Genomic DNA, 456019 nt, shown 5'->3' with positions numbered 1-456019 from the left:
GGCGCGGCGGGATGGGGCGCGGCGGGTCCGGGCGTGGTCCGTCCCGCCGTCGCCCGGATTCCTCGGGAGTCGCGGGTGCGGCTTCAGCAGGAGGACGGGGCCGGAGCCGGCTTCGACAGGGCCGTGAGCGCCGCCGCGGCCGCCTTCGGGGTACTGAACGCCGTGAACTTCGTCCCCAGAATCAGATCGACGTCCCCGGTCTTTCGGGTGTCGGTCTTCAGCGCCGTGCCCGGCAGCTGCGTACCGAGTACCGGGAAGGTGCCGTTCGTCGCCGCCGGTGCGCCCAGCAGCATCCCGGGGCCGGGGACCTTCTTGTCGTACGCCGCCGGGGCGTTGCCCACCTTGCCGATGGTGAAGCCGCGCTTCTTCAGCTCGTCCGCGGCGGCCTTGGCGAGCCCGCTGCGGGGTGTCGCGTTGTAGACGTTGACCTTGATCCCGGCCGGTTTCGGCAGGGCCTTCGCGGGCGCCGACGGCTTCGGGGCCGGGCAGTCGCGCTTGTGGTCGGCGGCGCTCGCCTTCTTGTCTCCGCCGGTGAAGACATCGATGAGCTGCAGCGTGCCCCAGCCGGCCAGGCCGAGGGCGACCACGGCGGAGATACCCGCGAGGACGAACCTGCGGCGGTGACGGGGGCGGCGCATCCGTGGGAACTTGTCGCCCGTGATGCGGTACTTTCCGCCCATGCCGGGGGGAGTGAGCATGCTCATGGGCGCAGCGTAGTGCGACCTGGTGATGATGCGTACTAAATGATCAATGGATGGCACCCGCATGCGCACTAAAGCACCCGAAAGGCCGGAATCGGCTCGGGGATGAGCGGGGTGGGTCAGCCCATTTCCAGGACGCGGGCGTGCAGCACCTGGCGCTGCTGGAGCGCCGCGCGGACCGCGCGGTGCAGTCCGTCCTCCAGATAGAGGTCGCCCTGCCACTTCACGACATGCGCGAACAGGTCACCGTAGAACGTGGAGTCCTCGGCGAGGAGGGTTTCCAGGTCCAGTTGGCCCTTGGTGGTCACGAGCTGGTCCAGACGCACCGGACGCGGCGCGACATCCGCCCACTGTCGGGTGCTTTCCCGGCCGTGGTCGGGGTAAGGCTTCCCATTTCCGATGCGCTTGAAGATCACACGGAAAGCCTACCGGCCAAGGGGCTCCGGGCGCAGCCAGGGAACGCTACTGCGATGCTGGACGAAATGTCATATAGCGCGTGATGTCGGGACAGGGGTTGCCATGAGCGGGAGCGGGAGCGTGAACACGTCCGAGGGCGCGGACTCCGGCGCGGGCTCCGGCGCGGGTACGGATACGAGTACGGATACGGGCTCCGGCGCGGGTACGGATACGGGCTCCGGCTCCGGTTCCGGCGCTGGTGCCTTGCCGCAGCCGGCCCGGGACATCGCCGCCGGGTACGCCGTTTCCGGCACCGCCCTCGATCTCGGCGCGCTCCTGTGGGACGGCGCCTGCCTGCCCGCGGCACAGATCCGTATCCCGCTGGGCATGCTCAACCGGCACGGACTGGTCGCGGGCGCCACCGGCACCGGGAAGACCAAGACCCTCCAGCTGATCGCCGAACAGCTCTCCGCCAACGGGGTGCCGGTCTTCCTCGCCGACATCAAGGGCGATGTCTCCGGTATCTCGGCCCCCGGCCTGCCCGGCGACAAGGTGGACGAGCGGGCCGGGCAGGTGGGCCAGACCTGGCGGGGCACCGGCTTCCCGAGCGAGTTCTACGCGCTCGGCGGCATCGGGACCGGCATTCCGCTGCGGGCGACCGTCACCAGTTTCGGGCCGGTCCTGCTCTCCAAGGTGCTCGGTCTCAACCAGACCCAGGAGCAGTCGCTCGGGCTGATCTTCCACTACGCGGACACCAAGGGCCTGGAGCTGGTCGACCTCAAGGATCTGCGGTCCGTCGCCGCGTTCCTCGTATCGGACACCGGGAAGGCCGAACTGAAGGGGATCGGTGGGCTCTCCACGGCCACCGCCGGGGTGATCCTGCGCTCGCTCACCGCCTTCGAGCAGCAGGGTGCGGGCGACTTCTTCGGGGAGCCGGAGTTCGACACCGCCGACTTCCTGCGGCAGGCACCGGACGGGCGCGGTCTGGTCTCCGTACTGGAACTCGCCGCCGTGCAGGACAAGCCGCAGCTCTTCTCGACCTTCCTTATGTGGCTGCTCGCCGATCTCTTCCACGATCTGCCCGAGGTCGGCGATCTCGACCGGCCCAAGCTCGTCTTCTTCTTCGACGAGGCGCATCTGCTCTTCGACGACGCGTCGAAGGCGTTCCTGGAGTCGATCACCCGGACCGTGCGGCTGATCCGTTCCAAGGGGATCGGGATCTTCTTCGTCACGCAGTCCCCGCAGGATGTGCCCGCGGCGGTGCTGGGGCAGCTCGGCAGCCGGGTGCAGCATGCGCTGCGCGCGTTCACGCCCGATGACGCGAAGGCGCTGCGGGCGACGGTGAAGACCTTTCCGAACTCCCCGTACGACCTGGAGGAGCTGCTCACACAGCTGGGCACCGGCGAGGCCGTGATCACCGTGCTGAGCGAGAAGGGGGCGCCGACGCCGGTGGCGGCCACCCGGCTGCGGGCGCCGCAGTCGCTGATGGGGCCGGTGGCGGCGGACGCGCTGGACGCCGCCGTGAAGGGATCGCCGCTGTACGGACGTTACGCCGAGGCCGTGGACCGTGAGTCGGCCTACGAGAAGCTCGCGGCCCGGGAGGCGGGTGGGGCGAAGGAGGGCCGGGGGGCCCAGGCGGCCCAGGGGGCTAAGAAGGCTCAGGAGGCGGCTGACCGGGCGGCGGTGGAGGAAGCCGTGAAGCCGTCGCGTACGCCCGCCGAGCGCGGCAAGGACGATGCCTCGCTGGTCGAGCAGGTGGTGGGCAGCGGGATGTTCAAGTCGCTGGCGCGGTCGGTGGGGACCCAGCTGGGGCGGGAGATCTCCCGGTCGCTGTTCGGTACGGCACGCCGCAGGCGCTAGAGGGCCGGAGCGGTACGGAACCGGCCGCCGCCGAAGGCGAAGGCGAAGGCGAAGGCGATGGTGGTGGCGAGGCGAGGACAGGCGGCCGACGCTGGTGCGCGCCGGCCGCCCTGGGGCGTGCCCGCCCGGGGGTGTGCCCGCCCGGGGTGTGCGGGCCCGGGGCGTGCGGGCCGTTCCGGTGTCCGTGCCGCTTACTCGGTGACTTACTCGGTGACTCCGTGCGCGTGGCCGTCGCGCAGGCCGCCGCCGCTGCCCGGCCCGCCCGTGGTGGGCGTGGAGGTGACCGGGCGGGTCAGGGAGCTGATGTCGTGGGCGTACGTGCCGACGGCGTTGGCGATCACGTCGATGTTCGTGTCGAACAGCGCCATGTCGATGTTGTCCAGGTCGTCGCAGGCCGCGTGGTAGCACGGGTCGAACGCGACTCCGGCCTCACCGCCGAACTTCTCCGCCTGGGCCGGTGTCTTGATCCCCTCGGCGCCCGTGTCCGTACCGCCGGAGGGGATGCCGACCTCGATGAACGGCCCGTAGTCGGAGCGCCCGGTGAAGTCCGTGCCCTCGTGCGGCGTGTTCTTGCGGTCGAGGAAGTCGTTGATGTCGCGCTCCAGTTGGGCGGAGCCCTCCGGACCGGGGCCGTCGCCCACCTTGTCGGAGTCGTCGCCGTCGAAGACGAACTGCGCGCCGTTCGGCGAGGCGATCATGTCGAAGTTGAGGTACAGCGCGACCTGCTTGCGCTGCGCCTCGGTGAGCCCCGCGACGTACGCCTCCGAGCCCAGGAGGCCGTTCTCCTCGGCCGACCACCAGGCGAACCGGACCTTGTTGGCGACCTTGTTCTTGGACTTGGCCAGTTCCAGGGCGACTTCGAGCAGACCGGCCGAGCCGGAGCCGTTGTCGTTGATGCCGGGGCCCTCGGTGACCGAGTCCAGGTGGGCGCCGAGCATCACGGTCTTCGCCGCCTTGCCGCCGCGGGTCTCCGCGATGACGTTGCGGGTGGAGCGCTTCTCCTGGAGCTCCCGGATCTCGAAGGCGACCTTCACCTCGCCCTTCGCCAGATCGGCGACGAGCTTCTCGCCCTCGGCCTGGGTGAGGCCACCGGTGGGTATCTTGCCGGAAGGGGCGTCTCCGAGGGTGCCGGAGAGGACCCCTTCGGTGTTGTTGTAGATGACCGCACCGGCCGCGCCCGCCGTAGCGGCCGCCGCCTGCTTCTCGGCGAAGGAGCAGCCGCCGCGCTTGATCAGCGCGATCTTTCCGGTGAACGTCTCCGAGGCGTAGTCGGCCGCCTGGCATCCCGTGGTGTCGTCGACCGGAACCCCGGCGAGCGGCGCCGTGAGGCCGCCCACCTTGGTGGACGGCGTGTACGTCATCGCCTTGATGGAGACGTCGCGGGGCGTGGGCGAGACCACGGAGAGCTTCTCGGCGAGCGTCTCGGTGTAGGTGAAGTCGAAGGTCTCGTACGAGACCTTGTAGCCGGCCCTCTGGAGCTGGCGGTACACATACGCGGCGGAGGCGTCGTGGCCCAGCGAACCGGCGGCGCGGTGGCCTCCCGCCGAGTCGGCTATCGCCTGGAACTGCTGGAGGTGCCGGTACGCGTCCTGCGCGGACGAGCGCTGCACCAGCTTCCGCGACAGCTTGGCGGCGTCCTTCGCGGCGTCGTGCGAGGACGGGTGGCCTTGGTGCGGGGACGCGGCCATGAGGAGCGGCGTGGCCAGGGCGGTGGCGGCCACAACAGCTATGGCTCTGCGACGTGTTGCGTGCACAGGGGTCCTTCCGGCGTGAACGGATGTGGTGGGAAAGTTAGCGAGTGAGGTGAGTTCTGTGAACCGCTGTGGCCGTTTGTGATCAGTTGTTATTCATCGAGTGGCCGCTCAGGGGTGCCCTGGAAGAGCCCGTCGATGACTGGCCGGTCCGTGATCACTTCTTCGCACTCTTCTTCGCGTCTTTCTTCGCGCCCTGCTTCGCGGTCGCGGTCGTTGTCGCCTTCGCGGTCGCCGTTGTGGTCGTCGCCTTGGCAGTCTTGGCCGCCTTGGCCGCCGCTTTCGCCTCCTGCTTGTGCGCACGCACCTGGGTGAGGGAGTCCGGGCCGGTGATGTCGGCGACCGAGCGGTGCGAGCCCGCTTCGCCGTACGGACCGGCCGCCGCCCGCCAGCCCGTGGGCCGGACGGCGAACTGCTTGCCGAGCAGTGCCAGGAAGATCTGCGCCTTCTGGGTGCCGAAGCCGGGCAGTGCGTTCAGCCGTTTCAGCAGCTCGTCGCCGGTTTTCGCGTCGGTCCACACCGCGCTCGCCTCACCGCCGTACTCCGCCACCAGGAACTGGCAGAGTTGCTGCACCCGCTTGGCCATGGAACCGGGATAGCGGTGCAGGGCCGGTTTGGCGGTGAAGAGTTCGGTGAACGCCTCCGGGTTGTAGGCGGCGATCTCCCCGGCGTCCAGGTCGTCCCCGCCCATCCGTTCCGCCAACGTGAACGGGCCCGTGAACGCCCATTCCATCGGTACCTGCTGGTCCAGCAGCATCCCGACGAGGGCGGCCAGCGGGCTGCGCCCGAGGAGCTCGTCCGCCTCGGGCCGCTGGGCGATCCGCACCGTGATGTCCTTGCCGCTGTCGCTTCGCGTCATCCTCCGATGATCCCGAGAGCACCGGAGGACGGCGACTCCAGCTGCTGCTGATGGGCGAGACGGAGGCAGCTCACGCGGCCGAACGCCGCCCGCATCCGGCGGTCGTGGGTGACGACCACCAGCGTTCCGGTGTACTGGGCCAGCGCCGCTTCGATCTCTTCGGTCAGGGCCGGGGCCAGGTGATTCGTCGGCTCGTCCAGGAGCAGCAGATCCACCGGGTTCGCTATCAGCGCGGCCAGTTCGAGCCTGCGCCGGCCGCCGATGGAGAGCGCGCCGACAGGCGTGGCCAGGTCACGCGAACGGAACAGGCCGAGGGCGAGCAGTTCGTCGGCCGCCTCCTCGGGGTTGGCGCATCCCCTGGTCGCGGCGAAGGTTTCGAGGACCGTACGGGCCGCGTCGTCGCCCTCGGGGCGTGCGGTGCTCTGGCGCAGGAGGCCGACCCGGTCCGGGCGACGGACCGTGCCGCGCTCGGGGACCAGCTCGCCCGCGAGGACCTGGAGGAGGGTGGACTTGCCCGCTCCGTTGGGGCCGGTGACCGGGAGGCGGTCGCCGGGGGCGAGGTGCAGGACGTCGAGGGTGAGACGGCCGGGGACATGGACGCCGGTGAGCTGGGTGGCGGCGGCCTCGGGGGTTGGGGCCGGCGTTGGGGAGGGGGATGTGGTCGGGGCCCGTCCTGGCGTCAGGTCCGGGGTCGGGGTCGGGGCCGGAGCCGGGATCGCTCCGGTCGGTGCGTCGGTGCGTCGGTGCGTCGGTGGGGCCTTGGATACGGCCGGTGAAGCGCAGGGGCCGCGGCGGTGGCGGCACCGGGTTCGAGGCGAGCCGGTGCAGATGCTCGCGGGCGTTGCGGATACGGCTCATCGCGCCGTGGGACCGCGACCGCGCCCGGAACGCCCTCGCGCCGATGAACGAGGCGGGCGCCTTGCACGGGATGGCGGAGAGCAGCCCGATGTTCGAGTCGGCGAGCGCGGAGTACCGGGCGTTCTCGGCCCGCCACTGTTCGTACCGGCGTTGCCGGCGCGCCCTGGCGGCGGCCTGCGCGGCGAGGAACCCCGCGTAGCCGTTGCCGTACCGCTCGACCGTGTGCCCGGCGCCGTCGACCTCCAGGATGCTCGTGGTGACCCGGTCCAGGAAGGCGCGGTCGTGGGTCACGGCCACGACCGTCCCCGGGTGGGCCAGCAGGTGGTCCTCCAGCCACGCGACCGCCTCGTCGTCCAGGTCGTTGGTCGGCTCGTCGAGGAGCAGCAGTTCGGGGGAGCCGACCAGGGCCGCGGCGAGCGCCAGCCTGGAACGCTGCCCTCCGGACAGGGTGCCGAGCGGACGGTCGCGGTCCGGGGCGGTGTGCCCGCCGTGCCGGGCCAGGACGATCTCCACCCGGCGCTCCGCGTCCCGGCCGCCCCGTACCTCGTACGCGGTGACCAGCTCGCCGTACGCCGTCAGCTCCTCGGGCGTCGCGCGGCTCAGGGACGCCTCCGCGTGGGCGATGCGCCGCTCCAGGGCGCGCAGGTCGGCCAGGGCGAGGTCGATGGCGTCGCCGACGCGGGCGGTGTCCGGCAGGTCGACGGTCTGCGGAAGATGACCGATGCCGCCGGGGGCCGTGACGTCGACGGTGCCGTTGTCGGGCTGCTCGACGCCCGCGAGGAGCCGGAGCAGCGTCGACTTCCCGGAGCCGTTGTCGCCGATGACCCCGACCCTTTCGCCGGGGCGGAGGGCGCAGGTCACGCGGTCGAGGACCTGACGGTCGCCGTAGCGCTTGGTGACGTCGGTCAGGACGATCCGGGAGGTGGTGCGGGGCGTTGTGGTGGCTGGGGTCGGCTGCAATGGCGATTCCTTCCGTCGGCGACAGGGCGGTGAAGCGTTGACGAGATGTACGTAACTAGACGAGTCGTATCGTCTCGTTTGGCGCAGGTGGCAGATTGGCGCGATCGCTCGGGCCTCGCAAGACGTATCGTCTCGCCGTCTCGGCGGCGTTGGTTGCCAGCGTTGGCTGTCGGCGTTGCGCTGTCAGTGGTGGATGTCAGGATCGGATACGTGGACATCGGCAACTGGCAGTTGTTCCTGGATCGTTGGAGTGGGCAATGGGTCGCGGCACAGTCCGCGCTCGATCCCGAGGAGGTCGACGAAGGGGCGGAGGGCGGCCGGGAGCGCTTCGGGAGTACGGCACGCGGAGGCGGGGCCGAAACCACCGGGACGCCGCCCGAGGGTCTGGACCCGGCCCTGTTCGGTACCGCTCTCTTCGGCGCCGGTCCCCACGGCCTCGTCGACGGGGCCGGTCCCCACCTGGACCAGGACGCGGAGATACGGGCGCTCGACGCGATAGCCGGGGCGTTCGGGGTGACGCTGCCGCGGTTCGCCCTGCGCCACGGCCGGTTGCACGCGGTGCGGGGTGCCTCGTGGACCCGGCGGCCGGGGTCCGGAGAGAGCTACGTGTCGGTGAGCGTGGCCCCGGCGTGCGACACGCACTGAGCGGTGGTGCGGTGCCGCCGCCTCGGGCGGGTGTGCGGGCGGGGGCGCGGGGACGTCCGTACTGTCCGGGTGCCCGAAAAGGCAGCACCGGGTGCACCGGACCGGCCGGATGCGGGCTGGACGGGGCAGGGAGCCTCCCGTAATGGTGGAGAGCCGGGACCGGCGCGGGCCGCCACGGCGGACGTCTGCGACCGGTGCGGTCAGGGGAGATGGCGATGAACGCGCACGACCACGAGCATCAGCACGAGCAGGACCCGGAGCGGGCCCACGACCACGACCTCCCGCGCGAGAGCGAGTACGGGCAGGACGAGCACGGGTGGCACGAGCACGCGGACGCGGTCGCGGCGCCGAGGACGGCGGACGTCCACGACGGCGGGGCGGACACGCACCACCTCTTCCGGGCCGCCGCCGCCGGGCGCACGGACGTGGTCGGGACGAGCGGGATGGGCATGCTCCAGCGGACCGTGGGCAATGGCGTGCTCGGCCCGATGATCCAGCGCGCCAAGGCCGGCCCGTCCGGACCGGCGGAGGAACAACCCCAAGAGGCGCAGCGCTCACCCGTGCACGACGTCGTGGCGTCCGGCGGCGGTTCGCCCCTGGACACCGACACCCGTACCGATCTGGAGAGCCGCATGGGCGCGGACTTCTCCGACGTACGCATCCACAACGACTCCGCCGCGCACGAGTCGGCGAAGGGCGTCGGGGCGCACGCGTACACCGTGGGCAACAACGTGGTCTTCCAGCGGGATGCGTACGATCCGTCGTCACCGCAGGGCCGTACGACACTGGCCCATGAGCTGACGCATGTGATCCAGCAGCGCAGCGGGCCGGTCGAGGGCACGGAGGCGCCGGGCGGCATCCGGGTCAGTGATCCCTCGGACCGCTTCGAACGGGAGGCTGTGTCGAACGCGGACCGGGTGCTGTCGGACCCGGCACCCGTGTCGGCCGAGCCCGCTCCGGCCGCCGTCGCTACCGCTGTTCCCGCCGCTCCGGTCGCGTCCGCCGCGCCTTCCGTGCAGCGTGCGGCCACGGAGGACGAGGACGAACAACCGGCCGATGTGCAGGGCTCGTTCGTCCAGCGGGCCGAGGAGAAGGGCCCGGAGGAGGACGAGGAAGCCCCGCCGGCCTGATCCACCCGCCCGGCCGCCCCGCAGCCGACCGGACCGACGGCGCGACGGCGCGAAGCCGCCTGGTCCGCCCGGCCGCCCTGATTCGACCGGCCTCCCTGACCTGACCGGTCCGACGACCGGACCCGGACCGACCACCGGCTCGGACCGACCACCGGACCGGCCCGACCACCGGCCGACCCGACCACCGGCCGACCCGAGGTCCGGCCCGGTCGGGTGGTCAGCCTGCGGAGTCCGGGCGCATCGTGCCGCCGAGGAACAGCGACTCGGCGCACCGCGTAGGCGCCGGTGCGCCCACCGGCTTGCCGACCTTCCGGCAGTCGATGGTCATGGTGACCTTGCCGCCCGCGGGCACCAGGATCGGGGTCACGAAGTGGTAGTCGGAGTCCCGGAAGTTCTCCAGCCCGAGGCTCAGCACACGGTTGTCCTTCCCGGCGGAGACGGTCACCGTTCCCGCGTCCCCCTGCGGGTTCTGCACCACGATGTCGGTCAGCTGGAACGTGTGCCCGTCCGGCACCTGGAGCGCGGTCGAGGTGTTCGAGCCGCCGCCCACCGCGTCCCTGACCCGCACCTGGGCGCTGGTCGGGGCGGCCGACGCCGCAGAGTCTCCCGCAGCACCCGGGCTCGGGGAGGGGCTGGGTTTCGACGTGCTGCCGCCCGTGCCCGCGCCTGCGGAGTCGCCGCCTCCGGAGCCCGCCCCGGATGTGTCGCCCTGGACCGGCGCCTTGCTCTTGTCGGCCGCGACCGCGGAACGTACCGCCTCGGGCGTGACCGCCTCCCGTGCCGCCGACTTCACGGCCGGGCGCAGCAGGGCGTACCAGAGGCCGACCAGCGCGATCAGCAGCACCGCCGCCGTGATGAGGGCGCGGGGAAGCCAGCGCGGAAGGATCGGTTCCTGCTGGTAGGAGCCATCCACGAGGACGGGTTCCACCGGCTCCTGGCCCTCTGCCACCTGCGGGGCGGCGAACACCTGGAAGGGGTGCGTGACCGGCGTACCGCGCCACATCCGCTTGGCGGGACGGACGCGCAGCTTCCCGAACTCCGCTTGCCCGGGGGCGACCTGGAGCTCGGGGACGGCGAAGGCGACGCGTGCCAGTTCCGAACCGGGCTGGGCGCCGAGCCGCACGGTGACCGGTGTGTTGCCCCGGTTGTCGACGGCGAACTGGTGCCGTCCGCCGCGCGAGCCGTGTGAGCTGCGCGGTACCAGTTCGGCGGTCGTCTCGGTGAACGGCAGTACCGTCACCCGGCCTTCGGGCACCACTGTGCCGTCCGGCTCGCTGGTGGGCACCACCCGTATGCCGAACGGGGTCTCGCCCGCGAGTACGGTCGAGTCGCGGGGCGGCCTTAGCATGAGCGATACGGTCCGGGAGTCACCCGGGTACAAGGACAGGACCGCCGGCTCCACCGCCGACCAGGCGGCACAGGCGCCCACCACCTCGAAGCGGTATTCCTCGACGGTCTGGCCGGAGTTGAGGACCCGCAGGGGGAGCGCCGTGTCCTCGCCGGGTGCGGCGGTGACGGACGACTCGTCGAGACTTGCCGTAAGACTCATACGGCGGACCGTAGGGGCGCCGACGCCGTCGGGCATCGGCCGTGAAGGAACACTTTCGGGCAGATGTAGTGCCCGTAACCACCTTTTAGTTTCCTCGTCAGTAAACATGGGAATCTTTTGACCGCCTCATAACTAATGAGGCAGACGTGTGCAGCTGTGAGGCTTGAGCATGCTGTGATGCTTCCGGCTGTTGCCCAGGGGGAGCATTGACATGGAGCGCACCACTGTCGCATTAAGGGCCCAAGATCCCATTTCGCAGGCGGGCGTGGCCAGCCAATTGAGGGCCCGTCCCGAGGTCAGTGTCATGGAATGGGGCGAGGCCGAGCCCTCGCCCCAGGTGGTGGTCGTGGTGGTGGACGCGGTCGACGAGGACGTAGTGAGGATGCTGCGCCACATACAGCGCACGAGTACCGCCCGCACCGTTCTGGTCACCACGGACATCGATGAGCAGAAGCTGGTGAGCGCCGCGGAGTGCGGTGTCGCCGGTGTGGTCAGGCGCTCCGAGTCGACGCCCGAGCATCTGGTGCATGTCATCGGGACGGTGGCGCGCGGCGAGGGCCACTTGCCCTCCGACCTGCTCGGACGCCTCCTCGAAGAGGTCGGCAGGCTCCAGGGGCAGGTGCTGGGTCCGCGCGGTCTCCACTTCACCGGACTGGCGGCGCGTGAGGTGGATGTGCTGCGGCTGGTCGCCGAGGGGTATGACACCGCGGACATAGCGACGAAGCTCGCTTATTCGGAACGCACGATCAAGAACGTTCTCCATTCGGTGATGACCCGGCTTCAACTGCGCAATCGTTCCCACGCGGTGGCGTACGCGATGCGGCAGGGTCTTATTTGATCTTTGTGTGTCGCCGCATTGCCTCAAAGGGCAATACGGCCTTCCCCGGGGTGTGGCTCACTTTTCGGTGCGGACGCGCAGTTTTCGCGGGACCGTGCGAACCGGTCGGGTCGGGTTTCGGGGGAGGAATTCCGTGCGGTGGTTTCAGCCAGGAAAAGGATCACGCGGGCCGGCCGGGGCGCGCCGTTCAGCGGCGCTCGTCCTGCTCCTGCTGGCCGCCGGTCTGGCCCCGGCCTCGGGTGTGACCGGTGTGACCGGCGTGGCCACGGCCATGCCGGTTCCCCCGGACCCGTGGGTCACCCCGGCGAGCGTGCACGAGGCGCTCGACCCGGGCGGCTCGACGGGTGTGGACAAGTTCGTGCGTACGCCCGCGATCCCGCCGATGCCGGAAGTGGTGCTGCTGGTGGACGGCACGCTCAGCATGGACGGTGCGATCACGAACCTTCAGGAGAATGTCCGCGCCATCACCGGCAAGATCCTGGGCGAGCAGCCCAAATCGCGCTTCGCTGTGGCCACGTTCGGTGACCAGGAGGGCGACGTCGACGCGGGATACAAGGTGCTCCAGGGGCTGACGGACAACCTTGACGAAGTGCAGACGGGTGTCAACGGTCTGAAGTTCGACCTCGGGCAGAAGAGCCGGGGGCCTTCCGAGGACTGGATCAACGGCCTGTGGCAGATCGCCAACGGGTCGGGCGGTACGACGGTGTTCCGCGAAGGGTCGAGTCCTGTCGTCGTCCTGGTCAGTGACGCCTCCAGCCACGCGCCCAGCAACGGCCACACCATCGACGACACGATCTTCGACCTTCAGGACAAGGGCGCCCGGGTGATCGGCGTCGAAGTGGATACGTCGATCGGAGACGGCCTCAACGGCAACGGCGACGCGGGTAACCCGAACTATGTCGAGAATCCCCCCACTGTGCGCGGACAGGCCACGCGGATCATCAAAGCCACCAACGGTCGACTGTTGGAAGGCATCGACGAGAACAAGGTCGCCGACGCGATCATCGAGGGCTTCGACGACCTTCCCACGTCCGTCCGTTATCAGCTCGACGGCTGCGACCCGCACCTCACCGTTGCCCTCGACCCGCCCATCCGTCAGGTCACCAGCGGCGAGACCGCCCCGTTCGCGGAGACCATCGACGTCTCGGCCGACGCACCGCAGGGCACCACCCTCACCTGCACCGTGCAGTTCCTGCTGAGCACCCACGTGCCGGGGACGGACAGCAGTGGCCCCGCCGCGGTACCCGACCCGGACTTCCAGCAGCAGATCAGCATCGACGTGAACGACATCAACGCCCCCGTCGTCACCGTGGACGACCGTACGGTCCGGGCGAAGGACGACGACGGGGTGCGCATCAGCTACACGGCCACGGCCACGGATGCCCAGGACGGCACGCTGCCGGTCACCTGCACGCCCGCGTCCGGATCGCTCTTCCCGGTCGGGGCGACCACCGTCACCTGCTCGGCGACGGACGCGGCGGGCAACACCGCGACCGACACGGCGGAGTTCGAGGTGCTGGAAGCCCCGGTGCCGCCCTCGTCGGACATCGCGGTCAAGGCCGAAGTCAGCCCGGACCGCACCTACGTCGGGCGCCCGGCCCGTGCCCGGTTCACGGTCACCAACGCCGGCCCGGACGCGGCGACCGGGGTCGTCATCGGCGCGACCTGGCCCAAGCCGGCCAAGGCGAAGGACCGCAGCCTGCCGGGTCTCAACCGGTGTACGGCCGCCAAGCCGTGCACCATCCCCGCCGGGGGACGGATTGAGGTGACGCAGACGGGTACGTACCGGGCGGCGATCACCGGCGACGTACGAGCCACCGTGCGCGGCGAACTGCCCGACCGCCGCACGGCGAACAACAAGGACACGGACCGGCTGCGCGTCCTGAAGCCCTCGCTCACCGTCACCCCGCAGGTCGCCAGGCCGGGGCAGCCCGTACTGGCCCGGGGCAAGGACTATCCGCCCGGCGAGACCGTACGTTTCACGTGGAACATCGGCATCACCGCCGACCGGTCCGGCGTACGGGTGGGCCGCGACGGGACCTTCGAGGTACAGATGCTGGTCCTGCGCAAGGACACGCTCGGCCCGCGCACGCTGCGGGCGGACGCCCGCGACCTCCCCCGTCTCCAGAAACCGGTCCTGGTGGTGCAACGCAACCTCCAGCCACCGGACTTCGCGGGCCGGTCATGAGGAGCCGAGAGGGAGAGGCCGGTACATGAGGAGCCGAGCCCGATGAGCCCAGCCTGAGGAGCCGAGCCCGATGAGCAGAGAAGGATGAGCCGAGCAGGATGAGGGCGGTCACCGGATGATCCACGAGGTCGACGACGTACTACGGTCCCTGATCCGGGCAGAAGTGCTCGAAGGCGGTCAGATCGCAGTGGTCTTCGACGCGCCGACGAGGGAGTGGGCGGCGAAGGTCAACGCTCCCATGGTCAACCTCTACCTCTATGACATCCGCGAGGACATGAAGCGCCGCGAGCGGGGCCTGCACAACGAGTACGACGAGCGCGGGACGGTCGTCGCGCGCCGCCGCCCGCCCCGCTACTTCAAGCTGTCGTACCTGATCACGGCGTGGACGAAGCGCCCGGAGGACGAACACCGTCTGCTGTCCTCGCTGCTCGCGTGCCTGTTGCACTACGAGGCGCTGCCCCCGGAACGGCTCACGGGTTCACTGGCGGAGATCGGGGCCGCCGTACCGATGTCGATCGCGCTGCCGCCGCCCGAGGACCGTTCGTTCGCGGATGTGTGGAGCGCGCTGGGCGGGGAGCTGAAACCCTCGCTCGACCTGGTGGTCAGCGTTCCGGTGACGGCATCGCCGACCTACGTGGCGGGTCCGCCGGTGGGGGACGGGGGGCTCCAGGCACGGTTCGGGGACGTACCGACGCCTCCGGAACAGCCCCGTCAGCCGATGCCGGGGCGTGGGCCCGGTCTGCCGGTGTACGGGTCCCGTCCGGGCCGCCCCGGACGGGTGGTGGTCGACGGGTCCGACCGACGCGACGGCCCCGATGGACGGGCCGGCTCCGATGGACGGTCCGATGCCGATGGACGGGACCGGCGTACGGCGTCCGGTACGGGCGAGCCCCGCCGGGGCCTCTCGCTCCGGATCACCGAGAACCGGGGCGCGAGGGATGGCCGGGACGACCGAGGCAGCCGAGGCAGCCGAGGCAGCCGAGGCGAGAGGGACGGCCGAGGCGGACGTACGGAGGACAGCGAGGACGGCACCGCATGACGACCTCGGGCCACCCCACCGACGACCCGAACCTGCGCCATCTCCTCGCCCGGGCGGTGGCCGTGGAGCAGCGCATCCGCCGGGCGGTCGAGGCCCGGCAGCGCGTCGACCCGGACCCGGACGACGCGTTCCGGGGGCTGTACCTCACGGACGAGAACATCGCGAGGCTGCTGGACGAGGACGCGGTACGCGGGTTCCCCGAGCCGCTGCCGGAGGTCCCGGAAGCCCCGAGTATCCTCGCCCCCGCATCCCGACTGACCTCCCTGGAAACCGAGTTCGGGCTCACGCCGCTCGACATCGAGATCCTGCTCATCGCCCTCGTACCGGATCTGGACGACCGGTTCGAGGCGTTCTACGGCTACCTCAACGACGACGTGACGCGCCGGCGCCCGTCCATCGGTCTGGCGCTGGGACTGTGCGGACTGTCTCCGGCCGACCAGGTGGCACGCGGCCGGCTGTCGGCCCGTTCTCCGCTGCGCGAGGGCCGGCTGCTGCTGGTCGAGGACCTGGACCGCCCGTTCCTGAGCCGCGCGCTGCGCGTACCGGACCGGGTGACCGCCCACCTCCTGGGCGACGACACCCCGGACCCGCGCCTGGCGGACCTGCTGGCCCCGTGGCACGCGATACCGGGCGTCGGCGACCCGGCTCCGCTCGCCGGGGTCCTGACCGACGGAGTCCCGCTGGCCTACCTCGGCGAGGACCAGGGCGGCGCGGGCACGGCGCTGGCAGCCTCGGCACTCACGCTGGCGGGCCGCGGCGTCCTGGGCCTGGACCTGGCACGGCTGGCCGAGGACCCCGCACCGGCGGACGCGGTACGTTCCCTGGTCCGCGAGGCGCGGCTGACGGGCGCCGGCCTGGTCTGCGCCCCGCTGGACGCGGTCTCGCGCGAACACCCGCACCTGCTCAGGCTCCTCACGGCCACCCCCGTACCGACGGTCATGGTGGGCCGGGTGCCCTGGGACGCGTCCTGGTCCACCTCTCCACCACTGCTCCTGCACGCCCCCAGGGTGGAGCCGTCGGCGCGCGGCGCGCTCTGGACGGACGCGTACAAACAGGTGGCCCCGTCCCCCCTCCCGCCCGCCATCGACCCGGACCATCTCCTCGCGCCGTTCCTCCTCACTCCGGAACAGGTGACGGGAGCCGCCCGGAGCGCCGCCCAGACGGCCCGCCTGGCCGGGGGAACCCTCACCCCCGACCACGTACGCCAGGGAGCCCGCGCCCAGAACGCGGCGGGCCTCGACCGGCTGGCCCGCCGTATCGAGCCCACGGTGACCTGGGACGACCTGGTTCTGCCCCCCGACTCCCACACCCAGCTCCGCGAACTCACCGCCCGCGCCCGCCACCGCGACCGGGTCCTGGGGGAGTGGGGCATGCGTCCGGGAGGCGGCAGGGGCCGGGGTGTCTCGGCGCTCTTCGCGGGCGACTCCGGCACCGGCAAGACGATGTCGGCGGAGGTGATCGCCGCAGACCTGGGCCTGGACCTCTACACGGTCGACCTGGCCACGGTCATCGACAAGTACGTCGGCGAGACGGAGAAGAACCTGGAGCGCATCTTCACGGAGGCGGCAGGGGTGAACGGCGTCCTGCTCTTCGACGAGGCGGACGCGATCTTCGGCAAGCGGTCGGACGTGAAGGACGCCCATGACCGCTACGCGAACGTGGAGAGCGCGTACCTGCTGCAACGCATGGAGTCCTTCGACGGCCTGGCCATCCTGGCGACGAACCTCCGGGCGAACCTGGACGACGCCTTCACCCGCCGCCTGGACCTGGTCATCGACTTCCCGGTCCCGGACCCCGACCAACGCCTGGTCCTCTGGGAACGCTGCCTGGGCCCGCTCCTGCCGAGGGGCACGGACCTTGACCTGGACTTCTGCGCGGAGAACTTCGAGCTGGCGGGCGGCAACATCCGCTCGATCGCGGTGACGGCGGCGTACCTGGCGGCGGATACGGGCGAGTCGGTGACGATGCCGACGCTGATTCACGCGATCCAGCGGGAGTACCAGAAGCTGGGACGGCTGACGCTGGCGTCGGAGTTCGGACCGTATCTGCGGCTGGTGCAGAGCTGAGGGCGCGTGGCGGACGCGGCTCGGCGTGCGTGGACATGCCGCTGCCGCTCTCGCTCCGGTACGTGGGCCGTGCGGGGAGGGCGGCAGGGAGCTGCCAGGCAGTCAGGGCCGTCAGGCCGCCATCAGGCAACGCTCCCCATGGTGTCCGCACCCCCTTGCAGCAGAGCGCACGCGGCGTCAATCTCGTCCTGGCTGAAGGCCCCGTGCTCGGCTTCGTGATCGGCGGTCAGTTCGGCAAGGTTGTCGCGCTCGATCTGGCGTCGGATGGCGGCCTCGACGTATCCGGAGACCCCGCGCTTGCCGACACGGGCACGCACAGCCTCGATGGTGCCCTCGTGGACGGACACGGACACGGATCTGGTGGGCCCCTCACCGGGGGCGTGGGCGGAAATCTTCACGAATCGACTCCAACGAGATTTCTGTGAGAAGCGTGGGGTGGCGGATGGGGATCCGACAGTCCCACGAAGATCGCGGTGCACGACGTCCGGACGGGACCGCACGAAAAGTCGGCCATCTCAACCGCAGTGACTCCAACAGCACCAGAGACCAGTCCGGTTGATGTCGGGATCGGGGTCCGGTCCGCACCTTTGCCCGCCGGCATCTGTACCCGTCGGCGTGACATGACCAGCGGCCTTGCGGCAGGCTCCGCGTGTGCCCTTGCGCGGTCTGGTGGTTGCCGCCACCGTGGGCGGGCGGGCTGTTGACGACAGATCATCGCCGTACCGCGACGGGAGCCAGTGTGACCGCATTGTCTGTTCTGCCTCATGTCCTGCACGGCGACGGCCCGCACAAGGTGATCGCTGTGCACGGCTGGCTCGCCGACCGCTCCGCCTACGACCCGCTGCTGCCGGATCTCGACTTCGGTTCGTTCCAGTACGCGGTGGTGGATCTACGGGGATACGGCGAGGCCAGGGACGCGGGTGGTTCGTACACCACGGCGGAGGGCGCCGACGACGTGATCGCGCTGGCCGACCGGCTCGGCTGGGACCGGTTCTCGCTGATCGGCCACTCGATGGGTGGCTCCGTCATCCAGCGGACGCTGGCCGCGGCGCCGCAACGGGTCCGCAGAATCGTCGGGGTGTCACCGGTCCCCGCGTCCGGCCTGCCTCTGCCGCCCGAGCAGTGGGAACTGTTTGCCGCGGCGGCGCAGAACCCGGACAACCGTCGGGCCATCCTCGACACCACCACCGGAGGCCGGCGCCCGGCGGGCTGGCTGGATCGCATGGTGCGTCGCTCGGTCGAGTGCAGCGACGCGAAGGCGTTCCGGGCCTGGCTGGACTCCTGGGCGGGCGAGGACTTCCACGACCGGATCGACGGTTCGACCGTGCCGGCCCTGGCGGTCGCGGGGGCGCTGGACCCGGCCCTCTCCGCCGATCTGCAGCGCGCCACCTGGATGCGCTGGTTTCCGCGCGCCGAACTGGTGGAGCTGCCCTCGTGCGGCCACTACGCGATGGACGAGGCTCCGCTCGACCTGATCCGTGTGATGGAGGACTTCCTGCGGGCGGACGCCGACGCCGACGTGGAGGGCCGCGAGGTGACGGCGTGAGTGGGCCTGACGCCGGATCGCCCGCACCGGACATCTTCGACCCGAGGCAGTACGCGCTGGGCATCCCCCACGACCGCTACCGCCACCTGCGCGATCACCATCCCGTCGCGTGGCAGGAGGAGCCGGAGGTACTGGGGTGGCCTGCGGGCCCCGGCTTCTGGGCGGTCACCCGGCACCGGGACGCCGTTCGGGTCCTGAAGGACTCGTCTGCGTACTCCTCGTACCTCGGCGCCACCCAGATCCGCGACCCGGACCCCGCTGACCTGCCGTTCATCCGCCGCATGATGCTCAACCAGGACCCACCGCACCACCGGCGACTGCGTACGCTCGTCAGCCGCGCCTTCACCCCCGGGCGGGTGGACCGCTTCGAGACGGTCGTACGTGAACGCGCCCGCTCCCTCCTCGACCGGGCGGTCACCGAGGCGCGGGACGGCGATGGCACCTGCGACCTCGTCACCCAGGTCACCGACGACTACGCGCTGCTCAACCTGACGGACCTGCTGGGGGTACCGGACAGCGACCGGGGCCTCCTTCTCCACTGGACCCAACGGGTCATCGGCTACCAGGACCCCGACGAGGCGGGGACGCCGATATTCGGCCCGGACGGCAAGCCGGTCAACCCGCGCTCTCCGGCGTCGCTGCGCGACATGTTCGAGTACGCGCACGAGCTGGCGGCACACAAGCGTCAGCACCCTGCCGACGACGTGATGACGGCCCTCGCCACCGACCCCGAACTGACCGCACGCGAGCTGGAGATGTTCTTCTTCCTGCTGGTGGTGGCGGGAAACGACACGGTACGCAGCGCGGCTCCTGGCGGCCTGCACCTACTGGCCCAGCATCCGGATGCCTACCGGCGTCTGTGCAACGGCGAGGTGGGGTTCACCACGGCCGTGGACGAACTGCTCCGCCGCCACCCGCCGGTCCTGACCTTCCGCCGCACGGCCGCCCAGGACACGGAGTTGGCGGGCATCCGTATCCGCGCTGGCGACAAGGTGGTCGTCTTCCACGCCTCGGCCAACCACGACGAACGCGTCTTCCCCGACCCGCACGCCCTGGACCTCTCCCGGTCTCCGAACCCACACATCTCGTTCGGCGACGGCCCGCATGTCTGCCTGGGGGCGCACTTCGCACGGTTGCAACTACGGGCTCTGTACGAGGAGATGTGCCGAGCTTTGCCATCCGGCCGACTCCACCCCGCGGCCCCACCGCGCCGACTGGTGTCGAACTTCATCAACGGCCTCAAGTCGCTGCCTGTGCGGGTGGCCGATGCGTGATAACTGATCGGTGAGCAAGTTCTTGGCGCATCTCAACGAGTGCCGGCTTGGAAGGCAACCGGGACTGGATCAGTGGGAGGTGGCCGAGGCCTGCGGTGCACCGTGGCGGAGGTGTCCTACTGCGAGGTCGCGGAACGCCATGTCGTGGTAGGCGACTTGGACGAAGTACCGTCGCCGCTCTACAAGGTTCCACACGAACGCTGGGAGACTACCTCGGCGCAGCCAAGAACGCTCGCCAGAAGAGCTGGTGGGAGAGGTTCAACGGCAACCCGATGCCGCGTGGCTTCTCGCTGTTCGTCGACTGGAACAGAGAGCCTAGATCCCCGCGTACGAGAGTAAAGCCGTTCCTGGGTTGCTCCAGGGCATACGTCGATGTCATCACGCGTTGCGGAACTATTGAAAGGGCCGATGCGGATGTGGAGCGACACATCAACCTCCGTATGACCCGACAGACTGCGCTCAGCCGGGACACTGATCCGCTGCGCCTGTGGACGGTCGTCAACGAAGCGGTACTGCGCAGGGTGGTCGGCAGTGCGCCGCTCATGAGGGACCAGCTCATCCACCTGGCCGAGATGGCCAAGCACCCGAAGATCACGGTGCAGGTCCTTCCGTACTCGCACGGTGCACACCCCGGCATGGCTGCAGGCCCGTTCCAGATCCTGGGGTTTCCTTGGTCGGCCGATCCGGGCATCGCGTACGTGGAGCATCGGGCCGGAGCCCTTTACCTCGAAAGTGCCCACGAAGTCGATGCGCATAATGTGGCGTTCGAGCACCTGGTAGGGCTGGCTCTGAGTCCGGACGCGTCGATCACGATGGTGCGAGACCTCGCGGAGGAGTACGCATGACGGGCACCGAACCAGTCTCTCTGTCAGGCAAGGTGGCTGCGGCAGAAGTGGCGGAAGTCCAGTTTCAGCGGCGATCAGGGCGCCTACGTGGAGGCCGCGCCTCTGGACGATGGTCGTATAGCGGTCCGCAACAGCAACCACCCGGATGCCGGCGTGGTCTTCTTCACCCGGACCGAGATGGAGGCCTGGCTCAGAGGTGCCAAGGCAGGAGAGTTCGGCGACCTGGGGGCTGCGTAGTGGGCAACAGCCAGAGGGTTTCCGCTGCAGAGCCGTTGACCGGCTGAACTTGTCTGGGTGATGTCTGCTGGTCGTGTCAGGCGCCCAGGGGCAGACCGGTGCCTATGATGCAGCCGCCGGTGAAGTGCGGTCGGTGCTCGCCTGACCTCACCACGGAACAAGACGAGGCCAGGGTAGGTGATAGTTGCTGGTCAGAAGGTGGTGCGTGGAATAGAGGTTGACTCCGAACGCTCTCAGGATCGCTGCGAGGTCGGATTCGACGAGCAGTGGGCGAACGCGCCCCAACCGGATCGTCACCCGGTTCAGCGGCAGGAGGCCGGTGGGCACATCCACCACATCGATCTGCTCTGGGCTCACCAGGCCGTCCAGGAAGGACATGCTGGACATGCTGCCACCGTCGGCCAGAACGACCACCTCGTACTCCTCGGCCTCCGCCCCGGTTAAGCCTGGCTCGTCCGCCCAGCTCCGGTCGATCTCGTCAACGTAGTACGGCCCGAGTCCGCCGTACTGAAACGGTGGTCGCTCAGTGACCAGCCACGACACTCGCCAGGCCGGGCCGAAGCGGTTTTGCCAGTCGGCGGTGTCCGACGCGACCTCGGCGAACGGCCGCTGATCGGGCCATATCTCGTAGGCGTAATACGGAGACAGGAATAGTCCGACACTCCAATCCCGCACGATCCCGCTCATGCCGAGCGTGCGAGCGAATGCAGTCATCAGGGATTCTGTACCCTCGTTGATCTCCTGAAAATCTGTCGCCGTAACGTCGGCGACACACCGAAACCCTTGCCTAACCGCAGTGCAGGTGGGATGCCACAGCGCGAAAGTGCTCACAGCCCACGTCCCATGTGGTCGGTGAACCCCTGATGGACCATCCAGGCGCTAATGCGGGGACCGCCCTTTGTGCCATTGCAGGTGTTGCACATCGGCACCAGATTGTTCGGATCGTTATAGAAACGTTCCCGATCCGGATGGCTGCGCCGGTTGCCCCGATTCATCCAGTGGTCGGCGACCGGTGAATCGTGGTCCAGAGTGAGGAACTCCGCTGGGTCGGTACTGTCAGCGAGGTGTGGCATTAGGCCGAGGGCAGGGTAGCCGGGGCACACATATACGCCCGGCTGCCCGAACTTTGGATCTGCCGACCAAACAGATCTCACCGTGGCCGTCGACATGGCGGCCAGGAGACTTGCCTTGGTCGTCTTGCGAAGCTTTGTTGAAGATGGGGCCCAGCCGCCGTATACGACCCTGCGAAATTCTTTGTTATCGCGTAATTCGATTTTCAGGAGGTTGCCCAGAAGCCAGTCCGAAGGCTTCTTCAGTTCCTTGAGTTTGGGGAATCCGTATTTACCGCCTATCTCGCCAAGGATGGCAGTGAGGTGTGACAGGGTGCGTTCGAATTCTCGACGCTGCCGCAAGGGGATGTTGGAGTCCCACTCGCCGGCCGCTTCCAGTTGGTCGAGGACCAGATCGACCCGGTCGAGGCCATCCGTGATCTCCTTGCGCTGGGTCGGGTCGGCGGTGCGATTCGGAATGTCTCGCCGGGCTGATTTGATGAGCTTTTTGAGGTAGTTCCAATGCTCCGACGCCATTTCGACGTGGGGCTTCTTGTTCTTGATCGACAGAAGTAATGTGTGTTGCTCGCCGCCGATGGTGAAGGATTTGCGAACTTCTCGAACCGTCGGCCCGTTGCTCTTTTCTGAATTAATTTTATTCTTGTCTCTGCTTTTTGATTTGTCCTGGAATTTCTTTCCTTTCTTGGTTAGGAAGTCCACGATCTTGTCGATGGCGCGGGTGACAGGCCGGGACACCGCGTGGAAAACGCTCTTGACCTTGTTGGCGAGGCCGCCGATGCCCAGCAGTGACGCCAGGAAGCCGATCAACAACGGGACGCTGGTCGCCAGGGCGGCTTCTACCAGCTTTGGGACGCCTGCCGCGCCGCCGTTGGCTATCGCTATGACCGCGTCCAGGACCGCGTTGACGAAGTCGGCTATCTGGGCGCCCTGGGTCACGATGAATGTGACGATGTCGATGATTCCCTTGACCGCCCGGATGAACGCTGAGGCCGGGTTGAGGAGGGAGAGGATCCAGGTGATGCCCGCGATGATGACCGTGGGGATCAGGTAGCTCGTCAGCTTTTGCAGGATTGTGGATTTGAGGTCGCCGGTCTCCGCCTGGATTTCCTTTGCCGCGCCTGCCGGGCCCTCTCGGGCGATGTTCTTCGCGACGGGGACGGACGTTTCGACGGCGGACATCGCCTCTTCGGGGACGCCCTTGCGGGTCACGCGGGTGCGGATGTTGTCCCAGGTCAGGCCGAGCAGTGAGCCGATGATCTGGATGATGCCCTTGAGGTCGAACCTGGCGGGGAGTTCGAGGCCCGCCTTGACCGCGGTGCCCAGCAGCCAGGACACGACGCCGGTCTTGAGGTGCTCGGCGATGTTCGTGATGAAGAGGTTGAGGCCCGCGCCGACCGCCTTGACCAGGTTGCCCAGGAAACCGATCGGGTCCTTGATGATCTTCATGATCGCGGAGGCGGCCTTGGCGAGGATGCCGAGGAGGAGGTTCTTCAGTTCGTTGATCGTCTTGATGACGCCGACAATGGCGTCCTTCGCCTTGTCGATCAGGCCCTTGTTGGCCTCCTGGAGCTTCTTGATCTCCTCGTCGATCTTGTTCAGTGCGGCGGTGTACTTCGACGCGAGGTCCTGGACCAGCTGTTCGGACTTCTCGTTGACCGTGGCTTCCAGGTCGTCGAACTTCCCGGCGAAGTCCTTCGCCGCGTCCTCGCCGAACTGCTTGAGGTCCGCGGGGAGTTTGTCGACCTCCGCCTTCAGCTCGGTGCGGCCCTTCGCTATACGGGTCTTCGCCTTGCCCAGTTCCGTACCGATGAGGTCGGCCACGGCGGAGATCACCGTCTGCATCTGGGACACGTAGAGCTTGCGGGCCTCCTGGTAGAGGTCGTTCGCCTCCTTCGGCAGGCCGGCGAACTTGTCCTTCACCCAGCGGCCCTTGCCCATGAGGCCCGAGTAGCGTTTGTCCTTGTACTTCTTCATCCGGCGCTTGTGGTCCGCCGTGAACGCGTCCCGCGCCGATTTCTCGCCCGCCGTGAACGCTGTGTCGACCTTCTTGTCCAGGTCGGAGAGCGTGGTCTCGACGTCCTTCTTCGTGCCGTCGTAGACCTTCTGGAGCTTCGCCGTGACCTCGGCGCGCTTCTTCTCGTCCTTGGTCTTCGTGTCGCCCTTGCCGCCGTCGACCTGCTTCCCCGCCGATGCCCGGGTCGCGGTCAGCGCGGTCATCGCCTGGGCGCCCGACGCCGCCGCACCCTCCTTCGCCCCCGCCAGCTGCTGGTTCTCCGCTGCCTGGCCCTTCGCCGGGGCCTTCGCGGAGTCCGTCTCGGCGGTCTTCTTCGCGGAGAGGGCGTCGTTGAAGTCCGGCTCGTTGCTCTTGGTGAGCTGTTCCTCGGTGACCTCGGCGTCCGCCATCGCCTGGTCGTTCTGCGCCGGGCCCTCGGAGAAGTCCGTCACCGCCGCGGGCTGCTTCGCCGGGACCGCGTCCGCTGCGGACGGGGCGCCCGGGTTGCCGGGAGCCTGGTCCGGGGTGAGGGGGGTGACTTCCTTGTCCTTGGCGGCCGAGGTGTCCGGCGGGGCCTTCGTCGCCGTGTCGATGTCCTTGGCCGAGGACTCCTTGCCGTCCGTGACCTTCCCGTCGACCTCCGCCTTGACCTGGTCGGCCTTCCCGGACTTGGAGAACTTGTCGGCCTCGTCGAGGTTCTTCGGCGCCTGCGCGTCGATCGCCTTGTTCACCGCGTCGACGAACGCCCTCTTGTCGAACTCCCCCGGCTTCGCGGCATTCATCTTCTCCGCGTTCGCCGTCTTGCCCTGGGCTTCCTTGTCGTCCGGCGGCGCGACCGCCGCGTCCTGCGACGCCTTCGACTCCGCAGCCGCGGGCGCGTGGACAGCGATCCGGGTCCGCTTCGCCGCCACATCCGCCTTCACCGCCCGGAAACCCGGAGCCTGCGCGGGGGACGGCTTCACCGGTGCCGTATAGCGCTGCGCGACCAGGCGGGATACCGCCGCGTTACCCGCCGACCGTTGCAGCCGCTGGAGCGAGCGGCGGTCCGGGGAGGGCCGGGAGGGAACAGGAGCCGTGTGCGGAGTCTCGGTGCGGGGTGCCGCGGTGGGGGCCGTCTTCTCCGGAACCGCCTTCATCGCCGTCCCTCCCAGCAGCCCTCGGTTGCCCGGACGTGGTGCCTGTCAGGGTGCCGGGGGACCCCGGGGGCGGGCGGAGTGTGCGGGGGCGCGGTCGGGGGCAGAGGCGGCCCGTCCGGGCGGAGCTGTCGCGTTGCCTCTTAGGGCAGCCGTCGGTGCGCGGCAGGGCGGCCGTGCATCCGTTCCCGGTGATCGAACCAGTGGCGAGAATTGCCGGCGTTCCCCGGTCGTGGAACGGGGCGAGCAGCACGTCGAGGAGCGCGTCAAGGAGAGGCTCATATGCCGTCGTACCTGTCCCCGGGCGTCTACGTCGAAGAGGTCGAGTCCGGATCCCGGCCGATCGAAGGGGTGGGCACCTCGGTCGCCGCCTTCGTCGGCTTCGCCCAGCGGGGACCTCTCGACGAGCCGACGCTGATCACGAACTGGAGCCAGTTCGTCAGTACCTTCGGCGACTTCGTCGACGGTACGTACCTCGCCTCCTCCGTCTACGGCTTCTTCGCCAACGGCGGCGGCATCTGTTACGTCGTGCGGATCGGCGACGGTTCCGCGCAGGGCGGCGACGGGGAGAGCGGGGAGACCGGCCAACTGGCTGCCGGGTCCGAGGTGCAGGTCGGCCCCTACGCCGTGAAGCCCCGGCCGGGCGTGGCCGGGGAGATCAGCGTCGAGGTGACGGACGTCGAGGGCGACGACCCTCCCTCCGACGTCTTCCAGCTCATCGTGAAGCGCGACGGGCAGGTCGCGGAGACGTACCCCTCGGTGACGACGAAGCGCAGCAAGGAGAACGTCGCCACCCGGGTCAACGCCAAGTCCGAGCTCATCGAGGTACGGGAGTCGGGGCGCGGCGCCGCGCCCGCCCGCCCAGAGACGCAGTCCGTCACCCTCGCGCCCGCCGCCCCCGCCGCCGGTGGTGCCGGGTCGCTGGCCCCCGAGGTGTACGTCGGTGACGCCGACCGCAGGACCGGGCTCGGCGGCCTGGAAGCGGTCGACGAGGTCACCATGATCGCCGTTCCCGACCTCATGAGCGCGTACGAACGCGGGCTGCTGGACCTGGAGTCGGTGATCGCCGTCCAGCAGGGGCTGATCTCCCACTGCGAACTGATGGGCGACCGCGTCGCCATCCTCGACCCGCCGCCGGGGCTCTCGCCGCAGCAGGTCAGGGGCTGGCGCACCGACCGGGCCAACTTCGACTCCAAGTACGCGACGCTCTACTACCCCTGGATCAGCGTCGCCGACCCCGCCTCGGGCCGCGCCACCCTCGTACCGCCCAGTGGGCACATCGCCGGGGTCTGGGCGCGCAACGACGATTCGCGCGGGGTGCACAAGGCTCCGGCGAACGAGGTGGTCCGGGGAGCCGTCGCGTTGCAGACGCAGCTGACCAAGGGCGAGCACGATCTGCTCAATCCCCTCGGGCTGAACTGCATCCGGTCCTTCCCCGGGCGGGGAATCCGGGTGTGGGGTGCGCGGACGCTCGCTTCGGACCCGGCCTGGCGGTACCTGAACGTGCGGCGGCTCTTCAACTATCTGGAGGAGTCGATCCTCGCCGGTACGCAGTGGGTCGTCTTCGAGCCGAACGACGACGCGCTGTGGGCCCGTATCCGCCGCACGGTCTCGGCGTTCCTGGTGAACGAATGGCGCAAGGGGTCGCTGTTCGGGCTGACGCCCGACGAGGCGTTCTACGTGAAGTGCGACCGCGAGACCAACCCGCCCGAGAGCATCGACGCGGGTCAGGTCATCTGCGAGATCGGTGTCGCACCGGTCAAGCCGGCCGAGTTCGTGGTGTTCCGGCTCTCCCAGCTGACCGGCGGCACCGGCGGGATCGACGAATGACCGGACCCTCGAACGGCCCGCAGCCCGGCCCGTTTCTGAGCATGGCGTAAGGAGCCCGTTGTGCCACTTCCCGATCTCGACAGTTCCGTCGGGTGCTCGTTCGGCCTCGAATTCGACAGCGTCCTCATCAAGCAGATCACCGAGGTCAGCGGTCTGAAGATGGAACAGGACGTCATCGAGCTGAAGCAGAACACCGCCGACGGCAAGTACGCCCTGAAGAAGCTGCCGGGCCGTCCCAAGGCCGGTGAGGTCACCGTGACGCGCGGTCTCACGGAGGACAACAGCTTCGAGCGTTGGATCAAGGACTCGCGGTTCGGCCGGATGACGGACGCCCGCCGCAACGGCTCGGTCATCGTCTACGACTACGAGGGCATGCCGATCAAGCGCTACAAGCTCATCAACGCCTGGCCGAAGTCCCTGGAGATCGGCACGCTCAAGGCCGGTGACACCTCGGTCCTGACGGAGAAGCTGGCGATCACCTACGAGAGCATGGAACTCGACTGATGCGCCGTACGGTCCAGTTCCAGCCCCCCGGGCAGGAGCAGCCGGAAAGGGCGGAGCGGTCGGAGCAGCAGGGCCGGGACCGGCACCCCGAGCCGCTGCGGACGGAGTTCGCGTTCGAGCTGCCGCGTGGGTACGTCGACGACTCGGGCGCCGTGCACCGTAGCGGAGTCATGCGGCTCGCGACCGCCCGCGACGAACTGGTGCCGCTGCGGGACGACCGGGTCCGGGAGAACTCCGCGTACCTCTCCGTCGTCCTGATCTCCCGGGTCGTGACCCGGATCGGCACCATCGACGACATCCACCCCGGCATCATCGAGGACCTGTTCGCCTCGGACCTGGCGTTCCTCCAGGACTTCTACCGCCGGATCAACGCCGAGGGGCACACCCGCGCCGCCGTCACCTGTCCCTCCTGCCAGGAGGAGTTCGCGGTGGATCTCGCCGGTGGCCGCCTGGGGGAATCGTGACGTACGCGGCCGACCTGCTCTACGAGGAGGTCGCGTACCTCGCCTATCACTTCCACTGGCCGCTCGATGACCTGCTGGACCTGGAACATCCGGAACGCCTGAAGTTCGTCGCACAGATCGCTCGCCTCAACGGGCGGTAGCGAGTGGCGCGGGGGAGGACACGAGATCCATGGGGCTGATGTCCTGGCTGCGCGGCGGCCGTTCCACGAGCGGGGCCGGGCCGGTGCCTTCGGAAGGCGCACGGACACCGGCACCGCGGGATGACCGTGTCGATGTGCATCGGCTGGTGCCCATGCAGCGGACCCTCGCCGGGCAGGAGCTCGTCACGGATCCCTCCGGGTTCGAGCAGTCGCTGTCCACCCGGCAGGGCACCGCGCTCGGTACGCCCCTCGGGCATCTCGTCAGCCCCGACGCGCCCGCCGGACTCGTCCACGGGCTCACCGCTCCGGCGCCGGTGGGCCCACAGCCGCCGCCCACGGCCCAGCGGTCCGTCGAGATGCCGATGCGGGCGGAGACCGTCCCCGTACAGCTTGTGTACGGAGGTGGCGCACCGGCCATGACCTCGGCCGGGGAGCGGGCGGTGGCCGACCTTCCCGTACGTCAACTCGTCGGCGAGCAAACCCTCGTACCGCGGTCGGCACTCCCGCGACCCGGCGATGCGGGGCCTTCCGGGAGCGGGGCTGTTCAGCGTGCCGCGGAGCCTCCGGCGGCGGAGCCGGCCCGGCGCGCGCCCGGACTCGGGGCGCCGCTGGCCGGACTGCCGCCGACAGCTCAGCGATCGGCCGCCGCTTCCGTACCGGGGAGCGGAGGCGGGAGCGCGGACGGGAGTGGGGGCGGGGCCGGGTCCGGTAGCGAGGGTGGCGCGGCGCCGGTTCCCGTGTCGCGGAGTGCGGAGGACGGTCCCGGCATGGCGGAGGCGGCGGCTCCGGACGAAGGACCCGAGCCGCCGTCCGTCGGTACGGACGTGAGCGGGCCCACCGCCCCGTTGCTCGGCGACGATCCGCTGGTCGGTGCCGTGTCCGGTGGTGTGTCCAGCGCCGTGTCCAGTGGCGGTGCTGGTGTCGGTGGTGAGGCTTCCGGGGCGGATCTCCAGCGTTCCACCGGTATTCCCGGTGCCCCTGGTGGTGCCTCTGGTGCTCCCGTCGCTCCTGGTCCCACGTCACCCTTGCCCACCGCCCCGCTGCTCGGCGATCGTCCGTTGGCCCTCCGCACCACCGCCGGTCCGGAGGGGGGCGAAGCGCCGATCGGGCCCGCCGTGCAGCGTTCCCCGGAAGGACCTTCGGGTGGGGTGGCCGGTACCGGACCCGGTGCGGGACCTGGCCCCGGACCCCTTGGCGTACCCAACGCCGTGCCCGTGCGCTGGACCACGGCGGACACGTACGCGGGCGCGGGCACGTACGCGGGGGCGCCCGCCGTGCAGCGGACCGTCGTCGCCTCGCCGGGCGCCCCCTCCACGGCGTCGCGCCTCCCGGTGCAGCGGCGGACCGGCCAATGGTCGCCGGGGGGCGGCGGCCGCAGCGCCTCTCCCACGGCCGGGGCCTTCGCCGTCGCGGCCGGGGTCGCCCAGCGCATGCCCGACGGAAGCGTCGTCTTCGGCTCCCCGTCCGCCGCGTCGGCCTCGCCGCCCTCGGGCACGTCGCGACCGGTCGTCCAGCGGGACGCGGAGATCTCCGAGGAGCCACCGCCGCCCGACCCCGTACCGGACATGGCGACGGGACCGGAAAGCGAACCGGAATCGGAGGCGGACTCCGAGTCCGCCTCCGCCGGCGCGGCAGGTGCTCCGGCCTCCCGCGCCGGTGGTGGCGGAGCACCGGGCCAGGCGGGTGCGCCGCCCGTGACGGACGAGCTGGTCCGTGCCCTGTACGCGCCGCTCAGCCGCCTCCTCAAGGCCGACCTCCGGCTGGAACGCGAACGCGCCGGATTCCTCATCAACACCCGCCACTGAGCACCACCCACCGAGAGAGGTACGTGTCATGGCCACCGCTCAGGACAGCGACCCCGCCGTCAGCGTCTGCTTCGTCGTGACGATCGACGACATCGAGCTGGGGTCGTTCAACACATGTGACGGCCTGGGCTGCGAAGTGGTGCTCGAAACGCGGGAGGAGGGCGGCAACAACGGTCATCTGTGGCAGCTGCCGACCCGTCTGAAGTACTCCAATGTGAAGCTCTCCCGGCCGCTCACCCGGGAGACGGAGAAGGTGGCGCGCTGGTTCGCCACGATGACGACCGGGTTCAGCCGCAAGACGGCGCACATCGAGGCGCGGACCGGGGACGGGCGGAGGGTGGCCCAGTGGGGGCTGCTGGAGGTCGTTCCCGTGCGCTGGACCGGCCCGTCGTTCACGCCCGAGTCGCCGAAGGTCGCGATGGAGACGATCGAGATCGCCCATCACGGCTATGTGATGGAGGGCTGAGCGGCGTGAGCGGGGCAGGGCCCATCGCCTTCAGCGCCGCCGGTACGTCGGGGGTGGCGTCCGCCGCGAAGGGCGGCTCGGCCCGGCCCAAGCTGGAGCACGCCTACCTGGAGCTGCGGACCCCGCCGACCGGCGGTGGGCTCACCCCCGGCGGGCCGTGCGGGCGGATCGACTTCCAGTTCAACCCCAAGGAGCTGAGCCTGACCAAGGCGGCTTCCTGGAAGCGGAGTCCGGCCAAGGGGGCGAAGAGCTCCGGGCCGCCGGAGTACCAGGGGTCGCAGCCCAGCAAGCTCACCGTCGAGATGTTCTTCGACGCCAGTGACACCCAGGACACCCGGGTGGTGACCTCGGTGGAGCAGCTGTTCGCGTGCTGTGTGCCGACGAACGAGACCCGGCAGCAGCAGCGTTCCTCGCCGCCGTGGGTGGTCTTCCACTGGGGCGGGCTCACGGGATTTCCGGGGTACGTCAGTCAAGTGGCCGCGAAATACACGCTGTTCACGACCTCCGGGGTGCCGATCCGGGCGGTCTGCCAGGTCACGATGGAGGAGATCAGCGGGGAGACACCGGGGCAGAACCCGACCTCGGGCGCGCTGGCGGCCCGGCGCGTGCACCGGGTGGACGCCGGGGACTCGCTGCCGTCGCTGGCCCACCGGGAGTACGGGGACGCCGGTGCGTGGCGGGTGATCGCCGAGGCGAACGGCATTGACGACCCGATGCGGCTCGCGCCGGGGACGCAGCTCCTGCTGCCCGCCCTCGACGAGCTGAACCGGCTCCGGGACGCGGCCGACCGGCTTCGCGGTTCCGTCGACCGGGAGAGGCGGGGCTGATGGCCCAGCAGGGGGTCGCCACCGCGCTGGTGGTGGAGTTCGGCGGCACACCGCTGCCTGCGAAGTTCGTGAACACCCTGGTCGAGGGGTACGTGGACGACAGCCGTACGCTCCCGGACCTGTTCCTGCTGCGGTTCCGGGACCCCGACCGGGTGCTGCTGGAGCAGGCCGGGCTGAAGATCGGCAGCGAGGCCCGGCTGCTGGCCCGTGCGGGCGGCGATACGGCTCCGAAGCCGCTGCTCGACGGAGTGGTGACCGCTCTGGAGGTGGAGCTGGACGAGACCGGCACCTTCACCGTCGTACGCGGGCTCGACGAGTCGCACCGGCTCTTCCGGGGGCGCCGGGTGGCCAGCTACCAGAACATGACCCTCGCCGACATCTGCGGTCAGGTAGCCCGGCGCGCCGGGCTGAAGCCGGGGAACGTGGACATCGCCGGGCCCGTGCTCGAACACATCGCCCAGCCCAACGTCACCGACTGGGAGTTCGTGCGTGGCCTTGCCGAGGAGGCCGGTGCCCAGGCGTACGTACGCGACGGGCAGCTGCACATCACCCGGCCCGCCGAGGCGAGCGGGGCACCGGACGCCTCGGCGCGTGCGGACCGCGATCCCCTCGTCCTGGAACTGGGCAACAACCTGCTGCGCTGCCGGGCCGGGGTGTCCGCCGCCGAGCAGGTCTCCGAGGTGGAGGTGCGCGGCTGGGACGTCCAGGCCAAGCAGCCGCTGGTGGGCAGGGCCCCGGCGGGGAAGTCGTCCACGCTGGAGCTCGGGGTGACGGCGGCGGAGGTGGCCGCCCCGTTCGGCGAGGCGCGGTTCGTCGTGACGGACGCGGCGTACGGGGCGCAGGCGCAGGTGGACCAGGCGGCGAAGGCCCTGGCGGAGCGGATCGCCGGGTCGTTCGCGGAGCTGGAGGCGGTGATCCGGGGGAACCCGGAGGTCCGGGCGGGCAGCGCGGTGGCGCTGAACGCGGTGGGTGCCCCGTTCGAGGGCCGGTACACGGTGACGTCCTCGCGCCATGTCTTCGACGCCGTTCGCGGGTACGAGACCTGGATCACCGTCTCCGGCCAGCAGGAGCGTTCGCTGTTCGGGCTGACCGGTGGAGCGCCGGGCGGGGGCGGTGGTGGCTCGCGGTGTGCCGGGCTGGTCAGCGGGACCGTGACGGACACCCAGGACCCGGAGGGGTCGGGGCGAGTCAAGGTCCGGTTCCCGTGGCTGTCCGACGAGTACGCGAGCGACTGGGCGCGTACGGCGCAGTCGGGCGGGACGGGCGGCGGCGAGGCGTTCATTCCGGAGGTTGGCGACGAGGTGCTGGTCGGGTTCGAGCACGGGCACCTGGACCGGCCCTATGTGCTCGCGGGGCTCTACAACGGGAAGGACCGGCCGGGCGGGGGTGGTTCCGGCGCCTCCGGGAGCGATGCGCCCGGTGGTGCTCCCTCCGGCAGTGGCACCGGTGGAGGCGGCGAACTGGTCGATCCCACCAGCGGGGCCGTGAACCGGCGCGCCTTCGCGTCCAAGAGCGGCAACCAACTGGAGCTGCTGGACGCGGCGAACGGCCCGCAAGGGGTCAGGCTCCGTACCGGCGACGGCAAGCTCACGATCGACCTCGACCGCAAGGGCACCGCCATCGTCATCAACAGCGACGGCAGCGTGACGATCGAGGCCGAGGAGCAGGTCTCCATCACGGCGGCCAAGGGAGTTGCCCTGGACGCCGGGCGCGGTGCGCTCGAACTCGCCGGTGACAGCGTGACATTGACGTCCCGCAGCGGAGTGTCCGTCGACGGCGGGAACGGGAAGGTCGCTCTCTCCACCGGTGGAGCGGTGGAGGTGCAGGGCGGCCAGGTCTCGGTCAACGGTACCCAGCGCACCGACATCAAGAGCGGCGCCTCGGTGTCCGTGAACGCCCCGATGATCAAGCTCAACTGACGCACTCGCCCCGTACTCGGCCCCGTACTCGCACACGTACACACACGTACACACACGTACTCGCAGACGTACTCGCACTCGTACAGACAGGAGTGGACCGCATGTCGGCAGGAGCGTCCGCAGCCGCCCGGGTCGGCGATCCCACCGGGCATCCCGGCACGGTCGGGCCGCCCGGTGTGCCGTCCGTGCTCATCGGCGGGAGGCCCGCCGCCACGGTCGGCACCGCGCACCAGTGCGCGTCACCCGCCGCCCATCCGCCGTCCACGATCGCGCCGCCCGGCAGCTCCTCGGTGCTGATCGGCGGGAAGCCCGCCGCCCGGGTCGGGGATCTGGCGGGCTGCGGTGCGCCGGTCGTGTCCGGGTGCACGTCGGTGCTGATCGGGGGCTGAGCCGGTATGGGACAGCAGTTCATCGGCGCGGGCTGGGCGTTTCCCCCGCGTACGGATGCCACCGGGTCCATCGCGCTGGTGCGCGGCGAACACGAGCTGGAGGAGTCGATCCGGCTGATCCTGGCGACCTCGCCGGGGGAGCGGCCGATGCGGCCGGAGTTCGGCTGCGCCGTCAACGACTACGTGTTCGCCCCCGCGGACGCGGGGACCGCCGGGCAGCTCGCGTACGAGGTACGGCTGGCGCTGGAGCGCTGGGAGCCCCGGATCGAGGTGACCGAGGTGGTCGTCCGGTTCGACGAGGCGGACGAGGGGGTGCTCTACATCGACATCGGTTACACGGTGCGCGGTGCCAACGACCCCCGGAACCTGGTCTTCCCCTTCTATGTGATCCCGCAGCACGCCCAGGACACGAACGCCGCCCAGGGCGCGACGGCCGCCCGGGACGCGACGGCCGCCCGGGGAAGGCCCTACGACGAGGAGGCAGGCGCGTGACGCTGCCCAGTCCGCATCTGGACGACCGCCGCTTCCAGGACCTGGTGGACGAGGCCAAGCGCCTGGTGCAGCAGCGCTGCCCGGAGTGGACCGACCACAATGTGTCCGACCCCGGTGTGACCCTCATCGAGGCGTTCGCGGCCATGGTCGACCAGCTCGTCTACCGGGTGAACAGGGTGCCGGAGAAGAACTATCTGGCCTTCCTCGACCTGATCGGGGTGCGGCTCCACCCGCCCACGGCCGCGCAGACCGAGGTGACGTTCCGGCTGTCCGCGCCGCAGCCCGACCCGGTGGTGGTGCGGGCCGGTACGGAGGTCGCCACCGTCCGTACGGAGACGGAGGAGGCGGTCGTCTTCACCACCTCCGAGTCCCTGACGGTCGTGCCCTGCGCCTTCGCCCATCTCGCCACCTGGCCCTCTCCCGGGGAAGCCGTCGACCGTACGGAGGAGCTGGCGCTCGGTCGGGACGTGGCGTGTTTCGGGGCCACTCCGGCGCCGGGGGACTGCCTGTACGTGGGCCTGTCCGCCGCCGTTCCGGCGGGCGTGGTCGTCCTGCGGCTGGACTGCAAGGTGGAGGGCGTCGGGGTCGACCCGTTGCGGCCGCCGCTGCTCTGGGAGGCGTGGGACGGCACCGCCTGGACGGTCTGCGAGGTCGAGAAGGACGACACGGGCGGCTTCAACCGGTCCGGTGAGCTGATCCTGCATCTGCCGAAGAACCACGTACCGGCGGCCGTCGTGGGCCGTACCGGCGGCTGGCTGCGCTGCCGTCTGATCGAGGCGGAGCCGGGCCGGCCGACGTACATGGCGCCGCCCGTGGTCCGCCGGATCTCCGCGTTCACGATCGGGGCGACCGTGCCCGCCGAACACGCCGAGACCGTCACGGACGAGGTGCTCGGAGCGGCGGAGGGCGTACCGGGCCAGGTGTTCACGCTGGCGCGCCCGCCCGTGGTGCCCGGCGAGTTCGTCGTGGAGGTGTCGGATCAGGCGGGCGGTGACGGGTTCACCCGGTGGACCCAGGTCGACGACTTCGCGCACTCCGGGCCCGAGGACCGCCACATCACCCTCGACCCGAACTCCGGCCGCGTGGAGTTCGGCCCCGCCGTACGGGAACGGGACGGCGGCATCCGCTACTACGGCGACTTCCCGGACAAGGGCGCCATCGTCCGGGTGCGTTCCTACCGCACCGGCGGCGGTCTGCGCGGCAACGTCGCCCGGTCCACCCTGCGGGTCCTGCGCAGCGCGATCCCGTACGTGGCACGGGTGGAGAACCGCCGCCCGGCGCTCGGCGGGGTCGACGGGGAGAGCGTCGACAGCGCACGGGTGCGCGGGCCGATGACGCTGCGGACCCTGCACCGGGCCGTCGTCCCGCACGACTACGAACTCCTGGCCCGTGAGATCGCCCCGGACGCGGCCCGCGTGCACTGCATCCGGGCCGGAGAGGACGGGGGCGGGTCCGGGGGGAGCGGCGGGGCAGCGGCGGAGAGCGGGGGCTCCCAGGCGGGCGGGGGCTCCCAGGCGGGCGGAGGCTCCCAGGCGGGCGGAGGCTCGGAGGCGGGCGGAGTGCGGCTGCTCGTCGTACCGGCCGGACGCAGTGACGAGCAGGGCCGGATCGCGTTCGACGAACTCATCCCGCCCGCCCAGACCCTCGGCCTCATCGCCGGGCATCTGGACGCCCGTCGTCCGATCGGGGCCCGGCTGGTGGTCGAGCCGCCGTTCTACCAGGGCGTCACGGTCGTCGCCACGGTGCAGGCCGAGCGGGGGGCCGTCGTGGAGCGGGTCCGCGAGACGGCGCTCGCCGCGCTGTACGGGTACTTCAACCCGCTGACCGGAGGTCCGAACGGGCAGGGCTGGCCGTTCGGCCGGCCGATCCAGTCGGGCGAGGCGTTCGCCGTGCTGCAACGGGTGCCCGGGGTGGACCTGGTGGAGGACGTACGGCTCTACCCGGCGGACCCGGTGACCGGGGAGCGCACCGAGGCCACCACCCGGATTCCGCTGGACCGGCACGCGCTGGTCTTCAGCTACGAACACGCGCTCCGGGTACGGGAGGGCTGAGCCGATGCGTACCGGCGTCCCCGGTCTCCCGACCCCGCACCCGCTGATCGAGCAACTGCCCGCCGTCTACCTGGAGCAGGACTTCCTCCAGCGCTTCCTCGCCGCGCTGGACGACGTGCTCGCCCCGGTCCTGCTCACCATCGACAACCTGCCCGCCCACCTCGACCCCCGCAGCGCCCCGGACGACTTTCTCGCCTGGCTCGCCCAGTGGGTGGCCGTGGAGCCGTACGAGGACAGCGCCCCGGACCGGCAACGGGCCGCGGTACGGGGGGCGGTGGCCCGGCACGCCCGGCGCGGGACGTCGGGCGGTCTGGCCGAGGCGGTACGGCTGGAGACCGGCGCGGAACCGGAGATCGTCGAGAGCGGCGGTACGGCGTGGTCGACCCGGCCGCTCACCCCGCTGCCGGGCCAGGCCCGCCCGTGGGTGACGATCCGGGTCCGTGAGCCGGAAGCCGGGCGGGGGCGGCGGATCGACCGGGTGCGGCTGGAGGAACTGATCGGTACGGAGGTCCCGGCGCACGTCGGGTTCACGCTGGAGATCCTGCCGCCGGCCGGGAGCCCGGCGGCCTCGGGGGGTGGTGCGGAGTGATCTGTGAGTCGTGCGGTCACCGGAACGCGCCGGGGCGGGAGTTCTGCGCGTCCTGCGAGGCGTTCCTGGCCTGGGAGCCGGCGGAGGGGGGCGCGGAACCAGCGCCTGCGCCTGGGCGTGGGGTGCCGGTGGTGCCGGTGGTGCCCGCGCCGGTGGTGCCGGTGGTGCCCGTTGTGCCGGTCGCGTCTGCGCCCGCGTCGGTTCCGCCTGTTGCGCCGGTGGCGCCCGCGCCCACCCCCGTACCCCCTGCGCCCACCGCCCCACCACCATCCGCAGCCCCAACACCACCACCCCCACCCCCCACCGCAGCTCCCCGGCGTCCCGGGGAGGAGGTGGACGGGCCCGCCCCGGGGCCTGATGCCTGGCCGGACCGGGGGCCGAGGCCGCCCGCCCCCGAGACACCGGGGCCGGTCACCGCCGGAGTGCCGGTGATCTGCCCCAACTGCCGTACGGAGAACGCGCCGGGGCGCACGCTCTGCGTTCGCTGTGCGCTGCTCCTCGACCCCGGCCCGCCCCCCGATGTGCGCCCGCCGTGGTGGCGCCGGATCTTCCGCCGAGGCCCCCGGCAGGCCCATGTCGCCGGGACGAGGCCGAAGCGCGGATGGCGGCGGCCGAGATTCGGGCTGCCGATCGTGCTGCTTCTGCTGGCGGCCGGGATCTGGTTCGCGCTTCCGCACCTGTCCGGCCTGTTCGGCTTCGCGCAGGACGAGACGGGGACTCCCGAGTCGGTGCCGCCCTCGGTGTTCCGCGCGTCCAGCGCGGTGTCCGGCCATCCGGCGGGTGCGGCCTTCGACGGGTTCAACAATCGCTACTGGGCGCCGAAAGAGGCCGGGGAAGGCGCCGGGGAGTACCTGGAGTGCGAGTTCGCGCAGCCGGTAGGGGTGCGGAAGATCGTCGTCTTCTCCGGGACCTCGGCGCGGAAGGACGAATTCCTCACCCAGGCACGCCCGGCGCGGATCACCGTCGTACTGACGGCGAAGGACGGCAAGGAGACCAGTCGGACGATCCGGCTGCGCGACCAGGCGGGTCAGCAGACCTTCGACGTACGCGGCACGGAGACCGTACGGGCCCGGCTCGTGGTCGACTCGGCGTACGGCACCGGGAAGGGCCGCCGGGTCGCCGTGGCGGAGATCGAGTTCTTCGGCCGGAGGTCGTAGCTCCGGCCGCACCGCGGCCACCGGCCTTGACTTGAAGTGCACGCGAGCACGCAGACTCCGTTCCCTCGCCCTCCGCATGGTCTGCGGCGGGCCGTAGGAGGGGGAACTCCCATGCGCTACCGCACGATCGGCACCGACCCGAAGACCCGCCGCGAGGTCAGCGTCCTGAGCCTCGGAGCCATGCTGTTCGGCACGGCGACCGACGAGGCGACGTCGTTCGCGATCCTGGACCGGTACGTCGAAGCGGGCGGCACCTTCGTCGACACGTCCAACAACTACGCGTTCTGGTTCACCGGCAGCCGGGGCGGCGAGAGCGAACGGGTCATCGGCCGCTGGCGCCGCAGCCGTGGCGTCGGGGACGAGATCGTGGTCGCGACCAAGCTCGGCGCGAGTCCGCTCGCCGAGGGCACCGGGTACGTCGACAACGCCGAGGGGCTGTCGGCCGACGCGATCCGCCGGGCCGCGGAGCTCAGCCGCGAACGGCTCGGCACCGATCGGCTCGACCTCCTCTACGCCCACATCGAGGACCCGCGCGTGCCGCTGGAGGAGACCGTCGAGGGCTTCGCCGCGCTGGTCGCCGACGGGACGGTGGGCCTGCTGGGTGTCAGCAACCACTGGACGTGGAAGGTGGAGCGTGCCCGGCGCATCGCGGCGACGGCCGGGCTGCCCGGGTACGAGGTGCTCCAGTACCACCACACGTATCTGCGCGAGCGCGGCGATCTGCCCGGCCAGCTCTCCGAGGACGGGCATCAGGGCCTGGTCGGCGGGGACATGCTGAGCTATCTGCGCACCGAGCCCGGCCTGGCGATGGTGGCCTACTCGCCGCTGCTGAAGGGCGGATACGTACGCGAGGACCGGCCGCTCGGTGCCGCCCACGACCATGCGGGCACCCCGGCCCGCCTCGCGGTGCTGCGCGAGGTGGCGAAGGAGACCGGGGCGACCGCGAACCAGGTGGTGCTGTCCTGGCTGATCGGGGGCGGCGTCCCGATGATCCCGCTGGTCGGCGCGTCGTCGGTGGCGCAGCTGGAGGAGAGCCTGGCGGCGGTGGACCTGGAGCTGAGCCCGGAGCAGCGCGTCCGCCTGGACGGTACGTGGTGATGCCGTCGGGACTCACGGCGACAGCGAGTCCGCCCGCCTCCGAAGGTAGTGGGCCTCGGGCTCACTGAGGGTGCGGTCGGCCGCCGAGCGGTACGCGGCGCGCGCCGCTTCCGGGTCCCCGGCCCGCTCCAGCAGATGGCCGCGTACGGCATCGAGCCGATGATGACCGCCCAACGGGCCCTCCAGCAGGGCGACTTCCGCCAGACCGGCCTGCGGGCCGTGCACCATGGCCACGGCGACGGCCCGTCCCAGCGCGGCCATCGGGTCGGGTGTGCGGTGCACGAGGATGTCGTACAGGGCGAGGATCTGCGGCCAGTCGGTGTCGTCGGAGTGCTTCGCCTCGTCGTGCAGGGCCGCGACGGCGGCCTGCAACTGGTAGTCCCCGGCGGGTCCCTGGGACAGCGCCTCCTCGGCGAGGGCGGTTCCCTCCGCGATCGCGGAACGGTCCCAGAGGGTGCGGTCCTGTTCGTCGAGCGGGATCAGTTCGCCGTGCGGGCCGGTGCGGGCCGGGCTGCGGGCCTCGGTGAGCAGCAGGAGTGCCAGCAGGCCGGTCACCCTGCCCTCCCGGGGCAGGAGGCGGCGGACGGAACGGGCCAGCCGGACGGCCTCGCGGGCGAGGTCCGCGCGGTGCAGGTCGGGGCCGGAGGAGGCGGTGTAGCCCTCGTTGAAGATCAGGTAGAGCACCTGGAGCACGGCGGCCAGCCGCTCGTCACGGTCCTCGGGTCCCGGCTGCCGGAACGGCGTTCCGCGCACTTTGTGCTTGGCCCGGCTGATCCGCTGGGCCATGGTCGCCTCGGGCACCAGATGGGCGCGGGCGATCTCGGCGGTGGTCAGGCCGCCGACGGCGCGCAGGGTGAGCGCGATCTGTGCGGCGGGGGTGAGCGCGGGGTGGCAGCACAGGAAGAGCAGGGTGAGGGTGTCGTCCTCGGAGGGGGCCCGGCTCTCCCCGGGCGGCGGCGCGGTGAAGGCGTCCCTCGGGGTGAGCGCCGCCGCCGTCTCCTCGCGCCGCCGCCGGGCCGAGTCGGCGCGCAGCCGGTCGGTCAGCCGCCGGGACGCGATTCTGATGAGCCAGCCGCGCGGGTTGTCCGGCAGCCCTTGTTCCGGCCACTGCCGTGCCGCCGCGAGGAGGGCCTCCTGCACCGCGTCCTCGGCCGCGTCGAAGTGTCCGTACCGGCGTACGAGCGCGCCGAGGACCTGCGGCGCGTGCAGGCGCAACAGGTCCTCGATCCGGTCTGCGTCATGGTTCACACGTGGCCTCCGGCCTTCGGCTTTCTCAGCTCCCGTCCTGGACGGGGCGGATGACCACCGGGTACTCGGGCGCGCCATCGGGCTGCGGGCAGCGCGCGATGCGGGCCGCGATCTCGGTGACCCTCTCCAGGCTCTCGCAGTCGAGCACCCAGTACCCGGCGAGCAGTTCCTTGGTCTCCCCGTACGGCCCGTCCGAGATCACCGGCCGCCCGTCGTCGCCCGCGCTCACGAACCGGGTCTGCGCGGGTTCGGTGAGACCGTTGGCATCCACGAGCTCACCGGACTCGGCGAGGTCGTTGTTGACGCCCTCCATGAAGGCGAACATCGTCTGCATGTCCTTCTCGCTCCAGGTCACGCCGTGTTCCGAGCCCTTGCCGGACATCGCGTCGTAGTCGGCCTGAGTGCCCTGGACCATCACCAGATACTTCATGAGTTCGCTCCTCGGTTCCTGTGTCCGCCCCCGGTGGGCGGCTTTCACAGGGGACGTCGGAGCCGGGGGCGGTTCCTCGACACCACGCGCGGAACTTTTCCGTCATCACTCGCCCTGCCCCGTACGGGGAGGTGCCGCCGGGACAGCGGGTGCCGGAGAATCGACCGTATGAGCGTCAAGGAATCCCCGGCCCCGCTTCCGGGGCAGCTTCCGGTCCGGGACCCGGCCGAAGGCTCTGTCCAGGGCCCGCCCATGGGGCTGCGCGAGCGCAAGAAGCTGCGGACCCGGCGGACCATCCGGAGCGAGGCGTACCGCCTGTTCGCCGAGCAGGGTTACGAGGCGACCACCGTCGACCAGATCGCCGAGGCGGCCGAGGTCTCCCCGAGCACGCTCCTCCGCTACTTCCCGGCCAAGGAGGACATCGTCCTGGCCGACGACCAGGGGCACGACCACGACCACGGTCACGTCCTCGCGCTCGCCCGGTCGCTCCGGTCCCGCGTGGCCGGGGGCGAGCCGGGCGGCGGCGAGCAGGTCGTGGACGAGCCGGTCGTGGACGCCGTCCGGCACGCGCTGACCGACTCGCTGGCCGGGCTGTCGGCCGCCGACCGGGAGGAGCTGCTGTTCCGTACCCGGCTCGGCCTCACCGACCCCGCCATACGGGCCCGCAGGCTGGACGAGCAGCAGCGCGGCCAGGACGTGGTCGCGGAACTGATCGCCGAGCGCGCCGGGCGCGCGCCGGGCGATCTGGAGGCGAGCTGCGCCGCCGCGGCGGTCGTCGCGGTGTTCACGGCCGTCGTACGGCATTGGGCGGAGGGTGGCGGGACGGCGGACCTGGCGGCCCTGTACGACCGGCACCTGGGGCTGCTCGCGGAGGGGCTGCGGCTCTGAGTGGTGTGGTGCCCCTGCCCGGCCCCGGCCACCTGCCCGGGGCCGGGATGCGGCCGTTCAGTAGAGTTTCGGCTGCGTCTCCCGCCCCCCTCCCCCGCCCGAACACCGAGGTCCCGGCCGTGTCTCCTGCCCCCAAGCCCGCGCTCCCCGTGTCCGTCGTGGGGATCGGCGCCGACGGGTGGGCGGGCCTGTCCGGCACGGCGCGCGACACGCTCCAGCACGCCGAGGTCCTGATCGGCGGTGAGCGCCAGCTGGGGCTGCTCCCGCCCTCGTGCACCGGACGGCGCGTGCCCTGGCCGTCCCCGCTGCGCCCCGCCGTCCCCGGCCTCCTCGCCGCGCACGGGGGCAGCGCCATCGCCGTACTGGCCAGCGGGGACCCCATGTTCTACGGCATCGGCCGGGCCCTGACCGAGGAGCTGGGGGCCGGGGCGCTGCACGTCCTGCCGCACCCGTCGTCGGTGTCGTACGCCTGCGCCCGACTCGGGTGGCCGGTGGAGGACACCGAGGTCGTCACGCTCGTGGGCCGCCCCGCCGCCCGGCTGGCCGCCGCGCTGTACGAGGGGCGCCGCCTCCTGGTCCTGAGCGCCGACGCGGCCACGCCCGCCGCCGTCGCCGCCCTGCTGCGCGAGCACGGCTTCGGCCCGAGCCGGCTGCGGGTGCTCGAACAGCTCGGCGCCGAGGGCGAGGCCCACGTCGACGGCACGGCGGAGACCTGGGCGCACCCGCCGGGCGACCCGCTGAACGTCATCGCGGTCGAGTGCCGGAGCGCCCCGGACACGCTGCGCCTCGGCGCCGTACCCGGTCTGCCCGACGAGGCGTACGAGCACGACGGCCAGCTCACCAAGCGCCACGTGCGGGCCGCCACGCTCGGCACGCTCGCGCCCGCGCCCGGCGAACTCCTCTGGGACATCGGCGGCGGCTCCGGCTCGATCGCCGTCGAGTGGATGCGGGCCCATCCGTCGTGCCGGGCGATCACGGTGGAACGCGACCCGGTACGGGCGGCGCGCATCGCCCGCAACGCGGACCGGCTCGGGGTTCCCGCCCTGCGCGTGGTCACCGGCCGGGCACCGGAGGCGCTGGCCGGACTGCCCGCGCCCGACGCGGTGTTCATCGGCGGCGGCCTGACCGTGCCGGGCCTCCTCGACGCCTGCTGGGACGCGCTGCCAGCCGGGGGCCGGCTGGTCGCCAACACGGTCACGCTGGAGTCCGAGGCGCTGCTCGCCGAGCGGTACCGGGAACATGGCGGCGAGCTGGTGCGGCTCGCGGTGGCCCACGCGGTACCGGTCGGCGGCTTCACCGGCTGGCGCCAGGCGATGCCCGTAACGCAGTGGTCGTGCCGCAAAACCTCAGCCTCAGCAGACACAGGAGACACCCCATGACCGTGTACTTCATCGGCGCAGGACCCGGCGCGGCCGACCTCATCACGGTGCGCGGCGCGCGGCTGCTCGCCGCCAGCCCGGTCTGTCTGTACGCGGGCAGCCTGGTCCCGGTCGAGTTGCTGGCCGAGTGCCCGGAGGGGGCGCGGCTGGTCGACACGGCGAACCTCGACATCGAGCAGATCACGGCGGAGCTCGTACGGGCCCACGCGGAGGGTCACGACGTGGCCCGGCTGCACTCCGGCGACCCGTCGGTCTTCAGCGCGGTCAACGAGCAGATGCGACGGCTCGACGCGGCGGACGTGCCGTACGAGGTGGTGCCCGGGGTGCCCGCGTTCGCCGCGGCGGCGGCCGCGCTGAAGCGGGAGCTGACCGTGCCGACCGTCGGGCAGACCGTGATCCTCACACGGGTCGCCCAGCGCGCGACCGCGATGCCCGAGGGCGAGGACCTGGCGACGCTGGGCCGCAGCGGCGCGCTGATCGTGCTGCACCTGGCCGTGGCGTACGTGGACCGGGTGGTGGCGGAACTGCTCCCGCACTACGGCGCGGACTGCCCGGCCGCGGTGGTGGCCATGGCGTCCCGGCCGGACGAGATCATCCTGCGGGGCTCGCTGGACTCGATCGCGGAGCAGGTGAAGGCGGCCGGAGTCGTCCGGACCGCGGTGATCATGGTCGGCCGCACGCTGGGCGCGGAGCAGTTCCGCGACAGCCACCTGTACTCCCCGGAGCGCGACCGCCACGTGTGCTGAAATCCGAGGGCTCCGAGGGCTCCGAGGGCTCCGAGGGCCGAACCCCCGGGGGCAGCGGGCGATGCCCCGGGGGTTCGGGCGATTCCCGTGTTCCCCGGCACCACGGGAATCGGACATGTGGCACAGAAGGCCAAGCGGTCACCCGGTCGCGATCACGCAGCCGGGCGACGGCGCACGCGTTGGCGAGATCGCCCGGCCTCGGGCCTGTGCGGCGACGACCACTGGCTACCGGCTACTGGCTAACAGGCGTGGGAATCGATGACCGTCCCGTAGAAAACCCCGCCGGGAGGCGCCACGATGTCCACCGGGCTGTCATCACCCTTGGGGCCGGCCGAGGCGGAAACCAGGGAGCCATTCGACATGAAGGCCCTGACGTAGGGGCAGCGACCATCGGCTTTGGTGTCGTACACGTTGCCGACGATGCGATTGTTCCCATCGCAGTAGAAGATCCTTGCGTATCCTTCTTCGGCGCTCACCGTTTGGACGTCTCCGCAGGAGGCGGCGCCCGCCGGTGCCGCCGACACGGCCGACGACGTCGGCACCGAAGCCGAGGCCGTACCGGTGGCCAGTGAAACAGCCAGAAGCAGCGTGCTGCCCAAGACGGCGAGGGATGAGCGCATGACGTGTTGTCCTTTCCTTCGGGCCTCGCGGCCGAACGGTCGTCGTGCAGTTCCCGTGGGGTGCTTCCATGATTGTGTGGCCCGGCGTTCACGCGGTCGTTGTCCACCCGCGCACGATTCCTTGTCATCGCGAGCACGCGCTGTTCGCCGACTGCCTCCGCCTCAGGCCGCACCGGCGCACCGGCCGCACCGGCCCACCGGCGCGGTCATGTCGCAGGTCATACGTTGCTTCCAGCTGTCCCGGGCCAGAGGGCGGGAATCCGGACAGGTGCCACCCGGACAGAGGATCTGATGGCGTTCACGGCGTTCGACACAGCGGGGTTGCCACGCGACGAGCGATTTGCCTGGTGGTGCGAGACGGTCGGCCGAGGAGTGGCGCCGACCCGGATCACCAGTGACTCCGAAGCCGACTTCTCCGGGAGCATGACGTCCTTGGGCATAGGCGACCTGCAACTGACCACCATGGCCTTTCCCGAGTTACGGTCGGAGCGCACCGCGGGACTCATCCGCGGTGGCGATCCGGAGACCTACGAACTGACCCTGATTCTGGGCGGGGCCATGTGGGTCTCCCAGGGACGTAACGAAGCCGACCTGTCGGCGGGGGACTTCGCCGTCTGGACGTCCTCGCGCCCCTACCGTGGCCGGGCGGTCAGCGGGCCGACGGTGGGTGACTCGCGTGCACTGATCCTGCACCTGCCCCGAGCCCTGGTCCCGCTTCCCGAGGCCAGAGTCGATCAGTTGCTCGCCCGCGGTCTCCCCGCCCGGTCCGGAATGGGACGGATTCTCGCCGAGTACCTGAGCGCCCTGGCCGAGCAAGGACCCACCACGGACGAACGGGACCGCACGCGGCTCGGTGCGACGACGCTGGACCTGGCCGCGGGATTCCTCGCACACCTGACGGACGCCCAGGACGAACTCGCGCCGGAGACCCGGCATCAGATACTGCTGGCCCGCATCGACACCTTCATCCAGGAAAACCTGGCAGACCCTCAGCTCACGCCCCGCAGCATCGCGGCACACCACCACATCTCCGTACGGCTGTTGCATCACCTGTTCCGAAGCCGCGACGAGACCGTGTCCACCACCATTCGCCGACGCCGGTTGGAGCGCTGCCACGCGGACCTCACCGCACCGCATCTGCGCACCGTCCCCGTGCACGCCATAGGTGCACGATGGGGCCTGAGCAGTGCGACCGGGTTCAGCCACGCGTTCCGCGCCGCCTACGGCATACCGCCGGGCGAATACCGGCAGGCCACAGCTTCGACGCCATCGAGAAAGCGCTGACACGAGACGCTTCCTGACCGTGTATTGCGGGTGAGCATCCTGATCCCGGCGAGGATTTCTGCCTGGACCAGGAAGATGAACGGTCCAACGCAGGCACCGTGCGGGAAGTTGCCTGCGGGACCGGGCCGACCGAGGCGGACAGGGCCGCGCGCCCGCTTCCGTCCCCGGCCCCCGCTCGGCGGTACGAGCTTCGCTGACCGACTCGGTCAGAGTTACGGATCAACGGGTGCGGGGTCACATGTCCAGGCGGTGCTCGTGCCAGGTGCTGGCGGCCGTAGCCAGACGCAGGGTCCACGGGACGGGGTCGCCCGCGCTGATCTTGTCCCACAGAAGGCGGTTGGCGGCTGCGAAGGCGGTGATGCCTTCGACCGGCGCGGTGTGCCAGGCGGGGACCTCGGTGGCCCACCGCTCGGCAGCGGCGGGAGTGTGACCCGAGGCGATGAGCCAGATGACCCAGTAGCCGGCGTCGAGCCAGGCAGCCCCCTGGGTGGCCCAGGCCCAGTCGACGAGGCGCGCTCGATCGCCTTGTGGAGCGTGGCTGTCGACGAGCACGTTGGTGTGGTTCAGGTCGGTGTGCAAGAGGTGGTCCCCGGCGAAGAAGCGTAGATCGTCGAGGGTGTTGGCGTAGTGCTCCAGACGTTGTTCGGCGCGGAGCAGTTCGATGCCGGGGCAGGGGATGCCACCGAGGTGGCGCAGGAGAGCGGCGACTTCGGGGAGGTCGGGGGAGCCGGGGGAGTAGTCGGCGTGGTGGCCGTCGAGGGCCTCGAACCCGAGAAGGTCCCATCCGGCGGTCTCTACGTGCCAGCGCAGGACGGGAGCGGCCCCGTCGAGGAAAGGCGCGATCTCGGCTTCGCGGCGCTGAGTCCAGACGCGGGGGTGGTCGGTGCGCAGGCCCTTGATGTGCCAGGTTCCGGTGGCGGAGGCGACGCGGGCGGCGATCTCGCTGTTGAAGCCCTCGGTGACCTCCGCGACCGTGAGCAGGGGACCGGTGTGCTGCTCGACGGCGGTGCGGGCGATGGCGGGCAGCCGGTCGAGGCCGATACGGGTGGTCGCCACGGGACCTCACTCTTCTACGGGGCAGGTGGTGCGGGGGCTTCGGATGGAAGAACGTTCCGAAGCCCCTGCGGTTCTGTGGTGCCGGTGATCAACTGATCCACCGGACCTCCTCCACGATGTCTGCCCAGGTGTGCTGCTCGGGGTGCCCGGCGAACAGGCAGCAGCCGTCCCCGTCGGGTCCGGGGCTGATCACGGGGCAGTCCGGCAGCACCACCAACCGCACCTCGGCGCTTCCGTGCCAGCTCAGCCACCACGCGGTGCCGTACTCGGCGAGGTCGTCGATGAGGCCGTAGTGCTCGTCGCCGTCGTGGGTGGACAACTGGCACTGGACGGCGCTGTCGACGCACTCCGCACCCGACCTCTCCTGCGTCTCTCGCACCAGGTCCAGAGGCACCCGGCGCCAGTGAGTGCACCGCATCACGACACCAGCCCCCGAGGGTCGACAGAGTTCCGTGCCGGGCATTGGCGACACACGCAGAGTGGGAAGCCGCCCGGGTTGTCGGGGAGTAGCGGGTCATCGCCCACGCGTACCTCTGTAAGAGGCCCCCACGTTCGGCCGGAGTCGCGCGACACCCGCAAGGTCATCCGTACGGCATCAATCTCGAACGACGGCATGAGCACCTCATATACAAGAGACGATCTCCTTCACTCATGTACATGAGTGATAGCTGAAAGAGTGCCTCACTCCTATATAGGAGTCAAGTGACCCTCAGGGGAACGTCTGACGGTCTGGTTGGCTGACGCCTTCTCAGTCTTCGGCGGGGAAACGGTAGTCCAGGACGAACTGGTCAGCAGCCATGATCGTGTCGCACACCTCCACGACCCGTCCGGACTTCGTTGTCGCGTTTCGTACGAGGTGGATCACCGGAGAGCCGGGACTCAGTGCAAGTGCGGACGCCTCGGCCTTGGTTGCGAGCCGTGCCCGGACTGTCTCGCTGAACTCTGCGAGGGTGTGGCCGTGATCTTCGAGGCGGGCGTAGATCCCTCCGCCACCGGGATTCTCGGCGAACATCTCCGGGATGTCCTTCGCGACGTCCCAGGGGAGATACGAAGTCGCCTCTTCCGTGGGCACCCCCTCCCGGAAGTATCGGCGTTTGCGCGCGAGGACCTGGGAGCCGGCGGGTACGCCCAGCCGCTCGGTGATCTCTTCCGGAGCCTTGGCGGGGCCGATGAAGAGGATCGTCACGGACGGCTTACCACCGGACTGCTCGGCTTCTGCGAGGTAGGCCGCTTTCCCTGCCCTCCGGTGTGCCCGGCGGAACCGGTCGGAGGACTTGCGCTGCACGGGCGGCCGGGACCGTACGAACGAGCCCCGCCCGTGGTGCGTTTCGATCAGCTGAGCCGCCCGTAGTTCCGCGACCGCCTTGCGCACGGTTCCCGAGGCAACGCCGTAGCGTTCCATGAGAGTCGTCTCGCTCGGCACGGCATCCCCGGCTGCCAGCGCACCGGACCGAATCTGTGCGGCAAGGTCGTCGGCGATCTGGAGGTACTTCGCCTTGGCCGAAGAGGTCACATCGCTGTTCGCCATAGTCCTTCTGAGTCTCCTATTCTCATGTACATGAGTAACATCCCTCAGGAGACGCCGTCAACGCCGCTCCACTCCGTGTCCGTGGCCGGAGTCGTCGTCCGGGAGGACGGCCGGGTGCTCACGATCAAGCGAGCCGACAACGGGACCTGGGAGCCGCCCGGGGGCGTGCTCGAACTGGCTGAGGACCCGGAGGACGGTGTTCGTCGGGAGGTCTACGAGGAGACCGGTATCAAGGTCCAGGTGGACCGGTTGACCGGGGTCTACAAGAACACATCCCGAGGCATCATCGCCCTGGTCTTTCGCTGCCATGCCGAAGGCGGCAACGAGCAACTGTCGGATGAGTCCACGGCAGTCGAGTGGCTGACCCCGGACGAGGTGACCAGCCGCATGGCCGAGGTCTACGCGGTCAGGGTCACCGATGCTCTGCTGAACGATGCACCGCGCGTGCGAACACACGATGGTCGGAAGCTCATTCGGAACACATGAGCCCGGGGACCCTCCGGCAGGTCAGCGGATCGCCGCGTCCATGAGCACGTAGAGAAGCCCGACGAGGGAGCCGCTGCTGATGATCTCGCGCCGGTCGATAGGGGATGGCATGTCACAGGCCGAGGGTGCACGACTGTTCCGGGAGACCTGGATCGCGGGAGTTCACCGGCACTTCCCCGGTGAACCGAAGGGCGGTTACGTCACTCCGTGGGACGACACCCCGCAGTGGGAGCGCGAAGCCGCAGGGGCGGTCTACGAACAGGTGGCCCAGTTCGTCGAGATCAGCGACGCACACACCTCCCGGTTGTCCCGCGAACAGCGAGGCCGGTTCGTCGCGACCTGCTGGACGGCACAGATGTTCAAGCACTTCGACGACCCGAAGCCGGGCTATGTGGCGGACTGGCCCGACCTGCCCGCCTGGCAGCGGGAGACCGACGCCGACATCTTCGACGCCATCGAGAAAGCGCTGAGCTGACTGGAAGGCGCGTCGTGCGGTGCGGTGCGGCCGTTGGGAATCGGTAAATGTCCGGCAGAAGCGGGGCGTTGAGCGGATTGTCCGCAACACGCCCCCGGCTGCGGTACCGTAATCGTGTCATCACGCTCTGTGTGTACGTGTGTTCGTGCGTACGTGTACATGGGGCGGCCCCCGGGGGTGTTAGCAGCACCGGTCCGGAGGCCTTCACCCACGAGTGGTCTAGAGGTCCACCGGGATGCTTTGGCATGCTATCGCGCCGGTTCGGCGCTACACGAAGGCTTCGCACGACGTCGTGCGTCATCCGCGTCTGTGCAGCGACGCGAAGATCCTCCTCCTGTACGTCCAGGGGCTTCCCGAGGATCAGACCCACCTCCCGCTCTCCGAGCACGCGCAGAAACTGGGCATCAAGGGACGGGCGTTCCAGCGGGCCAAGGAACAACTGGTCACCCACGGATTCGTGCATGAGCAGCGGGTCTCCGGGGAGCAGGGGCGGTGGGTCACCCATCAGCTCTGCTCCAACGTGCCGCTCTCCGACGCCGATGCCCTCGCCGTGTGGCGGGAAGCGGGCGTCGACAGTGCTGCGCCTCCGAGTACGCACTCTCCGACGGTCGGTCATCCGACCCCCCGGACGGTCGGTGGCCAACTACCGGTAGACGAAGAACGGGAGAAGAACACATCCCACCCACCCACCGAAGCGGCCGACACGGAAGGCGATGGCCAGGTCTCACCGCCCGGAGCGGCTGAAGCGCCCGAAGCGGCTGAAGCGCCCGAAGTCGCGGAGGCCGAAAAGGTGTTGCTCTCCTTGCGGCACTCCCATCGCGATCTGCATCTCGGCGTCTCCGAGGCGCGTGCGCTCGTCGCGCACGCGGTGGAGTGGCTGCGGCGCGGGATCTCCGGCGGTGAGCTCCGGCGCGTACTGACCAGCGATCTGCCACCGGGCGGGGTCCGTTCCGCCGGGGGGTTCCTGCGGCACCGGCTGGTGCAGAAGATGCCCGAGGGGGAGCGGCGCGGTCCTGTTGCCCCGGTGGGGGTTGGGCGGCCCGCCGGGGTCTCGCTCTCGGCGGGTCAAAGGACCCGGGCCCGAGCACGTCTTCCGGGCCATGGCGGGCGAGGCCGAGTGCCCGGAGTGCCAGCAGGCCGCCGCCTGGGCGCACTGGGCCGCCAGGAGGGCCGCCGACCTCGGCGTCGATCTCGCGGGCGACGCGGCGGCGGCCGTGGACGCCGGGCAGGGTCCGGGAGGGTGGCGGGCGCGGCTCGCCGCTGCCGCGTCCGGTGGACATGGTGGACCCGGTGGACCCGGTGTCCAGTAGCGGGCCCTTACGTCCGGCCCACCACCACCCCCGCCCGGTCGACGCAGATCACGTCGACCTCGACCGGCGCGCCCCGCAGGACCGCCAGGGCCTCGTCGCGGGCGCGGGATGCCACCAGGTCGCCGAGCGGGACGCCCGCCGCCTCGCACAGGCGGAGTGCCGCCAGGCCCGTGTTGGCGACGGCGATCTCCGCCGCCAGGGCCTCGTCCGCGCCGCCGTGCCGGGCCAGTTCGGCGAGGAAGCCCTTGTCGACCTGGGAGCGGGCGGAGTGCAGGTCCAGATGTCCGGCCGCGAGCTTCGACAGCTTGGCGAACCCTCCGCAGATCGTGAGCCGGGCCACCGGATGACGGCGTACGTACTTCAGTACCGCACCCGCGAAGTCCCCCATGTCGAGCAGGGCGATCTCCGGCAGCCCGTACTCGGCCACCACGGTCTTCTCCGAGGTCGAGCCGGTACAGCCCGCCACATGGGTGTGCCCGGCGGCACGCGCCACGTCGACCCCGCGCCGGATCGAGTCGATCCAGGCCGAGCAGGAGTACGGCACCACGATGCCGGTCGTGCCCAGGATCGAGAGGCCGCCCAGGATGCCGAGCCGCCCGTTCCACGTGGAACGGGCGATCTCCTCGCCGTGGTCCACGGAGACCGTGATCTCCACGTCCCCCGTACCGCCGTGCGCCGCGGCCACCCGGGCGACGTGCTCCCGCATCAGCTGCCGGGGCACCGGGTTCACCGCGGGCTCCCCGACCGCCAGCGGCAGGCCCGGCAGGGTGACCGTGCCCACGCCGGGTCCCGCGCGGAACACCACCCCGGACCCCGGCGGCAGCTTCCGTACCGTGGCCCGTACCAGCGCCCCGTGCGTCACGTCCGGGTCGTCGCCCGCGTCCTTGACCACCCCGGCCATGGCCCGCTCCGGCCCGGCCGACAGCTCCTCCACCGCCAGCGCGAACGCGGGCGTCTGCCCCTTGGGCAGGGTGATGGTCACCGGGTCGGGGAACTCGCCGGTCAGCAGTGCCGTGTACGCGGCCGTCGTCGCCGCCGTCGCACAGGCCCCGGTGGTCCACCCCGGCCGCAGACCGGTGTGCTTGAGTTGAGCGCCGCGCCCGCCCTGCGGCTCACTGCTCTGCGGCTCACCGCTCATGGGGGCCTCGCTGCTCATGGAGATGGACCGTTGTGACGCATGTACTCGTACTCGGCGGTACGACGGAGGCCCGCCGCCTCGCCGAGTCCCTGGTGGAGAACGCCGAGTCCCCGGTGGAGAACAGGGACACGGGCGGGGACGTACGGGTGACCAGTTCACTCGCCGGGCGGGTGGCCGGGCCGAGGCTCCCGCCGGGCGAGGTCCGCATCGGCGGCTTCGGAGGTACCGACGGGCTCGCCGCGTGGCTGCGGGAGCACCAGGTGGACGCGCTCATCGACGCCACCCATCCTTTCGCCGGGACGATCAGTTTCCACGCGGCCGCGGCGGCCGCCATGGCCCATGTTCCCCTGCTGGCACTGCGCCGGCCGGGCTGGGTGCCCGGCGACGGCGACCGGTGGCACCCGGCCGGGTCACTGGACGAGGCGGCGGAACTGCTGCCCGCGCTGGGCGAGCGGGTGTTCCTCACCACCGGCCGGATGGGGCTCGCGGCCTTCGCCGGACTGGACGCGCTGTGGTTCCTGATGCGTTCGGTGGACGCCCCGGAAGGTCCCTGCCCGGCCCGGATGGAGGTGCTGCTCGACCGGGGCCCGTTCACCCTGGACGGGGAACGGGAGCTGATCCGCCGCCACCGCGTCGACGTCCTCGTCACCAAGGACAGCGGCGGCGACGCGACCGCCCCGAAGCTGACCGCCGCCCGCGAGGCCGGAATTCCGGTGGTCGTCGTCCGGCGGCCACCCGTCCCCGAGGGGGTTCCGGTGGCCGCCACTCCGGAGGAAGCCGTGGCCTGGCTGCGTGGCGTGGGCCGACCCTAGACCTGCGGGTCCTCCGGGGCCTCCAGGGACTCCGGATACCGTCGCGGCGTCCACACGATCTGCTGTCCGTCGCCGCCCCGCCGCACCCACCGCGTTTGCGACGAGCCCACGATCAGGATGGTCCGCATGTCGACGTCGGCCGGGTCGAGATCGGCGAGCCGCACCGTACGCACGCTCTCCGTCGGCCCGCCCACGTCCCGGCCGAGCACCACGGGGGTGTCCGGCGAGCGGTGTTCGAGCAGCAGGTCGCGGGCCTTGCCGACCTGCCAGGTCCGGCTCTTCGAACCGGGGTTGTACAGGGCCAGCACCAGGTCCGCCGTCGCCGCCGCGCGCAACCGCTCCGCGATGACCTCCCACGGCTTGAGCCGGTCGGACAGCGAGATCGTGGCGTAGTCGTGGCCGAGCGGAGCGCCCGCGCGGGCCGCCGCCGCGTTGGCCGCGGTCACCCCCGGCAGGACCCGTACCGCGATGTCCGCGTAGGCGTCCTGCGAGGCCACCTCCAGCATCGCCGTCGCCATCGCGAAGACCCCGGGGTCACCGCCCGACACCACGGCCACCCGCCGCCCGCGCCGGGCCAGGTCGAGGGCGAACTCGGCGCGCTCGGACTCGACCTTGTTGTCGGAGCCGTGGCGTGCCTGGCCGGGCCGTACCGGCACCCGGTCCAGATACGTCGTGTACCCGACCACGTCGTCGGCGGCGGCCAGTGCCCCGCGCGTCTCGGGCGTCAGCCACAGCGGTCCGGCCGGGCCGGTACCGACCACGACCACCTCACCGGAGTCCGGCGCGCGCTCGGGGCGCGGCGCGTCGATCCGGCTCGGCAGCACGGCGACAGCGAAGTACGGGACCGAACCGGCCTCGACGTCCGCCAGGTCGCCGGTGCGCTCCCCGGACATCGTGGCGCGCTCCACGTAACGGGCCTCGGGCAGCCGACCCGACGCCTCGAACGCACGGCGCACCGCCGGGAACGTACGGCCCAGCTTCATCACCACCGCGGAGTCCGTGGCCGCCAGACGGGCCGTCAGCTCCTCCTCGGGCAGCGTGCCGGGCAGGATCGTCAGGATCTCCTCGCCCTCGACGAGCGGGGTGCCGAGCCGGGCCGCCGCGGCGCTGACCGAGGTGACGCCGGGGATGACCTCGGTGACGTACCGGTCCGCGAGCCGCTTGTGCATGTGCATGTACGAGCCGTAGAACAGCGGGTCGCCCTCGGCGAGTACGGCGACGGTGCGCCCGGCGTCCAGGTGCACCGCGAGCCGGGCCGCGGCCTCGGCGTAGAACTCCTCCAGCGCGCCCCGGTAGCCGCCCGGGTGGTCCGTGGTCTCCGTCGTGACGGGGTAGACCAGCGCCTCCTCGATGTGGTCGGGGCGCAGGTGCCCGGCCGCGATGGACCGCGCGATGGACCGGCCGTGCCGGGCGCTGTGGTACGCGACGACGTCGGCCTCACCGATGATCTGCACGGCCCGTACGGTCATCAGGGCCGGGTCGCCGGGACCCAGCCCCACGCCGTAGAGCCGGCCTGCCCCGGTCTCGTCGACCGTGCCCGCGTCGGCCTCGCGCACTTCGGCTGCTCCGGCCTCGTCCACCTTGCCCGCTCCGGCCTCGTTCACGCTGTCGCTCATTACTCTTCCTCGCTGGCGATCGCGTTGATCGCGGCCGCGGCTATCGCGCTGCCGCCGCGACGGCCGCGCACGATCAGGTGCTCCAGGCCCGACGGGTGGGCGGCCAGGGCCTCCTTCGACTCGGCGGCGCCGATGAAGCCGACCGGGACGCCGATGACGGCGGCGGGGCGCGGGGCACCCTCCTCGATCATCTCCAGCAGCCGGAAGAGGGCGGTGGGCGCGTTGCCGACGGCGACGACGGCACCTTCCATCCGGTCGCGCCACAGCTCCAGGGCCGCCGCGCTGCGCGTGGTGCCCATCTTCGCGGCGAGCTCCGGCACCGACGGGTCGGACAGGGTGCACACCACGTCGTTGCCCGCCGGGAGCCGCTTGCGGGTGACCCCGCTGGCGACCATGGCCACGTCGCACAGGATGGGGGCGCCGGAGCGCAGCGCCGTACGGGCGTGGGCCACGGCGTCCGGGGAGAAAGCGAGATCGCGTACGAGGTCGACCATGCCGCAGGCGTGGATCATCCGGACGGCGACCTGGCTCACATCGGCGGGCAGCCCGGCCAGATCCGCCTCCGCGCGGATGGTGGCGAAGGACTGGCGGTAGATCGCCGGTCCGTCCTTCTCGTACTGATGCACAGTGCTGTCGCTTTCTTCTTCATCTACGGGAACAGGAACAGGAACAGGAACGGCTACGAGTACGGGGTCGGGCAGGGGCACGGGTCGGGCACCGTTCAGGCGCGGGCCGCGGCGACCGCGGCGGCGAGCGCGGCCGGATCGTCCCGGACCGTCACCGGAGCCTCGCGCCCGTCCCCCCGCACGTGGGAGATCCGGTGCCCGTCATGCGTGGCCACCACGTCGATCCACTCCCCGTGCGGATGGCCGCACCGGCGTTCGCACCCGGACCAGTACACAGGTAGCCGCCCGAGCGGTCCGACGGCGGCCCCCGCTTCGGCCCGCACATCGGCGAGCGACTTCGCGCAGCCCGGGTGCCCGATACAGGCCCCCACACCGGTCCAGGGGGAGTCGGGCCCGGTGATCAGCCCGGCGTCGGCGAGCGTACGGAGCGCCTCGGCGGCGTCCGCCTCGGCCAGCCCGGGGAGGACGACCCCGCGCCACGGGGTGAGCCGCAGCTCGCCCGAGCCGCGCCGTGCGACTGCGGTGAGCAGTCGCCACTGCGCGGGGGCGAGCCGGCCGAGCGGTACCCCGGCACAGAGCGCGGTGAGCCCGTGCGGTCCGGTTACGGGGCCCGGGGCCGGGGGAAGCGCGGCGGGCGGGCGGGCACGGTGGACGGCCGGGCCCACCGGGCCGACCCGCCGCGCGACCTCACCCGGCAGCGCGGCGCGGGCGTCGTCGGGCAGGTCCTTCACCCGCCAGGCACCGGACTCCCGGGCCGGCCCGAGGAACGCCTCGGCGGCGAGGAGCGCGGCGCGGGGTGCGTCGGCGGCGGGCACCCGGAGCACGGCGTCGTCGCTCCCGACCCGCAGCAGCGCGCTCCCGCCGTCCGCGATCAGGGTCACATCGGCACCGAGGGCGTCCACGTCGCCGCGGCCGTCGTCCAGGGCGAACAGGAAGCGGCCCGAGAGCCCCGTCGCGTGCGCGCTCCCGCACAGCGACGCGTCCAGCCCGGTCAGCCAGGAACGGATGTCGGGGAGCCCGCGGCCGTCGAGTCCGGAGAGCGGCGAGGCGACGATGTTGCGCACCCGCTCGTGCGCGTCGGAGGGCAACAGCCCGGCGCGGCCCAGCGAACCGGCCAGCTCGGCCCCGCAGCCCGGACCGAGTCCGCGCAGTTGGACGTTGCCCCGTGAGGTGAGATGCAGCTCACCGTCACCGAGCCGCCCGGCAGCCGTCAGAAGGGCATCCGCCTGAGCGGCGGTCAGTACCCCGCCGGGCAGCCGGACCCGCGCCAGCGCACCGTCGTCCGCCCGGTGCAGCCTCAGCGTTCCCGGGCAGGCATCACCACCGCTCGGGACGGCGAGGGCGCCCGTGGACCGGGGCGAGGGGGCGGAATCGGACATGGCGGCGAGCATACCGACCGCCCACCGTCCGCTCCCTGTGACGTACAACTCCAGCAACTCCAGCCCGCACCCGTGCTCACCGGCTTTCCGGTCCGGCCCGCACTCCTGCCCACCGGCTCTCCGCTCCAGCCCTCCACCAAGCGTCCGCCACGGGGAACACCGGTCTTCCGCCACGGGGAGCAACAGCCTTCCGCCGGCGGGAGCACCAACCTTCCCCACCCGCGCCCACCCACCGCCGCACCCCACCCGCTTAGGATGCAGAACGGCGGCCCATTCGGTCCGCCATCGCCAGACGGCGACAGGGGAGGAAGCCCGGTGAGATTCCGGCGCGGTCCCGCCACTGTGAGCCCGGCCGACACCCCGGCCGGGCGAGTCAGGAACTCCCTTCCCCGCAGCGCTCGGCTCCGTTCGAGCAGGGGAACCCGATTCCGACACCGCCCGGGGCGTGGACACCCCGAGGAAGGCCAAGACGCAGCATGATCCTGCTCCTGTCGACGTCCGACACCGACCTTCTGAGCGCCCGCGCCTCCGACGGCCCGGTCAGCTACCGCTACGCCAACCCCTCCCGGCTCCCGCTGGACGGCCTTCCGCAGCTCCTGGACGGCGTGGACCTCGTCGTCGTACGTCTCCTCGGCGGCGTACGCGCCTGGCAGGAGGGACTCGACCAGCTGCTGGCCACCGGCCGCCCGGTCGTGGTCCTGACCGGCGAGCAGGCCCCGGACGCCCAGCTGATGGCCGCCTCCACCGTCCCCATCGGCATCGCCGCCGAGGCGCACGCGTACCTGGCGCACGGCGGCCCCGCCAACCTCGACCAGCTGGCCCGGTTCCTGTCCGACACCGTGCTGCTCACCGGCCACGGCTTCGAGCCGCCCGCCCCGGCTCCCGCGTGGGGCCCGCTGGAGCGGACCGCCCGGCAGGTCCCCGCGTCCGCGCCCACCGTCGCGGTGCTCTACTACCGCGCCCACCACATGAGCGGGAACACCGCGTTCGTCGAGGCCCTGTGCACGGCCGTGGAGGACGCGGGCGCCCGCCCCCTCCCGCTGTACGTGGCCTCGCTGCGTACCCCCGAGCCCGAGCTGATCGACGAACTCCGCGCCGCCGACGTCATCGTGACGACCGTTCTCGCGGCGGGCGGCACCCGTCCCGCCGAGGCGTCCGCGGGCGGTGACGACGAGTCCTGGGACGCGGGCGCGCTGACCGGTCTCGACGTCCCCGTCCTCCAGGCGCTCTGCCTCACCAGCGCCCGCGCCGCCTGGGAGGAGAACGACGAGGGCGTCTCCCCGCTGGACGCCGCCACCCAGATCGCGGTGCCGGAGTTCGACGGCCGCCTGATCACCGTGCCGTTCTCCTTCAAGGAGATCGACGAGGACGGCCTGCCCGCGTACGTCGCCGACCCCGAACGCGCCGCCCGGGTCGCCGGAATCGCCGTACGGCACGCCAGGCTCCGCCACATCCCGAACGCGGAGAAGCGGATCGCGCTCGTGCTGTCCGCGTACCCGACCAAGCACTCCCGGATCGGCAACGCCGTCGGCCTCGACACCCCGGCCAGCGCCGTCGCCCTGCTGCGCCGGCTCCGCGCCGAGGGCTACGACTTCGGCCCCGAGGACGCGATCCCCGGCCTCGTCTCCGGCGACGGCGACGAACTGATCTACGCGCTGATCGACGCGGGCGGTCACGACCAGGACTGGCTCACCGAGGAGCAGCTGGCCCGCAACCCGGTCCGCATCCCGGCGGCCGACTACCGCCGCTGGTTCGCCACGCTCCCCGCCGATCTGCGCGAGGCCGTCGAGCGGCACTGGGGCCCGGCGCCCGGCGAGATGTTCGTGGACCGGTCCGCCAACCCCGAGGGCGACATCGTGCTCGCGGCCCTGCGGCGCGGCAATCTGCTCATCCTCATCCAGCCGCCGCGCGGCTTCGGCGAGAACCCGATCGCGATCTACCACGACCCCGATCTGCCGCCCTCGCACCACTACTTGGCCGCGTACCGCTGGATCGCGGCGTCCGCCGAGGACAACGGGTTCGGCGCCGACGCGATGATCCACCTCGGCAAGCACGGCAACCTGGAGTGGCTGCCCGGCAAGAACGCGGGCCTGTCCGCGTCCTGCGGCCCGGACGCGGCACTGGGCGATGTCCCGCTCGTCTACCCGTTCCTGGTCAACGACCCGGGCGAGGGTACGCAGGCCAAGCGCCGCGTCCACGCCACCCTGGTCGACCACCTCGTACCGCCGATGGCCCGTGCGGACAGCTACGGCGACATCGCGCGGCTGGAGCAGCTGCTCGACGAGCACGCCCAGATCGCGGCGATGGACCCGGCGAAGCTCCCGGCGATCCGCGCCCAGATCTGGACCCTGATCCAGGCGGCGAAGCTCGACCACGACCTGGGGCTGGAGGACCGCCCCGAGGACGAGGGCTTCGACGACTTCATCATGCATCTCGACGGCTGGCTCTGTGAGATCAAGGACGTCCAGATCCGCGACGGTCTGCACGTCCTGGGCACCGCACCGGCCGGTCACGACCGCGTCAACCTGGTCCTGGCGATCCTGCGCGCCCGCCAGATCTGGGGCGGTACGGCGTCCCTGCCCGGTCTGCGCGAGGCGCTCGGTCTCGACGAGTCCGCCGCCACCCGCACCGCCGCCGACGAGATCGAGGAGCAGGCCCGCGCCCTGGTCCAGGCGATGGAGGACGCCGACTGGGACCCGGCCGCCGTCGCGACCGTGGCCGCCGGACACCCGCGGGCCGTCGCCGACATCCTCGACTTCGCCGCCCACGAGGTCGTGCCGCGCCTCGCCGCGACGACCGACGAACTCGCCCACGCCGTCCACGCGCTGAACGGCGGCTTCGTCCCGGCGGGCCCGTCCGGTTCCCCGCTGCGCGGCCTGGTCAACGTGCTGCCGACCGGCCGCAACTTCTACTCCGTCGACCCGAAGGCCGTCCCCTCCAAGCTCGCCTGGGAGACCGGTCAGGCGCTCGCCGACTCGCTCCTGGAGCGCTACCGCACCGACAACGGCGAATGGCCCACCTCGGTCGGCCTGTCGCTGTGGGGCACGAGCGCGATGCGGACGGCGGGCGACGACATCGCGGAGGCGTTCGCGCTGCTCGGTGTCCGCCCCGTCTGGGACGACGCCTCGCGCCGCGTGACGGGTCTGGAGGCGATCCCGTACGAGGAACTGGGCCGCCCCCGCATCGACGTCACGCTGCGCATCTCCGGCTTCTTCCGCGACGCGTTCCCGCACACCATCGGCCTGCTGGACGACGCCGTACGGCTCGCCGCCTCGCTCGACGAGCCGGCCGAGCAGAACTACGTACGCGCCCACACGCAGGCGGACCTGGCCGAGCACGGCGACGAACGCCGCGCCACCACCCGTATCTTCGGCTCCCGCCCCGGCACGTACGGCGCGGGTCTGCTCCAGCTCATCGACTCCCGCGACTGGCGCACGGACGCCGACCTCGCGGAGGTCTACACGGTGTGGGGCGGTTACGCCTACGGGCGCGAGCTCGACGGGCGGCCGGCCCGTGAGGAGATGGAGACCGCGTACAAGCGGATCGAGGTGGCGGCCAAGAACACCGACACCCGTGAGCACGACATCGCGGACTCGGACGACTACTTCCAGTACCACGGCGGCATGGTCGCCACCGTGCGCGCGCTGAAGGGCACCGCCCCGGCCGCGTACATCGGCGACTCCACCCGCCCGGAGACGGTCCGCACCCGCACCCTGGTCGAGGAGACGTCCCGTGTCTTCCGCGCCCGGGTCGTGAACCCCAAGTGGATCGAGGCGATGCGCCGCCACGGCTACAAGGGCGCCTTCGAGCTGGCCGCGACCGTCGACTACCTCTTCGGGTACGACGCGACGACGGGCGTGGTCGCCGACTGGATGTACGACAAGCTCACCGAGACGTACGTCCTGGACCCGACGAACCGCGAGTTCCTCCAGCAGGCCAACCCGTGGGCCCTGCACGGCATCGCGGAACGCCTCCTGGAGGCCGAGTCGCGCGGGATGTGGGCCAAGCCCGACCCGGCGGTGCTCGAAGCGCTGCGCCAGGTCTTCCTGGAGACGGAAGGCAACCTGGAGGGCGAGGACTGATCCGGGTCGGCCGACTCCTCGGCGGATACGGATACGGATACGGATAGCGATACGGATACGGCCCCCGGGACAGGAGTCCAGGGGGCCGTACCTATGGGGCGTTGATTGCCGTTGGCTGCCGTTGGTCGGCGCTAGTTGGCGTCCACGCGGTCGTGCGCGGGGACGGTCACCGTACGGGCGCCGGGCTTGCCGCCCAGGACGACCTTGCGCAGGGCGCTGTTGTTGGTGAGGTCGGTCTCCTTGAGCCGCTTCTCCGGGTTGGCCAGCACCTGGATGTAGTAGGTGCCGTTCGCCAGGCTCGTGATGTCGAAGGACTGGCCGGGCAGGTCCTGGGTGTACGTGTCACCGGAGCCGATGTCGAGCACCTCGCGGACGGAGATCGAGTTCTCCTGGCCGCACGCGGTGGACAGGTCGGTGTTCTCCGGGTGCCAGTTGGCGTTCTTCACCGTGTAGTCGACCGCGTCGGTGTTCGCGAGGCAGAACGCCTCCTTGCCGCTGCGCACGGTCTCCTTCTTGTCCGCCTTCAGCAGCCGGTAGCTGGCGAAGTCGGTGAAGTGCCAGTGCTCGTGGCCGGGGCGCGGGTCCCACTCCATGGTGCCGGTCGGGGTGTACCCGATCTGCTTGCCCTTGGCGTCGTAGAAGTACTGGTACGCGTCCATCAGCTCCTTGCCCGGAGCGCGGAAGCCGTCCACGACGAGCTTCGCGGGGCCCGCGTTCCACACGTTGGCGCTGAAGGCGAGGTAGTCCTTGCCCGGTACCTCTTCGTACCCGTCGCTGACGGTGATGCCGTAGGCGGGCAGCGACCGGAGGTCCGGCTTGGGAACGTCGGGCACGCTCGCCTTGCCGGTCGGCCGCTTCGCGTTGGGCTGGGCGGCGGGAGCCTTGCGGGACCCGTCGGTACGCCCGGCCACGTCGCCCGCCTGCGCGGACTTGAGGGTGGCCTTCTTGAGCGCCCACGGCAGGGCGGGCGGCGCGGGGGCGTAGGGCCCGTGACCCACGTTGTACGAGGGACCGGCACCGCTCGTCGCGGCAGCCGGGGCGGGCGAACGCATCGCGCCGTGTCCGGGCATGCTGTGGCCGGACATCTCGTGCCCGGACATCTTGGACATGTCGTGCCCGGACATCTGGGAGGCGCCCGAGACGCCCTCGCCCTCCTCCCAACTGCGCTCGCGGACCGTCACCTTGATCTTCTGGGGCTTGTCGGCGATGCCGAACAGATCGCGGTAGGTCTTCGACACGGACACCTTGGCGGTGTACTTACCGGCGGCCAGCTGGACCGGCGTGGAGTAGTAGCCCGCGTAGGTGTTGGACGCCCAGCCGTTCTCGACACCCCACACCGAGCCGAGGGTGAACGGGTTCACGGGACAGCTCTCGGGGTACTTCGAGTTGGCCGGTGCGTCGGGACGGATGCGACCGGACGCGTTGTTCGGACAGAACGCCTCGGTCTTGTCCAGCACGGTCTTGCCGGCCGCGTCCGTGACGGTGATCTTCGCGAAGTCGGGCAGCCCGGCGAAGTCCTTGAGCAGACGCTTGGGCAGAACCTTCGTCCCGGTCTGCTTGCCCTTCCCGTCCCGGATGATCTGCTTGGCGATGATCGGGTCCTTGTAGGACTTACGAGTCACCTTCAGTTCGAGAGGACCGTTCTCGGCGGTGACGTACGTGCCGAGGTCCAGGTAGACGCCGGGGTCCTCCTTCCACGAGTCGAGGGTCACCGACGTGGAAGCGGCGATCAGGCTGAGCTTCGGCGTGGGCTCGGCCGTCTTGGCGTCGGGTGCTGCGGCGACGACGCCCGCGGTCACGGCGATGGCCGCTGCTGCGGCGATGGCCGAACGCGACAGACGGGCCTGGTGGGATCTGGTCATCATTCCTCGTACTTCCGAGTGCCTGATGGGACGGTGGACGGACAGCGCCGCACCGGATGCGATGACGAAACTGTCTCCCGCCTGTGAGAGATGACGTACGGCACTCCCGGGGTTGTCTCCGAGGCACGAGACGCCCATCGTTGTCCGAAACCAAGCCAAGGAGGCTGAATTCAGCCGTAGTTGGTGTGGCCACGCGTATCTCGAGCGGGGTGCGGGGCCGGCTTCTCTCCGCTCTCCCGCAGGTGCGTCGCGTATGGCCCGGCGCGGCCCACGGTAGAGGTGGATCAATTCGAACTTGTGAGGGATTTCCCTTGGTCTGCATTAAGGGGGACGCGTTCCCTGGCCGGAAGCGGCTGGCTCGAAGTTTTCTCTCTGGCGAATTCGGCGGCAGGGAGAGAAAAATCGATGACTGTGCTGCAGTAAAGAAGAGGAAACATGAAACTTGCCCATACCCGGGCTAGGTAGCGCGTCACCGTGCGAGACTCGTCAGCAGACGCAGTCGGGCGGCAAGTTGGCTGCCCACAAGGGTGTTTAGGGGAGGTTGAGGTATGGAAATTCCCTTAGGTTTCGGCGCGGAGTTACGTCGTCTGCGCCAGGATGCGGGAATGACGCTGCAACAGTTGGCCGTCGCCATGAGCTACAGCAAAGGACACCTGTGCAAGATCGAGAGGGGTGATAAGCCTCCTACGCTCGATTTGGTGCGGCGGTGCGATGCGTTCTTCGGAGCGGATGGGCAGCTGACGGAAACTGTCGAATCCCGAGCCGGAGCCGCTGGGGGCAGGCCGACGATGGCACGTCGGCAGGCAATCGCCACAGGCGTCGGGTCGCTGCTCGCCGTCACTCTGGCCGAAGGGGGCAAGGGCGGCAGCCCCGCCGAGGACACAGCACTGCCCCCGGACGACTTGTTCCGAGATCAGCTCCATCAGATGCGGCAGTTGGGCCAGAGCATGGCTCCCGCCACCCTGCTGCCGATCCTTCGGTCCCAGGCAGCAACAGTCACCGCGCTCGCCTCTCGTGCCACCGGTTCCCATCGGACCGGGCTGCTCGTCATCGCGTCGCGTTTCGCCGAGTACCTCGGGTGGATGACGCAGGAAGCCGGTGATGAGGCCGGAGCCCTGAAGTGGACCGCCCAAGCGACTGAGTTGGCGCGGGCCGGTGGTGATGAATATCTGGCGGACTACGCCTTGGTGCGCCGGGCCCTCGTCACCTTCTACAACGGGCGGGCGCCCGAGACGATCGCTCTCGCGCAGCAGGCCCAGAGGACCATTGTGCCGCCCCGGATCCGAGGTCTCGCCGCACAACGGGAAGCACAGGGGCATGCTCTCGCGGGCGACGAGAGGGCGTGCGGCAAGGCACTGGACCGGGCGCGTGCGCTTCTAGCCCTGGACGAGGGATCAGCGGACGCTCCCGTACTGGGGACCACGCAACTGGCCGATCCCGTCTCCATGGTGACCGGCTGGTGCCTCTACGATCTGGGCCGCCCCCGGGGGGCGGCCACCGTCCTGGACCGCGAATGCCGGCTCATCGCGCCGCATGCGCTGCGAACCCGTACCCGGTTCGGGCTCCGTAACGCCCTGGCCCAGGCGGCATCGGGTGAGATCGAGCGCTCGTGCGAGACGGCTCGGGAGCTGTTGGCCTTCGCGAGCATCGTTCCCTCCGCCACGGTACGCACAGATGTGCGGCGGCTCGACCGGGAATGGTCCCGGTTCCGGACACATCCCGCTGTGCGCGATCTTCGCCCCGTGCTGGCTCATGTGCTGAGCCCCAGCTGAACGTCTTTCCCGCTGCGGTTTCCGTGGCGTAGAAGCCCCTGTACGCCCTACCGCTGCGACGTGATCTGACCAGGTCCGGCCGCGCGGTCCGGCGTGCTCACTTCGTCACGGAGCACCGCCCCGGTCCTCGGACCGGCGGGGGCTGTCCTTCGCGCACGTTTCATTCGTCGTCCGAGCATGAACTCACAGAATGGGATCCCGCATGCCCTTGATCTTCGTGAATTACCGAACCAACGACGAAGAAGCCACCGCCACGCTGGTGGACCGGGAACTCTCGCGCATTTTCGGCGATGAGAACGTCTTCCGTGCGAGCAAGTCCATCGGCCCGGGAAGCCGGTACCCCCAGGAACTGCTCAAAGCCGTCCGGCGCACCAGTGTTCTGCTGGCGGTGATCGGTCCCCGGTGGCTGGAGGCCGGTGGCTCGGGCGGCCGCAGTGCACTGGAGGACCCGGACGACTGGACACGGCGGGAGATCGAGGAGGCGTTCGAGAACGGCGCGGTTGTCATCCCACTCCTGGTCGGTGGGGCGAAACGCCTGCGGAGCGGGGAGCTTCCGGAGGAGCTCGTAGACCTTGCCGACTGTCAGTATCGCCGGCTCAACCACCGCAACGCGGACGCCGATCTGTCGCGTCTGGCAGACGACCTGGTGACGCTGCTGCCTGATCTCGCGGACGCCGCACGGAGCCACGGGCACGAGAGCCCTTCGGCGAAACCGCAGGAAGACGGGCAGACGGACTCGGAGGAGACCGGGGCCGCCCGTGGAAGGGCGAGGGTGATCAAGCACCGTCAGCACGGTGGCATCGGCAACCTCGAGGACGGCTTCTCCGGGAATTTCCTCAGCGAGTCCCACGGCCCCGTCCATATGGGCAGTGGACACCTCTACCAGGCCCGCGAGCAGCACGTGGGCCCGCGAATCTCCGGCGACGGGGGTGGCGTCAACTACGTGGCAGACAACCACGGCAAGGCCAATCAGCGTTCGGACCAGAGCGGACGGCCTGTGGACGGGGAGCGTTGACCGAAACGGGTGGCACGTACGTCAGTGATCCGCGAGGCCCCGTGCACAGCGGCAGCGGGGACCAATACATCGTCAACCAGTGGATGGCCGGTGCGAACGAGCGGCTGATCAGATCAGGGGCCTCGCGGCTGGGCATCGTACGCGAGCACCGGCGCAGGCTGGCCAGTTACTTCGTACGCCCACGGGGCTACGGTCAGGCCACCGACCGGCTGGCGACCCCCGGCGCTGTGGTCCTCGTGGACGGAGCGCCCGGGATCGGCCGACGTACGGCGGCGACGATGCTGCTGGAAGAGGCATCGGTGCGCGGTGGGCGGGTCGAAGAACTACCGCTGACCTGGGAAGAGGACACCCTCGACGTCTCGGCCGACGACTGCTATCTGCTGGACCTGTCGAATGTGACCCACGCGGACTACCCCGAAGCCCAGCAGAGCCTCATGCGTTACCGCGCGCTCGTGGCACAGTGCGGTGCTCGCTTGGTCGCTGTACCCCCGGTCGGCCTGGAGTGGATGCTCGACCCGGACCTGACCCCTCTGGTGGTGCGTCTCGAACGCCCCCGTGGACGGGCGGTGTTCAGTAGATACCTTCGGGTACGGGGTGTGGCGTTCGAGCCGGGGCAACTGGATACCGACCACCTGGCCCACATGTTCGCCGCCGCTCCTGTGAGGGAGCTGGCCCGCTTGGCGGATCTGGTCGTCCAGGCGCGGGACGGAAACCGGTACGGGACGAACTTCCCGGACTGGCGGGACGAGGCCGTCGCCGCCGCGACCAACCGGTCGTCCGAGGTCGCCGGGCACATGCGGCAGCATCGTGGTGCTCCGCAACGCGCCCTGCTGCTCACGGCAGCCATGAACAGCGGAGCGGCATCGGCGGCGGTGCTGAGCGCTGCGCACTGCCTGTTGACGGTACTGAATTTCGAGCAGGAACAGACACCGCGCCTCGCACAGGCCGACTTCGGCGAGCAGTTGGAGGAGCTTGACCTCGGGCGGGACGGCGACGGGCGCGTGACGTTCACCAGGCTTGCTTACGACAGCGCGGTCAGACGGCATTTCTGGGAGAACTTTCCCGATCTCCGTTCGAGCTTCCGGGACTGGGTGGGTCAGTGCGTGGAACTCCCCGAATTCACGGCGGAGGACCGTGCGCGCCTGATCGGCCGATTCGCGGAGCAGACACTGTCCACCGGCCGCACGGACGATCTGTGCGAACTCATTGAGCGGTGGACGCAGCCCGCGGTAGGCGGTCGCCTGCGCGCTGAGGCCGCCGCGGCGCTGGAGATGGGCCTCAGCCATGCTCAGTACGGTCCGCGATTCCGGTCCCGGGTGTACTCCTGGGTGACCGGCGGAGGGATCGCGCCCGATCTCGCACGGGTACTCACGGCTGTGTGTCAGCAGGTGATAGCCGTGACGCATCCCGAACAGGCGATGGTCCGGCTCCGCCATCTCGCCCTGGGGCGAGGGCGCACCGAGGGCACCGCGGCAGCGGCGCGGTTGGCGCTGTTGGAGTTGGCCCGAAGCAACCGTCGGTTGTACGGACGGCTGATCCAGCGTCTTCTGCACAGAGCGACAACGGACGGCCGGGGCATGGATGTCCTCCTGGCATTGCTGGACCCCGTCGAGCTGCGTATTACTCCGCCCAGGCAAGAGTTCATCCAGGCGTGGCGAGCGGTCATGACCGCACCGGCGGCTGCCTGGACCCCCGTCGTGCGGCGCTGGCTCGCCGTCCTGACCTGGCGCAGGTCGGGAGATCAGGTTCTGGGCATGTTGCTTGCCGCGTCGGCGGGCGATCGTGACCTGCTCAACCACCTCTATGCGGCCGCGTGTGACTGGATCGACTCCCCTCCCGTCGGCATGCCCCTGGAGACGCGCATGCGACGCGAAGACCGCTGTAGGACCGCCGACCGATTCTGTCGGGAGATCGACCTGATGCAGGGCATCGGCCCCGTGTTTTCCGGCTCTGACACACGAAGGACAGGGAAGGGTATATGAAGCCCCATCACATGACGCGGCTCTTGTCAGCCGGCCTGGCATCGGCGGTCCTGACGCTGGGAGCAGTGCTCGGATGGCCGATCTGGGTGTGGTTTCTCCTGCCGGCAATCGGAGCCGGCGCGCTGCTGATCGACATGCGAGTGTCGAGTGCCGTCCGGGAGGGCGGCTCCGCCTGGCCGGAAGACGAGGAGGAAGAGGCCGGGGGTTTTCCGGAGCCTCCGGCCGAAAGTCCCTACCTGGAAACCTCGGTAGTCGTGGTACCGGTGCGGAGCGCCTTGGAGGATTGTCCGTTTCTGTTCTCCGCCACCGTCTGCTGGAGGGCGGCGGGAAGGAATACCTCGGCACACGGCAATCCAGGTGCTCTGGCGGCGACGGCCGTCCTGGAGCGTGTACAGAGGGTGACGGAGGTGGAACACCCCAGCCGGTGCACATTCCTGGAACAGTGGCTGGAGGGTGTGCTCGGAACTCCGCTTGTCGACGACTCGGCGCTGGTGACCGCATTTGCCACAGACATCCGGCTTGTTCTGAGGCAGGCGGATCGTGAACATCTGGAGGAACTGGACGGACTGCGGAAGGCTATGGGCGCCTGGGAGAGTCGCAGTCAGCATGAACGTAATCTCCGCGAATACCTCGGTGGGGAGGTACTGCAGAGTCCCGGCAGTGCGGTCGTCTGGTGGTTGGCGCGCCATGAGGACCAGATCGAACGCGCGGTGGAGATGATCGCACCACTGACGGTTCTGTCAGCCGCTGCCAACGATGAGGTAGTTCCGGAGGAGTTCCGTGATCTGCTGACCGTTCGTGGCGCCTCCTTTGTGGACGAACCGATGAGTGGGTTCGACCACCCGGAACCAGTTGACGAGAACGCCGTGCCGGAGGCGGGGGGCGATGGGCAACGGGCAGGACGTCAGGAGTCCCCTGGTGAGAGGGTGTCCGCCCTGCTGGACGACCTCGGCATGGCCCCGGATTCGGCCGAGCGAGCCGCGTTCACCCATCGTCTCGCTCGGATGTTTGAGGGCGTCGGTCGGTCGGAGGCTGCGGAGAGCGTTCGCGCGGATGTGCGACGTGGGGCGGCCTGGTACGAGCAAGTGGGGCGCCCCGCTGAAGCGGCGTACGAGGACGGAGCGGCGGTGTCGGACGGGCCGGACATCCACCGGCAACCCACCTACCCGGGTGCCGATCCCGGGTTCTTCGCCGCTGACACGTTTCGATCCGAAGGCACGGATGCGGTGAGCGGTGGTGGTTGGCAGGTCACGCCCTCAGGCACGGTGTCGGCAGCGGACGTGCCCGAACAACCCCGGCCCGGTGGCTGGAATCAGGGCGGCTCCGACAGCGGTAGCGAGGGGGTGGGTCGATGACCGTTACGTTGTCCAGGGCTGACGCTTTGAGCCGTATTTGCGGATGGGTGGAGGAGAGGTATGCCGACACGCGCCTGTGCGGGGGGCCGGGGTTACCCACCATGCCTCTCTGCGTCGAGGAATACGGCAGGCCGGATCTGCTGCGCACCAAGGCTGCCCAGGGAGCGGCCGATTGCCCCGCACGTGCCGATGCCTGGCGCCACATCGCGCACCACATCCGCGAAGAGGGAAAGGGCGGGGGAGAACAGCGGTGGACCCTGGTCGCCCTCTGGCTGCTGGCGCCCCGGCTGAGAGGCGCGGCGAGGGCGATTGCCCGGCGTACAGGTGCGGAACACGCCGATGTGTGCTCCGCGCTGCTGGTTGGAGCTCTGGAAGGGATGCGGAGTGTCGGCGAAGCAGATCCCCTGGAGGCCGAGCGACACCTGATGGACGCTGCGTTCGCCGTCGGATGGCGGACAGGGCGTCGGAGTCCGCACGAGAGACCGACCGCGGAGTGGGACATGGCGCGGGGTCCGGCGGCGGAGGCGGAGGTTCGTTCGGCCATGGCGGAATCCGACACCGTCGTCCCGGTCGATGTCATGTCCTCAAGGCTCGCCCAGCAGGCACAAGGAGAGCGCCTGGGCTCCTTGGCGTACCGCCTGGGACTCCTGCCGCATGTGCGCCAGGTAAGACAGGACCGTCGTGCGGGCCGGTGCCCGGGGCGGGGCGATACGCCGCGCGAACCGGACGTACAACAGGGTCTGTTCGAGATGAGGGAGGAGGAGAATGATGCGTCGTCGTGATGAGTCGGTGTCGTTCTCAGCGGTCTTCGGGCTCCCAGCGGAGGTGGGCCTGCGGACTGCGGCGAAGGCGTTGGACCTGAGTCCGACCACGGCGTACAGGCGGGCCGGACGTGGTGAATTTCCCTGCCCCCTGCGGAAGGTGGGACGAGCCTACGTCGTGCGTCTGCCCGATCTGATGCGTGGACTCGGCATCCAGGATGTGCGGGTTCTTTACGACGACCTTGAGGCGGGCGCGCGTTTCGCCGAGGGGCGGACGGCGGGCTGAGGCCTGCGCGAAAGGCGAACTACGTCTGTTGTGGTGATCGCTGGACGGTTCGGTGATCTACGAATTCGGGGCTCACCGCAGGACGACGCCCTCTCCTGCTTGTGCGGGGAGAGGACGCCGTCAGTCGTGCCGAAGACCGGAGAGCTCAGCTTTTTCGGAGTCTGCCGGGGCGCTAGCGGCGGGCCGTCGGCCGCGACGTGAGCTCCGTGGACCGCTGGATCAGGCCGTTGACCTGCTGGTCACCGTGGGCGTCCATGGGCGTGGAGTAGTCGCCGACGGCCCAGAAGCCGCCGGAGTTCCCGGCCGGTGCCAGATCGTAGAAGGAGTAGGACGGCCACTCGGTGGCGCCGTCGGGTGCCGACGCACCGGCTCCCTTGGTCCACGTCGTGCCGTCGTAGTGCCAGAAGACCGGCCCGGCGGCTGCTGGTTCGGCCTGGTCGTTACCGGTGACCCAGAGGCCGCCGCGGCCGTCGGGCGCGATCGCGTGGACGTAGAGGCCGGTGAGCGAGCCCGTGACGTCCTCCCAGCGGGCGCCGTTCCAGTGCGTGACGCTCGGGACGGGCGGACCGGCGTCGGGGTCATCGGCCCATCCGGCCACGTAGACGCTGTCGGGGGACTCCGCGGCGATCTTGGCGGTGTCCGTACCGGCGCGGACGGGGGGCTGGGCCATCAGGGTCCAGGTCGTGCCGTCCCAGTGGTAGGTCACCGGGTGCCCGCCCTTCACCGGGTACCGCATGCCGGTCGCGTAGGCGTCGTCCGCCGACAGGGCGTCGATGTCGCGGATGTCGACGAGGTGCGGCAGTGCGAAGGTCGTCCAGGCGCCGTCGGCGTAGGTGTAGAGGGCATTGCCGCCCTTGAACAGCCGTCCGGGAACGGCGTCGATCGGCACCTCGGGCCAGGACTCGTCGGCAGGACCGGCGGTGGGAACGCCGCTCCAGCGCTCGCCGTCGAAATGCGCGAGCACCTGATCCCTCTTCCGCGTGCCGTAGGCCCAGACGTCGTCGGCGGACACCGCGCTGACCGACGACCACTGCCAGACGTCGGGAAGCCCCGGGGCGGTGTCCTCCTTCCACGCCGACCCGTCCCAGCGCATGATGACGCCGTGCTGTTCCTTCCGGCCGACGGCCCAGGCCGATCCGTCATCGACGGAGGAGACCGACATCAGGGACCCGGCAGGGCCGTCCCCGGAGAGGGAGACCTCCCACGCGGACGGGATGCCGGCCGCCTCGGCGCCACCGGCGACGAGCAAGGTGGCGGCAAGGGTCGCAGAGGCTGCCGAGGTGCGCAGCAGGTGTCTTATGAGCATCGTTGAGCGTTCCTTCGCGGTGAGGGATCCCTGTCCAGGTGACATACGTGTGGACCGGAGGGCGGCTGGACGACGAGACAGACTCACAGCGGCACGGGACGGTTGTAGTGGAGCACCCGACCCCGATTGTCCGGGGAGCGATGTCGACGTTGTCATTCGTCAACGGCCCTGGGGCGGCAGCGCAGTTGAATTTGCGCACAGGGTCGCGGTGATGCGTTTCCGCGGAAGGCGCGGTGAAGTGACTCATATGTTCATCAACTACCGCAGAGAGGGCGGCGCTTACGCGGCGGCCCTCCCAGTCCGAGTGCTGCTCAGTGGTTCAGCCTTCGTACTCCTCGACCGAACTGCCCAGGTCGGCGGTCAGGCGGTCGTGGCGGGACGTGGGCTGCCGTGGAAGACCTGGCTGGTGTGCCAGGAACGGTGGGCGGCGGCGATGGGGCGGATGCCCGGCTGGGGGCCGATGAGCGGACGGCCGGCGAGCCTGATGACGTGCTCGCGGGCGGCGGTGCTGTGGCCGACGAAGCTCTGCGAGACCAGGATGCGGTGGCCCTCGCCGAGACCGAGTACGCCTTTGTCGAACAGTTTGTGGTGCAGCGAGCACAGGCACAGCCCGTTCTCGACGTCGTCCGGTCCGTCGAACGCCCACCAGCGCACATGGGCGGCTTCGAGCCCGACCGGCATCGCGCCGATCCTGCCGTCGTACCCGCAGAAGGCGCACCGGTACTCGTACGCCGTCAGGACCATCTCCCGCATCCGCCGGTCCCGTTGCCTGCGCGCGGCCGGTAGCAGTCCGGTCTCGGCCTCCTCCAGCTCCAGGCCGACGGCTTCGCACAGCTCGCCATGGAGGGAGGGCGGGAAGTTCAGATCGAGCAGCACCCGTGCCATTCGGCCGAGAAGGGACGGCTCCCGCCGCAGCGCCGCCCGCAGCTCCGGCGTCAGCCGCCCGGCGGCGCCGGTTGCGCGCAGTTCCCTGACCCCGGTCCCGGGGCTGCCCGGCCCGTGCTCGGTGCGCACCTCCCACACGCCGTCACTCACCAAGTGATGGAAGGGATAGGCGGGCGTCGTCCGGTTACCGGGACCGTATTCGGCGAGCAGTCCCCGCAGGTCCTCCTCCACGGCGCTGTACCGCAGTTCGTCATCGGCGGCCTGCTGGAACCGGCTGAGCGCGTACAGGAACAGCAACGGCTTGTGCGGAGCCCGCGCCCCGCTCCTCGTCCACTGCCTCAACCGCGCGGTGCGCTCGACCCAGTCCATGGTCGGCGATCGTAGTGGTGGCTCGTCGCAGCGCTCGGTGGCGGGGCACGGCCGCAGTGGCGGGCCGCACACCGAGCCACGACACGGATCCCGGCTACCCGGGCATGACGCCGTGGACGCGGGAGAGGGTGAAGACCCGTTCGTCGTCGCGCAGATGGCACCAGGCATACAGGTACGGCGGGTCGAGCACGAGCTCGCTGAGGGTACGTACGGTCCGGTTGCCCGAGGCGGCGACGTACTCGACCGTGATGGCCGTGCCGGCGTCGAAGGCATGGGCGAGCCGGCGGACATCGCTGTACGCCAGGTTCTTCGCGTACCCGGCGACGATCTCCTCGGTGTCCGTGGCGTAGGGGACCCCGGTGCCGAACGGGTCGGGAGCCGGAAGTGTCGGTGGGGCAGCCCGCAGCCTGGCGGCCAGCGTGCTCAGGTCGACGGTTTCCGGGGCCAGCGGAGCCACCGTCGGCACGGACCGCCGCCGCTGGCCCGGGAGTGGGGCGGTGGCACGTCGGCGCCGGGTCTTCTCGACGCGTACGGTTCCGTCGGCCCCCTCGGCGACGGGGGCATAGCCGGCGGCCCGGAGCGAGGCGAGGGTCTTGTCGAGGGGGCTCCGGCTGATCAGCACGGTCGGGGCCAGCAGGCGCAGGCCGAGGGCGGCGAGCTTTCGGTGAGTGACGAGTTCGGCGAGGAGAGCGGGTTCTTCGCCGTGGATCACACATGCGGCGGGGGCGATGCGCACCCGGCCATGAGTCCGCGCGGTGTCGTTGATCAGGTACGACAGCGGCTGGGGGAGGGCACCGACCGCGACGGCGCTCAGGTCGGCCGCGAGGGCATCCGCCGCGCGGCCCGTGTCCAGGGCACGGCGAACGGATGTGGGGCTGAACCGCCACACCGATGCCGTGCCACCGGCTTCCTTGTCCGCGACGGTGTCCAGCAGTGCGGCGAGGCGGGCGGACGGGGTGCCGGTGACGACGGCGGTGAGGTCCGCGCCGAAACGGACAGCCCTGGTGGCCTCCGGCAGCAGCCGCTCACAGGCGGCGGCGAGCGCTTCGCCGGCTTCGGCGTCGTCGGCCCGCAGAGCGGCGCCGACGGGGGACAGGCAGCCGCGGGCGACGACCCCGAGCAGTTCCGCTTCCCGGATCGCGGTGGCGAAGGGCGCGGTGTCCTGCGGGAGTTGCTCGGCGAGCGGGCGGTGCCAGGCGACCAACGGCCCCAGTTCCGCGGCGCTGTGCACCCCCTGGTGCGCCGGGAGCCGCGCCGCGGCGGCGAGGAGCCCCTCCCGGGCCTGTAGACAGCCGCCGCAGGGCGGTGTTCCGGCGAGCGCGGGCAGCGCCTTGCCGTCCTCGTCGCGGGCCCGGGACGGAGTCAGCGGCAGCGTCCGCCAGGCGTGGAGAAGCGCGGTGAGCTGCGCCGCCGGTTCTCTCTCCGCCCAGGTGTCGTACCCGTCCGTCGCCGCGACCCGGTCGCCGTCCCGGGCCAGCAGCCCGGCGTCGTACGCCGTCTCCAGAACGAGGCGTACGACGATGTCGTCGCACTGCGCCGCCTTGCCGATCCGGGACAGCTCACGTGCTCCGACCCCACCGGACTTCAGCAGGACCGGCGGAGTCGCGGAGCACGTCGCCAGAACCGACGCGGCATGTGCGGCGAACACCGTGGCGGCGGCCGCAGCCTCCCGCTCCACTTCCGCCGAGGTGACGGACACCGTCCGCACGACGGGCGGGACGGGCTCGAAGGGGGCGTGCCAGCCTGTTCCGCGCAGGGCGAGCGTCACTTCGGCGGGCATGCGTGTGGATCCGTACCCGGAGTGCCGGTCCTGGACCAGCAGTCCCCGCTCCAGCGCCCAGCGCGCGCCCGGCTCGGAGTCGGCCGACGGGGTCCTGAACGTGATGAAACGCGCCTGCGATTCCGCGTGTTCACCGTGGTGAGAGGCTCGCCTCTCAAGCAGTTTCCGGGTGGACACGGGCGCCGAAGCGATGACCGCGGCCAGCCGCTCCGGATCGCCATGGTGTTCCAGCAGGGCGATCAGCCGATGCTTTTTGGTGGTGCCGGGCGACCGGATGCCCAGGGCCACCAGCATGCGGCGCAGTTCCTCGGAGGTCGTGTCCGCCAGGAGCCGGGTGAGCGGAGCGTCCACCCCCAGCGGCGAGTCCCACGCCTGCCGCAACGGCGCCGCCATGCGCAGCAGCCCTTCGCCGTCCGGCCAGACGAGTGCGCGGTCGGCCAGCGCCTCCAAAGCCGCGTCCAGCCCGCGAGCGCTCTCCGCTCCGGTCACGTCCACCAGATCGGCCAGGGCGGCACGTGGAACGGGCCCCAATGCCGCCAGAGCCTCGGCCACCTGAAGGTGCGGCAACGCGAGCCCGGTCAGCACCGGGTCCACGGACGCCGGGCGCTGAAGGCGGTCCGCGAGCTCGCCGAACGATCGTGGCTCCGGCGGGGACACGGCATCCGGGCGAGCTGCCAGGACCCGCTCAAGCCGGTCGGCCTCCAGATCACTCAGCCACGCGGCCAGAGTTGATCCACTGGGCTTGCCGATGGGGACACCTCACAAAGACGAGTGCTGGTGGTCTCCGACCGGAATCGGCCGTGCACAGACGCCAGAATGGCAGATCGTGGGGGACGTCGTCCTGAGCCGGAGCCGGGACAGATCGGCGGTCTGAACGGTGATGTACGGCGGTGAATGAGACCAGAACTGAGACCGGGCCGAGGTCACACCTTCCTGACGACGATTGTGTCGGGGACCAGCCGTTCCAAGTCGTCCACGTCTGAGGTGAAGACCGTGATTTGCCCCTTCTGCTGCCGCGCGATGACTGCGAGTACCGCATCGATCGTGTACTTGTGGCCGTGCAGACCCGCGTCGGCCAAGAGCCGACGGGCCTGGCGCGCTTCGTCCTTCCCGATGTCGGCCACGTTGATGCGGGAGAGGACCCAGTCCCAGCGTTGCTCGGTGGTTCTGCCGTCGTAGGCCTCGACGAGTGTCATCGGAGAAGTCACCACTTCGGCTTCACCGTCAGCGGCCAGCCTGAGCCGGGCAATCATCATTCGATCCCCGCGCACGGCCAGCGACAGAGCCTCGCAGTCCAGCACGAAGACACGCAGCGCCGGATTGTGGTCGCTGCTCCGCTGCTCCGCTGCTTCATGCGGTTTCTCCCGCACAATTCCTGCCCGCGCGGTTCTCGTGCTCGGCATCAAGATCGTCCAGCTCGTGGCGCACTGCGTCGCGCTCGCTTTCCGTGACTGGCCCGTGCTCCTCCTCCAGCCAGCCGGCGAGCTCTCTGAGCCGGTCGCGGTCGCGCTTGAAGCGCAGGGCTTCGGCCACGTACGCCGACAGACCTCGCTCGGCCGCTCCCCGCGAATCTCCTCAAGAAGATCCTCGGGGATCGTCACCGTCACTTTCTTCGATGCCATACAAAAGGCCATACTCCGCATATTCGCTGCCGTACCAGTTCTGACGGCTCAGTGGTGTCGGTTCTTTCCCGCAGCGGCGGCCTGGCTTCAGTACCGCACTGCTGGCGTTACTGGCGGTCCCGGGAGGGCCTCGTACGGGGTTCGCCATCGCGGTAGTCGTATTGGTCCGTGACCGCGCGGTCTTCTGACGCGTCCACCGGGCTGTCACCGCCTGTGGGTACGGCCGGGAGGGGCGCCCCGTCTCGCTGTCGCCACCCGGTCGGGTCGGCCCACGAACCCTCATCGACAGCCGGAGGCGTGTACAAGGGCCGACTCCCCGAGCCGGGGGACGGCCTCTGGAGCAAGCTGTGGCAGGAGTGGCAGCACGTACTGCCCGGAGTCCTGCGCGTCAGGAAGAACCGGCTGAGGCCGAAGTACCTGCACGGCTGCGGCGGCGACTGCGGCACCAAGCCGGGGTTCTGCAAGAAGAGGGTCAGGAAGAACGAGGACACGGCCAATACGAAGTCGCGCGCCGGCCGCCGCGTCATCGGTGTACCTGACGAACTGGTGAGGCTGCTGGAGCTCCATCGCAGAGAGCAGGCACGCGAGCGGGCGATCGCGGGGGAGGACTGGCGAGAGTCCGGGTTCGTCTTGACCTCTCCTGTGGGGGAGCCGTTGGTGCCGAGCGCGGACCACGACGTGTGGAAGAGGCTGCTGACCGACGCGGAGGTTCGGGACGGGCGCCTGCACGATGCCCGGCACACCGCGGCAACGGTGCTGCTCATCCTCGGTGTCCCCGAACGGGTCGTGATGCAGATCATGGGCTGGTCGTCCACGGCGATGGCGGCCCGGTACCAGCACGTGACGGGCGGCATCCTCGCCGACGTCGCGCAGCGGGTCGGAGGACTCATCCGGGAAGTGGCCAACGACGCTGACGATAGCGGCGCGGAGGGCTCCGAGGAGTCTCGTTGAGACTGAAGATGAGACTACGAACGCCGAAGGGTCCCACCGCGAACGGTGGGATCCTTCAACGTATTGCCCGGTGAGAGCAATGGCGGAGGATACGAGATTCGAACTCGTGAGGGGTTGCCCCCAACACGCTTTCCAAATGTTCGTCTGGGGGTTCTGGAACGTACGGGAACGTCCTGACCTGCGAGGCAGCCAGTGACGGTGAGGCTTCCGAACGGTGCTGTACGCCGGTGAATGCAACCAGAACTGCAACCACGGAGCGGCCGGGTCAGCCCTACCGACCTGGGCTTATCCCTCGGACAGGTACGGTCGCCACTCCCGGATGTCGTCGTCGAAGTCGCCGTCACGCACGTCGCGCAGAGCAGCTGCATAGCCGATCTGGATGGCCTCGTTGATCAGCTGGTGCAGCCAGGGTGGCGCCACAGAGAGCCCCGCGTCCGAGCAGAGGTTGGCTGCAGCATGGTCGGTCGCCCGAGCGTGCTCATCATGGACCGTTGCCATGTGCAGGTCCGAAACGGCTCGAACTGCGCTCCCGATCTCTTCCTGTGACGGCGAAGCCATGGCGGTCAGTATCCTCACGTCGCAGTCGGTACGGAATGGCGCCTCGGCGCACTGTGACCCGACATTGGCGGAGGCCAATGGGCGAGCACACGAAGCGAACTATGCTGCATGCGCTGGTGAGGGTGCTGCTCGGCGGAGCAGCACCCTCACCAGCGAGGTCAGGAAATGCGGTTACAGCTGGAGGATGAGGGCTTCGACCTGGCTGAGGGCAGAGATGCTTGCTTCGGCCGCTCCGCGAGCCTTCGTCAGCTTCTCCATCCACTCGATCCGCTGATCGGCGGGAAGCGGGTCTTCGCCGAGGTCATCCCGGAGGCGCCGGGCCGTTTCGAAGTCGCTCAGCAGTGCGTCGGCTGCCTGGACCGCGCGTTCGTACCCGCCCTCGACGAGCTCGATCCGGGCCGGCAGTTCTTTCCGTAGGGCGCCCAGCTGCGCCCGTGGATCTGCGGCGACGCCTCCTGCTGCACGCGAGGTGTCGTCGTTGGAACGGTCGTCGTCGGCCTGATCTGCCGAGCCAATGGTGCCCGTGACTGCGTTGCGGCCACTTCCATTCTGGAAGGCGCTGCCCCAGATGGGCGGGAAGAGCTCGTCGAACCACGCCTTGTCGACCACGAGCGCTGTCGGCTGTCCGTCTGTGTCCGGGGCGAGGATCATGCCGGGGACGATCGTGCTCCTGTTCTCTTCGGACCAGGTCTGCTCGCCGTAGCAGATCAGCCTTGTGCCGTCGGATACCTCCGGTGTTTCGGTGGCGTCCGGGTGCTCCAACACCGCCTTGGCGAAGGCGAGAAGCAGTTCGCGGGTGACGTTCGGCGCTTCTTGCTTGTACGCCATCTTCAATGCTGCCACTGCGTTTGCCGGGCTCCGGCGCTCTCCCTTTCGCTGCCCGCCGGCTTCGCTTCCTTGGCCTGGTGTGATCAGGGGCTCGGGTGCGTGGATCAGGTTAGGCACCATGCGTTGGACCAGAGCTGCCCATGCGGTGGCGTCGCCTGCCTGTGCACCAAGGAACAAGTCCTTTAGCGAACGGGGATCTTGCCGCGCGCCCTCTTTGGTGTCCGCAGTGGCGAACAGGCCGGTGGCGGAGAGGATGTTGGCGCGGTGCATGGAGAGCTGCGCCACGGCAGCGGACCACAATTTAGTCCGGGCCGCGGCTGTTTTGGCGCCCGTCTGGCTCCAGGCCGGCTCCTGCAGTGCACCGCGCACGATCGGCCAGTAGCGGCCTGTATCGCGGACTTGGCGCTGCCCCGACTTTGGTGGTGCTGCTGGCAGGTCGGGGAAGACCAGTGCAGTGATGGACCGGAGCGCGACGTCGCGAAGGGTGACGAGTGAGATCTCTTCGCCCGGCGGCAGCAGCGGAGAGAGGGGGGCGAGTGGCCCGTTAGCGGTCAGAGCTGACCGCACACCGTCTGCGTTGAGACGGTCGGCGCCCCTTGCCTCAGGAAACGTGTCGGCGAGTGCCGGTACGAGTAGCCCCTCTGTGGCGTATGCGTCGACGAGAATGGCGAAGAGGGCAATGAGGCGGGCATCCTCGTCGTATGGCTGGATCCCACGGAGATGATCGTCGACGTTCAGTGCCCGAAGCAGATGCTCCAGGGCGGCGGGGTTACTGCAGCCGACCACAACCTCCGTCGGGACCTCCGCGATCCGGCCGGCCCGATGGGCAGGATGCTCCCGGTCTGTTCCTTCTGCGGCGAGCGCCTCGTTGAGGCTGTAAGAGATGCGATTCAGTACTTCCCGCTGGTTGTGCAGCAGCAGTTCGGAGTCGGTGCTCTCGCGCGGTTGGGGGTACAGGGACTGGGGCATCCCGGTCACTAGGTGTTCGACCTGCAGGCCGAAGATGTCGAGGCGGGCCAGTGCTCGGTTGTTTGCGGTGACGGCGACCATCCGCCACGACTTGGGCGTCTGGCCGGCTGGATCCTGGAACTGCCACTGCTGCAGGACGCACATGCCGCGCGAGAGCTGACCCGCAGCGACCAACGACTCGACGAGGTCATATCCACGACCTCGGCCGGCACGCCGAAGGTTCTCCACTGCGTACCGCTGCAGGTGCACCGCGACCTCACGGGGCTGGGGCGCGAGCACGAGTGCCGCCATGGCTCGTCCGTCTTCTTCTGCCGACTTCACTACTGGACGGGGCCGACGGTTGCCAAGTGAGGACAGCAGAGCGTCGCGCTCGCGCTGAGCCTCGGTCACCCGCGATGTTGTCACCCGGTACTTGTCCTCCGCAGCTGCAAGTTCTGCGGCTGCGTACGTGTCATCGTCGACAGAGCGGCGACGGGCTTCTCGCGCCTTCTCTGCTTGCTTCGCCGCTTTCCGGGCCTCTTCCAGCTTGAACTCGGCATCGACCAGTGCCTTGACGCGCTCCGTTGCCTCCGGACTGGGAGGGGTCCAGAAGCTAGCGGTGCGGTCGTTGAGATCCCAGGGGGCAACCCCGGCGCCGTGGACGTGGCAAGTTAGTAGGAGGACCTTGTCGTCGCCTGCCTTAACGACCCGGTACGCGGATGTGGCGAGCACCTTCATGGTGCGCTGCGAGACCACGAGCTTCTTGATCTCGGTGTCGCCCAGCGCGGTGCCAAGTCCTTCAACGATCGCGGTACGCGGCGGCGGGGTCACGCCCTCCAGCTCACACGTGTTCTTGATCGCTTCCGCCAGCTTCTCCGACCACGGGTCGGTACTGACGTACGGGAAGTTTCCTTCAGGCCGCTTCACAGCCATGGCAGTTATTGCCTTCTCCGGGCATGCCCGGGGACGCACGCTCCCGGCAGTCGAGGGCGTGACACGCACCCGAGAGCCGAAGCCTCGCGCTAGCTGGATGCAGGTGGACGGCGTAAGAGCCTCCCGAACCTGTCCCGCCCCGTACGATCCAACTGTCGGCGCCCGAAGAGGATCAGCTCCAACAGCACCCATGGCGGCACCTGAGCGTCTCGCACCTTGCTCCTGCTCCGCCGTCGGCGGCATGAGGCGGACGCCGGTGGAGGACCACCGACGTGCGTGATCGAAGGTGCCAGAGCGATCTGGTTGCAGACCAGCAAGCTGGACTTGGTTCACCTGAATGGGTCGTATGTCGCCAAAGTTCGTGCGGTTGTCGCGACCTTACGGTACTGGCTTCCGCTACGGACCCATGGCTTCGCTATCGCTGTGATCGTCGATTTGGGCCTCACGTAAGGCCGGATGGTCAATATCCTTGCAGGTCACGAGGGGGTGGAGTCGATGTTGCGGCGGTGTGGAGGCTGGTCCGTGCCCCTGAGCGCCATCAGCACCCAGGAATGTCTCCGTGCTCCAGGTAAACCGTCTCGCCGCGCTGCCGTGCCCGGACCGCCTGCTCGATCCGACGGGCCAGGCGAGGGATGGTCAATGTCGAAATCTCTGCGACCGGGTGGAAGGCGACCGCCCGGATCTCGCCGTCCCAGAACTCGATGCAGTCCAACACAGGCTGGTCCAGTAGTCCGCCGTCGAAGAGGTAGAGGATCTTGTCACCCTCCTTGTCCGACGGGGCCCAGTCCATCGCGAGGAGGCGGCCGATCGGCGGGGTGATGCCGAGTTCCTCGCGCACTTCACGAACGCACGTCTGGAGCGGAGACTCGCCTTGCTCGACGTATCCGCCGGGGATGTCGCGGTAGTCCTTGTAGGTCGGCTCGACCAGCAGCACGTGTCCGGCCTCGTCGAAGAAGAGGGCTCCGGCCGCCATGAGGGGTGTGGCCTTGCCGATCAGGAATTCGCTGCGGTCCATGTCGGCAGCCTAGCGATCACCTTCTCGACCCCAAGTGGTGCCGCCTCAGGCCACGACGTGGAGCCGGCGGGCAAGCGCGGTGAGATGGCTCTGTGGCCGCCCTCGGGAGTTGCGTATCCAGCGGAGTACGAGTTCCCGGCTCATGGTGTGATACCGGATCTGCTCGGGTGCGATGACCTCAGCCTGGAGCAGGATCTCGAGGGCTTCGTCGCCCCGGTTGCGGGCGGCCAGGGCCCGTGCGACTTCGAGGTGGTGGCGCACCTGTCGCTCGACAGGGAGGCCGCTGGTGTCTACGCGCCGTCCGAGGTCTGCGGCGATCTGATGGTCGCCGAGCTCGCCAGCGGTGGCCACGGTGTGGATGGCGACGTTGGTAGGGCCGAACGCGGTCCACAGTTCGTTGCTGTCTGCCCCGAGACGTTGAGCGGCTTGGTCGGCCCTCTCCATGATGTCGCGTACGGCGTTGCGGTCTCCGGCGCGGGCCGCTGCCATCGCGCCGGCCAGGTGTAGCGCGCCATACACGGACACCTGCTCCCGGGAGGAGTCCGACTCCGTCGGCCGGAGCAGCGTCTCGGCGTCCTCCAGCAGATTCAGTGCGGCGTCGAAGCGGCCGGTCGAGGTGAGGCAGTGCATCACGGATCTCAGCAACGACCCGGTCACCGCGAGATCACCGCTGTGTTGGGCGGCGGCGAGCCCTCGGTCGGCGGCCATCCATGCGAGTTCGGCCTCGCCAACCTTCCCCAGCACCTGGGCAGTTGCTTGATACGCAAGCGCCAGGAGGCGCTGGGCTTCGTCCTGCTCCGCGCCCTGGTGGGACCGGGTGGCGGCGAGGGTGCTTGTGAGCAGCCCGGGGAGCTGGTCGGCCACCCATGCGTATCGGGCTGACTGGTAGCCGTCCATGGAGGCGGATATGTCCCGGCGAAGCCCGATGAGCCCAATCGGCTCCCCCTCCGGCTGACCAGGGGTGAACAGAGGGGTGAGCATGCGGTAGTCCATGAGCGCGGCCCGCAGTTCGGGTACTCCGCGCCGTCCTGTGTCGGGACCCCAGTCCATGAGGGTTGGCTCACCGAGCAAGTCTCCGACCGTCACGCCGAGGGCATCGGCCAGGCTCTGGATCACGGAGAGCCGATCGAGTTCGATGCGGTTGTTCTCCGCCTTGCTCAGCCAGTCTGTGGTCCTGCCCACGAGGCCGGCCAACACATCCTGGGACAGCCCGCGCCGCCGCCGGTACCACGCGACCCGCTCGCCGATGGTCAAGGTGTCACTGATTCCGCGCATGGCCAGATCCTCCCCGTCCTCGCCCTGGCCACCCCGGAAGGATTTTCCGGGGTGCGCACGCAGAACGGACCTACGGTCACACCACCCAGGTCAACCCGCCTTCCCGTTAACGGAATTGGCGGACCCGCCGTGTGATCACCCGGAGGCATCGTGTCCACCGCACCCCGCACGAGGAACGACTGCGTCGGCCACGTACATGCCGTGGAGCACGAGTGCGAGGCCGTGATCTTCGATCTGTTCGGCACGCTCGTGGCGGCCCCCAGCGCAGCTGACCGCGAGCTGGCGGTGGGGGAGTTCGCCGCCGCCATGGAGGTCAGCAGCGACACTGTGGACTCGGCTCTGAATGACAGCTGGCGTCCGCGCCACGACGGCCGGCTCCGATCGGCCGCAGAGGTCGCCGCGCATCTGGTCGTACGTTGCGGTGCGGCTCGCGCACGCACGAACGATGTGGAAACGACGCTGCTCCGCCTGGCCTCGGCCCGGCTAGGGGCTGACCGCTCCGTATACCGGGCGCTGGACATGCTGCGACGGTCCGGAGTCAGGCTGGCGCTGCTCAGCGACGCCTCTCCAGAAATCGCCGAGTGCTGGCGTACGACACCCTTGGCGCCCTACTTCCACACGGTGGTGTTCAGCTGCTGGGAAGGCGCCATCAAGCCGGCCCCTCGGCTCTTCGCACGCGCACTGGAGCAGCTCGACGTCCCGGCCCACGGCACCGTCTACTGCGGGGACGGGGGCGGCGACGAGCTGATGGGTGCGCAACGGGCTGGCCTTCGTGCGTTGCGTGTGGCGCGCCGGGGCGGCCAGGACGGGCTCGCTTTTGGGGAAACGCCCTGGCACGGCGACTGTGTGCCATCCGTAGAGGCTCTGCCTGCCGTGCTGACCTCGAGGCGAGACCGATGAGCGCGGTGCGTGCCTGGACCATGCGTGGTGGCTCGTTGCACCTCGCGACGGCTCCAGGGCTCGATGCCACCGACGACACCACGTTGATCCACGTCCGGTACGCAGGCGTCTGCGGCAGCGACATTCCCAAGCTCAGCTCGTCCTGGCGCGGCCCGGTACCGAGCCCGTGGTTCCCCGGACACGAGATCGTCGGCACCATCGCTCGGACTGTCGACTGGGTCTGCGTCGACCCGCTGATCGGATGCCGGTCGTGCCCCGCGTGCGCCGATGGGCACGTGCATCTCTGCCAGGGTCTGCGGCGCGTTGGTTGGGATCTTCCTGGTGGGCTTGCCGAGGCGGTTCGCGTGCCGTCCGCCAGCGTCGTACGGCTCCCCGCCCTGGGCGACCCGGCGCACGGGGTGCTCGCCGACGCCATGGCGGTCGCCGTGCACGGGGTGCGTTGCGGTCTGCCCACGCGCCCAGGACGTCTGGGTGTCATCGGGACCGGCGCCGTAGCCGTGTGCACCGCGATCTGCGCAGTACGGGCCGGATGGGAGGTACACGTCGCCGCGCGGTCTGCCGTGCGTCGCGACCAACTGCACCAGGCCCTCAGCGACGTCCCGGTCGCCGTGCACCAGCGCCCGCTACCACCGTGCGATGCCGTAGTGGATGCGGCATCTGGGCAGGACGATGCCCCGCTGCGTCAGGCCCTGTCCCGAGTACGGGACGGCGGAACCGTTGTCGTCCAGAACGCTTACGCCCCACGGGTTGTGCTGTCCCTGCCGCTTCGTGACCTGTTCCGCCGCTCGATCACCGTCCGCGGCTCCTACTCCTACTGCCGCGCGGACGGCCGCGACGACTTCCGTGACGCCCTGACCCTCCTGACTGGCGGCGGCGCATGGGCCGACCTGCTCACCAAGGACCGATACCCACTGCTCGACCTGCCGCGGGCGCTGTCCGACCTCCGTGGCGCGGATAGGCGACGGCCGTTGAAGGCCCTGCTCACTGCTGACTCCTGACCGACCCGACTGGAGTGCTCATCGTGGCTATGCAGATCCCACCACTCGTCCACAAGATCAATTCCCCTGCCGACATCGACCCTCGCGACGTTCACGAAGGCGTCCTCGGCATCCTCGACCTCCCCGCCGGCCACACGCGCGACGTGATGCTGGGGAGCGTCCTGACCGGTCTCCTCTTACGTGGCCCGAGAATCGCCGAAGTCGAAGCCGCCGTGCGGGCCGCCACCTGCCTGGACCGGGATGGTTGGGATTACTGCCAGCCACCCGCGGGCGTGCGGCTCGTCGGCTACACCGGCAGTGGAAAGAAGACCTTCAAGACCCTCAATCTCAGCTCCGCTGCTGCTTTCGTCGCCGCCACCGGCGGCGCTCACATCGCCAAGCTCGGCTCGCGCAGCGCCTCGTCCAAGACAGGCTCGCGGGACTTCATCGACCTGGTGGGCGCGGACTGCGACGCGGTGCCGCACGACGAGATGGTCGGCATCGCGGCCGAGTTCGGGTTCGGATTCTTCTCCATCGAGCACCGGGTGCCCGAGTTCGACAGTCGCTACGGCGGGCGCTTTCAGGCCGTGCACGCGCTCAGCCTGGCCTTTCCCGCCCTCCTCAGCCCGGTCGTCTGCCCCTCCTATGTGTACGGGCTCTCGCACCCCGCCGTTGATGTCTCCGCGCAGCTCCTCGCCCGGCTGGGGCTGGAGGACGTGACAGTCATCAACTCGTCCTCCGGCACAGCCCTTCACGTGGATGAGCTGCTGCCTGGCAGCACGGTGCGCGTCAGCCGAATCCGCGACGGGCGGTGCGACCCGGCTCTGCCCCAAGACGTGAGTCGCGCCGCCGCGCTCATACCTGGTGATCTGCGTTCCATTGCCCAACTGCCCGATCCCCACACGAATGTCGCCGCGGTGGTCCACGTTCTGGCCGGACACGGCAGCTCATCAGCTCGCAATGCTGTGGCCCTCAACGCGGCCCTGCTCATGGTGACCGGCCACGCAGCCCCCATCCTGCAGGCCGGGCTCGACACCGCACAGACCATCCTGCGCACCGGCGCGGCTCTCGACACCCTGCGGCGGTTCGTCCGCCTCACCGGAGGCTCCCCGCGCTCGCTCGACGCCCTCCTGTCGCGGCCCCGTCCCGTCGCCGCATCCGCCGGTGCATCACGCAAGGAGGAGATCTCATGCTGACCCGCGATGAACTGGGCATCGTCCACCTGGTCCTCAACACCGACTGCAACGCCTGGGACTTGGCCCCGACCACCGCGTCCCCTGGCGTGTGCCGCTTCTGCTACCGCGAGCGAAACCGGGTCACCACCACCCCCGAAGTCATCGCCCGGGTCGTTGACCGCATCCGAAGCGAATCCTCGGCGTACCGCATCGTCTTCACCGGCGGGGACCCGGTGATGCCGTACGACAACCACCTTGAGCCCGCCCTCCAGCACGCACACAGCAGCGGCTTCGAGACGAACCTGCACACCAACGGCCTGCTCCTCAAGGACCGCTATCCCGGCCTGCGGGAGCACGTCACCGTCTACTCCCTGGCCGTCGACGGCCCTGACGCGGAGACCGCCGACTGGTTCCGAGGCCAGGGCTATTTCGACCGGTTCCAGGCCAACATGACCATGCTCACCGCCGATCGTCGGCGCCTGGCCTTCAACACCTTCACCTCGGCCGCCTCTCTCGCCGAACTCCTGCGGCTCGCCCAGCAGATCGCCGACTACGCCCAGGCCACCCCGGTCGAGTACTGGCTGATCTCCCAGTACAGGCCGATCGGCCGGGCGAATTCCCGCAAGGCCGGGATCTACGGGTTCAGCCGCGAGGACTTCATCCAGGCGGTCACCGACGTCCGCGAGCTCGTTCCGGACCTGCCGGTCTACGCACAGCCCACCCGCGAGCCGGACGACGCCTATCCGTTCCGCGTCTGGGTCCTGGGCGACGGCACGGTCACAGCCGACCTTGGCAGCGTCGCCGCGCCCCGCAACACAGAGCTAGGCAACCTCCTTACCGACGGCTTCGAGCCGCTCGTCCGCAGTGCCTTTGCCCTCCGCGAGACCGACCCCTCCTCCACCGTCCCGACCACGCCCCAGGAGACGTCCGCATGAAGTTCGACACTGCCTACTACGACAACGTCATCGACCAGCACCGGTACGAGCGCCTCGGCCTGGGCGCGATCGACTTCGCCCTTGCGGGGATGAGCCCGGATGACCTGAGTACCAAGTGGGTGTGCCACACCGGTGCCCGGGACTTCGCCGAGGCCGCGGCGGCCGGAAAGCCCGCCATCGTCACCACCGGCGTCGGGCTGGGCGGACCGCCGCACGCCGGCACCGTCTTCCAGCTCCTGCGCGCCATCAAGCTCCAGCAGCAGGGCCTCGACGTGCAGATCGTGCTCGGTGACCTGGACTCGTACAACGCCCGCCGCACCCCGCTGGACAAGGTGCGCCGCATAGCCGACCAGTACGAGGAGTTCGTCCGCCGTCTCGGCTTCGACGAGCGGCGCGGCGTACTGCGTCGTCAGGAAGGCCACACCGAAGTGCTGGCCACCGCGTTCCTCCTCTCCCGCCACCTGGACGACGAGGACTTCCACTGGGCCGAGGAAGACCTCTCCGGTCTCTACCGCAGTCACGGCGTCTTCGACGGCCTCACCTACGGCATGAAGCAGGCCACGCTCCTCATGGCCGCCGACTTCGTGCAGCTCCTGACCGAGGGCCGGCACGTCCTGGTCTCCCTCGGCGTCGACGAGCACAAGTACGTCGCACTCGCTCGGCGCGGGGCCGAACGCTGGGGTCTGCCCGCACACCAGCTGTCCGGCATCTACACCAAGATGATCCCCGGCCTCGGGGGACTGCCGAAGATGAGCAAGAGCATCCCCGGCTCAGGGCTCGACGCATCCATGCCCGCCGACGACATCCGAGCCCTGATCACTGCCGACAGCGACACGTCCCGCGAGGACGAGGGCTCGGCTCTGCTTCAGATGTACGCCTGCCTGCCCGAGGTCGACGGTGCCGCCTACGACCACGCCGCCGCGGCTCGCAGGACCGGCTCGCCCGAGTGGCAGGTGCTGCGCGAGGAACTCGTCGAGCGCCTGATCAGCGTCTTCTCCCACTGGCCGAAGTGACGGACGGAGTTCTGATATGCCTACCGCACCCCTGCTCTCAACTCTCCCGCTCGGCGACGCCGCCTCGTACTTCATACGGGCCGGCTACCGCAGCCGCGACAGTGTGGAGTACTTCGCCGACGAGGGCGACGATGCCACGGTCTGGCAGCCCGACGTCTACCCCTACGCCGCCGCCCGCGCTGAGCAGCTCGGCTGTGACGGACTGATCGACATCGGCTGCGGCCGTGCCGGCAAGCTCGCAGCCCTCGCCTCCACCCACCCCAACTGGGCATTCGCCGGGGTTGACTTCGGCGAGAACCTCCACTGGTGCCGTGCCAATCACCGCTTCGGCGAGTGGATCGAGGCAGACCTGGAGACCGCCCGTTCCCTTCCCCTCGCTGCCTCCGTCACCAAGCGGTCGCTCGTGGTCTGCTCCGATGTGGTGGAGCACGTGATCGACCCGCGCCCGCTCCTGGCCCTGGTACGCGGCCTGCTTGCTGCCGGGAGCCCTGGCGCGATCTTCTCCACCCCGGCCCGGGAGTACCGCAGCGGTTACGAGACTCCCGGGCCGCCGCGCAATCCCAGCCACGTCCGCGAGTGGGCGAGCGACGAGTTCCAGGCCCTGCTGCGCGCTTCCGGCTTCGAGATCCACTACGCGGGGCTCACCCGCAGCGACGACGCATCCAACGGGCTGTCCACCCAGCTGGTCCTTGTCGGCCTCGGGAAGGAGACCCCGTGACCAAGGCGGCCTCACCCGCCCAAGGGCTGCGCGTAGTCCATCTCCCAGCCCGCACTCCGTACGCGCGCAAGCTGAACGGACCCGACTTCCACATCCTCAACGGGACCGAGATCAGCTCCGGCACCACCGTCCCCGCGGCCGTCAACGCTGCCTGGCTCCTTGCCCATGCGCCGCTCACCTGGCTCGACGTTCTCCACCTGCATCACATCGACATGGAGGAGCCGGTCGTTCTGGAGCGGCTCCTCGACACCTGTGTCGGCGATGGAGTCCGCGTCGTCTTCACCGCTCACGACACCCGCCCCATGCACGGCGAGATATCCGCGTTCACCGAGCGCTTGCACGTCCTCCTCGCCGCGCACGTCCACTGGGTCTTCCTCACCGAAAGCTCCCGCACAGAGATAGCTGGCCTCCTCGGCGCCACCCCGCCGGGGACCGTCATCCCACACGGCTACGTCGTACCGCCCGAGGTCCTCCATGGGCGCGAGCGGGAACAGCCCACCACCGCGTCAACCCGCTTCCTCATGTTCGGGGCCACGCGCCCGAGTCGCGATCAGCTCTCGCCCGTCATCAACTGGAGCCTGGGCGTCACCGACCCCGCCAGCACTCTCCAGCTTCTCCTGCGCGCCTTCAGCCCGGCCGACTTCACCCCGAACAGCCCCGTCCCCTTGTTGCTGGAGACGGTCCGGCACGACCCGCGCATCCGGCTGTCCATGCGCCCGTACCCCACAGACGACGAGGTCACCGATGCGGGACTCGCCTCGGACGTACTCCTGCTCCCGTACCTCTGGGGGAGCCACTCCGGGCAGCTGGAACTCGCCTTCGACTTGAACCTGATCCCGGTGTGTTCCCGCACCGGCCATCTGCCCGAGCAGTACCGGCGCCACGAGCAGCTCGTCGCCGAACCAGAGTGGTTCGACTGGTCGACGGGCCATCCCAATCTCTACGGCGAACGCTTCCTCGCGGCTGTCGAGAACGCCCGCGCCCGAGCCGGCTCCGGTCCCCGGCGGCTCGACCGCACCTTCCTGGACCACCGCATCCAGGAACACAAGGCCATCCTCGCTGCCCACGCCGAGGTCTACGGGGGCGACCGATGACCACCACACCGCCCCGGATCTCGTGCGTCATCCTGTGCCACAACTACGGTCGCTACCTCGACCGTGCCATCACCAGCTGCCTCGACCAGGAACCCGGCGACTACGTCCTGCACGAGATCCTCGTCATCGACGACGGCTCTACGGACGAGACGCAGGAGGTGTGCCGTCGCCACCGGGACCGCGTACGGATCGTCCGCCGCGACCGCCAGGGCTTCGGCCCCACGCTCACCGACGCCTTCCTGCTCACCGGCGGCGATTGGGTTGCCCCGCTCGACGCCGACGACTGGTTCCACCCCGCCAAGCTCCGTACGTGCGCCGAAGCGATCACCGGCGGCCGGCTCTTCATCGAGCACTGGGAGTACGTCGTCGACGCGGAAGGCCGCCCCCTCATCCCGGAACCCCACGCTGGCGGGAACACCAGCACTCTGCTCGTACAGCGCGAGGCCGCCCTCACACTCCTGCCCGCGACCAACGAGATCTTCTTCCACGCCCTGCGCGAGGCAGGCCACGGCCACGTACTCCCCGCGCCACTGGTCCACTACCGCGTGCACCCGCACAACATGACCGACCGCCGCACCCCAGGCGTCTCTCAGCACTACAGGGCCGATGTCTGCTCGGCACTCGGCCACCGTCTGCGCGCCATGGCCACGGCACCTCCGGACTGGGCGAGCGCCAGCACCCTCCGCCGTATGTCCCACCGCTTCCACGCCCAAGCCGCCGGGCACCGTGTGGAGGCACAACTACAGGTCGGAAGCCGTCGCGCCAGTCTTCGCCCGCTCGCTGCCATGCTGGCTCGCACCATTCGATCCGGCGCAGCGGCCGGCCCCTGGTTCACGGCGCTCACCAGCGCTGCGACAGGTCGCCCCCAGGCGCCTCTCCCGAAGATCAAGAATGCCGAGGCGGGGGATACCGAAAGTGATCATTCAAATACAGGGGCGTGACCAGCGGTGATAAAATCGCCGCTTCCCATCCCCACTGGCTACGCCAGTGACCCAACCCAGGAGCGAACAGGCATCATGAGCCGCCTCAGCGAATCCGTAATCCGCGCCATGGAGATCCTCACCGGATCGGACCTGGCCGCGGACTATACGGTCGCCCGGCTCCTGGAAGAGACATATACGCGGCGCTCCCTGGACCTGTCGGACCTCTCCCCCCAGGAGCAGGCCGCCCTGGTCGAAGGCCGCGCCATCAACGTGATCCCGTCGGCGTCCGCACTCGCCGTGAAGATCACCGCGGCCCAGGCTGCGGGCCGGCCGTTCGTCGTCAAGTACGGCATCGACCCGACCTCGCCCGATGTGCACCTCGGCCACTCGGTGCCGATCATCATCGCGAGCCGGTTCCAGCGCATGGGTCACCACGTCGTCTTCATCATCGGCGACGTCACGGCGAAGATCGGCGACCCGTCCGGCCGGTCTTCCGAGCGCCCGCCGCTCACTGACGCCGACATCGCGGCCAACCTCTCCGGCTACCAGGCTCAGGTCACCCCGTTCATCGACTTCGAACGGGCCGACCTCCGCTTCAACGGCGAGTGGCTCAACAAGGTCAGCCTGCCCGAGCTGGTCGAGATCCTCGCCAGGGTCCCGGTCTCCATGTCCCTCCAGCGCGAGGACTTCCGCACCCGCCTCGCAGCCGGCGACGGCCTGTCCGTGGCCGAGTTCGTGTACTCCGTGGTCATGGCCCTCGATTCGGTCGCCATCACCGCCGATGTCGAACTCGGCGGCGTGGACCAGCTCCTCAACCTCCAGATGTGCCGCAAGGTCATGGAGATCAGGGAGCAGACCCCCGAGGTCGTCATCACCACGCCTCTCATCGAGGGCACCGACGGCAACGGGTCCAAGATGAGCAAGTCCAAGGGCAACTACGTCGGTCTCTCCGCCACTCCGGACGAGATCTACGGCCGCCTGATGTCCATCCCGGACCACGTCACCGAGCCCTACTTGAAGCTCCTCACGGAGTGGACGGACGACGAGATCCAGCTGGTCACCAAGCGGCTGGCGGACGGCACCGCCCACCCCATGGCGGTCAAGCGCATCCTCGCCGGCGAGGTCGTGGCCGCCCTGCACGGTCTGGAGGCGGCCGAGGCCGCCCGTACGGAGTTCACCGCCCGCTTCTCCAAGCGGTCCTTCGGCGACACGCAGAACCTCCCAGTCGTGTCCGTGAAGGAACACGGTGAGACCACCCTGGGCCAACTGATCAGTCAGACCCTGGACTTCGCGCCCAGCATCTCCGCTGTCCGCCGCGTCGCTCAGCAGAAGGGTCTCCGCCTGGTCAGCGAGACCAACGGTGATCAGCACAGCACGCTGCTCGTCGAGACTGCGGTGCAGCAGACCCTTGCCGCGGTGCTCGCAGAGGCCGACGCCGGCGAGGGCGCAGACCTTTACCTCAAGGTCGGCCGTAAGGTCGCTCGCGTCGACAGGTGACGAGAGCACGGCGGCGCCCACTCGTAGTTGGCGCCGCCGTGTTCTTAACTCGCCAGGATCCTGCCACGGTGATGGGGGCGACGAGGTGCCGTTGCAGGCCCGGTCTGACCTTGCAATGGCGCAGGCCCCTGGTGGAACGCCGGGGTTAAGCCCGTCGCCCAGCTTGGCTACGTCGCGCCATCGTCGCCCCGGTGCTCTTTGCCGAGGAGGTACTCCCTGATGAGTCGGCCGAGCACGTCCCCCTCGTGAGCGCGTCCGTTGAAGACGGCTCGCCGGAAGGCGTCACGCTCTTCACGGTTCAGGAAGGCCACCATGTGCTTAGCCTTTGGGTGTTGGTAGCCGCAACACATCAAGCGGGTACATACATTGGGTGACTTGCCGAGCTTCGGGGTGCGCCACGGATAGTGCGGATACCCGCGCAACTCCATCTTGCAGCGGGTAAGGATCTCGGCCAGCTCGGTCTTGTTCTGGTGCCTTTCACCGCCATAGTGCAGGCGGAACCACTCGCGGCGGTCCATGTCCGCTATCTCGCGCTGTACGCGTTCTACGCGCCTGGTGATGCCGGCGTACACCTCGGGGCGCATGCCTCGTGTTGCGAACCCGGCCTTGGGGAACCTGTGATGCAGGTCCAGGTTCGCTACCCAGCTCCCGGCACTGCGGCCCTTCTTCCAGCGATTGCAGTCATCGCAGGCCGGGACGAAATTCCACCAGACGTCTGCTCCACCCTTAGCGATGGGCTCCTCGTGGTCGATCGTCGTAGAGGGCGACCGACCACAGTAGGTGCACAGCACTCGTTGCGCCGTCAGGACCATGAGCCATTGCCAGGTCTTCTGCTTGCCCCGCTCTCCGCGACGAATCACATCCACGATGCCCCTCCTCCTGAGTCAATCGTGTGGATCGTAGGGGGAGGCACTGACATTGGACCTGGTGAAAAGGATCGACTGGCGGTGGCCTCGGCAAGGAACCTCATCCCGACGTTCTGCCAGTTCGCTGTCTGCTGTCATTCAACCCATTCGTTTGACAGCGAACGCAGCCGTTTCGGCTGGCCGGTTGTGAACCTACTGAGATTGAACTCGTGAAGTCATAGGGGCTGACGAGGGGTGTCTGCCTGCGGTATCACGAGAGGGTGAGGTATCCACAGGGTGGCGGGTTGACCGCTGAACGGCAGGGCAAGCGCGAGGAGTTACGGCTCCAGGCAGCTGAGCGGTTCGCTCGGGGCGAGGGCAGTACGGCGATCGCCAGGGATCTGCGGGTCAGTGTCCGATCGGTGCAGCGGTGGCGTCACACGTGGGCCGAGGGCGGCCCGCGATCCTTGAGGTCGCAGGGGCCCGCGTCGCTGCCGCTACTGAGTGAGAAGCAGTTCGCGCAGCTGGAGTCCGAGCTGGCCAAAGGGCCGGCCGCGCACGGCTGGGAGGACCAACGCTGGACTCTGAACCGTGTGAAGACGGTGATCGGACGGCGCTTCCACCTCACGTACACGATTCAGGGTGTCCGCAAGCTGTTGGTGCGCAACGGCTGGTCCTGCCAGGTCCCGGCCCGTCGTGCCATGGAACGGGACGACGACGCGGTGGCCGGGTGGGTCAAGGAGGTGTGGCCCCGCGCGGAAGGCCAGCGGCGGCCCGTGGGGCCTGGCTGGTCTTCGAGGACGAAGCCGGCTTCTCCATGACGTCGTCGCAAGCCAGGACCTGGTCCCAGCGCGGGCGGACCCCGGTGGTGCGGGTCCGCAGCCGCTCGCGCAGACGGATATCGATCGCCGCGCTGACTTGCTACAAACCCGGCCGCCGATCCCGGCTGATCTACCGGCCGCGACGGGACGACGGCAACCGTGACGGGCGCAAGAGCTTCTCCTGGCGCGACTACCGGGACCTGCTGACCGCAGCCCACCAGCAGCTCGGCGGCCCGATCGTCCTCATCCGGGACAACCTCAACGTCCACAAAGCCGCAGGTCTACGGGAGTTCGCCGACTCCCGTGGCTGGCTGACCATCCTCTACCTGCCGCCCTACGCACCCGACCTCAACCCCGTCGAAGGCATCTGGTCCCTGCTACGTCGCGGCTGGCTCTCCAACGTCGCCTTCTCCACGCCAGACCATCTCATCCGCACGGTCCGGAGCGGTCTACGGCACATCCAGTACCGCAGCAACCTAATCGACGGCTGCCTAGGACTTGTCCGGGCGATCATGTTGCTGGTTAGGGTGCGAGCGTGGCCAAGACGAGCGTGAGCAACGAAACCAGCAGCGTGGTCTGCCTGTGGGTTGAGCCGTGGGGAACTGATCACTGGATGGGGCCGGGCGAAGAGTTCACCGTCGTGACCGAGACGGACCCGGAGCACTCGCCGTTCAACGTGGTTGTGCATGATCAAGGCATCACGGTGTGGGTGAATTCGGGCAGCGACGCCGAAGTCTTCGACAAGAACGGCGACCTGGTCCCGTGTGGGCATCAGCGGCCGGCGGAGGGCGACCACTGAGGTGTGTTTTGCCGTCAGGTTCGGAGCCAGACGACGATGGCTGCCACGGTTGCGGTGCCGAGGTAGACGTAGCGGCGTTTGTCGTAGCGAGTGGCCACCGCCCGGTGCTGTTTCAGTCGGTTGATCGCCCGTTCGACGGTGTTGCGCTTCTTGTAGCGGTCTTCGTCGAACTCGGGTGGCCGCCCGCCGCGTGATCCCTTGCGCAGGCGGGCGGCCTGGCTGTCGGTCTTCTCCGGGATCGTGTGCCGGATGCCGCGGTGCCTCAGGTAGTCGCGGCACGGCCCATTGCTGTAAGCCTTGTCCGCAGCGACGCTGTCGGGCTTCTTCCGGGGCCTGCCCGGCCCGACTTTGGGAACGCGGATCTTCTCCAGTACCGGCTCGAACTGCGTGCAGTCTGCCCGCTGACCTGGTGTGACGATCAGAGACAGAGGGCGGCACCGGCCGTCCGCGCTCAGGTGGACCTTGGTCGTGAACCCGCCGCGCGAGCGGCCCAGGCCCTCACCTCCAGCACCACCTCCACCAGGCGGGCGACGAGGCTCTGCCACGGTCTCTCGTGCTGGTGTTCTTCTGACGCGTCCCCCTTTGAGGCGGGAGCCGGCGGTGGGTCTGTCCGGGCGCCCGCCGCGTGCTGATGCGCCCGCACGATGGTGGAGTCGACCGAGACGTCCCAGTCGATCTCACCCGCCGCATCCGCCGCGGCCTGGACCTGCTGGAGCAGACGCTCCCACGTCCCGTCGGCCGACCACAGACGGTGGCGTTCGTAGACGGTCTTCCACGGCCCGAACCGTTCGGGCAGATCACGCCAGTGAACACCGGTCCGAACCCGGTGCAGAATCCCGTCGATCACCTGCCGATGATCCCTCCACCTGCCACAACGCCTATTACTGACAGGCAGGAACGGCCGCAGCCGTTCCCACTCTGCATCACTCAGATCACCCCGCCCCATGACCACATCAACGACCTGGGCAGGGAGTAGTCACATGATCGGCCGGACAAGTCCTAGCCGAGACCGGCCTGACCATCAGATCTACGTAACGACACCACGAGTTAAACCTCAGTAATCGCGTGCGGTGAAGGTGCTGGTGGGCAGCCCTGCCCGAAGGCGCTTGCGGTCACACACTCCATGCTCTGATCGTCCTACAGGTGGTCGAGGGGTTCGGCGGCGTACGTGCCGTCGCCGAGCGGGGCGTCGGTCAACTCGAAGCGGTGCGAGAGGCTGCCGATCCGGCGGGTGATGACGCTGCCGGGCGCCCGGGTGGTCTCGTAGTGCAGAGGAGTGCCGTCGGCGCCGGTGGTGCCCAGCAGACTGAAGCGGCGCAACACGCGGGGAGGTGTCGGGGTGGTCCGACGCCGCCGGTAGAGACAGCCGGCTGCGGTGGCGAGACCGGTGACGAGCAGGCCGACTGCGATCGGGATCAGGAACTTGTCGAACAGCGCGGACACGACGGCATCACTCCTGCGAGGCGGGTAGGGCCCGCCGCGGTGACGGGCCGCGCCGACCATGCCGCAGGCAGGGGTTAGCCGCGCAACCCCCGTTCATCTGGCCGCTCCATCCGGGAAGTTGGGAGCGGTCGGCGGATCGTCGTCCAGCGCGTTCGGTACATCGACGTCGGCCGCCCAGCTCGGATGGACGGCGAACGCGGACGGTGCCTCCTCGTCCCAAGCGGGCCGGGATGTGGTGGCGGCGTAGTGGGCGAGGGCGGCGCGGAAGACGGGTAGATTCTCACCGGACATCTCGTAGGCCGATGCCTGCCGCCATCCGTCCTGCGGGCCGCCGCCGTAGACCACGGTGACTGGCGCCTCGGTGCCTTCGGGCCACCAGCCGTGCTTGTAGCCGCGCTTGAGGGCATAGGTCAGGGCCACAGTGGGGCCGCGCAGTCCGCGCGGGAATGCCTCGCGCAGCACGGCGGCCTCCAGATGGCCATCGGACTCGACGACCAGGCGCACAAACTGGCGGGCGTCCTCATTGAGTGTGTTCAGGAAGACCATCGCCCGGTCGGCACCCCATGCGGTGTCGACGGAGACGGCCAGTTCGTCTCGGTGCTCGGCGAGCAGGGCGAGGATTTTGCGCTCGAACTCCTCGCTCGCGCCTTCAATGGTGAGCCTCATAAGAACCTCCGCAGCACTCTACGTGTTCTCTATCGATCGCTATAGGTAGTGTTGCGGGCTGGGGCCTGGGTTGTCTATAGAGATGACGTAGCGCTCTATAGAGCGTCAGCATTTTGCGGGTGCGGGCATGCCGGATTCGGCGGGGCTCGGTTCGATGGCAAGACGACCTGGGTTCGATGTCAACGGACAGTTCGCCTACGGCAGACGAGAAAGAGTCCGGGATGACTGGATCGCCGCGTCACAGCATGTCAACGTACAACACCCTGCTGGACGTTCGTCCCGAATCCTCTGGAGGTGCCTCTGCACTCGTGTCGCCCCGATGACCCCTTCCCTTCTAGTTCGCAGGACTCGGTGTACTGGGTCGCTCCGCGGCATCTAGCCGGTGACGACGGTGCTCTGGCCGAGCGAGTGGGCGAGACCTTGACCCGCCTGGACTGGCGAATGTGGCCGACCGCGCGCGACAGCCTGCTGTACGTGAGCCCGGACGGGCTGTGCGGTGCCGAATGGATTCTTGCCTCTTACCCGTTCGAGCTGGGCGGTCTACCCGTGGCTTGGCAGGTGAGTGCCCGGTCGCATTCCGACTCCGCGATGGTGGAGTGGAATGCGTACTTCACCGCCGAGGTGCCGTACGAGGCAGTCACGGACCTTCTCCTCGCGCTCGATGCCCGTACGGCGCCGGACGTGGGATTCGACGGTCCGGATGTGGTGCTCGAGGAGCTGGGCTCCCGGGGTTGGTTCCGTGACGCCGACCGCCCTCGTACCGCGGCGTTCGATCCCGGGTTCTCCGCCACCGTCTCCTTGGAGTTGCTGCCGCCGCTGGTCCGGGACGCCGATCCGCGCCCTGGGCAGATGGGCTGGCAGGCGTGGGCGGAGCCCCGAATCGGAGACCCATATCTGTGGTGTGCGAGCTTCAGCGCCAGCGTCCCGCACGACCTGGTCGCCGTGTTCGCCTCCTCTCTGGCCTCGTCGGCTCCCGTTTCCCGGCGCACGGTGCCCGCGAGCGCGGAGGACCGGCTGAGTGTCATCCGGCGCGGCTGACAACTCGTCCACCTGCAGTGCCCTTTCGGCCTTGGTGCCGGCCTCACGGCACCCCTGCCCTCGTCAGACGACTGAAGTGGAGACGACATGTTCCGACGCACCACCCGTGCGGACCGAGAGTTCCGTGAAGCCCAGCGTGCCGGCCAGGCGATGCTGGCGATGCACGCCGAGTGGCCGCTGCCGGAGGCCCCCGGCCCGGTTGCTGCGCCGGCTTCGGCCGCGGCAGTGGCCGCGGTGGTGCCCGACTTTCTGCCGCCGCAGTTCCGGGCGCCGTCTCGGCAGGACGTTTTGGGCTTCATGATGCGCTGGGATCTGCCGCTCGTCATCGACGGCGAAGTCCACGCTTGCCACTGCGGTGCGTACCGGAACTGGATCGTCTTCAACATGCGCGACGACTCGGTGTGGCTGCGCTGCCCGGCTGGCCACGAAGCGCAGGAGGCCCGTCTGGACACCGCCTGGTACAACCGCAACTCCGGTCCGGTCGACCACTTCCACGCCACCCTCGAAGAGGGCCTGCGCCACCTCGGCCACTGAAATGGCGAAACCCCTTCCCCTCAATCCTGCGTTCGTCGGCACCCGGAGGGCCGACCCGGTCAGACCGTCCGCCTCGCATCACCAAGGGGTAATCGCATGCGCCGTTCCACCACGACCGCCCTCGCCCTGAGCGCCGCCGTCACTGTCATCGCCCTGACCGGCTGCTCCAGCAGCACCAATCCCGCCGTCGCATCGGTCCCGTTCTCCGCACCCGCACACCCCTCGGCATCCGCACCGCTGTCTTCGGCCGAGCTGAACCAACGGCTGCTGATCGAGAGTGACCTGGGCGAGGGCTATACCCGTAATCCCGAGGCCCCTCGCCGCAACGACGACGTCACCGTCATCGGCTGCCCGGCGCTGGAGAAGCTCGGCAGCAGCGCGGCCGCCGGCGCCGACCTCGATTTCGCCCGCAGGGCGAAGGCGTCGTTCACCTACACCGGCAGCAGCAGCTCCGAGGTCGGTGAGGAGCTGTACAGCGACAGTCCGGCGAAGCTGTCCACGGGCATCGGGAAGGTCTTCGACGCGATGCTGTCTTGCCCCACGTACCAGGTGACGTCAGGCAGCACGGTCGTCGACATTAGTACCACCAAGACTGCCGCGCCGGACCTCGGTGCTGAGCAGTGGAGCCAGCTGCTCACCTTCTCTGTGGGTGGGCAGCGCAGCATCGTCAAGCAGACGGCGATCCGCACCGGCAACATCCTGGTGGTGGTCTCAGGCAGCGCCGGCCTTGTCGACCTGCACCTCCAGAGAGCCGTTGACAGGGCACAGCGTCCACGCTGACTCGGAGGTACGGAAGGGGCCGGCGGACGGGATGATTCCCGTCCGCCGGCCCCTTCCACATGGTGTGCGGGCGGCGTTGCCTGCTACGGCATCAGATGCCCCCGTGGGGCGGGTCAGTTCTCGTCGTGTTCAAGCAGCCCGCTCTGGACCGCACGCAGGCGCTCGAACTCCTCGTAGTCCTCGTCGGTCATGAGGTCGAAGATGTCATCGATGGAGCTGTCGGGCGCCTGGTGCACGTACTTCATGAAGAGGTCGATCAGAGCCTTCCCTGCCTTGAGGCGTTCGTTCAGCTGATCCGGGACGTCGGGCAGCTTGTGCGTGACCGCGATCGATATCTCGTCCGCAGTGATGGTGGAGAACAGGTCGTACTCGGCGTCGGTGAGCTCACGGCCGTCGAGGTGGTACAAGCGCTCCGGTGCCTTGGGGTGGGTGGTGTCCACGTCGGCGGCGAGTGCGATGACCTGGGGGCGGAGCTGGGTCGAGAGCATGCAGGGTGCCTTCCGGAGTTCGGGGTGGGGCACAAATACTCCGGACGATCCCCGGTTTCGGTAACCGGGGATCGTCGGCTATGTTCCGCGCCTCTGGGCGGCGTACACCGTGCTCATCGGGACCGGCCCGAGGGGGATGACGAGGGCACGTGCGGTGCTTGCGGGCGACTGCCAGCGGCCTGCGCGGCTCGTGTACCGGATCCGGGTGCGTGACGCTGACCGAGGCGCTGGATGCGCCAGACAAGGACCTCGGACGCCGACTTCACGTCATCCAACGAGCGTTGCTGAGCGGCTTGTTGGACGACCGTGGCCGGTTCATGGCCGGCGGCTTCAGCGGCGGCGAGGGTGGCGGTGAGTGCGGGCCAGGCGGGATCGGTGACGATCTGCTCGGCGTAGGCGGGCAGCACTTCGCTCACCACACGGGCGTACCGGCGGGCCGCGTGCTCGGAGGGCTTACGCCCTGCAAGTTGCACGAGACTGGCGGGTGCGAGCTGGTCGTAGGCGGCCTGGAGATGGATCAGTGTTTGACGGGCTGCGGCTACCTGGCGATCGTGGTGACGTAGTGCGCTGCGGCGCTGAGTGGCGAGAACGACGACGATCGCGACGTCCAAGAGCATGGCCAGTCCAGTGAGCTCCGCTGGCTGGTGGCGCATGCCCTTGAGGGCGCCACGCAGGGCGCGAGCGTGCTGGTGGCCGGCCTGGGCGCGGGTGTGGGCGGCGTGCTCGAAGGTGAGCGCGGCCCGCTGGAGTTCGGCCTTCAGAGGGATGGGCGCGTGAGCGGGCAGGGCGTAGAGGACTTCACCGAAGACGGCCAGGTGGGCCTGGACGGCGGGGTCATCGGCGTGGGTGAGGTGGTGGGGGATGCGTTCCGCGGCCGCGGTGGCCTGGTGCCAGGGGTTGGGGCTGGGGCGCCCAGCCGGTGAGGGTGCCGGATCGGCAGGCACGTCGGCGGCAGCGAGACGCTTGCGGATCTGGGGCAGGGACAGGTCGGTGGCGAGCTTCGAGCCGGAGTACCAGATGGGCGGGTGCTCGTCGGGCAGGGCGACCTTGTAGCCGCCGAGGTCGCCGGAGGGCAGGGTGCGGGTTTCGACCTGGAGGCCGGCGTCGGCGAGCAGGTTGAAGAAGTCGTCCAGGTCCTGGGCGTGGGAGAGCGTGGCGCGGACGGTGTGCCGCAGCCGCTCGCGTGCGGTGGCGGTGTGGCCGAGGCGTTTGGCCTTCTCCTGCTCGGCGCCGGTGGGCCGCTTCGCGGCCGGGGTGCCAGCAGCAGCTTCGGGGCCACGCGGTACCTGGGTGAGGCCGAAGTGCTTTTCGATCGAGGTGAGTTCGGTCATGGCGCGGTGGTAGTCGTTCCAGTTCCGGGCCGGGCGCAGGTCCCCGCGGACTTTGGTAGCGACGATGTGGATGTGGTCGTCCGCGTGCCGCACGGCGACCCAGCGGCATCCGTCCGGATCGCCGTCCGGTGCGATGCCGGTCGCGTGCAGGATGCGGCGGGCGATGGTGGCCCACTCGGCGTCGGTGAGGATGCGGTCCTCGGGTGCGGCGCGCAGTGAGCAGTGCCACACATGCCCTGCGGGTGCCTTGTCGCCGGCTTGCACCACCCGCAGATCCAGTGCCTTCGTGAGCTGGGCGAGCCGCTGCTTATGGCCGGGGCTGTCCCATGGCCCAGGGTCTGGGATGAAGCTGTCCCAGGAAGCGACGACGTGCTGGTCGGTGTGTTCGTTGGCGCGGCCCTTGTCGAAGAGGTACGCGAGGACGCCGTACGTGTTGTTGCCCGGTTTGACGATGTTCGCGATCACTCAGGCGACCGCCTTTTTCTGCTCGGCTGCCCGGAACGCTGCTTCGTCGATCGCCCGGACCGTGTTGTGGGCGGTGGCGAGGAGCCGGTCTGCCCGATTGAGGATCGCGGTGTCCACAGGGTGTGGATCGCCGCCCGCATTGAGGCGGCGGGCGATCTGGTTGACGTTGTTGCCGATCCGGGCGATCTGCGCCCGGATCGCGGCCAGCTCGTCGATCGCGTCGTCGTACGGAGTGCGCTCGGCAGCGACGGTGATCTCACCGCGGACGCGGGCCATGGTGGCATCGGCGATGAAGTGGGCCATCGTCACGTGCTCGTTCGCCGCGGCCGACTGGACGAGCTGCTTCTCGTGCGGGGCGAAGCGTACGGTGACGCGCTTTTCGCGCTGCGCGTCGAGGTTCGGACGGCGGTACGGCGAACGCGGCTTGGCCACCACAGCAGGAGCGGTCGGCTGCTCGCCGACACCCACCTGCTCCTGTTCCGGCGCGCCCTCGCGCCGGAGCAGCTCCTCCGCCACCCCTGGGGCGGAGGTGTCCGCGATGGACCGGCCTATGGACGGTCCATCGCTATTGCTTGCTCCCGCCGAGGCAGGGGGTATTTCACCTGCACCTACTGGGGTGTTGAGGTCTTCGAGGCGTGGGTTGCGCATGGCGGGATGTCCTTGTGCTGGGGGTAGGGCGCGGGGTTCTGGTGGGTTCAGGCGGTGCGCGGTCGTCTGCAGAGCTCGGTGAACTGCTCAGCGGCGAGGTCGAGCAGATCGACCAGGGGGTACTCGGGGAGACCGGCGGCCTCGGCCAGGACGTCGTCGATGCGCGGGTCGAGGGTGCTGACGGCATCCAGTCCGGCGGCGCGGGCGACAACCAGTCGCAGCTCGGCCTCCAGCCAGGCCCAGTGCTCGGGCGCGGGCTTGGGGGCGCCGTCGGCGACTGCGTCCTTGAAACGGCTCAGGTAGCGGCCGCCGGCGGACAGGATGTCGGGCAGCGGGATGTCGTCGCCGACCATCCACCGGCCGTGTTCCAGCAGAGTGAGGATGGCGCACCGCAGCACGGTCATGTCGTCGCGCTCGGGGGCGGTGCAGATCGGGCAGGAGCCGTCGCCACAGGTCCAGGCGGAAACGGTCGAACGGGGCATAGTGGAGGGCCTTTCATCGGTGGGAAGTTAGAGCGGGCGGCAGGGTTCAGTGGGGGTGGGCGGTGCGGACGGAGTCCTGGTGGCTGGCCTTGACGGCGTTGACGACGCTTTGCGCCAGGTCGGTGCCGACCTGGTGGCCGTCAGCGCGCACGGTTGCCTTGAGGGAGTCACGCGAGAGGCGCCCGGTCTTCCGGTAGATGTCCTCGGCGTATTCGACGAGGACCTTCCAGGGCAGGTCGGGCTTGCGACCCGGTCGTTTCGGGTCTGACTCTCTGCCGCCCGGATCGCCGTTCGAGGTCTTGCCCGCATTCGGCTCCGGACTGGCGTCCTGCGGGAGTTGCGGGCGGTTGGCGGATTCCGGTCGGACCGCCCGGTGCGCGTCACTACCGCCCGGATCCGGCACGGCCGCTGGACGTGTGGGCTGTGCCCTCTTCGAGACGGCACGGCGGGGCTGGGGGACTCGGGCTCCGGGTGTCTCCCAGCGCTCGGGCAGAGAGAGCGCGGCCAGTCGCGTGGCCTGCTGCCGGGTACCGAGCTTGCGCAGCAGCAGTTCGTCCTGGTGGGGATCGCTGTCGACGCCGGCCCGCTCCAGCGCCTCATGCAGACGCCGAGTCGCACGCCGGTGACGCCACTTGGTGCGCTTCTTCTCGGGCATCGCCTCGATGCGCAGGATCAACGTGACAGCCCGGCTCAGTGCGCGCTCGCGGATCAGCCGTGCAGCATCGGCGTCCTGATCATGGATGCCCAGGCGCGCCAGGAGCCGCTCGCGTGCCTGCCGGCCGAGGATCGCGAGCAGGCTGCGGGAGGTGGCCTCGGGGGTGTGGTTGCGCAGATCGATGCCCATGGCCAGGTGCCAGAGGACCGCGGCCATGACCGGACTGATCAGCGCGCGGACCGTGCCGCCGACGGGCCCTGACTCGGCGTAGGCGGGGATGATCTGAGCTCCGGTGATCACCCACACGAGGACGCCAGGCGTGCCCGGCGCCTGCTTCGGGCCCTTCAGGTTCTGGCGCGCCATCAAGGCCATCGCGAACAGGGCCAGTTCAGCGGTGGCGAACATGAAGACACGCTCGACGGTGCTGGCGATGTCCAGGTAGTCGGCGGCGAACCGCCAACTGGTGTCCGCGCTGTAAGCGGTGCATGCGGCTGCCGAGACAGCGGCAACCCGTACCGCCCACGTGGACGGTCGCCGTCTGCCATCAGCACGGCGCCGGCCTCGCCAGCTCAGCCATCCGGCTAGCAGCCCGAGGAGCGCGACGGACATGGCGGTCAAGGCAGGCAGGGGGAGTGACATGCAGGTGGTCTCCAGGAGGCAGGTAGGGAGGCGTTCACGGTGGGGCGTACACGCGAGCCCCCTTCTAAAGGGGGGCTCGCGCGTGATCGCCTGGGCGTGTGAACGGCGTGCACGGTCGCGTGACCCTCTGACCTGTGGTTTTAGTTGCGAGCGTGTGCGCAGCGGACGGTTTTCGGGGTCGTGTACGCACAGGAGGTGCGTGTACGGCCGCGTGTACGGTCCGGGCCCCGGAACGGGGTGGTCAGGACACGGCGCCGATGTGACATGCGGAGGCGCGGTAGCGGGTCTGCTGGCCGCCACCGTTGCCGCCTGCGGCGCCTTCGGCCTTCGTGGCCAGTCCGGCCTTGACGAGCCGCTCCAAGTGGCGTCGTGCCTTCTCGACCTCGGCGCGGCCCGGCTCCGGCTCGCCGCAGAGCACCTCGGCCAGCTCCCGCACGGTCAGCCCGTTGCCCGCCGCACGCAGCAGCGTGACTGGGTCGAGCGCGGGGTCGACGGTGCTGGTGCCTCGCTCGTGGTCGTGGATGACCTGGAGCGGGCCGATCTCGCCGGTCGCGAGCTTGAGGTGGTGGATGGTGACAGCCAGGTCACCGGGCTTGCCATTGATGAACAGCACGCTGCCGGCGCCGGATGTGAGCCAGGTGGAGCCGTAGACCTGGTCCAGAGTGGGGCGTTGCGCCTTGGGTGCCTCAGCGCCGGACTTGCGCTGGTGGTGCAGTTCCAGGACCTCGATGCCGTTCTGGAGGGCTCGACCGCGGGCGTTGTTGTATGCGACCGCGAGGGCGTCGTCGACCATGGTGCTGACGGCGTCCTTGAGGCTGTCGATCACCAGGGTGTCGGCCCCGTGGGCGGCGGCCAGGTCGGTCAACAGATCAGGTTCCTTGTCGAGGGCGGCAGGCAGCGGGCCCTGCCACACAACGAGCCGTTCGCGCAGGGCAGCCTCGTGCTCGTCGCTGATCCCGCGAGCCAAGGTGCGGGCGATCTGCGTCGGCCGGTCGATGGCCAGATACAGAACCCGCTTGCCGGTCACCACAGGCATGCCGAGGACGGAGTCCCCCAGGCCGATACGCGCGAGCACGACTTGGTGAGCGAGGGTCGTCTTGCCGACGCCCGGCGGTCCCACGATCATCAGGCTCTCGCCGGATGCCCACGCGGTCTGCGCTGGAGTGCCCCAGATCGGATGTGTCTCGGCGGCCTTCGTGACGAAGTCCCAGCCGTTGGTGATGTAGCGCGACAGCCGCCCGGTGCCGGATGCCAGGGCACGCTCGCGCTCGGCGCGGACGTCGGCCTCAGCGGCACTGCGTATCTCGTCCGGATCGGCGCCGGGCTCGATGGCGCGCTGAACCAGACGGAAGCCAGTTGCCTGCAGGCGACGCAGGTCAGCCTTCCGCCGAACGATTCCCGCGTAGTATGCGGCGCTGCCGACCGGTCCTGCGATACCAGCGAGCTGGTGCAGATAGGAGGCCCCACCGATACGGGTGAGGTCCCCGGTGCCGGCAAGGTACTCGGTCAGAGCGATGGGGTCCGTGGGCGCATCCGACGAACGCAGAGCCAGCAGCGCACGCCAGACCGTCTCGTGCGTGGGCCGGTAGAAGTCGGCGGCGTCCAGGATGCCGCGTACCTCGTCGACCTCGCTGGTCTTGAACATGCAGGCGCCCAGAGCGGCACGCTCAGCGTCCACGGCGTGGGGAGGCTCGCCACCGATACCGAAGGGGCCGGTGGCCTCGTCGGTCTGGTGATCGGATGGATTCTCTTGTCGCGGGGCCCTATTCTGGGCCATAGAGCTCCTCACATCGGCAGGCCATATGGGGCGGCAACCCCGGCCGGGCTGGTTGAATCGTTCAGGGATGGGCGGTCGTGCGTTGGAGCTTTCGCTTGGGGCCCTCGGTGTTCGCACCGGGGGCCGTTCGCTTTTCATGGGCCACGTTCACCCGCGTCCGGCGGCGGACGACGAACCATACCCACAGGGCTTCGGGAACGCAACGAGTTGCATTCGACTCCGCAATGATGTTCACTCTTGACCCTGGCCGCAGTAGCCCCTGCTGCACCGAAGGGAGGCGGGAGATGAGTACCAAAGACGACGCGGCACGCGCCGGGCCCGAACGGCCTGTGCCCGAGGACTACGTCGCCGAGCGCATCAAGCAAGAGCGCGAGGCCCGAGGCTGGAGCACGGTCGCCCTGGCCGAGAAGATGGCCGAGGTCGGCCATTCACTCAATCAGGCCGCGATCTGGCGCATCGAGAGCGGGAAGCCACGGCGTCGGGTCAACCTCGACGAGGCACTCGGCTTCTGCAAGGTCTTCGGCCTCACCATGGACGAGCTGACCGCGCCGCCTTTGAAGCACGCCGACCTGGTCATCCGCGGGATCGTTCGCGAGTGCATCGAGAACAAGGCTGCGCTCGCGCGGGCGAAGAGCGATGTGGAGTTCCTGGAGCGCCAGATCGACCGCCTCGAGTTCGAGCTGAAGCACTTCGCCAGCTACGGCGACGAGCAGAAGGCCGAACTCGAACAGCTGATACGACTCGAAGAAGAGGCGTGGAAGCGCCAGCACCCCTGAATCACTGCGGGCCGTGAAGACAGGTGCGCGTCGGCTGGCCCGAGACGCCTGACCTCCGCGAGACACCCCTCGGTGCTGCGAACGCCGAGAAGCGTGCCCCCACGCCCCACCAGTACCGCCCATCCCTGATCATCACCACCGGCCTGGTCTACGAGGGTTGCCGCCCCGTGACCGTGTGCGCCGGAGGAGGAGCACACCCTTGCCCCAGCACTCCCTGCCCATTTCCCTGATCGCCCAGGCCCTCGGCGTGGATGAGCACGCGCTGCAGGCGCTCATGGCTCAGCGCGACAACGCCCAGGGTGACTCCACCCTCGTCGGCCTCACCGTCGCCGAGGCCGCACGCCGGCTCGGCGTCGGCCGCACCAAGCTGTACGAGTACATCTCCTCCGGAGAGATCGCCTCCGTGAAGATCGGCCGACTTCGCCGCATCCCCACCGAAGCAGTCGGTGAGTTCCTCGCCAGGCGTATGCGGCCCGGAGCCGGGCGTCCGAAGGCCGCCGACTTCGGCACTGCAGCCTGACGGGGGCGTACATGGCACAGCCCCGAGAAGCTCAGAAGTCCCGTCAGCCCAACGGCGCCTCGTCCATATTCCAAGGCAAGGACGGCCGCTGGCACGGTTACGTGACCGTTGGGGTCAAGGACAACGGCAAGCCCGACCGCCGGCACGTCGGCCGCAAGAGCCGCACCGAGGTCACCAAGGCCGTACGCGAGGTGGAGAAGCAGCGCGATTCCACAGGTGTCCGCAAGGCGGGTCAGACCTGGACGGTCGAGACCTGGCTGACCCACTGGGTGGAGAACATCGCCGCGCCCAACGTCGCCGAGAACACCATCGACGGCTACCGCGTGGCGGTCTACCACCACCTCATACCCGGCCTGGGCGCCCACCGCCTGGAGAAGCTGGAGCCCGAGCACCTGGAGCGCCTCTATCGGAAGATGCAGGCGAACGGCAGCGCCGCCGGCACCGCCCACCAGACGCACCGCACGCTCAAGACGGCCCTCAACGAGGCCGTACGCCGCCGCCACCTCACCATCAACCCGGCCTCCGTCGCCAAGGCCCCCAAGGTCGACGAGGAAGAGGTCGAGCCGTACACCCTGGAGGAGGTCCAGAGCCTCCTCGCCGAGGCGGTGAAAGTGCGCAACACCGCCCGCTGGGTCATCGCCCTCGCGCTCGGTCTGCGCCAGGGCGAGGTCCTCGGCCTCAAGTGGGACGACGTCGACTTCGAGGTGGGCGTGCTCCTCGTACGCCGAGGCCGCTTGCGGCCCCGCTACCAGCACGGCTGCGGCGACAAATGTGGCCGCAAGCCCGGCTATTGCCGGCAGAAGATCAACGTCCGGCGCGAGACGAAGGACACCAAGACGCGCGCGGGTAAGCGCGCGATCGGCGTTCCCGAGGAGCTGCTGACCCTGCTGCGACAGCACAAGGAGCGGCAGGACCGAGAGCGCGCCCTCGCCCGCGATCTGTGGGTGGAAAAGGGGTACGTGTTCACCTCGCCGACCGGCGAGCCGCTCAACCCCAACACCGACTTCCACAGGTGGAAGGACCTGCTGGAGGCGGCGGGCGTCCGTGACGGACGCCTGCACGACGCCCGTCACACCGCGGCGACCGTGCTGCTGATCCTCGGTGTCCCCGAAGCGGTCGTCGACCGCATCATGGGCTGGGAGCCCGGCAAGTCCGCCCGGATGCGCCGCCGCTACCAGCACCTCACCGGCCAGGTGCTTCAGCAGACGGCGGCAAAGGTCGGCGGCCTTCTGTGGGGAAAGACGCCACCTGAACTTCAACCGGCACCTGGGCGCCCGGTGCCTGGCCCGAGCCAGAACCCCGTGTCGGCGGATTCGACGGTGTACGTGGCTCTCCTGGGCGAACGTCGCATCCCGTTCCTGCACCGCGAGCACGCGGAGGCGGTGGCCTCGCAGTGGGCCCCCGACCATCCCGGCCATCCGGCGGAGGTTGAGGAATGGGGCCGAGAGAAGTGGGAGGACGAGGGCCTCGGTGGCACGCGAGCGATCCGCGACAGTGTGCCCGACCGCCAGCTCGTCCATCACGCCCACGCTGTGTACCTGCCCGGCGGCGACCGGCTCAACATCGGCCGCGATGAGCAATGGTCCGTGGTGGCCTGGGAGTTCGAGACCGACATCTACACGGACCTGTCCGTCCGCTGGCACACCAGCCGCCGCCCCGGCCAGGAGGTCGAAACTCAGGTCCGCGGCACGGACCAGGAAGCTGTCGCTGCCGCGTTCGTGGAGGCATGCGCACAGGCTGTGGACCGTGCGAAGAATCCCGGAAAGTACGGCGATCCTTCTCACTGAGGGCTGCCTATGGATCCCCATGAACATGGGGATCCATAGGCAGTTGAGGAGTCTCGCTATGTGCCGACACCGGGCTGGCGTGATTCAGCCAGTCCCCTCGGCCTGCTACTGACCGAAGCCCTTCAGGAACTCCCAAGACCCTTGCGCATCCTCGACCTCCTGCTCTCCGACGAGGAGGTACTTCCAGGTGATGTCGACATCAGGTGAGGAATTCGCGGTGTTGGCCCACCTGCGGGCTGCTCGGCGTTTGGCGACTACCTCCGCGGAGTCCATGTCCTTGTCGGCCTTTGTCTCCACCAGCCAACCGACACGCTGTCCATCAACCTCTTCGAGGACGACGAAGTCGGGGTTGTACTTCCTACCCTCCGATGTCCAAGTGATGGGCACATCGTTGATGTGTAGACGTGCCCACACCGTAACGTTCATGCCGCTGTCGATCGCGTTGGCCGCCTTGAACTCCGGCGCGGTGTCGAACCAGGCGTGGCTGTAAAGATTCTTGCTCCAGCCGTTGAATGAGATCGTCTTGTCAAACGAACCGTCGGCGTGGCCGGCCATCTTGCGCTTGCGCGTCACGCGAGTCTTGCTCAGCGCGACGAGCTGTACGTCATCGGCGTAGGAGACCTGGGCCTGATTGGCATCTCGGAGCGTTCTTGCAACCTCGGTGGCGAGACGCTGACCGCACCGTTCGACGAAGGCGGAGAGGTGCTCAGTCGCCTTTTCGCCCATTGCCGCGATGAGCCTGTCAACGATCCGCTCAGCAGCTCCAACCTCAAGTTGGCGGTTCGGAACACCCTTGACGCGCATGACTCGCTGGACCAGAGAGTTTTTCGTGTCCGAGAGAGGCATGACGAACGGCAGCGCGGAGGTCACCACGTCAGCGGCTGTCTCGGTGCCCACTATGACCTTGCGGCCATCATGACTGGCGACGATCTTGGTCCGCTTCAGCTCGTCAGAATAGTCAGCGGTGAGGGTGCGGCCAAGCCGCTCGAACGGGGTGTAGTCAGTGATGTCGTTCAGGCTGACTGAAACGAACTGAGGCACCGAGATCAGCCGCGGGATCAAGATGGGATCCCGATCGGGCAGCGGGTCGTACTGTGTGGCAGCGGAAGTGTTCTTCGCGGCCTCTGCCGCCCCACGTGTGCGGGTCTCCACGTCCACAACGCCGGGCGTATTGGCGGCGGCTTGCGAGAGGGTATGTGCACTGGTTACCGAGGTAGAAGCCTTCGCGGCGCCCTGCCCACTGCCTCCGCCGCCGCCAGACTCTGCGGGGTCGCTGTCACCGGGGAGACCGATGACGTCCGAATCACTCTCGACCGTCTTCTGGCGGACCACCGAGCTACCGTCAGCCAGTCGCCGAACTTCGGCGAAGGTGCCGTAATCGATGAACGCCTCGTTGAGGACCTTCCGCTTCTCGAGCAGTTCGCCGTACTTCTCGTGCGCCAAGACTTCGAGGGTGTCGAGGATCTCGACGTTCGTGTAAGCGCCGAACGGAAGGCGCATACCGCGACCGAGAGTCTGCTCGGTCATGACTTCCGAGACCGACGCCCTCATGGACGCAATCACGTAGACGTTCTTGACGTCCCAGCCTTCCTTCAGCATGCCGACGCTGATGATGATGCGGATCGGCGAGTCCGGGTCCTCGACAGCCTGGAGATCGGCCAGCGCCTTCTCCTTGGCATCGCCGGTCAGCTTCGAGTGGATCAAGAGCGTCTTCCCGACCCACGCGCCGCCATCGAAGGAGGCCGTATCGAGGACGTCCTGGAACTCTTCGGCTTCTTCGATGTTCCGGGCGATGACCAACATCACCGGGTTAACCCGAGACAGGCCGTTCTCGTCGCAATGGGCATCGGCAGCCTGGCCCTTGTAGCGCAGCAGATTGACACCGTCGAGCAGCTTTGTCCCGACGTCAGAGCGGTCGTCTCGACGAGCCACCATCACAGGGGTCTTGACGAGCCGGTCGGCAATCGCGGCTGCCAGGGGGTAGCGGAACGCGACAAGAGACTCGTCTGCTCTCACAGGTGTGGCGGTCATGCCAACTACCAGCTGGGGCTTCAGTTCCCGGATGGTTCGGGAAAACGCCGGCCCTCGGTAGCAATGATGTTCGTCCGCCAGGATCACGAGGTCATCGAGCTGCGCGAGGTAGTCGAAGAAGGACGTACCCAGATTCTCCAGGGGGAGATGCGTAGCGCGACCTTCACCCGTGGCAGACGTCAGCGCCTGAACAGTGAAGATGTAGAGCTTCGTGATCGTCGGGTCGTCGATTGCGGTCCTAGTGGCCGGTGTATTGAAGTTGTCGGCCGTAATGACGTAGGGGTCGGATCGAAGCATGCGCCGTAGCGACTTCGGGTTGCCCGCAGTGAAATTGAGAACCGACTTGTCGCGGATCGTCCTACCAGGTGCGAGCAGAAGGAAGTTTCGCGCCGGCGTCTCGGCCCCAGCCAGGTACTCCATCAGGCCGGCCATGACATAGGTCTTTCCGACGCCGGTGGCCGAATCGACGATGCACTCGTACGGCTCGGTCTTCTCTTGCACGTCGTAGTGGTCGGAGGTGCGGAGCAACACTGACTCGATCGCCTTGCGGTTCGGCTCACGCAGGGTGAGACGGTGGGCGACCTGGTCCAGGAGGTCAGGCTGGAACTGCAAAACGCCCATCAGGCGCTCTCCCTTTCGGTTGCGACGGCAGCGACAGCGGGCTCCGTGGAATCGTCCGCGTCTCGGGACGACGGCATGGAACGACCCGCGCCGAACGGCGACTTGCGGGCCGACTTGCGACGGTAGTTGTCGAGGACCTTATCGGGGATCAGTTCGAGTCGAGAGCCGTTGCGGGCCTCCTTCAGGGCCTCGGCCGCGTCGTCTTGGATCTGGGTCGCCCACACCTCGACCACCTCGTCTTCAGCCAGCCTGTCGACGACGGAAGCGATAGTGCCCGCGCCGACCATGCCGTCGATGACGACGTACCTGACGCGGCCCTGCTTGCCGGCGAAGATCCCGTCCGGCTCGTAGGGAACGGACAGCTGGGCGCACATGACTTCGGCCAGGGCGCCCTGGGTCGCCCAGTCGGCCAGGAGGACCATCCCGGCCATTTCGACGAACATGGACTCGCCGACCTGGAGATGAGTGAAGCCTCCGCCTCCGTGCCAGTTGTCCGTTGTGACGGTCTTGGTCTTGGTGGCTGTCTTGAGGGCCTTGATCGTGGGGGCGTCGAGATCCCTGTCGACGGTCTTGGTCACCTTGGTGAGGAGCCGGTTGAATTCCTGGGCCTCCTCTGGGGTCATCCCGTTCGGTAGGCCGCGCTCGTCGTCCTCGTCTTCATCGACGGCTGAGATTCGCTCGGTGATGGTGGTGATGCCCCCAGGGTCCTGTCCATTGACGACCTTGGTCAGTCGGGGCAGTGTGTATCGGGCCACGGTCTCGGGCAGCAGCTCGCTGGTGATCCAGCGACGCCCCATCTTGTGGGCGACGGCCGCTGTGGTACCCGATCCGCCGAAGCAGTCCAGGACGATGTCGCCGGGATTCGATGCGATGTGGATGACGCGGGCCAGAAGGCGTTCTGGTTTCGGCGTCGCAAACGGATGCTCGTCGGGGAAGAGAGCCTTGATCTCGATCTTCCCGCGAAGGCTCCCTCCGACCTCGCTTCCCAACCAGAGCGTCTCGGGTACCCGGCCGTTGTCTTCCAGGTGCTTCTTGCGCTGAATCCGTTCCCGGAGCCCGAGCATGACGATGTCGGGCCAGTGTCCGGCGTCGTAGCGGGCCTGAGCGTGCTTGGCTGCCTCGTCGACGGACACCGACAGCATGATCGCTGGCACACCGGCCTTGACCTTCTCCGGTGTCGTCCCGCAGATGCGTGCGCGTTCCGTTTCGTCGCCGATGTCACGCAGTTCGTATGGTGCGTACTCCGACATCTGTTCCAGCATCCACGACTGAGCCTTGCCCCAGCATCGGCCCGCAGTTGGATACATCAGGCCCCCCGTGACAGGGTGCTGGATCGCGTAGACCATCGGATGGTTCGTTGCCGCCTTGCCTGCGGTCGCATCCCCGTCGCGCCACGGCACAGGGTCCCCGTCACGCTGCTGGTATCGGCTCGTGTTCGAGGCAGCCAGCCTGGGCATCCTGTTCGGGATCCAGGACTCGGACTTTCGGTAGACCAGGATCGTGTCCTGCGAGGTTGACAGCAGTCTGGTGTCGTTTCGAGGTGAGTCTGCCTTCTGCCAGGCGACCTCGGCGACGAAGTTGTTTTCCCCAAGCTCCTCGTCGAGGACGACGCGGCACCGGTGCGACTCCATGTGGTCGAGGTGCACCCACACAGACGCTTCTTCCGCGAGCAGCGGCCTGATCTGACGGATCCGGTCCCGAAGGAGGGTGAGCCAGATCGAGTGCGTGATGTTGTCCTCGTACTGCGTGAATGCCTGACCGGTGTTGAAGGGTGGGTCGATGTAGACCAGCTTCACCTTGCCGGCGTACTTCTCGGAGTACGCCGGGATCTTGGCGAGCGCGTCCAGCGCGTGCATCGCGTCGCCGGTGATCAGGAGGTTGTCGGTGGTCGGCGGCGGTAGTTCCTCCGGCCGGCTGGCGGGCGTTGGCGCCTCGACTCGGTCGCTCTCGTGGAGGAGGCGGACCTCGGAGACCCGGTAGTCCGCTGGGTCGACGAACGTGTAGTCGTACCTACCGTCCCCGGTCGACAGAAGCGTCTTGTCCTTGTCGGTCCAGGTCAGTTCGAGACGGCCCTGGTGTCGGGGCGTCGAGTTCGAGGCCATGCAGCAGTCCCTTGCGATGTGGAGATGACGTGGTCCATATTGTCGGAGTCCCGGCGTCTGCGATGGTGAACCACGACTGACCAGGTGCTATGCGCTTGACTGCGCCGGGACGGCTCAGGCAAGCGCTGATTTTCAAGAGGGGGCATGCCTGCCGGGGTGGGAGCGCAGCGCGGAGGCGCCGCGCCCCTCGCGGTTCACCGGACCTGATGGGCACATCAGGTCCGATCCCTCCCCTCCCAGCAATCCCGGAACCAGGTCAGTGTCGCGAACAGGCGCTCTCTGTTTCCGGCGTCTTCCAGCACAGACAGGCGGAAGCTGGGGCGCAGGTCCAGCTTGCCTTCCGGGAGCGAGACGCCCTCCATTCCGTTCAGCCAGTTCAGCAGCTCGGCGCGCAAAGCGCGGTCGGTGAAGGGCTCGCGGTTCGCCAGATAGAGGAACACGACCTCCGCCGTGCCGCCACGTCCGCCGCCGGGGTAGAGCGTCAGTGGCCAGATGCCCTTGCCCGGTGCCCCTGCCTGTCCCAACATCAGGAATGCACTGGTCATGACCTCGTCGGCGCCATATCCGATCCACCCACCGAGCTTCTCCCAATGGGCGAGGACATCTCGGATGGCGGAGACGGTTGTAGGGGTGTCGTCCACTGCGAGTTGGTGAAGGAACCGTGCGGCCCGAGTCCCTTCACCCTGCTGCTCTGGATAGGGCGCCGAAGCCGTCTCCGTAGATTGGCCCTCGGTGCTGTCAACAAGCAGGGCGAGATCGTCCACGCTGAGGCGCTGCGCTGGATCAGCTGCTCCGGCGGCCGTGAAGTGGATACCGTCGGCGCCCAGCCGGGCACGCACGTCGCCGCCGTCCGATCCGGTCCAACGGAAACCATCTGCGATCTTCCCATCAGCGTTCAGCACCCGGTAGGCGTTGACCACGCCATCGGTGTTGGCCAGGTGGACGCCCACGGCCTGCGCCCCCGAGCCGATGAACGCGGCAAGGTCTCCGTAGGACGTCCAGGTGCCGTGTGGAAGGGCGGCTAGTACCTGATGGGCGAGACGCCAGTCCCGACTGCGCTCGGCGCGTCCAACGCCGCTCAGAGGGGCGGGCCACATGCGTATCGCCCGGTCGGCGAGATCGTTGGCCCGCGCCAGGATCTCCTTGGCGCCCCAGCGTTCGGTGGCGGCGATGCGCCGGTTCATCTCCAGGTGGCTGCCTTCGAGTAGCCCTTGCTTGCGCTCGAAGGGGTGGTTCGACAGCTCCGAGTTCACGCCGGTCAGCGTCAGGTTGCCGAGTGTGTGCTGCAGCCGGGAATGTAGATCTTCCGTACTCTCGCCCTGCGTTGCGTCATCGTCCAACATGCGCATCCACTCGTCGCCGGGCGACTGTGGCATCACGTGCTCGATGGTCAGCTGCGCCGATGCGAAGTCGACCGGCTCGGGGTGGTCGTAGCTCTCCTCCATCCGCTGGAGCACCAGCCTGCGCTGGTTCGGCCGTCCGTACTGGTAGAACGGCGCGGTACGGATCTTGTCGCGCAATTCTTCGTCGTCGGGCCAGAACCGGTTCTCGGCGGAGAGGAGTTGGTGCAGCCCGTCGGCCACGCCCACGTCCTGCGGAAGCTGTGCGGGCACGGACTGGAAGATTCTGTTGAGGTTGTTTGTCGGCACCCGGCAGATCGTCCGCCGCACCAGAAAGCTCTCGATGTACGACATGGCACGGGCTGCCTCGGAGGCGTCAGCATCTCCCCGATCCCGCCGGTCGAGTACCAGCATGAGTGCGGGATAGGTCACCACGGCCTGCCAGTCGTTCAACCGCTTCAGGTGGCCGCGGACCAGTGAGTCTGGCTCCTCCTCCGGGCTGATCATCTTCCGGAAGTGAGCACTGCGGCGGTGCAGCTCCTTGATGTACGCCTCGATCTCCGCCTCAGTCTGCGCTCCGCTCACCGCTTGGCGCTCGAAGCGCTGTTGCTGCGCGGTGTACAGGTCCTGGCGCCGGACCCGGTCGTCTCCGTCGAGGACCAACTGCAGCCACATGAGCTGTTCGAGCTCGTCGTTGCTCAGGCTGCTCTGCAGTGGCAGCCAGTGAGTCTCGTACACCTGCTCGCCACGGGCTGGCATGCGCATGAACAGGTAGTTGCGCAGCAGGTCGGCCTGGCTGAGCTTCAGACCGGTGTTGTTGAGGGACTCGAAGATGCGGTGCACATTGTCGCCGCGCTCTGCGGTCACGGTGACCAGCGTAAGTCTGGAGGTGATGGCCTGCTCGATACGCAGCACATCCTGCTGGGCTGCAGGGTCGTCCGTCTCCACGAGTTCCACGAGTTTGCGACGGAAGAACCGGTAGGCCCCGGCGACCCTGTCTCCCGATGCCTGCTCCGACTGCACTCCATGCACGTGCGCGGCGTACTGTGGCCGGTCCGCCTGGGTCGGCAGCAGGCGAAGGCGGTCCCCACCCTTCTTGCGCTTGTTGATGAGGTATTCCTCGTCGATGCGCTCTGCCTCGTCCGGCTGCGTGCCGGCGACGTGGTCACGGATTGCGGCCAGCGCGAGGGAGAGAGTGGTCAGCCGCTGCTGACCGTCGACGACGAGCCAGCGCGGGAACGTCGCCTCGTTCTGGGGGGAGGGCGCAAGCACGACAGAGCCGAGGAAGTGCGTGCTCGTGGTCTCATCCGTATCCACCAGCTCGGCCTGGTCCAGGATGTCGCCCCACAGCTGAGCGAGCTGCTTCTCCGTCCAGGAGTACGTCCGCTGGTAGAGCGGGACCTGGAACTGCTGGGCTCGCCCCTGAACCAGGTCGGCGAAGTGTGATTCCTCAGCCCGCATGTGGTGTCCGTCCTCCGTCGTCTCGGCCGTTCGGCTCCTGGGAAACGACGATATGGCTGAGCACTGACAAACGCGTCGTTTTCGCTGATCGCCCTCGGCGCTGGTCCCTCGACCAAGCCGAATGGCACTTGAGGGACCTACGGCGGTTGAGGGTGCGAGGCAGGCAACTGCAACCAAAACTGCAACCACGAACGTCGAAGGGCCCCACCGCAAGCAGTGGGGCCCTTCGACGTATTGCCCGGTGAGAGCAATGGCGGAGGATACGAGATTCGAACTCGTGAGGGGTTGCCCCCAACACGCTTTCCAAGCGTGCGCCCTAGGCCACTAGGCGAATCCTCCGCAGCAAACAATACAAGACGTTGAGGAGTGCTCGCGAACCTGTTCCCGCGGAGATCGTCCGGGGCGGTCCCGGAGCCGGGTGGTGGGGCCGGGCGGGTGGACCGGAGGGGGTGGGGATCCGCTAAGGTGGGCGTCAGCCCCTCACGTGGCGCTATCTGACTGAACTCCCCCAGGGCCGGAAGGCAGCAAGGGTAGGTTGGCTCTGGCGGGTGCGTGGGGGGTGCTTGCGTGTCCGGGGGCTTTGTCCGGGCCGGGCAAAAGCCGCGCGGGGCCGGTTGTCGGTCCGTCCCGATAACCTCGTAGGTGTGTCGTCCCTTGCGCTGTACCGCCGCTATCGCCCCGAGTCGTTCGCCGAGGTCATCGGTCAGGAGCATGTCACTGACCCGCTGCAGCAGGCCCTGCGTAACAACCGGGTCAATCACGCGTACCTGTTCAGCGGGCCGCGCGGCTGTGGAAAGACGACCAGCGCGCGCATCCTCGCCCGCTGCCTGAACTGCGAACAGGGGCCGACGCCGACTCCGTGCGGCCAGTGCCAGTCCTGTCAGGACCTCGCGCGCAACGGTCCGGGTTCGATCGATGTGATCGAGATCGACGCCGCTTCGCACGGTGGCGTGGACGACGCCCGTGATCTGCGCGAGAAGGCGTTCTTCGGGCCCGCCTCCAGTCGTTACAAGATCTACATCATCGACGAGGCGCACATGGTCACCCCGGCGGGGTTCAACGCCCTGCTGAAGGTGGTCGAGGAGCCGCCGGAGCATCTGAAGTTCATCTTCGCGACCACCGAGCCCGAGAAGGTCATCGGCACGATCCGGTCGCGTACGCACCACTACCCGTTCCGGCTGGTCCCGCCGGGCACGCTGCGCGGGTATCTCGCCGAGGTGTGCGCCAAGGAGAACAGCGCAGTCGAGGACGGGGTGCTGCCGCTGGTCGTGCGCGCCGGCGCGGGGTCCGTGCGTGACTCGATGTCCGTCATGGACCAGTTGCTGGCCGGCGCGGGCGACGACGGTGTGACATACGCCATGGCGACCTCGCTGCTCGGATACACGGACGGGTCCCTGCTCGACTCCGTCGTGGACGCCTTCGCGGCGGGCGACGGGGCCGCCGCCTTCGAGGTCGTGGACCGGGTGATCGAGGGCGGCAACGACCCGCGTCGCTTCGTCGCCGACCTGCTGGAGCGGCTGCGCGACCTGGTGATCCTGGCCGCCGTGCCCGACGCCGGGGACAAGGGCCTCATCGACGCCCCCGCCGACGTGGTCGAGCGCATGCGGGCCCAGGCGTCCGTCTTCGGCGCCGCCGAGCTGAGCCGCGCCGCCGACCTGGTCAACGAGGGGCTCACCGAGATGCGCGGGGCGACCTCCCCGCGCCTCCAGGTGGAGCTGATCTGCGCCCGCGTACTGCTGCCCGCCGCCTTCGACGACGAGCGTTCGCTCCAGGCCAGGCTGGACCGGCTGGAGCGCGGCGCGGCGTCCTTCGCGGCCCCCGCAGCGGGTCCGGCCATGGGGTACGTACCGGGACCCGAGGCGCAGGCCCACGCCCCCGGCGCACCGCACGCCCCGGCCGGACAGCCCGGTGGCGGGCCTGCCGCCGCCCGCGCTGCGGCACGGGGTGACGCGCCCATGGCCCCGGCGCCCGCAGCTCCGGCGCCCGCGCCGTTCGCACCCCCCGTCGCGGCCGAGCCCCCGGCTCCCGCCGCACCGCCGGTCCAGCAGCCCCCGGCTCAGGCACCCGCGCCCGCCCAGCGCCCCGGATCGTGGCCCGCCACCGCCCCCGCGGAACAGGGGCGCCGCCCCGGGGGCTGGCCGACCGCCTCCGCGCCCGGCAGCACGCCGCCCCCGCAGCCCGCCGCCCCGGCACCCGCCCAGGCGCCCGCGCCCGCCGCTCCGGCCCCCTCGGCGCCCGCGCCGAGCCAGGGCATGGTGCAGGGCGCCGCCCAGGTCCGGAACATGTGGCCGGACATCCTGGAGGCGGTGAAGAACCGCCGCCGGTTCACCTGGATCCTGCTCAGCCAGAACGCCCAGGTCACCGGCTTCGACGGGACCACCCTGCAGATCGGTTTCCTCAATGCGGGCGCCCGTGACAACTTCGCGAGCAGCGGCAGCGAGGAAGTGCTGAAACAGGCGCTCTCCGAGCACTTCAACGCCCAGTGGCGGGTCGAGGCCATCGTCGATTCCTCGGGCGGCGCGGGGCTGCCCCCGGACACCGGAGACGGACGGCCCGCGGCCTCTTCGTACCAGCCCGCGCCCGCCGCCCCGCAGTCGTACGAGTCCCGGCCGGCCCCTGCCCAGCAGCAGCCCCCGCAGTCCCAGTCCTCGCAGTCGTCGTCCGCACCGGCCCCGCAGCCGCCCCAGCGCTCCCAGGGGCCCGGCGCGGAGCACGCGTCGTCCGGTTCCTTCGGGTCGGAGCCCCCGCGGTCGGTGGCCCCGGAGGACGACACCCCGGAGGCCGACGATCCGGATCTCGTCGACTCGGCGCTCTCCGGACACGACCTGATCGTCCGCGAACTGGGCGCCACGGTCGTGGAGGAGTTCACCAACGAGCAGTGAGCCCGGTGCGTACGGAGACGTCGGGCGTACGAGGTGAGGCGCCCCTCGTGCCAAGGCGTCGTGCGTACGAGGTGAGGCCGTGCGCACGGAGCTGTCGTGCGTCCACGGATCGGCGGCCGTCGAGCCCCCCGGCCCCCGGCGGTTAGGCTGCACCCCGTGAAGGTCCTCGTCATCGGCGGCGGCGCCCGCGAACACGCCCTGTGCCGCTCTCTCTCCCTCGACCCCGACGTCACCGCTCTGTACTGCGCCCCCGGCAACGCCGGCATCGCAGAGGTGGCCGAACTGCGCCCGGTCGACGCGCTCGACGGCGACGCCGTCGCGCGCCTCGCCACCGAACTGGGCGCCGAGCTGGTGGTCGTCGGCCCGGAGGCGCCCCTTGTCGCGGGGGTCGCCGACGTCGTGCGCGCGGCCGGTATCCCCTGCTTCGGCCCCTCCGCCGAGGCGGCCCGGCTCGAAGGCTCCAAGGCGTTCGCCAAGGACGTCATGGCCGGGGCGGGCGTTCCGACCGCCCGCAGTTACGTCTGCACCACCCCGGCCGAGATCGATGTGGCCCTCGACGCCTTCGGCGCCCCGTACGTCGTCAAGGACGACGGTCTCGCGGCGGGCAAGGGCGTCGTCGTCACCGACGACGTCGAGGCGGCCCGCGCCCACGCGCTGGCCTGCGACCGCGTGGTCATCGAGGAGTTCCTCGACGGCCCCGAGGTGAGCCTCTTCGCGATCACCGACGGCACCACCGTGCTGCCGCTCCAGCCCGCCCAGGACTTCAAGCGCGCCCTGGACGGCGACGAGGGCCCGAACACCGGCGGCATGGGCGCCTACTCCCCGCTCCCGTGGGCCGACCCCAAGCTGGTCGACGAGGTCATGGAGACCGTTCTCCAGCCGACCGTCGACGAACTCCGCCGCCGCGGCACGCCCTTCTCCGGGCTGCTCTACGCGGGCCTCGCGATCACCTCGCGCGGCGTACGGGTCATCGAGTTCAACGCCCGCTTCGGCGACCCCGAGACCCAGGTGGTCCTGGCCCGTCTGAAGACCCCGCTGGCCGGTGTCCTGCTCGGCTCGGCCAACGGCACGCTCGACCTCGTCCCGCCGCTGAACTGGCGCGACGAGGCCGCGGTCACCGTGGTCATCGCCTCGCACAACTACCCGGACACCCCGCGCACCGGCGACCCGATCGACGGGCTCGCGGATGTCGCGGCGCAGGATGCCCCGCACGCGTACGTCCTGCACGCCGGGACCAGGACGGACGGCGACGCGATCGTGAGCGCGGGCGGCCGGGTGCTCTCCGTGACCGCGACCGGCAAGGACCTCGCCAAGGCCCGTGAGCGCGCCTACACCGCGCTGGGCAGGATCCGCCTGGACGGCTCGCAGCACCGCACGGACATCGCGCGGAAGGCCGCCGAGGACTGACCACGCCCGGTACCCCCGTGAGCTGCGCGCCCTGTGTGCGCCGGTGCGTGCGGCGCGTATGAGCCGCGCGCACCGGGAGACACCTGCCTCATAAGCGCCGACACGTCAGCAGCTTTACCCAAAGCCATTCCATCGAGTGACGACTGCGCCATCCGGATGACGCCCGCCGGGGCCCCAACTAGGGTGCGGCGCAAGCGTTCCGGCACTTGGCCCACCGGCATTGCGATGTCAGTGACGGGTGCCACAGTGGGGGAGTGAGCAACACCGTCGCGGGGGCAGAGGGGGTGACTTCCGGCCGTGTCCGGTACCGATGTGGGTGAGGAGCTGGGGGCGCGGGCCGCGCGGGCCCGTGCACTCGCCCTGCTGCGTATCCGCAGCAGGGCACTCGCCGTGGCGATCCTGCCGGCGGCCGTGGCCGTCGTGCTGTTCGCCGCGGGTGCGCAGGGCCATGCCGGCGGCGCGGGCTGGGACGCGGCGCGCTGGGCCGTGACCGGTGTGGCGGTCCTGGTGCTGGTGCTCGCCGCCGCGGTCGCCGTGGCCGTCGTACGGGCGAGGCCCGCGGTCAGCCCGACCATCGCCGTGACGGAGGAAGCCGCCCCCGACCTCTATCGGCTGGTCCGGGATCTGGCCGACCGGCTCGATGTCCCGGCGCCCTCCGCCATAGCGCTGACCCCGGACTGCGACAGTTGGCTGGAGGACCGCACACACCCCTCCGCCCAGCCGAAGCAGGGCTCGAAGCCGGGGTCGAAGCAGGGCTCGAAGCCGAAGCGGTCGGTCCGGGACTTCGCGGCCGAGCGGCGCCGTCGTCGTCGGGTGCCGGCCGCCCCCGTCCTGGTCATCGGCTCGCCCTTCCTGTGGTGGATGCGGGTCGCTGAACTGCGCGCCGTGCTCGCCCCGGTCGTCGCGGGCACGGCCCCGTCCGCGCACCCCGACATAGCCGCCGCCCGCCGTTTCGTACGTGGTCTGGACGCCGCGGTCGCCGACGCGGCCGTGACCGGAGCGGGTCCCGTGCGCGGGATTCCGCGCGCCTTCGTCGGCTGGATCGCCCGACTGCTGCTGCGCGGTTGCCGCGGCCACGCGGCCGAGATGGAGCGCTGTGTCGCCGCCGCCGCCTCGATGCGCGCACAGACTGTGGATTACGGGCTGCGCATCGTCGCCCAGGAGCAGGTCGGCCTCGCCTACGCGGGCTGGGACCGGCTGCTGACCCGGGTCGCGCTCCCCGCCTGGCGGATGGGGCGCTGGCCCTCCCGGCTGGACGCGGGCGTCGTCTCCGCGCTCACCGAGCTCTCCCGGCGCGACCGGCTGGCCGAGGGGTTCACCTCCCGGCTCGGCGAGCGGCCCGCCTGCGACCTCCTCGAAGAGCCCGGTACGGCCGACGAGGCGGCCTCGCTGCTGGCCGCCCGGCTCTTCCACGGCGGTCCCGCCGAGAGCGGCCCCGACTGGTCGCCGGTCGACTGGCAGCAGTATCCGGAGGAGGTCGTCGACCGCAAGTGGCGCACGGAGGCCGCCCGGCTGCACCGCGTTCTCGACTCCATGGGCGTGCCCCCGGTGTCGTCGGCCGATCCAGGGGTGCCCACCCTGGCCCGGGTCATGCAGCATCTCGCCGGGCCGGACGGTGCCGGTGAGGAGCTCGCGGCCGGGATCAGCGCCGAGGTGGCCCGCGAGGAGGCCGGGGCCCCGAAATTCGCGAACGGCGCCTCGGCGCAGCGCGCGTCGGGCGGCGGTGGCCCGGACCCCCTCGACCTCTGGGGCCCCGACCCGCTTCCGCTCTTCCCGCTCCAGCCGCCCCGTACGGGCACGGAACTGCTCGCCGACCATGTCGCGGCGATGGTCTGCTGCGCGGCCGTGGACACGGCCGGGGCGGCGCCGGGCCTCGACTGGCTGGACGGCCCCGCCCTGCTGGTCGACGGTGAACGCCGGGCGGACCTGGTCACCCCCGTCCTCACACTCGTGGAGGACGGCGACGCGGAGCCTCTGCGGTCCTGGCTCACGGGTCTGGGCGTGCGCTGCGACAAGCCGGTACGCCTGGTCTGAGCGTGGGCACCAGCACCAGCACCAGCACCAGCACCAGCACCAGCACCAGCGTGAGCGGGTGCCCGGCGGTCGGTACCGGACCCCGGTCGTACGAGGGGCCTGCACCGGGCCCGCGCCGGGTCCGCCGAGTTGTGCGCGGGCAGCCGTACACGCGGGCCGCGCGCCCCATGCCCGTACGCCCCCATGCCCGTACGAAGGTCCCGCCCCGGCCGTCCGCGAGCCCACCCAACGGTGCCCCGTCGCCCGCCGAAACCCGCCCTTCCGGCCCCACCCCGACCACCCGGTAGACGAATCACCGCGGCCTCAATAACCGGAAGAACAGGTTCCGTTCACGCCAATTCGCGACGAACGGTGACGGACCGCATGCGTTATGTGATGTGCTGGGGATCGACGCTGACATCAAGCCACTAAATTGGCGCACCAAAGATGTCCGCGGGCCTTCCGGGAGGGGAGCGGTATGGGGGCGGAGCAGATTCGCCGATGGGAATCGGGTGCCCTCGCGCACGCGGTGAGCGACCCCTTCGGGCAGGGACCGCTGCCCTGGCTGCGCGGCAGCGAGAACTATTTCGACGACACCGGTCAGGTCGTCCCCTGGTACGCCGACCCGGACCTCGGCCGCGGCGGTGCCGGCGGTGGGACCAGGCCGTCCGACGATGTGCGCCGGCAGATCAAGGGCTTCGTCTCGCCCAGTGCCGCCGCCCCCGGTGAGGCCATCGACTTCCACATCACCGTGGACCCGCCCCAGCAGTTCTCCGTCGACGTCTACCGGATCGGCCACTACGCGGGTGACGGCGCCGCCAAGATCACGACGAGTCCGCGGCTCTCCGGCATCGTCCAGCCCGCCCCGCTGGCCGCCGACCGCACGGTCTCCTGTCACCACTGGTGGATGTCCTGGCGGCTGCAGATCCCCAGCTACTGGTCGGTCGGCGCGTACGTCGCCGTCCTGACCACCGTCGACGGGTACCGCTCCCACATCCCGTTCACGATCCGCGACGACCGCACCGCCGACCTGCTGCTCCTGCTCCCGGACATCACCTGGCAGGCGTACAACCTCTACCCCGAGGACGGCCGTACCGGCGCCAGCCTCTACCACGCCTGGGACGAGCAGGGGCGCCTGCTCGGCGAGGAGGACGCCGCCGCCACGATCTCCTTCGACCGCCCGTTCGCGGGTGCGGGACTGCCCCTCCACGTCGGACACGCCTACGACTTCATCCGCTGGGCCGAGCGGTACGGCTACGACCTCGCCTACGCGGACGCCCGCGATCTGCACGCGGGCCGCGTCGACCCCAGCCGCTACCGGGGCCTGATCTTCCCCGGCCACGACGAGTACTGGTCGCTGCCCATGCGGCGCACCACCGAGCTCGCCCGGGACACCGGCACCTCGCTCGTCTTCCTGTCGGCCAACACCATGTACTGGCAGGTCGGCCTCGCCCCGTCCGCGTCCGGGGTCCCCGACCGCCTCCTCACCTGCCGCAAGCGCCGCGGCCCCGGAAAACCGGCGCTGTGGCGCGAGATCGACCGGCCCGAGCAGCAGCTCCTCGGCATCCAGTACGCGGGCCGGGTCCCCGAAGCCCGCCCCCTGATCGTGCGGAACGCGGAGCACTGGCTCTGGGACTCCACCGGCGCCCACGAGGGGGACGAGCTCGACGGCCTGGTCGCGGGCGAGGCCGACCGCTACTTCCCGCGCACCAGCCTCCCCGAGCACGACAACCGCATCCTGCTCGCCCACTCCCCGTACCAGGACTCCGAGGGAACAACCCGCCACCAGGAGACCTCCCTGTACCGGGCCCCGTCCGGCGCGCTCGTCTTCGCCTCCGGCACCTTCGCCTGGTCCCCGGCGCTGGACCGCCCCGGCCATGTGGACGCCCGGATCCAGCGCGCCACGGCCAACCTGCTCGACCGGATCTGCAAGCGCGACTGACCGAATCTGCAAGCGCGACTGACCGGATTCGCACGCGCGACTGACCGGATGCGCGAGCAGGACTAGACGGATCCGCAAGCGCGACTGACCTTTCCGGGGCAGACCTCGCGCATCGGGCGGCCCCGCGGCCGTCTCCGCCTCCGGGATACGGGACAATCGGAACCGCTCCTGGATCAACCTACGCGGAGGCAGCGTGTCCGGTTTCGTAGAAAAGCCCGAGCCCGTGCAGGTCCCGGGCCTCACCCACCTGCATACCGGCAAGGTGCGTGACCTGTACCGGAACGAGGCGGGTGACCTCGTCATGGTCGCCAGCGACCGTATCTCCGCGTACGACTGGGTCCTGCCCACCGAGATCCCCGACAAGGGCCGCGTCCTCACCCGGCTCTCGCTCTGGTGGTTCGACCAGCTCGCCGACCTCGTGCCCAACCATGTGCTGTCCACCGAGCTGCCCGCAGGCGCTCCGGCGGACTGGGCGGGCCGCACCCTGGTCTGCAAGTCGCTGCGGATGGTCCAGGTCGAGTGCGTGGCCCGCGGCTATCTGACCGGTTCGGGGCTCGTCGAGTACAACGAGAGCCGTACGGTCTGCGGCATCGGCCTTCCCGAGGGTCTGGTCGACGGGTCCGAGCTCCCGGGGCCGATCTTCACCCCCGCCACCAAGGCGGCCGTCGGCGACCACGACGAGAACGTGAGCTACGAGGCGGTCGCCCGCGAGGTCGGCGTCGAGACGGCCACGCTGCTGCGCCGGACGACCCTTGACGTCTACCGCAGGGCCCGGGACATCGCGCACGAGCGCGGGATCATCCTCGCCGACACGAAGTTCGAGTTCGGTTTCGAGCCCACGCCGGACGGCGGCGAGAGGCTGATCATCGCGGACGAGGTGCTGACCCCGGACTCCTCGCGCTTCTGGCCCGCCGCCACCTGGGAGCCCGGCCATGCCCAGCCCTCGTACGACAAGCAGTTCGTCCGGGACTGGCTGACCTCGCCGGCCTCCGGCTGGGACCGCAAGAGCGAGCAGCCGCCCCCGGCACTGCCCCAGGAGATCGTCGACGCGACGCGCGCCAAGTACATCGAGGCGTACGAGCTGCTGACCGGCTCCAACTGGTAGCACCGCACGGCGGGAAGCGGCACCGCACGCGGTAGGCGCACCGCACGGCGGGAAAGCGAGCGGGATGCAAGAAGGCCCCGGTCCTGAGGACCGGGGCCTTCTTCTACGGAGCGAACGACGAGGTTCGAACTCGCGACCTCAACCTTGGCAAGGTTGCGCTCTACCAGCTGAGCTACGTTCGCATGCGCCGAAGCGCGATGCCTACTATACCCATCCCCGCTCGCGTGCGAGCCGCACTGCCGTATGACGGTTTTCCGCACCGATCTTCGTGACGGCGGAGGACAGGTAGTTCCGTACGGTTCCCTGCGACAGCGAAGCCCGTTCCGCGATCTCCGCGACCGGCGCTCCGTCCGCCGCGAGTTCCAGTACCTCGGCCTCTCGGGCGGTCAGCGGAGAGTCCCCGGCGGCGATGGCGTCGGCGGCCAACTCCGGGTCCACGTAACGGTTTCCGTTGTGCACGCTGCGGATGATCTCGGCCAGCTTGCGGGCGCTCACGGTCTTCGGCACGAAGCCCCGCACGCCCGCCGCCAGCGCCCGCTTCAGGTGCCCCGGGCGCCCGTGGCTCGTCACGATCATGGTCCGGCAGCCGGGCAGCGCGGACCGCAGCGATGTGGCGACGTTCACACCGTCCGCACCCGGCATCTCCAGATCGAGGACCGCGACATCGGGCCGGTGGGCCAGCGCCATGGCGAGCGCCTCGGGACCGGTCGCCGCCTCCGCGACCACGACCAGATCGTCCTCCAGGGCCAGCAGCGCGGCCAGCGCACCCCGGATCAGATGCTCGTCGTCGGCGAGCAGGACCCGTACGGGTGGTGCGGATGTCATCGTTCCTCCGTGAAGGCGCTGTGGTGACCGCCGGGGCCCTCGCCGCGCCGCTCCGGCGACGAAGACGGCTGAGACGAAGACGGCTGCGACGAAGACGGCTGGGAGGACGGCTGCGGCAAAGAGGACGATGGCGACGAGGGCGACAAGGGCGGCGAAGGCGTCCCCGGCACCGTCGCGGTCAGCCGGAACAGGCCGCCGCCCACCGGCCCCGCCTCCAGCGAACCGCCCAGCGCGGCGAGCCGTTCCCGCAGCCCGGCGAGACCGGAGCCGCCGCTGGGGGCTCCTGCCGCGTCCGGCACACCGTCGTTCTCCACGACCAGCACACCGGTGCCCCCGGCGTTCGCGAGCCGGATCGTGCAGCGTCGTGGATCACCGTGCCGCAGCACATTGGTCGCGGCCTCCCGGACGACCCAGCCGAGCGCCGCCTGCACGGGCGGGGCGAGCCGGCCACCGCTCCTGTCCTGGATGTCGCACGCGATCCCGGCGGCCCGCAACACCCCCTGCGCACCGGCCAGTTCCGTACGGAGGTCGGCCTCGCGGTAGCCGCGTACGACATCACGTACCTCCTGCTGCGAGGTACGGGCGATCCGCTGGACCTCGACCATCTGGTCCATGGCCGCGGGATTGCCGCGCTGGGCCAGTTCCACCGCCAGCTCGCTCTTCAGCGCGATCACCGCCAGATTCCGGCCCAGCACATCGTGCATGTCGCGGCCGAACCGCAGCCGCTCCTCGGCGACCGCGAGCCGTGTCTCCACGTCCTGGGCGTCGCGGAGTTTCGCCATCACTCCCAACGACCACGCGGACAGTCGCACGGTGACGGCGATCAGACCGCTGCCGAGGGCCGACCCGAGCATGGTGCCGAACACGAACGAGGTGTCCCCGCCGGCCAGCGCGACGCCACCGCTCAGCGCCAGTGACATCGCCGCCTGGAAGGCGACGGACGCCCACAGCGGCACGAGGAGGACGAACGGGGTGATGAACGGCACCACCGAAGCGCCGAGGGCCAGCCCCAGCTCGGGGAACCGGTCCACTCCGGTGTACGAGCAGAGGACCAGCAGTCCGGCGGCGTTCGCGGCCATCAGGACGAATCCGAGGCCGATGAACCGCCGGTCGACGGTGCGCCGGCCGAGGTAGCCCTCGACCGCGTGGGCGGCCAGCGAGGTGCCGCAGACCCCCTGGGCGATCGCGGTCAGGACCGTCCCGACGATCAGTACGGCGGGCGCGCCGGAGTCCCGCACCGGGCGCGTCACCGTCAGCAGGGACTGGGACAGGACCGTCATCCACACCAGGGAGTACAGCGTGCCGCGGGTGTAGAGATCGATCTTGTCGAAGCCGCTGCGGCTGTGCCAGCCCCGCATTTTCGTCCTCAGCCACATGGCACAGCCCTCCTTCTCAACGACGCGGGTCCCAACGGAACCACCGCTGCACAGCAAACACCGCGAACCCGGTCCAGGCCAGCGCGGTCACCGTCGCCATGAGCAGGTCGCCGCCCCCGGCGCCGCCGAGCCAGCCGTGCCGTACGAGCGTCATGACCCCGGTCACCGGCAGCAGCTCGCAGACCGAGGCGATCCGGTCCGGGAAGACCTCCAGCGGGATGAAGAGCCCCGAGCCCAGCATCGAGACGAAGAACAGCGGCAACGTGGTGAGCTGCGAGCTCTGCACCGTACGGGTCAGTGTCGCGGTGGCCGCCGCCAGCGCGGTCATCAGGAGGAAGCCCAGCAGCAGCCCGGCGACGAGCAGCGCGGGCCGCTGAGGCGCCCCCAGGTCGAAGGCAAGGGTGCCGACCACGACCATCAGTACGCACTGGGCGAGCGCCAGCAGTACGGAGGGCAGGGCGGTCCCGGTCAGGATCTCCCGGTCGGAGACCTCGCCCGTGCGCAGCCGCTTCAGGACGAGTTCCTCGCGCCGGGCCACGTACGCGGAGACGAGGTTCATGTAGACGACCTGGATCAGCACCATCCCGATGCCGCCGGTCAGGGCCGCCCCGGAAACGGTGAGCCCGGTGCCGCCGAGGTCGATCCGGTCCAGCGAGGACTTCATCGCGAAGATCATCAGCAGCGGCATCAGCAGCGCGATGAAGACGGCCGTGCGGTTGCGCATGAGCAGGGTCAGTTCGGCCCGCCCGAGCGCGTTCAGCCGCCTCGCGGCGGTCGAGGCCGTCGTCATGCCGCCACCTGCTCCTTCTCCGGGTGCGCGGCCCGGGTGTGCTGGGCCTTCGCGATGTCGAGGAACGCCTCTTCGAGGGAGGCGGAACGGGCATCCAGCCCTAGCAGCTGAACACCGGACTCCCGTGCCCAGCACAGGAGTTCGTCAAGGGATTCCTGGAGTGCGGGCGTGCGGATCTCGATCCGCTGCCCCTCCGCGGCCGCCCGCAGCGAGAGCGGCAGGCGCGCGGCCGGTACGCCGGCGGGCAGCTCGAACCGGATCCGGGCCGGCTGCCGGGCCGTGACCTCGGCGGTCGTCCCCGTGGTCACGATCCGCCCCTGGTGCATGATCGCCAGCCGGTCGGCGAGCGATTCGGCCTCTTCCAGGTAGTGCGTGGTCAGCAGCACGGTCGTGCCGCCGTCGCGCAGCGCCCGGACGAGATCCCAGGTGTCGCGCCGCCCCTCGGCATCGAGCCCGGTCGTCGGCTCGTCCAGGAAGAGCACCTCGGGCCGCGAGGTCAGGGCCAGCGCCAGGTCGAGACGGCGCTTCTCGCCGCCGGACAGCTGCTTGACCCGCACCCGGGTCCGCGCCGACAGGCCCACGAGGTCCAGGACCTCACCGGCGGGCCGGGCACCACTGGTGCAGGCCGACCACATCCGTACGGTCTCGGCGACCGTCAGATCGGACGGGAAGCCGCCCTCCTGGAGCATCACCCCGGTCCGGGGGCGCACGGCGGCGCGTTCGCGGTACGGGTCGTGGCCGAGCACCCGTACGGTTCCCCCGTCGGGGGCGGCCAGGCCCTCCAGGAGCTCGACGGTGGAGGTCTTGCCGGCGCCGTTCGTCCCGAGCAGGGCGAACAGTTCGCCGCGCGCCACCGAGAAGGAGATGCCGGAGACCGCCTCGAAACCGCCCGCGTAGCTGCGCCGGACGTCGGATGCCTCGATCACGGCGCCCTGCCCGGAGTCACGGCGGTGGCCCCGTCCGCTGTCGCTGAGAATGTCGTCTCTGGTCATGACACCAGACTTCCGCCCGATCGGTTCCGGGAGCAGTGCGCACTGTCATCACTGCTCATGACAAACGTCATCAGGGGGCGCGGCCGACGCGCGGAGATATCGGAGAAGACCCGGGACCCTTGGAGATCGACCCGGGACCCATGGAGATCGGCGAAGACCGACGTGGATACGACAAAGGCCCCGACCGATATCGGTCAGGGCCTTTGATCAAGAGCGGACGACCAGGTTCGAACTGGCGACCTCAACCTTGGCAAGGTTGCGCTCTACCAACTGAGCTACGTCCGCATTGCTACCACTCGGCTTTCATCGGTGGAGCGCTCACCACTCTACCCGATCCAGCGAACTGGTCGAACAAGGTGATGCAGAGCGGGTGACAGGAATTGCACACTGCGCCTTCCCCCTGGAAGGGGGATGTTCTACTACTGAACTACACCCGCACGCTGCGTGGGATTCGGCTTTGCGGCCTCGCCCCTCGGCGTGCTCCAGACTCTAGCCGACCTGCGGGGGTGTCGCGCAAGTCGGCTCCCTGCGGGTGTCGCGCGAAGGGTCCGGAGCGGGCGCCGAGGAGGGGGTTGCGCACGGGTGCCCCGCGCCTGACGGTGCGACGGCCGAAGCGCCGACCGCCACCGCCGGCCCGGCCGTGCGGCCGGACCGGCGGTCACCGGAAGTCGGGCGTCGGCGCGGCCCGCCGGGTCAACTCGCGGCGTGGAACGCCTCGTAGACCTTCTTGGGGATCCGGCCGCGGGCCGGCACCTCCATCCGGTGCGAGCGGGCCCAGGCGCGGACGGCCGCCGGGTCGGGGGCGAGTGCGGTGTGGCTGTACGACACCGGCTTCCTGCCGTGCTTGCCCGCGTTCGTCTGCTTGCGACCGGCTGCCACGTACGGCGCCAGGGTCTTGCGCAGCTTCTTTGCATTGACGGGATTGAGGTCGATCTCGTACGTCTTCCCGTCCAGGGCGAAGGTGACCGTTTCCGCCGCTGTTCCCCCGTCGATGTCGTCGGAGAGCGTAACCACTACGCGCTGAGCCACGGATATCGGTCCTTTCCTACGGCATCCGCGCGTCGGGCTTGCGCTGATGCCGGCCTTCCGGCTGTTAGGCGGATGTGGATGCGGATGGGGATCGACTGATGTCGACTGTTCCGGCGTTCCAGTGTTCCAGGGCAATGTTGCTTTCCCCGGTAATCATTTGTACAGCGGTTGGCACCGCATTGTGAAGCCCAGCCAATTACATCCGCGTGTCCGCATGCAATCCGGGCATGATTTTTTCCAGGACTTTCCCCGTGTGTTGTCCCGTCCGATATCTCGGCGTGATCTGCTTCGCCCGATATCTACCCGCGTAGAATTTTCGGCCAGGTACGCTGAGTGGACCCGCGGGGGTCTGGGGAACCCCCCGTAGACACAGCCGCACCACACCACCGGGAGTGCCAGTGGCACGCGTCGTAGTCGACGTCATGCTCAAGCCGGAGATCCTCGACCCGCAGGGACAGGCGGTGCAGCGTGCACTGCCGCGTCTCGGCTTCGAGGGAATCGCGGACGTTCGTCAGGGAAAGCGTTTCGAGCTGGAGGTCGAGGGACCGGTCGACGACGCCGCCCTGGCCCGTATTCACGAGATGGCCGAGACCTTCCTCGCCAACACCGTCATCGAGGACTTCGTCGTGAAGGTCGAGGAGCCGAAGTGACCGCTCGTATCGGAGTCGTCACCTTTCCCGGCACCCTCGACGACCAGGACAGCCTGCGGGCCGTCCGGATCGCGGGCGCCGAACCCGTCTCGCTCTGGCACCGTGACAAGGACCTGCACCAGGTCGACGCGGTCATCCTGGCCGGGGGCTTCTCCTACGGCGACTACCTGCGGGCCGGGGCCATCTCCCGCTTCTCGCCGGTGATGGAGACGGTCATCGAGAACGCGCGGGGCGGCATGCCGGTCCTGGGCATCTGCAACGGTTTCCAGATCCTGACCGAGGCGCACCTGCTGCCCGGCGCGATGCTGCGCAACAACCACCTCCACTTCATCTGCCGCGATCAGACGCTGCGGGTGGAGAACGCGGAGACCGCCTGGACCTCGGACTACACCGCGGGCCAGGAGATCTCCGTACCGCTGAAGAACGTGGACGGCCGGTACACCGCCGACGAGCACACGCTCGACGAGCTGGAGGCCGAGGGCCGTGTCGCGTTCCGTTACGTGGGCGCGAACCCCAACGGCTCGCTGCGCGACATCGCGGGCATCACCAACGCCGCGGGCAATGTCGTCGGCCTGATGCCGCACCCGGAGCACGCCGTCGAGCCGCTGATCGGAACCGGTCGCACCGACGGCCTCGGGTTCTTCACCTCGATCATCAAGAAGCTGGTCAACGCATGAGCCTGGATACGGTCAAGCACGCGGCCGAGACCCCGGAGACCGAGCAGCCCTGGAAGGACCTCGGCCTCAAGGAGGACGAGTACGCCCGGATCCGCGAGATCCTGGGCCGCCGTCCCACCGGCGCCGAGCTCGCCATGTACTCCGTGATGTGGTCCGAGCACTGCTCGTACAAGAGCAGCAAGGTCCACCTCAAGCAGTTCGGCGAGAAGGTCCCCGCGAACGACGCGATGCTCGTCGGCATCGGCGAGAACGCCGGTGTGGTCGACGTCGGCCAGGGTTACGCGGTCACCTTCAAGGTCGAGTCGCACAACCACCCCTCGTACATCGAGCCCTACCAGGGCGCGGCCACCGGCGTCGGCGGCATCGTCCGCGACATCCTCGCCATGGGCGCCCGCCCGGTCGCGGTCGTCGACCCGCTGCGCTTCGGCGCGGCCGACCACCCCGACACCAAGCGCGTCCTGCCGGGCGTCGTCGCGGGCATCGGCGGCTACGGCAACTGCCTGGGGCTGCCGAACATCGGCGGCGAGGTCGTCTTCGACGCCTGCTACCAGGGCAACCCGCTCGTCAACGCCGGCTGCATCGGCGTGATGAAGCACGAGGACATCCACCTCGCCCAGGCTTCGGGTCCCGGCAACAAGGTGATCCTTTACGGCGCCCGCACCGGTGGCGACGGCATCGGCGGCGTCTCGGTGCTGGCCTCGGAGACCTTCGAGTCGACCGGTCCGGCCAAGCGTCCGGCGGTCCAGGTCGGCGACCCGTTCCAGGAGAAGCTCCTCATCGAGTGCACCCTGGAGATCTTCAAGGAGAAGCTCGTCGCGGGCATCCAGGACCTCGGCGGCGCGGGTCTGTCCTGCGCCACGAGCGAGCTGGCCAGCGCCGGTTCCGGCGGGATGCGCGTCGAGCTGGACACCGTGCCGCTGCGCGACTCCTCCCTCTCGCCCGAGGAAATCCTCATGAGCGAGTCGCAGGAGCGCATGTGCGCGATCGTCGAGCCGCAGCACGTCGAGCGGTTCATGGAGATCTGCGAGAAGTGGGACGTCATCGCCACCGTCATCGGTGAGGTGACCGAGGGTTCGCAGCTGGAGATCTTCTGGCACGGCGAGCAGATCGTGGACGTGCCGCCGCGGTCCGTCGCCCACGAGGGCCCGACGTACCACCGCCCGTTCGCCCGCCCCTCCTGGCAGGACGCGCTCCAGGCCGACGACGCGGGCAGGCTCGCCCGCCCGGCCGACGGTGCCGAGCTGCGCGAGCAGGTCCTCAGGCTGGTCGCCTCCCCCAATCAGGCGTCCAAGGCGTGGATCACCGACCAGTACGACCGTTTCGTGCAGGGCAACACCGTGCTCGCGATGCCCGAGGACGCCGGCATGGTCCGGATCGACGCGGAGTCGAACCTGGGCGTGGCCATGGCGACCGACGGCAACGGCCGTTACGCGAAGCTCGACCCGTACACGGGTGCGCAGCTCGCGCTGGCGGAGTCGTACCGCAATGTCGCCGCCTCCGGCGCCAAGCCGCTCGCGATCTCGGACTGCCTGAACTTCGGTTCGCCCGAGGACCCGGACGTCATGTGGCAGTTCGCCGAGGCCACCCGTGGTCTCGCGGACGGCTGCCTGGAGCTGGGCACCCCGGTCACCGGCGGCAATGTGTCGCTGTACAACCAGACCGGTGAGACGGCGATCCACCCGACGCCGGTCGTGGCCGTGCTCGGTGTGATCGACGATGTCACCCGGCGTACGCCGGTCGCCTTCGCGGAAGAGGGCCAGCTCCTCTACCTGCTGGGTGACACGCACGAGGAGTTCGGCGGCTCGGCCTGGTCCGAGGTCATCCACCAGCACCTCGGCGGCATGCCGCCCAAGGTGGACCTGGGCCGCGAGAAGCTGCTCGGCGAGATCCTCATCTCGGCCTCCCGCGACGGCATGATCGACGCGGCGCACGACCTGTCGGACGGCGGTCTGATCCAGGCGGTCACCGAGTCCTGCCTCCGTGGCGGGAAGGGTGCCCGGCTGGTCGTGCCGGACGGTCTCGACGCGTTCACCTTCCTCTTCTCCGAGTCGGCGGGCCGGGCGATCGTCTCGATCCCGCGCAGCGAGGAGCTCCGCTTCAACGACATGTGCGGGGCACGCGGTCTGCCCGTGGCCCGGATCGGTGTCGTGGACGGCGACGAGATCGAGGTCCAGGGCGAGTTCAGCATCCCGCTGAGCGAGCTGCGTACGGCGCACGAGGAGATCATCCCCGCGCTGTTCGCCTGAGCATTCCGTCTCTCCGAAGCCCCTGTCCGGTCCGTCCGGGCAGGGGCTTCGGCGTATCCACCGTTGCGCGAGATTACGTAATTACGTAAGGTTGAGTCATGGGGCTTGAAGAACGTGTCGCCGAGCTGGAACGGCGGCTCACCGCGCTGGAGACGTCGGACCGCGAGGCGCCGGACGAGGCGCCGGACCGTGAGGCGCCGCAGCTCGGCGAGGGCGACTTCTGGGCGCTGGAGGGACTGAAGGCGCAGCTCACCGAGGTGGGGGGCGCGGCCGACAGCGGCGGAGTGCTCTACACGGGCGCGGTCCGGATGCCCACCGGCGAGGGCTACGAATGGCAGTACGGCGTCCTCACCGAGAGCCTCATGGACGCGGACTGGGCGGACACCGCCGAGTCGTTCGCCGCGCTCGGCCACCCGGTACGGCTGCGGCTGCTCCGCGAGATCCTCGGCGGCCGTCGCACGGCCGCCGAACTGGCCGCGCTCGACGAGGTCGGCACGACCGGCCAGATCTACCACCATCTGCGCCAACTGACCGGCGCGGGCTGGCTGCACACGACGGGACGCGGGCGCTACGAGGTGCCGGGCGGCCGGGTGGTGCCGCTGCTGGTGGTGCTGACGGCTGCCCGGCCGTGACGGGCCGCCCGACAGAACGTCCCGACCACGGGCTGCCCGGCAAACGGAGCGCCCGACAACGGAACGCACGACCGATCAGGGGGAAGACATGTCTGTCCGCAAGGTACTGATGGTGCTGCACCGCGTGTGCTGGATCGTCTTCGTCGTCATGGCCGTCGTGGGGGTGTTCGCCGAACGGCTCTATCCGTTCTGGGCGACCTTCGTGCCCGCGGCAGCCGCGATAGCCATCGCTCTCCACCTCAGCCGCAGCGCTGTCGCGTCCCGCGCCCGGGAGCCGCGGCGCCGCCCCGCCGTCGAGGTCGGCCCCCCGGTGGCGGGGCGCTGGACCGCGCTGAACAGCCCGGCGGACAAGGTGCCCAGCCACGGCACGCACGTGTACGGGCAGGCGTACGCGATCGACATCGTCGCCGAACCCGAGGGGGAGGACGCACCGGTCCGGCCGCCGTTCCGCTGGGTGTGGCCGGTCGTCCGCCGCAACCGGGACTTCCCGGCGTTCGGTGCCCCGCTGTTCGCGGTGGCCGACGCGACCGTCGTCCACGCGAGCCACGGGCAGCGCGATCACCTGAGCCGGAACTCGGGTCTCGCCCTCGGCTATCTGATGCTGCTGGAGGCTTCCGTGCGGGACATGTTCGGCGCGAGCAGAATTGTCGGAAATCATGTCGTTCTGGACCTGGGTGACGGCGTATTCGCCCTGTACGCCCACCTCCAGCGCGGTTCGCTCCAGGTGAAGACCGGGGACACCGTCCGGGCGGGGCAGCAACTCGCCCGTTGCGGGAATTCCGGAAACTCCACCGAACCGCATGTGCATTTCCAGCTCATGGACGATCCGGATCTGGATGTGGCCCGCGGAATTCCGTTCACCTGGCGGGGCATCGGCGTCCCGGCCAATGGTGACGTGTTCAGCGCGGGGGAGCCGGTCGGTCCCGCCTGATCCGGGTGCGGGGCGGTGTCGGGGGTGCCGGTTAGTCTCGGCCGTATGCCACCGGCCAAGAAGCGTCCGCGCACCTACGACCACGCCAGGACCCGGACCGCGGTCCTCGACCAGTTCGCCCATGTCCGGGAAGCCGTACGGGTTCTGACGCCCGAACAGCTCGCCCTGCCGACCCGGCTCGGGGACTGGAAGGTGCGGGACCTGGCCGCGCACCTCACGATGGCGCTCTCCCACGTCAGCCGGAATCTGGAGCTGCCGGAGCCCTCGGGCCCGAAACCCGAGGTCGGGCTGCTCCAGTGGCCGTCCTCCACCGCCGCGCGGGCCGGACGGATCACCGACGACACCCTGGCCCTCGCCCTGGACCGCCCCGACCTCGACGCGCTGTACGCGGAGACCGCCGAGCGGTTCGCGGCGGCGGTGCCGGAGGGAGCGGGGGACCGGCTGCTCCCGACCCGGGTCGGGACGATGCGGCTCGTCGATTTCCTGGTCACCCGCACCGTCGAACTCGTCGTGCACACCGACGACCTGAACGAGGCGGCCGGGCTCGGCATCCCGTACGACCGGCAGGCGCTCGCCGCCTGTACGCGGCTGCTCGCCGATGTCCTCGCGGACCGGGCGCCCGGCGGCTCGGTCGAGGTGCGCGTCCCGCCGTTCGCCGTCGTCCAGTGCATCGGCGGCCCCAAGCACACGCGCGGTACGCCGCCCAATGTGGTGGAGACCGCACCGCTCACCTGGATCCGGCTCGCCACCGGACGTACGGGGTGGGCGCGAGAGCTCGACGAGGCCCGGGTCAGCGCCAGTGGCGAGCGGGCCGATCTCGCCGACCTGCTGCCGCTGATGGGCTGATGGGCCGATGGGCCGAATGGCCGGGGAGGGGAACCGGATCGGCCGTTCGTTCCGTCAGATGGCCATGCGCACACAACGTATGGCTGTCAGCGTCCTGGCCCTCTTCACCCTTGCCGCCTGCGGGACACAGTCGGGCTCCGGAGCGGACTCCGGCTCCGGCGACGGCAGAGGCAGCGGCACCGTACGGACGGACGTGCCCGTCAGCGGGGTCCGGTGGAGCGTCGACTCCTTGACCGTGGGCGGCGAGAAGACCGAGGCCCCGGCCGGCGCGCACGTCGAGATCGGCCCCAAGGGCCGGGCCACCGGCAGCCTGGGCTGCAACCGCTTCACCGCCGACGTCCGTGTCGAAGGCGACGCGGTGACCGTCGGGCCGGGCACCACCACCGAGATGGGGTGCGAGAAGGATCTTCAGCGGTTCGAGAAGTCCCTGTCCCGGACGTTCAGCGGCAAGCTCACCGCGGCCGTGGACGGCAGGGACCTGACCCTCACCACGCCCAAGGGGGACTCCATCAGCCTCACTTCGCAGCCCGCCGCCCCGCTCACCGGCACCAAGTGGAGGGTGACCACGCTGGTCAGCGGCAGGACCACCACCTCGTTGCCCGCCGACACCCCGCCGGACCGGGCCCCGCACCTCACCTTCGGCAAGGACGGCACCGTGGAGGGCAACCTCGGCTGCAACAGCTTCCACGGAAAGGCGGCCGTGGCGGGCTCCACCATCACGTTCGGGCCGCTCGCCGCCACCCGCCGGATGTGCCCGGCGGCGGAGATGGAGGTGGAGCGGTCCGTCCTCGCCGCCCTGAAGGGGGAGACGACGTACGTGATCAAGGGCCAGGCCCTGTCCCTCACCGCTTCCGGCGGCAAGGGAGTCGGCGCCGCGGCACCCGCGCCCGACAAGGGCTGAGAGTCAAGGGCTGAGAGGTAGGGGGGAAGGGAACGGTGAGCGCCGACCGCCGCCTCAGGGGCTCGTACGAGCCCCACCGGCCCCCGTACCCGTGCCCCCGGTGTGAGGCTCACCACGAAACGAGCGTTCGGCCAGCGGGCGGCCCGCCGTCGGCGCCGGTTCACCCAGTGCCACGGCCGGGCTCCCTCCGCTCACCCGTGAACGGCACCGGCGACCGGCCGGTAATCGGCTCCGTATCGGGGCGACGCCCGCGCCCCACGCTTCCGCACACCCTCCGGACGTCTCCCGGGAGCCGCCCGATGATCACTCCCCGTGATCACGCGAAGCCCCCCGAAACGCCCTCCCCGGCCCGCTTCCCGGTACGTTCCCGGTGCTCCGGCGGTCCTTCGCCGACCGGTCCCGAATTCGGACCAGTGGTCGATCTCGCCTACACTCGGTGCTGTGCCCCGTGGTGATGGACGACTCAACCACGACCTGCTCCCCGGAGAGAAAGGCCCCCAGGACGCTTGTGGCGTCTTCGGTGTCTGGGCTCCGGGTGAAGAGGTCGCCAAGCTCACCTATTTCGGACTGTATGCCCTGCAGCACCGTGGACAAGAGTCCGCGGGCATCGCAGTGAGCAACGGGTCCCAGATCCTCGTCTTCAAGGACATGGGACTGGTCTCGCAGGTCTTCGACGAAACGTCTCTGGGATCTCTCCAGGGCCATATCGCGGTCGGTCATGCCCGTTACTCCACCACCGGTGCCTCGGTGTGGGAGAACGCGCAGCCGACATTCCGTGCCACCGCGCACGGCTCGATCGCCCTGGGCCACAACGGCAACCTGGTCAATACGGCGCAGCTCGCCGAGATGGTCGCCGACCTTCCCCGCAAGGACGGCCGGGCCACCCAGGTCGCCGCCACCAACGACACCGATCTGGTGACCGCGCTGCTCGCCGGCCAGACCGATGACGACGACAAGCCGCTCACCATCGAGGAAGCCGCCACGAAGGTGCTCCCCGAGGTCAGGGGCGCCTTCTCGCTCGTCTTCATGGATGAGCACACGCTGTACGCGGCCCGCGACCCGCAGGGCATCCGCCCGCTGGTCCTCGGCCGTCTGGAGCGTGGCTGGGTGGTGGCCTCCGAGTCCGCCGCCCTCGACATCTGCGGCGCCAGCTTCGTACGTGAGATCGAGCCGGGCGAGCTCGTCGCCATCGACGAGAACGGCCTGCGCACCTCGCGATTCGCGGAAGCGAAGCCCAAGGGCTGCGTCTTCGAGTACGTCTACCTGGCTCGGCCCGACACCGACATCGCCGGGCGGAACGTGTACCTCTCCCGCGTGGAGATGGGCCGGAAGCTGGCCGCCGAAGCCCCGGTGGACGCGGATCTGGTCATAGCGACGCCGGAATCCGGTACGCCCGCGGCCATCGGCTACGCGGAGGCCAGTGGAATCCCGTTCGGCGCCGGACTCGTCAAGAACGCCTACGTCGGCCGGACCTTCATCCAGCCCTCACAGACCATCCGCCAGCTCGGCATCCGCCTCAAGCTGAACCCGCTCAAGGAAGTCATCAAGGGCAAGCGCCTGGTGGTCGTCGACGACTCGATCGTCCGCGGCAACACCCAGCGCGCTCTCGTCCGGATGCTCCGCGAGGCCGGTGCCGCCGAGATCCACATCCGGATCTCCTCCCCGCCGGTGAAGTGGCCCTGCTTCTTCGGCATCGACTTCGCGACCCGCGCCGAGCTCATCGCGAACGGCATGTCGGTCGACGAGATCGCCACCTCGATGGGCGCCGACTCCCTCTCGTACATCTCGCTCGACGCGATGGTCGAGGCGACCACGATCGCCAAGCCGAACCTGTGCCGCGCCTGCTTCGACGGTGAGTACCCGATGGAGCTGCCCGACCCGGAGCTGCTCGGCAAGCAGCTGCTGGAGACCGAGCTGGCGGCCGGCCCCGCGGCGACCGCCGCGGCCGACGCGCTGCGCCGTCCGTGACCCGGACCGGCCGGCGGCCTTCCCACCAGCCCCGTATCTCCACACGAAAGATCCCAGGCAATGTCTGAGACAACAGGTGCTTCCTACGCGGCAGCGGGCGTCGACATCGAAGCCGGTGACCGTGCCGTCGAGCTGATGAAGGAGTGGGTGAAGAAGACGCGTCGCCCGGAGGTCGAGGGCCTCGGCGGCCTCGGCGGTTTCGCCGGCCTCTTCGACGCCTCGGCGCTCAAGCGTTACGAGCGCCCCCTCCTGGCCTCCGCGACCGACGGTGTCGGTACGAAGGTCGACCTGGCGCGTCAGATGGGCGTGTACGACACCATCGGCCACGACCTCGTCGGCATGGTCGTCGACGACCTGGTCGTCTGCGGTGCCGAGCCGCTCTTCATGACCGACTACATCTGTGTCGGCAAGGTGCATCCCGAGCGTGTCGCGGCCATCGTGAAGGGCATCGCCGAAGGCTGTGTCCTGGCGGGCTGCGCGCTCGTCGGCGGCGAGACGGCCGAGCACCCGGGCCTGCTGGGCCCCGACGACTTCGATGTCGCCGGTGCCGGTACGGGCGTGGTCGAGGCCGAGAACCTGCTCGGGCCGGACCGTATCCGTAAGGGTGACGCGGTCATCGCGATGGCGTCCTCCGGCCTTCACTCCAACGGGTACTCGCTGGTCCGCCACGTCGTCTTCGACCGGGCCGGCTGGGCGCTGGACCGTCAGGTCGAGGAATTCGGCCGCACCCTCGGCGAGGAGCTGCTGGAGCCGACCAGGATCTACTCGCTGGACTGCCTGGCCCTCACCCGTACGACCGAGGTGCACGGCTTCAGCCACGTCACCGGCGGCGGCCTGGCCAACAACCTGGCCCGGGTCGTCCCGGACGGCCTGCACGCGACGGTGGACCGTTCCACCTGGACGCCCGGCGCGGTCTTCGACCTGGTCGGCAAGGCGGGCCGGGTCGAGCGGCTGGAGCTGGAGAAGACGCTCAACATGGGCGTCGGCATGATCGCGATCGTCCCGGCCGACTCGGTGGACGCCGCCCTGACGACCCTGGCCGACCGCGGGGTCGAGTCCTGGGTCGCCGGGGAGATCACCGACCGCGGCGCACACACCACGGGCGCCGAGCTGACCGGCGACTACGCACGCTGAGCAGCGCTCACGGGCGCCGGACGGGTGGGATCACCACCTCCGTCCGGCGGCCGGGGCGCGGCTGCGCCGCTCCTGGACCCGGGCAACACAGAACCCGGTCCGGGACAGGCCCGGACCGGGTTGTTGTGTCAGCGCGAGGTCAAGCGCCGCGGCGCTGTGACGACGGACCGGACTGGTCGTCCTCGTCCTCGTCGTCTTCGTTGTACAGATCCGCGTACTGTGCGTACGGGTCATCTTCCTCGTCGTCGTCCTCGAACGGCTCAGCGTTCGGTGGTTGACTCGAAGGCGATGCGCCCAGCTCATTGGCCAGACGCGACAGGTCAGTCCCGCCGCTGCTGTACTTCAGCTGGCGGGCGACCTTGGTCTGCTTGGCCTTTGCCCGGCCGCGCCCCATGGCTCGACCCCCTCGGTGACGGGGCTCGACGGCCCCAGAGTCTTGACACGCGTTCATGTTTCAGGACGGACTCCCGTGAGAGAGACCGCGCCCGTAGAGCTTTAACGGTACCTGCTTCCGTGGCCATACGGTACGCCGCCCGCATCACGCACCCCGCCGCAGGGCCAGCGAGGAGCCCCGTCCTCCCTGGTCAACTGCGATTTTAACCTCTTCTTGGCGAACGACCCGCCGACCGGGGTGAGTCTTGTCTCGCCGGTCGGCGGGTCGTCCGTGCCCGGTCCGTGCGACGGACCGGCATGCCTGTGTGACGGACCGGCACGCTTGTGTGACAGGCCTCCGAACGGCCCGTGACCGAATCAGTGACCGGTCAGTGACCGCGGGCTTCGGCCATGCGCTGCTCGGCGATGCGGTCGGCGGCCGCGGCCGGCGGAATCCCGTCGGCCTTCGCACGTGCGAATATGGCCAGCGTGGTGTCGAAGATCTTCGATGCCTTCGCCTTGCAGCGGTCGAAGTCGAAACCGTGCAGCTCGTCGGCGACCTGGATCACGCCGCCCGCGTTCACCACGTAGTCGGGGGCATAAAGAACCGACCGGTCGGCAAGGTCCTTCTCGACGCCGGGGTGGGCGAGCTGGTTGTTGGCCGCGCCGCACACCACCTTCGCGGTGAGCACCGGCACGGTGTCGTCGTCCAGGGCGCCGCCGAGCGCGCACGGGGCGTAGATGTCGAGGCCCTCGGTACGGATCAGCGCGGCGGTGTCCGCGACGACGGCGACCTCGGGGTGCAGATCGGTGATCCGGCGTACGGACTCCTCGCGGACATCCGTGATCACGACCTCGGCGCCGTCCCTGAGCAGGTGCTCGACGAGGTGGTGGCCCACCTTGCCGACACCCGCGACGCCGACCTTGCGGCCGCGCAGCGTCGGGTCGCCCCACAGGTGCTGGGCGGAGGCGCGCATGCCCTGGAAGACGCCGAAGGCGGTCAGGACGGAGGAGTCGCCCGCGCCGCCGTTCTCGGGGGAGCGGCCGGTGGTCCAGCGGCACTCCCGGGCGACGACGTCCATGTCGGCGACATAGGTGCCGACGTCGCAGGCGGTGACGTAGCGCCCGCCGAGCGAGGCCACGAACCGTCCGTAGGCCAGCAGGAGTTCGTCCGTCTTGATCTGCTCCGGGTCGCCGATGATGACGGCCTTGCCGCCACCGTGGTCGAGCCCGGCCATGGCGTTCTTGTAGGACATGCCGCGCGAGAGGTTCAGCGCGTCCGCGACGGCCTCCCCCTCGGAGGCGTACGGATAGAAGCGGGTGCCGCCGAGGGCCGGGCCCAGGGCGGTGGAGTGGATGGCGATGACGGCCTTGAGGCCGCTGGCACGGTCCTGGCAGATCACGACTTGCTCGTGGCCCCCCTGATCCGAGTGGAACAGGGTGTGCAGGACGCCGTCAGTCACATCGGTCACTGTGGTGACTCCCAAGTACGAAGCGGCGGAAGCCCTCCTGAAGGTGGGGAGGGCCCTGTTCCGGCCGGGGCGCGGCCGGTACCGGCAAGAGCGTAAGTCCTACGGACCCGTGGATCCCTGCCGGTGTGGAGGATCACCCCCTGGCGGAGTACGGGCGTGACACGATTTACCGCATGTCGGTGGTGTCTTCAGTGCTCGTCCCTTACACGTCCTATCTCCGGGTGTACGAGCCCCTCGCCGCTTTCCCGGAGCCCGAACGAAGTCATTGGACCCGGTACGCGCAGCGCTCCGCCCTGCCCACTTACCAGGACGAACTGCGTCGCTCGCTGGCCGACCTGGTGCCGACCCCGCCGGTCGGGGTGCCCGTGCACGAGAGCGGGGACGCGTTCGTGGCGGAGCTGGACGGGGTGGTGTGCGTCTGTCCGTGGCGTACCCGGCTGCGCGGATGGCTGGCTCTGGAGGAGCTCGGGGGGATGTTTCCGGCCACTGTGCTCGACGCGGTGCTGCCGCCGGTCGTCCGGGGTCAGGCGCTCGCGGACCACGAGCGCTGGCAGAAGCGGAATCCGGATGCGCGGCCATGGATCCGTTCCACGGTGTGGCACATCCCGGTGCGCTGGTTCGTGCTCTTCTCCGACGAGGAGCGGGAGTACGGCGCGGCGGCCGGCGACGACGGCGGGGCGGCGGGCGGCGACGGCGGGCCGTCCGTGCTGCGCTACCGGACGCCGATGGTGCAGGCGCGGCGCCGGCTGGCGCGGGCGCTCAAGACGCTGCGCGAGAGCGTCGACGACGGGCCGCTGTCCGAGGGGCTGGTGGATGTGGGGCGCTGGCTGGAGGAATTCCATCCGCGCGCGCTGGTCGAGCTCGACTACGGCGGTCTGGTGCACGCGCTCCCGGCGGAGCACCTCGCGGCGGACCGGTCGGCCGCGGACGTGGCCGAAGGGCTCGCGGCGCTCCGGGACGGCGACAGCGACGGCGCGGGGGTGGCGTACGCCCGGCTCGCGGAGCGCTGGCGGGCGGTAAAGGACCGCCAGTTCACCAATTGACGTGAAAAGGCACACAGCGGCATCAACCTGAGTGAACCGGGGCATCCTCCGTTCGGGACGAACCGAACCGGGAGAGGAGGTGCCGGGAGGAGCCGGGAGGACGGTCGGTCAACGCGGGAGCGCCTGGGAACTCGCGGGAACCGGCAGGGCCGGATGGGACCCGACGGGAACTGACGGGGTGTGAACCTGCGTCCCGTGTGACACGTGGGATGGGCGAGGCGGAAGAGTACTCTCATGGGCCTGGGACCTACGTCCCGAACCGGGCCTTTGCCTCAAGCGTGACGGATAGCACTAACGGGGCCCTTGCGCCCATCCCTACTCCTCGTGCCAAAATAGGACAAGGAGTCCGGGGAGGGCTCCATTCGTCCAACTATGGGCGGAATGCTCAGCATTGCACGCTATGGGGGGTCTGATGACTCCTGATCGCTCTGTGACTGATCGTCACGGTGGTGTGACTGTCCGCTATGGCATGGTCCATCGGCTTCCGTCGCTGATGAACACCTGGGAGGGCAATTCCATCGGTTTGGCCGAAGCGGCTGGACGGATGGTGTAGTTGTAGTGCCGAGGACAAGCCGTTCGTCCTATAACCGACTCGGCCCGCGTCCGCCATTTCGGGCAACGTGGGTCAAGGTGCAGAATTTAGAGGAAAGAACCGAGAATGTTCGGTTCTCCCGAGGAGGCCGCTCATGACCGCTCGCACCCCTGATGCCGAGCCGCTGCTGACCCCGGCTGAGGTTGCCACGATGTTCCGCGTGGACCCGAAGACGGTCACCCGTTGGGCCAAGGCTGGCAAGCTCACGTCCATCCGCACGCTCGGTGGGCATCGCCGGTACCGCGAGGCAGAGGTCCGCGCACTGCTTGCGGGTATTCCGCAGCAGCGCAGCGAGGCCTGACACACCCCTGTCGCGCCGCACCACAACCGGGCAGCTGCCAGGTCCCCCAAACCTCAGCCGCCCACCCATAGCTCCACACGACGGACGCCCGCCCCAACGGGCGTCATTCCTTCGCAAGAGGGGTACGTCGTTTTGATCGCGCTGGACTCCGCCGGGTCCAGCGCGATCTTTTTTTGTGCCCGGCGGCCCCGGCGGCGCCCGCGAGGCTGTCCGGGCCGTGTCCGGCGCGGGTGTCCGGCAAGGCTGTCCGGCGCGGGCGTCCGACGCGCGGTGCGGAACCGCGCGGTCGGTTCGGTTCGGTGGTCTGTGGGTGGGTCTGTGGGGGACTGTGGGTGAGCGTCCGGGACGCGGTGGGGCAGCTCCGGACGGAACGGTCCGGTAGCGCTGTCGAGGTAGTGCAATTGCACATATTAAATTCGACAGTTGTAGGAAGGGTGTAAGGTCACCCCTTCCGAAAACTGTTCCCGTGACTCCCGTCACACCGCCCCGAGCTTGCCAACTCCGAGCCTGCCACTGCGGGGAGGCGGAACGGTCCCGCCGTTGGTCATGTCGGGGCGGGACTTTCGTCCTCGGTCGCACCCCGCGCTCCGGCGGGCCGCTCCCGCCTCTCGGGCGCTTCGGGCGCCTCGGGGGCGTGCGGGGCCTCCTGTGGAGCCTCCGGGGTCTCCGGAGCCGTGTGCGGGGCCCCAGGGGCCGTCAGGGGCTCCATGGCGAGCCGCAGGAGGCGATGGCAGACCGGACAGTGCCGGGTGAGATGCCGGAAGTCGGAGGCGGCCGCCAGATGGGCCCGCAGCAGCGCGCGGGTCTCGTGCCGTGCCGTGGACGCGGACATACGAGCCACCTCCCGGTGGACCCGGCCGCCTCTCGCCGAAGGAAACAGGGGCGGCCTCTGTCTCTACGGGTTACCCGTGGCGGATGCCGCAGTCAAGACGCGCGAAAGCCCGGATCCAGAGGATCCGGGCTTTCGTCTACTGCGGTCCTGACGGGATTTGAACCCGCGGCCTCCACCTTGACAGGGTGGCGAGCACTCCAAACTGCTCCACAGGACCAGGTTTTCGCTGCCTGCCTCGCGGCTGGCTGCGAAACCAGACTGTACAGGAGGTGGGAGGTCCAGGTCGACTTCACTCCTGGTGGTGACTCCGTCACGCCTCCGGGCGGCCCCGGTCAGGGGGCCGCCGCCGTCGGTCACGGGGCCGCGGCGTCGATCGCCTTCACGATCCGCTTGTCCGAGACGGGGAACGCCGTGCCCAGCGCGTGCGCGAAGTAGCTCACCCGCAGCTCCTCGATCATCCAGCGGATGTCCAGCACCTCCCGCGGAACGGGCCTGCCCTGCGGCAGCTGTTCGAGCAGCCAGGCGTACTCGTCCGCCATCTCGTGCACCTTCTCCATGCGCGTGGTGTCGCGCTGGACGGCCGTCGGCATCTGCTGGAGCCGGCGGTCCACGGCGACCAGATAGCGCATGAGGTCGGGCAGCCTGCGCAGCCCGGTGGCGGTGACGAAGCCGGGCGGCACGAGCCGGGCCAGCTGGTCGCGTACATCCGTGACGTTGTTGACCAGCGTCAGGCTGTTGGTGGACTTCAGACGGCGCTCGCACGCCTGCCAGGCCGCCAGGATCTGCTGCACCTGGTCGATCGTGCGGACCGTCAGGTCCACCAGATCGGCGCGCACCTTGTCGAACAGCCGCCGGAACGCCTGCTCGTCCCAGGCCGGACCGCCGTGGGCGGCGATCAGCCGGTCCGCGGCGGCGGTCGCACAGTCCTCGAAGAGCGCCTGGACGGAGCCGTGCGGATTGCGGGACAGGGCCAGCTTCTGCTGGTTGGTGAGCCGGTCCGAGGCGAACTTGGCGGGATTCACCGGGATGTTCAGCAGGATCAGCTTCCGGGTGCCGCGCCACATCGCCTGCTGCTGCTCGGCCTCGGTGTCGAAGAGCCGTACGGCCACTGTGCCCGCCGCGGCTCCCTCCTGCTCGACGAGGGCCGGGTACGCCTTGACCGGCTGCCCGGCCCGCCGGGTCTCGAAGACGCGGTTCAGTGTGCCGATCGTCCAGTCGGTGAGGCCGGAGCGCTCGACGGACTCCCCCGAGGGGCCCGCGGTCTCCGCCGCGGCCTTGGAGAGGGCCTGGCGGGCCTTGGGGCGCAGCTGGAGCTTCAGCGCCTCCAGGTCCTTGTCCTCGGCGACCTTGCGGCGCCGCTCGTCGACGATCCGGAACGTGATCTTCAGGTGGTCCGGGACGCGGGTCAGGTCGAAGTCACCGGCCGTGACCGGGACGCCGACCATCCGCTGGAGCTCACGGGCCAGCGTGAACGGCAGCGGCTCCTGGAGGGGCACGGCCCGGTCCAGGAACTTGTCCGCGTAGTCCGGCGCGGGGACGTAGTGCCGGCGGATCGGCTTGGGCAGCGAGCGGATCAGCTCGGTGACCACCTCATCGCGCAGCCCCGGGATCTGCCAGTCGAAGCCCTCGGAGGTGACCTGGTTGAGCACCTGGAGCGGGATGTGGACGGTCACACCGTCGGCGTCGGCCCCGGGCTCGAACTGGTACGTCACGCGGAACTTGAGCTTCCCCTGCCGCCAGGAGTCCGGGTAGTCGTCCTTGGTGACCGCCCCCGCCTTCTCGTTGATGAGCATCGAGCGCTCGAAGTCCAGCGCGTCCGGCTCGTCACGGCGCTTGTGCTTCCACCACGAGTCGAAGTGGGCTCCGGAGACGACGTGCTCCGGAATCCGCTGGTCGTAGAAGTCGAACAGCGTCTCGTCGTCCACGAGGATGTCGCGGCGCCGGGCGCGGTGCTCCAACTCCTCGACCTCGCCCAGGAGTTTGCGATTGTCATGGAAGAACTGGTGGTGCGTGCGCCAGTCGCCCTCGACCAGGGCGTTGCGGATGAACAGGTCCCGCGAGGCCTCCTGATCGATTCGGCCGAAATTGATCTTGCGCTGGGCGACGATCGGTACCCCGTAAAGGGTGACTCGCTCGAACGCCATCACCGCCGCCTGGTCCTTCTCCCAGTGCGGCTCGCTGTAGGTGCGCTTCAGCAGATGCTGGGCCAGCGGCTCGATCCACTCCGGCTCGACCCGGGCGTTGACCCGCGCCCACAGCCGGGACGTCTCGACCAGCTCCGCCGACATCACGAACCGGGGCTGCTTCTTGAACAGGGCCGATCCGGGGAAGATCGCGAACTTGGCGCTCCGGGCGCCCACGTACTCGTTCTTCTCCGTGTCCTTGAGCCCGATGTGCGACAGCAGCCCGGCCAGCAGCGAGGTGTGCACCGCCTGCTCGGGCGGGGCCGTGTCCGCCGAGGGCTCCTCCACCTGCATGCCCATCTGCTTCGCGACCGTGCGCAGCTGGGCGTAGATGTCCTGCCACTCACGGATGCGCAGGAAGTTCAGGTACTCCTGCTTGCACATCCGGCGGAAGCTGGAGGAGCCGCGCTCCTTCTGCTGCTCACGGATGTAGCGCCACAGATTCAGGAACGCCAGGAAGTCGGAGGTCTCGTCCCGGAACCGGGCGTGCTGCTGATCGGCCTGCGTCTGCTTCTCCGAGGGCCGCTCGCGCGGGTCCTGGATGGAGAGCGCGGCGGCGATCACCATGACCTCGCGGACACAGCCGTTGCGCTCGGCCTCGATGACCATGCGGGCCAGCCGCGGGTCGACGGGCAGCTGCGAGAGCTTGCGCCCCAGCTCCGTCAGCCTCTTCCTGGGGTCCTTCTCGTCGGGATCCAGCGCTCCCAGTTCCTGGAGCAGCTGAACGCCGTCCCGGATGTTGCGGTGGTCCGGCGGGTCGATGAAGGGGAACTTCTCGATCTCGCCGAGGCCGGCCGCGGTCATCTGGAGGATGACGGAGGCCAGATTCGTACGGAGGATCTCCGGGTCCGTGAACTCCGGGCGGGTCACGAAGTCGTCCTCGGAGTACAGCCGGATGCAGATGCCGTCCGACGTACGGCCGCAGCGGCCCTTGCGCTGATTGGCGCTGGCCTGGGAGATCCGCTCGATCGGCAGCCGCTGGACCTTGGTGCGGTGGCTGTAGCGGGAGATACGGGCGTTGCCCGGGTCGATCACGTACTTGATGCCGGGGACGGTCAGCGAGGTCTCGGCGACGTTCGTCGCGAGGACGATCCGGCGGCCCGTATGGCGCTGGAACACCCGGTGCTGCTCGGCGTGCGAGAGACGCGCGTACAGGGGGAGCACCTCGGTGTGCCTGAGGTTGCGCTTGTTCAGCGCGTCCGCGGTGTCGCGGATCTCCCGCTCGCCGGAGAGGAAGACCAGGACATCGCCGGGCCCCTCCGCGTGGAGCTCGTCGACGGCGTCGCAGATCGCGGTGATCTGGTCCCGGTCGGAGTCCTCGCTGTCCTCTTCGAGGAGCGGTCGGTAGCGCACCTCGACCGGATACGTACGCCCGCTGACCTCGACGATCGGCGCCTCGCCGAAGTGCTTGGCGAAGCGCTGGGGGTCGATGGTCGCGGAGGTGATGACGACCTTGAGATCCGGGCGTCTGGGCAGCAGCCGGGCCAGATAGCCGAGCAGGAAGTCGATGTTCAGCGACCGCTCGTGGGCCTCGTCGATGATGATCGTGTCGTACGCGAGCAGCTCGCGGTCCGTCTGGATCTCGGCCAGCAGGATGCCGTCCGTCATCAGCTTCACGAAGGTCGACTCCGGGTTCACCTGGTCGGTGAAGCGGACCTTCCAGCCGACGGTCTCGCCGAGCGGGGTGTTCAGCTCCTCGGCGACCCGCTCCGCGACCGTGCGCGCCGCGATCCGGCGCGGCTGGGTGTGCCCGATCATGCCCCGGACGCCGCGCCCCAGCTCCATACAGATCTTGGGGATCTGCGTGGTCTTGCCGGACCCGGTCTCACCCGCGACGATCACGACCTGGTGGTCGCGTATCGCCTCAAGGATCTCGTCCTTCTTCTGGCTGACCGGCAGCTGTTCCGGGTACGACAGGGCGGGCATCCGGGCGGCGCGCCCGGCGAGCCGCTCGGCCGCCTTCCCCGATTCGGCCGCGATCTCGTCCAGCACGGACTGTCGGGCCTCGGGCTTGCGGATGCGGCGCGCGCCTTCGAGGCGACGGCCGAGCCGTTGCGCGTCACGGAGGGAGAGCCGTCCGAGCTGGGACTGGAGATCGGCAAAGGAAGTAGACATACGGGTCCCAGGATCTCACCCGCGCCCAAGGAGTGGCGAACGTATTTCGCGCGGACTGTGTCACCTTCCCGGTGACCGCGGGAACGGACGCGGTCACGGCACGTACCATTTCGGGCAACTGAACGCGTGTGCCCCCGCAGGATTCCCCAGGAAGGCCGTTCCCGTGTCCCGTACGCAGTGGTGCTGCCTGGCGGCGTTGCTCGCGGTCGTCATGGGGCTGTTCTGCGGACCGGCGGCGACGGCGGCGACGGTGACTCCGGCAGCGATGGCGACTCCGGCGGCGACGGTGGCGGTGGCTCCGGCGCACGGGGCGGAGGCTGTGACCGCCCCGGCTGTTTCGGCAGCCGTCTCCGTAGCCCCCTCCGTCGCCTCCGTCGATGAGGACCGGCGCGGTAGCGGCATCCCGGGCTGCGGCAAGAAGCGCGGCCACGACGGCACCGAACCCGCCGTCCCGGCCCGGACCCGCACGGCGCACGACCAGGCGCCCGGCCTCGTCCACTGGGGCCTGCCCGCGGCCGTGGGCCAGGAACCGCCCCGGTCGCTCGTACGGATACGCCCGCGCGCCCCCGCACCGGCCACGCCCACCCCGGTCGAACTCTCCGTGCTGAGGGTGTAGCAGCCCCGCTGCCCCGCCCCACCCTGCCCTTTTCTTCCGCACCACCAGCACGGAGTGCCGCATGCCCACGCCCACATCCCCGTCGAAGAACTCATCCGGTTCCTCTTCCTCCTCCGCCAGGAAGCCGCTGCTGTACGGAGCCGTCGTCGTCCTCGCCGCCGGGCTCCTCGGTTTCGTCTCCTACCGGGCCACCGCCCCCGACTCCGGCTCCGGCTCGGTGGACACCTCCGCCTCCGCACCGGCCGCCGAGGTGTCCACCGACCCGGAGGAGGGCGTCTACCCCGAACTGGCCAAGCTCGCCCGCCGCGACGCCGGTGACAAACTGGCCCAGGGCCGCGCGGACGCCCCCGTCGTGCTCATCGAGTACGCCGACTTCAAGTGCGGCTACTGCGGGAAGTTCGCCCGCGACACCGAGCCCGAGCTGATCGAGAAGTACGTCGAGAACGGCACCCTGCGCATCGAGTGGCGCAACTTCCCGATCTTCGGCGAGGAGTCCGAGGCCGCCGCCCGCGCCGCCTGGGCCGCCGGGCAGCAGGACCGCTTCTGGCAGTTCCACGAGGCCGCGTACGCCGAAGGAGCCAAGGAGAAGGGCTTCGGCAAGGACCGGCTCAAGGCGCTCGCCCAGCAGGCCGGGGTGAAGGACGTCGACCGGTTCATGACCGACCTGGACGGCTCAGCGGCCCGTGCCGCGGTCAGCAAGGACCAGGAGCAGGCGTACGGCATCGGCGCCACCTCCACTCCCTCGTTCCTGATCAACGGCCGCCCGATCGCCGGAGCCCAGCCGATGGAGGCCTTCACGCAGGCCATCGAAACGGCGGCCGAGAAGGCGAAGAGCACGGGCGCGGGCACCGGCACCGGCAACGCGGGGAACTCCGCGAAGTGACGGCGGACATCGGCTACTTCGCGGCCTTCCTCGGCGGGCTGCTGGCACTGGTCAGCCCGTGCAGCGCCCTGCTGCTCCCGGCCTTCTTCGCGTACTCCATCGACTCCACCTCGCGCCTGCTGGCCCGTACCGGCATCTTCTACGCCGGTCTGGCCACCACCCTCGTCCCGCTCGGCGCCGCCGGTTCGTACGCGGGCCGGCTCTTCTACAGCCACCGCGACGCCCTGGTGACGGGCGCGGGCTGGCTGATCATCGGGCTCGGCGTCGCGCAGATCGTCGGCCTGGGCTTCGCCTCGCGGCGGATCGCGGCACTCAGCGGCCGCATCCGCCCCACGACCGCGTTCTCGGTCTACGCCCTGGGCGCGGTGTACGGCCTGGCCGGATTCTGCGCGGGTCCGATCCTGGGCAGTGTCCTCACCGTGGCGGCCGTCAGCGGAAGCCCGGTCTACGGCGGGCTGCTGCTCGCCGTCTACGCGCTGGGCATGGCCGTACCGCTGTTCGTGCTGGCGCTGCTGTGGGAACGCTTCGACCTCGGCCGCCGGGCCTGGCTGCGCGGCCGTACCTTCCGGCTCGGCCGCTTCGAGCTGCACACCACGTCGCTGCTCTCGGGGCTGTTCTTCATCGGCCTCGGCGCGCTGTTCCTCATCTACGACGGGACGACCGCGCTGCCCGGACTGCTGGACGTGGACGACTCGTTCGCGGTCGAGCAGTGGGCGCAGAGCCTCGGGGAACGCGTCCCGGATGTGGTGCTGCTGGGGTCCGTGGTGGCTCTGGTGGTGCTGGTTCTGGGGGTACGGGCCTGGCGGCGGCGGGACACCGCGGCGCCGGAGCAGGCAGAGGCGCCGGAGCAGGCCGCGGCACCGGAGCAGAAGGAAGGCGTCTGACACGGCGAAGGCCCCGTCCACCGGACGGGGCCTTCGGGTGGTGGCTGGGGCCGGGATCGAACCGGCGACCTATCGCTTTTCAGGCGATCGCTCGTACCAACTGAGCTACCCAGCCACGCAGCGCACAAGGGCTGCAGCGGTCCTGACGGGATTTGAACCCGCGGCCTCCACCTTGACAGGGTGGCGAGCACTCCAAACTGCTCCACAGGACCAAGCAATGTGCGAGACGAGTCTCGCACACAGTAAAGCGTGCCCCCAACGGGATTCGAACCCGTGCTACCGCCTTGAAAGGGCGGCGTCCTGGGCCACTAGACGATGAGGGCTAATTGGCCCACCTGTTCGCTTTGCAGCGCGTCGGGGACGTGAGAAGCATATGGGATGCGGGGAGCTATCGCCAAAACGGTTTACGGGGAGGTCGCGGCGGGCGTCGGCGAGGGCGAGGCGTTCTTCAGATTCTCCTCCGGCAGATGGCGGCTGACCTCGGCCGTCGTCAGGCCCAGACCGCCCAGCGTGATCTCGTCCCAGGCCTGCAGACGGCGGGTGGCCCGGTCCAGATAGAGCACCGAGGCACGCACCTTCTCGGGCTTCTCGTTCTGCACGGCGCGCAGCCCGCCGCCGCCCGTGGAGCCCTCGACCTTCAGCCGCGTACCGAGCTTCAGGAGTTCGTTCACCCGGTGGTGCACATGCCCGGCGAGGACGAGCGGGACCGCGCCGTCGGTCTCCCGGGCGGCGTTCGGGTCGTGGGCGACCGCGATGTCCACCGGGGTGCCGGCCCGCTGCTGGCCGCGGAGCGCCGAGGCGAGCCGTGCGCCCGCCGCCTGTTCGGCCGCCCGGCCCTCGGCGGGGATCGAGCGGTCCGGGGTGAACTGGGGGTCGCCGGTGCCCGCGATCCGCAGCCCGGCGACGCTCACCGCGCTGCCCTCGTCCAGGACGTGCACGTTCTCGAAGCCCTTCAGATACTGCTGGGTGATCGTGGAGTCGTGGTTGCCGCGGACCCAGACGTAGGGCGCGCCGAGATCGCGGATCGGGTCCAGGAAGCCGTTCTCGGCGGCGCTGCCGTGGTCCATGGTGTCGCCGGAGTCGATGATCACGCCGATCTCGTACTGCTCGACGAGCGAGCCGATGATGTGCCAGGCCGCGGGGTTGAGGTGGACGTCGGAGACGTGCAGGACGCGGATGGTGCCGGGGTCCGGGCGGTAGACGGGGAGCGTGGACGTGGCGTCGTACAGCTTGGTGACGTTGGTGACGAGCCGGGCCAGTTCCTGCTGGTAGACGTCGAACTCGGTGACGATCGAGCGGGCGTCGCCGACGACGGACGGGGCGCTGGACAGCAGCCCGGAGAACCGGGGCTCCAGGACGGACTTCGGGTTCCAGGTGGCGTACGCGCTGACGCCGGACGCGGCCAGGAGCGTCAGCGCGAGCCCTCCGGCGGCCATGGCGCGGCGCGGGCGGCGGTAGACGGCGAGGCCGAGCGCGGTGGCACCGGAGACGACGGCCACGCAGGACCGCACGGCCAGGTCGCGGGTGCCGGTGGCGACGTCCCGGGTGACCTGGTCCTGGAGGCCGGAGAACTGTTCGGGGTGGTCGACCAGGGTCTGCGAGCGCGCCGGGTCGAGGCGGTCGACGTCGACGTCGAGACGCAGCGGCGCGACGTGCGAGTTCAGCTCCAGGGCGCCGAGCGGGGACACGTTGATCCTGCTGCCGCCGGTGAGGGAGGGGCGCAGGGTCATGTTCGTGTCCATGGGGCCGACCGGCGTACGGACGCTGCCGACGACCAGCAGCCCCAGCCAGGCCCCCAGCACGACGACGGCGAGCAGGCCCAGCCCGCGGAGGTACGGGTTCGGGGCGGCGGCGAGGGGGCCGGTGGGGCCGCCGGGGCGCTCGGGGGAGCTGAGGCGTGTGCGGAGGGGGTTACGGAAGGGGCTGCGGAGGGAGGTGTGGACGGAGTTGCGGAGGTGCGGGCGCTTGGTTCGGGGGCGGTGCCGGGTGCGGTCGACTGCGGCACGGAACGGGTCGCGGGCCATTGGACCCGTATGCCCCGATACGGCCCCCGGCATGCGGGCGCACGGCGCCGGGACCTCGCACCGGACCGGCGGGAGCCCGCCCGTCCGGGCCGGTCGTACGTGACAATGGCGGGGTGCTGGAGATGACGCGGGAGCAGTTCGAAGAGCTGGTGAGCCAGGCTCTTGACCGGATTCCGCCGGAGCTGACGCGGCTGATGGACAACGTCGCGGTGTTCGTCGAGGACGAACCGGCCCCCGGCGACCCCGAGCTGCTCGGGCTGTACGAGGGCACGCCGCTCACCGACCGCGGCGAGTGGTACGCGGGTGTGCTGCCGGACCGGATCACCATCTACCGGGGTCCGACGCTGCGGATGTGCGAGTCGCACGAGGACGTCGTCGCCGAGACCGAGATCACCGTGGTCCACGAGATCGCCCACCACTTCGGCATCGACGACGAGCGGCTGCACGCGCTGGGGTACGGGTGAGCAATCCCCGGCCCGAGCGGGAGCCCGACGGCAACGGCAACGGCAACGGCACCGGTGCCGGTGGCTGCGGCGGTCGGGCCGGCCGCCCGGCCATTGACCCCGATGTCGATCTGTCCGTCCCCGCGCAACGCGCGGAGACGGCCGGTCGGGAGAAGTGGAAGGTGCTCGGGGCCATCGCGGCGGGCGGTGCGCTGGGTGCCTCCGCGCGGTACGCCGCCCTGTTGCTCCGGCCGGCCGCCGAGGGTGCGTTCCCCTGGGCGGTCCTCGGCGTCAATGTGACCGGCTGCGCCCTGATCGGCGTAGTGATGGTGCTGGTCTCCGAGCGGGGCGTGGTGAACCATCCGCTGGTGCGGCCGTTCCTCGGGGTCGGGGTGCTCGGCGGGTTCACGACGTTCTCGACGTACGCGGCCGATGTGTCGAAGCTGCTGGTGCGCCAGGAGGCGCTGACCGCCATGGCGTACGCGGCGGTGACCGTCGTGGGGGCGCTCGGCGCCGTGTGGGGCGCGGCGGCGGCGACGCGGGCGCTGCTGGGCGTACGCGGTGGTGGGCGGGCCGCGTGAACTGGCTGCTGGTGGTGATCGGCGGGGCCGTCGGGGCGCCCTTGCGGTATCTGACGGACCGCGCGGTGCAGGCGCACCACGGACGGGGACTTCCGTACGTGTTCCCGTGGGGGACGTTCACCGCCAACGCGGCGGGCAGCCTGCTGCTCGGGGTGCTGACCGGGGCCGCGGTCTCCGCACACACGTACGCCCTGCTGGGTACGGGGCTGTGCGGGGCGCTGACGACGTACTCGACGTTCTCGTACGAGACGCTGCGGCTGGCCGAGACCGGCCGGGCCTTCCTGGCCGCGGCCAATGTGGTGGTGTCCCTGCTGGTGGGACTGGGGGCGGTCTTTCTGGGCGCGGAGCTGGCGGGCGGGTTCGGGGCATAACGCGGCCGGGTGGGTGACGCCATGGGCGTGTCTCCGGCGGGGGTTGGGGAGTTGGGCACGGCGCCGCTCCCGTACGGCCCCGTCGGCGTAGGTCCTCGCGGACTCACGGAGCTGTCCCGCCCTCGTCACCCGATGTGGCCGCCCCGTGCGGCCGTTCGTGCGGCTGTTCTGCGCGGCCGTCCTGTGCGGCCGCGGGGTTCCGCCGCCGTTCCGTTCCGCTGCCGTTCCGTCGTCGTTCTGCTCCGCCGTTCCACTCCGCCGTTTCCTCGTCCCGGAGGTGCCACCCGTGCGCCATTTGTCCGCCCCCGCCCGATGGGCAGCCGTCACCGCGCTGACGATCGCCGCGTCCACAGGCTGTATGAGCGTCGGCGACGACGACGCGAGGCCGGGGCCCTCGCGGTCCGCGGACGAGAAGGGCGGGGATGCCGAGCCGGACGGCACCGTGCCGGACTCCGGCACGGCCGGCGCCGGCCGTGGCCTCGCCCACACGCACTCCGACCGGGATATCCCGGGGGAGCCGGACCCGGACGCCTCGGGGGCCACCTCCTCGACCGCCGCGCAGGGCCCGCGCCGGACCCCCGTCACCCCGCCGCCCACCCTGGGAGGCCGGCCGCCGGTCCCGACCCCTTCCGCGCCGGGTCCCGCGGAGCCGTCGCCGGTCGCCCCGGAGCCGCCGAGCCCGTCGGCTCCCGGTCCCGGTCCCGACCCCGATCCGAAGCCCTCGCAGCCCTCGGAACCGCCCACACCACCCCCTTCCGCCTCGCCCGCCGCGCAGCTCCGTGCCGGTGCGATGGGTGCACCGCGGCGGCCGGAGGTGTTGCGGACTCCGGAGGCATCACCGCAGGTGGGGCCGGTGTAGGGGGGCGAGAAGAGCGCGTGGTTTGCGCAATGTGGGTGAGAGTGCGTATGGTAGTAGATCGTTTGATCCCATTGCCCGGCGCCGACACAGAAGAGCGCCGTGTGGCGCGTACTCTCCCTTGCCGTGGCTGGACCGCATTGAGGCGGTCGAAATTGCGAATCACGGAGTTACGGGCGCGTGCCGAGACTCCGGAAGGTTTCGCATTTCGCATGTCAATTTCCAGTTCTGACCACACCGTCATGCCCGAGAACATCGACAACATCGACAACGCAGAGCTCGCTGAGCTCGCCGAGGCCGTAGTGGCCCAGGCTTCCCAGGCCGACGAGCCCGTCGCCGACATCATCACCGTCACCGCTGAGGTCACCGAGGTCGCTGAGGTCTCCGAGGCCGCTGCCGTGACCGAGGCCGCTGCGGTGACCGAGACGCAGACCGCCGACGCCGAGGTCTCCGCCGACGCGGAGGTCTCCGAGGCCGCGGACGTGCGGGCCGCCGATGACGCCGAAGAGGCCGACGCCGAGCCGACCGTCACCTTCAGCTCGCTCGGACTGCCCGACGGCATCGTCCGCAAGCTCGCGCAGAACGGTGTGACCTCCCCCTTCCCGATCCAGGCAGCGACCATCCCGGACGCCCTGGCCGGAAAGGACATCCTCGGCCGTGGCCGTACCGGCTCCGGCAAGACCCTCTCCTTCGGTCTGCCGACCCTGGCCGCGCTGGCCGGTGGCTTCACCGAGAAGAAGAAGCCCCGCGCCGTCATCCTCACCCCGACGCGTGAGCTCGCGATGCAGGTCGCGGACGCGCTCCAGCCCTACGGCGACGTGCTCGGCCTGAAGATGAAGGTCGTCTGCGGCGGTACGTCGATGGGCAACCAGATCTACGCGCTGGAGCGCGGTGTCGACGTCCTCGTCGCCACCCCGGGCCGTCTGCGCGACATCATCAACCGGGGCGCCTGCTCCCTGGAGAACGTCCAGGTCGCCGTCCTCGACGAGGCCGACCAGATGTCCGACCTGGGCTTCCTGCCCGAGGTCACCGAGCTGCTCGACCAGATCCCCGGCGGCGGCCAGCGCATGCTCTTCTCCGCCACCATGGAGAACGAGATCGGCACCCTGGTCAAGCGTTACCTGACCAACCCGGTGAGCCACGAGGTCGACAGCGCCCAGGGCAACGTCTCGACCATGACGCACCACGTCCTCGTCGTGAAGCCGAAGGACAAGGCGCCGGTCACGGCCGCCATCGCCGCCCGCAAGGGCCGCACGATCATCTTCGTCCGTACCCAGCTGGGTGCCGACCGCATCGCCGAGCAGCTCATCGAGTCCGGCGTGAAGGCGGACGCGCTGCACGGCGGCATGACCCAGGGCGCCCGTACCCGCGTTCTTGAGGACTTCAAGAAGGGTTACGTCAACGCGCTGGTCGCGACGGACGTGGCCGCGCGCGGTATCCACGTCGACGGCATCGACCTGGTCCTGAACGTGGACCCGGCCGGTGACCACAAGGACTACCTGCACCGTTCGGGCCGTACCGCCCGCGCCGGCAAGTCCGGTGTCGTCGTCTCCCTGGCGCTTCCGCACCAGCGCCGCCAGATCTTCCGCCTGATGGAGGACGCGGGCGTCGACGCCTCCCGCCACCTCGTGCAGGGCGCGGGTGTCTTCGAGCCGGAGGTCGCCGAGATCACCGGTGCCCGTTCGCTGACCGAGGTCCAGGCCGACTCCGCGAACAACGCCGCCAAGCAGGCCGAGCGCGAGGTCGCCGACCTGACCAAGCAGCTGGAGCGCGTCCAGCGCCGCGCCGTTGAGCTGCGCGAGGAGGCCGACCGCCTGGTCGCCCGCGCCGCGCGCGAGCGGGGCGACGACCCCGAGGCGGCAGTGGCCGAGGTCACCGCGGAGGCGGAGGCCGCGATCGAGGCCGCCGTGTCCGTACCGGAGCAGCCGGCCGTGCGCGAGGAGCGCCGTGACGAGCGCGGCAACTTCGAGCGCCGCGACAACCGCCGTGACGACCGCGGCGGCGACCGTGGCGGTTACCGCGGTGGCAACGACCGGGGTGGCTTCCGCTCCGGTGGTGGCGACCGTCGTGATGACCGTGGTGGCGACCGTGGTGGCCGTTCGTTCGAGCGTCGTGACAATGACCGTCCGTCGTTCAACCGCGACCGTGGTGGCGACCGTCCCACCGGTGGCTTCCGCTCCGGTGGTGGCGACCGTCGTGATGACCGTGGCGGTGACCGTGGTGGCCGTTCGTTCGAGCGTCGTGACAATGACCGTCCGTCGTTCAACCGCGACCGTGGTGGCGACCGTCCCACCGGTGGCTTCCGCTCAGGCGGCAGCGACCGTCGCGATGACCGTGGCGGTGACCGTCGTGATGACCGTGGCGGTGACCGTGGTGGCCGTTCGTTCGAGCGTCGTGACAATGACCGTCCGTCGTTCAACCGCGACCGTGGTGGCGACCGTCCCACCGGTGGCTTCCGCTCCGGCGGCAGCGACCGCCCGTTCAACCGTGACCGTCGTGACGACCGTCCCTCGGGCGGCTTCCGCGCCGGTGGCGGCAGCGACCGTCCGACCGGCCGCCGTGATGACCACCGTGGTGCCAACACCGGCACCAACACCGGTACCTTCGGCCGCCGCGACGACAAGCCGCGCTGGAAGCGCAACGGCTGATCGCGGTCTGCTGAACTGTTGAGCTGCTGTGAGGCAGCTCGGCCGACCTGCTGAAGCGGGCCCGTCCTTCACGGACGGGCCCGCTTTCTTTGCGTCTCCGGCTTTACGTCCCTGGCGTTCGTCTCCGGCAGGAGTGCGGGGGCCGTTTCCGGGCCACCCGGTACGCATGTCGGGTGCCCGGCAAGGGAATCGCTGGGGGCATGACAAACGACTCACCCGCGCCACACGCGGGACCCCCCGGCCCACCAGCATCGTCCGCGCCGCCCACCGACCGGCCCGTGTCCTCCGGTTCGCCCGCGTCCCCCGGCCCGTCCGCGGCGCCCGGCCCGTCCGCGGCGCCCGGATCGGACGAGGCGCGACTGGCCGAACTCGGCTACACCCAGGTCCTCGCCCGCCGGATGTCGGCCTTCTCCAACTACGCCGTCTCGTTCACGATCATCTCGGTGCTCTCCGGCTGTCTGACGCTGTATCTGTTCGGGATGAACACCGGCGGCCCCGCCGTCATCACCTGGGGCTGGGTCGGGGTCGGCCTGATGACGCTGTTCGTCGGGCTGGCGATGGCGGAGATCTGTTCGGCGTACCCGACCTCGGCGGGCCTGTACTTCTGGGCCCACCGTCTCGCCCCGCCACGCTCGGCGGCCGCCTGGGCGTGGTTCACGGGCTGGTTCAACGTGCTCGGCCAGGTCGCCGTGACCGCCGGGATCGACTTCGGGGCGGCGTCCTTCCTCGGGGCGTATCTGAACCTCCAGTTCGGCTTCGAGGTCACGCCCGGCCGGACGATCCTGCTCTTCGCCGCGATCCTGGTGCTGCACGGTCTCCTCAACACCTTCGGCGTCGGCATCGTCGCGGTCCTCAACAGCGTCAGCGTCTGGTGGCACGTGTTCGGCGTGGCCGTCATCGTCGGCGCCCTGACCTTCGTACCGGACTCGCACCAGTCGGCGTCGTACGTGTTCACCGAGTTCGTCAACAACACGGGGTGGGGCAGCGGCTTCTACGTGGTGATGATCGGCCTGCTGATGGCGCAGTACACCTTCACCGGCTACGACGCCTCGGCGCACATGACGGAGGAGACGCACGACGCCGCGGTGGCGGGGCCGCGCGGCATCGTCCAGTCGATCTGGACCTCCTGGATCGCCGGTTTCGTCCTCCTGCTCGGCTTCACCTTCGCCATCCAGTCGTACGAGGGCGCCCTCACGTCCCCGACCGGCGCCCCGCCCGCCCAGATCCTCCTGGACGCCCTCGGCGCGACCACGGGCAAGCTCCTGCTGCTGGTGGTGATCGGGGCCCAGCTCTTCTGCGGCATGGCCTCGGTCACGGCCAACAGCCGCATGATCTACGCCTTCTCCCGCGACGGCGCCCTGCCGTTCTCCCACATCTGGCACACGGTCAGCCCCCGCACCCGCACCCCCGTCGCGGCGGTCTGGCTCGCCGCCCTGGGCGCCCTCGCTCTCGGCCTCCCGTACCTGATCAATGTCACCGCGTACGCCGCCGTCACGTCCATCGCGGTGATCGGTCTCTACATCGCGTACGTGATCCCCACCCTGCTCCGCCTCCTGCGCGGCGACGACTTCGCCCGCGGCCCCTGGCACCTCGGCCGCTGGTCCCGCCCGATCGGCATCGTGGCGGTGACGTGGGTCGTGATCATCACGGTGCTGTTCATGCTGCCCCAGGTGTCGCCGGTCACCTGGGAGACCTTCAACTACGCCCCGATCGCGGTCCTGGTGGTGCTCGGCTTCGCGGCGACCTGGTGGCTGGTCTCGGCCCGGCACTGGTTCCTGAAGCCGGACAACCCGGATCACAAACGCACGATCTCCCCCGAACCCCCGCACTGACCCCACCCTGCCCACACCCCGCCCACCCTCCGGACGCCCTCCGACCACCCTCCGACCGGGACGACGGACCCCGGCACCCGATACCGGATCGGCTGCCGGGCTCGGGCGGGCTATGCTCGGGGGTGATTCGCCAGGGGCCGTTAGCTCAATTGGTCAGAGCAGCGGACTTTTAATCCGTTGGTTGTGGGTTCGAGTCCCACACGGCCTACGCGATGCAGGGACGGTCGCAAGCCCGTGACCTGTGAAGGAGCGCCCCGTCCGGCTGATGCCGGGCGGGGCGCTTCGGTGTTTCGGCGCTTGTGCGGTCCTGTACCCGCTGGTGTCGGCTGCCCGCCACCGAGGCCGAGACCAGTCGGCCATCGTGCCCGCAAGCCACGGCGGTACGACGGTGCGGACGCTGAACCCGTCCGTCAGCCGTCCGACGAGCGGGCTCCGTGCTCGGTGGCGAGGGCGGTGAGGCGGGCGGCCATAGCAGTGTCGAGGGCGGTGATCGCGTCCCCGGCGTCGTGGGTGTTGAGGGCGAAACCGATCGTCCCGTAGAGGATGGTGACCTCGGCGTGGTGGTTGGCCTCGTCCTCGGCGGTGGCGACGGCGGTGTAGAGGGCTGGGACGGTGGAGCGGTCGGCCTTGAAGGTCGCGGTGAGCTTCCCGTCCCGGACGCTCCAGTCCGGGAGGTCGGTGAGGGCCAGGCCGAGTTCGGCCTCGGACAGCGGGGTGGCGGTCAAAGGGGACTCCTTCGTTCAATGGTTTTGAGCGGCGAGTGGTTTGAGGGCCTTGACCAGGCGGTCGCCGATGGGGTCGTCGCGCCAGCGGCTCATGCTCTGGCGGAGGGCTTCCAACTCCTTGCGATGGCGGGCGGAGCGCGTCTGGGCGGCGATCTCGGCGGATTGGGCGGCCAGGGTGACGGCGTGTTCGGGTTCGCCGGTGGCGGCGTACGCGGCGGCCTGGCGGGCGAGGTACACGCCGGTATCGCGGCGGGCGGCCGGAGGCATGTCGGCGTTGATCCGGTCCCAGATGTGCTGGGCCTCGGAGTGCAGCCCCATCCGTCCGTAGCAGGTGGCGCGCTGGACCTCGAAGAAGTACGCGTTGTGGTGGACCGCGCCCCAGGGTATGGACGGATCCACCACCTCCACCACTGCGGACGCCTCGTCCAGGAGCTGGTCCACAGCGGTCCGTTCTCCGAGCAACGAGTGGCCGTGGGCCTGTTGGTGCATGAGGTTGACGCGGATGCGGTGGGAGAGCCGGTGCCGCTCGCTCAGCCCTTGCCGGCACAGGTCGACAGCGGCCCGTCCGTCACCCAGGTCGGAACGGAGGCGGGCCATGTTGGAGAGGATGTACGCGGTCAGGTCGGTGTTCGCGAGCATTTGCGCGTCCATCTGGGCGATGCCGTGCCAGTAAGCGGTCGAGTCCCACAGGCCGGCGTCCTGGTGGAGCCATCCGGCCAGCGCGGCGTAGGCCACCCCGACCTGGATCAGTTCTTCCCGCACGGTGCCCCTGGCCGCCCGGGTGAGATCGCTGATCAGCCGGTACTGCTCGGTGACGGTCCCTATGAGATCGCGAGGACCGAGCATCATGTCGGCGGTGTAGTGGCCACCGAGCTGCTGGTAGAAGTAGCCGACCAGGGCCGGGTCGATGTCCCGGGGCCTGAGGTCGGCAGCGTTCACCATGCCGAGCGCGGCCACCGATCCGGCAGCCAGGAAACTGCGGCGTTCCATGGACGATGCCTCCTCCGCGTGGCGCAGACGGGCGGGGTGGCCGGGTGGGGGAGTGAAGCCGAGATGTTCGGGGCCGAGACCGAAGGCCGCACGCAGGGCGGCGGCGGTGTCCGGCCGGGGCCAGCCCGGCCCGTCCGATTCCCAGCGCCGGTAGGTACGCACGCTGACGGTGAAGTACGGGTCCCCGAGCGCGAGCCGGCCCGCCGTGCTGATCTCCTCGGCCGCCTTCTCCTGGGACAGCCAGCCATGGTCGAGCCGTGCCGCCCGCAGTCTGCCGTTGGTCCTCACCGTGTCCCCTTGCGTTCGACCTCTCCAACGTAGCGCCCAACTGATCGACTCATACCCCGCGTTACGGGGGTTCGGTGCGTCTGTTCGAAGTGGCCGGTGAATGGCCGCTCTGTGGCCGTCGGGCTTCCTGGCTGTCCGGCGGGGTCCAGCGGTTTCCTGGAACGGCTCCGCACCTCCTGAGACTGCCCCGACAAGGGGCGGACCCACCCTCGGCCCGTCCGGAGCGCATGACCCCCTGGTCATCGATCCAGGGACCGCCTGAGCATCTTTACGACGAAAGGGAAACCCTGGTGTCCTTGCTGCTGGAACGCGTCCCGTCCCTCTCCCACGAGATCGCCGTCGAGCCCGCCGGACCGGCCGAAACTCGTCCGTTCGGTCTGGACAGCCTGACCAACCCGGTTCCGGTCACAGGCCACCGTCCGGTGCTGACCGTGGACCCGGTCACCCAGCTCTCCCTGGTCGACGGCCTCCCGGCCGGCGCCCACCCGGCCATGAGCAAGACGTCGTGCAACACCGAGTCGGACGGCAAGGACGCCATCGCAGTCGACACGGACCAGAACGACGACGAGTACGACGACTGATGACGTTCCGCGCCAGTCAGGGCACGCGCGGCGGTCTCCCGCCGCGCGTGCTCGTCGTCACCCACGCCCTGGACCCCACCGCGGACTTCGTCCTGCGGGAGCTGAACGAGCGGCGGGTCCCGTTCTGGCGGACCGACCTCGCCGACTTCCCCACCCGCACCACTCTCCGTACGGAGCTGGGGGCGGACGGCCGCTGGACCGGATCCCTCCACGACGACGCCCGGGGCATCGACTTATCGGAGCTGCGGGCGGTGTGGTGGCGCAAGCCCACCGTCCACGAGCTGCCGGAATCGATGGGTGGCCCAGAGCGCCGCTTCGCGGTCGGGCAGGCCAAGCGGGCGATCACCGTTCTCGGCTCGCTGCCCGGAGTGCTGTGGGTGAACCGGCCGCAGGCGAACGTCGACTGCACCAAGCCGGTGCACCTGGCCGCCGCCGTGGCCAGTGGACTCCAGGTGCCGGAGACGCTGATCACCAACGACCCGGCCGCCGTGCCGCCCTTCGCCCGGCGGTGTGGTGGGCGGATCGTGACCAAGGTGCTGGGCGGAATCGTCCACACCGAGGGCGGCACCCGGGGCCAGCTCTACACCCGCCGCGTCCCCGAGGAGCGCTGGGCCGATCCTCGTATTGCGCTGACCGCGCATCTGTTCCAGCGGGAGGTCACAGACCGGGCGTACGAGGTCCGTGTCGCGGTCGTCGCCGGGAGGCTGTTCGCTGCGGCCGTCCACGCCCCGGTCGGTCACCGCGGCCCGGACTGGCGCCAGGATTCCGATGCCTTCACCCACACCGCCATCCGCCTGCCCGCCTCGATCGGGGACGCGGTACGCGAGATGGTGCGCCGCCTCGGCCTGGTCTTCGCCGCCATTGACTTCATCGTGGATGCCCAGGGCGTGCACTACCTGGTCGACGTCAACGCGGGCGGCCAGTGGGCCTGGATCGAGCCCACCCGCGAGCCGATCACCCACGCCCTCGCCGATCTCCTGCAGAAAGGCTCAACCCGCTGATGACCGACGACCTCACGAATCGGGCCGCCAAGGCCCGCCGCGCCCTCGCCCAGTCCCTCACCGACGCGGGCGACCTCACCGACCCCCAGTGGCGCCGTGCCTTCGAAGAGGTTCCCCGCCATGTCTTCGTCCCGTACTTCTACGCGTCGGCCGGTGACCGGATCTCTGGCGACGACCAGTGGTTCACCGCTGTCCACGAGGACCGAAGCCTGGTCACACACCGCACGGACGGGGCGGCAACCTCGTCCAGCTCGCAGCCCTCGCTCATGGCGACCATGCTCGAAGCCCTCGCCGTCCAGGACGGGATGAGCATGCTGGAGATCGGCGCCGGCACCGGTTACAACGCCGCCCTGCTCGCCCACCGCCTCGGCGACGATCACGTCACCACTGTCGACATCACCGAGGACATCACTGGACCTGCCCGCGATCGCTTGGCCACCGCCGGATACCACCCGACCGTGATCACCGGCGACGGCTCCCTCGGCGCCCCCGACCGCGCGCCCTACGACCGTGTCATCGTCACCTGCGGTCTGTCCACCGTTCCTCTGGCCCTGCTCCAGCAGCTCACGGACGGCGGCTTCCTTCTTGCCCCGCTCGGCAACGCCCTCGCCCGCATCCGCCCCACAGGCCCGGACACCGCCACCGGCCGCTTCCTTCCTCACGGGGCCTTCTTCATGCCGCTGCGCCAGACCCCGTCCGACGGCGTCCCCACCCGCCGGCCGCCGCTGCCCACCGGCCTCGGCCGTCCTTCCACCGTCCCCGCCGAGGCCATCGCCGACAACCACTTCCGCTTCCTTGCCAGCATCGCCGTACCCGGCCTCACCTGGCAGTACGACCTGAACGACAACAGGGAGATCACTGGCGCCCGCGTCTGGAACCAGGACGGCTCCATTGCACAACTCCGCTCCGATGGCACGGTCGTTGAGGCAGGCCCCCGATCCCTTTGGGCCTGTCTTGAAGACGCTCACCGCAGCTACCAAATCGCGGGCCGCCCCACCCCAGACCGTTACGGCATCACCACCGGCCCGGAGGGACAGGTCGTCTGGCTCGACGACCCGGACGGGCCGAGTTGGACGCTGGGCGAATGACTGGTCAAAAGCATCCCTCGCAGGCTTGAGGGCCTGCGAGGGATGCGCTGTCAGAACACAGCGGCGACAGCCACGCTGACGATGAGGTTCCACCACCCCGGATTGGACCACCAAGGATCCCGCCTCTTCAGTGTGATCACGAACATGTTCGCCCCCTACGGATATTGATTGGGCCACTCGCCTGGCGGCCTTCTCCGAGGTCAACGGGCTTCCGTATCTGGGGTTACGGGAAGCGCGGAACAGTCTGCTTAGTTAGATACGAACATCATGGGCGGGTCGGGCTGGCAATCGAGAACCGCTCGCGCGTGTGCATCCGTTGTCGGGGCAAGACGCACGTGGTCGCCAACCGAGGTTTCGGTATGGCGACCACGTATCGATAAACACCCCCGCGTGCGCGGGGACCAATCTGTGTCCAACTAAGCAGACTGGGACCATCCCCGCGTGCGGCGGGGACGACTGCGCCAGCGGCAGCGCAGCGTAGGCGTCGACAGGACCACCCCCACGTCCGTGGGGTCGTTCCGAGCCAGGCTCTCAAAGATAGGTCCCAGCAGTGCGGTGTTGGGCCACCTATCGGTGACTGACCGCCGGTAGCGGCGCCGGATCTGTCCAGACGGTTTTGCGTGAGCGGACGTGCCGGCACAGGCCTCCTTGAGTCGAACCGGATGGCATCGGTGGCCCTGCCTGCTGGATGTCTGCGGCCGGCGGGGGCAGGGAGGGACACCTCGACACGAGATCGTCAGGTCTTCAATCCGTTGGTTGTGGGTTCGAGTCCCACGAGCCCTGCCTCTCGGCCCAGTCCAGAGCGTTGACTGTGGTGGGCGACGCGCTCACCGTCGAGGCGGGGAGTCTGCCGGATCCTGTGGGCTCTGACCGCAGCTCGCCAGAACCTGTGGCGGCATCGCGCCCGGCAAGGAACTGCGCCACGTCCTGCCCGTGATGTGGGATGGCCAGGAGCTGAGAGGAGAGCGTTGTGGCTGACGACCTGACCGCAGTGGGCCGCTTCCTGTACGAGGCGGGCACGCTCAAGCAGACTCGGCGAACGGGCTGGTGGATGGCTGGAGTCCGGGACCCGGAGAGCGTTGCCGAGCACTCGTGGCGCACGGCGCTGATCGCCACGATCATCGCGAAGCTGGAGGGCGCGGACCCTGCCCGCGCCGCGTTCCTCGCGGTGTGGCACGACACGCAGGAGACCCGCACCGGGGACGTGAACCACCTCGGGAAGAAATACGCGTCGGCAGGCGACCCGCAGGCGGTAACCGCCGACCAGACGGCAGGGATGCCCGAGGTGCTGGCGTCGACGGTCCGCGAGCTGGTCGCAGAGTATGAGGCGAAGGAGTCGCCCGAGGCGGTCTCTGCCCGCGATGCGGACAAGCTGGAGTGCCTGCTCCAGGGCATCGAGTACAAGGCGCAGGGTTACGAGAACGCGCAGCGGTGGATAGACAACAGCCGTGGGCGTCTCGTCACCGAGACCGCGAACCGGTTGGCCGATGAGCTTCTGTCGCAGGGCGCCCTTGACTGGCCGCGCACCCGCCCTGGGCGAGGGGAAGCAGTAGCTCCGGGCATGACGAAAGGCCCCTGGAATTCGCCCCGTGACGGCGGGGCCATCGCTGATTGGCCCCCGACGCACGAAGAGGCCCTTCCGCCCGGTGGAGACCACCCGTAACGTCGCAACAATCACGGTGGTAACCCGGTTCACCCGCGTGTGGCGGCAGTTGGTCACTCTGGAGAGCGTGATGCGTCCGTGGCGCGATGCGCCGGGCACCAGCTCACCGAGGCCGACTCGACCTGGCCACCCGGATCGATCAGATTGCCGTCGCGCACGGGACGCAGCCCTTCAACGGCTGATCAGCTGCGTATGGTCCGGACCATGGCAGGTAGTCGAGCTGGAGCACGCGGCCTGGACCGAGCGGCAATCTGACCGCCTCGCCGTGGCCAACAGGCACCGCACTTCCCTCGTGGGCGGGAACAGGTGACGCCCCTGCCCTCGGGGGGAGGGACAGGGGCAGCCTACGGGGCGTGACTGGCGGGGACCGTTGGTCACATGAGGCCGTGCCGACGCGGGTCCCGGCAGGTGCCCGTCGTGGTGCCGCATCCGGCGCACCCCTGGCTTTCCTCGTTCGAGGGCGGCGCGGGGATCGGTTTGATGGTCATCGTGGTTCCGTTCAGGTCGCGGTGGGCAAGTCTGCGACCGGTCGGAGCGATCGGCAGCGGCGGGCAGGGTTCAGGAGTGGCAGGGGCACGCGCAGCCAGGGCGTCGGCAGGCGGTGTGCCCGTCGGCCAGATGCGACTGTTCGGCGGCGGCCCGGCATACGGCGCTGTACGTATCGCTGCGCGCTGCCTCGGCCGCGGCGAGCTCCTCATCCAACCGGGTCCACGCGGCGGCCGTCCCGGCCAGCTCGGCGTCCGTGATCGGTTCGCCGTGCCACAGGAGGGTGACCCCGTGTTCGGGGCACCGGGTCATGCCGTCGGTCTCGATCGCGAAGTCGTGGACGCCTCCGCTGTGGTGGCACTTCACTCGTCGTCCCTCCGGGCGCGGTGCGGGGTGGTGGTCTGGTGGTTCGGCCATTCCCTGTGGTCGCTGGGGGCGCGCCAGTGGTAGTGGGGCCCTGTGTGGCCGGGGGGCTGGGTGCAGCGGGCGTACGTGTCGGAGCGCTCGGCCCAGCAGTACCCGTACCCGATGGGCGCGTTCATCGGCGCACCTTCCGCCAGGCGCGGCCGAGCCGCACGGCGGTCGCGCACTGTGCCCCCGTACGGCAGGCATCGCACGCCAGGGTATGCCCGAGGTACGCCAGATACGCGTGGTCCGGAGGCAGGTGCGCGGTCCGCTGCCGTGTCGATGTCGTCATCGGGCCGCCCTCCGCCCCGCGCATGCCAGGACGTCGATGCATTCACGGGGAAACCAGGAGTACGCGGCGCCGGTGGCGGGGATGACCCGCTGCTCGCCGAGGTCGATACCCAGGTCGGTGCCGAGGCGTGCCGTGCACCAGACGCAGTGCGTGCCGCGCTGCTGAGCATCGGAGAGGTTCTCAAGGGGCGGTAGCGGCGTGGTGGGCTCCTTGCGGGTCACCTGTACGGCACCGCCGTACCGATCGACCGCGTACAACTTCATCGTCATCGCCGTGCCTCTCCGCTTCGGTTGCGGTTTCCGTCGCCATCACAGCGTCGTCTCGCACCCGCAGCTGCGGGATGACCAGCGGGGGTTACCGAGGCGGTAATACAGTCGTTGGCGCTCCAGTAAGTGCCTGAGCGTGCATAGGATCGCAAGGGGAGTCAGCCCATGGAAGCCGCCATCCCCAGCCTGCTCACCCCCGACGTGCTCGACAGAGCAGACGTCCGGGCAGCGCTCATCGAGCATGACTTCGCTGCCGTCTTCACTCTGATCAAGAAGTGGGGCGGCCTCTCCCAGAATCGCATCGCGTCCGCCTGCCAGCTCACCCCCGGCAAGGTGTCCACGATCATCAATGGGGCCCAGCGGGTCACATCGTTCGATGTTGTCTGCCGGATCGCGGACGGCCTCCGCATCCCGGGCAGCCTGCTCGGGCTGGCACCACGCCCCTGGGAGAGCGAACACACCACATCGCGGCAGGACCAGCCAGAGGCTCCAGGTACCCGGGCGGACACAGGCGAGATCCCGTGGCGGCCCGACGCCACCGTGGACCTGGCTGCCCACCTCACCAGGAGTGATCTTGTGATGGACCGACGGGCCCTCACCCGCGCCCTCGCCGGTGCCGCGGTAACCGGCGCTGCGCTCCTCGACAGCCTCGAAGGCTGGCTTGTTCCGGCCGCCGCCGTACCAGGGCAACGCCGTCCGGGCCGACTGGGGATGCGTGAGGTCGAAGAGCTGGAGACCACCGCGAGGGCGTTCCGTCAGTGGGACCACCAGTTCGGCGGCGGGCTGCGAAGGAAAGCGGTTCTTGGCCAGCTCGCCGAAGTTTCCGGGGCCCTCGATGACCACCAGGCCCCAGCTGTCACGGAGCGGCTGTACTGCGTCATGGCGCAGCTGGCCGGCACGGCGGCCACCATGGCCTGGGATTCCGGATCGCACCGGCGTGCGCAGGACTACTACCGCCTCGCTCTCCGTGCCGCCCACGCCGGAGGTGATGTGGTCTTCGGGGCCAATGTGCTGGCCGGGATGGCCCGGCAGATGCTCTACCGCGACCGGGCCGACGACGCGCTGCAACTGATCCACCTCGCCCAGGAGGGCGCCCGCGACGTGATCGGCCCCCGGGTTCGGGCCATGCTCCATACCCGTGAAGCCTGGGCCTACGCCGCGCAGGGCCGCATCGCCGGATTCCACAGGGCCACCGCGAAGGCGGCCGAGAATCTCGCCGCCGTCGGCACAGATGGCGACGAGCCCTATTGGATCGCCTACTTCGATGAGGCGGAACTCGCGGGCGTCACCGGGGGGCGGCTTCTCGATCTTGCGCGTACCGACCCGCGTCGGCACGCCGCTGGGGCAGCCGACGAAATCCGGATCGCTCTGTCGTCCCGCGGTGCCGAGGCTGGGCGCTCGCACGCGCTCGATCGCATTGGCCTGGCCGAATGCCGGTTCCTCGCAGGCGACATCCAGGGGGCCGCCGCTGAAACGACCCTGGCAGTAGAGGCCGCGCGAGGTACGCAGTCGGGGCGTGTCCGTGCCCAGCTGGGGCAGCTGTACCCCTACACCGTGGGACACAGCGCTTCGCGTCCGGTACGGGAGGCGCGCGATAGTATCCGCGACCTGCTGTCGAGCTGAGGAACGGGCACATGACGACACTTGCCGTGACCGGGCACATGGACCTGACCGACGAGAGCGTCCCACTGGTAAGGGCCGCACTGCGTGAGCTGCTCGCCGAGTACAGCGACGACCTGACCGGGGTGTCCTGCATCGCCGCCGGGGCGGACAGCCTCTTCGCGGAAGAGGTCACTGCCATCGGGGGCCGCCTGGTCGCGGTGATCCCTTCCCAGGACTACCGCGCGACGAAGGTGAAGCCAGCCCACGCTGCCGTCTTCGACCACCTGATCGAGGCAGCCGAGGACGTGGTGACCCTGCCGCATACAACCGCCAACCGGGCCGCCTACGAGGCAGCGAATGCTGAACTTCTCCGCCGCGCTGACCGCCTGGTCGCCGTGTGGGACGGTACGCCCCCGTCTGGCAAGGGGGGCGGCACCGCCGACACCGTTGTACAGGCCCGGCAGGCTGGACTGGCGGTTGATGTGATCTGGCCGGCCGGAGCCGTTCGGCGCGGGTGACCTCCCGACAGCACAAGAAGCCCCCTCCGCCCGAAGGCGAAGGGGGCAACCCCGCAGTGCGGGGACCATCGGCCCGTGGTTGCCCCGGAGGGGAGCACGGGGGACCGTTCCCGCGTGTCCGGGAAGGGCTGTTCGCGCAGTCCGGTATGTCTCTAGGCGGTCTGCGGGTGGAGCAGCCGGGCCAGTAGGTCGTCCAGGCTGATCAGGCCCGTGAGGCGGCCGTGGTCGTCGCGGATGACGGCCAGCGACGCGCGGTTCCTGCGCAGTTGTTCCACCGCGTGGGAGATGCTGTCGCCGCTCTTCAGCTCGGGTACGGGCCGGGCCAGTTGGCGGGCGGTGGTCGTGCGGTCGTGGGCGCGGGCGACCAGGGCGTCGCGTGCGTGGATCGAGCCGAGCACCCGGTCGCCGTCCCGTACCAGGAGGCGGGTGCGGTCGGCGGTGGTCGCTCGGGCCAGGATCGCGTCGAGGCCCGCGTCGGCGGGGACGGTGATGATGTCGCCCGCCGGGATCCGCAGCTCGGCGACCGGGGTCTGCGGTTCGGTCAGGGAGCGGGTGATGAGCTCGGAGTCGGTCTTGTTGATCAGGCCGAGGCGCTCGGACTCGACGACCAGGTGCGTGAGCTGTTCGCGGTTGTGGACGGAGGTCAGCTCGTCGCGTGGCTGGACGCGGCACAGGCGTACGAGGGCGTTGCTGATCGTGTTGAGGAACCGGATCAGCGGGCGCACGGTTCTGACCACGGCGCGGAAGGGCGGCGTGAGCAGCATCGCGGAACGCTCGGGGTGGGCGATGGCCCAGGACTTCGGCGCCATCTCACCGACCACCATGTGCAGGAAGACGACGACGAGCATGGCGAGGGCGAAGGCGATGCCGTAGCTGAGGCCGCTGGGCAGGCCCAGATCGACCAGCAGCGGGTCGATCTGATGCGAGATGGCGGGCTTGGAGATGGAGCCGAGGCCCAGGGTGCAGATGGTGATGCCGAGTTGGGCGCCCGCGAGCATCAGGGACAGCTCGCGCATTCCGGCGAGGGCCGCTTTGGCGCCCCGCTGTCCTTCGGCGGCGGCCTTCTCCATGCGGTGGCGTTTGGCCGCGACCAGGGCGAACTCGGCGGCGACGAAGAAGCCGCTGCCGATGAGCAGCAGGACGGTGATGAGGAGGGCTACGGGGAAACTCATGCCTGTGCCTCCTCGGCCGGGCGCTCGGCCGGCTCGATGCGTACGCGTTCGGGAACGTGGCGGTCCAGGCTCAGTACCTGGATGCGGACGCCGTCCGTGGTCAGACGGTCGCCGATGGCCGGGAAGCGGCCGAGCCGGTCGATGATCAGGCCCGCCACGGTGTCGTAGTCCTCCTCCTCGGGAAGCGCGATGCCCGTGGCCGACTCGACCTCGTCCAGGCGGCGGCCGGCGTCCACGAGCCAGCCCGCTCCGTCGGCGACCGCGAGCTCGACGACGGTGTCGCTCTCGTCGGCGATGTCGCCGACCAGTTCCTCGGCGATGTCCTCGTACGTGACGACTCCCGCGATGCCCCCGTGCTCGTCGAGGACGACCGCGAACTCGTCGTCCCGCTCCCGCATCCGCGCCACCGCGTGCGGCAGCGGAAGCGTGTCGGGCAGCAGCAGCGGCCGGTGGGCCACCTCGCCCGCGGTGGTGCGCTCGAACCGGGCGGCGGGCAGCCGCATCAGATCCCGTACGCCGAGGACTCCCGCGACGTCGTCGGGGTGATCGCCCACCACCGGGTAGTTGGAGTGGCCGTGCCTGGCGATGAGTTCGACCGCCTGCGCGGCGGTGGCGTCCTTGCGGACGAACACGGCGTCGGCGCGGGGCACCATCACCTCGTCCAGCGTGCGCTCGGAGAACGCCAGCGCGTGGTCGAGGAGCTCGGCGGTGTCGGCGGGCAGATGCCCCTGCTCGTGGGACTCGCCGATGAGATGGCTGAGCTCTTCGAGGGTCGCGCCGTGATGCAGCTCCTCGACCGGTTCGATCCGCACGGTGCGCAGCAGCTTGTTCGCGGCCCCGTCGAAGACGCGCACCACGGGGCCCACGATCCTCAGATAGACGAGGGTGGACGAAGCCAGGGACTTGGCCAGCCGTTCGGGTACGGCGAGCGCCAGATTCTTCGGGGCCAGCTCACCCAGCACCATCTGTACGAAGGTGGCGAGGACGAAGGCGAGCACCACGGAGATCGCGGAGACGGCTCCGTCCGGCAGGCCGAGGCCCTCCAGCACGGGCCTGAGCAGCGCGGAGACGGACGGCTCGGCGAGGAAGCCGACCACCAGCCCGGTGACGGTGATGCCCAGCTGGGCGCCCGAGAGCATGAACGAGAGCCGCCCGAGCACCTTCAGGGCGCGTGCGGCCCGCTTGTCGCCCGCCGCGGCCTCGCGGGCGAGTGCCAGCCGGTCGACGGCGACGTACGCGAATTCCTGCGCGACGAAGTATCCGGTGCCGGCGGTCAGTACGACGACGGCCAGCAGCCCCAGTACGGCGCTCATCGGCAGGTCGATCGCGTGAGGGCACCCTGCCGCCGCCGTGCGTCACGGCTGCGGGCGGGCGGTCGCGGATTGTGCCCCGGCGAGTCGGGTGCCGTCGGTCTGGCGGACAAGGAGCGCTCCTTCTGGAGGGTGGGGAGGGCGGAAGGCGGAGAGCCGAGTGCCGGGTGGGGTGCGGGGCAGGGTGCTGAGCCGCGCGCCGGGTGGGGTGCTGGGCAGGGCGTTGCGCCGGATGCCCGGTGGGGTGTTGAGCCGGGTGTTGCGCTGGATGCCCGGCGGGTGTTGAGCCTGGTCCGAGCGGGGTGTTGAGGCGCACGCCAGGGCGTTGGAGGGCCGGTTCGCGCGGGGCGTCCGGGCATCCGGTGGCGGGCCCGCGCCGGTTCGGCGTGCCCGGCCGTGGCCGGGGCGAACCCGGTCGCCGCGAACAGCGCGCGGCCCGGATGCGGGGCCGGGGCACGCGGAAGGGGTGAAGCGTCGGTCACCGTGTCACTCCCGTCCCGCGGTTCCTGTGCGGGGGCGGGGAGCGGCACGGCCGGTACTGGGAGGCTCACCCATCGCGGGTCCGTGGCTCCTTGTCAAAAGGGTCAGATCAGTGGATGCCGAAGCGGCGTACTTCTACACTCACTGTAAAGGAACGGCAAACGGACCATGCGGGGGACGGTCCTCCCCAGGTCTTCGGGTTCGGCCCCGGACGCCGCCCTCCCGGCCCTATGCTTCTACACGCGTGTAGAAGAAGTGTGGGGCGGCCCGGACTTCCGGCTTCGCCCTGCGCGCGAACGGAGTTCCGGCGGGGGCGCACGACGACCGGTCCCCGGACCGGACCCGTCGCACGCACCATCCATCCGAATTCCGTGGGAGGACCTTCGTGGCTTCGATCGATCTGGACAAGGTGCTGGACAAGGCGTGGGCGGACAAGAGCCTGCCGGAGATCCTCGACGCACCCGTGGCCGCGCTGAAGGGGGTCTCCGACCGGGACGGCGAGCTGCTCCAGGAGGCGTTCGGCGTCAAGACCGTCGCCGATCTGGCAGACCTGAAGTACGCGCGCTGGGCGCAGGCCCTGGCGGCGCTGGGCGCGACCGCCAAGTAGGCATGGTGTGCGGGCCGGTGCGCCGCGGACGCCCGCGGCGCACCGGCCCGCCGCTCCGGAATCACCCGCAGAGAAGAAGGAGTGAACGCCACGATGGTGTTCAAACGGCTGCTCGGCTCGCTCGGCGTGGGCGGGCCCACGGTGGACACGGTCCTCGACGCGGGCGCGGTCGTGCCCGGCGGCAGCCTCGACGGGCAGGTCCATCTCCAGGGCGGCGACGCCGACTTCACCATTGAGCAGATCACCCTGGAGCTGGTCGCCCGGGTCGAGGCCGAACACGACGACGGCGAACACGAGGGCACCGTCGCCTTCGACCGCTTCGCCGTCGGCGGCACCTTCCGCCTCGTCGCGGGGGAGCGGCGCAGCGTCCCCTTCAGCGTGACGCTGCCGTGGGAGACCCCCGTCACCGAACTCCACGGTCAGAGCCTCGGGGTGGTCCTCGGTGTGCGTACCGAACTGTCGGTGGCGGGCGCCAAGGACAAGGGCGACCTGGACCCGCTCGTCGTGCGCCCCCTGCCCGCACAGGAGGCGATCCTCGAAGCCTTCGGGCAGAGCGGCTTCGGCTTCAAGTCCGCCGACCTGGAACTGGGGCGGATCAGCGGGACCGGCCAGCGGCTGCCCTTCTACCAGGAGGTCGAGCTCACCCCCTCCGCGCGGTACGCGCACGCGGTCAACGAGATCGAGGTGACCTTCCTCGCGCATCCGGGCGGGATGGAAGTGGTCCTGGAGGCCGACAAGCGCGGCGGCCTCTTCGCCGAGGGCCACGACACGGTGACCCGCTTCACCGTGAGCCACCACGACGTGGGGCAGCGTGACTGGAACGCCGAGGTCGACGCCTGGATGGGCCAACTGGTCGAGCACCGCGCCTCGTACGGCACGACTGGCGCGTACGGCACGCATGGCTCGTACGGCACGCATGGCTCGTACGGCCACCAGGATCCGCATCAAGCGGACCGCTTCGGCCACAGCGAGCCTCACCACGGGGAGGGGCACGGCCACCGCTCCGGACCCGGGATGGGCACCGTCGTCGCAGTCGGTGCGGCAGGACTCGCCGTCGGGGTGGTCGGCGGGATGGTCGCGGCCGAAGTGGTGGACGAGATCGGTGACGCCTTCGAGGACGAGGACGAGGACGAGGAAGAAGGGGGCGACGAGGGCTGAGGCGGCCCCGACGTCCCGCGCGCACCCGGCCCCGACGTCCCGCGCGCGCCGCGCGCACCCGGCCCCGCTTCTACATCGGTGTCGCGGCGTGCAGGACGAAGTACAACGTGATGGCCGAGTTGGCGGAGGACAGCGCCGAGACGGTGGTGCCCGCCGCCGCTCCCCAGGCCGCCAGCCCCACCGTGGTGAAGACGGACGGCCACACGCGCGCGGCGGGGGCCGGTCCGAGCAGGGCGGCCACCCGGCGCGGCACCGGCCCGGCCGCCGCGAAACCGGCGAGCGTCGCGACGGGCGCGCCGCGTGAGATCAGGGCGGTCTTTCCGATCGCGCGGGCCACGGTGCGCCGGCTGCCGATCGCCGCCGCCGCGTCCTCGTCCGCCCACCGTTCGGCGGTGTAGATCACTGCGGTACGCAGCGGCCGCAGGAACGGGTTGGCCCGCGCGGCCAGCTGCACGGCCAGCAGGAAGCGATGGTGGCGCCCGGTCAGATGGGCCCGCTCGTGGGCGAACAGGGCACGGCGTTCCGCGGCGTTCAGACCGGCCAGGATGCCGGTCGTCACGACGATCCGGTCCCGGCGCCCACCCGGCAGGGCGTACGCGTACGGCGTCTCGTCCGGCAGCACCGCCACTGACCTGCTGGGCAGCCACGCCAGCGCCTGTCCGGCCCGGCGCCGTACCCGGTGATGCCGCCACGCCGTCCTCGCGCACGCGATGAGCACGCCGAACAGGGCGGGGATCGCCACCTTGCCCGCCACCTCGTCGTACGGCAGGGCCTCGCGCACCTCCGGGTCCGACCAGGCGTCCGGCAACGGGTTGCCGGGCAGCTGCGCCGTACCGATGACCATCAGCAGCGCCAGGCACAGCGTGCTGCAGACCGCGAGCACGCCGGCGACCGCCGTCAGCAGCAGGGTGGCGGCGCGCGGGTGGAGGTGCTGCTCGGCCAGGCGCGCGATCGGCCATGCGCTTAAGGGCAGTACGAGCGGCAGGAAGACGAAGACCCCCATGACGTCAGTCTTCCGCGTCGTCGGTCGTCTGGGCGAGCAGGCCGCGCAGCAGCTGTTCGTCGCCGGGGGAAAGGGCGGTGAGGAAGCTGGCGAGGACGGCCTCACGGTCCGACTCCCCGTCCAGCACCTTGCGCATCCGCAGCGCGGCGAGCCCGGCCTCGTCGGCGGCCGGGGTCCAGGCGAAGGACCGGCCGGTCCGCTCGCGGGCGACCGCGCCCTTGGCGTGCAGGCGCGTGAGGATGGTGATCACGGTGGTGTACGCGAGGTCTCCGACCAGCCGCTCCTGCACCCAGGCGGCGTTCACCGCGCCGGGTGCCTGGCGCAGCGCGGCCAGTACCAGTGCTTCCAGCTCTCCCTGGCCCCGGCGGCGGGGATGCCGGCCGGTACCGTCCTGGTGCTGTTCCGTCATGCCGTCTCCCGCCCGCCTCGTGGCCTCGCCTGCCGCCGCGGGGCGGTTCATCGTACTGACTGATGGCCCGGCCTTTCGCCTCCGTCCGCCCGTCGTCGGCGCGGATGCCGCCGCAGGGCCCGGGGGAGTGGTCGGCAGCGTTCCGTATCGGGCCCCCCAATGGTTTCTACAGTGCTGTAGATTTTGGGGTGTCACTGGGAACCGGGTAACGGACCCGGCTCCTTCGCACGGGATACACGCGGGATAGGGGTACGACATGGGTGTCAGCCTGGCCAAGGGCGGCAACGTCTCGCTCAGCAAGGAGGCTCCGGGCCTGACCGCCGTACTGGTCGGTCTGGGCTGGGACGTCCGTACGACCACCGGCACCGACTACGACCTCGACGCCAGCGCCCTGCTCGTCGGCGAAGCCGGGAAGGTCCCCTCCGACCAGCACTTCGTCTTCTTCAATAACCTCAAGAGCCCGGACGGCTCGGTCGAGCACACCGGCGACAACCTGACCGGCGAGGGCGAGGGCGACGACGAGGTCATCAAGGTCGACCTGGCCGCCGTCCCCGCCGATGTGTCGAAGATCGTCTTCCCGGTCTCCATCCATGACGCCGAGAGCCGCGGCCACAGCTTCGGCCAGGTCCGGAACGCCTTCATCCGGGTGGTCAACCAGGCGGGCGGCGCGGAGCTCGCCCGCTACGACCTGTCCGAGGACGCCGCCACCGAGACCGCGATGGTCTTCGGAGAGCTCTACCGCAACGGTGCCGAGTGGAAGTTCCGCGCCGTCGGCCAGGGTTACGCGAGCGGGCTGGCCGGTATCGCCAAGGACTTCGGCGTCAACATCTGACCCGTACGGCGGCACCGCGCACGGCACCACCGCCTGTGCCACCGCCGCCACAGCCGTCACTGTCACACCGCCGTACGCACGGGGCACGGAACACGTTCCGCGCCCCGTGCGGTATGCCCCGCCCCGTGCCCCTCGTCCTTCACGGCCACTTCAAGAAAGCGGATTCCAGTGCTCGGACTCAGCGAACTCGCCATCCTCCTGATCGTCGTCATCGTCTTCCTCGGCGCCAAGAAGCTCCCGGACCTGGCCCGCAGCGCGGGAAAGGCGGCACGCATCCTCAAGAGCGAGACCAAGGCGATGAAGTCCGAGGCGAAGACGTCCGGGACTTCCGCGGCCGACCCGCGATCGCCGTCCCCCCAGGTCATCCGGGTGCGACCCGGCGACACGACCACCGTGCGGCCGGGCGGCGGCACGGACGGCGGGCCCGCCCGGAGCTGAACTCTGGCACCCGCACCCACGCTCCCTGCCACCCGCACCCACGCTCCCTGCCCATCCGACCGAACGAAGAGGCGGCACATGTCCGTAAACCTGTCCAAGGGCCAGCAGATCAGCCTCAGCAAGTCCGACGGCGGCGCGCTGAGCGTCGTACGGATGGGGCTCGGCTGGAAGTCCGCACCGCGCAAGGGGTTCCTCGCCAAGCTCACCGCCCGTGAGATCGACCTGGACGCCTCCGCGGTGCTCTTCGCCGACAACCAGCCGGTGGATGTCGTCTTCTTCCAGCACCTGGTGAGCGACGACGGGTCCGTACGCCACACCGGCGACAACCGGGTCGGCGGGGCGGGCCAGGGCGGTGACGACGAGTCGATCGTCGTGGACCTGCAACGCGTCCCCGTCCACATCGACCAGATCGTCTTTACGGTGAACTCCTTCACCGGCCAGACCTTCGAGGAGGTCGACAACGCGTTCTGCCGCCTCCTCGACGAGAGCAACGGCCAGGAACTGGCCCGCTACACGCTCACCGGGGGCGGTCGTCACACCGCTCAGATCATGGCCAAGGTGCGGCGCAGCGGCACGGGTTGGGAGATGGCGGCCATCGGGAGTCCGGCCGACGGACGCACCTTCCAGGACCTGATGCCCGCCATCACCCCGCATCTGTAGCGGCCCGTGTACCTGTAACGATGGTTGCCTCGCACGACCTGATCAACCAGTGGGCCGCCGGGCAGTGCAAGGACTATGTGAAGGACGCACTCTCGGTGCTGGGCAGGGACTGAACCGTATGACGGAGAACGGCACGGCTCACGAGAGCACCCTTGACGAGGGCACCCGTCACGACGGATCGCCCCGGGGCTGCGGCGTCGGCGGGTGATCTGGGCGTCGGGGGGTGTCGTCGCGCTCGCCCTGATCGGGGGCGGGATCCATTACGCGACCGACGGCGGCCGGGAGGACGGACGCTCCCTCGACTCGGCCTGCGACGGCCTGCTGGACACCTCGGAGCTGACGGACCTGCTCGGCGCGGACCGGCTGCGCGGCCAGGGGGAGGATCCGGCGCACTGCTCGGTGTCCGATCCGGGCGAGGGCGCCGCTTCGCTCCGGGTGGAGATCACCCGGGGCGACGCCCCCGCGCGGCTGCTCGGCGCCATGCGGCGAGCCGACCCGCACCTCGGCGGAACGCTGATGTCGCCACTCGGGAACAGCCGGTCCGCGGTGCTGAAGACCTCCAAGGGAACGGCCGTGGCCAGCGGATATCTCGCCTGCGGAAAGAGCGGGGCGGGGAGTGAGGCGGCGGATCGGCTGACCGTCGTGATGGCGGCGGTCCGCGACGGTTCCGGCTCCCCGCTCGATCAGCCGTTCCAGCGGGCGCGCCTGGCCCGCGTGCTGGCGGGCACGCTCGACAGCACCGCGGAGAAGTGGGACTGCGGCGGCACCGGCTCCGCCGCGGACGGCAAGATCACCGAAGTTCCCGAGGACACCACGCGGACGCTCAAGGCGGCGGGCAGCGCCACGGGCACGTGCGAGGGAATCGCCTCGGCCGTCTTCGAGGCCGTGGCGGACGGTGCCGCTCCGGTCGAGGACTGCGTGCTGACGGACGACGCGGGCAACCGGTTGTTCCAACTGTCCGCCTACTACGGCCCGTACGTGAAGGCCGCCCGCCTGGAGACGGTCCGCGGCAAGCGCTACCTCACCGGTACGGGTGGTACGGGTGGTACGGGCGGTACGGACGGCGTGTACTGGACCACGGCGGACTGCCCGGACGGCGAAGCCCTCTATGCCGTCGAGACCGTCCGGGACGAGGAGGCCGGTGCCTTCCGCGCCGCCGATCCGAAGCTCCAGCGGGCCGCGCTGAAGACCTTCGCCACGAACTCGGCCCGGCGTCACGGCTGTCCGGCCCCGGTGTCCCCGGCCGCCGACTAGGGGCGGCGGCGGTCCCGGTGTCCCCGGCCGCCCACCGGGGGCCGCGGCGGTCCCGTCAGGCCGGGGCCACCCGGTTGCGGAGCGTCCCGATGCCGTCGACCTCCACCTCCACCACATCGCCGGGGCGCAGGAAGCGCTCGGAGAACACCCCGGCGCCGCTCGGCGAGCCGGTGCAGATCACATCGCCCGGTTCGAGGGTCTGATAGCGGGAGAGGTACGAGACCAGCTCGGGCAGGCCGTGGATGAGGCCGCTCGTCCGGTCGTCCTGGCGCGGCTCGCCGTTGACCCGGGTGCGCAGCCGCAGGTCGAGCGGCTCGTCGAACTCCTCCTCGGTCACCAGACAGGGGCCGAGGGGCTTGAAGGTGTCGAAGCTCTTGGCGACGCCGATGGAGGCGGTCGGGTCCCCGGTCATCGCGCGGCTCTGGATGTCGCGGGCCGACACGTCGTTGGCGGCCGTCAGACCGGCGAGATGGCCCCTGGCGTCGGCGGGGGAGACGGCCGTGGCGGTGCGGCCGATGACCGCGGCCACCTCGCCCTCGTAGTCGACCCGGGAGGCCGCGACCGCCGGAAGCGCGATGTCCTCGCCGTGCGCGATCACGGCGGAACCCGCCACGACCTGGAAGTTCGGCTCCTCGGGGAGGGCGATGCTCCCCATTCCCATGGCGGCCATTCTCTCCAGCGCCTCCGCCGCGTGGCTGCGGTAGTTGAGGCCGACGATAAGGACCTTTCCCGGCCGGCGTACCGGCGCGTGCACCCGTACGCGGTCGAGCGGGACGCGGCGGGTGACCGGCGCCGCCCTCGCCGCCTCGGTGCCGGGGCCCCGCAGGAGCGCGTCCAGGTCGGCGAAGGGCAGGCCGAGCAGTGCCAGCTCGCCCGGCCTGTCCTCCCTGGCGATGCCCAGATCGGTGCTGTACAGACGCATCACGAACCCCTTTGTCCGGTCGGCCGACTCTCTTGCCTCACAGTCAAGAGTCTTCTTGTTCCAGAGTCAAGGGGAGGGATGGCCGCTCGTCAAGAGGTGTTCACGTACCGCGTCGGCAGGTGTGCGTGTGTGGCGTCGGGAGGCGTTCATGTACCGCGACCGGGGGGCCGCCGCCTTCGGCATAGGCTCCTTGCCATGCCACGTAACCGACAGCAGATCCCCAAGGCCGAGCGCGAGGCCGCCATGGTCGAGCATGCGTGGGAGCTCTTCGCGGCCAAGGGGTACAAGGCGACCAGCGTGGCCGAGGTCGGCCGCGCCGCCGGGGTGGCCGCCAACGCCGTGCGCTGGTACTTCCCGACCAAGGACGACCTGTTCGCGGCTGCGATCGACCGCTTCTTCGCCCAGGAGCGGGCGCGCGTCGAGTCGGACCCCGGGATCGCCGGGGACCCGCAGCGCGAACTGGTCGCCCTCCTGTCGGGCATGGAGCCCTACCGAGGGCTGCACCGGGAGGCGTACGAGCGGATCGTGGAGTCGAAGGCCCTCGGTGAGGCGTACGCCCGGATTCAGGAGTGGCTGGAGGAGCGCCTGCTCGCGGTCATCGCGACCCGGCTGCCCGCGGGTGCCGATGTCGGACTCGTCGCGGACACCGCGCACGTGCTCTTCGAAGGTCTGCTGGTCAGTGTGCGCAGGAGTGACCGCGCGACCGGTGAACTCGTCGAGCTGCTGACCGACGCGCTGGTGGCGGCCGCCGCCGCGCGCTGAGGCGCCTTCGCGCCGACCGTGGAGCTCTTCCGTACGCCGTGAGCGCCGTGCGTGACCGTCGGCTCACCCGTGCCCGATCGCGCCGAGGGTGACCGGGTGGATCACCCCTGCCCGGACTCGGCGCGCCCACTCCCGCACCCCGCGCCCGGCCCCACACCCCGTACCCCGCCCCACACTCCACACCCCCACCCGCACCCCCCGCACCGCCTCATTGCGACCTCCTCTCTTGACTCTCGAACAAGAGCGTCCCTATGCTCCTCTTGTACGACAGCCAAGAAGGCTGTTCTGCCCTCGATGAGGAGGTTGCTCTCATGGCTTCTCCAGGCAAACTCGCCCACATCGTTCTCAAGACCGGTCAGCTGGCGGCGATGACCGAGTGGTACACAGGAGTTCTCGAAGGCCGCGTCACGTTCGCCAATGACTTCATCGCCTTCCTGACCTACGACGACGAGCACCACCGGGTCGCGCTCGTGGGCACCGGTGCCTCCGAGCACCCCGGCGAGGCGCACACCGGTCTGCACCACGCGGCTTTCACCTACGACACGATGGCGGACCTGCTGGGCACCTACCGGCGGCTGAAGGCGGACGGGGTCCATCCGTTCTGGTGCATCAACCACGGGCCGACCACGTCGATGTACTTCGCCGACCCCGACGGCAACCACATCGAGCTGCAGATCGACAACTTCGCCACGGAGGCGGAGCTGCGCGAGTGGTTCCGTTCCGGAGCCTTCGCGGCCAATCCGATCGGGGTGGAATTCGACCCCGCCGAACTGGTCCGCCGGTTCGAGTCGGGTGAGGCCTTCGCGGAACTGGTCAAGCAGTCATGACCGTGACCGACACCCCCGTCGTCATCGTCGGCGCGGGCCCCGTGGGGCTGGCCACCGCTCTGGTGCTGGGCCGGCACGGCGTTCCCAGCGTGGTCTGCGAGCGGTACTCCGGCGTCAACCCCCACCCGCGGGCCCACGTCGTCAATACCCGGTCCATGGAACTGCTGCGGAGCTGGGGCCTCACCGAAGCGGTGCTGGGGGACGCGGTCGACCCCGAGTGGACCCTCAACATCCGCTGGAAACAGACCCTTTCCGGGCCCGAGCTCGGCCGGATCAACCTGGCCGAGGGTCCCGCCGAAGAACTCCGGCGCCGCGTGGAGGCATCCCCCGAGATGCTCACCTCGTGCGCCCAGGACCGTGTGCAGCAGCACCTGCTCGACGCGGTCCTCGCCCAGGGCATGGCCACGCTCCGCTACGACACCACCGTCCTCGACGTGGCCGACCGGGGCGGGAGCGTCGAGGTGTCCGTGGAGAGCGGGCAGCGGAGGGAGACGATCCGGGGGCGTTACGCGGTCGCGGCCGACGGGGCGACCGGCGTGATCCGCGACGGGTTCGGGATCGGGCTCGAAGGGTCCCCGGTGCTGGGCCACCAGCTCAACATCTACTTCCACGCAGACCTGTCCCCCTGGACGAGCCGCGATCCCGCTCTGCTCATCTGGGCGATCAACACGGTCTCGCCCGGTGTCTTCATCGGGATGGACGGAGACCGCCGGTGGACCTTCCAGCGGAGCTTCGACCCGGCCACCGAGTCACCGGCCGACTATCCGCCCGAGCGGTGCGCGCAGATCATCCGCGACGCGGTCGGCGTGGACGAACTCGACGTACGGATAAGGGCCGTGGGGCCGTGGACCATGGCGGCGCGGACCGCGGAACGCTACCGGAGCGGCAGCGTCTTCCTGGTGGGCGACGCCGCGCACCAGTTCCCCCCGACGGGCGGACTGGGCATGAACACCGGTCTCGCCGACGCGGACAACCTCGCGTGGAAGCTCGCCGCGGTGATCAACGGGTGGGCGCCCGAAACCCTGCTCGACAGCTACGAGGGCGAGCGCCGCCCGGTCGCCGTGGACAACGCCCGCCACAGCGTGCTCAACGCGCTCAAGATGGCGGACGCGGGCATCGGACCGGACACCGGGAACATCGCCGCACGCCTCGAAAGCCCGGACCCGGCGGTGGCGGCGGAGGAACGCGGGCGCCTCGCCGCGGCCATCCCCGGCCAGCGACCGCACTTCGACGCGCTCAACCAGGAGATCGGCTACGTCTACGGGCCCGGCCGGCGCGCGGACGGAGCGACGGGCGCCCCGCTGTCGGCGACCGACTTCCGCCCGTCCGCGGTGCGCGGCGCCCGGCTGCCGCACGCCTGGGTCGTACGGGACGGCGTCCGGGTGTCGACCCTGGACCTGCTGATCCCCGGCTTCACGCTGATCACCGGCCCCGAGGGCGCGGCCCGGGCCGACACGTTCGCGACGGTCACCGAGAGCGTGCCGTCGCACACCGTCGTGCTCGGCCGGGACGTCATCGACGACGACGGAGTCTGCCCGGCGCGGCTCGGCATTCCGGCGGACGGAGCCGTCCTCGTCCGGCCCGACGGCCACATCGCGTGGAGCAGCGCCGAGGGGACCGGCTCGTCCCTCGAAGCGGCGCTGTACGAGGCGCTGACCGCAGGTTACTGAGTGCGGGGCGCCCACCGCAGGTCACTGATTCGGGGCGCGAAGCCCGCCCAGCCCGCAAGCCCGGCCGAACAGCGGCACAGCCGTATCGCGGAGGGAAACGCACATGGATCACACGGATCACACGGACCGCCTGGGCCGCACGGATCACACGGATCACACGGATCACATGGATCACATGGATCACATGGACCGCATGGACCATCTGGACCGCACGGACCACCGGGCCCGCCGTGACACGCAGAAGGCGGCGCGCCCGACGCTTCAGGACCGGTACGTGTGTGAGGAGGGCAGCCTCCACCTCACGGGTATCCAGGCGCTCGCCCGGCTGACCCTGGACCTGCGCCGGGCGGACCTGCGGGCCGGGCGGCGTACCGCTGGGTTCGTGTCCGGCTACGAGGGCTCGCCCCTGGCCGGCTACGACATGGAACTGGAGCGCTGCCGGGACCTGCTCGACGAGTACGGCATCGTCTTCCGCCCCGGCGTCAACGAGGAACTGGCGGCCACGGCGGTCCAGGGGACCCAGCTCGCCGCCATGCAGCCGGACAAGCGCGTCGAGGGCATCACGGGCATCTGGTACGGCAAGTCGCCGGGTCTGGACCGTGCGTCGGACGCCCTGCGGCACAACAACCTGATGGGGACGCATCCCGACGGCGGCGCGCTCGCCCTGGTCGGCGACGACCCCGGCGCGAAGTCCTCGACGGTGCCCGGCGCCTCCGAACTGCTCCTGGCCGACCTCGGGATCCCCACCCTGTACCCGGCCGACCCGCAGGAGGCGCTCGACTTCGGCCTCCACGGCGTCGCCATGTCGCGGGCCAGCGGGCTGTGGGTCGCGCTGAAGATCGTGACCGCTGTCGCCGACGGTTCCGGCACGGTCGACGTGGCGGCGGGACGCGTCTCGCCGGTCGCGCCGGATCCCGGCATCGACGGCACCCCGTTCCGGCACCGCGTGGCCGCCCGGATGGTGCAGCCGGCACTCGGCGAACTGGAACGGAGCAGGGACGGCGCCCGGCTGGAGATCGCCCGGCGCTACGCCGCCGCCAACGGCCTCAACCGGATCACCCGCACGGGGCCGGACGACCGCGTCGGGATCATCGCCCCCGGCAAGACGTACCTCGACCTCCGGCAGGCGCTGCGCGGTCTCGGTCTCGACGACGCCGCACTCGCGGAACGCGGCATCCGCCTGCTGCACCTCGGCATGATCCATCCCCTCGAACCGTCGGTGGTCGAACGGTTCGCGGCCGGACTGGCCCACATCGTCGTGGTGGAGGAGAAGCGCCCGCTGATCGAGACCGCCGTCAAGGACCTCCTGTACGGCTCCGAGGCCATGCCGACGGTCTCCGGCAAGCGCGCTCAGGACGGCAGCGCGATGTTCCCGGCCGACGGAGAGCTCGACCCGGACACGATCGCCGCACGGCTCGCCCCCGCACTGGCGGCCCTCGGCGTCCGGCTCGTCGGAGTCCCGCCCCAGGGCACGCAGCCCAACGGGAAGCAGCCCAACGGCACGCAGCCCAACGGGTCCAAGGGCACGCGCACGCTTCTTCCGCTGCTCACCCGCACTCCGTACTTCTGTTCCGGCTGCCCCCACAACGTATCGACCAAGGCTCCCCAGGGGTCGACCGTCGGTGCCGGGATCGGCTGCCATGCCATGGTCACGCTCATGGACCCGGCGCAGGCCGGAGACGTGATCGGTATGACGCAGATGGGCGGCGAGGGCGCCCAGTGGATCGGCATGGAACCGTTCCTCGACCGGAACCACCTGATCCAGAACCTTGGCGACGGTACCTTCCACCACTCCGGAAGCCTCGCCGTCCGGGCGGCGATCGCGGCCGGGGTGAACGTCACGTACAAGCTGCTGTACAACTCGGCGGTCGCGATGACCGGTGGGCAGCGCCCGGCCGGTGTGATGCCGGTGCCCGCCATCGCCGGTGCGCTCCTCGCCGAGGGGGTCGCCCGGATCATCATCACCACCGAGGACATGAAGCGTTACCGGAAGGTGAAGCTCCCCAAGGGCGTACGGGTCTGGCACCGCGACCGGCTGCCCGAGGCACAGGAGATCCTCGCCGCGATCCCCGGCGTCACCCTGCTCATCCACGACCAGGAGTGCGCCACCGAACTCCGCCGCCGACGCAAGCGCGGGCTAGCCCCCGACCCCGTGGAACGGGTCGTGATCAACGAGCGGGTGTGCGAGGGGTGCGGCGACTGCGGCAAGAAGTCCAACTGCCTGTCGGTCCAGCCCGTGGAGACGGAGTTCGGCCGCAAGACCCGGATCGACCAGTCCTCGTGCAACAAGGACTACTCGTGCCTGGCCGGTGACTGCCCCTCCTTCCTCACGGTCGTCCCGGCGAAGGGGAAGGCAGGTATGGCTCGGAAGGCCGGTGCGGCGCCGGCCGCCCGGACCGCACCGATGCCGGACGTCACCGCGCTGCCGGATCCGTCGTACCGGCCCGCCGCTTCGCACACCACGAGGATCACCGGAGTGGGCGGTTCCGGCGTCGTGACCCTCGCGCAGATCCTGAGCACGGCCGCGACGCTGGCCGGGCGCCACGTCCGGGCCCTGGACCAGACCGGGCTCGCACAGAAGGGCGGCGCGGTCGTCTCCGACATCAAGATCACCCATGAGCCCACGCAGCAGGCCGGCAGGGCGGCCGAGGGGGAGTGCGACCTCTACCTCGGCTGCGACCTGCTCGTCGCCGCGGACGCCGGGCACCTCGCGGCGGCGGCACCCGCCCGTACGGTGGCGGTCGTCTCCACGGCGGAGGTCCCGACCGGGCAGATGGTGATCGACCCGGAGGCGTCGTTCCCCGACGCCGGACCGATCAGGGACCGCATCGGCGCGGCCGTCCGCACGGCCGTGTTCCTCGACGCCCGGCACCTGGCCGACACCCTGCTGGGGGCGGACCAGTACGCCAACCTGCTGCTCACCGGCGCGGCTCACCAGTCCGGTGCGCTGCCCCTGCCCGCGGAGGCCGTCGAGGAGGCGATCACCCTCAACGGGGTGAAGGTCGAGGACAACCTCAAGGCGTTCCGCTACGGCCGCCTCGCCGTCGCGGACCCCGAAGGCTTCGCCGCGATCCTGGCCGGGGCGGAGGGCCCGAAGGCCCCCCGGCGTACCGTGCCCGCCGCCGCGCCCGGACTGATCGCACAGGTCGGCGCGGCACCGGGCTCGGAGCTCGCCCGGCTCCTCGACGTCCGGGTGCCCGACCTCATCGCGTACCAGAACACGGCCTACGCCACGCGCTACGCCCGCTTCGTCGAACGCGTGCGGCGGGCCGAGGCCGAACGGGTCCCCGGCTCGACGGAACTGACCGAGGCCGTGGCCCGGCACCTGTACAAACTGATGGCGTACAAGGACGAGTACGAGGTGGCGCGGCTCTCGCTGGACCCCGATGTGGAGCAGGACGTGAAGACCCGCTTCGGCGCGGGCGCACGGATGTCCTACCGGCTCCACCCGCCCGCGCTCCGGGCACTCGGAATGGACCGCAAGATCGTGCTCGGCCCGTGGTTCAAACCGGCCTTCCGGCTCCTCGCCGCGATGCGCCATGTCAGGGGCACCCGGCTCGACCCGTTCGGCGCGGCCTCAGTACGCCGTACGGAGCGGGCGCTGATCACCGAGTACGAGGCCATGGTCACGGAGGTCTGCGGCACGCTGAGCCCGGCCGCTCTCCCGTCGGCCGTGGACATCGCGTCGCTCCCCGACGCGGTGCGCGGATACGAGGACATCAAGATGGCGGCGGTCGCCGAGTACCGCGTGCGGGCGGCCGAACTCATGGTCCGCTACGCCGAACCGGACCTCGCCGCCGCTCACGGGGGCACACCGAAGTCCTAGGGTCCCGGGGGGCCCTCGACGATGCCCGCGAACCCGTCGAGCAACGGCCCGAGCCCGAACTCGAACAGGACGTCCAGGTCCAGGTCGTAGCCGTCGGCGAGGGCGGCGGTGACCTTGGCGAAGACGGGGTAGCCGGTCGATCCGGCGATCGCGCGAAGGGATTCCACCTGGTCGGCCATCCATTCGTCCTCGGTGAGTCCGGTGGCGGCCTCGGCCTGGGCCTCCTGCTCCAGGCTGACGGCCAGGCCCTGGACGTAGCTGTAGAGCAGCACATGGACGTCCATCATGGTGGCCGGCTCCAGCCCGTGACCGTCCAGCGCGCTGAGCGCGCACTCCGCGTGGACCATCAGGTTGGGCAGCACCAACGGGCGCGAAAGAGGCGCGAGTTGGGCGAGCCATGGATGCCTGCGGTACACCCTCCAGAGGGTCCGGGCGCACAGTTCGAGGCGGGCGCGCCAGCCTTCGGGGGGCGTGGCGGGGTACGTCTCCTCGCCGAAGGCCGCGTCGGCCATCAGCAGGATCAGGTCGTCCTTGCTCTTCACGTACCGGTACGGGGACATCGCGGCGACCCCGAGCCGGGCGGCGACCCCGCGCATGGACAGGCCGGACAGCCCTTCGGTGTCGGCGATGTGCATGGCGGCACGGACGATGCGGTCGCGCGTCAGTTCATGGTCGCGCGTCAGCTCTGGTTCGTGGTCGTGGTCGTGGTCGTGGGAGGCGGAGGGGGGCGCGGCGTGACGGGACGGCTTCGGTGCGGGGGCCGGCGTGCGCGTGGCGACCACCGTGCCGATCCGGGGGCGGGTCTCCACGTACCCCTCCAGGCGTAGCGTGGTGAGAGCCTTGGTCGCGGTGGCCAGGGCGACCCCCCAGTCCTTGACGATCTGCCGGGTCGAGGGCACCCGGTCGCCGGGGGCCAGCCCGCCGGACGTGATGCGGCGGCGGATCTCGTCGGCGATGCGCCGGTAGGGAGGTTCGGGGTCCGGGGTCATGCCCGCTCCTTCTTCTTTCTCTTCCTCCTCGGAATTTCTCCTCGGATTTCTTTTTCTTCTGAAGCTGTACTAGTGCAGAGGCTAGCAGGGGTGCGGCCGGGAAAGCGTGCTCTGTCCTAGTTCAGATACGGGAAAAGTGCACTTGGCGGGCGTGCGCGTACGTCGTACATTCGGCATGCGTACACCGTACTGGGCGAGTTTGAACAGCTTCGGCCGCTCATGCCGCCCGAAGGAATCGAAGGGGTTTCGCCATGAGGACAGTGCTCATATCCGGCAGCGGTGTCGGCGGCTCGGCGCTGGCGTGTCTGCTGCGCGACCGGGGTTTCGCCGTCACTGTCGTGGAGCGCGCCCCCGCCCCGCGCCGGGGCGGGCAGGCCATCGACATCCGAGGCGTCGCGCTCGGCGTCGTCGAGCGACTGGGGCTGCTGGAGCAGGCGCGAAGCGCCCGTACCCGGATGCGGGGCATGTCCGTCCTCGACCGGGACGGCAACGAGATCCACCGCTCCACCGAGGCCGCCTTCAGCAGCGGCCGGTTCGACAGCGGCGACATCGAGGTGCTCCGCGACGACTTCGTGCCGATGCTGCACGAACGCCTCGGCGGCGGGGCGGAGTTCCTCTACGGGGATCGCGTCACCGCTCTGGAGGAGGGCGGGGACGGCGTGCGCGTCACCTTCGAGCGCGGTGCTCCGCGCGCCTTCGACCTGGTGGTGGGCGCCGACGGTCTGCACTCGGGGGTGCGGCGGCTGGTCTTCGGCGCTGAGGAGGAGTTCGTCCGTCACCTGGACATGCACATCGCCATCTTCAGCGTGGAGAACTTCCTGGACCTCGACAACTGGCAGGTGTGGCACCGGGAGGGCCCGGCCGGTTACGGCATCTACCCGGTGCGCGACAACACCGAACTGCGGGTCACGTTCGGCTTCGAGGGCGGGCCGCTCGGACCCGGCGCCCGCGCCCAGGAGCGGTACCGGGCGCTGGTCGCCGAGCGGATGGCGCCCCTGCGCTGGGAGAACGCCCGCCTGCTCAAAGCGCTGTGGGACGCGCCCGACTTCTACGCCGACGCGGTGGCCCAGGTGCGCATGGACAGTTGGTCGCGGGGGAGGGCGGTGCTGCTGGGCGACGCGGGGTACTGCGCGTCCGTGCTCTCCGGGCAGGGGACCAGCCTCGCTCTGGTGGGTGCGCAGGTGCTGGCGGACGAATTGGCGCGGGCCGGTGACGACCATGCCGCCGCGTTCGCCCGGTACGCGGAGCGGATGCGTCCGTTCGTCGCGGCCAATCAGGCTCTGGTGACGGGGAACGGCGGCGGCGAGGCCGGTCCCGCGTCCTGGGAGGCGGTCGACCGGGCCAAGAACGCCATCACGTTGGACGCCTGACGCCACGCTTCATCCGGGCCTTCGAGTGGCCGTCGAGGGGCCTTCGAGTGGCCTTTCGGGGGCCTTTGCGGGGGTGGGAGCCGGCCGCCCGGCGGCGGGGGTCGGGCATGTGGTCAAGAGTGCGTCCAGCATGCCGTAGAGTTGGGTTTAACGACGCGGGGTGGAGCAGCTCGGTAGCTCGCTGGGCTCATAACCCAGAGGTCGCAGGTTCAAATCCTGTCCCCGCTACTGAAGGACCAGGCCCGGAACGCACACAGCGTTCCGGGACTGAGTCGTTTCCGGGCCCCTGTACGCCGTGGGCGCGCGTCGAGCCGGGCCGGGTCGCGCGGGAGCAATGGCTACCGCGACCACTGGACGGGCGGCGGGACACGGCCGGGGCCCTGCGGGCAGCTTCGCGAAGAACTACGATCGGCACGGAGACGGCACCGCCGCCTTCGTGCGGGACGCACTGACGATCTACGCGGAACACCGGCTCTCCGACTGGCCTCCGGAAGGCCGGGCCTCCCGCCCGCTCCCCCCTTTGGCCGATGAGGAGTCGCCGCACGGCGCGGCTCCGGCAAGCCTGGACGGGGCGCGGTACCGTCCGCAGCCGTGGGCGGACCGGGCAGGAGTGCACACGTGGGGAAGCGGGACAGGCGGCGTGGGGGACCTGTCGGGCTGCCCCGTGCCTGGAGCCGAAGAGTTCCGGGTCTCCCGGCGCGCGGCCTGGGGGGTTCCGCTTTCGGTTTCCCGGCGCGTGGCCGCGGGGGGCGCCCCGGAGGCCGTGCCGCCCGGCGGTTCGTGCGTGCGCTGCCCGCCCTGATGATCGGCGGCGGGCTGCTCTTCGACGTCGGGACCCCGCCCACCTTCACCGCCGTACCGCTGTTCGTGGCGGCACCGCTGATGGCCGCCCCGTTCTTCTCCCTGGCCAGCACCGTCCGTACCGGAGTGGCGGCGGTCCTGGCGGTCGTCGCGCTGCACGCGTACGCCGGGACGCTGACCCGGGCCGTCCCGGTCACCGAGCTGGCCACCGTACTCACCGCCTCGGTCCTCGCCCTGGTCATCAATGGCGTCGTGCGGCGCGGCAACGAGCAGCTGGCCTCGGCGCGGGTCATCGCGGCGACGGCCATGCGGGCCGTGCTGCCGACCCCGGACGACCGCATCGGCGGGCTGCAGGTCGCCGCGCGGTACGAGGCGGCGCAGGCGGACGAGTTCGTCGGCGGCGACCTGTTCGCCGTCGCGGACACCCCGTACGGGGTACGTCTGGTGGTCGGCGACGTACGGGGCAAGGGGCTGGACGCCGTCGAGGCGGTGGCGGTGATCATCGGGGCGTTCCGGGAGGCCGCCGAGCAGGAGCGTTCGCTGGAGGGGGTCGCGCAGCGGCTGGAACGGGCGCTGGCGCGGGAGGGGACGCGGCGCGGCGGGCTGGACGCGATGGAGGGGTTCATCACGGCCGTGCTCGCCGAGATCCCGCCCGGTTCGACGACCCTGCGCATCGTCAACCGCGGGCACCCCGAGCCGATCCTGCTCCACGTGGACGGGGCGGTGGAGGTGCTGGCACCGGCCGTGCCCGCGCTGCCGCTCGGCATGAACCTGGGGGTGTGGCCGGACCGGGCCGATGAGTGGGCGCTGCCCGCCGGGGCGACGCTGCTGGTGTTCACGGACGGCCTCTCCGAGGCGCGGGACCCGTCCGGGGCCTTCTACGACCCGGCGGCGCGGTTGCGTGGCCGGATCTTCCCGGGTCCCGAGGAACTGCTCTCCGCGCTCACCGACGACGTGCGGCTGCACACCGGTGGCCGGTCCACTGACGACATGGCACTCCTCGCGGTGGCGCGGCCGGCCGAGGGACAGCCCGAACGCCGGACGACGGTGAAGATCGTGGGCCGGGGCAGCAGATGAGCCGGGGCGGCCGCATGAGCGGGGGTGGCGCGTGCGGCCGGGCGGCGCGTGAACAGGACGTCCGGGCGCACGGCACGGGAGTCGGTACGGGGGTCGGCCCGGGAGCCGCCCCGGGAGGGCGACCATGAGCGATGCCACCGTACGTAACTGAAGAACGCCGCTCCGCATAACATTTGACGCAACGTCAGAAACTGGGTAATGGTCGGACTCGATTCAACTCGCCCGATTCCAACCCTTTGTACCCGTTAAGTCCAGGCCAAAGTCATGAACGATCAGTGGGAAGAGCTTGGAATAGGGCCCATCAGTCTATTAACGTTCGATAACGCAGCGCGGTCGTCCCAGTCGTCGCAAGAGGCGGCACCGTGCGCGAGCGCCGAATCCCGCAAGGGAACCGGGGAACCACCTACATGGGGTGAATCGGACACCTGTGTCTCGTGAGAGGCAGAGGAGCCCGTAGGAGACCTTCCTGCTCCGAACCCGTCAGCTAACCCGGTAGGCGAGAAGGAAGGAAAGGAGTGCGCCCACGTGGCGTCCAACAAGCCTGCCCCCGAGGCCCCGTCACCCTTCGTCACCGACAACTTCGGTGACGCGGACAGGACCTGGGAGGAATGGAATCCCACCGAGGAGTCCATCCGGCCCGTACGCGGCAGGCACCGCGTAGCCAAGCAGCGGGGACTCGCCCGTAGCTCCACCGTCCTCGGCGTCGGTGTCATCGCGGCCGTCGGCGCGGGCGGCATGGCCACCGCGCAGAGCAAGCCGCCGGTCTCCATCTCCCTTCCCGACTCCCTCGCGGACAACCTCCCCGATGCCAAGTCCCTTCCCGGCGTCGGTGCTTTCATGTCCGACGACGCGGACAAGACACCGGTCTCGGCAGCCCCGCTCACCTCCGCGGGCATCACCAGCGCCGAGGCCGAGCAGGGCACGACCGACGCCGGTGAGGCGCTCCGCGCCCGCATCCTCCAGCAGGCCGAGCAGCAGCAGGCCAACGCCGACGCCGAGGCCAAGGCCGCGGAGGAGAAGGCGGCAGCCGAGAAGGCCGCAGCCGACGCCAAGAAGCAGCAGGACGAGGCCGAGGCCAAGATCGCCGCCGACAAGAAGAAGGCGGAAGAGGCGGCGAAGAAGAAGAAGGAGGCCGAGCGCCTCGCCAAGCTCGCCGCCAGCTACGCGCTGCCGACCTCCTCGTACAGCATCACCTCGACCTACGGCCAGTCCGGCCCGATGTGGTCCTCGGGCCACCACACCGGCCTCGACTTCGCGGCGCCGACCGGCACTCCGGTCAAGGCCGTGCACAGCGGCACGGTGAAGTCGGCCGGCTATTCCGGTTCGTACGGCTACCGCACCGTCCTCGAACTCGATGACGGCACGGAGATCTGGTACTGCCACCAGTCCACGATGAATGTCACGGCCGGCCAGAAGGTCTCCACCGGCGACACCATCGGGCGCGTCGGTGCCACCGGCAATGTGACCGGTGCTCACCTCCACCTGGAGGTCCACACCGCGGGCGGCTCGGGCATCGACCCGATGAGCTGGCTGCGCAGCAAGGGGCTCACGGTCTGAGCCCCCGCGCCCGCCCCGCGGGCGCACCCGAACCCCGGCAGCCCTGACGCACACCCCCCGACGTCAGGGCTGCCGGTCTGCTGTCCGCAGGAGAACGACGCGCGCGGCTTCCGGCGCGGAGGCTCCGGGCGCCGGGCGCACAGGCCCGCGTAGGCGGCCCGCGGCTTCCGGGACAGAGGCTCCGGCGCGCGGCTTCCGGGGCGGAGGCTCCGGTGCAGTGAATCCCGCCGACGCGGAATACCCCTCATCGGCGCTCTCGTTGAACCGACCATGACTTCTGCGACCTCTCTGCGCCCGCTCGGCTCCTCCGTCCTTCAGGTCTTCCCCCTCGCCCTCGGCGGCAACGTCTTCGGCTGGACGGCGGACGAGGCGCAGTCCTTCGCCGTCCTGGACGCGTACACCGCGGCGGGCGGCAACTTCATCGACACCGCCGACTCCTACTCCTCCTGGGTCCCGGGCAACGAGGGCGGCGAGTCCGAGACCGTCTTGGGCAAGTGGCTCGCCTCGCGCGCCAACCGGTCCGACATCGTCGTCGCCACCAAGGTCGGCGCCCACCCCTCGTACAAGGGGCTCTCCGCCGGCACCATCAAGTCCGCCGCCGAGGAGTCGCTGCGGCGGCTCGGCACGGACCACATCGACCTGTACTACACGCACTTCGACGACGAGACCGTCCCGGTCGAGGAGATCATCACGGCACTCGACCAGCTGGTGAAGGACGGCAAGGTGCGCGAGATCGCCGCCTCCAACATCAGCGCGGAGCGGCTCCAGGCGTCCCTGGACTTCTCCGAGCGCGAGGGCCTGGCCCGCTACGTCGCCCTCCAGCCGCACTACAACCTGGTCTCCCGCGATACCTATGAGGGCGCCCTCCAGGACACCGCCGCCCGCGCCGGGCTCGCCGCGGTCCCGTACTTCGCGCTGGCCTCGGGCTTCCTCACCGGCAAGTACCGTCCGGGCACCTCGGTCGACAGCGCGCGCGCCGAGAAGGCGGCCCAGCACCTGGAGTCGGAGCAGGGCCGCAAGGTGCTGGTCGCCCTGGACCGGATCGCTCAGGAGCGCGAGGCCGAGATCGCCACGGTCGCCCTGGCCTGGCTGGCCTCCCGGCCGACCGTCGTCGCGCCGATCGCCTCGGCCCGTACGGTCGAGCAGCTGCCCGCACTGGTCGCGGTCGCCGAGCTGCGCCTGACGGACCAGGAACTCGCGGAGCTCACCGAGGCATCCGCCTGATCCACGCGGCCGTGCGCCGGGAACCGGGCTACTGCGGGGGACTCAGGTAGGGGTTGTGGCCGCCGTACTGCGGATGCGGGGCCGGGCCGTACGGCTGCGTCCCGCGCTGTTGAGGCATCGGGAACGGCTGCGGCACCGGCCCGTACGGATACGGCTGCGGCTGCGGGGCCGGGCCCGGGTTCGGATACGGGTAGGGGTAAGCCTGCGTCCCCGGTACCCCGTACGCGTACGGGGGCCGCTGCGGGAACCGCCCGCCGTACGGCGGGACCGGGGGGCGGAGGTGCGCGCGCAGCCGGCCCGTGGCGTGGGCCGCGTACGTCAGGGCCGGGCCCGCGATGTCCCTGCGCTGCCAGAGGTGATGCAGCAGTTCCCGTTCCCGCGCGGCGAAGTCCGGGCCCGCCGTGTCGCGGCGGGCCCTTCGGCGCAGCACGGCCAGGGACGTCGCGAACGACTCGTACTCGGCGACGGCCCGTGCCGCCGCCCTGCCCCGGTTCCGGTCCGGGTGGCCGTGCCAGTGGCGGGCCAGATCACGGGCCATGCCGCGCGCCCGCATCGAGGAGAGCGCGAGCGGCTCGGCCGGGGTCAGCCAGCCCGCCGCCGCGTAGGCGGGCAGCTCGGCGGAGAGCGTACGCAGCTCCCGTCGGCGCGAGAACACCGCCAGCCAGGTCACCAGCCCGAACGCCGGGACCATGAAGACCCCGTACACCGCGTAGAAGCCGTACGGGCCGAAGGCCGACGAACCGTTCCACAGGGCGTGCAGGCCCATCGCGAGGACCAGGCCCAGTACCGGCAGCGCGATCCGGCGGACCCGGTGGCGCCGCGCGCCGACCGCGGCGAACCCGAAGCCGATGCCGGTGAGCACCGTGAACAGCGGGTGCGCGAACGGCGACATCACGATCCGTACGAAGAACGTCCCGGCGGTCACCGAGGCGAACCCGGTCATCCCCAGCTGCTGGTCCTCACCGAAGGCATTGCCCAGATAGAGGATGTTCTCGGTGAAGGCGAAGCCGGTCGCGGTGAATCCGGCGACCACGATGCCGTCCACGATGCCGCTGAACTCCCGTCGCCGGAACAGGAAGATCAGCAGGACGGCGGCAGCCTTGGCGCTCTCCTCCACGACCGGGGCGATCACCGTGGCCCCCAGGGTGTCGGCGCTCGCCGGGTCGGCGGTGGCCGTGGCGATCCAGCGGGTCGCGAACGAGTTGGCGATGATCGCGACGAGTGCGGCGGCGCACGCGCCCCAGGCGAAGGAGAACAGCAGATTCCGCCAGGGGCCCGGCTCGACCCGGTCCAGCCAGCGGAAGGCCGCCATCAGCAGTGGTACGGGCAGCACGGCCAGCCCGAGCCCGACCAGGAACCCCTCCGTGCCGGTCTGCTCACGGACCAGGGACAGGATCACCAGCCCGCACAGCGCGAGCGCGACGATCACCGCACCGGCGCGGAACGCCTTGCTGCGCCACACCATGCCGACGCGGCGCGGCCGGTATCGCCAGCCACGCTCCGGCACGGCGCCCAGGATCTCGCCGAGCTGACGCTCCTCAAGAACCGGGACGGCCGGATGCGGCTGCGGCTGCTGGTGATGCACGGACCCGTCGGACACCCCATGACCCTAACGAGCGGGACCGACAGCTGACCATGGGCGCCGGGGGGACTCGGCCGGTTCGCAACGGTCCCCGGCCGCGCGCCGGACCGTGTGCCGGGTCGTGCGCCGGACCGTGTGCCGGGTCGTGCGCCGGACCGTGTGCCGCGTCTGCCCGTGTGCCCGTGTGCCCGTCCGACCGCGTGCCGCGTCGGTCAGACGCGTGCGAACAGCAGGTCGTGGACGAGGTGCCCCTTGTCCAGGCCCTGCCCCTCGAAGCGGGTCAGCGGACGGAACGCGGGCCGCGGGGCGTAACCGCCGTCCGCCACGGTGTTCTCGAAGAGGGGATGCGCGGTGAGGACGTCCAGCATCTGTTCCGCGTACGGCTCCCAGTCCGTCGCGCAGTGGACCACGGCGCCGGGCTTCAGCCGCTGGGCCACCAGGTCCAGGAACTCCGGCTGGATCAGCCGCCGCTTGTGGTGCCGTGCCTTGGGCCAGGGGTCGGGGAAGAACACCCGGAGTCCGTCGAGCGCGTCCGGCTTCAGCATCTCGCGCAGCAGGATCACCGCGTCACCGTTGGCCACCCGGATGTTGGTCAGGCCGTTCCGGTCCGCGAGACCGAGCAGATTGCCCTGGCCGGGGGTGTGCACATCGACGGCGAGGATCCCGGTGCCCGGGTCGTCGGCCGCCATCTGCGCGGTGGCCTCGCCCATGCCGAAGCCGATCTCCAGGACGACGGGCAGACCGTCGAACAGCTCGGCCGGGTCCAGCACGCGGAGCCCGTCGATGTCCAGGCCCCAGGTGGGCCACAGCCGCTGGAGGGCGTCCTCCTGCCCGGTCGTGACCCGGCTGCGGCGCGGCTGGAAGCTGCGGATCCGGCGCTCGTGGTGCGAGCCCGCCGGGTCGGCGGCGGGACCGCCGGGGAAGCGGGGTTCCTGGCGGAGCCTGCGCTGCCGCTCGAAGGAGGCGGCACGCCGGGCAGCCGCGTCGTCCGCGGCGTCGTCCGCACCGGCCGCGTCGTCCGCACCAGTGGTACCAGGGGCACGGGCCGCGTCGTCCGCACCAGTGGTACCGGCGGCACCAGGCGCGTCAGGGGCATCAGGAGTGGGGTTCACAGGCTGCTCAGACACAATGACCCGATTCTACGGCGGGCGGCTTCCACCCCGCGCCGCGAGCCCGCAGCAGTGCCCGGCGTGCCACCTCCCTGCCGATGGGCAGAGAGGCCGTGGCGGCGGGCGACGGGGCGTTCAGCACGTGCACGGTGTGCGGGGCCTCGCGGATCAGGAAGTCGTCCACCAGCGTGCCGTCCCGCAGGACCGCCTGGGCTCTGACCCCGGCGGGCGACGGCCGCAGATCGTCCTCACCCACCTCGGGCAGCAGCCGCTGTACGGCCAGAGTGAACGCGCGCTTCGACAGCGAACGGTGCACCTCGCCCGCCCCGTACCGCCAGTGCCGTCGGGCGATCCGCCAGGAGCCCGGCCAGCTCAGCGTCTCCATCAGCTCACGGGGGCGCACGACCGGCCAGCCGTACCCCTCCCGGGCGAGTGCGGGCACCGCGTTGGGTCCGACGTGGACGGAGCCGTCGAAGCCCCGGGTCAGATGCACCCCGAGGAACGGGAACGCCGGGTCCGGCACCGGATAGACCAGCCCGCGTACCAGCTCCGGCCTGGCCAGCTCGTAGTACTCCCCCCGGAACGGCACGATCCGCACTCCCGGGTCGTCGCCCGCCAGCCGTGCCACCCGGTCGCAGTGCAGCCCCGCGCAGTTGACCATCACCCGGGCCCGGACGACGAGGCCGTCCGCTGTCCGCACCGCGACACCCCAGGGGCGCCGGTCGATCGCGGTGACCTCCGCCCCGTACCGGATGAGGCCGCCGGCCGCGGTGGCCTCCGTCGCGAGCCGTGCGGCGACCGCCCCGAAGTCGCACACCCCGGTCGTCCCGACCCGGATCGCCGCGAGGCCGCGCACATGGGGTTCGTACTCCGCGATCTGTGCCGGGCCCAGCTCCCGCACCGGCAGCCCGTGCTCCCGGCCGCGCTGCACCAGACCGTGCAGCCGGGGCAGCTCGGACCGCTCGGTCGCGACGATCAGCTTGCCGGTCACCGCGTGCGCGATGCCGTGCTCCGTACAGAAGTCGACCATCTCGGCGGCGCCGCGCACCGCGTACCGGGCCTTGAGCGAACCGGGGCGGTAGTAGACGCCGCTGTGGATCACGCCGCTGTTGCGCCCGGTCTGGTGGCGCGCGGGGCCCCGTTCCTTCTCCAGCACCGTCACCCGGGTGCCCGGAGCGGACCGCGTGATCGCATACGCGGTCGACAGACCGACGATCCCGCCGCCGATCACCAGCACATCGCAGTCGTACGCCGCGTGCGTCATCATCACGCCACCTCCCACCCCGATAGTGCACTGACCCACTGACAACCGGCTCAAACCCGGGACGGGCGGGACGTGGCGCACACCCCGGCCCCGCGGACCCGGGGCGGGCGCCGGATCAGACCGGGGCCACCAGCAGCGGCCGGGCCCGTTCGCGCAGCTCAGCGACGCGCGGCTCGTCCCCGTACGGTTCGAGCCGGTGCAGCAGATCGCGTACGTACTCCGTGGTCCGCGCCGAGGAGATCCGGCCCGCCACCTCGACCGCCCGGGTCCCCGCCGCACACGCCGCGTCCAGGTTGCCCGACTCCAGCTCGGCGACCGCGGACACGACGAGCCGCAGTCCGTGCGAGCGGACGAACTCCTCGGTCGGCTGGGACAGGGCCTGCTCGGTGAAGCGCCGCACCTGCCGGGGCGCCTTGAGGTCGCGGTAGCACTCGGCGGCGTCGGCCGCGAATCTGTCGTACGAGTAGAAGCCGAGCCACGACGGGTCGGCGTCGCCCGCCCTGGACCGTTCCAGCCAGCCCTCGGCTGCCTTGAGCGCGGCCCCCGCGGCCGCCGCGTCCCCCGCCTTCGCGTGCGCCCGCGCCTCCACCAGCCGGAAGAAGCTCATGGTGCGGGCGGTGGCGAGCCCGCGGTTGCGTTCGACGGCGGCCTGCGCGAGGTCGACCCCTTCGTCGGCGAAGCCGCGGTAGGTCGCCTGGAGGGACATCGATACGAGCACGTACCCGCCGAGCGGTACGTCGGCGGCTGCGCGGGCCAGGCGCAGGGCCTGGATGTAATAGCGCTGGGCGGCTTCCTGCTGGCCGGTGTCGAAGGCCATCCACCCGGCCAGTCTGGTCAGTTCGGCCGAGGCGCCGAAGAGGGCGCGGCCCACCTCGTCGCTGTACGAGCCGAGGAGCAGCGGTGCGGCGTCGACCCGTAAGCACTCCGGAACCATGGAGGAACGCCAGTCCCCGCCGCCGTACTTGGAGTCCCAGCGGCGCGCGTCCTGGGCCGCCTCGCGCAGCTTGGCCACATCGCTGTGGCCGACCCGCAGCGGCGAGGCGTCGGCCGCGGACTCCGGGCCGGGCTGCACGGGCACGGACCCCTGCGCGCCGGGTCCGATCAGTGCGCCGGGCATGCCCGGCGCGCCCGACGGGCCGTGTGCGCTCCGCATGTTCTGAGCGGCGTGCGCGCCCTGTGCGCTCTGTGCGCCGAGGATGGCCACCCGGGCAGCCGCGGAATCCCGCGCCACGGAGGGATCGGCGGGCGTTATCAGCCATCGGGACGCGGGGGTCGCGTACGCGCTGACGGCGAACGACCCCGCGAGGGACTGCCAGATTCCGCCGCCGCCCCGCCGCCCGGCGAGATCCAGTCGGTACAGCTCGGTCGCCGACCGCACCGCCTCGCCCACGTCACGCGGGAAGGCGAGCCCGACCTCGGGCGCCGGGTCGGCGTCCGCGAGCCCGATCTCGTGCAGCGGGACCGGCCGGCCGAGCTTGGCACCGATCGCCGCGGCGATGAGATGGGGCGCGGCGCCCTGCGGCACCATGCCCTTGGCGACCCACCGGGCCACCGAGGTCTTGTCGTAGCGAAGTGTCAGACCGCGCTGTGCTCCGAGGTCGTTGACCCGCCGGGCGAGCCCGGCGTTACTGATTCCCGCGAGGGCGAGAACCGTGCCGAGCTTCTCGTTCGGCCCGCGTTGCTCCCTGGACATGCGCCACCCCTCGACACACAGACAGCCGCCGCGACACCGAGGGCGGCGCGCGGCATTCGTGCCGATGCCTCCCCAGGTTCGAACCCCGTCACTCCGGCTGCACACGCATTTGGCCGAGCCCCGAGGAATATGCCGCCCTGCTGAGAACATCAGTAAACACAGCGTAGTTCGCCGCATCCCTACCGTTAAGGGGCGAGCGTCCGTATGGCGGGATTGTTGTCCGTGCGGGCGGTCGGTGTTCGAATCCCGGCCGTGTGCCGGGCAGGGTCCGGCGTGCTCCTGTTGTGTGGCCGTGCGCCCGGCCGTGCGCTCTGGCCCGGCCCGCCCGGTGAGGGCTTCCATGGATGCTGCGTGGGTCGGCCCGCTGTACTGGACTCAGTGGGCTGGGGGATGCTGCCGCCCCATTCCCCGCGGGCGGCGGACCGGTCCGGGAGGTGAGGCCCACCTCCCGGGCTGTGCGTGGAGCCGCTCGGCGCGGGGGGTGAAAGCGGACAGTCGCCGGTTGCGGCGCGCGCCGAGAATGGCTGAATGACGACGCTGGGGTGATGCTCTGGTCAACGGTCCGACTATGGCCGGATTTCGACCGCTCGTGCGGGCGGTCAACCGGGTGTCCGGAACGCCGCACCGGCCATTCGGGGCTGACGCTTTGGCTCCACAACACCCGGAAGCCATCGTTCCGTTGTGGATACGTCGCCGTTCGCGCCCGGGAAGCGGTGCCGGGCCCTTGCCAGGGGCGCATGCCCTTCCGGCGTGCGCTGCCCGTACCCCCTCCGGTACGCCGTTGTCGTGGCAGCATGTCCCGCAGCGGTGTCCCGTTCTCCATGTGCGCCGCTTTGTCCACAGCCTGTGGAGGCGGCGATGCGTTGGTTGGTGGGGTGGAGCAGTATCGCCGCGAGTTTCGGCACCGTCGGCGCGGTCGACGCCGGCGGCGAGGGGCGCACGGTTCAGCCCGTGGGCTCCCAACTCCTGTGGGGAGACCCCGATCCGCTCTGGGCCGTCGGTGACTGGCGCCCCGACGAGATCCGCGTCATCAACGTCGCGACCCCCGAAGGTGCCCCCACCGCCCGCCTCGCCGTCCTCGGCTGCTGCGGGGCCACCGACGAACAGCTGCGCGTCGGGCTGCTCTCCGCACGCGGCGGTGCGATGCGGCATCTCACCGCCTGGCCGGGCAGTTACACGGCCGTCGTGCAGATCGGCCGCCGGATCACCGTCGCGGGGGACCTGGCCGGAGCCCGGCCCGTCTTCCACACGCCCTGGGCCAACGGCACCGCCTACGCCACCGCGGCACTTCCCCTCGCCGACCTCATCGAAGCGCAGCTGGACATCGGCCACTTGGCCGCCCTGCTCGCCTGCCCCGAGACACCGGAGGCGCTGGGCGACGGCACACCGTACGTCGGCGTGAAGCGGGTCCCGCCGGGGCACGCGCTGATCCTGCGCGAGGGCTCGCGCGAGATCACCGGGTACGAGGCGGTGGCCTCGCTCGCCGTCGCGGCGCCCCAGGCCGACCCGGTGCACGCGGTCGAGGGCGTACGGGACGCGCTCGTCGAAGCCGTGCGCGCCCGGCTCACGGCCCCGCGCCACGCCCCGGAAACCCTTCCGCCGGACCCCGGACCGGTCCCCGGCATGGGACCCGCCGAACGCCGCGCGGCGCGTGGCGCACCCGTACCGGGCATCGGCGCCGACCTCTCCGGAGGCAGCGCGTCCGCCACCCTCGCGCTGCTGGCCTCCGGACTGCCCGGACTGCCCGGCACCCTCCTCGGACACGGCACGGGGGCGGGGGAGCGGCTGCTCGCGGTCACCTTCAACGACCTCACCACCCGCGGCCACGAGGACGAACTCGAACGCGCCCGAGCCATCGCCGCCAACCCGCGCCTGCACCACGTGGTGGTCGCGGCGGGCGAGGAGGCACTGCCGTACGCGGCGCTGGACAGCGGCCCGCTCACCGACGAACCGGCCCCCTCCCTGGTCGTCTCCGAGCGTCACCGCCGCCGGCTCGCCGCGGGCAGCGCCGACCACTTCGTCGGCCACGGCGCCCGGCAGGTGCTGGACGCGCACCCGGCCCGCCTCGCCGACCTGCTCATGGACCGGCGCAGACGCCACATCCTGCGCCCCGTGGCGGCACTCACCAAGGCCGAAGGCGCCTCGGCGCACTCCCTGTTCGTGCCGCTGACGCTCTACCGCGCGGCGCGGCGGCTCGCCCGTACGTCGTACCGCACCGGCCTGGAGGCGGCGGCCGACCGGCTGCCCGACGCCAACCGTTACGCCCCCGACCTCGGCACCCCGGCCGACGCCTCGCTCGCCGCCCTCGCCTGGTCGCGCCCCGGACCCGCGGCGCGCTGGCTGACGGGGGAGGCACTGGCCGAAGTGGCGGTCCGTCTTCAGGAGGCGGCGATCCGGCCGACCTCCGTGCAGCGCCCGGGAGAGGCCCGCGCCCGCGCCGCCCTCGCCCGCAGCGCCGCCGACCACCGCATCCTGGAGCAGGCCGCCGAGGTCCGCAGCCAGCGCCTCCACGCCCCGTTCCTCGACAACCAGGTCGTCCGGGCCGCCCGCGGCCTTCCCGAATCCCTCCGCGTCCAACCGGGCGCACGGGCCGCGATCCTGCGCCGGGTGCTGGGCGGCGCGGGCATCCACGACCTCCCGCCCGGCTGGGGAACCCCGTCCCAGGCCACCTCGGCCGTCGCCACCCGCACCGGCCTGCGCGCCGCGCTCCCCGAGCTGATGGCGCTGTTCGACGCCCCGCTGCTGGCCGACGCGGGCCTGGTCGAGGCACGCGTCGTACGCAAGGCCCTGCGCGCCGCCTCCGAGGGCGAACCCCTCCCGCTGGACGGGCTGGCCGACCTGGCCTCCACGGAACTCTGGCTCCGCCGCCTCCTCGCCCGCCGGGGCACCTGCTGGACGGGCACGGCGGCTCCACGCCAACGCGCGGTGGCGGGCGGAGTGGTCCCTTCCGGACGCAGCCTCCAGCCGTGACCGTCCAGCGCGGCTCGGTTCACCGGCGGCCGGCGCTCCGGCTCACCGCTCCCGGCTACCACTTGTCGGTCACCGTTTCCGGTTCACCGCTTTCCGGTCGCCGTTTCCGGTTCACCGGCAGCTGATCCTCGACTCCGCCCAGTTGGCCAGCCCCAGGCCGCCCATCGGGGACTGTGCCTCCACGACGATCCGGATCGACGACTGACCGCCGATGCCCACGCTCACCGGAACGGCGGGCTCGCCGCCCTCCATGACCGGGGACTGCCAGAGCCGGGCACCGTCCCCGTTGAAGACGGAGAAACGCACCGAGCCGAGCCCCATCGTCAGATCGTCGATGCCGACCTTCGCCTCGTAGCGGGTGCACTCCCGGTTCAGCTGGATGGTGACCGATGAATTGGCGTGCACCGTCACGCCGGGCGCGTACGACGTGGACGCGATCGACACCTGGGAGCGCTGCCAGATCCAGCTGCTCTCGCCGAACACCACCTCCGGCTCGGTGTGATCCCCGAGCAGGGTGTAGCCGAGCTCGCTGACCTGGTAGACGGTCGGGGCGGGTGGCGGCGGCTTCGGGCTGGGCGGAGGTGTGGGCTTCGGCGCGGGCGGCTTCGGCGCCGCAGGGGTGGGCTTCGGTGTGGGCTTGGGCGTGGCTTTCGGCGGGGGTGTGGGCTTCGGCTTCGGTTCGGGCGGCGGAGCCGGTGCCGGCGGCGCGGGCGCCGCCGGAGGTTCGGGCTTCGGCGCGGGCGGCGGTGCCGGAGACGGCACCGCGGGCGCCACCACCGGCGGCTTGGCCACGGGCTTCGGTTCCGGTTGCGGCCGGTCGTCGCCGACCAGCGCCCACACCAGTCCGGCCGCGGCCGCCACGGCCACCGCCGCGGCGATCCCGGCCTTCACCGGTGCCCCGAGCCCTTCCGCGGCGGCACCACCGGCCGCACCTCCGGACGCACTTCCGCCGGTCGCCGCGGCGGCGGCCCCGGCGCCCGCGGCTCCCGCCGCACCGCCCGCCACGATGCCAGCGGCCTTGAGCGAGTACCCGGCGGCGAACCACCCGATGACCGCGACCGGGAGCAGCGCCGGAATCCCGGCGTTCACATGGTCCAGCTCGCCCGCCGCGACCCGGCACCGCGCGCACTCGTCCAGGTGCTTGCGCAGCCCGCGCTCGGCCCGCATCCGCAGCCCGCCCCGGGCATAGGCGCCGAGCCGGTCGGCGTACTGGGCGCAGTCGCCGCCCGTCGTGAGCGACTGGCTCACATGCGCCTGCAAATACGCCTGCTTGAGCCCCTCACGGGCCCGGCTGGCCAGAACGGCCGTGGCGTTGGCGGTCAGGCCGAACAGCGGGGCGATCTCGCTCGGCGACTCCTCCTCCACGGTGGTGTGCCACAGCACCGCCTGCCAGCGCTCCGGCAGACTGCGGAACGCCCGCATGGCCATCGTCTGTTCGGCCTCGTGCATCGCCCTCACGTCGGCGCCGAGGTCGAGGGTGTCGTCGTCCGACAGCTCGGAGGTACGCGATGCCTGTGCGGCGAACACCGCGAAGTCATCGACCAGATGCTCCCGCTTGGCGCTCTTCGTCCAGGCGGCGGCGACATGGCGGACGGCGGTCATGAGGTAGGCCCGGACGGCTTCCTGCGGCCCCTTGCCACCGCGTACCGCCTGCAGCGTCCGTGCGAAGACCTCGGCCGTCAGGTCGTCGGCGGTGTGGCCGTCCCGGCAACAGCTACGGGCGTAGCGGCGCACCGCGCCCGAGTGCCGCCGGAACAGCTCCTCGTACGCGCCGTCGTCACCGGCCCGCATGCCCTGGATCAGCTGGACGTCGGACAGCCCGAGGTCGGCGGCCCCGCCGCGGCCCTCCCGCTGTGACGGAACGGCGATCCCGGCACTGCCCGCCGCGTCGGCGGCCGAGGAAGAGGAGGCGGAATCGGACGAGGAATCGGACGAGGAATCGGACGAGGGAGAGGAATCCGAATCGGGGGAGGACAGGCCGTCGGCGGACGGGGCGCTGTCGGACGGCGCGGGCCACGGACCGGGCAGGACGGTGCCGCCCTCGGCATCACCGTCCGACCGTACGCGTCCGGCCTGACTCGGCACCTGCCCCAGGGGCGGCCCACCGGTCTCCATGACCCCGCCCGCGGTAGCGATCCCGTCGAGCGGTTCTTCCTGCTGCCCGTCACCGCTCACAGCGGAAGCCCCCGTATGCACCCTTCGGACCCGAACACCGGGCAAGAGTGCCACACGGCCCCATGGCCACGAACGGTCAGCCCCGCCAACCACTCATCCGGGGCGTTTTTCCGAATGGGAGCACTAGACATCCCTCATTCGGGGAATGCTTCTCGGCGATCTTCAGCCGCCGAACCGCCGGATGCCGGGGCCACCGCACGGTCCGCCCCGCCCGAGCCCGGCCGACCGAAGTCGGCCGACCGGGCCGAACAGACCCCGACCGCGCAGGAACCCTCACGCGGACGCCAATCGCGCAGGCGCCTCCGCGCGGTACCCGTCACTCAGCCGCCGTCACGCGGGGCGCGACCGCAGCCCCTCCAGCAGAATGTCCAGCAGCCGTGTCGAAGCGGCCGCCTGCTGAGCCGCGTCGGGCAGCGAAGGCGCGGCCGTGGCGATGACCAGGAGTACGTCGGCCACCGTCACATCACCGCGCAGCTCACCCGACTCCCGCGCCCGGTCGACCAGTCGGCCCACGATCTCCAACAGTTCGGCCGCTCCCGAGTCGTCGTCCAGACCGTCGACGACCGCGGGGCGCTGCGGGACCACCCGGAGATCGGGCTGTCCCAGGCTCTGCCGCTGCTGCGGAACACGCGTCTCGTCGACGATGTCACCGGAGACCGGACCCACCGCCGAGCCCGGCTCGTCCGCGGCGGCCCCGACCCGCAGCACCTGCGGCGGCAGCAGCCGTCCCGCACCCGACGCCACGGATGTCCGCAGGAAGCGGGAGAGCGCGGACCAGGGCTCGTCCTCCTGCCCCAGAGCCGTCCGCGCCTGCTCGGTCAGCCGGGCGGTCTCCTCCTCGGCTATCCGCCGTACCAGCACGTCCTTGCTCGGGAACCGCCGGTAGACGGTGCCTACCCCGACCCTGGCGCGGCGTGCCACGTCTTCCATCGGAGCGCCGTACCCCAGCTCGCCGAACACTTCACGTGCGGCCCGCAGGACATGTTCCAGATTGCGCTGTGCGTCCACGCGGAGCGGCGCCGAGCGCGGCGTGCCCCCGTTCCCTCCGGCCGACGGAACGGTCGCGGCCGATCCGACTGAACCGACGGGACCCACCGGTCCCACCGGTCCCACCGGTCCCACCGACCCGAGCGGTGCCGCCGAACCTATGGTTCCGACCGCTCCTACCGAACTCAGCCGTCCGTTGCCCTCGGACGAGGACGAGACAGCAGCCTGCCAATGCGAATCCTGAATGTGCATGACTTCCCCCGGTTATGACGTCTCCCCCCGGAGACTTCCCCGCTGTGTCGGTCGGGGAGCGGATCACAACCTAGTCCGAACCCGACACCCCGACGGGTTACGAACATAGTTGAGCCCGGGTCAATTCAGAAGGGGGTAGTTCCGCACGGAGCGCCCCCCGATCGGAGCAAGGGCCGGTTGGTTCCCGATTCCACCCCATCCCACCGCGCCTCCCGCAAGGTCTGACCTGCGCAACTGCACCGTCCCGCGGTGCGCGGTCCCCGACGGACCGTCAGGATCCTCCGGTCACACAATTTGCCGGGGCTGTGGACAAACCCCGGACTCCGTTGCGTCATGGGGTGGTGATGGCTCCAGATTCCCGGGGGACGACCCCCGGCACCCGGCCAAGTGTGCGCATTCTCGTCGTCGGCGGTGGCTACGTCGGGATGTACACAGCGCTGCGTCTCCAGCGGAAGCTGAAGCGGAGACTCAAGAGCGGTGACGCCGAGATCGTGGTCGTCACGCCCGAGCCGTACATGACCTACCAGCCGTTTCTTCCCGAAGCGGCCGCGGGCTCGATCTCACCGCGCCATGTGGTCGTGCCGCTCCGCCGTGTCCTCGGCCAGTGCGAGATCGTCATCGGCGAGGCGCAGAGCATCGACCACGCCAAACGGACCGCGACCGTCACCACCCTCGCCACCGGCGAGGACGGCACCGGGGCCCTGGAGATCTGTTACGACGAGATCGTCATCGCCCCCGGCTCCGTATCGCGCACCCTCCCGGTCCCCGGGCTCGCGGAGTTCGGCATCGGCTTCAAGACCGTCGAGGAAGCCATCGGCCTGCGCAACCACGTCATCGAGCAGATGGACATCGCCTCCGCCACGCGCGACCCCGCCATCCGCGACGCCGCCCTGACCTTCGTCTTCGTCGGCGGCGGCTACGCAGGCGTCGAGGCGCTCGCCGAGCTGGAGGACATGGCCCGCTACACCTCGCGGTACTACCACAACATCAAGGCCACGGACCTCAAATGGATCCTGGTCGAGGCGTCCGGGCGCATCCTCCCCGAGGTCGGCGAGGCGATGGGCACGTACGCCATCCGTGAGCTGCGCGGCCGCAACATCGACGTACGCCTCGAAACCCGCCTGGACACCTGCGAGGACCGCGTCGCCGTCCTCAGCGACGGCTCCCGCTTCCCGACCCGCACGCTCGTGTGGACCGCGGGCGTCAAACCGGCACCGCTCCTGGCCGCCACCGACCTGCCGCTCACGGAGCGCGGCCGGCTCCGGTGCACCGCCACGCTCGGCGTCGAGGGCAACGAACACGCCTGGGCCGCGGGCGACGCCGCCGCCGTACCCGACCTGACCGCCGCCGAACCGGGTACGGAGACCGCGCCCAACGCCCAGCACGCGGTCCGCCAGGCGAAGACCCTCGCCGAGAACGTCCTCGCGGCCATCGACGGCCGGCCGCTCACGGAGTACCGGCACTCGTACGCGGGATCGGTCGCCTCGCTCGGCCTGCACAAGGGCGTCGCCCATGTCTACGGTCGCAAGCTGAAGGGCTACCCGGCCTGGCTGGTGCACCGTACGTACCACCTCAGCCGAGTCCCCACGTTCAACCGGAAGGCACGTGTCCTTGCTGAATGGACCCTGGCGGGACTCTTCAAGAGGGAGATCGTCTCCCTCGGCTCCCTGGAACACCCACGCGCCGAGTTCGCCCTCGCGGCGGGCGGCACCGGAAACCGCCATGTACCCGGAAACCGCCATGCAACCGGAAGCAGCCGGGCCCCCGGGAACCGGCAGGGCCCCGGCAGCACCCCGCCCCCCGGAAGCGACCCTTCCCAGGGCGACGGACCGCCGAAGACATCCGGCTGAACGGCGACTGTCAGTACGGTCGGTCACACTGGACGTGTGACCATAGGTGGGCCCACGCCTGCACAGAGTGACCCGGCCGACAGTGACCAACAGTGACCAGCCGCGACGCACCAGCAGCATGATGAGGCCCGGCTGCGCCTTCCCGGGGTCCGGCCCCGGCGCCCCGACCCAGGCAGAAGAAGCAGCCCGCCCGAGCGGACCAGACCGACACACGAGGCCAGAAATTCCGTGAACTTCACGCGTTGGAGCGCCCGCCTTCCCGGAACGCAGCGTCGCGCCGCCGCGCGGGACGACCGCAGTTCCGTACCCGCGGCGCGAGCCGAGTACGCCCAGCCGGAGAGCCCGCCCGTCCCACCGGAGGGCGAGCCCGCCTCGCCCTCCCCTTCACCCGCCGAGGCCACGCCTGTACCGGAACCGGAACCGGCACCGCCGGCCGCCCCCGCCCTCGACGACCTCTCGGCCCGCGAGATCCTCGGCAGGCTTCCCGCGCCCGTCGCCCTGCTCCACGGCCCCGACCACCGCATCGCGTACGTCAACGACGCCTACGAGGCGGTCTTCGGCCCCCGCCCCTCCGGCGTCCCCGCCGCCGAGGCCATGCCGGAGCTCGCCGAGCTCAGCGTCCTCCCGCTGATGGACCAGGTGTTCCGCAGCGGCACGCCCCGCACGGTCAAGTCCCGCAAGACCGCCGACGGCGGCTCGTACACCGTGACCTGCACCCCTGTGGCCGCGTGGGACGCCGCGAGCGATGAAGAAGGCACACCAAAGGGGAGGACGAGGGCGAAACCCAGGGACAAGCAGAAAGACAAGGAGAAGGACAAGAAGGGCGCGGGCAAGGGCGTGGGAGGCGTCCTCGTGTACGCCGCCGATGTCACCGACCACGCCGAAGCCGCCGAACGGCTCCGCACCAGCGAGCGCCGGCACCGCGAAACGGCCGTCACCCTCCAGCGCTCCCTGCTCCCTCAGGAGCTGGAACAGCCCGATGACCTGCGGATCGCCGCCACCTATCAGCCCGGCGGCACGGACGCGGCCGTCGGCGGCGACTGGTACGACGTCATCACCCTGGGCGCGGGACGCACCGCTCTGGTGATCGGGGACGTGATGGGCCGAGGGGTCCGCGCCGCCGCCGTCATGGGACAGCTGCGCACCGCCGTGCGGGCGTACGCGCGTCTGGACCTGCCGCCCCACGAGGTGCTCCAGCTCCTCGACGGACTCGCCGCCGAGATCGACGCCAGCCAGATCGCGACCTGTGTCTACGCGGTCCACGACCCGAACGAGGGCCTGCTCGTCTACGCCTCCGCAGGCCACCTCCCGATCCTCGTGTGCGACGAGGAAGGCACGGTCCACCGGGCCGCGGAACCCACCGGACCGCCGCTGGGCACCGGTGGCTGGGTGCACACCTCGGGCACGATCCCGCTGCCGCCCGGCTCCACGGCCGTCCTCTACACGGACGGCCTGGTCGAGCGGCGCAGCGAGGACATCGACGAGGGAGTGGCCTCCCTGGCACGTGCGCTGTCCGGCGCCAAGGGCTCGCCGCAGGTGGTCTGCGACCGGCTGATCCGTTCCCTCGGGGTGACCGCCGAACACGACGACGACGTGGCGGTCCTGGTGGTCCAGCACCCCGCCCGCACGGGGACGAACGCGGAGCTGTTCCACAACGCGTCGCTCGATCTGCTCGGCGGCATAGAAGCGGCGCCGCGCGCTCGCGCCTTCGCCACCGGTGTCCTGACGTCCTGGCGCTTCCCGGTCGAACTGTGCGATCTGGGGGTCCTCGCCGCGAGCGAACTCGTGGCGAACTCGCTCCAGCACGGCACCCCACCGATGCGCCTGGGCCTGCGCCGCACGGACCGCCGCCTGATCATCGAGGTGACGGACGGCGACGACCACCTGCCGCGCCGCCGCCGCGCCGAACCGGCGGACGAGGCGGGACGCGGCATCTCGATCGTCGCGACGATCGCCTCGTCATGGGGCAGTCGGCGCACACCGGGCGGCGGCAAGGCGGTCTGGTGCGAGTTCGCGCTGCCTCAGTGAGCGGCGGCGCGTGCCGCCGCGGGCTCGGTCTCCGGTACGGAAACGGCGACCACCCGCGACGGCACGGCCGCGAGCGACGGCTGATCCTGCAGGGGGGTGAGCCGACGGCCCAGCCGCAGCGCCAGCACGGTGATGCCCAGTGAGAACAGCACGAACGTCACGATGTACGGACCGTGCAGCGCCGCCCCCATCGGGCCGCCCACGGCCGGACCCACCGCCAGCGCGAGCTGCTTGCACAGGGCGAACGCGGAGTTGTACTGACCGACCATCGACTCGGGCGCCAGATCGGCGACCAGCGGAGCCACGGTCGGCGACAGCATCGCCTCGCCCAGCCCGAACAGGGCGTACGTCGAGATGAACGCAGCCGTCGCCATGGTCTGGCTCCCGTGTCCGAGCCCCGCGTATCCCGCCACGATCCAGGCGAACGCCCAGATGAGGCCGACCCACGCGATCACCCGGCTGCGCCGCCGCCGCTCGACGAGCCGCAGGACGACGAACTGCGCCACGACGATGACGGCGGTGTTGGCGGCCAGCGCGATGCCCAGCGTCGACGGCTCGATCCCGGCGGCCTCGGTCCCGTACGCCGCCAGCCCGGACTCGAACTGTCCGTAGCAGGCGAAGAACAGCACGAAGCCCATCACGCACAGCTGCACCATGGCCCGGTGCGAGAGCAGCGCCCGCAGCCCGCCCTTCGCCGCGGCCCCGTCGGTCGGCCTGGCGCCGGAGAGGGAAGCGGTACCGGGCATCCGCACGCTTCCCGCGACGACACCGAGCACGATGAACATCACAGCCTCGATCAGGAACAGCAGCGTGAAACTCGCCGGCCTGCTCGTGTCGACGATCTGGCCGCCGACGAGTCCGCCGAGGCCGAGACCCAGGTTCTGCAGGAAGAACTGCGTGGCGAAGGCCCGCGTACGGGTGGCGGTGCTGGAGCACCACACCAGCATGGTGGCGAGGGCCGGCTGCATGACCGCCGTACCCGCACCGAGGACCGCGGCCGACAGGACAGCGGTCGTCACACTGCTCGAAAAGCCCAGCGCCGCGGCCCCCACGGAGGCCACACCGGAGGCGACGACCAGTACGGGCAGCGGCCCGCGCCGGTCTATGACCCGCCCGGTGAACGGCAGTACGGCCAGCGCTGCCATGGCGAAGACCGCCAGTACGACCCCCGCCGTACCGGCACCCAGATCCCGCACCTGCGCCACATAGACGTACAGATACGGGACGGTGAACCCGAGGCCGAACGCGCTCAGCGCGCTCCCCACCTGGATTCGCCGCAGCGCTGCGCCCATCTCCCTGGTCACACTCACCTACCTCAAGATCTTGAAGGAATCAGACTCGAAGACTTTAGCACTAAAGTTAGAACCTTAACAATACAGATTGAAGGACTTCGATGGTGACGAAGGGCGTGCCATACTGCGCGCCATGTCTGACACCACCGAGCAGCCCGGCCTCCACGAGCCGAGCCTCGACGAGCAGATCGCCGCCTACCAGCGCGAATTCCGCGACCTGGACCCCCAGGTCGAACAGGTCGTCTCGGCCCTCGGCCGACTCAACCGGCGCATGAACGTCGCGTACGGGAGACAGGTCGCCGCCCTCGGCATCAGCAACGCCGAGTGGGAGGTCCTCAAAACCCTCGTCCTGGCCGGCACCCCCTACCGGCTGGGCCCCGGCGAACTCGCGAAGCGCCTCGGCCTCACGCCCGCGGCCATGACCCACCGGATCGACCGCATGGCCGGCGAGGGCCTGGTCACGCGGGACAGGGACGAGAACAACCGCGTCCGCGTCATCGTCGAGCTGACCGACGAGGGTCGTACGAAGTGGCTTGAGGCGATGCGCATGGCCAGCGACTTCGAGGAGGACCTCCTCCAGGACCTCTCCGGCGACGAGCGCGGAGTCCTCGGCGAGATGCTGATCAGGCTGCTGCGCCGCGTGGAGCACGCCCAGCCGGACGCGGGCGGCAGGCTCACCGACCTGGACTGACCCCTTCTGCGGGGCGCCACCGACTAGGCACCACTGGTGGCGGGGTCACCATCGGCTGGGGGCTCCGAGGGGTCTCCGTCGAGGCCCTGAAGAGGGGCTCCGGGCGGCCCCACAGCGGGGTTGACACAGTCCCGCCCGATCCGTAAGGTTCTTCGAGTTGTCACGGGGCCGGAACGGTTCTGTGACAGCCGATCCCGCCGCGAACGCGGCAACCAAAACTCAGCACGATCTCCCACCAGGGATGATTTCGGCATGCCGGAATTTATTTCGAGGCTCGATTATGAGCCGCCGGGAGAATCCGCTAGAGTTTGAGCGTCGGAACGGCCCAACAGCCGGGAAGACAAGCCCCACTGACTGGGAATCAGGCCCGAAAGGATCTGATAGAGTCGGACTCGCCGGAAAGGGAAACGCGAAAGCGAAGAACTGGAAAGCGAAAACTGCTTGACCCGCTTCGGCCGGGAATCGGACACGAAAGAGTCTGATAGAGTCGGAAACGCAAGAACACGAAGGGAAGCGCCCGGAGGGCCCCGGTGAAACGGGACCGAAGGAAGCGTCCGTTCCTTGAGAACTCAACAGCGTGCCAAAAGTCAACGCCAGATATGTTGATACCCCGGCCTGCTTCGGCAGGTTGGTGGTTCCTTTGAAAGTCCTACCGGGCCTTACGGTTCCGGTGGGCAATTACACAGCGAGGACGCTGTGAACGACTGGTCTTATTCCGACCGGTCGTTCCGCTCTCGTGATGTGTGTCCCGATTACGGGAAAACATTCACGGAGAGTTTGATCCTGGCTCAGGACGAACGCTGGCGGCGTGCTTAACACATGCAAGTCGAACGATGAAGCCTTTCGGGGTGGATTAGTGGCGAACGGGTGAGTAACACGTGGGCAATCTGCCCTTCACTCTGGGACAAGCCCTGGAAACGGGGTCTAATACCGGATAATACTTCTGCCTGCATGGGTGGGGGTTAAAAGCTCCGGCGGTGAAGGATGAGCCCGCGGCCTATCAGCTTGTTGGTGGGGTAATGGCCTACCAAGGCGACGACGGGTAGCCGGCCTGAGAGGGCGACCGGCCACACTGGGACTGAGACACGGCCCAGACTCCTACGGGAGGCAGCAGTGGGGAATATTGCACAATGGGCGAAAGCCTGATGCAGCGACGCCGCGTGAGGGATGACGGCCTTCGGGTTGTAAACCTCTTTCAGCAGGGAAGAAGCGAGAGTGACGGTACCTGCAGAAGAAGCGCCGGCTAACTACGTGCCAGCAGCCGCGGTAATACGTAGGGCGCAAGCGTTGTCCGGAATTATTGGGCGTAAAGAGCTCGTAGGCGGCTTGTCACGTCGGATGTGAAAGCCCGGGGCTTAACCCCGGGTCTGCATTCGATACGGGCTAGCTAGAGTGTGGTAGGGGAGATCGGAATTCCTGGTGTAGCGGTGAAATGCGCAGATATCAGGAGGAACACCGGTGGCGAAGGCGGATCTCTGGGCCATTACTGACGCTGAGGAGCGAAAGCGTGGGGAGCGAACAGGATTAGATACCCTGGTAGTCCACGCCGTAAACGTTGGGAACTAGGTGTTGGCGACATTCCACGTCGTCGGTGCCGCAGCTAACGCATTAAGTTCCCCGCCTGGGGAGTACGGCCGCAAGGCTAAAACTCAAAGGAATTGACGGGGGCCCGCACAAGCAGCGGAGCATGTGGCTTAATTCGACGCAACGCGAAGAACCTTACCAAGGCTTGACATATACCGGAAAGCATCAGAGATGGTGCCCCCCTTGTGGTCGGTATACAGGTGGTGCATGGCTGTCGTCAGCTCGTGTCGTGAGATGTTGGGTTAAGTCCCGCAACGAGCGCAACCCTTGTTCTGTGTTGCCAGCATGCCCTTCGGGGTGATGGGGACTCACAGGAGACTGCCGGGGTCAACTCGGAGGAAGGTGGGGACGACGTCAAGTCATCATGCCCCTTATGTCTTGGGCTGCACACGTGCTACAATGGCCGGTACAATGAGCTGCGATGCCGCGAGGCGGAGCGAATCTCAAAAAGCCGGTCTCAGTTCGGATTGGGGTCTGCAACTCGACCCCATGAAGTCGGAGTTGCTAGTAATCGCAGATCAGCATTGCTGCGGTGAATACGTTCCCGGGCCTTGTACACACCGCCCGTCACGTCACGAAAGTCGGTAACACCCGAAGCCGGTGGCCCAACCCCTTGTGGGAGGGAGCTGTCGAAGGTGGGACTGGCGATTGGGACGAAGTCGTAACAAGGTAGCCGTACCGGAAGGTGCGGCTGGATCACCTCCTTTCTAAGGAGCACTTCTTACCAGGCTTCGGTTTGGTCAGAGGCCAGTACACCGGCGAATGTTCGGTGCTGGTTGCTCATGGGTGGAACGTTGACTACTCGGCACGACAGGTTGTTTTTCACTAGTACTGCTTCGGCGTGGAACGTGGGGAATGGTCGGTCGGGTCGGGCACGCTGTTGGGTATCTGAGGGTACGGACTCGTTTGAGTCTGTCCTTCGGTTGTCGGCCCCAGTGAACTCGTCGTATATGACGGGGTGATGGGTGGCTGGTCGTTGTTTGAGAACTGCACAGTGGACGCGAGCATCTGTGGCCAAGTTTTTAAGGGCGCACGGTGGATGCCTTGGCACCAGGAACCGATGAAGGACGTGGGAGGCCACGATAGTCCCCGGGGAGCTGTCAACCAAGCTTTGATCCGGGGGTTTCCGAATGGGGAAACCCGGCAGCCGTCATGGGCTGTCACCCGCTGCTGAACACATAGGCAGTGTGGAGGGAACGAGGGGAAGTGAAACATCTCAGTACCCTCAGGAAGAGAAAACAACCGTGATTCCGGGAGTAGTGGCGAGCGAAACTGGATGAGGCCAAACCGTATGCGTGTGATACCCGGCAGGGGTTGCGCATTCGGGGTTGTGGGATCTCTTTTTCATGGTCTGCCGGCTGTGAGACGAGTCAGAAACCGTTGATGTAGGCGAAGGACATGCGAAAGGTCCGGCGTAGAGGGTAAGACCCCCGTAGCTGAAACATTAACGGCTCGTTTAAGAGACACCCAAGTAGCACGGGGCCCGAGAAATCCCGTGTGAATCTGGCGGGACCACCCGCTAAGCCTAAATATTCCCTGGTGACCGATAGCGGATAGTACCGTGAGGGAATGGTGAAAAGTACCGCGGGAGCGGAGTGAAATAGTACCTGAAACCGTGTGCCTACAAGCCGTGGGAGCGTCGCTGTGTGTGCTTGCACATGCAGTCGTGACTGCGTGCCTTTTGAAGAATGAGCCTGCGAGTTTGCGGTGTGTTGCGAGGTTAACCCGTGTGGGGAAGCCGTAGCGAAAGCGAGTCCGAATAGGGCGGTTTAGTAGCGCGCTCAAGACCCGAAGCGGAGTGATCTAGCCATGGGCAGGTTGAAGCGGAGGTAAGACTTCGTGGAGGACCGAACCCACCAGGGTTGAAAACCTGGGGGATGACCTGTGGTTAGGGGTGAAAGGCCAATCAAACTCCGTGATAGCTGGTTCTCCCCGAAATGCATTTAGGTGCAGCGTCGTGTGTTTCTTGCCGGAGGTAGAGCACTGGATAGGCGATGGGCCCTACCGGGTTACTGACCTTAGCCAAACTCCGAATGCCGGTAAGTGAGAGCACGGCAGTGAGACTGTGGGGGATAAGCTCCATGGTCGAGAGGGAAACAGCCCAGAGCATCGACTAAGGCCCCTAAGCGTACGCTAAGTGGGAAAGGATGTGGAGTCGCAGAGACAACCAGGAGGTTGGCTTAGAAGCAGCCACCCTTGAAAGAGTGCGTAATAGCTCACTGGTCAAGTGATTCCGCGCCGACAATGTAGCGGGGCTCAAGCGTACCGCCGAAGTCGTGTCATTCGTACATATATCCCCAACGGGAGTACGGATGGGTAGGGGAGCGTCGTGTGCCGGGTGAAGCAGCCGCGGAAGCGAGTTGTGGACGGTTCACGAGTGAGAATGCAGGCATGAGTAGCGATACACACGTGAGAAACGTGTGCGCCGATTGACTAAGGGTTCCTGGGTCAAGCTGATCTGCCCAGGGTAAGTCGGGACCTAAGGCGAGGCCGACAGGCGTAGTCGATGGACAACCGGTTGATATTCCGGTACCCGCTTTGAAACGCCCAGTACTGAATCAGGCGATGCTAAGTCCGTGAAGCCGGCCCGATCTCTTCGGAGTTGAGGGTAGTGGTGGAGCCGATGAACCAGACTTGTAGTAGGTAAGCGATGGGGTGACGCAGGAAGGTAGTCCAGCCCGGGCGGTGGTAGTCCCGGGGTAAGGGTGTAGCCCGTGTGGTAGGTAAATCCGTCACACATATAAGGGTGAGACCTGATGCCGAGCCGATTGTGGTGAAGTGGATGATCCTATGCTGTCGAGAAAAGCCTCTAGCGAGTTTCATGGCGGCCCGTACCCTAAACCGACTCAGGTAGTCAGGTAGAGAATACCGAGGCGTTCGGGTGAACTATGGTTAAGGAACTCGGCAAAATGCCCCCGTAACTTCGGGAGAAGGGGGGCCATCACCGGTGAGGGAACTTGCTTCCTGAGCTGGGGGTGGCCGCAGAGACCAGCGAGAAGCGACTGTTTACTAAAAACACAGGTCCGTGCGAAGCCGTAAGGCGATGTATACGGACTGACGCCTGCCCGGTGCTGGAACGTTAAGGGGACCGGTTAGTGCACTTTCGGGTGTGCGAAGCTGAGAACTTAAGCGCCAGTAAACGGCGGTGGTAACTATAACCATCCTAAGGTAGCGAAATTCCTTGTCGGGTAAGTTCCGACCTGCACGAATGGCGTAACGACTTCTCGACTGTCTCAACCATAGGCCCGGTGAAATTGCACTACGAGTAAAGATGCTCGTTTCGCGCAGCAGGACGGAAAGACCCCGGGACCTTTACTATAGTTTGATATTGGTGTTCGGTTCGGCTTGTGTAGGATAGGTGGGAGACTTTGAAGCGGCCACGCCAGTGGTTGTGGAGTCGTCGTTGAAATACCACTCTGGTCGTGCTGGATGTCTAACCTGGGTCCGTGATCCGGATCAGGGACAGTGTCTGATGGGTAGTTTAACTGGGGCGGTTGCCTCCTAAAGAGTAACGGAGGCGCCCAAAGGTTCCCTCAGCCTGGTTGGCAATCAGGTGTTGAGTGTAAGTGCACAAGGGAGCTTGACTGTGAGACCGACGGGTCGAGCAGGGACGAAAGTCGGGACTAGTGATCCGGCAGTGGCTTGTGGAAGCGCTGTCGCTCAACGGATAAAAGGTACCCCGGGGATAACAGGCTGATCTTCCCCAAGAGTCCATATCGACGGGATGGTTTGGCACCTCGATGTCGGCTCGTCGCATCCTGGGGCTGGAGTCGGTCCCAAGGGTTGGGCTGTTCGCCCATTAAAGCGGTACGCGAGCTGGGTTTAGAACGTCGTGAGACAGTTCGGTCCCTATCCGCTGTGCGCGTAGGAATATTGAGAAGGGCTGTCCCTAGTACGAGAGGACCGGGACGGACGAACCTCTGGTGTGCCAGTTGTCCTGCCAAGGGCATGGCTGGTTGGCTACGTTCGGAAAGGATAACCGCTGAAAGCATCTAAGCGGGAAGCCTGCTTCGAGATGAGTATTCCCACCCTCTTGAGGGGTTAAGGCTCCCAGTAGACGACTGGGTTGATAGGCCAGATGTGGAAGCCCGGTAACGGGTGGAGCTGACTGGTACTAATAGGCCGAGGGCTTGTCCTCAGTTGCTCGCGTCCACTGTGTTAGTTCTGAAATAACGAACGGCCGTGTTGTGTTCCGGTGTTGGTTAATTTCATAGTGTTTCGGTGGTCATTGCGTTAGGGAAACGCCCGGTTACATTCCGAACCCGGAAGCTAAGCCTTTCAGCGCCGATGGTACTGCAGGGGGGACCCTGTGGGAGAGTAGGACGCCGCCGAACAATTTTTCCGGGAAAGCCCCGTACCGCAAGGTACGGGGCTTTTCTGCGTTCACCACCCGTTTTCCCTTACCCCTGCCTTCGAGGAAGTGGAGGCAGGGGAGGAATCAAGGGAAGCGGAGAGTGGCGTTTACGTCGGGGTGACCAGGCGGGTGTCGTACGCCAGGATGACGGCCTGGACGCGGTCCCGAGCTCCGGTTTTGGCGAGGATGCGGGTGACGTGCGTCTTCACTGTCGATTCGGCGAGGTGGAGGCGGGCGGCGATTTCCGTGTTGGACCAGCCCTGACCAATCACCGTGAGGATTTCCCTTTCCCGCTCCGTGAGGGCGGCGATGCGGGGGTCCGCCGATATGGGGTCGCCCGGTACGGCCGGGAGATGTCGCACGTACGCGTCCAGGAGCCGGCGGGTCAGGCTCGGGGCGACGACCGCGTCGCCGCCCGCCACGGCACGGATGCCGGAGAGGAGCTCCTCCGGCAGGGCGTCCTTGACCAGGAACCCGCTGGCTCCGGCGCGGAGGCCGTCGTACGCGTACTCGTCCTGGTCGAAGGTCGTCACGATGAGGACGCGGGTGCGGGCGCCCGATCTGATGATGCGGCGGGTGGCCTCGATGCCGTCGAGGCCCGGCATACGGATGTCCATCAGGGCGACGTCGGGCTGCTGTTGGCCGATCAGGTGGAGTGCTTCGGTGCCGTTGGACGCCTCGCCGACGACTGTCATGTCGTCCTGGCTCTCCAGCAGCATGCGGAAGCCGAAGCGTTGCATCGGCTGGTCGTCCGCGATGAGTACGGTCGTCACGGGGGAGTTTCCTCCAGGGGAAGGCGAAGTCGTACCTGCCAGCCGCCGTCCGGCAGAGGACCCGCCTCGATTGTGCCGTCGTAGAGCGCGGCACGTTCCCGCATACCCGTGATCCCCCGGCCCTGATGCGAGCCGCTGTGGGTGAGGGTGACCACCGCGGACAGGGCAGGGCCGCCGCCCGCGTGCTTGAGGGTGTTGGTGAGCGCCTCCTGCACCACGCGGTACACGGTCAGTTCGCGTCCGGGGGTGAGGGAGGCGGCCAGGGGCGTGCCGTGGATGTCCAGGCGCACCGGGAGGCCCGCGGCGCCGACGGACGTGACGAGGGGGCGCAGATCGTTCAGCGTCGGCTGGGGGGTGCGGTCGGCGTCGGGGTGTTCCTCGCGCAGGATGCCCAGGAGCCGGCGCAGTTCGGCCAGGGCCTGTCTGCTCGTGGTGCCGATGGCCTCCAGCGCCTGGACCGCTCGCTCCGGGGTCTTCGCCGCCGCGTAGGAGCCGCCGTCCGCCAGGCCCGTGATGACGGAGAGGTTGTGGCCGATGATGTCGTGCATCTCGCGGGCGATACGGGTGCGTTCGGCCGCCGCCGTGAGTCGTGCCTGCTGGTCGCGTTCGTGTTCCAGCCGGTGGGCCCGTTCGACCAGGGCCTCCGTGTAGTCCTTGCGGGTCCGGACCGCGATGCCCAGGAGGGAGACGAAGGCGAAGCCCCAGAGGTAGGAGACCAGTTGTTGGTTCCAGACTTCCGGGATGCGTGCCGCCCCGGCCACGGCGGGGGCGCACATCAGCAGGCCCGCCCCCGCGAGAGTCCTCAGGGGCAGGCGCAGCGCGATCTGGAACGCGGGGATCAGCTGGAGGAAGGCGGCCTGCACGACGGCTCCGGTCCAGATGTTGACCACGGACACCGGCGCCATCAGGACGAGCACGGCCACCGGATGCGTGCGCCGCCACAGCAACGGCACCGAGAAGCCCAGGGTCATCAGCAGGACCAGCGGTTCGGGCGCGTCCACGTCACGGGCCACGGTCCGCCAGCCGCCCGAGGTGTAGTCGAGCCCCGTGACCAGGACCCAGAAAGAGGTCAGCAGGATGTCCCAGACCCTCGGCCGGCGCCGGTCGAAGACGCGCAGGCGGTGCAGGCGCCCCTGGATGTACCGGGTGAGCGGAGTGGTACCCGTACCCGTGAACCACTCCGGGTCCCGCCGGTCCTGCCGGTCTTGGCCGTCCCGCCGGTCGGGTTCGTCCGGGCCGTCCTGGGCGGTCGCGTCGTGTCCCGTACCGTCGACGTCTGGTTCGGCGTGTGCCTTGTTGTCCGTCACCGGGTCATCCCCGTCGGCTCCATCGCCTTGTTCACCGTAACCGTCCCCGTCTCGGCGCTTGTTCGTCGTCAGGCATCCCGGCGGCGCAGGAGGAATGCCGCCGCGCCCAGTGACGCCGCTGCCCACAGGAACAGGGCGAGCAGGGCCGTGCCGGGGGAAGCGGTGTCCGGGATGGGGGTTGCGGAGCCGAGTGCTCCGGCGGCCTGGGTCGGGAAGTACCTGATGGCGGTCTCGACCGTCTCGTACGGGATCATGCCCAGGATCTCGGGGACGATCATGACTCCGCCGATGAAGGCACCGATCGCTCCGGGCACGGAACGGAGCAGCGCGCCGAGGCCGAGGCCGATCAGGCTCAGCAGGGTGATGGCCGCCGAGTTGCCCGCCACCGCTCGCAGCACGCCCGGGTCGGTGAGGGAGGCCGACTGGTCGGTGTCGTGGAGGAACAGCTGCGCGGCGGAGAAGGTGATCAGTGCGGTCATGAACATGATCGTGAAGGCGGAACGGCGAAGACCGTGGCCTTCGCCCACAGGACGGGGAGTCTGGTCGGTACGGCGGTGAGCGAGGCGCGGATCATGCCGGTGGAGTACTCGCCCGCGGTGACCAGAATGCCCAGGACCGTGATGCAGAGCTGGCCGAGCAGGGTGCCGTAGAGCGTCAGGATGACCGTGTCGACGTCGGAGTCGCCGCTGCCGGACGTGTAGGTGGCACCCATGATCAGGCCGATTCCGAAGATCAGCGCGGCCGCCGAGCCGACGGTGATCCAGGTGGAGCGCAGGGACCAGAGCTTGTGCCACTCGGATCGCAGGACGCGGGCCGGGGTGACGCGGTACGTCAGGCGGACGGTGGCGGTGGGACGGGTGGCGGTGGGACCGGTCGGGGTGAGATCGGCGGCGCCGGGATTGGCGGGGCCGGGATTGGTGGCGCTGGGATTGGCGGCGCCGGGATTGGCGGCGCTGGGGTCGGTGGTGGTCATGCCGCGGCTCCGGTCAGGGGGGTGGCTGGGGCTCGGTACTCGACCGAATCGTGTGTGAGGTCCATGAACGCCTGCTCCAGCGACGCGGTCTGCGGCGTGAGTTCGTGGAGGGCTCTCGTGTGAGCGGCCGCGATCCGGCCGATGTGCGCCGCGTCCACGCCCCGGACCTCCAACTGGCCGAGTTGGTGGGGCTGGTGGGGCTGGTGGGGCTCGTAGGGCGGGTCGGGCTCGTCGGGCTCGTTGTTCTCCGGCGTGGTGATCTCCACGTCGGGGGCGGTGAGCAGTGTGCGCAGGGCGGCGGCCTGCGGGGTGACCACCTTGACGGAGGCGCCGCCCGCCGTGCGGACCAGTTCGGCGACCGTGGTGTCGGCGAGGAGCCGGCCCCGGCCGATCACGATCAGGTGGTCGGCGGTGAGGGCCGTCTCGCTCATCAGGTGCGAGGAGATCAGGATCGTACGGCCTTGGGCGGCAAGGGACTTGAGGAGGTTGCGGATCCACAGGACGCCCTCCGGGTCGAGTCCGTTCACCGGCTCGTCCAGGATGAGGGTGCCGGGATCGCCGAGGAGTGCGGCGGCGATGCCGAGCCGTTGGCCCATGCCGAGGGAGAAGCCCTTGATCCGTTGGTGTGCGACCTCGGTCAGGCCGGCCAGGTCGAGGGCGTGTTCGACGCGGCTGCGCGGGATGCCGTGGGTGTGCGCCAGCGCCATCAGGTGGTGGAAGGCGGACCGGCCGGGGTGGACGGACCTGGCTTCCAACAGGGCGCCGACTTCGGTGAGGGGCGCGGCGTGGGTGGCGTAGGTCCGCCCGCCGATGGTGGACCGGCCGCGGGTCGGGGCGTCCAGGCCGAGCAGCATGCGCATCGTGGTCGACTTGCCGGCGCCGTTGGGGCCGAGGAAGCCGGTGATGGTGCCGGGGTGGACCGTGAAGTCGAGGCCCTCGACGACGGCCTTGTCCCCGTACCATTTGGTGAGTTCGTACGCCTTGATCATGCCGTCGACGCTACGGAGCGGCCGGGCGGCGGTCGTCCGACCGGGGGTGGGACGTCGGCGGGGGCGTAGTACCGGGGTACGACGCCGAAACCGGTTTGCCCCTCCTGCGCGCCGGAGGTCAGGATCGGCGCATGGATTATGTGATTCGCGCCGTGCGGGCCGAGGAGTGGCCGCTGGCCAGGGAGCTGCGTCTGGCCGCCCTTCAGGACCCCGTGGCTCCCGTGGCGTTCCTGGAGACGTACGAGAGTGCGGTCGCGCAGCCGGACGATTTCTGGCAGGAGCGGACTGCCACCGGTGCCACGGGGACGCGTGTCCGGCAGTTCATCGCCGAGGCGCCGGACGGTACGTGGGTGGGGTCGGTCACGCTGCTCGTCGAGCTGCCTGCGGACGAGGTGCGGTTCGGGGCTCCCGCCGAGGTGAACCAGGGGCATCTGGTCGGCGTGTTCGTGCGGCCGGAGGTGCGGGGCACCGGGGTGACCGATGCGTTGTTCCGTGCGGCGGTCGAGTGGGCCTGGTCGTTGTCCGAGCCGCGGCTCGAGCGGGTGCGGCTGTATGTGCACGAGAGCAACCTGCGGGCCGCCGCCTTCTACCGCCGGTTCGGATTCGTGCCGTCCGGACAGACCGTTCGCCTGCCGGGTGACACGGGTGACACGGGTGAAACGGGTGATGTGGGAAACGTGGGTGGCACGGGCGATGCGGGAGCGCCTGAATGGGAGCTGGAGTACGTGCTCGGGCGCGAGTAGACGCCCCTGGTCCCGTGCGTCACCTGAGTCACCTGGGTCCGGTGGCGGGCAGTTGCAGTCGCTGCTGCCAGCGGGCACGGCCCTGTTCCTGCGAGCGGAGCAGGACCAGGGTTGGCATGCCCTGGTCCTGACCGGTTGCCAGCAGCTCCGGGAGCAGGGGAAGGGGAGCCACGGCCGCGACGTCGTCGAGGACGAGCGTCATTGGTGGGTCGAGCCGACCGTCGGATGACCGTGCGGCCATGCGGCGGCCGTGCTCGACCACGTATGAGGCGAGCGCGGTGAGAAGAGGCATCGCGCCGGGGCGGGAGCGGGGATCCTCGATGGGTTCGCCCACCACATAGAGCGTTCCCCCTTCACCCGTAAATGATTCCAGCGCGAGCGAATCCGCTCGGTTCGCCGTGCAGGCTTCCCGGATATGGACCGAGGACAGGGCGGTGAGGGCCCGTACGGTCAACTCCTGGGCCACTTCCCGGCGTTCCGGGTACGCGGTGAAGGCGGACTCCAGCAGCCCGGCGAGTCCGGAGGCGGCCTTGGGGTGGGTACGGAGCAGGCGCACCGGTTCGTGGGCGCTGCCGCCGAGGGCCCAGCGGTGGACCTGGCGGAAGGGCCGGCCGTCCACCGCGGCGGCGTGCAGCCAGCACTGCAGGAGCGTCTGCGCCGTGTCGGCCGTCGCCGCGTCGATCCGGGCCTGCGGTCGGACCGGGGCGAGCAGCGCGGCGGCGCGGCTGGCGGCCACTCCGGGTCGCTCGCAGCCTGCGGTGGGCGACCAGTGGAGGCGGGCCGGGGTGTCGCAGAGGTGGCCGGGGTCGTAGACGAGGACCGGGCCGAGCTTGCCGCGGGCGTCCTTCGTCTCGGCCCAGACGGTGGGGTCGGAGGTGACGACGAGTACGGGGCCGTCGGCTTCCTGGATGGCCTGGACGACGGTGGGGCGGCGGGTGGCGGCGGGGGCGTAGAGGAGGAGGGGGGTGCGGGGGGAGGGGAGGAGCGTGGGGGGTGCGGTGGATGTGGTGGCTGTTGTGGACGCCGTGGACGCCGTGGACGCCGTGGGGGTCGTGGACGCCGTGGGGGTCGTGAATGCGGTGGGTGTCGTGTGGGTGGGGGGTGCTTCCGTGGGGGTGGTTGCCGTTGCGCCGGAAGGGGTGGAGGGGGGCTGTGTGGTGGCGGGCTGCTCGTGTACGGGGGTGGGTGCGGTTTCCCAGCCTTCGCCCCGGTCGCGTACGCCCTTCTGCGCGGGCTCGTCGTGTACCGGGTGCATCCGCTCCTCGCGGCGCCGTTCCCGCACGGCGCGGCCACGGGCCACCACCCCCAGGACGAACACCGTCAGCACCACCAGCACCATCAACTCGCCGATGAGGAGGCCCCAGAAGAGCCCGTACCCGGAGAGCTCGGCCGGTGGGGTGTGCGGCCAGGCGTTGGGGAGGTCGTTCGGTGCCGCGATCAGTTCGCGCAGGGCAAGGGGGGTCTGTGTGAACGCGACGCCCTCCGGCCAGGCGCCGTGCGCGAAGAGCCCGGCCAGGCCCGTGGCCGTCCAGGCCAGTACCGTCAGCGCGAGGAAGAAGCCCAGGAGGCCGATCAGCAGGCCGTCCGGGATGCCGCCGCTGCCCCGTTCGTCGTCGCGCCCGCGCCCCGTACCGTGCGCTGCCTGCCGTGCCATGTCATGCCACCGTTGACTCGGACGACTCGTTCAGTCGTTGCTGGTGCTCGATCCGGGCCGCGCGTTGCTCCGCCTCCAGCTCCGCGGCTCGTACGTCCTCGGGAAGCATGTCGGTGTCGGAGCCCTCGGTCATCGCGCGGTCGGTGAAGACCAGGGGCCGTTCCGCCTCGGTGATCAGGTGTTTGACCACCTGTACGTTCCCGTTGACGTCCCAGACGGCGATGCCCGGGGTCAGCGTTGGAATGATCTCGACCGCCCACCGGGGAAGGCCGATGACCCGTCCGGTCGCTCGCGCCTCGTCGGCCTTCTGGGCATAGATCGTCCGGGTCGAGGCCATCTTCAGGATCGCCGCGGCTTCCTTCGCAGCGGCACCGTCCACCACGTCGCTGAGGTGATGGACGACGGCGACGAACGAGAGGCCGAGCCGTCGGCCGAACTTCAGCAGCCGCTGGAAGAGCTGGGCCACGAAGGGCGAGTTGATGATGTGCCAGGCTTCTTCCACCAGGAAGATGCGTTTCTTCCGGTCGGGCCTGATCCAGGTGTGTTCCAGCCAGACACCCACGATCGCCATCAGGATCGGCATGGCGATCGAGTTGCGGTCGATGTGCGAGAGGTCGAACACGATCAGCGGGGCGTCGAGGTCGATGCCCACGCTCGTGGGGCCGTCGAACATGCCGCGCAGGTCACCGTCGACCAGCCGGTCCAGGACGAGTGCGACGTCCAGACCCCAGGCCCGTACGTCGTCTATGTCGACGTTCATCGCCTCGGCCGATTCGGGCTCGGGGTGGCGCAGCTGCTCCACGATGTCCATCAGCACCGGCTGGCGGTCGGTGATGGTCTCGTTCACGTAGGCGTGGGCGACCTTGAGCGCGAAGCCGGAGCGCTCGTCGAGCCCGTGGCCCATCGCGACTTCGATGATCGTACGGAGCAGGGCGAGCTGGCCGGTGGTGGTGATCGACGGGTCGAGCGGGTTGAGCCGGATACCGCCGTTCAGTGCCGCGGTCGGGTCCAGGCGGATGGGGGTTATGCCCAGTTCCTGCGCGATGAGGTTCCACTCGCCGACGCCGTCCTCGCCCTGGGCGTCCAGGACGACGACCTGCCGGTCGCGGAAGCGGAGCTGGCGCAGGACGTAGGTCTTCTCCAGCGCGGACTTGCCGTTGCCGGATTCACCGAGCACGAGCCAGTGCGGGGCGGGGAGCTGTTGCCCGTACAGCTGGAAGGGGTCGTAGATGTAGCCCTTGCCGGAGTACACCTCGCGCCCGATGATCACGCCGGAGTCGCCGAGGCCGGGGGCGGCGGTCGGCAGGTAGACGGCCTGGGCCTGGCCCGTCGACGTACGGACCGGCAGCCGCGTCGTCTCCACCTTTCCGAAGAGGAAGGCGGTGAAGGCATCCGACAATGCGGACAACGGGTCTCGCATGGCGTGACTGCCCTCTCTCTCGGTTTCCGGTCTCGGTTCTTGCGGGTGGGGGTTGGGTGTGTGGAGTGCGGGGTGGAGTGTGGGTGCGGGTTCGGTGGGAGGTGCGCTGGGGGTGTGGTGCTGTGGTGCTGTTTTGCTGTGGATCCGTGGATCCGTGGATCCGTGGGTCAGCGGCGGATGCCCGTGGCGAACGGCAGGGTGTTCACGAAGGCGCGGTGGTGCTCGCGGTCGCACCATTCCAGCTTCAGATACGACTTGCCGGCCGAGGCCCGGATCGTCCGCTTGTCGCGGGCGAGGGACTCGGGTGATCGGGACGACACGGTGATGTACCCCACCAGGTTCACCCCGGCCGCGCCGCTCGCCAGATCTTCACCCCGCTGGTCGAGCCGGCCGTGGGCGGCGATGTCGCGTGGGTCGACGGTGCGGTTCATCTTGGCCTGGCGGCTGGCCTCGGCCTCGTCGTTCGTCTTCTCCGTCAGCATGCGCTCGATGGCGACCTCGGTGGGTTCGAGGTCCATGCAGACCGCGACCGTACGGATGACGTCGGGGGTGTGCACGAGGAGCGGTGCCAGGAAGTTGACGCCGACGGGGGTCATCGGCCACTCCTTCACCCAGGCCGTGGCGTGGCACCAGGGGGCGCGGGTCGAGGATTCGCGGGTCTTGGCCTGGAGGAACGTCGGCTCGACCGCGTCCAGTTCGGCCGGCCAGGCGTTGCGCTTCGTCATCGCCTGGATGTGGTCGATGGGGTGGTCGGGGTCGTACATCGAGTGGACGAGGGAGGCCAGGCGGCTCTGGCCGAGCGGCTGGCGTACCCGGATGTCGGCCTCGGCGAGGCGGGCGCAGATGTCGGTGAGCTCGCGGGCCATGACGACGGCGAGACCGGCGTCGCGGTCGAGCTTGCGACCGCCCTGGGGGCGGGCCGCGCGGGCCATGGCGTGGCCCTCGGCGGCCAGTTCGCGGCTGTAGTGCATGCAGGCGACGAGGTAGGCGCGGTGCTGCTCGCTGGAGGTGGAGACCATGGACTGGAGTTGGTCGTAGGACTCCTGGAGCCAGCCGGGTGAGGCCTTGTCGCCGCGCTGGGCGACGTCCTTGGCGTGCGCGTCGGGGTCGGCGGGCAGCGTACGGGCCAGCATCTGGAGGCGGGTCACGAAGCCGTCGCCGTTGGCCACGTGCTTGAGCAGGGTGCCGAACCGGTCGACCAGCGCTTCCTGGTCCTCGCTGTCGCGGAGGCCGACGCCGGGACCCTCGATCTCGATGGCGGCGGTGACGGTGCGGCGGTCGGCGTGGAGGAGTACGGCGATCTCGTCGGGGCCGAAGGGGGCCGCGAGCCAGCCGATCCGGCCGATGCCGGGCGGCGGGCCGATCTCGACCTCACGGCCGTCGGCGCTGACGCCCGCTTCCATGGCGGTGGAGCGGTACGCGGTGCCGCGCCGCAGGGACCGCTTGAAGCTGCGGTTGATCTCGAACCACTTGTAGAAGGTGCGGTGCTTGTACGGGACGTACACGATGGCCAGCGCCAGCATGGGGAAGCCCATGAGCAGCACGATCCGCAGGGACAGGACGGGGACGATCAGCCCGCTCATCATGCCGAGGAACGCACCGGCGATGATCAGGGCGATCTCGCCGGTCTCGCGGTTCTTGCCGACGATCGCGTTCGGCCGGGCGCGGCCGATGAGATACGTACGGCGGGGCGTGATCATGTGGGACTGGGTCGTCAACGCCCTCCACCTCCTGTGTTCGGATTACCTGTGCTGCCTGAACCGCCCCGGGGGGAGCGGCTGCCGTGGGGAGTGCCGGAGGTGGGGCCGCCTCCGCTGCGGGGCGAAGGTGCGGCGGAGGGGACAGATCCGCCGCCGCCTCCGCTCCCGCCGGTACTGCGGGAGCTGTGCGCGGCGACACCGCCGCTGGCGGGGTTGGACGGGCGGGCGCCGCCTCCGCCGCCTCCGCTGTTCTGGTCGTTGCGGCCGCTGTGGGTCTTGATGCCCTGGGAGACGAGGGCGGCCGGGGAGCTGATCAGGGCGGCGGCCTGGGCGCCGTCGGTGGCCTGCTTGCGGTTGGTGCGGGCGCCCTGGATCTCGTCGCCGAAGCCGGGGACGAAGCGGTAGATCATGGCGGAGGCGAAGATGGCCAGCAGGATGATCGCGAGGCCGGAGACGACGGCGGAGAAGGCGTCGGGGCCGTCGTCCTCGGAGAGTGCCCCGGCCAGGCCGAGCACGATGACGATGACCGGTTTCACCATGATCACCGCGATCATGATGCCCGCCCAGCGGCGTACGTGGCCCCACATGTTCTTGTCGACGAGGCCGGAGTACACGACGATGCCGAGGAGCGCGCCGACGTAGAGCAGGGCTGCTCGGATGACGAGCTCCAGCCACAGGACCCCGGCGGCGAGGATCGAGACGAGCGAGACGACGATCAGCATGATCGGCCCGCCCCCGATGTCGGTGCCCTTCTTGAGGGCCTCGGCGAACGAGCCGAAGAAGACATCGGTCTGGCCGCCGGTGGAGCTGGCGATGACCTCGGTGACGCCGTCGGTGGCCGAGACGACCGTGTACAGGATGAGCGGCGTGAACGCGGAGGCGAGGACGGTCAGCCAGAGGAAGCCGACGGCCTCGGAGATCGCGGTGGTGAGCGGGACGCCGCGGATGGCGCGCTTGGCTACGGCGAGCAGCCACAGTACGAGGGTGAGGATGGTGGAGGCCGCGAAGATGACGGCGTACTGCTGGAGGAACTTGGGGTTCGTGAAGTCGACGTTCGCGGTGCTCTTCACGGCCTCGCTGAGCTTGCCGACGATCCACGCGGCGGCGTCGGCGCAGCCGCGGGCCAGGGAGGCGAGGGGGTCCGCGGAGTCTGGGGTGGGGGGGGCGGAACCTCTGGAGCCCGCCTTCTCGCCGTCCTCGCAGTAGTCCTTGGCGAGGCCCACGATGAGGTCGCAAGGGTTGTTGCTCTTGCTCGGCGATGGCGAAGGGGTCGGTGTGGGGGCAGCGGATGCGCGGGATGCCAGCAGGATGACCGTGGCAGGAAGGCTGCTCAGGAGGGCGGTGAGCGAGAGTGCACGGAAGCGACGGCTATCGGGCATAGGTGAACCCTCCATATCCTTCTACCGCACCGGCGATGTCATCGGCAGTTGATGCCCGGTTGTCGCCGCTGACCGGCGTCGGGCCCTCCGCTTGGGTGGACGACTCGATCTTCCAGTCGCCCTCGACCCACTTGAGCTTCTCGGAGATGGTGAACCATGTCTCGGCGACAGGCTTGGTGGAGCCTTGGCCGGCCATTCCGACCAGGCCCGTGCACCACACCTCGACGGTGGCCGTGTCAGCGCTCCGCGCGATCACTTTGGTGCCTACTGGGACGGTCCGGGAGACGAAGGTCAGCCCGGCGGGGGTGCTGCCGTCCTCGTTCAGGCCGACGTTCTTGTAGAAGTCCGGTGAGTAGGCCCGGTCCAGGTCGGTCTGCAGGCTGCCGACGACCGAGGGGTCGTGAGTGGCTTGGAGGATGCCTTGCCGTGCCTCGGCGTCGAACATTTCCGCAGATCCCAGCGCCACCGCATAGTTCGCCGCCGCGCTCTGTGCCCCCTGCTCGTCGTGGGCGAAGCCCGAGGCGATCGTGCCGTTCTTGCCCTGTACCGGCTTGGTGCCCGTGGCTTCCGTCGGAGCCGGGCCCGCGGCGCCCGGCTTCTTTCCGTTGCCGGTTGCCTCGTCGTCGCTGTTGCCGCCGCCCCGGTTCGCGAAGGCGATGGCGGCGATGAGGAGGACGACGATGCCGACGACGGTGACGAGGGAGCGGGAGCTGCGGGCGGGGCGGCGGGCGTGGGGGGTCGCGGTGTCGCCGTCGGGGAGGCGGGTGCGGGTCTGGCGGGTGCCGCCGAGGGTGCTGTACGGGTCGTCCGTGCGACCCCCCTGGTCCATGCCGCGGTAGTCGTGCTCGTCGCCGGGACTCATGCCGCGTACGCTCCCTCGGTCGTGTGCGGATCCGCGCAGGACGACGGTAGCTGTGCTGGTTGCCGCGTGGGCGCGGTGTGGTGACTCGACATCAGGGAGACGCAACCTCAGCCGGTGGGCACGACGGGCGGATGGTGGGGGAGCGGGCTGGGACGGCCCGGGGTGGAATGAGGGCGGGTGACGGCGAGCAGGGCCGGCCGACGGCCGGTCAGACGGCCATTCCGTAGACAATGGTGAACAGGGTGCCCAGTGAGCCGATGATGAAGACTCCGGTCAGGCCCGCCACGATCAGGCCCTTGCCCTGTTCCGCGCTGAACGTGTCACGCAGCGCCGTCGCCCCGATGCGCTGCTTCGCCGCGCCCCAGATCGCGATGCCGAGGCAGAGCAGGATGGCGATCGCCATCACCACCTCGATCATGATGCGCGCCTCGTTGCCCAGCGTCCCGAACGGCCCCCAGTTCGGGGCGATTCCGCCGATGATGGTGGTGATGTCGCCCTTTTCCGCTGCCAGGATCATGTAAGTCACCGCCCCTGTTGGGTAGTTCGCTGCCCGCGCCGAACGGCAACGGGTCGCCTTCTATCTTCGCTGATGAAACCGCGCCCGCACGACGCCTTCCCGGGTCTCTTTACCCGGATCTCGCACGTTTGACCGGGACGGCTGCCCTGACCTGCGGCTCATTCCGGTTTTCCCGCGCATATGCACAGTCACTCTGTGTATCACGCGATATGACCACGAGCAACGACGGTGGCCATGGGTTCCCGACACGGTTGCAGCGTTCGTGGGGCACGGGGTGTTCGTATGCGCCGTTCGAGAGCCGTCGGTGCGCCGGTCGGCTTCGCGTTCGACGTGTTCGACGCTTCGTCAGGAGTCGGGTGGGGAAGGGGGCGCCGCTTGGAGCCGCGCCGTGAGACTCACAGGATGGTGCGGCTCGGGGGTGCTGAACGGTGTGGCGTCATCCAATGCCTGGATGGCCGAAAATCGCACCAGGTGCCGTCGAAGGGGAAGGCTCCGGACTCCGCGAGCCCGGCCATCCGTTCTCCCTCGGCGCGGATGGACGCGGCCTCCTCCGCGGACCAGTAGGCGGGGTGACCGGTCTTCTCGGCGAACGACCGCTCGTCCTTCCACCGCCACGTCCGGTCGGGCGCCACGGTGATGTCGAGCTCGTGGTCGACGACGTCGATGTCCTCGCCGTGGTGCGCGCGGCGTTCCAGGTTCACGTACCAGCCGCGGAATTTCTGACGGCGGCCGAAGAACCAGAACACCGCGTGCCCGGCTCCGAGCGGCTGGTGGATGAGCGCGCTGCCCATGGGCCAGCGGTCGGCTTTCACCGGGTACCCGTGCGCGGGGCGGTCCTGCGGCGGGATGTCGCGGAGATGGGCGCCGCCGGGTAGTTCGGTGCGCCACATCGGTGTTCCGGTCTCCAGCCAGAGCAGCTGGCCCACCCTCGTACGTTCGACGAGGCGTACGGGGACGGAGGAACTCAGGTGGCCGCCGACGAAGAGGTTCCAGCGGAGTATCCCGCCCGGTGCGTCGTCCATCGGGCGATCATGCCACTGGGAGTTCGGGTGCGAGTCGCTCGTATGAACTCCTTGTATGAACCCCTCGTATGAACAGGTTGCATGAACGCCTCGTGCGGGTCCCTCGCGTGAACCCCTTGGCGGCGGCGCACCTGTCTGAGTTCGGCCTCCTGACCGCGTTCCCGTCCGCGCCTTCCTTGCCGCGCCTTCCTTACGCCTCGTTGTCGGCCGGGACTCCGAGCAGGGACAGTTCGTCGATGGTGAGCCGGAGTGCGCCGGCGGCCACGTTGTCGGCCAGGTGGTCGGGGTTGCCGGTGCCGGGGATGGCCAGGACGTGGGGCCCGCGGTTCAACGTCCATGCCAGGCGGACCTGGGCGGGTGTCACCCCGTGCGCGCGGGCCACGGTGAGCACCCGGTCGTTCTCGGTGGCGGCCGCACCTGCCTCGCGGCCCGCCCCGGCGATGGCGAAGAACGGTACGTAGGCGATGCCCTGCGCACCGCAGGCGTCCAGGAACTCGTGCTCCTCGCGCGGTGCGCCGACCGCGTACGCGTTCTGGACGCAGACCACCGGTGCGATGGCCAGGGCCTCGGCGAGGTGGTCGGGACGGGCGTTGGAGATACCCAGGTGGCGGATGAGCCCGGCCTCGCGGAGTTCGGCCAGTGCTCCGAAGTGGGCGGCGATCGACCCGGAGGTCTCCTTGCGCGGGACGCGCAGGTTCACCACGTCGAGGTGGTCGCGGCCGAGCTGGCGCAGGTTCTCCTCGACCTGGCCGCGCAGCTGCTCCGGGGTGGCCCAGTGCCATTCGCCCCACGTGTCGCGTCCGGGGCCGACCTTGGTGGTGATGACGAGGTCGTCCGCGTACGGGGCCAGTGCCCGGTTGATCAGTTCATTGGCCGAGCGCAGCGGTGAGAAGTAGAAGGCGGCGGTGTCGATGTGGTTCACACCCAGTTCGAGCGCCCGGCGCAGGACGGTGAGGGCCCGGTCGCGGTCGATGGGGGTGCCGTCGGCGTTCTCCGTGAGGCGCATCGTGCCGTAGCCGATGCGGTTGACCGTCAGGTCACCGAGCTTCCAGGTGCCGGCGGCTGAGGCCGCGGGCGTCGAGTTGATCTCTTCTGGGGGCATCAGCGGATGATGGCATGAACGGTGCTCCGCCAGCCCGTGCTTGGGCCGACCCGGTCTCGTGGCGGTGAACCAGGTCACCCTTCCGCTTCTCGGCCGGGGGGAGAGAGGGCCCGTCACACGGACCGGGCGATCCCGTGGATCAGGTCGCGGGATTCCTCGATGCCGAGTGCCGCGTCGTCGAGCCGTTCGAGCAGCAGCCGGTAGTGCGTGAGCTGGGCCTCGGAATCGATGAACAGCGGGCCGTGCGACTGGTCGAGCTGCGCGGTGTCCAGGCAGGGAACGGGCCCGTGGACGTAGTACACGGACTGGCCGGACCCCGGGTAGTACGCGGCTTCGAACGGGATCACGCGCACCGTGACGTGATCGACTTCGCTCGCCTCCAGTAAGTGGAGGAGTTGGGCGTGCACCACCACGGGGCCACCGAACCTCATGCGAAGCGCCGCTTCATGGATGAAGGCCCGGTACGGGACGGACCCGTTCCCGTACAACGCGGCCTGACGCCTGGTCTGGTACGAGACACGGTCCTCGATCTCCGGCGGCGAGATCTCGGGCACTGCCTGACGGTGCAGCTCACGCGCGTGATCGACCGTCTGGAGCAGGCCGGGGAGATGGATGCTGTGCGCCGCGTGCAACGCCGTGCCGTGGTGCTCGATCTCGGCCAGATCGAGCAGTTCGGGCGGCAGCGTCTCCCGGTACTCCTCCCACCAGCCGCGCCTGCGGTCACCCGTCATGGCGACCAGTGCCTCGATGAGGGCCTGATCGGTGCAGGAGTAGGCCCTGGCGGCGACGCGTACGCGGTCGGCGCTCACTCCGAACCGGGCCACCTCCATATTGCTCAGCTGCCCCGGACTGGTGCCCAGCAGACCTGCGGCCTGAGTGGTGGTCAGTCCGGCGCGCCGGCGCAATCTGCGCAGTTCCGCTCCGAGGCGGCTGCGACGAGCGGTCGGTGCGGCTCTGCCTGCCATCGCGAACCCTCCCGGGAGGTGTGTTGATCGCGCGGTCACTCACACGAGTGGTTCGCGGCGGGAATTCCACCCATCGCGTGCAAAGAATCCTTGCGCGAATCTAGTGTCGGTTCCAAGGTCATCAGCCCGGTGCCGCCCGCTCGACGGGGCGGTCGTATCGCCGGGAATCGCGCTGTCCGATCCACCGACACCCCTCCGTGAACGGAGACTTCCATGGCCACGGCCACCGTATCGCCGCCCTGGGCCTACACCCTCCACCTCCCGCAGGATCCGCGCGCACCCGGAATCGCCCGGTCGACCCTCCGTACGGTGCTGCGCGCGCACGGGCTGGCCGAACTCCGCGAAACCGCGGAACTGTTGGCGAGTGAGCTGGTCACCAACGCGTACCGCCACTCGGCGGGCGAGTACGCGCTGCGGCTGTGGGGAGCGGGTCGGCGACGGATCCGGCTGAGCGTGTGGGACACGAATCCGGAAATACCCGCTCCGTTCGACGGGGTGCGGAGGGCGGAGCAGCAGCCCGAGCTGGCCGAGCACGGGCGCGGTCTGCACCTTGTCAGCCTCTGCGCGGACAACTGGGGTGCGTACGCGATGCGGGGCGGGCTGCCGGGGCGGGACGGGAAGCTGCTGTGGGTCGAGTGCGGGGGCGGGCGGGGCGAGTCGGAGCCTCGTGAGACATGGGAGACGTAGGAGTCGTGGCAGACGTAGGAGTCGTAGGGCCGGAAAACGGCACGTTCGGGTGAAGCATGCGCCCCGGCCGGTGCCTTGTGGGCCCTGATGAGGCAAGGGCAGTGCCGCTCCTGGGTGTACGTGACGGCGGCGTGTCGAGTAGTTCCGATTTGGCACAGTGCCGCTCCACGATCAAGGAGCGGGTGAGCTGGGTGAGTGGTGGTCGGCAGAGGCAGAGGCTGAGTGATCTGGCCGGACCGACGGGTGGCGGCGCGGAGCTGAGACACAGTGACGGGCCGTGGACGCGGGCCGCCGGGGGAGCGGAAGCCCTGCGTACGCATATGGGCCCGGTGAAAGCCGAGTTGGAGGCGGCCCACGAGGGGCTGGTGGCGGGAGCCGGTGCGCTGGTGGCGCTGGCCGAACTGGGTGCCGTACGGGACTCCTGGGAGCGGCGGATCGAGGCCGCACGCGGTGAGTGCGACGACCTGGCCGGGAAACTGCGTGCCGTGGCACGGACCCAGTGCGAGACGAACGAAGCCGTGAAGTCCGCCTTCGCGCCGGTGTCGGCGAACGACGGTGGGATTCGGTGAGTGGGGTGCGTGGTGCGCCTGGGGTGTTTGGTGAGCACGGTGGCGTGCGCGGTATGTCCTCCACCTTGACGTGGGCGACGTTGCGCGAGGTGAAGTGCGACGAGCTGGAGGGCGCGGCCGACGGGTGGGGCAGGGCCGCGAACCGGGCCGACGCGGCCCGCGACCGTATCGAGAAGCAGCTCCTGAAGGGCCTCCGCGAGACGCAGCGGGGCGAGGCGGCCGAGGCGGCGGTCGGACGGCTGCGTCGGCTCGCCCGGAATTTCCAGTACGTGTACACGGAGTGCGGCCTGCTGCGTACGGCGATGAACGGCCTGGCCCACGAGATGAAGACCCAGCAGCGGGCGTTGCGGAATGCGTTGGACGACGCGGCGGCGCTGGAGTTCACCGTGCACGCGGACGGTTCGGTGACCTATCCGGAGGCCGGAGTCGGCCTGATCGACGGTAATCCGTTGCCGGGCGGCACGGCGTCGGGGGTGGCCGAGCCGGGGCTCGTGGCGCCGTCCGGGCTGGTCGCGCCCAACCCGAACACGGCAAAGGCCCAGGACATCGCCGACCGGGTGGTGAGGGCCGTACGCGCGGCGGCCGAGGCGGACTGGCGGTACGCGGGCATCCTCCGGAAGCTGAAGGCCGAGGAGGGGCTGAGGGTCCCGGACGCGACGTGGACGGACGCGGCGGCGGACGCGGCCGCGGTGCGGAACGCGGCGGGTGGCTACTTGGAGAAGGCCATCCCGCTCGACGCGACTCCGGCCGAGCGCAAGGAGTGGTGGGCCCGGCTGACGGACGAACAGCGCGAGGAGTACCTCGCGGTGTACCCGGACCGGATCGGCAACCTGGACGGGATCCCGGCCCTGGTGCGGGACGCGGCCAACCGGGACAACCTGCGGCTGCTCATCGGCAAGTTGGAGGGGCAGGACGATGACGCGGCGGCGACGCGGCTGGTGGCCCTGCGCGAGATCGACCGGCAGCTGCAGGCCGTCCCCAGGGCGGGGGACCCACCGATGTACCTGCTCGGCATCGGCGATGCGGGGAACGGGCGGGCGATCGTCTCGTACGGAAACCCTGATACGTCGAGGAATGTGGCGGCCTATGTCCCGGGGCTGAATACGTCCCTGGATGAAGAATTCGCGAAAGGTGATCTCAAGCGGTCTCGTGATCTGGCGATCGGTGCACAACGGCACGATCCCTCCACGGCGGCGATCACATGGCTCGGATATGACGCGCCTCAGTCACCCGACGGGTGGGGAAGCCTGGCTGTCGCGAGTGACGGGAGAGCCCAGGGCGGCGGGAAGTCCTTCCACGAGTTTATGGGTGGCTTGGCGGCGACCAATGAGCATGGTGAGCCACACATGACAGCAATCGGGCATTCCTACGGGTCCCGGACGGTGGGAGCCGCTACCCAGTACGGAGACGGAATCCCGGGCGTCAGCGACATCGTCCTTGTGGGGAGCCCTGGCGTGGGCGTGGACAGCGCCGACGAACTCGGAGTGGGTAGGGACCATGTCTTCGTCGGTGCGGCGAAGAACGACATTGTCACCGAACTGCCGTCCAAGGGGCAGTCCTTGATCGGCTCTGCCGGGCTGTTGTTCGGCGGCCCGGCGGCTGCGTATGTCGCGGGGGATATCGCTGACCCTGGAGATGACGATGTGTGGTTCGGCAAGGACCCGGCCAGTGACGCATTCGGGGCGCGGCGCTTCCAGGTGGACGACGGCCCGCCGCTGGTCGGGCAGGGCGGGCTCTCCATCGACGCGCACTCGCAGTACTTCGACCCGGAACTCGACAGGTCGTCAGCAGACAGCATCGGGCTGATCGCTGCCGGACATTCTCACAAGGTCAAGATGGAGGAACCGCGATGAACCCTCGTGCACGGCCGGTGGTTGCGGCGATTCTGGCGGGGGTGCTGTTGTCGGGCTGCGATGTGGCAGAGAGCGAAGATATGAATATGCAGGAGGCGGCAGAGCATGCCGATGTAGTTCTTGACGCCGTTCTCAAGGAGATTGAGCCGAGCGTCAACTGGACCCACGGTCCGACAACCACCGGAAGTTGCACCGTAACGCGGAGGCGGACAGTGATGACCATTGTTTCCGCCGAACGCCGGGGGAGCCTGCTGGGTGTCGTCGATCGCTTCTGGCGCAAAAGCGGATACAGGATCAACGCGGTCAACAATGACGCCGATATCCCGGCGATCTACGCCGAGACGGAGAACGGGTTCGGCGTAAGCCTGATCGTCGCGGACAAAGGACAGATCCACTTCGACGTCGACACCCCCTGCGTCACGCCCTCCGAAGTGGCCGATTCCACCAGCAGGGCGACCGCCCCCACCTACGAGGGCATGGAGCACATCCCCCGCCCCAACATCCGCTCCGACTTCTGGTCCGCCGGGACCCTCGCGGCCGGGGCGGCGGCGTCTTCCCCGTGACCGGAGCAATCCATCTCAACTTGCCCACCGGGCAATGTTTTTGAGCCCTGCATTGGGCCCTGGGGCCCATGCTGCGTCCCCTGCCGCTGTGGTCGCATACGTGGAGTGATTTATCTGTCGCTGCGCCGCCCACTCACAAGGTAGGGGACTGGTCTTGTCTGGCATACGAGGAGTCGCGGTTCCGGGCGGCGTTGATGTAAGCGCTGCCGCGGTCCGTCAGGGCGGGCATTCGATGCCACGCCCACTGCAGGCGGTGCTCATTCTCGTCCAAGTGCTCCTCGTGGCCACGATCGTGGGTGCGATCGAGGTGTTGTCGGTCGCCTCGTCGGTCGATGCCGTCGACGGCTACCTGATCGGGATGCTTCTGTACGCCGCGCTGCCTGGCCTCTGCGGTTTCGTGCTGTCTCTGTATGCGCGTACAGGAGGCGTCTGGATCTGGCGTGGGCTGCTCGCCGTACACATCTGGTTCATCCTCGGCGCGTTGGCGACGCTGAGCGGTGACGCCGGGGTGCAGGGGGTGACGCGGCTGGTGGTTCCTGCCGCCGTCGTCGTGTTGCTGACGCGGCCCGGGTCACGTGAGTGGTTCCGGCTGAGTCGTGAACAGCGCTCCGTGCAACGGTCGTTCGGCGTGGCCCGGATGGTGAGGCTGCGCCGGGACAGTGGCCAGAGCGCGTTGGAGTACCTGGGTCTGGTCCTGGTGGTCGTGGCCCTCGTCGGCGCGATCACGGCGACGGGTATCGGCGGGTCGGTGTCCGGTCGGCTCCAGAGTGCGATCTGCGAGTTGACCGGCAGCTCGTGCCCGGCTCCGGGTACTGATGTGGAGGCCGGCGGCGGTTCCGGTTCCGGGGGCGGCCAGGGCGGCGCGGGTTCGGCCTCCGGCGGCGCCGGCTCCGAAGGGTCGACCGTCACCGGTGGCACGACGTCCGGTGGGTCCGACTCCGCTGGGTCCGCCGCGTCCGGTGGGTCCGACACGAGCGGATCCGGAGGCTCCGGCGGATCGGGCAGCGCTGGTGGGGCCGGTGGTGCCGGTGGTTCCGAAGGGTCTGCCGCGTCCGGTGGGGGCGATTCCGCTACGCCGGTCGACGCGGGTAGATCCGGTGGCGCCGGGGGAAGCGGCTCGGGCAGTGGTTCGGGCAGCGGCTCCGACGGCGGGTTCATCGACGGGTTCCTCGGTGACGGGCTCGGAGGCGATGTCAGTGGCATCGTCGACGCCGTCCTGCACCCCGTCGAGAGCGGCCGGGGCATCGTCGACCAGTGGACCCGGGACTCGCAGGACGCGAGCGACAAGTGGGACCGGGGCGACTTCATCGGTGCGGCCCTGGACCTGAACAAGGCCGCCGGTGGCGGTGGCGGCGCCGGAATGGGCATACCCGGCTCCGGCGGCCGGGTCGACGCCAAGGTGCGGGAGGCCGAGCGCGGGTACCTCAACGACCGCATCCCGCAGAACGCCACCGCGGCCCAGCGCAAGGCCTGGTGGGACGGGCTGTCGCAGGAGCAGCGCGAACGGTACATCGAGCTGAGCCCGGAGCGGATCGGCAGCCTCGACGGCATTCCGGTCGAGGCCCGTGACGCGGCCAACCGCAAGAACCTCCAGGACCTGATCGGGAAGCTGGAGAAGACGGACACCGAGAAGGCCAAGAAGCAATTGGCGGGCCTCAAGGAGATCGACCGGCAGCTCAAGGAGAAGAAGCAGCCGCCGATGTATCTGATCGGTATCGGGGACGAGGGCAACGGGAGGGCCATCGTCTCGTACGGCAACCCGGACACGTCGAAGAACGTGTCGGCGTACGTACCGGGGCTGAACACGTCCCTGGACGAGGAGTTCGCCAAGAACGACCTCGGGCGCGCCCGGGACACGGCGATCGGTGCCCAGGGGTACGACGAGTCCACCGCGTCGATCGTCTGGCTCGGCTACGACGCTCCGCAGCTGCCGGACAGCGACGGTGTGGGCGGGTACTTCGCGGTGATGGGTACCGGACGGGCGGAGAAGGGCGGTGCGGCCTACAGCGACTTCATGGGCGGCATCGCGGCCACCAATCAGAACAAGGACCCGCATGTGACGGCCATCGGACACTCCTACGGCTCGCGCACCGTCGGTGCCGCGGCGAAGCGGGAGGGCGGCATTCCGGGGGTCGACGACATCATCCTGGTCGGCAGTCCCGGGGTGGGTGTGGACCACGCCGTGGACCTCGGGGTCGGCAGCGGGCACGTCTTCGTCGGAGCCGCCGCCAATGACCCGGTGACCAAGCTTCCGTCCAAGACGCAGGCCGCGGTGGGGGCCATCGGTCTCATCGCGGGCGGTCCCGGTGTCTCCTACCTGGTGGGAGATCTGGCCGATCCGGGGGACGATGACCTCTGGTTCGGCAAGGACCCGGCGAGCAAGGCGTTCGGGGCCCAGCGGTTCCCCGTGGACGCCGGGCCGCCGGTGATCAGTGGCAGCGGTGTCAGTCTGGACGCTCACTCGCAGTACTTCGATCCTGAACGGGACGCCGTCTCGGCGGACAGCATCGCTCTGATCGTGTCGGGGCACTCCGACCGGCTCAAGATGGAGGAACAAAGGTGAGGCGAAGGTTCCCGATCGTGGCGATGGCCCTTGCTCTCGGGCTCGCTCTGTCCGGCTGCGGGAGCGAGGACACGCTTCGGGCGGACGCGGGGAAGAAGAGCGGTATGAACATGCAGGAAGCCGCCGAACAGTCCGACAAGATGCTCGACGCGGTACTGGACGGCATCGACCCGGAGGTCGAGTGGGCGCACGGTCCGACGACGACGCGCGCCTGCGGGGTGACCCGCAGGCGGACCGTGATGACCATCGTGTCGGCCGACCGCCGCGAGATGTTCCTGGACCGGGTGGAGACCTTCTGGCGGGACAACGACTACCGGATCAAGGCGGTCAACGCCGACAAGGTGTTCCCCGCCGTCTACGCCGTGACGAAGAGCGGGTTCGGCATCAGCGTCAGCATTCGCGGCAAGGGCCAGGCCTTCTTCGAGGCGGACAGCCCCTGCGTGAAGGAGTCGAAGGTCGCCGACCCCACCGCCGAGCCGAACGGTCCCGCGTACGAAGGCGTTTACCCGCTGCCCCGTCCCAACGTCCGCTCCGACTTCTGGTCCGCCGGAGCGTCCTGAGGGGCGGTCAGACCCACCGATGACCCGAACGACTCGTACACACCCTCGAAAACGCCCTTGAACCACGCACGAATGGGGGATGGTTGAGGGGTGCGGAAATTTTGGGTGATCGGTGGGATCGGCGTCGGGATGGCCATGTGCTTCGTGGCCCTGCTCGTCGTCGGTACGTACTCGGCCGCCGCCGGGATCGCGGGAGCCGGCGGCGGTGGTGCCGTGGGGCTGGCCAAGGGGGCCGTTCCGGCGCGGTATCAGCCGCTGGTCCAGAAGTGGGGCAACCTCTGTCCCGCCATCAACCCCGCGCTCCTGGCCGCCCAGCTGTACCAGGAGAGCGGATGGAACCCGAAGGCGCAGAGCCACGCCGCCGCGCAGGGCATCGCGCAGTTCATCCCCGGGACCTGGGCTTCGCACGGGGTCGACGGGGACAAGGACGGCGACCGGGACGTATGGGACCCGGCGGACGCGATTCCGTCCGCGGCCTCGTACGACTGTGAGCTCGCCGGGTATGTGAAGAAGGTCCCGGGCGACCCCACCGACAACATGCTGGCCGCCTACAACGCCGGTGCCTACCGGGTGATCAAGTCGGGCGGGGTCCCCGGGATCGCGGAGACGCAGAACTACGTAAAGATCATCCGGTCCCTGGAGAAGAGCTTCGCCAGGCCAGTCGGCCGCGTCGAGCCGTCCCGGCAGGCGGCCGGTGCCATCTACTTCGCGCAAGGGCGGCTCGGCACCCCGTATCTGTGGGGCGGCAACGGGACGAAGGAGCAGGGCGGCCGGTTCGACTGTTCCGGGCTGACCCAGGCCGCGTACCGCACCGTCGACATCGACCTGCCCCGGGTGGCCAACGACCAGTACAACGCCGGGCCGCACCCCTCGCGGGACGAGCTGCTGCCGGGGGACCTGGTGTTCTTCTCCGACGACCTGACCAATTCGCGGGCCATCCGGCACGTGGGGCTCTACGTCGGCGGCGGGTACATGATCAACGCTCCGTACACCGGGTCCGTGATCCGGTTCGACAAGATCGACACCCCCGATTACTTCGGTGCGACGCGGGTCACCAAGGACGGGGCCGCCGCTCTTCCCAGGGACCTTCCCACGGCCTGACCGGGAACGGGAGCGGTAAGGGACCGGAGCGGGACGGGAGCGGGACCGGTGAGCGGTACGGAAACGGGCCGGTCCGGGCGGGGGCCGGGGCCGGGGGCTCGGCCGCGCCTGACGGAGAGTCGGCCGTGGCCGGAACTCTCCGTGAAGCCTGGGCCCTGAGCTGCGACGATGAGTCACTCTTCGATAACGTCATGGTGATCATTCGGTGGAGAGCGGAACGTAGACGGCGGGCAGGCCGTTCCCTGAACTGGGACAGCATGCGCACTGACCATGCGGGCGCCGGTCCTGACGTCGTGCGACAGCGTGGTCGCACGGTGACGGGATCGCAGCAGCTGGACCGCGGTATCCGGATCGCACCGAACACGGGGGTTCGACCGATGCGGCGCGCGTGGACGCGCGTCGCGGCAGCAGACAAGGCAAGGGGCCGCAGCAGATGGCTGGACTCGCACTCGATGGGTCGAACCCCGACGTCAGCCTGCTCTACGACATCAACGGGCTGGCGAAGGCCGCTCCCGCCTGGTTCGACCGGGTCATGGAGTTCGTCGGTGAGTACGGGATCATGCTCGGCATGGTCCTGGTGGGCCTGTGGTGCTGGTGGAGCGTTCGCCGGCGCGGCACGGCCGAGGACTCGGTGGCGGCCGTCGCCGGGATCATCTGGGCGCCGCTCGCCGCGGGGATCGCCCTGCTCATCAACATCCCGATCCGTGGGTTCGTGGAGCGGCCGCGTCCGTTCAACGACCACGACGGTCTCGACGTGCTGGTGAAGGGCAAGACGGACTTCTCGTTCGTCAGCGACCACGCCACGATGGCGATGGCGATCGCCGTCGGACTCTTCGTGGCCAACCGGAAGTTCGGGTTCGTCGCCCTCGGGCTCGCGTTCGTCGAAGGTTTCTGCCGCGTCTACATGGGCGTGCACTACCCCACCGACGTGATCGGCGGCATGGCTCTCGGCACCGCCGTGGCCCTGCTGCTCGCACCGCTGGCCATGGCGCTGCTGACCCCGCTGGTGACGGCCGTCTCCCGGTCGGAACGGGTGGGCGGGCTCGTACGGTCCCGTCGTCCCGGCGTCGCGTCCGCCGACGGGCGTGAGGACGCGCTCGGGATTCCCGAGCCGCGGCCGGGGTCCGGCCGCGGCAACGCCGGGGAGAAGGACCTGGCGGCCTGATCCGGGCCCCACAGTGCCCCGGGCCTCACGGCTTCGGATCTGACACAGCGCCCCGGGGCCTCACGGCCTCGGGGCTTTGTCGTGCCCGGCGAACCCCACCGTGCCGGACGGAGACCTCACCCCGTCCGGAGACCCCACCGTGCCGGACGGCCTCGGAGCGCCTCGGGGAAAGCCTCACAGTGCCTGGGGGAGGTCTCACAGCGCCTCGGGGAAAGCCTCACAGCGCCTGGGGGAAAGTGAAAAGGCCCGTCGGGTCGTACCGCTTCCTCAGGCGCGTCAGGCGGTCCGCCGATGTGCCGTAGTAGGCCGTCCGCCAATCGGTCAGCCGAGGGTCCGCGTAGTTCTGGTACGCCGCTCCCGACGCGTATCTGCGCAGCGCCCCATGAGTGTTTTTCAGCCACTCCTGTTGCGCGGTACCGGAGCTGTCGGGGCGCCAGGAACCGATGTACTGGGCGAGCATCCGTGAACGGCGGTGGACGAACGCCGTCGCCTGCGGGTCGACCCGGTTGATGGCCCCGCCCAGCGCGGTCAGGGCAACGGAACCGCCGCCTCCGCCCTGCTCCCGCGCCGCGCCGATCCGGGTGAACGCTTCCGTCCGGTCGATCAGGGCGCGCAGGCCCGCCGGGGGGAGCGACCCCGTGAAGAAGTCGGACGCGGCGGCGTACGTCTCGCGCTGGAGGACCCCGTCCGCCGTACGGCCCGGTGTCGTACCCGGCAGATGGCACTGCGCGTCCGTGATGCCCGAGCAGCCCGCGTACACGAGCATCGCCTCCTGGTAGCTGCGGCGGCGCAGCGATACGGAGGAGGCCGAGGCGCCTATTCGGTCGGCGAGGCGGTCGACGGCGTTCTGCAGGTCCCCGTACGTACCGAGGCTGAAGGCGGCGACCGTGAGGGTGGGGGTGCCGCCGCCCGGACCTGCGGCGAGGTGGACGGAGGACCAGATCTCGTCCGGCTGGTCGGGACCCCACTCCTGCCAGGCGGCGAGGACCGCCTGGGCGCGGGACCAGGGCCAGCTGAGGTAGGCGCCGACCGTCCGGGGGGCCGGGCGGGTGCGGAAGCGGAGTTCCGTGACGACGCCGAAGTTGCCGTTGCCCGCGCCGCGCAGCGCCCAGAACAGGTCCTGATGGTGGGAGGCGTCCGCCGTGACCGTCCTGCCGTCGGCCGTGACCAGCCGGGCCGAGGTCAGGCTGTCGCAGGTCAGACCGTACGCACGGGACGCGACGCCGTGGCCGCCGCCGAGCGTGAGACCGGAGATGCCGACGGTGGGACAGGAGCCGCCCGGGATGGTGCGGCCGTGCCGGGCGAGGCCCTGGTAGACGTCGATGAGTCGGGCGCCCGCGCCGATGGTGCTGTCGGTGCCGTCGCGGTCGACCCGGGCGAGCGAGGAGACGTCGATGACGAGGCGGCCGTCGCCGCTGGACCAGCCCGCGTAGGAGTGGCCGCCGCCGCGGATCGCCACGGGGGTGCCGGTCGAGCGGGCGAAGGCCAGGCAGGCGCGGATGTCGTCCTCGTGCCGCGCGTACGCCACCGCTGCGGGCTTCAGACCGTCGAACCGGGTGTTGTAGAGCTGCCGGGCCGTGGCGTACGCGGAGTCGCCGGGCCGTACGAGGGTGCCGTCGAGGCCGCGGGCCAGCGCCGGCCAGTCGGCCCGGGACGGTGAGGCGGACCCGGACGGGCCGGACCCGGACGAAGCGGACCCGGACGGGGCGGGGTGGGGCGCGGCGGACGCGGTGCCGCTGCCCGCGCCGGAGCCCTTGCCGTTGCCGTGGTCCGGGGGATCGCAGGCCGTGGCGGTGGCGGTGGTGAGCGCCGCGGCGAGGCCGGTGCCCAGCACGGTGCGGCGGGTCGGCGCGGTGGGGGCGTTCATGGGACCTCCGGGTCGGGCCTCCGGCCGGAACGTGCGACGGTCAGGGAATATCGGGGAACATCCCGCAATATCCGGGAGCGTTCGCGAGCATCCGGAACGCTCGCGAGCAGTTCGGGACCTTCAGGGTGCTTCAGGGAGTGGAGAGGTGCTCTTCGGCGTCGGTGCGGGCCCGGTCCCGTGATCTGCGGGCAGGTCCCGACCAGCCGCAGGTGCAGCGGGCCAGGCAGAACGAGCCCCGTTCGACCGTCGTGGTGCTGTGCGCCGCGACGTACGACGGGGGCGGGACCCGCAGAGGGGCGAGAGAGGTGAGGGGGGCGAGGGGGGCGGAAGGAGCGGGTGCCGGGGTGGTGGGGGCTGGGGTGGGGGCTTCCTCATGCACGCGTCCACGGTACTGGCGGCAGCCCCCGTACGGGAGGGTGAGCGGGCCGATCCGTCCGCCGCTGCGGGAGGGGGCGCGGCGGGGGCGCGCCGGGGCGGCGTGACGGGGGACCCCGGTGGTCGTTATGCGGGGCGGGTGAGGGCTCGGTCGGGCGGTAAGTCGTTGGGGGTTGGCAGGCGATGGTGGTGCGGCAGCACAGGTGCGGAGGCGGGCCCCTGGCGGTCCGCGCCCTCGCGGTGGCGGGTGTGATGGCGGTGGCCGCCGGGTGTGCGGGTGGTGGCGGCAGCGGCGGGGCGGGGGCCGGCGGCCGTGCCGTGTCCGCGGAGCGTCCGGCCCTTGTGCTCGGGCGGGCGGCCGACGTGCTGGTCGAGTCGGGCGGCGCGGAGACGCGTACGTCCATGGAGACGGCGGTCGGCGGGACCCGGGTGACGATCAGGGGACAGGGGACGTACGACTTCCGCAGGCAGCTCGGGCAGATCAAGGTCGTGCTCCCGAAGGACGCCGCGGGCGCCGACGGGCACCGGCCGATCATCGAGCTGCTGGCCCCCGGGGCCCTCTACATGAAGCACCGCGGCGCCGGAGTCCCCGACGACAAGTGGGTCAGGGTCGACACGACGGCTCTGGAGGACGGCAATCTCGTCACCGGCGGGGTCACCGATCCGATGGCCGCGGCCGAACTGCTGCGCGGCGCACGCGAGGTGACGTACCGGGGGAGGACGGAGCTGGCCGGGGTGGCGGTGCGTCACTACCGGGGCGTCGCGGACCTGGGGCGGGCGGCGCGGACGGCCTCACCGCTGTCGCGCGATGCGCTGGCCGCGGCGGCGAAAGGGTTCAGCAGGGACGCGGTGCCGTTCGACGCGTATCTGGACGACGAGGGGCGGCTGCGGAAGGTGCGCCACCGCTTCAGCTTCGCCGCCGAGGGGCCCGCGGTGTCCGTGATCTCGACCATGCTCCTGTACGGGTTCGGGTCGACGGTCACCGTGACGTTGCCGGACGATGCCCACATCTATACGGGCAGGATCAGGCAGAGCTGACGCGGCGGGCGGGGCCGGGAGCGAGGGGGTGTGGTGCGTGGGGTCCGGTTGGGTGGCCGAAATGGTCCGTCCGTGCCATGCGCGGCACGTATCGCGATCCCTACGCTAGGAAGCGGTACGCCAAGGGCCGGCGCCGGCGGGGATACGGCAGAGAGAGGTGACGCAGGTGGTGACGCTCAGCGCTCCGAACGCTCAGGACTGTGTGGCTCTCGCCGAGATCGAATGGTGCGGCGAGCTGATGATCGCGGCATCGGCCAGCCGTGAGGAACGCCTCAGTCCGGACCGCATCGACGAGGTGCTCGACGTCCGAGGAGACGTACGGGGAGACGTACGGGGAGATGCAAGGGCCGGTGCCCGGGGAGACGGACGGGGAGACGCCCGGGGAGACGTACGGGCCGATATCCGGGCCGAGGTCCGGGGTGACGTTCGCGCCGACGCCCGCGGCGATGTCCGGACGGACGCCCGGAGGGACGTCAGGGACACCCGGGACAGCCGAGACCCCCGGGACGGCTGCGGCGTCGGTGGACAGCGGACGTCGGTCCCCCGGCAGGCCGGTTGCCGGGGGTGACATCCCGCGCGCCGCGGGCCTTCGTGCACCGGCTCATGTACGGAGCAGCCGGGCGATCGCCTTCGTGGCCTCCTCGACCTTCGCGTCGATCTCCTCGCCGCCCTTGACCGAGGCGTCGGCGACGCAGTGGCGCAGGTGCTCCTCCAGGAGCTGGAGCGCGAAGGACTGCAGGGCCTTGGTGGAGGCCGAGACCTGCGTGAGTATGTCGATGCAGTAGACGTCCTCGTCGACCATGCGCTGCAGGCCGCGGATCTGGCCCTCGATCCGGCGCAGCCGCTTGAGGTGTTCGTCCTTCTGATGGTGGTAGCCGTGGATGCCGCGGTCGTGGTCGGTGAGCACCTCGGCCGGTGCCGCCGGTGCCGCCGGGTCCGGTGTCTGTGCCGAGCCCGTGGCCTCGGTGGTGGTCATCGCGTCCGTCATTGCGTCCTCCCGTTGTCCTCTTTGCCTATGTCCGAGATACCCCTGCTGGGTATATCGTAACGAATCCAGCCGAAACGTGACCGGGGTCCCGTGCTGATCACTGTGCCCGATGGGCGACACTGACAAGGCCGGTTAGCCGTGGCCGGATGATGCGCCTAGCATCAGCCTGACCGAATCCAAAGCACCCCGAGGACCCCACGTGCGCTTTCGTCTGACCCCCAGGGAGACGAGCTTCTACGACATGTTTTCCGCGTCCGCGGACAACATCGTCACGGGCTCGAAACTCCTCATGGAACTGCTCGGGGCGGATTCTGCCTCCCGAGTCGAGATCGCGGAGCGTATGCGGGCAGCGGAGCACGCGGGGGACGATGCCACCCACGCGATCTTCCACCAGCTCAACTCCTCCTTCATCACGCCGTTCGACCGCGAGGACATCTACAACCTCGCTTCGTCGCTCGACGACATCATGGACTTCATGGAGGAGGCCGTCGACCTGGTCGTGCTGTACCAGGTCGAAGAGCTCCCCAAGGGTGTCGAGCAGCAGATCGAGGTGCTGGCCCGCGCGGCGGAGCTGACCGCCGAGGCCATGCCGAGCCTGCGCACCATGGAGAACCTCACCGAGTACTGGATCGAGGTCAACCGTCTGGAGAACCAGGCCGACCAGATCCACCGCAAGCTGCTCGCCCAGCTCTTCAATGGCAAGTACGACGCCATGGAGGTTCTGAAGCTCAAGCAGATCGTGGACGTACTGGAAGAGGCGGCTGACGCGTTCGAGCACGTCGCCAACACCGTGGAGACCATCGCGGTCAAGGAGTCCTGAACCACGTGGACACCTTTGCGCTGATCGTGACCATTGGTGTCGCGCTCGGCTTCACATATACGAACGGCTTCCACGACTCGGCGAACGCCATCGCCACCTCGGTCTCCACCCGGGCGCTGACCCCGCGGGCGGCCCTGGCGATGGCCGCCGTGATGAACCTCGCGGGCGCCTTCCTGGGACAGGGGGTCGCCAAGACGGTCAGCGAAGGGCTCATCGCCACGCCCCAGGGGCAGAAGGGGATGGGGATCCTGTTCGCGGCGCTGGTCGGCGCGATCATCTGGAACCTCGTCACCTGGTACTACGGCCTGCCGTCCTCGTCCTCGCACGCGCTGTTCGGCGGCATGGTCGGTGCGGCACTGGCCGGCGGGACGATGGTGCACTGGGACGGGGTGCTGGAGAAGATCGTCATCCCGATGTTCCTCTCGCCGATCGTCGGCCTGGTCGTCGGCTATCTGGTGATGGTGGCCATCATGTGGATGTTCCGGAACGCCAACCCGCACAAGGCCAAGCGCGGCTTCCGGATCGCGCAGACGGTATCGGCGGCCGGCATGGCGCTCGGGCACGGCCTCCAGGACGCGCAGAAGACGATGGGCATCGTCGTGATGGCGCTGGTCATCGCCGATGTCGAGGGGCCGAACGACGAGATCCCGGTCTGGGTGAAGATCGCCTGTGCGCTGATGCTCTCGCTCGGTACGTACGCGGGCGGCTGGCGCATCATGCGTACGCTCGGCCGCAAGATCATCGAGCTGGACCCGCCGCAGGGCTTCGCGGCCGAGACGACCGGTGCCTCGATCATGTTCGGCTCCGCGTTCCTGTTCCACGCGCCGATCTCCACGACGCATGTCATCACCTCGGCGATCATGGGTGTCGGTGCCACCAAGCGGGTGAACGCGGTGCGGTGGGGCGTGGCGAAGAACATCATCCTCGGCTGGTTCATCACCATGCCGGCCGCGGCGCTCGTCGCCGCGCTGAGCTACGGGATCGTCGTCCTGCTGTTCGGCTGATCGGGTATTCACAGCCGATCGGGTAGTCATATGGGTCCGCCCCCGTTCTCTCTCCGGAGAGCGGGGGCGGACCCTTTTGCCTTGTGGTGGCACCGCCATGCAGCACCGCAAGGCCGTCTGTGGGTTATCCGAAGCGGCCGGAGATGTAGTCCTCCGTCGCCTGGACCGACGGGTTGGAGAAGATCCGCTCCGTCTCGTCTATCTCGATGAGGCGGCCGGGCTTGCCCACCGCCGAGAGGTTGAAGAACGCCGTGCGGTCCGAGACACGGGCCGCCTGCTGCATGTTGTGCGTCACGATGACGATCGTGAAGCGCTCCTTCAGCTCGCCGATCAGGTCCTCGATGGCGAGGGTCGAGATCGGGTCGAGCGCGGAGCACGGCTCGTCCATCAGCAGGACGTCCGGCTCGACCGCGATGGCGCGGGCGATGCACAGGCGCTGCTGCTGGCCGCCGGAGAGGCCGGAGCCGGGCTTGTTGAGGCGGTCCTTGACCTCGTTCCAGAGGTTCGCGCCGCGCAGGGACTTCTCGACCGTGTCGTTCAGCTCGTTCTTGCGGTAGCCGCCGTTCAGGCGCAGGCCCGCCGCGACGTTGTCGAAGATCGACATGGTCGGGAACGGGTTCGGGCGCTGGAAGACCATGCCGACCGTGCGGCGCACGGTGACGGGGTCGACGTTCGAGCCGTAGAGGTCCTCGTCGTCCAGCAGCACCTTGCCCTCGACGCGGCCGCCGGGGGTGACCTCGTGCATCCGGTTCAGGGTGCGCAGGAAGGTGGACTTGCCGCAGCCGGACGGGCCGATGAAGGCGGTCACGGAGCGGGGCTCCACGGTCATCGAGATGTCCTCGATGGCCTTGTGGCTGCCGTAGTAGGCGGTCAGTCCGCTGATGTCGATGCGCTTGGCCATGATCAGATCACTGCTTCTTTCGGGAGGTCGCTGGTGGCCGCGTCAGCGACCGGTCTTCGGGGCCTTCCAGCGGGCGATGCCGCGGGCCACGAGATTGAGGATCATGACGAAGGCGATCAGGACCAGGGCAGCGGCCCAGGCACGGTCGTACGCGGCGGGCTCGCCGATCTTGTACTGCTCCCAGATGTAGAAGGGGAGCGAGGACTGAGCGCCTTCGAAGGGGTTCGGGTTGATCAGCTGGCTGCCGAAGACCAGCAGCATGATCGGGGCGGTCTCACCGGCGATGCGGGCGATGGCGAGCATGACACCGGTCGTGATGCCACCGATCGCGGTCGGCAGGACCACCTTCAGGATGGTGCGCCACTTCGGGATGCCGAGGGCGAGGGACGCCTCGCGGAGCTCGTTGGGGACGAGCTTGAGCATCTCCTCGGTGGAGCGGACCACGACCGGGACCATCAGGATCGTCAGGGCCAGCGCGCCCATCAGGCCGGACGGCTGGAGCCCGGCCATCAGCATGATCGACAGGATGAAGAGACCGGCCACGATCGACGGGATACCGGTCATCACGTCGACGAAGAAGGTGACGGCCTTGGCGAGGGCGCCCTTGCCGTACTCCACCAGGTAGACGGCGGTCAGCAGACCGATCGGGGCGGAGATCGCCGTGGCGATACCGACCTGCTCCAGGGTGCCGATCAGCGCGTGGTAGACACCGCCGCTGGCCTCGGAACCGAGCACTCCGGCCATGGAGTGGGTCAGGAAGTATCCGTCCAGACGCTCCGCGCCGCGGCTGACGGTGGTCCAGAGCAGCGAGGCGAGCGGGACGATGGCGATCAGGAAGCAGACCCACACGACACTGGTGGCGAGGCGGTCCTTGGCCTGGCGCTGGTTCTCGACGACGGTGGTCGCCACGTACGAGATCACCAGGAAGAGCAGGGCGGAGATCAGCCCCCACTGGGTGCGGCTGTGCCAGCCGGCGGCCACGCCGATGCCGACGCCGAGGGCGAGGGCGACGGCGGCGAAGCCGAGCGGGGCCAGGCGGGGCAGGGTCCGGCTGCTGAGGCTGTTCTTCGGCGCGGTCGTCGTCACGGGCTTCGGGCGTTCCTCGACACTGGTAGGTGCGTGGCTCATGCGTTGGCCCCCGAGTACTCCTTGCGGCGGGCGATGATGAGCCGGGCCGCGCCGTTGACCAGCAGGGTGAGGATGAAGAGGACGAGGCCGGAGGCGATCAGGGCGTCGCGTCCGAAGGCGTCGGCCTCGTCGAACTTCGCGGCGATGTTCTGGGCGAACGTCCCGCCGCCCGGGTTGAGCACGTGCAGCGAGATCAGGAAGCTCGGCGACAGGACCGTGGCGACGGCCATCGTCTCGCCGAGTGCCCGGCCCAGACCCAGCATCGAGGCGGAGATCACGCCGGAGCGGCCGAAGGGCAGCACCGAGAGGCGGATGACCTCCCAGCGGGTGGCGCCGAGGGCGAGCGCGGCTTCCTCGTTCATCTTCGGGACCTGGAGGAAGACCTCGCGGCTGACGCTGGTCACGATCGGCAGGATCATGATGGCCAGCAGGATGCCGACGGTGAAGAGCGAGCGGGCGACGCCGACCTCGGTCTTCTCGAAGATGTACGTCCAGCCGAAGAACTGGTCGAGCCAGAGGTTCAGGCCCTCCAGGTACGGCACGAGGACGAGTGCGCCCCAGATGCCGTAGACGATGCTCGGTACGGCGGCGAGCAGATCGACGACGTACGCGAGGGGTGCGGCCAGCTTGCGCGGCGCGTAGTGCGAGATGAAGAGGGCGATGCCGACAGCGATCGGAACCGCGATGAACATCGCGATGATCGAGCTGACGACGGTGCCGAAGAGCAGGACCGCGATACCGAAGACCGGCGGGTCACCGGCCGGGTTCCAGTCGAAGGTGGTGAGGAAGTTGCCTTCGTCCTTCGAGACGGCCAGGACGGCGCGGTAGCTGAGGAACACGGCGATCGACGCCATGAGCACGAGCAGCAGAATGCCCGAACCCCGCGAGAGGCCCAGGAAGATCTTGTCGCCGGCGCGCCCGGTGGACTTGGCGGGGGGCGTTCGCCGGACCGGCGGGGCCGGTGGCGTGTCTATCGGTGTGGTGGAAGCCATGGTCTTTCCGGTCTGTGTGGGGGAGCTGTGCGCTCCCCTGGCGGCGGTGCACCGGATGGAGTGGGGCGGATGGGGCTGGTGTTGCGGTGTTGCTGGCGTTGCTGGCGTTGCTGGTGGAGAGGGGGTGGCGGGCCGGTCCGGAGGGGTGCGCCGGGCCGGCCTGCCGGGTGGTGCGTGTGGCGCAGGTGGTGCGGGTGTTGCCGGTGTGCCGTTCGGTTAGGAAAGGCTGCCGATGGTCTCGCGGACCTTGGCGTTGATCTCGGCGGGGATCGGGGCGTAGCCGGCCTCGGAGAGGACCTTCTGGCCCTCGTCGGACGCGGTGTAGGTCAGGAAGGACTTGACCGTGCCGAGGGTGTCGGCCTTGTTGCCGGTGTCGCAGACGACCTCGTACGTCACCAGGACCAGCGGGTAGGCGCCCTCGGCCTTGGTGGTGTAGTCCAGGTCGAGCGCCAGGTCCTTGCCGGTGCCCTTGACCTTGGCTGCGGCGATGGCCTTGGAGGCGTTCTCCGAGGTGGCCTTGACCGGGGCGGCGCCGCCGGTGTTGATGTCGACGGTGGAGATGTCCTGCGAGGCGGCGTAGGAGAGCTCGAAGTAACCGATCGCGCCGTCGACCTGCTTCACCTGGGCGGCGACGCCGGAGGAGCCGGACGCGGCCTGGCCACCGGGGGCCGGCCACTTCTTCTCGGCCTCGTACTTCCAGTCGCTCGGGGCCGCGGCGCCGAGGTACTTGCCGAGGTTCTGCGTGGTGCCGGAGTCCTCGGAGCGGTGGAAGGCCTGGATGGCCTTGTCCGGGAGCTTGGCGCCGTCGTTGAGCTTGGCGATCGCCGGGTCGTTCCACTTCTTGATCTTGTTGTCGAAGATCTTGGCGAGCGTGGGGGCGTCCAGCGTGAGGCTGTCGACACCCTCCAGGTGGAAGCCGACCGCGATCGGGCCGCCGACCATCGGGAGGTTGATGCCCTGGCCGGTCTTGCAGGTCTTCTTCGAGTCGGCGACCTCTTCGGGCTTCAGCGCCGAGTCGGAGCCGGCGAAGCCGACGGTGCCCTGGTTGAAGGCGATGATGCCTTCGCCGGAGGAGGAGGACTTGTAGTTGATCTCCACACCGGAACAAGCGGCCATGTAGTTCTTGACCCAGAGGTCCATGGCGTTCTTCTGTGCGCTGGAGCCGGATGCGCGCAGCTGGCCCTTGGCGTCGTCGCACTTGATGTTCGACGCCGCGCTCGTCTTCTCGCCGCTGCCGCCGGTGCTGCCGTCGCCGCTGTTGTTGTCCGAACCGCACGCCGTGAGGACCAGGGCGCCGGAGACGGCGAGGGCACCGAGCGCGGTGGCACGAAGCCGGTTCTTGCGCTGAAGCTTCACTTTCGGGTGTTCCTTCCAGGAGCCGCCGTGGTCTGTTCGTTCTACGACGGCGTGCGATGAGGATCGGTGTTGCGGCTTGGCGCCGCGCACCGTGTACGTCCGAAATTAGGCAGAACAGGTGAAGCGGCCCACGGAAGGGAGTGAACGGAAGGTGAACCGTGTCGGGCAGGCGGGGGGCGGGCCACGATGAGCCGGTCCGAGGGGTGACCACGGAGGTGACCTGGCAGGTGACCGGACGGGTGACCTGGGAGGTGATCAGCGGGGTGACCTGGGGCGCGGTCAGGCGGGGCCGGGCGCGTGGTCGGGCGGGGCCGGGCGCGTGGTCGGCGGGCGGTCAGGCGCGCGGGAGGAGGTCCGGGAGGGCCGCTTCCAGCTGGTCCCGGTCCCGCGGGCGGGTCAGGCGGTTGCGCGCCGCCGTGGGGGAGAGCCAGGCGAGGCGGTCCACCTCGTCGTTGGGGGCGAAGGCACCGCTCGTGGCCTCGGCCGCCCAGTACGTGACCTCCTTGGGCCGGCCATTGACCACGTACCGCGACGTCGGGAGCCGGGTCCCCGGGGTGCAGTGGTGGCCGGTCTCCTCCAGCACCTCGCGCAGGGCACCGTCCAACGCCGCCTCGCCCCGCTTCAGCTTCCCTTTCGGGAACGACCAGTCGTCGTATTTCGGCCGGTGTACGAGACAGATCTCCGGCCCACCGTCGTACGGGGACCGGCGCCACAGCACGCAGCCCGCGGCCAGCACGGGCGCCGGGTCCGGCACCGACCCCGCGTAGCCCGCCGCGCGGTCGCGGTCAGCGTCGCGGTCACCGGCACCGTCCGGTACGGACCCCGTGCCGCTCATGGTGCGGTCGCGGCCGCCGCGTACGGCCAGGTCTCCCGGAACACCCCGCGTGCCGCCTCCACCTCGTGCCGCTGGTCCGCGTGGAGCACCCCGAGGGCGTACGCCGTCGCCGGGGCGATCCGCGGGGTGCGGGCCGCCGCTGCCGCCGCCGCTGCCGCCTCCGCCGCGTCCCGGTGCCGATCGAGGGCGTTCCCCGCCCCGGCCAGGACCGGATCGGGCGCGCCCAGCACCACCTCGTGGGCGTACCGGTGCAGCCGCAACAGCAGGCGGGCCTGGTGCCAGGGCGCGTCCTGCGCCTCGTTGTAGGGCTCGGCCGTCGCGTCGGGCGGCAGCGCCGCCACCGCACCGAGCAGCCGCTGCTCGGCCCGTTCGGCCGACTCCAGGAGGGCTTCGGCGGCCGGACCCGTGGCCCCCGCCGCCAGCGGGACCTCGGAGGCCAGCAGCGCGACGGCGTCGGCGACCGCGTGGAAGCGGGAGGAGCCGAGCGCCTGGAGGGCGGCGGAGTGGGCGCGGGTCCGGGCCAGGGTCAGCTGGCGTTCCAGGAGCGCCCCGGCCCGTGCCGTCCCGACGCCGAGCGCGGCCCGTTCCTGGCCGGGGGCGGCCGGGGACGCGGATGCCGGAGCCGTGGCGGAGCCACCGGAGGAGCGTGCCGTGGGCAGGGCGGCGCCCGAGAGCTGGTGCAGGGCTTCGAGCAGCCGGACGAGCCGGGTGGAGTAGGCGTGCTCGCGGGCGAGCGTGCCGGAGAGCCAGGCCAGTTCCGTACGGAGCTGGTCGGCCCAGACCGGGTCGAGCAGCCCCCGGAAGGTGTGCAGCGAGCCGCTGATCCGGCGGGCGGACCGGCGCAGCGCGCTCGCGGCCGCGTCGGCTCCCCGGGGACCGGGGTCCGTCGGGGCGCTGTGCTCGCGGTGCAGGCGCAGGCTGCGCAGGAAGTCCGCGGCCTGCGCCCGGAGGTAGGGCGCGAGGACCGCCTCCGCGCTCAGGTCCGCGGGGTCCCGCGTCGTCGTCTGGTGGTCAGGGCGTCGCACGCCGGCGCCTCCGGGCATCAATGAGCATTTCCTGTACGTGCCGCAGCGGCTGGCCGTCCGCGTCCGTGGCGTGCCGGGTCCAGTTGCCGTCGGGACCCAGGTGCCAGGAGGCGGTGGTGTCGGCCATGCCGGTCTCCAGGAGCCGGCTGAGCGCGGCGCGGTGGGCGGGGTCGGTGACCCGGACCAGTGCTTCGATCCGGCGGTCGAGGTTGCGGTGCATCATGTCGGCGCTGCCGAACCACACCTCGGGCTCTCCTCCGTTGCCGAAGGAGAAGACCCGCGAGTGTTCGAGGAAGCGGCCCAGTATCGAGCGGACCCGGATGTTCTCGGAGAGGCCGGTGACGCCGGGGCGGATCGCGCAGATCCCGCGTACCCAGATGTCGACCGGCACTCCCGCCATCGCGGCCCGGTAGCAGGCGTCCACGATCGCTTCGTCGACCATCGAGTTGACCTTGAAGCGGACGTAGGCGGGGCGCCCGGCGCGGTGGTGGGCGATCTCCTTGTTGATACGGGTGATCAGTCCGTCGCGCAGGGACTTCGGGGCGACCAGCAGCCGGCGGTAGGTCTCGCGGCGCGAGTAGCCGGAGAGCCGGTTGAACAGGTCGGAGAGGTCCGCGCCCACCTGCGGGTCCGCGGTGAGCAGGCCGAGGTCCTCGTACAGCCGGGCGGTCTTGGGGTGGTAGTTGCCGGTGCCGACGTGGGAGTAGCGGCGCAGCGTGTCGCCCTCCTGGCGGACGACGAGCGAGAGCTTGCAGTGGGTCTTCAGCCCGACGAGGCCGTACACGACATGGCAGCCGGCCTCCTCCAGCTTGCGGGCCCATTTGATGTTGGCCTGCTCGTCGAAGCGGGCCTTGATCTCGACGAGGACGAGGACCTGTTTGCCGGACTCGGCCGCGTCGATCAGGGCGTCCACTATCGGGGAGTCGCCGGAGGTCCGGTACAGCGTCTGCTTGATCGCGAGCACGTCCGGGTCGCCCGCCGCCTGTTCCAGGAACGCCTGGACGGAGGTGGAGAACGAGTCGTACGGGTGGTGCAGCAGGACGTCGCGTTCGCGCAGGGCGGCGAAGATGTCGGGCGCGGAGGCGGATTCGACCTCGGCGAGATCGCGGTGGGTGCCCGCGATGAACTTGGGGAACTTCAGCTCCGGCCGGTCCAGCGAGGCGATGGCGAACAGTCCGGTGAGGTCGAGCGGGCCGGGCAGCGGGTAGACCTCGGCGTCGGACACCTTCAGCTCGCGGACCAGCAGGTCCAGGACGTACGGGTCGATGGACTCCTCGACCTCCAGCCGGACCGGCGGGCCGAAGCGGCGCCGCATGAGCTCCTTCTCCAGGGCCTGGAGGAGATTCTCGGCGTCGTCCTCCTCGACCTCCAGGTCCTCGTTCCTGGTGACCCGGAACATGTGGTGGGCGAGGACCTCCATGCCCGGGAAGAGCTCCTCCAGGTGCGCGGCGATGATGTCCTCGATGGGGACGTAGCGCTGCGGGGAAGCCTCCAGGAAGCGGGTCAGCAGCGGCGGCACCTTGACGCGCGCGAAGTGGCGGTGGCCGCTGACCGGATTGCGTACGACGACGGCGAGGTTGAGCGAGAGGCCCGAGATGTACGGGAAGGGGTGCGCCGGGTCGACGGCCAGCGGGGTCAGGACCGGGAAGACCCGCTGGCGGAAGAAGGTGAACAGGCGGGCCTGTTCCTTCTCGGTCAGCTCCGGCCAGCGGATCAGCTGGATGCCCTCGTCGGACAGGGCGGGCGCGATGTCCTGCTGGTAGCAGGCGGCGTGCCGGGCCATGAGTTCGCGCGAGCGGGTCCAGATCAGTTCGAGGACCTCGCGGGGCTGCAGCCCGGACGCGGAGCGGGTGGCGACGCCGGTGGCGATACGGCGCTTGAGTCCGGCCACCCGGACCATGAAGAACTCGTCCAGGTTCGAGGCGAAGATGGCGAGGAAATTAGCCCGTTCGAGTACCGGTGTCGTCGGATCCTCGGCCAGTTCGAGGACGCGTTCGTTGAAGGCGAGCCAGCTGCGCTCCCGGTCGAGGAAACGGCCCTGGGGAAGTTCGTCGCCGTCCCGGTCGGGCTCGTACGCGTCCGCGTCGGCGTCGAGGTCGGGATCCAGGTCGGCGGCGGTGGAGAAGCCGACGTTGCGGGACGAGGCGGTGGCATGCGGCCGGTGCGCGGCGAGGGAACCGACGGACGGCTGGGCGGGCTGGACGGGGACCTCGGAGCTGGGCTGCTGGCTCATGTACCTATTGTTCCGCGCGTACGGCCCTCCAGGCTCGTCGGAGCCGGGAAAGATCGCGGAGGGACCGGGGAAGCCGGGTTCGGTTCCGCGCGCTGTTCCGGGTGCTCTCCCGGGTTCCTTCCGGGGGACTCTCCCGTTGCGGGGGGTGGGCACAGCTGGCTGCATCCCGTGAGGGTCGCAAGAGTGTCTGAATGGCCGGTAACGGCGACATGACATGCAGGATGCGGTGTGCCTGCCGGTGGGGCTCGGACGCACCGTACGCGCGTCTGTCCGGGCCCTCCCCCCCGTGGGGCCAGGACAGACGCGCGGAGTCGGTGGGCGCGCGGAGCCAGTGGGCGCTCTCCTCAGCCGTGCAGGCGGCGCAGCACCCGGAAGGCCACGAACACGGCCAGGGCGGCGAGGGCGAGCAGGATGCCGGTCTCGACGAGCTGGAGCGGCCAGAAATGGGAGGAGGGGTGGACATCGGTGAACGGGGTGACGCCGCCGCGCCCGCGCATGCACACGGTCATGTCCCCGCCGGGCATCTCCTCGGGGGTGCAGTCGTTCCAGTACACCGCCTTGCCTGTGGCGGTCAGCATGCCCGAGTCGATGAACCAGGAGAAGTCGTCCGGGTTCCGCTCCCCCGAGAACCGGGCGATCGGCCAGAGGTGCTCGCGCAGCTGCGTCATCGTCAGGGCGACGGCGCCGACCAGGAGCGCGGTGATCGCCATGGCCGGGAGGGTGCGGCGTACGAGTACGGCGACGAGCGCGCCGAGAGCCACGGCCAGCAGGGCGTACCCGAGTGTGACCGGGCCGCTGCCCGGGTAGACGGCGCTCTCGTACCAGCGCAGCCCCCAGGCGAACCGGTCGGGCTGGAGGGCCATCCAGCCCCAGCGGTACACGGGCACCACCACGGCGGTCGCGGCCGTGGCCAGGACGACCGGGACGGCGAGGCGCACGGTCAGCCACCGGGCGGGGGCGACCGACTGGGTCCAGGCCATCTTGAAGGTGCCGCTCTCCAGCTCACGGGCGATGAGCGGGCCCGCGACGAAGACGCCGAGGAGCGCGGCGAGCAGCAGCATCACGGTGCCGCCGTCGGCGAGGAACGTCTGGGTGTTGATGCGGGCGCTGGTGGGCCCGTAGAGGTCATCCCCGCACACGGTGGTGTCCCCGTCCGGGCAGCGCTCATCGGAGGCCGCGACCGCGACCCAGATCCGCAGCGCCACGACCGCGGCGACGCCGAGCAGGAGCAGTGCCCCCGCCGTCCGGAGGGAGCGGCGGTGGGTGCGGAGCAGGACGCGGACGGAACCGCGCAGGCCCTCGGTGGGCGCGCCGGTGCGGGGAGCTTCGCGCGCGCCGTCGCGGGCGCCGGGTCCGTGCTGGGTGAGGGTGCTCATGCCGAGGTCACCGCCTCGCGGGAGGTGTGGGCCGTCGCGCTGGGGGTGAGCAGCGGCGGGGCGTCGGGCGCGCGGAGGTGTGCCAGCAGCAGTTCCTCCAGCGAGGGTTCCGTGATGTCCCAGGCGGTGTCGTCCACCGGGCCCTCCTTCCTTACGAGCGCGGTGAGCTGACGTCCCGTCGTGCGGGATTCGACGACGGTGTGCGGGGCCGGATCGCGGACCCGGCCGGTGAGCAGGGCGTGCGCGCCGACGAGGTCCTCGGTCTCGCCGCCCAGGCGGACCCGCCCGCCGTCGACGAGCAGGAGGTAGTCGCAGGCGCCCTCCAGCTCGGTGAGGATGTGCGAGGACAGCACGATGGTGGTGCCGTGCTCGGCGGCCTCGGCCATCAGGACGCCCATCAGCCGGTGGCGGACGAGCGGGTCGAGGTCGGCCATCGGCTCGTCGAGCAGCATCAGTTCGGGCCGCTTGCCGAGCGCGAGGGCCAGGGCGAGCCGGGTGCGCTGGCCGCCGGAGAGCGAACGGACCCGGGCGTCACGGGGGAGGTCCCCGACGACGCGTTCGGCGGTGTCCCGGTCCCAGGTGGCGGGGTTCAGTTCGCCGCCCGCCCAGAGCGTGTCCGCGACCGTGAGCTGCGGGTACAGCGGTTTCTCCTGGGCGACGTACGCGATCCGGTCGCGGGCCTCGGCGGGGGACGAGCCCAGGACGCGCAGGGTGCCCGCACCCGGTGCGCGCAGTCCCGCCGCCAGTGCGAGCAGCGTGGACTTGCCGGCCCCGTTGGGCCCGACGAGCGCGCAGACCCGTCCGGCGGGCAGCCGGAACGTGCAGTCGCGCAGGGCCCATTGCCTTCCGCGCCCGTACGTCATTCCGAGGCCGTCCGCCTCGATCGCAGCGCCAGTCATGCGTGCTGGTCCCCCTTGAATGTGCTGTCCAGTACGGCGGTGAAGAGGGCGCTCACGTCGTCCCTCTCCAGCCCGGCCTTCCGGGCCCGGCGGGCCCAGTCGGTGAGTTCGGCGCGCAGCGGCGCTTCGGTGTCGGCCGCGGTGCCGCCGAGGGTCCGGCGCACGAAGGTGCCGAGCCCGCGCCGGGCCTCCACGAGCCCTTCGCGCTCCAGTTCGCGGTAGGCCTTGAGCACGGTGTTCGGGTTGATGGCCGTGGCCTCGACGACCTCCCGTGCGGTGGGCAGCCGGTCGCCCGGTTCCAGTACGCCCAGCCGTAGGGCCTGCTTGGTCTGCTGGACGATCTGGAGGTAGGTGGCGACGCCGCTGCGCCGGTCGATGCGGAACTCGACCGCTGCGGACTCTGCCATGTTCACCACCCTTTCACTAATTAAGTAGTGAAAGGGTGGCGCAAAGAAGGGGCGGCGTCAAGTGACGCCGCCCCTGGGGGAAATGAGGCCAGGTCAGGACTCCGTGCGGTACATCAGATCCACCTCGTGGGTGGTGAAACCCATCCGCTCGTACACCGTCACGGCCGCCGTGTTGTCGGCGTCGACGTAGAGCATCGCGGTGGGCAGCCCCTCGGCGGCCAGGTGGCGCAGCCCGATCGCGGTGAGCGCCTTACCGAGGCCGCCGCCCTGCGCGTCGGGCCTGATGCCGACGACGTACACCTCGCCCAGCTGCTCCTGCGCGTGCACCTTCGTCCAGTGGAAGCCGATGATCTCGCCCCCGCGCTCGGCCAGGAAGAAGCCCTTCGGGTCGAACCAGGACTCGGCCTCGCGGTCGTCCAGGTCCTGCTGGGTCAGGGAGCCCTGCTCGGGGTGGTGGGCAAAGGCGGCGCTGTTCACGGCGAGCCAGGCGGTGTCGTCCTGTCCGGGCACGAAGGTGCGGACGGTGACGCCCTCGGGCAGGACCGGGTCGGCGAGGCCGAGGGGGATCAGCGTGCGCCGGAGCTGGCGCAGCTCGCGGAAGAGGGAGAGGCCGAGGACCTGGGCCAGATGCCGGGCGGCGGACCCACCGCCGTGCGCCCACACCCGCAGCCGCTTCCCGGTCGTGGCGAGGAGGGCGGCGCCCAGGGCCCGCCCGTGCCCGTGGCCCCGGTGGGCGGGGTGTACGACGAGTTCGGCGGCGGGGGCCTCGACGGGGTCGGTGTCCTCCAGCTGGGCGTACCCGGCGAGGGTGCCGCCGGCGGTGAGCAGGAGGTGGCGCACGCCCACGCGGTGTCCGCCCCGGAGCCGGAGCCGCCCCTGCTCGGAGACCGCTTGCCTGCCATCGGTCCGGGCCGCCTCGCCGAGCAGGTCGAGGACGGCTTCGGCCTGCGCGGGGTCGAGCGCGTCGAGGGTCTGAATCTCGCGTCCGGGGGCGGGGAGGGGCACATCAGTCGTCATGCGTACGAGCGTACGGCGGACGGCTTCGAGGCGGGTCACACGGCTTCGGGCGGGGCGTGCAGCACCTGATCCGCGATCCGCGACAGATCCTCGGCACTGGGCAGCAGCCCGCGGACCCGCTCGGGCAGACCGGCGTACGTACTGACGGCCAGTGGCTGGTTGGAGCCGCGCAGCGCGTACTCGACCATGGCCCGGTCGCGGCTCTCCGCGATGAGGATGCCGATGGTGGGCTCGTCGCGTTCCTTGTCCCGGACCAGGTCGTCCACCACCGCCACGTAGAACCCGAGCTGCCCGAAGTGCTCGGGCCGGGCCTTTTGGGTCTTGAGCTCCAGCACGACGTAACAGTGCAGCTTGCAGTGGTAGAAGAGCAGGTCGATGCGGTACTCGCTGTCGCCCACCACGACGGGGTACTGACGCCCGACGAAGGCGAACCCGACGCCCAGCTCCGTCAGGAACCGGATCAGGTGGGTGACGAGTGCGTCCTCCAGTTCCCGCTCGGCCGGCCGGCCGCCCAGTTCGGTGAAGTCGAGGCGGTACGGGTCCTTGAGGATCCGCTTCACCGCGTCGGAGGTGTCGGGCAGGCTGACGTCGAAGTTGTTGGCCGCAGCGCCCTGGGCGAGGTGGAACTCCGTGTGGATCATCGAGCCGAGCTCGTCCCGGGACCAGCCGTGGTGGACCGCGTGCTGGGCGTAGAAGTCCAGCTCAAAGCGGGTTTTGCACTTGCTCATGAGGAGGACGATGTGGCCCCAGGGCAATTGTCCAACAGCTTGTTGGACAATTGAGCCGGGCCAGGTCCGCGCCATCTGCTGCATGTAGTGGAGATTGCTGCGGCTGAACCCCCGCTGGTTCGGGAACTCCGTCCGCAGCTCGGTGGCGATGCGGTCGATGACCTTCGTCCCCCACCGCTCCCCGCTCTGCCGCTCCAGGATCGTCCGCCCGATCTCCCAGTACATCAGCAGCATCTCGGTGTTGACCTTGAGCTGTGCGCGCACATGAGCGCCCCGCACGATCGACTTCAGCTGGTCGACCATCTCGTTGAAGCCCGGCGGCAGGTCCGACGTCCGTGCGCCCGGTACGACGGCCTTGGCCGTGAGTTCGCTGTCCATGCCGTACAGGCTTGCGCCACACGTGCGTGCCGTGACGTTTCTGCCTGCATATGTAAGCCAAACGAGTTATATGCACCCTTAGGTCCTCCGTGCGGCCTCAAGGGCAACCAGCTCGTAACCCGAAAGCCCCTGTTGCGCTACGCGCGTTGACTCTAGGCTGCGGCAGGCAGGATTCAGACTTTTGACCACTTCCCAACCCTCCCGCTGAACTCACAAGGGGACCGATGTCAGCGACTCCGCAGAAGAACCGTGCGTCCCGGCGGGTGCTCGCCGCCGCAGCCGGGCTGGCCACCGTGGGCGCGCTCGTCGCCGCGCTGCCGGCCGGCGCCCAGGACCGGGGCAACGGCCACGGTCACGGCCACGGGCACAAGCCCCGCACCGTCGACGTGCAACTGCTGTCCTTCAACGACCTCCACGGCAACCTGGAGCCCCCGGCCGGTTCCGCGGGCACGGTCTCCGAGACGCAGGCCGACGGCACGGTGAAGTCGGTTCCGGCCGGTGGCGTCGAGTACCTGGCCACCTCGCTGCGCAAGGCGCGCGAGGGCAACCGCTACTCCGTCACGGCCGCGGGCGGCGACATGGTGGGCGCGAGCCCGCTGCTGTCGGGGCTCTTCCACGACGAGCCGACGATCGAGGCGCTGAACGGCCTCGACCTCGATGTCACGTCGGTCGGCAACCATGAGTTCGACGAGGGCGCCACCGAGCTGGCCCGCCTCCAGAACGGCGGCTGTCACCCGGCCGAGGGCTGCTACGAGAAGGGCAAGAAGTTCAAGGGCGCGGACTTCCCCTACCTCGCGGCCAACGTGACGAAGGAGAAGACGGGCAAGCCGCTTCTCAAGCCGTACACGGTGTGGAAGAAGAACGGCGTCAAGATCGGCTTCATCGGAGTGACCCTGGAGGGCACCCCGAACATCGTCACGGCCAACGGCGTCAAGGGCCTGAAGTTCCACGACGAGATCGAGACGATCAACAAGTACGCCAAGGAACTGGACCGCAAGGGCGTCAAGTCGATCGTCGCGCTGATCCACGAGGGCGGGGCCCCGGCCTCCACCTCGTACAACTACGACTGCGACAGCCCCGGCGCCGGTGACGGCATATCCGGGCCGATCGTCGACATCGCCAAGGGCATCACGCCGAAGGTGGACGCGCTCGTCACGGGCCACACCCACCAGGCGTACGTGTGCACCGTCCCCGACCCGGCGGGCAAGCCCCGCATGGTCACCTCGGCGTCCTCGTTCGGCAAGGTCTACACCGACACGACGCTCACCTACGACCGTCGCACCAAGGACATCGTCCGTACGTCGGTGAAGTCCGCGAACCACGTCGTCAGCCGGGACCAGTCCAAGGCCACCGACATGACGAGGCTGATCGCCCGCTGGAACGCCCTCGCGGCTCCCATAGCCAACAGGCCGCAGGGCTGGATCACCGCCGACATCAACGGCCGCGGCTCCACGGCCCCCGAGAAGCCGCTCGGCAACCTGATCGCCGACGCCCAGCTGGAGGGCCTGGCCCCGGCCGACAAGGGCGGCGCCCAGATCGCGTTCATGAACCCGGGCGGCATCCGCTCGGACCTGGTGCACAAGGCGTCCGGAAGTGAGGGCGACGGGGTGGTGACGTACGGCGAGGCGTTCACCGTTCAGCCGTTCACCAACATGATGAACGTGGTCGACCTGACCGGCGCACAGCTGGTCGAGGCCCTTCGGCAGCAGGTCAGCGGCTCCAACGAGGCCAGCCCGAAGATCCTCCAGGTCTCCAAGGGCCTCACCTACACGCTGGACATGACGAAGACGGGCGCGGCCCGCGTGGTCACCGACACCGTCAAGCTCGACGGTGCGGCGATCGACCCGGCGAAGAGCTACCGCGTCGCGATGAACGAGTTCCTCGCGGGCGGCGGCGACGGCTTCGCGGCCCTCGGCCAGGGCACGAACAAGCTGGTCGGCGCGTCCGACCTGGACGTGTTCAACACCTACCTGGCGGCCCACTCCACGGCGACGGCCCCGCTGGCCCCGCCGGCCACGGACCGGATCACGATCATCAAGTGACCCCGTGACGCGGGTGACCGCATGAGTGCGTGAGTACGAGGGTGGGGGCGGTGGGCCGGAAGGCCGGCCGCCCCCACCTTCTTGGTCTCCGTACGCCGCCGCTCTCGATGCGGCCCTGCTCGACCAGGTGCTCGTAGGCGTTGGGATCGCGTTGTTGCGACGGCCTTCAGCCGGAAGCGTCCCGCCCACGCGGTGGCCGTCGTCCGCGCCCTCCCGCCGCGTCTTCCGGTCGCGTACGCGGTACCGGCACGAAGGCCAGCGCCGCGGCGAGCGCGCCGAGGACGACGGCGACGACCACGAAGTCCCAGTGCGGTACACCGCCGCAGGGTACGGGAGGCGTCACGGCTGCGGATCGGGCCGGCCCAGCGTGAACCAGACGGCCTTGTGCCCCGGCAGGCGGCCGTCCAGCGTGTTGGTGCCCCACGCGAGCGCGAGGCTCTCCACCAGCAACAGGCCGCGTCCACCGCCGTGTTCCGGCCCCGACCGCAGGGCGGCGAGCACGTTCCCGGCGCAGGCCTCCTCATCCGCGACGGAGACGGTGACCCGCTTCCGGTTGACCGCGACATGGACGCGGATCAGTGACGTACGGGTGTGCCGGTGTGCGTTGGTGACCACCTCCGAGACGCAGAGGCGTGCGTCGTCCACAAGGCTGAGATGTCGGCTCACCCGCAGCAACGAACCGACGAAGTCCCGCGCGATCCTGGCGGCGTTGGCGGTGCTGGGAAGGGTGAGGCGGTAGCTCTCCCCGCCAAGCGGGTTGATGGGAACGGGAATTGTGGCGGTGGCGGTCATGTCGTTCTCCCCACACGGTCTGGTGTCTCCGAGCGTGTGCGCTGCGCGTCGCCCCGTGGCGATGGCTGGACAGGCGCAGCAGTCAACGCACGCCTGTGCGGCTGCACTTCGGGCTTGCCGACGTGTAGCGCGTGGTGAGAGCACCGTAGCGCATCGTCTAACGCGTTAGACGTGAATCCGTAAAGCATTCGCCCCTTTGGGTAGGGTCGTAGCCAGGGGCCACAATGGGGTCCGACAAGAGGAGGGTCGATGCCATCGAGGAAGGCGCCCACGGCACGACAGCGCCGCCTGGGTACTGAGTTGCGTCGGATCCGTGAGCACACTGGCCTGTCGCTCACCGAGGCGGCGGCCATGTTGGGCACCGATCGCACCACTATCAGTAACGTCGAATCCGGAAGGTTCGGCGTGAGTGCCGAGCGGGTGCGAGCGTGGGCCGGTCACTACGGATGTCCCGACGACGTGTATGTCGATGCGCTGGCCGACATGGCTACCGAGCGCATAAGCGGCTGGTGGGAGGATTACCGGAGCCACCTCACCAGCGACGCTCCCGACCTGGCCGAGTTGGAGCACCATGCGGTGGCCATCAGGTCGGTGCAGATCATGTATATGCCCGGCCTGCTCCAGACCGAGGACTACGCGCGTGCGGTTTTCGGCGAGAGCGTGCCGCCCCCGAGCCCTGCCCGTCAGCGGCGCCAGTTGTCGCATCGGCTGCGGCGCCGCGACGTGCTCGATCGGGACGACCTGGGCTCGTGCACGTTCCTCATTCATGAGGCCGCACTGCGCATGACGTATGGCGGTGCCACGGTGGCTCGCAGTCAACTCGACTACCTGATGAGGCAGTCGGAACGCGAGAACGTCACCGTTCGTGCGATCCCGTTCGCGGCAGGCGGTTTCCCGTACGCGAGCAGTTCGGCACACTACCTCTACGGTGTGGTGCCGCAGCTGGACACGGTGCAGACGGACACGTCGACCGGGTCGGGATTTCTGGATTCCGAGACGAGTCTGGAGAATTGGCGAGTCGCTCTGGACCGGACCGAAGAGAAGTCGCTTGATCCGGTGAGCTCGCGGGACTTCATTCGCCAAATCGCACAACAAGTATGAAGGCGTGAGAATGTTGGAAATTCAGTGGCGCAAATCCTCGAAATCCTCCAATGCCGAAGGCTCTGACTGCCTTGAGCTCGCCGAGGTCGGTGGCGAGATCCTGATGCGTGAGAGCGACAACCCCGAAGTCGTCATCCGCACCACGCGTGCCAAGCTGCGGGCGTTCTTGGGTGGTGCGAAGGGCGGCGAGTTCGACGATCTGGCCTAGTCGGCCGGGTCGCGTTCGCTTCGGGCGGTCTCCTACCGGCGCAGGTGGGTGGCCGCCCGTTCGGTTGTGGGTGCTGTTTCCCTGCCCGTCGGCGGCTACTGCTGCGGGGATGTCCCCTCGGGAAGCCCCAGCGCCTCCGCCAGGTGGCGCCGGGTGTGGGCGAAGGCCTCCTGGGCGTTGAGGACTCCGGCTTCCACGGTCAGAAGGTGCCAGGGGGTCCGTGCGAGGAGGCGGCGGGTCAGGTCCGCCTCGTAGCGGAGGTGCGCGGCGGCCGAGGCGAGGTCATGAACAGCCCGGGTGCCGGGGGAACCGGCGAGTCTGGCCACGTACCAGTCCTCCCAGGCGGCGCCTTCCCGGTCGACGGCGCGTCGCAGTGCCGTGTCCGGGTCGTCGTGGACGTACACCACCGTGACCTCGGCGGGTTCCACGGCCCGGGTCAGTTCGGCCATGACGTGGATGAGCGTGTTCTCGTCGTGGCCCCATGCCACGAGGGACGGGACGAACGGCAGGAGGGCGTCGGTCACCAGGTGGTCCTTGCCTGACCCGAGTGACTCCTCGACGTAGGCCCGGGTGCACGCGACGAGGGTCGCGGGCCGGACACCGGCGGCTCCGCCGGCGAACTCCTCCGCGACGGGGCGGAAGGCCGGTCGCGTGAGAACGTCGGCCTCCTCGAAATGGTCGACCGATGCGCCGGCGTCGGTGAGCCAGTCGGCCACTGCACGGCACAGGGTGGATTTGCCGACGCCGGGGCTGCTTCCGATCACGGAGATGAGATGCGCGGTCATGGCGACAGTCTCTCCATTCTCGGCGCGGGCACGTGAGCCATCGGCATCCGAACCGGAAGAATGCGGGGAGTGAGCACGCGCAGAAGTTTTCTCGGCTCCGCCACCACAGCCGGTGCCATGGGATTCCTCGGCGGCCATCGGGCCGCATCCGCAGATGGCGTGAGCAATTCTCCGGGTTCGGCCGAAGGGGGCCGGGAACGCCGGGCCCGCGACGCGATCCTTGCGGCCGAGACCGGAACGCAGCATCATTACGACGCGCTCCGGGCCGAGTTGATCGACCACCTGAGTCCGGTCATCGTCATTCAGAACGACGACCAGGGCGGCCTGTACACCCTCATCCACAACGGAGAACAGGAGTCGCTGCACCCTGTCTCCGAGGTCTTCGAGCTGGCCAAATCCATCGCCCACATTCCGCTGGGCATCTACTCGATCATCGCCCCGTACCTCGGCCGCCGGCTCCCGGATCTCCCCAGCTCCGCCCGTCTCGACCAGCACGACGTGGACATGGTGGCGTTCAAGGGGCCCGAGGAGAAAGGCTGGATCGGTCCGCTCCGGGATTTCGGCACGACCCTGACGACAGCCAGGCAGCAGCTCGGCAACGCGGACCTGCCGCAGCGGCTGGAAGCGTCGAGTGCGCAGATCCTTGACGGCGCGATCGACTTCATCCACCGGTCCGTGCGTCGCGGGCAATTCGACATGGAGTCCTTCGAGAACTTCACCGGCCCGTTGAGCGACGCCATCCGTACCAACGTGTGGCACGCGTCCAGGGTGCAGATCGAAGGCGTGGAAAACCTCATGGGGCGGTGGCGGGAGACGATCGGTGAGGAGGACTGGCCCGATCTGTACGTCGTCGTTCTGTCGATCTGGACGACGTCCGCCCTGAACCAGAACTCGATCATCGTCAGACAGCTCATGGATCCCGCGAAGGCGGACTCGCACCTGATCGACCTGCCGACGGCCCAACTGCCCGCCGACCCCGTCTTCGTCGCCCTCGACAACCTGGCCCGGATCGTGCAGGACAACATCGCGGCGGAGCTGGTGTTCCCCGTTGACCATGATCTGGCGGACGCGCTGAAGGGGCCCGAGGATCTGCTGGCGCAGGAGATCCTGCATCAACTCGCCTGCCCCTACCGGAGCGCGATCGCAGCGAGGAAGGCCGCACGGGTGGCGCCGTAGGCCGTGGTGTTCTCGCGGCCCGGTTGCCCCGTCCGTTCCCGGCGACCTCCGGCGGCATGGTTCGGGTCCGGCCGCACCTGCGTATCACTTGTCGGCAATCATTGCCTCACTCGTTAGACGTCAAACACTTGATACGCATCGGCATCAGGCGCTAGCTTCGTGGCGTAGCGCCGGGCGACGCGTGCCCTGTCGGGAACATGTCGATGGCGCTCAACACCCTCTGCCTCTGCGCCGGTTGAGGGATTCCGAAGGGGCTCCCCTTGTTCGCCGCTCGTCACGCCGGCTCCGTGGACAAGGGGTGGTCCTGACGATGCCAGAAGGCAGCTCATGCCCGACGACCCCGAACCGTCGCCCTTTGCCGTGCGGGCTTTCTGGTGCGAGCGAGTCACGTACCGGTCCATGGAGGCGGACGAGATCGCGGACTTGTCGCGGTGCTCCGTGCCTGTCCCTGGAGAGGCGATCCGGCGGGTCCGATCGGAGGTGCGTGCGCTGGCCGCCGGGCTGCCGCCCATCGAGCGGCACCGCGCGCTGTCCTGGTTGTACGGGGGCGGTTGCATCGGGGCGTTGGCCTTCTTGTACCGGGGTGAACCCTGCGGATTCTCGCTGAGCCATCGGGGTGCGTGGATCGAGTGGACCGTGCGCCCCTACCTCGTATTCCATATCGGCGGCAGGACGCGGCTCCCCGTCCCGTCCGAAGCGGCCGACGCGGCGCGGTCCGATGCGTCGCCGCTGGGAAAACACGTGTGCGGTCCGTCCGCGGTGCGTGATAGGCACCGGGGCATGGGCGACCTTGAGACAGCGCGGCTCCTCCTCCATCCGCTGAGCGCCGATGAGGCCCATGAACTGGTGGCGTACGCCGAGGGCGGGCCGGACGGGCCGGGGCGGCGCGACTCCTGGGCGGCCGGGTATCCCCTGGACGGGGACGTGTCCGCCGCCCGGCGCCTTCTGAACTCCCGTACGGTCGAAGGCGCTACGCCGCACCCGCACCCCGGGGCGTTCGAGATCCGCCGTCGTGAGGACGGGCTGGCCATCGGGGGTGTGGACTTCCACGGTCCCGCCGACGACACGGGCAGCGTCACGATCGGGTACGGGCTCGTTCCGGCGGCGCAGGGCAGAGGGTACGCCTCCGAAGCGCTGCGCGCGCTGCTGGAGTTCGCGCGGGTGAGCGGTATCGCCCGCGTGAAAGGTGACGCCGACCACGACAACATCGCTTCCCGGCACGTCATGGCGGCCGCCGGCATGCGGCAGGTCGGGGAGGACGAGCGCGTGTCGTACTACGAGGTCTCGTGGGGCGACACGGACTCGTGCGCCGAGACCGGGACGGGTGTGGTCCACCTCTGACAGGTCGCCCGATCCGGCCGGTTACCCGACGATTGTGCCGCCGACGTCGTCGAGGACCTGCCGGGCGGTCTCCACGACGAGGCCGCGCCACGGCCGGAAGTCCTGGAAGTCGCGCTCGGGCACTCCCAGCACGTGCCACAGCATCTCCCCGACCTTCTCGGCATCGAAGAGCCGCGCGTCCGGGATGCGGGAGACCAGTTCGCCCGCTGTGGTGGTCCTGCCCGCGCCGAAGGTTCCGTTCAGCCAAATAATCACCGTACGACTTCAGGGTCATGGCCTTGTTCCTCTAGTGACGTGCTCCCGTCATAATGCGTGGGCTGACCCCCACGGCATACGGAGGCACCCCCGCATGAGCCCGTACACCGCTACCCGTAGGAACTTCCTGGCGGGCGCGCTCGCCGTCTCCGCCACCGCGCTGGCCGGCGTCGCGCCCGCCGTCGCCGGGGCGCGTACGTCCCGTACGGTCCGCACTCCGCAGGACTGGATGGGCGGCATCCCGGACGCGACCGGCCTTCAGCGGCTCACGATCCCGGGCTCGCACGATTCGGGCGCGAGGTACGGCGGCCCCTGGACCGAGTGCCAGAACACGACGATCGCCGAGCAGCTGAACAGCGGCATCCGCTTCCTCGACGTGCGGTGCCGGATCACCGGGGACTCGTTCGCCATCCACCACGGGGCGTCGTTCCAGAACCTGATGTTCGGCGATGTCCTCGGCGCCTGCTGGGACTTCCTGGCCGCGCGGCCGAGCGAGACCGTGCTGATGCGGGTCAAGCAGGAGTACTCGGAGGAGAGCGACGCCGCGTTCCGGCGGATCTTCGACCTCTACCTCGACACCAAGGGCTGGCGGCCGTTGTTCCGCCTCGACCCCACGCTGCCCACGCTGGGAGGGGCGCGCGGCAAGGTGGTGCTGCTCGCCGACAACGGGGGGCTGCCCGGGGTCCGGTACGCCGATCCGGCGGTCTTCGACATCCAGGACGACTACATGGCCGAGCCGTTCGGGAAGTACCCGAAGATCGAGGCCCAGTTCCGCAGGGCCGCCGAGCAGCCGGGCAAGCTGTTCATGAACTACGTGAGCACCGCCGCCCTGATGCCGCCCCGCTGGAACGCCGACCGGCTCAACCCCCAGGTGCACTCTTTCCTCGACGGCTCGGGAACCGCGGGCTGGACGGGCCTCGGCATCGTCCCCCTGGACTTCCCCGCGACCCGGTCCGGGCTGGTGGAATCCCTGATCCGGCACAACCCGGGGGCCTGAGGCGCGGGGCGCTGACCGCTTTCGTTTCTTTCGAATTGCGCGATGCTGGGTCTACTCTCAAAGGAGACAGGGCTATGCACGGCACTACTGAAGACCGCACTCTCCTGCCCGAGCACCGCGCGGAGACCGCTGAGCTCCGCGCCTTTCTGGACCGGACCCCGCAAGCTGTGGAGCCGGCCCTGCTGCGCGGCCCCGACGGCGCCACGCACGCACTGCCCCCAGAGGTCTACGAGGCGCTCATGGTCGTGGTGCGGGCGCTGTCGGAGGGCAAGGCGGTGACCGTCGCACCGGTGAACACCACGCTGACCACGCAAGAGGCCGCCGACCTCCTGGGAGTCAGCCGGCCGACGGGAATCGTCGAAGCGATGGCAGGGACGTTTCCCGACGGTCTCGTATCGGGATACGAGGCGCTCATGCCCGCCATGGCGAACGACCCCGAGGATCGGCATGTGCTGGCGGCGGCGGTCCGGGGCCAGCACATGCCGTCGTCACGCTGAACGTGAAGACTTCCCGGCCGAGGCGTCGGACCCGTACGAGATCGAGGTATTGCGCCCCGACGACTTCCTCCTGGACATGCTCGATCTCGCGCCGGTGGAGATGAATTCCGTCCTGCGCGCGCAGCTGGGTTCCTGCCGGCGGGAGCCCAGCGACCTGCACGGTCTGCTGGACCGGCTGGACCCGGGAGGCGCACCGCAGTTCGCCGCCGAGTTCCGGCGCCGTCTCTGACTTTGCCCGGTCACAGCTCCGGCGGCGGTTGCGGTGCCCCCGGCAGCCGGATCGACGCGACCGTGCCGGGGCCGTCGTCCGGGGCCGGGGTCAGGGTGATGGTGCCGCCCGCCTGCTGGACCGTGCGGGCGACGATGGACAGGCCGAGGCCCGAGCCGGGGAGCTGGCGGGCCGACGGGGAGCGCCAGAAGCGTTCGAAGACGTGGGGGAGTTCGTCGGCGGGGATGCCGGGGCCCCGGTCCCGTACCGTCAGCTCGCCCCGGTGCAGGGCCACGTCGATCGTCGCGCCGGGCGGGCTGAACTTCACCGCGTTGTCCAGGACGTTGACGATCGCCCGCTCCAGCGCGGCCGGTTCCGCCCGTACGTACCAGGGGGCCAGCTCCGCCGTGATCGTCAGCTCGGGGCCGCGCAGCCCGGCCCGTTGCAGGGCGGTGCGGGTGATGTCGTGCAGGGCGACCACCTGGAGCGGGCCGGGCTGGGCGGCGTCCGGGCGGGCCAGTTCCTGGAGGTCGCCGATGAGGGAGGCCAGCTCTGTCATCTGGGCCTTGACCGACGTCATCAGCGCCTTGCGGTCGTCCGGCGGGATCGCCCGGCCGGTCTCCTCGCTGCGGGCGAGCAGTTCGACGTTCGTACGCAGTGAGGTGAGCGGGGTCCTCAGCTCATGGCCCGCGTCCGCGATCAGCTGGGCCTGGCGGTCGCGGGAAGTGGCGAGCGAGGCGGTCATGGAGTTGAAGGAGCGCGAGAGCCGGGCGATCTCGTCCTCGCCCTCGACCGGGATGCGGACGGTGAGGTCCTCGGTGCGCGCCACGTGCTCCACGGCCTCGGTGAGCTCGTCCACCGGGCGCAGCCCGGACCTGGCCACCCACAGCCCGGCGGCGCCCGCGCCGACGACGCCGATGCCGGAGACGAGGGCGAGGACCCAGGCGAGGGTGGAGAGCGGGGCGTCGATCTCGCTCAGGGGGCGGGCGACGGAGACGGCGAGCCGGTCGCCCGCCGAGCCGACCCCGACCACCGGCAGTTTGCGGGTGTAGACGCGCATGTCCGCGCCGTCGTCGTTCTCGGTCGTGTGCAGGGCGTCGTGCCGCTGCCCCGACGCCACGGCGATGTCGCTGGGCTGGGCGGGAATGGGCGTGGTGTTCGGGGCCGGGCAGTAGGTGCCGTTCGCCGCCACGATCTGCACGGTGTACTGGCCAGGGAACTCCTGGGCCGGCAGCTTTCCGCCGCTCAGGCACGCGGTCAGCAGGTCCCGCATCTTGTCGTTGTCCATCTTCGCGCTGCGCAGCGAGTTGTCGAGCTGCCCCTCCAGCTGGGCCCGCGTCACGAACCAGCACGCCGCCGCCGCCGCCGCGACGGCCACTGCCACCGCCGTCGCCACCAGCAGCGCGAGCCGGGACCGCAGTGGCAGGGCGCGGAACCGGCGCACCAGGCCCGTCACCCGTCACCGCCGCCGGACCGCAGCGCGTATCCCACGCCGCGCACCGTGTGGACCAGACGCGGTTCCCCGCCCGCTTCCGTCTTGCGGCGCAGGTACATCACGTACACGTCCAGGGAGTTGGAGCTCGGTTCGAAGTCGAAGCCCCAGACCGCCTTGAGGATCTGCTCCCGGGTGAGGACCTGGCGCGGGTGCGCCAGGAACATTTCCAGGAGGGTGAATTCGGTACGGGTCAGTTCGACCCGGCGCTCTCCCCGGGTGACCTCGCGGGTGGTGAGGTCCATCCGCAGGTCGGCGAAGGACAGGACGTCGTCGTCGGTGACGTCCGCGCCCGCCGCCGCCGCGTAGGAGCTGCGGCGCAGCAGGGCCCGGATGCGGGCGAAGAGCTCGTCCAGTTCGAAGGGCTTGACCAGGTAGTCGTCGGCGCCCGCGTCGAGGCCGGTGACCCGGTCGCCGACGGTGTCGCGGGCGGTGAGCATGAGGATGGGGGTGGTGGTGCCGGTGGACCGGATGCGGCGCGCGGCGGTGAGGCCGTCCATGCGGGGCATCTGGATGTCCAGGACGATCAGGTCGGGGGCGTACGCCTCCGCCTTGGTGAGGGCGTCGTAACCGTCCACGGCGACCTCGGTCCCGTACCCCTCGAACGCGAGGCTGCGCCGCAGCGCCTCGCGCACGGCGGGCTCGTCGTCGACGATCAGGATGCGCTGCGGATCGTCTTCGGCGGGGCTCATCGCTGCTCGTCCTCTTCTCGTTCCGGCCTGATACGGATGCTCTCAGCCTCGCACGGCCGTCACCTGGATCGGTGCTCAGGAGCCGGCGCCGGACCGCAGTGTGTCCAGGTCGGCCTTGACCGTGTTGACGGGGATGGCGAAGCCGAGGCCCACGCTGCCCGCGGCGGAGCTGTCCGTGCCGCTCGCGGAGCTGGGCGAGTACATCGCGGAGTTGATGCCGATGATCTCGCCGTTCATGTTGATCAGCGCGCCGCCGGAGTTGCCCGGGTTGAGGGAGGCGTCGGTCTGGAGGGCCTTGTACGTGGTCTTCGACGTACCCGTGTCGCCGTTGAACTGCTGCCCGCCGAACTCGAACGGCCACTGTCCGCCGCCCTGTTGGCGCTGTCCCTGGCCCTGCCCCTGCCCCTGTCCGCTGCCGGAGCTGTCGTCCTTGGCCACGGTGACATCGCGGTCGAGCGCGGAGATGATGCCGCTGGTGACGGTGCCGGTCAAGCCCTCGGGGGAGCCGATCGCCACGACCTGGTCGCCGACCTTCACGTCGGAGGAGTCGCCGAGCGAAGCCGTCTTCAGGCCGCTCGCGCCCTTGAGCTTGATCAGCGCGAGGTCCTTGTCGGCGTCGGTGCCGACGACATCGGCGGTGTACGTCCTGCCGGTGGAGAACGTCACCTTGATCTCGGAGGCGCCGGAGACGACGTGGTTGTTGGTGATGATCTCGCCGTCGGCGGTGATGACCACGCCGGAGCCGGTGGACCGGCCCGCCGTCGAGGTCGCGCCGATCTCGACGATCGCCGGGGACACGGCCGCCGCGACCCCGGAGACGGTGCCCGCGCTGCTCTGCGAGACGGTGGTGCCGTTGACGACGCCGGAGGAGCCGGAGGCGGTCGTACCGCCGTCGCTGAGCGTCCCGACCAGGGCCGCGCTGCCGCCGCCGACCACCGCCGCGACGATCGCCACCGCCGCCAGGAGCGCGACGGGCCGCTTCGCCCGGCGCCGGGGCTTCGGCTGCTCGGGCTCGTACGCGGGCGGGGGCGGGTAGGACGCGGCCCCGCCCGCGTACACGTGCGAGGGGTCCGTCGGGTACGAGGGGTACGTCGGGTACTCGCCGCTCGGGCGGTGGCTCTCAGTCATGTCTACGAGAGTGGCCAGCGAACATGAGAAGAGCCTGAATACGTCCTGAGAAGCCCGGCAGAACCGTGTATGTCCGAAATAAAGGCCCGCCCCGGACCGCCCGGCCGCCGGACCGCCGGCCTCCCCGTGTTCTACCGCTCGGGCGTCGGCTCCCCGCACCCGCACGAGCGCCGCACCACCAGCGCCGACGGGAACTGCTTCAGCCGCTCCCGGCGCGAGCCCGAGACCCGCAGCGAGTCGTCCAGGACCAGGTCCACGGCCGCCCGCGCCATCGCCGGGCGGTCCGAGAAGACCGTCGTCAGCGGCGGGTCGGTGAGACCGGCTTCCTTCACGTCGTCGAAGCCCGCGACCGCGAGCTCCCCGGGCACATCGATCCGCAGCTCGCGGGCCGCCCGCAGTACCCCGATGGCCTGGTCGTCCGTCGCGCAGAAGATCGCCGGGGGCCGGTCCGGGCCGGACAGCAGCCCGAGCGCGACCTGGTAGGCGTCGTAACGGTTGTACGGGGCCTGGAACAGCCGGCCCTCCGTCGAACGCCCCGACTCGTGCATCGCCCGGCGCCAGCCCTCGACGTGGTCGGCGACCGGGTCACCGACCGCCGGGGTCGACTCCACGCCGCCGAGGCAGGCCACGTACGCGTTGCCGTGCTCCAGCAGGTGACGGGTGGCGAGCTGCGCGCCGCCGACGTCGTCCGTGACCACCGCGACGTCGTCGATCGCCTCGGGCCGCTCGTGGAGCAGCACGACGCGGGCGTCCCATGCCTCGATCTCGGCCGCGGCCCGTTCGCTGGGTCCCTGGCTGACCAGGATCAGGCCGGAGACGCGCATGCCGAGGAAGGCCCGCAGATAGTGGACCTCGCGTTCGTCGCGGTAGTCGGAGTTGCCGACGAGGACCATCTTTCCGCGTTCGGCCGCGGCCTGTTCGACCGCGTGCGCCATCTCCGCGAAGAACGGCTGGCGCGCGTCCGGCACGATCATTCCTATGAGGTCGGTGCGCCGCGAGGCCATGGCCTGGGCGACCCGGTCGGGCCGGTAGCCCAACTGCTTGATCGCGGCGAGCACCCGCTCGCGCGTGGCCGGGGCGACCGGCCTGGGTCCGTTGTTGATGACATAACTGACGACCGCGGTCGACGTACCCGCAAGTCTCGCCACATCGTCCCGCGTCACCTTGGCCACGCGCGGCAGTCTACGCGGATGGACCTACCTCCTGGCAGGCCGGACCGGGGCTTCTTCCGGGAGCTTCGCTTCCGGTCGCCGCACCGAACGGGTCACGGCTTCGGTGGCCGTCGCCACCGGCGCCCGGACCTTCGCCGCCCGGTCCTTGGCTTCCTGCGCCTTCGCCTCCTCGGCGGCGGCGCGCTCCACCTTCTCCGGGGTGACGAAGCGGTAACCGACGTTGCGCACGGTGCCGATCAGCGACTCGTGCTCGGGGCCCAGCTTGGCGCGCAGCCGCCGGACGTGGACGTCGACCGTCCGCGTACCGCCGAAGTAGTCGTAGCCCCACACCTCCTGGAGCAGCTGGGCGCGGGTGAAGACGCGGCCCGGGTGCTGGGCGAGGTACTTGATCAGTTCGAACTCCTTGAAGGTCAGGTCCAGGACCCGGCCCTTCAACTTGGCGCTGTACGTCGCCTCGTCGACCGAGAGGTCGCCGTTGCGGATCTCCATCGGGGAGTCGTCGGAGCTGATCTGCCGACGGCCGGTGGCCAGCCGCAGCCGGGCCTCGACCTCCGCCGGGCCCGCCGTGTCCAGCAGGACGTCGTCGATGCCCCAGTCGGCGGTGACGGCGGCGAGACCGCCCTCCGTGACCACGAGGATCAGTGGGCAGCCGGGTCCGGTGGACCGCAGCAGCTGACAGAGCGAACGCACCTGTGGAAGGTCGCGGCGCCCGTCGATGAGGATCACGTCGGCACCGGGGGTGTCGACGAGAGCGGGGCCCTCGGCGGGGGCCACCCGCACGCTGTGCAGCAGGAGGCCGAGGGCGGGAAGCACCTCCGTCGACGGCTGAAGTGCGTTGGTCAGAAGCAGCAGTGAACTCATCGCCGCCCACCTGCCCGGTTCGTCGGTCGATCGTCTTGCACGGTTCGCTCGCCCATTACGTCGGTCCTCCTCGTTCCCTGCGAGAGGGGCACTCCCGGGTCGGACCCGGGGGAGTATGCGGCACTGCTTCGTACGGTCATGCGGGTTCTACGGGTGCGGTCCCGCGCCCTGGGACCGCTGAGCTTGTTGAAACGTCTCCGTAACAACGTGTGGAAAGCACAAAAGGACCCGGGGGCTGCATTGCCCGGATCCTCTTCGCAGCAGAATAACCCACATGAGTTCTGTGTCCGAGGGCCGATTCCTGAGTTCTTCTGTTTCCTTCCTCACGCCGAACCCCCGCCGCACCACATTGCTGACCGATGACGGGGTCGCGGTCGAGGCGGTGTACGTACCGTGTACGGCGGGTTTCGCGGCTCCGGCGGAGGGGGCGCGGGACGGTGCGCGGGACCGGGTTCGGGCCACCACGGCGATCGTCGTCGCGCACGGCTTCACCGGCCATCTGGACCGGCCCGCCGTGCGGCGGGCGGCTCGGGTGTTCTCCCAGCGTGCGGCCGTGATCACGTTCTCTTTTCGGGGGCACGGAAGGTCCGGCGGCCGCTCGACGGTGGGCGACCGTGAGGTACGGGATCTGGCCGCCGCGGTGGCCTGGGCGCGCTCGCTGGGACACCGGCGGATCGTGACGGTCGGCTTCTCCATGGGCGGCTCCGTGGCGCTCCGGCACGGTGCCCTCTATACCGATGACGCGACCCCGTTTCCGGCCCGGAACGCGGGACCGGATTCCGTCCACGATGTGATACGAGGCGATTCGGCCGTTCGAGTAACGGCGTGCGAGGGGCGCACGGAGGCGTACGCCGACGCGGTGGTTGCGGTAAGTGCTCCCGCGCGCTGGTTCTACCGGGGTACGGCCCCGATGCGGCGCCTGCACTGGGTGGTCACGCGCCCCACGGGCCGGCTCGTCGGCCGCTACGGCTTCGGCACCCGGATCGACGGCGGGGCCTGGGACCCCGTACCGCTCTCCCCGGTCGGGGCGGTTCCGCTGATCGCCCCGGCCCCGCTGCTGATCGTGCACGGCGACCAGGACCCGTACTTCCCGCTCGACCACCCGCGGGCGCTCGCCGCGGCCGCCGGTGAGGGCGGCGCGGATCTGTGGCTGGAGCGGGGGATGGGGCACGCGGAGAACGCGTCCGACGAGGCCCTGCTCACCCGCATCGCCGACTGGGCGGTCGCGGCGTGACCCATCATGGACAGCTGACGTACGAGGAAAGGGGTGGCGCCATGGCGACGGGAACGATCCGTTACTGGGCTGCGGCCAAGGCCGCCGCGGGGACCGCGGAGGAGCCGTACGCGGCGGCGACACTCGCCGAGGCGCTCGACGCGGTACGCGAACGGCACCCCGGTGAGCTGGCCCGCGTACTGCGAAGGTGTTCGTTCCTGATCGACGGTGACCCCGTCGGGACCCGTGGCCATGAGACCGTACGGCTTGCCGAGGGCGGCACGGTCGAGGTGCTCCCGCCGTTCGCAGGAGGGTGAACCGCAGACCATGAGCAGCAACGATCAGCAGTATCCGTATCCGTATCCGCACGGTGAGCAGCCGCACGACGGACAGCAGTCCCCGTCGTACGACGGACAGCGGCCGTACGACGGCCAGTCCTACGGCGATCCGGCCCAGGGCGCTCCCGTGTACGGGCAGCAGCAGCCTCAGCAGCACCCCCAGCAGCAGCCTCAGCCCCAGCCCCAGCAGTCGTACGGTGGCCAGGCCCCGTACGGCGCGTACGGGGCCCACACGGGCGACACGGGCGCCGCAGCGGCCCAGTGGCCCACGGGGCACTCGGAGCCGGGGGCCTTCGACCAGGGCGCGACGCAGACCTGGCAGGCGCAGACCTGGGACACCCAGTACCAGCCGACGATCCAGCCGCTTCAGCCGCAGCAGCCACTTCAGCCGCAGCAGCAGCCGTACCAGGGACACCAGCAGCACCAGCAGCACCCGGCCGCCGCCACCGACGCGGCGTATCTGCCGCCACAGGGTGACTCGGGTTCGTACCCGCTGCCGCCCGAGGTCGCGGACTCATCGGCCGCCCCCGCCCCCGCGCCCGTGTCGCCCGTCGCGGCCTCCGGGCCGCGGGACGCCTCCGGGTTCAGCGCGCCCACGACCCTCGGCAACAGCCGGATCACCGACGCCCAGCGGGCCCGCGCCGAAGGCCGTTCACCGATCATCGCGCCGGGCATGCAGCCCGCCGCGATCACCGCGGGGCTCGGCCTGCTCCTCGCCCTCGGTGCCGCGATCGGGCAGTACGCCCTGCTCGTCCCGCTGGTCCTGCTCCAGGCCGTGACGGCCGCCGGGTGGTTCCGGCTCAACGGCATGTGGCCGGCCCGCCAGGGCATCGCGCTCGCCTTCGCGGGCGGGTTCGCCGCGGATGTGGCGCTGCTCGCGGCCGGCCGGGAGAACGGCCCCGCCGCCCTCCTGGGCACCCTGGGCGTCTGGGTGCTGCTCATGGTCGTCCTGCAACTGCGCAGCCACGCGGGCGCCGACGAGCGGATGTCCGGGCTGATGGCCACCGTCGTGTCCGCCGCCCTCGCCGTGCTCGCCGCCGGGCATCTGGCGGCGGTCCCGGACGCCGTGACGGTGGGCGGGGTGGCGGTCGCGGCCGCCGTACTCGTCAGGGCGCTGCCCCTGCCGGGAGCCGCGTCGGTCGTGTTGGCGCTGCTCGTCGCCACGGGAGCCGGTCTCGCGATGGGCGGGTTCACGGACTTCGGTACGAAGGCCGCGTTCCTCGGGCTCGTGGCCGGTGGCTGCGCGCTGATCGGGCTGCGGGTGGCGAGCTACGACTACCCGTCCCGGTTCGTGCACATGACGGCCGGAGTGGCGCTGCCGCTGACCGCCGCGGCTCCCGCCGTGTATCTGATCGGCCGTGTGATCGCCTGACGGTGATGCCGTGCGTACGGACGGGGACGCGCGTACGCACGGGGCCGTGAGATCGGCGGGCGCGGTGAGTTCGGAGGTACCCCGCGTACGGGAGATGCCGCGGGAACCGATCGGGGGTCTCCGAACGTCGATCACCCCGGGTGTCCCGTGCGGCCCAAGTAGGCTCACGGGCGCCAGGGGTCCCGTCGGGTCCCACGGGGGGTCCGGTCGGGTCAGGGTGGGGAGCAACGGGCATGCGCGCACTGCGAATACTGCTGATCGTCCTGGTGGTGCTGGGTGGTGCCTTCGTCGCCGTCGACCGTGCCGCCGTGTACTTCGCGGAGTCCGAGGCCGAGGGCCGGATCCGGATCAGCGGGGGCAGCGCCGGTTCGACGGACGTCTCGATCAAGGGCTTCCCGTTCCTGACGCAGATCGCCGGTTCACGGTTCGGCCAGGTGGACGTCAAGCTCACCGGGATCAGTACCAGCGCCGGTGGCCGCGCGATCCGGATCAGTGAGATGCGGGCCCAACTGCACGACGTGACCCTCGGTTCCGGCTACTCCAGCGCCACGGCCGCCCGTGCCACCGGTACGGTCCTCGTCAACTACGCGGACCTGACCTCGGCGGCCAACGACGGCGTCGCCGTCGAGTACGGCGGCGACGGCAAGGTGAAGGTCACCGGCACGGTCGACATCCTCGGCCGCCCCGTCTCGCGCAGCGTGCTCTCCACCGTCACCCTCGTCGACGGCAGGACCATCCGGGTGCACGCGGACAAGGTCCCGGGCGAGGGCATCCCCGGTCTGGAGGATCTGGTCCGCGGGAAGACCGACTTCGAGCGGGAGACCGGCGGGCTGCCGAACGGTCTGAAGCTGGAGAAGGTCGAGGTGACCCCGGACGGCCTGGAGATCTCGGTCACGGGCTCGGACGTCGCGCTCACGGGGTGACGGACCGGCGACGGCGGCCCCGGCCGCCCCGGATCCGCAGCCGATCCAGATATTGAGACATTCCTGTCCGGTCCTCAGATGGACGTCGGGCGCACACCGCCGGGGCACGACTCCCAGCCCCTGGTCACGCCCTCCCCGTCTCGCATGACGGACGATCCCGTCTCATCATCCGACATGACGGTGACATCTCCGCCCGTACCTCCCTACGATCGGACACATGAAGCGACAGGCGGACCTCACGAAGCGGCGGGCAGTGGACCTCTGCCGCGTCGCCGCCATGCTCTGTCGCACCTTCTGAGCGGGACGTTTCCGGCGTCCTGTTTTTCCCCGGCTCCTCGACCACTGTCAGGGCCGAGCCCGCGCCTCGTACGCGCCGCGCTCCGTGCATGTCGCGCGTACATCCCGCACCCGCACTCCGCACCACCCCGCCGCAGACTGCCCCGGAGGAGAACCACATGAGCCGCAGTGACGTCCTGGTAGACGCCGACTGGGTCGAGGCCCACATCGACGACCCGAAGGTCGCCATCGTCGAGGTCGACGAGGACACCTCCGCGTACGAGAAGAACCACATCAAGAACGCGATCCGGATCGACTGGACCAAGGACCTCCAGGACCCGGTCCGCCGCGACTTCATCGACCAGGCCGGCTTCGAGAAGCTCCTGTCGGAGAAGGGCATCGCGAACGACACGCTCGTCGTCCTGTACGGCGGCAACAACAACTGGTTCGCCTCGTACGCGTACTGGTACTTCAAGCTGTACGGCCACGAGGGCGTCAAGCTCCTCGACGGCGGCCGCAAGAAGTGGGAGCTCGACTCCCGCGACCTGGTCGACGCCGTTCCGTCCCGCCCGGCCACCTCGTACAAGGCCAAGCCGCAGGACGAGTCGATCCGCGCCTACCGCGACGACGTCGTGAAGGCCATCGGCAGCCTGAACCTGGTCGACGTGCGGTCGCCCGACGAGTTCAGCGGCAAGCTGCTCGCGCCGGCGCACCTCCCGCAGGAGCAGTCGCAGCGTCCCGGCCACGTGCCGAGCGCCCGCAACATCCCGTGGTCGAAGAACGCCAACGACGACGGCACCTTCAAGTCGGACGACGAGCTCAAGGCCCTCTACGAGGCCGAGAAGGTCGACCTGGCGAAGGACACCATCGCCTACTGCCGCATCGGTGAGCGCTCCGCGCTCACCTGGTTCGTGCTGCACGAGCTGCTCGGCCAGGCGAACGTCAAGAACTACGACGGTTCGTGGACCGAGTACGGCTCCCTCGTGGGCGTGCCGATCGAGCTCGGCGCCGCCAAGTAGTTCCGCAGGACCGCTCAACCGTTCAGCAGGACTCCGACCAGAAGGACAGAACACCATGTGTGGAGCACAGGCCGGCGGCCCCGACGCTTCGACGGTCAAGCCCGGCGAGACCACCATCCAGGGCAGCGTGACCCGTGACGGCGAGCCCGTCACCGGCTATGTGCGCCTGCTGGACTCGACCGGCGAGTTCACCGCCGAGGTCCCGACCTCGGCGACCGGACAGTTCCGCTTCTACGCGGCCGAGGGCACCTGGACGCTCCGCGCCCTGGTTCCGGGCGGCAGCGCCGACCGTACGGTCGTGGCGCAGACCGGTGGCCTCTCCGAGGTCGCGATCGCCGTCTAGCTCCGGCTGACGCGACACACGACGCGCGACGCGGGAGTACGAGACGCGGGAGTACGACGCGGGAGTACGAGACGCGGGAGTACGACGTACGACGCATGACCGGCCGAAGGGCCGCACCCCAGGGGGTTGGACGCCACCTGAGCAGGGGTGCGGCCCTTCGCGCCGTTCGGCCCGGGCCGCTTCGCCGGATCGGGCCTACGCTGGAGGTATGTACGCCCGGCGCCGTCGCGGCTATTTCCTGATGATGGGCGGATGCATCGTCCTCTTCGTCTCCGCCTGGGCTTTCGTACGCCTCTGGTCGATGCCGGCCGCCATCGGGATGTGCCTGGTCGCCATGGTCATCCCGCCGATCGCGGCGATCGTCGCCAACCGGCGCGGCCCGGAGGACCGTTGGTGGGACGAACCGCCCGACGACGCGAAGTCCGACGACCGGTGGGACGAACTCGACGGCAGGAAGCGTCGCCGGTAGGAGCCTCCCGGACGCGGGGCCCTCAGTAGACGAGGGCCTGAGTGCCGTCCGCCATGGCTTCCTGTACGAAGACCTGGGCGCCCGCGATCCGTACGCCCTCCAGTACGTCCTTCTCGCTGATGTCGCGCCGGGCCGCGCACTGCGTACAGAGCGTGACGCGACCGCCCGCCAGGATCGAATCGATCAGGTCGGGCAGCGGCGCGGCGTGCGGCAGCTCGAACTCGGCGGCGCGCCCCGGCAGGGCGAACCAGGAGGATTCTCCGGTCAGCCAGAGCGAGACCTCCACACCGCTGGCGACGGCCACGGCCGCCACGGTGAAGGCCTGGGAGCAGCGCTCGGCGGAATCGGCACCGGCGGTCACCTTGATCACGAGCTTCTTTGGCATATGCCGAACTGTAATCGTCGGGTGGGCAACCTCTTTCGGTGCCTGTGGGTCAGTTGTGTGCGCAGGTAACGGAATCTGCGCCTCGGGTCTCGGGGGGACCCTTTCGGAACTGAACGACACCATTCCTGACGTACCGACGGAGCCACCTGCCGCTCCCGTCGCTCCCAGCGCTTCTGTCGCTCCTGTTGTTGCTGACACTCCCGTACGCCCACGTCCGCGCGGACGTACGACATTGCTCATCGCCACCGCCGCGCTGCTCGGCATCTCCGGCGGCGCCGCCGTCGGTCACGGCATTCAGGCCGAGCGCGCACCGACCCCGTTGGCCGCGCTGTCGCAGCCGGGCCTGGGCTACCCGGCGAAGCCGCTGCCCGCGGACAAGGCCCCGGCCCCGCCGCCCGTCGCGCAGGACCGGCAGGTCAAGACGGACGGTGACCTGCGCGCTGGACCGCCGCCGTGCTGGTGCTCGGCTCGGCCGGCACCGGTACGGCTCTCGGTCCCGCGTCGATGGAGCGCACCGACGTGCCGGGGCTCGCCACCGAGGGCGACGGGCGCTGGGACTACCCGACGCTGTCGCTTCCCGCGCTCCCGGCCGGTTCGCCGCGACCGTTCAGCGACGGCAACCCCGCCGAGGTGCACCACGCGGACCTGCGGAAACTGCTGCTGCCCGCCCCGGCCGGAGCGACGGCGGACAAGAAGCTGACCGGCGGCTGGGTCCCCACCGGGCAGTTCCTCGCGGAGTTCCGGAAGGACAAGCGGGACGGGCTGTCCCAGCTCCTCAAGGACTCGGCCCTGCGGCACATCGCGGCCCGGGGCTGGACCATGCCGGACGGCACCGTGTCCCGGACCTATCTGCTCCAGTTCAACTCGGCGGGCTTCGCCGGGGCGCTGCGCGACGATCTGTACGTCGGGGTCTCGGCCGGCATCCCGCTCGTCGGCACCGACGTGATGGAGCTGGACGAGTCCTGGAACGCCGCGGACAAGGTCCCGGGCGTCACGCCGTACGTGTTCGACGAGAAGGCCCCCTTCGGCGGCGAGCACGTCCGCCAGGCGTACTCCGTCGCGGGCGACACCCTCGCGCTGGTGATCCACACCCGTAAGGGCAAGGAGGAGGCGGCACGCATCCCGTTCCAGCAGTCGCTGATCCTGCGGAACCAGCTGCTCGGCTGAGGACCTGAACGAGAGGGCCGGGCCCCTACCCATTAGGCTGGGACCCGGCCCTGTACTGCTGCCATTTCGCTCGTTCCGAGGAGCCCCCGTGCTTGAGGCATTCTTCTCCGCCCTGCTGATCCTGGTCTGCGTCGGCGTGCTCGCGTTCGCCGGTCTGACCGTGAAGAAGCTGTACCAGGGCCAGCGCTGACCCTCGTAGAACTCCGCCGCTCCCTCACAGATCGTCTGAGACGCCCATGATCTCGATTCCGTCCGACCTCCACCCGGACCTCGTCCCGCTGGCCTTCCTCCTGGGCAACTGGGCGGGCGCGGGTGTGTCCGACTTCCCCGGTGCCGAGAAGTGCAACTTCGGCCAGGAGGTCACCTTCAGCCACGACGGCCGGGACTTCCTGGAGTACGTCTCGCACACCTGGGTGCTGGACGAGGAGGGCAATCAGGTCCGGCCGCTGGAGTCCGAGTCCGGCTACTGGCGCATCGACAAGGACCGCAAGGTCGAGATCGTCATGGTCCGCGACCAGGGCGTCGTCGAGATCTGGTACGGCGAGCTGGCGGACCAGAAGCCGCAGATCGACCTGGTCACCGACGCGGTGGCCCGGACGGCGGCCTCCGGCCCGTACAGCGGCGGAAAGCGCCTCTACGGGTACGTGAAGAGCGACCTGATGTGGGTCGGCGAGAAGTCCACCCCCGAGGTCGAGCTGCGCCCCTACATGTCGGCGCACCTGAAGAAGGTCGTCACTCCGGAAGAGGTCGCCGAGATGGCGCGGAACCTCGAGGACATGCCGGACGACGGCATCGCGTTCTTCAAGTAGTCCGCGAAGCTGCGGGAAGGTGCTCACCCGGACCTACACTGGCCATGTGGTGAGCACCGACTGGAAGACCGATCTTCGGCAGCGTGGCTACCGGCTGACGCCTCAGCGTCAGCTCGTCCTGGAGGCCGTCGACGCGCTGGAACACGCGACGCCCGACGACATCCTGTGCGAAGTGCGCCGGACCGCGTCCGGCGTGAACATCTCCACCGTGTACCGGACCCTGGAGCTCCTGGAGGAGCTCGGGCTGGTCAGTCACGCCCATCTCGGGCACGGCGCTCCGACGTACCACCTGGCCGACCGCCATCACCACATCCATCTGGTCTGCCGGGACTGCGCGGACGTCATCGAGGCCGATGTCGACGTGGTCGCCGACTTCACCGCGAAGCTCCGGGACAGCTTCGGCTTCGAGACGGACATGAAGCACTTCGCGATCTTCGGCCGCTGCGCCGACTGCACCGCGAAGGCGAAGACCGCCGCCGCCGAATAGGTCCTGGTCAGGTCCTGGTCAGGTCCTAGGTACAAAGGCCCGGTGCCCGGCCGGGCAGGCCCTCCGCCGCCGGGTCGTAGGCTGGGCGCATGAAGAGCCCCCTGTTGTCCCTGCCCGGCGCAGTCCCCGCCGAGGGCCGCGACGAAGGTGTTGCCGCGCACTACGGCGACCTGTTCCGCGAGCAACGCGCCCTCGCCGACGGCAACGGTTTCGTCGACCTCTCCCACCGGGGTGTCGTCACCGTCAGCGGCGACGACCGGCTGAGCTGGCTCCATCTACTGCTCACCCAGCACGTCAGCGACCTCGCCCCCGGCCAGGCCACCGAGGCGCTGATCCTGAGCTCGAACGGGCACATCGAGCACGCCATGTACCTCGTCGACGACGGCGAGCGGGTGTGGATGCACGTCGAACCGGAGACGCAGGGCGAGCTCATCGCCTATCTGGAGTCGATGAAGTTCTACTACCGGGTCGAGGTCGCCGACCGTACCGAGGACATCGCCGTCGTCCATCTGCCGGCCGGTTCCATCGCCGAGGTGCCCGAAGGCGTCGCCGTACGGGAGACGCCGCACGGCCGGGACCTGTTCCTGCCCCGCGCGGACCTGGAGACGTACGCCGCCGGGCACGGTCCGGCGGCGGGCATCCTGGCGTACGAGGCGCTGCGCGTCGAGGCCCACCGCCCGCGCATCGGCTTCGAGACCGACCACCGCACCATCCCGCACGAGCTGGGCTGGATCGGCACCGCCGTCCACCTCCAGAAGGGCTGCTACCGGGGTCAGGAGACCGTCGCCCGCGTCCACAACCTGGGGAAGCCGCCGCGCCGGCTGGTCTTCCTGCACCTGGACGGCAGCGAGGTGCACCTGCCCGGACACGGCACGCCGGTGCGGCTGGCGGCCGACGGGGTGGAGGGGCGGCAGCTCGGCTTCATCACGACCTCGGCCCGCCACCACGAGCTGGGCCCGATCGCCCTGGCGCTGGTGAAGCGGAACGTGGCCGTGGACGCGGAACTGATCGCGGGGGACACGGCCGCCGCCCAGGAAACGGTCGTCGAGCCGTAGTTCCTCTACGCACCGGCGTCCACCGCCGATGATGCGGTGGTGCGGGCGCCCCCGCACCACCGGACCGCTACACCTCGATCAGTACGGTGAACGGGCCGTGATTCGTGAGCGAGACGCGCATGTCCGCACCGAACCGGCCCGTCTCCACATGTGCGCCGAGCGCCCGCAGTTGCGCCACCACCTCGTCGACCAGTGGTTCGGCGATCTCGCCGGGAGCGGCGGCGTTCCAGGTGGGCCTGCGGCCCTTCCGGGCGTCCCCGTAGAGAGTGAACTGGGAAATCACCAGGAGGGGGGCATTCGTATCCGAACAGGACTTCTCGCCCTCCAGGACACGCACCGACCAGAGCTTGCGGGCGAGCTGCGCGGCCTTCTCCGGGGTGTCCCCATGGGTGACCCCCACCAGCACACACAGTCCTTCGCCGACGATCTCGCCGACGATTCCGGTCCCCGACGGGTCGTCCGCGGTGCCTGCCACGGTGACGCTCGCGCCGTCCACTCTCTGTATCACTGCACGCATACAGACCAACCTATCTTGGGCTGAACGGGTACAGATCACCAGCGTGGGCCCCCCGGCAGGTGGCACGATGCACGATGGCGGTGTGCCGACGCACCGGTTGAGGGGACGGAACAGCATGAGTACATATGGAGCCGGACAATCTCCGGGTGCCGTACCGGTGCCACGCGCCAGCACCATGCGGCCACCCGTGCAGCGGAGCGTACCGGGGCAGGGCCCCGTGCCCCCGCCCCTGGGCGGACAGGGGGCCGCGCCCGCCGGGTCCGTACCCGAACAGGGGGTGTCGCCGGTGGCGACGGCCGAGTCCGGGGAGGACGGCACGGCCACGGGGCGCGCGCCCGCCGGGTTCACCGGGCTGCGGCTGCCGGAGCTGCGGACACTGCGCCGCGACGCGCAGCGCGACGAGGCCGACCTCAGCTACGTACGCCGGCTGGTACAGGGCCGCATCGACATCCTGCGGGCCGAGCTGGCCCGCCGCAGGGACCCCGAGACGCCGGTGGTGGACCGGCTCTCCGAGATCCTGGCCGACGCCCCGTCCCGGCACCGCACCTCCGCCCGGCACGTCACGCTGACCACGCCGCGCAGCGACGAGTACCGCCGGCTGGCCGCGGAGACGCTCGCCGAGGTCGAGCTGTCCGACCTCGACGCCCGGACGGACGAGGAACTGCACACGGCGATGGGGCGGCTGGTCCGCTACGAGCAGCAGGTGTCCCGGCGCCGTCACCAGCTCCAGCGCACCGCGGACGATTGCAGCGCGGAGATCGCCCGCAGGTACCGTGACGGGGAAGCACAAGTAGACGACCTGCTCGCCTGAAGCGACCCTTCCGGGCGCGGGTCCCGCACCCCGTCCCCGGAAGGCCACCATGACGTCGATCGGCGCCACCTCCGACATAGCCCCCGACATAGCCCCCGCCCCGCCCGTCCTGGCCGAGGTCGTACGGTCCGGGTTCACCGAGGGCCATCACCGGGGCTCGCTGGTCGTGCTGGCCGCCGACGGCGGTGTGGAGTGGGCGCTCGGCGATCCGGCGGCGCCGGTCTTCCCGCGCTCGTCCAACAAGCCGATGCAGGCAGCCGCGATCCTGCGGGCCGGGCTCGACCTGTCCGGGGAACGGCTGGCACTGGCCGCCGCGAGCCATTCGGGGGAGCGGTTCCACCTCGAACTCGCCCGGACGATGCTGGCCGAGCACGGGCTGAGCACCGACGACCTCCGGACCCCGCCCGATCTGCCGCTGGACCCGGTGGAGGCGGAGGCGTATCTCGCCGCCGGGCACGTCCGGGAGCGGATCACGATGAACTGCTCCGGCAAGCACGCGGCGATGCTGGCGGCCTGCGTACGCAACGGCTGGGACACCGCGACCTACCTCGACCCCGCGCACCCGCTCCAGCGACTGGTGCACCAGGTGATCGAGGAGGCGGCGGGCGAGCCGGTCGCGGCGGTCGGCACGGACGGCTGCGGGGCCCCGCTGATGGCGATCGGCCTGGTCGGGCTGGCGCGGGCGTTCCGGTCGTTCGTGCTGGCTGAGCCGGGGACGGCGGAGCGCCGGGTCGCGGACGCGATGCGCGCGCACCCCGAGTACGTCGCGGGTACCCGGCGCCCCGACACCTGGCTGATGCGCGAGGTGCCCGGGACGCTCTCGAAGATGGGCGCGGAGGCGGTGCAGGCGGTGGCGCTGGCGGACGGCCGGGCACTGGCCTTCAAGATCGACGACGGCTCGGGGCGGGCGATCGGCCCGGTGCTGGCCCGCACGCTCGAACTGCTCGGCGTGGACGCCCCGGTGGTGTCCCGGATCGGCCGGGCGCCGCTGTCGGGCGGGGCGGCGGAGGTCGGCGAAATCCGCGCGACATTCTGACGGCCGTATGCCTAGCGTGGGGGCATGAGCCCTGAGGTCCGTACCGTCACCGCCGCCGAATATCCCGACTGGATGCGTGCCGTGGGCACCGGCTTCCTGCGCGCCGCGAAGCCGTCGGAGGAGGAGATCGCGGGGCGGCTGGCCCACACCGATCTCTCGCGTGTGCGGGGGGCGTTCGACGACGGGCGGTGTGTGGCGACGTTCCGCTCGTTCGCCCAGGAACTGACCGTCGTCGGCGGCGCGACGGTGCGGGCCGACGCGATCAGCGCGGTGACGGTGACGCCCACGCACCGCCGCCGCGGACTGCTGAGCCGGATGATGGCGGCGGACCTGGCGGCGGCGAAGGAACGCGGCGAGCCGGTCGCCACGCTGATCGCGGCCGAGTACCCGATCTACGGCCGGTACGGGTTCGGCCCGGCCGCCTGGACCGCGGAGTGGGAGATCGACGTTCCGAGGGCCGGTCTCGACCCCCGCTGGGCGGGCCCGTCCGCGGCGGACGGCGGCGGCAGGATCGAGATGGCCGACGGCGCGGAGATACGCAAGCTGGGCCCCGGACCGCATGCCCGCCTCGCCGCCCACCGGCCCGGTGTCATCAGCCGGGACGAGCGCTGGTGGGAGCTCAGCACCGGCGTGGACGTCCCCGCGCACGAGGGCTGGACCGAGCCGTTCTACGCGGTCCACCGCGCCGCCGACGGCGAGGTCGACGGCTTCGTCGTCTACGCCGCCGACGACAACTGGGGTGACGGCAAGCAGCCGTTGAACAGGGCGACGGTGCGGCAGCTGATCGCCGCGACCCCGGCGGCGGAACGCGCGCTGTGGCACTTCGTCTGCTCGATCGACTGGATCACCACGGTCCGCTCCGGCTACCGGGCCCCCGACGACCTGCTGCCCCTGCTCCTCCCGGACCCCCGCGCCGCCCGCATCGTCACCCTGGCGGACTGGCTGTGGGTGCGTGTCCTGGACGTCACCCGCGCGATGGAGGCCCGTACGTACGGTGCCGAGGCCGATCTGGTGCTGGAGATCCACGACTCCGCGGGCCTGGCGGGCGGCCGTTTCCGGCTGGACGTCTCACCGTCCGGGGCGAGCTGCGCCCCGACCACGAGGAGCGCCGATCTGACCCTGGACGTAAGGGAGTTGGGTGCGCTGTACCTGGGCGACGAGTCGGTGCGGCGCCTGGTGGACCTGGGCCGGGTCGAGGAGAACCGGCCGGGCGCCGCGGACTCGGCGGACCGGGCGCTGCGGACGGGGCGGCGGGCCTGGTGCCCGGACGTGTTCTGAGGCGCGGTACGGGCACGCGGCGGTGAGCGTGGGGTGCGTGCGGCGCCGGGTGCGCGGGTTCCGGGTGCCGGGCGGGCGGTGCCGGTGCCGGGCGTCGGGTGCGTACCGCGTACCGGTGTCCTATCGGGTCCGGGTCCTGAACAGCACCCCCGAGAGCGCCACCGCCACCAGCAGGATGCCCGCCGCCCAGGTCAGCGCGATCCAGGGGGTGTTGCCCACCGGCTGGTTCAGCAGGAGCCCGCGCAGGGACTCGATGGCCGGGGTGATCGGCTGGTGGTCGGCGAAGCCGTGCAGCCAGCCGGGCATCGAGTCGATCGGGACGAACGCGCTGCTCGGGTACGGCAGGAACGACATGAAGAACGTGAATCCGCCCGCCGCCTCCGGGGTCCGGGCGAGCAGGCCGATCGCCGCCGAGATCCAGGACAGCGCCACGATGTAGGCCAGGAGTACGGCGGCCACGGCGAGCCAGCCGGTGGCGGTGGCCGCCGGACGGAAGCCGATCAGCACGGCCACGCCGAGGACCAGTGTCGTGGAGACGAGGTTGCGTACCGTGCTCGCCACCACATGACCGGCGAGCACCGACGTACCGCCCACGTCCAGTGAGCGGAAGCGGTCGATGATGCCGCCCTTCATGTCCTCGCTGACGGCCACGGCGGTAGTGGCGGAGCCGAACCCGGCGCACAGGAGCAGGACGCCGGGGACGACGTACATGACGTACGAGTCGTACCGCGTGCCGGTGTCGATCGCGCCGCCGAAGAAGTAGACGAAGATCAGCATCAGCATGATCGGGAGCATCATCGAGGTGATGACCGCGTCGATGTTGCGGCGGCTGATGCGCAGGCTGCGGCCGGTCATGACCGCCGCGTGGCCGAGGGCTCCGGATGCGTCAGACATGGGCCGGTACCTCCGTGGTGAGGGCCAGGAAGACGTCGTCGAGGGTGGCGCTGTGCACGGTGAGGCGGGCCACTTCGGTGCGGGCGGGGTCGATCTCGTCCAGCAGGGCGCGGACATGGGCCGCCGTGCCGTCCGTGGGCAGGCCGAGGGTGAGCGTCTCGGGGGAGTGGTGGACGGCGCGTCCGGCCAGTCGGAGATACGCCTCCCGGCTGGTGAGGACGAGGTCGAGGCGGTGCCCGGCGACGCGTGACTTGAGGCTGTCGGCGGTGCCCTCGGCGACGATCCGGCCCTTGTTCAGGACGGCGATCCGGTCCGCGAGCTGGTCGGCCTCCTCCAGGTACTGGGTGGTGAGCAGGATCGTCGCGCCGCGCTCGGCGAGCCCGCGGACGACCTGCCAGAGCTGCTGGCGGCTGCGCGGGTCCAGCCCGGTCGTCGGCTCGTCGAGGAAGAAGACGCCGGGCTCGGGCGATCCGACGAGTCCGGCAGCCAGGTCGAGCCTGCGGCGCATGCCCCCGGAGTACGTACGCGCCTGACGGCGGGCCGCTTCGGTCAGGTCGAAGCGGATGAGGAGTTCCTCGGCCCGGCGTCGGGCGGCGCTGCGGGAGAGGCCGGTCAGCCGGGCCATCATGCGCAGGTTCTCCTCGCCGGTCTGCGTCTCGTCGACGGCGGCGAACTGCCCGGTGAGGCTGATGGCGCGGCGTACCCGGTCGCGCTCGGCGACGACGTCGTACCCGGCCACGCGGGCGGTGCCGGAGTCCGCCGCGGTGAGCGTGGCGAGGATGCGTACGGCGGTGGTCTTGCCCGCGCCGTTGGGGCCGAGCAGGGCGAACACGGTGGAACGTTCGACGCCGAGGTCGATGCCGTCCAGGACCCGGACCGCCGGTTTTCCGTAGGACTTGGTGAGGCCGTGGGCCTCGATGGCGTGCCGGGCCGTGCCCTGTGCGCCGCTCCGGTGGCTTCTGTCGCTCTCGATGATCACGATCGGTCCCCCTTCTGCGTATGTCATACGCGTTACTGTGTAAGCATTACGCAAAACTAGGATGGTGGTCAAGCGGGGGATCGGCGCCGGGTCCGGAATCGGGAAACGGGAAACGGGAAAAGGGGATTCGGTGGCGGAGAAGAGTGACGCGCCCGGAGCGGGCGACCTGCCGGCCAGCATCGAGGCCGCCTGGGGGCTGCGCGAACGCCCGGTCAAGGGCCCGAAACCGGGCCTGAGCCTGGAGCGGATCGTGGCCGCGGCGGTGGCGGTGGCGGCGTCCGAGGGGATCGCCGCCGTGTCGATGGGGCGCGTGGCCAGGGATCTCGGCGCGTCGACGATGTCGCTCTACCGGTACGTCTCCGCCAAGGACGAGCTGTTCCTCCTCATGCAGGAGGCGGCCATGGGCCCGCCGTCGCCGCTGCCCGCGCTGGAGGCCGGGGCGGGCTGGCGCGAGGCGATCTCCGAGTGGGCCTGGGCGCAGCGCGGGATGTTCCACCGGAACCTGTGGATGCTGCGCATCCCGATCGCGGGCCCGCCCGCGAGCCCGCACTCGGTCGCCTGGTGGGAGCAGGGGCTCCAGGCGCTGGAGAGCAGCGGCCTGTCCGAGGGCGACAAGATCTCGGTGATCCTTCTCATCGCCGGATTCGTGCGGAACGAGGCGCTGTTGATGAGCGAGATCGCCGCCGCCGTCGAGGCGCGCGGCATCCCGCCGGAGGAGGTCATGGCCGGGTACGAGCGCACCGTGAGGCGGCTCGTCGATCCCGTACGGCATCCGGCGCTCTCCCGGCTGCTGGACACCGGCGTGATGAGCGAGCCGGACGAACCCGACTACGAGTTCACCTTCGGCCTCGCCCGGCTGCTGGACGGGATCGAGGCGCTCGTCCGCGAGCAGGGGCGGTAGGGGGCCGAGCGGGAGTCGCGGCGGGGGCGGCAGGCAGTCGTCCGATACATCAAGTCCGCTTGAGGTAAAGGGCGTAGGCTTTGTCGTCATGAGTGGAGAGAAGGCCGGAACCGGGGCGTCGGCGCATGCGCCGGGCGGTCTGCGGGAGCGCAAGAAGCAGCTGACGTACCAGGCGGTCTCCGATGCCGCGATCGCGATGTTCCTGGCGCGGGGCTTCGACAAGGTCTCGGTGGCGGAGGTGGCGGCGGCGGCCGACATCTCCAAGCCGACGCTCTTCCGGTACTTCCCCACCAAGGAGGACCTGGCGCTGCACCGGTTCGCCGACCACGAGGACGAGTCGGCCAGGGTGGTCGCGGGGCGGGCGCCCGAGGAGACACCGCTGGCCGCGCTGCGCCGCCACTTCCTGGCCGGGCTGGCGGAGCGGGACCCGGTGACCGGTCTCTGTGACGCCCCGGAAGTGCTCGCCTTCCACCGGCTGCTGTACGGGACGCCGGCACTGGTGGCCCGCCTGTACGCGTACCAGGGGCGCTCCGAAGCGGCGCTCGCCCATGCCCTGGGCGGGGACGGAGGCGGGGACGGGGACGGGTACGGCGTGGCCGAGCGGCTCGCCGCCGGGCAGATCGTCGCCGTACTGCGCATCCTGGCCGAGGCGAACTGGCGGCGGATCGACGCGGGGGAGAGCGCGGGGCAGGTGTACGCGGAGGCGGTACGGGCGGCCGATCTGGCGTTCGCGCAGCTGCGGGAGGGGCTGGAGCGGGGGCGGTGAGGCGGCGGGCCGAGGCGGTGGGGTTGTTCGCCGGGCGGGTGGTCAACCTTGTCGGTCGGTCCGGTCGGTCCGGTCGGTCCGGTCGGCCCGGTCGGTCCGGTCGGCCCGGTCGGCCCGGTCGGTCCGGTCGGTCCGGTCGGCCCGGTCAGCGGGTCGCCAGGTCATTCGGTTGGCTCGTCAATCGGTCAGTAGCGCCGTGGTCAGGTTCTCCCGGTGGGCGGCCATCCACGCCTGGTGGCGGTCCCAGCGTTCCCAGCCGCCTTTTACCTCAAGTACCTCCGTATACACGGGATCCCCGCCCGCCACACGCCGCTCGACGAAGGTCCGGCAGACCCCGGTGGCCTCCTCGATCACGCCCGGCAGCGCGGCCCGCTCCTCCCGCTCCAGCCCGTAGCCGTCGGCGAGCACCCGGAGCCGGTGCGGCACATCGAGACCGTCGCGCCCCGACATCGGCACCCAGTAGCGCGCCGTCATCGCGACATCCCACAGCGGCCGGCCGGGCGCGGCCAGGTCGAAGTCGATGAGGGCGGCGGCGCGGCCGTCGCGGAACACCACGTTCTCCAGGCACACGTCGTTGTGGCAGAGCAGCGTCCCGTCCGCTGCCACCCCCTGTGGATCGGCCAGTTCGGTCGGCCACCCGGCCGTACGGTCGAGGGGTACGGCCGCGGTCGCCGCATGCAGAGCCCGGAGCAGGGCGCCCACCGAACGCAGCGTGCCCTCCGTCCACGCCCATGGCGGGTACGGCGGGACGGCGACGTCCCCGGGCACGTAGGAAAGCCGTTCGCGGCGGCCGGAGCCACCGATGTCCAGGGGTGCGCCGATGCTCAGGGGTGTGGGTACCCCGTCGAAGCCCCGTGCGGCCAGTGCCCGCAGATGGGCGTGCAGGGCGATGGCGTGCGGCGGGGCGGGCCGCTCCACGACGTCCCCGTGGCGGACGACGGCACCCGCATGGGCCAGGCCGCCGGACAGCACCTCGGGGTTCACGCGTCCCGCCCCGGCGCACCCTTCAGTACGGGCCCCAACGCGCGTTCCAGATCGGCCGGTCCGTGAAAGAGCGCGCCGGTCATGCCCAGCGCCACGGCCGCCTCGATGTTCTCCCGCCGGTCGTCCACGAACAGGCAGCGCTCCATCGGTACGCCGGCCCGCGCGGCGGCGATCTCGTAGATCGCCCGGTCCGGCTTGGCCACGCCCTCCACGGCGCTGCTCACGACCTGGTCGGCCAGGTCCGTCAGCCCCAACGAGGCGAGGTCCTCGTCCAGTTGCGAAGACGCGTTGGCGACGAGCACCAGCGGGACGTGGGTCCTGGCCCGCCTCAGCAGCGCCACCACTTCGGCGTCCGCCCGGAACGGGGCCCGCGCGAGCGCCCGGCCCAGCTCGCGGGCCCGCTCGCCCGTCACCCGGCCGCCCGCCGGACCTTCTGTTCTCTCCGTGCCCCGGGCCGTCCCCTGGTCCGTCAGCCCGTGCGCGATGGCCTCCACCCACTCGTCCGTGGTGATCCGGCCGAGGAGGAGGGGGAGATCGACCTCGGGGGCGAAGGCCACCTCCATGGTCGTGCCCTCCGGCAGGCCCGAGGCCCGCTCCAGCTCCGCCAGCCGCTCCGTGTCGTAGAACCGGATCACGTTGTCCAGATCGCAGAGCACCGCGTCGAAGGGGCGTCCGCCGGACCGGAAGGCGCGGATGTCGTCCACCGCGTCGCGCAGCGCGGTGAAGTGGCGGTGTGCGCCGGTCGAAGCGCCCTGGGCGGCGGGGGAGTTCACCGACCACACGGTCATCCCGGCCGCCAGCCCCGCCCGCACCCCGGACGGGGCGTCCTCGATCACCAGGCAGTCCGCCGGGTCGGCGCCCAGCCGCTTCGCCGCCAGCAGGTACGGCACGGGGGACGGTTTGCCCTCCTCGACCGAGGCCGCGTCCACGATCACCTCGGGCAGCGGCAGCCCCGTACGGGCGAACCGGCCGCGCACCCGGTGCTCGTAGTTGGAGGTCACCAGGGCCCAGGACCCGGCAGGCAGGGCGGCCAGGAGGTCTGCGGCGCCGTCGAAGGCGCCGTACGCGCCGTCGCGTACGTCGTCGTCCTCCAGGGCGTGCAGCAGGTCCAGGCAGGCGTGCGGGTCGTGGCCCGGCGCGACCTCGGCGAAGGTCTCCATGGGCCGGGTACGCAGGGCCGCGCGGTACACCGTGTCGGGGTCGAGCCCGTATCGCCGGGCCCAGGCGCCCCAGATCCGGCGCTGGTTGTCGAGGGCGTCGATCAGGGTGCCGTCGACATCGAGGAGGACGTACTTCGCGCTCACTTCAGATCTCCGTCCGGCGCTTCGGGGCCGTATCCAGGGGGTCCGGCAGGCCAGATTCCCATCCGGGGGCGATTCCGTCGAGCGGCCGGTCAGGTCCCGGGTCCAGTTCCCGAGCCCAGTTCCCAGGTCCCGGGCCCAGGTCGGCCCACGTACCCGGCCCGGTTCTCAGTCCTGAGCCGGAATGGCCAGGGCCGGAATGTCCAGGGCCGTCCCGTACAGCCGGGAGACCTTGATCCGGATCACCACGCGACGCTCCTCCACCACCTGTTCGAGGAAGGCCGCCTCCTCCGCCCGGTCCTCGAAACCCGGGGTCAGGGAGAGCAGTTCGCGGCCGACCGCGTCACCGGGCGTCGTGGTCGTTCCCGTTACCTCCGCCTCTCCCTCGGCCACGGCGAAGGACCAGACGTCGGGACCGTGGACATGGAGCGCGGCATGTGGATTCCGGCGCAGTTGGCGGGCCTTGAGGCGGTCGGCGGTGGTGGAGACGCGCAGGACGCGCTCGTCGGCGTCCCAGCGGTAGAGGACGGTGGACAGGTGCGGGTGTCCGGTGGAACGGACGCCCGCGAGGACTCCGAACCGCTGCTCACCCAACAGCCGGGAGAGTTTGCCGTCGGTGAGGACGCGCGGGGCGGGCCCGCCCCGCGGTTTCGTCCCGTCCTGCCCCGGTGCCTGCTCCCCGGTCGCGGTCGCGGACTCGGCCCTGGCCCCGGCGTCTGCGTCTGCCTCTGCCTCTGCCTTCGTGTCCGCCTTCGGGGTGCGCCGCAGCGTGACGAACGCGACCGCGAACGCCGCGACCAGGAGCCCCGTGCCGACCGTGAACGCCAGGTGGTAGCCGCCGGTCAGCGCCTCGGCCGGGCGGTGGCCTTCGCCGAGAAGGCTGTCGGTCCGGCCCGCCGCGAGCGTGGACAGGACCGCGACACCGAGCGCCATGCCGATCTGCTGGGTGGTGTTGAAGAGCCCCGAGGCGAGGCCCGCGTCGTCGTCCCGCGCCCCTGACATGCCGAGCGCGGTCAGGGCCGGGAGGGCGAGCCCGAAGCCCGCCGCCAGCAGCATCACGGGGAGCAGATCGGTGACGTAATCCGCTCGCACCGGCACCCGCGCGAGGAGACCGAGGGCCCCGATCAGCAGGACGAGACCGGCCAGCAGAACGGTGCGTTCCCCGAACCGGGTGTTGAGCCGGGCCGAGGCGCCCAGCGATACGGCTCCGATGGCGACGGCGGCCGGGAGCATCGCGAGCCCGGTCTCGGCGGCCCCGTACCCCAGCACCTTCTGGAGGTGGAGGGCGACGAGGATCTGGAACGCGAACAGGGCCGCCACCATGAGCACTTGGACCAGGTTGGCGCCGGAGACGCCGCGCGACCGGAGGATGCGCAGCGGCATGAGCGGCGTCCGGGCGGTGGCCTGGCGGACGACGAACCCCGCGAGCAGGGCCAGGGCGAGCGCGCCCTCGCCGAGCGTGGGCGCCGAGGTCCACCCGTACTCCCCGGCCCTGACGACGGCGTGGATGCCCAGCATCAGCCCGGCGGTGACGAGCAGGGCGCCGATCAGGTCCGCCCCGGCGGCGAGCCCGGAGCCGCGGTCGGCGGGCAGGACGCGGAGCGCGATCACGAGGGCGGCCAGCCCGATCGGCAGGTTGATGAAGAAGATCCAGTGCCAGTCGAGGGCATCGGTGAGGACACCGCCGAGCACCTGCCCGATCGAAGCCCCGGCCGCACCGGTGAACGAGAACACGGCGATGGCCCTGGCCCGTTCCCGGGGTTCGGTGAACAGCGTGATGAGGATGCCCAGGCCGACCGCGGAGGCCATCGCGCTGCCGACGCCCTGGAGGAACCGGGCGGCTATTAGTACCGCCGGGCTCGCGGCCGCGCCGGCCATCAGCGAGGCCGCGGTGAACACGGCGGTCCCGGCCACGAACATGCGCTTGCGCCCGATCAGGTCGCCGAGCCGCCCGGCGAGCAGCAACAGGCTGCCGAACGCGATCAGATACGCGTTGACCACCCAGCTCAGTCCGGCGGGGGTGAACCTCAGGTCGCTCTGGATGGCCGGCATCGCCACGGTCACGATCGAACCGTCGAGGACGATCATCAGCATCCCCGTGGCGATCACCCCGAGGGCGAGCTTGCGGGCGCGTGGCGTGGGCGGGGCGGAAGGGGCGGAGGGCGAAGACGGTGCGGAGGGTGCAGGCGGGGCGGTGGTGGCGGCGGCGGAGGAGGAGGGCGGTGTGGGGAGGGGAGGAGCGGAGGCGGGGCGCGTAACGACGGCGGGCATCGGTCTTCTCCTGTCGGTTGAGGCGACAGGTTTGACCGTAGCAGATGGTTTTGTTGCGGACTATTTCTTTCGGTTCTTCTTCTGGGCGTTCCCCCCGGGGGGGTGCTCGCTACTTCTTGTTCTGGCGTGCCCTTCGTACTGGCCGGGGGTTCTCCGTGGGCGTGGCCAAGTGGTCGTCGGCCAGTGCGTTCAGGGCCCGGAGCAGGACCTCGCGGTCGGTGGCGGCGAGCGCGGCGAGCGCTTCCCGGTGAACCCGGTCGACGATCGCCTGACTCTTCTCGGCGAGCCGGGCGCCCTCCTCGGTGACTGCGATGATCCTGGCCCTCCGGTCCCGGCTGGAGGGGCGGCGTTCGGCGAGACCGGCGCTCTCCAGGGCGTCGACCGTCACGACCATCGTGGTCTTGTCCATGTCGCCGATCTCGGCGAGCTGGATCTGGGTGCGCTCCTCCTCCAGGGCGTGGACCAGTACGCAGTGCATACGGGCCGTGAGGCCGATCTCGCCGAGCGCCGCCGACATCTGGGTCCGCAGTACGTGGCTGGTGTGGTCCAGGAGGAAGGAAAGGTCGGGTGCGGTGCGTGCGGGTGTCATGGCGGTCATGTCTGCCAGCGTAACAATTCGGTCCGTGGCGGATCGTCCAGAAGGGGATGTTCCCTTGGTCGGGGACGGCGCCGGAGTCGGGTGTCGGGGGTCGAGGTCCGAGACGGCGCCGGGGAGCGCTCATCCGGCCTCGGGGAACATCGGTACAGCGGTTGGCGCTGAGATTGATCATGGTCGGCCAGCACACCGGCCGGTGGCTCCGCTGAGGTTCGCGGAGAGATCGCCGGGCGGGTGCCAGGGCTGGCTACGGTCCGCTCGTGCCGGTGGAGTGGACGTGGCCGCGCTGTGGGCAGCCGTGGAGGAAGTGGCCCCGCGCGCCGCCGTGATGAGCGCGGCGGCCACCGTGGTGACCCTGGTGCCCGAGGACGAGAACTCGGCCGAGGTCGCCATGCGGGCCGCGCTCGCGAACCGGTACGCCACGGTGCGCCCGTTCCTCGCGCTGCTGGGCGAGTCGAAGGCCCTGGACGCGGCGAGCGCCGGGAAGAGAGTCCTGGCCGGTGCGGGCCGCCCGCCCGGCGGCCCTCCGCTTCGCCGGGCCCCGCCCTCACCCTGGGCGGCAGCGGCGCGAGGTCCTGGGACACCCTTCCGTCCCGGCTGTGATTCACGTCACTACCGGCGGCTCGGTGCAGCACCCGGCCCCGTTCCGCCGTCATGGGGGCAGTGATCGGGACGGGACGAGGAGAGGAGGTCGGCAGGTGAGGTTTCGCAGGAGCGGTCCGGGCATCGGATTCACGGAGTTCGTCGCACAGCGGTCGGGAGCGTTGTTCCGCACCGCGTATGCGCTGACCGGTGACGTGCACGTGGCCGAGGATCTGGTGCAGGAGACGCTGGAGCGGGCGTGCCGACAGTGGCGGAAGGTCGCGGTGGCGGACTCGCCGGAGGCGTACGTGCGCAAAGTGCTGGTCAACCTGGCCAACGACCGCTGGCGGCGGCTGTCGCGCCGGGGCGAGCGCCCCGGGCTGTCGGGGGTGCCCGAGACGGCCGACCCCCGGGACCGGTTCGGGCAGGTGGATCTGCGCGCGGAACTGATCGAGGCACTGCTCGGGCTGCCGATGGGCATGCGCAGCGTGGTGGTCCTGTACTACCTGCACGATCTGGACGCCCGGCAGGTCGCCGACGTCCTGGACATCTCTTCGAGTGCGGTGAGGTCCCAGCTCGCCCGCGGTCTGGCCAAGCTGCGCGATTCCGTATCGGGCGCCCAGGCGCCGCACACGCCGTCGGCCGCTTTCGGAGGTACGAAGTGAGGAACACGTCGTCCGGACCGGCCCCGTTCGAGCCGGGCCTCGAAGCCGAGCTGCGTGCCGCGGTGGCCTCCTTCGCCGACGGGCCGACGGCGCCGGTCGTCGACGCGGCCGCGATCGAGCGAGCCGTCAGCCGCAGCCGCCCCCGCCGGGTGCTCCTCGGCACCGCTGCGGCGTGCTGCGTGCTGGCGTGCGCCACGGTGGGGTTCTTCGCGCTGAAGCCCGTGCCGCCCGCGCCCGGCGCCTCCCCGTCCCTGTCTTCACCGGCGAACGGGGCGTGTACCCCGCTCGCCACCGGCACCCCCAAGAGCGGAAGCGCCGATGCGACTCCGACACAGGAGCAGGAGCAGACCGCGGGAGGGGGCATCGCGCTGCCGGACCTGGCCGGCATGCCGGTCGAACAGGCCGGAAGCCTGCTGCGCGGACTCGGACTGAGCTGCACGATCATGCGGCACACGGACTGGAACGCTCCCGCCGGGCAGGTGATCAGCAGTGACCCCCGGGGCGGCGCAGAACCGGTGGCACCGGGCTCGTCCGTCCTCCTGCTGGTCTCGACGGGCAAACCCGGCGGAACCTGAGCGACCGGGCCCTTCGGCCCGCGCACCGGCCGAGTGACCCAGGGGCCGGTGCCGGGCAGTCCGTCGACCGCGGCGCACCGGCTGGACGCCCGCCCCTCCGGGCCGCTGCTGGGCTTTTCCGAGGGGCGCGTGCGGGGAGGGGAGTGGGGGGAGGGCTCCTGCCGGTGGGGCGCAGGGCCGTGGCGTCGGCGGAGCATGCGCGCACAGACGCTCCGCCCGTGCGCGCGCCGACCGCCGACTCCCCGTCCCGGCCCAGCGCAAGGCCCGCCGCGAGTACGAGAACCGGGTCAGCGCGCTCACACCCTGACCATGATCGTTCTCAGCGCCAACCGCTGTACCGATGTTCCCCGAGGCCGTCATCCTCGCGGTGCGTGGCCGCGTACGGCGGGAAAGCCGTGGATGCGAGCGGCGATCACCACGATCAGCACCGGAAGCATGAGGGCGAGAGCGCTCCAGGCCAGCGAGGCCGGGCCGAGGAGCCCGAGCAGCAGGCCGCCGGCGACTCCGCCGCCCGCCATCGCCACGTTCCACAGGGTGACGAGCATGGCCTGTGCGGCGTCCGCCGCGTCGCCTCCCGCGTCGCCCGCGGCGGTCTGGAGAAGGGTGGGGGCGCCGCCCCAGCCGAGCCCCCACAGGGTTACGGCGGCATAGACCAGCGCCGGACTGTCGGCCGGCAGGGCCAGGGCGGCGGCCGCCACGGCGACCAGGAGCGCACCCGCGACGGTGAGTGCCCGAAGCCGTCGGCCGATCGTGGCCCCCACGACCCAGATGCTCACCAGCGAGGCGGCGCCGAAGACCAGGAGTACGAGGTCGGTGGAGCCGCCCATGCCGAGGCGGTCGAGGTACGAGGCGATGTACGTGTAGAGGACGGTGTGGGCGAGGACGAACATCAAGGTGACGAACAGGACCGGTGTCACGCCCGGAACGCGGAGCGCATGTAGGACCGGCGCCCGTCCGTTGCCGGGCCTGCCGGGCAAATCCGGGGCGGACACGGTGATCCAGCCGAGCAGCACCACGGTCAGCACGCTCATGGCGAGGAAAGCCACCCGCCAGCTGAGTACGGTGCCGAGGAAGGTCCCGGCGGGTACGCCCAGCGACAGGGCGACCGGAATCCCGGCCATGGCGATCGCGACGGCCCTGCCGCGCAGATGCGGAGGTGCCATGCGGCGGGCGTACCCGGCCAGCAGTGCCCAGGCGAGGCCCGCGGCCACCCCGGCGGCGAACCGGGCCGCCATGGTGAGGGGGTAACTGCCGGAGAGCGCGGTGACCGTGTTGGCGACGGCGAACCCCGCCATCGCGGCGAGCAGCAGCCGCTTGCGCCGCCACCCCGCCGTGGCGGCGGTCAGCGGGATCGCCGTGAGCGCGGTCCCGATCGCGTAGACGGTCACGGTCTGGCCCATCGCGGACTCGCCGACGCCGAGGTCGGCGCTCATGGCGGGCAGCAGTCCCGCGGGCAGGGTTTCGGTCAGGCTGGTGATGAACACGGCCGTGGCCAGAGCCAGTAGTGCGGACAGAGGGAGAGTGCGCTTCCCGGCGGCACCGGCCTCACCGGTCTCGGCGGCCTCGGCGGCCTCACCGGTCTCGGCGGCCTCACCGGTCTTGGCGGCCTCGGCGGTCTCGGCGGTATCGGCAGGGATTCGGGTGGTGTTCCGGCTTGTCATGCTGCGTATGCTCGAACCTTCACACTGATGTGAAGGTCAATGTGGTGCGATGTGAGGTGGGGCACATGCGTATCGGAGAGCTGGCGGAGCGCACCGGCACATCCAGGCGGCTGCTGCGTTACTACGAGGAGCAGGGCCTGATCGTCTCCGACCGTTCCCCGAACGGCTACCGCGACTACGACGAGTTCTTCGTGGACCGGGTGCAGCAGATCAGGGGGCTGCTCGACGCCGGGCTGCCCACCCGGATCATCAAGCAGATCCTGCCGTGCCTGAACAAGCCCCGGATCATTCACTTCCCCGACGCGACGCCGGAGATGCTCGCCACGCTGGAGCATGAGCTCGACCGCATGACCGAACGCATCGCGTGCCTCGCCCGCAACAGGGACGCCGTGGCCGAATACCTGGACGAGGTACGCCGCGACGAGGCAGGCCGCGACGACCGTTCGGACGGACGGCCGGGCGACCGCACACAGGGGCGCCCGGACCGCGAGGGTGTCGCCGTCGCCGTTGCCGACCACGTACCGGAGACGGCGCCCTGATCCGAAGTCAGCCGGCGTCGCGCTCCGGCAGCGGGAACATTTTGCTCAGGCGGGGCAGCCGACGGGCCGCTTCCGCCGGGTCCCGTACGTCCCACTCCTCGCCGCTCGGCTCGGGGTTGCAGGGGAGCGCGATGCCCTCGGCGTCCAGCGCCTCCTCAAGGCCGTCCTCCTCGCCCGTCAACTTCTCGAACGCCTCGGCCGCGACGTAGTCCAGGCTCTCCCAGTCGGGCCACTCGTCGTCCTCCCAGTCGCTCATGGGCCGGCCGGTCAGCCGCTTCAGTTCCGGTTCGTCCGCCAGCGCGTCCGGGTCGGCCAGCACCCTCTCGTAGCCCTCGCGGCCGAGCCCCACCACCCAGAACTGGAAGTACCAGAAGCTGTCGTCGGAGCACCAGCCGGCGTGTATCTGCTCGGCGACCGCCCACATGCTCCAGGTGTCGACCCGTTGCCGCACGCGGTACAGGTCGGTCTGGAACCGCACGATGTCCTGCGCCGACCGCTGCGCGAGCCGCTCGCGCAGCAGGTCCGTGCGTGCGTCACGGGTGTCCGCCCGCTGCCGGGAATCCTCGATCAGCGACCAGAAGTCCTCGAAGCTCTCCTCGTTCATGGCAGCACTCTGACAGCCGGGTACGACAGTGACCGGGTGTCCTGTTCCCGTTCCCGTTCCCGTTCCCGTTCCTGGTCCTGGTCCTGGTCCTGGTCCTGGGGCTCGTGGCGACCCTGCCGATCCTCGGCATGATCGCGATCTCCGGTTCAGCGCCGACTCCGGCAGCCTCACCGCCGCCGCCCTGCTCGATCGCGCCCCGACCGCTGTACGCCGGGAGAGGGGGCGCGCGTAGCTTGAGGGGCATGACTGTCGAGCGCGCTGCCACCCGGATGTCCGCCACCACGCTGACCGCTCTCGCCGGTCTGCACGTCGCCTGGGGTGTGGGTTCGTCGTGGCCGCTGCCCGACCGTGAGGCGTTCGCCGACGCGGTGGTCGGCCGTCCGAACCCGTCCGGCCCGGGGGCGTGTTTCGCGGTCGCGGGTGCGCTGGGGGCCGCCGCGCTCCTGGTCGCGGGCCGGCCCCGGAGCCGCCCGGCACTGTCCCGCCTCGGCGCGGCCGGGGTCGCGGGCGTACTCGGTCTGCGCGGCGCGGCAGGGCTTTCGGGCCGGACCGACCTGCTGTCCCCGGGATCGTCCTCGGCCCGCTTCCGCCGCTTGGACCGGCTCGCCTACTCGCCGCTGTGTCTGGCGCTGGCGGCCGCGACGGCGGTCGCCGCCGGGTCGCACGGCCGCCCGGAGGCCGGGGCGACCCGCCCCTGACGCCCGGCCGGTCAGTGCGGAAGCCCGACCGACAGATGCGGGGCCAACGCCCGGAGGAAGTCCGGCGCGTCGAACATCGCGCCGGCCGAGGCCACGCCCGTCGTCCGCGTGCGCCCGGCCAGGATGCGCCGGACGGCCTCCACCACGAGTGGGGCGGTGACCGCGTAGATGTCCTGGCCACGGGCCGTGGCGCGCCGCTCGATGCCACCCGCGCGGACCAGGACGTCGACGACGAAGGTCTGGTCCGACCGCCCCAGGGCGTCGACGGGCTCCGGTGCCGGTGTGTCCTCCCCGGCCAGGTCCCTCACGGCTTCGACGGCCATGTGGGTGCGGACCTCCGGCACGTCCACGTGGCTGGGAACGGTGACGACATCGGCCATGGTGAACTCCGAGATCACCGCGCGTCGGCCGAGCGGCTCCGGAAAGAGCCAGTCCTGTTCCGAAGCCTCGTCGTCGTGGTACCGCAGCGCGCCGTCCGTGAACCGCACCCGACGGCCCGCCCGACGCTCGTGGGACACCTGCCCGGCCGTCCGGGTGCCCGCCGTGGGGTGCCAGCCGCTCAGCCCGTACGCGACCTGCACCTCGTCCGCCGCGGTCCACTCGCCCATCGCCGCGGTCACCAACAGGTCGCCCAGCCCACCGTAGAAGGCCATGGCCGGCACCACGGGCGTGCCCGCCCTCCGGGCCGCTTCCGCGTAGTCGGCGAACATCGCCGCGTTCGCCTCGATCTCCGCCGCGACATCGACGTACGGGATCCCCGCACGCAGGGCCGCCTCGACGACCGGACCGCCCGTCACCGCGAACGGCCCGGCACAGTTGATGACGGCCGCCGCGCCGGCGACGGCCCGGTCCAGCGAGCGCGCGTCGTCCACGGTCGCGGGCCGCACGTCCACGCCCGTCCATTCACTCGCCAGCACCTCCAACTGGGCCGCGTCACGGCCGGAGATGACGACGGCGAAGCCGCGCCTTCGCAGTTCGGCGACGATGAAGCGACCGGTGTGACCCGTCGCCCCGTAGACCACCACCGCAGCTGTCGTACGCATCGTTCCCCCGTCTCGATGTGCTGAGGGGCCCAGTCTCGCCGTGGGCGGTACCCAGCTGTGATGGTCAGGAACGACAGCATGCGTACACTTCCGGACATGCCAACTGTCGCGCTGCTGACCGCCGGTCACCTGCTGCACTTCGAACTGGCAGTGGCCTACGAGATCTTCGGCAATCCCCCGCGTGAGGCCACGGAGGGCTGGTACGACGTACTGCTCTGCGGGCCCGGACCGGTGCGGGTCGGCCCCTTCACGGTCGAGCCCGACCACGGGCTGGAGCGTGTGGCCGGAGCCGACACCGTGATCGTGCCCGCGTGCGCCGACATCGACGAGCCGCCACCGGCGGAGCTGATCGAGGCCGTGCGGGCGGCCCACGACGCGGGTGCCAGGATCGCCTCGCTCTGCACCGGGGCGTTCGTGCTCGGCGCCGCGGGTCTGCTGGACGGCCGACGGGCCACCACCCACTGGGCTCATGCCGCGGAGCTGAGCGCACGTCATCCGCGGGCGCTGGTCGACCCGGACGTGCTGTACACGGACAACGGCAGCGTGCTCACGGCCGCGGGCAAGGCCGCCGCCGTGGATCTCTGCCTCCACCTGATCCATCTCGACCACGGCGCCGTCGTCGCCAACTCCGTGGCCCGTCGCCTGGTCATGCCGCCGCATCGGCCCGGCGGCCAGGCCCAGTTCGTGTCCACGCCCGTGCAGGTGACGGGCGACCACGTACTCGCCCAGCTGCTCGCCTGGGTCCGGCAACGGCTGGACCAGCCGCTGACGGTGACCGACATGGCGCGGCGGGCGAACACGAGCCCGCGCCATCTCGGACGGCAGTTCAGGGCGCTGACCGGGCAGACGCCGCTCCAGTGGCTGCTGACGCAGCGCGTACGCCGTGCCCAGGAACTGCTGGAGGCCACCGACGAGAGCATCGAGGCGGTTGCCGTCGCCACCGGCATGGGTACGGCCACGACACTGCGGCGCCAGTTCAAACGCATCGTCGGGGTTCCGCCCGACAGCTACCGGCGCGCGTTCCGCGGTGCGAACCCTGCCTGACCGTCACGGGTGTCCGCTCCCATGGGGGACGAACCGGCTTCGGTGATCGGGCCTCCACAGCAGTCCGGGACCACTGCCGGGAGGACACGGCGGGGTCCGGGACGAGCGTGGAGCCGAGTGGGCGGGCCGAGCTGCGTGGAGGCGTCAGACGTTGTAGGGGACGGCCTCGTTGCGCTTGGTGGACCAGTTGGTGACGATGGGCTTGTCCACGGTGGCCATGTCGGGGAGTTCGAGCTCGGCGGGGTTGGGGTCGTCCTCGGTGGTGGCGATGATGACGTTGCCGAACTCCGTGCCGCCTTCGCCGTCCGTGGTCTTGGGGTTGATACCGGCGTACGCGACGGCGGATCCGGAGAGCTTGATGGGGTCTTCGCCGCCCTGTCCGACGGGGGAGGCGACGCCGTCGGCGTCGGAGCCGAAGGAGACGCTGGGGGTGTTGACGTCCAGGTAGCAGGTGATGCCGGACTTGGCCTTGGCGGTGACGAGGTAGTAGCTGATCGGCTGGGCTTCCCACGTGACCGTGAAGTCCAGGTCGTTGGTGCCGCAGGACTGCCCGTAGCCGCTCTTGTCGCCGTTGTCGGAGGCACTGACCTGCTCGGTGGAACCGCCGGTGGTGGAGCTGCCTGTGGTGGAGGCGCGGGAACCGGAGCCACTGGCGGTGGAGCTGCCGTTGTCGGAGGAACTGTCGCTGGAGGAGCTGTCGTTCCCGCCGCTGCCGGCGGAGGCTGCGGCGGAGGGGGCAGCGGCGCTACCGGCGCCCGTGATGTCCTCGGGGTTGCAGGCGGTGGTGGTGGCGGCGAGTGCCGTCACGGCCGCGGCGGCGAGGACGAGACGGGCGGAACGGGCGGCGAGACGCGAGCGCATCATGATCTCCAGCGACTGTCGTTGCGGGTGTTTCCTGCTGACACCGATGACATTAGGGCCGGGTCGATCCTCAAATGATCCTGTGCATGTCCGGGTTCTGTCTCAGCGACCTCGGTTCCAAAAGTGGCGGTGGATCGCACCAACCCCAGCAAGCGTGGCAGCAGGTTGAAAGACGGGCTCAGTACGTGTTCCTGAATCTCCCGTGCCCTCGGTGGCCCCAGCAACACCCCCACACACTGCCTGGCCGCACTGTCCTGTCGCCCCGTGTCCGCCAGAGTCGTGGGGGTCGGCAGACAGGGCCGACGGATTCACCAGCAGGAGGGGAAACGGCATGTCCGAAGCACGAGTTGGGGCACATCGCGGCATGGCCCGGCGAGGGTTCCTGGCCGGGGCAGTCGCCGTGACGGGTACGGCACTGACGAGCACGGCGGCCGCCGGCACGGCACGCGCGGCCGGGACGGGGGCCGGAAACGGCGCCGACGCCGGCCCGTTGGCGTTCACCCACGTCACCGTGATCGACGGATCGGGCGCACCCCCGGCCCCAGGCATGACGGTCGTCGTCGAGGGCGGCCGCATCACCGGACTCGCCCCGAGCGCACGCACCCGGCTCCGCCCGGGCACCCGTACGGTCGACCTGACCGGCAAGTACCTGATCCCGGGACTGATCGAGGCGCACACCCACAGCGACGGCCCGGAGACCGTGGTCCCGGCGCTGTACGCCCTCACCGGCGTCACCACGGTCCGGGAGATGCGGGGCGAGCCGGTCCACCACGAGTGGCGCGAGAAGATCCGCGGCGGTGCGCTGCTCGGCCCCCGCTGGGTGATCGGCAGCCCCATCGTCGACGGCACGCCCTCGCTGTGGGCGGCCGACGTGGGCCCGACCATCGAGGTGCGCGACGCGGCCGAGGCCCGGCGCGCCGTACGGCGGGTCAAGCGTGAGGGGGCGGACTTCGTCAAGGTGTACTCCCGCCTGTCCCGCGAGGCCTACTTCGCCATCGCGGACGAGGCCCGGCGCCAGGGCATCCCCCACCTCGGGCACTGCCCCGACACCGTACGGATCGCGGAGGCGAGCGCCACCGGCCACCGCACCATCGAGCACCTGCACGCGCTGCTCCTGGCGACCTCACGGCACGAGAAGGAGATACGGCGCGGCCTGGCCGCCGTACGGATCGACCCGCGCGACCCCAGCAGCCTGTCCCGCTACCACAGCTGGTTCCAGCAGGTGCATCCCCTCGAATGGCGGGCGGTGCAGGGCTACGACCGGGACCGGGCGGACGCCCTCTTCCGGAGTCTGGCGGCCGACGGGACCGCGGTCGTCCCCACGCTCGGCGTGCACCGCACACTGGAGCTGCCCGACGACGTTCCGTCCCGGGCCGAGGAGTGGAAGTACCTGCCCGCCTGGCAGGTGGAGAGCTGGCCGGACCAGCTGGCGGCCCTGACCGGTGGGCGCACCCCCGAGCAGGACCGGCGGATCCGCCGGATCTTCGCGCACCGGCTCCGGCTGGTGAGCGAGCTGCACGGCGCGGGTGTGCGGCTGGCGGCGGGCACCGACACCGGCACGGGATACCTCGTCCCGGGCTTCGCCCTCCACGACGAGCTGGCGCTGCTCGTGGCGGCCGGCCTCACCCCGGCCGAGGCCCTGCGCGCGGCCACGCGGGACGCGGCCCGCACCCTCGGCCTGCCCGCCGTCGGCACCGTGGCCCGCGGACAGGCCGCCGATCTGCTCGTCCTGGACGCCGACCCGCTGCGTGACATCCGCAACACCCGCCGGATCCACGGCGTGGTCGTCGACGGCAGGTGGATCCCGCCGGAGGAACGCCGCCGGCTGCTCACGGCGGTGGAAGAGGCCGCCGCGCAGACCCCGCCTCCCCAGGAAGGGGCGACCATGACGGGCTGCGGCTGCGGCGGACACCCCTGACAGCCCTCCGGCGGCGGCTCGGTCCAGCGGGCGGCAGTCCACCACCGGGCCCCGCCCGTCGTCGAACCGTGCGAAGCAGTCCGGTGAGGGCGGCGAGCAATACTTTTGCAAGCGCCTGCTTGCAATAGTTAGCAAAGGTGTTGCAGTATCGAGTCATGGCATCACTCAACGTCGGCAATCTCGGTGAGTACCTGCGCGAGCAGCGACGCGCCGCGGAGCTCTCGCTGCGGCAGCTCGCCGACGCCGCCGGGGTGTCCAATCCCTACCTCAGCCAGATCGAGCGCGGCCTGCGCAAGCCCAGTGCGGAGGTTCTGCAGCAGGTCGCCAAGGCATTGAGGATCTCGGCCGAGACGCTGTACGTGCGGGCCGGGATTCTCGACGAGCGGGAGCGGGAGGAACTGGAGACGCGGGCGGTCATTCTGGCCGATCCGTCGATCAACGAGCGGCAGAAGAACGTGCTGCTCCAGATCTACGACTCCTTCCGCAAGGAGAACGGGTTCGAGCCCGAGCCCCAGCCCGGTGCCGACACCGATACCGATGCCGGTTCCGACGCAGTCACACACCCTCACAGCTAGTTCTGATGATCCGGGAGGACCACAAGTCATGGCCATCACCGATGACCTGCGCAAGACCCTCACCGACCCCACCCCCCTCTACTTCGCCGCGGGTACGGCCGACCTGGCCGTGCAGCAGGCGCGCAAGGTCCCGGCGCTGATCGAGCAGCTGCGGGCCGAGGCGCCCGAGCGGATCGAGGCCGTACGCAACACCGACCCCAAGGCCGTGCAGGAGAGGGTGACCACGCAGGCCAAGGAGGCCCAGGCCACCGTGCAGGCGAAGGTCACCGAGGTGTTCGGGTCCTTCGACACCGATCTGAAGAAGCTGGGCGAGAACGCTCAGGACCTGGCTCTGCGCAGCCTGGGCGTGGCCGCCGAGTACGCGGTCAGGGCCCGTGAGACGTACGAGAAGGTCGCCGAGCGCGGCGAGCAGAGCGTGCGGACCTGGCGCGGCGAGACGGCCGACGAGATCGTCGAGATCGCCGCCGTGGTGGAGGCCGAGCCGAAGGCGAAGCCCGCGACGGCCGTGAAGAGCGAGCCGAAGTCCGCCCAGGCCGGGACCGCCGCTCCGGCGAAGCCCGCCGCCAGGCCCGCTCCCGCGAAGCCCGCAGCGGCTCAGCCGAAGCCCGCTCAGGCCAAGCCCGCGGCGGCTGAGGCCAAGGCGGCGCCCGTCAAGAAGGCGCCCGCACCGCGCAAGCCCGTGGCGAAGAAGATCACCCCGCCCGGGAAGTGAACCCGGGCGGTCCAGGCGCTGTCGGCCGAGTGGCCGGGGCGCGGGCCGGGCACCTTTACCGGTGGCCGGTTCGTTCTCCCGGTAGCTTGGCCGCAGGGCGCCCATCCACTCACTAGGCGGTAGTCACCATGTTGCTCACAGGTTTCGGCACACTCGTCGGGCTGCTCTATCTGGCCATGCTGGTGCTGGCCGTGATCGCCCTGTTCTTCGCGGTGACGGCCCGCGAGGACGCCTACCGTGCGGCCGACAAGCAGAAGAAGTCGTTCTGGCTGATCATTCTCGGCATCACCGTGGCCGTGAACCTCTTCGTGCCCATGCTGTTCCTCCAGCTCGCGGGCGCGGTCGCGTCGATCGTCTTCATGGTGGACGTGCGGCCCGCGATCAAGGCGGTCTCGGGCGGTGGCGGTGGCCGTCGCGGCGGGTCCAGCAGCGACGGGCCGTACGGGCCCTACAACGGCGGGCGCTGAGCGTTCGCCGTCCGGCCCGGCGCCGGTACGGGGCGGGAGCGCGGTGCGCTGCCGCCCCGTCGGCGTATCCGCTCCTGGTCGCGGTCCAGCAGCAGGACCGCCACGTCGTCGGTCAGCTCCCCGCCGTTCAGCTCCCGCACGTGCGTGACCGCCGCCTCCAGCAGCTCCTCGCCGCCGAGTCCCCGGTCGAGCTGGGCGTTGATCATCGCGACCATGCCGTCCTGGCCGAGCCGTTGGGTGCCCGTCGGTCCGACGCGGCCCTCGATCAGCCCGTCCGTGTACATCATCAGGCTCCAGGAGCCGCCCAGTTCGACCTGGCGCCGCGGCCACCGGGCCCGCGGCAGCAGGCCCAGGGCCGGTCCACCGTCCTCGTACGGGAGCAGCTGCGCGGGCTGTCCGCGGCGGGCGATCAGCGGTGCGGGGTGGCCCGCCAGGCAGAGTCCGGCGCGGCGGCCGTCGGGGGCGATGTCGACGGTGCAGAGCGTCGCGAAGATCTCCTCGCTCTCCCGTTCGTGCTCCAGAACCTGCTGAAGCGTGGAGAGCAGTTGGTCCCCGCACAGTCCGGCCAGTGTCAACGCCCGCCAGGCGATGCGCAGTTCGACGCCGAGCGCCGCCTCGTCCGGGCCGTGCCCGCAGACGTCGCCGATCATCGCGTGGACCGTGCCGTCGGGGGTGCGGACCGTGTCGTAGAAGTCCCCGCCGAGCAGGGCGCGGCTGCGGCCGGGGCGGTAACGGGCGGCGAAGCTCAGGTCGGAGCCGTCCAGGAGGGGGGTGGGCAGCAGCCCGCGTTCCAGCCGGGCGTTCTCCTGGGCGCGGAGCCGGGACTCGGTCAGCTGGTGCTGGGCGGTGTCCGCGCGCTTGCGCTCCACGGCGTACCGGATGGCGCGGCTCAGCAGCCGTGCGTCGAGCTCGCCCCGGAAGAGATAGTCCTGGGCCCCGACCCGTACCGCCTCGGCGGCCAGCTCCGCGTCGTCCTCCGCCGTGAGCGCGAGGACGGCGTGCCGGGGCGCGATCCGCAGGACATGGGTGAGGGCCGCCAGCTCGTCGGAGCGCCCGGAGGGGGTTTCCGGCGGCGTCCCGGCGGCCGTGGGCCGCGGCTCGGCGCCCAGCGGCAGGGCCAGGTCCAGCAGGATGCAGTCGACGTCGTCGGTGAGGAGCCGGCCCGCCTCGGTGAGATTGCGGGCGGTACGGATACGGACCCGGGTCCCGGCCGCGGCCGACAGCTCGGGTACGGCGACGGTGCCCGTCGGGTCGTCCTCGATCACCAGGAGGGTGAGGTCGGCGCCGTGGGTGGTCTCCGCAGCGGGAACGGCACGCTGCTGCGGTACGGGTACGGGCATCGGTTCGGGTTTCCTTCCCTCCCCCCGAGGGCACGGCGGGACGACGATCGACGACCCGCCAGACGGGGACCATAGCGGTCCGTGGCAGGGGAACGGAATGGCGCACGGGTATCGGCCGCTGTCATATGCGCAGCCATAAGCCGCGTCCCGTCACGGATCCGGCGAGATGCGCCTCCCGGAGCCGGGGCGGAGGCCATGACAAACATCACGCGCCGCCGTCACGGTGGCGTGGCCCCGCTCACGTGACCCGGTTCACGCGGTCCCGGCGGACCGGTCCGCACGGGGGGTGCTGCCCCGACCGGTGCGGGGCGGGGCCCGGCCGGGGGTTTGCCGGCCGGTGGTGTCCGCCTGCCGGCCGGTGAGGCTGCGGGGCCCGGTCCCACCCGGCTCCCGGCGCCCGCTCTCCTCGTCGCTGTTACTCGCTTACTCGCCTACTCGGCTGTTACTTGCCTACTCGTTTACTTGTCCGGGCGGACCACTCCGAGGATCTGCATGGAGCCCGCGCCCGCCAGCGTCACATTCCGGCCGGGGCGCGGCGCGTGCACGATGGCGCCGTCGCCGACGTACATCCCGACGTGGCTGGCGTCGCTGTGGTAGATGATCAGGTCGCCGGGGCGCATGTCCTTGATGTCGATGCGCGGCAGTTGGCGCCACTGCTCCTGCGAGGTGCGCGGGATCGGGCGCTTCGCCGCCGCCCACGCCTGCGAGGTCAGCCCCGAGCAGTCGTACGAATCGGGGCCCTCGGCGCCCCAGACGTACGGCTTGCCGATCTTCCCCGTCGCGAAGGCCACCGCCTTCTTGCCGCTCGCGCTCGCCTCGCGGTTGATGTCCTTGATCGCGCCGGAGGAGAGCCACGCGCTCTGCGCCGTGTACGCGGCCTCCTGCTCCATCTTGAGGAGCCGGGCCCGTTCCTTCTTCTCCAGCTGCGATTCGAGCTTCTTCGCCGCCGCGATCTGGGAGTTGATCTGCTTCTTGGCCTTGGCCTGCTTGAGACGGTTGGATTCGAGCTTCTGCCAGTTGAGGCTCGCGTCCTGGGTGTACGTCTCCAGGTCCTCCTGGGTCCTGTTCAGTTCCGTCAGGACCGCTTTGGACGCCTGCTGGCCCTGACGGACCTGGTTCACCCCGTCCAGGAAGAGCTGGGGGTCGTCGCTGAGGACCAGCTGCGCGCCCGGCGGCAGCCCGCCGTTGCGGTACTGCTCGCGGGCCTGGGCGCCCGCCTGGCTCTTCAGCTCGGCGATCTTCGCCTGACCGTCGACGATCGCCTTGGCCAGTTTCACGATCTCGCCGGACTGCTTCGCGGTCTGTTCCTCGGCGAGGTTGTACGCGTCCGTCGCCGCCCCGGCCTTGCGGTAGAGGCTGTCGATCTCCTGGCGCACCTCTTCGAGGCTCTTCTTCCCCGGAGCCGCGGGAGCGGTGGGGGAGGGCTCCGGTATCGGAGCCGCCATGGCCTGGACCGGCGCGGACAGCACGGCCAGCGCGCAGACCAGAGTGATCGCGGCAGCGGCACAGTGGCGTCGGTTCACAAGCTCCCCCTCCGGGCAAATGCAACAAAGGTCAGATATCGTGTATATGACTTACCGTCAGTAACTTTTCGGCAACGTCGCGATCGTGCCATGTCGCCCCGTAAAGCAACAGAGGCCAACCGCACCTGCCGTGTCACACGCGAGGCGCGACGGACCACTATCCCCCGTACGACAGACCACTATCCCCGGTACGACGGGCCACCGTCCCCCGTACGACGCAGAACACCGCCCCCCGTACGACAGAGCGCGATCCCCTCCTATGTACGGGACGAATGATGCCCGTGCGGCGTTCCTCGGGGCGGCGACTTCTGGGCGCGCGGCGCGTTGTTCAGCCGCTGTTGGGCCGCAGGGCGGACCACGGCACGGTGACTTCGCCCTGCCGCCACCGCCGTACCCCGTCCGCCGTCGGCCAGTCGGCGGACAGCGCGCGCACGGCGGCGATCCAGCGCTGCCGTGCGCCCAGCGAGGCGTACGGGGCGGCAGCCGCCCAGGCGCGGTCGAAGTCGCGGAGGAAGGCATGGACCGGTTCGCCCGGCACGTTGCGGTGGATCAGCGCCTTGGGCAGGCGTTCCGCGAGATCGGAGGGGCGCTCCAGGGATCCGAGCCGGGTCGCGAACGTGACCGTGCGCGGACCCTCCGGCCCCAGGGCCACCCACACATGCCGGCGCCCGATCTCGTCGCAGGTGCCCTCGACGAGCAGTCCGTCGGGGGCGAGCCGCGCGCACAGCCGTTCCCATACCTCGGCGACCCGGTCCTCGTCGTACTGACGCAGCACGTTCGCCGCCCGGATCAGGTGCGGCCGCCGCGTGAGCGGGATCTCGAAGCCGCCGTGGAGAAAGGTGAGCCCCTCCCGCTCGTACGGCTTCGCCGCGGCGACCCGGTCCGGGTCGATCTCGATACCGGCCACCGCGGTGCGTGGCTCGACGGTGCGCAGGCGCGTCAGCAGCTCCACGGCGGTCCAGGGGGCGGCCCCGTACCCGAGGTCGACGGCGACGGGGGTGTCGGCGCGGCGCAGGACCGGGCCGTGCACTGCGGCGATCCAGCGGTCCATGCGGCGCAGCCGGTTGGGGTTGGTGGTCCCGCGGGTCGCGGTGCCGATGGGGCGCTGACGCATGCGGCGAGCGTATGCGACGGGCGGGGCGCGGTGCGGGGTGGTGCGTCCGCGGTCGGTGCTCAGCGCACGGGGGAGGGGATGAAGGGGAGGGGGCCTCCGCCGGGGCGGGCCCCGGCCGTCAGACCTCCGATCCCTTTCGGCCATACATGCGCAATGATTTGGCAAAGCGGAAATGAAAGGCAAGATTCCGCTGTTCTCGCCCTTCGGAGGGACCCTGTGTCCCTTCGAAGGCATGCCCTGATCGAGGAGGACCGGACGACGTGAGTCAGTACGTCTCTCGGCTCGGCTCCACCCGTGTGGCGCCGCGCATCAGGTTTCCCGGCGGCTTCAACGGATCGCCTCGCAAGCCGCGCCGTATCGCGATGCTCTCCGTGCACACGTCCCCGCTCCACCAGCCCGGCACCGGCGACGCGGGCGGTATGAACGTCTACATCGTGGAGCTGGCCAAACGCCTCGCCGCGATCAACATCGACGTCGAGATCTTCACCCGGGCCACCACCGGCTCGCTGCCCCCGGCGGTCGAACTGGCGCCCGGCGTCCTGGTCCGGCATGTCGACGCGGGTCCGTACGAGGGTCTGGCCAAGGAGGACCTGCCAGCCCAGCTCTGCGCCTTCACGCACGGCGTGATGCAGGCGTGGGCCGGTCAGCGCCCCGGGTACTACGACCTCGTCCACTCCCACTACTGGCTCTCCGGCCAGGTCGGCTGGCTCGCCGCCCAGCGCTGGGGCGTCCCGCTCGTCCACGCCATGCACACCATGGCGAAGGTCAAGAACGCCGCGCTCGCCGAGGGCGACACCCCCGAGCCTCCCGCCCGCGTCATCGGCGAGACCCAGATCGTCCGTGCCTCGGACCGGCTGATCGCGAACACCGCGGAGGAGGCCGACGAACTCGTCCGCTTCTACGAGGCCGACCCGGCGGCCGTCGCCGTCGTGCACCCCGGGGTCAATCTGGAGCGCTTCCGCCCGGCGGACGGGCGCGCCGCCGCCCGCGCCCGCCTCGGGCTGCCCCCGGACGCCCTGATTCCGCTCTTCGCGGGCCGTATCCAGCCGCTCAAGGCCCCCGATGTGCTGCTGCGCGCGGTGGCCGAGCTCCTGGACCGCGAGCCTTCGCTGCGCACCCGGATGGTGGTGCCCGTCGTCGGCGGTCCCAGCGGCAGCGGGCTCGCCAAGCCGGAGGGCCTGCAAAAACTGGCCGCGCGCCTGGGCATCGCGGATGTCGTACGGTTCCACCCGCCGGTCGGGCAGGACCAGCTCGCCGACTGGTTCCGGGCCGCGTCCGTGCTGGTCATGCCCTCGTACAGCGAGTCCTTCGGCCTGGTCGCCATAGAGGCCCAGGCGGCCGGTACGCCGGTCGTCGCGGCGGCCGTGGGCGGTCTCCCGGTGGCGGTGCGGGACGAGGTCAGCGGCTTTCTGATCTCCGGGCACGATCCGAAGGCGTACGCGCGGGCGATCGGCCGGTTCGCGGACGCGCCCGAGCTGGTGGAGCGGATGGGCGCCGCGGCCGCCACGCACGCGCAGTCGTTCGGCTGGGACACGGCGGCGGCGGCGACCGCGGACGTCTACACGGCGGCGATGTGCGATCACCGCCGCCGCGCCCGTACCCACCACGGCTGATCGCGCCCGCGCGGCGGCCGATGCGGGACCCGGCGTGGGGGTCGTACGGCGGTCGGCGCGCGGGCCCGGCGCCGCTGTCGTACGGCGGCCGATATGCGTGGGGGCGGCGCCCGAAACGTGGGGGCGGCGGCCGATGCGTGGGCGCGGCCCCCTGTCGTACGCTCGCCCCATGGCTGACGTACCCGACGAAACCGCAGCGGCGCAGGTCATCGAGGCGACCCTGAGCGAGGCCGGGCTCGAATGGGAGAGCCCGGAGCCCGGCGCCTATGTGGTGAAACTGCCCGGCACCCGCAAGCTGTCCACCACCTGTTCCCTGATCGTCGGGAAGCACTCCCTCTCCCTCAACGCGTTCGTCGTCCGGCACCCGGACGAGAACGACGCCGCGGTCCACCGCTGGCTGCTGGAGCGCAATCTGCGCCTCTTCGGCGTGAGTTACGCGATCGACTCGCTCGGCGACATCTATCTGGTCGGCAAGCTTCCGCTCTCCGTGATCACGCCGGACGAGCTGGACCGGCTGCTGGGCACCGTCCTCGAAGCGGCGGACGGCTCGTTCAACACGCTTCTGGAACTGGGCTTCGCCCGTGCGATCCGTAAGGAGCACGCGTGGCGGGTGTCGCGCGGCGAGTCCACGCGGAACCTCGACGCGTTCACTCATCTGATTGAGCGCCCGGCCGACAGCTGACGCTTCCGACGCTCCGGCCCATCGGAATCCCCGAATCTCGGCGGTGCAGCGGTCTTTCGCCGTGCCGTCGCGCCGTGGCATGCTCGCCGCCGACGCAGACATGAATGTCATTCACATGCATGAAAGGCGGTCGGGGTCATGGCGAGCATGGGGAACATCGGCAGACGCGGACTGCTCGGCGGCGCGGTGGCGGTCGCGGCCGCCGCGGCGACCGGAGCGCTCGGTACCGGACGGGCACAGGCGGCGACCACCACCGGCCGAGCGACGGCCACCACCACTCCGGCAACGGCCACCACCGGCCGAGCGGCGGCCATCAGCGCACCGGCGGGAAGCGCCCCCGCCCCCGCGGCGGCGACCGGCCGTCCCGGGGGCTCGGTCCTCTGGCGGGAGTTCACCGCGGCCCCCTTCTCCCACCCCCAGATCCCGTTCATCGGCCGGGCCGGCTACCGCGCGGGCTCGGGCCTCCCCCGCCGCACCGCCCACGGCTTCGTCGTCGATGTCCGCCGCTACGGAGCCCGGCCGGACGGCTCGGCCGACGCCGCCCCCGCGATCAACCGTGCCATCGCCGCTGCCGGAGAGCGTGGCGGTGGCACGGTGCTCATCCCCGCCGGGACGTACCGCGTCGACGACCTCATCCGTATCGGCCACAGCGACGTGGTGGTGCGCGGAGCGGGCAGTGGCCGCACCACGCTGCACGCGACCAGGAACCTCACCGAACTGATCGGCGTCTACGGCAGCCGCTACGGCGGCGACAAGTCCAGCTGGTCCTGGGCGGGCGGCCTCATCTGGCTCTGCCCCGAGGACCGTTGGACCGCGCTCACCGACGCGATCAGGGCCGAGGAGTGGCCGTTCGAGGGCTGGACCGGCAACCGGCGGGACGAGTGGCGCACCCTGGCCACCGTCGCCCCCGCCCGCCGCGGCGACCGGACGATCACCGTCCACGACACCCGCGGGCTCAGGCGCGGCGCGCTGGTCCTGCTCCGCCTCGCCGACGACCCCGCGCACACCCTGCTGGAACACATGGCGGGCGACGGCGACGGCCCGGCGGCGTACCACTGGGACGACAAGACCAAGCTGACGTCGTACGTCCCCTACGAGTGGCCGGTCCGCATCACCGCCGTACGCGGCCGTGAAGTCACGCTGGAGCGCCCGCTTCCGCTCGACGTACGCCCCGAGTGGGACCCCCGGCTGACCACCCTCGTCACTCCGCTCACCGGTTCGGGCGTCGAGGGGCTGACGCTCGAAGCGGTCGAGACCCCGCAGTCGCCGCACCTGCTCGACAAGGGGTACAACGGCGTCGCCTTCCAGTGCGCGTACGACTGCTGGGCCGACGACATCACCGTCCGCCACGTCGACAACGGCTTCGGCCTGATCGGCGCGTCCGCGTGCACCCTGCGCCGTACGAAGGTGGAGGGACGCGGCGCCCACCACCCCTACTACTGCCGCGAGGGCTCGCACGACAACCTGATCGAGGACTTCGCCATCGAGCGGCGCACGGTCCCCGCGCCCGCGGGCACCCAACTGCACGGCATCAACGTCGAGGGCCTGTCCAGCCACAACGTCTGGTCCCGCGGACGGATGGCGATGGGCACGTTCGACTCCCACCGGGGGATGCCGTTCGCCAACGTCCGTACGGACATCACGGTGAACAACAACGGGCGGCACGGCGGCGACGCCAGTGCCGGACCGCTCTTCGGTGCCCGGTTCACCCACTGGAACATCCGGGTGACCAACGGCAGGGCCGGTCTGCTGCGGATCGACGGCCTCGCCCCCTACAGCGCGACGGTCGGCATCAGCGAGGTGTCGGAGTTCGACCAGATCGACGTCCCCGACTTCACGGGCGACCTGCACACCCGGCTGGAGGGCTACGGGACACCGGAGTCGGTACGCCCGCGCAATCTGTACGAGGCGCAGCGGGACCTGGAGGGCTGAATCCGGATGTACCGCGGTGCGGCGGCACTCACAGCGTCTGCACAAGTTGATCACAGCAAAATTACGATCCTGGTCTAGGGGCGGCCGATCCACGATTCGGACAGGTGTCCGATCGTAGGCTGTGGAGTACTGCGGCGGTCTGTCCCGGTGCGCGTCGAACTGCCGCATCGGGCAGGGTCCGTTGCTCCATGAGACGGAGAGATGAACCCATGCGCGCCACTGCCGTACGCCGTACCGCCCTTGCCGCTTCCGTGGCGTCCCTGACCCTGCTGGCCACCGCGTGCGGCGGCTCGTCCGACTCCGACGGCAAGGGCGGCGCGAACGGAGCCGGGTCCGGGGACAAGGGCGGTGCCGCGCCGAAGGCCGCCGTGAAGACGCTGACCGCCGCCGAGTTGGAGAAGGCGTCGCTGGTCCAGGGCGACGTCAAAGGCAACAAGATCGCCAAGGCCGGCCCGGACGACGAGGTGAAGGCGGACGGCGTCAAGGTCGACAAGAAGGAGTGCGAGCCCTTCGCCCACGCCTACCTCGGCGTGAAGCAGGGCGAGCCGGTCGCGCGCACCCAGCGCACCGCCGTCGGCGAGCCCAAGAAGACCGGCAAGGGGACGTCCCTCGAAGACCTCGCCGAGATGCCGGAGGGTGATGCCGAGGACGCGTTCTCCGCGGCCTTCGACGTGACCTCCACGCTGGTCTCGCTCTCCTCGTACGAGGGTCAGGGCGCTCCGGAGACCCTGGCGGGCGTGCGCGAGTCCGCGGCCAAGTGCACCGGTGGATTCACCATCGTGATGGACGGGGACACGCAGAAGATCGCCGCGCTCACCGAGGAGAAGGTGACGGGCGGGGACGAGGCCATCGGCTGGACGGTGACGAGCGAGAGCGACGGCAGGAAGATCCCGTTCAAGCTGGTGGCGCTGCGCCGGTCGGGAACGCTCGCGACGTTCGTCTCCTTCAACCTCGCCGCGACGAGCGACAAGGGGGCGGCGGGCTTCGGGCTGCCGACCGCGATCGTGGCCGCGCAGTCGCAGAAGCTCTCCTGACCCGTGGCTCGTTCCCCTGCCCGGCTCCGGTTCAGGGCAGGGGGACGAGCCGGACGACGGTGACGGTCAGGACGGAACCGGAGACGTAGTAGAGGACGATGGCGCCGAAGACCGTGGCCTCGCGCCGGTCGTGCTCGCGCTTGACGGCGGACGACCCGTGTCCGTACGGATCGCTTCCCAGGGTGCGGGCCATCTCGTCCCGGAAGGACTCGCCGTCCCGCATCTTGGCCAGGGAGTCGTCGGCGGGCGGTGCGTATGAGATGCGGAAGCTCAAGCGACGCTCCGCCTCTCGGCCTCGTCCTGCGCCAGCCGGTCCAGGATCTGTTCGGCCTCTGGATCGGGTACGGCCTCCAGCATCCAATGCCGCATCACGGCCTGGATCTCGTGCACACCCGCCTCGTTGATGGCGCGGTCGAACTCCTCGCGTCTCTCCTCGGGCAGCGTGGCCCGGATGGCCGGAATGCTGTTGGGCACCTCGACTTCGGTGCCACCGACGAAGGTCTTCAGAGACTCGCCCATGATCGCTCTCCCCGATCTCCTTGCCCTTGACGCCTGGTTGGCCGCTCCCGCGCTCCGGGAGTGCGCGGTGGGGACACGCTATCGGTTGGGTGCGACACCCGGCCGGACAGCGGGGGAGCACGTGCGGCCGAGTGCCGCCCGCGGGTCGCTGACGGGCCCGACTGTCAGTGCCGGCCCGTATGTTCGCCCCATGGCTGAGAAACCTAGTGACCTCTGGCGCCGACGTCTGGCCGAGGAGGCAACCGGACTCGCGACCGGCACCCTGGCTCCGGAGCACGCGTACACGACGCAGCTCTTCCCCGAATCCCTCGTGACCGCCACGGACACGACGCTGGACTCCTTCGAGACCGGGATACGCACCCTGAGCACCCCCTCGGACGGCGAGATCCTCGCCGCGGTCGAACGCGTGGTGCTGGCTTTGAACGCGGTGAACGAGGCCCATGGCGGGGCGGGTTACGAGACGGGGGAGCGCGAACTGCTCTGCGACTACATCGACCTGACCCTCACCGAGAACGGCGTCGACGTCGCGGCCCTGGCCGAACGCAACGGGCTGGACCGGTACGAGATCACGGACGAGTGGCGGGAGTGGTAGGGGGCGGGCCCTGGTCTCGCGCGCGGCTTCTCGGCTGACGTACCGAGGTACCGACGTACAGCGGGAAGCGCCGTTCAGGCGCGAGCAGTTGTCCCTGACTCTGCCCCTACAGGGCGGCGGTGGTCCTGGCGCGTCGGTGGGGCAAACCGCGCCAGACCACCCAGAGGCTGACCAGTACCAGGACGACGCCGGCTATAGGGTAGCCCACGGAAGCGCCGTCGCGGTAATCCTCGACGCCGATCGCGAGAAGACCCAGGGACAGGGGCAGTCCTGCCCAGTCGAGCGCTCTGCTCAATCTCGTGGAAATCGAAGGCTTGTTCACGGCTTGATCCTGACAGGTGCTCACGCTCTCCACCACAGCAGGGGGAAGTGTTTGCCCAAAGGACAGCCCTCAGCCGAACTCGACGATCGGCCGCACCTCGACCGTGCCGTACGAAGCGGTCGGGATCTGCTGGGCCCATTCGGCTCCTTTGTGGCTCCGTGCCGGGCCGGCGGCCATTTTCGGCACGCGCACGACGGCCGGACAAGGGAGGGACACCACGCGTCCCCACTTGGCCAGGTACGGAACGGTGTCCAGAGACGGCAACGAGCCCCCGACCCGCGGATTTCACGCGGGTCGGGGGCTCGTGAGCTGAAGCAGGTGCTGCGGGCTACTTCTTCTTGCCCTGGTTCTTCACGGCCTCGATGGCGGCCTTCGCCGCGTCCGGGTCGAGGTAGGTGCCGCCCGGCTTCAGCGGGCGGAAGTCGGCGTCGAGCTCGTAGGCGAGCGGGATGCCGGTCGGGATGTTGAGGCCCGAGATGTCCTCGTCGGAGATGCCGTCCAGGTGCTTGACCAGACCGCGGAGGCTGTTGCCGTGGGCGGCGACCAGGACGGTCCTGCCGTCGAGCAGGTCCGGGACGATGTTGTCGTACCAGTACGGCAGCATGCGGACGACGACGTCCTTGAGGCACTCGGTGCGCGGGCGCAGGTCCGGCGGGATCGTCGCGTAGCGCGGGTCGTCGCTCTGCGAGAACTCGGTGCCGTCCTCAAGGGCCGGCGGCGGGGTGTCGTACGAGCGGCGCCAGAGCATGAACTGCTCCTCGCCGAACTCGGCGAGCGTCTGCGCCTTGTCCTTGCCCTGGAGAGCGCCGTAGTGGCGCTCGTTCAACCGCCAGGAGCGGTGGACCGGGATCCAGTGGCGGTCCGCCGAATTCAGGGCGAGCTGGGCGGTGCGGATCGCGCGGCGCTGGAGGGAGGTGTGCACGACGTCGGGGAGCAGACCGGCGTCCTTGAGCAGCTCACCGCCGCGGACTGCTTCCTTCTCACCCTTCTCGGTGAGGTTGACATCCACCCATCCGGTGAACAGGTTCTTCGCGTTCCATTCGCTCTCGCCGTGGCGGAGGAGGATCAGCTTGTACGGTGCGTCGGCCATGAGTCCGAGCGTAATCGAACCCTCGCGGGCTCCGCGCGCCCGGCCACAGGACGGACGCGGGGCGGAAGCGGCGCTGGTCGCGGGGCCGGTCGCGGGGGCGGAACCGGGGTGGCGGCGGGGCGGGCCGAGGCGGCCCGACCGGTCCGGGCCGGGCGACGTTTGACGGTCGGCGTCAATCGAGTGGCGGCCCGGAACCCGCGCTTCGTAATGTTCCGATTGCCGCTGGGCCTCTTACCGGTGGCACCCGTTCCGTACGTCCCAGGGGGGAACCCGCATGTCTGTCGCCGGTCTCAGAAGAGCCGCACACGAGACCGTGTCCGGGCTGCCCAGGGAGTTCTGGTGGCTGTGGGTCAGCACGCTGGTCAACCGGCTCGGGGCGTTCGTCGCCACGTTCATGGCGCTGTACCTGACGCTGGACCGGGGCTACTCGGCCTCGTACGCCGGGCTCGTCGCCGCACTGCACGGGCTCGGCGGGGTCGTCTCCTCGCTCGGTGCCGGGGTGATGACGGACCGGCTCGGGCGGCGTCCCACGATGCTGATCGCGCAGACCTCGACCGCCGTGTCCGTGGCGGTGCTCGGGTTCATGGAGCACCCCTTCGCCATCGCCGGTGTCGCCTTCGTGGTCGGTATGGCGAGCAACGCCTCGCGCCCTGCCGTTCAGGCGATGATGGCCGACATCGTGCGGCCCGAGGACCGGGTGCGGGCCTTCTCGCTCAACTACTGGGCCATCAACCTGGGCTTCGCGATCTCCTCCGCCGGGGCCGGGTTCATCGCCGAGTACAGCTACCTGGCGGGCTTCGTCGGCGAGGCCGCGATGACCCTGTTCTGCGCCGTCGTGGTCTTCCTGAAGGTGCCGGAATCCCGGCCGGAGCAGGCACCGAAGACGAGCGGGGGAAAGCCGGGGCCGGACGACGGCGTGCGGCTGGGGACGGTCCTGCGCGACGGGCGGTTCATGGGCGTCGTCGGGCTGTCGTTCCTGGTCTCGCTGATCTTCCAGCAGGGGTACGTGGGCCTGCCGGTGGCGATGGGCGCGGACGGGCTCTCCAGCTCCGACTTCGGCACGGCCATCGCCGTCAACGGTGTGCTGATCGTGGCGCTCCAGATCCCCGTCACCCGCTTCATCGAGCACCGGGACCCGCGCCGCCTGCTGATCATCTCCTCGCTTCTCGCGGGGTACGGATTCGGGCTGACCGCGTTCGCCGGATCGGTCGCGGTGTACGCGCTGACGGTGTGCGTCTGGACCCTCGCGGAGATCGTCAACGCCCCGATCCAGACCGGCCTGGTCGTGCAGCTGTCGCCCGCTCAGGGGCGCGGTCGCTACCAGGGCATGTACACCATGTCGTGGTCGGCGGCCGCCCTCGTCGCCCCGCTGATGTCCGGCCTCGTGATCGACCACTACGGCGCCGCCTGGCTGTGGGGAATCTGCGCGGTGCTGGGCACAGTGGCGGCGCTCGGCTACTGGCTGCTGATGCGGAACCTGCCGCAGACGGGTGCGGGGGAGGTCCCCGCGGTCCCCACCGCGGGGACCTCCCCCGTGCTCGTGGCGGAGGCGGCTTCCGCGCCGGTGCCGGTGGGGGAGGCGGCTGCCGGAGGGGCGGCGAAGGACCTGGCTGCCGAGCGGACGGCCTGAGGGCTTCGAGGCCCTTCGCCGGGCCTCGTGGTGGCGTGCGCCGGGCCTCCGGACCTGCCCGCCCCGGTCTCCCGGACCTGCCCACCCGCGCCCGGACGCCCCGCTGCGGATGAGCCTCCGCCGCGGGGCGCCGTCCGTGCGGGGGCTCAGCCGGAGCAGCCACCGCACTGGCACGGGGCGCCGGACTGGCAGCCGCACCCGCAGCCCGAGCCGCAGCCGCAGGCGCCGAGCACGGTCAGGCGCACCACTTCGGTCGGTGTCTCCTGCTGGGGTTCGGTCGTGGGGGAATCGGCCATGGTTCCTCCTCAGGTCGTACGGCTGGGCGGCGTACGACAGGTACGCCGCGGCCGGTGACGTACGACAGGTGCGCACGCCGGGGACGTACGGCATGGCGTGGCGCCCCCACCCCATTGCATGCCCACCCCGGCGGGCGCATCAACGGCGCATGCGCGCAGGACAAACGTGCGACCACCGCACTCCGGAGGCGCCCCGCACGCCCCGTATCCGTACGGGACGGTCCTACACGCCCTCCACCGGGGCCGCCGCCTGGATCTCGTCCGCGTGCTCACCCGTCACCAGGTAGACCACGCGCTTGGCGACCGACACCGCGTGGTCGGCGAAGCGCTCGTAGTAGCGGCCGAGCAGCGTCACGTCGACGGCCGTCTCGATGCCGTGCTTCCAGCGGTCGTCCATCAGGTGCTGGAACAGGGTGCGGTGCAGCAGGTCCATCTCGTCGTCGTCCTGCTCCAGCTGCAGCGCCAGATCGACGTCCTTGGTGATGATGACCTCGGCGGCCTTGGCCATCAGCCGCTGGGCGAGCTGGCCCATCTCCAGGATCGTGGCGTGCAGGTCGTGCGGTACGGCGGACTGCGGGAAGCGCAGCCGGGCCAGCTTGGCGACGTGCTGGGCGAGGTCGCCCGAACGCTCCAGGTCGGCGCTCATCCGCAGCGACGTGACCACGATCCGCAGATCGGTCGCCACGGGCTGCTGGCGGGCGAGCAGCGCGATGGCGCGTGCCTCCAGGTCGTGCTGGAGGTCGTCGACCTTCTGGTCGGCGGCGATCACGGTCTCCGCGAGCTTGAGGTCGGCGTCGAGCATGGACGTGGTGGCGCGTCCGATCGCCGACCCGACGAGTCGGGCCATCTCGACCAGGCCCTCGCCGATCGAATCGAGTTCCTCGTGGTAGGCGTCGCGCATGAGAAATGTCTCCAGTTTCTTGGACCGTCCTGGGGCCGCGCTCTGGACCGGCCCCCACGCTCCCACGGTGCGTGCACAACGCGTCCGGATGCGGCCCCCGAAGTGAACCGGTACTTGCTCCTCGGTGAACTCTGGGCGACGAGTGTTCGAGATGGCACCCGGATGGCTGGGAGAGTGTCGTCGCGCCCGCATAACCTTGAAGCATGGACGTGAACGCGGCGGTCGCCGCAGCTGCAGCGATCGCCGGGCTGTGTACCGGTGTGATCGCCATGCTGGCGTTCCGCTGGAGCGAGCGCGACCTGAAACGGCCCACGCGTACGTCCCTGCGGCCCGACGGCAATGCCGCACTGCCCCCGGGAGTGGACACGGTCCTCTCCGTGCTCAGCTCCTCCGCCGTCGTGCTCGACGAGAGCGACAGCGTGGTCAAGGCCAGCTCCGCCGCGTACGCGCTGGGCCTGGTCAGGGGCGGGCGCCTCGCCGTCGAGCCGATGCTCCACATGGCCAGGGACGCCCGGCGCGACGGCGAGATACGGCAGGTCGAGCTGGACCTGCCCCGGCGCGGGACGGGCCGGGGCGAGGCGCTCGCCGTCTCCGCCCGGGTCGCCCCGCTGGGCTCCCGGCTGGTGCTGCTGCTGGTGGAGGACCTCACCGAGGCCCGCCGCATAGAGGCGGTACGGCGCGACTTCGTCGCCAACGTCAGCCATGAGCTCAAGACGCCGACCGGGGCGCTCTCGCTGCTGTCCGAGGCCGTCATGGACGCCTCGGACGACCCGGAGGCGGTCGAGCGGTTCGCCGGGCGGATGCAGATCGAGGCGACCCGGCTGACCAACCTCGTCCAGGAGCTGATCGACCTCTCCCGGGTGCAGAACGACGACCCGCTGGAGGACGCCGAACCGGTCCGGGTGGACGAGCTCGTCGCCGAGGCCATCGACCGCTGCCGCCAGCAGGCGGGCTCGAAGCAGATCACCATGGCCTCGGGCGGCACCGCGGACCTGTTCATATGGGGGAACCGCGGCCAGCTCGCGGCGGCGCTCGGCAATCTCGTCGAGAACGCCGTCAACTACAGTCCCGCCCGCACCCGCGTCGGTATCGCCGCCCGCCGCATCGCCGCATCCGGCGGGGATCTGATCGAGATAGCCGTGACCGACCAGGGCATCGGCATCTCCGAGAAGGACCGCGAGCGGGTCTTCGAGCGGTTCTACCGCGTCGATCCGGCCCGCTCCCGGGCCACCGGTGGCACCGGTCTCGGCCTCGCCATCGTCAAGCACGTGGCCGCCTCGCACGGCGGGGAGGTCACCGTCTGGAGCTCCGAGGGTCAGGGCTCCACCTTCACCCTGCGGCTGCCCGAATCGGGCGTCGTACGGGAGCGCACCACCGGCGGACCGCTTATCGTCAATGGTGACGACGAGGGCCCGTACGAGACCGACACCTTTGAACCATTCCCCGCCCCGGAGGCTCTTCCGTGACCCGAGTGCTTGTCGTCGAGGATGAGGAATCCTTCAGCGACGCCCTGTCCTACATGCTGCGCAAGGAAGGCTTCGAGGTGGCCGTGGCGGCCACCGGCCCCGACGGTCTCGACGAGTTCGAGCGCAACGGCGCCGATCTCGTCCTGCTCGACCTGATGCTGCCGGGCCTGCCCGGCACCGAGGTGTGCCGCCAGCTGCGCGGCCGCTCCAACGTCCCGGTGATCATGGTCACCGCCAAGGACAGTGAGATCGACAAGGTCGTCGGGCTGGAAATAGGAGCCGACGACTATGTGACCAAGCCCTTCTCCTCGCGGGAGCTGGTCGCCCGCATCCGCGCCGTCCTGCGCCGCCGCGGTGAGCCGGAGGAGGTCGCCCCGGCCGCTCTGGAGGCCGGCCCGGTCCGGATGGACGTGGACCGCCACGTCGTCACGGTCTCCGGCGGCAAGGTCGACCTCCCGCTCAAGGAGTTCGACCTCCTGGAGATGCTGCTGCGCAACGCGGGCCGCGTACTGACCCGCATGCAGCTGATCGACCGCGTCTGGGGCGCGGACTACGTGGGCGACACCAAGACCCTCGACGTCCATGTGAAGCGCCTCCGCGCCAAGATCGAGCCCGACCCGGGGGCGCCGCGCTACCTGGTGACGGTGCGGGGCCTGGGGTACAAGTTCGAGCCGTAAACCGGCATCCGACACGTGTGATGTGTGAAGGGGCGCCTCCCGGCCGGGAGGCGCCCCTTCACGTGTACGCGGCTGTGCTGCCGGTCAGTGCTCCGCGGACTGCGTGGTGGAGGCCGCGTCGCCAGCGTTGCCGGTCGTGGCGTCCGACTGCGTGCCGGAGGTCGCGGAGTCCGCCGACTCTCCCGGGGCCGGGGTGGTCCCGTCGGAGGCCGTCCCCGTCGGCTTCGGCGACGGCGTCGCGGGCAGCGAGCTCGGGCCGAAGCCCTTGAAGAAGCTGGTCGCCGGGACGACGCCGGCGCCGAGCCCGATGTCGCCGGTCCGGCTGAGCTTGAAGACGACCCGCTGGACGTCGCCGTTCCGGGTGGCCTCGTGGCCGTTCTCGATCACGGCGGCGGCGTTGCCCTGGCCACCGATGACGACCCGGCCGCCGGCCGGGACCACGACCGGGCCCTTGCCCTTGGCGGCGTGCAGCTTCACCTGGGCGTTGGAGCCCGGCAGCGTGATGGCCTCCAGGACCTCGCGCTTGGTGCCGTCGTTGAACAGCGTCGCGCTGACCACGGCCGGACCCTCGGCGCCGGGCTCGGGCTGCGTGATGACGTTGACGTTCTGGACCTTGATGGTGCCGACCGAGGTGGCCGCGTTGTCGGGCCTGATCTGGAGCGTCTGCGCGTCGTTGCCCGCGCTGCAGGCGGACATCGAGGCGATCGAGAACACGATGGCAGTGGCGGCGAGAGCGCCGTGTCGAAGGCTGCGGCTCACGGCGGCGGCAACTCCTTGAACGTTCGGTCTGCGGGCTTCGGACTCTGCGGACGGCAAGGACGGGCGACGTAAAGCCGCCCTAAGTGTGTGTCAGCGAGGTCAGGCTACCGAGCCGCCGCCGCCGCCCCGCACCCGACCCGCCCCCTACGGCTCACCGCCTCACGCCGCGACCCGCCCCCTACGGCTCACCGCCTCACGCCGCGACCCGTCCGGCACCGCTCCGACCTGCCCGGCACCAGTGCGACCCGCCGACGTGGATTCGCAGTTCGTTCACATTACGGGGGTGATCAATTTCCCGGACCTTGGCGTATTCCTTACGCATAATCCGCGATCAGGAGGGCCGTTGATCAAATTCATTGGCCCTCGGCTCTTACCTCCGTACGGGTGATCGATCTCCGAACGGAGTACGGAAAGTTCACCATCTGGAATCCGGCAAAACGGGACGTTCGGCCCCTTCTGGAGGGGTTGCGGCAGGGGTGACGCGCGCGTTTCGCCGTGCCCGCACAGTGGCTCCGACCTGCGAATACCGGCTTCCGGAAGCCTTCCGCAGCACGTTCGTGTTGCTGTTGTCAAGCCCCGAGATATGCCCTGACCTGCGAAAACGCCATTCAGGAGATGCGGTTCTCGTGTTACTCTGGATAGCCACGGAAGGGGTACCTGTCACATGACGTTCAAGGTTGGCGACACCGTGGTCTATCCCCATCACGGGGCCGCGCTGATCGAGGCTATCGAAACTCGCCAGATCAAAGGCGTGGACAAGACCTACTTGGTGCTCAAGGTCGCCCAGGGCGACTTGACGGTTCGTGTGCCGGCGGACAATGCGGAGTTCGTGGGCGTGCGCGACGTGGTCGGGCAGGACGGGCTGGACCGGGTCTTCGAGGTGCTGCGCGCGCCGTACGCCGAAGAGCCGACGAACTGGTCCCGTCGTTACAAGGCAAATCTTGAGAAGCTCGCCTCCGGCGATGTCATCAAGGTCGCCGAAGTGGTGCGTGACCTGTGGCGCCGTGAGCGTGAGCGCGGTCTCTCCGCAGGTGAAAAGCGCATGCTCGCCAAGGCCCGCCAGATCCTGGTGAGCGAGCTCGCACTCGCGGAGAACACGAACGAGGACAAGGCCGAGGCGCTGCTCGACGAGGTCCTCGCGTCCTGAATCGGTCCGGACCGAATCGGCCCGGACCGAAACCGTTCGGATCGAAACCGTTCGGATCGAAGCGGTTCGGACTGGAACGTCTCGGACTGAACCGGATCGGGTCATGCCGATCGTAAGAGTGTGTCGCGGTGCCCGCTGACCAGCCGTATTTACGCTGCGTCGCCGGGCACTGAGGCATGTTCGGACGCGGTTACGTGTATGGAGTTACGCGTATGGATGTGGCGACCGCACGGGCTCGGTTACCGGTGCGTATTCCGGGAACGTGCTGCTCACGGGGCTGGTGACGTTCGCGGAACCCATGACGTCGCGCGTACCGGACGTTCATGCAGGTGCGCGACTTTCCTTTTCGGCCAAACCGATACCGCTCAATTCAGCCATGTCATAGGTAAAGCCTGCGCTTGATCCGCCCCCGTCAGTTGTTCCCGGCTACCGTCCCCCAGTAGCCGACCCCGAGCCGCACGGCGACCGACTCGACCGGGTGTCACGGAAGGGGGCCCGGATCAAGTCAGGTCGTCACGCCCGGCTCGCTGGGGCCATACCCATGTCGGCCGTGGAAACAAACCTGCCAAAGCTTCGGAGTGCAACCGATGTCACCGATGTCACCGCCGCCTGACGAATCGCGTCCGCACCGCACCGCCGCGGTGATTCCCGCGGCCGGCCGGGGCGTGCGGCTCGGCCCGGGGGCGCCCAAGGCGCTCCGCGCGCTCAGCGGTACACCCATCCTGATCCACGCGGTCCGGGCGATGGCCGCCTCCCGTGCCGTCTCCCTGGTCGTCGTCGTCGCGCCGCCCGACGGCGCGCCCGAGGTCAAGAACCTGCTCGACGAGCACGCCCTGCCCGAGCGCACCGACTACCTGGTGGTGCCGGGCGGGGACACCCGGCAGCAGTCCGTGGGGCTCGGCCTCGCCGCGCTGCCCGAGGACATCTCCGTCGTGCTGGTCCATGACGCGGCCCGGCCGCTGGTCCCGGTCGACACGGTCGACGCGGTGATCGAGGCCGTACGCGACGGGGCGCCCGCCGTCGTCCCCGCGCTGCCGCTCGCCGACACCGTGAAGGAGGTCGAGCCCGGAGGGCCGGGGGAGCCGGAGCCGGTGCTCTCGACCCCCGTACGCGCCAGGCTGCGTGCCGTGCAGACGCCGCAGGGTTTCGACCGGGACACGCTGGTGCGGGCGCACGCGACGGTCGCCGTCGACGGCGAGGGCGCGACCGACGACGCGGGCATGGTGGAACAGCTCGGGGCGCCGGTCGTCGTCGTTCCCGGGCACGAAGAGGCATTCAAGGTGACCCGGCCGCTCGATCTGCTGCTGGCCGAGGCGGTACTCGCACGCCGGAGGGCGAACGATGGCTTCTGAGAATCCCGCGGGTGCGCCCGCGGCCCCCGCGATTCCGCTCGTCATTCCGCTCGTCGGGATCGGGACCGACATCCACGCCTTCGAAGAGGGCCGCGAGCTGTGGTGCGCGGGCCTGAAGTGGGAGGGCGAGGGCCCCGGTCTCGCCGGGCACTCCGACGCCGACGTCGTCGCGCACGCCGCCTGCAACGCGCTCTTCTCGGCCGCCGGCCTCGGCGACCTCGGGCAGCACTTCGGCACCGGACGCCCCGAGTGGTCCGGCGCCTCCGGTGTCACGCTGCTCACCGAGGCGGCCCGGATCGTCCGGTCCGAGGGCTTCGAGATCGGCAATGTGGCCGTCCAGGTCGTCGGCGTACGGCCGAAGATCGGCAAGCGGCGCGACGAGGCGCAGAAGGTGCTGTCCGCCGCCGCGGGCGCCCCCGTCTCGCTCTCCGCCGCGACCTCCGACGGGCTCGGTTTCACCGGGCGCGGCGAAGGCATCGCCGGGATCGCCACCGCGCTGGTCTACCGGGTGGGATGACCGGTCCGCCCGGCCGGGACCTGTTCGCGCACCGCTCGGCACCCGCCTGACCTGCCGGTCCTCCCGGGCCCGCCCCTTGTTGCACATCGCTTGCACGTACGCTGGTACGGCAAGCGATGTGTACGGCGGGCGAGATGTGTACGGCAGGCGATGCGCCGTTCGGCGAGCGATGTGCCGTACGAGGTGGGAGTGAGGGCCCGGTGGTGAGCGCGACCACGGTGACGGCCGGTACGGCGACGACCGGCATGGACGGCTACGTCCTGCGGACCGCCACGGCGGAGGATCTCGACGGGGCCAGGGCCGTGATGCTCGACACCGTCTACGGAGACCTCAAGTCCGGTTACGTACCCCGCTGGCACGGCGACATCATCGACCCCGGTACCGCCTATCTGAGCCCCGACCGCCGCACCCTGCTGGTCGTCGAGCGCGACGGCGAGATCGTCGCCACCGGTGCCGTGCGCGACCGGGGGCCGCAGGCGCCGCCCAATCCGCAGTGGGTCGCGGACCGTTTCCCGTCCGGTTCCACCGCCCAGCTCTGCCGGATCTATGTGCGCCCCGGGCACCGCAGGCACGGGCTGGCCCGGCTGCTGGTGCGTGAGCTGGGCCTGTTCGCGGCGCGGGCGGGCGGCTACACCTCGCTCTACCTGCACACCGATCCGGCCGTGCCCGGTGCCGAGCCGTTCTGGCGCTCGCTCGCCCACGAGGTGTGCGACGAGCGCGAGCTGCCGGGCGGCGGCCAGGGCATCGTCCACTTCGAACTGCCGATGCCCGTGCTCTCCGGGGCGTCCCTCCCAGGGGCGTCCCGTTCCGCGGCATCCCCCGGTGACGTCCCCCCCCGGAGACGTCACCCCCGCCAGTTAGGTGACAATCATTTTCATGTAAGGTCGCTGCCATGCCCACGCCCCGACTCCGTCGCTCCAGGCTGCCGCTGGCCCTGTCCGCGGCAGCCCTCCTGGTCCCGCTCGCCACCGCCTGCTCCGGCGGTTCGCCGGACGGCTCCGGCGCGTCCGGGGGCGGGCAGCGGCTCCGGGTCGTCATGGCCTTCCCGCCCGCCCAGGCCATGTCGCCGTACGGGGACGACGCGGTCACCCTCAGCAGGCTCGCCGTCATCGAGGGCCTGACCACCCTGGACAAGAACGGCGAGGCGAAGCCCGCCCTCGCCGCGTCCTGGAAGCGGGACAGCGACAACGCGTGGACGTTCACGCTCCGCGACGCCGAATTCCAGGACGGCACCGCGGTCGACCCGGCCGCCGTGGTGCGGTCCCTGAACGCCGCCCAGGCGGCCTCGCCCAAGCCCCGTGTCCTCAGCGACACCCGGCTCACCGCCTCGGCGCCGGACGCGCACACCGTACGGATCACGACGGCGGACCCCGACCCGCTGCTGCCCCAGCGGCTGGCCAACCCGTCCCTGACGATCCTGTCGGCGGGCGCCTACAAGGGCGGCAGGGTCGACCCCGCCGGGCACGCCACCGGCCCCTTCACCCTGGCCGAGGTCAACGGCGCGGTCAGCGCCACGCTGGAGCGCAACGACACCTACTGGGGTCACCGGGCCAAGGCCCCCGGTGTCGACGTGACATTCGTCGCCGACGGCACCGCCCGCGCCAACGCGCTGCGTACGAAGGCGGTGGACGTCGCCGAGTACGTACCGATCTCGCAGGCCTCGCTCCTCGGCGAATCCCTCGTCCACGCGTTCCCCTCCGCCCGTACCAACGGCCTCTCCCTCAACACCGCGCGCGGTGTCTTCGCCGACCCGGCGATGCGCGCCGCCGCCCGCGAGGCCATCGACTCGAAGGCCCTGGTCAAGGGCGTCTACGAGGGCCGCGCCGACACCGCGCGGGGGCTCCTGGGCCCCGGCGTCCCGTGGGCCGCCGCCGACCGCACCGCGCCCACGGACCGGGCGAAGGCCGCCGGCCGGGCCGAGGTCGCGAAGACCGGGCAGATCGTCCTCGCCACGTACACCAACCGGCCCGAACTCCCCGAGGTCGCCACCATCGTCCAGCAGCAGCTGGAGAAGCGCGGCTTCACCGTCAAGCAGGTCGTCCGCGACTACGCGCAGATGGAGGCCGACGCGCTCGGCGGGAAGTACGACGCCTTCATCCAGGCCCGCAACACCCTGCTCGACACCGCCGACCCGGTCTCCTACCTCGCCTCCGACTTCACCTGCGACGGCAGCTTCAACATCTCCCAGCTCTGCGACAAGCGCGTCGACGCCGCCGTGGACAAGGCCGCCTCCCTCGCGGACACCGACGCCCGCCACCGGGCCGAGATGACCGCCGAGGCCCGCATCCTCGGCGCCGACGCCCTCGTACCGCTCGTCCATGAACGCTTCGTCCAGGGGTACGACGACGGCCGCGTCGAAGGCGTCGCGCTGGACCCGATGGAACGCACCCTCATCACCGCCGACACCCGCGTCGGGTGACCGCGTGAAGTACCTCGCGGGGCGGCTGGGCACCCTCCTGGCCGTCGTCGCCGTCATCGGGCTGCTGCCCCGGCTGACCCGAACCGACCCGGCGCTGACGATCCTGCACGCCCGGTACGCCGACCGGCCGCCCACCCCCGAGACCCTCGACGCGATCCGCGCCGAGACCGGGCTCGACGGCGGACCCCCGCACGTGCTCGGCGGCTGGTTCGGCGGGCTGCTCCACGGCGACCTCGGCGAGTCCTGGGTCTCCGGACAGCCCGTCGCCCCCGACGTGACGTCCGCGCTCGGCGTCTCCCTCACCCTGATGGGCGTCTCGCTCGCCGTCGCCGCGGTCCTCGCCCTCGCCCTCAGCGCGGGCACCCTGCGGCGCGGGGCGGCCCGCCGGATCGACCGGGAGCGTGCCGGGGTCGGCGCCGCCGTGCTCGCGGCGCTGCCGGAGTTCCTCATCGCCGCCGTGCTGGCCACCGTCGTCGCCGTGCAGCTCGGCTGGCTCCCGGCGCTCGGCTGGGGCGCCCCGGACCAGGTCATCCTGCCCGCGCTCGCCATGGGCGTCCCGGCGGGCGCGCTCCTGGGGCGGCTGCTGGACGACGCGCTGCCCGCCGCGTTCGCCGAACCGTGGGCCCGCGCCGCGACCGCGGGCGGCCTGCCCGGACGCCGCGTCGCCCGTCACGCCCTGGGCCGTACGCTGCCGGGTCTGCTGCCCCAGGTCGGCCTGATCGCCGTCGGGCTCACCGGCGGCGCCGTCGCGGTGGAGACTCTGTACGCCATTCCGGGGCTCGGCGGCACGGCGCTGGGTGCCGCCCTCGCCCAGGACCTGCCGGTCCTCCAGGCGTGCGTCCTGACCCTGCTCCTGCTGGGCGTCGCGGCCGGGCTGGCCGCCCGCCTCGCCTCCCGCGCCCTGCTCGGCCGGGCCCTGGCCGACGGCGCCCTGCCCGCGCTCGTCCGCCCGCCGCTGCCCACGAGCCGCCTGATCACCTCGGCCGCCGTGCTGCTGGCCGTGCTCCTCGTCGCGGTGACCGTCGCGGGCCTGCTGCGCGACCCCCTCCACGTCGACGCCGCGGCCCGCCTCGCCGCCCCGTCCGCCGCGCACCCCCTGGGCACCGACTCCCTCGGCCGCGACGTCCTCGCCCGCCTCGGCCACGGCGCGGCCCGTACGGTCCTCACCGCCCTCGCCGTCGGCGCCGTCACCCTGGTGCTGGGCCTGGCCCTCGGAGCCATGCGCGCCGGAGCGCTCACCGAGACCGCCAACGCCCTGCCCGCCGTCCTCGCCGGACTCGTCGTCGCGGGCATCGCGGGCCCCGGCCCCTGGGGCGCCGCCGCGGCCGTCGCCGCCGTCGCCTGGGCCCCGCTCGCCGCCCACACCTCCGCCTTGTACGCGCAGGAACGCGCCGCCCCGCACGTCGCCGTGGCCGTCGCCCTCGGGGCCGGCCGATGGCACCGGCTGCGCCGCCACGTGCTGCCCGGCGTGTTGCCCCCGGTCGTCCGGCACGCCGTCCTGCGCGTTCCGGCCGTCGCGCTGGCCCTCGCCTCCCTCGGCTTCCTCGGCCTCGGCACCCAGGCACCGGCACCGGAGTGGGGCCGGATGCTGTCCGAGAACATGCCGTACGCGGAACGGGCCCCCTGGTCCGTCCTCGCCCCCGCCGCCGCCCTCGCCCTCCTCGGTGCCCTCGCGGTACTGACCTCGGCGGCGGTACGGGGCCGGAATCCGGCGGTACGGGGCCGGAATCCGGCGGTACGGGGCCGGACCCCGGCGGTCCCGAAGTGACGGAGCCGCGGGGACGCGCCCGCGGGCCCGCAGGAAGTCCGGCCGACCCGGCGACCGAGGACGCCGGGGCCATGGGGCTTTCACCCTCCGCCCCGGGAGCAGCCCGCGCCCGCGCCTCGAAGGCAGCCCCCGCCCGCGCCTCGGGAGCAGCCCGCGCCCGGCACACGCCCTACCTCCGCCTGCTCACCGGCACCCAGTTCGCCTTCAACATCGGCTTCTACGCCGTCCTGCCCTACCTCGCCACCCACCTCGGCAGCGGTCTCGGCATGGCCGGCTGGCTCGTCGGGCTCGTCCTCGGTCTGCGTACCTTCAGCCAACAGGGCCTCTTCGTCGTCGGCGGAGCGCTCACCGACCGCTACGGCCCCCGGCCCGTGGTCCTGGCCGGCTGCGTCCTGCGCATCGCCGGGTTCGGCTGGCTCGCGTTCGCCGGGTCCACCGCGACCGTGATCGCCGCCGTCCTCCTCATCGGCTTCGCCGCCGCGCTCTTCTCGCCCGCCGTCGAGTCGGAGACCGCCCGCGAGGCGGTCCGGCACGAGGCCGCCACCGGCACCCCGCGCGCCCAGGTGCTGGCCGTGTTCTCCGCCGCCGGACAGGCCGGAGCCTTCCTCGGGCCCCTCCTCGGCTCACTGCTCCTGCTGCTCGGCGGCGGCTTCCGGGCCGCCTGCCTGGCCGGGGCTCTCGTCTTCGTCGCCGTACTCGCCGGACACGCCCGCCTCATGCCGCGCCGGGCTCCCGTCACCCGGACGGCCGAACCCCGCCGGTCCTGGGGAGCGGTCCTCACCCACCGGCCCTTCCTCGTCCTGTGCCTCGCGTACAGCAGCTACCTCGTCGCGTACAACCAGCTCTACCTCTCGCTGCCCGCCGAGGTGGAACGCGCCACCGGCTCACAGGCGGCCCTCGGCTGGCTCTTCGCGCTCTCCTCGCTCCTCGTCGTCGCCGCGCAGCTGCCCCTGACCCGCTGGTCCGCGCACCGGATCGCCCCGCGCACCGCGCTCGTCGCCGGGCTGGTGACCGTCGCCGCGGGATTCGCCGCCGTGCCGCTGACGCCGGGCGGGCCCGCCGGGCTGCTGCCCGGTGCCGTACTGGTCGTCCTGCTCACGCTCGGCCAGATGCTGCTGGTGCCCGCCGCCCGCGGGATGGTCCCCGATCTCGTCGACGACCGGCAGCTCGGCCTCGCCACCGGAGCGCTGTCCTCCGTCTCCGGGCTCGCGGTCCTCGGCGGCAGCGCGGCCACGGGCGCGCTCCTCGGTGCGCCCGGACCGGTGCTGTGGACGGTCCTCGCCGCCGTCCCGCTGACCGGCGCCGCGCTGGCATTCACCCTTCCGGCGGGCCGGATCGGGAAGCAGCGGGGCTGACGCGTGGTTGGCGGGTAGGAGCGATTCCGACAGCCCGCCGGTAACAGGAGGACGTACGCCATGACCGCCGCACTCTCCGAGAACCTCAAGAACGTGCTCGACACGCCCGTTTTCGTCACCATCGCCACCATTCAGCCCGACGGCAGCCCGCAGGTCTCTCCCGTCTGGGTGAAGCGGGACGGCGACGACGTCCTGATCTCGACCACCCTGGACCGCCGCAAGGAGCAGAACCTGCGCCGCGACCCGCGCGTCACCGTGGTCGTGCAGCCCGCCGACAACCCGTACGCGTACGCGGAGATCCGCGGCACCGCGACCCTGACCACCGATGGCGGCCAGGAGCTGATCAACGAGCTGGCGTTGAAGTACACCGGCAAGGAGTACGCGGAGTTCAACCCGAGCTCGGCCGACGACGCCGCCCGCGTGGTCGTGCGGATCACCCCGCGCAAGGTCGTCGGGCGCCTCTGAGACGGGGGGCGGGGGCGGACGGAGTCCGGGACCCCGGGGTCCGGCTGCCTCCGCGACCCCGGTCCGGTCGCTTCCGGGCCCTGCTCGGGCTGCCTCCGGGACCCCGGTCCGGTCGCTTCCGAGCCCCGGTCCGACGGACTCCGAGCCCCGGTCCGACGGACTCCGGGACCCCGGCCCCGTACCCCACGCGGCCCGCCACCGCACATCCCAATATCAGAAAGTTGTCCCCGCGATCCCCAAGGGGTCGCGGGGCACTGGTGTTGGCCTACTACCCTTGAGGCGTGACTATTCGCCTGTATGACACCAGCGCCCGGCAGATCCGTGACTTCGTCCCGCTCACAGCGGGCTGTGTCTCGATCTACCTCTGCGGCGCCACTGTCCAGGCAGCCCCGCACATCGGGCATATCCGGTCCGGTCTGAACTTCGACATCATGCGCCGCTGGTTCGCCTACCGCGGCTATGACGTCACGTTCATCCGGAACGTCACCGACATCGACGACAAGATCATCAACAAGTCGGCCGAACAGGGCCGCCCCTGGTGGTCGATCGGCTACGAGAACGAGCGCGCGTTCAACGACGGATACGACGCGCTCGGCTGCCTGCCGCCCACGTACGAACCGCGCGCCACCGGCCACATCACCGAAATGGTCGAGATGATGCGCGGCCTCATCGAGCGCGGCCACGCCTACGCGGCGGACGGCAACGTCTACTTCGACGTGCGGTCCTTCCCCGGCTATCTGGAGCTGTCCAACCAGGAGCTGGACGACCTGCGCCAGCCCACCGGCGACGGTGAGACCGGCAAGCGCGACCAGCGCGACTTCGCCATGTGGAAGGCCGTCAAGCCGGGCGAGCCCAGCTGGCCGACCCCGTGGGGCCGCGGCCGTCCCGGCTGGCACCTGGAGTGCTCCGCCATGGCGCACAAGTACCTCGGCGCCGCCTTCGACATCCACGGCGGCGGCATCGACCTGATCTTCCCGCACCACGAGAACGAGATCGCACAGGCCAAGGCCTTCGGCGACGAGTTCGCGAAGTACTGGGTGCACAACGGCTGGGTCACCATGTCCGGCGAGAAGATGTCGAAGTCGCTCGGCAACTCCGTGCTGGTCAGCGAGATGGTCAAGGCCTGGCGCCCCATCGTGCTGCGCTACTACCTCGGCACCCCGCACTACCGGTCGATGATCGAGTACAGCGAGGAGGCACTGCGCGAGGCGGAGTCCGCGTTCGCGCGGATCGAGGGCTTCGTGCAGCGCGTCACCGAGAAGGCGGGGGAGACCGTACCCGCCGCCTCCGAGGTGCCGCCCGCCTTCGCCGAGGCGATGGACGACGACCTGGGCGTCCCGCAGGCCCTCGCGATCGTCCACACCACGGTCCGGCAGGGCAATTCCGCCCTCGCCGCCGACGACAAGGAAGCCGCCGTCGCCCGCCTCGCCGAGGTCCGGGCCATGCTCGGCGTCCTCGGCCTCGACCCGCTCGACCCGCACTGGGCGGGCGAGACCGACCGCGGCGAGGACCTGCACGGTGTCGTCGACACGCTCGTACGCCTCGTCCTCGACCAGCGCCAGTCGGCGCGCGCCCGCAAGGACTGGGCCGCCGCCGACGCCATCCGCGACCAGCTCAACCAGTCCGGTCTCGTCATCGAGGACAGCCCCAGCGGCCCCCGATGGACGCTCGGACCGCGCTGAACACCACCTCTTGGCACCGGCCTGACCGGCGCAAATGTGCCGCCCGGCCGTCCGGGCGGCACACTTTCATTACGTACGTACTTCTGAAGCAACGAAACAGGTAGGTCATGGCCGGGAACAGCCAGCGCAGGAACCGCCGCACGTCCAACAAGAAGGGCATGCAGGTCGGCAGCGGTGGCCAGCGACGCCGTGGTCTCGAAGGCAAGGGACCCACGCCGCCCGCCTCCGCCCGCAAGGGACACAAGAAGAACCGGGTCGCCAACGCCCAGGCCAAGCACGCCGCGGCCCGCCGCCCCGCGCCCCGGCGCGGTGGCGTCAAGGGCACCTCGGAGATGGTGGTCGGCCGCAACCCGGTCTACGAGGCCCTGCGCGACGGTGTGCCCGCGGTCACCCTGTACGTCCAGCAGTACATCGACAACGACGAGCGGGTCCGCGACTGCCTCAAGCTCGCGGGTGAGCGCGGCAACATCAACCTGATGGAGGCCCCGCGCCCCGAGCTCGACCGGATGACGAACGGCCTGAACCACCAGGGTCTCGTCCTCCAGGTCCCGCCGTACGAGTACGCGCACCCGGAGGACCTCACCGCCGCCGCGTACGACAACAACGAGGACCCGCTGATCGTCGCCCTCGACGGCGTCACCGACCCGCGCAACCTCGGTGCGATCGTCCGCTCCGTCTCCGCGTTCGGCGGCCACGGTGTGGTCGTCCCCGAGCGACGCGCGGCCGGGATGACCGCCGGTGCGTGGAAGTCCTCGGCCGGTACGGCCGCCCGTACTCCGGTCTCCCGCGTCACCAACCTGACCCGCGCCCTGGAGGGCTACCAGAAGGCGGGTCTCACCGTCGTGGGCCTGGCGGCGGACGGCGAGCACACGGTCGAGGACCTGGAGCAGCTGGCCGGTCCGGTCGTCATCGTCATCGGCAGCGAGGGCAAGGGTCTGGGCCGCCTCGTCGGCGAGACCTGCGACTACCGGGTCCGGATCTCGATGCCGGGCGGCGCCGAGTCGCTGAACGCCGGTGTCGCGGCCGGCATCGTGCTGTACGAGGTGGCGCGCCGCCGCGCGTAAGCCCCGGGTGCGCCGCCCGCGCTCGTCGTGCGCCTCGTGCGCCCCGCTCGTTCCGTGCGCCCCGCGCTCCCCGTCGCACGAGGAGCGCGGGGCGCACGGAACGAGCGCGCGGTAGGGGCGGGCGGTGTTCGCGCGGGTGGTAGCGGGCGGTAGCGGGCGGTAACGGGTGTGACATCCGGGTCAGTTGACGCTCGCGAGCACCGAACACAGTTCCTAGATGCCCGAGTTTGGCCTGATCTTGACGGGTCTCGGACACATCGGGCCCGTCAAAGCAGTGTCCTATCCACACGTCACTCGGTTAGATGAGTGTGGACACCAGAACGCCTCGGTTCGACGAGCAACCCGCCCTGAGCATGACCAAGGTGGACAGCGACCCCGCGCAGGTCATCGTCAACCACGCCAGCTTCCGGGTGCAGCTCGCCCCGGGCCAGCGCGCACGGCTGCGCGGTGCCCCCGTGGGCACGGCCCGCGTCCCCGCCATGAGCGGCTCCGGCGGCCGCAGGCGGGCGCCTGTCGTCTGGAGCGGCAGATCGGCCCCCGGCGACCCGGGCGCGACCGGCCTCCTCCAGGCCGTACGCAACTCCACCGCCGGACAGCTCGACGGCCGGCCCGGCGGGCCCGGCGGCCTCGGCGGTGAGTACGAGGACGGCCGCGGAGCCGTCGGGACGCAGGTCATCCCGCGCCTCGAAGAGACCCAGCCCAACCCCGTGCTGACCGCACCGCACCAGCCCGGACGCGGCAACGGGCCGCTGCTCCCGCCCATGCGGCAGGCCGTCGGGGCGTACGACCCGGTCGACATCGGGCCCGACGGGCCCGGAGGCGACGACGAGGAGTACGACGAGAGCCCCGCCGCCAGGGACCGCCGCCACGGCAACGACCCGGTCAAGCACGCCTATTACCCCGGCCGCCGGATGAACCTGGGGGTCGTGCTGCTCCCGATGCGCGTCCTGCTCGGCTTCATCTCCATCTACGCCGGCATGGGCAAGCTGTGCGACCCCGTCTACTTCGACGGCGGCGAGCGCGGCTCCATGGTCAAGTGGCTGACCTCGCTGCACCCCTGGGCGCTGGCCGAGCCCCTGCGCGACTTCGCCCTCTCCCACCCCGTCGGCGCCGGTCTGACCGTCGCCTTCCTCCAGGTCGTCGTCGGCGTCCTCACCGTGCTCGGCCTCTGGCAGCGCGTCGGCGCCTCCGTGGGCGCGCTGCTCTCCGCGGCTCTCCTGGTCACGGTCAGCTGGCGCACCGTCGCCGTCTACGACGCACCCGACATCATCATGCTGGCCGCCTGGAGCCCCCTGATCATCGCGGGCGCGCCCGTCTACTCCGTGGACGCGCGGCTCGCCGGAGAGGCATGGCGCCGGCTCGGCCCGCGCTCCGAGATCTGGGACCTGCGCCGTCGCGTGCTGCGGCGCGGCACCGTGGTCGCCACCGTGGTCGTCGGCCTCACGCTGCTGATCGGCTCCATGCTCGGTGGGGCCGTCCGCTCCACCGAGGTCGTCACCGTCCCGGGCCCCCACGACAACCCGACCAACCAGCTCCCCGGCATGCCACTCCCCGGCGAATCCACCGGCGAGCGACAGGCGTCCCGCACCCCGGACGGCCGACGCCCCGAGCCCTCCCGCTCCGGCGTCGCCACGACCCCGTCCAGCAAGGAGTCGACGCCCGGCACGGACACCGTCCGCGAATCCGGGAGCGCCTCGGGGGCGGGCACCCAGCCCAGCCAGACCCAGGGCACGGGCCAGCAGCCCCCGCGGCAGACGACCCCGCAGCAGCTCCCGTCCACCAGCGCGGGCCCGACGTCCTCCGGCGGCACCGACGGCGGCGGCTCCACGGGCGGTGGCTCGGACAGCGGCGGCAGCGGCTCGACGGGCGGCGACAGCGGCGGCGGCTCCGGCGGCGGCGGCCGGAACCCGATCGGCGGACTGCTCGGCTGAGCCGACAGGGAGAACGGACCGCACGTACGAAGAGCGGCGGGACGTACGAAGGGGGCGGGCACCGATTCCGGTGCCCGCCCCCTCTGACGTGCTGCTTCCGTTTCCGGGCTCCCAAGTCCGCGCCGGTACCGGTCCGTCCGCTTCCCGCCCCGCGGCCTCCCGCTCCCCGCTCCCGCTTCCGGCGCGAGGCTCCCCGGGGCTGTCCCGGGCTTGGCCCGAGCTGTCCCGTTCCCACCCCCGCAGCGGCTCTCTCAGCCCGCCTGGGCGCCCAGTTCCTTCGCGGCCTCGGTGAGGTCCTTCGCCGTGTCGATCGCCCGCCAGTAGGCCCCGTGCGGCAGCGGGTACCCGGCCAGGCTGCGCTCCCGGGCCAGCCGCGGGAACGTCGTCCGCTCATGGTCGCCCCGGTCGGGCAGCAGCTTCGTGAACGCGGGCGAGAACACGTACACACCCGCGTTGATCAGATACGGCGAGGGTGGCGACTCGATGAAGTCGGTGATGTGCCCGAACGCGTCCGTCTCCACGGCGCCCCAGGGAATCCGGGGCCGGGCCAGCGCCAGGGTCGCGGTGGCGTCGCGCTCGGCATGGAACGCGGCCATCTCGCGCAGGGAGAAGCGCGTCCAGATGTCGCCGTTGGTGGCGTACCAGGGCTGCTCCGGGTCGGGCAGCCGGGCCGCCGCGTACTTCAGGCCACCGCCGCGGCCCAACGGCTCCTTCTCGACGACGGTCGTGACGCGCAACGGAAGATCGGCCGAGGCCAGCCACTCCTGGAGCACCTCGGCGAGGTGGCCGCACGAGACCACGGCGTCGGTGACGCCCTCGGCGGCCAGCCAGGAAAGCTGATGGCCGATGATCGGGGTCCCGGTTCCCGGGATCTCGACCATCGGCTTGGGACGGTCATCGGTGTACGGGCGCAGCCGCGATCCCTGGCCACCCGCCAGGATCACCGCCTGCGTCGGATACGTATGCATGGCAGGCACGATATGCGGTGCCTGCCACGTCCCGCTCAGCTGAACTGTGCGACGCCGGAGGCGAACGACGTGTCGCAGACCGGGCGGGAGAAGCGGTGGGCGCGCGTCGGGCCGTACTGCTCGACGGCCGCCTTTCCGAGCGCCTTGGCGATCGACATGCAGTGCTGGGCGAGCGAGGGGCGCGCTTCGACGGCGCGCTGGAGATCCGTGAGAGCCGCCGCCGGGTCCTTCTCCTGGAGTTCCACGAGCAGCTTGTCGCGCAGTACGTCCTGCGCGGCGCGCGGCTTGGCGCGCTTGGAGACGGTCTCCGATGCGGCGGCCAGCAACGGGGATTCGTTGTTCTGCGCCGCCCACGGAACGCGGGTCACCGCGAGGGTTCCGGAGAGAACCATGACGACGGGCAGGACGAGAGCGAGAGTTCGGCCGATTCGGCGCGCGGTGTGGGTCACGCAGGCGAGCGTAGCGGGCAGTGATGAATTGACGACATTTCGTCACCCTCGCGGGGGATGGTTCGACGTGGTCATTCGAATCGCCGGTTGACGGGAGGGGCTGAAATGTCCCGTCTGGCGGGGTATTTGGTGACGTCCATGATCGACGCGCAAACATGTGCCGCGCCATGCAAACGGCCCCGCACCCTCGAAGGATGCGGGGCCGTGCGCACGGCGGGGCGATCAGCCGGTGAGGCGCTCACCGGTCGAGGTCGCGAAGACGTGCAGCTCGTCCGGGCGCGGGACGACGTGCAGCTTGGTGCCCTTCTCCGGGACGGCGCGGCCGCCGACGCGGACGACCAGGTCCTTGTGCTCGCCACCGACCTGGGCGGCACCGTAGACGAAGCCGTCGGCGCCGAGCTCCTCGACGACGTTGACCGAGACGGCCAGCCCGGCCGGGGCGTCCGAGGAGTCCTTGGTGAGGGTCTTCGCGGCGGCGCCACCGTGCTCGACGATGTCGAAGTGCTCGGGGCGGATACCGACCGTGACGGTCGTGTCGCCGCGGTCCGCGGCGGCGGTGAGCGCCTCACGGGAGACCGGGACGACGCTGTTGCCGAACTTCACGCCACCGTCGGTGATCGGGACCTCGATCAGGTTCATGGCGGGGGAGCCGATGAAGCCGGCCACGAAGAGGTTCGCCGGGCGGTCGTACATGTTGCGCGGCGAGTCGACCTGCTGGAGCAGCCCGTCCTTGAGGACCGCGACCCGGTCGCCCATGGTGAGGGCCTCGACCTGGTCGTGGGTGACGTACACGGTGGTGATGCCGAGGCGGCGCTGGAGCGACGCGATCTGCGTACGGGTCGAGACACGGAGCTTGGCGTCGAGGTTCGACAGCGGCTCGTCCATGAGGAAGACCTGCGGCTCACGCACGATGGCACGGCCCATCGCGACACGCTGACGCTGACCACCGGAGAGCGCCTTCGGCTTGCGGTCCAGGTAGTCGGTGAGGTCCAGCATCTTGGCGGCCTCTTCGACCTTCGCCCGGATGTCGGTCTTGTTCACACCGGCGATCTTGAGCGCGAAGCCCATGTTGTCCGCGACGGACATGTGCGGGTACAGCGCGTAGTTCTGGAACACCATGGCGATGTCCCGGTCCTTCGGCGGCAGGTGCGTGACGTCGCGGTCACCGATGCGGATCGCGCCGCCGTTGACGTCCTCAAGACCCGCGAGCATGCGCAGGGAGGTCGACTTGCCACAACCGGAAGGACCGACGAGGACGAGGAACTCACCGTCCGCGATGTCGATCTCAAGCTGGTCCACGGCCGGCTTCGTGGAGCCGGGGTAGACGCGGGACGCCTTGTCGAACGTGACACTGGCCATGCTGAATCTTCTCCTCCACCGGCAGGAACGTGCCGGACGGTCCGAGTAAGGGAGTGGTCTGGTCCACTTGGGTGAACCTGATGTGACGCTACCTGGCGTTTTCGGATCTGTCAGTAGTCCAAGGCGCCGGGAATATCTCGTCCGATCCCCGCGCGAGGTTGGTTACACTGCTCCGGCACGCCTCCTTAGCTCAGTTGGCCAGAGCAACGCACTTGTAATGCGTAGGTCGTCGGTTCGAATCCGACAGGGGGCTCCACGAAACCCCAGGTCACATAGCCCGTGACCTGGGGTTTCTGGTGTTCCGGGGCTGGTGTGGCGGGTGGCCGGGGCGCGGCGGGAGTGCCTGCGTGAGCGGAGCCGCTCAGGAGCCCTTACTTCTTGGGCTTCCGGCGCTTGGCCTTCACGGCCTCCTCAGCTCGGGCCTTCGCCTTGGTGCTCGGCTTGCCGCCCTTGGCCCTGCCGGCGTTCTTGGCCGCGGTCCTCTTGGCCTCCTCTTTCTTCGCGGCCTTGTGTGCCGCCTTCTCGGCCTCGGCCTTGCGCTGGAGGGGGACGAGCTTCGCGGTGGCCTCGGCGGCGCTCCTGCCGACGTGGGGCAGGACGCTCTGGTAGATGTCCCGGGTGATCCGGGTGTCGCTGTGGCCGGGGGTGTCCGACACGATCTTGATGTCGATGCCGGCGGCGAGCATGAGCGTCGCCGCGCCGTGGCGGAGGTCGTGCAGTCGGATCGGCGGGAGGCCGGAAGCGGCGACGAGGCGTTCGAAGAGGTCGGTGACCTTGCCCGGGTGGAGCCAGGAGCCGTCCTCCTGGGTGAAGACGTGGCCGGTCTCGACCCACGCAGGCGCCTCGTCGCTCCATGGACCGCGACGAGCGAGCGGCCCTGCGGTGCCTGTCCGGAGCCACCCACGACGCCGCCCCCGGTATCCCAGCCGAGGCCGAACCGGGAACGGTCGACGAGCTGAGGGCCGTTCTCCAAGACGCCGACGCCGCCTACTGGGCGGGTCGGTACACCGAACTGGGGGTTCTGCTCGGCGCGCTGTTGCCCGAGGCCCGCGCGCGGTACGACGCATCGAACACCGACGAGAAGACGGCAGCCGCCGGCGTTCTGGCCGACGTCTTCCAGACCGCCGCGATGGCCGCGAACGTCTGGGGCTCACGGGACTGGCCTACGCGGCGCTCACCTACGGCCGGCAGATCGCCGTACAGGCGGGCGACGACCTCCGTGACGCACACCTCGCCGCCACCACAGCATGGGTCAACCTCCGTGACGTTCGGACCGCGCAGGGGTTCTCGCTCGCCGCCACCCAGGCGGACCGGATCGAGCCGAAGATGTCGGAACACGACCCGGATCGACTGGCGGTCTACGGCCAGCTCGTCACCAACGCAGCCGTGGCGGCCTCCCGAGGCGGCTCCTCCGCCGAGAGCGCCCGCGAGTACCTTTCTCAGGCGCACGCCGTCGGTGCACGGCTCGGTTCAGAACACGCCCGTGGAGGGCACGCGCAGCCCTACGGTCCCCTCTACGCCGCCACCCAGGCCATGAGCATTGCCGTTGCTCTCGGCGACATTCCTGGAGCGCTGCGCCTCATGGATACCGTCAAGCTCGACGACACCGTTCCTCTCGCCACCCGGGCCCGGTACGGCCTCGATGTGGCCCTGACCCACGTGGAATGCCGCCGCTGGGACCAAGCCGCCGACACCCTTGAAGCCGTGTGCGGCATGGCGCCCGGCTGGGTGCAGCACCAGATGCTGCCCGGCGTGATCATCTCCCGCCTGGTCGGCGTGTCCGTCGGCCGCCTGCGTGGACTGGCCCATGCAGCGGGCGTCCCCCTGGGCGTCCGCTGACTGCCACGACCCGTAGCAGCGGGGCGACAGGAGGCGTGACTGCCGCCACGCTTCGTAGCACCGGTCCGCCCCACCCGGAGCCATGGCGGTTACGCGACGTGGCGGCGCCCGTCCGTGCGGTCCGCTCCACAGCCACGGGGCGTGCCTGTTCCGTACGGACCGCCAGCAGCACGCTTGGGGCATGCCGAACACTCCGCTCGGCGGCCTCGGACATGTACCGGTAGCCGTCTACTCCTGCGCCAGCTCCGCTTCTGCCGTACGCGAGGCCGAACGCCGTGCCCGCCACTACGCCGATGCCTGCCATTGGCTCGTGGCCGGCGTGTGGACCGACCGCGACCCGAGTGTGCCCTTGGGTTCTCGCCTGGGCTGGCAGGCTATGACGGGCGCTCTGTCGTCCGGCCTCGTACGCGGCGTGGTCGTGGCGGCCATCTCCCACGTGGCGCTCGACGCTGCGCAGTTCGCCGCCCTCGGCGTTCTCGTCAGGGACCGGGGTGGCTTTCTCGTGGAAGCGACGACCGGGCCGCCGCAACGTACCCCGGGCCAGCCCGGGTACCGCCCCACTCTCTTTGAGGGAGCCGCCCGACGGTTCTCGTACGGACACCTCGCGCCAGAGGCGTCGTAGTGAGCGCGAGGCGGGCCGAGGTCGGCGACATCGTCGAGGACGCCGAAGGCCGGCAGGCGATCGTGACCGGCATTAGGCAGAACGCGACCTGGGTCCTGCGCCCGAGGCAGGGACCGGCGACGGCCCAGTGGGACACAGCCGAACCTGACTCCCTCCGCGTCGTGAAGAGCCGTGCCTCCCGCCTCGGCGAAGAACACGGCCTCTGGTGACCGAGCGGGTGAACCGTGCCACGATCAGCGGTGCCGCGGTGGGTGAGGAGGTCGGGTAGGGGCCATGCCATCCCGCGCTGGTCTCGCTCTGCGGGCAGGTGACCTGCCGGCGGTCGAAGTCGATGCCCCTTGAAGGAGATCCACGCGAACCTGCTCGACCGGCTCCAGGAGGCCAAGGAACAGGGATGGCCCGGCGAGGTCGCCGCGATCGAGGCCAGCCTCGCCGCCGCCGAGCAGAAGCTCGCCGCCACGCGCCACATCGCGGCGCGGCACACCACCGTCCACCTGGGCATGCCCGTTCTCCGTGGCGTCGTTGCGCGCATCGACTCCGAGCAGCGAAACGAGGATGCGAAGGGGCAGCCCTGAGTACTGCAACAAGGGAATGACCGTCTTCCTCTGTTACAAGTGCGGCACCGCGATCTGGCCGGAACTCGCCGAGCTTGCCGCCGTCCCTGACGTCTCAGACGACGAGCGCGGCCGGGACAAGGGGACACGGCGGGCACCTGCCATTGTTCCGCGGGGCCACTACGCGATCGACCCCGAGCCCTGGGGACCTCCCTACGTCCTGCAGGACGATCAGGAGGACCCGAAGCCGGCTCAGTCGCGCGGACCTGTGGTCTGCCGTGAAGAAGGCTTCGTCATCTCGGCCGGCAGCCGGCACACAGGGCTGGTGCACCCTGATGACGCTGCTGGCCTTCACCCACTGCCCAACTGGGAGAACAGCAACGGGTGCTGCGGACCGACAGGCGACGAGGGACTCAACTGGGCCTGCCCCTGCGGCGCTCCGGTCGCGACCCTCGCGGCCGACTGTTTCGGGCCCTTCGAACTGCACCTCGACCCCGTCCGGACCTACGCGTTCTCCCAGTGAGACCGCGAAGCGCGCGAACGAGATGCCCGACACGCCCGACGGCACCCGTCCACCCACTTCTTCACGACTGCTTTCCGTAGTGAACGACGGCTCGCAGGCGGACCTGCCGCCCAGCTATCTCTGCCACTGGGATGCCAGGGGCGTGGTGTCAGAGGGTGGCCTGCGGGTGTGCGGGGCTGACGTAGTGGACGGTGCTCTGGGCGGAGTGTTCGGTGAGCAGGTCCTGCAATTCGTCGGCGGCAGTGGTCAGGAGGTGGCCGTTGCCGGTGGCGTGGAGGGTTTCCAGGACGAAGGCGACGTGGGTGGAGTCCTCGGTGACGCGGGTGCGGTGGGCGTCGCGGTGGTTCCAGTGACGGGTGAGGACGTCGGTGGTGTCGGTGTAGACGATCTCGCCGAGCTTGGGGTTTTCGACGGTGTCGGGTTCGCCGAGCGGGGTGAAGGTCTCGGTGCCGTCGGCGTAGCGGATTTCGACGTCGCCGGTGACGTGGTCGAGGTCGAAGGCTCCGGCGGGCAGGCCGTGGCGGACGGAGACGGCGTTGTAGGAGTCGACGGCCGGGTTGATCCGGGGCAGGGTGCCCTTCTTCGCCAGGCGGCGGCCGAGGGCATCGACGCTGGGGCGGATGCGGCGGGGGTTGGTGCCGAAGGAGCGGTAGGCGGTGTGCCACGCCTCGATGCGCGGGTCGCTCTCGTCGGCGGGGGACCAGGTGCCGGCGGCGAGGTCCTGCTCCAGGCCCTCCACGGCGGCAGCGGTGTGGGGCCAGGGCTCGCGGCCGTTCAGGCCGGTGGCGGTGACGACGGCGATGAGGGTGTCGGGGAAGGCGGCTGCGACGTCGGGGCTGATGCGGAAGGCGGTCATCGTGGGAGCAATTCCGTTCTGTGAGCGGGCCGAGGATGGTCAGGACTTCCAGGTACCGACGCGGTCCAGGCGGCGGAGCTGCTGTGCCGCGGTGGGTGCGTTCAGGGCGGTGCCCCGTTCGGTGAGCCGGCGGGCGGTGTCCGTGCGTCCCCGCCGTCTGCCAGTGGTACCGGTTCCGCTTCCGGATGAATCTCTGTTGAAGTGGATGGACAACTTGTCTGTGGTGTACGGCGTAGGGCGGCCCGCGGCAGCCCAAGCCTGCCGCGGCCGGCTTCGGCTTGCTGGCACAGTACGGAACCCTTCGCACATCGGGAGGGTGATGATCTGGGCGCTCTGGGTCGGGATCCACGCGGGAATCTCAGTCGGCGGGCTGTGCTTGAGCGTCTGGGCGCTGATGTCCGGTCGTTGAATGCCGGAGCTCGAAGAGCCCCCGGATGAGCAGGACGATGGGCAAGCGGCACGACAGAGGCTCCATCCGGGAACGGATGGTGCCTCTGACCCTGAGCATCCGGATCAGCCTAGGAGGCGTCCTGCGGCGGACTCCCGCGCGGAACGCGACTTACGGAGATCACGTGCGACAACTGCCTTCTGCAGCCAGCGGTCGGCTCCGTCGTAGCGTGCCGTAAACGCGCGACGACCGTGCACGGCGAGGTAGTTGTCGACGACCAGCAGGGTGCCCGCTTCCACCACCACGTCCTGCTGCACGCGCTCCAGCTCTGTCACCAGTTCCTTGAGCGCCACTTCCGCTTCGGCGTCGCCGTCGACGCAGCGCATGAAGAACGGGTCGATGCGCAGGTACGGAGCGTCCCCGGCACCGAAGAGCACGGCGACGGGCTCGGGGTTATCCCGCATCTCGCGCATCCGCAGCAGTCCGGGGTCATTGGGCCGCTGAACAGCGAGCTGACGCAGGTGCTCGTCGTCGGGCAGGATGTAGAACCGCGGTTCGGACAGCGCCTGCCGCGTGCCCGCCGACAGTTCCACGTCCTGGACCGAAGCCAGCGTCGTCGGAACCCGGTCGTGGTTGCGAATGCCGAAGAGGGCCAGGTAGTCGCAGCGGTAGGGATGAAAAGCGTCCTCGGTGTGCCATTCGAGGAGCACGTCACTGCCGTGTCCGTTCTGCTCGCCCTCTTCGCCGGCGATGGGCAGCACGTTCTGGATCATTCGTCCGGACTGCAGTGTGGGCCAGCTGAACACTTCGCCGAGGCACTGGCCCATCAACGCGAGAAAGAGCTCTTCCCGGCGGGTACGTCCGGCGGTCGCGGCCTCGGCCCAGTCACCGGGCGTCGGGCCGACAGCGTCGTCGTCGACGCCGAAGCCGCGCAGCAGGAAGCCGGCAGCCGCGTCGTTGCGTCGAAATTCCTCCACGAACCGACGAAGTCCGATCGGCGCCTTCAGTACCAGCTCCCAGGCGTTGTCATAGAACGTTTGCTCGCCGGGATCGCTCTGTGTCACCTTCGGGTCGGCGAGCAACTGTTCGAGGGATGATATTTCGTCGGCGGAGAGGTCGTAGCTCAGAATGCCGCGGTACTCACTCATGGATGCCTCACTTCTGGTGTCGAATGTTTCCTGTCAGCCTTCAAAGACCGGTGTGCAGGTGACGATCCTGCTGTTCTTGCGCTGTGCTGCCCTCAGGTTCCCACCATGGAATGTGATGACCGGGAGAGTCGATCGGCATGACGGCCTTGAACATGTCGTTTTCCAGATTGGCCAGTCGCGCATCGTACGGTTTGCCGACCGCGGCGAAAGCGCGATGGATTCCCGCACGTTGCCGATCGATGAATTTGACATTCCGCTCGAAAGTGCTGGCGGGTTGCAGCAGAAAGTAGGTCCGTTGATCGCCGTGGGTGTACCGCGGTGATGTCTCCGGGTAGCAGGGGGCGAAGGAGACCAGGAAGAAAAGTTCACCTTCGATCATCGCGTACCAGCGTTCATCAGGCTGCGGATCATCGGGAATGTATACGCTTGAGAACATATGAGCGAGCGTGGTGTAGAAGCGTCGAGTGAGATCCACCAGCGCGTCCAGCGTGATACCAAGCGTCGACTCCTCGAAGGTGATGACCATGCCGTCGCGCGAACGCTCGGCGGCCGTGCGGAAGAAGTCCGAGATGATGTCACGGTGCCGCACCAGCTCGTTCTCGACGTCGTCGGTCCGGATGGTGATCCCGCGCCCCATCTTCGACGGCTTGGCGAAGGGGCAGTACGTCTTCTGCGTGATCTCCTCGAAGCTCATTTCTCATTCCCCGCCTTCACTGATTCCGCACCCGCCTGCACTTGGCCGCGATGGGCTGCCGTGACCCGGCAGCCGATGACGTAGAACCACCAGCTGGCCACCACGACGCCGATCAGGACGTAGAACATTGCGGCTGGCACGAAATGCTGGAGAAGAAAACCGCAGAGTATCGGCCCCAGAGCTATGCCGATATGGATGAGATTCTGTGCGCCGAAATAGCTGCCGCGCAGGTTGTCGGGAGCGATGGAGTCGATGAATGTGAACTCCGCGGGCACCAGAACGACCTCGCCAAGGCTGAAGATCACCACAGCGATGACGATGATGGCCGCATTCGTGGACAGCGACATCGCGACCAACCCGACAACGAAGGCGCCGATCCCGACGGTCAACCACTTCAGGAGATTGTCCTGCTTCAGGCGGCTGCCGAGGGCGTACTGGGCGCCGATGACCGTAATGGCGTTGGCGGCGGAAATGTAGGCGACCAGCTTGTAGGCGGTGTCGCGGTCCTCCACCAGAATGAGGTACTGCGACATGAAGGTCAGGAGCGGCCCGTACACCACGATGCTGAGAATTCCACCGATGGTGAAGTAAGTCAGCCGCCTGTCCGCCCCCATCACCTTCAGCACTTGACGGAACGTGGGAGTCTCTTCCTCGTCCTGCTTCTCTGCGCTTTGCTCTTCTGTACTCTGCTCTGCTGCCCCAGTCGGCGCCGTCGTACCACTGCCGGCGGGCAGGAACCGGTGGCGGAAAATTATCAGAGGCAGCAAGGAGGCGCCAATGACGGTGACGCTGAGAATAAACGGACCACTGGGTCCCGCCGCGAGCGCGGCAATGCCCAGGAAGGGGCCTACTGCTGCACCTATGTTCTGCAACGAATAGCGCAGAGAAAACACCTTGACGCGGTTCTCGGATGGCACCAGTTCGGAGAGCAGGGCACTGCCGGCGACGCCCATCGACCAGGAGGCGACGTTGGCCATCAACAGGATGGCCGTAACGGTGACCGGATCGTGGAACACCGTCAGGCTGAGATAGAGAAGTATGAGCGCGAGGTCCAGCACGATAACCAGATCGACTTTCCTGAACCGGTCCGCGAGATAGCCACCGTAAACGGCTGTCAGCGTGCCAACCAGTACGCTGCCGCCGATCACATAGCCGATGGTGGCACCGTCCATGCCTACCGTGTCGTACAGGTAGATGGGCATGTAAGCAAGGATCGCGAAGGAGCTCAGGCTTCGCGCGGCAGCGGAGGCCAGCAGGACCTTCATTGCGAACGGAAGTCCACGAACCATCGTCAGGAAATTCTTCATCCGTGTTCCCCTGCCGCGATCGTTTCGAGCGTATCGATGATGGACTCCTTGATATCGTTCATCTGGTCGTCGTCGAACAAATGAGGGTGGTATCCGACGGTGAATTTGATTTGTCGGCCCGGAGTTACCGTGATGCCGAGCGGGTAATGCGGAAGCCCCTCCGCACCGTCTACCAGTTCACGCACCTGCAGTCCGTCGGTCTCGCTTCCCTTGAGGGAATCTGCGGGGTAGCTCTGGAACACGTAGCAGGCGTCGAACAGTTCGTCTGCCCCGAACAGTCGCTGAATTTCGGTGAGTTCGAGGGATCGGTGCGGGAGTATGTCCAGCTGCGATTCCTGCACCCGAGCCATGGTTGTGCCGATGGGTTCGCCCGACTGGATACGCACGCGCAGCGGCACGGTGTTGAGTAGCAGCCCGACCATGGACTCGACGCCGTCGAGTTCAGCCGGCCGTTCCGAGACGGTGTTGCCGAACAGCACGTCGTCGCGCCCAGTGAGACGGCCGAGCGCGATGCCCCACGCTGTTTGGAGGGCCGTGTTGAGAGTGATCCCGGCCTGTGCGCACCGGTGCTGCAGTGAACCGGTCAGCTCCGGTGTCAGCGTGACACCCATGGTGTGCAGCGAGACGTCCGGCGCCGGCTTGGCGGGATGGACCCTGGTCGGGCCATCGACGTCCGTCAGATAGCTTCGCCATGCCGACGCCGCGGCATCACGGTCGCACGACGCGAGCCACGCCAGGTAGTCACGGAAGGGCGGCACCGCCGGCAGCCGCTCGCCGCAGTACAGGGCGAACAGCTCCTGCCACACCAGCGAGTTCGACCAGCCGTCGAGCAAGATGTGGTGGTCTCCGACGAGCAGCCGATGCCGCTCCGTTCCAAGGCGCAGCAGGGTGAAGCGCATCAGCACGGGCGTCGACAGGTCGAACTGTCGGCCCCGGTCCGCAGCGAGGATCTCCGCCTCCCGGCGCTCCTGCTCCGCTGGTGCGAGCGGGGACAGATCGTGCACGATCCACGGCACCTCCACCTGTTCCTGCACCACCTGCACCGGGGCTTGAACTCCTCTGTGGGTGAAGCCGGCGCGCAGGTTGGGGTGTCTCATCAGGAGTGCGTGCGCCGCCTGTCGCAGCCGCTCGGTGTCCAGCGGCCCGTCCAGGTCGAACAGGCTCTGTCTCTGATAGGGATCAGGGCCGTGGTGGTCGGCGGCGGCGTACAGCAGGAAGCCCTGCTGGAGTGGGGTGAGCGGCAGGATGTCGCAGAGGCCGGGGTAGTCGGTCTCCAACTGGCTGATGGTCGACTGCTTGACATTGACCAAAGCGACGTCCGAAGGAGTCAGCCCACCGAGCTCCGGATGCTTCGCGAGGTCTGCCAGCGCGACCAGGAAGGTCACCCACCGGTCAGCGAGCGCCCCCACGGCGGCTTCGGTGAACCGCGTGGCGTCCCAGGACCAGATGGTCTCCAGAGCCATGCCGTCATCGGCCGGCCGTACATCGATGCTGAGAGCGGGTTCCGTACCGTCGTCCCCGAAGCGCACGTTGCCGTTGGCACGGGCCGCACCGGCGGGCATCACCCGGAAGCGCACGTGTGAAGCCCCGTACGAGGACAGTCGCTGCGCGGCCGCGGGGTCGGCGAGCAGCGTGGAGTAATTTCGGCCGGCTTCCGGTACGGCGCGTACCTGCTCCTTGACCCGCTTCAGCACACGGGCCAGCTCCTGCGGTTCAGCCAGAGCCTTGTCCAGGTCCGGGGCGCCCGGATTGAGACGCACCGGGTGCCCGGTCGGCGAGCCCGCCGTGGCCAGGTCGAGTCGCAGCCAGGCTCCGGCCCCTGGCAGCTGCGTACGGCGCCACTCGATGAGCACCGGAGCCAGCGCGGCCACCGCGATGTGTTCGGGGCCGCAGCGGTACAGGCGCGGCAGGGCGGTCAGCAGCCGCTCGGCGTCCTTGCCGACGACGCGCCGGGTGATGTGCCCCCGATCTGCGGCGGGTGAGGCGTCGGACACCGGGTAGGCCGGATCGGGAGTCCGCAGGATCTTCTCCCAGGCATCGACGTCCACGACCGCGCCGTCGTCCGTCGGGTGCGCCTCGGCGTGCTGAGCGGCCCGGGCCACCAGAGCCTCGACCGTCTGTTCGTGGAACACATCGCGCGGGGTGATCCGGAAGCCCGCTGCGCGTGCCCTGCTGACGAGTTGGATGGACCGGATGCTGTCGCCGCCGAGGTCGAAGAAGCGGTCATCGGCGCCGACCGTCGGCAGGCCGAGCACGTCGGCGAAGAGTGCCGCCATCGTTGCTTCCTGCGGCGTGGCCGGCGGCCGTCCCGCCCGGGAGCCGAACTCGGGTTCGGGCAACTGCCGGGTGTCCAGCTTGCCGTTGGGCGTCAACGGCAACGCGTCCAGTACGACGACGGCGGCGGGCACCATGTGGTCCGGCAGCCGTCGTGCCGCGTGGCGGCGCAGCTCGGTGGCGAGGTTGCGGCCGCGATCGGAGGCCTGGGGGTCGTTGGCAAGCTGCCACAGCGGACGCTCGTCCTCGTCCGAGGCCAGGAACACATCGGTCAGCCCTTGCCCCGCGGCCCGCCCGGCAGCGAGGAACACCACGTCGAACCGGTCGCCTTCCTCGGTGTCGGTCCACGTCGGGTGCACGGTGTAGCCGAGCCTCGCGCCGATCTCGCACAAGGTCTCGGGGTCGACCCCGGACCGTACGTCGGTGGCCTCGGACAGGCTGCGTACGAGAGCGCCGGTCCCGGAAGCTACCCGCTGCGCGCTCGCCACCTGTGCCGTCACCCGGCCGTTGGGAACCCCGGTGACACGCAGCGCCTGTGGCCGGGCCGTACCCAGGTGGGTGTCGACGTCCTCGGCGCTGCTCCACTCGCGCGCGGGCACGTCGGCGAGGGACACCAGGTCCGCTCCCCGCTTGTGCAGGACCACGTCGTAGCGGAAGTCCGTCAACTCGTTATGGAAGGAACCTCGCTTGAGCTGTACGTCCACACCGGCGACGTCCGGAACCAGATCGCCGATCCGGGCGAAGAAGGCCGGATCGAGTAGCAACTCGCTCTCCAGATCCCGCTGGTGGGCGACGATGTCCCGCACCGTGGCCAGAGACTCGTCGGCGTGCGCGCCGTCGTGCAGGACGATGGCGGTGACGAAGGCCCGCAGCAGCCGCAGATTGCGGATGTCACCCAGCACGATCCGCCCGCCGGGAGCGAGCATCTTCATGGTCTGGCGCACGACGTCGATCAAGTAGTCGACGCTGGGGAAGTACTGCGCCACCGAGTTGATCACCACGGTGTCGAAGCAGGCGGGCGCCAGCGCACCGACCTCGTGGGCGGCCATGGTGTGCAGTTTGACCCGGTCGTGCAGGTCGCTGCCCTCGATCGCCCTGTCGAGGGTCTGGATCAGAGCGTCGGAGAAGTCCACGCCGGTGTACGCGGTGCAGTGCGGTGCGACCGGCCGCAGAATCAGACCGGAACCGACCCCGACCTCCAGCACTCTGGCCGGTCGCAGGTCGAGAATGCGCCGGACCGTGGCCGCCTGCCACTCGGTCATGTGCTCCAGCGGCAGCGGCTCGTTGTCATAGCTGGAGTTCCAACCGGTGAAATCCTGCTCGGTGCCGAGGTCACGCTGCTCGCTGTATCCCTGCTCGTGGATCTGGTGCCACTTGTCGACGTGCTCGATGTCGTGGGCCCCGCCGTGCGTCCGGGGGACCACATAACCGACGAGCTGCTGATGGCCGGGGGTGTCCTCGCGGACGACGACGGCGGACTGCGCCACCTCCTGGTGGTCCTTCAGCACCGCGTCGATCTCGCCGAGTTCGATGCGCATCCCGCGGATTTTGACCTGGTCGTCGGCGCGGCCGACGAAGTCCACCACACCTGCCGCACCGTTCGCGCGCCAGCGCGCCAGGTCTCCGGTGCGGTACATACGGCTGCCGGGTGCACCGAACGGGCAGGCCACGAACCGCTCGGCGGTCAGGGCCGGCCTGCCGAGATAGCCGCGAGCCAGACCGTCACCGCTGATGTACAGCTCGCCGGTGACACCGGGCGGCACCGGGTGCAGCGCGGCGTCGAGGATGTACACCTGGGTGTTGCTCAGCGGACGGCCCACCGGCACCGACGCGTCCTCGAAGCCGTCCGGGCCGCTGCCGCACTCCCAGTACAGGGTGTCGACGGTGGCTTCGGTCGGCCCGTACGCGTTGATCATCCGGCGGCCCGGCGCCCAGGCGGCGGCCAGTGCGGGCGGGCAGGCCTCACCGGCGACCATCACATTGCCGCAGTCCGCGAGCGCGTCCTGGGTCATCCCGCTGAGAATGGTGGGCGAGAAGGTGATGTGCGTCGGCCGGTACCGGGCCGTCACTTCACGCTGCCGGTCGGCGGAGAGCAGCTCGTCGGGTGAGGTGAGCACGACGGTCGCGCCGGCGAGCAGGGTGCAGCACAGCTCGCAGAACGTCGGGTCGAAGTTGATCGAGGAGAACTGCAGGAACCGCGAGCCCTGCTCGAGCCGGAACCGCTCGAGGTAGCTGTGGGCGAGGTTGGGGATGCTCCGGTACGTGACGGCGACGCCCTTGGGGTGCCCAGTGGAGCCGGAGGTATAGATGACGTACGCCAGGTCGTCCGGGCGCAGCGGGGCGCGGCGGTCCGCATCTGTCGGCGCGTCAGGGCGGTACCGCGCCAACTCGCCTGCCGTGTTCGGGTCGTCGAACTCCAGGCGTGGCAGCTGCCGCGCCTCGTCGGTCAGCTTCGCGACGACGTCGCTCGTCGTCAGGAGCATGATGGGAGCACTGTCCGAGATCATGAAAGCAAGGCGGTCCGGCGGATAGTCCGGATCGAGCGGCAGATACACGCCGCCGGCCTTGAGGATTCCGAGCAGCGCGCACAGCAGCTCGGGACTGCGCCGCATCGCGAGTCCGACCACGTGGTCACGGCCGACGCCGCGGGAGATCAGCCAGTGAGCGATCCGGTTCGACCGACGGTCCAGTTCGGCGAAGGTCAGCTCCGTGTCCTCGTGGATGAGCGCGACGGCGTCAGGGGTACGGGCCACCTGATCGGCCAGCAGCTGCGGGTAGGTCGCACCGGACAGTTCCAGGCCGGTGTCGTTCCACTCCTGCAGAATCGTCCGCCGCTCGGCCGCGCCGAGGACGTCGATGGACGCCAGCGGACGCGCCGGGTCGTCGGCCACCGACCGCAGCACCCGCAGCAGCCGTTCGATCAGGGTCTCGGCCGTGGACCGGTCGAACAGATCGGTCGCGTACTCGATCTCACCGCTGAGCCCGTCCGGCTGACCGCCTGCGGTGAACCGCTCGGTCAGCTCAAAGGTCAGGTCGAACTTCGAGGTCCGGGTCGGCACCACCTCGAGCGCTGCCGCCAGCTCGCCAAGGCGCCACTGCGGGGCCGCATTGTTCTGCAGCACCAGCATGACCTGGAACAGCGGGTGGTGGCTGGTGCCGCGGGCCGGGTTCAGCACCTCGACGAGGTACTCGAACGGCAGGTCCTGATTCTCGTACGCGGCCAGGTTGGCGCTCCTGACCCGGGCCAGCAGGTCGGTGAAGGCCGGATCGCCCGAAGTATCGGTGCGCAACACCAAGGTGTTGACGAAGAAACCGATGTTGTCATCGACGGCACGGTCGGCGCGCCCGGCAAGGACGCTGCCCAGGGGTATGTCGGTGCCGGCGCCCAGCTTGGTCAGCAACGTCGCCGTGGCCGCCTGGAGCACCATGAACAGGCTGACGCCCTCTTGCTTGGCCAGCTTCGTCAGGCGGTCCGCGAGCGAGGCCGGCACCTCGAAGGGCACCACATCGCCCTGGTAGGTCGCCGTGACGGGGCGCGGACGGTCGACGGGCAGCTCCAGCAGCTCGGGCGCACCGTCGAGGTGCTCGCGCCAGTAGGCGAGCTGCCGCGCCATGAGGCTGTCCGCGTCGTCGGTCGAACCGAGCAGTTCGCGCTGCCACAGCGTGTAGTCGGCGTACTGGACCTCCAGCGACGGCGTCGTGGGAACCGTGGCCGCACGGTGGGCGGTGTACGCGTCGCACAGGTCGCGCACCAGCGGGACGAGCGACCAGCCGTCGCTGGCGATGTGGTGGATGCACAGCAGCAGCACGTGCTCGTGTTCGCCGGTGCGGAACAGGTCGACTCGTACCGGAATGTCGGTGGTGAGGTCGAAGAGGTGTCCCACCGCGATATCGACGGCGGCGGGCAGTTCCTGGTCCGTGACCTCGTGCACGGAGATGTTGGCAGCGGCGGCCACGGCGGCGTCGGAGCCGGCCACCACCACCTGCTCGGCTCCGAAGGGCCCGTCCATGAATCGGGTGCGCAGGCTTTCGTGCCGCTGCAGGAGGTGGACGACGGCCGCGCGCAGCGCCGCCATGTCGAGCTCCCCGGTCAGCCGTACCGCGACGGGCATGTTGTAGGTGGAGCTGGGACCTTCCATCCGGTGAAGGAAGTACAGACGTTGCTGGGCGTACGACAGCGGTAGCGAGGCGCCGCGGTCCATCGGGCGCAGGGCGGGGCGGGCCTGATCGGCCTCGGTGAGCCGCAGTGCGAGGGCGGCCGGGGTGGGCTCGTCGAAGACGGCCCGGATGGGTATCTCGACGCCGAGTTCGCTGCGGATGCGGGCGACGAGGCGGTTGGCGGCGAGCGAGTTGCCGCCGCGGTCGAAGAAGCTGTCGTCGGCACCGACGTCGCTGAGCCCCAGCACCTCACCGAACAGCTCGGCCAGCACCCGCTCCTGCGGGGTATCCGGAGACCGGACCGCTCCGGAACCGGAGCGGTCCGCCGACGGCAGCGCCTTGCGGTCGATCTTGCCCGCCGGAGTCAGGGGGAAGCGGTCGAGAACCCCGATGCCGGACGGCACCATGTGCGCCGGGAGCCAGGCGCCGAGGGCATGGCGCAGCTCGTCGGCCGTGGGGCTGTGGCCGCCTGTGGGTACGACGTACCCGGTCAGCTGGGCCACGCCCGAGACGTCCTCGCGCATGATGACACGGGCCTGGGCCACCTGGGGAAGCCGACCCAGTGCTGCTTCGATCTCGCCGAGTTCGACGCGGTAGCCGCGGATCTTCACCTGCTCGTCGACCCGGCCGACGAAGTCCAGCGCGCCGTCGGCACGTTGCCGCACCAGGTCTCCGGTGCGGTACATACGGCTTCCGGGGGCGCCGAACCGGCAGGCCACGAACCGTTCGGCGGTGAGCGCGCCGCGCCCGCGGTAACCGCGGGCCAGGCCGTCCCCGGAGAGGTAGAGCTCGCCCGTCCCGCCCCGCGCTACCGGTGCCAGGCAATCGTCCAGGACGTGGATTCCGGTGTTCCACATCGGGTGTCCGATGGTGACGGGCTCCCCGGCGACCACTGGTGCCAGGAGCGACCAGATGGTGGTCTCGGTCGGGCCGTAGAGGTTCCACACCGAGGCCGTGCCCGCGGCGAGGAAGTCGGCGAGATCCTGCGGCAGTGCCTCGCCGCCGCACAACAGGCGTGCTGTACCGGAAAGTTCGTGCGGGCTCCAGTCGGCCTCCCGCAGCAGCTGCCACAGCGCCGGAGTTCCCTGCACCAGCGTGGGCCCGGCCGTGGCCAGGTACCGGCGCAGCGCCACGCCGTCCACGGTGGTCTCCCGCGGCACCAGATGCACCACGGCACCGTTCACCAGCGGCAGGTACAGCTCGAGCCCGGCGATGTCGAAGGAGATCGATGTGGTGGAGAGGACGACGTCACCTGAGTGCACCTGGAAGCGGTCGGTCAGGCAGTCCAGGAAGTTCGCAAGCGAACGGTGCGTGACAACAACCCCTTTGGGGCGCCCCGTCGAGCCCGAGGTGTAAATGGTGTAGGCCCCGCGGTCCGGATCGAAGTCCGGACCGACCGTGCCGGCCGGAGCCGAGTCCCGCTGGTCCTCGTGCTGGTCCTCCTGCTGGTCCAGGTACAACACCGCGCCCGTGTCGACCCCGGTCAGGTCGTCGAATCCGGCCTCTGCCTCCCGGGTGGTGATCAGCGCCCGGGGTGCGGCGTCGGCCACCATGTAGGCGAGCCGGTCCGGCGGGTAGTTGGGATCCAGCGGCAGGTACATCGCACCGGCCTTGAGGGTGCCGAGGAGCGCGGCGACCAGATCGGGAGAGATGGGCAGGAGGATCCCGACGGTGTCCTCCGCCTTGATGCCCTGGTCGGTCAGCCGACGCGCCACCCTGTCGGCCCGGTCGTCGAGTTCGCCGTACGTCACGACGGTGTCCCCAGCGATCAGTGCCGGTGCCTGGGGGGCACGGGCGACCTGTTCCGCGAACCGGCCGATGAGACCGGTTGCCGGTCCTGCTCCCTGGACGAGGGTGGCGAAGCGTTCGAGTTGTTCGGTCATGAAGCCAGTTCTCCCGCCGCGGCACCCGCGCGCACGGGACCCAGGTCTGTCCAGTTCTTCTCGATGTGCTCGGCGCAGGCCGTCCGCGGTCCGGGGCCGAAGTCGGTGTGCCATCCAGCGGGCACATCGGCGAACCCCGGCCACAGGGAGTACTGACCGGCGGTGTTGCGCAGCACGAGGTACACGCCGGTGGTGTCCTCGAACGGGTTGGTGGCTGTGCTGTCCATGCTGATCAGTCCTCGCCCAGGTAGTTGATGGTGCGGGCCACGAGATACGAGGCCTCTTCGATGCAGAGCCGCTGGCCGTAGAACTCGGAATCCAGTACTTCCGCGGTCAGCTCGCCCTTGATGACCGAACGCCAGTCTTCGAGCGTGTAGTTGTCCTGCGCGAGGAACAGGAGCAGATCGACGTCGGCGGGCTCGGGGCGGTAGGACTCCCATGCCCGTGCGGTGCTGACGAAGGAGGTGTAGAGGCGGCGGCAGAATGCCTCGGCCCGCTCGTCGAAGCCCAGACCGGCGCCGAACATGGCGGCGGCCGAGTTGCGCAGTGCCAGCTCGAGGTCGGCGTCCCGCGGGCTCATCGCCGGAAACTGTTCCGTAGTGCCCGACATGCGCAGGAGGCCCTCGTAGAAGTCCACGATCAGCTCGTCCTCGGACGTCACACTGGAGGGGTTCCGTTCGATGTAGCCGTCGACCACGATCGTCCGGCCGATGGCAAGCCCGCGATCGGCGGCGATGCGGTTGAGTTCCAGGCTGAGCGCGCCGCCTGCGCAGGAGCCGAAGAGATGGAACTCGTCCTCACCGAATTCGTCCTGCAGCGCGTCCGCGTAGAGCCCGGCAAGCCCCTGGATGTCGTCCGGCACGCTTCCGGCGCCCTCGACCAGCAAGGGGGACTGCAGCCCGTAGCAGGCCCGGTCCGTGCCCAGCTCCCGGATGAGCCGACCGTAGCCGTCGACCATGCCGTGCCCGGCGTGGACGAAGACGATCGGAGTGCGCGAACCCTGGTTGCTCATCCGGATCAGCGCGATCTCGCTGTTCGCGGCCTGCGGCTGCGCCTTTTCCGCGCTCAGTTCGGCGATGGTCTGGAACCGCATTAGGTCGCCCAGGTTGAGCCGCCAGCCGAGGCGCTGGTTGATCTGCTCGATGGTGACAAGGGCCGTCAGCGAATCGCCACCGGATTGGAAGAAGTTGTCGTGCACGGTCACGTCGTGCTTGAGCGTGGTGCTCCAGATGTCCAGGAGGATCTGTCGCACCAAGCTGGGCGCCGCCGGTTCGGCCGACGGGATGACAGCCGTCTGGGCTGCATTCATGCGCTGTGTCCTTTTCGGGAATCTCACGGGCGATCGACTGGGAGCTGTCCGCCGGATCAGGCCGTGGGCCTGATCCGGCCTGGGCTCGGTACAGCCCCTAGGCCAGAACAGGCCCTGGGCCGACCCGGTGCGACAGACTGGGCCGCCCGTCCAGATGGGCGTAGACCCGGTGCAGCCAGCGGTCGTTGCCGTCGTAGCGGGGTGTGAACTCGGTACGGCCGTGCACCACGAGGCGGTTGTCCAGGAACGCCATGTCGCCCGGCCGCAGCACCAGTTCCGACGCCACCTCGGTCAGGGCGGCGCCGAGCCGGCGCAGCGCTCCGCCGGCCTCGTCGTCAAGTGCCCTGGTCGCGTTGAAGTCGACCTGGATGTCCGGGTCGTCGAACGAGCCGTTCAGGACGCCGTGCGCGGTGGCCGAGTCGCCCGCATGGAACGACGGCGGCGCCTCGGTGACGAACCGGGGCTGACGCAGGATCGCCACGTCGCTGTCGTCGAGCAGCACTCGTGCCCGCCTTATGGAGGAGAACAGGGTGCCCGCCGTGCCCTCCTGATCGCTGCGCAGGCAGAGCAGCCCGATGAGGTCCGGCCGGTGCGGGTGGAAGGCGTTCTCGTTGTGCAGTTCGAGCTCGACGGAACCGCCGTTGCTCTGCGAGGCTGCCAGTGCCGGGACCGGCACGACGTTGTGCACCAGTGCGCCGTGCTTCTCGTTGCGGAAGGCGAACACATCGCCGAGCTGCTGGCCGAGAAGCATCGCCGTCGAAGCGGGCACCGTGGCTCTGCGCTCCACCGAGTCCGGCACCGACGGAGTGTCGGGCAACGTCTCCGCGTCGACGGGGAGGTTTCCGACCAGCAGGGTTCCGCCGAGGCCGGGCGCGGAGCGGAAGTCGCGCAGGGCTTCGAGCAGCCGGACCGGCAGCCGGCAGCTGTGCCGCCGCGCTTGCGCCAGCCAGCGGGGATCGTCGACCTGCCCGGCGGCCGGAGACCGGTGCAGTTCCTCCGCCAGGGCGCGCACCTCGGTGCGCTCCCGGTCGGTCAGCGTCACGCTCGGTCGGTCAATGTCCTGGGGGGCTCGATGGCTCAACGCGTGAATGGGCATGTCTGGTCCTTTGAGCGTCTACGCGGCCTTGATGCTGGATGTCACGCCGTGTTCGTTTGCGTGGTGTCTGGCAGTCACGAGCCGCATCGGCCGTCTACTTGCTGATCGCTGCGGTCATTTCGCGCTCGACGAGGTCGCGCAGCTCTTGGGGGAAGCGAAGGAATTCCCAGTGATCGCCCTCAAGAACGTGGTACGTGGTCGAGGCGCACTCGTCCCATCCGGGCCATACCTCGGCCTGGGGGACGACAGCGTCCTCGGTCCAGCCGATCACCGAGACGGGGATGTTCCGGCTGGGCAGTGCCTCGGCCCGGTAGCCGCGCTGCAGCCGCACATCGGCAAGGAGGGTCTCTGCGGCCATCTCAAGGTATTCGGAGGGCAGTTGGTAGCCCAGGGCCGTGCACCGCTCCTCGATCTCGGCGACCATGTCGACCTCGTCGAGGTCGACGAAGTTCAGCTTGCCGTAGAGCCCCTTGTGCGGAGCGCCCCACCCGGAGGCGAACAGCCGCTGGGGAGTCGGCAGGCCCTGCTTCTCCAGATGTGCCGCGATCTGCAGCAGGAATGGCACCGCCCCGCAGTGCCCGATCAGCGCGTACGGCCGGTCCAGCTGGTCGGCGATCTCCGCCACCAGGCCCTCCGCGAACTCCTGGTGGCTGCTGACGTGGGCTTCGCCGAACCGGTTCTCGCGGCCCGGCGGCTGCACGGCGCAGAACCGGCCCGCGCCGAGCTCTCGCGGCCACGCCTTGAACGAGGCGGCTCCGGTGCCCGCGTATGGCACGCCGAAGACCAGGTAATCGCCGTCGGCCGGAATGGGCTGCAGGGTCCAGACAGTCATACCGCGGTCACCTCGGCGGGAACGCTCTTGTACTCGAGCATGAAGTTCGACCGGAGCCGGACTGTCGGGCCGGCCGGGACCAGCCGGCCGGGCCGCTCGCGCAGTCCCTGGAGCAGGGCGGCGAGCGCGGTGCGGCCCATCGCGGCACCGATGCAGTGATGCGGTCCGCTGGCGAAGCCGACATGGCGGTTGGGGGTGCGGCCGAGGTCGAACCGGTTCGGGTCGGGGAACTGGTCCTCGTCGCGGTTGGCGGACGCCGTCCACAGCGTGACCGAGTCGCCCTCGGCCAGCTGCACGCCGCGCACCACGACAGGCTTGGTGACCTGCCGCTGCACGTACGAGGCGGTGGACGTCCAGCGGACGAACTCCTCGAGACCGGTGCCGACCAGCTTCCGGTCCGCCCGCAGCATTTCCCACTGCGCCGGGTCGTCCATCAGCGCGAGCAGACCACCACTGGCGCTGTGCTGGGTCGTCTCGTTGCCGCCGATGGCCAGGTTCATGAGGTTGAACAGAAGCGTGTCCTCGTCGAGTTCACGCTCACCCGGCTCGGGCCGGAGCAGGATGCTCACCGCGTCGTCGCCTGGCTTGGCCCGGCGCTCGGCGATCAGGTCCAGGAAGAAGTCGAAGACGTCCGCCTGGGCGGTCGCGAGCCGCAGCCCTTCGTGCGCGATGCCGAGGGTGTGGTCCTCGTCCCGGTACCCGATCATGGCCTGGGTGAGGCGCAGCAGGTGCAGCGCGTCGGCGTGTCCGATGTTCAGCTGGGCCATCAGACCACCGGCCGGCAGCTCGCGGGCCACGTCGATGGCGAAGTCGCCGCCGCCGTCGACCCACATCTTGTCCAGCACGACGGCGACCCGCTCGCGGACCGTCTCCGTCACCCGCTCGATCATCCTCGCGGAGAACACACGGTGCATCCGGCGGCGCAGCTGCCGGTGGCGCTGTGCGTCGGAGGTGACGAGCATGCGCCCGGAGGCGGTGTCGACCTCGTTGCGGAACGAGCCGCCGATGACGGTTCCGTGCTCAGAGCTGAACGTCTCGGTGTCCCGGAAGCCCATCAGCACGTCGTCGAACTTGGTCAGGGCCCAGAACCCGCCCTCGGGCGTGGGGTTCCAGTGGACCGGGTCCTCCGCGCGCAGCCGCGCCCACAACTCGTGGGGGTCGCCGGTGACGAAGGCCTCGGTGTCATTGAGGTCGATGTCGGCGGCCGACATCAGAAGCTGCGTCATTCGTCCTCTCCCTTGCTCCGCGACGCGTCGAGGGCGAGCGCCATGTCGGACAGCACCGTGTTGCCGAGCACGTCTTCCAGCCCGATACCCGCCCCCTGGTCCCGGCTGATCCGGCGGCTCATGCGGAAGGCCAGCATCGAGTTGCCGCCGAGCTCGAAGAAGTCGTCGTTGACGCTGATCCGCTCGGTGCCGAGCAGCTCCTCCCAGACCTTGGTGAGGTAGCGCTCGCTGTCCGTGCGCGGTGCCACGTAGTCGCTGCGGCACCGGTCCCGGTCGCCCAGGAGCTCCAGCAGCGCCGCCGTGTCGCGCTTGCCGTGCGGGGTGGACTGGATCTCCGGCACCTGAAGGAACTCGGAGGGCACCTGATAGTCCGGGATGGTCGCCTCGGCGTACGCACGCACCTCGGGCATGGTGGTCCGGCCCTGGGGCACGACGAACGCGACGAGCCGCTTGTCCTGGCCCTCGCCCTGCGGCAGCACGGCGACGTCGAGAACGCCGGAGCAGGCCAGCAGCGAACGCTCCACCTCGCGCGGCTCGACCCGGTAGCCGCGGATCTTCACCTGGTCGTCGTTCCGGCCGAGGTAATCCAGTACGCCATCGGGGCGCACGCTGACGAGGTCGCCGGTCGCGTACATCACGGATCCGGGGGTGCCGAACGGGTCGGGCAGGAACCGCTCCGCCGTTCGCGCGGGATCACGCAGATAGCCGCGAGTCACGCCGGCTCCGCCGATGTGGAGCTCGCCCGGTGTGCCCTTCGGCACCTGGCGCAACTGCGTGTCCAGGACGTGCAGTTGCACGCCCGCGAGACCGGCGCCGATGGGCACGCTCGTCGCTTCCTGCGCGACGTCGGTGATGGTGAACGCGGTGGCCGCGGTGGTTCCCTCGGTGGGCCCGTACAGATTGACCAGTTGACCCGAGAACTTGCTCGCGAGCACGTCGCGGCAGGCGGCGGGACGGACCACGTCGCCACCGGTCTGCAGCACGCGGAGCGAGGAGAACACGTCGGCGTCCTCGGCCGCGATGTGGTTGAAGGCCATGGTCGGCGAGAGCAGCGCGGTGATCCGGCGGCGGCGCAGCTCGCGGCCGGGGTCGCCCTTCACCAGGTCGGGCACCGAGGGCATCATGACGATCTCGGCGCCGGCCCAGAACGCACTCCACAGCTCCCAGTGGAAGGTGTCGAAGGAGATGTTCGCGATCTGGGCCACGCGGTCGGCGGGGCTGAGTACCGGCAGCCGCGGATTCACCGCGAAGTGCACGAGGTTGTGGTGCTCGACCACGACGCCCTTGGGGGTACCGGTGGAGCCGGAGGTGAACAGCACGCACGCGGCGTCCTGCGGGGCGGGCTCGGGCAGGCCGGCCTTCGGCGCGTCGGCCTGGGCGCGTTCGGCGTCGTACTCCCAGACCATGGTGCGCACCTGGTCACCGAGCTGTTCCCGCTCGCCCGGGCCGACCAGGGTCAGACGGCCGTCGGCTGCGCGGAGCATGAGCTCGCGCCGGGCCTTCGGGTAACGCAGGTCCACGGCTACGTAGGCCGCGCCGGCTCGTAGTACGCCGAGAATGCTGATGACGAGGTCGACATCGCGCTCGCGGTGGATGCCCACCCGGTCCTCTCGGCGTACGCCCTTGTCGATGAGGCGCTGGGCCAGCTCCGCCGACGCGCGGTCGAGCTCGGCGTAGGTGAGCCGGCGGCCGGAGTCGTCCGACACCGCCGGAGAGTCGCCGTGCGCGGCGGCTGACCGGGCGAAGAGCTCGGTGAGGGTGAGGGGCACGCCCAGGGCAGTGCGGTCGTCCGTGTTCACGGTGCGAGCACTCCTATTCATTCGGGGAGACCGTCTGCGATGACCTGAAGCAGGTCCGCCGGTGCCGATCGGTGGGTGAAGTCGTCTCCGGTCAGCAGGATTTGGTGCACATTTCCGTAGGCCGACCACTCGTCCATCTCCTCGGGACGCATGTGCGTGTCCCCGGTCCAGGAGATGGTGGTTACGTTCAAGAGGGTGCTGCCCGCGCTGGAGGGCTGGTAGCCGCAGGTCAGTGCGATGTCGGCGCGCAGCACCTGGATGGACAGGGCGAGCAGCTCGTCCGGGGGTGTGGGCTCGCCGCGCTGCTCGCAGCCGTAGCGCAGCTCCTCCATGTACTCCTCGTCCGTGGTCTCCGGCGTGAAGGGGCCGGAGCGACCGCCGCCGAAGTAGCCGCCGCGGTGGGGAGCCAGGCACGAGGAGGCGAAGATCTGCTGGGGCATCGGACCGCCACGGGCGGCGAGCTCGACCGAGAGGCCGTAGCTCAGGCGCGCCCCGAAGCAGTGGCCGAAGAAGGCGAAGGGCTTGTCCAAGTAGGGCTGGAGTACGTCGGCCGCTTCCTTGGCGAACACCTCCATGGACGTATGGGCGGGGGACCTGAACCGGTTCTCACGGCCCGGGAGCTGGACGGGACAGATCTCGATGTCATCAATCCGCGTGGGCCAGCCGCGATAGGCGGAAGCACCTATTCCGGCCACCGGAAAGCAGAACACCCGGGCTCGCGCGTCGGGATCGGTATCGCGGACGAGCCATTGCCGACGGCCTTCTCGAATGCTCAAGTCCGCACCCGACCCACACCGGCCGGGCGCGCGTCCACCCAATTCTCCGAAATCCAATCCAGACAACTGGACTTATCGCCGCAGTGCCCGGCCTCGCTCCATCCGGGGGGTATGGAAAGGCCGACAGGCCAAATGCTGTGCCGCCCTTCCTCGTTGCGCACGGCCAGCCATGTGGCACTCTCCGCTGCTTCCAGTGAGGTGTTGCTCATCATTGCTCCGGTCGGGATGTGGGTGGGTGAGCTCAAAAATGGTGGCCCTGCCAGATGAAGCTCAGAAAACCAGGCTAGAACCCGGAAGCGACCGTCACCGGCACCTGCTGAGGCAAAACAGCGGCAACTGCCGGGCACTCGAATTCCGGTGTTTCGGCAGACCGTGCGGCGGTGTCGGCGCCGGCTGTTGCCGAATCGGCGCCCCACTGCCCCTCGCGGTGGCGACCGTCGTGTCGCCTCTTCTGGACGGTGATGGGCAATTGGGTCATCCCCGCAATGAAGATCGACCGCAGATGCTGCGGTTCTCCATCGAGTTCAATCGACCCGCACCGCTGAAGAAGTTCCTCGAGGAAGATGCGCAGGGTCATCCGGGCCAGCGGCGCCCCGATGCAGAAGTGCGGTCCGAAGCCAAAGGCGACTTGCCGCTTCGCGTTGCTGCGCGTGATGTCGAATCTGTGCGGGTCGGGGAACTGGGACTCGTCCCGGTTGGCCGACCCGATCCATGCGACAACCGCTCCGCCGGCGGGGATCGTGCCCCCGCCGATCTCAACGTCGTGCACCGCGTACCGCATGAAGTTGCACGCGGACGATGTCCAGCGCAGCCCTTCCTCGACGAGGTTGGGCACCAGGGACAGGTCGGCGGCGGCCCGCGCGTACTGCTCGGGGTGTTCGATGAGCGCCTGCACCGTGCCCGAGATGGTGTACGGAGTCGTGATGTTGGCGCCCAGAAGGATGCTGTAGCCGTCGAGGGCGATCTCCGCGTCGGTCAGCGGCGCGTCCCCCGCGCGGACGCTCATCAGGTGGTCGAGTAGACTCCCGTCCTCCCCGCCGTCCGACCGCCGCCGTTTGACCCATTGGGTCACGTAGTCGACGAGCTCGTGGTGGGCGATGGCCAGTGTCGCCGCTTCGCTACCGAGTTTGAATTGCGGGTCCGAAGGGGCCATCACCATCGAAGTCAGCTGTACGAGTTCGTCCCAGTCCTTCTCCGGGATTCCCAGGAGTGGACCCGTGACGATCGCAGGCAGGCGTTGCACCTGCTCGCCCAGGTCGAAGGTGGAGCCGTCGAGGGCCGGTTCGAGGAACCGTACGATCGCCCGCCGGATGCCGTCCTCCCAGGACTTCACCGCCCGTGCGGTGAGCTTGGGAGCGATCGGCCTGCGGACCGCGGTGTGCCGGGGCGGGTCGGTGGACGTCAGCAGCACGCCGGCCGCTACGTCGTCCTCCCCGAGATGAGTGATCACCGTGCCGCGTTCCGAGGTGAATTCCCGGTGGTCGCCGAGCACGCGGCAGACGTCGTCGTAGCGGGTCACCGACCAGAATTCCCGGCCGTCCGCCAGCTTTTGGTGATGCAAGGGCGCCTTCGCCCGCATCACGTCCCAGATACTGTGCGGATCGCCCGATGTGTAGAGGTCCAAGTCGAGCAGATCGACATCATCGAGGTTGATGTCGCGGCCGACGCCCGGTGTCAACCTCACGTCCGGGCCCTGCTCAGTTCGATCAGCTCGGCAACCCGAGCCGGGGTCTGCGCCAGGTAGAAGTCACGTACGGACAGCTGGACTCCGTACGTCTGCGACAGCCGTTCAAGGATCCGGATGCCGATCAGCGAATTTCCGCCGATCTCGAAGAAGTTGTCGTCTGCCCCGACCTCGCGGTCGTCGAGAAATGATGCCCACAGCTCCGCGATTACCTGCTCAAGCGGAGTGGATGGGTCAGGGCATGTGTTCGGAAGTTCCGATATCTCGCCCTGTTCGCCTTGCTGACGGACGGCCTTCGGTGACGATTCCATTGCCTGTCTTTCCTTCTCAGTCGGGGTCGATCTCGTACTTCGGGTGGACTGTGATCACAGCGGTGCCGTCTCCCCGACCTTCGCTATGTCCTCGGCCATGTACCGAGCGAGGCTTTCTGCCTGCTCGAACAGGTAGAAGTGGCCCCCGGACAGGTAGTGGAACCGCACGGGCCGGGTGCAGTACGACTGCCAGTCGTCGATCAGCTCGGGCGTGGAAAGCTCGTCCTCGACGCCCATGAAGACCGACATCGGCACCGTGACGGGCGGTCCCTCCGCGTACTCGTAGGTGTCCACCAGGTGCAGGTCACCCCGCAGGATGCCGACCATCCAGGCCGCTATGTCGGGGTCGGTCAGCATCTCCTCCGGAGTGCCGTCCAGCCTCCGCATGAAGCTGATCAACTGCTCCGGCGACCACAGGTCGCGGCGCTCCGAGAAGCGGGCGCACGCCAGCTTGGGCGCGGGCATCGCGGACACCCCGAGCCAGACCGGCGGGAGACCGGCCCGCTCCAGCTCCCGGACGAGCTCGTATCCGATCAGGGCGCCCATGCTGTGCCCGAACACGGCGTACGGGCCGCTCGCTTCGGCCAGGAAGGCGGGCTTGAGCAGCTCCACGGCCTCCGCCGCGTCACGGCAGTGCGGCTGATGGTAGTCCGTGCCGCGGCCCGGGAGATCGATGGCGCGCAGTCGCCAGTCAGGCGGGAAAGCCTGGGCCAGCGGCATGTAGCCAGCGGCGGAACCGCCCGCATGGTGAAGGAAATAGCAGGTCAGCTCCTCGGTCGGCCCGTTGGAGGACATCCCGGGACGCTTCCGGAGATCTCTGAACATCGTTGTTTTGCCTATCTCATGGGCCCGGCCACCGAGCTGACGGCGCCGTGGCGGGGCGCCCCGGTCCGAAGCGGCGTGCTGCGGTGTTACCGGGCGGCCCGGTTGACCGCGGAGGCTATGGCGCGCACGGCTGCGCCGGCCTCGTCGGAGTGGAGGCCGACACCCCAGACGCTCTCCCCGCCGACCGTGCACTCGGCGTAGACGACCACCGAGGAGTTCTCGGCGCCAGGCGGCTGGATGGTGAGGGACTGCGCGACCACGTCCGTCCCGGCGCCCCGCAGCGCCTCGGCGAATGCCTCACCGCCGTCGGCTCGGAAGTAGCGGGTGGATCCGTCGAGTTCCGCCTCGACCACGCCGTCCGCCGTGCCGGTCACCCGCAGCCGCAGGCCCTCGGCCAGGAACTCCCGGGTGAAGAGCTCCCACACCTGCGCGGACCCGACCTCGGTGGCGCATTCCTCGCTGTGCCGCTGGACCAGGCGGGAGAACTCCACCTGGAGGCGGCGCGGAAGGTCGATGCCGCGCCCTGTCTTGAGCAGGTAGGCGACCCCGCCCTTGCCCGACTGGCTGTTGACGCGAATGATCGCCTCGTACGAACGGCCGACGTCCTTCGGGTCGATCGGCAGGTAGGGAACGCCCCAGGGGGTCTCACCGATGAAAGTCCCGGCGCTCTGCGCCGCTCGCTCCATCGAGTCGAACCCCTTCTTGATCGCATCCTGATGGGAACCGGAGAACGCCGTGTACACCAGGTCGCCCGCGTACGGGTGACGCGGATGGGTCGGCAACTGCGTGCACTCCTCGGCGACCTGCCGGATCGTGGCGATGTCCGAGAAGTCGATCATTGGGTCGACACCCTGGGAAAAGAGGTTCATGCCGAGCGTCAGCAGGTCCACGTTGCCGGTGCGCTCGCCGTTGCCGAACAGGCAGCCCTCCACCCGGTCGGCCCCGGCCAGGACCGCGAGTTCGGCCGCGGCCACTCCCGTGCCCCGGTCGTTGTGCGGGTGCACGGACAGGCTGATGTGCTCGCGACGGCTCAGGTTGCGGTCCATCCACTCGACCTGATCGGCGAACTCGTTGGGCAGGGTGCACTCGACGGTCGCGGGCAGGTTGATGATGATCGGACGCCCCGGAGCCGGCTGCCAGACGTCCATGACGGCCTCGCAGATTTCCAGCGCGTAGTCGGGCTCGGTCGCGGTGAACGACTCCGGCGAGTACTCGAACAGGATCTCTCCGCCGACATGTTGCGCCGCGAGCTTGGTGATCAGCCGGACCGCTTGCACCGTCATGTGGAGGATGTCCTCACGGTCCGCGCCGAACACCACCCGGCGCTGGAGCGGTGAGACGGAGTTGTACAGGTGGACCACAGCGCGCGGGGCGCCTCGCAGCGCCTCGAAGGTGCGCTCGATCAGTTCGGTACGTGCCTGCATGATGACTTGGATCGTCACGTCGTGCGGGATCAGGTCCTGCTCGATCAGCTCGCGCACGAAGTCGAAGTCGACCTGGCTCGCCGACGGGAAACCGACCTCGATCTCCTTGAAGCCCATGGCGACGAGTTGCCGGAACAGCCGATGCTTGCGCGCCAGATCCATGGGCTCGGGCAGCGCCTGGTTGCCGTCGCGGAGGTCCACCGAGCACCACAGAGGCGCCTTGCGGAGCTTGCGCGCCGGCCACCGGCGGTCCGGCAGATCCGGGCCGTCGAAGGGCTTGTAGCGGTGCACCGGCATACCGCTCGGCTGCTGAACGCTACCGGTCAGGGAGATACCGGTCAGGGAGGTGGCGGCCACGAAGGCGGGCCGTTCCACGAGTGTGCTTGACATCATTGGTCCTCTGCCCAAATCGGAAAGGTATGTCCGTGTACTGAGGGGCGCGCTCACCCCAGGAGTCGGCCTGTACTGGTGCCTGCCGCGCCGAAGACTCGCGCGATGTTGTGCGCATGGTTGAAAGCAGCAGTCACAGGTCTGGTGCGCCTTCGGAAAAGAACGCTCGCTGATCCGCCAACTTGCTTGTACGGCGATCTGATTGCCATGCGCGATGAATCAAGACCTTAGGAGTGCCAACGCCCCAGGATCGGCAGCAACAGAGGCGACCAGGCGGCGACTTCCGCCTAGTACCGCCGGTCGGATCCGCCCCAGCTCCCGCGGCGAGGACCAGGATGTCGAGTCGCCTCTTCAAGGGTGGTGCACGCCACACTCGAGAACTCCGGGCTGCAAGTAATCTGAGCCGCATGACAGCCCGCTTGGACGATGACGATGACGGTGACCGTGAGGGTGCCCCCTCTCCCGGGGAGGAGGTTGCCGACCAGGAGCGTGATTACTGGGAGAATCGGCGACTCACCCAGGAACTGGACGACGATGAAGCCGGACGGCGGGAGCGGCGTCGGCTGAGTATGCGGGAACGGAAGATGCATCTGCGGGTCCGTATGCATCGCTACGCGCGTCAGCAGGACCAAGGACCGCTGCCAAGTGCCCTGGTGCTCCCGCCGTTGCCCGAAGACGGTGATCCCTACGGTCGTCACGACGTCACGAAGTCTGACGACGACTGGTACTGACGGTCGGCCCCTTCGGCCCCTGCTTCCTGGCTCCAGAGCGATGGGATATTGGGCCAACTCCCGGGTACGGCCCGCGACTCGTTGCCAGCGCCGCGTTCACTTGTACGCCGAAACGGCACGGCGATAGCGGTCAGGAGAAGGCCGTCCATGTGCAGCCAGGTGCCGCTGAAACTGTCCAGGACTTCCCCGTCCAGCGTGGGCCCCTCGACGAGTAGTTGTGCTTCAAAGGTTCCTGCGGGGCTGATCCTCACGATTGCTTCTTCGAATCCGAGCCAGCGCCTGGTCAGTGGGAACCAGGTTTTGTAGACGCATTCCTTCGCGCTGAACAGCAACCGGTCCCACGCGGTTCCGCAGGCAGGCAGGATCGCCAGGAGGTCGGCTTCTTCGCGGCGCGCGAGTACATTCAGCAGGCTGTCGCCGTCGGGCAATGGAGCATTCGGTTCCGCGTCGATGCCCAGTGCGGCGATATCGCGATCGTGCGCGACCGCCGCACCCCGGTAACCCGTGCAGTGGGTCATGCTCCCCACGATTCCGGCCGGCCAGCGAGGTTCCCTGTCTTCACCGGGAACCAGGGCCACGGGAGGCTGCCCGAGCTTCGTGAGCGCGTCACGTGCGCAGGCACGTACTGTCGCGTACTCCGCCTGGCGGGAGGTGACGGCTCTCGCGACGGCGGGCCACTCCTCGGGGAACAACACGGCCTCGGCGTCGGCGCGATCACTCAGCGAGTGAGCGGTCTGGACCGTGGGGGGAAGTATGTGCTCGAGCACGTGCTCTCGATTCTCCTCTGTTCCGTGGGCCCACTCAACGATCAGGCCCGTTCACGCACTCAAGCCGCATAGGACGGGGACTCCACGCTCGCAGGGGATTGCCAACGCAGAGGCCCCCTGGATTCGAGTGCGGGGGTCGCCGGTGCGGCGCGCTCCGCCAGCAGATGGCGGACCAGGTTCAGCACGGTGAACCTGGGGGTGCCGCCGGCGTCCCAGTTGGCTGGGCGTACCAGGCCCCGGGTGCACAGCAAGTGGATGGCGCTCAGCGCCGAGTCGCCGACTTGCTCCGGCGAGGCGAAGGCCTGGGCCATGGTCCAGGGGAGCGAATGGGCGGCGAGCTGGCGCAGGACGTCGGCGTCGCGTGGATGCAGCGACTTGATGGACGCCCCGAGCACCGCCCGTAGATCGGCGGTGTCGTTGCCGGGTGGGGTGGCGAGCTTGATCGGATTGCGCCTGGCCAGGCTCAGGAGCTGGTCCGGACTGTAGAGGAGGAGCCAAGCGGCGGCAGCTTCGATCGCTTGGGGGATGCCGTCAAGGCTCTGGCAGATGCCGGCGAGCACGGCCATGATCCGGCTGTCGACCAGCGCCTCGCGTTCGAGGGAGCTGCAGCGCGACAGCATCAGCTGCAGAGCAGGGCTGACGGCCGATTCACGGCCTGTGGGACCGACCGAACGGTCTGCCACGGACAGCGGAAAGACAGGGTAGTCAGTGCCCGCGCCCCACTTCGAGCCCTCACGGGCCTCGTACAGGACGTGCAGTCCCCGGCACCGCACCAGCAGGCGCCGGAGCGCCGCCTGCGTGCCGGGGCTCATGGTGACGTCGGGCACCACCAGCAGGATGTCGTTGGTGCCAAAGGCGGTGGCCAGATAGCCGAGCTCGGAATCGCCGCGGAGCAGGGCGGCGATATGAGCCTGCAAGCGGTCCGCAGGCTTGCCGGCGGGCCCGCCTTCCGGCTCCGCCCAGACGACCGGCATCTGGGCAGAGGCGTCCATCGCCCCGGCGACCTCCTGGATCAGCCGGGACTTGCCGACTCCGGCCATGCCGACCACTCGGATCAGGCGGTGTCCGCCGAACTTGATCAGACCCATGAGAGCTTCGATGTCGCGCTCGCGGCCGATGGTCGGTTCGAGGACGGCGGGCGGCGGGGCGGGGGAGTCGGCCGGTATGTCGCGAGTAGACGGCCCAGCGGCTGCTTCCTCGACTCTCGCCCGCTGGACTCCGGTCAGCCGCAGACCGTCCAGCAGTAGTCGGAGAGTTTCCCGCCGGGGGTTCTGGGTGAGATCGAGTTCGAGATCGCGAATCGTCCGGACGCTGACAGACGACAGGTCGGCGAGCTGAGTCTGGGTGACGCCGATGCGTCTGCGTGCCGCCTTGAGTACAGCCCCGAGGGTCGGAGACGTCTGATGGTCCAGCGTTACTGTGCGCTCGTCGCGGTTCTGAGTCGAATTCAAAGTATCCTCGCCACTGTGTCTCGTGCTGCGGACAGCAAACTGATTCTGATCGCACACCGTCGCCGCATCCCCCCCCGAAAGCGATGTCGACCCGGGCACCGGCATCCGTGATGCCCTACTACCGGCGCCGTCCAGAAGGAGCCACGGTCAGAAAGGCGTTCAGCCGGCTGACGTCCATGGCTCTTCCCCGTACCCCTCCACCGAGGACAAGGCCGCGACGTAGTCACGCTCCACGGTCTGTTCGTCGGCGTGGAGGAACTGAACCCGGGTCACCGGCGGAGCTCCGCCCACCACTGCGCCGCGGTAACTCTCCAGTGCCTTCAGTTCCCGCATGAGGCTGCGGAATCTCGCGGAACCGGACGCCGGAGTGGGCAGGGCGACCCAGGCCGCGTGCCGTAGCTGCCGGTAGGGCCTGGCGGCACGCAGCCGGAACCATTCCGGGGCGAGGTAGGCGAAGACGGTCCAGTCGGCCTGTCCTTCGCCGATTGCCGCGCGCGTGAGCAGCGGCTCGTCGGTCGCGCAGATGCCCGCGCTCGGGGCGACCTGGACCGGACCGTGCGCGGTGTGCTCGAACTCCGTGCAGGCCGGACCGTTACGCAGCCCTGCCGCGTCGAGTCCTGCCAGAGTCAGGTCCACCAAGCGGTCCTGCCGCACGCCCCGGCGGGCGAGTAGCCTCGCACCGCGCGGCCGTCCGTCCGCTTGCAGTGAACCGGTCTGCCGCGTCTCCCAGATATCGCAGATGTAGTGGACTCCGTCCAGACTCACGGAATGCACCTTGAATCCCGTCAGCCCGGCTATTTCCGCAGAATTCCGCTGAGCCACGCTCCGTCGCACACCACTGTTTCGCAGACCCAGACCCGCGCTAAGAGCCGCAGCGAGTCCGACCCCCGTGCCGAGTCCGGGCAGCACGGCTACCGGCCGATAGGAGGATACGCGATCCAGCGTGTCCGTGAATTGATCGCGATGCGCCACGAGGTCACGAAAGTCATCGCAGCGAAAGGACGACGCAAACCATTCAGGTATCATTGCAGTGCTCTGCACATGGACAATTTCATAACCTCGATCCCGGATCGGGGAAACGAGCAGTCGCGCGCTGGAGTAAGCATCGACCAGGGCCACCACGGGCCGATCGGTCATCCTGACTCCTCCTCCTTTACACCAGGCATTTCATTCAGGCACTGCAACATCTGTCGGTGACTCACAGAAGGGCCCGACTCCCAGTAGCGTGCGCCACTTACAGCTCCGGCCACGGGACGGCACCGAATTGAGAGTCGCGAAGGCGAATTCCGAGACGTGGAGCCACGCGGAGCCATACCGGCCGCCTCGTCGGACACTCCCGGACGATGATCGGCCGAGACGCTTCGGACCCTCTCAAATGCCGTCCCCCACGGATCAGTTGATGGCGAACGCGCATGCCCTTCGGCCTGCTCACCGCGTTGCGCCATGCCGTCGGCTCACGGTGGCGCCCATCGGGGCTGCGGTCCGTCGAGCACGCCGGCGTGAAGGCGCTCGCCTCGGGGTGCCCGGTACCGTAACCGGTCGGCATTCCCGCGCGAACCGACACACGTAAGTGCACACTTTCACTGACGCGCAACATTCTGGATCGCCGTCAAGGGTGCACTGGAATTCGCCAGATTCTATCCAACTCCGCCGGATATCAGATACGAGCCACGCTGGTTCTCGCGAAGTATGCGAATCAGCGTTTCTCATGCCAGGTCACCTGGGCGACGTCACCGTGGTCGCCCTGACGTTCGGATCCTCATCCACTCGGACCGCATCCCGTCCTGACGGCTGCGGGAGCGTGACGGGAATTACCCCCACGCAGAGTCGGCCGGCGTAGCGGATTCGGAACCCTGCGAAGCAGATGCCGCGTACTCAGTATTCGCCAGCGTCGCGCTGCCCACAAGGAAATTGACGGCGCCAAAGGCGAGCAGAGCGGCCGTTCCGAGTGCAACAGGGATGGCGCGAATGCGGTAAATCATGGGTCCCCCTCGATTCAAGAACGTGGTTCACCGTTGCGGTGTTCCAGAATCATCCACCGCCGTTCGCCGCGAGCGAAGATTTTAGTGGCATCATGAGTGGGCAATGCAGGAATGCGAAGGATGGGCAAATGTGCACAGAGCGGGATCAGGTGGGGGTAACGCGGCTCCCTGAGCTATGCGAGGACGGCTTGGAGCGCTATCGCGACGTGCTGGCGGCGGGTGGCGTTACGACTGACCGGGTCCCCGACTGCCTGCTCGACCTGGGGTTGCTCCGGGCTCTGCCGGACAACCCGGGCTCTCTCACTCCGATTCCTCCTGACCTTGCTGCTGCCTCACTTTCCCGGCCGATCAAGCAAGCAGTCACCGAGTACCAGGACACCCTGACGGCGATACGCACTACGATGGCCCGGGCGGAGGCTGTCTACGCGGAGGCCCAGCAGGACGGCGGCACCTCGATGCAGGTGCTCTCCGGTGAGAGCGTGATCGCAGCCGCTCTGGAAGAGACGGTGCAGTCCTGCCGTGAGGAGCTGCTGACCGCCCAGCCCAACGGTGGCCGTTCGCCCGAGCTCCTCGCCGAGGCCCTGCCGCGCGATCTCGCCCTGGCCGCTCGCGGCGTCAAACAGCGCACGCTATACCAGCACACGGTGCGGGCACACGGCCCCACGCTCTCCTACATCGAGCGAGTGGTGTCCGCGGGCGCGGAGGTCAGGACGCTCGACGAGGTGTTCGACAGACTCATCGTGTGCGACAGCAGGACGGCCTTCATCCCCGGTCCGCGCGACCGCCGCCAGTCCGCATTGCTCATTCGGCACCCCAGCGTCATCGAGTATCTGGTCAAAGGCTTCGAGCAGGCGTGGAGCCGTGCGGCAGCCGTGGGCGAGGCCCCCTCCCGGCTGCGCCCGCCGCCCCTCACCGACGAGACCCGAAGGGCCGTGCTGCGGCTCATGGTGGAGGGCTACACCGACGAGGCGATCGCTGGACGGCTCGGCATCAGCAGGCGAACGGTGGGCACCCACGTCCAGAAGACCTCTGAAGTCCTCGGCAGCCGCAGCCGCGCACAGCTCGCCTACCTCATCGCACAGACCAACCTTCTGGACTACTCCGACCTGGGTGCCGTGGAGGAGGCTTCAGCCAAGACGGCAACGTGAGGAGCGGCGACAGCCGGGAGCCTCCGTGAGGAGGACGACGTCACCAGGATTTACGTACGGACTGGGCCACGAGCCATGGCGACAGGCCGGGTGTCTCTGGACGCGAACCGGGGGTTCCGGCGTCACCAGGTGGTCCGGTTTCTCCTGGTCGAGACCCGCGGGGCGACGAGTATGTGCCGACTCAAAGCCGTTCGGGGCATGTATTGCGGCACAAGCGGGGTCGACGGTCCTGGATAATGCGGCATCGCTGCGGACCTTCACATCGCTGGCGGACTCGCCTCTATACCAGTACCTGCTACCTGCCTTCCTCTTCGGATTCCCTTTCACCTTCGTACCTGCGCTGCTCGCCCGACGGCTGCTGAACCCGAAGTCCGGCGTGCTGCGGATCGCTCTGTGCACGCTCGTCGCCATCACGGTCAGCGGCGCGACGGTCGGCCGGACCATGAGCAGGGGCGACGAATGGTCCCTATCCACCGTCTTCTGGGGCGTCACGCTCGCCCTCACCATGCTGCTGTTGCTGGAGGCGTTCGGCCTCAGCGGCCTCGGCCCCGTCTCCCTGGCCAAGGAGCTCTGGGCTTGTCCGGCGCATCTTTCCGGGTTGCCCACCGCCGCTGAATCGCTGTAGCGACCCGCCGGACAAGGAACTGGGTGAGCAGGTCGGGTCCGCCGCGAAATGCCTCGACATCGGGCGCGGTGATCGGGGATGCTTCACGCGATGACCAAAATCGAAGACACGCCGCCCGCATGGGACGACCGCACCCAGCTCACCACGTTCCTCGACTACGTACGTGACACCGCCCGCGCCAAGTGCGACGGTGTCTCTGCGGAGAACGCACGCAAGGCGCTGCTGCCGGGCTCACCCCTGATGACCATGAGCGGGGTCATCAACCACCTCCGCTGGGTCGAGTACTACTGGTTCCAAGTGATCTTCCTCGGCGAGGAAGACCGGGCCCCCATGACGGAGGAGGACCCCGACCGCGAGATGCGTATCGCCGTCGACTTTCCGCTTACGCAGTTGCTCGACGAATACGCCGAACAGAGCGCCCACTACCGCGAACTGGTCGCCGGGAACGATCTGGACAGGCAGGCCAAGGGAACCATTCGCAACGGCCTCCATGTCGACCTGCGCTGGATCCTCCTCCATCTCACCGAGGAGACGGCCCGCCACAACGGCCACCTGGACATTCTGCGCGAGATGCTCGACGGCACGACCGGCGACTAGGGCGCGTATTTGGCCGTGATCAAGGGCAGGTCCGAGCGAGGTCTTTGATCCAGATCATTGAGGCGCGCAGGTGGAGCCGGCGAGGTAGCTCTCGGGTGTTTTGTCGTATCGAGTGGCGATGCCTCGCCAGGCCTTCAGCTTGTTGATCAGGCGCTCGACGGCGTTCCGCTCCTTGTAGAGGTCGGCGTCGTGGGTGACCGGCCGACCGCCCCTGCGGCCTGGTCCTTCTTTTCCGGGATGACTGCTTTGATGTTGCGTTTGCGCAGGTAGGCGCGGTTGCCGCGGGACGAGTACGCCTTGTCTCCGGCGACCGCGCCGGGCCGGGTGCGGGGACGACCAACGGGCCCGCGGACCCGTACCTTCTTGAGCACCGGGATGAACTGCGGGCTGTCAGCGGCCTGCCCGGCGGTCAGGATCAGGGCCAGCGGCCGGTACCTGCGGTCGGCAGCCAGGTGAATCTTGCTGGTCTGTCCGCCTCGTGAGCGCCCGAGCAAGGCAGCTTTCAAGCGGAGCTTGCGCCGCCGCCGGACGCGCCGCCGTTCGGCCCGGCCGGGATCAGCGACACCGCCGTGTCCGTCTTGTTCCGCCGTGCCGCCCCCTTTTGCCGGGCCGCCTCCGCCTCGATGGCAGCCTTTTCCAGAGCGTCCAAAACATCCTCCTCCAGACGCATTCCAGCAGCGTCGTGATGGGCACGGACCGTCGTGGAGTCCACACTGACCAGCGACGTATCCACCCTGCCCCGCCCGGCCGCCTCGGCTATCGCCCCCTCCAGCAGCGCCTCGAAAACTCCGGCGTCCCGCCACTGCCTGGACCTGTTGGGCACGGTAGACCAGGCGCCGAACCGGCCCGGCATCTCCCGCCACTGCGCTCCCGTTCGGAACTTCCAGATCACACCTTCGAACTGTTGCCGCAGCCGTTCTGGATACGGACCGTACTCACCGACCGGCAGATACGGCTCGACGTACCCCCCACTCGTCGTCCGTCAGTTGCTCACTCGTCATATGCACCGGACTACCGGATTCGCCGCCGGGCGCTACCTGACCGTCGCCGCACGGCTGGGCGAGCAAGACGACGAACTCGCAGACCTTCCCGCCTACATCGCTGACATGCTCGCCGAGGACCGCAGACAGCGCGACGAACACCGATTCAACGGGGGAGTAGGCCACATCGACGCCAAACCTCAGACCGCAGCCCAGGCCGCCGCCGTACTCGCACTCGCAGCACGTCTCCTGACGCCCCGACGGGGAGACCAGCACCCGCCGCCTCGAAGCGTCCGCCCGGCCTTCGGCCAAGTACCCTGACTCCCTCACCGAACTTCCGGCCGGCACTTCCGCTCAGCGGGCGGGAGAGCGGCCGCAGCTGAGCGGCAAGCCACGCAGCGGCCGGCCGGCCGACGCCACGGTCGATGACGTTCGCGCAGCCAGGACTCGAGGGTGGCCATCTCGCGGCCGGGCAGCACTTCGACGCGTCTGCTGGCTTCGGCGTCCGTGATGATCGTGGCGTAGCGGCGGCGGCGGCGCAGGGCGAAATCGTCCACGCCGATCACCCGCAGGACCGCCTGCTGCGGGAAACGGGCACGGCCATTGGACCAGCTAGGCGTGCGACCCGCCCGGCCGCATAACTCCCGCGCCCCCTGGGATATCTGCCAGGCAAGCCGCACCGTGCGGCGCTGATGGCGCTCCAGCAGTCCGGGAATCTGCTCGCGGAAGGTCTGTCTCCGGCAGCCCAGGGCTGGACAGACCAGCCGCCGTACCCGCAGGTGGGTGACGACCGGGCGGCCGTCGACCGGCACGTCCGTCGGTGATACCCGTGCACCTTCGCCGTCGGCGTCCGGCACGCCGGACACGGCACCGCCGCATCCCGCGTGCGGGCCGTGACCACCACTGCGTCACCACCGTCCACCACGTCCTCGACGACGAGCACCGGCAGCCCGGAAAACACCGTCCCGACGAGGGAGTTGACATCCATCACAAGATCATGATCGCGGATGACTACTCGGCGTCACCACCGACTACGGGCCAGACCCGAACGTTTTGCAGTCCCCCTGCAAGGACTATTCCAGGGTTCATAGCGCCGTCATGCCCCGCATCATGGAGAGCCTGTGGAACCTCGCCATCAAGTGTCCACCGGCAGGACGGGCGCGCCAACCGAGCTGTCGCCCTACGACTTTACGGGCCCGGAGTGCGTAAGCGCTGCGTGAGCGGACGGGGCGGCACAGGATGGATCGGGTGGTACACGTAGCGAGCGATTCAGGTCTCCTACCTGGGCGGACGGGATGCGCAGGCACCGCCCAGCGCCACCCGAGATGATCTTTCAGGCCCTTGTAATGCGTAGGTCGTCGGTTCGAATCCGACAGGGGGCTCAGGGGAAGCCCAGGTCGGACAGTGTCTGACCTGGGCTTTTTCTCATTCCGCGCCCAAGCGCGCGAAGGGGGCGGGGGAGGTGGCGGTGTCAGAAGCGTGTGTTCGTGAGCTGAGCGGAGCGTCCGCAACCGGGGTTCCGCTCAAGATCGGTGTGGACGGTGGCTCGCCCGCGTTCGGCTCGGCGGTCGCTGGGGAGCCTTGTCCGCGGCGCGGGGTGCACGGGTCTGCGTTGGATTGGCTGTCCTCGGGGATTCAGCGCGTGCCGGAGTCCTGAGCCGGTGGGGCGAGGCCGTCGGCTCTTCGTCCCTGACGGCCGTCAGGGATTGTGGGACAGCCCTTGGGGCTGGGCGATGGAACTGAGTGGGACGGGGGACGGCATCGCAGCAGCTTCGGCGCGCAGGATTTCGGTGGCATCCGGGCTGTCGCCAGACCCACGGCCGTCCGGCGGGCTGTCTTCCATCGCCGGGTAAGGCGAAATTGGTCCGGTTCACGACTGGTCCGGCCTTCATGGACGGGAAGCCGTTCCCCTGGATCGCCCGGAAATTCGCGAACAGGCGGGTCCGGATTCCGGTGTGATGAGCCCGCGTTCGCTCTGCCGAAAACAGCACGCGATGCGCGTGTGACGCGCAGCTGCACGAACTGGCTCTTGTCCTACCGAAATTCTATTCATCCCAACGAGTGCACCGAATTCAGAATGGTGGCGGAGGGGCCATCAGAATGGTGGGGCCTCCCGTTGTTGCAGTCGTTGGAGATGCTGTTGCCCAGTTATGACATGCCCGCCCACGACCACAGCTCCTCATCCCCGGCTCCGGCTCCGGGCTCGTTCCGCGACCCGAGGGACGCCGCGAGTTTCGCGCCCGCCGCGCTCGGATACGCCCTCTTCGCCACCCGCTGGCTCCAGGCCCCGCTCTATTTCGGCCTGGTCGCCGCACAGGGCGTCTATGTCTACAAGTTCTTCAACGAGCTGTGGAAATTAATCGGTCATGTCATCAACGGTTACGCCGACGAGACGTACGTCATGCTCGCCGTCCTCAAACTGGTCGACGTCGTGATGATCGCCAATCTGCTGATCATGACGATCGTCGGCGGCTACGAGACCTTCGTCTCGCGCATCAATCTCCAGGGCCATCGAGACCAGCCGGAATGGCTCTCGCACGTCAACTCGAACGTGCTCAAGGTCAAGCTCGCCACCGCCATCGTGGGCATTTCGTCCGTCCATCTGCTGCAGATGTTCGTCGACGTGCACCACACTTCCCGGCACGCGCTGCTGTGGGGGACCGTGATCCACATGGCCTTCATCCTGTCCGCCGCGATTCTGGCCTATATGTCGGGCCCCATGTTGGAGTCGCGGAAGAGTGGTCATGGGGACGGTGGGGACGGTGGCCATGCAGACGGTCACGGGGGAGGGAACATGCGGCTGATCCCGAAGCAGTCCGGTGGGTCGCACAGCGATGTCATGTCAGTGGGGCGGGCGGCGCCCTCCGCCTCGGCAGCGACGTCCGTTTCGTCGCGTGGGGTTTCGGGCGCCGAGTCGCGTATCCGCGCCGCGGGTTTCCCCGCCCCCAAGACACTGGAGGACTTCGACCACGACTACGTCCGGTCACTCGACCGGGAGGCCGTGGCCATGCTCGGCAAGCTGGACTTCATCACCGCCAAGGAGAACGTGGTCCTCCTCGGCCCGCCCGGCACCGGCAAGACCCACCTCGCCGTCGCCTTCGGCACGCGCGCCTGCCAGGCCGGCCACCAGGTGCTGTTCGCCACCGCTGACGAATGGGCCGTCCGACTCGCCGACGCCAAGGCCGCAGGCCGCCTCACCAAGGAACTGGCCCTGCTGGACCGGTACCCCCTGCTGATCGTCGACGCACTGGGCTGCTTCCCCCTGGAGGCCGAAGAGGCCCAGCTCTTCTCCCGCCTCGTCGCGCACCGCTACGAGCGCGGCTCGCTGATCGTCACCAGCGACAAGCCCCTGAGCGGCTGGGACCTCGTCCTCGGCGACGCCTCGGTGGCCTCGGCCGTGATCGACCGCCTCGTCCACCACTCCGAGATCATCAGCGTCGAGGGGGACAACTACCGGATGCGCGACCACGGCGGCTTCGGTTTCGCGTCCTCGGCCGTCCGTTAGGGCCTGCTCCGGGTTGAGATCTCGACTTCCGCGTTTGGCCGGATCGAGTCCATCGTCGCCACGAAGCCCGTCGCGGCCGACCTGTCTGGCCGCCTGTCTCTTGCGGCACCCATTCGTTCGCGTCGGCGTCGAACGGTTGGGCGTAGCAGCGGATGGCGTAGGTGCCGGGCGGGTGCGGGCGCGGGTCCACGTGCCGCGGTGTGCGTGGCCGGTGAAATCTCACCGTCGCGCAGCACGGCCGCGTTGTCAGAGTGCCCGAAAAGCTCACGGGGGAAGGGGCTCCAACGATGGTCGAACAACCGGCCCTTGCCGTGTCGGCGGACGATCTCACGCGGCTCGCAGATGACTTGGACGAGATGCAGCGCCACCTGGACACCCAGGTACGGCGGATGGACGCCATCGTGGACCGTATCGAATCCGGGTGGCGCGGTGAGGCGGCCAAGGGCTATCGCGCACTCCACAGAGGAGCCGCCGAGGACGCGGTGCGCATCCGGGAGATCCTCCAGGTCCTGGAAGAAGCGATGCGCATGGGCCGGGACGGCTTTACGCAACAGGAGCTGGACGTGCTCCACGCCATGCGGTCGGTCCAGTCCAAAGTCGATGTGGCGGCCGAGGCGCGTGAGCTCTCCGAGGGCACCCCGCCGCCGCGCAGCAGGATCAACGACCTCTGACCGAACGCACCCGGAGGAACCTCGCGTGTCCGACGACCACATAGGCGTCATTTTCTCCACCCTGCGGGATCTGGCCGGCGATCTTGAGGACATACTCAAGCAGCTCAACGAGAAGCTCGAAACGCTCTACGAAAGAACCGAGAAGGTCGTCCTCACCTGGGAAGGGGAGGCCCGGGACACGTTCGTGGACGAGCTCGACAAGTGGGACCGTCAGCTGCAGGACCTCCAGGCCGCGCAGGCGTGGCTGCATGACGTCGTCACGACCGGCCACAGCAACTACGCGGAAGCCCACCGGGCCGTCCTGCGTGGATGGGGGGCCGCCTGATGGCCGAACCGACCCCCGGCGCCTCCCCCTCGGCCACACCTCCGGCCGACAGCGACCCGCCGAAGAGTCCTTCCGGCGGCGCCGGGCCGACCCCCGAACCCTCGCCCGGTTCGCTTCAGGACCCTCAGGGCCGGGACATCTCGCGTCATGACACCGCTTCGGCCGAGCGGGAGCGCAGGCGGAACGTCGAGGAGCTCAAACCGGCGGCCCCTCCGGACGTCAACGGCGGGTTCGACATCTCGCCGGGGCACGTCTACTACGCCTCGGGGCTCGTCAGCAACGAGCAGTTCGAGTTCGACAGGTCCGCGATACGGCTGGTCGACGCGGTCGGAGGGTGGAGTCAGACCCAGGTGGCGGGCCGCGGGCACGGCGCCGACGCCTTGGCCGCGGCCTACGCGGGCATGGCCGACAGCTTTCTCCAGCTATCGGCCAAGTGCATCATGAGCATCGAAGGGGTCATCGTCGGCCTGACCGTGACGGCCAACAACTACCAGCGGGCGGACTGGGCCTCGAGGGAGGCCAACCGCCGGCATCGCGGTGAGGAACCCCCGTACAGGAGCCCACCGGTCAGCGTGGGCAGGACCACGTACAGGTCGGTCTCGTCGATCAAGTGGACGGGTACGGGCGACGACTCCGGCCCGATTCTCGCGTGGGCCGGGAACGGCCCGGACTGGCTTGCCGGACAGATCGACGAGGTCGTCGAACACGTCCTCAGACTCGGCAAGACCGTGGAGATCACCCCCGGCGCCGACACGGGGGAGCTGCGGGCCATCGGTGACGCATGGCTCGCGGCCTCGAAGGCGGCGAAGACGTCCGCCACCAACTTCACCTCGTGCATCGCCTATCTCACCGACGGCGGCAACAGCGAGTGGCAGGGGGCGATGAACTCCTTCTGCCAGTCGATCTGGGGCACGACGGCCTGGGGCGGCAGCCGGGGGATCTCCGACGCGAAACCGGCAGCAGGTGGTGCCGCGGACGCCCGCGAGTGGCGGACCAATCCGTCCGAGTCGCCGGCCAACCGGCGGCCCATCATCGAGGTTCTCGCGCGAACCGGCGAAACGCTGCACCGGGCCTTCCACGACGCGGCGGACGCGGCGGACAAGTGCCGGGAGACCACCTCGCGGCTCGCGACGGAGGCCGCGAACGCCACGGTCAAGGACCTGACGGTCGACCTCGACTTCGGTGAGCTGACCAGGCTCGGCGCCACCCTGGCGTTCGGGGAGATCACCGCCACCTTCGCCAAGCACATGGACAAGGCGGGCGCGGACGCGGCGGTGGAGGCATGTCATGCCGCCTTCCACGAGGCGGCGCGGGCGGTGAAGGAACTCGGACCCGAACTGGTGGAGGCCTCGTGGAGCGCCCCGACGTTCGCGGCGGAAGAGGCACGCGCCCGCGCGTTCGGTGCGCGCGCTCGACGAGTTCGCACCGCGCCATCGCTGGTCCCGACCGGGCCACGCGGACCTCGCCACCTACGAGATCGATCTGGCGTCGACCGAGTGGCTGGACAACTCGCACACGGTCACCAAGCACGTCGGCCTGACGGACGAACAGCTCGCCCAGCGTCTGCGGGACGACCTGAAGAAGGGGCCCCGGCCGGGAACCGAATGGGAACACGGACAGCCCAAAATCGCGAGAGCGTCCGCCTTCAAGGACATCGATTCGGCGCAACGGATGACCCAGTACACCATCGACGCGAGGCAGGACATCATCAATCGTTGGATCGAGCAGCAGCCTATGAGGCCCTGGCGCTTTTCCAGAACGATGAAGACGCGATGGATCGATTTTTTTCCCAGGTGTTCGGTGGGGGCTCCGGTAGCGTCGATTTCACCGAATTCTTCCCCCTGCTCGCCCGATCGATCATCGACCATCTCGCCACCGCGCATCCCCCCGTGTGGCCGAAAGGGGATTGACGCACACCATGCGAACCCGCAGCGCGACGTACACCGACCGTGCGACCGCCCAGTGGGCCACCCAGCAGGTCGTGACCGCCAGCGAACAGGCCATTCACCACTGGCTGGCCCAGTCCACAGGGCAGCGCCTCACCGTCGAGGCGGCGTGGCCCTCCCGCCCCGACCCGGTCGGGCGGGTGCTGCTGCAGGCGATGATGCTGGCCGGGCGCTCCGCCGTCGACGTGCGCGCCGCACGCGTCGTCCTCAGGCGCGACCCCATGCGGTCCCACGGATTCGTCGTCCACTCCACCGCCCCGATCTACCTCTAGAGGCATCCGTGTCCCTCAAGCCGCTCGAACACGACCGCAAATACGGCGAGTTGGACCAGGTCGTCCGCGCCTGCCTGGGGCGTACCGCCGATGACGAGGAGGCCATCACCGGCTATCTGCGCCACACCTGGCGCACGCGCCCCTGGTCCATCGCCACCGCCGAGTTCCAGCTCCGCGAGTACGCCCGGAATCCTCCGGGCCGGCTGCGGCTGCGCCTGGGCGAGTTCTACCCCGTGCCTGATGTCGGGCTGCCGGACGAGCGGATCCAGGCATGGCTGCTGATGCTCGCGGACCGCCTCAAGGAGAGCGTCGAGACCGGCCAGGCCCCGCCGCCCGCACCGCCGCAGACCCGCTGGGAGTGGCGCGCCCGTTTTCCGGAGCTCGCACAGTTGCTGGGGGGCTGGTACTCGCAGGACATGCCGGACGAGTTCGAGGACCACGAGGCCGCTTTCCAGGACTATCTGGACAGCACCGATCCGGGACCGGTGGCCCAGCTCGCCGGCGAGCTCCGTGACCTGCTCGCGCTCCCCGTGGAGGAGCCCGACTACGTCACCGGACTGGCCGAACTCGGCCTGGAGGTCGAGCCGCCCGCCCCGCTCAGCACGGTCGGGTGGCTCGTCGAACTCGCCCGCGCGGTCGACCGGCACTGACCCCGCGGACCACGAAAGGCGATCCGGCGCAGGGCGTCCACGCCCTCGCCCTCGCCCACGCGTGTCGCGGCGTCCGAGCCGGGGTTTTCCCTTGCCCGCCTCACCCGTTGAGGAACTCCGCACACCGGTACGGGCCCAGCGTGGCTCCTTCGGAGGGGCGCAGGGTTACCTCGACGTCGTCGGTCCTGACCTTCGGGTCGATTACGGACTGGGCGCGGGCCAGGGTGCACACCAGTTGGCCCGTGCCCTGGTCGCGGCCCGTCGCCGTGTAGGCGCCGTCGATGCGCACCGTGACGCGGGTGCCCGTTCCGGTGGCCCGGTAGCCGCCGAGCTGGACGAGCGAGGTGAGGCCGTCGCGCTGTTCGGCGGGTGGGGGGCCCTGGGCGAGGTACTTGATCACCGTGTTGAGGTCCTCGACCTTCACGTCGATCAGGGGCACCCCGCGCAGCCCGGCGGCGGAGGCGTAGTACAGGCGGATGCCGCGCGTCAGCCCGGACGCGGGCTCGCCCGCGCCTATCACTCCGGTCGGCTGGACGCCGCAGCCCATGAGGGCGACCCCCAGCGCGGCGGCCACCGCCCCCTGTCGGACCCTCACTCCGAGCGCTCCGAGCACTCCGGGCTCCCCTCGGTACGTCGCAGCGGCAGCCGCAGCGTGAACACCGCCCCGCCCTCCGGGCCGGCGGCCACGTCGATCGTGCCGCCGTGCAGCCGGGCGTTCTCCAGTGCGATCGCCGTGCCGAGGCCGCTGCCCTGGCCGCTGTCGTCGGCCGCGCCACGCGTGCGGGCCGCGTCAGCCTTGTAGAAGCGGTCGAAGACCCGCTCGCGAGCCTCCGGCGGCAGCCCCGGACCGTGGTCGGCGACCTCCAGCGTCACCCACTCCCCGTCCGCCGCGAGGGCCGTCCCGAGGGTCACGTTGACCGGCGGGGCGCCGTGCCGCAGCGCGTTGCCCACCAGGTTTGCGACGATCACGTCGATGCGGCGCCGGTCGACCACCGCCCGTACGCCCTCGGGGAGGCGCGTCCGTACCCGGTCCGTCCAGCCGCGCAGCGCCAGCGACGCGCGTACGGTGTCGGCGAGGTCCGTCCCGGCCGCGTTCAGCCGTACCGCCTTCGCGTCGAAGCGGGAGATCTCCATCAGGTCCTCGACCAGCCGGGACAGCCGGGCCGTCTCCGCGCCGACGGTACGGGCCGCCCGCGCCGCGTCCGGCGGCAGCTGGTCGGCGTCCTCGTCCAGGACGGTCGCCACCATCGTCATCGCCGCGAGGGGCGTGCGCAGTTCGTGCGACACGTCCGCGACGAAGCGGCGCGCCTTCGCCTCCTGCTCGCGCAGTTCCGCGTCGGAGTGCTGGAGCGCGTCGGCGGTCTCGTTGAACGTCCTCGCCAGTTCGGCCAGTTCGTCGTGGCCGGAGACGGCGACCCGGCTGCCGAGGTCTCCGGAGGCGAGTTCACGGGTCGCGCGGCCCAGCTTCCGTACCGGACGGAGGACCGTTCTCGCGGCCAGCAGCGCCAGGACGGCGGCCAGCAGCACCACCGGCACGATGCCGTCCCGTACGGAGTCGAGCAGGGCGGCCGTGTCGTCGCGTTCGGCCCGCAGATCGGCGATCGCGAAGACCTCCAGGCCGGAGGCGCTGAGGTCGCCGTCGGCGAACGTGACGGGCGTGCCGACGACCAGGTAGGGCTCGCCCCGCCACACCACCCGCTGGAACTCGGCGTCGTCGCCGGTCATGACGGCGGTGCGCAGTTCGGCGGTGATCCGGCCCTCCGTCCCGGCGAGCGAGTCGGAGACCGCGACGAGGTCCTGGTAGTGGGCGACCACGGTCTTCCCGCCGATGCCCTCCGACACCTGCGCCGTGAACCGGGACAGCGACCGCTGGTCGGGTGGTACGTCGAAGTCGGCGGCCACCGTGCCGACCCGCTCCCGGAAGTCGTTCACGGTCGCGTTCTGGGCGCGCTGGAGAACGGCGGTGCGGGCTTCCCGGTAGGCGAGGGCGGTCGCGGTCACCGCGCTGATCAGGGCGACGACGACGAACGCGACGACGAGCCTGCTGCGCAGCCCGACGAGGAGCCGCAGGGAGCGCCGCTTCGATGCGGCGCCGTACGTGCCTCCCGTGTCCTTCCGGGTCACAGCGGCCCGAAGCGGTAGCCGAAGCCTCGCACCGTCTGTACGTAGCGCGGCTTCGCCGGTACGTCCTCCAGCTTGGCCCGCAGCCGGCCGACTGCCGCGTCCACCAGCCGGGAGTCGCCCAGGAAGCTGTGGTCCCAGACGGATTCGAGGAGCTGCTCGCGGCTGAGGACCCGGCCGGGGCAGGCCGACAGCTCCAGCAGCAGCCGCAGTTCGGTGGGCGGCAGCGGGACCGGTGTGCCGTTCTTGGTGACGGTCAGCCCGGCTCGGTCGATGCGCAGGCCCCCGAGGTCGGGCGGGCCGCCCGCCTGCCCGGGGGAGGACCCGGAGGGCGACGGGTCCGCGCGCCGCAGCGCGGCCCGGATGCGGGCCTCCAGTACGGGCGCGGTGACCGGTTTGACGACGTAGTCGTCGGCGCCCGCCTCCAGGCCCGTCACGATGTCCGAGTCGTCGCCGCGCGCGGTCAGCATGATGACCGGCAGGGTCGCGGAGCGGGCGCGGATGCGGCGGCAGACCTCGAAGCCGTCCATGCCGGGCAGCATCAGGTCCAGTACGGCCAGTTCGACCCGCGCTCCCCGCTCCCCGGCGAGCAGGGCGAGGGCCTGTTCGCCGGTGGCGGCGGTGTCCACGCCGTACCCGTGCCGGCGCAGCACGAGCTCCATCCCGTCCCGTACGGACGCGTCGTCCTCGATGAGCAGTACATGCGGCATGGGGCCGATTATGGGCATGCCGGGACCGTGTCCGCCCGCTCCGTACGGGATGGATCCGCAGGTCGGGGGCATTGTTACGTTCCCATCATGTGGCCATGGACGGGTCATCATCCACGGCGGCGAACGTGAAGCGCATGAGCTTCCTCAGGACGAATCCCCGCGCCACCGCCCGGCTCCGCGCCACCGCCCGGCTTCGCGTGGCCACCCTCGTGGCCGTGCCCGTGCTCGCCCTCTCCGTCGCCTGCGGCGGCGGTGACAGCGGCGGCGGTGCGAAGAAGGACGACGCGATCGCCGACGTACCGGACGCCCCGGCCGGGAGCACCGCGAAGAGCGGGAGCACGCCGAGCACCGAGCCCGCGGCCAAGAGCGCCTTCTACGACGCCCAGATGACGTACGTCCAGTGCATGCGTGCCAAGGGCGGCTACAAGGACTTCCCCGACCCCAGGCTCAGCGGGTACCTCGACTGGGCGAAGATCAACGAGATCGCCTCCCGGCCCGGCAGCAACGACGCCTTCAAGGGTGGCAAGAACCGCGCCTGCGTCCCCGAGCTGCTGGCCGCGTCGGACGCCGCGCCCAAGGTCGACCAGCAGAAGGCCTACGAGTCGATGCTCGCGCACGCCCAGTGCATGCGGGACAACGGCGTCTCCAGGTTCACCAACCCGACGATGTCCGGCGGCCAGGCGATCCCCGGCGGCGACCCGACCCCGGGGTCCCCGTCCATCGACCAGGAGTCGCCGTCGTACAAGCAGGCCCGCAAGGCGTGCGAGTCGAAGCTGCTCGAAGGTCTGGACGGCATGCAGTGAAGCGCCGCACCGCCTTCCTGGCGCTGGGCGCGGTGACCGTCGCCGCCGCCGTCATTGGGGGAGTCCTGTTCCTCGGCGGCGGCGGCGACGCGGGCGCCTCCGGCAGGGGCGGCGATCTGCCGCCCGCCACCACGGCCGTCGTGCGCACCGACCTCGTGCGGTCCAGGACGGTCGACGGCAGGCTCGACTTCGCGCAGCGCCGCGTCGTCAAGTCCGCCGTCGAGGGCACCGTCACGGTGGCCGCTTCCGAAGGGAGGACGCTGACCAGGGGACAGGCACTGTACGAACTGAACGACAAGCCCGTCACGCTCCTCTACGGGCCGGTCCCGATGTTCCGCGACATGAAGGTGGGCGACCGGGGCAGCGACGTACTCCAACTGGAGCGCAATCTGCGTGACTTGGGGTACGGGGTCGGGCTGTACGTCGATGTCCGGTACGAGGAGGACACCGCGGCCGCCGTCAAGCGGTGGCAGAAGTCCCTGAACCGTGACAGCACCGGCAGGGTCGGCAAGGGCGATGTCGTCTTCCAGCCCGGCCAGGTCAAGGTGGCCGCCGTCGACGCCGCGCTCGCCGACTCGGTCGGCCCCGGTGACCCGGTCCTGACGATCGCCTCCACCAAGCCCGTCGTCAGGGCGGAGCTGGAGCAGACCGACGGCGCGCTCACATCGAGCGGCACCAAGGTCGAGGTCACCCTGCCGAGCGGGAGGACCGCGCCCGGCCGGGTCGCCGGGACGGTGCGCCCGGAGGAGCCCGCCGCCGGGGGCGGTGCGGCCGCCCAGGAGGGCATCACCGTCGAGGTCGTCCTGAACGGCGGGGCGGGTGCCGCGTCCGGCGAGGACGCCAAGGCGCCATTGAGCGTGAAGTTCGTCAGCGAGGCGCGCAGGGGAGTCCTCGCCGTCCCCGTCGAGGCGGTCGTCGCCCTGCGCGGCGAGAGGGGCGGCTACGGCCTCCAGGTCGTCCGGGGCGCCACCTCGACGATGGTGCGGGTGGAGACGGGGATGACCGCCGACGGGCTGATCGAGGTCAGTGGTCCGGACCTGCGTGAGGGCATGAAGGTCGGAGTGGCGAAGTCATGACGCTCCCATCGGACGCGGTGATCGAACTGCGGGATGTCATCAAGTCCTACCCCGGCGGCGTCCACGCCCTGCGCGGAGTGGACCTCACCGTCGAAGCGGGCGAACTGCTCGCCGTCGTCGGCCCGTCCGGCTCCGGCAAGTCCACGATGCTCAACGTCATGGGCACCCTGGACAGGCCCACCACGGGCACCGTGCGGGTCGCCGGGTACGACGTCTCCAAACTCTCCGACTCCCGGCTCTCCGCGCTGCGCGCCCGCCACATCGGCTTCGTGTTCCAGCACTTCCACCTGGCGGCGGGGCGCGACGCGGTGGACAACGTCGCCGACGGGCTGCTGTACGCGGGCGTCCCGCCGAAGGAACGGCGCGCGCGTGCGCGGGACGCGCTGGCCAAGGTACGACTGGACCACCGCCGCTCGCACACGCCGGGCGAGCTCTCCGGCGGCGAGAGGCAACGCGTGGCCATCGCCCGCGCCCTGGTGGGAGACCCCCGGTTGTTGCTGGCGGACGAACCGACCGGGGCGCTGGACACCGTGTCCGGCGAGATCGTCATGGAGCTGCTGCGTGAGCTGAACGCGTCCGGCACCACCATCTGTGTGATCACCCACGACAGCGGGATCGCGGACTCGCTGCCGCGCCGGGTCCGGTTCAAGGACGGCGAGATCGTCGCGGACTCGCGTTCCGGCGAGCGCGCAGTCCCGGATTCCGGCGAGCGTTCCGGTGTGCGTCCCGGTGTGCGTCCCGTCCCGGGTTCCGGCGTGCGCGCCGTCCCGCGTCCCGTCTCCCGTACGGAAGAGGCCGGTTCATGAGGAACGACCTCAAGCCCTCACGTCTCTCCCTCCGCGACATCTTCCGTGTCGGTGCGGTCGGCCTCCGTGCACGCCGGGCGCGCGTGGTGCTCTCGGCGCTCGGCATCGCCATCGGTATCGCGACCATGGTCGCGGTCGTCGGCCTGTCCGAGTCGAGCCGCGCGGACCTGATGGCCCAGCTCGACCGGCTCGGTACCAACCTCCTCACCGCGGAGGCGGGTGAGGACGAGACGGGGAAGCCGGTCAAGCTCCCCAAGAACGCGGTCGCGATGGTCGAGCGGGTCGGCCCGGTGCGGCACGCCACGGCCACCGCCGACGTCGACGCCCGTATCCGCCGCAGCGATGTGGTCCCCGAGGAGCGCACCGCCGGTGTCATCACCCAGGCGGTCCGCACCGACCTGCTGTCCACGCTCGGCGGCGAGGTCGGCAGGGGCGTCTGGCTGAACCCGGCCGGCGAACGTCTCCCGACGACGGTCCTCGGCGCGGTGGCGGCGGAACGCCTCGGCATCACCCGCCCCGGCGGGACGATCATGATGAACGACACGCGCGTGGTCGTCGTCGGCATCCTCGAACCGATCGAACTGGTCCCCACCCTGGACCGGGTGGCCATGGTCGGATTCCCCGCCGCCGAGCGCTACTTCGGCTTCGACGGCCACCCCACCACCATCTTCGAGCGCTCCACGGACGCTTCGGTGGAGGACGTGCGGGCGGTCCTGGCCCGCACCATCAGCCCCGGCCGCGAGTCGGGTGTCAAGGTCTCCCGCCCCTCGGACGCGCTGGCCGCCAGGGCCGCCACGGACGAGGGCCTGACGACCCTGATGCTCGGTCTGGGCGCGGTGGCCCTCCTGGTCGGCGGTGTGGGCGTCGCCAACACCATGGTCATCTCCGTCCTGGAACGCCGCCGGGAGATCGGCCTGCGCCGTTCGCTGGGCGCGACCCGCAACGCGATCCGGCTCCAGTTCCTCACCGAGTCGCTGCTGCTGTCGGCGCTGGGCGGGGCGACGGGCGCACTGCTGGGCGCGGCGGCGACGTACGGCTTCGCGCAGGTCCAGGGGTGGACGGCGGTGGTGCCGCCCTGGTCCCTGGCGGGCGGCCTGGCCGCCACCCTGCTGATCGGCGTGGTCGCGGGCCTCTACCCGGCGATCCGCGCCTCCCGTCTCCACCCGACGGTGGCTCTGAACGCGACGTGAGGCGGGGGCGTACGGGGGCGTGCGGTGGTGCTTGTGAGGTGGCGGAGCTCGTGCCGGTCATACCTCCGCGTGCTTCGCGCGCGGGCCGGTGGCCGATGCCAGGCGTCGCGCGTCGTGTTCCGGCCGGATCGCGGCGACCGCGAACGCCCCGGCGACGACCATGACGACGGCGGTGACGAGGAACGCGGCCCGGTATCCCGCCGCCTGGGTGGCCGACGCGTCGATGAGGTGGCCGGTGAGCGACGGCGCGATGAGGCCGGGGAGGGTGCCGGTCGCGGCGACGATGCCGAACACCGCTCCGCGCTGGGCGGTGGGGACCACCTCGGCCGTGGTCATGTAGTGCAGGGGGATCGCGACGGCGGTGCAGCCGAAGGCCACGCCGATCAGCAGGAGGCGGGGGCCCGGCGCGTCGACGAAGGGGAAGGAGGCCATCGCCGTCCCCGCGACGCATACGGCGGTGCCCTGGAGGGCACCGCTCGACCAGCGGCTCGTCAGGCCGCGAGCCTTGAGGGCGTCGATGAGCCGGGAGACGGTGAGCAGCAGGACCAGGCTGAAGCCGGAGACCGCACTGATGGTGGTCGCGGCGGACTCGGCCGTCATGCCGAGCTGGGTACGCAGGTAGGCGGGCAGCCACGCGTGGCTGAGGGACAGGGCCCAGGAGGCGCCGAAGGCGCTGGACACGCTCCCCAGCACCGTGCCGGTGAGCAGAAGCCTGCGGTAGGGCAGCCGGACGGCGGTCGGCGGTGCGGCGGTCTCCGGGAGGGGCCGGCGGGTGTCGTCGTACGGGCCGTCGTGCCCGACCCGCCACCAGATCACGCTCCAGACCACGCTGGTCACGGCGAGCGCGGCGAACGCCGAACGCCAGCCGAAACCGGTGATGAGCCAGGTGAGCACCGGTGCGGCGATGAGCGTGCCCAGTGCCGCGCCGCCGATCTGCAGCGCCGACGGCAGCCCGCGCCGCTCGGGCGGGAACCACTTGTACAGGGCGTGCATGGACATGGAGGCGGCCGGGCCCTCGGCGGCCCCCAGCAGGAGACGGCCGGCGACGAGGGTCGGGACCGTGGCCACGACCAGGACCGGGAGCTGGGCCACCGCCCACAGCATCGCCATGGCGAACAGGAGCGTCCGGCTGGTGATGCGCGAGGAGAAGAAGCCGACGATCAGGCCGGAGAGGCTGAAGAGGAGGAAGAAGGAACTGGAGATCAGCCCGTAGGCGCTGTTGCTGATGTGCAGTTCGTCCATGATCGGGACGGCGGCGAGGCCCAGGACGGACTTGTCGGCGAAGTTGACGACCATGAAGGCCACGATCATGGCCGTGACCAGCCAGGCGCGGCGACGGTCGGGGGCGGGGGGCACCGCTGCCGTGCTGACGTCGGCGGGCGCGGGGGGCCGGTGCGGGGATTGAGGCTGGGGTGCCAAGGGTGACTCCTGCGGATTCGGGGAAGAGCCGGGGGTCGGGTCTGGGGGCGGCGGTCGTGCCGGGGCGGGCGATGCGACCGGGGCGGGTGGTACGGGTGATACGGCCGGGGCGGGCTGCGTCTCGCCACCCGCCCCGGCCGCGCCCACCGACGCGGCCGGGAGCGGTCGGCGCCGCCTCATGTGCCTCGGTCGGGGGGCAGTCGGGCCGGTCGTACAGGCTCCCGGTCAGACGAGGGACTTGGCGATCGCGTTCTTGTGGATCTCGCTGGTGCCGGTGACCACCCGGAACATGCGCAGCGTGCGGAAGATCTGCTCGACCTCGTGGCCGCGCGTGAGCCCCGCCTTGCCGTGGATCTGTACCGCCTGGTCGGCGACGCGGAAGCAGGATTCGGCGGTGAGCAGCTTGCACATGTTGGCTTCGACGCCGATGTTCGCGCCCTGGTCGGCGCGGGCGGCCGTGGCCATGACCGTGGAGCGGGCCGCGTAGATGTCGGTGGCCATGTCGGCGAGCTTGTGCTGGATGGCCTGGAGGGCGAGCAGCGGCTGACCGAAGGCGATGCGGCTCTTGGAGTACGCGACGGACAGGTCCCAGGCGCGCCGGGCCGCGCCGATGAGCGAGGGACAGTGGAGGAGGCGGTTGAGGGTGATGCGGCCGATGCCGATGCGCAGGCCCTGGCCCACCTCGCCCAGCAGGTTCGCGGCGGGGACGCGGCAGCCGTCGAAGTCGAGGTCGCCCTCCATCTGCTGCCCGGACATGGGTACTTCGCCGTCCAGGACCCGGCAGCCGGGGCTGTCGAGGTCGACGAGGAACGCGCTGTACGTCTCCGTGTCATCGGCCGACGCCATGCGGGCGACGACGATGGCGAAGTCGGCGAACGGCGCGGCCGAACTGAACACCTTGCGGCCGGTCAGGATGTACGAGTCGCCGTCCGGGGTGGCGGTGGTGGTCATGCGGCGTACGTCCGAGCCCGCGTCCTCCTCCGTGATGGAGAAGCAGCAGGCGCGTTCGCCCCGGATGACGGGCAGCAGATAGCGCTCCAGCTGGTAGTCGGTCGCGTACCGCACGACGGAGCCCGCGCGCAGCGGTCCGCCCATGTCGCCGAGGACCGAGTGCGACAGCGCGGCGCCCGATGCGGTCAACTCCTCCTTGAGTGCGCAGAGTTCCCACAGGCTCAGGCCCTGTCCGCCCAGCTCCGGCGGCAGGCTGATTCCGTAGAAGCCGAGTTCGCGGCTGCGCTTCCAGACGTGTTCGAGGGTCGGCCGGTCCAGTTTGCTCTCGGCGGTGAGCCCGCGCTCGCGCTCGTACGGGATGAGTTCCTCGTGGAGGTAGCGGCGCAGGTCCACGACCAGGCCCTGGAGGCGCGGATGGTCGTCGTAGGAGGGTTCGAGGGTGAAGGGCACGGTGCGGGTTCCTGTTCGGAGGGTTCGGGAGCGCGGCGCGGCGCTCCGAAAGACGAAGAGCGAAGGCGGAAGGCGGAAGGCGGAAGGCGAAAATCGGAGGCGGAGGTGTCTCTGGCGGGCCTCAGTGGACGCGGCGCTCGGTGCCCGCCCAGTAGGGGTCGCGAAGGGCGCGGCGGTCGATCTTGCCGTTGGGGTTGTGCGGGAGCGCGGCGACGAGGTCGACCGAGCGGGGCTTCTTCATCCGGGCCAGGTGCCGGGCGCAGAACTCGATGAGCTCGGACGCGTCGAGCGCGGCGCCCGCGCGCGGGACGACGACGGCCTTGACCGCCTCGCCCCACCGCTCGTCCGGGACTCCGATGACGGCCGCCTCGTACACGTCCCGGTGCTGGTGCAGTACGGACTCGACCTCGACGGCGTAGATGTTGAATCCGCCGGAGATGATCATGTCCTTCTTGCGGTCGACGATGAAGACATAGCCGTCCGCACGGCGGCGGGCGAGGTCTCCGGTGAGGAACCAGCCGTCGCGAAAGGTCTCGGCGGTGAGGGCCGGTTCGTTGAGGTAGCCGGGTACGACGTCCGGGCCGCGTACGGCGATCTCGCCGATCTCCCCGTCGGGCACCGGCGCCCCGTTGTCGTCGACGACCGCGACCTCGGCCTCGGCCCGCGGCCGGCCGCAGGACAGCAGCAGCTCCTCGTCGAGCCCCTCGATGGCGCGCCGATGGTCTTCGGTCGACAGGAACAGCACGCCCGAGGTGGTCTCCCCGCAGCCGTACCCCTGGGACAGCACCGGCCCGAACAGCTCCCATGCCTCACGGATGCGCCGAGGTGACATGGGCGCCGCACCGTAGATCAGTTGGCGCAGGCTGGATACGTCGTGGGCGCGGGCGTCCGGGAGTGCCAGGATCGTGTTGATCATGGTCGGCACGACGAACGCGTGTGTCGCGCGCTCCCGTTGGACGGTGGCGAGGAAGTCCTCGGCATCCCAGCGGGGCAGCACGATCGCGCATCCGCCGGCGAAGAGGATCCCCAGCAGGGGCATGCCCGAGGCGTGGGTCACGGGCCCGGCCAGGATCTGCCTGTCGCCCGGCCCGACGCGGGTGTCCGGGCCCATCACCATCTTGCGCATCACCGCGGCGCGGTTGCCGTACGTCTGGATCGCGGCCTTGAGCCTGCCCGTCGAGCCGGAGGTGAAGTGCAGGACGGCCGGGTCCTCGTCCGCGCAGTCGACGTCGACGGGTTCGGGGACGGCGGCGGCGAGGACATCGGCGTAGCCGGGACCGGAATCGCCCGGACCGTCGTAGCCGATCACCGTCGTCACCTCGCTGCCGGGCACCGCGCGCTGTGCCGCTGCCAGGTGGGCGGCGTCGGCGAGGAGGACGCGTGCCCCCGACTCGCGCAGCAGATGGGCCACTTCCCGCTCGCCGAGCCGGGCGTTGACCGGGGCGCGGACCATCCCCGCCTTGTAGAGGGCCACTTCCGTGACGACGAGTTCCGCGCGGTTGGCCGCCAGGGTCGCCACGCAGTCGCCCTTGCGCAGCCCCAGGCCACGCAGTGCGGTGGCGAGCCGGTCGCTGTCCTCGTCGAGGGCCGCGTACGTGAGCCGCGTCGGTCCGCAGACCACGGCTTCGGCGTCGGGTTGATGGCTGGTTGTCCTGCGTACGTATCGTCCGAGGTTCATGGCGACTCCAGGCACAGTTACTGAACACTCTGTTCAGAAACAATCTCTACGTCCGGGAACGTAAGTGCAGCGTTAGTCTCAGGTCAACGGTTCGAACGAAGAGGAAATAATCCGGACATGAAGCCAGCAGCCCCGAAGCCCGCCGAAGACCGCCGTGTCCGCCGCACCCGCCACGCGCTGCGCTCGGCACTCGTCGACCTCGTTCTGGACAAGGGGTTCCACGCGATCACGGTGGAGGAGATCGCCGAGCGCGCCGATGTCGCCCGTGCGACCTTCTACGCGCACTATCGCGACAAGGAGGACCTGCTCGTCGGTGTCGTCCGGGAGCTCGCCGAGGACAGGGATCGGCTGCTGCCCGCCATCGAGCAGGCTCAGGTGCAGGGTTTCACCGGCCTTCCGGTGCTCTACATCTTCCAGCACGCGGAGCAGGAGAAGCCCGTCTACCAGGTGATTCTCCGGGGTGAGGGCGACGGCCGGGCCCTGCGCGAGTTCATCGAGATCATCTGTGGCCGGGTCGAGCGCCTCTTCCGCGAGCGGGCCGCGCAGCTCGGCGTCACGCCGCGCGTCCCGTTCGACGTCATCGCGAGGGCGTGGACGGGTGAGCTGATCGGCGTGCTGACGTGGTGGGTGGAGAGCGACACCGGCTACAGCGCGGCCGAGGTCACGGGGTATCTGCGGGACCTGTCGGTGTACGGGCGGGTGTGGGCCTCGGGGCTGGCGCCCTCGGACGCCCCGGGAGCGCTGGACATCGCGCCCTAGCCGCGCCCCTCGTTCGCCTTACGTCCCGCGTCCCCTTCGCGTTCCGCGTGCGCCTCCAGGGTTCCCAGTTACCGGACACTCTGTATGGTAACTGTCGGTACTCTGAACCGACAGGAGCGAGCGCATGGCGCAGACGGCGGAAATGTCCTCCCTGGCAGACCTCACCTGGGCACGGGGGTTCACCGATCCGGCGTGGGTGCGCCGGTTCACCACGGCGGGCCGTGAGACGGTACCCAGCCGCAGTGTCTGGCGGGGCCGGAACCGGCCCCAGGAGCTTGTGACGGCCCGGCCCCGGGAGCTGCCGACGGCGGAGGGCGGGCACGGCCTCGACAGCCTCCCGATCACCGCTCCGGACGGCCGCGTCCTCACCCTCCGCGAGCTGTTCGACGCGGCGCAGACCGACGCCTTCCTCGTCCTGCACCGGGGGAAGGTTGTCCACGAGACCTATCTGCACGGCTGCGAGTCCCACATCCCGCACTTCAACGCCTCGGCGGCCAAGTCCTACATCGGCCTGCTGGCGGCGCTGCTGGAGCACCAGGGGCTGCTCGACCGGACGACGCGCGTCTCCACGTACGTCCCCGAGCTGTCCGGCACCGCCTTCGGTGAGGCCGACGTCGACCATCTGCTCCACATGGGCACGTGGATGAGCTACGCGGGCCGCCCGTACGACAAGGCACTGGAGGCCCAGCGGTACGCCGCCATCCTGGCCCCCCGGCTCCGCCCGTACGGCTACACGGGGCCGGCGAGCATCCGCGAACACCTCGCCACCGCACGGGCGACCGCCGCCCCCGGCACCGGCTTCCGCTACGAGAACGGCAATGTCGAGGCGCTTGCCGAGGTCCTGCGCCGGATCACCGGAACCACCACGTCCGAGCTCCTGTCCGAACTCCTGTGGTCCCGCATCGGGGCGGAGGAGGACGCGTACTACGTCCTCGACTCCGAGGGTGCCGAGTCGGCCTGCGGCGGTTTCAGCGCGACCGCACGCGATGTGGCCCGGCTCGGCGAGATGCTCCGCTGCGGGGGTGCTGTCGGCGGCCTCCAGGTGGTGCCGGAATCCGTCGCCGCCGCCATCGCCACCGGGGTCCCCGACGGCTACCCCCGGCGCGTCCACTTCCCCGGTGCCCCCGAGACGACGCCCGCCACCCTCTCGTACCACGACCTGTGGTGGATCCCGAACGACCCGTACGGCTCCTTCATGGCCAGCGGCATCCATGGTCAGCGACTGTTCGTCTCGCCCGGACTCGACCTGGTCGTCACCCACTTCGCCTCGCAGGTCATGTCACCGGCGGTGCCCCCGGCCCCGCTGGTCCAGGCGTTCCTCCGGATCGGCGCGCACCTCAACGGCTGACGGGCGCCCGGCGGAGCCCGAAGGGCGGCCGGGGACGTAGGTGTCTCAGTGCCGCCCGGCGATGCGGTCCGCCACCTTGGCGATCGGGTCGGTGCCCGGTCGCGGTGAGGTGGCCTCGCGCCGGTCGGCGGCGCGGTAGGCGGCGTACATGCTGTGCACGCCCAGCCAGCGCAGCGGTTCGGGCTCCCAGCGGCGCACCTTGTGGTTGACCCAGGGCAGGGCGGTCAGTTCGGTGGGGCCCGCCTGGCCGGAGTCCTGCTGGATCAGGTCGCGCAGGGTGCGGGCGGCGAGGTTGGCGGTGGCGACGCCGGAGCCGACGTAGCCGCCCGCCCAGCCGAGACCGGTGGAGCGGTCCAGGGAGACGGTGGCGCACCAGTCGCGGGGCACGCCGAGGACGCCGGACCAGGTGTGGTCGACGCGGGCGCCCGCCGTGGTGGGGAAGAGCCGGACCAGGAGGTCGCGGAGGGCCTCGACGGTGGCGGGCCGGGTGCGGCCGTCGCCGGCCCGCGCGGCGGCCGAGGCGTAGCGGTAGGGGACGCCGCGGCCGCCCAGGGCGATCCGGTCGTCGGCGGTGCGCTGGGCGTAGACGTAGGCGTGCGCCATGTCGCCCAGCGTTTCGCGGCCGTCCCAGCCGATGGTGTCCCAGACGGACCGGGGGAGCGGTTCGGTCGCGATCATCGAGGAGTTCATCGGGAGCCAGGTGCGCTTGTGGCCCTTGAGGTTCGCGGTGAAGCCCTCGGTGCAGCGCAGGATGTAGGGGGCGCGGACCGTGCCGTACGGGGTGACGGCGTGTTTGGGCTTGATCTCGGTGACGGGGGTGGACTCGTGGAGGGTGACGCCGAGGGCTTCCACGGTGTCGGCGAGGCCCTTGACCAGTTTGACCGGGTGCAGCCGTGCGCCGTGCGGGGTCCAGGTGGAGCCGATGGCTCCGGTGACGTGGACGCGTTCGGCGGTCTCGCGGGCGCCGCGCAGGATCCGGTCGGTCTCGCCGAACGCGATCTCGACGGAGTGGAAGTCCTTGAGGCGGGCGAGCTGGGCCGGGGTGTGGGCCACTTCCAGGACGCCGCCCCGGTGGATGTCGGCGTCGATGTCCTCCTCGGCGGCGACGGCGATGACCTCGTCGACGGTGCTGTTCATCGCCTTCTGGAGCCGGACCGCCGCGTCGTGGCCGTGGAGTTTCGCGTACCGGTCGCGGCCCGCGATGCCGTTGTAGAGCCAGCCGCCGTTGCGCCCGGAGGCGCCGTACCCGCAGAACTTGGCTTCCAGCACGGTGATGTTGAGGAAGGGGACGGCCTTCTTGAGGTAGTACGCCGTCCAGAGCCCGGTGTAACCGCCGCCGACGATGCAGACGTCCGCGGTCGCGTCGCCCGGCAGGGGTTCGCGGGGAGTGGGGGTGCCCTCCTGCGCGTACCAGAACGATATGCCGCCGTTGACGGTACTGACGGTGTTCATGATGCCCCTGCTGTCCGATGTGCGCCGAGAGTGCGTGTGGCCGGACGTTACTGCGCCGCGGGGCGTTTCGTCTTGTGCCGGGCGCGGGAGGTACGTGAGCCCGGGGGGTGTCGGGTCAGCGGGTAGCAGGCGAGTCCGATCAGTACGGCGCTGAAGTGGCCCAGGTCGGTGAAGGAGCGGCCGGTGATGAGCGGGACGCCGTAGAAGACGAGGACGGCGAAGACGTACACGTACCGCCAGGGGCGGGGGATGCGGTAGGCGAGGACGGCGACCACGCCCGCGAGTGCGTAACTGACCCCGATGTCCAGGGTGTTGACGGAGGACTGCGGTGCCTGGCCGTGCCGGACCGCCCAGGCCAGGACGCCCTCGCTGATGAGTGTGGCGAGGACGTGGGCGGCGACGGCGACGGTGAGCCAGCGCAGGGTGCCGAGCCAGTGTTCGGCGCTGGCGTGGAAGACGGTGAACAGGACGGCGTACGGGAGCCATCGGCCGCCGTCGATCCACAGGGCGCTGGAGACGAGGACCCGGACCGGGTTCTGCGAGAGCTCGTGGATGTTGGTCGAGCGCTGGCGCAGGAAGTCCTCCTCGAAGTCCGGCGACATCCGGTGCATGAGGACGGTGGTGGCGAAGAGGATCGCCAGCCAGATGTACGTGCCGGGGGCGCCGGTGATCCAGTGGCGGAGGGCGGTGAGGGCAGCGCGGGTCATGCGGGCCGTGCGGGCCGTGGTGGCCCGGCTGTTGCCCGGACGGGTCTTCGGTCCGCTTTCCGGCGCGCTCTCCCGATGGCTCCCCGGGACGGGCGCCGGGATGTGCTCCGGCTCGTTCTCCGGCTCGTTCTCCGGCTGGTTTTGGGGCATAACCGATTGACGCACGGGCCTACGATCGGGAGCGTGATCGACATTCCGGATGCGCTGATCGAGACCCAGTCCAAGTACAACGGGGAGGCCGGGCGCGCGTTCATCGCCACCCTGCCGGGGCTGGCCGCCCGGTTCCTGGAGGAGTGGGGGCTGCGGCGGGACGGCGCGGCGATGTACGGCGTGACCGCGCTGGTGTTGCCGGTGGTGCGGGAGTCGGACGGGTGCCCGTCGGCCCTCAAACTCCAGCTGCTGGACGAGGAGTCGGTGGGTGAGCCGGTCGCGCTGCGGGTGTGGGGTGCGGCGGGGGCCGGGGCGGTGGGGCTGCTGGACCACGATCCGGTGACCGGCACGATGCTGCTGGAGCGGCTGGACGAACGCCGCCCGCTGTCGGCCGTGGCCGACGCGCGGGAGGCGGTGGGCGCCCTCGCCCAGGTGCTGGCCCGGCTGGTGGCCGTACCGGCCCCGGAAGGGCTGCGCGGGCTCGGGGACATCGCGGCGCGGATGCTGGACGCGGTGCCGGGCGCGGTCGGGTCGCTGGTGGAGGAGTCGGACCGGCGGCTGCTGGTGGACTGCGCGGCGGCGGTACGGGAGGTGGTGGGTGAGCCGGGCGACCGGCTGCTGCACTGGGACCTGCACTACGACAACATCCTGGCGGGCCGGGCGGAGGCGGGCCGGGCGCACGAGTGGCTGGCGCTGGACCCGAAGCCGCTGGCCGGGGACCCGGGCTTCGATCTGTTCCCGGCCCTGGGCGACCGGTTCGACGCGGCGGAAGTGGGGTGGCGGTTCGACGCGTTGACGGAGGCACTGGGCATGGACCGGGACCGGGGGCGGGCGCGGGCCTGGACGCTGGGCCGGGTGCTCCAGGACGGACTGTGGGACATCGAGGACGGGGAGGTACGGCTGACGGAGAGGCATGTGGAGATCGCCCGACAGCTGCTGGGGCGGGGGCTGTAGGGGCTCGGGGCAGGGGCAGGGGGTAGGGACGAGGGCTGTAGGGGTCCCCGGGCAGGGGCAGGAGTTGAGCGCGCGGGAGGCGTGTCTACGCTGCCTCCATGATTCGTACCGCTGCTCCCGACGATGTCCCGGTCATCCACGCCCTGGTGCGTGACCTGGCCGAATTCGAGAAGGCCCCGCACGAGGCGAACGCCACCGAAGAGCAGTTGCGCGAGGCGCTGTTCGGCGAACGGCCCGCCGCGTACGCACATGTCGCGGTGTCGGACGGGGACGGCGAGGTGGTCGGGTTCGCGCTGTGGTTCCTCAACTTCTCGACCTGGCGCGGGGTCCACGGCATCTACCTGGAGGACCTGTACGTGCGTCCGGAGCGGCGTGGCGGCGGCCACGGGAAGGCGCTGCTGACGGAGCTGGCGCGGATCTGCGCCGAGCGGGGATACGAACGCCTGGAGTGGTCGGTGCTGGACTGGAACGCCCCGTCCATCGCCTTCTACGAGTCGCTGGGCGCGCGGCCGCAGGACGGGTGGACGGTGTACCGGCTGACGGACGGGGCGCTGGCGGAGCTCGGAGGGAGCTGAGCGGGGCCTCACTCTTCTTGCGTCCGCGCTTTTCTTGAGTCCGTGCTTTCCCTGGTCTTCGCTCTCCCCGGTCTTCGCTTTTTCGCGTCCTACGGTTCCAGGACGACCTTGCCCATCGTGCCGCGGGTTTCCAGTGCGCGATGGGCCGCCGCCGCTTCGGCGAGCGGGTAGCGCTGGACGGCGGGCCGCAGCCGGCCGGCCGCGGCCTCGGCGAGGGCCAGGGTCTCCAGGGCGCGCAGCCCGCCGCCCTTCCGGATCATGGCGGGGCCGAGCACGTTCTCGGACGTGATGCCGCGCGTGGCGAGTTCCTCGGGGGTGAAGGAGAGCGGCTTTCCGTCGTGGAGGTCCTCGCCGGACCAGCCGAAGACGATGTGCGCTCCGCCTTCGCCGAGAAGGTCGACGGCGGCGCGGGCGGTGGCTCCGCCCACGGAGTCGTAGACGACGGTGGCGCGTCGGCCGATCGGGTCCAGGTGGCCCCGGACCGTGCGGGGCCAGTCGGGGAGCGTGTAGTCGACGGCGAGGTCGGCACCGTTGGCCTTGACCGCGGCGACCTTGGCGGGGCCGCCCGCGAGGCCGATGACGGTGGCTCCGGCGTTCTTGGCGTACTGCACCAGCAGCGTTCCGATGCCGCCCGCGGCGGCGGGGACGATGACGACGGAGTCGGGGCCCAGTTCGGTGAACCGGAGGATGCCCAGGGTCGTGCGGCCGGTGCCGATCATCGCGACGGCCTCGGCCTCGTCTAGCCCGGCCGGGATCTCGTGGAGCCGGTCGGCGTCGGCGACGGTGAGTTCGGCGTAACCGCCGGGGGCCATGCCGAGATGCGCGACGACGCGCTTGCCGAGCCAGCCGGGGTCGGTGCCCTCGCCGAGCGATTCGACGGTTCCGGCGACTTCCCGGCCGGGGATGGTGGGCAGTGCGGCCGGGGCCGGGTACGGGCCGGTCATGCCTTCGCGCAGAGCGGCGTCGAGGAGGTGCACGCCGGCCGCGGCCACGACGATCCGGACCTGGCCGGGGCCGGGCACAGGGTCCTCGGCCGGCTCGTGGGTGAGGTTTTCGGCGGGGCCGAAGGCGTGGAGGCGGACGGCGTACATGGTGGTCTCCCCGGGGTGGATGCGGTCGGTTGCCCCCAGCCTGTGACCTCAAGTGGCCTTGAGGTCAACCTCGGTACATCGGCTGGTTCACGGGTCTTATGCGGGCGGTGGGTGTCATGGGAGCCGTGGGCGTCATGGGCGGCATGCGCGTTATCGGTGTCATGTCCTCCTGAGGTCCACTCCGGTGTCCGTGCGCCGTTCGGTGGCCTTCAGTGCGAGCGTCGCCGCTTCGATGCCGCTGTTGAACGACACCTCGCTGAGGAGTCCCGGCGCTGCCACCTGGTCGCCCGCGAGGAAGACGCCGTCGCCCCGGATGATGGACGGGCGGTCCCGCCAGGTGGTGCCGGGGCGGTCGACCGCACCCGTACGCCCGGCGGCCAGGGCCTCGCGGCGCCAGGTGACGCGGTCGCGCCAGCCCGGGAAGCCGAGGTCGAGCAGCTGCTCGGCGCGGGCGACACCGTCCGCCCTCGGAGTGCCGGGAGCGATCGGGACATGGCCCTGCACGAGCTGTTCGCCGGCCGGGGCGAGGGTGCGGTCCTGGGCGCTGAACCGCTCGATCCAGCCCGGAGCGTCCAGGTCGGACACCACGAACGCGTCGCCCCGCCGGGTCCGTACCGCGAGGTCGATCAGCGCCGTACGGCCGCTGTCCCAGGTCAGGGCGGGATCGTCGAGCAGGGTACGGGCGGCGTCCAGGGAGGTCGCGACGACGACGGGGCCGGTCCGTGCCAGGGCGGCGAGGGCGGGGGCGTCGACACGGGCGGTGGTCTCGACGCGTACGCCGAGGTTCCGGGCGCGGGCGGCCATCCGGTCGATGACCTGGGCCCAGCCGCCGACCGGGTAGCGCGCCTCGGGCGGGAGCGTGGCTGCGCGCCGGAAGCGTTCCTGGACGAAGGCGGCGGAGAGCGAACCGGGGTCGTGGTGGAAGAGGGCCACGCCCATGTAGTGCGCCGCCGCGCGGGCCCCTGCCTCGCCGACCTGACCGGTGGCCCAGCCGAGGTAGTCCGCGTCGACGGGGGCGTGCCGGGCGCTGCGGCGGGCGAGCCGGAGCATGGCGAGGGGCGGGATCCTGCGGGAGACGCCGTCGCGGCGGAAGCGGAAGCGGGCGCCTTCGAGGGGCGGTACGGCGGCGACGGGCCCGAGGAGACCGCGTTGGGCGAGCCAGGTCCAGTGGGGCCCGCCGTTGTACAGGGCGTGCGGCCCCTCGTTGGTGCGGTACGGGCCTTCGGCGGTCCTGGCCCGGCCGCCGAGGGTGTGGTGGGCCTCGTGGAGGGTGACCTGTGCGCCGGATTCGGCGGCGGTGACCGCGGCGGTGAGTCCGGCGAAGCCGCCGCCGATGACGTGGATGCGCTGCATGGCTGGGTTTCTCCCTTGGCTGTGGGCGCTTCTGCGTACGTGACGGTCGGGCGGCGGTGGTTTGTGACATCGGGGCGGGGCGTTGTCAGTGGGGTGCGTCACGATGGGGGCATGGCAGGAAGCGCGGGCAGGACCAGAGGCAAGAAGGACACCGTGGCGGCGGCGCGGCGTCCGGAGGTGCGGCTGCCGCCGCTCGTTCCGTACGAGGGGGCGGAGCTGGAGCCGGACGGGGACTACGACGGTGTGCGGTTCGACGCGGTGGACCTCGCGGACCAGTCGGGTCCGGGCGCCCGCTTCATGGACTGCGCGCTGGAGGGCTGCGCCCTGGACCGTACGGAGCTGATCAGGGCCCGCTTCATCGATTCGGTGCTCACGGGGGTACGGGGGGTGGGCACCGATCTCGCGGGGGCGTCGCTGCGTGACGTGGAGATCGTGGACGCGCGGCTGGGCGGGGTGCAGCTGCACGGCGCGGTGCTGGAGCGGGTGGTGGTGCGCGGCGGGAAGATCGACTACCTGAATCTGCGGAAGGCCCGGCTGAAGGACGTCGTGTTCGAGGGCTGTGTGCTGTCCGAGCCGGACTTCGGCGACGCGCAGCTGGTGCGGGTGGAGTTCCGGGACTGTGTGCTGAAGCGGGCCGACTTCAGCGCGGCGCGGATGGAGTCGGTGGACCTGCGGGCGGTCGCCGAGCTGGACATCGCCCGGGGGGTGGAGCGGCTGGCGGGTGCGGTGATCAGCCCGGTCCAGCTGATGGAGCTGGCACCGGCGTTCGCGGCGCAGATCGGAGTGCGGGTGGAGGCGTGATCCGGGCGCGGGGCGCCGGGGCGCGTGATTCCGCCGCGTGCCGCGGGGGCGCTCGGGTGGCCGGATCCGGGGCGGGGGCCGGGGGCACGGGGCCGGTCACATACGGGGGAAGCGGGCCTGGAGGTCCCAGATCACGGGGTTCTCGGTGAGGCCGTCGTGCATGTCGGCCAGATCGGCGATCAGGTCGTGCAGGAAGTCGCGGGCCTCACGGCGCAGGAGGGAGTGGCTGAAGGTGAGCGGGGGCTCGTCGCCGGGCATCCAGTCGGCCTCGACGTCGACCCAGCCGAAGCGCCGCTCGAACATCATCCGGTCCGTGGACTCGGTGAAGTCCAGCTCGGCGTACTGCTGCCGGTGCGAGCGGTTGCCCCGGGGGTCCTGGTCGATCTGCTCGACGATGTCGCACAGCGCCCAGGCGAAGTCGAGCACCGGAACCCATCCCCAGGCTGTGGATACTTCGCGGTCCGCCTTGGTGTCCGCGAGGTAGACGTCCCCGGAGAACAGGTCGTGCCGCAGGGCATGGACGTCCGCACGGCGGTAGTCGGTCTGCGGGGGATCCGGGAAGCGCCGGGAGAGGGAGTAGCCGATGTCGAGCACGAGTCGATGGTGTCATGCCCGGTGACGGGGGGCCGACACGATCGGGTGAGTGGTGGGTGCCCCGCCTGACGCGGCCGTCGCTTACGGCCGTCGCCCACGGCCGTCGCTTACGGCCGTCGCCCACGGCCCGTCGTCGGCGCGTACTGCCATCGCCTACGGCAGCAGGCGCTGTTCCTTCGCCACGGCGACGGCGCCCGCCCGTGTGTCGACGCCGAGCTTGTCGTAGATCCGGCCCAGGTGGGTCTTGACCGTGGCCTCGCTGATGAACAGGGCGCGGGCGATGTCCCGGTTGCCGAGTCCCCGCGACAGCTGCCCCAGGATGTCGAGTTCGCGTTCGGTGAGGGTGGGCAGCGGATTGCGCATCCGGGCCATGACCCGGCTGGCCACCGGTGCGGAGAGCGTCGTACGGCCCTGGGCCGCCGAGTGGATCGCGGCGAACAGTTCCTCCGGGCGTTCGGCCTTCAGCAGGTAGCCGGTGGCTCCCGCCTCGATCGCGCGGGTGATGTCCGCGTCCGTGTCGTACGTCGTGAGCACCAGCACATGAACGGTTCCGCTTCCGGCCGCGGTGATCCGGCGGGTGGCCTCGACGCCGTCGATGCCCTCGCCCAGCTGGAGGTCCATCAGCACGACGTCCGGAGCGAGCCGGGCGGCCAGGGCCACCGCCTCCTCGCCACTGCCCGCCTCGCCGACGACCTCGATGTCCGGTTCGCTGCCGAGCAGGGCGAGCAGCCCGGCGCGTACGACGGCGTGGTCGTCGCAGAGCAGGATGCGGACGGTCGCGGCGGTAGCGGTCATGCGGATTCCTCCGGGAGGTTCTGCGGGACGTTCCGCGGAACGGGGGGCGGTGCAGGGGGCGGCACGGGGGTGAGCGGGACCACCGCCGAGAGCACCGTTCCCTCGCCCGGTGCGGACTCGATCGTCAGTGTTCCGCCGAGCTGGCGCACCCGGGCCCGCATCGCGGGCAGCCCGTGGCCGCGTACGCCGCCCGCCGGGCGGGGCTCCGGTGCCGAGGGGCTGAAGCCCCGGCCGTTGTCGGCGATGTCGAGGACCACCCGGTCGTCCAGGTGCGTCAGGGTCAGTCCGGCGGCCGTCGCGTCCGCGTGCTCGCGTACGTTCGCCAGGGCGCCCTGGGCGATCCGCAGCAGCGCCGACTGCACCCGGTCGGGCAGAGGGGTGTGCGCGGTCCCCTCCACATGGCAGCGGACGGCGACCGCGCCCTGTGTCTGGGCCGTCTCGCGGGCCGCGAGTGCGTGCAGCGCCGCCTCCAGACCGCCGCCCTCCGCCAGATCGGCCGGGGCCAGATCGTGGACGAAGCGGCGGGCCTCGGCGAGGTTGCGCTCCGCGATACCGGTCGCCGTCCGGACATGGCGGCGGGCGGCGGCCGGGTCGTTCTCCCAGGTGCGGTCGGCGGCCTGGAGCAGCATCTGCTGGCTGGAGAGGCCCTGCGCGAGGGAGTCGTGGATCTCCATGGAGAGCCGCTGGCGTTCGGCGAGGGTGCCTTCGCGGCGTTCGGTGGCGGCCAGTTCGCGCCGCGTACGCAGCAGGTCGTCGATCAGCTCGCGCTGCCGTGCGGCCAGTTCGCGCTGGCGTACCGCCTGACGCCGCATATGGACGAAGACGGCGGTCGCCACGGCCGCGACGGCGGGCGGGGCGAGCACCAGATTCGGGTCGAACCCGGTGGCCAGCCGCAGTTGTGCGGCGACGACGAACGCGGTCAGCAGCGCGACGAGGGCGAGTGCGGCGCGCGGCGGCAGTATCCGCAGCCCCGTGTAGAACAGCGGCACCGCACACCACGCGAAGCTCGGCGCGAGGACGACCAGCACCATCCACACGACGACGAGAATCCCGAGCCAGGTCAGCCTGCGGGGCGTCGGCCGTGAACCGAGCACCGGCCCCACCAGGTAGAGCGTGGCGAGGACGACCGACAGCGCGATGATCCACGGGGTGCGGTCCTCGCCCGGGTGCCGCATCAGGAACCGCGTGAGCGAGGCACCGAGCAGCAGGAAGAACGCGGCGTGCATGAGAAGCGCCAACCATCGTGCGTCGGGGTCGGCGGCGGTCAGGTCGGGGTCTGCGCCCGAGGGACGGCCGGGGTCTGCGCCCGGGGGACGGCCGGGGTCTGCGCCCGGAGGACGGCTGAGGTCTGCGCCCGGGGCACGGTCGGGGTGCGGCGGCTCGCTGCGGTGCTGCACCTCGTACCTCGCACTCCCCGTCGACGATCCGGTGGACGACCCGCTGCCGCCTGCCGCTGACTGTTGCCGTCTGCCGCTGAACACCGCGGCTGACCGCTGCTGACCTGCGCAGACCTCTCCATGGTGGCCCGAACCGACCACCCCCGCATCAACCGATCGGCCGATGGGGCCGTCAGCCGACCTGCGCGGCTCCTCCAGCCGGTACGCCGACCGTACGGGCCCGGATCCGGCCGGAGGATCGATAGCAGAGCGAAACAGCGGAACAGCGATACACCGGCCGGCCCGCTCGCCCACCAGAGCCACCGGTCACCAGAGCCACCCCGCCCTCGTCACCAGAGCCACCAGGAGCCCACCATGAAGAAGATGTCGCTGCGCACCCGCGTCCTGACCGGAGCCGTTGCCGCCGCCGCCCTCGGTGCCGGAACCTTCGGCGCGATGTCCGCGAACGCCTCCACCCCGGCCGCCGCCCCCGCCGCCGCCGTCAAGGCGGACGCCGCCGACCGGAACCTCCAGCAGAGCACCCACCTGACCGTGGCCGCCGCGACCAAGGCCGCGCAGGCCACCCTGGACGCCGCGAAGAAGGAGAACCAGCGCGTCTCCGTCGCCGTGGTCGACCGCAACGGCAACACCATCGTGACCCTGCGCGGCGACGGCGCGGGCCCGCAGTCCCCCGAGTCGGCCGTGCGGAAGGCGTACACCGCCGTCTCCTGGAACGCGCCCACCTCCGAGCTGGTCAAGCGCCTGGGGCAGACCCCGAACCTGAAGGACATCCCCGGCACCCTGTTCCTCGCGGGCGGCGCCCCGGCGCAGGTCAAGGGAGCCCCGGTGGCGGGCATCGGCGTGGCCGGCGCCCCCAGCGGCGACCTCGACGAGAAGTTCGCCGCGGCGGGCGTCGCCGCCCTCGCCAGGTAACCGCCCGCTACGGTGACCGACCGCCGCCGCGACCGCCCCGTCGCGGCGGCAACCCCACCGCCCCACGTACGGAGAAACGCATGAACGCCCTCGATCACGACCTGCTCACCGCCGCGCGCACCGGCGACACCGCCGGAGTGCGGACCGCGATCGAGGGCGGCGCGCGCGTCGACGCCCGCGACGAGGAACTGCGCACCCCGCTGCTCCTCGCCGTCCACGGCGACCATGTCGGGGCGGCCCGGCTGCTGGTGACGGCGGGCGCCGACCCGGATGCCCAGGACCGGCGCGAGGACAGCCCCTGGCTCGCCACCGGAGTCACCGGAAGCGTCGCGATGCTGCACGTCCTGCTTCCGGCCGGTCCGGATCTGACGCTCCGCAACCGGTTCGGCGGCATCTCGCTCATCCCCGCCGCCGAGCGCGGCCATGTCGCGTACGTACGGGAGGTGCTCCGGGTCACGGACATCGACGTCGACCACGTCAACCGGCTCGGCTGGACCGCCCTGCTGGAAGCCGTGATCCTCGGCGACGGCGGCCGGGCGCACCAGGAGATCGTGGAGGTGCTGCTGGCGGCCGGTGCGACGCCCGGTCTGCCGGACGGCGACGGGGTCACGGCCCTGGCCCACGCCGAACGGCGCGGCTTCGCGGAGATCGTGGCACTGCTCCGGGACGACCGATGACACCGCCCGGACGCCGGACCGGCGCACGCCGGGCGGTACTGAGGGCCAGTACCGCACGCCGGGCGATAGTGGCCCTCGCCGCGGCCGCCGTACTCGCCGGGTGCGCGAGGGACACCGCGACGGACACCGCGACGGGCGTGGCCGGTCCGGCGACGGACGACACCGTCCCGCGCGCTTCGGACGAGCCCCGCACCGCACCCAGCGGCCCGGCGGACCCGGGCCCCGCCGCCAGGACGCCCCGGGGCACCCTCCTCGTCGCCGACTTCGGCAGCGACACCGTGACCTTCGTCGACCCGGGCCCCGGCGAGGGCCGCGGCCCCATCGCCACGGTGGAGGCGGGCACCGCTCCGTACGGGCTCGTCGTCGGCAAGGACGGGCGGGCCTGGGTGGCGACCGCGGAAGGGGTCGCCGTCATCGACACCGCGACCCGGACCCGGCTGGCACTCGTCCCGTACGAGACGGAGAGCGGCCCGGTCACGACCGGCGAGTACCGGGGCGGCGGGATGGGCATCGCCCTCGCCCCCGACGGCAGGCACGTCTACGTCGGCGTCAACGTCCCCGGCGGCAACGGAACGCTGGAGGTCATCGACACCGCGACCCGTGAGGTGACCGGCACCGTCCCCGTCGGCCGCCGCCCGTTCGACGTGGATGTCTCGCCCGACGGCGGTGAGGTGTACGCCACCGGCCACGACTCCTTCGACGTGACGGCGGTGGACACGAAGACGCTGGAACCGCGGCGGATGGAAGTAGCCCCGTACGGCACCGAGGGCGGTCTCGGCTCCTGGCTGAAGCCGCACTACGCCGTCGTACGCCCGGCGGACGGAAAGCTGCTCCTGCCGTTCGAGGGCGAACGGCTCGCGGTCCTGGATCCGCGCACCGGAAAGGTGGCGATCGAGAGGATGACCGCCGACACGCACCAGCACGGAGCGGCCCTCGCCCCCGACGGCACCCTCCTCGTCGTCGGCACCGGCCCGATCGCCGCGGACGACGAGGACCCCTCCCTCACCGTCCGCAGCCCGGACGGCAAGGAGCGGTCCGTGCCCCTGGAGGGCCCGCACGAGGACGTGACGGTGTCCAAGGACGGCCGTACGGCGTACGTCACGGGGGGCTTCACCCGCGACGGCTACTGGAACGGCATCACCGCCGTCGACCTCCACGACGACGGGGACGGGTACGGCGCACCGGTCCGGATCGACGCGGGCGAACGTCCCCTGGGCATAGCCGTCCTCTGATCACCCTGCCGACTCCGACATTCCGCACATAGGATCATCGGTGTGGAGCAACAAACCCCGATACGGCGAACCCCGATACGGCGAGCCCCGACAGGGCACACCCGGATACGGCGCACGACGCCCGCGGCCGCCCTGCTGCTCGCGCTCGCCGTTCTCGGCTCCGTCTCCGCCTGCACGGGCGGGGTGACGGGCACACCCGGTGCCGCCGGGCTGCGCGACCCGTACTTCCCCAAGCTCGGCAACGGCGGTTACGACGTCACGCACTACGGCCTGACCCTCGACGTCGACCCCACCGCGCACCGGCTGCGGGGCACGGCGGAGATCACCGCCCGCGCCACCCAGGACCTCAGCGCCTTCCACCTGGACCTCGCCGGGCTCGACGTCGAGAGCGCCACCGTCGAGGGCCGCCCGGCCGCCGTCAACCGGGCGGGCAAGGAACTGACGCTGCGCCCGGACGCGGATGTCGAGGACCGGCTGCGCGAGGGCCGGACGTTCCGTACGGTCGTCCGCTACTCCGGCTCCCCGCAGACCATCACCGACGCCGACGAGTCGGAGGAGGGCTGGCTGCGGACCGCGGACGGCTCGCTGGCCCTCGGCGAACCGACCGGCTCCATGGCCTGGTTCCCCGGCAACCACCACCCGAGCGACAAGGCCACGTACGACGTCGAGGTCACCGTGCCGAAGGGGCTGACGGCCGTCTCCAACGGAGAACTGGCCGCCCGCCGTACGACAGGCGATCGCACCACGTACAGCTGGCACACGCCGGAACCCATGGCGAGCTACCTCGCCACCGTCGCCATCGGGAAGTTCGAGACGAAGGAGTCGGTCACCCCGGACGGCATCGAGGTGTTCACGGCCGTGGACCCGGAGGTGGCGAAGGCGAGTGCCCCTGCGCTCGGCCGGCTCCCGGAGGTCATGGAGTGGGCGGCGAAGAACTTCGGCCCGTACCCCTTCACCTCCACCGGCGTGATCATCGACCGCGAGGACGATGCCGGGTACGCACTGGAGACCCAGAACCGGCCGTTCTTCCCTGGCCCGCCCGACACCGGGCTCCTCGTCCACGAGCTGGCCCACCAGTGGTTCGGGAACTCCGTCACGCCCGCGACCTGGCAGGACATGTGGCTGAACGAGGGGTTCGCGACGTACGCGGGGTGGCTCTGGAGCGAGGACTTCGAGGACACCCCGGCCCAGGACAGCTTCGACGAGGCGTTCGACGACGACGAGAACTGGGCCTTCCCGCCGGCCGAACCGCCGTCGGCCGCCGACATCTCCGAGCAGCCGGTGTACGGGCGCGGGGCGATGGTCATCCATGAGATCCGGCTGGCCATGGACGACGACGAGGCGTTCTTCGACCTGGTCGCCGGATGGCCGAAGGCGCACCGGCACGGCAACGCGTCGACCGAGGACTTCGTCGCGTACGTGGAGAAGGAGAGCGGGCAGGACCTGACGGAGCTGTGGGACACCTGGCTGTACGGCGAGAGCCGGCCGCCCGAGGGCTGACCGGCTCCCACCACACGTCACCGCACTCACCAGCTGCGGAACAGCGGTTGACTACTTCACCGCACTACCGCACTACCGCACTGATTCACTTCACGTTGACGCCGGTCCAGGCGTCGCCCACGGCCTTGAGCTCGGCGCTGTCCGCGCCGAACAGGTCGGTCGCCGCCTTCTCGGTCGCGACGCGCGCGGCCGCGTAGTCGGTGGAGGACGTCATGTAGACGGAGAGGGCCTTGTACCAGATCTGGTAGGCCTTCTCGCGCCCGATGCCGGTGACCGTCGAGCCGTCGGAGGTCGGGGAGTCGTAGTCGACCCCGTTGATGGTCTTGGCGCCGCTGCCCTCGGACAGCAGGTAGAAGAAGTGGTTCGCGACGCCGGACGAGTAGTGCACGTCCAGGTCGCCGACGCTGGAGTCCCAGTAGTCCGCCGAGCCGCCGTCCTTGCTGGGCTTGTCCATGTAGCGCAGCGGGGTGCCGTCGCCGTTGATGTCGATCTTCTCGCCGATGAGGTAGTCCCCGACGTCCGTGGTGTTGTCCGCGAAGAACTCCACCGAGGTGCCGAGGATGTCGCTGGTCGCCTCGTTGAGGCCGCCGGACTCACCGACGTAGTCCAGGTTGGCGGTGGCCGCGGTCAGACCGTGGCTCATCTCGTGACCGGCGACGTCGAGGGCGGTGAGGGCGCTCTTGTTGTCGGCCCCGTCGCCGTACGTCATGCAGAAGCAGCTGTCGTCCCAGAACGCGTTGACGTACGCGTCGCCGTAGTGGACGCGGGAGTACGCGGCCTTGCCGTCGCCCGCGATGCCGTCGCGGCCGAGCGCGGACTTGTAGAAGTCCCAGGTCTTCGCGGCGCCGTAGTGGGCGTCGACCGCGGCGGTCTGACGGTCGTTGCCGGTGCCGTCGCCCCAGGTGTCGTCGTCGTCGGTGACGAGGTCGCCGGTGCCGTCCTCGCCCTGGTTGAGGTCGTACGTCTTGTGGCCGCCGCGGTCGCCGTCGGTCAGCTCGAAGCCGGAGCCGCCCGGCGTCGTGCTCAGCTCGACCTTTCCGCTGTACTGGCTGTTGCCGGCGCCGGTCTCGATGGCCTCGAAGGAGTGCAGCTTCTTGCCGGTGAGGGCGTCCGTGATGATGTGCAGCTTGCTGGGCGTGCCGTCCTTCTGCACGCCGGTCTTCACGGTCTCGAACGCGAGGACGGGCTTGCCGCTGCCCGCGAAGATCACCTTGCGCGCGGCGGCGGCGCTCTTCACCTTCGGCGTGGTCGACGGCACCGATATCGGGGCCTTGGTCGCCTTGTCGACGCCCTTGAGCTTGCCGTTGCTCGCGATGTGGGTGACGAGGTCGCCGCCGAGGACCGGCAGTCCGGCGTAGGTGCGCTCGTAGCGGGTGTGCACCGTGCCACTGGCGTCCTTGATCACATCACGGACGATCAGTTTCTCCTGGCTGCCGAGCCCGAGGGAGTCGGCCGCCGAAGCCGCGCCCGCCTGGGCGGACTTGATGGCCGTGCCGCGCTGCGACGCGGTGTTCACACCGAGCGCGGAGGCGGAGGCCGTACGGGACGAGGAGTCGCCGTTGTCCGCGGTCTTGGGGGCGGCGCCGGCCGAACCGGCCTGCACGCCCGCGACCACCATGGCGGCCACTGCTGCCAGGGTCGCGGCACGACGGGTGTTCATGTGGAGGGTCATCAGAGTTCTCCGTTGGTCGTCCTGTGGGGGGACTACGAGCGGAGAGCGTGCCACCGAATGACCGTCTTTGACGGTGTGCCGACAATTGCCTCACAAGTTTTTGACCAGTTCTTGTCCGACTGGGGTCCATGTGTGTCCGCTATTCGGTGGACTTGAGGGGGTGCAGTGAGGTGCGCAGCACCGCGCAGGGGCGGCCCAGTTGACGGTCCGGCCGATGGCCGATGACTTCGTAGCCGAGTGAGGTCCAGAAGGCGAGCGCGCGGGGGTTGTTCTCCAGGACCGCGATCCGTAGGCCGTTCCGCCCCGCCGCCCGGAACCGCTCGGCGACGAGTCCGGCCAACTGCCGCCCGTACCCGGCGCGCTGCTGCCCGGCGTCGACCATCAGGAGGCCGATCCAGGGGTCGGGGTCGGCCGGGTCCGGATGGTGGGCGAGCGTCACGGCGACGCCGACGAGCGCGCCGTGCGAACGGGCGAGCAGCACCTCGGCGTCCGGGTGGGCCAGGTCGTCGGCGAGCGCGGCGGCGACCTGCTCGGGGCGGACGTCGTCCGGGTCCGGGAAGTCGCCGCTGAGCTGGTGGAACGCCCGGTTGGAGGCGTAGAGCGCGGAGAGTTCGGTGAGCAGCGGACCGGGGATGCCGTGGGTCACCGTGTCGAGGCCCAGCGGTTCGATGATCATGCGGCGCACCCTACGCGGGGGCCGTGCCCGTCCCCTTGAGGCACCCGTACCGCCGCCGGCCGTGACGCGCGGGAGCCCCCGGCTGTGACACACGGGAGCCCCCGCCCGTGACGCACGGGAGCCCCCGGCCGGGGTACGGCCGGGGGCTCCCGCGGAACAGTCAGGTTCGCGTCAGAGGTTGACGCCGAAGTCCTTGGCGATACCGGCCAGCCCGCTCGCGTAACCCTGGCCGACCGCGCGGAACTTCCACTCGGCACCGTTGCGGTAGAGCTCGCCGAAGACCATGGCGGTCTCGGTGGCGGCGTCCTCGCTCAGGTCGTAGCGGGCGAGCTCGGTGCCGCCGGCCTGGTTGATGATGCGAATGAACGCGTTGCGGACCTGGCCGAAGTTCTGGTTGCGGTTCTCGGCGTCGTAGATGGAGACCGGGAAGACGATCTTGTCCACGTCGGCCGGCAGACCCGCCAGGTTGACGTTGATCTGCTCGTCGTCGCCCTCGCCCTGGCCCGTGACGTTGTCACCGGTGTGGACGATGGTCTGGTCCGGCGTCGACTTGTTGTTGAAGAAGACGAAGTGGCCGTCGGAGACGACCTTCCCCGCCGGGTTGACCGCGATCGCCGAGGCGTCGAGGTCGAAGTCGGTGCCGGTGGTGGTGCGGACGTCCCAGCCGAGGCCGACCGTAACGGCGGTCAGGCCCGGTGCCTCCTTGGTGAGCGAGACGTTGCCGCCCTTGGACAGGCTTACAGCCATGGGAAGTCCCTTTCCTTCGTCGTGTACGGGCTTCGTGTCATCACGAAAGCTACCGTCACCCGTCATAACGCAGGCAATGGACCACGAGGTTCCTGGTCGCTTTACTTTCTTTGCCGAACTTCTGGCCCAATGTGTCGGACGGGTGTGGCAAAAGAAGGTGACGGAAGGCCCGTGGGGCAGGGAACATGGGTGTCATGTCCGGGCCCTATGTCATCCGCGGTTCGGTCTCCCTGCCGGAGGCCGAGCTCATGTGGCGTTTCTCGCGGTCCTCCGGGCCGGGCGGCCAGCACGTCAACACCAGCGACTCCCAGGTGGAGCTGCGCTTCGACGTGGCGGCGACCGAGGCGCTCCCCGAGGTGTGGAAGGCGCGGGCGCTGGAGCGGCTGGCGGGCCGGCTGGTCAACGGCGTGGTGGCGGTGCGGGCCTCCGAGCACCGTTCCCAGTGGCGCAACCGCGAGACGGCCGCCGTCCGGCTCGCCTCGCTGCTGGCCGAGGCCACGGCGCCACCGCCCAAGCCGCGCCGCAAGAGCCGGATCCCGCGCGGGATCAACGAGCGCAGGCTGCGGGAGAAGAAGCAGCGCGGCGACACGAAGCGCGGCCGTTCGGGCCGAGACTGGTAGCGGGCCGGTGGCGGGGGCGCCGACGAGCTGCTCCGCGCGCCGGTCCGGGTGGGCGTCGGCCCATGGGGTGCGCGCGCCGGTCCGGTGGGCGTCAGTCCAGCTGGCGGTAGCGACCCTTGAAGTACGCCAGCGGGTCGCCGTCCGCGCTCGGCAGGGTCGCCGTCAGCACCCGTCCGATCACCAGCGTGTGGTCACCGGCCAGGACGCGCTGTTCCGTACGGCATTCCAGTGTCGCGAGCGCTCCGCCGACCAGCGGCGCGTTCGTCACCTCTCCCCGGAGGTAGGGGATGTCCTCGAAGAGCAGCCGGTCGCTGATCCGGCCCTTCATGGCGAACCGGCCCGCGATGTGCCGCTGGCTTCCCGCCAGTACGGAGACCGCCCACAGCGGCTGCTCCGACAGCAGGTCGTCCATCCGGGAGTCGTTGCGCAGGCTCACCAGCACCAGGGGCGGGTCCAGGGACACGGACATGAAGGCCGTCGCCGTCATACCGACGTCCTCACCCCGGCCGTGCTCGTCGAGCGGTGGCTCCTGCGCGGTGACCAGCACCACTCCTGCGGCCAGCCGCGCGAGGGCGGCACGGAACTCGTCGTTGCTCACCCCCTCAGCATGGGGGACGGGCTCGGGACGCGGGGCGGGGGGCTTTGTCTGCAACACACGGGGCACGCTAGCCGTGAGCGCCGGGCGACCGCATCGGGCCAGGGGACCAGCCGGGTCCTAGGACTCCGGAACCACGGGGGGCTCCACGGCGTGGCGGGGGCCACTGCAACGTAAGGATTTGCGTTCAAGAAAACGATGGGCGACTTCGAAGAGTCACTGCCAACCCTTCACCACCTGTTGTGACTTGAGTCACAGAGTGCAGTATTTGTTGACCCTGTGTACCGGGTGCACAGCTCACTGTGATTCAGTGAGCGTGACACTGCAAGTAGTACGTCGATATGAAACCTGGAGTTGCTGTCGAGGTCTCGGGGAGTGCGAGCAATGGAGGCCGAGTCGGAACCGTACGTTCGTCTTGCGACCATGCGGCAGCTGCACCAGGCCGTCGCTGATCTCAATACGGCGCGGAGTCTGGCGGACACGCTGCAGACAGTGGCCGACGGCATCGTTGCCGGTCTCGGCTACGAACTGGGCTGTGTGAACCTCGTCCGGCCCGATGGTGACCTCGTCATCGCCGCCTTCGCGGGCAATTCCGCGGCCGAAGCCCTGATCACCGGACGCGTCGGCTCCCGTTCCTCGTGGGAACGCAGGCTGACCATGGGCGAGGCCTGGGACGAGCTCCGGTTCATACCGCACACCGAGGGCTGGGTCCTCCTCGACGACGACGTACCGCAGTGGCACACCGAGGGGCCCGAGCCCCGGTTCGAGGACGAGTGGCATCCCCTGGACCGGCTCTACGCCCCGATGTACGCGTCCGGCGGTGGGCAGGATCTTCTGGGCGTTCTCTCCGTCGACCGCCCCCGCAACGGTCGCCGCCCCGGCGCGTGGGGGCGCGAAGCCCTCCAGATGTACGCATCACAGGCAGCGATTGCGATCAGTAACGCTCGCCTCAGAGCAAATATGCAGCGCGCGCTGGTCAGGCTCGAACGGGAACAGCAGGCACTGCGGGCCAGCGAGGAGTCCTTCCGCCAGGCGTTCGAATACGCCCCCAGCGGTATGGCCATCGCCGAGATGGGCGGGGACCAGCACGGCAGGCTGCTGCGCACCAACGACGCCCTGTGCCGGCTGCTGGGCCGCCCCGCCTCCGTACTGCGCCGCTACTCCTTCGCCGACCTGGTCCACCCCGAGGACATCGGCACCCTGCTGCGTACGTCGGCCGAGGGCGGCCGGGCCGAGCTGCGGCTGGGGCGCCGGGACGGCACGTACCTCTGGGTCTCGCTGCGCAACTCCGTCGTGGCCGACACCGCGGACGGCCCCCGCTTCCTGCTCACCCATGTCGAGGACATAGAGGAGCGCAAGCGCCATGAGCTGAACCTCGCGCACCGCGCCTCGCACGACGCCCTCACCGGGCTGCCCAACAGCGCCGAGCTCAAGTCCCGGCTCAGCGCCCGGATCTGTGAGCGCCCGCACTCCACCGCCACCACGGCGATCGAGGCGCTGGACGCGGCGTACGGCGATGTCGAGACCTCCCGTACGCACGGCTTCCAGCCCGACGGCTACGAGACGGACCCGGTGCCGGGCGGTGGCCCGTACGACCACCATGTGCACACGGCGGCACCGGACGCGGACAAGGACGACGGGGCGAAGGGGCTCGCTGTCCTCTTCTGCGACCTCGACGGCTTCAAGTCCATCAATGACCGTTTCGGGCATCACACAGGGGACGCCGTACTGATCGAGGTCGCCCGGCGGCTCAGCACCTGTGTGCGCGACGGGGACACCGTCGCGCGGCTCGGAGGTGACGAATTCGTCGTGCTCGCGGACGGGCTGGGCGCCGCAGACGCCGCTGACCTGGCCGTACGCCTGCGAAATGCCATTATTCCGCCCATCCGGGTGGACGGCAGGGCGGTCCGGGTCGGGGCGAGCTTCGGTATCGGATGGGCCGAGTGCGGCATGACGGTGGAAGAGGTCCTGCGCTCCGCCGACCAGCGGATGTACGTGGAGAAGCGGTCCCGGTCGAAGGTTCACCGCAGGGCCGGCTGACGTTCACGGCACGGTCTCTCCCGTGCCCGGACCGGTTCGCGGTACCGCACCGGTGGGGTGACGGCAAATTCGGCGGGTGCTCCGTTCGAGGTAGGCTCGGCCGGTCGGCGACGGCTGGCGACATGGTGAGGAGTGACCCAGGGATGACGGCCGGAAACAACGGCGCGAGCAAGCCCGAGGACGACGATCCGTTCGGCTACCTGTACGCGGACGGACAAGCGGCGGGAGCCCAGCCGCCCGGTCAGGGCGGCTACGGCTACCCCGGCCCGGCCGCGCAGCCCGGCGTGCCCAGAACCTCGTACAACCAGGTGCGGACCGTCGGCGAGCGCCAGTACGGGCAGCAGGTTCCGCATCAGCAGCAGGCGTACGGCCAGCAGGCCCCGCCGCACTACGGCCAGCCGAACGCGCAGTACGCGGCCCCCGAGACCTACCCCGGTGGCGCGCCCACCTCCCAGGTCCCGCGTCAGGGCGGCAGGGACGGCGGTCCGGGCCGTGGCGGCCCCAACACCAAGGCCCTGCTGATCGTGGCGGTCGCCGTGGTCGCGGTCGTGCTCATCGGCATCGGCGTCGTCCTGACGACGGGCGACAACGGTGACAAGAAGAAGAGCGAGGCCGGATCGTCGGCCGGTCCCACCGGTGAGGTCAAGGAATCCCCGAAGACCGAGAATCCCAAGAAGCCGGAGGAGTCGGCCGAACTGCCGAAGCAGGACGCGGCGACGCTGACGCTCGGCGGCTCGGCCCTGACCGAGAAGACGGTCAAGGGCGCACAGGGCGCCGGGGGCACGTACATCACGGGCTTCAACCAGGTCGGCGCCTCGGCGACCTGGAAGGCGAACATGCCGGATTCCGGTGAGTACGCCCTGACCGTGCGCTACGCGATTCCGGCGGTGGACGCCTTCGCGACCCTCACGGTCAACGGCAAGGCGAACTCGCAGCCGATCGGGCTGAAGAACTTCATCAAGTCCTCCGACGCGAACTGGGAGAAGAACTGGCAGACCACCTGGGCGCCGGTCACCCTCCAGAAGGGCGAGAACGAGATCAAGATCTCGTGCGAGGACGGCAATCAGTGCAACGTGATCCTCGACTGGGTCGAGGTCACCCCGCCCAAGTAGTCCCGAGCGTTCCGCGGCGCCGCCCCCGGCCCCGTGTCACCGCGGCGATCGAGCCGTGGTGACACGGGGCCGGAGGCGGCGCCGTTTCATGTCCGGTCAGCCCATCAGCCCGTCAGCCCATCAGCCGCAGGAAACCCGCCACCGTCCCGGCCATCGCCTCGCGAGCCGGGACGAGGTATTTGCGCGGGTCCACGCCCGTCGGGTGCTCGGCCAGGTGGGCCCGTACCGCGCCGGTGAACGCGGTGTTCAGGGCCGTGCCCACGTTGATCTTGACCATGCCCGAGGTCACCGCCTGCCGGATCTCCGCGTCGGGGACGCCGCTGGAGCCGTGCAGCACCAGGGGGACCGGGACCGCGTCGCGCAGCCGGGTGATCAGGGGGTGGTCCAGGGCGGCGGTGCGCTCGGTCATCGCGTGCGAGGAGCCGACCGCGACGGCCAGGGCGTCCACCCCGGTACCGGCGACATACGCGGCGGCCTCGGCCGGGTCGGTGCGGACGCCGGGGGCGTGGGCGTCCAGCGGGGCCTCACCCTCCTTGCCGCCGACCTTGCCCAGCTCCGCCTCGATCCACAGGCCACGCTCGTGGCCCCAGCGGACGGCTTCCGCGGTGGCCTTCACGTTCTCGTCGTACGGGAGCTTGGAGGCGTCGAACATCACCGAGCCGAAGCCCTCCCCGTGCGCCCGGTGCAGCAGCTCGACGGACTCGACGTGATCGAGGTGGAGGGCGAGCGGTGCGGTCGAGGCGCGGGCCACGGCGGCGGCCGCGGCGGCGACGGCGGAGAGCAGCCCGCCGTGGAACTTGACGGCGTTCTCGGATATCTGGAGGATCGCGGGCGCTCCGGCGCGCTCCGCCCCCATCGCGATGGCCTCGGCGTGCTCCAGCGTGATGACGTTGAAGGCGGCGATCCCGCGGCCCTCGGCCTGTGCGGCCGAGACGAGTTCACCGGTGCTGACGAGCGGCATGATGCCCCCTGCTTGCTGTTGTGCTGAGTGGTGCTGGACTCCCGCGTCGCGTCCGCGGCGTCGTCCCGGCCCGCGCGGTTCAGGCCGCGGGCGCGAGGCGTTCGACGCCGACGCGCGGCAACAGCCCGGCGTAGGCCGGGCCGTCGAACTCCCCGGCCGCCGGGGCCAGCACGGTCGCCGTCGACAGTGCCACCGCCCTGGTCAGCCGGTCCGGCCAGCTCAGGCCCTCGGCGAGGCCGGACAGCAGTCCGGCCACCGCCGAGTCGCCCGCGCCGGTCGGATTGCCCTGTACGGCGGCCGGCGGGGAAGCCCGCCAGGCGCCGTCCGGGGTGACGGCGAGCATGCCGTCCGCCCCGAGTGACGCGATCACGCTGTGGGCGCCGTGGCGACGGGCGTCATGGGCGGCGCGCAGCGGTTCGCGGGCGCCGGTGAGCTGGGCCAGCTCGTCGGCGTTCGGCTTGACGAGGTCGGGGCGGGCCGCGATGCCGCGGCGCAGCGGTTCGCCGCTGGTGTCCAGCAGCACGGGGACCCCGGCGGTGCGGGCGAGCCGGACCAGTTCCGCGTACGCGCCGACGTGGACGCCGGGCGGCAGGCTGCCGCAGAGGGCGACCGCGTCGGCTCCGCTGAGCAGGTCCTCGTACGTCCGGAGGAAGGCGGCCCATTCACCGGCGCTCACCTGTGGTCCCGGCTCGTTGAACTGGGTGGTGTCGCCGGTCGAGCGGTCGACGACGGCCAGCGTGCGACGGGTGTTCCCGGCGACGGTGACCAGGGCGTCGCGCGGGGGCGGGGCCATGGCAGCGGTTCCGGCTTCGGCGGAAGACCCGGCTCCGGCTTCGGCGGAAGGACCGGCTCCGGCGGCGGAGGCTCCGGTTCCGGCGTGTCCCGTCTCCGCCAGGAGCTCGCGCAGTACAGCCCCGGTGGAGCCGCCCACGAACCCGGTGACCACCGTCTCGTGGCCGAGCGCGGAGAGCACCCGGGCCACGTTCAGACCCTTGCCGCCGGGGCGTTCGGACATCTCGCCCACCCGGTGGCTGCTGTGCGGGACGAGTGCCGGAACGGCGTACGTCACATCGAGTGCGGTGTTCAGCGTGACGGTCAGGATCATCCGCGCCGACCCCCCATCCTTTGGTGCCTCGGCCCTTTGCCGCCTTGATAGAACGCGCTTACCCGCGCTGCGGCGGAAGCCCTGACGATCATGCCAAAGAGACGGCGGTCGGCCCAGTCCCCGGGGCCAACCGCCGTCTCTTCGTTACGTGCTCGACCCGCCGTCGGCGGCGGGCGACAGGTGCCGTTCTACGGCTCGATGATCCATTCGCCCTTGCGCATGACGCCCTTCAGCGCGAAGTCCGCGTCCAGGACCACCAGGTCCGCGTCCTTGCCCGGATCCAGCGAGCCGACCCTGTCGTCCACGCCGAGCAGCCGCGCCGGGTTGGCGGAGATGGACCGCACGACGTCGTCCACCGGAATCCGGTCGACCGTCACGGCCCGCCGGAACGCGGTGTCCAGGGTGAGGGTGGAGCCCGCGATCGAGCCGCCCTCCACCAGCCGGGCGACCCCGTCCTTGACCTCGACCGCGAGCGGGCCCAGCTGGTACTGGCCGTCGCCGAAACCGGCCGCGTCCATCGCGTCGGTGATCAGCGCGACGCGGTCGGCGCCCGCGTGGTGGTAGGCCAGTTGCAGGGAGGCCGGGTGCAGATGCGTGCCGTCGTTGATCAGCTCGACGGTGATCCGCTCGTCCTCCAGGAGGGCGGCGATCGGACCGGGGGTGCGGTGGCCGAGGGGCGGCATCGCGTTGTAGAGGTGCGTGGCGACGGTGGCGCCCGCGTCGATGGCCTCGACGGTCTGCTCGTACGTCGCGTCGGTGTGGCCGATCGCGGCGATGACCCCGTGCTCGGCGAGCAGGCGCACCGAGTCGATGCCGCCGGGCAGTTCGGTGGCGAGGGTGAACATCTTCGCCGTACCGCGCGCCGCGTCCATCAGCTTGCGGACCTCGGCCGGGTCCGGGTCGCGCAGCAGCTTCTCGCTGTGCGCGCCCTTGCGGCACGGGGAGATGAACGGGCCCTCGAAGTGGATTCCGGCCAGGTCGCCCTGCTCGACCAGTTCGGAGAGGACCCCGGCCCGCTGGGCGAGGAAGTCCATCTCACCGGTGACGGTGGAGGCGACCAGGGTGGTGGTGCCGTGCTCGCGGTGCGTGCGGACGCCCGTGAGGACCTCGTCCACGGTGCCGGAGGTGAACGAGGCGCCGCCGCCACCGTGGTTGTGCATGTCGACGAAGCCGGGGACCACCCAGTGGCCCGTGAGGTCGACGGTCCGGGCGCCCTCCGGCGAGCTGCCGGAGATCCGGGTGCCTTCGACGATCACCCGGCCGTTCTCGACGGTCCCGGTGGGAAGTACCACCCGGGCCCCTGCGAGAACGGTGCTGTCTGCGCGTCCGGCCATCAGGCGGATACCTCCGTGGAGAGTAGATCCCAGGCGAGCAGCCCTGCGCCCAGGCATCCGGCGGTGTCCCCGAGGGCCGCCGGGACGATGCGGGGCAGTTTCTGGAACGTGACGCGTTCCTCGACGGCCGCACGCAGTGGTGTGAACAAGGTTTCCCCGGCCTCGGCCAGACCGCCACCGATGATGAGCATGCGGGGGTCCAGCAAGGTGAGCGCGGTGACCAGTCCGGCGGCGAGCGCGTCGACCGCGTCCAGCCAGACCCGGATCGCCGCGGGGTCGCCCGCCTCGACGGCCTTCGCGCAGTCCGCCGCGTCCGCCTCGGGGTTCGAGGAGGCGGCGGCCCAGGCCCGGGTCACCGCGGACGCGGACGCCAGGGTCTCCATGCAGCCGCGCTGGCCGCAGCCGCATTCCGGGCCGTCCGGCCGGACCACGAGGTGGCCGATCTCGCCCGCGTAACCGTGGGCGCCCGCCTCGATGGAGCCGTCGATCCCGATGGCCCCGGCTATCCCGGTGCCCAGCGGCACGAACAGGAAGCGGTCCGCGCCCTGCCCGGCCCCGATCCGCCCCTCGGCGAGACCGCCGGTCCTGACGTCGTGGCCGAGCGCGACGGGTACGCCGCCGAGCCGCTTGCCGAGCAGGTCGCGCAGCGGTACGTCGCTCCAGCCCAGGTTCGAGGCGTAGACCAGGATCCCGTTCTCGACGTCGATGATGCCGGGCACGGCGACCCCGGCGGCGACGGCGCTCTCGCCGAAGTGCTCCTCGCCGTACGCGCGCAGATCCGCGGCGAACGTGAGGATGGTTTCGACGACGGCATCGGGACCGCGCTCGCGCCCGGTGGCCCGTCGCGCCTTGTGGAGGAGCGTGCCGTCGGTCCCGACCAGCGCGGCCTTCATTCCTGTGCCGCCCACATCGAGGGCGATGACATGTCTCACGGGAGACAGTTTCGCCCGCCGACCCCTAAAAGGTCTAGTCCACTAGGGTTGTTTGTTGCGCATGCATACAAAATCATCGGCACCGTGGCCCGGGTTGCCCCTTTGTGTACGTTGCCGAAGTGAGATGCCGGTGGTGTAGACCTTTAGGCCGCGGGTGGGGGAAACTCGCAGTTCTTCCGGACGACGTCCGCGCAGTGCCGGAGTCGCGGCCGCGGGGCGCGAAGGCGACGGGACTCCGCCGGTCCGTGAGCGATGCGTGCCAGAGCGATGCGACCGACGAGGATGGGCGGGGCTGTGCAGCGACGCTTTATGGGTTGGACCGCGGTAGTGGCCGCACTCGGTATGACAGCGGCGTTGACGGCCTGCGGCGGTGACGGCGGCTCGGAGGACGTCACCCTCAAGCTGGTCGCCGCCGACTACGGCACCAGTGCGGCCAACCACTCCGAGAAGTACTGGAACCGTGTCGCCGAGGGCTTCGAGAAGGCCCACCCCGGCATCAAGGTCGACGTCCGCGTCTACCCGTGGACGGACGTCGACCGCGAGGTCGCCGAGATGGTGAAGGCCGGGAAGGCCCCGGACATCGCCCAGATCGGGGCGTACGCCGACTACGCCAAGGCGGGCAAGATCTACACCGCCGACCAGATGCTCGCCATCCGCACCCAGGCCAACTTCCTCCCGGTGCTGAGCGACGCGGGCAAGATCCGGGGCCGGCAGTACGGGCTGCCGTTCGTCGCGAGCACCCGGCTGCTCTTCTACAACAAGAAGCTCTTCCGCCAGGCCGGTCTCGACGCCCCGCAGACCTGGGACGACATCCAGCGCCACGCCTCCGCGCTCAAGCAGCGTGGTGTCGACTACCCGTTCGCGCTGCCGCTCGGCCAGGAGGAATCCCAGGCCGAGACCATGATGTGGCTGCTCAGCGGGGGCGGTGGCTACACCGATGACGTCGGTTCGTACGACATCGACTCCGACAGGAACGTCGCCACGCTCCAGTGGCTGAAGGACAACCTGGTCGGCAAGGGGCTCACCGGTCCCGTCGAGCCCGGCAAGCTCGACCGGGCGAAGGCGTTCGTCGCGTTCACCAAGGGCGAGGTCGGCATGCTCAACGGGCACCCCACGCTGATGCGGAAGGCCGAGGCGAAGGGCATCGATGTCGGCATGGTGCCGCTGCCCGGCATCGACGGTCCGACGCAGGGCACGATGGGCGTCGCCGACTGGATGATGGGCTTCAAGCAGAACGACCACCGCAGGGAGATCGGTACGTTCTTCGACTACGCGTACTCGGACGAGAACGTGCTGGCCTTCGCCGACGAGTACGACATGATGCCGGTGACCGGCAGCGCGTCCGCGGTGATGGAGACCGACGCCAAGCACAAGCCGCTGCGGGGCTTCCTGGAGGCGCTGCCGAACTCGCAGTTCTACCCGTACGCCAAGACGTCCTGGGCCGGTGTCAGTGAGGGCCTCAAGAAGAACATCGGCGACGCGGTCGCCCCGGACGGCAACCCCCGGAGCGTCCTCTCAGCGATCGCCAGTGCGGCGAGCCGGGCGGAGAGCGCGGAGTAGCGGGCCCGGTGGCGGTGTCCGGGGCGGGAGCTAGGTTGGTTGATATGACCGCCCCCGAGAACGGACCCGACAACGCGCTGTCCGACCGGGACCGCGGGCTGCTGGCCCTGGAGCGGCGCTCCTGGGCGGGCCCCGGGGCGAAGGAGCGGGCGATCCGCGAGGAACTGGGGATCTCGCCGGTGCGCTACTACCAGCTCCTGAACGCGCTGATCGAGGACCGTCGGGCGCTGGCGGAGGACCCCATCACGGTGAATCGGCTGCGCCGGATACGGGACGCGAGGCGGGACCGCCGCTGAGGCGCGGCCCGCACCGCGGGGAGCGGGGAGTCTGCGCGGGGTCGGCGTACAGGCCGGGCGTACAGGGCGGAGGGGCTTTTCCCGCCCCCGGGGGCTTCGGGCGCTATAGGGTCGAAGCATGGGCAGACACACCGAACTCCTGCCGACCCCGAGTACCCCCGCCGGCCGTGAGGGCCTTGCCGCACTCCTCGCCCGGCCCGACCGCGCGGTCGTCGCTCTCGACTTCGACGGCACGCTCGCCGACATCGTCCCCGACCCCGAGCAGGCCCGCGCCCACCCCGGCGCCGTTCCCGCGCTCGCCGCGCTCGCCCCGAAGGTCGCCTCGGTCGCCGTGATCACCGGGCGCCCGGCCGGTGTCGCGGTCCGCCACGGCGGCTTCGCCGGAGTGCCGGGCCTCGATCATCTCGTCGTCCTCGGCCACTACGGGGCCGAGCGCTGGGACGCCGTCACCGGCACCGTCCACGCCCCCGCCCCGCACCCCGGCGTCGCCGCGGTCCGGGCCGAACTCCCCGGCGTACTGCACGAGTCCGGTGCCTGGCACGGCACCTGGGTGGAGGAGAAGGGGCAGGCCCTCGCCGTCCACACCCGCCGCGCCGAGGACCCGCAGGCCGCCTTCGAGTCGCTGCGCGGGCCCCTCGGAGAGCTCTCGGCCCGGCACGGCCTGATCGTCGAACCGGGGCGCCTGGTGCTGGAGTTGCGCCCGCCCGGCATGGACAAGGGCGTCGCGCTGGCGGAGTACGTACGGGAGCTGGACGCCGAGTCCGTCCTGTACGCGGGTGACGACCTCGGCGACCTCGCGGCGTTCGCCACCGTGGAGAAGCTGCGCACCGAGGGGCCGGACGGCATCCCCGGTCTGCTGGTGTGCAGCGGCAGCGCCGAGGTTCCCGAACTGGCCGAGCGGGCGGATCTGTTGCTGCCCGGACCGGCGGCCGTGGTCGGCTTCCTCGCGGACCTGGCACGGCACCTCCGGCTCCAGTAGCTCCCGGTTCCGCCCCCAGTAGCTCCCAGTCCGGTCCGCGCGGGCACCTCCACCTCCGGCCCCAGTAGCTCCAGGTCCCGTCCGCGCCCCGGGCCCGGGTCAGTCGCGCCGCAGCGCCTCCAGCTGGTCCAGGAACCACTGCTGCGGCGGCAGCGCGGTCGCCGCGGCGGCCAGCCGCTCGCAGCGTTCGGCCCGTTCGCCGCTCTCCATCGACAGCGCCTCGTGCAGGGCGGCGGCCGTCGCGGTCACGTCGTACGGGTTCACCACGATCGCGTCGGCGCCCAGCTCCTCGTACGCCCCCGCCTCCCGCGACAGCACCAGGACGCAGCCGCGGTCGGAGACGACCGGGACCTCCTTGGCGACCAGGTTCATGCCGTCGCGGATCGGGTTGACCAGGGCCACGTCCGCCAGCCGGTACGCGGCCAGGGAGCGTGCGAAGTCGTCCTTGACGTGGAGGACGACGGGGGTCCAGCCGGGCGTGCCGTAGGCGGCGTTGATCTCGTCGGCCAGGGTCTGCACCGCCGCCGTGTACTCCCGGTACACCGCGAGGTCCTGCCGTGAGGGGTAGGCGAAGGCGACATGGACCACCCGTTCGCGCCACTCGGGGCGCGCGTCGAGCAGGGCGCGGTAGGCGTGCAGGCCGCGGACGATGTTCTTGGAGAGTTCCGTACGGTCCACCCGGACGATCGTCCGGCGGTCGCCGTCGCCGCCCACCTGCTCCCGCAGCGCTGCCATCCGCTCGTCCACGTCCGGCTCGTGCGCGCGGCGCCGCAGGAAGTCCGCGTCCGCGCCGAGCCCGTGCACCCCGATGCGGGTCCGCCCCGTGCCGCCCAGGATCTCCGTGCAGCAGCTGATGAAGGCGTCCGCCCAGCGCCGGGTCAGGAACGCCGCCCGGTCCGCGCCCAGGATGCCCCGCAGCAGCTGTTCACCGATGTCGTCGGGCAGCAGGCGGAAGTAGTCGACGGGCGCCCACGGGGTGTGCGAGAAGTGGCCGATGCGCAGGTCGGGGCGGAGTTCCCGGAGCAGGCCGGGGACCAGCGCGAGGTGGTAGTCCTGCACCAGGACGGCCGCACCCGGCCCCGCCTCCTCGGCGAGTGCCTCGGCGAAGGCCCGGTTGTACGTCTCGTACGAGGCCCACTGGCGCCGGAACTCCGCGTCGAAGACCGGCTCGACGGGCGTCTGGTAGAGCAGGTGGTGGACGAACCACAGGACGGAGTTCGCGATCCCGTTGTACGCGTCGGCGTGCACGTCGGCGTCGATGTCGAGCATCCGTACGCCCGGCTCACCGACCCCGCGCCGGACCGCCTCGCGGTCGCCGTCGCCCAGGGCCGCGCACACCCACAGCTTGTTGTCGACGGCGCTCAGGCCGGAGACGAGGCCGCCCCCGCCCCGTTTCGACGCGAGCGAGCCGTCCTCGCTCAGCGAGTACGACACCGGGCCGCGGTTGGACGCGACGAGAACCTGGGCAGCGTGCTCGGAGACCATGTAGCGGAACCTAGCCCGTTCGGGAAGCCGTCAAACGCGATTGGTTACGCCACACCGAACACGGCCGGTACCGGACCGTCCCCGCCGCACGCGGCCCAGTGGCTCATGCCGCCCGGTGCGCCTCATGCGGCCCGGTACCTCAAGCGCCCGCGCCGCCCGGCGCCTCACGCGGCCCGGCGATCGGTGTACTCCGCGATCTCCCGCATCGGCGGCCGCTCCTCGGTGTCCACCGCATGGGTGCGCGGTACGAAGCCGTTCTCGCCCCGCTCGAACTGGGTGAGCGCGGGCCGCACGAGATGTCCCCGGGAGAGCCGCAGCTGCGCGGTGCGGTAGATCGCCGCCGCCATCCGGCCCAGCGCCTGACCGTCCTGGTGGCGGTGCTTGCGCACGCCGACATCGACCTGCGCCAGCGCGTCCAGGCCCACGGTGTGCAGGGCGTCGACGAGCAGCCCCAGCTCCACTCCGTAACCGACGGGGAAGGGCAGCCGCTCCAGCAGGGAGCGCCGCACCGCGTATTCGCCGCCCAGCGGCTGGACGAACCCGGCCAGCTGCGGCCAGTGCAGATTGAGCAGGGGGCGCGCCACCAGTTCCGTGACCCGGCCGCCCTGACCTGCGGCTTCTCCCAGGGGGCGGTCGTACATCGCCTTGACGAACTGCACGGACGGGTCGGTGAGCAGCGGTCCGACGATGCCGGAGACGAAGTCGGCGGAGAAGTCCTTGAGGTCGGCGTCGATGAAGCAGACGATCTCGCCGCTCGTCACGAGGAGCGACCGCCACAGCACCTCGCCCTTGCCGGGCAGGGCCGGTATCCGCGGGAGTATCGCGTCCCGGTGCACCACCCGGGCGCCCGCGCGGCGGGCGGCGTCGGCGGTGGCGTCGGTGGAACCGGAGTCGATCACCACAAGTTCATCGACGAGCCGGACCTTCTCCATCAGCTCGCGCCGGATCGTCGTCACGATGGCGCCGACCGTCGCCTCCTCGTTCAGGGCGGGCAGGACGACGCTCACGCTCGCCCGGCGTGGATCCCTGGCTCGCGCGGCGACGAGCCGGTCCAGCGGGCGGTCGGCGGCTGACCAGGAACGCCTGGTCAGCCAGCGTTCCACCTCTTCCAGCACGGTCGATACTCCCTGTATGTGATTCATCTCGCGGTTCGGACGACTATCTCAACGGTCCGGTGCTTCGGTTACAGTCTTGAACAACGCGGATGGCCGTCGCATGTCGGGGTCCGTCCGCCAATAAATGCCTGGATCGAAGATCCAGTGCCACAGCGCTCATCCAGAGGGACTGAGGGAACGGCCCGTTGAAGTCCCGGCAACCCTCCCGCCGACCGCTGAGGTCACGGTGGGGAAGGTGCCAATTCCGTCTTGTGGCGAAATGCGTCGCAAGGAAGATGAGGAGAAAGGGACCTCCGCCATCATGGCTGTTCAGACTGTTGCCGCATCCACCGATTCTGCTGTTTCCGCTGTGGATCTCGGCCCCGCCGCGGCGCTTTCCTGCCGCGAGTGCGGCGAGCGTTTCGAGCTCGGCCCCCTCTTCGCCTGCGCGTCCTGTTTCGGGCCGCTCGAAGTGGCGTACGACCTGCCGAGCGGCACCCCGGACGAGCTGAAGAAGCGCATCGAGGCCGGACCGAACAACATCTGGCGTTACGCGCCGCTGCTGCCGGTCCCCGCCGATGTCGCGGACAAGCCCAACATCAACCCCGGCTTCACCAAGCTGGTCAAGGCCGACAACCTCGCCCGTGAACTGGGCGTCACCGGTGGCCTGTACGTCAAGGACGACTCCGGCAACCCGACGCACTCCTTCAAGGACCGCGTCGTGGCCATCGCCGTCGAGGCCGCCCGCGCCTTCGGCTTCACCACCCTGTCCTGCTCCTCCACCGGCAACCTCGCCGGTGCGGTGGGCGCCGCCGCCGCCCGTGCCGGCTTCCGTTCCTGCGTGTTCATCCCGCACGACCTGGAGCAGGGCAAGGTCGTCATGGCCGCGGTGTACGGCGGTGAGCTGATCGGCATCGAGGGCAACTACGACGACGTCAACCGCTTCTGCTCGGAGCTCATCGGCGACCCGCTCGGCGAGGGCTGGGGCTTCGTCAACGTCAACCTGCGGCCGTACTACGGCGAGGGCTCCAAGACGCTGGCGTACGAGATCTGCGAGCAGCTCGGCTGGCGGCTGCCCGACCAGATCGTCATCCCGATCGCGTCCGGCTCGCAGCTCACGAAGATCGACAAGGGTCTCCAGGAGCTGATCAAGCTCGGTCTGGTCGAGGACAAGCCGTACAAGATCTTCGGCGCACAGGCCGAGGGCTGCTCCCCGGTCTCCACCGCCTTCAAGGCCGGTCACGACGTGGTGCGGCCCCAGAAGCCGAACACGATCGCCAAGTCCCTGGCGATCGGCAACCCGGCCGACGGCCCGTACGTCCTGGACATCGCCCGCCGCACCGGCGGCGCCGTCGAGGACGTCAACGACGAGCAGGTCGTCGACGCGATCAAGCTGCTGGCCCGCACCGAGGGCATCTTCGCCGAGACGGCGGGCGGGGTGACGGTCGGCGTGACCAAGAAGCTGATCGAGGCCGGTCTGCTCGACCCGTCGCTGACCACCGTCGTCCTGAACACCGGTGACGGCCTCAAGACGCTCGACGCGGTGGCCGCGACCTCGCAGGCGACCGCGACCATCCGGCCGAGCCTGGACGCGTTCCGCGAAGCCGGCCTCGCCGCCCTCTGATCACCCCGAGACCGAAGGAAGGCACCCCACCATGAGCGTCAAGGTCCGCATCCCCACCATCCTCCGCACCTACACGGACGGCCAGGCCGAGGTCGCCGCGGAGGGGACGAACCTCTCCGAGGTCATCGAGTCCCTGGAGAAGAACCACCCGGGCATCGCCGCCCGCGTCCTGGACGACCAGGGCAAGCTGCGCCGCTTCGTCAACGTGTACGTCAACGATGACGACGTGCGCTTCGAGGGCGGCCTGAAGGCGGCCACTCCGGACGGCGCGGGCATTTCGATCATTCCGGCAGTCGCCGGAGGCTGCTGACTTCACAGCGTGACCCCATTGCCCCCTCCGCGAGAGAAGCGGAGGGGGCAATTCTGCATGGTTGAGCGGGGTAGAGTTGGGGAAGCCCCCTCCGCTGCCCGTGCCGCCCGCATATGAGAATGCGCCCGGCCACGATAAGAAGCAGCCAATGTGGTTGAGCACCTTGCGGCGTAAGTTCCCTTTGTCGGGCCCGACTTGCCCAGGATCCTCACGTATTCCTCATATTCGTGTGTTCGGCCATGCCCAGAATTCTCGTCCGATTGACCTGTTGCAGAGGGCAGTTGGGCAGATACATTCGGCCGCGGTCGACGCGCTACGGCGCACGCACCCTCTTCTTTTCGGAGGGTGAGTTCTGACCCGGGCCCGCGAAGTGCGGTCCTGTGCAAGGGCCAGTAATAGGGGAGTTAGGCATGGCTCAGGGCACCGTCAAGTGGTTCAACGCGGAGAAGGGGTACGGCTTCATCGCGGTCGACGGTGGTGCGGATGTTTTCGTCCACTACAGCGCGATCCAGATGGACGGGTACCGCACCCTCGAAGAGGGTCAGCGAGTTGAATTCGAGATCTCGCAGGGCCAGAAGGGGCCGCAGGCGGACATGGTCAAGCTCGCCGTCGGCTGAGCTCGGCGCGGTCGGCCAACGACACTACTCACGCACTGAGGGCCCGTACCCCCTGGGGTACGGGCCCTCAGTGCGTGCCGGTGCCCTCGGTGCGTGCCGGTGGTGTGCGGCACGACCTGCGACGCGACCGTCCCGCTGACGTCCCGCCGCTGTCCCGTGGCCGTCCGGCGGCGATCCCGTGACCGTCCTGCGGCAGTCCTGCGGCTGTCCACAAACCGTGACACCTGCTTGCACTCGCAGGGGTCGAGTGCTAATCATTGGCGTTAGCACTCTCCAGGTGAGAGTGACAGAAACTTGGACCGGGCCGGTGAGGCCCGCAGGCGCGGTGGGGCAAGGAACCACCGGGCACGCAGGCCGTCCGTCGCGGGCGCCACTCGGTCCGGAGAAATCCACCCCTGTCCGGGAGGACCACTTCACATGGCCAAGATCATCGCGTTCGACGAGGAGGCACGGCGCGGTCTCGAGCGCGGGATGAACCAGCTCGCCGACGCCGTCAAGGTCACCCTCGGCCCCAAGGGCCGTAACGTCGTCCTCGAGAAGAAGTGGGGCGCGCCCACGATCACCAACGATGGTGTTTCCATCGCCAAGGAGATCGAGCTCGAGGACCCGTACGAGAAGATCGGTGCGGAGCTGGTCAAGGAGGTCGCCAAGAAGACGGACGACGTCGCCGGCGACGGTACGACCACTGCCACCGTTCTTGCTCAGGCGCTCGTCCGTGAGGGCCTGCGCAACGTTGCCGCCGGTGCCAACCCGATGGCGCTCAAGCGGGGCATCGAGAAGGCCGTCGAGGCCGTCTCCGCCGCTCTGCTGGAGCAGGCCAAGGACGTGGAGACCAAGGAGCAGATCGCTTCGACGGCCTCCATCTCCGCCGCCGACACCGAGATCGGCGCCAAGATCGCCGAGGCGATGGACAAGGTCGGCAAGGAAGGCGTCATCACCGTCGAGGAGTCCCAGACCTTCGGTCTGGAGCTGGAGCTCACCGAGGGTATGCGCTTCGACAAGGGCTACATCTCGGCGTACTTCGCCACCGACATGGAGCGTATGGAGGCGTCGCTCGACGACCCGTACATCCTGATCGTCAACTCGAAGATCGCCAGCGTCAAGGACCTGATCCCGCTGCTGGAGAAGGTCATGCAGTCGGGCAAGCCGCTGCTGATCATCGCCGAGGACGTCGAGGGCGAGGCCCTGTCGACCCTGGTCGTCAACAAGATCAAGGGCACGTTCAAGTCCGTCGCCGTCAAGGCTCCGGGCTTCGGCGACCGCCGCAAGGCCATGCTCGCGGACATCGCCATCCTCACCGGTGGCACCGTGATCTCCGAGGAGGTCGGTCTCAAGCTGGAGAACGCCGGCCTGGACCTGCTCGGCCGTGCCCGCAAGGTCGTCATCACCAAGGACGAGACCACGATCGTCGACGGCGCCGGTGACAGCGACCAGGTTCAGGGTCGCGTCAACCAGATCCGTGCCGAGATCGAGAACTCCGACTCGGACTACGACCGCGAGAAGCTCCAGGAGCGCCTCGCGAAGCTGGCCGGCGGCGTGGCCGTCATCAAGGCCGGTGCCGCGACCGAGGTCGAGCTCAAGGAGCGCAAGCACCGCATCGAGGACGCGGTGCGCAACGCCAAGGCCGCTGTCGAGGAGGGCATCGTCGCCGGTGGTGGCGTGGCTCTGCTCCAGGCCGCGGCCGTCTTCGAGAAGCTCGACCTGACCGGCGACGAGGCCACGGGCGCCAACGCCGTGAAGCTCGCGCTGGAGGCCCCGCTCAAGCAGATCGCCGTCAACGGTGGTCTTGAGGGTGGCGTCGTCGTGGAGAAGGTGCGCAACCTGCCGATCGGTCACGGCCTCAACGCCGCGACCGGCGAGTACGTCGACATGATCGCCGAGGGCATTCTCGACCCGGCGAAGGTCACGCGCTCCGCTCTGCAGAACGCCGCGTCCATCGCCGCGCTCTTCCTCACCACCGAGGCCGTCATCGCCGACAAGCCGGAGAAGGCCTCTGCGGGCGCTCCGGGCGGTATGCCGGGCGGAGACATGGACTTCTGATCCTTCCGGGAGACCGGTGGGTAGTTCATTGAACTGCCCCGGTTGAGTCCACACAGAACCCCCAGTCCGGAGAGATCCGGGCTGGGGGTTCTGGCGTTTGCGCGGAGCTTTCCACTGCCAGGCGGAGACGTGGGCCGGGTCGGTGATTTATACCTTTTTGCCACACTGTACCGATGGGGCAGGCGAGGGCTTTTGGGCCGGTGGGGTGGGTGATTCCACGGCCGAGCAGCGGCCGTAGTCCTTGGCCCAGGCCGTGGTGCCCCACAAGTTGCGTTGCCGGGTGCAGGCCATCTGCGCGGGCGGGAGGGTGATGGTCCTCCCGCACGCGCATTCGGTACCGGGAATGCGGCCGGTGGTGGGCCGGGCATGGGGCAGGCGCGTCGAGCGGGGGGAGTTGGGGGAGCGCCGTGCCCGCGACGGCCGGGCCCTTGAAGCGTTGGTAGCCGTCGATGTCCGGGCGGCCGCAGGGCGCGGAGGCGGACGCGCTGGCGGCGGCGGGTGATGTGGACGGCCTGGTCGCGTTCGATGTGGACGGCCTGGTCGCGTTCGCGTTCCGCGAGTGGGCGGCGGCCGGCGCCGACGAGGCCGTCGCGGCACAGGTGAGGAGCGCGGTCCCGGGCTGGATCACCGAGCGCGCGTTCCGACGCGACGACCCGCCCGCCTACGCCCGCCTCGCCGAACTGGCCGTGCCCACCGTCCTGATGGTCGGCGACCTCGACCGCCCGCCGATCATCGCCTGCAACGAGCAGATGGCCGCCCGGATCCCCGCCTGCCGCCTCATCCGCGCGCCCGGCGTCGAGCATTTCCCGCCCCTGCGCGCCCCGGCCCTGGTCACCGACACCGCCCTGGCCCACTTCGGCAGCGACGTGCGCCGACGGCGGGGCTTGGCGCCTTCTCCCACGACGTGCTGACGTGCCGACTTGCTCGCGTTGGGTAATCTGCCGGGTCACCGGGTCACCGGGTCACCGGGTCACCGGGTCACCGGGTCAGCCGGAGAAGCCCGGCACCACCAGACCGGACTCGTACGCGATCACCACCGCGTGGGTCCGGTTCTGCGCGCCGAGCTTGGTCAGCACGTTCCCGACGTGCGTCTTCACCGTCTCCAGGCTCACCGTGAGCGACCGTGCGATCTCCGGGTTGGACAGCCCGGTGGCCATCAACCGCAGCGCCTCCTCCTCCCGCCCCGTCAGGGCCGCCCTCGGCAACGCCTCGGCGGAGCCCAGCGGGCGGGCGGCGACCATCCGGCGCAGTGCCGAAGGGAAGAGGATCGTCTCCCCCGCCGCCACCACCCGTACCGCCTCCGCGATCTGCTGGACCGGAAGCCGCTTGAGCACGAACCCACTGGCCCCCGCGCTGAGCGCGGCGGTGACGTAGCCGTCGTTCTCGAAGGTGGTGATCACCACGACCTTCGGCGGTTCGGCCGAACCGGCCGACTCGGCAAGGAGCTGCCGGGTGGCCTCCAGCCCGTTGAGACGCGGCATCCGCACATCCATCAGCACCACGTCCGGCCGCAGCAGCCGCACCTGCTCGACCGCCTCGACGCCGTCGGCGGCCTCCCCGACCACCGTGATCCCCGGCCGTGCCGCGAGCAGCATGCGCAGACCGCTGCGGGTCACCTCGTCGTCGTCCGCGATCAGGAGGGTGACGGCTTCGCTCGTGTCGGAGCCGGTCATGCCGACAACCGCACCGGCAGCCGGACTGCCAACCGCCAGTGCTGCGGCCCGTCCGGGCCGGCATCGATCTCACCGTGCAGCAGCCGCACGCGCTCGGCCAGCCCGGGCAGGCCGTGGCCGGACGTAGGGAAGGCACCGGGCCCGGGGTCCGTCCCCGCTCCCGTCCCCGTCCCCGACCTGGTCCGGTTGACCACACTGAGCTCCAGTCCATCCGCCGCGGCCGCCACCCGGACCTCGATCGGACCGCCCGCCCCGTGTCGCAACGCGTTCGTCAATCCCTCCTGCAGGATTCGGTACGCCGCGCGGGAGAGCGTCCCCTGGACCTGCGCCAACTCGCCCGACAGTTCCGGCTCCACCACCGCGCCCGCGTGCCGCAACCGGTCCAGCAGCTCGGGCAGGTCGGCCAAGGTCCGGGTCGGCGCTGTCTGCGCCTTCTCCTCGCGCAGCACGCCCAGCACGTAGTCCAGGTCCTCCAACGCGGCCCGGGCCGACTCCTCGATGCTGCGCAGGGCGGCCCGCGCCGCCGTCGGATCAGCGGAGAGCACCTCGCCCGCCACTGCCGCCTGGATCGTGGTCGCCGTCAGCGTGTGCCCGATCGAGTCGTGCAACTCGTGGGCCAGCCGGTTACGTTCGGCCAGCCGCAGCTCCCGCTCGGCCGCCAGCGCGAGCCGCTCGGCCGACGACGGCCCCAACAGCCTCGGCGCCAACCACTGCAGGGCGCTCGTCACCAGCACGCACACGGCCGCCGCCAGCAGCACGCAGCCGAGCGCTGCCGCCCAGCTCTGCCAGCCGGACTCCGGCCGCACCGACCAGCCGTACAGACTCAGCTCCGCCTCGGCACGGAACCGGCCCACCGGGAGAGTCAGGCCCGCGATGACCAGCACACCGCTCGTCAGCGCCCCCGTCCACCCCAGCGCCACGTGCAGCAGCAGCCAGAGCGGAGTCCGCAGGCGGTCGGCGCCGGACGGCGTGACGGGGCCCGAGACGGCTGGAGCCGACGCGGCCACGGGATCCGGCAACGGCACCCTCAGCAGTCGACGGGCGAACGCGATCAGCGCCCGCCGCGTGGTGCGGGCCAGCCCGACCATGCCTATCAGCGCTGCCCAGACCAGCAGGGTCAGAACCATCCGCAATCCATAGGGAGCGGATGGCCAGGCCAGCGTCGGCAGCATCGCGAAAGGCAGCAGTGGAAGGCTCGCCATCGCGCCGCAATAGGCGAACAGCACGCCCGAATACGTTGAGCCGCGCAGCAGCGGCCGGATTCCCTTGATCATGATTCGGCCAGTATGACCGGGCAGCTCACCGGGGGCCTCCCCCGATCGGGGGAGCTCTTTTTCCCGCTTTCCCGCGATGCGCACCCGAGACCCCGGAAGCCAGGATCGTGCCCTGAGCAGTTGACCGGAGGACGGCCGATGAATACGCAAGGGATAGAGATGTCGCCGAATCACACAGCATCGAACTGGGCTGCCGGAGCGGGCCCGTATGCCCCCGGCCCCGGCCCCGGCCCCGGCCCTCGGGGCGGCAAGAACGGCCTGGCCAGGGCCGCCATGGTGCTGGGCATCATCGGCTTGAGCACCTCGATCGGCGTCATCGGCGGCCTGCTCGGCGTCATCGGCCTGGTCCTGGGCCTCATCGCCCTGAAGACGACCAAGCGGACCGGCGCAGGACGGGGCATGTCCATCACCGGCGTGGTGACGTCGTCCGTCGCGATCGTGGTGTCCGTCCTGGTCGCCGTCTTCTTCGTCTGGTACGCCAACGAGACGCAGGAGTGCTACCAGCCCGACAGCTTCCAGCAGTACAAGCAGTGCGTCCACCAGCAGCTCACCGGAAATTGACCGGCGGGCGATTCCCAGTCCCCCCAGCAAGGACGAGCATCATTGTGCGAAACACACGAATAGCATCGCTCATGGCCGTCGGCATCGTGGCGACTTTCGTTTCGGGGCTGACACCCGCAACGGCCTTTGCCGCATCTGAACCAGCCGCAGTTGCGTCTGCGGCCAAGGCCCCTCTGCGGCACTACGCGCAACAGAAGCCCCAGTGGCAGCGCTGCGATGCGAAGAACCCCGCCACCTATCAGTGCGCGACTATCAAGGTGCCGCTGGACTACAGCGATCCCGGCGGCAAGAAGATCGACATCGCGATATCCCGGTTGAGGGCAAGCAGCGCGAGCGCGAAGGAACGTCGTGGCGTTCTGCTGCTCAACCCCGGCGGCCCCGGCGGGCCGGGCCTGAACATGCCTGTCCACCCGGACGTGAACCTCCCCGAGGAAGTGAACAGACGTTACGACCTCATCGGGTTCGACCCGAGGGGCGTCGGGCGCAGCTCACCCGTCAGCTGCGGTCTGACCGACGACGAACAGGACTTGGAGCGCCCGTACAAGGCCGAGACCTTCGCGAAGGATGTGAAGTGGGCCCGTACGGTGGCAGACAAGTGCCGGGCCAGGGCGGGTGACACGCTGCGCCACCTCACCACCCGCAACACCGCTCGCGACATGGACGTCATCCGCACGGTGCTGGGAGAAAAGAGAATCTCCTACCTGGGGTTCTCCTACGGCACCTACCTCGGCGCCGTCTACACGCAGATGTTCCCCCGGCGAACCGACCGGTTCGTGCTGGACAGCGCGACCGACCCCGCGCGGTACGGGCGGGGCATGTTCCAGGCGATGGCGGCGAGGGCCGAGCCCGCCTTCACACGATGGACCGAATGGACCGCCCGGCGACACACGACGTACGAACTGGGCCGTACCCCGGCCGGGGTCCGCAAGACCTTCTGGGACCTCGTCGCCCGGGCCGACCGCGAACCCGTCGACTACGGCGGGACACTCTTCACCAGTGACGCCATCCGCGCTCAGCGCGCCATGTTCTCCCGCGTCCGGGAAGCCGCCTCATGGGTCACCGGACTGAAGAAGGCGGCCGAGGGCAAGACGAGGACGCCGGCCCCGAGCCCTCTCCCGCCGACGTCCGCCCGTGACGTTCCCTCGGACAACAACGCCGCGAGCGCCTGGGCGGTCCTCTGCGCCGACACCCGCACGTCGTGGCCGCGCGACCCCGAGCAGTACCGCCGTGACGCGATCCGCGACAACACGCGATATCCGCTGTCCGGCGATTTCGAGTCCAACATCAAGCCGTGTGCCTTCTGGAAGCCGGGCAGCGAGCCCAGGACACCGGTGAACAACACGGTCCGTGCACTCATCCTGCAGAACGAGTGGGACCCCGCAACGCCCCTGGCCGAGGGCCAGGCAATGCACCGGGCCCTGCGCGGCTCCCGGATGGTCACCGTCGCCGGCGGGGAGGGGCACATCGTCAACGGCACCAACTCCTGCGCGGACAGGAGCGCCACGCTCTACCTGACCACAGGCAGGCTCCCGGCCAAGGACCTGACCTGCCGAGCGCCGGAATCTCCCTGACCTGGCCCCCGGGGAACCCCGGATGCACGACTGTTTCCGAGAACCGGTCGGGCGTATCAAGTAAAGCAGCAGGTCAGGGCCAGACCAGGCAGTGCAGCTGATGTCCTGCCTCATGGCATCGGGACGAAAAGCCCTGCCACTCGTGGAGCAAGTGATCATCCCGGATATCCGCCGCACCGGCGTATTGCTGTGCTCAGCCACCGTCCAAGGCTGTGCGGGCAGGGCCGGCCTGGCCATGCCTGTGCGGGTCAGGCCGTTGTGTGAACAACCCCGGTGGATCGGAGCTGTCCGACATACCGAGGGCGGCACCCCTGCAAGGCGGGTGCCGCCCTCGGGCGTTCGCGGCGAGGTGCGCTTCGCCCCGGTGCGGACCGTACAGCTGCTCTCGCCGCATGCTTGGGTACAGGGGGACGGTCGGTCGGTCGGTCGGCGAGCAGGCGGAGGCGGTCGACCTCCGGCCTCTGACGGTGGTTTCGGTACGCGAGGGGGATCCGGATGAGTACGACGACAGAGGCGGCGGACGAGCAGACGCCCGGGGCGAAAGCCGAGGCGGCCGCCGCGAAGGGCGGCACAGCGGAAGGCGCGGCGGGCGACACAGTGGGCGGTGCGGCGGGCGGTCCCTCCGCACCCACCACCCCCCTGCGCCTCCTCCTGGGACGGGTCCGGCCGCACTGGCGGATGCTCCTGTGGGCCGGTCTGCTGTCGCTCGCCGGTTCCGGGGCGGGGCTCGCCATGCCGCTGATGGCGAAGTACGCCGTCGACGCCTTCGCCGAGGGCGGCTCACCCGCCGCGCCGCTCATCGCCCTCACCGCCGTCGTCCTCGCCGGGGCCTGTCTGTCGGCGACCGGCCGCTACCTCATGGCCCGTACCGGAGAGGGCGTCGTCCTGCGGGCCCGTAACCAATTGGTGGGCCGCATACTCCGGTTGAAGGTCCCGGCAGTGGACCGTCTGACCCCCGGCGACCTCCAGTCCCGTGTCACCAGCGACACCACCCTGCTGCGCACCGTCCTGTCCAGCAGCGTGGTCGAGTCGGTCAACAGCGTCCTGATGCTGCTGGGCACCCTCGCGTTCATGGCGTACATGGACGCGGTGCTGCTCGGCGTCACCCTGCTCGTCATCGTCGTCATCGGCGCCATGACCGGCCTCCTGATGCCCCGGATCCAGCGCGCCCAGCTCCGGGCCCAGGAGGCCGTCGGCGCGATGGGCGCCTCGCTCGACCGGGTGCTCCAGGCATTCCGCACGGTCAAGGCGAGTGGAGCCGAGGAACGCGAGAGCGCCCTTGTCGCCGAGGCCGCGCGCCGCGCCCACGACCGGGGCGTGTCGGTGGCCCGTTGGTCCTCGGTCTCCGACGTCACGATGATGATGGCGATCCAGCTGGCCTTCCTGGCGGTGCTGGGTGTCGGAGGCGCACGCGTCGCCTCGGGATCGCTGGAGATCTCCTCGCTGATCGCCTTCCTGCTCTACCTCTTCTATCTGATGGGCCCGATCGGCGGCCTCGTGGAGGGCTGGACCGGCCTCCAGAGCGGCCTCGCCGCCGTACGCCGTATCGACGAGATCGAGTCCCTGCCCGGCGAACCGGCGCCCCCCGCCGCCACGCCGGTCACCGTGCCCCCCACCCCTCTCGGCGTCACCTTCCGGGACGTCGTCTTCGGCTACGGCGACGAGCGCGCCCCGGCCCACAACGGCGTCACCTTCGACGTCCCCACCGGCGGGCTCGTCGCGCTGGTCGGCCCCTCCGGAGCGGGAAAGTCCACCGTGTTCGGCCTGCTGGAACGGTTCTACGACCACGACGGGGGCACGATCACCGTCGGCGGCCGGGACATCCGGGACTGGCCGCTGGCCGAGCTGCGCGCCTCCCTGGCGTACGTGGAACAGGACTCCCCGGTCCTCGCCGGGACCCTCAAGGACAACCTCCTGTTCGCCGCCCCCCGGGCCACGGAGGACGAACTGCGCGCGGCGGTCGAACGCACCCGGCTGGACGACCTCGTCGGCCGGCTGCCGGACGGGCTCGACACGGCGGTCGGCCACCGGGGCGTCACCCTGTCCGGTGGCGAACGCCAGCGGATCGCCATCGCCCGCGCGCTGCTGCGCAAGCCGCGCCTGCTCCTGCTGGACGAGGTGACCTCGCAGCTGGACGCGGTCAACGAGCACCGGCTGCGCGACGTCATCCTCGAACTCGCCCAGGAGACCACGGTCCTGGTCATCGCCCACCGGCTGTCCACGGTGGTGCACGCGGACCGCATCGTGGTCCTTCAGGACGGACGTGTCCGTACGGCGGGGACCCACGAGGAACTGGTGGACTCCGACGACCTGTACCGCGAACTGGCCACCACCCAGCTCACTGCGGACGCACGCTGACGGGCGGGTTCAGCGGGCGTAGTCCTTGAGCTCTTCGGTGTCCAGGGTGACATCGACGGGTGCGGGGAGGGCGACGGTGTCGCCGTACCCGTACGTGGTCTGCTGCCGGTAGCGGCCCTTCTCCGGTTCGCTGTGGACGACGAGGGTGTCGTTGTCCCGGTCGATGAGGAGGTAGACGGGGATGTCGGCAGCCGCGTGGCCGTCGCGCTTCTCGGTACGGTCGCGGCGGTCGGTGTCGTAGTCGTACGACGTGACTTCTACGGTCATCAGGACGCCGTCGGCAGGTGCCCACTCGCCCTTCCCGGCGAAGTGGCGACGCGGGGCGAGCGTGCCGTCGGGGCGTGCCCGGCCCTGAGGGTAGGCCTCCACTGCCAGGCCCTGCTCGGGGTGCAGGTCCAGATCGGCGCGCTGTTGCATGCATTGACGCAGCAGCCACATGAAGATGGTTCCGTGGTCACCGTCGGGCACGGGCTTGACCTCCGGCCTTCCTCGGATGAATTCGAGCGTCACGGTTTCCGGGGCCGTGCGGGCGAGCTGCTCGAACTCCTCGACGGACATCTGGGCGTGATCGGCCGTGCTGGGGGTCATGGCGTCGCCTCCTCCCCTCCATCGTGCCCGGCTTCTGCCACGGATGAGCCGCACGGTCATCGGTATGTCCTTTCCGATCGGGGGACCACTGCCGCGCGCACCGCGCTCATGCGGTCGCGGACACCTGGTGCCTGTACGGCCCCGGGCGGGCCGAAGTCGTTGTCGGGTGCGGCGCCGCGGCAGGGTTTGCACCGGCCGCCGAGAAGGGTCTCGGGGGTGCCGGGACGACGGCACTCGCCGCATTCGAGGCTGCGCAGGACCGTGCGGTGGACCGGGGCGATCCGCTCGGGTGGCATCTTGTCGGTGAGGCGGCGGCGGACCAGGGACGCGGCGTGGTGGACGGGGCTGGGGAGGCCCGCGGTGAGGGCGTGCAGCAGTTCCGCCTCGGTGGCGCCCCGCTCGAACCACTCGCTGACCTGCGGTTCCAGGTTCACGCAGTCGGCGGCGGACAGGGACAGCGCGGGTACCGTACGCCCCAGCGCGGCCAGCAGGATGAACGCCCGTGAGCGGGTGGGCCGTTGCGGCTCCTGCGGTACGTCGCCCCGGGTGAACGCCGCCCACCAGTCGTCGTCGCGCGCGGTGCGGGAGAAGAACGACCGGGTCACCCAGAGCAGGACGTCCTCGGTGGCGACGCACTCGCTGCCCCGGCGCAGATGCCCGGCGTCCTGGAGCCGGTTGAGCGAGGTGCGCATAGCGCACTGTCCGTACGGGAGCACCTTGGCCAGCGTCTTCACGGAGATGTCGGAGCCGTCCGGCAGCCGGTCGATGTACGCGGCGATGGCGGCGTCACGGGGGAGCAGGTGCGCGAAGTCCCGATCGGCATGAGGGCGTTGGTACGGGGCCGAGCGCTTGCCGTAGCCCGGATTCGCCATCGGGTGGGGCGCGGCGGGCGGTGGGGCGGGCGATGCGGTGGGCGGGGATACGTGCGGCGGGGCAGGGACAGCACTAAGCTGTTCAGCAACCATGGATCGACCTTTTTTCGATCTAGTGGGCCAGACCCTCGTTCGGTGTTCGTTGCACCGGCGGGGGTCGTCCATTTTCCGTTGTCTGTGACGCACGCTAGAGCGTGACAACCGTCCGTGGCAAACCGGTCACAAATGGTCAACTTCGCAGGCAGGGTGGGTGGGTGGGACAAGTGACCCATCCACCCCATCACTGTGAAGAGCGCTCGGATCTCGCTGCTTGAGCTTCGGGAGGCGCGCGGCGGATCACCCGAGGGCCGAGACCGTCAGGCGCGCTTGACGTTGCTGAGGAAGGGCTCCCAGGCACCGGCCCGGAACAGGATCGCCGGGCCGTCGGCCCTCTTGGAGTCGCGGACGGGGACGAGGCGGGGGAGGGCGTCGGGACCGTCGCTGCCGCCCGCGTCCTTGCCCTCGCAGTCGCCCTCGCCGTCGCCCGCGCTGCGTGGGGACGGCTGCCAGAAGCCGACTTCGAGGCAGTTCCCACCGCTTGCCCCGCAGTACGAGGACCTGTGCCAGGTCGCCGTGGACAGATCGTGGTCGGAGCTGCTGGGTCTCATCGTCGTCATCCTTTGCCGCCGGCGCGATCAGGGCCAGGACGCGGCCGCCGGGATCGTGTCGGCCACCCTTGGATCGTAGGTCAGTTCGTACGGCATTCCCCGGGTGATGGCGGGGCCTCATGGCAACTGGCTGTGACACATGCGCGTTTGCCGGAACTGCGCCTCTTCCGGGGCAGCTGCGCGTTGGACACGCTGGGTAGGCATTTCCCTCACTCAGCGTGGAAGGTGTGCAGCATGGAAGCGACAGAGCGGCGCAAAGCGGCGGCGGAGAGAGTGCGGATGGCGGAGGACGTGGTGGCGCGGCTGAAGGACGGTCTCGGCGGGGTCGGCGTCACGCTGCCGTCGCTGCGGATCGACCCCGTGTCGTGCGCCGGGAACGAACCGGCGCCACTGGTCGACCTGGGCCGGTGCAACCTCGACACCGCGCTGCGGCTGTGCCAGGTGCTGGCGGACAAGGAGAGCGGTCAATGACGGGTGAGGGACTTGACGCGTGTATGCCCGAGCCGGGGTCGTTCGCGGTGGACGTCCGGGACGGGCGGGTGGGCCGGGTGATGGGCCGGGTCGGGCCGTACGTACAACTGAGGCCGCCGGGCGGCGGCCCGGAGTGGGACTGCCCGCCGGAGGTCGTCGAACCGGCCCCGCCGGGCGCTGTCCTGCGGGCCCGGGTGACCGAGATCAACCGGGAGGGACAGCTGCCACGTTGAGGTGGGACCGGCGGTGGCGCGGTGGTCGTTAGGCTGCTGAGGTGATGACCGGTGCGGGACAGCGGGCGGGTGCGCGGGCAGCGCGCCGCCTGGCGGAGATCGGCGACTGCGTGATGCGGCCGGGGCTGAGTGAAGGGGAGTTCGGCCGCATCGAGGCGGAGTACGGAATCGAGTTCGCCGACGACCACCGCGCCTTCCTCGCCGCCGGTCTGCCCGTCGGGTCCGTGTCCCCTCCGGAGGAGGGCGCGTCCCGGCGTCAGCCTTGGGTGGACTGGCGGGACGGTGATCCTGCGGAAATCCGACGGCGGCTGTCATGGCCGGTCGAGGGGCTGCTGTTCTCGGTCGAGCACGGGTGGTGGTACGGGGAGGCGTGGGGGCCCCGGCCGTCGGACACGGAGCAGGCCGTGATCGTCGCGCGGGGCGAACTGGCTTCGGTCCCGCAGCTGATTCCGGTGTACTCGCACCGGTACCTTCCGCCGGGCCGGGGGACGTTCGGGCACCCCGTCCTGTCGGTGTACGGCGCGGACACCATTTGTTACGGGCGTGACCTGCGGGACTACGTGGACCGCGAGTTCGTGGGGTGGGAGGCGGCGGGGGGCGACGCTTCGGACGTACCGCCGAGCGTGTCCTTCTGGTCGGACCTGGTCAGCTGACGGGGCGTTTGGCGGGGGCGGCGCGGGCGTGGGGCGGGCGCGGGACTGGGCCGACGTGCCGGTGAGTGACGTGCCGGGGCCGACGGCAGTGGGCACACGTTCCGGGGCCGACATGCCGAGAGCCGACGTGCCGGGAGCCGACATGCCGGACGGCGGCGGGGCCGGCCCTTCTTCAGGGTCGGGCCCGCCGCCTCTGGGTGGCGCGAGGGATCACATGATGCGGAAGGCGCCGTAGTAGCCGCCGACCTGCGCGTGATAGCCCGGGTCACCCGTGTGCTTGTGCCGGTCGAACTCCGGTGAGTCCTTGACCTGGTCCTTGGTCAGCTCCACGAAGACCTTCCGGTCTTCCGTGTCTATGCGCGTGACCGTGCCCGCGGGCAGCAGGACTTCCTTGCCGAAGATCCACATCCCGGTGTCGACCACGAGACAGGCCGAGCCGACATCGTCGGAGTGCTTGTCGACCTTGCCGATGCTGCCGTCGGTCGCCTCGACCGAATATCCGGTCAGATCCGCTCCGGCGGTGTGACCGCTCGAAGGCCGGTAACCCCACAGGTCGTCGCTCATGAAAAGGCTCCTTTCCAGACGGTCCAATTCGGCGTGAGGGCCCCCACCGAAAAGGTGGTGAGCGGCTCTCGGTCTATCGGGTGCCCGGGTCTGTGGACCTCATGCACGATTTCTTCGGTTCATATGTCCCGGGTAACGCGGAACGCGAGTGGGCCCGGACGGAGATCCGTCCGGGCCCACTCGTCATCTGTACTGAGCTCTGCGCTGTGGAGACTGTCCGTGCTGGTCAGGCGCGGCTACCAGCGGTACCACCGGCCGCGCCCGCCGCCGCTCGCGGTCGGGCGGACGAAGAAACCTATCAGCCAGATCGCCAGCACGATTATGGCGATCCACCACAGTGCCTTGAGTGCGAAACCGGCACCGAAAAGGATCAGGGCGAGCAGAAGAACGAGTAGCAGGGGAACCATATGTATCAACCTCCGATGCATCTGGTGCCCGTGAATGAAATCCCTACACACCATGGGTGAAATAAGTTTCCGGGGCATCGTCGCGCTTTACCGCGCGAGGGGATGCGGGGCCGTGGCGCGGGAACCTCGCGGCGCCACCGACGGCTGAACGGCACCGGGGCACACGCAGCGCTGCGTGTGCCCCGGTGCCGTTCAGTCGTCGGTGGCGCCGTACGAAGGGCGGTCAGACCCCCGCAGGTTCCTTCGTGGGGGAGCCGGGGCCCTTCTCGGGTCCGGTGCCGGGGGGCGTTCCCGGTGCTGCCGTGGGGTGGCCGCCGGTGGCGGTGACCGTGGAGGGGGCGGGTTCCTGGGAGACGTTGAACTCCGTCAGCAGGTCCTTGCTGAAGCCGAAGAAGTACGTGGCGACGAACCCGGCGACATAGCCGACGAGCAGGCCGCCCGCGTAGATGGCGATCGTCGAGCCCAGGCCGTGGTTGCCGTCGAGCAGCGGGAACAGGGCCCAGCCGGACGGGCCGATGGCCGTGGAGCCGACCGTGTCGCCGAGCTGGTTGAACAGACCCACGAAGCCCGCGCCGAACGCGCCGCCGACGCACGCCGTGATGAAGGGGCGGCCCAGCGGCAGCGAGACACCGTAGATCAGGGGTTCGCCGACGCCCAGCAGACCTGCGGGGAGGGCGGACTTGATGGTGCGGCGGATCGACTCGTTGCGCGGGAGGCGGAAGTAGACGGCCGCAGCCGCGCCGACCTGGCCCGCGCCGGCCATCGCGAGGATCGGGAGCAGGACCGTGTAGCCCTGCTGTTCGATCAGCGTGGTGTGGATCGGGATCAGCGCCTGGTGCAGGCCCAGCATCACCAGCGGCAGGAAGAGACCGCCGAGGACGAAGCCCGCGCCCGCGCCGCCGTTGGACAGCAGCCAGTCGGCGAACGTACCGATGGCGGAGGAGACCTCACCGGCCACGTACATCAGGCCGAAGATGGTCACCAGGCCGGAGATCAGGACCGTCAGGGTCGGGGTGACCAGGACGTCCAGGGCCTCGGGCACCCAGCGGCGGCACCACTTCTCCACGTACACCGCGAGCACCGCCGCGCCCAGCGCGCCGAGCACACCGCCCTGTCCGGGGGAGAGGGTCTGGCCGAACGCGTCGATGTTCGCGACGCCCGGGAAGACGATGATGGCCGCGACCGCGCCGCCGAGGATCGGCGTACCGCCGAACTCCTTCGCCGTGTTGTAGCCGACGAACACCGCGATCAGCGCCATGAAGCCGGAGGCCATCGCGGCGAGTGCGGGGGTGACGGAGGGCAGCCACCCCAGGTTGACCAGCAGGCCGTTGAGGCCCGCGATGATGCCGCAGCCGATGAGGGCCGGGATCAGCGGGACGAAGATGTTCGCGATCTTCCGCAGGAACAGCTTGAACGGGGTGGCGTTCTTCGCCTTCTGCTGCGCCTTGATCGCGGCGCCCTGCGCGGCCAGTTCGTCGGCGGAGACGGGGCCGGTCGCGGGGGAGGGTTCCGGAGCGGCGGCCCGGCCTTCCTCGACCAGCTTCTCGAACTCCGGCGTGACGCGGGCGACCGTACCGGGGCCGAGGACGATCTGGTACGTGTCGTCATCGACCACGCCCATGACGGCGGGGACGGCCTTCAGGGCCTCGTCGTCGACGAGGGAACGGTCGTGCAGACCGAGGCGGAGCCGGGTCATGCAGTGGGCGATGGAGCTGACGTTCGCGGCGCCACCGACGAGCGGCAGGATCGCGGCGGCAGTGGCGCGGTTCTTGTCTTCTGTGGCCATGTGCGTGGTGCCTTGCTGTGCGGGGGTGCGGGAGTGGTGCCGGTGGGTCAGGTGGTGCGTACGGCCGCGAGGGCGGCGCGGAGGTGACCGTCGGAGTCGGTCAGGAGTGTGGCGGCGGTGGGTCCGTCGACCCGGCCGAGGATGGTGAGGATCGCGTTCTTCACCTCGCCGTCGGTGGCGGCGAGCGCGGCCTCGATCTCGGCGTCGGAGGCGCCGGTGGCCAGCGAGACGATGCGGCGGGAGCGGGCCCGCAGCTTCTCGTTGGAGGCGCGGACGTCGACCATCAGATTCCCGTACGTCTTGCCGAGCCGGATCATCGTGATGGTCGAGATCATGTTGAGGACGAGCTTCTGCGCCGTACCGGCCTTGAGGCGGGTGGAGCCGGTGAGCAGCTCGGGTCCGACGACGACCTCCAGGCCGTGCTCGGCGGCGGCGGCGAGCGCCGAGTCCGCGTTGCAGGAGAGCCCGATGGTCAGGGCGCCCAGGGCGCGGGCGTGCTCGACGGCGCCGATGGCGTACGGGGTGCGGCCGGAGGCGGAGATGCCGACCACGGTGTCGTCGGCGGTCAGCTTCAGCGCGTCCAGGTCGGCGGCGGCCAGCTCCTTGCTGTCCTCGGCGCCCTCGACGGCCTTGACCATGGCGGACGGGCCGCCCGCGATCAGGCCGACGACCTCGGACGGGTCGGTGTTGAAGGTGGGCGGGCACTCGCTGGCGTCCAGGACCCCGAGGCGGCCCGCGGTGCCCGCGCCCGCGTAGATCAGCCGGCCGCCGCGTGCCATGCGCTCGGCGGTGGCGTCGATCGCGGCCGAGATCTCCGGCAGCCGCGCGGCGACGGCGGCGGGGACGCTGTTGTCCTCGCCGTTCATGATCCGCGCCAGTTCCCGCGTGGGGAGCTGGTCGATCTCGGCGAGCTCGGGTCGGAATGCCTCGGTGGTGAGGGTGGCCAGCTGGGCGCGCAGCTCACCGTAGCCGCCGGTGTTGGCGTCGGTGTTGGCGTCGGTGGTGGAGGTCATGGAGAGCGGCTCTGCTTTCTCGGTCTCGTACGGTTCAGCGGGTGCGGGGGTTGTGGCGGTGGGCGAGCGCCTCGTAGGACGCGGCGAGCGCCGGGGCGGCCGTCTCGTACGTCCGCTGGGCCACCCCTATGAACAGGCAGTCCACGACGAGGAGCTGGCTCGTACGGCTCGACATGGCGGCCGGGCGCAGCTCGCTCTCGCGGGCGGTGGACGTGGTCAGCACGTGGTCCGCGTACTGCGTGACCGCGCCGTCCGGCCGGCCGGTGATCGCGACGGTCGTCGCCCCGTGGTCGAAGGCGACCCGGAGCGGCTCGATGACGTCGCTGGTCGACCCGGAGTGCGTGATGGCGATGGCCACGTCACCGGAACGGAGCTGCACGGCGTTGGTCACCGCGAGGTGCGGGTCCATGTGGGCGTGCGCGATCAGCCCGATCCGGAGCAGCTTCTGCGCCAGGTCCTGGCCGACGAGGGAGGAGGCCCCGGCGCCGTAGATGTCGATGCGGCGGGCGGTCGACGCGGCGGCGACGGCGGCACCGAGCTGCACGGTGTCCAGCCCGGCGGCGGTGTCGGCGAGGGTCTGCTGCTCGTCGTAGGCGAGCTTGGCGACCACGTCCGCGATCGGGTCGTCGACGGCGATGTCCGCGGTGACGGCGGGCGCCCGGCCGGACTCCTGATGCGCGGCGAGCCCGGCGAGCGCCAGGCGCAGGTCCCGGTAGCCGGGATAGCCGAGGAGCCGTGCGGTGCGGACCACGGTGGCCTCGCTGGTGCCGGTGAGCTCGGCGAGACCGGTGACGGTGAGGGCGGCGCATCCGGCCGGGTCACTCGCGACGGCTTCGGCGACGCGCTGCATGGAGCGGGTCATGGAGGGCGCGAGGGTCCGGACCTTGGCGGCGAGGGCCGCGGGAGCGGGCGGGGAGTCGCCGCTGAAAATTTCCTTCACGTCATTGGTCACTCTTGAAAGATATTTTCAGCCCTGCGGTCCGTCAACCCCCCTTTGGTCCCTACCTCTGGAGGGACCTTGGGCACGGGGTCGGGGCGGGCGGCGGTCCTGTCGGTCGTCGGCCCGGTCGGCCCGGTCGGCCCCGTCGGCCCGGTCGGGCGGCTGGGGCGGGCGCGTGGGTGGCGCGATTTCAGATGAATCCGGGCCGATTCTTTTCGGCAGCGGGCGGTGTCGGGAATGTACGTGGCGAAATGTGCGGGACCTGGCGGGATGCGCCCGGGTGTGAGTTGTTAATTTGGTCGCACGGCCCGTGGTGAATGGGCCTTAATGGGCTGACGGATGGGGGGAATCCGATGGACGGGCAGTTCCTCCGGGTGGTCGATCACCGATTGATCGACCTGGCTGACGATCTCGACGAAATGCAGGAATACCTGACCAAACAGGTAAAACGCATGGACGAGATCGTCGATGTGATCGAGGCGGGCTGGCGTGGCCCCGCAGCCAAGGCATACAGGGCGCTCCATAGGGGAGCCGCGGAAGACGCTGTGCGGATCAGGGGCGTCATGAAGATCCTGGAACAGGCCGTGCGTCTGAGTCGGAACGGCTTCACGGAGCAGGAGCTGGAGATCATGGGCCAATTCCGGCGGATGCAGAACGCCGTCGACGTGGCCGCAGAGGCGAACGCGCTCTCCACGCCGAACCAGAACGGCGGGGTGCAAACCGGAGTGACGCCGCGCAGCCGTATCAACGACCTGTGACATCGGGGGACACATGCCATCGGACGACGATTCCATAGCCGTCGATTTTGCGACTTTGCGAAACCTCTCCGCTGATCTTGAGGACATACTCAAGAAACTCAACGAGAAGCTGGACCTGCTCTACCCCCGGGTGGAGCAGGTGGTCCTGACGTGGGAGGGCGAGGCGCGCCAGGCGTTTGTCGATGAACTCGACAAGTGGGATCACTCGGCGCAGGACCTGGAGGCGGCCCAGGCCTGGCTTCAAGAGGTGGTGGTCGCCGGCCATATCAACTACGCGTCAGCTCACCAGGCCGTGCTGCGCGGCTGGGGGGCTGCCTGATGGCAGGCCCGCCGCCTCCACCGCCCTCACAGGGAGGGGGCTTCGACATTCGGCCCCCACACGTCTACCACGCCTCGGAGCTGGTGCGGGACGGACAGGATGCCCACGATCGGCGCGGTGTGAAGCTGGTCGACGCCCTGAACAAGTACAGCCAGTCGGCAGGGGCCGGGTCGGGTGCCGAAGCTTTTGCCGCCGAGTACATGGCGGTGGCGGGAAAATTCCTTGAGGTCTGGGGAAGGGGAGTGGTGAGTATCGGAGGTGCGGCGGTGGGTCTGACCGTCACCGCGAACAACTACGCCCAGGCGGACTGGGAGGCTCGTGGGCGGAAGGGCGCTCCGCCGGTGAAGCGGCCCGAGCCTGTGGTCATCAATAAGATCCTGCCCTACGGTCCGGTCAACGAAATCGAGTGGACGGGTACGGGTGAGGACGCCGATTCCTGGCAGATATCGGGGATTCTCGGCGAGATCCCAGACTTCCTCGCGGACGTCATCCGTCCGGCGATCGAGCATGGCCTCCGCCTCGGTAAGGTCCATGAGATCACCCCGGGTGCCAGGGACGATGAACTCCGAGGAATGGCGGTCGCGTGGCGGGAGATCGCCAAGGACGCGGCGAAGTCCGCCGAGGAGCTGACCGATGCCATTGCATACCTCACCGACCCTCAGGGGAACAGCGAGTGGCAGGGGGCGATGAGAGCGTTCTGCCAGACGATCTGGGGAACTACCGAATGGGGGCGCACCCGCAACGAAGAAGGGCAGCGGGCGCCGCAGGGGCGTAGTTGGAAGACCAGTCGCGGAACGGTCCACGCCGGGCGCCGCCCCATCATTGACGTGCTACGGAAGACGGCGGACGCTGTCCAGAGAATCCTGGACCCATTGGCCGATCTTGCCGAGAAGAATCGTGGCTTGAAGGTGAAGTATGCCAAGGAGGCGGCTGACGCGACGGTAAAGGATCTGACGGTCGGCCTCGACCTGATGGAGTTGACCCGACTTGCGGCGACGATGGCATTTGCTGAAATCGTCATCACTTTTCGTTCTCATATGGATAAGACCGGCATGAATGCGGTGGTCGAGGATCATCACCGTCAGTTCCACGAGGCTGCCGACGAACTGAAAAAACTCAAGCCGGAATTGGATTTCGCGCTGCGTAGTGCACCCACGTTCCAGTCGGAGCAGGCGCGTGCTCAGGGCTACGGTGCCAGGTCGCTCAACGAATTCAAGAAGGAACACAGTTGGCAGCGACCCGAGAGCCAGGTTCCTTATGTTTATTCGCTGGATCTCGCGACCAACGAAGAGCTCGTTGGCGGGCACACGTTCGACAAGCATGTGGGAAAGACTGACAGTCAATTGCTCCTGCGTCTGGAGGACCAGGCCAATGGGGCGGGGAAGCCAAGTATCCCTGCAGCATCCAGCTTCATTAACTTGGAGTCGGCTCAAAAGTATACACAGTACTGTATACGGGCGAATACTGCGGAGATCCAGGAATGGTTGAAGGATCCGCCTCCGGAAAGGCCCCAGAAGGATTTCGATGTAGATTCCATTTCGGCAGAGGGGCCAGCTTCTGGGTCGGTCGTAACAGGTAGGATATCGAATGTTGTGAATCACCAACCCATGCCTGTTCGGGACGCTGAGGGGGTTAATACTCGGCTCAAATATGATCCGGATCTCAATCCTCCATTTGTTGTTGTGACATCGATGCCTGAATGATGGAGTGCTTATGGAAGCTCTTGACGAGCAATCTTGGGCTGATGCGGTAGCGCTCTTCGAGCGCTATTCGTATGTGGCTGTCGTTCGACGCTCGCACGCGGAGTGGTGGTACGACGTCTGGTCCATTATGCGTGGAGAGGGGCGGGACCCCAGGGGGTGGCTTTCGCTCGATCCTGCCGAGGGTGAAGACGAGCGTATGGAGGACCCGACCTTCCCTTTTTCTCCTCCTGTTAATTCCGGTTTGGCGGATGCGGATGCGGAGGCTTGGCGAGGCCGTGCGTTCGAGCTTCCTCGATCTTCGGTCAGGACGCTGCTGGTGACTCTTGCTACGAACTGGTTGAATGTCTCGCGTGAATGGGAATTCGATCGGCGTCGCCCCGGGATGGAGCGTCGGGCTGACCTGCTGCTTTCCAGATTCCCACCGGGGTCCCGATTCTATTCAAACGTCGGATGGAGAGGGGCGGATCCGGATTTTTATGAACAACCTGTCCGGGAGGTTGATCCATTCAGCCAGTTCGACTGGGATGCTGGCTTGATCGCTGTGTCGGAAGCTGAAGTGGGTATCTTCTGGTCCTTTGACGCGCGGTGAAATTCCGGCCGCCGTCCGTGGGGCACGCAATGGTTTGATTGGGATTTCCTTAATAGTTGGCGTATCGTCATGGCGCGCTTCGGCCCTTTATAGTGGAGTGGGCGATTACACTAACCAATGCGGTGGCATGGGCGGACGCACTCAAGCTGTTCTACCGCTTTACATTCGTGGGCGTTGCACGGCGTGAGCATGAAGAGTGGTGGTACGACGTCGCGTCCATCATGCGGGGCAAAGCGCAGGACCCCCGTGGGTGGCGGTCGCTCGACCCTCATGAGGGTGAGGACGAGCGACGGGAGGACCCGATTTTCCCTTTTCAGCAGCCTCCTGCGAACGCGGCTGAGGTGGACCTGTGGCGGAAGCGTGTAAAGGAGATCCCGCGAACCTCGGTCGAAAGGCTGCTGGTCACACTCGCCAGCGCTTGGCTGGACGTCACGCGTGAGTGGGAGTTCGACCGTCG

408 protein-coding genes, 11 tRNA genes, 3 rRNA genes, 1 other RNA gene, 18 pseudogenes and 3 riboswitches (1 of these 444 cut by a window edge) are annotated in these 456019 nt (G+C 70.1%); of the genes and pseudogenes, 235 read left to right on the top strand and 206 right to left on the bottom strand.

Annotation, left to right across the window (positions count from 1 at the left end; all coding sequences use genetic code 11):
* Positions 1-83: 83 nt before the first annotated feature.
* Both OG413_RS10085 and OG413_RS10080 read right to left on the bottom strand, forming a co-directional pair.
* Entirely contained in the window at positions 84-680 is a 597-nt protein-coding gene (locus OG413_RS10085; RefSeq protein ID WP_266810030.1) for a LytR C-terminal domain-containing protein, read from the bottom strand.
* A 140-nt stretch (positions 681-820) separates the two neighbouring features.
* Positions 821-1117: a type II toxin-antitoxin system VapB family antitoxin gene (locus OG413_RS10080; RefSeq protein WP_073727519.1), complete on the bottom strand. Its 297-nt coding sequence runs from the start codon at positions 1115-1117 to the stop codon at positions 821-823.
* A gap of 103 nt (positions 1118-1220) precedes the next feature.
* On the opposite strand from OG413_RS10080, the gene OG413_RS10075 reads away from it, so the two are divergent.
* Positions 1221-2957 (top strand): helicase HerA-like domain-containing protein, encoded by a 1737-nt coding sequence (locus tag OG413_RS10075; protein ID WP_266804431.1) that lies wholly within the window; start codon positions 1221-1223, stop codon positions 2955-2957.
* A 203-nt stretch (positions 2958-3160) separates the two neighbouring features.
* On the opposite strand, the gene OG413_RS10070 is transcribed toward OG413_RS10075, so the two are convergent.
* From OG413_RS10070 to OG413_RS46895, 5 genes and pseudogenes are all read right to left on the bottom strand, one after another.
* Positions 3161-4678, bottom strand: coding sequence for a M28 family metallopeptidase (locus OG413_RS10070; RefSeq protein WP_266804429.1), 1518 nt, complete (start codon positions 4676-4678; stop codon positions 3161-3163).
* Between the two features lie 187 nt (positions 4679-4865).
* Positions 4866-5567: an HhH-GPD-type base excision DNA repair protein gene (locus OG413_RS10065; protein ID WP_266804427.1), complete on the bottom strand. Its 702-nt coding sequence runs from the start codon at positions 5565-5567 to the stop codon at positions 4866-4868.
* Positions 5564-5782, bottom strand: a complete 219-nt coding sequence (locus OG413_RS46905; protein WP_323137840.1) for a hypothetical protein — start codon at positions 5780-5782, stop codon at positions 5564-5566. Before OG413_RS46905 ends, OG413_RS10065 begins: the two co-directional genes overlap by 4 nt.
* 27 nt (positions 5783-5809) lie before the next feature.
* Positions 5810-6133 (bottom strand): annotated as a pseudogene (locus OG413_RS46900) (ATP-binding cassette domain-containing protein); the annotation flags it as partial.
* Positions 6134-6845: 712 nt separating this feature from the next.
* Positions 6846-7286, bottom strand: a pseudogene (locus OG413_RS46895) (ATP-binding cassette domain-containing protein); the annotation flags it as partial.
* A gap of 288 nt (positions 7287-7574) precedes the next feature.
* Here OG413_RS46895 and OG413_RS10055 point away from each other — a divergent pair.
* Together OG413_RS10055 and OG413_RS10050 are read left to right on the top strand one after the other, a co-directional pair.
* Positions 7575-8030 (top strand): hypothetical protein, encoded by a 456-nt coding sequence (locus tag OG413_RS10055; protein ID WP_266804425.1) that lies wholly within the window; start codon positions 7575-7577, stop codon positions 8028-8030.
* A gap of 215 nt (positions 8031-8245) precedes the next feature.
* A complete protein-coding gene (locus OG413_RS10050) occupies positions 8246-9160 on the top strand; it encodes a DUF4157 domain-containing protein (protein ID WP_266804424.1) in 915 nt (304 codons plus the stop codon).
* Between the two features lie 217 nt (positions 9161-9377).
* On the opposite strand, the gene OG413_RS10045 is transcribed toward OG413_RS10050, so the two are convergent.
* Positions 9378-10709, bottom strand: a complete 1332-nt coding sequence (locus tag OG413_RS10045; RefSeq protein ID WP_266804422.1) for a hypothetical protein — start codon at positions 10707-10709, stop codon at positions 9378-9380.
* A 211-nt stretch (positions 10710-10920) separates the two neighbouring features.
* Here OG413_RS10045 and OG413_RS10040 point away from each other — a divergent pair, with 211 nt between their 5' ends.
* The 4 genes from OG413_RS10040 to OG413_RS10025 all read left to right on the top strand — a co-directional run bounded on the left by OG413_RS10040 (position 10921) and on the right by OG413_RS10025 (position 16840).
* The gene (locus OG413_RS10040; RefSeq protein WP_266804420.1) at positions 10921-11547 is read left to right on the top strand and encodes a response regulator transcription factor; all 627 of its coding nucleotides are present in this window, start codon (positions 10921-10923) and stop codon (positions 11545-11547) included.
* 133 nt (positions 11548-11680) lie between these two features.
* Entirely contained in the window at positions 11681-13735 is a 2055-nt protein-coding gene (locus OG413_RS10035; protein ID WP_266804419.1) for an HYR domain-containing protein, read from the top strand.
* Positions 13736-13850: 115 nt separating this feature from the next.
* A complete protein-coding gene (locus tag OG413_RS10030) occupies positions 13851-14774 on the top strand; it encodes a DUF4255 domain-containing protein (protein ID WP_266804417.1) in 924 nt (307 codons plus the stop codon).
* Complete coding sequence (locus OG413_RS10025; protein ID WP_266804415.1) at positions 14771-16840, top strand: ATP-binding protein; 2070 nt, start codon at positions 14771-14773, stop codon at positions 16838-16840. Before OG413_RS10030 ends, OG413_RS10025 begins: the two co-directional genes overlap by 4 nt.
* Positions 16841-16962: 122 nt before the next feature.
* Here OG413_RS10025 and OG413_RS10020 read toward each other — a convergent pair whose 3' ends face one another.
* Positions 16963-17238: a hypothetical protein gene (locus OG413_RS10020; RefSeq protein ID WP_266804413.1), complete on the bottom strand. Its 276-nt coding sequence runs from the start codon at positions 17236-17238 to the stop codon at positions 16963-16965.
* A 341-nt stretch (positions 17239-17579) separates the two neighbouring features.
* Here OG413_RS10020 and OG413_RS10015 point away from each other — a divergent pair, with 341 nt between their 5' ends.
* From OG413_RS10015 to OG413_RS10000, 4 genes are all read left to right on the top strand, one after another.
* On the top strand, positions 17580-18386 hold the full coding sequence (locus OG413_RS10015; RefSeq protein WP_266804412.1) for an alpha/beta fold hydrolase: 807 nt from the start codon (positions 17580-17582) through the stop codon (positions 18384-18386).
* On the top strand, positions 18383-19660 hold the full coding sequence (locus tag OG413_RS10010) for a cytochrome P450 (RefSeq protein ID WP_266804411.1): 1278 nt from the start codon (positions 18383-18385) through the stop codon (positions 19658-19660). The genes OG413_RS10015 and OG413_RS10010 overlap by 4 nt, the downstream gene beginning before the upstream one ends.
* Positions 19661-19932: 272 nt before the next feature.
* Positions 19933-20505: a DUF5753 domain-containing protein gene (locus tag OG413_RS10005; protein WP_266804409.1), complete on the top strand. Its 573-nt coding sequence runs from the start codon at positions 19933-19935 to the stop codon at positions 20503-20505.
* Between the two features lie 36 nt (positions 20506-20541).
* Positions 20542-20742, top strand: coding sequence for a DUF397 domain-containing protein (locus OG413_RS10000; protein ID WP_266810028.1), 201 nt, complete (start codon positions 20542-20544; stop codon positions 20740-20742).
* 147 nt (positions 20743-20889) lie between these two features.
* Here OG413_RS10000 and OG413_RS09995 read toward each other — a convergent pair whose 3' ends face one another.
* Both OG413_RS09995 and OG413_RS09990 read right to left on the bottom strand, forming a co-directional pair.
* Positions 20890-21456 carry a hypothetical protein gene (locus tag OG413_RS09995; protein WP_266804408.1) on the bottom strand — a complete coding sequence of 189 codons (567 nt, stop codon included), beginning with the start codon at positions 21454-21456 and terminating at the stop codon, positions 20890-20892.
* 113 nt (positions 21457-21569) lie between these two features.
* Entirely contained in the window at positions 21570-24941 is a 3372-nt protein-coding gene (locus OG413_RS09990; RefSeq protein WP_266804406.1) for a hypothetical protein, read from the bottom strand.
* A gap of 279 nt (positions 24942-25220) precedes the next feature.
* Between OG413_RS09990 and OG413_RS09985 the strand changes: the two genes are divergently transcribed.
* The 14 genes from OG413_RS09985 to OG413_RS09920 all read left to right on the top strand — a co-directional run bounded on the left by OG413_RS09985 (position 25221) and on the right by OG413_RS09920 (position 38669).
* Positions 25221-26768: a phage tail sheath subtilisin-like domain-containing protein gene (locus OG413_RS09985; protein WP_266804405.1), complete on the top strand. Its 1548-nt coding sequence runs from the start codon at positions 25221-25223 to the stop codon at positions 26766-26768.
* A gap of 60 nt (positions 26769-26828) precedes the next feature.
* Positions 26829-27272 (top strand): phage tail protein, encoded by a 444-nt coding sequence (locus OG413_RS09980; RefSeq protein ID WP_073727493.1) that lies wholly within the window; start codon positions 26829-26831, stop codon positions 27270-27272.
* Complete coding sequence (locus OG413_RS09975) at positions 27272-27736, top strand: hypothetical protein (RefSeq protein WP_266804400.1); 465 nt, start codon at positions 27272-27274, stop codon at positions 27734-27736. Before OG413_RS09980 ends, OG413_RS09975 begins: the two co-directional genes overlap by 1 nt.
* Complete coding sequence (locus tag OG413_RS09970) at positions 27733-27876, top strand: DUF6760 family protein (RefSeq protein WP_266804398.1); 144 nt, start codon at positions 27733-27735, stop codon at positions 27874-27876. The genes OG413_RS09975 and OG413_RS09970 overlap by 4 nt, the downstream gene beginning before the upstream one ends.
* Before the next feature lie 152 nt (positions 27877-28028).
* Positions 28029-29681: a hypothetical protein gene (locus OG413_RS09965; protein WP_266804396.1), complete on the top strand. Its 1653-nt coding sequence runs from the start codon at positions 28029-28031 to the stop codon at positions 29679-29681.
* A 28-nt stretch (positions 29682-29709) separates the two neighbouring features.
* Positions 29710-30147 carry a phage tail protein gene (locus tag OG413_RS09960; protein ID WP_266804395.1) on the top strand — a complete coding sequence of 146 codons (438 nt, stop codon included), beginning with the start codon at positions 29710-29712 and terminating at the stop codon, positions 30145-30147.
* Between the two features lie 5 nt (positions 30148-30152).
* The gene (locus OG413_RS09955; protein WP_266804393.1) at positions 30153-30974 is read left to right on the top strand and encodes a LysM peptidoglycan-binding domain-containing protein; all 822 of its coding nucleotides are present in this window, start codon (positions 30153-30155) and stop codon (positions 30972-30974) included.
* Positions 30974-32893: a VgrG-related protein gene (locus OG413_RS09950; protein WP_266804391.1), complete on the top strand. Its 1920-nt coding sequence runs from the start codon at positions 30974-30976 to the stop codon at positions 32891-32893. The genes OG413_RS09955 and OG413_RS09950 overlap by 1 nt, the downstream gene beginning before the upstream one ends.
* A 101-nt stretch (positions 32894-32994) precedes the next feature.
* Positions 32995-33282, top strand: coding sequence for a PAAR domain-containing protein (locus OG413_RS09945; protein ID WP_266804389.1), 288 nt, complete (start codon positions 32995-32997; stop codon positions 33280-33282).
* Positions 33283-33288: 6 nt separating this feature from the next.
* The gene (locus OG413_RS09940) at positions 33289-33774 is read left to right on the top strand and encodes a GPW/gp25 family protein (protein ID WP_266804387.1); all 486 of its coding nucleotides are present in this window, start codon (positions 33289-33291) and stop codon (positions 33772-33774) included.
* On the top strand, positions 33771-35825 hold the full coding sequence (locus tag OG413_RS09935; protein WP_266804385.1) for a putative baseplate assembly protein: 2055 nt from the start codon (positions 33771-33773) through the stop codon (positions 35823-35825). The genes OG413_RS09940 and OG413_RS09935 overlap by 4 nt, the downstream gene beginning before the upstream one ends.
* Before the next feature lie 4 nt (positions 35826-35829).
* Positions 35830-36414, top strand: a complete 585-nt coding sequence (locus tag OG413_RS09930) for a phage tail protein (protein ID WP_266804383.1) — start codon at positions 35830-35832, stop codon at positions 36412-36414.
* A gap of 332 nt (positions 36415-36746) precedes the next feature.
* The gene (locus tag OG413_RS09925; protein WP_266804382.1) at positions 36747-37571 is read left to right on the top strand and encodes a hypothetical protein; all 825 of its coding nucleotides are present in this window, start codon (positions 36747-36749) and stop codon (positions 37569-37571) included.
* Between the two features lie 111 nt (positions 37572-37682).
* Positions 37683-38669, top strand: a complete 987-nt coding sequence (locus OG413_RS09920) for an aldo/keto reductase (RefSeq protein WP_266804380.1) — start codon at positions 37683-37685, stop codon at positions 38667-38669.
* 12 nt (positions 38670-38681) lie between these two features.
* On the opposite strand, the gene OG413_RS09915 is transcribed toward OG413_RS09920, so the two are convergent.
* Positions 38682-39917: an RNA polymerase sigma factor gene (locus OG413_RS09915; protein WP_266804378.1), complete on the bottom strand. Its 1236-nt coding sequence runs from the start codon at positions 39915-39917 to the stop codon at positions 38682-38684.
* 25 nt (positions 39918-39942) lie between these two features.
* A complete protein-coding gene (locus OG413_RS09910; RefSeq protein ID WP_266804376.1) occupies positions 39943-40347 on the bottom strand; it encodes a YciI family protein in 405 nt (134 codons plus the stop codon).
* A gap of 168 nt (positions 40348-40515) precedes the next feature.
* Between OG413_RS09910 and OG413_RS09905 the strand changes: the two genes are divergently transcribed.
* The 3 genes from OG413_RS09905 to cobM all read left to right on the top strand — a co-directional run bounded on the left by OG413_RS09905 (position 40516) and on the right by cobM (position 43360).
* Positions 40516-41235: a TetR/AcrR family transcriptional regulator gene (locus OG413_RS09905; RefSeq protein WP_266804374.1), complete on the top strand. Its 720-nt coding sequence runs from the start codon at positions 40516-40518 to the stop codon at positions 41233-41235.
* A gap of 119 nt (positions 41236-41354) precedes the next feature.
* Positions 41355-42614: a precorrin-6y C5,15-methyltransferase (decarboxylating) subunit CbiE gene (cbiE, locus tag OG413_RS09900; protein ID WP_266804373.1), complete on the top strand. Its 1260-nt coding sequence runs from the start codon at positions 41355-41357 to the stop codon at positions 42612-42614.
* Positions 42611-43360: a precorrin-4 C(11)-methyltransferase gene (gene cobM, locus OG413_RS09895; protein WP_266804371.1), complete on the top strand. Its 750-nt coding sequence runs from the start codon at positions 42611-42613 to the stop codon at positions 43358-43360. The genes cbiE and cobM overlap by 4 nt, the downstream gene beginning before the upstream one ends.
* A 239-nt stretch (positions 43361-43599) precedes the next feature.
* Here cobM and OG413_RS09890 read toward each other — a convergent pair whose 3' ends face one another.
* Complete coding sequence (locus tag OG413_RS09890) at positions 43600-43980, bottom strand: hypothetical protein (protein ID WP_266804369.1); 381 nt, start codon at positions 43978-43980, stop codon at positions 43600-43602.
* A gap of 291 nt (positions 43981-44271) precedes the next feature.
* Between OG413_RS09890 and OG413_RS09885 the strand changes: the two genes are divergently transcribed.
* Positions 44272-45264 (top strand): helix-turn-helix domain-containing protein, encoded by a 993-nt coding sequence (locus tag OG413_RS09885; protein ID WP_266804367.1) that lies wholly within the window; start codon positions 44272-44274, stop codon positions 45262-45264.
* Between the two features lie 26 nt (positions 45265-45290).
* On the opposite strand, the pseudogene OG413_RS09880 reads toward OG413_RS09885, so the two are convergent.
* From OG413_RS09880 to OG413_RS09865, 4 genes and pseudogenes are all read right to left on the bottom strand, one after another.
* Positions 45291-45386: pseudogene (locus OG413_RS09880) on the bottom strand (adenosylhomocysteinase); the annotation flags it as partial.
* Between the two features lie 112 nt (positions 45387-45498).
* A complete protein-coding gene (locus tag OG413_RS09875; RefSeq protein ID WP_266804366.1) occupies positions 45499-46320 on the bottom strand; it encodes an aminoglycoside phosphotransferase in 822 nt (273 codons plus the stop codon).
* Positions 46321-46408: 88 nt separating this feature from the next.
* Positions 46409-46738 (bottom strand): hypothetical protein, encoded by a 330-nt coding sequence (locus tag OG413_RS09870; protein ID WP_266804364.1) that lies wholly within the window; start codon positions 46736-46738, stop codon positions 46409-46411.
* Positions 46739-47068: 330 nt separating this feature from the next.
* Entirely contained in the window at positions 47069-47848 is a 780-nt protein-coding gene (locus tag OG413_RS09865; RefSeq protein WP_266804363.1) for a GntR family transcriptional regulator, read from the bottom strand.
* Between the two features lie 18 nt (positions 47849-47866).
* Between OG413_RS09865 and OG413_RS09860 the strand changes: the two genes are divergently transcribed.
* Positions 47867-48334, top strand: coding sequence for an NUDIX hydrolase (locus OG413_RS09860; protein ID WP_266810026.1), 468 nt, complete (start codon positions 47867-47869; stop codon positions 48332-48334).
* Positions 48335-48355: 21 nt separating this feature from the next.
* Here the strand turns inward: OG413_RS09860 and OG413_RS09855 are convergent.
* A pseudogene (locus OG413_RS09855) lies at positions 48356-48433 on the bottom strand (NUDIX hydrolase); the annotation flags it as partial.
* 10 nt (positions 48434-48443) lie between these two features.
* On the opposite strand from OG413_RS09855, the gene OG413_RS09850 reads away from it, so the two are divergent.
* Positions 48444-48809 (top strand): hypothetical protein, encoded by a 366-nt coding sequence (locus OG413_RS09850; RefSeq protein ID WP_266804361.1) that lies wholly within the window; start codon positions 48444-48446, stop codon positions 48807-48809.
* A 724-nt stretch (positions 48810-49533) separates the two neighbouring features.
* Here OG413_RS09850 and OG413_RS09845 read toward each other — a convergent pair.
* Positions 49534-49674: a hypothetical protein gene (locus OG413_RS09845; protein ID WP_266804359.1), complete on the bottom strand. Its 141-nt coding sequence runs from the start codon at positions 49672-49674 to the stop codon at positions 49534-49536.
* 235 nt (positions 49675-49909) lie between these two features.
* Here OG413_RS09845 and OG413_RS09840 point away from each other — a divergent pair, with 235 nt between their 5' ends.
* Positions 49910-50119, top strand: a complete 210-nt coding sequence (locus OG413_RS09840) for a hypothetical protein (protein ID WP_266804357.1) — start codon at positions 49910-49912, stop codon at positions 50117-50119.
* Between the two features lie 7 nt (positions 50120-50126).
* Here OG413_RS09840 and OG413_RS09835 read toward each other — a convergent pair whose 3' ends face one another.
* Positions 50127-51275, bottom strand: a complete 1149-nt coding sequence (locus tag OG413_RS09835) for a cobalt-precorrin-5B (C(1))-methyltransferase (protein ID WP_266804355.1) — start codon at positions 51273-51275, stop codon at positions 50127-50129.
* A 14-nt stretch (positions 51276-51289) separates the two neighbouring features.
* Between OG413_RS09835 and OG413_RS09830 the strand changes: the two genes are divergently transcribed.
* Entirely contained in the window at positions 51290-52069 is a 780-nt protein-coding gene (locus OG413_RS09830; RefSeq protein ID WP_266804353.1) for a cobalt-precorrin-6A reductase, read from the top strand.
* On the opposite strand, the gene OG413_RS09825 is transcribed toward OG413_RS09830, so the two are convergent.
* The 3 genes from OG413_RS09825 to cobG all read right to left on the bottom strand — a co-directional run bounded on the left by OG413_RS09825 (position 52066) and on the right by cobG (position 55702).
* On the bottom strand, positions 52066-53685 hold the full coding sequence (locus OG413_RS09825) for a precorrin-2 C(20)-methyltransferase (protein WP_266804351.1): 1620 nt from the start codon (positions 53683-53685) through the stop codon (positions 52066-52068). The two genes, OG413_RS09830 and OG413_RS09825, sit on opposite strands and share 4 nt — an antisense overlap.
* Complete coding sequence (locus OG413_RS09820) at positions 53685-54311, bottom strand: precorrin-8X methylmutase (RefSeq protein ID WP_266804349.1); 627 nt, start codon at positions 54309-54311, stop codon at positions 53685-53687. The genes OG413_RS09825 and OG413_RS09820 overlap by 1 nt, the downstream gene beginning before the upstream one ends.
* 95 nt (positions 54312-54406) lie before the next feature.
* Positions 54407-55702: a precorrin-3B synthase gene (gene cobG, locus OG413_RS09815; RefSeq protein ID WP_266804347.1), complete on the bottom strand. Its 1296-nt coding sequence runs from the start codon at positions 55700-55702 to the stop codon at positions 54407-54409.
* A gap of 292 nt (positions 55703-55994) precedes the next feature.
* Positions 55995-56073, top strand: a riboswitch (cobalamin riboswitch).
* A 93-nt stretch (positions 56074-56166) separates the two neighbouring features.
* Here cobG and cobN point away from each other — a divergent pair.
* On the top strand, positions 56167-59772 hold the full coding sequence (gene cobN / locus OG413_RS09810) for a cobaltochelatase subunit CobN (protein ID WP_266804345.1): 3606 nt from the start codon (positions 56167-56169) through the stop codon (positions 59770-59772).
* A gap of 131 nt (positions 59773-59903) precedes the next feature.
* Here cobN and OG413_RS09805 read toward each other — a convergent pair whose 3' ends face one another.
* Positions 59904-61637: a lysyl oxidase family protein gene (locus OG413_RS09805; RefSeq protein WP_266804343.1), complete on the bottom strand. Its 1734-nt coding sequence runs from the start codon at positions 61635-61637 to the stop codon at positions 59904-59906.
* Between the two features lie 545 nt (positions 61638-62182).
* On the opposite strand from OG413_RS09805, the gene OG413_RS09800 reads away from it, so the two are divergent.
* The 6 genes from OG413_RS09800 (at position 62183) to OG413_RS09775 (ending at position 68805) form a co-directional block, all read left to right on the top strand.
* Positions 62183-63406, top strand: a complete 1224-nt coding sequence (locus OG413_RS09800; RefSeq protein ID WP_266804341.1) for a helix-turn-helix transcriptional regulator — start codon at positions 62183-62185, stop codon at positions 63404-63406.
* Between the two features lie 202 nt (positions 63407-63608).
* The gene (locus OG413_RS09795) at positions 63609-64421 is read left to right on the top strand and encodes a toll/interleukin-1 receptor domain-containing protein (protein WP_266804339.1); all 813 of its coding nucleotides are present in this window, start codon (positions 63609-63611) and stop codon (positions 64419-64421) included.
* Entirely contained in the window at positions 64418-66403 is a 1986-nt protein-coding gene (locus OG413_RS09790) for a hypothetical protein (RefSeq protein ID WP_266804337.1), read from the top strand. Before OG413_RS09795 ends, OG413_RS09790 begins: the two co-directional genes overlap by 4 nt.
* A complete protein-coding gene (locus tag OG413_RS09785; protein WP_266804335.1) occupies positions 66400-67758 on the top strand; it encodes a hypothetical protein in 1359 nt (452 codons plus the stop codon). The genes OG413_RS09790 and OG413_RS09785 overlap by 4 nt, the downstream gene beginning before the upstream one ends.
* A complete protein-coding gene (locus OG413_RS09780) occupies positions 67755-68540 on the top strand; it encodes a hypothetical protein (protein ID WP_266804332.1) in 786 nt (261 codons plus the stop codon). The genes OG413_RS09785 and OG413_RS09780 overlap by 4 nt, the downstream gene beginning before the upstream one ends.
* A gap of 139 nt (positions 68541-68679) precedes the next feature.
* Complete coding sequence (locus OG413_RS09775) at positions 68680-68805, top strand: hypothetical protein (protein ID WP_266804330.1); 126 nt, start codon at positions 68680-68682, stop codon at positions 68803-68805.
* Between the two features lie 172 nt (positions 68806-68977).
* On the opposite strand, the gene OG413_RS09770 is transcribed toward OG413_RS09775, so the two are convergent.
* The 5 genes from OG413_RS09770 to OG413_RS09750 form a co-directional block, all read right to left on the bottom strand.
* On the bottom strand, positions 68978-70111 hold the full coding sequence (locus OG413_RS09770) for a hypothetical protein (protein ID WP_266804328.1): 1134 nt from the start codon (positions 70109-70111) through the stop codon (positions 68978-68980).
* 360 nt (positions 70112-70471) lie between these two features.
* Positions 70472-71365, bottom strand: coding sequence for a phosphorothioated DNA-binding restriction endonuclease (locus OG413_RS09765; protein ID WP_266804326.1), 894 nt, complete (start codon positions 71363-71365; stop codon positions 70472-70474).
* Between the two features lie 94 nt (positions 71366-71459).
* Positions 71460-73802 carry a helicase-associated domain-containing protein gene (locus OG413_RS09760; RefSeq protein WP_323137836.1) on the bottom strand — a complete coding sequence of 781 codons (2343 nt, stop codon included), beginning with the start codon at positions 73800-73802 and terminating at the stop codon, positions 71460-71462.
* A gap of 266 nt (positions 73803-74068) precedes the next feature.
* A complete protein-coding gene (locus OG413_RS09755) occupies positions 74069-74515 on the bottom strand; it encodes a PIN domain-containing protein (protein WP_266804324.1) in 447 nt (148 codons plus the stop codon).
* On the bottom strand, positions 74496-74678 hold the full coding sequence (locus tag OG413_RS09750) for a hypothetical protein (RefSeq protein WP_323137835.1): 183 nt from the start codon (positions 74676-74678) through the stop codon (positions 74496-74498). Before OG413_RS09750 ends, OG413_RS09755 begins: the two co-directional genes overlap by 20 nt.
* Before the next feature lie 386 nt (positions 74679-75064).
* On the opposite strand from OG413_RS09750, the gene OG413_RS09745 reads away from it, so the two are divergent.
* Complete coding sequence (locus OG413_RS09745) at positions 75065-75718, top strand: tyrosine-type recombinase/integrase (protein ID WP_266804322.1); 654 nt, start codon at positions 75065-75067, stop codon at positions 75716-75718.
* A gap of 285 nt (positions 75719-76003) precedes the next feature.
* Here OG413_RS09745 and OG413_RS09740 read toward each other — a convergent pair whose 3' ends face one another.
* The 4 genes from OG413_RS09740 to OG413_RS09725 all read right to left on the bottom strand — a co-directional run bounded on the left by OG413_RS09740 (position 76004) and on the right by OG413_RS09725 (position 81275).
* Positions 76004-76294 carry a hypothetical protein gene (locus OG413_RS09740; RefSeq protein ID WP_266804320.1) on the bottom strand — a complete coding sequence of 97 codons (291 nt, stop codon included), beginning with the start codon at positions 76292-76294 and terminating at the stop codon, positions 76004-76006.
* A gap of 153 nt (positions 76295-76447) precedes the next feature.
* Entirely contained in the window at positions 76448-78985 is a 2538-nt protein-coding gene (locus tag OG413_RS09735) for a hypothetical protein (protein WP_266804318.1), read from the bottom strand.
* 538 nt (positions 78986-79523) lie between these two features.
* Positions 79524-80000 (bottom strand): NUDIX hydrolase, encoded by a 477-nt coding sequence (locus OG413_RS09730; protein ID WP_266804316.1) that lies wholly within the window; start codon positions 79998-80000, stop codon positions 79524-79526.
* Between the two features lie 45 nt (positions 80001-80045).
* Complete coding sequence (locus tag OG413_RS09725) at positions 80046-81275, bottom strand: helix-turn-helix domain-containing protein (RefSeq protein WP_266804314.1); 1230 nt, start codon at positions 81273-81275, stop codon at positions 80046-80048.
* A gap of 150 nt (positions 81276-81425) precedes the next feature.
* Here OG413_RS09725 and OG413_RS09720 point away from each other — a divergent pair, with 150 nt between their 5' ends.
* The 9 genes from OG413_RS09720 (at position 81426) to tyrS (ending at position 90507) form a co-directional block, all read left to right on the top strand.
* Positions 81426-82175, top strand: coding sequence for an HAD family hydrolase (locus tag OG413_RS09720; protein ID WP_266804312.1), 750 nt, complete (start codon positions 81426-81428; stop codon positions 82173-82175).
* Complete coding sequence (locus tag OG413_RS09715; protein WP_266804310.1) at positions 82172-83173, top strand: zinc-binding dehydrogenase; 1002 nt, start codon at positions 82172-82174, stop codon at positions 83171-83173. Before OG413_RS09720 ends, OG413_RS09715 begins: the two co-directional genes overlap by 4 nt.
* 29 nt (positions 83174-83202) lie before the next feature.
* Positions 83203-84348 carry a hypothetical protein gene (locus OG413_RS09710; RefSeq protein WP_266810023.1) on the top strand — a complete coding sequence of 382 codons (1146 nt, stop codon included), beginning with the start codon at positions 83203-83205 and terminating at the stop codon, positions 84346-84348.
* Positions 84342-85262: a radical SAM protein gene (locus OG413_RS09705; RefSeq protein ID WP_266804308.1), complete on the top strand. Its 921-nt coding sequence runs from the start codon at positions 84342-84344 to the stop codon at positions 85260-85262. Before OG413_RS09710 ends, OG413_RS09705 begins: the two co-directional genes overlap by 7 nt.
* Positions 85259-86275, top strand: coding sequence for a hypothetical protein (locus OG413_RS09700; protein ID WP_266804306.1), 1017 nt, complete (start codon positions 85259-85261; stop codon positions 86273-86275). Before OG413_RS09705 ends, OG413_RS09700 begins: the two co-directional genes overlap by 4 nt.
* A gap of 16 nt (positions 86276-86291) precedes the next feature.
* Positions 86292-86993, top strand: a complete 702-nt coding sequence (locus OG413_RS09695) for a trans-aconitate 2-methyltransferase (protein WP_266804304.1) — start codon at positions 86292-86294, stop codon at positions 86991-86993.
* Positions 86990-88087 (top strand): hypothetical protein, encoded by a 1098-nt coding sequence (locus OG413_RS09690; RefSeq protein WP_266804302.1) that lies wholly within the window; start codon positions 86990-86992, stop codon positions 88085-88087. Before OG413_RS09695 ends, OG413_RS09690 begins: the two co-directional genes overlap by 4 nt.
* Complete coding sequence (locus tag OG413_RS09685; protein ID WP_266804300.1) at positions 88084-89028, top strand: glycosyltransferase; 945 nt, start codon at positions 88084-88086, stop codon at positions 89026-89028. Before OG413_RS09690 ends, OG413_RS09685 begins: the two co-directional genes overlap by 4 nt.
* Positions 89029-89103: 75 nt before the next feature.
* Positions 89104-90507 (top strand): tyrosine--tRNA ligase, encoded by a 1404-nt coding sequence (gene tyrS / locus OG413_RS09680; RefSeq protein WP_266804298.1) that lies wholly within the window; start codon positions 89104-89106, stop codon positions 90505-90507.
* A 167-nt stretch (positions 90508-90674) separates the two neighbouring features.
* Here tyrS and OG413_RS09675 read toward each other — a convergent pair whose 3' ends face one another.
* Positions 90675-91373: an HNH endonuclease gene (locus tag OG413_RS09675; protein ID WP_266804296.1), complete on the bottom strand. Its 699-nt coding sequence runs from the start codon at positions 91371-91373 to the stop codon at positions 90675-90677.
* 260 nt (positions 91374-91633) lie between these two features.
* On the opposite strand from OG413_RS09675, the gene OG413_RS09670 reads away from it, so the two are divergent.
* From OG413_RS09670 to OG413_RS09660, 3 genes are read left to right on the top strand one after another with little or no spacing between them, the layout of a single operon-like run.
* Positions 91634-92173 (top strand): winged helix-turn-helix domain-containing protein, encoded by a 540-nt coding sequence (locus OG413_RS09670; RefSeq protein ID WP_266804294.1) that lies wholly within the window; start codon positions 91634-91636, stop codon positions 92171-92173.
* Entirely contained in the window at positions 92170-92727 is a 558-nt protein-coding gene (locus OG413_RS09665) for a transposase (RefSeq protein WP_266804292.1), read from the top strand. Before OG413_RS09670 ends, OG413_RS09665 begins: the two co-directional genes overlap by 4 nt.
* The gene (locus OG413_RS09660) at positions 92709-92972 is read left to right on the top strand and encodes a hypothetical protein (RefSeq protein WP_266804290.1); all 264 of its coding nucleotides are present in this window, start codon (positions 92709-92711) and stop codon (positions 92970-92972) included. The genes OG413_RS09665 and OG413_RS09660 overlap by 19 nt, the downstream gene beginning before the upstream one ends.
* A gap of 14 nt (positions 92973-92986) precedes the next feature.
* Here the strand turns inward: OG413_RS09660 and OG413_RS09655 are convergent.
* The 3 genes and pseudogenes from OG413_RS09655 to OG413_RS09645 form a co-directional block, all read right to left on the bottom strand.
* Positions 92987-93918 (bottom strand): annotated as a pseudogene (locus OG413_RS09655) (IS5 family transposase).
* Positions 93919-94109: 191 nt separating this feature from the next.
* Complete coding sequence (locus OG413_RS09650) at positions 94110-94415, bottom strand: hypothetical protein (RefSeq protein ID WP_266804288.1); 306 nt, start codon at positions 94413-94415, stop codon at positions 94110-94112.
* Positions 94416-94508: 93 nt separating this feature from the next.
* Positions 94509-95081: a hypothetical protein gene (locus tag OG413_RS09645; RefSeq protein WP_266804286.1), complete on the bottom strand. Its 573-nt coding sequence runs from the start codon at positions 95079-95081 to the stop codon at positions 94509-94511.
* Positions 95082-95522: 441 nt separating this feature from the next.
* Here OG413_RS09645 and OG413_RS09640 point away from each other — a divergent pair, with 441 nt between their 5' ends.
* From OG413_RS09640 to OG413_RS09630, 3 genes are all read left to right on the top strand, one after another.
* Complete coding sequence (locus OG413_RS09640) at positions 95523-96119, top strand: DUF317 domain-containing protein (protein WP_323137832.1); 597 nt, start codon at positions 95523-95525, stop codon at positions 96117-96119.
* Positions 96120-96206: 87 nt separating this feature from the next.
* Entirely contained in the window at positions 96207-96653 is a 447-nt protein-coding gene (locus OG413_RS09635; RefSeq protein WP_266804282.1) for a hypothetical protein, read from the top strand.
* 96 nt (positions 96654-96749) lie between these two features.
* Positions 96750-97433: a hypothetical protein gene (locus OG413_RS09630; RefSeq protein ID WP_266804280.1), complete on the top strand. Its 684-nt coding sequence runs from the start codon at positions 96750-96752 to the stop codon at positions 97431-97433.
* 113 nt (positions 97434-97546) lie between these two features.
* On the opposite strand, the gene OG413_RS09625 is transcribed toward OG413_RS09630, so the two are convergent.
* The 6 genes from OG413_RS09625 to OG413_RS09600 form a co-directional block, all read right to left on the bottom strand.
* Positions 97547-97921 (bottom strand): hypothetical protein, encoded by a 375-nt coding sequence (locus tag OG413_RS09625; RefSeq protein WP_266804278.1) that lies wholly within the window; start codon positions 97919-97921, stop codon positions 97547-97549.
* Between the two features lie 113 nt (positions 97922-98034).
* Positions 98035-99717 carry a relaxase/mobilization nuclease domain-containing protein gene (locus OG413_RS09620; protein WP_266804276.1) on the bottom strand — a complete coding sequence of 561 codons (1683 nt, stop codon included), beginning with the start codon at positions 99715-99717 and terminating at the stop codon, positions 98035-98037.
* A complete protein-coding gene (gene mobC, locus OG413_RS09615) occupies positions 99718-100365 on the bottom strand; it encodes a plasmid mobilization relaxosome protein MobC (protein WP_266804274.1) in 648 nt (215 codons plus the stop codon). It lies immediately after the preceding gene.
* 47 nt (positions 100366-100412) lie between these two features.
* On the bottom strand, positions 100413-100847 hold the full coding sequence (locus OG413_RS09610) for a hypothetical protein (RefSeq protein WP_266804272.1): 435 nt from the start codon (positions 100845-100847) through the stop codon (positions 100413-100415).
* 46 nt (positions 100848-100893) lie between these two features.
* Positions 100894-102111, bottom strand: a complete 1218-nt coding sequence (locus OG413_RS09605) for a hypothetical protein (RefSeq protein WP_323137830.1) — start codon at positions 102109-102111, stop codon at positions 100894-100896.
* Positions 102112-102382: 271 nt separating this feature from the next.
* Positions 102383-103918 carry a DnaB-like helicase N-terminal domain-containing protein gene (locus OG413_RS09600; protein WP_266804268.1) on the bottom strand — a complete coding sequence of 512 codons (1536 nt, stop codon included), beginning with the start codon at positions 103916-103918 and terminating at the stop codon, positions 102383-102385.
* A gap of 284 nt (positions 103919-104202) precedes the next feature.
* On the opposite strand from OG413_RS09600, the gene OG413_RS09595 reads away from it, so the two are divergent.
* The 3 genes from OG413_RS09595 to OG413_RS09585 all read left to right on the top strand — a co-directional run bounded on the left by OG413_RS09595 (position 104203) and on the right by OG413_RS09585 (position 107001).
* Positions 104203-104694 (top strand): helix-turn-helix transcriptional regulator, encoded by a 492-nt coding sequence (locus OG413_RS09595; RefSeq protein WP_266804266.1) that lies wholly within the window; start codon positions 104203-104205, stop codon positions 104692-104694.
* A gap of 199 nt (positions 104695-104893) precedes the next feature.
* A complete protein-coding gene (locus OG413_RS09590) occupies positions 104894-105214 on the top strand; it encodes a helix-turn-helix domain-containing protein (protein ID WP_266804264.1) in 321 nt (106 codons plus the stop codon).
* 11 nt (positions 105215-105225) lie between these two features.
* Positions 105226-107001 carry a tyrosine-type recombinase/integrase gene (locus OG413_RS09585; protein WP_266804262.1) on the top strand — a complete coding sequence of 592 codons (1776 nt, stop codon included), beginning with the start codon at positions 105226-105228 and terminating at the stop codon, positions 106999-107001.
* 105 nt (positions 107002-107106) lie between these two features.
* On the opposite strand, the gene OG413_RS09580 is transcribed toward OG413_RS09585, so the two are convergent.
* The 4 genes from OG413_RS09580 to OG413_RS09565 all read right to left on the bottom strand — a co-directional run bounded on the left by OG413_RS09580 (position 107107) and on the right by OG413_RS09565 (position 114895).
* Positions 107107-109653 (bottom strand): DEAD/DEAH box helicase family protein, encoded by a 2547-nt coding sequence (locus OG413_RS09580; RefSeq protein WP_266804260.1) that lies wholly within the window; start codon positions 109651-109653, stop codon positions 107107-107109.
* Complete coding sequence (locus OG413_RS09575; protein WP_266804258.1) at positions 109653-111755, bottom strand: site-specific DNA-methyltransferase; 2103 nt, start codon at positions 111753-111755, stop codon at positions 109653-109655. Before OG413_RS09575 ends, OG413_RS09580 begins: the two co-directional genes overlap by 1 nt.
* Before the next feature lie 215 nt (positions 111756-111970).
* Entirely contained in the window at positions 111971-114556 is a 2586-nt protein-coding gene (locus OG413_RS09570) for a DUF262 domain-containing protein (protein WP_266804256.1), read from the bottom strand.
* A 251-nt stretch (positions 114557-114807) separates the two neighbouring features.
* Positions 114808-114895: transfer RNA gene (locus tag OG413_RS09565), tRNA-Ser, on the bottom strand.
* Between the two features lie 132 nt (positions 114896-115027).
* Here OG413_RS09565 and ffs point away from each other — a divergent pair.
* The 6 genes from ffs (at position 115028) to OG413_RS09535 (ending at position 123905) form a co-directional block, all read left to right on the top strand.
* Positions 115028-115126, top strand: an RNA gene (gene ffs / locus OG413_RS09560) — signal recognition particle sRNA small type.
* Between the two features lie 74 nt (positions 115127-115200).
* A complete protein-coding gene (locus OG413_RS09555; protein ID WP_266804254.1) occupies positions 115201-117438 on the top strand; it encodes a DNA polymerase III subunit gamma and tau in 2238 nt (745 codons plus the stop codon).
* Positions 117439-117594: 156 nt separating this feature from the next.
* Positions 117595-118845: a phosphoribosylamine--glycine ligase gene (purD, locus tag OG413_RS09550; RefSeq protein WP_266804252.1), complete on the top strand. Its 1251-nt coding sequence runs from the start codon at positions 117595-117597 to the stop codon at positions 118843-118845.
* Positions 118846-119142: 297 nt separating this feature from the next.
* Positions 119143-120879, top strand: coding sequence for a hypothetical protein (locus OG413_RS09545; RefSeq protein ID WP_266804250.1), 1737 nt, complete (start codon positions 119143-119145; stop codon positions 120877-120879).
* Between the two features lie 457 nt (positions 120880-121336).
* Complete coding sequence (locus OG413_RS09540) at positions 121337-122800, top strand: N,N-dimethylformamidase beta subunit family domain-containing protein (protein ID WP_266804248.1); 1464 nt, start codon at positions 121337-121339, stop codon at positions 122798-122800.
* 193 nt (positions 122801-122993) lie between these two features.
* On the top strand, positions 122994-123905 hold the full coding sequence (locus tag OG413_RS09535) for a phosphoribosylaminoimidazolesuccinocarboxamide synthase (protein ID WP_266804246.1): 912 nt from the start codon (positions 122994-122996) through the stop codon (positions 123903-123905).
* Positions 123906-124014: 109 nt separating this feature from the next.
* Here OG413_RS09535 and OG413_RS09530 read toward each other — a convergent pair.
* The 8 genes from OG413_RS09530 to OG413_RS09495 form a co-directional block, all read right to left on the bottom strand.
* Positions 124015-124087: transfer RNA gene (locus OG413_RS09530), tRNA-Gly, on the bottom strand.
* A 22-nt stretch (positions 124088-124109) separates the two neighbouring features.
* A complete protein-coding gene (locus tag OG413_RS09525; protein ID WP_266804244.1) occupies positions 124110-124730 on the bottom strand; it encodes a response regulator transcription factor in 621 nt (206 codons plus the stop codon).
* On the bottom strand, positions 124727-126106 hold the full coding sequence (locus OG413_RS09520) for a sensor histidine kinase (RefSeq protein WP_266804242.1): 1380 nt from the start codon (positions 126104-126106) through the stop codon (positions 124727-124729). The genes OG413_RS09525 and OG413_RS09520 overlap by 4 nt, the downstream gene beginning before the upstream one ends.
* Before the next feature lie 16 nt (positions 126107-126122).
* Complete coding sequence (locus OG413_RS09515) at positions 126123-126896, bottom strand: ABC transporter permease (protein ID WP_266804240.1); 774 nt, start codon at positions 126894-126896, stop codon at positions 126123-126125.
* On the bottom strand, positions 126893-127888 hold the full coding sequence (locus tag OG413_RS09510) for an ABC transporter ATP-binding protein (RefSeq protein WP_266804238.1): 996 nt from the start codon (positions 127886-127888) through the stop codon (positions 126893-126895). Before OG413_RS09510 ends, OG413_RS09515 begins: the two co-directional genes overlap by 4 nt.
* Positions 127889-128100: 212 nt before the next feature.
* Positions 128101-128173 (bottom strand) — tRNA-Gly (locus OG413_RS09505).
* An 80-nt stretch (positions 128174-128253) separates the two neighbouring features.
* A tRNA-Gly gene (locus tag OG413_RS09500) sits at positions 128254-128325 on the bottom strand.
* 256 nt (positions 128326-128581) lie between these two features.
* Entirely contained in the window at positions 128582-128917 is a 336-nt protein-coding gene (locus OG413_RS09495; RefSeq protein ID WP_266804236.1) for an Lsr2 family protein, read from the bottom strand.
* Between the two features lie 398 nt (positions 128918-129315).
* Between OG413_RS09495 and purS the strand changes: the two genes are divergently transcribed.
* The 9 genes from purS to purM all read left to right on the top strand — a co-directional run bounded on the left by purS (position 129316) and on the right by purM (position 138902).
* Positions 129316-129567: a phosphoribosylformylglycinamidine synthase subunit PurS gene (gene purS, locus OG413_RS09490; RefSeq protein WP_073722102.1), complete on the top strand. Its 252-nt coding sequence runs from the start codon at positions 129316-129318 to the stop codon at positions 129565-129567.
* Entirely contained in the window at positions 129564-130244 is a 681-nt protein-coding gene (gene purQ, locus OG413_RS09485) for a phosphoribosylformylglycinamidine synthase subunit PurQ (protein ID WP_266804232.1), read from the top strand. Before purS ends, purQ begins: the two co-directional genes overlap by 4 nt.
* Positions 130241-132490, top strand: coding sequence for a phosphoribosylformylglycinamidine synthase subunit PurL (purL, locus tag OG413_RS09480; protein ID WP_266804230.1), 2250 nt, complete (start codon positions 130241-130243; stop codon positions 132488-132490). The genes purQ and purL overlap by 4 nt, the downstream gene beginning before the upstream one ends.
* Positions 132491-132588: 98 nt before the next feature.
* Positions 132589-133122, top strand: coding sequence for a helix-turn-helix transcriptional regulator (locus tag OG413_RS09475; RefSeq protein WP_266804228.1), 534 nt, complete (start codon positions 132589-132591; stop codon positions 133120-133122).
* A gap of 88 nt (positions 133123-133210) precedes the next feature.
* A complete protein-coding gene (locus tag OG413_RS09470; protein ID WP_266804226.1) occupies positions 133211-134053 on the top strand; it encodes a M23 family metallopeptidase in 843 nt (280 codons plus the stop codon).
* A 45-nt stretch (positions 134054-134098) separates the two neighbouring features.
* Positions 134099-134899: a maleylpyruvate isomerase family mycothiol-dependent enzyme gene (locus OG413_RS09465; RefSeq protein WP_266804224.1), complete on the top strand. Its 801-nt coding sequence runs from the start codon at positions 134099-134101 to the stop codon at positions 134897-134899.
* 64 nt (positions 134900-134963) lie between these two features.
* Positions 134964-135800 (top strand): META domain-containing protein, encoded by an 837-nt coding sequence (locus OG413_RS09460; RefSeq protein WP_266804223.1) that lies wholly within the window; start codon positions 134964-134966, stop codon positions 135798-135800.
* Positions 135801-136241: 441 nt separating this feature from the next.
* On the top strand, positions 136242-137768 hold the full coding sequence (purF, locus tag OG413_RS09455) for an amidophosphoribosyltransferase (protein ID WP_266804222.1): 1527 nt from the start codon (positions 136242-136244) through the stop codon (positions 137766-137768).
* Positions 137769-137828: 60 nt separating this feature from the next.
* Positions 137829-138902, top strand: coding sequence for a phosphoribosylformylglycinamidine cyclo-ligase (gene purM / locus OG413_RS09450; protein ID WP_266804221.1), 1074 nt, complete (start codon positions 137829-137831; stop codon positions 138900-138902).
* Positions 138903-139041: 139 nt separating this feature from the next.
* Here the strand turns inward: purM and OG413_RS09445 are convergent, their stop codons facing one another.
* Both OG413_RS09445 and OG413_RS09440 read right to left on the bottom strand, forming a co-directional pair.
* A complete protein-coding gene (locus OG413_RS09445) occupies positions 139042-139296 on the bottom strand; it encodes a DUF3073 domain-containing protein (RefSeq protein ID WP_266804220.1) in 255 nt (84 codons plus the stop codon).
* 367 nt (positions 139297-139663) lie between these two features.
* Positions 139664-140746, bottom strand: coding sequence for a Glu/Leu/Phe/Val dehydrogenase dimerization domain-containing protein (locus OG413_RS09440; protein WP_266804219.1), 1083 nt, complete (start codon positions 140744-140746; stop codon positions 139664-139666).
* A 173-nt stretch (positions 140747-140919) separates the two neighbouring features.
* Here OG413_RS09440 and OG413_RS09435 point away from each other — a divergent pair, with 173 nt between their 5' ends.
* Both OG413_RS09435 and bldC read left to right on the top strand, forming a co-directional pair.
* Positions 140920-141789, top strand: a complete 870-nt coding sequence (locus OG413_RS09435) for a hypothetical protein (RefSeq protein WP_266804218.1) — start codon at positions 140920-140922, stop codon at positions 141787-141789.
* 686 nt (positions 141790-142475) lie between these two features.
* A complete protein-coding gene (bldC, locus tag OG413_RS09430) occupies positions 142476-142682 on the top strand; it encodes a developmental transcriptional regulator BldC (RefSeq protein ID WP_003949541.1) in 207 nt (68 codons plus the stop codon).
* 544 nt (positions 142683-143226) lie between these two features.
* On the opposite strand, the gene OG413_RS09425 is transcribed toward bldC, so the two are convergent.
* The 3 genes from OG413_RS09425 to hrpA form a co-directional block, all read right to left on the bottom strand.
* Entirely contained in the window at positions 143227-143514 is a 288-nt protein-coding gene (locus OG413_RS09425) for a DUF6274 family protein (RefSeq protein WP_266804217.1), read from the bottom strand.
* Between the two features lie 142 nt (positions 143515-143656).
* A tRNA-Asp gene (locus OG413_RS09420) sits at positions 143657-143731 on the bottom strand.
* A 136-nt stretch (positions 143732-143867) separates the two neighbouring features.
* Positions 143868-147812, bottom strand: a complete 3945-nt coding sequence (gene hrpA, locus OG413_RS09415; RefSeq protein ID WP_266804216.1) for an ATP-dependent RNA helicase HrpA — start codon at positions 147810-147812, stop codon at positions 143868-143870.
* A gap of 163 nt (positions 147813-147975) precedes the next feature.
* On the opposite strand from hrpA, the gene OG413_RS09410 reads away from it, so the two are divergent.
* The 3 genes from OG413_RS09410 (at position 147976) to OG413_RS09400 (ending at position 150195) form a co-directional block, all read left to right on the top strand.
* A complete protein-coding gene (locus OG413_RS09410; RefSeq protein ID WP_266804215.1) occupies positions 147976-148428 on the top strand; it encodes a hypothetical protein in 453 nt (150 codons plus the stop codon).
* Positions 148429-148489: 61 nt separating this feature from the next.
* Complete coding sequence (locus OG413_RS09405; RefSeq protein WP_266804214.1) at positions 148490-149311, top strand: thioredoxin domain-containing protein; 822 nt, start codon at positions 148490-148492, stop codon at positions 149309-149311.
* On the top strand, positions 149308-150195 hold the full coding sequence (locus OG413_RS09400; RefSeq protein WP_266804213.1) for a cytochrome c biogenesis CcdA family protein: 888 nt from the start codon (positions 149308-149310) through the stop codon (positions 150193-150195). The genes OG413_RS09405 and OG413_RS09400 overlap by 4 nt, the downstream gene beginning before the upstream one ends.
* Before the next feature lie 38 nt (positions 150196-150233).
* Here the strand turns inward: OG413_RS09400 and OG413_RS09395 are convergent.
* From OG413_RS09395 to OG413_RS09380, 4 genes are all read right to left on the bottom strand, one after another.
* Positions 150234-150310 (bottom strand) — tRNA-Phe (locus OG413_RS09395).
* 22 nt (positions 150311-150332) lie between these two features.
* Positions 150333-150407 (bottom strand) — tRNA-Asp (locus tag OG413_RS09390).
* A gap of 38 nt (positions 150408-150445) precedes the next feature.
* A tRNA-Glu gene (locus OG413_RS09385) sits at positions 150446-150518 on the bottom strand.
* Positions 150519-150599: 81 nt separating this feature from the next.
* Positions 150600-152219 carry a metallophosphoesterase gene (locus OG413_RS09380; protein WP_266804212.1) on the bottom strand — a complete coding sequence of 540 codons (1620 nt, stop codon included), beginning with the start codon at positions 152217-152219 and terminating at the stop codon, positions 150600-150602.
* 113 nt (positions 152220-152332) lie between these two features.
* On the opposite strand from OG413_RS09380, the gene OG413_RS09375 reads away from it, so the two are divergent.
* The 7 genes from OG413_RS09375 to OG413_RS09345 all read left to right on the top strand — a co-directional run bounded on the left by OG413_RS09375 (position 152333) and on the right by OG413_RS09345 (position 159158).
* Entirely contained in the window at positions 152333-152683 is a 351-nt protein-coding gene (locus OG413_RS09375; RefSeq protein WP_198953131.1) for a metallopeptidase family protein, read from the top strand.
* 110 nt (positions 152684-152793) lie between these two features.
* Complete coding sequence (locus OG413_RS09370) at positions 152794-153243, top strand: CrcB family protein (protein WP_266810021.1); 450 nt, start codon at positions 152794-152796, stop codon at positions 153241-153243.
* Positions 153240-153614 (top strand): CrcB family protein, encoded by a 375-nt coding sequence (locus OG413_RS09365; RefSeq protein ID WP_266804211.1) that lies wholly within the window; start codon positions 153240-153242, stop codon positions 153612-153614. The genes OG413_RS09370 and OG413_RS09365 overlap by 4 nt, the downstream gene beginning before the upstream one ends.
* 286 nt (positions 153615-153900) lie before the next feature.
* Complete coding sequence (locus tag OG413_RS09360; RefSeq protein ID WP_266804210.1) at positions 153901-154473, top strand: hypothetical protein; 573 nt, start codon at positions 153901-153903, stop codon at positions 154471-154473.
* Positions 154474-154712: 239 nt separating this feature from the next.
* Positions 154713-157118 carry a DEAD/DEAH box helicase gene (locus tag OG413_RS09355; protein ID WP_266804209.1) on the top strand — a complete coding sequence of 802 codons (2406 nt, stop codon included), beginning with the start codon at positions 154713-154715 and terminating at the stop codon, positions 157116-157118.
* 359 nt (positions 157119-157477) lie between these two features.
* Positions 157478-158950 (top strand): amino acid permease, encoded by a 1473-nt coding sequence (locus tag OG413_RS09350; RefSeq protein ID WP_266810019.1) that lies wholly within the window; start codon positions 157478-157480, stop codon positions 158948-158950.
* A 134-nt stretch (positions 158951-159084) separates the two neighbouring features.
* A tRNA-Lys gene (locus OG413_RS09345) sits at positions 159085-159158 on the top strand.
* 202 nt (positions 159159-159360) lie between these two features.
* On the opposite strand, the gene OG413_RS09340 is transcribed toward OG413_RS09345, so the two are convergent.
* A complete protein-coding gene (locus OG413_RS09340; RefSeq protein WP_266804208.1) occupies positions 159361-159675 on the bottom strand; it encodes a 4a-hydroxytetrahydrobiopterin dehydratase in 315 nt (104 codons plus the stop codon).
* 15 nt (positions 159676-159690) lie between these two features.
* Positions 159691-160953 (bottom strand): helix-turn-helix transcriptional regulator, encoded by a 1263-nt coding sequence (locus tag OG413_RS09335; protein WP_266804207.1) that lies wholly within the window; start codon positions 160951-160953, stop codon positions 159691-159693.
* 290 nt (positions 160954-161243) lie between these two features.
* Between OG413_RS09335 and tgmA the strand changes: the two genes are divergently transcribed.
* The 4 genes and pseudogenes from tgmA to OG413_RS09315 all read left to right on the top strand — a co-directional run.
* On the top strand, positions 161244-161534 hold the full coding sequence (tgmA, locus tag OG413_RS09330; RefSeq protein WP_266804206.1) for a putative ATP-grasp-modified RiPP: 291 nt from the start codon (positions 161244-161246) through the stop codon (positions 161532-161534).
* Positions 161534-162535 (top strand): MvdC/MvdD family ATP grasp protein, encoded by a 1002-nt coding sequence (locus OG413_RS09325; protein ID WP_266804205.1) that lies wholly within the window; start codon positions 161534-161536, stop codon positions 162533-162535. The genes tgmA and OG413_RS09325 overlap by 1 nt, the downstream gene beginning before the upstream one ends.
* The gene (locus OG413_RS09320; RefSeq protein ID WP_266804204.1) at positions 162535-163623 is read left to right on the top strand and encodes a methyltransferase domain-containing protein; all 1089 of its coding nucleotides are present in this window, start codon (positions 162535-162537) and stop codon (positions 163621-163623) included. The genes OG413_RS09325 and OG413_RS09320 overlap by 1 nt, the downstream gene beginning before the upstream one ends.
* A 970-nt stretch (positions 163624-164593) precedes the next feature.
* Positions 164594-165148: pseudogene (locus tag OG413_RS09315) on the top strand (HD family hydrolase); the annotation flags it as partial.
* A gap of 696 nt (positions 165149-165844) precedes the next feature.
* Here OG413_RS09315 and OG413_RS09310 read toward each other — a convergent pair.
* The 4 genes from OG413_RS09310 to OG413_RS09295 are packed head-to-tail and all read right to left on the bottom strand — an operon-like array spanning position 165845 to position 166738.
* Positions 165845-166138, bottom strand: a complete 294-nt coding sequence (locus OG413_RS09310; protein ID WP_266804203.1) for a hypothetical protein — start codon at positions 166136-166138, stop codon at positions 165845-165847.
* Positions 166135-166314, bottom strand: coding sequence for a hypothetical protein (locus OG413_RS09305; protein ID WP_266804201.1), 180 nt, complete (start codon positions 166312-166314; stop codon positions 166135-166137). The genes OG413_RS09310 and OG413_RS09305 overlap by 4 nt, the downstream gene beginning before the upstream one ends.
* The gene (locus tag OG413_RS09300) at positions 166311-166469 is read right to left on the bottom strand and encodes a hypothetical protein (protein ID WP_266804199.1); all 159 of its coding nucleotides are present in this window, start codon (positions 166467-166469) and stop codon (positions 166311-166313) included. Before OG413_RS09300 ends, OG413_RS09305 begins: the two co-directional genes overlap by 4 nt.
* Entirely contained in the window at positions 166466-166738 is a 273-nt protein-coding gene (locus OG413_RS09295; protein WP_266804197.1) for a hypothetical protein, read from the bottom strand. Before OG413_RS09295 ends, OG413_RS09300 begins: the two co-directional genes overlap by 4 nt.
* 162 nt (positions 166739-166900) lie before the next feature.
* Between OG413_RS09295 and OG413_RS09290 the strand changes: the two genes are divergently transcribed.
* Both OG413_RS09290 and OG413_RS09285 read left to right on the top strand, forming a co-directional pair.
* A complete protein-coding gene (locus OG413_RS09290) occupies positions 166901-168358 on the top strand; it encodes a helix-turn-helix domain-containing protein (protein WP_266804195.1) in 1458 nt (485 codons plus the stop codon).
* A gap of 11 nt (positions 168359-168369) precedes the next feature.
* Entirely contained in the window at positions 168370-168855 is a 486-nt protein-coding gene (locus OG413_RS09285; RefSeq protein ID WP_266804193.1) for a hypothetical protein, read from the top strand.
* Positions 168856-169007: 152 nt separating this feature from the next.
* On the opposite strand, the gene OG413_RS09280 is transcribed toward OG413_RS09285, so the two are convergent.
* Both OG413_RS09280 and OG413_RS09275 read right to left on the bottom strand, forming a co-directional pair.
* On the bottom strand, positions 169008-170027 hold the full coding sequence (locus OG413_RS09280; RefSeq protein WP_266804192.1) for a hemolysin family protein: 1020 nt from the start codon (positions 170025-170027) through the stop codon (positions 169008-169010).
* A complete protein-coding gene (locus OG413_RS09275; RefSeq protein WP_266804190.1) occupies positions 170024-171340 on the bottom strand; it encodes a hemolysin family protein in 1317 nt (438 codons plus the stop codon). Before OG413_RS09275 ends, OG413_RS09280 begins: the two co-directional genes overlap by 4 nt.
* An 862-nt stretch (positions 171341-172202) precedes the next feature.
* On the opposite strand from OG413_RS09275, the gene OG413_RS09270 reads away from it, so the two are divergent.
* Both OG413_RS09270 and OG413_RS09265 read left to right on the top strand, forming a co-directional pair.
* On the top strand, positions 172203-172424 hold the full coding sequence (locus OG413_RS09270) for a hypothetical protein (RefSeq protein WP_266804188.1): 222 nt from the start codon (positions 172203-172205) through the stop codon (positions 172422-172424).
* A gap of 93 nt (positions 172425-172517) precedes the next feature.
* Positions 172518-173582, top strand: a complete 1065-nt coding sequence (locus tag OG413_RS09265; protein ID WP_266810017.1) for a sporulation protein — start codon at positions 172518-172520, stop codon at positions 173580-173582.
* A gap of 70 nt (positions 173583-173652) precedes the next feature.
* On the opposite strand, the gene OG413_RS09260 is transcribed toward OG413_RS09265, so the two are convergent.
* A complete protein-coding gene (locus OG413_RS09260) occupies positions 173653-174585 on the bottom strand; it encodes a M56 family metallopeptidase (protein WP_266804186.1) in 933 nt (310 codons plus the stop codon).
* A gap of 4 nt (positions 174586-174589) precedes the next feature.
* Positions 174590-174994 carry a BlaI/MecI/CopY family transcriptional regulator gene (locus OG413_RS09255; RefSeq protein WP_266804184.1) on the bottom strand — a complete coding sequence of 135 codons (405 nt, stop codon included), beginning with the start codon at positions 174992-174994 and terminating at the stop codon, positions 174590-174592.
* Positions 174995-175250: 256 nt separating this feature from the next.
* Between OG413_RS09255 and OG413_RS09250 the strand changes: the two genes are divergently transcribed.
* The 4 genes from OG413_RS09250 (at position 175251) to OG413_RS09235 (ending at position 178178) form a co-directional block, all read left to right on the top strand.
* Positions 175251-175826: a TerD family protein gene (locus OG413_RS09250; protein WP_266804183.1), complete on the top strand. Its 576-nt coding sequence runs from the start codon at positions 175251-175253 to the stop codon at positions 175824-175826.
* A 168-nt stretch (positions 175827-175994) separates the two neighbouring features.
* Positions 175995-176264, top strand: coding sequence for a Sec-independent protein translocase subunit TatA (locus tag OG413_RS09245; RefSeq protein WP_266804181.1), 270 nt, complete (start codon positions 175995-175997; stop codon positions 176262-176264).
* A 78-nt stretch (positions 176265-176342) separates the two neighbouring features.
* Entirely contained in the window at positions 176343-176924 is a 582-nt protein-coding gene (locus OG413_RS09240; RefSeq protein ID WP_266804179.1) for a TerD family protein, read from the top strand.
* A 204-nt stretch (positions 176925-177128) separates the two neighbouring features.
* Positions 177129-178178, top strand: coding sequence for a hypothetical protein (locus OG413_RS09235; protein WP_266804177.1), 1050 nt, complete (start codon positions 177129-177131; stop codon positions 178176-178178).
* A 55-nt stretch (positions 178179-178233) separates the two neighbouring features.
* Here OG413_RS09235 and OG413_RS09230 read toward each other — a convergent pair whose 3' ends face one another.
* The gene (locus tag OG413_RS09230) at positions 178234-179100 is read right to left on the bottom strand and encodes a fumarylacetoacetate hydrolase family protein (RefSeq protein WP_266804176.1); all 867 of its coding nucleotides are present in this window, start codon (positions 179098-179100) and stop codon (positions 178234-178236) included.
* Between the two features lie 195 nt (positions 179101-179295).
* Here OG413_RS09230 and OG413_RS09225 point away from each other — a divergent pair, with 195 nt between their 5' ends.
* From OG413_RS09225 to OG413_RS09210, 4 genes are all read left to right on the top strand, one after another.
* Positions 179296-179862, top strand: a complete 567-nt coding sequence (locus tag OG413_RS09225) for a TetR/AcrR family transcriptional regulator (protein ID WP_266804174.1) — start codon at positions 179296-179298, stop codon at positions 179860-179862.
* Between the two features lie 311 nt (positions 179863-180173).
* Positions 180174-180689 (top strand): VOC family protein, encoded by a 516-nt coding sequence (locus OG413_RS09220; RefSeq protein ID WP_266804172.1) that lies wholly within the window; start codon positions 180174-180176, stop codon positions 180687-180689.
* 2 nt (positions 180690-180691) lie between these two features.
* Entirely contained in the window at positions 180692-182359 is a 1668-nt protein-coding gene (locus OG413_RS09215) for an FAD-dependent monooxygenase (RefSeq protein WP_266804170.1), read from the top strand.
* Positions 182360-182525: 166 nt separating this feature from the next.
* Positions 182526-186185 carry an indolepyruvate ferredoxin oxidoreductase family protein gene (locus OG413_RS09210; RefSeq protein WP_266804168.1) on the top strand — a complete coding sequence of 1220 codons (3660 nt, stop codon included), beginning with the start codon at positions 182526-182528 and terminating at the stop codon, positions 186183-186185.
* Here the strand turns inward: OG413_RS09210 and OG413_RS09205 are convergent.
* A complete protein-coding gene (locus OG413_RS09205; protein WP_266804166.1) occupies positions 186182-187174 on the bottom strand; it encodes a TetR/AcrR family transcriptional regulator C-terminal domain-containing protein in 993 nt (330 codons plus the stop codon). The two genes, OG413_RS09210 and OG413_RS09205, sit on opposite strands and share 4 nt — an antisense overlap.
* Before the next feature lie 251 nt (positions 187175-187425).
* Here OG413_RS09205 and OG413_RS09200 point away from each other — a divergent pair, with 251 nt between their 5' ends.
* The 6 genes and pseudogenes from OG413_RS09200 to OG413_RS09180 all read left to right on the top strand — a co-directional run bounded on the left by OG413_RS09200 (position 187426) and on the right by OG413_RS09180 (position 193203).
* Positions 187426-188544 (top strand): FAD-dependent monooxygenase, encoded by a 1119-nt coding sequence (locus OG413_RS09200; RefSeq protein ID WP_266804164.1) that lies wholly within the window; start codon positions 187426-187428, stop codon positions 188542-188544.
* A 154-nt stretch (positions 188545-188698) separates the two neighbouring features.
* Positions 188699-188772 (top strand) — tRNA-Met (locus OG413_RS09195).
* A 163-nt stretch (positions 188773-188935) separates the two neighbouring features.
* Positions 188936-189025, top strand: a pseudogene (locus OG413_RS46890) (MerR family transcriptional regulator); the annotation flags it as partial.
* A gap of 299 nt (positions 189026-189324) precedes the next feature.
* Positions 189325-190422: a PP2C family protein-serine/threonine phosphatase gene (locus OG413_RS09190; protein ID WP_266804163.1), complete on the top strand. Its 1098-nt coding sequence runs from the start codon at positions 189325-189327 to the stop codon at positions 190420-190422.
* A gap of 361 nt (positions 190423-190783) precedes the next feature.
* Positions 190784-190936: riboswitch (cyclic di-AMP (ydaO/yuaA leader) on the top strand.
* 11 nt (positions 190937-190947) lie between these two features.
* Positions 190948-191979: a M23 family metallopeptidase gene (locus OG413_RS09185; RefSeq protein WP_266804162.1), complete on the top strand. Its 1032-nt coding sequence runs from the start codon at positions 190948-190950 to the stop codon at positions 191977-191979.
* 270 nt (positions 191980-192249) lie between these two features.
* Positions 192250-193203 carry an aldo/keto reductase gene (locus OG413_RS09180; RefSeq protein ID WP_266804160.1) on the top strand — a complete coding sequence of 318 codons (954 nt, stop codon included), beginning with the start codon at positions 192250-192252 and terminating at the stop codon, positions 193201-193203.
* Between the two features lie 28 nt (positions 193204-193231).
* Here the strand turns inward: OG413_RS09180 and OG413_RS09175 are convergent, their stop codons facing one another.
* The 4 genes from OG413_RS09175 to OG413_RS09160 all read right to left on the bottom strand — a co-directional run bounded on the left by OG413_RS09175 (position 193232) and on the right by OG413_RS09160 (position 198851).
* Complete coding sequence (locus tag OG413_RS09175) at positions 193232-194803, bottom strand: PrsW family intramembrane metalloprotease (protein WP_266804159.1); 1572 nt, start codon at positions 194801-194803, stop codon at positions 193232-193234.
* Positions 194804-194997: 194 nt separating this feature from the next.
* A complete protein-coding gene (trmB, locus tag OG413_RS09170) occupies positions 194998-195912 on the bottom strand; it encodes a tRNA (guanosine(46)-N7)-methyltransferase TrmB (protein ID WP_266804157.1) in 915 nt (304 codons plus the stop codon).
* Complete coding sequence (lhgO, locus tag OG413_RS09165) at positions 195905-197161, bottom strand: L-2-hydroxyglutarate oxidase (protein ID WP_266804155.1); 1257 nt, start codon at positions 197159-197161, stop codon at positions 195905-195907. The genes trmB and lhgO overlap by 8 nt, the downstream gene beginning before the upstream one ends.
* A 112-nt stretch (positions 197162-197273) precedes the next feature.
* Positions 197274-198851 (bottom strand): sporulation protein, encoded by a 1578-nt coding sequence (locus tag OG413_RS09160; protein ID WP_266804153.1) that lies wholly within the window; start codon positions 198849-198851, stop codon positions 197274-197276.
* An 858-nt stretch (positions 198852-199709) separates the two neighbouring features.
* Here OG413_RS09160 and OG413_RS09155 point away from each other — a divergent pair.
* A complete protein-coding gene (locus OG413_RS09155) occupies positions 199710-201821 on the top strand; it encodes an asparagine synthase-related protein (protein ID WP_266804151.1) in 2112 nt (703 codons plus the stop codon).
* Positions 201822-201932: 111 nt separating this feature from the next.
* Here the strand turns inward: OG413_RS09155 and OG413_RS09150 are convergent, their stop codons facing one another.
* The gene (locus OG413_RS09150) at positions 201933-203996 is read right to left on the bottom strand and encodes a sigma-70 family RNA polymerase sigma factor (RefSeq protein ID WP_266804149.1); all 2064 of its coding nucleotides are present in this window, start codon (positions 203994-203996) and stop codon (positions 201933-201935) included.
* A gap of 330 nt (positions 203997-204326) precedes the next feature.
* A complete protein-coding gene (locus OG413_RS09145) occupies positions 204327-205235 on the bottom strand; it encodes a TetR/AcrR family transcriptional regulator (protein ID WP_266804147.1) in 909 nt (302 codons plus the stop codon).
* 344 nt (positions 205236-205579) lie between these two features.
* Between OG413_RS09145 and OG413_RS09140 the strand changes: the two genes are divergently transcribed.
* Both OG413_RS09140 and OG413_RS09135 read left to right on the top strand, forming a co-directional pair.
* Positions 205580-207085: an NAD(P)/FAD-dependent oxidoreductase gene (locus OG413_RS09140; RefSeq protein WP_266804146.1), complete on the top strand. Its 1506-nt coding sequence runs from the start codon at positions 205580-205582 to the stop codon at positions 207083-207085.
* Positions 207086-207313: 228 nt separating this feature from the next.
* Positions 207314-209113, top strand: a complete 1800-nt coding sequence (locus OG413_RS09135; protein WP_266804145.1) for an ATP-binding SpoIIE family protein phosphatase — start codon at positions 207314-207316, stop codon at positions 209111-209113.
* Here the strand turns inward: OG413_RS09135 and OG413_RS09130 are convergent.
* Positions 209107-210405 (bottom strand): MFS transporter, encoded by a 1299-nt coding sequence (locus OG413_RS09130; RefSeq protein ID WP_266810015.1) that lies wholly within the window; start codon positions 210403-210405, stop codon positions 209107-209109. The two genes, OG413_RS09135 and OG413_RS09130, sit on opposite strands and share 7 nt — an antisense overlap.
* Before the next feature lie 133 nt (positions 210406-210538).
* Between OG413_RS09130 and OG413_RS09125 the strand changes: the two genes are divergently transcribed.
* From OG413_RS09125 to rrf, 4 genes are all read left to right on the top strand, one after another.
* Positions 210539-211096 (top strand): MarR family winged helix-turn-helix transcriptional regulator, encoded by a 558-nt coding sequence (locus tag OG413_RS09125; protein WP_266804143.1) that lies wholly within the window; start codon positions 210539-210541, stop codon positions 211094-211096.
* Between the two features lie 765 nt (positions 211097-211861).
* Positions 211862-213387 (top strand): 16S ribosomal RNA (locus tag OG413_RS09120).
* A 305-nt stretch (positions 213388-213692) separates the two neighbouring features.
* Positions 213693-216818, top strand: a 23S ribosomal RNA gene (locus tag OG413_RS09115).
* A 79-nt stretch (positions 216819-216897) separates the two neighbouring features.
* Positions 216898-217014: ribosomal RNA gene (gene rrf / locus OG413_RS09110) — 5S ribosomal RNA — on the top strand.
* The 16S, 23S and 5S rRNA genes sit together here, the layout of an rRNA operon.
* A 127-nt stretch (positions 217015-217141) precedes the next feature.
* On the opposite strand, the gene OG413_RS09105 is transcribed toward rrf, so the two are convergent.
* From OG413_RS09105 to OG413_RS09090, 4 genes and pseudogenes are all read right to left on the bottom strand, one after another.
* A complete protein-coding gene (locus OG413_RS09105) occupies positions 217142-217807 on the bottom strand; it encodes a response regulator transcription factor (RefSeq protein WP_266804141.1) in 666 nt (221 codons plus the stop codon).
* The gene (locus OG413_RS09100) at positions 217804-218946 is read right to left on the bottom strand and encodes a sensor histidine kinase (RefSeq protein ID WP_266810013.1); all 1143 of its coding nucleotides are present in this window, start codon (positions 218944-218946) and stop codon (positions 217804-217806) included. The genes OG413_RS09105 and OG413_RS09100 overlap by 4 nt, the downstream gene beginning before the upstream one ends.
* Positions 218947-219182: 236 nt before the next feature.
* A pseudogene (locus OG413_RS09095) lies at positions 219183-220087 on the bottom strand (ABC transporter permease).
* Positions 220084-221076 (bottom strand): ATP-binding cassette domain-containing protein, encoded by a 993-nt coding sequence (locus OG413_RS09090; protein ID WP_266804139.1) that lies wholly within the window; start codon positions 221074-221076, stop codon positions 220084-220086. Before OG413_RS09090 ends, OG413_RS09095 begins: the two are co-directional and overlap by 4 nt.
* A gap of 131 nt (positions 221077-221207) precedes the next feature.
* Between OG413_RS09090 and OG413_RS09085 the strand changes: the two genes are divergently transcribed.
* Entirely contained in the window at positions 221208-221819 is a 612-nt protein-coding gene (locus OG413_RS09085) for a GNAT family N-acetyltransferase (RefSeq protein WP_266804137.1), read from the top strand.
* Between the two features lie 28 nt (positions 221820-221847).
* Here the strand turns inward: OG413_RS09085 and OG413_RS09080 are convergent, their stop codons facing one another.
* The 9 genes from OG413_RS09080 to OG413_RS09040 all read right to left on the bottom strand — a co-directional run bounded on the left by OG413_RS09080 (position 221848) and on the right by OG413_RS09040 (position 232440).
* Positions 221848-223473: a type VI secretion protein gene (locus OG413_RS09080; RefSeq protein ID WP_266804135.1), complete on the bottom strand. Its 1626-nt coding sequence runs from the start codon at positions 223471-223473 to the stop codon at positions 221848-221850.
* A gap of 1 nt (position 223474) precedes the next feature.
* On the bottom strand, positions 223475-224893 hold the full coding sequence (locus OG413_RS09075) for an ATP-binding protein (protein ID WP_266804134.1): 1419 nt from the start codon (positions 224891-224893) through the stop codon (positions 223475-223477).
* 167 nt (positions 224894-225060) lie between these two features.
* Positions 225061-226611, bottom strand: a complete 1551-nt coding sequence (locus OG413_RS09070; RefSeq protein WP_266804132.1) for an SCO6880 family protein — start codon at positions 226609-226611, stop codon at positions 225061-225063.
* A complete protein-coding gene (locus tag OG413_RS09065; protein ID WP_266804130.1) occupies positions 226608-227972 on the bottom strand; it encodes a hypothetical protein in 1365 nt (454 codons plus the stop codon). The genes OG413_RS09070 and OG413_RS09065 overlap by 4 nt, the downstream gene beginning before the upstream one ends.
* Positions 227962-228834 carry a hypothetical protein gene (locus OG413_RS09060; RefSeq protein WP_266804128.1) on the bottom strand — a complete coding sequence of 291 codons (873 nt, stop codon included), beginning with the start codon at positions 228832-228834 and terminating at the stop codon, positions 227962-227964. Before OG413_RS09060 ends, OG413_RS09065 begins: the two co-directional genes overlap by 11 nt.
* Positions 228835-229042: 208 nt before the next feature.
* Positions 229043-229351: a hypothetical protein gene (locus tag OG413_RS09055; RefSeq protein WP_015610155.1), complete on the bottom strand. Its 309-nt coding sequence runs from the start codon at positions 229349-229351 to the stop codon at positions 229043-229045.
* A 395-nt stretch (positions 229352-229746) separates the two neighbouring features.
* A complete protein-coding gene (locus OG413_RS09050) occupies positions 229747-230373 on the bottom strand; it encodes a DUF402 domain-containing protein (protein WP_266804126.1) in 627 nt (208 codons plus the stop codon).
* 190 nt (positions 230374-230563) lie between these two features.
* Positions 230564-231475: an aldo/keto reductase gene (locus tag OG413_RS09045; protein WP_266804124.1), complete on the bottom strand. Its 912-nt coding sequence runs from the start codon at positions 231473-231475 to the stop codon at positions 230564-230566.
* A 113-nt stretch (positions 231476-231588) separates the two neighbouring features.
* Positions 231589-232440: a DUF5753 domain-containing protein gene (locus tag OG413_RS09040; RefSeq protein ID WP_266804122.1), complete on the bottom strand. Its 852-nt coding sequence runs from the start codon at positions 232438-232440 to the stop codon at positions 231589-231591.
* 213 nt (positions 232441-232653) lie between these two features.
* Between OG413_RS09040 and OG413_RS09035 the strand changes: the two genes are divergently transcribed.
* The 8 genes from OG413_RS09035 (at position 232654) to OG413_RS09000 (ending at position 241501) form a co-directional block, all read left to right on the top strand.
* Complete coding sequence (locus tag OG413_RS09035; protein ID WP_266804121.1) at positions 232654-233127, top strand: ATP-binding protein; 474 nt, start codon at positions 232654-232656, stop codon at positions 233125-233127.
* A 191-nt stretch (positions 233128-233318) separates the two neighbouring features.
* Positions 233319-233696, top strand: a complete 378-nt coding sequence (locus OG413_RS09030) for a hypothetical protein (RefSeq protein ID WP_266810011.1) — start codon at positions 233319-233321, stop codon at positions 233694-233696.
* 53 nt (positions 233697-233749) lie between these two features.
* A complete protein-coding gene (locus OG413_RS09025; RefSeq protein ID WP_266804119.1) occupies positions 233750-235549 on the top strand; it encodes an alpha/beta hydrolase in 1800 nt (599 codons plus the stop codon).
* A gap of 80 nt (positions 235550-235629) precedes the next feature.
* The gene (locus OG413_RS09020) at positions 235630-236112 is read left to right on the top strand and encodes a hypothetical protein (protein WP_266810009.1); all 483 of its coding nucleotides are present in this window, start codon (positions 235630-235632) and stop codon (positions 236110-236112) included.
* Positions 236113-236344: 232 nt separating this feature from the next.
* Positions 236345-238675: an alpha/beta hydrolase gene (locus OG413_RS09015; protein ID WP_266804117.1), complete on the top strand. Its 2331-nt coding sequence runs from the start codon at positions 236345-236347 to the stop codon at positions 238673-238675.
* A 23-nt stretch (positions 238676-238698) separates the two neighbouring features.
* Positions 238699-239235 carry a hypothetical protein gene (locus OG413_RS09010; RefSeq protein ID WP_266810007.1) on the top strand — a complete coding sequence of 179 codons (537 nt, stop codon included), beginning with the start codon at positions 238699-238701 and terminating at the stop codon, positions 239233-239235.
* Positions 239236-239340: 105 nt separating this feature from the next.
* Entirely contained in the window at positions 239341-240336 is a 996-nt protein-coding gene (locus OG413_RS09005; RefSeq protein WP_323137826.1) for a bifunctional lytic transglycosylase/C40 family peptidase, read from the top strand.
* Positions 240337-240769: 433 nt separating this feature from the next.
* On the top strand, positions 240770-241501 hold the full coding sequence (locus OG413_RS09000) for a phosphatase PAP2 family protein (RefSeq protein ID WP_266804116.1): 732 nt from the start codon (positions 240770-240772) through the stop codon (positions 241499-241501).
* Positions 241502-241718: 217 nt separating this feature from the next.
* On the opposite strand, the gene OG413_RS08995 is transcribed toward OG413_RS09000, so the two are convergent.
* A complete protein-coding gene (locus OG413_RS08995) occupies positions 241719-243368 on the bottom strand; it encodes an FAD-binding oxidoreductase (RefSeq protein WP_266804114.1) in 1650 nt (549 codons plus the stop codon).
* A 130-nt stretch (positions 243369-243498) separates the two neighbouring features.
* The gene (locus tag OG413_RS08990; protein ID WP_266810409.1) at positions 243499-243747 is read right to left on the bottom strand and encodes a hypothetical protein; all 249 of its coding nucleotides are present in this window, start codon (positions 243745-243747) and stop codon (positions 243499-243501) included.
* A 179-nt stretch (positions 243748-243926) separates the two neighbouring features.
* Here OG413_RS08990 and OG413_RS08985 point away from each other — a divergent pair, with 179 nt between their 5' ends.
* A complete protein-coding gene (locus tag OG413_RS08985) occupies positions 243927-244781 on the top strand; it encodes a hypothetical protein (protein ID WP_266804112.1) in 855 nt (284 codons plus the stop codon).
* Between the two features lie 169 nt (positions 244782-244950).
* Complete coding sequence (locus OG413_RS08980; RefSeq protein ID WP_266810407.1) at positions 244951-245349, top strand: hypothetical protein; 399 nt, start codon at positions 244951-244953, stop codon at positions 245347-245349.
* A 33-nt stretch (positions 245350-245382) separates the two neighbouring features.
* Here OG413_RS08980 and OG413_RS08975 read toward each other — a convergent pair whose 3' ends face one another.
* Positions 245383-245757 (bottom strand): metal-sensitive transcriptional regulator, encoded by a 375-nt coding sequence (locus tag OG413_RS08975; protein WP_266810004.1) that lies wholly within the window; start codon positions 245755-245757, stop codon positions 245383-245385.
* Between the two features lie 211 nt (positions 245758-245968).
* On the opposite strand from OG413_RS08975, the gene OG413_RS08970 reads away from it, so the two are divergent.
* Together OG413_RS08970 and OG413_RS08965 are read left to right on the top strand one after the other, a co-directional pair.
* A complete protein-coding gene (locus OG413_RS08970; protein ID WP_073720505.1) occupies positions 245969-246589 on the top strand; it encodes a DUF47 domain-containing protein in 621 nt (206 codons plus the stop codon).
* Between the two features lie 5 nt (positions 246590-246594).
* Positions 246595-247593, top strand: a complete 999-nt coding sequence (locus OG413_RS08965) for an inorganic phosphate transporter (protein WP_073720504.1) — start codon at positions 246595-246597, stop codon at positions 247591-247593.
* A gap of 124 nt (positions 247594-247717) precedes the next feature.
* On the opposite strand, the gene pstB is transcribed toward OG413_RS08965, so the two are convergent.
* The 12 genes from pstB to OG413_RS08905 form a co-directional block, all read right to left on the bottom strand.
* A complete protein-coding gene (gene pstB / locus OG413_RS08960) occupies positions 247718-248494 on the bottom strand; it encodes a phosphate ABC transporter ATP-binding protein PstB (RefSeq protein ID WP_073720503.1) in 777 nt (258 codons plus the stop codon).
* 42 nt (positions 248495-248536) lie between these two features.
* Positions 248537-249622 (bottom strand): phosphate ABC transporter permease PstA, encoded by a 1086-nt coding sequence (gene pstA / locus OG413_RS08955; protein ID WP_266804105.1) that lies wholly within the window; start codon positions 249620-249622, stop codon positions 248537-248539.
* A complete protein-coding gene (gene pstC, locus OG413_RS08950; RefSeq protein WP_266804103.1) occupies positions 249619-250614 on the bottom strand; it encodes a phosphate ABC transporter permease subunit PstC in 996 nt (331 codons plus the stop codon). Before pstC ends, pstA begins: the two co-directional genes overlap by 4 nt.
* A gap of 216 nt (positions 250615-250830) precedes the next feature.
* Positions 250831-251970, bottom strand: a complete 1140-nt coding sequence (gene pstS / locus OG413_RS08945) for a phosphate ABC transporter substrate-binding protein PstS (RefSeq protein ID WP_266804101.1) — start codon at positions 251968-251970, stop codon at positions 250831-250833.
* 334 nt (positions 251971-252304) lie between these two features.
* Positions 252305-252805, bottom strand: a complete 501-nt coding sequence (locus OG413_RS08940; RefSeq protein ID WP_266804099.1) for an NUDIX hydrolase — start codon at positions 252803-252805, stop codon at positions 252305-252307.
* A complete protein-coding gene (locus OG413_RS08935; RefSeq protein ID WP_266804098.1) occupies positions 252802-253848 on the bottom strand; it encodes a CHAD domain-containing protein in 1047 nt (348 codons plus the stop codon). The genes OG413_RS08940 and OG413_RS08935 overlap by 4 nt, the downstream gene beginning before the upstream one ends.
* Positions 253817-256063, bottom strand: coding sequence for an RNA degradosome polyphosphate kinase (locus OG413_RS08930; RefSeq protein ID WP_266804096.1), 2247 nt, complete (start codon positions 256061-256063; stop codon positions 253817-253819). The genes OG413_RS08935 and OG413_RS08930 overlap by 32 nt, the downstream gene beginning before the upstream one ends.
* A 344-nt stretch (positions 256064-256407) precedes the next feature.
* Entirely contained in the window at positions 256408-257439 is a 1032-nt protein-coding gene (locus tag OG413_RS08925) for an ABC transporter permease (RefSeq protein WP_266804094.1), read from the bottom strand.
* Positions 257436-258338, bottom strand: coding sequence for an ABC transporter ATP-binding protein (locus tag OG413_RS08920; RefSeq protein WP_266804092.1), 903 nt, complete (start codon positions 258336-258338; stop codon positions 257436-257438). Before OG413_RS08920 ends, OG413_RS08925 begins: the two co-directional genes overlap by 4 nt.
* Entirely contained in the window at positions 258335-258745 is a 411-nt protein-coding gene (locus tag OG413_RS08915) for a GntR family transcriptional regulator (protein WP_266804090.1), read from the bottom strand. Before OG413_RS08915 ends, OG413_RS08920 begins: the two co-directional genes overlap by 4 nt.
* Before the next feature lie 93 nt (positions 258746-258838).
* On the bottom strand, positions 258839-259762 hold the full coding sequence (gene mshD / locus OG413_RS08910) for a mycothiol synthase (RefSeq protein ID WP_266804089.1): 924 nt from the start codon (positions 259760-259762) through the stop codon (positions 258839-258841).
* A gap of 35 nt (positions 259763-259797) precedes the next feature.
* The gene (locus OG413_RS08905; protein WP_266804088.1) at positions 259798-260868 is read right to left on the bottom strand and encodes a YhcG family protein; all 1071 of its coding nucleotides are present in this window, start codon (positions 260866-260868) and stop codon (positions 259798-259800) included.
* Positions 260869-261092: 224 nt separating this feature from the next.
* Between OG413_RS08905 and OG413_RS08900 the strand changes: the two genes are divergently transcribed.
* Positions 261093-262910: a bifunctional UDP-sugar hydrolase/5'-nucleotidase gene (locus OG413_RS08900; RefSeq protein WP_266804086.1), complete on the top strand. Its 1818-nt coding sequence runs from the start codon at positions 261093-261095 to the stop codon at positions 262908-262910.
* Positions 262911-263076: 166 nt separating this feature from the next.
* Here OG413_RS08900 and OG413_RS08895 read toward each other — a convergent pair whose 3' ends face one another.
* Positions 263077-263253: a hypothetical protein gene (locus OG413_RS08895; RefSeq protein ID WP_266804084.1), complete on the bottom strand. Its 177-nt coding sequence runs from the start codon at positions 263251-263253 to the stop codon at positions 263077-263079.
* On the bottom strand, positions 263250-263702 hold the full coding sequence (locus OG413_RS08890; RefSeq protein WP_266804082.1) for an ATP-binding protein: 453 nt from the start codon (positions 263700-263702) through the stop codon (positions 263250-263252). Before OG413_RS08890 ends, OG413_RS08895 begins: the two co-directional genes overlap by 4 nt.
* Positions 263703-263951: 249 nt before the next feature.
* On the opposite strand from OG413_RS08890, the gene OG413_RS08885 reads away from it, so the two are divergent.
* Positions 263952-264803: a helix-turn-helix transcriptional regulator gene (locus OG413_RS08885; RefSeq protein WP_266804080.1), complete on the top strand. Its 852-nt coding sequence runs from the start codon at positions 263952-263954 to the stop codon at positions 264801-264803.
* Between the two features lie 10 nt (positions 264804-264813).
* Positions 264814-265011 carry a DUF397 domain-containing protein gene (locus OG413_RS08880; protein ID WP_266804079.1) on the top strand — a complete coding sequence of 66 codons (198 nt, stop codon included), beginning with the start codon at positions 264814-264816 and terminating at the stop codon, positions 265009-265011.
* A gap of 95 nt (positions 265012-265106) precedes the next feature.
* On the opposite strand, the gene OG413_RS08875 is transcribed toward OG413_RS08880, so the two are convergent.
* Positions 265107-265796 (bottom strand): hypothetical protein, encoded by a 690-nt coding sequence (locus OG413_RS08875; protein WP_266804078.1) that lies wholly within the window; start codon positions 265794-265796, stop codon positions 265107-265109.
* Positions 265797-265955: 159 nt separating this feature from the next.
* Between OG413_RS08875 and OG413_RS08870 the strand changes: the two genes are divergently transcribed.
* Both OG413_RS08870 and OG413_RS08865 read left to right on the top strand, forming a co-directional pair.
* Entirely contained in the window at positions 265956-266972 is a 1017-nt protein-coding gene (locus tag OG413_RS08870; protein WP_266804077.1) for a hypothetical protein, read from the top strand.
* Between the two features lie 780 nt (positions 266973-267752).
* Complete coding sequence (locus OG413_RS08865; protein ID WP_266804076.1) at positions 267753-268313, top strand: GNAT family N-acetyltransferase; 561 nt, start codon at positions 267753-267755, stop codon at positions 268311-268313.
* A gap of 27 nt (positions 268314-268340) precedes the next feature.
* Here OG413_RS08865 and OG413_RS08860 read toward each other — a convergent pair.
* A pseudogene (locus tag OG413_RS08860) lies at positions 268341-268568 on the bottom strand (ATP-binding protein); the annotation flags it as partial.
* A 94-nt stretch (positions 268569-268662) separates the two neighbouring features.
* Between OG413_RS08860 and OG413_RS08855 the strand changes: the two are divergent.
* The 3 genes from OG413_RS08855 (at position 268663) to OG413_RS08845 (ending at position 270291) form a co-directional block, all read left to right on the top strand.
* A complete protein-coding gene (locus OG413_RS08855) occupies positions 268663-269565 on the top strand; it encodes a phosphatidylinositol-specific phospholipase C (protein ID WP_266804074.1) in 903 nt (300 codons plus the stop codon).
* 74 nt (positions 269566-269639) lie between these two features.
* Complete coding sequence (locus OG413_RS08850) at positions 269640-270062, top strand: hypothetical protein (RefSeq protein WP_266804073.1); 423 nt, start codon at positions 269640-269642, stop codon at positions 270060-270062.
* A gap of 49 nt (positions 270063-270111) precedes the next feature.
* The gene (locus OG413_RS08845) at positions 270112-270291 is read left to right on the top strand and encodes a hypothetical protein (RefSeq protein ID WP_266804071.1); all 180 of its coding nucleotides are present in this window, start codon (positions 270112-270114) and stop codon (positions 270289-270291) included.
* A gap of 10 nt (positions 270292-270301) precedes the next feature.
* Here OG413_RS08845 and OG413_RS08840 read toward each other — a convergent pair whose 3' ends face one another.
* From OG413_RS08840 to OG413_RS08820, 5 genes are all read right to left on the bottom strand, one after another.
* Positions 270302-271726: a cell wall metabolism sensor histidine kinase WalK gene (locus OG413_RS08840; protein WP_266804070.1), complete on the bottom strand. Its 1425-nt coding sequence runs from the start codon at positions 271724-271726 to the stop codon at positions 270302-270304.
* Positions 271723-272454: a response regulator transcription factor gene (locus tag OG413_RS08835; protein WP_266804068.1), complete on the bottom strand. Its 732-nt coding sequence runs from the start codon at positions 272452-272454 to the stop codon at positions 271723-271725. The genes OG413_RS08840 and OG413_RS08835 overlap by 4 nt, the downstream gene beginning before the upstream one ends.
* 75 nt (positions 272455-272529) lie before the next feature.
* A complete protein-coding gene (locus OG413_RS08830) occupies positions 272530-273582 on the bottom strand; it encodes a S1C family serine protease (protein WP_266804066.1) in 1053 nt (350 codons plus the stop codon).
* Positions 273583-273713: 131 nt separating this feature from the next.
* Complete coding sequence (locus OG413_RS08825; protein WP_266804064.1) at positions 273714-274754, bottom strand: LacI family DNA-binding transcriptional regulator; 1041 nt, start codon at positions 274752-274754, stop codon at positions 273714-273716.
* Positions 274755-274778: 24 nt separating this feature from the next.
* The gene (locus OG413_RS08820; protein WP_266804063.1) at positions 274779-275615 is read right to left on the bottom strand and encodes a response regulator transcription factor; all 837 of its coding nucleotides are present in this window, start codon (positions 275613-275615) and stop codon (positions 274779-274781) included.
* Between the two features lie 274 nt (positions 275616-275889).
* On the opposite strand from OG413_RS08820, the gene OG413_RS08815 reads away from it, so the two are divergent.
* The 8 genes from OG413_RS08815 (at position 275890) to OG413_RS08785 (ending at position 281568) form a co-directional block, all read left to right on the top strand.
* Positions 275890-276849, top strand: a complete 960-nt coding sequence (locus OG413_RS08815) for an alpha/beta hydrolase (RefSeq protein WP_266804062.1) — start codon at positions 275890-275892, stop codon at positions 276847-276849.
* Positions 276850-276890: 41 nt separating this feature from the next.
* On the top strand, positions 276891-277145 hold the full coding sequence (locus tag OG413_RS08810; RefSeq protein WP_266804060.1) for a MoaD/ThiS family protein: 255 nt from the start codon (positions 276891-276893) through the stop codon (positions 277143-277145).
* 10 nt (positions 277146-277155) lie between these two features.
* Complete coding sequence (locus OG413_RS08805; protein ID WP_266804058.1) at positions 277156-278538, top strand: hypothetical protein; 1383 nt, start codon at positions 277156-277158, stop codon at positions 278536-278538.
* 233 nt (positions 278539-278771) lie between these two features.
* Positions 278772-279461: a DUF2993 domain-containing protein gene (locus tag OG413_RS08800; protein WP_266804056.1), complete on the top strand. Its 690-nt coding sequence runs from the start codon at positions 278772-278774 to the stop codon at positions 279459-279461.
* 217 nt (positions 279462-279678) lie between these two features.
* Positions 279679-279759: a putative leader peptide gene (locus OG413_RS47095; protein WP_350310325.1), complete on the top strand. Its 81-nt coding sequence runs from the start codon at positions 279679-279681 to the stop codon at positions 279757-279759.
* A gap of 157 nt (positions 279760-279916) precedes the next feature.
* Positions 279917-280756, top strand: a complete 840-nt coding sequence (locus OG413_RS08795; protein ID WP_266804054.1) for a sulfurtransferase — start codon at positions 279917-279919, stop codon at positions 280754-280756.
* Between the two features lie 55 nt (positions 280757-280811).
* Positions 280812-281099, top strand: coding sequence for a DUF1416 domain-containing protein (locus OG413_RS08790; RefSeq protein ID WP_266804052.1), 288 nt, complete (start codon positions 280812-280814; stop codon positions 281097-281099).
* A gap of 208 nt (positions 281100-281307) precedes the next feature.
* A complete protein-coding gene (locus OG413_RS08785) occupies positions 281308-281568 on the top strand; it encodes a DUF3099 domain-containing protein (protein WP_266804050.1) in 261 nt (86 codons plus the stop codon).
* Between the two features lie 22 nt (positions 281569-281590).
* On the opposite strand, the gene OG413_RS08780 is transcribed toward OG413_RS08785, so the two are convergent.
* Positions 281591-281953, bottom strand: coding sequence for a DsrE family protein (locus OG413_RS08780; protein ID WP_073720476.1), 363 nt, complete (start codon positions 281951-281953; stop codon positions 281591-281593).
* Positions 281954-282185: 232 nt separating this feature from the next.
* Here OG413_RS08780 and OG413_RS08775 point away from each other — a divergent pair.
* The 5 genes and pseudogenes from OG413_RS08775 to OG413_RS08755 form a co-directional block, all read left to right on the top strand.
* Positions 282186-282392, top strand: a pseudogene (locus tag OG413_RS08775) (hypothetical protein); the annotation flags it as partial.
* Positions 282393-282406: 14 nt separating this feature from the next.
* The gene (locus OG413_RS08770; RefSeq protein ID WP_266810406.1) at positions 282407-283120 is read left to right on the top strand and encodes a hypothetical protein; all 714 of its coding nucleotides are present in this window, start codon (positions 282407-282409) and stop codon (positions 283118-283120) included.
* 236 nt (positions 283121-283356) lie between these two features.
* On the top strand, positions 283357-283929 hold the full coding sequence (locus tag OG413_RS08765; RefSeq protein ID WP_266804048.1) for an FABP family protein: 573 nt from the start codon (positions 283357-283359) through the stop codon (positions 283927-283929).
* 46 nt (positions 283930-283975) lie between these two features.
* On the top strand, positions 283976-284416 hold the full coding sequence (locus OG413_RS08760) for a Fur family transcriptional regulator (protein WP_266804046.1): 441 nt from the start codon (positions 283976-283978) through the stop codon (positions 284414-284416).
* An 89-nt stretch (positions 284417-284505) separates the two neighbouring features.
* A complete protein-coding gene (locus tag OG413_RS08755) occupies positions 284506-285471 on the top strand; it encodes a folate-binding protein YgfZ (RefSeq protein WP_266804044.1) in 966 nt (321 codons plus the stop codon).
* 67 nt (positions 285472-285538) lie between these two features.
* Here the strand turns inward: OG413_RS08755 and dtd are convergent, their stop codons facing one another.
* Positions 285539-285988: a D-aminoacyl-tRNA deacylase gene (gene dtd, locus OG413_RS08750; RefSeq protein ID WP_266804042.1), complete on the bottom strand. Its 450-nt coding sequence runs from the start codon at positions 285986-285988 to the stop codon at positions 285539-285541.
* A gap of 115 nt (positions 285989-286103) precedes the next feature.
* Between dtd and OG413_RS08745 the strand changes: the two genes are divergently transcribed.
* The 3 genes from OG413_RS08745 to OG413_RS08735 are packed head-to-tail and all read left to right on the top strand — an operon-like array spanning position 286104 to position 289113.
* Positions 286104-286799: an ABC transporter substrate-binding protein gene (locus OG413_RS08745; RefSeq protein WP_266804040.1), complete on the top strand. Its 696-nt coding sequence runs from the start codon at positions 286104-286106 to the stop codon at positions 286797-286799.
* A 49-nt stretch (positions 286800-286848) separates the two neighbouring features.
* Complete coding sequence (locus OG413_RS08740) at positions 286849-287835, top strand: asparaginase (protein WP_266804038.1); 987 nt, start codon at positions 286849-286851, stop codon at positions 287833-287835.
* Between the two features lie 24 nt (positions 287836-287859).
* The gene (locus OG413_RS08735) at positions 287860-289113 is read left to right on the top strand and encodes a GNAT family N-acetyltransferase (protein ID WP_266804036.1); all 1254 of its coding nucleotides are present in this window, start codon (positions 287860-287862) and stop codon (positions 289111-289113) included.
* 120 nt (positions 289114-289233) lie between these two features.
* Here the strand turns inward: OG413_RS08735 and OG413_RS08730 are convergent, their stop codons facing one another.
* Together OG413_RS08730 and OG413_RS08725 are read right to left on the bottom strand one after the other, a co-directional pair.
* A complete protein-coding gene (locus OG413_RS08730) occupies positions 289234-290007 on the bottom strand; it encodes an ABC transporter permease (RefSeq protein ID WP_266804034.1) in 774 nt (257 codons plus the stop codon).
* On the bottom strand, positions 290000-291013 hold the full coding sequence (locus tag OG413_RS08725) for an ATP-binding cassette domain-containing protein (protein WP_266804032.1): 1014 nt from the start codon (positions 291011-291013) through the stop codon (positions 290000-290002). The genes OG413_RS08730 and OG413_RS08725 overlap by 8 nt, the downstream gene beginning before the upstream one ends.
* 103 nt (positions 291014-291116) lie before the next feature.
* Between OG413_RS08725 and OG413_RS08720 the strand changes: the two genes are divergently transcribed.
* On the top strand, positions 291117-291887 hold the full coding sequence (locus OG413_RS08720; protein WP_266804030.1) for a TetR/AcrR family transcriptional regulator C-terminal domain-containing protein: 771 nt from the start codon (positions 291117-291119) through the stop codon (positions 291885-291887).
* Between the two features lie 88 nt (positions 291888-291975).
* Entirely contained in the window at positions 291976-292653 is a 678-nt protein-coding gene (locus OG413_RS08715) for a TetR/AcrR family transcriptional regulator (RefSeq protein WP_266804028.1), read from the top strand.
* Between the two features lie 42 nt (positions 292654-292695).
* On the opposite strand, the gene OG413_RS08710 is transcribed toward OG413_RS08715, so the two are convergent.
* From OG413_RS08710 to OG413_RS08680, 7 genes and pseudogenes are all read right to left on the bottom strand, one after another.
* Positions 292696-292818 (bottom strand): hypothetical protein, encoded by a 123-nt coding sequence (locus tag OG413_RS08710; protein WP_266804026.1) that lies wholly within the window; start codon positions 292816-292818, stop codon positions 292696-292698.
* A gap of 12 nt (positions 292819-292830) precedes the next feature.
* The gene (locus tag OG413_RS08705; protein ID WP_266804024.1) at positions 292831-293637 is read right to left on the bottom strand and encodes a phosphotransferase enzyme family protein; all 807 of its coding nucleotides are present in this window, start codon (positions 293635-293637) and stop codon (positions 292831-292833) included.
* A complete protein-coding gene (locus tag OG413_RS08700) occupies positions 293634-294293 on the bottom strand; it encodes an HAD-IA family hydrolase (protein ID WP_266810002.1) in 660 nt (219 codons plus the stop codon). The genes OG413_RS08705 and OG413_RS08700 overlap by 4 nt, the downstream gene beginning before the upstream one ends.
* A gap of 18 nt (positions 294294-294311) precedes the next feature.
* Positions 294312-294941 (bottom strand): annotated as a pseudogene (locus tag OG413_RS08695) (HAD family hydrolase); the annotation flags it as partial.
* A 165-nt stretch (positions 294942-295106) separates the two neighbouring features.
* Entirely contained in the window at positions 295107-295532 is a 426-nt protein-coding gene (locus tag OG413_RS08690; RefSeq protein ID WP_266810000.1) for a TIGR03618 family F420-dependent PPOX class oxidoreductase, read from the bottom strand.
* Between the two features lie 159 nt (positions 295533-295691).
* Positions 295692-297032: pseudogene (locus tag OG413_RS08685) on the bottom strand (MFS transporter); the annotation flags it as partial.
* A 286-nt stretch (positions 297033-297318) separates the two neighbouring features.
* On the bottom strand, positions 297319-297807 hold the full coding sequence (locus OG413_RS08680) for a MarR family winged helix-turn-helix transcriptional regulator (protein WP_266804022.1): 489 nt from the start codon (positions 297805-297807) through the stop codon (positions 297319-297321).
* A 268-nt stretch (positions 297808-298075) separates the two neighbouring features.
* On the opposite strand from OG413_RS08680, the pseudogene OG413_RS47090 reads away from it, so the two are divergent.
* From OG413_RS47090 to OG413_RS08665, 3 genes and pseudogenes are all read left to right on the top strand, one after another.
* Positions 298076-298306: pseudogene (locus OG413_RS47090) on the top strand (hypothetical protein); the annotation flags it as partial.
* Positions 298307-298529: 223 nt separating this feature from the next.
* Positions 298530-299051: a SigE family RNA polymerase sigma factor gene (locus OG413_RS08670; RefSeq protein ID WP_073785247.1), complete on the top strand. Its 522-nt coding sequence runs from the start codon at positions 298530-298532 to the stop codon at positions 299049-299051.
* Positions 299048-299626, top strand: coding sequence for a PASTA domain-containing protein (locus tag OG413_RS08665; RefSeq protein ID WP_266804018.1), 579 nt, complete (start codon positions 299048-299050; stop codon positions 299624-299626). The genes OG413_RS08670 and OG413_RS08665 overlap by 4 nt, the downstream gene beginning before the upstream one ends.
* A gap of 356 nt (positions 299627-299982) precedes the next feature.
* On the opposite strand, the gene OG413_RS08660 is transcribed toward OG413_RS08665, so the two are convergent.
* The gene (locus OG413_RS08660) at positions 299983-301287 is read right to left on the bottom strand and encodes an MFS transporter (protein WP_266804016.1); all 1305 of its coding nucleotides are present in this window, start codon (positions 301285-301287) and stop codon (positions 299983-299985) included.
* Between the two features lie 65 nt (positions 301288-301352).
* On the opposite strand from OG413_RS08660, the gene OG413_RS08655 reads away from it, so the two are divergent.
* Entirely contained in the window at positions 301353-301826 is a 474-nt protein-coding gene (locus tag OG413_RS08655) for a MerR family transcriptional regulator (protein ID WP_266804014.1), read from the top strand.
* Positions 301827-301833: 7 nt separating this feature from the next.
* Here OG413_RS08655 and OG413_RS08650 read toward each other — a convergent pair whose 3' ends face one another.
* Complete coding sequence (locus OG413_RS08650) at positions 301834-302430, bottom strand: DUF4240 domain-containing protein (RefSeq protein WP_266804012.1); 597 nt, start codon at positions 302428-302430, stop codon at positions 301834-301836.
* A 242-nt stretch (positions 302431-302672) separates the two neighbouring features.
* Here OG413_RS08650 and OG413_RS08645 point away from each other — a divergent pair, with 242 nt between their 5' ends.
* Entirely contained in the window at positions 302673-303128 is a 456-nt protein-coding gene (locus tag OG413_RS08645; RefSeq protein WP_266804010.1) for a DUF3995 domain-containing protein, read from the top strand.
* 11 nt (positions 303129-303139) lie between these two features.
* Here the strand turns inward: OG413_RS08645 and OG413_RS08640 are convergent, their stop codons facing one another.
* Positions 303140-304171 carry a trans-acting enoyl reductase family protein gene (locus tag OG413_RS08640; RefSeq protein WP_266804008.1) on the bottom strand — a complete coding sequence of 344 codons (1032 nt, stop codon included), beginning with the start codon at positions 304169-304171 and terminating at the stop codon, positions 303140-303142.
* Positions 304172-304267: 96 nt separating this feature from the next.
* Here OG413_RS08640 and OG413_RS08635 point away from each other — a divergent pair, with 96 nt between their 5' ends.
* Positions 304268-305215, top strand: a complete 948-nt coding sequence (locus OG413_RS08635; protein WP_266804007.1) for a helix-turn-helix domain-containing protein — start codon at positions 304268-304270, stop codon at positions 305213-305215.
* Between the two features lie 144 nt (positions 305216-305359).
* Here OG413_RS08635 and OG413_RS08630 read toward each other — a convergent pair whose 3' ends face one another.
* A complete protein-coding gene (locus OG413_RS08630) occupies positions 305360-306076 on the bottom strand; it encodes a hypothetical protein (protein ID WP_266809998.1) in 717 nt (238 codons plus the stop codon).
* A gap of 331 nt (positions 306077-306407) precedes the next feature.
* Between OG413_RS08630 and OG413_RS08625 the strand changes: the two genes are divergently transcribed.
* From OG413_RS08625 to OG413_RS08610, 4 genes are all read left to right on the top strand, one after another.
* Entirely contained in the window at positions 306408-307994 is a 1587-nt protein-coding gene (locus OG413_RS08625) for an amidohydrolase family protein (RefSeq protein ID WP_266804005.1), read from the top strand.
* A gap of 155 nt (positions 307995-308149) precedes the next feature.
* Positions 308150-308569 (top strand): helix-turn-helix domain-containing protein, encoded by a 420-nt coding sequence (locus OG413_RS08620; protein WP_266804003.1) that lies wholly within the window; start codon positions 308150-308152, stop codon positions 308567-308569.
* 28 nt (positions 308570-308597) lie between these two features.
* Positions 308598-309281, top strand: a complete 684-nt coding sequence (locus OG413_RS08615) for a hypothetical protein (RefSeq protein ID WP_266804002.1) — start codon at positions 308598-308600, stop codon at positions 309279-309281.
* 128 nt (positions 309282-309409) lie between these two features.
* Entirely contained in the window at positions 309410-309748 is a 339-nt protein-coding gene (locus OG413_RS08610) for a DUF2516 family protein (RefSeq protein WP_266804000.1), read from the top strand.
* Here the strand turns inward: OG413_RS08610 and OG413_RS08605 are convergent.
* The 3 genes from OG413_RS08605 to OG413_RS08595 form a co-directional block, all read right to left on the bottom strand.
* Positions 309730-311088, bottom strand: coding sequence for a PP2C family protein-serine/threonine phosphatase (locus tag OG413_RS08605; RefSeq protein ID WP_266803998.1), 1359 nt, complete (start codon positions 311086-311088; stop codon positions 309730-309732). The two genes, OG413_RS08610 and OG413_RS08605, sit on opposite strands and share 19 nt — an antisense overlap.
* Before the next feature lie 458 nt (positions 311089-311546).
* Entirely contained in the window at positions 311547-312611 is a 1065-nt protein-coding gene (locus tag OG413_RS08600) for a C40 family peptidase (RefSeq protein WP_266803997.1), read from the bottom strand.
* Positions 312612-312939: 328 nt separating this feature from the next.
* Positions 312940-313725, bottom strand: a complete 786-nt coding sequence (locus OG413_RS08595; RefSeq protein ID WP_266803996.1) for a class I SAM-dependent methyltransferase — start codon at positions 313723-313725, stop codon at positions 312940-312942.
* A 260-nt stretch (positions 313726-313985) separates the two neighbouring features.
* Here OG413_RS08595 and mshA point away from each other — a divergent pair, with 260 nt between their 5' ends.
* The 4 genes from mshA to OG413_RS08575 all read left to right on the top strand — a co-directional run bounded on the left by mshA (position 313986) and on the right by OG413_RS08575 (position 318986).
* Positions 313986-315338 carry a D-inositol-3-phosphate glycosyltransferase gene (gene mshA / locus OG413_RS08590; RefSeq protein ID WP_266803994.1) on the top strand — a complete coding sequence of 451 codons (1353 nt, stop codon included), beginning with the start codon at positions 313986-313988 and terminating at the stop codon, positions 315336-315338.
* A gap of 169 nt (positions 315339-315507) precedes the next feature.
* Positions 315508-316020, top strand: a complete 513-nt coding sequence (locus OG413_RS08585; RefSeq protein ID WP_266803992.1) for a YbjN domain-containing protein — start codon at positions 315508-315510, stop codon at positions 316018-316020.
* A gap of 147 nt (positions 316021-316167) precedes the next feature.
* Positions 316168-317952, top strand: coding sequence for a glycosyl hydrolase family 28-related protein (locus OG413_RS08580; RefSeq protein WP_266809996.1), 1785 nt, complete (start codon positions 316168-316170; stop codon positions 317950-317952).
* A 209-nt stretch (positions 317953-318161) separates the two neighbouring features.
* The gene (locus tag OG413_RS08575) at positions 318162-318986 is read left to right on the top strand and encodes a hypothetical protein (RefSeq protein WP_266803990.1); all 825 of its coding nucleotides are present in this window, start codon (positions 318162-318164) and stop codon (positions 318984-318986) included.
* A 31-nt stretch (positions 318987-319017) separates the two neighbouring features.
* Here the strand turns inward: OG413_RS08575 and OG413_RS08570 are convergent, their stop codons facing one another.
* Positions 319018-319260 carry a hypothetical protein gene (locus OG413_RS08570; protein WP_073720446.1) on the bottom strand — a complete coding sequence of 81 codons (243 nt, stop codon included), beginning with the start codon at positions 319258-319260 and terminating at the stop codon, positions 319018-319020.
* Positions 319257-319505 carry a hypothetical protein gene (locus tag OG413_RS08565; RefSeq protein ID WP_073720445.1) on the bottom strand — a complete coding sequence of 83 codons (249 nt, stop codon included), beginning with the start codon at positions 319503-319505 and terminating at the stop codon, positions 319257-319259. The genes OG413_RS08570 and OG413_RS08565 overlap by 4 nt, the downstream gene beginning before the upstream one ends.
* A 190-nt stretch (positions 319506-319695) precedes the next feature.
* On the opposite strand from OG413_RS08565, the gene OG413_RS08560 reads away from it, so the two are divergent.
* Entirely contained in the window at positions 319696-320097 is a 402-nt protein-coding gene (locus OG413_RS08560; protein ID WP_266803989.1) for a hypothetical protein, read from the top strand.
* 106 nt (positions 320098-320203) lie between these two features.
* Here OG413_RS08560 and OG413_RS08555 read toward each other — a convergent pair whose 3' ends face one another.
* Together OG413_RS08555 and OG413_RS08550 are read right to left on the bottom strand one after the other, a co-directional pair.
* Positions 320204-320392, bottom strand: a complete 189-nt coding sequence (locus OG413_RS08555) for a hypothetical protein (RefSeq protein ID WP_266803987.1) — start codon at positions 320390-320392, stop codon at positions 320204-320206.
* Between the two features lie 355 nt (positions 320393-320747).
* A complete protein-coding gene (locus OG413_RS08550; protein ID WP_266803985.1) occupies positions 320748-321509 on the bottom strand; it encodes a phosphoglyceromutase in 762 nt (253 codons plus the stop codon).
* A gap of 274 nt (positions 321510-321783) precedes the next feature.
* On the opposite strand from OG413_RS08550, the gene OG413_RS08545 reads away from it, so the two are divergent.
* Positions 321784-323139 carry an MFS transporter gene (locus tag OG413_RS08545; protein ID WP_266803983.1) on the top strand — a complete coding sequence of 452 codons (1356 nt, stop codon included), beginning with the start codon at positions 321784-321786 and terminating at the stop codon, positions 323137-323139.
* A gap of 146 nt (positions 323140-323285) precedes the next feature.
* Here OG413_RS08545 and OG413_RS08540 read toward each other — a convergent pair whose 3' ends face one another.
* Both OG413_RS08540 and phoU read right to left on the bottom strand, forming a co-directional pair.
* Positions 323286-323435 carry a hypothetical protein gene (locus OG413_RS08540; protein WP_266803981.1) on the bottom strand — a complete coding sequence of 50 codons (150 nt, stop codon included), beginning with the start codon at positions 323433-323435 and terminating at the stop codon, positions 323286-323288.
* Positions 323436-323658: 223 nt separating this feature from the next.
* Positions 323659-324336 carry a phosphate signaling complex protein PhoU gene (phoU, locus tag OG413_RS08535; protein WP_266803979.1) on the bottom strand — a complete coding sequence of 226 codons (678 nt, stop codon included), beginning with the start codon at positions 324334-324336 and terminating at the stop codon, positions 323659-323661.
* 203 nt (positions 324337-324539) lie between these two features.
* On the opposite strand from phoU, the gene OG413_RS08530 reads away from it, so the two are divergent.
* Positions 324540-325802 carry a cell wall metabolism sensor histidine kinase WalK gene (locus OG413_RS08530; protein ID WP_266803977.1) on the top strand — a complete coding sequence of 421 codons (1263 nt, stop codon included), beginning with the start codon at positions 324540-324542 and terminating at the stop codon, positions 325800-325802.
* On the top strand, positions 325799-326479 hold the full coding sequence (locus OG413_RS08525; protein ID WP_073720438.1) for a response regulator transcription factor: 681 nt from the start codon (positions 325799-325801) through the stop codon (positions 326477-326479). The genes OG413_RS08530 and OG413_RS08525 overlap by 4 nt, the downstream gene beginning before the upstream one ends.
* Before the next feature lie 84 nt (positions 326480-326563).
* Here OG413_RS08525 and OG413_RS08520 read toward each other — a convergent pair whose 3' ends face one another.
* Positions 326564-327238 (bottom strand): DUF461 domain-containing protein, encoded by a 675-nt coding sequence (locus OG413_RS08520; RefSeq protein WP_266803974.1) that lies wholly within the window; start codon positions 327236-327238, stop codon positions 326564-326566.
* Between the two features lie 664 nt (positions 327239-327902).
* Between OG413_RS08520 and OG413_RS08515 the strand changes: the two genes are divergently transcribed.
* The 11 genes and pseudogenes from OG413_RS08515 to OG413_RS08465 all read left to right on the top strand — a co-directional run bounded on the left by OG413_RS08515 (position 327903) and on the right by OG413_RS08465 (position 340938).
* Entirely contained in the window at positions 327903-328385 is a 483-nt protein-coding gene (locus OG413_RS08515; RefSeq protein ID WP_003953493.1) for a CarD family transcriptional regulator, read from the top strand.
* 587 nt (positions 328386-328972) lie between these two features.
* Positions 328973-329737, top strand: a complete 765-nt coding sequence (ispD, locus tag OG413_RS08510; RefSeq protein ID WP_266803973.1) for a 2-C-methyl-D-erythritol 4-phosphate cytidylyltransferase — start codon at positions 328973-328975, stop codon at positions 329735-329737.
* Positions 329727-330254: a 2-C-methyl-D-erythritol 2,4-cyclodiphosphate synthase gene (gene ispF, locus OG413_RS08505; protein WP_266803972.1), complete on the top strand. Its 528-nt coding sequence runs from the start codon at positions 329727-329729 to the stop codon at positions 330252-330254. The genes ispD and ispF overlap by 11 nt, the downstream gene beginning before the upstream one ends.
* A 245-nt stretch (positions 330255-330499) precedes the next feature.
* A pseudogene (locus OG413_RS08500) lies at positions 330500-331024 on the top strand (GNAT family N-acetyltransferase); the annotation flags it as partial.
* Positions 331025-331146: 122 nt separating this feature from the next.
* Positions 331147-332673: an ABC transporter substrate-binding protein gene (locus tag OG413_RS08495; RefSeq protein WP_266803971.1), complete on the top strand. Its 1527-nt coding sequence runs from the start codon at positions 331147-331149 to the stop codon at positions 332671-332673.
* Positions 332674-332677: 4 nt separating this feature from the next.
* Complete coding sequence (locus OG413_RS08490) at positions 332678-334441, top strand: ABC transporter permease subunit (protein ID WP_266803969.1); 1764 nt, start codon at positions 332678-332680, stop codon at positions 334439-334441.
* A 71-nt stretch (positions 334442-334512) separates the two neighbouring features.
* On the top strand, positions 334513-335796 hold the full coding sequence (locus tag OG413_RS08485) for an MFS transporter (RefSeq protein WP_266803967.1): 1284 nt from the start codon (positions 334513-334515) through the stop codon (positions 335794-335796).
* A gap of 60 nt (positions 335797-335856) precedes the next feature.
* Positions 335857-336261: a PPOX class F420-dependent oxidoreductase gene (locus OG413_RS08480; RefSeq protein ID WP_266803965.1), complete on the top strand. Its 405-nt coding sequence runs from the start codon at positions 335857-335859 to the stop codon at positions 336259-336261.
* A gap of 281 nt (positions 336262-336542) precedes the next feature.
* The gene (gene cysS / locus OG413_RS08475) at positions 336543-337943 is read left to right on the top strand and encodes a cysteine--tRNA ligase (protein WP_266803963.1); all 1401 of its coding nucleotides are present in this window, start codon (positions 336543-336545) and stop codon (positions 337941-337943) included.
* A gap of 107 nt (positions 337944-338050) precedes the next feature.
* A complete protein-coding gene (gene rlmB, locus OG413_RS08470) occupies positions 338051-339007 on the top strand; it encodes a 23S rRNA (guanosine(2251)-2'-O)-methyltransferase RlmB (RefSeq protein WP_266803961.1) in 957 nt (318 codons plus the stop codon).
* 302 nt (positions 339008-339309) lie between these two features.
* Positions 339310-340938 (top strand): DoxX family membrane protein, encoded by a 1629-nt coding sequence (locus tag OG413_RS08465; RefSeq protein ID WP_266803960.1) that lies wholly within the window; start codon positions 339310-339312, stop codon positions 340936-340938.
* A gap of 251 nt (positions 340939-341189) precedes the next feature.
* On the opposite strand, the gene OG413_RS08460 is transcribed toward OG413_RS08465, so the two are convergent.
* The 3 genes from OG413_RS08460 to OG413_RS08450 form a co-directional block, all read right to left on the bottom strand.
* Positions 341190-341906: a nucleotidyltransferase family protein gene (locus OG413_RS08460; protein WP_266803959.1), complete on the bottom strand. Its 717-nt coding sequence runs from the start codon at positions 341904-341906 to the stop codon at positions 341190-341192.
* A 35-nt stretch (positions 341907-341941) separates the two neighbouring features.
* A complete protein-coding gene (locus tag OG413_RS08455; protein WP_073720429.1) occupies positions 341942-342355 on the bottom strand; it encodes a hypothetical protein in 414 nt (137 codons plus the stop codon).
* A gap of 222 nt (positions 342356-342577) precedes the next feature.
* Positions 342578-343714, bottom strand: coding sequence for an ABC transporter ATP-binding protein (locus OG413_RS08450; RefSeq protein WP_073720428.1), 1137 nt, complete (start codon positions 343712-343714; stop codon positions 342578-342580).
* Between the two features lie 179 nt (positions 343715-343893).
* Between OG413_RS08450 and OG413_RS08445 the strand changes: the two genes are divergently transcribed.
* Positions 343894-343970: transfer RNA gene (locus tag OG413_RS08445), tRNA-Thr, on the top strand.
* 115 nt (positions 343971-344085) lie between these two features.
* Here the strand turns inward: OG413_RS08445 and OG413_RS08440 are convergent.
* Together OG413_RS08440 and OG413_RS08435 are read right to left on the bottom strand one after the other, a co-directional pair.
* Positions 344086-344550: pseudogene (locus tag OG413_RS08440) on the bottom strand (tyrosine-type recombinase/integrase); the annotation flags it as partial.
* A gap of 151 nt (positions 344551-344701) precedes the next feature.
* On the bottom strand, positions 344702-344944 hold the full coding sequence (locus OG413_RS08435) for a hypothetical protein (RefSeq protein WP_266810404.1): 243 nt from the start codon (positions 344942-344944) through the stop codon (positions 344702-344704).
* Positions 344945-345040: 96 nt separating this feature from the next.
* Between OG413_RS08435 and OG413_RS08430 the strand changes: the two genes are divergently transcribed.
* The 5 genes from OG413_RS08430 (at position 345041) to OG413_RS08410 (ending at position 347252) form a co-directional block, all read left to right on the top strand.
* Positions 345041-345553: a hypothetical protein gene (locus OG413_RS08430; RefSeq protein WP_266803954.1), complete on the top strand. Its 513-nt coding sequence runs from the start codon at positions 345041-345043 to the stop codon at positions 345551-345553.
* A gap of 181 nt (positions 345554-345734) precedes the next feature.
* Entirely contained in the window at positions 345735-346175 is a 441-nt protein-coding gene (locus OG413_RS08425) for a hypothetical protein (protein WP_266803952.1), read from the top strand.
* Complete coding sequence (locus OG413_RS08420) at positions 346175-346384, top strand: hypothetical protein (RefSeq protein WP_266803950.1); 210 nt, start codon at positions 346175-346177, stop codon at positions 346382-346384. The genes OG413_RS08425 and OG413_RS08420 overlap by 1 nt, the downstream gene beginning before the upstream one ends.
* A 129-nt stretch (positions 346385-346513) precedes the next feature.
* Positions 346514-346750 carry a hypothetical protein gene (locus OG413_RS08415; RefSeq protein ID WP_266803949.1) on the top strand — a complete coding sequence of 79 codons (237 nt, stop codon included), beginning with the start codon at positions 346514-346516 and terminating at the stop codon, positions 346748-346750.
* Positions 346751-346766: 16 nt separating this feature from the next.
* Positions 346767-347252 carry a hypothetical protein gene (locus OG413_RS08410; protein ID WP_266803947.1) on the top strand — a complete coding sequence of 162 codons (486 nt, stop codon included), beginning with the start codon at positions 346767-346769 and terminating at the stop codon, positions 347250-347252.
* A 148-nt stretch (positions 347253-347400) separates the two neighbouring features.
* Here OG413_RS08410 and OG413_RS08405 read toward each other — a convergent pair whose 3' ends face one another.
* The 17 genes from OG413_RS08405 to leuA form a co-directional block, all read right to left on the bottom strand.
* Complete coding sequence (locus OG413_RS08405; protein ID WP_266803945.1) at positions 347401-348108, bottom strand: B3/4 domain-containing protein; 708 nt, start codon at positions 348106-348108, stop codon at positions 347401-347403.
* Positions 348109-348621: 513 nt separating this feature from the next.
* Complete coding sequence (gntD, locus tag OG413_RS08400) at positions 348622-349644, bottom strand: guanitoxin biosynthesis L-enduracididine beta-hydroxylase GntD (protein ID WP_266803943.1); 1023 nt, start codon at positions 349642-349644, stop codon at positions 348622-348624.
* Between the two features lie 40 nt (positions 349645-349684).
* On the bottom strand, positions 349685-350338 hold the full coding sequence (locus OG413_RS08395; RefSeq protein ID WP_266803941.1) for a hypothetical protein: 654 nt from the start codon (positions 350336-350338) through the stop codon (positions 349685-349687).
* Positions 350335-351645, bottom strand: coding sequence for an MFS transporter (locus OG413_RS08390; RefSeq protein WP_266803939.1), 1311 nt, complete (start codon positions 351643-351645; stop codon positions 350335-350337). Before OG413_RS08390 ends, OG413_RS08395 begins: the two co-directional genes overlap by 4 nt.
* Complete coding sequence (locus tag OG413_RS08385) at positions 351642-359960, bottom strand: non-ribosomal peptide synthetase (RefSeq protein ID WP_266803937.1); 8319 nt, start codon at positions 359958-359960, stop codon at positions 351642-351644. The genes OG413_RS08390 and OG413_RS08385 overlap by 4 nt, the downstream gene beginning before the upstream one ends.
* Positions 359957-360187: an MbtH family protein gene (locus OG413_RS08380; protein WP_266803935.1), complete on the bottom strand. Its 231-nt coding sequence runs from the start codon at positions 360185-360187 to the stop codon at positions 359957-359959. Before OG413_RS08380 ends, OG413_RS08385 begins: the two co-directional genes overlap by 4 nt.
* Before the next feature lie 5 nt (positions 360188-360192).
* Entirely contained in the window at positions 360193-361269 is a 1077-nt protein-coding gene (locus OG413_RS08375) for an alpha/beta fold hydrolase (protein WP_266803933.1), read from the bottom strand.
* A 97-nt stretch (positions 361270-361366) separates the two neighbouring features.
* On the bottom strand, positions 361367-362311 hold the full coding sequence (locus tag OG413_RS08370) for a TauD/TfdA family dioxygenase (RefSeq protein WP_266803931.1): 945 nt from the start codon (positions 362309-362311) through the stop codon (positions 361367-361369).
* Positions 362312-362459: 148 nt separating this feature from the next.
* Positions 362460-363197, bottom strand: a complete 738-nt coding sequence (locus OG413_RS08365; protein WP_266803929.1) for a thioesterase II family protein — start codon at positions 363195-363197, stop codon at positions 362460-362462.
* On the bottom strand, positions 363194-364423 hold the full coding sequence (locus OG413_RS08360; protein ID WP_266803928.1) for a cytochrome P450: 1230 nt from the start codon (positions 364421-364423) through the stop codon (positions 363194-363196). Before OG413_RS08360 ends, OG413_RS08365 begins: the two co-directional genes overlap by 4 nt.
* Complete coding sequence (locus OG413_RS08355) at positions 364420-366222, bottom strand: non-ribosomal peptide synthetase (RefSeq protein WP_266803927.1); 1803 nt, start codon at positions 366220-366222, stop codon at positions 364420-364422. Before OG413_RS08355 ends, OG413_RS08360 begins: the two co-directional genes overlap by 4 nt.
* Before the next feature lie 17 nt (positions 366223-366239).
* Complete coding sequence (locus OG413_RS08350) at positions 366240-366932, bottom strand: thioesterase II family protein (RefSeq protein ID WP_266809994.1); 693 nt, start codon at positions 366930-366932, stop codon at positions 366240-366242.
* Positions 366933-366994: 62 nt separating this feature from the next.
* The gene (locus OG413_RS08345) at positions 366995-367207 is read right to left on the bottom strand and encodes an MbtH family NRPS accessory protein (RefSeq protein ID WP_266809992.1); all 213 of its coding nucleotides are present in this window, start codon (positions 367205-367207) and stop codon (positions 366995-366997) included.
* Between the two features lie 74 nt (positions 367208-367281).
* The gene (locus OG413_RS08340; RefSeq protein ID WP_266803926.1) at positions 367282-368682 is read right to left on the bottom strand and encodes a cytochrome P450; all 1401 of its coding nucleotides are present in this window, start codon (positions 368680-368682) and stop codon (positions 367282-367284) included.
* Entirely contained in the window at positions 368679-368993 is a 315-nt protein-coding gene (locus tag OG413_RS08335) for a phosphopantetheine-binding protein (RefSeq protein WP_266803925.1), read from the bottom strand. The genes OG413_RS08340 and OG413_RS08335 overlap by 4 nt, the downstream gene beginning before the upstream one ends.
* A gap of 54 nt (positions 368994-369047) precedes the next feature.
* On the bottom strand, positions 369048-369788 hold the full coding sequence (locus OG413_RS08330; RefSeq protein WP_266803924.1) for a thioesterase II family protein: 741 nt from the start codon (positions 369786-369788) through the stop codon (positions 369048-369050).
* Between the two features lie 116 nt (positions 369789-369904).
* A complete protein-coding gene (gene leuA / locus OG413_RS08325) occupies positions 369905-371539 on the bottom strand; it encodes a 2-isopropylmalate synthase (RefSeq protein ID WP_266809991.1) in 1635 nt (544 codons plus the stop codon).
* Positions 371540-372039: 500 nt separating this feature from the next.
* On the opposite strand from leuA, the gene OG413_RS08320 reads away from it, so the two are divergent.
* Entirely contained in the window at positions 372040-372363 is a 324-nt protein-coding gene (locus OG413_RS08320; RefSeq protein ID WP_266803922.1) for a hypothetical protein, read from the top strand.
* Here the strand turns inward: OG413_RS08320 and OG413_RS08315 are convergent.
* The 3 genes from OG413_RS08315 to OG413_RS08305 all read right to left on the bottom strand — a co-directional run bounded on the left by OG413_RS08315 (position 372327) and on the right by OG413_RS08305 (position 375346).
* On the bottom strand, positions 372327-373058 hold the full coding sequence (locus OG413_RS08315) for a 4'-phosphopantetheinyl transferase superfamily protein (RefSeq protein WP_323137910.1): 732 nt from the start codon (positions 373056-373058) through the stop codon (positions 372327-372329). The two genes, OG413_RS08320 and OG413_RS08315, sit on opposite strands and share 37 nt — an antisense overlap.
* Before the next feature lie 131 nt (positions 373059-373189).
* Positions 373190-374581 (bottom strand): helix-turn-helix domain-containing protein, encoded by a 1392-nt coding sequence (locus tag OG413_RS08310; RefSeq protein WP_266803920.1) that lies wholly within the window; start codon positions 374579-374581, stop codon positions 373190-373192.
* Between the two features lie 159 nt (positions 374582-374740).
* On the bottom strand, positions 374741-375346 hold the full coding sequence (locus OG413_RS08305; RefSeq protein WP_266803919.1) for a hypothetical protein: 606 nt from the start codon (positions 375344-375346) through the stop codon (positions 374741-374743).
* Positions 375347-376751: 1405 nt separating this feature from the next.
* Between OG413_RS08305 and OG413_RS08300 the strand changes: the two genes are divergently transcribed.
* From OG413_RS08300 to OG413_RS08290, 3 genes are all read left to right on the top strand, one after another.
* Positions 376752-377711 carry a LuxR C-terminal-related transcriptional regulator gene (locus OG413_RS08300; RefSeq protein WP_266803917.1) on the top strand — a complete coding sequence of 320 codons (960 nt, stop codon included), beginning with the start codon at positions 376752-376754 and terminating at the stop codon, positions 377709-377711.
* Positions 377712-378087: 376 nt separating this feature from the next.
* Positions 378088-378336, top strand: coding sequence for a hypothetical protein (locus OG413_RS08295; protein WP_266803916.1), 249 nt, complete (start codon positions 378088-378090; stop codon positions 378334-378336).
* A gap of 90 nt (positions 378337-378426) precedes the next feature.
* Positions 378427-378933 (top strand): DinB family protein, encoded by a 507-nt coding sequence (locus OG413_RS08290; RefSeq protein ID WP_266803914.1) that lies wholly within the window; start codon positions 378427-378429, stop codon positions 378931-378933.
* Between the two features lie 19 nt (positions 378934-378952).
* Here OG413_RS08290 and OG413_RS08285 read toward each other — a convergent pair.
* Positions 378953-379934: pseudogene (locus OG413_RS08285) on the bottom strand (IS5 family transposase).
* On the opposite strand from OG413_RS08285, the gene OG413_RS08280 reads away from it, so the two are divergent.
* Entirely contained in the window at positions 379935-380234 is a 300-nt protein-coding gene (locus OG413_RS08280) for a hypothetical protein (protein ID WP_266810402.1), read from the top strand.
* Between the two features lie 110 nt (positions 380235-380344).
* Here the strand turns inward: OG413_RS08280 and OG413_RS08275 are convergent.
* A pseudogene (locus OG413_RS08275) lies at positions 380345-380874 on the bottom strand (transposase); the annotation flags it as partial.
* A 1179-nt stretch (positions 380875-382053) separates the two neighbouring features.
* Here OG413_RS08275 and istB point away from each other — a divergent pair.
* The 6 genes and pseudogenes from istB (at position 382054) to OG413_RS08245 (ending at position 387282) form a co-directional block, all read left to right on the top strand.
* A complete protein-coding gene (istB, locus tag OG413_RS08270) occupies positions 382054-383418 on the top strand; it encodes an IS21-like element helper ATPase IstB (protein ID WP_266803912.1) in 1365 nt (454 codons plus the stop codon).
* 287 nt (positions 383419-383705) lie between these two features.
* Positions 383706-384089, top strand: a complete 384-nt coding sequence (locus tag OG413_RS08265) for a WXG100 family type VII secretion target (RefSeq protein ID WP_266803910.1) — start codon at positions 383706-383708, stop codon at positions 384087-384089.
* Between the two features lie 25 nt (positions 384090-384114).
* Positions 384115-384414, top strand: coding sequence for a WXG100 family type VII secretion target (locus OG413_RS08260; RefSeq protein ID WP_266803908.1), 300 nt, complete (start codon positions 384115-384117; stop codon positions 384412-384414).
* Positions 384415-385815: 1401 nt separating this feature from the next.
* Positions 385816-386109, top strand: a pseudogene (locus OG413_RS47085) (RNase A-like domain-containing protein); the annotation flags it as partial.
* Between the two features lie 223 nt (positions 386110-386332).
* A complete protein-coding gene (locus OG413_RS08250; RefSeq protein ID WP_266803904.1) occupies positions 386333-386632 on the top strand; it encodes an RNase A-like domain-containing protein in 300 nt (99 codons plus the stop codon).
* 8 nt (positions 386633-386640) lie between these two features.
* Entirely contained in the window at positions 386641-387282 is a 642-nt protein-coding gene (locus tag OG413_RS08245) for a contact-dependent growth inhibition system immunity protein (protein ID WP_266803902.1), read from the top strand.
* 100 nt (positions 387283-387382) lie between these two features.
* Here OG413_RS08245 and OG413_RS08240 read toward each other — a convergent pair whose 3' ends face one another.
* The 3 genes from OG413_RS08240 to OG413_RS08230 are packed head-to-tail and all read right to left on the bottom strand — an operon-like array spanning position 387383 to position 390113.
* Entirely contained in the window at positions 387383-387877 is a 495-nt protein-coding gene (locus OG413_RS08240; RefSeq protein ID WP_266803900.1) for a hypothetical protein, read from the bottom strand.
* Complete coding sequence (locus tag OG413_RS08235; RefSeq protein ID WP_266803898.1) at positions 387874-389406, bottom strand: HAMP domain-containing sensor histidine kinase; 1533 nt, start codon at positions 389404-389406, stop codon at positions 387874-387876. Before OG413_RS08235 ends, OG413_RS08240 begins: the two co-directional genes overlap by 4 nt.
* Positions 389403-390113 carry a response regulator transcription factor gene (locus OG413_RS08230; protein WP_266803897.1) on the bottom strand — a complete coding sequence of 237 codons (711 nt, stop codon included), beginning with the start codon at positions 390111-390113 and terminating at the stop codon, positions 389403-389405. Before OG413_RS08230 ends, OG413_RS08235 begins: the two co-directional genes overlap by 4 nt.
* A gap of 134 nt (positions 390114-390247) precedes the next feature.
* Here OG413_RS08230 and OG413_RS08225 point away from each other — a divergent pair, with 134 nt between their 5' ends.
* From OG413_RS08225 to OG413_RS08210, 4 genes are read left to right on the top strand one after another with little or no spacing between them, the layout of a single operon-like run.
* Positions 390248-390916 (top strand): hypothetical protein, encoded by a 669-nt coding sequence (locus tag OG413_RS08225; RefSeq protein WP_266809990.1) that lies wholly within the window; start codon positions 390248-390250, stop codon positions 390914-390916.
* Positions 390913-391992: a peptidoglycan-binding domain-containing protein gene (locus tag OG413_RS08220; protein WP_266803896.1), complete on the top strand. Its 1080-nt coding sequence runs from the start codon at positions 390913-390915 to the stop codon at positions 391990-391992. The genes OG413_RS08225 and OG413_RS08220 overlap by 4 nt, the downstream gene beginning before the upstream one ends.
* On the top strand, positions 391989-392798 hold the full coding sequence (locus tag OG413_RS08215; protein WP_266803895.1) for an ABC transporter ATP-binding protein: 810 nt from the start codon (positions 391989-391991) through the stop codon (positions 392796-392798). Before OG413_RS08220 ends, OG413_RS08215 begins: the two co-directional genes overlap by 4 nt.
* The gene (locus OG413_RS08210) at positions 392795-393988 is read left to right on the top strand and encodes an ABC transporter permease (protein WP_266803894.1); all 1194 of its coding nucleotides are present in this window, start codon (positions 392795-392797) and stop codon (positions 393986-393988) included. The genes OG413_RS08215 and OG413_RS08210 overlap by 4 nt, the downstream gene beginning before the upstream one ends.
* Before the next feature lie 57 nt (positions 393989-394045).
* Here the strand turns inward: OG413_RS08210 and OG413_RS08205 are convergent, their stop codons facing one another.
* The 3 genes from OG413_RS08205 to OG413_RS08195 all read right to left on the bottom strand — a co-directional run bounded on the left by OG413_RS08205 (position 394046) and on the right by OG413_RS08195 (position 398486).
* Positions 394046-395344: an MFS transporter gene (locus tag OG413_RS08205; protein WP_266809988.1), complete on the bottom strand. Its 1299-nt coding sequence runs from the start codon at positions 395342-395344 to the stop codon at positions 394046-394048.
* Between the two features lie 288 nt (positions 395345-395632).
* Complete coding sequence (locus tag OG413_RS08200; protein WP_266803892.1) at positions 395633-396808, bottom strand: acyl-CoA dehydrogenase family protein; 1176 nt, start codon at positions 396806-396808, stop codon at positions 395633-395635.
* A gap of 121 nt (positions 396809-396929) precedes the next feature.
* Positions 396930-398486 carry a long-chain fatty acid--CoA ligase gene (locus OG413_RS08195; protein WP_266803890.1) on the bottom strand — a complete coding sequence of 519 codons (1557 nt, stop codon included), beginning with the start codon at positions 398484-398486 and terminating at the stop codon, positions 396930-396932.
* 117 nt (positions 398487-398603) lie between these two features.
* Here OG413_RS08195 and OG413_RS08190 point away from each other — a divergent pair, with 117 nt between their 5' ends.
* Together OG413_RS08190 and OG413_RS08185 are read left to right on the top strand one after the other, a co-directional pair.
* Positions 398604-399245 carry a TetR/AcrR family transcriptional regulator gene (locus OG413_RS08190; RefSeq protein WP_266803889.1) on the top strand — a complete coding sequence of 214 codons (642 nt, stop codon included), beginning with the start codon at positions 398604-398606 and terminating at the stop codon, positions 399243-399245.
* Between the two features lie 124 nt (positions 399246-399369).
* A complete protein-coding gene (locus tag OG413_RS08185; protein WP_266803887.1) occupies positions 399370-400593 on the top strand; it encodes a serine hydrolase in 1224 nt (407 codons plus the stop codon).
* Between the two features lie 45 nt (positions 400594-400638).
* Here the strand turns inward: OG413_RS08185 and OG413_RS08180 are convergent, their stop codons facing one another.
* A complete protein-coding gene (locus tag OG413_RS08180; protein ID WP_266803885.1) occupies positions 400639-402045 on the bottom strand; it encodes an FAD-binding oxidoreductase in 1407 nt (468 codons plus the stop codon).
* A gap of 47 nt (positions 402046-402092) precedes the next feature.
* Positions 402093-402752 carry a rhomboid-like protein gene (locus OG413_RS08175; RefSeq protein WP_266809986.1) on the bottom strand — a complete coding sequence of 220 codons (660 nt, stop codon included), beginning with the start codon at positions 402750-402752 and terminating at the stop codon, positions 402093-402095.
* 183 nt (positions 402753-402935) lie between these two features.
* Between OG413_RS08175 and OG413_RS08170 the strand changes: the two genes are divergently transcribed.
* Together OG413_RS08170 and OG413_RS08165 are read left to right on the top strand one after the other, a co-directional pair.
* Positions 402936-403856 carry an aminoglycoside phosphotransferase family protein gene (locus tag OG413_RS08170; RefSeq protein ID WP_266803883.1) on the top strand — a complete coding sequence of 307 codons (921 nt, stop codon included), beginning with the start codon at positions 402936-402938 and terminating at the stop codon, positions 403854-403856.
* Between the two features lie 98 nt (positions 403857-403954).
* Complete coding sequence (locus OG413_RS08165) at positions 403955-404431, top strand: GNAT family N-acetyltransferase (RefSeq protein ID WP_266803881.1); 477 nt, start codon at positions 403955-403957, stop codon at positions 404429-404431.
* Between the two features lie 89 nt (positions 404432-404520).
* Here the strand turns inward: OG413_RS08165 and OG413_RS08160 are convergent, their stop codons facing one another.
* Positions 404521-405522: a zinc-binding dehydrogenase gene (locus tag OG413_RS08160; protein ID WP_266803880.1), complete on the bottom strand. Its 1002-nt coding sequence runs from the start codon at positions 405520-405522 to the stop codon at positions 404521-404523.
* Positions 405523-405681: 159 nt separating this feature from the next.
* A complete protein-coding gene (locus OG413_RS08155) occupies positions 405682-406875 on the bottom strand; it encodes an NAD(P)-binding protein (protein WP_266803878.1) in 1194 nt (397 codons plus the stop codon).
* Between the two features lie 111 nt (positions 406876-406986).
* Here OG413_RS08155 and OG413_RS08150 point away from each other — a divergent pair, with 111 nt between their 5' ends.
* Positions 406987-407676: a pentapeptide repeat-containing protein gene (locus OG413_RS08150; protein WP_266803877.1), complete on the top strand. Its 690-nt coding sequence runs from the start codon at positions 406987-406989 to the stop codon at positions 407674-407676.
* 96 nt (positions 407677-407772) lie between these two features.
* Here the strand turns inward: OG413_RS08150 and OG413_RS08145 are convergent, their stop codons facing one another.
* From OG413_RS08145 to OG413_RS08135, 3 genes are all read right to left on the bottom strand, one after another.
* Complete coding sequence (locus OG413_RS08145; RefSeq protein WP_073718696.1) at positions 407773-408270, bottom strand: hypothetical protein; 498 nt, start codon at positions 408268-408270, stop codon at positions 407773-407775.
* 153 nt (positions 408271-408423) lie between these two features.
* Positions 408424-409065 carry a response regulator transcription factor gene (locus OG413_RS08140; RefSeq protein ID WP_266803876.1) on the bottom strand — a complete coding sequence of 214 codons (642 nt, stop codon included), beginning with the start codon at positions 409063-409065 and terminating at the stop codon, positions 408424-408426.
* A complete protein-coding gene (locus OG413_RS08135) occupies positions 409062-410333 on the bottom strand; it encodes a sensor histidine kinase (RefSeq protein WP_266809985.1) in 1272 nt (423 codons plus the stop codon). Before OG413_RS08135 ends, OG413_RS08140 begins: the two co-directional genes overlap by 4 nt.
* A gap of 483 nt (positions 410334-410816) precedes the next feature.
* On the opposite strand from OG413_RS08135, the gene OG413_RS08130 reads away from it, so the two are divergent.
* The 4 genes from OG413_RS08130 to OG413_RS08115 all read left to right on the top strand — a co-directional run bounded on the left by OG413_RS08130 (position 410817) and on the right by OG413_RS08115 (position 414783).
* Complete coding sequence (locus OG413_RS08130) at positions 410817-411374, top strand: heme-binding protein (protein WP_266803874.1); 558 nt, start codon at positions 410817-410819, stop codon at positions 411372-411374.
* A gap of 80 nt (positions 411375-411454) precedes the next feature.
* On the top strand, positions 411455-412051 hold the full coding sequence (locus tag OG413_RS08125; RefSeq protein ID WP_266803872.1) for an ankyrin repeat domain-containing protein: 597 nt from the start codon (positions 411455-411457) through the stop codon (positions 412049-412051).
* The gene (locus tag OG413_RS08120) at positions 412048-413283 is read left to right on the top strand and encodes a YncE family protein (protein ID WP_266803870.1); all 1236 of its coding nucleotides are present in this window, start codon (positions 412048-412050) and stop codon (positions 413281-413283) included. The genes OG413_RS08125 and OG413_RS08120 overlap by 4 nt, the downstream gene beginning before the upstream one ends.
* A gap of 105 nt (positions 413284-413388) precedes the next feature.
* Positions 413389-414783: a M1 family metallopeptidase gene (locus OG413_RS08115; RefSeq protein WP_266809983.1), complete on the top strand. Its 1395-nt coding sequence runs from the start codon at positions 413389-413391 to the stop codon at positions 414781-414783.
* Between the two features lie 85 nt (positions 414784-414868).
* On the opposite strand, the gene OG413_RS08110 is transcribed toward OG413_RS08115, so the two are convergent.
* The 3 genes from OG413_RS08110 to OG413_RS08100 form a co-directional block, all read right to left on the bottom strand.
* The gene (locus tag OG413_RS08110) at positions 414869-416455 is read right to left on the bottom strand and encodes a M4 family metallopeptidase (protein ID WP_266803868.1); all 1587 of its coding nucleotides are present in this window, start codon (positions 416453-416455) and stop codon (positions 414869-414871) included.
* A 139-nt stretch (positions 416456-416594) separates the two neighbouring features.
* A complete protein-coding gene (locus OG413_RS08105; RefSeq protein WP_266803866.1) occupies positions 416595-417131 on the bottom strand; it encodes a GNAT family N-acetyltransferase in 537 nt (178 codons plus the stop codon).
* 171 nt (positions 417132-417302) lie between these two features.
* On the bottom strand, positions 417303-417878 hold the full coding sequence (locus tag OG413_RS08100) for a TerD family protein (RefSeq protein WP_073718690.1): 576 nt from the start codon (positions 417876-417878) through the stop codon (positions 417303-417305).
* 185 nt (positions 417879-418063) lie between these two features.
* Here OG413_RS08100 and arfB point away from each other — a divergent pair, with 185 nt between their 5' ends.
* Positions 418064-418498, top strand: coding sequence for an alternative ribosome rescue aminoacyl-tRNA hydrolase ArfB (arfB, locus tag OG413_RS08095; protein WP_266803863.1), 435 nt, complete (start codon positions 418064-418066; stop codon positions 418496-418498).
* 91 nt (positions 418499-418589) lie between these two features.
* Here the strand turns inward: arfB and OG413_RS08090 are convergent, their stop codons facing one another.
* A complete protein-coding gene (locus OG413_RS08090; RefSeq protein WP_266803861.1) occupies positions 418590-419096 on the bottom strand; it encodes a flavin reductase family protein in 507 nt (168 codons plus the stop codon).
* Positions 419097-419477: 381 nt separating this feature from the next.
* Between OG413_RS08090 and cdgB the strand changes: the two genes are divergently transcribed.
* Together cdgB and OG413_RS08080 are read left to right on the top strand one after the other, a co-directional pair.
* A complete protein-coding gene (gene cdgB / locus OG413_RS08085) occupies positions 419478-421133 on the top strand; it encodes a diguanylate cyclase CdgB (protein ID WP_266803860.1) in 1656 nt (551 codons plus the stop codon).
* Positions 421134-421276: 143 nt separating this feature from the next.
* Positions 421277-422245, top strand: a complete 969-nt coding sequence (locus OG413_RS08080; protein WP_266803859.1) for a CBM35 domain-containing protein — start codon at positions 421277-421279, stop codon at positions 422243-422245.
* Between the two features lie 112 nt (positions 422246-422357).
* On the opposite strand, the gene OG413_RS08075 is transcribed toward OG413_RS08080, so the two are convergent.
* From OG413_RS08075 to OG413_RS08060, 4 genes are all read right to left on the bottom strand, one after another.
* The gene (locus tag OG413_RS08075) at positions 422358-423206 is read right to left on the bottom strand and encodes a class II fructose-bisphosphate aldolase (protein WP_266803857.1); all 849 of its coding nucleotides are present in this window, start codon (positions 423204-423206) and stop codon (positions 422358-422360) included.
* A 79-nt stretch (positions 423207-423285) separates the two neighbouring features.
* Positions 423286-424311, bottom strand: a complete 1026-nt coding sequence (locus OG413_RS08070) for a 1-phosphofructokinase family hexose kinase (protein ID WP_266803856.1) — start codon at positions 424309-424311, stop codon at positions 423286-423288.
* 188 nt (positions 424312-424499) lie between these two features.
* The gene (gene nagA, locus OG413_RS08065) at positions 424500-425645 is read right to left on the bottom strand and encodes an N-acetylglucosamine-6-phosphate deacetylase (protein WP_266803855.1); all 1146 of its coding nucleotides are present in this window, start codon (positions 425643-425645) and stop codon (positions 424500-424502) included.
* On the bottom strand, positions 425645-426577 hold the full coding sequence (locus OG413_RS08060; RefSeq protein ID WP_266803854.1) for an ROK family protein: 933 nt from the start codon (positions 426575-426577) through the stop codon (positions 425645-425647). The genes nagA and OG413_RS08060 overlap by 1 nt, the downstream gene beginning before the upstream one ends.
* Positions 426578-426886: 309 nt before the next feature.
* Between OG413_RS08060 and OG413_RS08055 the strand changes: the two genes are divergently transcribed.
* From OG413_RS08055 to otsB, 3 genes are all read left to right on the top strand, one after another.
* Positions 426887-428137, top strand: a complete 1251-nt coding sequence (locus tag OG413_RS08055; RefSeq protein ID WP_266803852.1) for an ABC transporter substrate-binding protein — start codon at positions 426887-426889, stop codon at positions 428135-428137.
* 44 nt (positions 428138-428181) lie between these two features.
* Positions 428182-428433 (top strand): DUF3263 domain-containing protein, encoded by a 252-nt coding sequence (locus OG413_RS08050; RefSeq protein ID WP_266803851.1) that lies wholly within the window; start codon positions 428182-428184, stop codon positions 428431-428433.
* A gap of 118 nt (positions 428434-428551) precedes the next feature.
* A complete protein-coding gene (gene otsB / locus OG413_RS08045) occupies positions 428552-429412 on the top strand; it encodes a trehalose-phosphatase (RefSeq protein ID WP_266803849.1) in 861 nt (286 codons plus the stop codon).
* 99 nt (positions 429413-429511) lie between these two features.
* Here the strand turns inward: otsB and OG413_RS08040 are convergent, their stop codons facing one another.
* The gene (locus OG413_RS08040) at positions 429512-430897 is read right to left on the bottom strand and encodes a trehalose-6-phosphate synthase (RefSeq protein WP_266803847.1); all 1386 of its coding nucleotides are present in this window, start codon (positions 430895-430897) and stop codon (positions 429512-429514) included.
* Between the two features lie 164 nt (positions 430898-431061).
* Positions 431062-432012, bottom strand: coding sequence for a glucosyl-3-phosphoglycerate synthase (locus tag OG413_RS08035; RefSeq protein WP_266809981.1), 951 nt, complete (start codon positions 432010-432012; stop codon positions 431062-431064).
* A 153-nt stretch (positions 432013-432165) separates the two neighbouring features.
* Positions 432166-432294: riboswitch (SAM riboswitch) on the top strand.
* 19 nt (positions 432295-432313) lie between these two features.
* On the opposite strand from OG413_RS08035, the gene thrC reads away from it, so the two are divergent.
* The 5 genes from thrC (at position 432314) to OG413_RS08010 (ending at position 437493) form a co-directional block, all read left to right on the top strand.
* The gene (thrC, locus tag OG413_RS08030) at positions 432314-433615 is read left to right on the top strand and encodes a threonine synthase (protein ID WP_266803845.1); all 1302 of its coding nucleotides are present in this window, start codon (positions 432314-432316) and stop codon (positions 433613-433615) included.
* 31 nt (positions 433616-433646) lie between these two features.
* Positions 433647-433925: a MoaD/ThiS family protein gene (locus OG413_RS08025; RefSeq protein WP_266803843.1), complete on the top strand. Its 279-nt coding sequence runs from the start codon at positions 433647-433649 to the stop codon at positions 433923-433925.
* A gap of 410 nt (positions 433926-434335) precedes the next feature.
* Complete coding sequence (locus OG413_RS08020; RefSeq protein WP_003967346.1) at positions 434336-434542, top strand: cold-shock protein; 207 nt, start codon at positions 434336-434338, stop codon at positions 434540-434542.
* Between the two features lie 417 nt (positions 434543-434959).
* A complete protein-coding gene (groL, locus tag OG413_RS08015; RefSeq protein WP_266803841.1) occupies positions 434960-436582 on the top strand; it encodes a chaperonin GroEL in 1623 nt (540 codons plus the stop codon).
* Between the two features lie 449 nt (positions 436583-437031).
* Positions 437032-437493, top strand: a complete 462-nt coding sequence (locus tag OG413_RS08010) for an alpha/beta fold hydrolase (RefSeq protein WP_266803839.1) — start codon at positions 437032-437034, stop codon at positions 437491-437493.
* A 75-nt stretch (positions 437494-437568) separates the two neighbouring features.
* Here the strand turns inward: OG413_RS08010 and OG413_RS08005 are convergent, their stop codons facing one another.
* Positions 437569-438255: a response regulator transcription factor gene (locus OG413_RS08005; protein ID WP_266803837.1), complete on the bottom strand. Its 687-nt coding sequence runs from the start codon at positions 438253-438255 to the stop codon at positions 437569-437571.
* On the bottom strand, positions 438252-439529 hold the full coding sequence (locus OG413_RS08000) for a sensor histidine kinase (protein ID WP_266803835.1): 1278 nt from the start codon (positions 439527-439529) through the stop codon (positions 438252-438254). The genes OG413_RS08005 and OG413_RS08000 overlap by 4 nt, the downstream gene beginning before the upstream one ends.
* A 159-nt stretch (positions 439530-439688) precedes the next feature.
* Here OG413_RS08000 and OG413_RS07995 point away from each other — a divergent pair, with 159 nt between their 5' ends.
* From OG413_RS07995 to OG413_RS07985, 3 genes are all read left to right on the top strand, one after another.
* Positions 439689-440090: a DUF4190 domain-containing protein gene (locus OG413_RS07995; RefSeq protein ID WP_266803833.1), complete on the top strand. Its 402-nt coding sequence runs from the start codon at positions 439689-439691 to the stop codon at positions 440088-440090.
* Positions 440091-440161: 71 nt separating this feature from the next.
* The gene (locus OG413_RS07990) at positions 440162-441661 is read left to right on the top strand and encodes an alpha/beta hydrolase (RefSeq protein WP_266803832.1); all 1500 of its coding nucleotides are present in this window, start codon (positions 440162-440164) and stop codon (positions 441659-441661) included.
* A 678-nt stretch (positions 441662-442339) separates the two neighbouring features.
* Complete coding sequence (locus OG413_RS07985; RefSeq protein ID WP_266809979.1) at positions 442340-444019, top strand: ABC transporter ATP-binding protein; 1680 nt, start codon at positions 442340-442342, stop codon at positions 444017-444019.
* A gap of 9 nt (positions 444020-444028) precedes the next feature.
* On the opposite strand, the gene OG413_RS07980 is transcribed toward OG413_RS07985, so the two are convergent.
* The 3 genes from OG413_RS07980 to OG413_RS07970 form a co-directional block, all read right to left on the bottom strand.
* Positions 444029-444607, bottom strand: coding sequence for a Uma2 family endonuclease (locus tag OG413_RS07980; protein ID WP_266803831.1), 579 nt, complete (start codon positions 444605-444607; stop codon positions 444029-444031).
* Between the two features lie 56 nt (positions 444608-444663).
* Positions 444664-445479, bottom strand: a complete 816-nt coding sequence (locus OG413_RS07975) for a hypothetical protein (RefSeq protein ID WP_266809977.1) — start codon at positions 445477-445479, stop codon at positions 444664-444666.
* Positions 445480-445835: 356 nt separating this feature from the next.
* Positions 445836-446126: a DUF397 domain-containing protein gene (locus OG413_RS07970; RefSeq protein ID WP_266803830.1), complete on the bottom strand. Its 291-nt coding sequence runs from the start codon at positions 446124-446126 to the stop codon at positions 445836-445838.
* A gap of 234 nt (positions 446127-446360) precedes the next feature.
* On the opposite strand from OG413_RS07970, the gene OG413_RS07965 reads away from it, so the two are divergent.
* The 3 genes from OG413_RS07965 to OG413_RS07955 are packed head-to-tail and all read left to right on the top strand — an operon-like array spanning position 446361 to position 447483.
* The gene (locus OG413_RS07965) at positions 446361-446597 is read left to right on the top strand and encodes a hypothetical protein (RefSeq protein ID WP_266803829.1); all 237 of its coding nucleotides are present in this window, start codon (positions 446361-446363) and stop codon (positions 446595-446597) included.
* Entirely contained in the window at positions 446594-446830 is a 237-nt protein-coding gene (locus OG413_RS07960) for a hypothetical protein (RefSeq protein ID WP_266803828.1), read from the top strand. The genes OG413_RS07965 and OG413_RS07960 overlap by 4 nt, the downstream gene beginning before the upstream one ends.
* Before the next feature lie 44 nt (positions 446831-446874).
* On the top strand, positions 446875-447483 hold the full coding sequence (locus tag OG413_RS07955; protein WP_266809975.1) for a hypothetical protein: 609 nt from the start codon (positions 446875-446877) through the stop codon (positions 447481-447483).
* A gap of 210 nt (positions 447484-447693) precedes the next feature.
* On the opposite strand, the gene OG413_RS07950 is transcribed toward OG413_RS07955, so the two are convergent.
* The 5 genes from OG413_RS07950 to OG413_RS07930 form a co-directional block, all read right to left on the bottom strand.
* Positions 447694-448047 carry a PRC-barrel domain-containing protein gene (locus tag OG413_RS07950; protein ID WP_266803827.1) on the bottom strand — a complete coding sequence of 118 codons (354 nt, stop codon included), beginning with the start codon at positions 448045-448047 and terminating at the stop codon, positions 447694-447696.
* A 236-nt stretch (positions 448048-448283) separates the two neighbouring features.
* The gene (locus OG413_RS07945; protein WP_073718665.1) at positions 448284-448454 is read right to left on the bottom strand and encodes a hydrophobic protein; all 171 of its coding nucleotides are present in this window, start codon (positions 448452-448454) and stop codon (positions 448284-448286) included.
* Between the two features lie 223 nt (positions 448455-448677).
* Positions 448678-450240: a PTS transporter subunit EIIC gene (locus OG413_RS07940; protein ID WP_266803824.1), complete on the bottom strand. Its 1563-nt coding sequence runs from the start codon at positions 450238-450240 to the stop codon at positions 448678-448680.
* 47 nt (positions 450241-450287) lie between these two features.
* Positions 450288-451253, bottom strand: a complete 966-nt coding sequence (gene murQ / locus OG413_RS07935) for an N-acetylmuramic acid 6-phosphate etherase (RefSeq protein ID WP_266803822.1) — start codon at positions 451251-451253, stop codon at positions 450288-450290.
* Positions 451254-451287: 34 nt separating this feature from the next.
* Entirely contained in the window at positions 451288-452205 is a 918-nt protein-coding gene (locus OG413_RS07930; protein WP_266803820.1) for a MurR/RpiR family transcriptional regulator, read from the bottom strand.
* 341 nt (positions 452206-452546) lie between these two features.
* On the opposite strand from OG413_RS07930, the gene OG413_RS07925 reads away from it, so the two are divergent.
* The 5 genes from OG413_RS07925 to OG413_RS07905 all read left to right on the top strand — a co-directional run.
* Positions 452547-452951, top strand: coding sequence for a WXG100 family type VII secretion target (locus tag OG413_RS07925; RefSeq protein ID WP_266803818.1), 405 nt, complete (start codon positions 452547-452549; stop codon positions 452949-452951).
* A 13-nt stretch (positions 452952-452964) separates the two neighbouring features.
* Entirely contained in the window at positions 452965-453270 is a 306-nt protein-coding gene (locus OG413_RS07920; RefSeq protein WP_266803816.1) for a WXG100 family type VII secretion target, read from the top strand.
* Between the two features lie 119 nt (positions 453271-453389).
* The gene (locus tag OG413_RS07915) at positions 453390-454973 is read left to right on the top strand and encodes an RNase A-like domain-containing protein (RefSeq protein WP_266803814.1); all 1584 of its coding nucleotides are present in this window, start codon (positions 453390-453392) and stop codon (positions 454971-454973) included.
* A gap of 10 nt (positions 454974-454983) precedes the next feature.
* On the top strand, positions 454984-455562 hold the full coding sequence (locus tag OG413_RS07910; RefSeq protein ID WP_266803812.1) for a hypothetical protein: 579 nt from the start codon (positions 454984-454986) through the stop codon (positions 455560-455562).
* Positions 455563-455684: 122 nt separating this feature from the next.
* Positions 455685-456019 carry the 5' portion of a hypothetical protein gene (locus tag OG413_RS07905; protein ID WP_266803811.1) on the top strand. 217 nt of this gene lie beyond the right edge of the window, so only the first 335 of its 552 coding nucleotides appear in the window; it begins with the start codon at positions 455685-455687; its stop codon lies beyond the right edge, outside the window.

The organism is Streptomyces sp. NBC_01433, assembly GCF_026340105.1.
In the GTDB taxonomy this organism is placed as follows: domain Bacteria; phylum Actinomycetota; class Actinomycetes; order Streptomycetales; family Streptomycetaceae; genus Streptomyces.
Note: the sequence above shows the minus strand (reverse complement) of the source record. Positions and strands in the feature narration are given on the sequence as shown.

Coding starts and splice junctions, on each gene's coding strand:
- OG413_RS09640 (WP_323137832.1), top strand. CDS start 95,523: ATGTGGCCGACCGCGCGCGACAGCCTGCTGTACGTGAGCCCGGACGGG.
- OG413_RS09890 (WP_266804369.1), bottom strand. CDS start 43,980: ATGCGCTCATCCCTCGCCGTCTTGGGCAGCACGCTGCTTCTGGCTGTT.
- pstB (WP_073720503.1), bottom strand. CDS start 248,494: ATGGCCAAGCGCATCGACATCAGCGGACTGACCGCCTACTACGGCAGC.
- OG413_RS09715 (WP_266804310.1), top strand. CDS start 82,172: ATGAGCGCGGTGCGTGCCTGGACCATGCGTGGTGGCTCGTTGCACCTC.
- OG413_RS07965 (WP_266803829.1), top strand. CDS start 446,361: ATGGAAGCGACAGAGCGGCGCAAAGCGGCGGCGGAGAGAGTGCGGATG.
- OG413_RS10040 (WP_266804420.1), top strand. CDS start 10,921: ATGGAGCGCACCACTGTCGCATTAAGGGCCCAAGATCCCATTTCGCAG.
- OG413_RS08330 (WP_266803924.1), bottom strand. CDS start 369,788: ATGTCCTCCAACGGGCCGACCGAGGAGCTGACCTGCTATTTCCTTCAC.
- groL (WP_266803841.1), top strand. CDS start 434,960: ATGGCCAAGATCATCGCGTTCGACGAGGAGGCACGGCGCGGTCTCGAG.
- OG413_RS08605 (WP_266803998.1), bottom strand. CDS start 311,088: ATGCCCGTACCCGTACCGCAGCAGCGTGCCGTTCCCGCTGCGGAGACC.
- OG413_RS09475 (WP_266804228.1), top strand. CDS start 132,589: ATGGGGCTTGAAGAACGTGTCGCCGAGCTGGAACGGCGGCTCACCGCG.
- OG413_RS08925 (WP_266804094.1), bottom strand. CDS start 257,439: ATGAGCACCCTCACCCAGCACGGACCCGGCGCCCGCGACGGCGCGCGC.
- OG413_RS08975 (WP_266810004.1), bottom strand. CDS start 245,757: ATGACCACCACCGAGGCCACGGGCTCGGCACAGACACCGGACCCGGCG.
- OG413_RS09300 (WP_266804199.1), bottom strand. CDS start 166,469: ATGACGACATCGACACGGCAGCGGACCGCGCACCTGCCTCCGGACCAC.
- OG413_RS09085 (WP_266804137.1), top strand. CDS start 221,208: ATGGATTATGTGATTCGCGCCGTGCGGGCCGAGGAGTGGCCGCTGGCC.
- OG413_RS10050 (WP_266804424.1), top strand. CDS start 8,246: ATGAACGCGCACGACCACGAGCATCAGCACGAGCAGGACCCGGAGCGG.
- OG413_RS09225 (WP_266804174.1), top strand. CDS start 179,296: ATGCCACGTAACCGACAGCAGATCCCCAAGGCCGAGCGCGAGGCCGCC.
- OG413_RS08290 (WP_266803914.1), top strand. CDS start 378,427: ATGACCAAAATCGAAGACACGCCGCCCGCATGGGACGACCGCACCCAG.
- OG413_RS07945 (WP_073718665.1), bottom strand. CDS start 448,454: ATGGTTCCCCTGCTACTCGTTCTTCTGCTCGCCCTGATCCTTTTCGGT.
- OG413_RS08280 (WP_266810402.1), top strand. CDS start 379,935: ATGCACCGGACTACCGGATTCGCCGCCGGGCGCTACCTGACCGTCGCC.
- OG413_RS07975 (WP_266809977.1), bottom strand. CDS start 445,479: ATGGCGAATCCGGGCTACGGCAAGCGCTCGGCCCCGTACCAACGCCCT.
- OG413_RS09605 (WP_323137830.1), bottom strand. CDS start 102,111: ATGTCCGTCGCGCTCCTCGGGCTGCTAGCCGGATGGCTGAGCTGGCGA.
- OG413_RS09055 (WP_015610155.1), bottom strand. CDS start 229,351: ATGATCCTGGCAGCGGAAAAGGGCGACATCACCACCATCATCGGCGGA.
- OG413_RS09905 (WP_266804374.1), top strand. CDS start 40,516: ATGAGCGTCAAGGAATCCCCGGCCCCGCTTCCGGGGCAGCTTCCGGTC.
- OG413_RS07925 (WP_266803818.1), top strand. CDS start 452,547: ATGGACGGGCAGTTCCTCCGGGTGGTCGATCACCGATTGATCGACCTG.
- dtd (WP_266804042.1), bottom strand. CDS start 285,988: ATGCGTGCAGTGATACAGAGAGTGGACGGCGCGAGCGTCACCGTGGCA.
- OG413_RS08920 (WP_266804092.1), bottom strand. CDS start 258,338: ATGACTGGCGCTGCGATCGAGGCGGACGGCCTCGGAATGACGTACGGG.
- OG413_RS08185 (WP_266803887.1), top strand. CDS start 399,370: ATGGCGCAGACGGCGGAAATGTCCTCCCTGGCAGACCTCACCTGGGCA.
- OG413_RS09765 (WP_266804326.1), bottom strand. CDS start 71,365: ATGGACTGGGTCGAGCGCACCGCGCGGTTGAGGCAGTGGACGAGGAGC.
- OG413_RS09250 (WP_266804183.1), top strand. CDS start 175,251: ATGGGTGTCAGCCTGGCCAAGGGCGGCAACGTCTCGCTCAGCAAGGAG.
- OG413_RS08780 (WP_073720476.1), bottom strand. CDS start 281,953: ATGCCAAAGAAGCTCGTGATCAAGGTGACCGCCGGTGCCGATTCCGCC.
- OG413_RS09645 (WP_266804286.1), bottom strand. CDS start 95,081: ATGAGGCTCACCATTGAAGGCGCGAGCGAGGAGTTCGAGCGCAAAATC.
- OG413_RS08810 (WP_266804060.1), top strand. CDS start 276,891: ATGGCGACGGGAACGATCCGTTACTGGGCTGCGGCCAAGGCCGCCGCG.
- OG413_RS08195 (WP_266803890.1), bottom strand. CDS start 398,486: ATGAACCTCGGACGATACGTACGCAGGACAACCAGCCATCAACCCGAC.
- OG413_RS08515 (WP_003953493.1), top strand. CDS start 327,903: ATGACGTTCAAGGTTGGCGACACCGTGGTCTATCCCCATCACGGGGCC.
- OG413_RS07920 (WP_266803816.1), top strand. CDS start 452,965: ATGCCATCGGACGACGATTCCATAGCCGTCGATTTTGCGACTTTGCGA.
- OG413_RS08495 (WP_266803971.1), top strand. CDS start 331,147: ATGCCCACGCCCCGACTCCGTCGCTCCAGGCTGCCGCTGGCCCTGTCC.
- OG413_RS08880 (WP_266804079.1), top strand. CDS start 264,814: ATGTTGGAAATTCAGTGGCGCAAATCCTCGAAATCCTCCAATGCCGAA.
- OG413_RS08710 (WP_266804026.1), bottom strand. CDS start 292,818: ATGACCTGGCGACCCGCTGACCGGGCCGACCGGACCGACCGGACCGAC.
- ispD (WP_266803973.1), top strand. CDS start 328,973: ATGTCACCGATGTCACCGCCGCCTGACGAATCGCGTCCGCACCGCACC.
- OG413_RS08855 (WP_266804074.1), top strand. CDS start 268,663: ATGAGCCCGTACACCGCTACCCGTAGGAACTTCCTGGCGGGCGCGCTC.
- cobM (WP_266804371.1), top strand. CDS start 42,611: ATGACCGTGTACTTCATCGGCGCAGGACCCGGCGCGGCCGACCTCATC.
- OG413_RS08915 (WP_266804090.1), bottom strand. CDS start 258,745: ATGGCAGAGTCCGCAGCGGTCGAGTTCCGCATCGACCGGCGCAGCGGC.
- OG413_RS08835 (WP_266804068.1), bottom strand. CDS start 272,454: ATGAGCCCCGCCGAAGACGATCCGCAGCGCATCCTGATCGTCGACGAC.
- OG413_RS07985 (WP_266809979.1), top strand. CDS start 442,340: ATGCTCCTGTGGGCCGGTCTGCTGTCGCTCGCCGGTTCCGGGGCGGGG.
- OG413_RS09285 (WP_266804193.1), top strand. CDS start 168,370: ATGACGACACTTGCCGTGACCGGGCACATGGACCTGACCGACGAGAGC.
- OG413_RS08740 (WP_266804038.1), top strand. CDS start 286,849: ATGACGTCGATCGGCGCCACCTCCGACATAGCCCCCGACATAGCCCCC.
- OG413_RS08645 (WP_266804010.1), top strand. CDS start 302,673: ATGACTGTCGAGCGCGCTGCCACCCGGATGTCCGCCACCACGCTGACC.
- OG413_RS09255 (WP_266804184.1), bottom strand. CDS start 174,994: ATGACGGAACAGCACCAGGACGGTACCGGCCGGCATCCCCGCCGCCGG.
- pstC (WP_266804103.1), bottom strand. CDS start 250,614: ATGGCTTCCACCACACCGATAGACACGCCACCGGCCCCGCCGGTCCGG.
- OG413_RS08130 (WP_266803874.1), top strand. CDS start 410,817: ATGAAGAAGATGTCGCTGCGCACCCGCGTCCTGACCGGAGCCGTTGCC.
- OG413_RS09635 (WP_266804282.1), top strand. CDS start 96,207: ATGTTCCGACGCACCACCCGTGCGGACCGAGAGTTCCGTGAAGCCCAG.
- OG413_RS08465 (WP_266803960.1), top strand. CDS start 339,310: ATGAGTGTGGACACCAGAACGCCTCGGTTCGACGAGCAACCCGCCCTG.
- OG413_RS09210 (WP_266804168.1), top strand. CDS start 182,526: ATGGATCACATGGATCACATGGACCGCATGGACCATCTGGACCGCACG.
- OG413_RS10075 (WP_266804431.1), top strand. CDS start 1,221: ATGAGCGGGAGCGGGAGCGTGAACACGTCCGAGGGCGCGGACTCCGGC.
- OG413_RS08940 (WP_266804099.1), bottom strand. CDS start 252,805: ATGAGCGGCACGGGGTCCGTACCGGACGGTGCCGGTGACCGCGACGCT.
- purL (WP_266804230.1), top strand. CDS start 130,241: ATGAGCCTGGATACGGTCAAGCACGCGGCCGAGACCCCGGAGACCGAG.
- OG413_RS09685 (WP_266804300.1), top strand. CDS start 88,084: ATGACCACCACACCGCCCCGGATCTCGTGCGTCATCCTGTGCCACAAC.
- OG413_RS09295 (WP_266804197.1), bottom strand. CDS start 166,738: ATGACGATGAAGTTGTACGCGGTCGATCGGTACGGCGGTGCCGTACAG.
- bldC (WP_003949541.1), top strand. CDS start 142,476: ATGACCGCTCGCACCCCTGATGCCGAGCCGCTGCTGACCCCGGCTGAG.
- OG413_RS08850 (WP_266804073.1), top strand. CDS start 269,640: ATGCACGGCACTACTGAAGACCGCACTCTCCTGCCCGAGCACCGCGCG.
- OG413_RS08450 (WP_073720428.1), bottom strand. CDS start 343,714: ATGGCCAGTGTCACGTTCGACAAGGCGTCCCGCGTCTACCCCGGCTCC.
- hrpA (WP_266804216.1), bottom strand. CDS start 147,812: ATGTCTACTTCCTTTGCCGATCTCCAGTCCCAGCTCGGACGGCTCTCC.
- OG413_RS08985 (WP_266804112.1), top strand. CDS start 243,927: ATGGTGGTGCGGCAGCACAGGTGCGGAGGCGGGCCCCTGGCGGTCCGC.
- OG413_RS09600 (WP_266804268.1), bottom strand. CDS start 103,918: ATGGCCCAGAATAGGGCCCCGCGACAAGAGAATCCATCCGATCACCAG.
- OG413_RS08105 (WP_266803866.1), bottom strand. CDS start 417,131: ATGATCATCGAACCGCTGGGCCTCGACACGGTGACCCACGGCATCCCC.
- lhgO (WP_266804155.1), bottom strand. CDS start 197,161: ATGATGACGCACGCGGCGTACGACTGCGATGTGCTGGTGATCGGCGGC.
- OG413_RS08190 (WP_266803889.1), top strand. CDS start 398,604: ATGAAGCCAGCAGCCCCGAAGCCCGCCGAAGACCGCCGTGTCCGCCGC.
- OG413_RS09125 (WP_266804143.1), top strand. CDS start 210,539: ATGTCTGACACCACCGAGCAGCCCGGCCTCCACGAGCCGAGCCTCGAC.
- OG413_RS09040 (WP_266804122.1), bottom strand. CDS start 232,440: ATGGCAGGCAGAGCCGCACCGACCGCTCGTCGCAGCCGCCTCGGAGCG.
- OG413_RS09435 (WP_266804218.1), top strand. CDS start 140,920: ATGTCGGTGGTGTCTTCAGTGCTCGTCCCTTACACGTCCTATCTCCGG.
- OG413_RS08345 (WP_266809992.1), bottom strand. CDS start 367,207: ATGAGCAACACCTCACTGGAAGCAGCGGAGAGTGCCACATGGCTGGCC.
- OG413_RS09445 (WP_266804220.1), bottom strand. CDS start 139,296: ATGGGGCGCGGCCGGGCAAAGGCCAAGCAGACCAAGGTCGCCCGCCAG.
- OG413_RS09240 (WP_266804179.1), top strand. CDS start 176,343: ATGTCCGTAAACCTGTCCAAGGGCCAGCAGATCAGCCTCAGCAAGTCC.
- OG413_RS08615 (WP_266804002.1), top strand. CDS start 308,598: ATGGCCATCACCGATGACCTGCGCAAGACCCTCACCGACCCCACCCCC.
- OG413_RS09705 (WP_266804308.1), top strand. CDS start 84,342: ATGCTGACCCGCGATGAACTGGGCATCGTCCACCTGGTCCTCAACACC.
- OG413_RS09920 (WP_266804380.1), top strand. CDS start 37,683: ATGCGCTACCGCACGATCGGCACCGACCCGAAGACCCGCCGCGAGGTC.
- OG413_RS10030 (WP_266804417.1), top strand. CDS start 13,851: ATGATCCACGAGGTCGACGACGTACTACGGTCCCTGATCCGGGCAGAA.
- OG413_RS09990 (WP_266804406.1), bottom strand. CDS start 24,941: ATGAAGGCGGTTCCGGAGAAGACGGCCCCCACCGCGGCACCCCGCACC.
- OG413_RS09080 (WP_266804135.1), bottom strand. CDS start 223,473: ATGGCACGGCAGGCAGCGCACGGTACGGGGCGCGGGCGCGACGACGAA.
- OG413_RS09725 (WP_266804314.1), bottom strand. CDS start 81,275: ATGCGCGGAATCAGTGACACCTTGACCATCGGCGAGCGGGTCGCGTGG.
- OG413_RS09800 (WP_266804341.1), top strand. CDS start 62,183: ATGGAAATTCCCTTAGGTTTCGGCGCGGAGTTACGTCGTCTGCGCCAG.
- OG413_RS08000 (WP_266803835.1), bottom strand. CDS start 439,529: ATGATCAAGGGAATCCGGCCGCTGCTGCGCGGCTCAACGTATTCGGGC.
- OG413_RS09050 (WP_266804126.1), bottom strand. CDS start 230,373: ATGGACGACGCACCGGGCGGGATACTCCGCTGGAACCTCTTCGTCGGC.
- otsB (WP_266803849.1), top strand. CDS start 428,552: ATGGGCAGACACACCGAACTCCTGCCGACCCCGAGTACCCCCGCCGGC.
- OG413_RS08765 (WP_266804048.1), top strand. CDS start 283,357: ATGATCTCGATTCCGTCCGACCTCCACCCGGACCTCGTCCCGCTGGCC.
- OG413_RS08885 (WP_266804080.1), top strand. CDS start 263,952: ATGCCATCGAGGAAGGCGCCCACGGCACGACAGCGCCGCCTGGGTACT.
- OG413_RS08995 (WP_266804114.1), bottom strand. CDS start 243,368: ATGAACGCCCCCACCGCGCCGACCCGCCGCACCGTGCTGGGCACCGGC.
- OG413_RS09155 (WP_266804151.1), top strand. CDS start 199,710: ATGCGTTGGTTGGTGGGGTGGAGCAGTATCGCCGCGAGTTTCGGCACC.
- OG413_RS09580 (WP_266804260.1), bottom strand. CDS start 109,653: ATGGGCGTTTTGCAGTTCCAGCCTGACCTCCTGGACCAGGTCGCCCAC.
- OG413_RS09520 (WP_266804242.1), bottom strand. CDS start 126,106: ATGTGGCTGAGGACGAAAATGCGGGGCTGGCACAGCCGCAGCGGCTTC.
- phoU (WP_266803979.1), bottom strand. CDS start 324,336: ATGCGCGACGCCTACCACGAGGAACTCGATTCGATCGGCGAGGGCCTG.
- OG413_RS08745 (WP_266804040.1), top strand. CDS start 286,104: ATGAGTACATATGGAGCCGGACAATCTCCGGGTGCCGTACCGGTGCCA.
- OG413_RS09380 (WP_266804212.1), bottom strand. CDS start 152,219: ATGGCCCGCGACCCGTTCCGTGCCGCAGTCGACCGCACCCGGCACCGC.
- OG413_RS09625 (WP_266804278.1), bottom strand. CDS start 97,921: ATGCTCTCGACCCAGCTCCGCCCCCAGGTCATCGCACTCGCCGCCGAC.
- OG413_RS10005 (WP_266804409.1), top strand. CDS start 19,933: ATGCCGCGTGGCTTCTCGCTGTTCGTCGACTGGAACAGAGAGCCTAGA.
- OG413_RS08830 (WP_266804066.1), bottom strand. CDS start 273,582: ATGACTGAGAGCCACCGCCCGAGCGGCGAGTACCCGACGTACCCCTCG.
- cdgB (WP_266803860.1), top strand. CDS start 419,478: ATGGAGGCCGAGTCGGAACCGTACGTTCGTCTTGCGACCATGCGGCAG.
- OG413_RS08715 (WP_266804028.1), top strand. CDS start 291,976: ATGAGTGGAGAGAAGGCCGGAACCGGGGCGTCGGCGCATGCGCCGGGC.
- OG413_RS08820 (WP_266804063.1), bottom strand. CDS start 275,615: ATGAGTTCACTGCTGCTTCTGACCAACGCACTTCAGCCGTCGACGGAG.
- OG413_RS09585 (WP_266804262.1), top strand. CDS start 105,226: ATGGCACAGCCCCGAGAAGCTCAGAAGTCCCGTCAGCCCAACGGCGCC.
- OG413_RS09540 (WP_266804248.1), top strand. CDS start 121,337: ATGGGGGCGGAGCAGATTCGCCGATGGGAATCGGGTGCCCTCGCGCAC.
- mobC (WP_266804274.1), bottom strand. CDS start 100,365: ATGCGCAACCCACGCCTCGAAGACCTCAACACCCCAGTAGGTGCAGGT.
- OG413_RS07940 (WP_266803824.1), bottom strand. CDS start 450,240: ATGGCCACAGAAGACAAGAACCGCGCCACTGCCGCCGCGATCCTGCCG.
- OG413_RS08230 (WP_266803897.1), bottom strand. CDS start 390,113: ATGCCGCATGTACTGCTCATCGAGGACGACGCGTCCGTACGGGACGGG.
- OG413_RS09130 (WP_266810015.1), bottom strand. CDS start 210,405: ATGGGCGCAGCGCTGCGGCGAATCCAGGTGGGGAGCGCGCTGAGCGCG.
- OG413_RS08790 (WP_266804052.1), top strand. CDS start 280,812: ATGTGTGGAGCACAGGCCGGCGGCCCCGACGCTTCGACGGTCAAGCCC.
- OG413_RS08595 (WP_266803996.1), bottom strand. CDS start 313,725: ATGCGTCAGCGCCCCATCGGCACCGCGACCCGCGGGACCACCAACCCC.
- OG413_RS09000 (WP_266804116.1), top strand. CDS start 240,770: ATGGCTGGACTCGCACTCGATGGGTCGAACCCCGACGTCAGCCTGCTC.
- OG413_RS09840 (WP_266804357.1), top strand. CDS start 49,910: ATGGCGGGCGAGGCCGAGTGCCCGGAGTGCCAGCAGGCCGCCGCCTGG.
- arfB (WP_266803863.1), top strand. CDS start 418,064: ATGGGTGTCATGTCCGGGCCCTATGTCATCCGCGGTTCGGTCTCCCTG.
- OG413_RS08250 (WP_266803904.1), top strand. CDS start 386,333: ATGCGAACCCGCAGCGCGACGTACACCGACCGTGCGACCGCCCAGTGG.
- OG413_RS08730 (WP_266804034.1), bottom strand. CDS start 290,007: ATGTCTGACGCATCCGGAGCCCTCGGCCACGCGGCGGTCATGACCGGC.
- OG413_RS07955 (WP_266809975.1), top strand. CDS start 446,875: ATGACCGGTGCGGGACAGCGGGCGGGTGCGCGGGCAGCGCGCCGCCTG.
- OG413_RS10045 (WP_266804422.1), bottom strand. CDS start 10,709: ATGAGTCTTACGGCAAGTCTCGACGAGTCGTCCGTCACCGCCGCACCC.
- OG413_RS08735 (WP_266804036.1), top strand. CDS start 287,860: ATGAGCCCTGAGGTCCGTACCGTCACCGCCGCCGAATATCCCGACTGG.
- OG413_RS09010 (WP_266810007.1), top strand. CDS start 238,699: ATGGCCCTTGCTCTCGGGCTCGCTCTGTCCGGCTGCGGGAGCGAGGAC.
- OG413_RS08360 (WP_266803928.1), bottom strand. CDS start 364,423: ATGACGCAGCTTCTGATGTCGGCCGCCGACATCGACCTCAATGACACC.
- OG413_RS09575 (WP_266804258.1), bottom strand. CDS start 111,755: ATGGCCTCGAACTCGACGCCCCGACACCAGGGCCGTCTCGAACTGACC.
- OG413_RS09180 (WP_266804160.1), top strand. CDS start 192,250: ATGACTTCTGCGACCTCTCTGCGCCCGCTCGGCTCCTCCGTCCTTCAG.
- OG413_RS09805 (WP_266804343.1), bottom strand. CDS start 61,637: ATGATGACCAGATCCCACCAGGCCCGTCTGTCGCGTTCGGCCATCGCC.
- OG413_RS08550 (WP_266803985.1), bottom strand. CDS start 321,509: ATGGCCGACGCACCGTACAAGCTGATCCTCCTCCGCCACGGCGAGAGC.
- OG413_RS09020 (WP_266810009.1), top strand. CDS start 235,630: ATGAATATGCAGGAGGCGGCAGAGCATGCCGATGTAGTTCTTGACGCC.
- OG413_RS08210 (WP_266803894.1), top strand. CDS start 392,795: ATGAGGAACGACCTCAAGCCCTCACGTCTCTCCCTCCGCGACATCTTC.
- OG413_RS07910 (WP_266803812.1), top strand. CDS start 454,984: ATGGAAGCTCTTGACGAGCAATCTTGGGCTGATGCGGTAGCGCTCTTC.
- OG413_RS08565 (WP_073720445.1), bottom strand. CDS start 319,505: ATGGGCGAGTCTCTGAAGACCTTCGTCGGTGGCACCGAAGTCGAGGTG.
- OG413_RS10025 (WP_266804415.1), top strand. CDS start 14,771: ATGACGACCTCGGGCCACCCCACCGACGACCCGAACCTGCGCCATCTC.
- OG413_RS08890 (WP_266804082.1), bottom strand. CDS start 263,702: ATGACCGCCACCGCCACAATTCCCGTTCCCATCAACCCGCTTGGCGGG.
- OG413_RS09850 (WP_266804361.1), top strand. CDS start 48,444: ATGTCACAGGCCGAGGGTGCACGACTGTTCCGGGAGACCTGGATCGCG.
- OG413_RS08265 (WP_266803910.1), top strand. CDS start 383,706: ATGGTCGAACAACCGGCCCTTGCCGTGTCGGCGGACGATCTCACGCGG.
- OG413_RS09785 (WP_266804335.1), top strand. CDS start 66,400: ATGAAGCCCCATCACATGACGCGGCTCTTGTCAGCCGGCCTGGCATCG.
- OG413_RS08485 (WP_266803967.1), top strand. CDS start 334,513: ATGGGGCTTTCACCCTCCGCCCCGGGAGCAGCCCGCGCCCGCGCCTCG.
- OG413_RS08650 (WP_266804012.1), bottom strand. CDS start 302,430: ATGAACGAGGAGAGCTTCGAGGACTTCTGGTCGCTGATCGAGGATTCC.
- OG413_RS09260 (WP_266804186.1), bottom strand. CDS start 174,585: ATGGGGGTCTTCGTCTTCCTGCCGCTCGTACTGCCCTTAAGCGCATGG.
- OG413_RS09995 (WP_266804408.1), bottom strand. CDS start 21,456: ATGACTGCATTCGCTCGCACGCTCGGCATGAGCGGGATCGTGCGGGAT.
- OG413_RS09780 (WP_266804332.1), top strand. CDS start 67,755: ATGACCGTTACGTTGTCCAGGGCTGACGCTTTGAGCCGTATTTGCGGA.
- OG413_RS08165 (WP_266803881.1), top strand. CDS start 403,955: ATGATTCGTACCGCTGCTCCCGACGATGTCCCGGTCATCCACGCCCTG.
- OG413_RS08900 (WP_266804086.1), top strand. CDS start 261,093: ATGTCAGCGACTCCGCAGAAGAACCGTGCGTCCCGGCGGGTGCTCGCC.
- OG413_RS09510 (WP_266804238.1), bottom strand. CDS start 127,888: ATGACCAGAGACGACATTCTCAGCGACAGCGGACGGGGCCACCGCCGT.
- OG413_RS08100 (WP_073718690.1), bottom strand. CDS start 417,878: ATGGCTGTAAGCCTGTCCAAGGGCGGCAACGTCTCGCTCACCAAGGAG.
- nagA (WP_266803855.1), bottom strand. CDS start 425,645: ATGGCCGGACGCGCAGACAGCACCGTTCTCGCAGGGGCCCGGGTGGTA.
- OG413_RS08800 (WP_266804056.1), top strand. CDS start 278,772: ATGCGCGCACTGCGAATACTGCTGATCGTCCTGGTGGTGCTGGGTGGT.
- tyrS (WP_266804298.1), top strand. CDS start 89,104: ATGAGCCGCCTCAGCGAATCCGTAATCCGCGCCATGGAGATCCTCACC.
- OG413_RS09945 (WP_266804389.1), top strand. CDS start 32,995: ATGTCGGCAGGAGCGTCCGCAGCCGCCCGGGTCGGCGATCCCACCGGG.
- OG413_RS09015 (WP_266804117.1), top strand. CDS start 236,345: ATGCCACGCCCACTGCAGGCGGTGCTCATTCTCGTCCAAGTGCTCCTC.
- OG413_RS09950 (WP_266804391.1), top strand. CDS start 30,974: ATGGCCCAGCAGGGGGTCGCCACCGCGCTGGTGGTGGAGTTCGGCGGC.
- OG413_RS09025 (WP_266804119.1), top strand. CDS start 233,750: ATGTCCTCCACCTTGACGTGGGCGACGTTGCGCGAGGTGAAGTGCGAC.
- OG413_RS09470 (WP_266804226.1), top strand. CDS start 133,211: ATGTCTGTCCGCAAGGTACTGATGGTGCTGCACCGCGTGTGCTGGATC.
- OG413_RS09695 (WP_266804304.1), top strand. CDS start 86,292: ATGCCTACCGCACCCCTGCTCTCAACTCTCCCGCTCGGCGACGCCGCC.
- OG413_RS08560 (WP_266803989.1), top strand. CDS start 319,696: ATGGCTGAGAAACCTAGTGACCTCTGGCGCCGACGTCTGGCCGAGGAG.
- OG413_RS08050 (WP_266803851.1), top strand. CDS start 428,182: ATGACCGCCCCCGAGAACGGACCCGACAACGCGCTGTCCGACCGGGAC.
- pstA (WP_266804105.1), bottom strand. CDS start 249,622: ATGAGCCACGCACCTACCAGTGTCGAGGAACGCCCGAAGCCCGTGACG.
- OG413_RS07995 (WP_266803833.1), top strand. CDS start 439,689: ATGTCGCCGAATCACACAGCATCGAACTGGGCTGCCGGAGCGGGCCCG.
- OG413_RS09230 (WP_266804176.1), bottom strand. CDS start 179,100: ATGCGTCTGTACAGCACCGATCTGGGCATCGCCAGGGAGGACAGGCCG.
- OG413_RS08545 (WP_266803983.1), top strand. CDS start 321,784: ATGTCTGTCGCCGGTCTCAGAAGAGCCGCACACGAGACCGTGTCCGGG.
- OG413_RS09265 (WP_266810017.1), top strand. CDS start 172,518: ATGGTGTTCAAACGGCTGCTCGGCTCGCTCGGCGTGGGCGGGCCCACG.
- OG413_RS09405 (WP_266804214.1), top strand. CDS start 148,490: ATGCCCACGCCCACATCCCCGTCGAAGAACTCATCCGGTTCCTCTTCC.
- OG413_RS08635 (WP_266804007.1), top strand. CDS start 304,268: ATGCCAACTGTCGCGCTGCTGACCGCCGGTCACCTGCTGCACTTCGAA.
- OG413_RS08660 (WP_266804016.1), bottom strand. CDS start 301,287: ATGACAAGCCGGAACACCACCCGAATCCCTGCCGATACCGCCGAGACC.
- OG413_RS08320 (WP_266803922.1), top strand. CDS start 372,040: ATGACAGCCCGCTTGGACGATGACGATGACGGTGACCGTGAGGGTGCC.
- OG413_RS08430 (WP_266803954.1), top strand. CDS start 345,041: ATGTCGGAACACGACCCGGATCGACTGGCGGTCTACGGCCAGCTCGTC.
- gntD (WP_266803943.1), bottom strand. CDS start 349,644: ATGAGTGAGTACCGCGGCATTCTGAGCTACGACCTCTCCGCCGACGAA.
- OG413_RS09355 (WP_266804209.1), top strand. CDS start 154,713: ATGCCCGAGAACATCGACAACATCGACAACGCAGAGCTCGCTGAGCTC.
- OG413_RS09870 (WP_266804364.1), bottom strand. CDS start 46,738: ATGCGGTGCACTCACTGGCGCCGGGTGCCTCTGGACCTGGTGCGAGAG.
- OG413_RS08365 (WP_266803929.1), bottom strand. CDS start 363,197: ATGACTGTCTGGACCCTGCAGCCCATTCCGGCCGACGGCGATTACCTG.
- OG413_RS08070 (WP_266803856.1), bottom strand. CDS start 424,311: ATGATCCTGACCGTCACGCTGAACACCGCACTCGATGTGACGTACGCC.
- OG413_RS09975 (WP_266804400.1), top strand. CDS start 27,272: ATGCGCCGTACGGTCCAGTTCCAGCCCCCCGGGCAGGAGCAGCCGGAA.
- OG413_RS09090 (WP_266804139.1), bottom strand. CDS start 221,076: ATGATCAAGGCGTACGAACTCACCAAATGGTACGGGGACAAGGCCGTC.
- OG413_RS08805 (WP_266804058.1), top strand. CDS start 277,156: ATGAGCAGCAACGATCAGCAGTATCCGTATCCGTATCCGCACGGTGAG.
- OG413_RS09275 (WP_266804190.1), bottom strand. CDS start 171,340: ATGAGCGCCGTACTGGGGCTGCTGGCCGTCGTCGTACTGACCGCCGGC.
- OG413_RS08180 (WP_266803885.1), bottom strand. CDS start 402,045: ATGAACACCGTCAGTACCGTCAACGGCGGCATATCGTTCTGGTACGCG.
- OG413_RS08040 (WP_266803847.1), bottom strand. CDS start 430,897: ATGGTCTCCGAGCACGCTGCCCAGGTTCTCGTCGCGTCCAACCGCGGC.
- OG413_RS09220 (WP_266804172.1), top strand. CDS start 180,174: ATGGCTTCTCCAGGCAAACTCGCCCACATCGTTCTCAAGACCGGTCAG.
- OG413_RS09940 (WP_266804387.1), top strand. CDS start 33,289: ATGGGACAGCAGTTCATCGGCGCGGGCTGGGCGTTTCCCCCGCGTACG.
- OG413_RS09960 (WP_266804395.1), top strand. CDS start 29,710: ATGGCCACCGCTCAGGACAGCGACCCCGCCGTCAGCGTCTGCTTCGTC.
- OG413_RS08935 (WP_266804098.1), bottom strand. CDS start 253,848: ATGCCCGGAGGCGCCGGCGTGCGACGCCCTGACCACCAGACGACGACG.
- OG413_RS09735 (WP_266804318.1), bottom strand. CDS start 78,985: ATGGCTGTGAAGCGGCCTGAAGGAAACTTCCCGTACGTCAGTACCGAC.
- OG413_RS08630 (WP_266809998.1), bottom strand. CDS start 306,076: ATGCGCTCGCGTCTCGCCGCCCGTTCCGCCCGTCTCGTCCTCGCCGCC.
- OG413_RS08125 (WP_266803872.1), top strand. CDS start 411,455: ATGAACGCCCTCGATCACGACCTGCTCACCGCCGCGCGCACCGGCGAC.
- OG413_RS08625 (WP_266804005.1), top strand. CDS start 306,408: ATGTCCGAAGCACGAGTTGGGGCACATCGCGGCATGGCCCGGCGAGGG.
- OG413_RS08725 (WP_266804032.1), bottom strand. CDS start 291,013: ATGACATACGCAGAAGGGGGACCGATCGTGATCATCGAGAGCGACAGA.
- OG413_RS09205 (WP_266804166.1), bottom strand. CDS start 187,174: ATGACCCCGGACCCCGAACCTCCCTACCGGCGCATCGCCGACGAGATC.
- OG413_RS09525 (WP_266804244.1), bottom strand. CDS start 124,730: ATGACATCCGCACCACCCGTACGGGTCCTGCTCGCCGACGACGAGCAT.
- OG413_RS08460 (WP_266803959.1), bottom strand. CDS start 341,906: ATGCATACGTATCCGACGCAGGCGGTGATCCTGGCGGGTGGCCAGGGA.
- OG413_RS09460 (WP_266804223.1), top strand. CDS start 134,964: ATGCGCACACAACGTATGGCTGTCAGCGTCCTGGCCCTCTTCACCCTT.
- OG413_RS08080 (WP_266803859.1), top strand. CDS start 421,277: ATGACGGCCGGAAACAACGGCGCGAGCAAGCCCGAGGACGACGATCCG.
- OG413_RS09570 (WP_266804256.1), bottom strand. CDS start 114,556: ATGCGGGCTGAGGAATCACACTTCGCCGACCTGGTTCAGGGGCGAGCC.
- mshD (WP_266804089.1), bottom strand. CDS start 259,762: ATGACGACTGATGTGCCCCTCCCCGCCCCCGGACGCGAGATTCAGACC.
- OG413_RS09865 (WP_266804363.1), bottom strand. CDS start 47,848: ATGGCGAACAGCGATGTGACCTCTTCGGCCAAGGCGAAGTACCTCCAG.
- OG413_RS08225 (WP_266809990.1), top strand. CDS start 390,248: ATGAGCTTCCTCAGGACGAATCCCCGCGCCACCGCCCGGCTCCGCGCC.
- OG413_RS08075 (WP_266803857.1), bottom strand. CDS start 423,206: ATGCCGCTCGTCAGCACCGGTGAACTCGTCTCGGCCGCACAGGCCGAG.
- OG413_RS08530 (WP_266803977.1), top strand. CDS start 324,540: ATGGACGTGAACGCGGCGGTCGCCGCAGCTGCAGCGATCGCCGGGCTG.
- OG413_RS08380 (WP_266803935.1), bottom strand. CDS start 360,187: ATGGACAGCACAGCCACCAACCCGTTCGAGGACACCACCGGCGTGTAC.
- OG413_RS09200 (WP_266804164.1), top strand. CDS start 187,426: ATGAGGACAGTGCTCATATCCGGCAGCGGTGTCGGCGGCTCGGCGCTG.
- OG413_RS09595 (WP_266804266.1), top strand. CDS start 104,203: ATGAGTACCAAAGACGACGCGGCACGCGCCGGGCCCGAACGGCCTGTG.
- cobN (WP_266804345.1), top strand. CDS start 56,167: ATGATCCTGCTCCTGTCGACGTCCGACACCGACCTTCTGAGCGCCCGC.
- OG413_RS09795 (WP_266804339.1), top strand. CDS start 63,609: ATGCCCTTGATCTTCGTGAATTACCGAACCAACGACGAAGAAGCCACC.
- OG413_RS09075 (WP_266804134.1), bottom strand. CDS start 224,893: ATGCGAGACCCGTTGTCCGCATTGTCGGATGCCTTCACCGCCTTCCTC.
- OG413_RS08120 (WP_266803870.1), top strand. CDS start 412,048: ATGACACCGCCCGGACGCCGGACCGGCGCACGCCGGGCGGTACTGAGG.
- OG413_RS09835 (WP_266804355.1), bottom strand. CDS start 51,275: ATGAGCAGCGAGGCCCCCATGAGCGGTGAGCCGCAGAGCAGTGAGCCG.
- OG413_RS09630 (WP_266804280.1), top strand. CDS start 96,750: ATGCGCCGTTCCACCACGACCGCCCTCGCCCTGAGCGCCGCCGTCACT.
- OG413_RS08575 (WP_266803990.1), top strand. CDS start 318,162: ATGCGCGCCACTGCCGTACGCCGTACCGCCCTTGCCGCTTCCGTGGCG.
- OG413_RS08025 (WP_266803843.1), top strand. CDS start 433,647: ATGAGCGTCAAGGTCCGCATCCCCACCATCCTCCGCACCTACACGGAC.
- rlmB (WP_266803961.1), top strand. CDS start 338,051: ATGGCCGGGAACAGCCAGCGCAGGAACCGCCGCACGTCCAACAAGAAG.
- OG413_RS08540 (WP_266803981.1), bottom strand. CDS start 323,435: ATGGCCGATTCCCCCACGACCGAACCCCAGCAGGAGACACCGACCGAA.
- OG413_RS08640 (WP_266804008.1), bottom strand. CDS start 304,171: ATGCGTACGACAGCTGCGGTGGTGGTCTACGGGGCGACGGGTCACACC.
- OG413_RS08580 (WP_266809996.1), top strand. CDS start 316,168: ATGGGGAACATCGGCAGACGCGGACTGCTCGGCGGCGCGGTGGCGGTC.
- OG413_RS08865 (WP_266804076.1), top strand. CDS start 267,753: ATGGGCGACCTTGAGACAGCGCGGCTCCTCCTCCATCCGCTGAGCGCC.
- OG413_RS08480 (WP_266803965.1), top strand. CDS start 335,857: ATGACCGCCGCACTCTCCGAGAACCTCAAGAACGTGCTCGACACGCCC.
- OG413_RS08385 (WP_266803937.1), bottom strand. CDS start 359,960: ATGACCGAACAACTCGAACGCTTCGCCACCCTCGTCCAGGGAGCAGGA.
- OG413_RS09320 (WP_266804204.1), top strand. CDS start 162,535: ATGACCGACGACCTCACGAATCGGGCCGCCAAGGCCCGCCGCGCCCTC.
- OG413_RS09060 (WP_266804128.1), bottom strand. CDS start 228,834: ATGAGTCCCGGCGACGAGCACGACTACCGCGGCATGGACCAGGGGGGT.
- OG413_RS09610 (WP_266804272.1), bottom strand. CDS start 100,847: ATGCCCCGTTCGACCGTTTCCGCCTGGACCTGTGGCGACGGCTCCTGC.
- OG413_RS08150 (WP_266803877.1), top strand. CDS start 406,987: ATGGCAGGAAGCGCGGGCAGGACCAGAGGCAAGAAGGACACCGTGGCG.
- OG413_RS08755 (WP_266804044.1), top strand. CDS start 284,506: ATGAAGAGCCCCCTGTTGTCCCTGCCCGGCGCAGTCCCCGCCGAGGGC.
- OG413_RS09515 (WP_266804240.1), bottom strand. CDS start 126,896: ATGACGACGGCCTCGACCGCCGCGAGGCGGCTGAACGCGCTCGGGCGG.
- OG413_RS08175 (WP_266809986.1), bottom strand. CDS start 402,752: ATGACCCGCGCTGCCCTCACCGCCCTCCGCCACTGGATCACCGGCGCC.
- ispF (WP_266803972.1), top strand. CDS start 329,727: ATGGCTTCTGAGAATCCCGCGGGTGCGCCCGCGGCCCCCGCGATTCCG.
- OG413_RS08390 (WP_266803939.1), bottom strand. CDS start 351,645: ATGAAGAATTTCCTGACGATGGTTCGTGGACTTCCGTTCGCAATGAAG.
- OG413_RS08930 (WP_266804096.1), bottom strand. CDS start 256,063: ATGAGCCAGCAGCCCAGCTCCGAGGTCCCCGTCCAGCCCGCCCAGCCG.
- OG413_RS08215 (WP_266803895.1), top strand. CDS start 391,989: ATGACGCTCCCATCGGACGCGGTGATCGAACTGCGGGATGTCATCAAG.
- OG413_RS08395 (WP_266803941.1), bottom strand. CDS start 350,338: ATGAGCTTCGAGGAGATCACGCAGAAGACGTACTGCCCCTTCGCCAAG.
- OG413_RS08875 (WP_266804078.1), bottom strand. CDS start 265,796: ATGACCGCGCATCTCATCTCCGTGATCGGAAGCAGCCCCGGCGTCGGC.
- OG413_RS08620 (WP_266804003.1), top strand. CDS start 308,150: ATGGCATCACTCAACGTCGGCAATCTCGGTGAGTACCTGCGCGAGCAG.
- OG413_RS47095 (WP_350310325.1), top strand. CDS start 279,679: ATGAAGCGACAGGCGGACCTCACGAAGCGGCGGGCAGTGGACCTCTGC.
- OG413_RS10085 (WP_266810030.1), bottom strand. CDS start 680: ATGGGCGGAAAGTACCGCATCACGGGCGACAAGTTCCCACGGATGCGC.
- OG413_RS08005 (WP_266803837.1), bottom strand. CDS start 438,255: ATGACCGGCTCCGACACGAGCGAAGCCGTCACCCTCCTGATCGCGGAC.
- OG413_RS09700 (WP_266804306.1), top strand. CDS start 85,259: ATGAAGTTCGACACTGCCTACTACGACAACGTCATCGACCAGCACCGG.
- OG413_RS09825 (WP_266804351.1), bottom strand. CDS start 53,685: ATGAGCGACAGCGTGAACGAGGCCGGAGCGGGCAAGGTGGACGAGGCC.
- OG413_RS08140 (WP_266803876.1), bottom strand. CDS start 409,065: ATGACCGCTACCGCCGCGACCGTCCGCATCCTGCTCTGCGACGACCAC.
- OG413_RS08610 (WP_266804000.1), top strand. CDS start 309,410: ATGTTGCTCACAGGTTTCGGCACACTCGTCGGGCTGCTCTATCTGGCC.
- OG413_RS08795 (WP_266804054.1), top strand. CDS start 279,917: ATGAGCCGCAGTGACGTCCTGGTAGACGCCGACTGGGTCGAGGCCCAC.
- OG413_RS09710 (WP_266810023.1), top strand. CDS start 83,203: ATGCAGATCCCACCACTCGTCCACAAGATCAATTCCCCTGCCGACATC.
- cobG (WP_266804347.1), bottom strand. CDS start 55,702: ATGCTCGCCGCCATGTCCGATTCCGCCCCCTCGCCCCGGTCCACGGGC.
- OG413_RS07990 (WP_266803832.1), top strand. CDS start 440,162: ATGGCCGTCGGCATCGTGGCGACTTTCGTTTCGGGGCTGACACCCGCA.
- OG413_RS08405 (WP_266803945.1), bottom strand. CDS start 348,108: ATGACCGCCTTCCGCATCAGCCCCGACGTCGCAGCCGCCTTCCCCGAC.
- OG413_RS08110 (WP_266803868.1), bottom strand. CDS start 416,455: ATGACCCTCCACATGAACACCCGTCGTGCCGCGACCCTGGCAGCAGTG.
- OG413_RS09885 (WP_266804367.1), top strand. CDS start 44,272: ATGGCGTTCACGGCGTTCGACACAGCGGGGTTGCCACGCGACGAGCGA.
- OG413_RS09465 (WP_266804224.1), top strand. CDS start 134,099: ATGCCACCGGCCAAGAAGCGTCCGCGCACCTACGACCACGCCAGGACC.
- OG413_RS07980 (WP_266803831.1), bottom strand. CDS start 444,607: ATGACCCCCAGCACGGCCGATCACGCCCAGATGTCCGTCGAGGAGTTC.
- OG413_RS10065 (WP_266804427.1), bottom strand. CDS start 5,567: ATGACGCGAAGCGACAGCGGCAAGGACATCACGGTGCGGATCGCCCAG.
- purM (WP_266804221.1), top strand. CDS start 137,829: ATGTCTGAGACAACAGGTGCTTCCTACGCGGCAGCGGGCGTCGACATC.
- OG413_RS08410 (WP_266803947.1), top strand. CDS start 346,767: ATGACCGTCTTCCTCTGTTACAAGTGCGGCACCGCGATCTGGCCGGAA.
- OG413_RS08375 (WP_266803933.1), bottom strand. CDS start 361,269: ATGAATGCAGCCCAGACGGCTGTCATCCCGTCGGCCGAACCGGCGGCG.
- OG413_RS08905 (WP_266804088.1), bottom strand. CDS start 260,868: ATGGACAGCGAACTCACGGCCAAGGCCGTCGTACCGGGCGCACGGACG.
- OG413_RS09035 (WP_266804121.1), top strand. CDS start 232,654: ATGGCCACGGCCACCGTATCGCCGCCCTGGGCCTACACCCTCCACCTC.
- OG413_RS09280 (WP_266804192.1), bottom strand. CDS start 170,027: ATGAGTTTCCCCGTAGCCCTCCTCATCACCGTCCTGCTGCTCATCGGC.
- OG413_RS08055 (WP_266803852.1), top strand. CDS start 426,887: ATGGGTTGGACCGCGGTAGTGGCCGCACTCGGTATGACAGCGGCGTTG.
- OG413_RS08155 (WP_266803878.1), bottom strand. CDS start 406,875: ATGCAGCGCATCCACGTCATCGGCGGCGGCTTCGCCGGACTCACCGCC.
- OG413_RS09985 (WP_266804405.1), top strand. CDS start 25,221: ATGCCGTCGTACCTGTCCCCGGGCGTCTACGTCGAAGAGGTCGAGTCC.
- OG413_RS09730 (WP_266804316.1), bottom strand. CDS start 80,000: ATGGACCGCAGCGAATTCCTGATCGGCAAGGCCACACCCCTCATGGCG.
- OG413_RS07960 (WP_266803828.1), top strand. CDS start 446,594: ATGACGGGTGAGGGACTTGACGCGTGTATGCCCGAGCCGGGGTCGTTC.
- thrC (WP_266803845.1), top strand. CDS start 432,314: ATGGCTGTTCAGACTGTTGCCGCATCCACCGATTCTGCTGTTTCCGCT.
- OG413_RS07950 (WP_266803827.1), bottom strand. CDS start 448,047: ATGAGCGACGACCTGTGGGGTTACCGGCCTTCGAGCGGTCACACCGCC.
- OG413_RS09965 (WP_266804396.1), top strand. CDS start 28,029: ATGCAGCGGACCCTCGCCGGGCAGGAGCTCGTCACGGATCCCTCCGGG.
- OG413_RS08785 (WP_266804050.1), top strand. CDS start 281,308: ATGTACGCCCGGCGCCGTCGCGGCTATTTCCTGATGATGGGCGGATGC.
- OG413_RS09065 (WP_266804130.1), bottom strand. CDS start 227,972: ATGCCCGATAGCCGTCGCTTCCGTGCACTCTCGCTCACCGCCCTCCTG.
- OG413_RS09910 (WP_266804376.1), bottom strand. CDS start 40,347: ATGAAGTATCTGGTGATGGTCCAGGGCACTCAGGCCGACTACGACGCG.
- OG413_RS08425 (WP_266803952.1), top strand. CDS start 345,735: ATGCCGAACACTCCGCTCGGCGGCCTCGGACATGTACCGGTAGCCGTC.
- OG413_RS08815 (WP_266804062.1), top strand. CDS start 275,890: ATGAGTTCTGTGTCCGAGGGCCGATTCCTGAGTTCTTCTGTTTCCTTC.
- OG413_RS09290 (WP_266804195.1), top strand. CDS start 166,901: ATGGAAGCCGCCATCCCCAGCCTGCTCACCCCCGACGTGCTCGACAGA.
- murQ (WP_266803822.1), bottom strand. CDS start 451,253: ATGACCTCCACCACCGACGCCAACACCGACGCCAACACCGGCGGCTAC.
- OG413_RS08585 (WP_266803992.1), top strand. CDS start 315,508: ATGGCTGACGTACCCGACGAAACCGCAGCGGCGCAGGTCATCGAGGCG.
- leuA (WP_266809991.1), bottom strand. CDS start 371,539: ATGCCGGTGCACCGCTACAAGCCCTTCGACGGCCCGGATCTGCCGGAC.
- OG413_RS08680 (WP_266804022.1), bottom strand. CDS start 297,807: ATGACCGCCATGACACCCGCACGCACCGCACCCGACCTTTCCTTCCTC.
- OG413_RS09930 (WP_266804383.1), top strand. CDS start 35,830: ATGCGTACCGGCGTCCCCGGTCTCCCGACCCCGCACCCGCTGATCGAG.
- OG413_RS09140 (WP_266804146.1), top strand. CDS start 205,580: ATGGCTCCAGATTCCCGGGGGACGACCCCCGGCACCCGGCCAAGTGTG.
- OG413_RS09665 (WP_266804292.1), top strand. CDS start 92,170: ATGACGTCGTCGCAAGCCAGGACCTGGTCCCAGCGCGGGCGGACCCCG.
- OG413_RS09425 (WP_266804217.1), bottom strand. CDS start 143,514: ATGTCCGCGTCCACGGCACGGCACGAGACCCGCGCGCTGCTGCGGGCC.
- OG413_RS09325 (WP_266804205.1), top strand. CDS start 161,534: ATGACGTTCCGCGCCAGTCAGGGCACGCGCGGCGGTCTCCCGCCGCGC.
- OG413_RS09045 (WP_266804124.1), bottom strand. CDS start 231,475: ATGCCCCCAGAAGAGATCAACTCGACGCCCGCGGCCTCAGCCGCCGGC.
- OG413_RS09305 (WP_266804201.1), bottom strand. CDS start 166,314: ATGAACGCGCCCATCGGGTACGGGTACTGCTGGGCCGAGCGCTCCGAC.
- OG413_RS08335 (WP_266803925.1), bottom strand. CDS start 368,993: ATGGAATCGTCACCGAAGGCCGTCCGTCAGCAAGGCGAACAGGGCGAG.
- OG413_RS08020 (WP_003967346.1), top strand. CDS start 434,336: ATGGCTCAGGGCACCGTCAAGTGGTTCAACGCGGAGAAGGGGTACGGC.
- OG413_RS08160 (WP_266803880.1), bottom strand. CDS start 405,522: ATGTACGCCGTCCGCCTCCACGCCTTCGGCCCCGCCGAAAACCTCACC.
- OG413_RS09770 (WP_266804328.1), bottom strand. CDS start 70,111: ATGCTCATAAGACACCTGCTGCGCACCTCGGCAGCCTCTGCGACCCTT.
- OG413_RS09145 (WP_266804147.1), bottom strand. CDS start 205,235: ATGCACATTCAGGATTCGCATTGGCAGGCTGCTGTCTCGTCCTCGTCC.
- OG413_RS08010 (WP_266803839.1), top strand. CDS start 437,032: ATGTCCGGGCGGCCGCAGGGCGCGGAGGCGGACGCGCTGGCGGCGGCG.
- OG413_RS09160 (WP_266804153.1), bottom strand. CDS start 198,851: ATGTCCAGGGAGCAACGCGGGCCGAACGAGAAGCTCGGCACGGTTCTC.
- OG413_RS08655 (WP_266804014.1), top strand. CDS start 301,353: ATGCGTATCGGAGAGCTGGCGGAGCGCACCGGCACATCCAGGCGGCTG.
- OG413_RS07970 (WP_266803830.1), bottom strand. CDS start 446,126: ATGAGACCCAGCAGCTCCGACCACGATCTGTCCACGGCGACCTGGCAC.